At 47.4% G+C, this 461,373-nt stretch carries 397 protein-coding genes, 1 tRNA gene, 2 other RNA genes, 1 pseudogene, 4 riboswitches and 1 other annotated feature (2 of these 406 only partly in view); of the genes and pseudogenes, 115 read left to right on the plus strand and 286 right to left on the minus strand.

What is annotated here, in order from left to right; all coding sequences use genetic code 11:
- The 4 genes from LKE33_08685 to LKE33_08700 all read left to right on the plus strand — a co-directional run.
- Positions 1-25: the 3' portion of a MetQ/NlpA family ABC transporter substrate-binding protein gene (locus tag LKE33_08685; protein MCH3950988.1), read on the plus strand. The gene continues 800 nt to the left of window position 1, outside the view; only the last 25 of its 825 coding nucleotides appear in the window; the start codon falls outside the window, past its left edge; its stop codon occupies positions 23-25.
- Between the two features lie 59 nt (positions 26-84).
- Positions 85-1,485, plus strand: coding sequence for an FAD-binding oxidoreductase (locus LKE33_08690; protein MCH3950989.1), 1,401 nt, complete (start codon positions 85-87; stop codon positions 1,483-1,485).
- 38 nt (positions 1,486-1,523) lie between these two features.
- Positions 1,524-2,348 carry a MetQ/NlpA family ABC transporter substrate-binding protein gene (locus LKE33_08695; GenBank protein MCH3950990.1) on the plus strand — a complete coding sequence of 275 codons (825 nt, stop codon included), beginning with the start codon at positions 1,524-1,526 and terminating at the stop codon, positions 2,346-2,348.
- A gap of 327 nt (positions 2,349-2,675) precedes the next feature.
- A complete protein-coding gene (locus LKE33_08700; GenBank protein MCH3950991.1) occupies positions 2,676-3,692 on the plus strand; it encodes a macro domain-containing protein in 1,017 nt (338 codons plus the stop codon).
- 63 nt (positions 3,693-3,755) lie between these two features.
- Here the strand turns inward: LKE33_08700 and LKE33_08705 are convergent, their stop codons facing one another.
- The gene (locus tag LKE33_08705; GenBank protein MCH3950992.1) at positions 3,756-4,133 is read right to left on the minus strand and encodes a substrate-binding domain-containing protein; all 378 of its coding nucleotides are present in this window, start codon (positions 4,131-4,133) and stop codon (positions 3,756-3,758) included.
- 344 nt (positions 4,134-4,477) lie between these two features.
- Here LKE33_08705 and LKE33_08710 point away from each other — a divergent pair, with 344 nt between their 5' ends.
- Positions 4,478-5,122: a VWA domain-containing protein gene (locus tag LKE33_08710; GenBank protein MCH3950993.1), complete on the plus strand. Its 645-nt coding sequence runs from the start codon at positions 4,478-4,480 to the stop codon at positions 5,120-5,122.
- Positions 5,123-5,398: 276 nt separating this feature from the next.
- Here LKE33_08710 and LKE33_08715 read toward each other — a convergent pair whose 3' ends face one another.
- Positions 5,399-6,397 (minus strand): alpha/beta hydrolase, encoded by a 999-nt coding sequence (locus tag LKE33_08715; GenBank protein MCH3950994.1) that lies wholly within the window; start codon positions 6,395-6,397, stop codon positions 5,399-5,401.
- A 423-nt stretch (positions 6,398-6,820) separates the two neighbouring features.
- Between LKE33_08715 and LKE33_08720 the strand changes: the two genes are divergently transcribed.
- From LKE33_08720 to LKE33_08745, 6 genes are all read left to right on the plus strand, one after another.
- On the plus strand, positions 6,821-8,149 hold the full coding sequence (locus LKE33_08720; protein ID MCH3950995.1) for a hypothetical protein: 1,329 nt from the start codon (positions 6,821-6,823) through the stop codon (positions 8,147-8,149).
- Positions 8,150-8,490: 341 nt separating this feature from the next.
- Positions 8,491-9,840, plus strand: coding sequence for an ISL3 family transposase (locus LKE33_08725; GenBank protein ID MCH3950996.1), 1,350 nt, complete (start codon positions 8,491-8,493; stop codon positions 9,838-9,840).
- An 89-nt stretch (positions 9,841-9,929) separates the two neighbouring features.
- A complete protein-coding gene (locus tag LKE33_08730; protein MCH3950997.1) occupies positions 9,930-10,376 on the plus strand; it encodes a transcriptional repressor in 447 nt (148 codons plus the stop codon).
- A gap of 264 nt (positions 10,377-10,640) precedes the next feature.
- The gene (locus LKE33_08735) at positions 10,641-11,195 is read left to right on the plus strand and encodes an XRE family transcriptional regulator (GenBank protein MCH3950998.1); all 555 of its coding nucleotides are present in this window, start codon (positions 10,641-10,643) and stop codon (positions 11,193-11,195) included.
- 19 nt (positions 11,196-11,214) lie between these two features.
- Positions 11,215-12,264, plus strand: a complete 1,050-nt coding sequence (locus LKE33_08740) for an aminotransferase class I/II-fold pyridoxal phosphate-dependent enzyme (GenBank protein ID MCH3950999.1) — start codon at positions 11,215-11,217, stop codon at positions 12,262-12,264.
- 405 nt (positions 12,265-12,669) lie between these two features.
- On the plus strand, positions 12,670-12,897 hold the full coding sequence (locus tag LKE33_08745) for a YdbC family protein (protein ID MCH3951000.1): 228 nt from the start codon (positions 12,670-12,672) through the stop codon (positions 12,895-12,897).
- 101 nt (positions 12,898-12,998) lie between these two features.
- Here the strand turns inward: LKE33_08745 and LKE33_08750 are convergent, their stop codons facing one another.
- From LKE33_08750 to LKE33_08770, 5 genes are read right to left on the minus strand one after another with little or no spacing between them, the layout of a single operon-like run.
- The gene (locus LKE33_08750) at positions 12,999-14,114 is read right to left on the minus strand and encodes an ABC transporter permease (protein MCH3951001.1); all 1,116 of its coding nucleotides are present in this window, start codon (positions 14,112-14,114) and stop codon (positions 12,999-13,001) included.
- The gene (locus tag LKE33_08755; protein MCH3951002.1) at positions 14,111-15,220 is read right to left on the minus strand and encodes an ABC transporter permease; all 1,110 of its coding nucleotides are present in this window, start codon (positions 15,218-15,220) and stop codon (positions 14,111-14,113) included. The genes LKE33_08750 and LKE33_08755 overlap by 4 nt, the downstream gene beginning before the upstream one ends.
- On the minus strand, positions 15,217-16,968 hold the full coding sequence (locus LKE33_08760; GenBank protein MCH3951003.1) for an ATP-binding cassette domain-containing protein: 1,752 nt from the start codon (positions 16,966-16,968) through the stop codon (positions 15,217-15,219). The genes LKE33_08755 and LKE33_08760 overlap by 4 nt, the downstream gene beginning before the upstream one ends.
- A 12-nt stretch (positions 16,969-16,980) precedes the next feature.
- On the minus strand, positions 16,981-18,009 hold the full coding sequence (locus tag LKE33_08765) for an efflux RND transporter periplasmic adaptor subunit (GenBank protein ID MCH3951004.1): 1,029 nt from the start codon (positions 18,007-18,009) through the stop codon (positions 16,981-16,983).
- Positions 18,009-19,553, minus strand: coding sequence for an efflux transporter outer membrane subunit (locus LKE33_08770; GenBank protein MCH3951005.1), 1,545 nt, complete (start codon positions 19,551-19,553; stop codon positions 18,009-18,011). The genes LKE33_08765 and LKE33_08770 overlap by 1 nt, the downstream gene beginning before the upstream one ends.
- 269 nt (positions 19,554-19,822) lie before the next feature.
- On the opposite strand from LKE33_08770, the gene LKE33_08775 reads away from it, so the two are divergent.
- The 5 genes from LKE33_08775 (at position 19,823) to LKE33_08795 (ending at position 24,673) form a co-directional block, all read left to right on the plus strand.
- Positions 19,823-20,839: a DUF362 domain-containing protein gene (locus LKE33_08775; protein ID MCH3951006.1), complete on the plus strand. Its 1,017-nt coding sequence runs from the start codon at positions 19,823-19,825 to the stop codon at positions 20,837-20,839.
- Between the two features lie 55 nt (positions 20,840-20,894).
- Positions 20,895-21,797: a permease gene (locus LKE33_08780; GenBank protein MCH3951007.1), complete on the plus strand. Its 903-nt coding sequence runs from the start codon at positions 20,895-20,897 to the stop codon at positions 21,795-21,797.
- 27 nt (positions 21,798-21,824) lie between these two features.
- On the plus strand, positions 21,825-22,973 hold the full coding sequence (locus LKE33_08785; GenBank protein MCH3951008.1) for an aldo/keto reductase: 1,149 nt from the start codon (positions 21,825-21,827) through the stop codon (positions 22,971-22,973).
- 81 nt (positions 22,974-23,054) lie between these two features.
- A complete protein-coding gene (locus tag LKE33_08790; protein MCH3951009.1) occupies positions 23,055-23,756 on the plus strand; it encodes a transposase in 702 nt (233 codons plus the stop codon).
- Positions 23,753-24,673, plus strand: a complete 921-nt coding sequence (locus tag LKE33_08795) for an IS3 family transposase (GenBank protein MCH3951010.1) — start codon at positions 23,753-23,755, stop codon at positions 24,671-24,673. Before LKE33_08790 ends, LKE33_08795 begins: the two co-directional genes overlap by 4 nt.
- Positions 24,674-24,916: 243 nt before the next feature.
- Here the strand turns inward: LKE33_08795 and LKE33_08800 are convergent, their stop codons facing one another.
- Together LKE33_08800 and LKE33_08805 are read right to left on the minus strand one after the other, a co-directional pair.
- On the minus strand, positions 24,917-25,663 hold the full coding sequence (locus LKE33_08800) for a gamma-glutamyl-gamma-aminobutyrate hydrolase family protein (GenBank protein ID MCH3951011.1): 747 nt from the start codon (positions 25,661-25,663) through the stop codon (positions 24,917-24,919).
- Positions 25,664-25,687: 24 nt separating this feature from the next.
- Positions 25,688-27,103 (minus strand): amino acid carrier protein, encoded by a 1,416-nt coding sequence (locus LKE33_08805; GenBank protein MCH3951012.1) that lies wholly within the window; start codon positions 27,101-27,103, stop codon positions 25,688-25,690.
- 230 nt (positions 27,104-27,333) lie between these two features.
- Between LKE33_08805 and LKE33_08810 the strand changes: the two genes are divergently transcribed.
- From LKE33_08810 to LKE33_08825, 4 genes are all read left to right on the plus strand, one after another.
- The gene (locus tag LKE33_08810) at positions 27,334-28,584 is read left to right on the plus strand and encodes a MerR family DNA-binding protein (protein MCH3951013.1); all 1,251 of its coding nucleotides are present in this window, start codon (positions 27,334-27,336) and stop codon (positions 28,582-28,584) included.
- Between the two features lie 269 nt (positions 28,585-28,853).
- Positions 28,854-30,503 carry an acetolactate synthase large subunit gene (locus tag LKE33_08815; GenBank protein MCH3951014.1) on the plus strand — a complete coding sequence of 550 codons (1,650 nt, stop codon included), beginning with the start codon at positions 28,854-28,856 and terminating at the stop codon, positions 30,501-30,503.
- A gap of 217 nt (positions 30,504-30,720) precedes the next feature.
- The gene (locus LKE33_08820) at positions 30,721-31,596 is read left to right on the plus strand and encodes a LysR family transcriptional regulator (protein ID MCH3951015.1); all 876 of its coding nucleotides are present in this window, start codon (positions 30,721-30,723) and stop codon (positions 31,594-31,596) included.
- A gap of 143 nt (positions 31,597-31,739) precedes the next feature.
- On the plus strand, positions 31,740-32,690 hold the full coding sequence (locus LKE33_08825; GenBank protein ID MCH3951016.1) for an AraC family transcriptional regulator: 951 nt from the start codon (positions 31,740-31,742) through the stop codon (positions 32,688-32,690).
- 111 nt (positions 32,691-32,801) lie between these two features.
- Here LKE33_08825 and LKE33_08830 read toward each other — a convergent pair whose 3' ends face one another.
- The 8 genes from LKE33_08830 to LKE33_08865 all read right to left on the minus strand — a co-directional run bounded on the left by LKE33_08830 (position 32,802) and on the right by LKE33_08865 (position 39,517).
- Positions 32,802-33,926 (minus strand): alpha/beta hydrolase, encoded by a 1,125-nt coding sequence (locus LKE33_08830; GenBank protein ID MCH3951017.1) that lies wholly within the window; start codon positions 33,924-33,926, stop codon positions 32,802-32,804.
- A gap of 31 nt (positions 33,927-33,957) precedes the next feature.
- On the minus strand, positions 33,958-34,896 hold the full coding sequence (locus tag LKE33_08835; GenBank protein MCH3951018.1) for an alpha/beta fold hydrolase: 939 nt from the start codon (positions 34,894-34,896) through the stop codon (positions 33,958-33,960).
- A gap of 87 nt (positions 34,897-34,983) precedes the next feature.
- A complete protein-coding gene (locus tag LKE33_08840) occupies positions 34,984-35,508 on the minus strand; it encodes a flavodoxin family protein (GenBank protein ID MCH3951019.1) in 525 nt (174 codons plus the stop codon).
- Between the two features lie 14 nt (positions 35,509-35,522).
- Entirely contained in the window at positions 35,523-35,741 is a 219-nt protein-coding gene (locus tag LKE33_08845) for a hypothetical protein (GenBank protein MCH3951020.1), read from the minus strand.
- Positions 35,742-35,754: 13 nt separating this feature from the next.
- A complete protein-coding gene (locus tag LKE33_08850) occupies positions 35,755-36,924 on the minus strand; it encodes an iron-containing alcohol dehydrogenase (protein MCH3951021.1) in 1,170 nt (389 codons plus the stop codon).
- Positions 36,925-36,952: 28 nt separating this feature from the next.
- On the minus strand, positions 36,953-37,723 hold the full coding sequence (locus LKE33_08855; GenBank protein ID MCH3951022.1) for an SDR family oxidoreductase: 771 nt from the start codon (positions 37,721-37,723) through the stop codon (positions 36,953-36,955).
- Between the two features lie 44 nt (positions 37,724-37,767).
- Complete coding sequence (locus LKE33_08860; protein ID MCH3951023.1) at positions 37,768-38,904, minus strand: cyclophilin-like fold protein; 1,137 nt, start codon at positions 38,902-38,904, stop codon at positions 37,768-37,770.
- 19 nt (positions 38,905-38,923) lie between these two features.
- Complete coding sequence (locus LKE33_08865) at positions 38,924-39,517, minus strand: cyclophilin-like fold protein (protein ID MCH3951024.1); 594 nt, start codon at positions 39,515-39,517, stop codon at positions 38,924-38,926.
- Positions 39,518-39,732: 215 nt separating this feature from the next.
- Between LKE33_08865 and LKE33_08870 the strand changes: the two genes are divergently transcribed.
- Positions 39,733-40,650 (plus strand): LysR family transcriptional regulator, encoded by a 918-nt coding sequence (locus tag LKE33_08870; protein MCH3951025.1) that lies wholly within the window; start codon positions 39,733-39,735, stop codon positions 40,648-40,650.
- A 169-nt stretch (positions 40,651-40,819) separates the two neighbouring features.
- Here LKE33_08870 and LKE33_08875 read toward each other — a convergent pair whose 3' ends face one another.
- Entirely contained in the window at positions 40,820-41,698 is an 879-nt protein-coding gene (locus LKE33_08875; protein MCH3951026.1) for a LysR family transcriptional regulator, read from the minus strand.
- A gap of 114 nt (positions 41,699-41,812) precedes the next feature.
- Between LKE33_08875 and LKE33_08880 the strand changes: the two genes are divergently transcribed.
- From LKE33_08880 to LKE33_08895, 4 genes are read left to right on the plus strand one after another with little or no spacing between them, the layout of a single operon-like run.
- Positions 41,813-42,229: a hypothetical protein gene (locus tag LKE33_08880; protein ID MCH3951027.1), complete on the plus strand. Its 417-nt coding sequence runs from the start codon at positions 41,813-41,815 to the stop codon at positions 42,227-42,229.
- A gap of 56 nt (positions 42,230-42,285) precedes the next feature.
- Positions 42,286-42,987 carry a transposase gene (locus LKE33_08885; protein MCH3951028.1) on the plus strand — a complete coding sequence of 234 codons (702 nt, stop codon included), beginning with the start codon at positions 42,286-42,288 and terminating at the stop codon, positions 42,985-42,987.
- On the plus strand, positions 42,984-43,904 hold the full coding sequence (locus tag LKE33_08890; GenBank protein MCH3951029.1) for an IS3 family transposase: 921 nt from the start codon (positions 42,984-42,986) through the stop codon (positions 43,902-43,904). Before LKE33_08885 ends, LKE33_08890 begins: the two co-directional genes overlap by 4 nt.
- Positions 43,905-43,940: 36 nt before the next feature.
- Positions 43,941-44,933: a polysaccharide biosynthesis C-terminal domain-containing protein gene (locus LKE33_08895; protein ID MCH3951030.1), complete on the plus strand. Its 993-nt coding sequence runs from the start codon at positions 43,941-43,943 to the stop codon at positions 44,931-44,933.
- Between the two features lie 285 nt (positions 44,934-45,218).
- Here LKE33_08895 and LKE33_08900 read toward each other — a convergent pair whose 3' ends face one another.
- The 4 genes from LKE33_08900 to LKE33_08915 are packed head-to-tail and all read right to left on the minus strand — an operon-like array spanning position 45,219 to position 49,482.
- Positions 45,219-46,469: an ABC transporter permease gene (locus LKE33_08900; GenBank protein MCH3951031.1), complete on the minus strand. Its 1,251-nt coding sequence runs from the start codon at positions 46,467-46,469 to the stop codon at positions 45,219-45,221.
- Positions 46,447-47,130: an ABC transporter ATP-binding protein gene (locus LKE33_08905; GenBank protein ID MCH3951032.1), complete on the minus strand. Its 684-nt coding sequence runs from the start codon at positions 47,128-47,130 to the stop codon at positions 46,447-46,449. Before LKE33_08905 ends, LKE33_08900 begins: the two co-directional genes overlap by 23 nt.
- A gap of 10 nt (positions 47,131-47,140) precedes the next feature.
- A complete protein-coding gene (locus tag LKE33_08910) occupies positions 47,141-47,584 on the minus strand; it encodes a hypothetical protein (protein MCH3951033.1) in 444 nt (147 codons plus the stop codon).
- Positions 47,581-49,482, minus strand: a complete 1,902-nt coding sequence (locus tag LKE33_08915; GenBank protein MCH3951034.1) for an alkaline phosphatase — start codon at positions 49,480-49,482, stop codon at positions 47,581-47,583. The genes LKE33_08910 and LKE33_08915 overlap by 4 nt, the downstream gene beginning before the upstream one ends.
- 323 nt (positions 49,483-49,805) lie before the next feature.
- Here LKE33_08915 and nudC point away from each other — a divergent pair, with 323 nt between their 5' ends.
- The 26 genes from nudC to LKE33_09045 all read left to right on the plus strand — a co-directional run bounded on the left by nudC (position 49,806) and on the right by LKE33_09045 (position 75,330).
- Positions 49,806-50,642, plus strand: a complete 837-nt coding sequence (gene nudC, locus LKE33_08920) for an NAD(+) diphosphatase (GenBank protein ID MCH3951035.1) — start codon at positions 49,806-49,808, stop codon at positions 50,640-50,642.
- Positions 50,643-50,722: 80 nt separating this feature from the next.
- Positions 50,723-51,922 (plus strand): MFS transporter, encoded by a 1,200-nt coding sequence (locus LKE33_08925; protein ID MCH3951036.1) that lies wholly within the window; start codon positions 50,723-50,725, stop codon positions 51,920-51,922.
- 240 nt (positions 51,923-52,162) lie between these two features.
- Positions 52,163-52,921, plus strand: a complete 759-nt coding sequence (locus tag LKE33_08930; GenBank protein MCH3951037.1) for a 4Fe-4S binding protein — start codon at positions 52,163-52,165, stop codon at positions 52,919-52,921.
- A 130-nt stretch (positions 52,922-53,051) separates the two neighbouring features.
- A complete protein-coding gene (locus LKE33_08935; protein ID MCH3951038.1) occupies positions 53,052-53,495 on the plus strand; it encodes a (deoxy)nucleoside triphosphate pyrophosphohydrolase in 444 nt (147 codons plus the stop codon).
- Between the two features lie 34 nt (positions 53,496-53,529).
- A complete protein-coding gene (locus LKE33_08940; GenBank protein MCH3951039.1) occupies positions 53,530-54,786 on the plus strand; it encodes an MBL fold metallo-hydrolase in 1,257 nt (418 codons plus the stop codon).
- 18 nt (positions 54,787-54,804) lie between these two features.
- Entirely contained in the window at positions 54,805-55,257 is a 453-nt protein-coding gene (locus LKE33_08945; GenBank protein ID MCH3951040.1) for a peroxiredoxin, read from the plus strand.
- A 30-nt stretch (positions 55,258-55,287) separates the two neighbouring features.
- Positions 55,288-56,313 carry an NAD-dependent epimerase/dehydratase family protein gene (locus tag LKE33_08950; protein ID MCH3951041.1) on the plus strand — a complete coding sequence of 342 codons (1,026 nt, stop codon included), beginning with the start codon at positions 55,288-55,290 and terminating at the stop codon, positions 56,311-56,313.
- Between the two features lie 126 nt (positions 56,314-56,439).
- Entirely contained in the window at positions 56,440-57,363 is a 924-nt protein-coding gene (locus tag LKE33_08955) for a ketopantoate reductase family protein (GenBank protein MCH3951042.1), read from the plus strand.
- A gap of 351 nt (positions 57,364-57,714) precedes the next feature.
- Positions 57,715-61,146 carry a pyruvate carboxylase gene (locus LKE33_08960; GenBank protein MCH3951043.1) on the plus strand — a complete coding sequence of 1,144 codons (3,432 nt, stop codon included), beginning with the start codon at positions 57,715-57,717 and terminating at the stop codon, positions 61,144-61,146.
- Between the two features lie 348 nt (positions 61,147-61,494).
- Entirely contained in the window at positions 61,495-61,938 is a 444-nt protein-coding gene (gene mscL, locus LKE33_08965; GenBank protein MCH3951044.1) for a large conductance mechanosensitive channel protein MscL, read from the plus strand.
- 109 nt (positions 61,939-62,047) lie between these two features.
- Positions 62,048-63,274, plus strand: a complete 1,227-nt coding sequence (gene tyrS, locus LKE33_08970) for a tyrosine--tRNA ligase (GenBank protein ID MCH3951045.1) — start codon at positions 62,048-62,050, stop codon at positions 63,272-63,274.
- A gap of 224 nt (positions 63,275-63,498) precedes the next feature.
- The gene (locus LKE33_08975) at positions 63,499-64,140 is read left to right on the plus strand and encodes an Asp23/Gls24 family envelope stress response protein (protein MCH3951046.1); all 642 of its coding nucleotides are present in this window, start codon (positions 63,499-63,501) and stop codon (positions 64,138-64,140) included.
- Positions 64,137-64,661, plus strand: a complete 525-nt coding sequence (amaP, locus tag LKE33_08980; protein ID MCH3951047.1) for an alkaline shock response membrane anchor protein AmaP — start codon at positions 64,137-64,139, stop codon at positions 64,659-64,661. Before LKE33_08975 ends, amaP begins: the two co-directional genes overlap by 4 nt.
- 13 nt (positions 64,662-64,674) lie before the next feature.
- Positions 64,675-64,899 (plus strand): DUF2273 domain-containing protein, encoded by a 225-nt coding sequence (locus LKE33_08985; GenBank protein MCH3951048.1) that lies wholly within the window; start codon positions 64,675-64,677, stop codon positions 64,897-64,899.
- 14 nt (positions 64,900-64,913) lie between these two features.
- Positions 64,914-65,330: a transcription antitermination factor NusB gene (nusB, locus tag LKE33_08990; protein ID MCH3951049.1), complete on the plus strand. Its 417-nt coding sequence runs from the start codon at positions 64,914-64,916 to the stop codon at positions 65,328-65,330.
- The gene (locus LKE33_08995; protein ID MCH3951050.1) at positions 65,323-66,285 is read left to right on the plus strand and encodes an O-sialoglycoprotein endopeptidase; all 963 of its coding nucleotides are present in this window, start codon (positions 65,323-65,325) and stop codon (positions 66,283-66,285) included. The genes nusB and LKE33_08995 overlap by 8 nt, the downstream gene beginning before the upstream one ends.
- On the plus strand, positions 66,272-67,492 hold the full coding sequence (gene xseA / locus LKE33_09000; GenBank protein MCH3951051.1) for an exodeoxyribonuclease VII large subunit: 1,221 nt from the start codon (positions 66,272-66,274) through the stop codon (positions 67,490-67,492). Before LKE33_08995 ends, xseA begins: the two co-directional genes overlap by 14 nt.
- Entirely contained in the window at positions 67,482-67,727 is a 246-nt protein-coding gene (gene xseB / locus LKE33_09005) for an exodeoxyribonuclease VII small subunit (protein ID MCH3951052.1), read from the plus strand. Before xseA ends, xseB begins: the two co-directional genes overlap by 11 nt.
- Positions 67,727-68,602 (plus strand): polyprenyl synthetase family protein, encoded by an 876-nt coding sequence (locus LKE33_09010; protein MCH3951053.1) that lies wholly within the window; start codon positions 67,727-67,729, stop codon positions 68,600-68,602. The genes xseB and LKE33_09010 overlap by 1 nt, the downstream gene beginning before the upstream one ends.
- 25 nt (positions 68,603-68,627) lie before the next feature.
- The gene (gene dxs / locus LKE33_09015; GenBank protein ID MCH3951054.1) at positions 68,628-70,526 is read left to right on the plus strand and encodes a 1-deoxy-D-xylulose-5-phosphate synthase; all 1,899 of its coding nucleotides are present in this window, start codon (positions 68,628-68,630) and stop codon (positions 70,524-70,526) included.
- Positions 70,527-70,549: 23 nt separating this feature from the next.
- On the plus strand, positions 70,550-71,323 hold the full coding sequence (locus tag LKE33_09020) for a TlyA family RNA methyltransferase (protein ID MCH3951055.1): 774 nt from the start codon (positions 70,550-70,552) through the stop codon (positions 71,321-71,323).
- Between the two features lie 12 nt (positions 71,324-71,335).
- Positions 71,336-72,211, plus strand: a complete 876-nt coding sequence (locus tag LKE33_09025) for an NAD(+)/NADH kinase (protein ID MCH3951056.1) — start codon at positions 71,336-71,338, stop codon at positions 72,209-72,211.
- A gap of 9 nt (positions 72,212-72,220) precedes the next feature.
- Entirely contained in the window at positions 72,221-72,673 is a 453-nt protein-coding gene (gene argR / locus LKE33_09030; protein ID MCH3951057.1) for an arginine repressor, read from the plus strand.
- 12 nt (positions 72,674-72,685) lie between these two features.
- Positions 72,686-74,377: a DNA repair protein RecN gene (recN, locus tag LKE33_09035; protein MCH3951058.1), complete on the plus strand. Its 1,692-nt coding sequence runs from the start codon at positions 72,686-72,688 to the stop codon at positions 74,375-74,377.
- Between the two features lie 6 nt (positions 74,378-74,383).
- A complete protein-coding gene (locus LKE33_09040) occupies positions 74,384-74,953 on the plus strand; it encodes an NUDIX hydrolase (protein MCH3951059.1) in 570 nt (189 codons plus the stop codon).
- Positions 74,954-75,069: 116 nt separating this feature from the next.
- Positions 75,070-75,330 carry a stage V sporulation protein S gene (locus LKE33_09045; protein ID MCH3951060.1) on the plus strand — a complete coding sequence of 87 codons (261 nt, stop codon included), beginning with the start codon at positions 75,070-75,072 and terminating at the stop codon, positions 75,328-75,330.
- A gap of 498 nt (positions 75,331-75,828) precedes the next feature.
- Here the strand turns inward: LKE33_09045 and LKE33_09050 are convergent, their stop codons facing one another.
- The 4 genes from LKE33_09050 to LKE33_09065 are packed head-to-tail and all read right to left on the minus strand — an operon-like array spanning position 75,829 to position 78,554.
- Positions 75,829-76,803: an NrtA/SsuA/CpmA family ABC transporter substrate-binding protein gene (locus LKE33_09050; GenBank protein ID MCH3951061.1), complete on the minus strand. Its 975-nt coding sequence runs from the start codon at positions 76,801-76,803 to the stop codon at positions 75,829-75,831.
- Between the two features lie 20 nt (positions 76,804-76,823).
- Positions 76,824-77,549 (minus strand): ABC transporter ATP-binding protein, encoded by a 726-nt coding sequence (locus LKE33_09055; GenBank protein ID MCH3951062.1) that lies wholly within the window; start codon positions 77,547-77,549, stop codon positions 76,824-76,826.
- The gene (locus LKE33_09060) at positions 77,549-78,301 is read right to left on the minus strand and encodes an ABC transporter permease (protein ID MCH3951063.1); all 753 of its coding nucleotides are present in this window, start codon (positions 78,299-78,301) and stop codon (positions 77,549-77,551) included. Before LKE33_09060 ends, LKE33_09055 begins: the two co-directional genes overlap by 1 nt.
- Positions 78,294-78,554, minus strand: a complete 261-nt coding sequence (locus LKE33_09065) for an iron-only hydrogenase system regulator (GenBank protein MCH3951064.1) — start codon at positions 78,552-78,554, stop codon at positions 78,294-78,296. Before LKE33_09065 ends, LKE33_09060 begins: the two co-directional genes overlap by 8 nt.
- A gap of 409 nt (positions 78,555-78,963) precedes the next feature.
- Between LKE33_09065 and LKE33_09070 the strand changes: the two genes are divergently transcribed.
- Both LKE33_09070 and fba read left to right on the plus strand, forming a co-directional pair.
- Complete coding sequence (locus tag LKE33_09070) at positions 78,964-80,328, plus strand: MATE family efflux transporter (protein MCH3951065.1); 1,365 nt, start codon at positions 78,964-78,966, stop codon at positions 80,326-80,328.
- Between the two features lie 124 nt (positions 80,329-80,452).
- Positions 80,453-81,382: a class II fructose-1,6-bisphosphate aldolase gene (gene fba / locus LKE33_09075; GenBank protein ID MCH3951066.1), complete on the plus strand. Its 930-nt coding sequence runs from the start codon at positions 80,453-80,455 to the stop codon at positions 81,380-81,382.
- A 135-nt stretch (positions 81,383-81,517) separates the two neighbouring features.
- Here fba and LKE33_09080 read toward each other — a convergent pair whose 3' ends face one another.
- A complete protein-coding gene (locus tag LKE33_09080; GenBank protein ID MCH3951067.1) occupies positions 81,518-82,408 on the minus strand; it encodes an RluA family pseudouridine synthase in 891 nt (296 codons plus the stop codon).
- Between the two features lie 139 nt (positions 82,409-82,547).
- Here LKE33_09080 and LKE33_09085 point away from each other — a divergent pair, with 139 nt between their 5' ends.
- From LKE33_09085 to LKE33_09195, 23 genes are all read left to right on the plus strand, one after another.
- Entirely contained in the window at positions 82,548-83,156 is a 609-nt protein-coding gene (locus tag LKE33_09085) for a hypothetical protein (GenBank protein MCH3951068.1), read from the plus strand.
- Complete coding sequence (locus tag LKE33_09090; GenBank protein MCH3951069.1) at positions 83,134-83,589, plus strand: dUTP diphosphatase; 456 nt, start codon at positions 83,134-83,136, stop codon at positions 83,587-83,589. The genes LKE33_09085 and LKE33_09090 overlap by 23 nt, the downstream gene beginning before the upstream one ends.
- A 12-nt stretch (positions 83,590-83,601) precedes the next feature.
- Positions 83,602-84,036, plus strand: coding sequence for a hypothetical protein (locus tag LKE33_09095; protein MCH3951070.1), 435 nt, complete (start codon positions 83,602-83,604; stop codon positions 84,034-84,036).
- 71 nt (positions 84,037-84,107) lie between these two features.
- Positions 84,108-84,272, plus strand: a riboswitch (Lysine riboswitch).
- A 103-nt stretch (positions 84,273-84,375) separates the two neighbouring features.
- Positions 84,376-85,149, plus strand: coding sequence for a 4-hydroxy-tetrahydrodipicolinate reductase (gene dapB / locus LKE33_09100; protein MCH3951071.1), 774 nt, complete (start codon positions 84,376-84,378; stop codon positions 85,147-85,149).
- Between the two features lie 35 nt (positions 85,150-85,184).
- Positions 85,185-86,216, plus strand: coding sequence for an aspartate-semialdehyde dehydrogenase (locus tag LKE33_09105; GenBank protein ID MCH3951072.1), 1,032 nt, complete (start codon positions 85,185-85,187; stop codon positions 86,214-86,216).
- 18 nt (positions 86,217-86,234) lie between these two features.
- Entirely contained in the window at positions 86,235-87,455 is a 1,221-nt protein-coding gene (gene dapG, locus LKE33_09110; protein MCH3951073.1) for an aspartate kinase, read from the plus strand.
- A 15-nt stretch (positions 87,456-87,470) separates the two neighbouring features.
- Positions 87,471-88,367 carry a 4-hydroxy-tetrahydrodipicolinate synthase gene (gene dapA, locus LKE33_09115; protein ID MCH3951074.1) on the plus strand — a complete coding sequence of 299 codons (897 nt, stop codon included), beginning with the start codon at positions 87,471-87,473 and terminating at the stop codon, positions 88,365-88,367.
- 200 nt (positions 88,368-88,567) lie between these two features.
- Positions 88,568-89,407 (plus strand): PHP domain-containing protein, encoded by an 840-nt coding sequence (locus LKE33_09120; protein ID MCH3951075.1) that lies wholly within the window; start codon positions 88,568-88,570, stop codon positions 89,405-89,407.
- Positions 89,408-89,415: 8 nt separating this feature from the next.
- Positions 89,416-90,261, plus strand: a complete 846-nt coding sequence (locus LKE33_09125) for an Asp23/Gls24 family envelope stress response protein (GenBank protein ID MCH3951076.1) — start codon at positions 89,416-89,418, stop codon at positions 90,259-90,261.
- A gap of 10 nt (positions 90,262-90,271) precedes the next feature.
- Positions 90,272-91,231: a ribonuclease HIII gene (locus LKE33_09130; protein ID MCH3951077.1), complete on the plus strand. Its 960-nt coding sequence runs from the start codon at positions 90,272-90,274 to the stop codon at positions 91,229-91,231.
- A 197-nt stretch (positions 91,232-91,428) separates the two neighbouring features.
- Positions 91,429-92,433, plus strand: coding sequence for a flippase-like domain-containing protein (locus LKE33_09135; GenBank protein MCH3951078.1), 1,005 nt, complete (start codon positions 91,429-91,431; stop codon positions 92,431-92,433).
- Entirely contained in the window at positions 92,430-93,353 is a 924-nt protein-coding gene (locus LKE33_09140) for an NAD-dependent epimerase/dehydratase family protein (GenBank protein ID MCH3951079.1), read from the plus strand. The genes LKE33_09135 and LKE33_09140 overlap by 4 nt, the downstream gene beginning before the upstream one ends.
- 22 nt (positions 93,354-93,375) lie before the next feature.
- Positions 93,376-94,365, plus strand: coding sequence for a TAXI family TRAP transporter solute-binding subunit (locus tag LKE33_09145; protein MCH3951080.1), 990 nt, complete (start codon positions 93,376-93,378; stop codon positions 94,363-94,365).
- A gap of 220 nt (positions 94,366-94,585) precedes the next feature.
- Complete coding sequence (locus LKE33_09150; protein ID MCH3951081.1) at positions 94,586-96,259, plus strand: ribonuclease J; 1,674 nt, start codon at positions 94,586-94,588, stop codon at positions 96,257-96,259.
- Between the two features lie 22 nt (positions 96,260-96,281).
- Positions 96,282-98,663 (plus strand): DNA translocase FtsK, encoded by a 2,382-nt coding sequence (locus LKE33_09155; GenBank protein ID MCH3951082.1) that lies wholly within the window; start codon positions 96,282-96,284, stop codon positions 98,661-98,663.
- Positions 98,663-99,814 (plus strand): DUF4115 domain-containing protein, encoded by a 1,152-nt coding sequence (locus tag LKE33_09160; GenBank protein MCH3951083.1) that lies wholly within the window; start codon positions 98,663-98,665, stop codon positions 99,812-99,814. Before LKE33_09155 ends, LKE33_09160 begins: the two co-directional genes overlap by 1 nt.
- Before the next feature lie 97 nt (positions 99,815-99,911).
- Complete coding sequence (rimO, locus tag LKE33_09165; protein ID MCH3951084.1) at positions 99,912-101,240, plus strand: 30S ribosomal protein S12 methylthiotransferase RimO; 1,329 nt, start codon at positions 99,912-99,914, stop codon at positions 101,238-101,240.
- Between the two features lie 91 nt (positions 101,241-101,331).
- Positions 101,332-102,714, plus strand: coding sequence for a hypothetical protein (locus tag LKE33_09170; protein MCH3951085.1), 1,383 nt, complete (start codon positions 101,332-101,334; stop codon positions 102,712-102,714).
- 252 nt (positions 102,715-102,966) lie between these two features.
- On the plus strand, positions 102,967-103,371 hold the full coding sequence (locus LKE33_09175; protein ID MCH3951086.1) for a hypothetical protein: 405 nt from the start codon (positions 102,967-102,969) through the stop codon (positions 103,369-103,371).
- Between the two features lie 373 nt (positions 103,372-103,744).
- The gene (locus tag LKE33_09180; GenBank protein MCH3951087.1) at positions 103,745-104,989 is read left to right on the plus strand and encodes a competence/damage-inducible protein A; all 1,245 of its coding nucleotides are present in this window, start codon (positions 103,745-103,747) and stop codon (positions 104,987-104,989) included.
- Positions 104,990-105,060: 71 nt separating this feature from the next.
- A complete protein-coding gene (locus tag LKE33_09185) occupies positions 105,061-106,683 on the plus strand; it encodes a DEAD/DEAH box helicase (GenBank protein ID MCH3951088.1) in 1,623 nt (540 codons plus the stop codon).
- 7 nt (positions 106,684-106,690) lie between these two features.
- The gene (gene hflX / locus LKE33_09190) at positions 106,691-108,505 is read left to right on the plus strand and encodes a GTPase HflX (GenBank protein MCH3951089.1); all 1,815 of its coding nucleotides are present in this window, start codon (positions 106,691-106,693) and stop codon (positions 108,503-108,505) included.
- Positions 108,506-108,589: 84 nt separating this feature from the next.
- Positions 108,590-109,837 carry a methionine gamma-lyase family protein gene (locus tag LKE33_09195; protein ID MCH3951090.1) on the plus strand — a complete coding sequence of 416 codons (1,248 nt, stop codon included), beginning with the start codon at positions 108,590-108,592 and terminating at the stop codon, positions 109,835-109,837.
- A gap of 531 nt (positions 109,838-110,368) precedes the next feature.
- On the opposite strand, the gene lexA is transcribed toward LKE33_09195, so the two are convergent.
- From lexA to dprA, 34 genes are all read right to left on the minus strand, one after another.
- Positions 110,369-111,013 (minus strand): transcriptional repressor LexA, encoded by a 645-nt coding sequence (lexA, locus tag LKE33_09200; GenBank protein ID MCH3951091.1) that lies wholly within the window; start codon positions 111,011-111,013, stop codon positions 110,369-110,371.
- A 437-nt stretch (positions 111,014-111,450) separates the two neighbouring features.
- Positions 111,451-112,608, minus strand: a complete 1,158-nt coding sequence (locus LKE33_09205; protein MCH3951092.1) for a hypothetical protein — start codon at positions 112,606-112,608, stop codon at positions 111,451-111,453.
- 94 nt (positions 112,609-112,702) lie between these two features.
- Complete coding sequence (locus LKE33_09210) at positions 112,703-113,983, minus strand: amidohydrolase (protein ID MCH3951093.1); 1,281 nt, start codon at positions 113,981-113,983, stop codon at positions 112,703-112,705.
- A 21-nt stretch (positions 113,984-114,004) separates the two neighbouring features.
- A complete protein-coding gene (locus LKE33_09215) occupies positions 114,005-114,811 on the minus strand; it encodes an S-methyl-5'-thioinosine phosphorylase (protein MCH3951094.1) in 807 nt (268 codons plus the stop codon).
- A 5-nt stretch (positions 114,812-114,816) separates the two neighbouring features.
- A complete protein-coding gene (locus LKE33_09220; GenBank protein MCH3951095.1) occupies positions 114,817-115,482 on the minus strand; it encodes an HAD hydrolase-like protein in 666 nt (221 codons plus the stop codon).
- Between the two features lie 197 nt (positions 115,483-115,679).
- Entirely contained in the window at positions 115,680-116,837 is a 1,158-nt protein-coding gene (locus tag LKE33_09225; protein ID MCH3951096.1) for a M20/M25/M40 family metallo-hydrolase, read from the minus strand.
- A gap of 14 nt (positions 116,838-116,851) precedes the next feature.
- The gene (locus LKE33_09230) at positions 116,852-118,012 is read right to left on the minus strand and encodes a hypothetical protein (GenBank protein ID MCH3951097.1); all 1,161 of its coding nucleotides are present in this window, start codon (positions 118,010-118,012) and stop codon (positions 116,852-116,854) included.
- A 192-nt stretch (positions 118,013-118,204) separates the two neighbouring features.
- Positions 118,205-119,770 (minus strand): PTS sugar transporter, encoded by a 1,566-nt coding sequence (locus LKE33_09235; GenBank protein MCH3951098.1) that lies wholly within the window; start codon positions 119,768-119,770, stop codon positions 118,205-118,207.
- 500 nt (positions 119,771-120,270) lie between these two features.
- Positions 120,271-121,578 (minus strand): glycosyltransferase family 2 protein, encoded by a 1,308-nt coding sequence (locus LKE33_09240; GenBank protein MCH3951099.1) that lies wholly within the window; start codon positions 121,576-121,578, stop codon positions 120,271-120,273.
- Between the two features lie 15 nt (positions 121,579-121,593).
- Complete coding sequence (gene pssA / locus LKE33_09245) at positions 121,594-122,286, minus strand: CDP-diacylglycerol--serine O-phosphatidyltransferase (protein MCH3951100.1); 693 nt, start codon at positions 122,284-122,286, stop codon at positions 121,594-121,596.
- Positions 122,283-122,924, minus strand: coding sequence for a phosphatidylserine decarboxylase (locus tag LKE33_09250; protein MCH3951101.1), 642 nt, complete (start codon positions 122,922-122,924; stop codon positions 122,283-122,285). The genes pssA and LKE33_09250 overlap by 4 nt, the downstream gene beginning before the upstream one ends.
- 50 nt (positions 122,925-122,974) lie before the next feature.
- Entirely contained in the window at positions 122,975-123,718 is a 744-nt protein-coding gene (locus tag LKE33_09255) for a WecB/TagA/CpsF family glycosyltransferase (protein ID MCH3951102.1), read from the minus strand.
- Positions 123,719-123,743: 25 nt separating this feature from the next.
- Entirely contained in the window at positions 123,744-125,354 is a 1,611-nt protein-coding gene (locus LKE33_09260) for a peptide chain release factor 3 (protein MCH3951103.1), read from the minus strand.
- A gap of 119 nt (positions 125,355-125,473) precedes the next feature.
- Positions 125,474-125,550, minus strand: a tRNA-Pro gene (locus tag LKE33_09265).
- A gap of 337 nt (positions 125,551-125,887) precedes the next feature.
- A complete protein-coding gene (thrB, locus tag LKE33_09270) occupies positions 125,888-126,793 on the minus strand; it encodes a homoserine kinase (protein ID MCH3951104.1) in 906 nt (301 codons plus the stop codon).
- Between the two features lie 20 nt (positions 126,794-126,813).
- Positions 126,814-128,115 carry a homoserine dehydrogenase gene (locus tag LKE33_09275; GenBank protein ID MCH3951105.1) on the minus strand — a complete coding sequence of 434 codons (1,302 nt, stop codon included), beginning with the start codon at positions 128,113-128,115 and terminating at the stop codon, positions 126,814-126,816.
- 179 nt (positions 128,116-128,294) lie between these two features.
- The gene (locus tag LKE33_09280) at positions 128,295-128,747 is read right to left on the minus strand and encodes an ACT domain-containing protein (GenBank protein MCH3951106.1); all 453 of its coding nucleotides are present in this window, start codon (positions 128,745-128,747) and stop codon (positions 128,295-128,297) included.
- Between the two features lie 73 nt (positions 128,748-128,820).
- A complete protein-coding gene (locus LKE33_09285; GenBank protein MCH3951107.1) occupies positions 128,821-129,813 on the minus strand; it encodes an NAD(P)-dependent glycerol-3-phosphate dehydrogenase in 993 nt (330 codons plus the stop codon).
- 11 nt (positions 129,814-129,824) lie between these two features.
- The gene (gene plsY, locus LKE33_09290; protein MCH3951108.1) at positions 129,825-130,439 is read right to left on the minus strand and encodes a glycerol-3-phosphate 1-O-acyltransferase PlsY; all 615 of its coding nucleotides are present in this window, start codon (positions 130,437-130,439) and stop codon (positions 129,825-129,827) included.
- Between the two features lie 36 nt (positions 130,440-130,475).
- Positions 130,476-131,807 (minus strand): ribosome biogenesis GTPase Der, encoded by a 1,332-nt coding sequence (gene der / locus LKE33_09295; GenBank protein ID MCH3951109.1) that lies wholly within the window; start codon positions 131,805-131,807, stop codon positions 130,476-130,478.
- 39 nt (positions 131,808-131,846) lie between these two features.
- Positions 131,847-132,884, minus strand: coding sequence for a type 2 isopentenyl-diphosphate Delta-isomerase (gene fni, locus LKE33_09300; protein ID MCH3951110.1), 1,038 nt, complete (start codon positions 132,882-132,884; stop codon positions 131,847-131,849).
- Positions 132,885-132,902: 18 nt separating this feature from the next.
- Positions 132,903-134,945, minus strand: coding sequence for a bifunctional 4-hydroxy-3-methylbut-2-enyl diphosphate reductase/30S ribosomal protein S1 (locus LKE33_09305; protein ID MCH3951111.1), 2,043 nt, complete (start codon positions 134,943-134,945; stop codon positions 132,903-132,905).
- On the minus strand, positions 134,945-135,541 hold the full coding sequence (locus tag LKE33_09310) for a 1-acyl-sn-glycerol-3-phosphate acyltransferase (GenBank protein MCH3951112.1): 597 nt from the start codon (positions 135,539-135,541) through the stop codon (positions 134,945-134,947). The genes LKE33_09305 and LKE33_09310 overlap by 1 nt, the downstream gene beginning before the upstream one ends.
- A complete protein-coding gene (gene cmk / locus LKE33_09315; protein ID MCH3951113.1) occupies positions 135,523-136,206 on the minus strand; it encodes a (d)CMP kinase in 684 nt (227 codons plus the stop codon). The genes LKE33_09310 and cmk overlap by 19 nt, the downstream gene beginning before the upstream one ends.
- The gene (locus LKE33_09320) at positions 136,207-137,466 is read right to left on the minus strand and encodes an NAD(P)/FAD-dependent oxidoreductase (protein MCH3951114.1); all 1,260 of its coding nucleotides are present in this window, start codon (positions 137,464-137,466) and stop codon (positions 136,207-136,209) included.
- Positions 137,459-138,196: an rRNA pseudouridine synthase gene (locus tag LKE33_09325; GenBank protein ID MCH3951115.1), complete on the minus strand. Its 738-nt coding sequence runs from the start codon at positions 138,194-138,196 to the stop codon at positions 137,459-137,461. The genes LKE33_09320 and LKE33_09325 overlap by 8 nt, the downstream gene beginning before the upstream one ends.
- 1 nt (position 138,197) lies before the next feature.
- The gene (scpB, locus tag LKE33_09330; GenBank protein ID MCH3951116.1) at positions 138,198-138,794 is read right to left on the minus strand and encodes an SMC-Scp complex subunit ScpB; all 597 of its coding nucleotides are present in this window, start codon (positions 138,792-138,794) and stop codon (positions 138,198-138,200) included.
- 2 nt (positions 138,795-138,796) lie between these two features.
- Positions 138,797-139,501, minus strand: coding sequence for a segregation/condensation protein A (locus tag LKE33_09335; GenBank protein ID MCH3951117.1), 705 nt, complete (start codon positions 139,499-139,501; stop codon positions 138,797-138,799).
- A gap of 31 nt (positions 139,502-139,532) precedes the next feature.
- Positions 139,533-140,171 (minus strand): site-2 protease family protein, encoded by a 639-nt coding sequence (locus tag LKE33_09340; protein MCH3951118.1) that lies wholly within the window; start codon positions 140,169-140,171, stop codon positions 139,533-139,535.
- Positions 140,172-140,281: 110 nt separating this feature from the next.
- Complete coding sequence (gene codY, locus LKE33_09345) at positions 140,282-141,058, minus strand: GTP-sensing pleiotropic transcriptional regulator CodY (protein ID MCH3951119.1); 777 nt, start codon at positions 141,056-141,058, stop codon at positions 140,282-140,284.
- Positions 141,059-141,072: 14 nt separating this feature from the next.
- The gene (gene xerC / locus LKE33_09350; GenBank protein ID MCH3951120.1) at positions 141,073-141,990 is read right to left on the minus strand and encodes a tyrosine recombinase XerC; all 918 of its coding nucleotides are present in this window, start codon (positions 141,988-141,990) and stop codon (positions 141,073-141,075) included.
- Between the two features lie 63 nt (positions 141,991-142,053).
- The gene (gene trmFO / locus LKE33_09355; GenBank protein ID MCH3951121.1) at positions 142,054-143,370 is read right to left on the minus strand and encodes a methylenetetrahydrofolate--tRNA-(uracil(54)-C(5))-methyltransferase (FADH(2)-oxidizing) TrmFO; all 1,317 of its coding nucleotides are present in this window, start codon (positions 143,368-143,370) and stop codon (positions 142,054-142,056) included.
- Positions 143,370-145,478, minus strand: coding sequence for a type I DNA topoisomerase (topA, locus tag LKE33_09360; GenBank protein MCH3951122.1), 2,109 nt, complete (start codon positions 145,476-145,478; stop codon positions 143,370-143,372). The genes trmFO and topA overlap by 1 nt, the downstream gene beginning before the upstream one ends.
- A gap of 10 nt (positions 145,479-145,488) precedes the next feature.
- Positions 145,489-146,595, minus strand: a complete 1,107-nt coding sequence (dprA, locus tag LKE33_09365) for a DNA-processing protein DprA (GenBank protein ID MCH3951123.1) — start codon at positions 146,593-146,595, stop codon at positions 145,489-145,491.
- A 315-nt stretch (positions 146,596-146,910) separates the two neighbouring features.
- Here dprA and hydF point away from each other — a divergent pair, with 315 nt between their 5' ends.
- The gene (gene hydF, locus LKE33_09370) at positions 146,911-148,134 is read left to right on the plus strand and encodes a [FeFe] hydrogenase H-cluster maturation GTPase HydF (GenBank protein MCH3951124.1); all 1,224 of its coding nucleotides are present in this window, start codon (positions 146,911-146,913) and stop codon (positions 148,132-148,134) included.
- A gap of 292 nt (positions 148,135-148,426) precedes the next feature.
- Here the strand turns inward: hydF and sfsA are convergent, their stop codons facing one another.
- The 25 genes from sfsA to LKE33_09495 all read right to left on the minus strand — a co-directional run bounded on the left by sfsA (position 148,427) and on the right by LKE33_09495 (position 181,416).
- Positions 148,427-149,569, minus strand: coding sequence for a DNA/RNA nuclease SfsA (gene sfsA / locus LKE33_09375; protein MCH3951125.1), 1,143 nt, complete (start codon positions 149,567-149,569; stop codon positions 148,427-148,429).
- Positions 149,570-149,713: 144 nt separating this feature from the next.
- Positions 149,714-150,445 (minus strand): phosphatase, encoded by a 732-nt coding sequence (locus LKE33_09380; protein ID MCH3951126.1) that lies wholly within the window; start codon positions 150,443-150,445, stop codon positions 149,714-149,716.
- Between the two features lie 13 nt (positions 150,446-150,458).
- Positions 150,459-151,487: an ABC transporter ATP-binding protein gene (locus tag LKE33_09385; protein ID MCH3951127.1), complete on the minus strand. Its 1,029-nt coding sequence runs from the start codon at positions 151,485-151,487 to the stop codon at positions 150,459-150,461.
- Positions 151,432-153,159 (minus strand): iron ABC transporter permease, encoded by a 1,728-nt coding sequence (locus LKE33_09390; protein MCH3951128.1) that lies wholly within the window; start codon positions 153,157-153,159, stop codon positions 151,432-151,434. The genes LKE33_09385 and LKE33_09390 overlap by 56 nt, the downstream gene beginning before the upstream one ends.
- A 15-nt stretch (positions 153,160-153,174) precedes the next feature.
- Positions 153,175-154,212 (minus strand): ABC transporter substrate-binding protein, encoded by a 1,038-nt coding sequence (locus tag LKE33_09395; protein ID MCH3951129.1) that lies wholly within the window; start codon positions 154,210-154,212, stop codon positions 153,175-153,177.
- 15 nt (positions 154,213-154,227) lie between these two features.
- Positions 154,228-155,052, minus strand: a complete 825-nt coding sequence (locus tag LKE33_09400) for a sugar phosphate isomerase/epimerase (GenBank protein ID MCH3951130.1) — start codon at positions 155,050-155,052, stop codon at positions 154,228-154,230.
- A gap of 336 nt (positions 155,053-155,388) precedes the next feature.
- On the minus strand, positions 155,389-158,310 hold the full coding sequence (locus LKE33_09405) for an insulinase family protein (GenBank protein ID MCH3951131.1): 2,922 nt from the start codon (positions 158,308-158,310) through the stop codon (positions 155,389-155,391).
- 98 nt (positions 158,311-158,408) lie between these two features.
- Positions 158,409-162,182, minus strand: coding sequence for a phosphoribosylformylglycinamidine synthase (locus LKE33_09410; GenBank protein ID MCH3951132.1), 3,774 nt, complete (start codon positions 162,180-162,182; stop codon positions 158,409-158,411).
- Positions 162,183-162,195: 13 nt separating this feature from the next.
- A complete protein-coding gene (locus LKE33_09415) occupies positions 162,196-163,377 on the minus strand; it encodes a GNAT family N-acetyltransferase (protein MCH3951133.1) in 1,182 nt (393 codons plus the stop codon).
- A 13-nt stretch (positions 163,378-163,390) separates the two neighbouring features.
- On the minus strand, positions 163,391-164,179 hold the full coding sequence (locus LKE33_09420) for a phosphatidylglycerol lysyltransferase domain-containing protein (GenBank protein MCH3951134.1): 789 nt from the start codon (positions 164,177-164,179) through the stop codon (positions 163,391-163,393).
- A gap of 373 nt (positions 164,180-164,552) precedes the next feature.
- Entirely contained in the window at positions 164,553-165,164 is a 612-nt protein-coding gene (locus LKE33_09425; GenBank protein MCH3951135.1) for a histidine phosphatase family protein, read from the minus strand.
- A 60-nt stretch (positions 165,165-165,224) separates the two neighbouring features.
- Positions 165,225-165,782: an elongation factor P gene (gene efp / locus LKE33_09430; protein ID MCH3951136.1), complete on the minus strand. Its 558-nt coding sequence runs from the start codon at positions 165,780-165,782 to the stop codon at positions 165,225-165,227.
- A 28-nt stretch (positions 165,783-165,810) separates the two neighbouring features.
- Positions 165,811-166,863: an aminopeptidase P family protein gene (locus LKE33_09435; protein MCH3951137.1), complete on the minus strand. Its 1,053-nt coding sequence runs from the start codon at positions 166,861-166,863 to the stop codon at positions 165,811-165,813.
- 125 nt (positions 166,864-166,988) lie between these two features.
- The gene (locus LKE33_09440) at positions 166,989-168,212 is read right to left on the minus strand and encodes a U32 family peptidase (GenBank protein ID MCH3951138.1); all 1,224 of its coding nucleotides are present in this window, start codon (positions 168,210-168,212) and stop codon (positions 166,989-166,991) included.
- Positions 168,209-169,261: an endolytic transglycosylase MltG gene (mltG, locus tag LKE33_09445; protein MCH3951139.1), complete on the minus strand. Its 1,053-nt coding sequence runs from the start codon at positions 169,259-169,261 to the stop codon at positions 168,209-168,211. The genes LKE33_09440 and mltG overlap by 4 nt, the downstream gene beginning before the upstream one ends.
- Before the next feature lie 9 nt (positions 169,262-169,270).
- On the minus strand, positions 169,271-169,588 hold the full coding sequence (locus LKE33_09450; protein ID MCH3951140.1) for a DUF1292 domain-containing protein: 318 nt from the start codon (positions 169,586-169,588) through the stop codon (positions 169,271-169,273).
- Between the two features lie 5 nt (positions 169,589-169,593).
- Entirely contained in the window at positions 169,594-170,010 is a 417-nt protein-coding gene (gene ruvX / locus LKE33_09455) for a Holliday junction resolvase RuvX (GenBank protein ID MCH3951141.1), read from the minus strand.
- Positions 170,007-170,270 (minus strand): IreB family regulatory phosphoprotein, encoded by a 264-nt coding sequence (locus tag LKE33_09460; GenBank protein MCH3951142.1) that lies wholly within the window; start codon positions 170,268-170,270, stop codon positions 170,007-170,009. The genes ruvX and LKE33_09460 overlap by 4 nt, the downstream gene beginning before the upstream one ends.
- Positions 170,271-170,384: 114 nt before the next feature.
- Positions 170,385-170,921, minus strand: a complete 537-nt coding sequence (locus LKE33_09465; protein ID MCH3951143.1) for a TetR/AcrR family transcriptional regulator — start codon at positions 170,919-170,921, stop codon at positions 170,385-170,387.
- Between the two features lie 12 nt (positions 170,922-170,933).
- Positions 170,934-173,558, minus strand: coding sequence for an alanine--tRNA ligase (gene alaS / locus LKE33_09470; protein ID MCH3951144.1), 2,625 nt, complete (start codon positions 173,556-173,558; stop codon positions 170,934-170,936).
- Positions 173,559-173,750: 192 nt separating this feature from the next.
- Positions 173,751-174,935, minus strand: a complete 1,185-nt coding sequence (locus tag LKE33_09475) for a pyridoxal phosphate-dependent aminotransferase (GenBank protein ID MCH3951145.1) — start codon at positions 174,933-174,935, stop codon at positions 173,751-173,753.
- 667 nt (positions 174,936-175,602) lie between these two features.
- Positions 175,603-176,340, minus strand: coding sequence for a DUF134 domain-containing protein (locus LKE33_09480; GenBank protein MCH3951146.1), 738 nt, complete (start codon positions 176,338-176,340; stop codon positions 175,603-175,605).
- Between the two features lie 299 nt (positions 176,341-176,639).
- Positions 176,640-178,937 carry a hydratase gene (locus tag LKE33_09485; GenBank protein MCH3951147.1) on the minus strand — a complete coding sequence of 766 codons (2,298 nt, stop codon included), beginning with the start codon at positions 178,935-178,937 and terminating at the stop codon, positions 176,640-176,642.
- Between the two features lie 34 nt (positions 178,938-178,971).
- Complete coding sequence (locus LKE33_09490; protein ID MCH3951148.1) at positions 178,972-180,234, minus strand: C4-dicarboxylate ABC transporter; 1,263 nt, start codon at positions 180,232-180,234, stop codon at positions 178,972-178,974.
- Positions 180,235-180,249: 15 nt separating this feature from the next.
- Positions 180,250-181,416 carry a 3-methylitaconate isomerase gene (locus tag LKE33_09495; protein MCH3951149.1) on the minus strand — a complete coding sequence of 389 codons (1,167 nt, stop codon included), beginning with the start codon at positions 181,414-181,416 and terminating at the stop codon, positions 180,250-180,252.
- Between the two features lie 310 nt (positions 181,417-181,726).
- On the opposite strand from LKE33_09495, the gene LKE33_09500 reads away from it, so the two are divergent.
- Positions 181,727-182,635 carry a LysR family transcriptional regulator gene (locus tag LKE33_09500; protein MCH3951150.1) on the plus strand — a complete coding sequence of 303 codons (909 nt, stop codon included), beginning with the start codon at positions 181,727-181,729 and terminating at the stop codon, positions 182,633-182,635.
- Positions 182,636-183,150: 515 nt separating this feature from the next.
- Here LKE33_09500 and LKE33_09505 read toward each other — a convergent pair.
- The 17 genes from LKE33_09505 to LKE33_09585 form a co-directional block, all read right to left on the minus strand.
- A complete protein-coding gene (locus tag LKE33_09505; GenBank protein ID MCH3951151.1) occupies positions 183,151-184,143 on the minus strand; it encodes a 2-hydroxyacid dehydrogenase in 993 nt (330 codons plus the stop codon).
- Positions 184,144-184,371: 228 nt separating this feature from the next.
- Positions 184,372-184,746, minus strand: a complete 375-nt coding sequence (locus LKE33_09510) for a desulfoferrodoxin (protein MCH3951152.1) — start codon at positions 184,744-184,746, stop codon at positions 184,372-184,374.
- A 1,008-nt stretch (positions 184,747-185,754) separates the two neighbouring features.
- Entirely contained in the window at positions 185,755-186,222 is a 468-nt protein-coding gene (gene smpB, locus LKE33_09515; protein MCH3951153.1) for an SsrA-binding protein SmpB, read from the minus strand.
- Entirely contained in the window at positions 186,185-188,515 is a 2,331-nt protein-coding gene (gene rnr, locus LKE33_09520; GenBank protein ID MCH3951154.1) for a ribonuclease R, read from the minus strand. Before rnr ends, smpB begins: the two co-directional genes overlap by 38 nt.
- A complete protein-coding gene (locus LKE33_09525; GenBank protein MCH3951155.1) occupies positions 188,496-188,915 on the minus strand; it encodes a hotdog fold thioesterase in 420 nt (139 codons plus the stop codon). The genes rnr and LKE33_09525 overlap by 20 nt, the downstream gene beginning before the upstream one ends.
- Positions 188,912-189,649, minus strand: coding sequence for an alpha/beta fold hydrolase (locus tag LKE33_09530; GenBank protein MCH3951156.1), 738 nt, complete (start codon positions 189,647-189,649; stop codon positions 188,912-188,914). The genes LKE33_09525 and LKE33_09530 overlap by 4 nt, the downstream gene beginning before the upstream one ends.
- Before the next feature lie 89 nt (positions 189,650-189,738).
- Positions 189,739-189,963 (minus strand): preprotein translocase subunit SecG, encoded by a 225-nt coding sequence (gene secG, locus LKE33_09535; GenBank protein ID MCH3951157.1) that lies wholly within the window; start codon positions 189,961-189,963, stop codon positions 189,739-189,741.
- A 102-nt stretch (positions 189,964-190,065) separates the two neighbouring features.
- The gene (locus LKE33_09540) at positions 190,066-191,028 is read right to left on the minus strand and encodes an alpha/beta hydrolase (GenBank protein ID MCH3951158.1); all 963 of its coding nucleotides are present in this window, start codon (positions 191,026-191,028) and stop codon (positions 190,066-190,068) included.
- 640 nt (positions 191,029-191,668) lie between these two features.
- Entirely contained in the window at positions 191,669-192,721 is a 1,053-nt protein-coding gene (locus tag LKE33_09545) for a class II aldolase/adducin family protein (protein MCH3951159.1), read from the minus strand.
- A 66-nt stretch (positions 192,722-192,787) separates the two neighbouring features.
- Entirely contained in the window at positions 192,788-194,056 is a 1,269-nt protein-coding gene (locus tag LKE33_09550; GenBank protein MCH3951160.1) for a HAMP domain-containing histidine kinase, read from the minus strand.
- Between the two features lie 17 nt (positions 194,057-194,073).
- On the minus strand, positions 194,074-194,745 hold the full coding sequence (locus LKE33_09555; protein MCH3951161.1) for a response regulator transcription factor: 672 nt from the start codon (positions 194,743-194,745) through the stop codon (positions 194,074-194,076).
- Positions 194,746-194,748: 3 nt separating this feature from the next.
- Positions 194,749-195,390 (minus strand): GTP pyrophosphokinase family protein, encoded by a 642-nt coding sequence (locus LKE33_09560; protein MCH3951162.1) that lies wholly within the window; start codon positions 195,388-195,390, stop codon positions 194,749-194,751.
- Positions 195,391-196,571: 1,181 nt separating this feature from the next.
- Entirely contained in the window at positions 196,572-197,855 is a 1,284-nt protein-coding gene (gene eno / locus LKE33_09565) for a phosphopyruvate hydratase (GenBank protein MCH3951163.1), read from the minus strand.
- A 13-nt stretch (positions 197,856-197,868) separates the two neighbouring features.
- Positions 197,869-199,398, minus strand: a complete 1,530-nt coding sequence (gpmI, locus tag LKE33_09570) for a 2,3-bisphosphoglycerate-independent phosphoglycerate mutase (protein MCH3951164.1) — start codon at positions 199,396-199,398, stop codon at positions 197,869-197,871.
- A gap of 8 nt (positions 199,399-199,406) precedes the next feature.
- Positions 199,407-201,329, minus strand: a complete 1,923-nt coding sequence (gene tpiA, locus LKE33_09575; GenBank protein ID MCH3951165.1) for a triose-phosphate isomerase — start codon at positions 201,327-201,329, stop codon at positions 199,407-199,409.
- Positions 201,330-201,354: 25 nt separating this feature from the next.
- On the minus strand, positions 201,355-202,359 hold the full coding sequence (gene gap, locus LKE33_09580) for a type I glyceraldehyde-3-phosphate dehydrogenase (protein ID MCH3951166.1): 1,005 nt from the start codon (positions 202,357-202,359) through the stop codon (positions 201,355-201,357).
- Between the two features lie 28 nt (positions 202,360-202,387).
- The gene (locus tag LKE33_09585) at positions 202,388-203,380 is read right to left on the minus strand and encodes an HTH domain-containing protein (GenBank protein ID MCH3951167.1); all 993 of its coding nucleotides are present in this window, start codon (positions 203,378-203,380) and stop codon (positions 202,388-202,390) included.
- 424 nt (positions 203,381-203,804) lie between these two features.
- Here LKE33_09585 and LKE33_09590 point away from each other — a divergent pair, with 424 nt between their 5' ends.
- The 4 genes from LKE33_09590 (at position 203,805) to LKE33_09605 (ending at position 208,633) form a co-directional block, all read left to right on the plus strand.
- Positions 203,805-204,524, plus strand: coding sequence for a LytTR family transcriptional regulator DNA-binding domain-containing protein (locus LKE33_09590; protein MCH3951168.1), 720 nt, complete (start codon positions 203,805-203,807; stop codon positions 204,522-204,524).
- Positions 204,525-205,133: 609 nt separating this feature from the next.
- Positions 205,134-206,378, plus strand: coding sequence for an IS110 family transposase (locus LKE33_09595; protein MCH3951169.1), 1,245 nt, complete (start codon positions 205,134-205,136; stop codon positions 206,376-206,378).
- Positions 206,379-206,748: 370 nt separating this feature from the next.
- Entirely contained in the window at positions 206,749-207,225 is a 477-nt protein-coding gene (locus LKE33_09600; GenBank protein ID MCH3951170.1) for a MarR family transcriptional regulator, read from the plus strand.
- The gene (locus LKE33_09605; protein ID MCH3951171.1) at positions 207,212-208,633 is read left to right on the plus strand and encodes an MFS transporter; all 1,422 of its coding nucleotides are present in this window, start codon (positions 207,212-207,214) and stop codon (positions 208,631-208,633) included. The genes LKE33_09600 and LKE33_09605 overlap by 14 nt, the downstream gene beginning before the upstream one ends.
- A gap of 1,169 nt (positions 208,634-209,802) precedes the next feature.
- Here LKE33_09605 and LKE33_09610 read toward each other — a convergent pair.
- From LKE33_09610 to LKE33_09620, 3 genes are read right to left on the minus strand one after another with little or no spacing between them, the layout of a single operon-like run.
- On the minus strand, positions 209,803-211,746 hold the full coding sequence (locus LKE33_09610; protein MCH3951172.1) for a fructose-specific PTS transporter subunit EIIC: 1,944 nt from the start codon (positions 211,744-211,746) through the stop codon (positions 209,803-209,805).
- A 6-nt stretch (positions 211,747-211,752) separates the two neighbouring features.
- A complete protein-coding gene (pfkB, locus tag LKE33_09615; GenBank protein ID MCH3951173.1) occupies positions 211,753-212,658 on the minus strand; it encodes a 1-phosphofructokinase in 906 nt (301 codons plus the stop codon).
- 15 nt (positions 212,659-212,673) lie between these two features.
- On the minus strand, positions 212,674-213,540 hold the full coding sequence (locus LKE33_09620; GenBank protein MCH3951174.1) for a ChbG/HpnK family deacetylase: 867 nt from the start codon (positions 213,538-213,540) through the stop codon (positions 212,674-212,676).
- Positions 213,541-213,860: 320 nt separating this feature from the next.
- Here LKE33_09620 and LKE33_09625 point away from each other — a divergent pair, with 320 nt between their 5' ends.
- Positions 213,861-214,472: an ECF transporter S component gene (locus LKE33_09625; GenBank protein MCH3951175.1), complete on the plus strand. Its 612-nt coding sequence runs from the start codon at positions 213,861-213,863 to the stop codon at positions 214,470-214,472.
- A 413-nt stretch (positions 214,473-214,885) separates the two neighbouring features.
- Here LKE33_09625 and lnu(C) read toward each other — a convergent pair whose 3' ends face one another.
- The 9 genes from lnu(C) to LKE33_09670 form a co-directional block, all read right to left on the minus strand.
- On the minus strand, positions 214,886-215,380 hold the full coding sequence (gene lnu(C) / locus LKE33_09630) for a lincosamide nucleotidyltransferase Lnu(C) (protein MCH3951176.1): 495 nt from the start codon (positions 215,378-215,380) through the stop codon (positions 214,886-214,888).
- Between the two features lie 23 nt (positions 215,381-215,403).
- The gene (locus LKE33_09635) at positions 215,404-216,441 is read right to left on the minus strand and encodes an IS1595-like element ISSag10 family transposase (protein MCH3951177.1); all 1,038 of its coding nucleotides are present in this window, start codon (positions 216,439-216,441) and stop codon (positions 215,404-215,406) included.
- Between the two features lie 1,857 nt (positions 216,442-218,298).
- Entirely contained in the window at positions 218,299-218,574 is a 276-nt protein-coding gene (locus tag LKE33_09640; protein ID MCH3951178.1) for a helix-turn-helix domain-containing protein, read from the minus strand.
- Position 218,575: 1 nt separating this feature from the next.
- Complete coding sequence (locus LKE33_09645) at positions 218,576-218,926, minus strand: type II toxin-antitoxin system RelE/ParE family toxin (protein MCH3951179.1); 351 nt, start codon at positions 218,924-218,926, stop codon at positions 218,576-218,578.
- An 82-nt stretch (positions 218,927-219,008) separates the two neighbouring features.
- A complete protein-coding gene (locus tag LKE33_09650) occupies positions 219,009-219,410 on the minus strand; it encodes a hypothetical protein (protein MCH3951180.1) in 402 nt (133 codons plus the stop codon).
- Positions 219,407-220,846, minus strand: a complete 1,440-nt coding sequence (locus tag LKE33_09655; GenBank protein MCH3951181.1) for a DNA methylase — start codon at positions 220,844-220,846, stop codon at positions 219,407-219,409. Before LKE33_09655 ends, LKE33_09650 begins: the two co-directional genes overlap by 4 nt.
- 124 nt (positions 220,847-220,970) lie before the next feature.
- Positions 220,971-223,226, minus strand: a complete 2,256-nt coding sequence (locus LKE33_09660; GenBank protein MCH3951182.1) for a DEAD/DEAH box helicase — start codon at positions 223,224-223,226, stop codon at positions 220,971-220,973.
- Between the two features lie 984 nt (positions 223,227-224,210).
- Entirely contained in the window at positions 224,211-225,524 is a 1,314-nt protein-coding gene (locus tag LKE33_09665; protein ID MCH3951183.1) for an ATP-binding protein, read from the minus strand.
- Positions 225,521-227,164: a TerB N-terminal domain-containing protein gene (locus LKE33_09670; protein ID MCH3951184.1), complete on the minus strand. Its 1,644-nt coding sequence runs from the start codon at positions 227,162-227,164 to the stop codon at positions 225,521-225,523. The genes LKE33_09665 and LKE33_09670 overlap by 4 nt, the downstream gene beginning before the upstream one ends.
- 772 nt (positions 227,165-227,936) lie before the next feature.
- On the opposite strand from LKE33_09670, the gene LKE33_09675 reads away from it, so the two are divergent.
- Together LKE33_09675 and LKE33_09680 are read left to right on the plus strand one after the other, a co-directional pair.
- Positions 227,937-229,721 carry a phosphoethanolamine transferase gene (locus tag LKE33_09675; protein ID MCH3951185.1) on the plus strand — a complete coding sequence of 595 codons (1,785 nt, stop codon included), beginning with the start codon at positions 227,937-227,939 and terminating at the stop codon, positions 229,719-229,721.
- A gap of 196 nt (positions 229,722-229,917) precedes the next feature.
- Positions 229,918-230,316, plus strand: a complete 399-nt coding sequence (locus LKE33_09680) for a DUF559 domain-containing protein (protein MCH3951186.1) — start codon at positions 229,918-229,920, stop codon at positions 230,314-230,316.
- Between the two features lie 442 nt (positions 230,317-230,758).
- On the opposite strand, the gene LKE33_09685 is transcribed toward LKE33_09680, so the two are convergent.
- The 4 genes from LKE33_09685 to LKE33_09700 all read right to left on the minus strand — a co-directional run bounded on the left by LKE33_09685 (position 230,759) and on the right by LKE33_09700 (position 236,159).
- Positions 230,759-232,387, minus strand: coding sequence for an IS1182 family transposase (locus LKE33_09685; GenBank protein ID MCH3951187.1), 1,629 nt, complete (start codon positions 232,385-232,387; stop codon positions 230,759-230,761).
- A gap of 112 nt (positions 232,388-232,499) precedes the next feature.
- Positions 232,500-233,741 carry a M48 family metallopeptidase gene (locus LKE33_09690; protein MCH3951188.1) on the minus strand — a complete coding sequence of 414 codons (1,242 nt, stop codon included), beginning with the start codon at positions 233,739-233,741 and terminating at the stop codon, positions 232,500-232,502.
- A 682-nt stretch (positions 233,742-234,423) separates the two neighbouring features.
- Entirely contained in the window at positions 234,424-235,575 is a 1,152-nt protein-coding gene (locus LKE33_09695; GenBank protein MCH3951189.1) for a plasmid pRiA4b ORF-3 family protein, read from the minus strand.
- Positions 235,576-235,844: 269 nt separating this feature from the next.
- Positions 235,845-236,159, minus strand: coding sequence for a hypothetical protein (locus tag LKE33_09700; protein ID MCH3951190.1), 315 nt, complete (start codon positions 236,157-236,159; stop codon positions 235,845-235,847).
- Positions 236,160-236,303: 144 nt separating this feature from the next.
- Here LKE33_09700 and LKE33_09705 point away from each other — a divergent pair, with 144 nt between their 5' ends.
- Positions 236,304-237,059 carry a YdcF family protein gene (locus LKE33_09705; GenBank protein MCH3951191.1) on the plus strand — a complete coding sequence of 252 codons (756 nt, stop codon included), beginning with the start codon at positions 236,304-236,306 and terminating at the stop codon, positions 237,057-237,059.
- Positions 237,060-237,718: 659 nt separating this feature from the next.
- Here LKE33_09705 and LKE33_09710 read toward each other — a convergent pair.
- The 33 genes from LKE33_09710 to LKE33_09870 all read right to left on the minus strand — a co-directional run bounded on the left by LKE33_09710 (position 237,719) and on the right by LKE33_09870 (position 274,635).
- Positions 237,719-238,663 (minus strand): haloacid dehalogenase-like hydrolase, encoded by a 945-nt coding sequence (locus LKE33_09710; GenBank protein MCH3951192.1) that lies wholly within the window; start codon positions 238,661-238,663, stop codon positions 237,719-237,721.
- 319 nt (positions 238,664-238,982) lie between these two features.
- Positions 238,983-239,861, minus strand: coding sequence for a UTP--glucose-1-phosphate uridylyltransferase GalU (gene galU, locus LKE33_09715; protein ID MCH3951193.1), 879 nt, complete (start codon positions 239,859-239,861; stop codon positions 238,983-238,985).
- Positions 239,862-240,485: 624 nt separating this feature from the next.
- The gene (locus tag LKE33_09720; protein MCH3951194.1) at positions 240,486-241,658 is read right to left on the minus strand and encodes a nucleotidyltransferase; all 1,173 of its coding nucleotides are present in this window, start codon (positions 241,656-241,658) and stop codon (positions 240,486-240,488) included.
- 42 nt (positions 241,659-241,700) lie between these two features.
- Entirely contained in the window at positions 241,701-242,534 is an 834-nt protein-coding gene (locus tag LKE33_09725) for a hypothetical protein (protein MCH3951195.1), read from the minus strand.
- A 59-nt stretch (positions 242,535-242,593) separates the two neighbouring features.
- Positions 242,594-244,849: a S8 family peptidase gene (locus tag LKE33_09730; GenBank protein MCH3951196.1), complete on the minus strand. Its 2,256-nt coding sequence runs from the start codon at positions 244,847-244,849 to the stop codon at positions 242,594-242,596.
- A gap of 73 nt (positions 244,850-244,922) precedes the next feature.
- On the minus strand, positions 244,923-245,960 hold the full coding sequence (locus tag LKE33_09735; GenBank protein ID MCH3951197.1) for an ATP-binding protein: 1,038 nt from the start codon (positions 245,958-245,960) through the stop codon (positions 244,923-244,925).
- A gap of 484 nt (positions 245,961-246,444) precedes the next feature.
- Positions 246,445-246,819, minus strand: a complete 375-nt coding sequence (locus LKE33_09740; GenBank protein ID MCH3951198.1) for a hypothetical protein — start codon at positions 246,817-246,819, stop codon at positions 246,445-246,447.
- 579 nt (positions 246,820-247,398) lie between these two features.
- Positions 247,399-248,163, minus strand: a complete 765-nt coding sequence (locus LKE33_09745) for an ATP-binding protein (protein ID MCH3951199.1) — start codon at positions 248,161-248,163, stop codon at positions 247,399-247,401.
- Positions 248,160-248,462: a hypothetical protein gene (locus LKE33_09750; GenBank protein MCH3951200.1), complete on the minus strand. Its 303-nt coding sequence runs from the start codon at positions 248,460-248,462 to the stop codon at positions 248,160-248,162. Before LKE33_09750 ends, LKE33_09745 begins: the two co-directional genes overlap by 4 nt.
- Before the next feature lie 180 nt (positions 248,463-248,642).
- On the minus strand, positions 248,643-249,563 hold the full coding sequence (locus tag LKE33_09755; GenBank protein ID MCH3951201.1) for an IS3 family transposase: 921 nt from the start codon (positions 249,561-249,563) through the stop codon (positions 248,643-248,645).
- Positions 249,560-250,261: a transposase gene (locus tag LKE33_09760; GenBank protein ID MCH3951202.1), complete on the minus strand. Its 702-nt coding sequence runs from the start codon at positions 250,259-250,261 to the stop codon at positions 249,560-249,562. Before LKE33_09760 ends, LKE33_09755 begins: the two co-directional genes overlap by 4 nt.
- 56 nt (positions 250,262-250,317) lie before the next feature.
- Positions 250,318-251,472, minus strand: coding sequence for an IS21 family transposase (gene istA / locus LKE33_09765; GenBank protein ID MCH3951203.1), 1,155 nt, complete (start codon positions 251,470-251,472; stop codon positions 250,318-250,320).
- A gap of 1,053 nt (positions 251,473-252,525) precedes the next feature.
- Entirely contained in the window at positions 252,526-253,803 is a 1,278-nt protein-coding gene (locus tag LKE33_09770; protein ID MCH3951204.1) for a hypothetical protein, read from the minus strand.
- Positions 253,800-254,321, minus strand: coding sequence for a hypothetical protein (locus tag LKE33_09775; protein ID MCH3951205.1), 522 nt, complete (start codon positions 254,319-254,321; stop codon positions 253,800-253,802). Before LKE33_09775 ends, LKE33_09770 begins: the two co-directional genes overlap by 4 nt.
- 106 nt (positions 254,322-254,427) lie before the next feature.
- Positions 254,428-255,363 (minus strand): glycosyltransferase family 2 protein, encoded by a 936-nt coding sequence (locus LKE33_09780; GenBank protein ID MCH3951206.1) that lies wholly within the window; start codon positions 255,361-255,363, stop codon positions 254,428-254,430.
- A gap of 465 nt (positions 255,364-255,828) precedes the next feature.
- Complete coding sequence (locus LKE33_09785) at positions 255,829-257,037, minus strand: Coenzyme F420 hydrogenase/dehydrogenase, beta subunit C-terminal domain (protein ID MCH3951207.1); 1,209 nt, start codon at positions 257,035-257,037, stop codon at positions 255,829-255,831.
- A gap of 5 nt (positions 257,038-257,042) precedes the next feature.
- Complete coding sequence (locus LKE33_09790) at positions 257,043-258,554, minus strand: oligosaccharide flippase family protein (GenBank protein MCH3951208.1); 1,512 nt, start codon at positions 258,552-258,554, stop codon at positions 257,043-257,045.
- Positions 258,555-258,558: 4 nt separating this feature from the next.
- Positions 258,559-259,695 carry a polysaccharide pyruvyl transferase family protein gene (locus LKE33_09795; GenBank protein ID MCH3951209.1) on the minus strand — a complete coding sequence of 379 codons (1,137 nt, stop codon included), beginning with the start codon at positions 259,693-259,695 and terminating at the stop codon, positions 258,559-258,561.
- 3 nt (positions 259,696-259,698) lie between these two features.
- Positions 259,699-261,300, minus strand: coding sequence for an O-antigen ligase family protein (locus LKE33_09800; GenBank protein MCH3951210.1), 1,602 nt, complete (start codon positions 261,298-261,300; stop codon positions 259,699-259,701).
- A gap of 67 nt (positions 261,301-261,367) precedes the next feature.
- Positions 261,368-262,210: a glycosyltransferase family 2 protein gene (locus tag LKE33_09805; GenBank protein MCH3951211.1), complete on the minus strand. Its 843-nt coding sequence runs from the start codon at positions 262,208-262,210 to the stop codon at positions 261,368-261,370.
- 26 nt (positions 262,211-262,236) lie between these two features.
- Complete coding sequence (gene rfbC, locus LKE33_09810; GenBank protein MCH3951212.1) at positions 262,237-262,845, minus strand: dTDP-4-dehydrorhamnose 3,5-epimerase; 609 nt, start codon at positions 262,843-262,845, stop codon at positions 262,237-262,239.
- A gap of 19 nt (positions 262,846-262,864) precedes the next feature.
- The gene (gene rfbD / locus LKE33_09815) at positions 262,865-263,776 is read right to left on the minus strand and encodes a dTDP-4-dehydrorhamnose reductase (GenBank protein MCH3951213.1); all 912 of its coding nucleotides are present in this window, start codon (positions 263,774-263,776) and stop codon (positions 262,865-262,867) included.
- Positions 263,777-263,794: 18 nt separating this feature from the next.
- Complete coding sequence (gene rfbB, locus LKE33_09820; protein MCH3951214.1) at positions 263,795-264,757, minus strand: dTDP-glucose 4,6-dehydratase; 963 nt, start codon at positions 264,755-264,757, stop codon at positions 263,795-263,797.
- Between the two features lie 71 nt (positions 264,758-264,828).
- Positions 264,829-265,713: a glucose-1-phosphate thymidylyltransferase RfbA gene (gene rfbA / locus LKE33_09825; GenBank protein MCH3951215.1), complete on the minus strand. Its 885-nt coding sequence runs from the start codon at positions 265,711-265,713 to the stop codon at positions 264,829-264,831.
- 51 nt (positions 265,714-265,764) lie between these two features.
- The gene (locus LKE33_09830) at positions 265,765-266,658 is read right to left on the minus strand and encodes a glycosyltransferase family 2 protein (GenBank protein MCH3951216.1); all 894 of its coding nucleotides are present in this window, start codon (positions 266,656-266,658) and stop codon (positions 265,765-265,767) included.
- Between the two features lie 69 nt (positions 266,659-266,727).
- Complete coding sequence (locus LKE33_09835; protein ID MCH3951217.1) at positions 266,728-268,752, minus strand: glycosyltransferase family 4 protein; 2,025 nt, start codon at positions 268,750-268,752, stop codon at positions 266,728-266,730.
- Positions 268,753-268,786: 34 nt separating this feature from the next.
- Positions 268,787-269,479, minus strand: coding sequence for a nucleotidyltransferase family protein (locus tag LKE33_09840; GenBank protein MCH3951218.1), 693 nt, complete (start codon positions 269,477-269,479; stop codon positions 268,787-268,789).
- Between the two features lie 2 nt (positions 269,480-269,481).
- Positions 269,482-270,129, minus strand: coding sequence for an SIS domain-containing protein (locus tag LKE33_09845; protein MCH3951219.1), 648 nt, complete (start codon positions 270,127-270,129; stop codon positions 269,482-269,484).
- On the minus strand, positions 270,126-271,124 hold the full coding sequence (locus tag LKE33_09850) for a hypothetical protein (GenBank protein MCH3951220.1): 999 nt from the start codon (positions 271,122-271,124) through the stop codon (positions 270,126-270,128). Before LKE33_09850 ends, LKE33_09845 begins: the two co-directional genes overlap by 4 nt.
- A gap of 306 nt (positions 271,125-271,430) precedes the next feature.
- The gene (locus LKE33_09855) at positions 271,431-271,661 is read right to left on the minus strand and encodes an HAD-IIIA family hydrolase (GenBank protein ID MCH3951221.1); all 231 of its coding nucleotides are present in this window, start codon (positions 271,659-271,661) and stop codon (positions 271,431-271,433) included.
- An 88-nt stretch (positions 271,662-271,749) separates the two neighbouring features.
- A complete protein-coding gene (locus tag LKE33_09860) occupies positions 271,750-272,664 on the minus strand; it encodes a glycosyltransferase family 2 protein (protein MCH3951222.1) in 915 nt (304 codons plus the stop codon).
- A gap of 667 nt (positions 272,665-273,331) precedes the next feature.
- Positions 273,332-274,105: an outer membrane protein assembly factor BamE gene (locus LKE33_09865; GenBank protein MCH3951223.1), complete on the minus strand. Its 774-nt coding sequence runs from the start codon at positions 274,103-274,105 to the stop codon at positions 273,332-273,334.
- 38 nt (positions 274,106-274,143) lie between these two features.
- Positions 274,144-274,635 carry a hypothetical protein gene (locus LKE33_09870; GenBank protein MCH3951224.1) on the minus strand — a complete coding sequence of 164 codons (492 nt, stop codon included), beginning with the start codon at positions 274,633-274,635 and terminating at the stop codon, positions 274,144-274,146.
- Between the two features lie 1,459 nt (positions 274,636-276,094).
- On the opposite strand from LKE33_09870, the gene LKE33_09875 reads away from it, so the two are divergent.
- A complete protein-coding gene (locus tag LKE33_09875) occupies positions 276,095-277,300 on the plus strand; it encodes a Fic family protein (protein MCH3951225.1) in 1,206 nt (401 codons plus the stop codon).
- A gap of 399 nt (positions 277,301-277,699) precedes the next feature.
- Here LKE33_09875 and panC read toward each other — a convergent pair whose 3' ends face one another.
- The gene (panC, locus tag LKE33_09880) at positions 277,700-278,548 is read right to left on the minus strand and encodes a pantoate--beta-alanine ligase (protein MCH3951226.1); all 849 of its coding nucleotides are present in this window, start codon (positions 278,546-278,548) and stop codon (positions 277,700-277,702) included.
- A gap of 34 nt (positions 278,549-278,582) precedes the next feature.
- The gene (locus LKE33_09885) at positions 278,583-279,548 is read right to left on the minus strand and encodes a bile acid:sodium symporter family protein (GenBank protein MCH3951227.1); all 966 of its coding nucleotides are present in this window, start codon (positions 279,546-279,548) and stop codon (positions 278,583-278,585) included.
- 980 nt (positions 279,549-280,528) lie between these two features.
- On the opposite strand from LKE33_09885, the gene LKE33_09890 reads away from it, so the two are divergent.
- Positions 280,529-280,786 (plus strand): endonuclease domain-containing protein, encoded by a 258-nt coding sequence (locus tag LKE33_09890; GenBank protein ID MCH3951228.1) that lies wholly within the window; start codon positions 280,529-280,531, stop codon positions 280,784-280,786.
- A 568-nt stretch (positions 280,787-281,354) separates the two neighbouring features.
- Here LKE33_09890 and LKE33_09895 read toward each other — a convergent pair.
- A complete protein-coding gene (locus LKE33_09895) occupies positions 281,355-282,806 on the minus strand; it encodes a nicotinate phosphoribosyltransferase (GenBank protein ID MCH3951229.1) in 1,452 nt (483 codons plus the stop codon).
- An 88-nt stretch (positions 282,807-282,894) separates the two neighbouring features.
- On the opposite strand from LKE33_09895, the gene LKE33_09900 reads away from it, so the two are divergent.
- Positions 282,895-283,059 (plus strand): hypothetical protein, encoded by a 165-nt coding sequence (locus LKE33_09900; GenBank protein MCH3951230.1) that lies wholly within the window; start codon positions 282,895-282,897, stop codon positions 283,057-283,059.
- Positions 283,060-283,145: 86 nt separating this feature from the next.
- The gene (locus LKE33_09905) at positions 283,146-283,670 is read left to right on the plus strand and encodes a DUF559 domain-containing protein (protein ID MCH3951231.1); all 525 of its coding nucleotides are present in this window, start codon (positions 283,146-283,148) and stop codon (positions 283,668-283,670) included.
- A 429-nt stretch (positions 283,671-284,099) separates the two neighbouring features.
- On the opposite strand, the gene LKE33_09910 is transcribed toward LKE33_09905, so the two are convergent.
- From LKE33_09910 to hisIE, 4 genes are all read right to left on the minus strand, one after another.
- Positions 284,100-284,822, minus strand: coding sequence for a DUF1275 domain-containing protein (locus LKE33_09910; protein MCH3951232.1), 723 nt, complete (start codon positions 284,820-284,822; stop codon positions 284,100-284,102).
- 143 nt (positions 284,823-284,965) lie between these two features.
- Positions 284,966-286,147, minus strand: coding sequence for a M20 family metallopeptidase (locus LKE33_09915; protein ID MCH3951233.1), 1,182 nt, complete (start codon positions 286,145-286,147; stop codon positions 284,966-284,968).
- A gap of 89 nt (positions 286,148-286,236) precedes the next feature.
- Positions 286,237-287,577, minus strand: coding sequence for a phosphoglucosamine mutase (gene glmM, locus LKE33_09920; protein ID MCH3951234.1), 1,341 nt, complete (start codon positions 287,575-287,577; stop codon positions 286,237-286,239).
- Between the two features lie 20 nt (positions 287,578-287,597).
- Positions 287,598-288,260 carry a bifunctional phosphoribosyl-AMP cyclohydrolase/phosphoribosyl-ATP diphosphatase HisIE gene (gene hisIE / locus LKE33_09925; protein MCH3951235.1) on the minus strand — a complete coding sequence of 221 codons (663 nt, stop codon included), beginning with the start codon at positions 288,258-288,260 and terminating at the stop codon, positions 287,598-287,600.
- 479 nt (positions 288,261-288,739) lie between these two features.
- On the opposite strand from hisIE, the gene LKE33_09930 reads away from it, so the two are divergent.
- The gene (locus LKE33_09930; GenBank protein MCH3951236.1) at positions 288,740-289,129 is read left to right on the plus strand and encodes a DUF559 domain-containing protein; all 390 of its coding nucleotides are present in this window, start codon (positions 288,740-288,742) and stop codon (positions 289,127-289,129) included.
- 303 nt (positions 289,130-289,432) lie between these two features.
- Here LKE33_09930 and hisF read toward each other — a convergent pair whose 3' ends face one another.
- The 9 genes from hisF to LKE33_09975 all read right to left on the minus strand — a co-directional run bounded on the left by hisF (position 289,433) and on the right by LKE33_09975 (position 296,683).
- Entirely contained in the window at positions 289,433-290,191 is a 759-nt protein-coding gene (hisF, locus tag LKE33_09935; protein ID MCH3951237.1) for an imidazole glycerol phosphate synthase subunit HisF, read from the minus strand.
- Between the two features lie 3 nt (positions 290,192-290,194).
- The gene (hisA, locus tag LKE33_09940) at positions 290,195-290,923 is read right to left on the minus strand and encodes a 1-(5-phosphoribosyl)-5-[(5-phosphoribosylamino)methylideneamino]imidazole-4-carboxamide isomerase (GenBank protein ID MCH3951238.1); all 729 of its coding nucleotides are present in this window, start codon (positions 290,921-290,923) and stop codon (positions 290,195-290,197) included.
- The gene (gene hisH / locus LKE33_09945) at positions 290,920-291,531 is read right to left on the minus strand and encodes an imidazole glycerol phosphate synthase subunit HisH (GenBank protein ID MCH3951239.1); all 612 of its coding nucleotides are present in this window, start codon (positions 291,529-291,531) and stop codon (positions 290,920-290,922) included. The genes hisA and hisH overlap by 4 nt, the downstream gene beginning before the upstream one ends.
- Positions 291,532-291,685: 154 nt before the next feature.
- The gene (locus LKE33_09950) at positions 291,686-292,048 is read right to left on the minus strand and encodes a four helix bundle protein (protein MCH3951240.1); all 363 of its coding nucleotides are present in this window, start codon (positions 292,046-292,048) and stop codon (positions 291,686-291,688) included.
- A gap of 244 nt (positions 292,049-292,292) precedes the next feature.
- A complete protein-coding gene (gene hisB / locus LKE33_09955; protein ID MCH3951241.1) occupies positions 292,293-292,877 on the minus strand; it encodes an imidazoleglycerol-phosphate dehydratase HisB in 585 nt (194 codons plus the stop codon).
- Between the two features lie 2 nt (positions 292,878-292,879).
- Positions 292,880-294,043: a histidinol-phosphate transaminase gene (gene hisC / locus LKE33_09960; protein MCH3951242.1), complete on the minus strand. Its 1,164-nt coding sequence runs from the start codon at positions 294,041-294,043 to the stop codon at positions 292,880-292,882.
- A gap of 496 nt (positions 294,044-294,539) precedes the next feature.
- On the minus strand, positions 294,540-295,190 hold the full coding sequence (gene hisG, locus LKE33_09965) for an ATP phosphoribosyltransferase (GenBank protein ID MCH3951243.1): 651 nt from the start codon (positions 295,188-295,190) through the stop codon (positions 294,540-294,542).
- Between the two features lie 16 nt (positions 295,191-295,206).
- Positions 295,207-296,379 (minus strand): ATP phosphoribosyltransferase regulatory subunit, encoded by a 1,173-nt coding sequence (gene hisZ / locus LKE33_09970; protein ID MCH3951244.1) that lies wholly within the window; start codon positions 296,377-296,379, stop codon positions 295,207-295,209.
- Position 296,380: 1 nt separating this feature from the next.
- Positions 296,381-296,683: a YerC/YecD family TrpR-related protein gene (locus LKE33_09975; GenBank protein MCH3951245.1), complete on the minus strand. Its 303-nt coding sequence runs from the start codon at positions 296,681-296,683 to the stop codon at positions 296,381-296,383.
- 416 nt (positions 296,684-297,099) lie between these two features.
- On the opposite strand from LKE33_09975, the gene LKE33_09980 reads away from it, so the two are divergent.
- From LKE33_09980 to LKE33_09990, 3 genes are all read left to right on the plus strand, one after another.
- The gene (locus tag LKE33_09980) at positions 297,100-297,489 is read left to right on the plus strand and encodes a DUF559 domain-containing protein (GenBank protein ID MCH3951246.1); all 390 of its coding nucleotides are present in this window, start codon (positions 297,100-297,102) and stop codon (positions 297,487-297,489) included.
- Positions 297,490-298,849: 1,360 nt separating this feature from the next.
- A riboswitch (SAM riboswitch) is annotated at positions 298,850-298,957 on the plus strand.
- A 75-nt stretch (positions 298,958-299,032) separates the two neighbouring features.
- The gene (locus tag LKE33_09985; GenBank protein ID MCH3951247.1) at positions 299,033-300,070 is read left to right on the plus strand and encodes a methionine ABC transporter ATP-binding protein; all 1,038 of its coding nucleotides are present in this window, start codon (positions 299,033-299,035) and stop codon (positions 300,068-300,070) included.
- The gene (locus LKE33_09990) at positions 300,060-300,722 is read left to right on the plus strand and encodes an ABC transporter permease (GenBank protein MCH3951248.1); all 663 of its coding nucleotides are present in this window, start codon (positions 300,060-300,062) and stop codon (positions 300,720-300,722) included. Before LKE33_09985 ends, LKE33_09990 begins: the two co-directional genes overlap by 11 nt.
- A 386-nt stretch (positions 300,723-301,108) precedes the next feature.
- On the opposite strand, the gene LKE33_09995 is transcribed toward LKE33_09990, so the two are convergent.
- Entirely contained in the window at positions 301,109-302,161 is a 1,053-nt protein-coding gene (locus LKE33_09995; GenBank protein ID MCH3951249.1) for a hypothetical protein, read from the minus strand.
- A gap of 224 nt (positions 302,162-302,385) precedes the next feature.
- Between LKE33_09995 and LKE33_10000 the strand changes: the two genes are divergently transcribed.
- Positions 302,386-302,919 (plus strand): flavodoxin family protein, encoded by a 534-nt coding sequence (locus LKE33_10000; GenBank protein MCH3951250.1) that lies wholly within the window; start codon positions 302,386-302,388, stop codon positions 302,917-302,919.
- Positions 302,920-303,561: 642 nt separating this feature from the next.
- Here LKE33_10000 and LKE33_10005 read toward each other — a convergent pair.
- The 19 genes from LKE33_10005 to thrC all read right to left on the minus strand — a co-directional run bounded on the left by LKE33_10005 (position 303,562) and on the right by thrC (position 325,447).
- Complete coding sequence (locus tag LKE33_10005; protein MCH3951251.1) at positions 303,562-304,278, minus strand: sulfite exporter TauE/SafE family protein; 717 nt, start codon at positions 304,276-304,278, stop codon at positions 303,562-303,564.
- A 42-nt stretch (positions 304,279-304,320) separates the two neighbouring features.
- The gene (locus LKE33_10010; protein MCH3951252.1) at positions 304,321-305,010 is read right to left on the minus strand and encodes a TetR/AcrR family transcriptional regulator; all 690 of its coding nucleotides are present in this window, start codon (positions 305,008-305,010) and stop codon (positions 304,321-304,323) included.
- 45 nt (positions 305,011-305,055) lie between these two features.
- The gene (locus tag LKE33_10015; protein MCH3951253.1) at positions 305,056-305,997 is read right to left on the minus strand and encodes an AEC family transporter; all 942 of its coding nucleotides are present in this window, start codon (positions 305,995-305,997) and stop codon (positions 305,056-305,058) included.
- A 1,327-nt stretch (positions 305,998-307,324) separates the two neighbouring features.
- Entirely contained in the window at positions 307,325-307,873 is a 549-nt protein-coding gene (locus LKE33_10020; protein MCH3951254.1) for an NADH peroxidase, read from the minus strand.
- A gap of 147 nt (positions 307,874-308,020) precedes the next feature.
- A complete protein-coding gene (gene argC / locus LKE33_10025; GenBank protein MCH3951255.1) occupies positions 308,021-308,944 on the minus strand; it encodes an N-acetyl-gamma-glutamyl-phosphate reductase in 924 nt (307 codons plus the stop codon).
- Between the two features lie 1,541 nt (positions 308,945-310,485).
- On the minus strand, positions 310,486-311,373 hold the full coding sequence (secF, locus tag LKE33_10030; GenBank protein MCH3951256.1) for a protein translocase subunit SecF: 888 nt from the start codon (positions 311,371-311,373) through the stop codon (positions 310,486-310,488).
- Entirely contained in the window at positions 311,370-312,608 is a 1,239-nt protein-coding gene (gene secD, locus LKE33_10035; GenBank protein ID MCH3951257.1) for a protein translocase subunit SecD, read from the minus strand. The genes secF and secD overlap by 4 nt, the downstream gene beginning before the upstream one ends.
- Positions 312,609-312,654: 46 nt before the next feature.
- Complete coding sequence (locus LKE33_10040; GenBank protein MCH3951258.1) at positions 312,655-313,218, minus strand: 5-formyltetrahydrofolate cyclo-ligase; 564 nt, start codon at positions 313,216-313,218, stop codon at positions 312,655-312,657.
- Positions 313,219-313,665: a preprotein translocase subunit YajC gene (gene yajC / locus LKE33_10045; protein MCH3951259.1), complete on the minus strand. Its 447-nt coding sequence runs from the start codon at positions 313,663-313,665 to the stop codon at positions 313,219-313,221.
- 3 nt (positions 313,666-313,668) lie between these two features.
- The gene (tgt, locus tag LKE33_10050; GenBank protein ID MCH3951260.1) at positions 313,669-314,796 is read right to left on the minus strand and encodes a tRNA guanosine(34) transglycosylase Tgt; all 1,128 of its coding nucleotides are present in this window, start codon (positions 314,794-314,796) and stop codon (positions 313,669-313,671) included.
- 9 nt (positions 314,797-314,805) lie between these two features.
- Positions 314,806-315,828, minus strand: coding sequence for a tRNA preQ1(34) S-adenosylmethionine ribosyltransferase-isomerase QueA (gene queA, locus LKE33_10055; protein ID MCH3951261.1), 1,023 nt, complete (start codon positions 315,826-315,828; stop codon positions 314,806-314,808).
- Positions 315,829-315,911: 83 nt separating this feature from the next.
- The gene (locus LKE33_10060) at positions 315,912-317,228 is read right to left on the minus strand and encodes a SpoIID/LytB domain-containing protein (GenBank protein ID MCH3951262.1); all 1,317 of its coding nucleotides are present in this window, start codon (positions 317,226-317,228) and stop codon (positions 315,912-315,914) included.
- On the minus strand, positions 317,229-317,831 hold the full coding sequence (locus tag LKE33_10065) for an epoxyqueuosine reductase QueH (protein MCH3951263.1): 603 nt from the start codon (positions 317,829-317,831) through the stop codon (positions 317,229-317,231).
- 17 nt (positions 317,832-317,848) lie between these two features.
- Positions 317,849-318,853 carry a Holliday junction branch migration DNA helicase RuvB gene (gene ruvB / locus LKE33_10070; GenBank protein ID MCH3951264.1) on the minus strand — a complete coding sequence of 335 codons (1,005 nt, stop codon included), beginning with the start codon at positions 318,851-318,853 and terminating at the stop codon, positions 317,849-317,851.
- On the minus strand, positions 318,853-319,458 hold the full coding sequence (ruvA, locus tag LKE33_10075; GenBank protein ID MCH3951265.1) for a Holliday junction branch migration protein RuvA: 606 nt from the start codon (positions 319,456-319,458) through the stop codon (positions 318,853-318,855). The genes ruvB and ruvA overlap by 1 nt, the downstream gene beginning before the upstream one ends.
- Complete coding sequence (gene ruvC / locus LKE33_10080) at positions 319,455-319,955, minus strand: crossover junction endodeoxyribonuclease RuvC (GenBank protein ID MCH3951266.1); 501 nt, start codon at positions 319,953-319,955, stop codon at positions 319,455-319,457. Before ruvC ends, ruvA begins: the two co-directional genes overlap by 4 nt.
- A 66-nt stretch (positions 319,956-320,021) precedes the next feature.
- Entirely contained in the window at positions 320,022-320,753 is a 732-nt protein-coding gene (locus LKE33_10085; GenBank protein ID MCH3951267.1) for a YebC/PmpR family DNA-binding transcriptional regulator, read from the minus strand.
- Positions 320,754-320,804: 51 nt separating this feature from the next.
- The gene (locus LKE33_10090; GenBank protein MCH3951268.1) at positions 320,805-322,310 is read right to left on the minus strand and encodes a 4Fe-4S dicluster domain-containing protein; all 1,506 of its coding nucleotides are present in this window, start codon (positions 322,308-322,310) and stop codon (positions 320,805-320,807) included.
- A gap of 1,637 nt (positions 322,311-323,947) precedes the next feature.
- Positions 323,948-325,447, minus strand: a complete 1,500-nt coding sequence (gene thrC, locus LKE33_10095) for a threonine synthase (GenBank protein ID MCH3951269.1) — start codon at positions 325,445-325,447, stop codon at positions 323,948-323,950.
- A 420-nt stretch (positions 325,448-325,867) separates the two neighbouring features.
- Between thrC and nadE the strand changes: the two genes are divergently transcribed.
- From nadE to LKE33_10125, 6 genes are all read left to right on the plus strand, one after another.
- Positions 325,868-327,775, plus strand: coding sequence for an NAD(+) synthase (nadE, locus tag LKE33_10100; protein ID MCH3951270.1), 1,908 nt, complete (start codon positions 325,868-325,870; stop codon positions 327,773-327,775).
- Positions 327,772-328,263 (plus strand): QueT transporter family protein, encoded by a 492-nt coding sequence (locus LKE33_10105; protein MCH3951271.1) that lies wholly within the window; start codon positions 327,772-327,774, stop codon positions 328,261-328,263. The genes nadE and LKE33_10105 overlap by 4 nt, the downstream gene beginning before the upstream one ends.
- Positions 328,264-328,821: 558 nt before the next feature.
- A complete protein-coding gene (locus LKE33_10110; GenBank protein ID MCH3951272.1) occupies positions 328,822-329,235 on the plus strand; it encodes a transposase in 414 nt (137 codons plus the stop codon).
- An 11-nt stretch (positions 329,236-329,246) separates the two neighbouring features.
- Positions 329,247-330,284: an IS3 family transposase gene (locus LKE33_10115; protein ID MCH3951273.1), complete on the plus strand. Its 1,038-nt coding sequence runs from the start codon at positions 329,247-329,249 to the stop codon at positions 330,282-330,284.
- 309 nt (positions 330,285-330,593) lie between these two features.
- On the plus strand, positions 330,594-331,553 hold the full coding sequence (bioB, locus tag LKE33_10120; GenBank protein ID MCH3951274.1) for a biotin synthase BioB: 960 nt from the start codon (positions 330,594-330,596) through the stop codon (positions 331,551-331,553).
- Between the two features lie 178 nt (positions 331,554-331,731).
- On the plus strand, positions 331,732-333,360 hold the full coding sequence (locus LKE33_10125) for an IS1182 family transposase (protein ID MCH3951275.1): 1,629 nt from the start codon (positions 331,732-331,734) through the stop codon (positions 333,358-333,360).
- A 211-nt stretch (positions 333,361-333,571) separates the two neighbouring features.
- Here the strand turns inward: LKE33_10125 and LKE33_10130 are convergent, their stop codons facing one another.
- The 5 genes from LKE33_10130 to LKE33_10150 all read right to left on the minus strand — a co-directional run bounded on the left by LKE33_10130 (position 333,572) and on the right by LKE33_10150 (position 337,443).
- Complete coding sequence (locus tag LKE33_10130; GenBank protein ID MCH3951276.1) at positions 333,572-334,210, minus strand: cupin domain-containing protein; 639 nt, start codon at positions 334,208-334,210, stop codon at positions 333,572-333,574.
- Positions 334,211-334,865: 655 nt separating this feature from the next.
- Positions 334,866-335,183: a branched-chain amino acid transporter permease gene (locus LKE33_10135; GenBank protein MCH3951277.1), complete on the minus strand. Its 318-nt coding sequence runs from the start codon at positions 335,181-335,183 to the stop codon at positions 334,866-334,868.
- A complete protein-coding gene (locus LKE33_10140; protein ID MCH3951278.1) occupies positions 335,180-335,911 on the minus strand; it encodes an AzlC family ABC transporter permease in 732 nt (243 codons plus the stop codon). The genes LKE33_10135 and LKE33_10140 overlap by 4 nt, the downstream gene beginning before the upstream one ends.
- A 418-nt stretch (positions 335,912-336,329) precedes the next feature.
- The gene (locus LKE33_10145; protein ID MCH3951279.1) at positions 336,330-336,851 is read right to left on the minus strand and encodes a macro domain-containing protein; all 522 of its coding nucleotides are present in this window, start codon (positions 336,849-336,851) and stop codon (positions 336,330-336,332) included.
- A 19-nt stretch (positions 336,852-336,870) separates the two neighbouring features.
- Complete coding sequence (locus LKE33_10150) at positions 336,871-337,443, minus strand: acyloxyacyl hydrolase (protein MCH3951280.1); 573 nt, start codon at positions 337,441-337,443, stop codon at positions 336,871-336,873.
- A 209-nt stretch (positions 337,444-337,652) separates the two neighbouring features.
- On the opposite strand from LKE33_10150, the gene LKE33_10155 reads away from it, so the two are divergent.
- Positions 337,653-338,954 (plus strand): dicarboxylate/amino acid:cation symporter, encoded by a 1,302-nt coding sequence (locus tag LKE33_10155; GenBank protein MCH3951281.1) that lies wholly within the window; start codon positions 337,653-337,655, stop codon positions 338,952-338,954.
- Positions 338,955-339,711: 757 nt separating this feature from the next.
- On the opposite strand, the gene LKE33_10160 is transcribed toward LKE33_10155, so the two are convergent.
- From LKE33_10160 to LKE33_10175, 4 genes and pseudogenes are all read right to left on the minus strand, one after another.
- Positions 339,712-340,182, minus strand: a complete 471-nt coding sequence (locus LKE33_10160; protein MCH3951282.1) for a methionine--tRNA ligase subunit beta — start codon at positions 340,180-340,182, stop codon at positions 339,712-339,714.
- Positions 340,177-341,664: pseudogene (lysS, locus tag LKE33_10165) on the minus strand (lysine--tRNA ligase). The gene LKE33_10160 and the pseudogene lysS overlap by 6 nt, the downstream one beginning before the upstream one ends.
- Before the next feature lie 5 nt (positions 341,665-341,669).
- The gene (gene greA, locus LKE33_10170; protein MCH3951283.1) at positions 341,670-342,188 is read right to left on the minus strand and encodes a transcription elongation factor GreA; all 519 of its coding nucleotides are present in this window, start codon (positions 342,186-342,188) and stop codon (positions 341,670-341,672) included.
- A gap of 568 nt (positions 342,189-342,756) precedes the next feature.
- Positions 342,757-342,972 carry a hypothetical protein gene (locus tag LKE33_10175; protein MCH3951284.1) on the minus strand — a complete coding sequence of 72 codons (216 nt, stop codon included), beginning with the start codon at positions 342,970-342,972 and terminating at the stop codon, positions 342,757-342,759.
- A gap of 137 nt (positions 342,973-343,109) precedes the next feature.
- Between LKE33_10175 and LKE33_10180 the strand changes: the two genes are divergently transcribed.
- A complete protein-coding gene (locus LKE33_10180) occupies positions 343,110-345,191 on the plus strand; it encodes a penicillin-binding protein 1A (GenBank protein ID MCH3951285.1) in 2,082 nt (693 codons plus the stop codon).
- A gap of 368 nt (positions 345,192-345,559) precedes the next feature.
- Here LKE33_10180 and LKE33_10185 read toward each other — a convergent pair whose 3' ends face one another.
- Both LKE33_10185 and LKE33_10190 read right to left on the minus strand, forming a co-directional pair.
- Positions 345,560-346,807 carry an IS110 family transposase gene (locus LKE33_10185; GenBank protein ID MCH3951286.1) on the minus strand — a complete coding sequence of 416 codons (1,248 nt, stop codon included), beginning with the start codon at positions 346,805-346,807 and terminating at the stop codon, positions 345,560-345,562.
- A 423-nt stretch (positions 346,808-347,230) separates the two neighbouring features.
- Positions 347,231-348,460, minus strand: coding sequence for a MerR family transcriptional regulator (locus LKE33_10190; protein MCH3951287.1), 1,230 nt, complete (start codon positions 348,458-348,460; stop codon positions 347,231-347,233).
- A 219-nt stretch (positions 348,461-348,679) separates the two neighbouring features.
- Between LKE33_10190 and hisD the strand changes: the two genes are divergently transcribed.
- Positions 348,680-349,948, plus strand: coding sequence for a histidinol dehydrogenase (gene hisD, locus LKE33_10195; protein ID MCH3951288.1), 1,269 nt, complete (start codon positions 348,680-348,682; stop codon positions 349,946-349,948).
- A 945-nt stretch (positions 349,949-350,893) separates the two neighbouring features.
- Here the strand turns inward: hisD and LKE33_10200 are convergent.
- Positions 350,894-352,267 (minus strand): pyruvate carboxylase subunit B, encoded by a 1,374-nt coding sequence (locus tag LKE33_10200; GenBank protein MCH3951289.1) that lies wholly within the window; start codon positions 352,265-352,267, stop codon positions 350,894-350,896.
- 608 nt (positions 352,268-352,875) lie between these two features.
- On the opposite strand from LKE33_10200, the gene LKE33_10205 reads away from it, so the two are divergent.
- From LKE33_10205 to LKE33_10215, 3 genes are all read left to right on the plus strand, one after another.
- A complete protein-coding gene (locus LKE33_10205) occupies positions 352,876-354,141 on the plus strand; it encodes a dicarboxylate/amino acid:cation symporter (GenBank protein ID MCH3951290.1) in 1,266 nt (421 codons plus the stop codon).
- A 117-nt stretch (positions 354,142-354,258) separates the two neighbouring features.
- Complete coding sequence (locus LKE33_10210; protein ID MCH3951291.1) at positions 354,259-355,098, plus strand: prolyl oligopeptidase family serine peptidase; 840 nt, start codon at positions 354,259-354,261, stop codon at positions 355,096-355,098.
- Positions 355,099-355,292: 194 nt separating this feature from the next.
- On the plus strand, positions 355,293-356,204 hold the full coding sequence (locus LKE33_10215; GenBank protein MCH3951292.1) for a LysR family transcriptional regulator: 912 nt from the start codon (positions 355,293-355,295) through the stop codon (positions 356,202-356,204).
- Between the two features lie 742 nt (positions 356,205-356,946).
- Here the strand turns inward: LKE33_10215 and LKE33_10220 are convergent.
- Positions 356,947-359,244: a hydratase gene (locus LKE33_10220; protein MCH3951293.1), complete on the minus strand. Its 2,298-nt coding sequence runs from the start codon at positions 359,242-359,244 to the stop codon at positions 356,947-356,949.
- An 82-nt stretch (positions 359,245-359,326) separates the two neighbouring features.
- Positions 359,327-360,490 carry an isocitrate/isopropylmalate family dehydrogenase gene (locus tag LKE33_10225; GenBank protein MCH3951294.1) on the minus strand — a complete coding sequence of 388 codons (1,164 nt, stop codon included), beginning with the start codon at positions 360,488-360,490 and terminating at the stop codon, positions 359,327-359,329.
- 796 nt (positions 360,491-361,286) lie between these two features.
- On the opposite strand from LKE33_10225, the gene LKE33_10230 reads away from it, so the two are divergent.
- Positions 361,287-361,547, plus strand: a complete 261-nt coding sequence (locus LKE33_10230) for a TIGR03905 family TSCPD domain-containing protein (protein MCH3951295.1) — start codon at positions 361,287-361,289, stop codon at positions 361,545-361,547.
- Between the two features lie 127 nt (positions 361,548-361,674).
- Here LKE33_10230 and LKE33_10235 read toward each other — a convergent pair whose 3' ends face one another.
- From LKE33_10235 to LKE33_10245, 3 genes are all read right to left on the minus strand, one after another.
- Positions 361,675-363,006 carry a GntP family permease gene (locus LKE33_10235; GenBank protein MCH3951296.1) on the minus strand — a complete coding sequence of 444 codons (1,332 nt, stop codon included), beginning with the start codon at positions 363,004-363,006 and terminating at the stop codon, positions 361,675-361,677.
- A gap of 76 nt (positions 363,007-363,082) precedes the next feature.
- On the minus strand, positions 363,083-364,285 hold the full coding sequence (locus LKE33_10240) for a helix-turn-helix domain-containing protein (GenBank protein ID MCH3951297.1): 1,203 nt from the start codon (positions 364,283-364,285) through the stop codon (positions 363,083-363,085).
- A 14-nt stretch (positions 364,286-364,299) separates the two neighbouring features.
- On the minus strand, positions 364,300-365,121 hold the full coding sequence (locus LKE33_10245) for an MBL fold metallo-hydrolase (protein ID MCH3951298.1): 822 nt from the start codon (positions 365,119-365,121) through the stop codon (positions 364,300-364,302).
- A 260-nt stretch (positions 365,122-365,381) separates the two neighbouring features.
- Here LKE33_10245 and LKE33_10250 point away from each other — a divergent pair, with 260 nt between their 5' ends.
- Positions 365,382-366,779 carry an MATE family efflux transporter gene (locus tag LKE33_10250; protein ID MCH3951299.1) on the plus strand — a complete coding sequence of 466 codons (1,398 nt, stop codon included), beginning with the start codon at positions 365,382-365,384 and terminating at the stop codon, positions 366,777-366,779.
- Positions 366,780-367,086: 307 nt separating this feature from the next.
- On the opposite strand, the gene cadA is transcribed toward LKE33_10250, so the two are convergent.
- From cadA to LKE33_10370, 24 genes are all read right to left on the minus strand, one after another.
- On the minus strand, positions 367,087-368,982 hold the full coding sequence (cadA, locus tag LKE33_10255; GenBank protein ID MCH3951300.1) for a cadmium-translocating P-type ATPase: 1,896 nt from the start codon (positions 368,980-368,982) through the stop codon (positions 367,087-367,089).
- A 55-nt stretch (positions 368,983-369,037) separates the two neighbouring features.
- Positions 369,038-369,259, minus strand: a complete 222-nt coding sequence (locus tag LKE33_10260; protein ID MCH3951301.1) for a heavy-metal-associated domain-containing protein — start codon at positions 369,257-369,259, stop codon at positions 369,038-369,040.
- 850 nt (positions 369,260-370,109) lie between these two features.
- Positions 370,110-372,176 carry a ferrous iron transport protein B gene (gene feoB / locus LKE33_10265; protein ID MCH3951302.1) on the minus strand — a complete coding sequence of 689 codons (2,067 nt, stop codon included), beginning with the start codon at positions 372,174-372,176 and terminating at the stop codon, positions 370,110-370,112.
- On the minus strand, positions 372,169-372,402 hold the full coding sequence (locus tag LKE33_10270) for a ferrous iron transport protein A (protein ID MCH3951303.1): 234 nt from the start codon (positions 372,400-372,402) through the stop codon (positions 372,169-372,171). Before LKE33_10270 ends, feoB begins: the two co-directional genes overlap by 8 nt.
- 202 nt (positions 372,403-372,604) lie before the next feature.
- Positions 372,605-372,961, minus strand: a complete 357-nt coding sequence (locus tag LKE33_10275; protein MCH3951304.1) for a metalloregulator ArsR/SmtB family transcription factor — start codon at positions 372,959-372,961, stop codon at positions 372,605-372,607.
- Positions 372,962-373,155: 194 nt separating this feature from the next.
- On the minus strand, positions 373,156-373,521 hold the full coding sequence (locus tag LKE33_10280; GenBank protein ID MCH3951305.1) for a VOC family protein: 366 nt from the start codon (positions 373,519-373,521) through the stop codon (positions 373,156-373,158).
- Positions 373,522-373,545: 24 nt separating this feature from the next.
- Entirely contained in the window at positions 373,546-374,475 is a 930-nt protein-coding gene (locus tag LKE33_10285) for a DMT family transporter (protein ID MCH3951306.1), read from the minus strand.
- A gap of 25 nt (positions 374,476-374,500) precedes the next feature.
- Positions 374,501-375,412: a UDP-N-acetylmuramate dehydrogenase gene (gene murB / locus LKE33_10290; protein ID MCH3951307.1), complete on the minus strand. Its 912-nt coding sequence runs from the start codon at positions 375,410-375,412 to the stop codon at positions 374,501-374,503.
- On the minus strand, positions 375,412-375,747 hold the full coding sequence (locus LKE33_10295) for a YlbF family regulator (protein MCH3951308.1): 336 nt from the start codon (positions 375,745-375,747) through the stop codon (positions 375,412-375,414). Before LKE33_10295 ends, murB begins: the two co-directional genes overlap by 1 nt.
- A gap of 108 nt (positions 375,748-375,855) precedes the next feature.
- The gene (locus LKE33_10300) at positions 375,856-377,232 is read right to left on the minus strand and encodes a peptidase (GenBank protein ID MCH3951309.1); all 1,377 of its coding nucleotides are present in this window, start codon (positions 377,230-377,232) and stop codon (positions 375,856-375,858) included.
- A 3-nt stretch (positions 377,233-377,235) separates the two neighbouring features.
- Positions 377,236-378,831 carry a cell wall metabolism sensor histidine kinase WalK gene (locus LKE33_10305; GenBank protein ID MCH3951310.1) on the minus strand — a complete coding sequence of 532 codons (1,596 nt, stop codon included), beginning with the start codon at positions 378,829-378,831 and terminating at the stop codon, positions 377,236-377,238.
- Between the two features lie 23 nt (positions 378,832-378,854).
- Entirely contained in the window at positions 378,855-379,559 is a 705-nt protein-coding gene (locus LKE33_10310; GenBank protein MCH3951311.1) for a response regulator transcription factor, read from the minus strand.
- A gap of 245 nt (positions 379,560-379,804) precedes the next feature.
- Positions 379,805-380,221, minus strand: a complete 417-nt coding sequence (locus LKE33_10315; GenBank protein MCH3951312.1) for a GNAT family N-acetyltransferase — start codon at positions 380,219-380,221, stop codon at positions 379,805-379,807.
- Positions 380,222-380,273: 52 nt separating this feature from the next.
- Complete coding sequence (locus LKE33_10320) at positions 380,274-380,654, minus strand: metal-dependent transcriptional regulator (GenBank protein ID MCH3951313.1); 381 nt, start codon at positions 380,652-380,654, stop codon at positions 380,274-380,276.
- A 143-nt stretch (positions 380,655-380,797) separates the two neighbouring features.
- Positions 380,798-381,484, minus strand: a complete 687-nt coding sequence (locus tag LKE33_10325; GenBank protein ID MCH3951314.1) for an NlpC/P60 family protein — start codon at positions 381,482-381,484, stop codon at positions 380,798-380,800.
- A 19-nt stretch (positions 381,485-381,503) separates the two neighbouring features.
- Positions 381,504-381,626: riboswitch (cyclic di-AMP (ydaO/yuaA leader) on the minus strand.
- Between the two features lie 51 nt (positions 381,627-381,677).
- Positions 381,678-382,607, minus strand: coding sequence for a glycosyltransferase family 2 protein (locus LKE33_10330; GenBank protein MCH3951315.1), 930 nt, complete (start codon positions 382,605-382,607; stop codon positions 381,678-381,680).
- 15 nt (positions 382,608-382,622) lie between these two features.
- The gene (trxA, locus tag LKE33_10335) at positions 382,623-382,940 is read right to left on the minus strand and encodes a thioredoxin (protein ID MCH3951316.1); all 318 of its coding nucleotides are present in this window, start codon (positions 382,938-382,940) and stop codon (positions 382,623-382,625) included.
- A gap of 39 nt (positions 382,941-382,979) precedes the next feature.
- Positions 382,980-383,318: RNase P RNA component class A (gene rnpB, locus LKE33_10340), an RNA gene on the minus strand.
- Between the two features lie 530 nt (positions 383,319-383,848).
- Positions 383,849-384,787 (minus strand): HD domain-containing protein, encoded by a 939-nt coding sequence (locus LKE33_10345; protein ID MCH3951317.1) that lies wholly within the window; start codon positions 384,785-384,787, stop codon positions 383,849-383,851.
- A gap of 12 nt (positions 384,788-384,799) precedes the next feature.
- A complete protein-coding gene (locus tag LKE33_10350; GenBank protein ID MCH3951318.1) occupies positions 384,800-385,594 on the minus strand; it encodes a Nif3-like dinuclear metal center hexameric protein in 795 nt (264 codons plus the stop codon).
- A complete protein-coding gene (locus tag LKE33_10355; GenBank protein MCH3951319.1) occupies positions 385,575-386,279 on the minus strand; it encodes a class I SAM-dependent methyltransferase in 705 nt (234 codons plus the stop codon). Before LKE33_10355 ends, LKE33_10350 begins: the two co-directional genes overlap by 20 nt.
- Before the next feature lie 264 nt (positions 386,280-386,543).
- The gene (locus tag LKE33_10360) at positions 386,544-387,278 is read right to left on the minus strand and encodes a hypothetical protein (GenBank protein ID MCH3951320.1); all 735 of its coding nucleotides are present in this window, start codon (positions 387,276-387,278) and stop codon (positions 386,544-386,546) included.
- Between the two features lie 14 nt (positions 387,279-387,292).
- Positions 387,293-388,924: a phosphoenolpyruvate--protein phosphotransferase gene (ptsP, locus tag LKE33_10365; GenBank protein MCH3951321.1), complete on the minus strand. Its 1,632-nt coding sequence runs from the start codon at positions 388,922-388,924 to the stop codon at positions 387,293-387,295.
- 12 nt (positions 388,925-388,936) lie between these two features.
- Positions 388,937-389,194: an HPr family phosphocarrier protein gene (locus tag LKE33_10370; protein ID MCH3951322.1), complete on the minus strand. Its 258-nt coding sequence runs from the start codon at positions 389,192-389,194 to the stop codon at positions 388,937-388,939.
- Between the two features lie 516 nt (positions 389,195-389,710).
- On the opposite strand from LKE33_10370, the gene LKE33_10375 reads away from it, so the two are divergent.
- Positions 389,711-390,637 carry a DUF1848 domain-containing protein gene (locus LKE33_10375; protein MCH3951323.1) on the plus strand — a complete coding sequence of 309 codons (927 nt, stop codon included), beginning with the start codon at positions 389,711-389,713 and terminating at the stop codon, positions 390,635-390,637.
- A gap of 588 nt (positions 390,638-391,225) precedes the next feature.
- Positions 391,226-396,313 carry a YadA-like family protein gene (locus tag LKE33_10380; GenBank protein ID MCH3951324.1) on the plus strand — a complete coding sequence of 1,696 codons (5,088 nt, stop codon included), beginning with the start codon at positions 391,226-391,228 and terminating at the stop codon, positions 396,311-396,313.
- 401 nt (positions 396,314-396,714) lie between these two features.
- Here the strand turns inward: LKE33_10380 and LKE33_10385 are convergent, their stop codons facing one another.
- On the minus strand, positions 396,715-397,116 hold the full coding sequence (locus LKE33_10385; GenBank protein MCH3951325.1) for a pyridoxamine 5'-phosphate oxidase family protein: 402 nt from the start codon (positions 397,114-397,116) through the stop codon (positions 396,715-396,717).
- Positions 397,117-397,615: 499 nt separating this feature from the next.
- On the opposite strand from LKE33_10385, the gene LKE33_10390 reads away from it, so the two are divergent.
- Positions 397,616-397,963, plus strand: coding sequence for a helix-turn-helix transcriptional regulator (locus LKE33_10390; GenBank protein ID MCH3951326.1), 348 nt, complete (start codon positions 397,616-397,618; stop codon positions 397,961-397,963).
- A gap of 212 nt (positions 397,964-398,175) precedes the next feature.
- Here the strand turns inward: LKE33_10390 and LKE33_10395 are convergent, their stop codons facing one another.
- The 28 genes from LKE33_10395 to LKE33_10530 all read right to left on the minus strand — a co-directional run bounded on the left by LKE33_10395 (position 398,176) and on the right by LKE33_10530 (position 426,362).
- On the minus strand, positions 398,176-399,105 hold the full coding sequence (locus tag LKE33_10395) for an NAD(P)-binding domain-containing protein (protein MCH3951327.1): 930 nt from the start codon (positions 399,103-399,105) through the stop codon (positions 398,176-398,178).
- A gap of 189 nt (positions 399,106-399,294) precedes the next feature.
- Positions 399,295-399,576, minus strand: a complete 282-nt coding sequence (locus LKE33_10400; GenBank protein ID MCH3951328.1) for a hypothetical protein — start codon at positions 399,574-399,576, stop codon at positions 399,295-399,297.
- Positions 399,563-400,252, minus strand: coding sequence for a histidine phosphatase family protein (locus LKE33_10405; protein MCH3951329.1), 690 nt, complete (start codon positions 400,250-400,252; stop codon positions 399,563-399,565). The genes LKE33_10400 and LKE33_10405 overlap by 14 nt, the downstream gene beginning before the upstream one ends.
- 24 nt (positions 400,253-400,276) lie before the next feature.
- Positions 400,277-401,062, minus strand: coding sequence for a YlmH/Sll1252 family protein (locus LKE33_10410; protein MCH3951330.1), 786 nt, complete (start codon positions 401,060-401,062; stop codon positions 400,277-400,279).
- A 1-nt stretch (position 401,063) separates the two neighbouring features.
- Complete coding sequence (gene proC, locus LKE33_10415; GenBank protein ID MCH3951331.1) at positions 401,064-401,885, minus strand: pyrroline-5-carboxylate reductase; 822 nt, start codon at positions 401,883-401,885, stop codon at positions 401,064-401,066.
- Positions 401,873-402,382, minus strand: coding sequence for a cell division protein SepF (locus tag LKE33_10420; GenBank protein ID MCH3951332.1), 510 nt, complete (start codon positions 402,380-402,382; stop codon positions 401,873-401,875). Before LKE33_10420 ends, proC begins: the two co-directional genes overlap by 13 nt.
- 10 nt (positions 402,383-402,392) lie before the next feature.
- A complete protein-coding gene (locus LKE33_10425; GenBank protein MCH3951333.1) occupies positions 402,393-403,097 on the minus strand; it encodes a YggS family pyridoxal phosphate-dependent enzyme in 705 nt (234 codons plus the stop codon).
- 22 nt (positions 403,098-403,119) lie between these two features.
- Complete coding sequence (gene pgeF, locus LKE33_10430) at positions 403,120-403,923, minus strand: peptidoglycan editing factor PgeF (protein ID MCH3951334.1); 804 nt, start codon at positions 403,921-403,923, stop codon at positions 403,120-403,122.
- Between the two features lie 41 nt (positions 403,924-403,964).
- On the minus strand, positions 403,965-405,452 hold the full coding sequence (locus LKE33_10435) for a phosphate--AMP phosphotransferase (protein ID MCH3951335.1): 1,488 nt from the start codon (positions 405,450-405,452) through the stop codon (positions 403,965-403,967).
- Between the two features lie 433 nt (positions 405,453-405,885).
- Entirely contained in the window at positions 405,886-406,338 is a 453-nt protein-coding gene (locus LKE33_10440; protein ID MCH3951336.1) for a GatB/YqeY domain-containing protein, read from the minus strand.
- A 20-nt stretch (positions 406,339-406,358) separates the two neighbouring features.
- On the minus strand, positions 406,359-406,535 hold the full coding sequence (gene rpsU, locus LKE33_10445) for a 30S ribosomal protein S21 (GenBank protein MCH3951337.1): 177 nt from the start codon (positions 406,533-406,535) through the stop codon (positions 406,359-406,361).
- A 156-nt stretch (positions 406,536-406,691) separates the two neighbouring features.
- Positions 406,692-407,027, minus strand: a complete 336-nt coding sequence (locus tag LKE33_10450) for a histidine triad nucleotide-binding protein (GenBank protein MCH3951338.1) — start codon at positions 407,025-407,027, stop codon at positions 406,692-406,694.
- A gap of 24 nt (positions 407,028-407,051) precedes the next feature.
- Positions 407,052-408,359: a tRNA (N(6)-L-threonylcarbamoyladenosine(37)-C(2))-methylthiotransferase MtaB gene (mtaB, locus tag LKE33_10455; protein MCH3951339.1), complete on the minus strand. Its 1,308-nt coding sequence runs from the start codon at positions 408,357-408,359 to the stop codon at positions 407,052-407,054.
- Between the two features lie 10 nt (positions 408,360-408,369).
- Positions 408,370-409,104, minus strand: a complete 735-nt coding sequence (locus tag LKE33_10460; GenBank protein ID MCH3951340.1) for a 16S rRNA (uracil(1498)-N(3))-methyltransferase — start codon at positions 409,102-409,104, stop codon at positions 408,370-408,372.
- A 1-nt stretch (position 409,105) separates the two neighbouring features.
- Positions 409,106-410,047, minus strand: coding sequence for a 50S ribosomal protein L11 methyltransferase (gene prmA, locus LKE33_10465; GenBank protein MCH3951341.1), 942 nt, complete (start codon positions 410,045-410,047; stop codon positions 409,106-409,108).
- 138 nt (positions 410,048-410,185) lie between these two features.
- A complete protein-coding gene (dnaJ, locus tag LKE33_10470; protein MCH3951342.1) occupies positions 410,186-411,349 on the minus strand; it encodes a molecular chaperone DnaJ in 1,164 nt (387 codons plus the stop codon).
- 22 nt (positions 411,350-411,371) lie between these two features.
- Positions 411,372-413,228: a molecular chaperone DnaK gene (gene dnaK / locus LKE33_10475; protein MCH3951343.1), complete on the minus strand. Its 1,857-nt coding sequence runs from the start codon at positions 413,226-413,228 to the stop codon at positions 411,372-411,374.
- Positions 413,229-413,293: 65 nt separating this feature from the next.
- Positions 413,294-413,938 carry a nucleotide exchange factor GrpE gene (gene grpE, locus LKE33_10480; GenBank protein ID MCH3951344.1) on the minus strand — a complete coding sequence of 215 codons (645 nt, stop codon included), beginning with the start codon at positions 413,936-413,938 and terminating at the stop codon, positions 413,294-413,296.
- 9 nt (positions 413,939-413,947) lie between these two features.
- Entirely contained in the window at positions 413,948-414,988 is a 1,041-nt protein-coding gene (gene hrcA, locus LKE33_10485) for a heat-inducible transcriptional repressor HrcA (protein ID MCH3951345.1), read from the minus strand.
- A 481-nt stretch (positions 414,989-415,469) separates the two neighbouring features.
- Entirely contained in the window at positions 415,470-416,621 is a 1,152-nt protein-coding gene (gene hemW, locus LKE33_10490; GenBank protein ID MCH3951346.1) for a radical SAM family heme chaperone HemW, read from the minus strand.
- Positions 416,622-416,923: 302 nt separating this feature from the next.
- Positions 416,924-417,541 (minus strand): L(+)-tartrate dehydratase subunit beta, encoded by a 618-nt coding sequence (gene ttdB, locus LKE33_10495; GenBank protein ID MCH3951347.1) that lies wholly within the window; start codon positions 417,539-417,541, stop codon positions 416,924-416,926.
- Positions 417,541-418,440 (minus strand): L(+)-tartrate dehydratase subunit alpha, encoded by a 900-nt coding sequence (gene ttdA / locus LKE33_10500; protein MCH3951348.1) that lies wholly within the window; start codon positions 418,438-418,440, stop codon positions 417,541-417,543. Before ttdA ends, ttdB begins: the two co-directional genes overlap by 1 nt.
- A 59-nt stretch (positions 418,441-418,499) precedes the next feature.
- Complete coding sequence (locus LKE33_10505) at positions 418,500-419,768, minus strand: SLC13 family permease (protein MCH3951349.1); 1,269 nt, start codon at positions 419,766-419,768, stop codon at positions 418,500-418,502.
- Between the two features lie 402 nt (positions 419,769-420,170).
- Positions 420,171-421,094: a GntR family transcriptional regulator gene (locus tag LKE33_10510; protein ID MCH3951350.1), complete on the minus strand. Its 924-nt coding sequence runs from the start codon at positions 421,092-421,094 to the stop codon at positions 420,171-420,173.
- Positions 421,095-421,110: 16 nt separating this feature from the next.
- Positions 421,111-422,916 carry a translation elongation factor 4 gene (gene lepA, locus LKE33_10515; protein ID MCH3951351.1) on the minus strand — a complete coding sequence of 602 codons (1,806 nt, stop codon included), beginning with the start codon at positions 422,914-422,916 and terminating at the stop codon, positions 421,111-421,113.
- Positions 422,917-423,247: 331 nt separating this feature from the next.
- A complete protein-coding gene (rpsT, locus tag LKE33_10520) occupies positions 423,248-423,511 on the minus strand; it encodes a 30S ribosomal protein S20 (protein MCH3951352.1) in 264 nt (87 codons plus the stop codon).
- A gap of 132 nt (positions 423,512-423,643) precedes the next feature.
- On the minus strand, positions 423,644-424,993 hold the full coding sequence (locus LKE33_10525; protein MCH3951353.1) for an MATE family efflux transporter: 1,350 nt from the start codon (positions 424,991-424,993) through the stop codon (positions 423,644-423,646).
- A gap of 193 nt (positions 424,994-425,186) precedes the next feature.
- Positions 425,187-426,362 carry a phosphoribosylaminoimidazolecarboxamide formyltransferase gene (locus tag LKE33_10530; GenBank protein ID MCH3951354.1) on the minus strand — a complete coding sequence of 392 codons (1,176 nt, stop codon included), beginning with the start codon at positions 426,360-426,362 and terminating at the stop codon, positions 425,187-425,189.
- A 42-nt stretch (positions 426,363-426,404) separates the two neighbouring features.
- A riboswitch (ZMP/ZTP riboswitch) is annotated at positions 426,405-426,484 on the minus strand.
- Between the two features lie 380 nt (positions 426,485-426,864).
- Between LKE33_10530 and LKE33_10535 the strand changes: the two genes are divergently transcribed.
- A complete protein-coding gene (locus LKE33_10535; protein MCH3951355.1) occupies positions 426,865-427,776 on the plus strand; it encodes a 4Fe-4S cluster-binding domain-containing protein in 912 nt (303 codons plus the stop codon).
- Positions 427,777-427,847: 71 nt separating this feature from the next.
- Here the strand turns inward: LKE33_10535 and rplT are convergent, their stop codons facing one another.
- From rplT to LKE33_10565, 6 genes are all read right to left on the minus strand, one after another.
- Positions 427,848-428,201, minus strand: coding sequence for a 50S ribosomal protein L20 (gene rplT / locus LKE33_10540; protein ID MCH3951356.1), 354 nt, complete (start codon positions 428,199-428,201; stop codon positions 427,848-427,850).
- Positions 428,202-428,233: 32 nt separating this feature from the next.
- Positions 428,234-428,431 carry a 50S ribosomal protein L35 gene (rpmI, locus tag LKE33_10545; protein MCH3951357.1) on the minus strand — a complete coding sequence of 66 codons (198 nt, stop codon included), beginning with the start codon at positions 428,429-428,431 and terminating at the stop codon, positions 428,234-428,236.
- A gap of 18 nt (positions 428,432-428,449) precedes the next feature.
- The gene (infC, locus tag LKE33_10550) at positions 428,450-428,968 is read right to left on the minus strand and encodes a translation initiation factor IF-3 (GenBank protein ID MCH3951358.1); all 519 of its coding nucleotides are present in this window, start codon (positions 428,966-428,968) and stop codon (positions 428,450-428,452) included.
- A gap of 30 nt (positions 428,969-428,998) precedes the next feature.
- Positions 428,999-429,107 (minus strand) — a sequence feature (ribosomal protein L20 leader region).
- A 42-nt stretch (positions 429,108-429,149) separates the two neighbouring features.
- A complete protein-coding gene (gene thrS / locus LKE33_10555; GenBank protein ID MCH3951359.1) occupies positions 429,150-431,060 on the minus strand; it encodes a threonine--tRNA ligase in 1,911 nt (636 codons plus the stop codon).
- 471 nt (positions 431,061-431,531) lie between these two features.
- Positions 431,532-432,695 (minus strand): alginate lyase family protein, encoded by a 1,164-nt coding sequence (locus LKE33_10560; protein ID MCH3951360.1) that lies wholly within the window; start codon positions 432,693-432,695, stop codon positions 431,532-431,534.
- 7 nt (positions 432,696-432,702) lie between these two features.
- A complete protein-coding gene (locus tag LKE33_10565) occupies positions 432,703-433,650 on the minus strand; it encodes a P1 family peptidase (protein ID MCH3951361.1) in 948 nt (315 codons plus the stop codon).
- Between the two features lie 1,028 nt (positions 433,651-434,678).
- Between LKE33_10565 and LKE33_10570 the strand changes: the two genes are divergently transcribed.
- Positions 434,679-435,086: a helix-turn-helix domain-containing protein gene (locus LKE33_10570; protein MCH3951362.1), complete on the plus strand. Its 408-nt coding sequence runs from the start codon at positions 434,679-434,681 to the stop codon at positions 435,084-435,086.
- On the plus strand, positions 435,079-435,879 hold the full coding sequence (locus LKE33_10575; protein MCH3951363.1) for a hypothetical protein: 801 nt from the start codon (positions 435,079-435,081) through the stop codon (positions 435,877-435,879). The genes LKE33_10570 and LKE33_10575 overlap by 8 nt, the downstream gene beginning before the upstream one ends.
- A gap of 176 nt (positions 435,880-436,055) precedes the next feature.
- On the opposite strand, the gene ssrA is transcribed toward LKE33_10575, so the two are convergent.
- From ssrA to LKE33_10685, 22 genes are all read right to left on the minus strand, one after another.
- Positions 436,056-436,404, minus strand: a transfer-messenger RNA (tmRNA) gene (gene ssrA / locus LKE33_10580).
- Positions 436,405-436,551: 147 nt separating this feature from the next.
- Positions 436,552-437,772, minus strand: a complete 1,221-nt coding sequence (locus LKE33_10585; protein ID MCH3951364.1) for a sodium/glutamate symporter — start codon at positions 437,770-437,772, stop codon at positions 436,552-436,554.
- A gap of 631 nt (positions 437,773-438,403) precedes the next feature.
- Complete coding sequence (locus LKE33_10590; protein ID MCH3951365.1) at positions 438,404-439,264, minus strand: zinc metalloprotease HtpX; 861 nt, start codon at positions 439,262-439,264, stop codon at positions 438,404-438,406.
- Between the two features lie 12 nt (positions 439,265-439,276).
- Positions 439,277-440,371, minus strand: a complete 1,095-nt coding sequence (locus LKE33_10595) for a divergent polysaccharide deacetylase family protein (protein MCH3951366.1) — start codon at positions 440,369-440,371, stop codon at positions 439,277-439,279.
- 99 nt (positions 440,372-440,470) lie between these two features.
- Positions 440,471-441,367 (minus strand): site-specific tyrosine recombinase XerD, encoded by an 897-nt coding sequence (xerD, locus tag LKE33_10600; protein MCH3951367.1) that lies wholly within the window; start codon positions 441,365-441,367, stop codon positions 440,471-440,473.
- A complete protein-coding gene (gene hfq / locus LKE33_10605) occupies positions 441,351-441,620 on the minus strand; it encodes an RNA chaperone Hfq (protein MCH3951368.1) in 270 nt (89 codons plus the stop codon). The genes xerD and hfq overlap by 17 nt, the downstream gene beginning before the upstream one ends.
- A gap of 18 nt (positions 441,621-441,638) precedes the next feature.
- On the minus strand, positions 441,639-442,568 hold the full coding sequence (gene miaA, locus LKE33_10610) for a tRNA (adenosine(37)-N6)-dimethylallyltransferase MiaA (protein ID MCH3951369.1): 930 nt from the start codon (positions 442,566-442,568) through the stop codon (positions 441,639-441,641).
- 2 nt (positions 442,569-442,570) lie between these two features.
- On the minus strand, positions 442,571-443,362 hold the full coding sequence (locus LKE33_10615; protein ID MCH3951370.1) for a class I SAM-dependent methyltransferase: 792 nt from the start codon (positions 443,360-443,362) through the stop codon (positions 442,571-442,573).
- Positions 443,359-445,254, minus strand: coding sequence for a DNA mismatch repair endonuclease MutL (gene mutL / locus LKE33_10620; protein ID MCH3951371.1), 1,896 nt, complete (start codon positions 445,252-445,254; stop codon positions 443,359-443,361). Before mutL ends, LKE33_10615 begins: the two co-directional genes overlap by 4 nt.
- Positions 445,251-447,863 (minus strand): DNA mismatch repair protein MutS, encoded by a 2,613-nt coding sequence (mutS, locus tag LKE33_10625; protein MCH3951372.1) that lies wholly within the window; start codon positions 447,861-447,863, stop codon positions 445,251-445,253. The genes mutL and mutS overlap by 4 nt, the downstream gene beginning before the upstream one ends.
- Entirely contained in the window at positions 447,863-449,185 is a 1,323-nt protein-coding gene (miaB, locus tag LKE33_10630) for a tRNA (N6-isopentenyl adenosine(37)-C2)-methylthiotransferase MiaB (GenBank protein MCH3951373.1), read from the minus strand. Before miaB ends, mutS begins: the two co-directional genes overlap by 1 nt.
- Before the next feature lie 1,287 nt (positions 449,186-450,472).
- Complete coding sequence (phoU, locus tag LKE33_10635; protein ID MCH3951374.1) at positions 450,473-451,120, minus strand: phosphate signaling complex protein PhoU; 648 nt, start codon at positions 451,118-451,120, stop codon at positions 450,473-450,475.
- Positions 451,121-451,140: 20 nt separating this feature from the next.
- Positions 451,141-451,866 carry a phosphate ABC transporter ATP-binding protein PstB gene (gene pstB / locus LKE33_10640; GenBank protein ID MCH3951375.1) on the minus strand — a complete coding sequence of 242 codons (726 nt, stop codon included), beginning with the start codon at positions 451,864-451,866 and terminating at the stop codon, positions 451,141-451,143.
- A gap of 80 nt (positions 451,867-451,946) precedes the next feature.
- Complete coding sequence (gene pstA / locus LKE33_10645; protein MCH3951376.1) at positions 451,947-452,828, minus strand: phosphate ABC transporter permease PstA; 882 nt, start codon at positions 452,826-452,828, stop codon at positions 451,947-451,949.
- Positions 452,828-453,751 carry a phosphate ABC transporter permease subunit PstC gene (gene pstC, locus LKE33_10650; protein MCH3951377.1) on the minus strand — a complete coding sequence of 308 codons (924 nt, stop codon included), beginning with the start codon at positions 453,749-453,751 and terminating at the stop codon, positions 452,828-452,830. The genes pstA and pstC overlap by 1 nt, the downstream gene beginning before the upstream one ends.
- A gap of 31 nt (positions 453,752-453,782) precedes the next feature.
- The gene (locus LKE33_10655) at positions 453,783-454,670 is read right to left on the minus strand and encodes a phosphate ABC transporter substrate-binding protein (GenBank protein MCH3951378.1); all 888 of its coding nucleotides are present in this window, start codon (positions 454,668-454,670) and stop codon (positions 453,783-453,785) included.
- A gap of 372 nt (positions 454,671-455,042) precedes the next feature.
- Complete coding sequence (locus tag LKE33_10660; GenBank protein ID MCH3951379.1) at positions 455,043-456,671, minus strand: IS1182 family transposase; 1,629 nt, start codon at positions 456,669-456,671, stop codon at positions 455,043-455,045.
- Positions 456,672-457,127: 456 nt separating this feature from the next.
- The gene (locus tag LKE33_10665) at positions 457,128-458,885 is read right to left on the minus strand and encodes an ATP-binding protein (GenBank protein ID MCH3951380.1); all 1,758 of its coding nucleotides are present in this window, start codon (positions 458,883-458,885) and stop codon (positions 457,128-457,130) included.
- Complete coding sequence (locus tag LKE33_10670; GenBank protein MCH3951381.1) at positions 458,882-459,565, minus strand: response regulator transcription factor; 684 nt, start codon at positions 459,563-459,565, stop codon at positions 458,882-458,884. The genes LKE33_10665 and LKE33_10670 overlap by 4 nt, the downstream gene beginning before the upstream one ends.
- A 240-nt stretch (positions 459,566-459,805) precedes the next feature.
- Positions 459,806-460,006 carry a DUF2905 domain-containing protein gene (locus LKE33_10675; protein MCH3951382.1) on the minus strand — a complete coding sequence of 67 codons (201 nt, stop codon included), beginning with the start codon at positions 460,004-460,006 and terminating at the stop codon, positions 459,806-459,808.
- Positions 460,007-460,198: 192 nt separating this feature from the next.
- Complete coding sequence (locus LKE33_10680; protein MCH3951383.1) at positions 460,199-460,528, minus strand: hypothetical protein; 330 nt, start codon at positions 460,526-460,528, stop codon at positions 460,199-460,201.
- A gap of 144 nt (positions 460,529-460,672) precedes the next feature.
- Positions 460,673-461,373: the 3' portion of an ISL3 family transposase gene (locus LKE33_10685; GenBank protein ID MCH3951384.1), read on the minus strand. The gene runs 649 nt beyond the window's last position; only the last 701 of its 1,350 coding nucleotides appear in the window; the start codon falls outside the window, past its right edge; the stop codon is at positions 460,673-460,675.

Below are 461,373 nucleotides of genomic sequence, written 5' to 3' on the forward strand. Positions count from 1 at the left end.
GGGAACCATTGTTCCTGCATTCTAAGATTCTGCGAAACTAGTATCATACATTATTTTTAATTTTTAACGAAGGTGACTGTATCCATGAAAACGTATCAACCAGTAACGGATGAAGTGGTCGAAAAGCTTAAGGCCATTGTCGGTCCCAGCCATGTAAAAACTGACAAGGATATCCTCGTGCAGTATCAGACGGATTATGAAACCAATCCGGCGATGTTTCACATGCCTGAGGCGGCCGTCATTCCGGGAAATGCCGAAGAAATTGCGGCGATTGTCAAACTCGCTAATGAGTATGATTTCCCGATTACGGTTCGCAGCGGCGGTACGAGCCTGGCAGACGGTGCGATTCCGGTCTGCGGCGGTATCGTTCTCAGCATGGAACGGCTCAATAAGATTCTGGAGCTGAACGAGGAAGGCATGTACATGACGGTGGAAGCCGGTGTCCGTACGATTGACCTGCAGAAGGAAGCCCACAAACACGGCCTTCTGTATGCAGGCGACCCTTCCAGTGCGGAAAGCTGCATGATTGGAGCCAATCTGGCTACGAATGCAGGTGGCCTGGAAGCCGTTCGTTACGGGGTGACGCGTGACCAGGTTTATTGCCTGGAAATGGTTTCACCGACCGGTGAAATCGTACAGTGCGGCAGCATCCTGAAAAAGTGTTCTACCGGTTATGATCTGGAGCAGCTCATCATAGGCAGCGAAGGGACGCTCGGCATCATTACGAAAGTGACGGTCAAATTGGTGCCACTGCCTCCGTACCGCTTTGATGTGCTGGCAATCTACACGGATCCTCATAAGGCCCTCCACATGGTGCCGAAGCTGCTCAAGGCCGGAATCAATCCGACGAGCGTGGAATATATGGATAATTCCTATGTTCGTGGTTGCGCAGATTACTGTAAATATGATAATATGCCTCATTATGAGGATGGTATTTACGTCATCATTACAGTGGAAACTTTCCGGGAAGACGAGCTCGACAGCAAGATGGAAACGGTCAGTGACATCTGTGAAGAATCGGGTGCCGTTGATGTCCTCGAAGCAGATGAACGCGTCTGGAACATGCGCCGCAGCTGCCAGCCTTCGTGCGAACTCATCAGCAAGGTATTCCTGACAGATGATGTCGTGGTACCGGTTCATAAGATTGCTTCCACTATAGAAAAAATTATGGAAATCAGTGAAAATTATCCCTTCCAGGCTAAAATCAATGCCCATATCGGCGACGGCAACATGCATATTGTATTGTGCAAGACCAATATGACCGATGAGGAATGGGAAAAGAACGTCGAGGAATTCCATCAGCAGGTATATGCTTATGCGTATTCCGTCGGTGGCAGACTGGCCGGGGAACATGGCATTGGCGCCAAGAAACTGAGATATATGGAAGAATTTACGCCGAGCAGCGAACTCAATGTCATGAAGACCATTAAGCGCGCCATGGATCCGAAACTGATCCTGAACCCGGGCAAAGTCATTGATGCATAGTTCATTAAAAAATTAAAATAAAAAAGGAGAGTCTCATTATGAAAAAATTGATTGCATGCTTTTTGGCAGTGCTCGCCCTTGCTGGTCTCACGGCCGGCTGCGGCGGCGACAACAAGGATTCGAAGGCTGCCAGCGGGGACAAGAAAGCAGTCCTGAAAGTCGGTGCAACACCGGTACCGCACGCGGAAATCCTGAACCACATCAAAGATGCCCTGGCTAAAGACGGCGTGGATCTGCAGGTCGTGGAATTCACCGATTATGTGAAGCCGAACCTGAGCCTGAACGACAAGGAACTGGATGCCAACTTCTTCCAGCATGAACCGTATCTGAAGAAGTTCTGTGAAGATCGGAAACTGAACCTCGTCGCTCTGTGCAAGGTACATATCGAACCGATGGGTGTATATTCCAAGCGCATCAAAGATATTAAAGATGTCAAGGATGGCGCTGTAGTGGCTATTCCTAACGATCCGACCAACGGCGGACGTGCTCTCAACATTCTTGAAAAAGCCGGCCTGATTAAACTGAAGGAAGGTATTGGCATCGCTGCTACGGTAAATGATGTGACCGAAAATCCGAAGAACATCAAGATTCAGGAAGCTGAAGCTGCTATGCTGCCGCGTACCCTGGACGATGTTGACCTTGCCGTCATCAACTCCAACTTTGCACTGGAAGCAAAGCTGAACCCGACCAAGGATGCAATCTTCATCGAACCGAAAGATTCTCCTTATGCTAACGTCATCGCTGTCAGAAAAGGCGATGAAAACCGTCCTGAAATCCAAAAGCTGAAAAAAGCGCTGCTGACTGACGACGTAAAGAAGTTCATTGAAGAAAAATACAAAGGATCCATTGTTCCTGCATTTTGATGGAAGAATCAAGGGCCTGCCGCAAAAAGCGACAGGCCCTTTTTCGCATTCAGCCGTACCACGCTGCCGCAGGCCAGTTGCCGAAGGCGACCAAAGCTTTAATTCAGTCAAACCGAAGGTTTGGCTATCATCTGCAATCTCTTTCCACGCAGTCGGAAGGAAGGGCCACGAAGTGGCGGAGGATAGTTTTCTTCTTTTTGCGCGAAACGCCACAGCTTTTCGCTGTCTGCTGTCTGCCGCAATTTTCTTATCCTATTTTCCACCCACCATACCCATCCTTTCCATGTTACAATAAAAATATATCAGTAAGAAAAGTGGGGGATTATCGTGCCGTTTACCATCCTTAGACAAGATATTACACAGATGAAAGTCGACGCCATTGTGAATTCGGCCAATAAAGATCTTTCCATGGGCGGCGGTACCTGCGGCAGCATCTTTAAGGCTGCCGGTACCAAGGCACTCCAGGAAGCCTGCGCTAAGTTGGGACCTATTCGTATCGGAGATGCCGTCATCACACCGGGATTTCATTTGCCGGCAAAATATATTATTCATACGGCAGGGCCTGTGTACAACCGGCTTCATTCCGCTCAGTGTGAAAAAGCGCTCCGGTCCGCCTATGAAGCTGCGCTTCAGCTTGCACTGAGGCAGCATCTGAAGAGCATTGCGTTTCCGCTGATTTCAACTGGTCTTTTCGGATATCCTAAGGCGGAGGCGCTGCAGATTGCTGTATCTGAAATCAAGCAGTTCCTTGAGCTCTATGAGATGGATGTCTATTTAGTCATTTATGATAAGGATTCCTTTATTATCAGTGAGTCTCTCATGGGTGATGTTCAGAGCTTCATCGATGAGCATTATGTGAAGACGCACGAGCCTCCGCTCAATCGTCGCCGGGATATCGAAATCAACGCATTGATGATTGAAAATCGAGGGCTGGATGTCACTCACGAAACCGGAGCACTTCCTGAGGATAAGAGTCTCCTGGAACAGCTTGAACATCTAGATGAGCCCTTTAACCAGGCTCTCCTGCGCCTGATTGATCAGAAAAAAATGAAAGATTCCGATGTCTATAAGAAAGCAAATATTGACCGCAAACTTTTTTCCAAGATTCGCAAGGGAAAAGGGTATATGCCGAGCAAAAAGACCATTCTGGCACTTGCTGTCGCACTGGAACTTACGCTTCCCGAAACGGATGCACTGCTCGCAAAGGCAGGATATACGCTCTCTGACAGCATCAAATTTGACGTGATTTTGCAGTATTTTATCGTAAACCGGAACTATGATATTTTTACCATCAATGAGGTATTGTTTAAGTTTGACCAGCCATTGTTGGGAAATGTAGGGTAATGCAGACTGCATTACAAAGCCCGTTTCTGGCCTTAGTCAGGAACGGGCTTTGTTAATTTTTATTTATTCATTTTCTCCGAGTCTCTTTTTAAATTCCTGTAAAAAGAGGCGGGCAGGAGCCGAGAGATAACGGTACTTTTTCCAGATAAGATAACTCGGCTCGGTAAGCTGCGGTGAAAGGGGACGAAAAATAAGTTCATCTGGATTTATCGGAGATAAATCTTTAAAGGTAAGAACATTCCCCATACCGCCCAGAACCATTTTGATTCCGTTATTGATGAGGGAGTATGTTCCCGTAATTGTCAAATTGGAAAGATTTTTGTGAAACCATTTTTCAATCGTTCCATTGCGGATTGATTGTTCTGAGAGGATAAGAGGTTTATCGATGAGGTCTTCCGGTGTAAGCATATCTTTTTTGGTAAGTTCGCTATCTTTCTTCATAAGCAGGCTGCCGATAGCATTTAGCCATTAGCTGCAGATAGCTTGAAGGCTACAAAAACGCATTTAGTTTCACTTTCGACAGAGTGGCCAGGGGATAGTGGTGTAGTGGGTAGTACAATCGTGTGGGCATTTTATTGGCGGATTCTTGATGTAGATTACAACTGAAATATTAAATTAAAGACTATTTTATTCATTTAAAGCTAAATTGCAGCAGCAATTTTTCATCCTCTGGCGACTGGCGACCTGCGACGTGAGACCAGCGGCATTTATCACTTGTCGCCTTCAAAGCGACCATTCTGCCTCTGAAACCAGTTAAGATAGAGTCAAATAAGGAGGCAGATACTATGAGCAACAAGACTGAATTGGTTTTTATCCTCGACAAATCCGGGTCCATGGGTGGTTTGGAATCTGACACGATTGGCGGCTACAATACGATGCTTGAGAAGCAGAAAAAAGTTGATGGCACCTGCACGGTGACGACGGTACTCTTTAACCAGTCGAACCAAATTTTGCATGACCGCATCGATATCAGAGCTATCGAACCGCTGACAGAAAAGGATTATACCGTGGGCGGCGGTACGGCGCTCCTTGACGCCATCGGAACGACGATTCACAAAATCAGTGCCGTGCAAAAGCACACAGCAAAAGACTATCGTGCGGATAACGTGCTTTTTGTCATCATTACTGACGGAATGGAAAATTCCAGTTGTGAATATTCACCGCACCGCATTCGGAAGATGATCAAGGAACGACAGGAAAAGTACGGCTGGGAATTTATCTTCCTCGGTGCCAATATTGATGCCGAGGAGACGGCTGAAGGCTTTGGCATCAAGGCAGACCATGCCGCCGATTATCAGGGAGACAGCGTGGGAACAAAATTAAACTATGAGGTCATGAGTGATACAGTTGCGTCCTTCAGGGAAACCGGATCGCTCGATGTAAAAACGCTGGATAGAATCCGCAGCTACAAGGGAAAAGTGGAGAAATAAGTATAAAAACAGTGCTGTGAGGCATGTTCTCTCACAGCACTGTTTCGCTGGCCGCTGGCCGCAGGTCGCTGGTCGCCGCTGGAAAAAAATTGCCGTGGCAATTTTTTTGAACATACAAAAACAAGCTCTTACAGTCAGGCTAAATGTTAAAAAATGGGTTTAGTTTCCATTTTAATTGTCCTAGGGCGCAGCAATCTGCCGAATATCCTGTAAGGCCTCGGACGAACCTTTTCCAGGACGCCCGAGGCTTTGCTTATTTCTTATTTTATCAGTACTTCACTTACTTAATAAGGCCGTTGTGAAATGGGTGACCGTTTGCCAAAATGCATTGGTTTTTTCTGCATTCGGCGCTGCATTATCGAATCCGTGATAAAGTCCGGGAATGACATGGAGTTCCGTTGTAATGCCATTTTCAATCAGTCTGTTTGCATACGCGATGTCTTCATTGACAAAAAGGTCCAGATCACCGACATAAATCAGAGCCGGCGGCAGATGGTCGAGGCGCTGCGCACGAATGGGCGAGAAATAGCCAACCTGGTCTGATGGAATCGTTTTGCCGCCGCGGAGCTTTTGCCAGGCAAAGACATTCGTTTCCGGATTCCATAAAATTTCACCCGTGTTCGGTGACTTGTACGGATCATCTTTGCTGCCGGTCCGATCATCCAGCATCGGATAAACCAGAACCTGTCCTTTTAAAGGAATTGCATCATGGTCACGATTATAGAATGCCATAGCTGCCGTAAGTCCGCCTCCGGCACTGTTACCCATGATGATGATTCGATTCTTGTCAAGTCCGAGCTGCTCGCTTTTGTCATAAAAATACCGCAGTCCTTTATACGCATCTTCGACGGCCGCCGGGAATGGCGCTTCCATTGATGTACGATATTTGGGAGTCACTATGGCAGCCTGCAGCCGGTCAGCCATTTTTTGATAGGAAGCAGAATGATAGTAGGCGCGCCGCATCAGATACCCGCCGCCATGCGAATAATAGATAATAGGCAGCTTGTCTGTCTGTGCTTGCTGCGGACGATAGATCCGCAGTTCCAAATCGTCAACCGTAAGGATAGAAGGATGGACTGCGCGGTCTTCTGTTGTGAGATGGACCTTGTCTTCCGCCTGTACGTCTTCATCACTGGTCAAATTCAGAGTGAGGTAGGGAATCGCTGCCCGATATTCAGGATCGACCTGATGGATGGTTTGTGGTGCTGCTATTGCAGATGGTGACAGCAGCGAGATGGCTAAGGCTATTATAAGAATGAGTTTACGATGATTCATTATCAATCACTCCCTTTATAATATGACATCCCCTCACAGGGATTCTCTCTTTTTCAATGAGTTGCCTCTGTTTGATATTTTCATTTTAGGACTGGAAATGGGATGACGGAAGGCTCGATATGTTATGCTGTGTTAACCCCAGGGTTAGGATGACTTTGAAGGATGCAAAAGCCAATTGCCGGGAGCATTCTTTATTTTTACTTTATTCCAGCCGTCAGGCCGTACTATTCTGCTGAAGAAGATACCCAAAACTATATGCAGCCATCAGCCTGCTATCTGTCTTAAGATAAACTAACGAACTGCCCGCACTGCGGCACTAATCACTAATTTCTACTCACTAACTTTCTTTCCTCAAATTTCTCCTTATGAAATTTTCTCAAATCTGCTACAATACAGACGAAGTTATCATAAGGAGGTTTCGTTATGCGTGTGAATAAAGGTAAAAAATCTTATTTAAGTGCTGCCCTTAAAGCTGTACTGCCCGTCATGATCGGCCTGTCTGCTGTTTTCCCGGCAGGAGTTTCTGCGGCACCGAAGGCACTCGATGTCATTGGGATAGCACGGGTTTTCGGTGACGGTGAAAAGGTCTCTGAAGCAGCTGTACTGTATTCCGAACCGATTGATCCCGCTACGGTGGATGCAGCAGATTATGAAGTGGCAGGGAAAAAGATCGAGGCTGTTTCCGTAAATTCCATTCCTGCTATGTCCGCAAGGAAGGCTCCCGGAAAGTACGTTGTACTGAAGTTTAAACAAGAAAATACCGTTTCCATGAATCCCCTTGGCAAGAAACCGCCTCGCCGCGGCGGTGGTGATCCCGGTTCCGGTAAAACCATTTCTCATTCGGACCGCATGGCTCCTGACCTTTCCATCGCTGTGCAGCAGGTAGGCACAGTCGAAAATACCAAAGGGGAAGCAGCGCCTGTTATGACTGAACCTCTCAGCTCCTCGCGCACCCTGGAACCTGATCTTTCTCGTTTTACGCAGCAAGTTTACAACGATCCTAAAACGGGAATTCAGCTGCCGTACAATCTTTTCCTTCCAAAAAACTATGATTCTTCGAAAAAGTATCCGCTGGTATACTTTGGCGTTGATATGAGCGGCAATAATAATGATTTGACGACGCCCCTTTATCAGGGAAACGGTGCTATCGTCTGGACCGATCCTGAGTTCCAGAGGATGCATCCCTGCATTGTCGTGGCACCGCAGTACACGGATTCCCTGGTCAACAAGCTGGGAATGATGACGACGGACGATAATGTATGGACGCCGGGCCTTGAACTCGTGAAAGATTTCCTTTATGACATGCTCGATACTTATAGTGTGGATAAAGACCGCGTGTATGGTACCGGACAATCCCAGGGCGGCATGGCCAACATTGCCATCAGTGACCGTTATCCGGACCTCTTTGCAGCCCAGTACCTGGTGGCCTGCCAGTGGAACACGAATGAGATGATGGCGCTTAAAGATAAGAAGCTCTGGATTACGGTCTGCGAAGGGGATACGAAAGCATTCCCGGGAATGAACGCGGCCACGTCAATGTGGGAAAAGGCCGGCACGAAGGTAGCGCGTAATACGGAATTCTGGGACAGCACAGCTTCTCCTGCTGTTCTGGACAAGAAGGTAGACGCGCTGATTCGTGAAGGGGCGCCGATTAACTACACGGTATTCAAAGGCGGAAATCATATGTATACTTGGTCGTTTGCTTATCAAATTCCTGAAATCCGGGAATGGATTTTTGCGCAGCATAAGTAATTCGTCCACAATTTGAAGGAACACAGTGCTTCCTGCGGATTGATAAGAGTCAGTTCGTAAGAAGTACTGTGTATTTTTATTCACACTTTTTATCTTAAATTTGTCAAGAATGTATCGGCAGTCTTTCAAACAAGAACGAATAGCTCGATAAGATATAATAAAAAATCATCAATTTTACTTAATCAATGATTATTGGTATAAGTTTCAAAAAAATTCAGTTGACTTTTGAAAAATATTAGGTTCTTCACGGAAATTTGTGGACTAAAAGACATTTGACTATTGAAAAAGGACATTAACTCCTCCAAAATATAAGCGACGAAACCATACCTTGGGAGGAGAAAATGTCCTTTACTAATTACACTATTCAAAATAATGCAGAATGTCAAGATGTCTTTTACAATGTCTTCATGCCAGAAGACCCTTTTGATGACAGCCAGGAAATAGTTGTTTGCAGTGAAAAGAAATATACCGACTTCCGTTGTCCCAAATGCGGTCAGAAAATGTATTCCTACGAACCATTTTCCACCTACTTGAAAAGCTTCCCTGCGTATCCTGAGCATACCAGGATGATCCGCTTTGAAGGGCATCGTTTCCGTTGCTCCTGCTGCCATGCAACGATCACTGAACCTATTCCTTTTAAATATCCCGGAACTCGCATTACCATGAGGGCTTCCCTTTGGATTGAGACGCTGCTTCGTAATGGAATCCCTGCCAATGCAATTGCTAAGATGTCAGGAATTCACTGGAGCACGATTCGCTATGTCCACAAACAGCTCATGGATGAATCTCTCGATAAATATGAAATGGAATTGGAGCTGACCTCTTACAAGCCCCGTTTCCTGGCCATCGATGAGTTTGCTATCCATAAGGGACACACCTATGCCACTTGCGTCATGGATTTAGCGACAGGTTATATTCTCTGGGTCGGCAGAGGTCGGGCGATAGCTGACTTCGAGCATTTCTTCAAGGAATATGATCAGACAAAGCTGACAGAGGTCAAGGCAGTCGCCATGGACATGAACGCTTCCTACAACAAGCTGGTACAAGAACATCTGCCGCAAGCTAAGGTCGTGTATGATCGTTACCACATGCAGGCTCAATTTGGGAAGGAAGTATTAGGTGTAGTAAGACTTGATGAGGCCAGAATGCATAGGGATAAAGCCAACGACATGCAAGAAGCATTAAAAGACGCAAGTGCTGAAGACAAGCCGGCTTTGAAAGAGCGGATATCCGAGGAAAAGAAGAACTACCGCACATTGAAGAAAGTCCGCTGGCCGTTACTCACCAATGAAGATAGGCTGAATCCTAAGAGCAAAGAAGCGTTGCAGGCCATCTTTGCAGAGCACGAGGATCTGGCAATATGTTATTCCATGAAGGAAGAGATGGTAGCCCTCTATGAATTAAGGGACTATGACAAGGCTCTTGCAGGATGGAAGCGCTGGTTTAAAGCTGCACTAGGCAGCGGGATTCCGGCCCTGGTTAGGTTTGCTAAGATTAAGCTGCCAAGGATAGACGGTCTGGTGAACCATGCCCTGTACCCGATAAACACAGGGAAGCTTGAGGGTTTCAACAACAAGATTAAAGTGGCCAAAAGAAGAGCGTACGGATACAGAGATGATGAGTACTTTTTCACGTTAATTCGCTACCTCTCAATTCCGACCGTAAGAGGTATACTCCCGAAAAAAACGTGAAGAACCAAATATTATATATGATTATAAGTAGAAAACGATTATTTTTAATATTACCATTCCCGGTAAGATGTTAAGGGAGGGATAGGGTTATGTATACCGCTGAAGAGCTTTCTAGTATTCTGAGGAGCAATGGATGTAAGGTGACTCCGCAGCGTTTGGTCGTGTATGATATGCTGGCACATACGACCGAGCACCCGACAGCCGAAATGATTTATGAGACGATTCGCCAGCAGTATCCGACGATGAGCTTTGCTACTGTCTATAAGTCCGTTGAAATTTTCAGGAGATTGGGCGTTATTCAGGTGCTCAATACGGGCGAGGACAGTTACCGCTATGATGCCAATATTTCCGAGCATCCTCATATTCGCTGCACCAAGTGCGATAAAGTATGTGATGTTTCCCATCTGGAAGCAGATGCAGTGGAACGCATGGTCGCGGAAGAGACCGGCTTTGATGTGAGGGGGCACCAGTTCTATTTCTATGGTCTGTGCCCGGACTGCCAGAAGAAATTAAAAGAAAGTCAAAAAAGAAGATAAGATCAGTTTCAGGCTGCTTCAGTTTTGAGGCAGCCTTTTTGTTTTATTCTGCTGTTTGCAGTTAGCTGCTGACTGGCCAGGTCCGTGAAAAATATTTATTTTTTACAGGCCTGGTTTTTGGCATTTAAAGAACCCGTTTTTTAGAATCGTATTGACAATTGCAATAGATAACTATATAATGAAGGAAATTCCGATATAATGGAAATTCCAATATAATGAAATTTTAGATACCCCATTTAAAATTCGACAGTAAGGAGGCGGAATATGAATATCCAGGACAACATTGCCGATAACCTGAAAGAAATCCGTGCAAAAAAACAACTGACACTTGATGAAGCGTCGCGGCTCACGGGCGTTTCGCGAAGCATGCTTTCTTCTATTGAAAAGGGAGATGTGAATCCGACCATTTCCGTGCTCTGGAAAATTGCCAATGGGTACAAGGTTAAATTTTCTTCCTTGATGGAAGATAAGAAACAGCAGAACCGGATGATTCCGGTTGATACGATCCAGCCGTTGACTGAAGGCGACGGCCGTTATATCAACTATCCAATTTTTCCTTTTGATGAGAAGCGGCTTTTTGAAACGTACCGTATCCGCATTGACCGCGGCGGCCATCTGGAGGCACAGCCGCATATGCCCGGTACGGAGGAATATATTACCGTGTTTTCGGGAAAGGTCAGGATTACCGCAGGGGATGAAAGTTTCGATTTGAATGAAGGGGATTCCCTTCACTTTCTCGCTGATGTCCCTCATTCCTATCGCAATACGGGGACAAAGACGGTGTGGTTATCCATGATTTTATACTATCGACCATTGTAATAAAGGAGGTTCACTGATTATGTATTCTTTTGCTTGTGACTATTTGGAAGGCTGCCATAAAGACGTGCTCAAGGCTCTCTGTGAAACCAACATGGAACAGGCTCCCGGTTATGGTGCCGACCGCTTTTCCAAGTTGGCCGCTGATGAAATTTGTGAGGCCTGCGAAGACCCCAAAGCTTCTGTTTACTTTGTAAACGGCGGAACCCAAACAAACCAACTCATCATCGATACGATGCTGGAATCCTATGAAGGTGTCCTTGCGGCCCAGACCGGCCATGTCAATGTACATGAAGCCGGCGCTATCGAGTTCAGCGGTCATAAAGTGCTGACCCTTCCGGCCCATGATGGGAAGGCTTCTGCAAAAGATGTGGAAGAATATGTAACCCGTTTCTATAATGACGGGAACTATGAACATATGGTTTTCCCAGGTATGGTCTATATTTCTCATCCTTCTGAATACGGCACGCTTTATACGGCACAGGAATTAAAGGATCTCTCCGACGTCTGCCACAAGCATAATCTGAAACTCTTCCTCGACGGAGCTCGTCTCGGATACGGATTGGAAGCAGAAGGTACGGATGTGACGCTGCCTCTGATTGCCAAGCTTTGTGATGTGTTCTATATCGGCGGAACGAAAGTCGGCGCCCTGAACGGTGAAGCTATCGTATTTCCACACGGCAAGGAACCGTCTCATTTCCTGACGAGAATTAAGCAGCACGGCGCTTTGTTTGCCAAGGGCAGACTTGTGGGCGTCCAGTTTGCCGCTTTGTTCAAGGATAACCTTTATCGCCGCATCAGTAAAAATGCCATCGAGAAGGCAAAACAAATCCGTCAGATTTTTGAAGATGCCGGATGCCCGTTCTATATTGATTCCCCGACAAATCAGCAGTTTGTGATTCTGGAAAACAGTGTTATAAAAGAACTCAGCAAGTACGTGGAATTCGGGTTCTGGGAAACCTATGACGCTAATAACACGGTGGTTCGCTTTGCTTCCAGCTGGGCGACTACACAGGAAGGCATCGAAGAGCTGCGCCGGGCCGTTGACATTTGTATCAAAAATAAAAAGTAAGATCATCGATAAAAGGGCTGTAAAAAAAATAAAAAGCGCTTTTGGCTTATGGCACTTAGCTTCACCTGCAACAGTGTGTTAATGCATTTGATTTAAATAAAATGTTATATAAAACTTGAAATTTAGCAGTTAACCTAAATTTCAAGTTTTATTTTATAGGTTCATAGAAAAATGCCTTGGTCATTTTTCTTCCACGGGCGGGATGCGGACGGCGGGCTGCAGAAAGCGACAAGGGGCTGTGAAAAAATGAAATCATTTTTTCATAACCTGTTTTTAGTAATGCCGCCGCAGGCGGCCACAGCGTCACAGCTTTCTTTTGCGCGACAGCGCCAGAGCTTTATTTTTTCTTTCCCTCTTTCCCGTGAATCCGCTATAATAGAATCACTAACCAATAGGAGTGATATCATGGCAAAAGATGATTTTTCTTACGAAATCGTAGAACATATCGGTACCCTTTCGGAAAGTCCGAAGGGATGGGCGAAGGAATTAAATGTAGTTTCCTGGAATCATGGGAAACCGAAGTATGATCTGCGTGACTGGGCGCCTGACCACAGCAAAATGGGGAAGGGCGTGACCCTTTCTGCCGAAGAAATGGCGAAGCTGAAAGAACTCGTAATGAATGTAAAAGGATAAATCAGGAATCTAAAAGTGTCATACCAGAAATTAAACAGGAGTTATAAAGGATTGTATGATGTACTTTCCTTCATAACTCCTGTTTTTGTTTTATTAGGTTTTTAGAGATTTGCTCTAAATAAATAACCGGCCGTAGTTAATGCAATGATGGCAATTAGCGTCAGCGGTATCAAGTTCAGAGCCAGACTGCTGAGCGGCAGTCCTTCCAGGTAAATGCGGCGGATGAGTTCCAGACCGAAACGGAGCGGATCCGCGTAGGTCAGATACTGCAGGAATGCCGGCATATTGGAAATCGGCGTGATAATGCCGGAAAGCAGTGCCATCGGGACCATAATGACAATAACGTAAACCAATACCTGCTGCATATTTTTGGAAACGGAGGATACACAGAGGCCGAGTCCGGTGGAACTGAGGACATAAAAGGCAATTGCTACGTAAAAATCCACGAAGGAACCAGCAAAAGGTACCTTGAACCAGAAGAGACTGATGAGCAGCAAAATCGTGCACTGAATCAATCCGACAATAATAGGCGGAATTGCTTTACCAAGCAGGATCAGCGGTTCAGATATGGGCGCGACAAGAATCTGTTCAAATGTGCCTTCTTCGCGTTCGCGCGCGACGGAAAGACCAGCCAGCAGGAAAACCTGCGAAAAACTTAAGAGGCCGATGATGCCGGGCAGGAAGAACCAGCGGGTAATCTGGTTCGGGTTGAACCAGGTGCGGATCTGTAATTCAACAGGACTTTTGTGTCCTGTCCTTGCCTCGTTAAAGCGGCTGATAATCTGTCCCATGTCGCTTGCGGCCTGTCCCGCAATAACCGTATTGCGGCCGTCCGTAATCACCTGAACCGGAGCAGTCTGGCCGCTGGAAAGGCGTTTTGCAAAATCCTGAGGGATAGTGATGGCCATAATGACATCGCCGTTGTCAATGTGTTTTTCGACCTGGTTGGCATTCTGGAGGGTCATTTTGCGCTTGAAGAACTGCGTGCCATCGATGGCTGCCAGAAGGTCTGCCGATTCTTTGCTGTGACTAAGGTCGACGACGGCATAAGGGGCGTCTTCGAGGTTGTAGTTAGCTGCATAACCAAAGAGGAAACCCAGGATGATGCAGGGAATGACCACGATGAGCCGTGTAGCCTTGTCCTGCCAGATAGCAAGAATTTCCTTGCGGCACATAACGAGGAACTGCTGCAGATAAAGCTTTGCACCTTCCATCATTCCACCTTCTTTCGTGTCATGCCAAAAGCGGCACCGACAAAGAATACTGCATAAAGGCACAGCAGGCCGCCTTGTTTCAAGAGGATGCTCCAGTTCGTTCCAGAAAGGAAGAGAGAACGGATACACGTCAGGTAATGACTGAACGGCAGTACGGCCCCGACAATCTGGACGCCGATAGGCGTGGAACGCAGATCAAAGATGAATCCTGAGAGTACAAAGCAAGGCAGGAAACTAATCAGAATGGATGTCTGGCAGGCCAGAAACTGATTCTTCGTGATGGCTGAAATGACAAGGCCGACGCCCAGGGCAACCATCAGGTAGAGCATTGAAATGATGATAACCATGGCAAGCGACCCGACGAGAGGTACTTCAAAGAGGAAACGGGAAAGTACCAGACAGATAAAGACACCGATCATGGCAACACAGAAATACGGGACGATTTTGGCAAGAACCAGTTCCATCGGCCGTACCGGTGTGACAAAAAGCGATTCGAAAGTACCGCGTTCCCACTCACGCGCCATGACGATGGCAGTCAGCATGATGCCGACAATCGTCACAATCAGCATAATAAGGCCGGGAAGGAAAAACCACGTACTGGAATTGGCATCGTTATACCACATGCGGGATTCTATGGCGACGCGGGCTCCTCCCGCCATGCCGGGCTGGTGCATGAGCCACGAGGAAATACTGCTTTCAATGTAGCCTTTCGTAGTCATGGCCGTAGCCGTTTCAACGCCGTCGAGGGCAACAAATACTTTGGCATCTCCCTGGGCAAGCTTCGATGTAAAATCAGGCGGTATATCAATGATGACGCTGGCATCCCGGTTCAGAAATATCTTTTCGGCGTCTTTCAGGCTTGTCACGTAAGTCGGTGAGAAATAAGCCGACCCGTTCAGGAAACTCACCATATCCTGTGCTTTAGGAGAGGTATCTTCCAGTACGACTACGGTGGGAATGTTCTTGATATCGAGAGAAATCCCATATCCGATGATCAGGATTAGGGCAATAGGCAGTACGATACCGAGCAGCAGCGAACTTGAGTCCCGGGAAAGCTGGAGGAATTCTTTGGTAATGAGCGCTTTCATGCGTCTGATGAAATCATTCATTTGTTTTCCTCTCCTTTCTCACGTGCCTGCACGACGATATTCATGAAGATATCATCCATATCGGCACCTTCCATGTGGAGGTTATGCCGAATTTCGGCAGGGCTGCCGATAGCGAGCAGATGACCGTTATCCTGAATCATGAAACGGTCGCAGTATTCTGCTTCTTCCATGAAGTGAGTCGTAATGATAATCGTCGTGCCACGGGCTGCGAGCGTCGTGATGCGCCGCCAGAAATTGCGCCGCGTCAGCGGGTCGATACCGGATGTCGGTTCATCCAGGAAAAGAATCTTTGGCTGGTGCAGCAGTGCGCAGGCCATGGCAAGGCGCTGTTTATAGCCGCCCGGAAGGTCGCCTGCTTTCATGTCGAGGCGGTCCGACAGATAAAATTCATCGACAACGGCTTTGATTCTTTCCTTTCGCTGCTTAGGCGGCAGGCCATAAATACCACCGAAAAATTCCAGGTTGGCCATAACGCTCATATTCTTGTAGAGCGAAAATTTCTGTGCCACATAGCCTACGTTGGCGCGGGCTTGTGTACGGGCAACACGGAGGTTTACTCCGGCTACCGAAAGAAAGCCGCTTGTGGCAGGCAGAAGACCGCACAGCATCTTGAATGTCGTCGTCTTGCCGGCGCCGTTTGGGCCTAACAGTCCAAAAATTTCACCTTTGTGGACTTCAAAAGACGTATTGGCTACGGCCGTAAAATCCCCGAATTTGCGGACCAGATTTTTGACAATAATGTTGACTTCATTACCGGGACGGCCGCCTTTATCGAGGAGGTCTTCTTCTTCCTGCGGTATGGGAAGACTTTCTGTTTCTGCCTTGTGCAGCAGCACCATGAAACCATCTTCCAATGTAGAAGCCACCGGTTTTGCCTTGATGCCATGTTTTTCAAGATAGGGCACAGAGGTTACGTTTTCTTTCAGGATATAATGCACTTCCCCTCCGCGCGGGACTGCGTCTACGATGTGTTCGGTGTCGTCTATGAGATGGGCCTGCAAAATGCGTGTCGGCACGCCTTCCGGAGGGGGAAAGCTGAAGCAGCGTCCCGCGGCAATCTGACATAGATCGTCAGGCGTACCATCGGCGAGGATTTCACCTTTGTTCAATACGTAGACGTGACTGCAGAGGGCTGCTTCATTCATGTATGCTGTGCTGACCAGCACGGAGAGATTTTCCTCCTTGACGAACTGCTGCACGATTTCCCAGAGTTCCTTGCGGGAAAAAGGGTCTACGCCGACCGTTGGTTCATCGAGGAGCAGCAGCTCCGGGGAACGCACGAGGGTGCAGGCAAGTCCCAGTTTTTGCTTCATGCCGCCAGACAGATTGCCGGCGAGGCGCCCTGTGAAGCGTTCAAGCCCCATCATGGTGAGAAGCTTATTATAGCGCGCCGGACGCGTTTCTTCGGGGACGCCGTGCAGGTCGGCATAGAGGTTCATATTTTCCATGACCGTCAAGTCTTCATAGAGACCAAATTTCTGCGGCATATAGGAGATGCGCGTCTGGATTTCTTCGGCACCGCTGACACTGTCAAGTCCCAGCACTGTGAGTTTGCCTTTTGTAGGATTCATCAGTCCCGCAACAAGACGCATAAAGGTGGTCTTACCGGCACCATCCGGACCGATGATGGCCGTGAGTACTCCTTTTTTAACGGTCAGATCCAGGGATTTCAGCGCTTCTACCGTTTTTCCTTTTTTGATTGTAAAGGTTTTATTCAGTTGTTCGGCGCGGATTATGGTATCATCCATGAACCTCACCCTTTATAAAGATACTTTGACCGTTGCAGGCATACCCATGCGGAGCAGATTGTCCGGGTCATCTACATAGACGCGGACTTCATAGAGCAGGGCAGGACGCAGGTCACTCGTTTCTACATTTTTCGGTGTGAATTCGGCCGTTGAGGAAATATAGCCGACCTGACCGGAAATCGCTTTATTGGGATAGCTGTCGATATAGACGCTGGCTTCGCTGCCTTCATGCAGTTTGCCCAAATCTGTTTCCTTCACATAAACGCGTACCCACTTTTTCGTATTGAGGGAAATACGGAATACCGGCTTTTGCGGAGAAGCCATATCACCGGGTTCAAGGAGGCGGGAACGGATCACGCCGTCGCTCGGAGCAATCAGCTCGGATTGGCTGAGGGTATAATTTTCCTGATTGAGTTCGTTCTTGAGGCTTTCCAGTTTGGCTTCACCGGCTGCTACATCTTCGGCACGAGGACCAGCAATAGCAAGGTTATTCGCTTCCTCTGCTTCTTTAGCCCTGGCCACGGCAACATCCAGTTTAGACCGGGCGTCATCCAGGGCTTCACGGCTGACAGATTTGCCATTAGATGAGCTGTAGGCATTGGCCTTGCGGTCATATTCCCGCTGCAGGAAATCCCGTTCTGCCGTGGCTGCGTTGTACTTTGCGGCAGCCTGGGCCAGGTCTTCCTGACGTGTTCCGTTATGGAGTTTATCTACGGCAGCTTGCTGTGCCGCAATTTCCGATTCGGTAATTTTGATCTTATATTTCAAATCCTGCGTGTCGAGGCGAGCCAGCACCTGTCCTTTTTTAATCGTGTCGCCTTCTTCGACGAGAATTTCATCGATACGGTCACTGTTTTTGAAGGCAAGTGATACTTCGCGGAGATCTACGTTGCCGTTCAGTGTCAGCGTTTTGGCGGCAATGCGGGCCTGATGAGCCTTATAGAGAGCGGATATACAAAAGATAATGAGAAGGGCAATAACCCCTATGGCTATCCCGGTCAATACTTTACTTCCTTTAATCTTTGCTATCAGTGCTTTCATTATTTCTGACTTCCTTTCTTTGAGGCTGCTGCGGCTTCCTGAGCTTCCTGCGCTTCAAGCGGTTTCCATCCGCCGCCAAGGGCCTTAAAGAGAGAAACCATGGAAGTCAGTTCTTTTCCTTTTGAAACCGTATAGTTCTGGTCAAGTTCCAGATAAGAGCGTTCGGCATCGAGCACATCCATATAGTCGGAAATGCCGTTGGCAAAGCGGTTCTGGGCAAGTCCATAAGCATCACGAGCTGCATTGCGGCCCTGTTCCAGGGTCTCGCGGCGAATGTGATCCTGTGTGATTGCTGTCATAGAAGAACGGACTTCGCCGGCTGCCTGAAGGACGGTCTTTTCATAGTTTGCCTGCATTTCTTTTTCCTTTTCTTTCTGCACGCGGACATTCTTTCTCAGCGCACCACCATGGAAGAGTGGGAAAGAGACCTGCGGCAGGATGGCAAAGCCCTGGCTGCCGGAAGAGAAGAGACCGCCGGTCAAAGTAGCAAAGCCCAAAAGACCAAGAATCGAAAATTTAGGTTTTAATTCTGCTTTGGCCGCGCTGGTCCGGGCAATCTGTGCGGCCCAGGCTCTTTCAGCCGCGTGGACGTCAGGGCGCTGACGCAGCACTTCGGCGGGAATCGCGTTATAAAGGCGTGCATCGATATCGGGAAGGGGCTGCCTGGTGAGCAGTTTGTCATTGAGGGCCCCGGGCACGGTTCCCGTAAGGACAGAAATCCGGTTCAGTGTATCGGCAATGGCTTTTTTGAGCTCCGGTACGCGGGCTTCGCTGCTGCGGAGCATGTACGTGGCCTGGTCGGTCGGAAGTGCTGAAACGAGACCTGCGTCGTGATTTACCTGAAGCAGGTCCAGATTTTCTTTTTGATTTTTAATGTGAGCTTCCGTCACGGCGAGTTCTTCCTGCAGCGTACGCAGCGTGATGTAATTCATAGCCACTTCGGCAGAAAGACTGACCCAGGTACCATAGAGCTGAGCATTGCGTGCCTGCAGGGTATCGGAAGCAGCGCGAATCTTGGCACGCGTTTTGCCGAATACATCAATTTCCCAGGATGCGTCAATACCCGCATAAGAACCTTCATCGGTATTTTCGATGCCGAGCGGGTATGATTTAAGCCCATCAGGGGTCAATCCATCTACGACATTATCCGGCACCTCACCACGCATCCAGCCACCGTTTACGTTGATCCAGGGCAGGCGTGCTGCCTTGGCAATGCCGACTTGTTCCCGTGCCTGGTTCAGGCGGGAACGGGCTGCTGTAATGTCTTTGCTGTTTGTGAGTGCGAGGTTAATTAATTCGTCGAGCGTATCGTCGTGAAATACTTTCCACCACTCGGAAAGTACTTCCGGAGTCATGACGCCGTCCGTACTTTCTGTTGCGTAAGGATTAGCGTATTCCTGTGCCAGCTCCGTCCAGGAAGTGCTGCGCAGATCCCGGCTTTCTGCCGGCTTTGCTTCTTCCGCCTGTAAAATGGGCGAAAGTGCGCAAAAAGCAGCCGTAATAAGGGCAATCCTCATGGCTGCTTCGTTATTCCATCGTTTCATTATTTCCACCCCCGTATAAGGTGATTTAATCATAGAATTAATTATAGTATACCAAAAGTATAGACTACCAAGTCAGGTAAATCAAGGAGAGAGAGCAAAGCAGTGACCGGAAGTACGAAAATTTCCATACCGGCGAAGTGATACTTCTTCTTTTCTATGCCTGTAAAGCATAGTTATCAGTGCATAATAAGCATTAGCGAATATTAATTTTTTTTAGCTATGATAAGAGTAGGAATTTATATATGGTTACTAACGGAGGTGACTCTATTATGAAACGTTTTGTTTCTTTCCTGGCATGTGCGGCTGTACTTTTAACACTAACGGGGTGCGGCGGTGGATCTGCCGGTGTAAAAGAACCTGCCCAGAATAAGGCTACGGCATCTGCTGCGGCTGCTGACAGTAAACTGGCCCATCAGGTAGACAAGGGTACAAAAGCACCTGTAGTCTACATGACAAAGAGTATTACCCCGGAAGGCCTGAAGCAAGTTTATGATGCGCTCAAATGGACGCCGACGGGTAAGCTGGCGGTAAAACTTTCAACCGGCGAACCGCCTAACAGCAACTATCTGCGTCCTGCTTTGATCGGAGACCTCGTAAAGTCCGTAAATGGTACGATTGTGGAATGCAACACAGCTTACGGCGGGTCCCGCCGCGAAACGAAGATGCACTATCAGGTCGCCAAGGACCACGGATTTACAGATATTGCTCCGTTCCAAATCCTTGATGAAAAAGGCTCCATCGCGCTTCCTGTCGAAGGCGGCAAACACCTGAAAGAGGACTATGTCGGTGCTGCTTTTAAGGACTATGATTCCTATCTGGTATTATCTCACTTTAAAGGCCATGCAATGGCTGGTTTTGGCGGCGCCATCAAAAATATTTCCATCGGACTCGGCTCCAGTAAAGGTAAACTCTGGATCCATAGCGGCGGTAAGAGCTTGGAAAATTTCGGCGGTGAGCAGGATGCATTCCTCGAATCCATGGCCGAAGCCGGTAAGGCAGTTGCCAATTCTCTTGGTGACCGCATTGTTTATGTCAGCGTCATGAATCGTCTTTCTGTGGATTGTGACTGCGACGGCAATCCGGCAGAACCGGATATGCATGATATCGGAATTCTAGCTTCCACAGACCCCGTGGCGCTGGACCAGGCCTGCATCGATCTCGTCTACGCGGCTCCCGACAGCAAGTCCCTGAGGGAACGCATTGAATCCCGCAACGGACTGCATACGCTGGAATATGCGGCACAAATTGGTCTTGGCAGTCGGAATTATGTACTGGAAACCATCTGAGGTGGTCATCCGTCACTGCTTTGTTTATTCTTAAATGAAGGAGAGGGGATAACACATGTTTGCGATTCTACAACGTGAGTTTATCTACCTCTCCTATTATTTTGAGATTCAGTTTCATCAGCTTTTTGAGTACTGGATTCTCGGTATCCTCATTGGATCCGTCATATCCGTCTTTTTCAAGACAAAAATTCATAATCTTATGCTTCGGATGGGACAGACCCGTTTAGGCATTCTGGGTGTAATCCCGGCAAGCCTTATCGGGATTGCCTCTCCGCTGTGTATGTACGGAACTCTTCCTATTGCCGCTACCTTTTCGCGGGGCGGCATGAAAGATTCCTGGCTGGCAGCTTTTATGATGAGTTCGATTCTGCTCAATCCGCAGCTCATTATTTACAGTACGGCTCTGGGCGGCACTGTACTGGCTATCCGGCTTGTGACCTGTTTCCTCTGCGGTGTCGGGGCGGGACTTTTGACTGCATTCTTTTACAAGGGGGATGGCTTTTTTGATTTTTCCGCCTTTGGGGATCCGGAAAATCATGACACGGATCCTAACCCTTTGCTCAGGCTTCTGAAAAATATCGGCCGCAATATCAAGGCGACCGGCCCTTGGTTTTTGCTGGGTATTTTTCTTTCTGCCTGCTTTGAACGCTATGTGCCGATGGACCGATTCATCCGGCTCTTTGGTTCGCAGAAGGGATTCGGTATTTTGATGGCTGCTACCATCGGTGTACCGCTCTATGCCTGCGGCGGGGCAACGATTCCTCTTTTGCAGCAGTGGATTGCCGGCGGAATGGGACTCGGTAATGCAGCTGCTTTTATGATTACGGGACCCTCTACTAAGATTACTAATCTGGGAGCCCTGAAAGTCATTTTTGGCACCAAACATTTTTTGTTCTATTTACTCTATGTCATTTTGTTCTCTCTTGCATGCGGAATTTTAATCAACGCTCTATTTTAAATACTAAATAGGAAAGGAAGTTTATCAATGCACTACAGACCTCTTGGCAAAACGGGCCTTACCGTCAGCGAAATCGGTATGGGCTGCGAAGGCTTTTTCGAAGATAATAATGCTATGGCAAAGCAGCTTTTTGATGAGGCGGAAAAAGATGGGGTGAACTACTTCGACCTCTATTCTCCTGACCCTGACATGCGCCGTGCTGTCGGAAAAGCACTGAAGGGAAGAAGGGACAAATTTATCATCCAGGGGCACCTTTGCTCTGTGTGGAAGAACGGCCAGTACCTGCGTACGCGAAACCTCAAGGAAGTCAAGGCCGCGTTTGAGGATATGCTGAAGATTCTTGGCGTATCGTATGTGGATATCGGTATGATCCATTACTGTGATTCTATGAGAGATTGGGAAACCATCAATGATAATGGAATCCTTGACTATGCAATTGCACTTAAAAAGGCCGGGAAAATCAAACATATAGGGATGTCTTCCCATAATCCTGTCGTCGCGCTGAAAGCAGTGGAGACAGGAATCATTGAAGTTTTGATGTTCAGTGTCAATCCTTGTTATGACCTGCAGCCCGCAGGGGAAGATGTGGAGCAGCTGTGGGCGGACGAAGCGTATGCCAAGCCCTTGCTCAATATGGATCCGGATCGTCAGAAACTGTATGAAGTCTGTGCGGAACGCGGAGTAGGTATTACGGTCATGAAGGCCTTTGGCGGCGGAGATTTGCTGGATGCTTCTTTGTCTCCTGCCAAAGCTGCGCTTACGCCGGCACAATGCATCGGGTATGCTTTGAGTCGTCCGGCTGTTGCTACAATCTGCTGCGGCGCTCATTCTGTGGAGCAGCTGCGCCAGTGCGTCGCCTATGAAGCATTGCCGGAAAAAGAAAAGGACTTTGCCGAAGCTCTGGCTTCCTTCCCGAGTATCAGCTGGAAAGGTCACTGCATGTACTGCAATCATTGTCTGCCTTGTCCGAAGCAGATCAATATTGCCGATGTGACGAAATTTTATAATCTTACCGTGGCAGAAGGTACTATCCCCGAGACGGTGCGGGAACATTATAAAGTGCTGGAGCATCATGCCGGTGAATGTATCCGCTGTGGTGTCTGCGAAACGCGCTGTCCTTTTGATGTCAATATCCGGGAGAATATGGAAAAAGCGAAGGAGACCTTCGGGTATTAAGAGTAAAAGGCAGATAGCAGATTGATATGCTCCCCTTAAGACGGAGAAAAAAATTATGTCAATGTTTTAAGGAGGCATGTCATGGTAAAGAGCAATAATAAATTCATCTCTCCTGAGATTAAACTTAACGCTGTCAAAGATATCCTTGAACACAGATCCAACACCTACCAAGTGGCTAAAAAGCTTGGTATCCGGCGGCAGAACGTTTCTGTTTGGGTAATGAATTACAAGAACGAGGGTGCAGAAGCCTTTTCCCCGAAAAAGGGAAAGAAAACCTATCCCCTTTCCCTTATGGAAAATGCCGTTAAGGATTATCTGAATGGTAAAGGCAGCTACATTCAAATCTGTAAGAAATACAAGATCCGTTCCCCCAGGGTTCTTGCAGACTGGGTTAAGCATTATAATATTCATGGAGAATTAGATTCTTACGCTTATCAAGAGAGATGTGATAAATCCATGAAAGGTAAGGCAAGTACCCTTGAAGAACGCTGCAAAATCGTCAAGGAATGTCTGGAATCCAACCGTGATTACCGTTCTGTAGCCGAAAAATACGGTTATTCCTATCGTCAGGTCTACAACTGGGTTAAACGCTACGAAAAGGACGGGAATTCAGGACTGGCCAACCATCAGGGTAGACCCAAGAAGAAGCCGATGGATCCTTCCCACAAGGAAACAAAAGATGAGGAACTGGTGCGCCTGAGACAAAAAGTCAAGGATCTCGAATTGGAGATTTTGCTTCTAAAAAAACTGGACGAGTTGACGAAAAGGAATCGCTTTCGTTGACTCGTAATCGTAAGCAGTATGAAGCGATTCAAGAGGTTTGCGAGGAAAATGGGGCTTCCGTGCAAAAGTGTTGTGCTATCCTGCACGTTTCCCCCTCTGCCTACTATAGCTGGCGCAAGACGCCCCTTAGCCTGAATGAGCTCATAAACAAGGGGATCTGCTGCCATATTCTCAGGCTTCATATTAAATATCCTGAAGCGGGATACCGCATGATGGCTGATAAATTAAGGGAAGAATGCAACATCGATATCTCTGATAAACGGTGTTACCGTCTTTTTCGTAAGCTGCATATTCATTCCCAGATTAAATGGAGACCAAAAGGCTGCACCCATAGCCGTGTAGGCAAGAACAGTCCACGCAAAGCAGAGAACGTACTGAACAGGAAATTCCATGCAGACATGCCTGACCAGAAGTGGGTGACAGATGTATCCGAATTCCGGCTTAACATTCCAGGCCCTGTCAGTGGAACTTATATTGTTAAACATCTCTATTTAAGCGCGATTTTAGATCTATATGACCATAGAATTGTATCCTATGCGATGAGTGACCGTAATGATACACCTCTTGTTATGGAGACTTTCAGGAAAGCCTTCAAACAGAATCCCAATGCACATCCATTGGTCCATACAGACCAGGGTTTTCAATATACAAGCAATGAATATCTGGAAATGGCAGAACAGTACAACTTAACAAGAAGTATGTCCAGAACCGGCAGATGCCTTGATAATGCCCCAATGGAAGGGTTCTGGGGAATGTTAAAGCGGGAAAGAATCTATATGCATACATACTACAGTATCGAAGAACTGGAGTGGGATATCCGGGATTACATTCTATATTACAATACAAAGAGAACTCAACGTAAACTGATGAGAATGTCCCCGATGGCGTTCCACAATTTCTATGCCAGTGCTGTTTAAGAATATGTAAGAAATGATACATTTTTAAGCAGGATTTTGAAATGTTTTAGTCTCCGCTTGACGGGGAGCACACCAGATAGCAGTTAGCAGATAGCCGATAGGAAAAGAGCGCATTCAGCTTTTGGCATTTAGCCAGATGTGCACGGGCTTCAGAAAGCGTGCAAAAGGGACTGTGAAATAATTCACACGCATTATTTCACAGTCCCTTTTTATTGCAGCTTTTCCTTTTGAGGGGCCTTTTGGTTATCCTTTTTTGCAGGCCTTAACGAAGGTCTCGAATAGTTTCGGCTGTTCCGGCGCGTCAAACATCATTTCGGGATGCCACTGGACGCCGACAATGAAGGGCGCACCACCCTTGATTTCGATTCCTTCTACAGCGCCGTCTTCAGCTTGTGCTGTGATGGTCACATTTTTACCGGGTTCATGGATGCCCTGGTGGTGGAAACTGTTAGTCCGCACAGCATCGCCGAAAATTTTGTGGAGAAGGGAACCTTCAGCAAAACGGGTCTCATGGGCCCGGTAATTCTTGGAAGCTACATCCCCCATATAGCAGTGAATTAAGTGGGCTTCCTTACCCAGATCCTGGTAAACGGTTCCTCCCATGGCCACATTCATGACCTGGATGCCGCGGCAGATTCCCAGCATAGGCAGTTTGTGCTCATAACCGTAGTGAAAAATCGTGAGGTCGTAGTCGTCCCGTTCAGGCACTACTCTGCCGCAGTAGGGCATAGGACGCGCACCGAAACGATTGGGGTCGATATCGTGGCCTCCGCTGATCAGGATTCCATCGACTTTTTCCAAAATGGCCGTCAGGTTTTCTTTGTCTCTGCAGTAGGGAATAAGGAAGGGAATGCCGCCAGCCTTTTCAACAGCGTAAATATAATCGCAGGCAAGAAATTCCCAATCCTGGCCGGGAAGGCCCAGCCCGGGGACTCCGATAACGGTGTCGCGGGGATCGTAATTTACGGTAATTCCAATAATGGGTTTCATTTTATTTCCTCCATTCTTCAGAATTCACTTTGCGGAAACTTTTTCCTGTCGGAAGGCACGTTCCATGGCTTCCCATTTCGGCCACTTCTGGTGTTCCCATTTTAACGGGTCTGCAAAATATTCTTTAGTCACCTTTACAACCTGGTTGTGGCAGAGGAGCACGCAGACCATATTGATGATTGTCATAAGGGCGGTTCCGAAATCTACGTAATTGATCATGGTTTCGATACCTACCATGCCGCCTACAAATGTCATGAACAGCAGCACCCAGCGTCCGTAAGTCCTTCCCTTTTCTCCAATCATTTTGACCAGGGATACGCAGGAAAACTCAATCTGGGCGCAGGCTGTCGTGAAGGTGAAGAGCAGCAGGGCAATGGATACAATCCAGGACCCGACTTTTCCTATTGTCGAGGAAAAAGCGACTGCTGTCATTGTGGCGGAAGTAACGCCGGGAACTGTCCAGGTATCGGTGCAAAGGATAGCAAAACAAGTAAGGTTGCAGACCACCAGGGTATCAAAGAAGGCCTCAAATACGCCCCACATGCCCTGTTGAACGGGATGGTTTACTGAAGCAACGGTGTGAACCATCGTGGTATAACCGGTACCGGCATCATTGGAATAGACACCGCGGCATATGCCCCATCTGATGCAGGCTGCAAGCGTTGCACCGGCAAATCCTCCTACGGCTGCCCGTCCTGTAAAGGCGTAGCGGAAAATAGAGAAGAAGGCACGAGGAAGATTTTCAATATTGAGGAGAATGACGACGAGGGCACCGCCTACATAGAGCACACTCATGAATGGAACAACCTTTTCACTGACTGCCAGAAGATTCTTCATCCCGCCGACTACTACGGCGATGCAAAGAAGCGTAAGGATGGCAGCAGAGACGGTACGGTCGGCGCCTAAAGCTACGAGATTGTCCACGCCGGACCCAATCTGAGCGGATGCGGCGAGGAACAGAGCAAAGAGGCAGAGTACGGTATAAAGCTGGCCCGTCCACTTCCAGCCGGTGGCACTGCCCAGATAGTACTGAGGTCCGCCGACCCAATTTCCTCTTTTATCGAGTTCGCGATGAAGCATGGCCGTTGTGACTTCCGTATATTTAACGGCACAAGCGGCAAGACCGGCAATCCAAAGCCAGAATACGCCGCCCGGTCCGCCGAAAGCGATAGCCATGGCCGTTCCTACGATATTTCCGGCCCCCAGCGTGGAGGCAAGAGCACCGCTGGCGGCCTGCCAGGCACTGAATTTTCCATCCGCTTCCGGATCTTTACGAAAAGATTTCCCAATCGTATTCTTTAAGATAAAAGGCAATTTTTTGTAGGGAATCAAGTCCAGCCGCACGGCGAGGAAAAAGCCACCGCCTACGAGCAGAATCAGCATGGGAATGCCCCAACCCCAGTTTGTAAAGGCAAGTATTGCATCTAAAAACGCTTTCATGGATGACCCTCCTTTTTTGTGATTCGTTCATCAGGCTGTCGACACCCTTTTTTCTGCTTACATAGTAGGAGATGAGTCAGACTTGATGTCAATGGCAGAATCTTAAAAAATCAGCAAAAAGGTGGAGTAGGCTCCATCTTTTTCTCTTATCCTATTCACAAGCGGGAAAAAGACGGGTAGAATAAAGTTATATGAAGGGCGGATAAAAAAGAACCGGAGGAGTTTTTATCATGAAAATAGGCGCTTTTTCCCGGTCCGTCGGCGTGAGTATTGACACGATTCGCTATTATGTCTCCCAGGGACTTCTGGTGCCCGACGTCAGTGGTGCCCAGATGTCCTTTGGGGAACGTGAACAAAGGGATATGAAAATCATCCTCAGGATGAAACGTTTATATTTTTCTCTGCATGAAATCCACGAATATCTTGATATTCTGCGGATGAGCAATATGGTGGAGGCAGAGAGTATCGTCGACATCAAAAAGATTCTTTCCCGCAAGCTGGACGAACTGGATGGAAAAATTGACGGGCTGCAGTCTGCCAAGGCTGAAATTGCCGAACTGATGGGGCAAGTGGTCCTGCCGTCAGATAAGGGAACGAGAACAGGTGTACCGCTTTCTGCGCTGTCGCTTCTTGCTTGTCCGAAGTGCGGCGGTTCATTTGCGCTGACGGATGCTTCCCTGGATCAGCGTTATATCTACCAGGGACGGCTGCGCTGCACCTGCGGCTGTGAGATGCTGATTGAAGATGGTATCGTCAAGACAGGAAACACATATAAGGGAGCCTATGATCATCCCGATTTGCAGCGCCGGATCTACCATGACATCAACGAGAATCTTGCGACGAACCTGCAAAAATGTTCCGATTATATTGTCTCGGGCATGAAAGGAAGGGCTGTTAAAGGTCAGGTCGTGCTCGAAGGTCATATCAACGGGTACTTTTTCCTTTATACTAACTTCAAGTCCCTTGACACTGGCTGCCAGTATGTCTTGATAGATAAATATCCGGAGATGCTCGCCATGTACAAGTCAAATATCGAACAACTCCATCTGAACCTTGATATTCTCTATATTGCTGATGCCAGCAATAAGCCACCCCTCAGGAAACACTGCGTCGATCTCCTGATTAGTTTTACAGGTGACAATGAGCACAGCCTCTATTTCCGCTCGCCCTACATTGCAGATATGGAACCTTATTTGAGTCCTGATGCCCATGTGCTGGGTGCCACGCTGGAATATGAACCCAATGCCCTCAGTCTGAAAAGGCTTCGCCAAAGCTATCCCGAAGGAACCGGAGACGGCTACTGCCGTGGAATGACTCGCAAAGCTTACGAGCGTCTGGGATTTCGCTGGGAGGAACAGCCCATCGGGGATATGAAAGTGATCCGCAAGGAGTTCGCCTATCGGAATCATGTAGATGGGGAAAAAATGCAAATTAACTGTTTCCATGCATGCAGGGCGCCCGCTTTTTTGAAAAAGAAATGATTAGGCTTTATCGTTATGCTCTATACTGAGAATTTCCATTAAAAATTAATAAGGCTGTGAAGTGGTGATTGCTCACTGCTTCGCAGCCTTATTTTTTGTTTGCTGTCAGAAGGGCAGGCACGATCTCTGATGATCAAAGTATCTCTTTTTTGAAATATGCACCCCGTGATATTCCAATTTGGATATACGATATTCCGAAGATGAATTTTTAAATATGAGGAAGGGTCACTATACTAGTAAGTACACCAACAGGTTCAGGAGGGATTTTAATGCAGACATCTGGACAGTTACTCGTAAAATGTTTGGAAAACGAAGGCGTTAAATATGTGTTTGGCATCCCGGGGGAAGAAAACCTGGAATTTGTCGAAGCACTTGCAAAATCGGATAAAATTAAGCTTGTTGTGGTGAGACACGAACAAGGGGCTGCATTTATGGCAGAAATCTATGGACGACTCACCGGTCACGCCGGTGTGTGCATGGCAACACTCGGCCCCGGCGCGACGAATCTCGTTACCGGTGTTGCTGATGCACATTTGGATGGAGCTCCTGTTGTAGCGATTACGGGACAGGTAAACTCATCCTTGATGCATCTGACTAGTCATCAGTATATTGATCTTGAAAAAATCTTTGAATCCATCACGTGGAAAACCAAAATGGTTATTCAACCGGATACCATCAATGAAATCTGCAGACTTTCTTTCAAATATGCAGAAGGTGCCGTTGGCCGCAGGGGAGCTACGCATATTGACCTGCCGGTAGATGTGGCGAAGATGGAAGTCAGCGACAGTGAAAAACCGCTGAAAAGAGAGGAATTCCGCAAAGAAGATCCTCGCGAAGAAGATGTAGTAAAGGCAGCCAATTTAATCAATCAGGCTAAGAGGCCTTTGATTCTTATCGGTAATGATGCAAATTATTACCGTAATAAAAGCATTGTATCTGAATTCGTGAATACATTAAAAATTCCGGCGGTCAGCACGATGATGGCCAAAGGGGTTGTTCCATGCGACTCTCCTTACTCCATGATGACAATCGGTATTCCAGACAGAGACTACGTGAACCTGCTTTTTGATGAGGCCGATATCGTGATTGCCATCGGATATGATATTACGGAAGTGAATCCGAAAAAATGGAACCCAAAGAGAAATCACAAGATTGTGCATATCAATAAGTGGACCGCAGATGTCAACAAGTACTACCAGTGTGATGTGCAGGTAAGAGGCAACAGCTGGAATACTCTCCAGGAGATTTTAAAATATACTCAGCCGAAGGAAGAACCGGAGTGGGCGTTTAAAATTAAACAGGAGTATATGAATTCTATCGAGAGCGCCTGCAGGGATGACGCATTTCCGATGAAACCGCAGAGGATTCTTACTGATATCCGGAAAGCCCTCGACGGAAGAAATGATATTTTGATTTCTGATGTCGGTGCCCATAAAATTTGGATTGGCAGGCAATACGAATGCTATGAGCCGAATACCTGTCTCATTTCTAATGGGTTTGCCAGCATGGGAATCGGTGTTCCCGGTGCCGTAGCTGCGAAACTGGTTTATCCGGAAAGACGGGTTCTCACTGTGACCGGCGACGGCGGTTTCATGATGAACTCGCAGGAGCTGGAGACAGCAGTGCGGCTGAAGCAGAATTTTGTGGTAATTATTTTTGAAGACTGCCACTATGGACTGATCCGGTGGAAAGAGGATGCCCAGTACGGGGAGGAAGCCGGTGTCAGTTTCTCTAATCCGGATTTTGTCAAACTGGCAGAAGCCATGCATTGTAAAGGTGTCAGAATTAATAATGCCGGTGAATTGATTCCGGCGATTCAAAAAGGATTTACGGAGAATGTGCCGGTCATCATTGATGTGCCTGTAGATTATTCCGAGAATATGCGGCTTACTGAATCCCTGAAAAATCTGCCTAAATGAGAAAATGTGAGTAATTCCTGAGCAGTTAGACGTTGATGTCGTCCCGGGCAGTAAGGTATGGAGTTGCCGTCGGGGAAACAAAATTTATAAAAATAAAACAGGAGTTGGGAAGAAGTTTGTGTAAAATTTCTTTACAGCTCCTGTTTTGTTTTGCAGGGAAACATATTTGATGAAGATGATATAATAGTAGAAAAATGCTGATCATACGGAGCGAGATATGAGAGATTCAGACTGGAAAATTTTAGATGAACTGTATAAAACAAAAAATATTACCAGGGCAGCAAATCGTCTTTTTATGACTCAGCCGTCTCTGACAAAGCGTCTGAAGCAGATGGAAGAGGAATTTCAGGTAACAATTGTGGAGAGAACCTCGAAAGGAGTTGCTTTTACACCGGAAGGAGAACTGCTGGCGTCTAAAGCGAGGGAATACTTGAATTTTATGGCTGGCCTGCGCCGCGACTTGAGTACCATGACAGGCAGTGAAAAGACAATCATAATGCTCGGGGCCTCCTACACCTTCAGCAGAAATGAACTGCCTGAGATTATCATGAATTACACACAGAAGGAGCCGAATGTAAAATTTGATCTGCACATAGAACAAAGTAATCTGCTCTTTAGAAAAGTATGTGATGGGGAACTTGATGCAGCTTTCATTCGTGGTGATTATGAAGGAGATGCGGAAAAGAAATTGGTTGGACAATATCGTGCCTATCTGATTACGAAGAACTTCGTTACCTTGGATGAACTGCCGGCCATGCATCGGATTGATTATCAGACAAATGATAAGACTATTGAAATTTTAAAGAACTGGTGGAAAGAGCAATTCGGCACTGACGTCTCTGAAGAGACGAATATTGGCTACAGTGATGTCGCATTGAAGATTATTGGGCGCAGTACCGACTATTTCACTCTCGTTTTTCTGCCGGATAATTACCGCCTTCCTTACGAATTGACTGTCATGCCTCTTGTGCATAAGGACGGTACTCCGGTATTACGAAATAGTTGGTTTGTATATCGTAAACGAAAGAATAAGCTGCCTGCTCTTCGAAGGTTTATTAAATATATCGACACAACTATTGCTGTGAAGATGTGATGTATCTTTAGCAAAAAGCTGGAGCTGTGGAAAATGAAAATTCGTTTTTCACAGCTTTTTCTTTTAAGTGTTCATGGTATTCTATGTTATAATTTTATATAGTAAATCTTAAGAAAAATTCTGGTGCTGGAGGTGAATCATAGATGGATCAGAAATTATTGAAAGAGTCCATTCAAAAATTAGGGGATGACTTTCCCAATTTGCCATGGAATTTCAGACCGGATCCTTCCGGCGGCCGTAATGCAGCCATATCCCAGTGGCTTGGAGAGGAAAAAGAAGAAGTGATGGCCTGTCTGTTCAAAGGCAAAAAAATCCATGAAGAATTTCACCGCCAGGATTTTTTCTTTATCAATTTTGCTTATCAGGGAGACTATCAGGCCTTGAGTGCCCGGTTTGACAACGAAATCACACTCAAGGAGGGCGATTGTTATATCGGACAGCCTTATAACGGCTACGCGCTCCGTGGCTGCAGCGACGACGATATTATCATTGCCGGTATTTTGATTCGCAAGGATGTCTTTTTCAGTGAATATCTTGCACCGCTTACGTCGGAACCGGAGATGCTGCATTTTTTCCTGGAACCTCGTATAGACCGGTTTTCGGATGAATTTATTCGTCTGCGTATCGGCTGGGACGATGCCATCTGGGATCTGCTCGATATGATGATTGTGGAATATGCGCACAAACAGGAAGATACGCAAAAAGTGATGAAGGCACTCGCTTTCTCCATGCTGATGCTGCTGGCAAGGAAATACAGCAGTACAGAATGCAAACGTTCTGAAGGATCACTTCTCGACAGGATTCTGTATTATATGGAACGCCATCTCGATTCTGTGACCTTGTCCGATTTGTCTTCCGAATTCGGCTACCACCCAAATTACATTTCCAGTGTGCTTCACAAAAAATCGGGCAGTACTTTTTCTCAGATGCTCCTGAAACTCCGGATGCAGCGGGCGGTGCTGATGATGAAACACACAGAGCTTCCGATTGAGCAAATTGCCGATATCGTCGGCTATCACAATCCTTCGAATTTCTATAAAGCGTTCCGCACATTTTACGGCGTCTCGCCGAGGAACTATTTGGAAAGAGTGTGAAAGAGAGGAATGTGAACTATTTTCCTGAAAAGGAATAAGGGCTGCGAAGCAGTGGTAATCATTGTTTCGCAGCCCCTTTTTAGTATTCTGTTAGGCTACAGCCGCATTTTTTCAATTAGTTTTATGTAAATTTTTGCTGAAGAAATCATTTAGCTTATCAAACGGAATCAGTTCGGTCTTATCATAGAGATCTACGTGGCCGGCACCCTTTACGTAATAGAGTTCTTTCGGCTCCTTAGCGCGGCGATAAGCATCTTCACTGAATTCCTTGGAGTGAGCATGGTCGCCTGTGATAAAGAGCATGGGGCGCGGAGAAATGGTTTCTATATCTTCAAAAGGATAGAAATTCATAAATTTCACGTTGCTTGTATAGGTCGGATGGGTCGTCGTATTCATATCCTGTCCCTTACCATGAGCAGCACCGCGGGTAGTACGGTAAAAATCGTAGAATTCCTGCTGCACTTCATCGGCTCCTTGAAGGGTATGGGTCGTACCACCCATGAGCTTATGCGGTGCTCCCTGGAATTCTTCGTAACGTCTCTGGGCGGCGTCAGCAATATAGGCTTCCCGCTGAGCCAGCGTTTGAGAATGATTCAAACCATTGCGGTTGGCAGCACCCATGTTGTACATCGATACCGTGGCAACGGCCTTGATGCGCGGATCAATCTTAGCTGCGCTGATAAGGAAGGAACCACTGCCACAAATCCCGATACCTCCGATATTATCACGATCCACAAAGTCCCGCGTACCGAGATAGTCGACAGCCGCCATCCAGGCTTCGGAATAGAGGTCCGGCAGCACACTGTTGCGAGGTTCGCCGGCACTGGAGCCCCAGAACGGAGTATCAATGGCCAGTGTGATAAACCCGTGCTCTGCCATTTTCTGTGCATACAGCGTGCCGCTCTGCTCTTTTACAGCGCCCATCGGGTGTCCCACGATGATAGCGGGCAGCTTCTGTCCCTTCTTGTAGGACTTCGGAATGTAGAGGTTCCCTGCGACATCCATGTTGAACTGATTCTTGAACGTAACAGGCGTCTCTGTCACTTGTGTACTCTTATAGAAATTGTCGGCGCCGTGGTCAGCATGCTGAGGAGCCGGCGTAACAGTTGGCAGGGGAGCAAACCAATCCGCTTCGGACTGTGCGGCCTTCGCCGTCCCGCTCATACCGACTGCTGCCAGAATCATAGCGGCACCAAACCCTGCTGCCACCTTTTTAAATAGCTTTATTTTTTTCATAATAAACCCTCCTATTACTCGTTTCTCACTTTTATTTCGTTTCACCGGGAAGAACGTCCTGTTCTTTCAGAAAAGTTACGATTTCGTGCATAGCTTCATTCAGGCTGCTCCGTTCCGGGAACATATGGTCTGTACCATGGATGATATGAAGCTTTCCCTTCGGATAAACCGCTGCTGCCTTCTTGGAATATTCCAGCGGTACTGCTTGATCCTTATCGCCATGAATCAAGAGTACCGGCTTTTTGAACTTGCCCATATCTTTATAGACGTCGAAATTCCACATATCGGCCACATATCTTTTCCCAACCGTAATCCATCCGCGATAATTAATGACATCTTCTACATCATCCAGGGAAGCGTACGTCTTGTGCAGGTCATCGGTAATGACAAAAGCTGGATACAGCAGAATCATTGACTGCAGCTCGTCAGCATGGCGGCTGGCCACAATGGAAGCTACTGCGCCTCCCTGGCTGCCTCCCAAGAGAACGATATGGTCCTTATCCACAAAATCCCACTTTTCGGCGGTCTTCAATACGGATTCCAAATCGGAAACCTCCGTCATCACGGACATGTCCGTAGTCTTCCCATCACTACGGCTGTGATCGCCGCCTCCGCAATAGTCGAAAATATAAACGGCAGCTCCCCGCGAAGCAAGTTCTTTGGCATAATCAACACCTGTTTCATGGCTGGCGGCAAGCTCATGGGAAAAAATAATGAGAGGGATTTTCCCGCTGCGTGCCGGACGATAAAGCTCTCCATAAATATATTTTCCGGCATTAAAGGTCGGGTGTTCCGTAACCGTGTATGCATAACGCTGTGCAAGTACTTTGTCGGCAGTCTGAGAAGAGGATTCCGATACCACTGGTGCTGCTGCCTTTGCAGAAGCAGCAGGCATATTCGGAGCTCCTGCCATCAAAACTGCAGCTGACAAAACAGCCATCATCACTCGCAACGATTTCTTTTTTCCCATCTTTCTTTCCTCCTATAAAATGCTGTCACAAAATTTCAGAAAGCGTTAGTCATTCAGCAATTTCATAAATTGATTCGTGTGAAGATGTCAAAATGACGCTCCCAGCATTTTTGCTTCCTGAAGTTTTTCTTTTGATTTGTTCTTAAACCCGTACGCCGTAACGATGCCGGTATTTTGAAGACCGAGGTAGCCGACAAAATCTTCATTGAAGGAGTAAATCGCTCCTTCATAAACATCATCAGCTCCGGAACTCAGCAGCATCGCAATCTTACGAAGCTTCAGTTCCCCAGGTGCTCCTATGGCATAGAAACGGTCAATCGTACATTTTAGCTGACCACTGAATCCATGGTAGTAGATGGGCGAAGCAAGGACGAGAACATCTGCTTCCTGAAGCAGGGGATAGATCTTCTGCATATCGTCATTTTGCACGCATTTTCCATGGCCACGGGTATGGCAGTATTCACAGCCAAGGCAGCCATGAATATTCATTTTGGCAACGTCAGCTTCTTTTACTTCGTGCCCTTTGGAAATTGCACCTTCCTTAAAAGCATCAACCAAGGCTTTTGTATTTCCATTCGGATGCGGACTTCCGTTCAGTATCAGTATCTTCATCAGGTGTTTCTCCTTTACTTTTCTTCCAGCTCGTAGAGCAGGTAGTCCAGACATTCCAGATGCCTGTTTTCCTGATGCAGTTTCTCGAGAATTTTTGTACGTTTCATAGCCAGATTGTGACGCTGTGACTCAAGGTCACCGCTGTTCACATAGATCATAAACCGGTCTGCTGTGGCTTTGGTATAACCGGCATCCAGCAGGTTTTGATAGATTTCCTCGCGCGTTTTGCTCATATAGGGATTCCTTTCACAGACTCTTTCTGAAAATCTCCGCAATTTCTTTTTCGTCGAGAACCTTGTAACCGCCCTTCAGAATGATGGTGCTTTTTACAAGTTCAGGAATCATGCTTTCCTTAGCACCAAGCTCTGTGATGTTCATGACGACACCGATTTCCCTCATCCACTGTTCCATGGCGTCAAGTCCATCCTCAGCGATTTCCTCGTCCATCTTTCCCTTCGGATCTACATGCCATACATTTTCGGCAAAGCGGACAAATTTCTTCAGACCATATGGCATGATATATCTGTAATAAGGCATAGAAACCGCAGCCAGCGTCATCCCGTGCGTAGCGTTAGTCACGGCACCGACCGCCTGTCCCAGCATGTGAACCATCCAGTCTGCTGTCTTTCCTTTGCCAATGAGCGTGTTGAGTGCCCAGGTAGCCGTCCACATCAGGTTGGACCGGGCTTCGTAGTTCTGTGGGTCTTTATTGGCAACGCGTCCGGAGTGGATGACAGAGCGCATCAATCCTTCGGCGATGTAGTCACTCGCATTGTCATCGTAACCGGAGAAATACTGTTCGCAGATATGATTGAAAATATCATAGATACCGGAGACCATCTGGTAATGGGGAAGGGTCATCGTATAGCGCGGATTCAGGATGGCAAAGCACGGCATGATTTTCTCATCACCGAAGGTATGGCCGATTTTGAGCTTCTGTTCCGGATTGGTGATGACGGCACAGGAATTCATTTCCGAACCGGTGCCGACCATGGTCAGGACGGCGCCGACAGGGAGGGTCTCGCACTCCGGTTCTTCAAACTTCAGGTAATATTTTTCCCAGGGATCGCCATCATAGTTTACGGAAACGGAAAGCGCTTTGGAATAGTCAATGACGGAACCGCCGCCTACGGCAAGAATGAAATCCGCCTTGGCTTTCCGTGCAATCTGTACGCCTTCCTTAAGTTTTGCGACTGTCGGGTTCGGCATGACGCCGCTAATTTCAGTTACGGTCTTTCCTGCGTCTTTAAGCACCTTCCTGACTTCATCATAGATGCCGTTTTTCTTGATGGAACCGCCGCCGTATGTCAGGACGACATTGTTTCCGTATTTTTTCAGTTCTTCAGGCAGATTCTCCAGGGCATGTTCTCCGAAATAAAGCTTTGTAGGGTTACAGAAAGTAAAATCTCCAAGCATAGTTAAATCCTCCAGAGTGTATTTAGAATTAAAGGAATGCACCATTGCATACCTGAATGACCTGGCCTTTTACATGGCGGCCCATCTTACTTGCAAGATAGAGGCAGGCATAGGCCTGATCGATGGGGTCACATTCAGGACCCGGAAAATACACATAATGTCCGCTGTACTGCAGCATCTTGGCACCGCCGGGCTGCTTTCCTGCCTTGTTGGCAAGGTGAGCGGGCGTAATCGTGGAACCAGGAGCTACAGCGTTGCATCTGATGTTCGTATCAATCAGACGCATGGCCACGTTTTTGGTCAGCGTGTTGACTGCACCTTTCGTTGAAGTATACGTGGCGCCGCAGAAAGGTCTCGTTCCGTTGACGGAAGAAATATTGATGATGCACCCGTCGTTCTTGGGAAGGAAAATCTTCAGGGCCTCGCGGATATAACGCATAGGTCCGCCGAGGTTCGTGTTCATGACCATCATCATCCAGTCGTCATCGGTTTCATCAATCATTTTCTGTTCCCCGATGCCGGCGTTATTGATCAGGATATCGACATCGCCGAATTCTTTCAGTGCTGTGGCAAAGACCTTTTTAGTGTCTTCCGTCGAGCATACGTCTGCTACGACGCCAACGGCATGCTGCCCTTTGCTGTTGATCCCATCGACGACTTCCTTCAGTTTATCTCCGTGTCTTGCCGTCAGAACGACTGAAGCACCTTCTTCCGCAAAGAGTTCTGCCATGGTGCGTCCCATGCCATAGCTGGCTCCCGTAATGATAGCTACTTTATCTTTCAGCATTTCCTTATCCATAATTTTGCTGCTCCTTTCATTTTGCAAACGTCATTAAACTTTTATCAATCGGCCGAGAAAGTCATCTGTACGCCACCTTTTCCGACGGCTTCAGCCAGACCTTCGGGATTCGTAATTTTGCCAATCCTTGTATAACTGTACGGTGTTTCGAAGCTCTCATAGAAAACTACAAGACAGTCATCTCCATAAAGCATCAGGTCGCCTGCTTCAATGCGTCCGACAGCTTTTGCGTGAGAGGGAAGAGAAATACCGTACGTATATTTTTCGTTACCGTTCAGTTCCTTCATCTGCAGCGTCTGTGGAAGCTTTTTGAGGAAAGCCTCAGCCGTATCGTTATTTTCTAATTGAGCATTAAAAGTTTTTCCATTCATTTGAATTTTTATCGTTTGACTTTGAGCCATAGTTGTCTCCTTTTTTGGTTCATATTTCTTTTTAAGATCCGCAGCTGCAGCGCGAACTTCCGATTCTGATTCGGCTGTGCGGCCCTGGGAAACCGCGATGCCTTGTACTACCTTTGCACCGGGTTCTGCCGCTTGAACCTTCTCCATGGTATCTGCAAAACCGCTTCCGGCGTTTGTCGTGAAGCAGACGATGGTTTTGCCGGAAAGGTCATAATCTTTGAGAAAAGAGGCAACCGGTGCCGGCATGGTGTAGTGCCAGATCGGTTCTACGAGATAGATCAGGTCGTAGGAAGAAAGATCAATCGGATTGATGAGAGCCGGACGAACGCTGTCCTTATCCTGACCTTCGCCGACGTCAACGGTTTGATCGTAATCTACCGGGTAGGTGTACATGGTCTGAATGGGGTAAAGGTCGCCGCCTGTTTCATTAGCAATCCATTCCGCTATCTGCTGTGCATTTCCCCGTGCTGTCTTGTCTTTCTGTACTTGAAGACTAGCAGAAGATACGGCATCGACGCCGTTAAGGGAAGTGTTGGCGGAGCGGGAGAAATAAGCCACTAGAATATTTCCGGCACTCCCGTAAATTTTTCCTGCATCTTTTGCCTTTACAGGCGTGTGATTTGCATAGCGGGTGTAGTTTTTGATTTCGTCTCCATTAGCCGCCCAGGCACTTGCGGCCGCGGAAGAGGGGCTGTTCACGGAAGCACTTGACGAAGTGCCGCATCCGGCGAGCAGTATAGCTGCCAGGATTCCTGCGAAAAATACTTTTTTGCTCTTCATTTTCGCATCATTCCTTCTGTTACTTATCTAACTCGACAGTGACATCATAGCTTCCGCTAAGGGCATCAATGTCTGCAATCGGGGACGTGATCACGCCGATGTTTACCTGATATCCATACTGTTCAGATTGTTTTTCATCTTTGAAAAGAATCGTGAAATACGGAGCATCAATAGCGTAATCGATATCACCGTTCAGCCATCCGTAATGAACTTCTTCTTCATGGTAAGGGAGCTTATCCGTCACACCGCAGAAATCATGGGAATAACGGCTCATATGAACGGTATACGGGAGTTTTTTAATCAGCGCTTTGGCAGTATCACTGTCATTCAGCACGCCTTTGATTACGACATCATTGCCGAAACGAATATTGATTTTTGTACCGTTTTTTGGCGGAATTCTCGTGGCAATAGATTTATCTTTGGTCTGCATTTCTGCACCGTCAGATGCTACGCGTTTCGTTGTTTGTTTCATGTTCACACTCTCCTCACTTGAAATTACGTTTTGGGATGAAGTCGCTGCCTGATTAGATACAGCCGCTTTTGTGCTGCTGTTGCCGCAGGCAGAAACTACCAGTGAAAGCAGAATGGCTGCCGCCGCAATTTTTATTTTCATGATTTATCATTCTCCCTTCTCATTCTTTAACAGACGTGAGCTCGTTTGGAGCCTCTTCGCTAAACGATGGCGCTCTCTCAAATGTCTGATTACAGGATTTATCTTTGTCCTACTAAGAGTATAGAAGCTAAATCATAAAATTGAAAATACTTTGTCTAAATGTATTTCACTAGATAAAATCTATGGTATACTTTAGAAAGAAGCGAGGTGGGACGATGGAACTGCGTGTATTGGAATACTTTTTGGCAGTGGCAAGAGAACAGAATATTACGGCCGCAGCGGAATCCCTGCATCTGACCCAGCCGACACTTTCCATTCAGCTGAAAGCGCTTGAAAAAGAGCTGGGAAAACCGCTGCTCGTGCGTGGAACAAAAGGATCCCGGAAAGTCACCCTGACCGAGGACGGAAAACTTCTTCGTGCCCGGGCAGAGGAGATTTTGAGTCTTGTGGAAAAAACTGAAAATGAAATTCATCAGGCAGGCGACACGGTGGCAGGTGATGTCAGGATTGGAACCGGTGAGTCGGATACAATCCGTGTTTTCGCACGTGCTGCCAAAAAATTGCAGAAAACTTGCCCGGATATCCATTACCATTTCATGAGCGGCAATGCGTCCTATGTCATGGAACAGTTGGATAAGGGACTTATTGATTTTGGTCTTTTGTTCAGTGAGGCGGATTCAAAAAAATACGACATCATGCGCATTCCAATCAACGAACATTGGGGTGTTTTGATGCGGCGGGATGATCCATTGGCACTGAAGAAAAGCATCTCTCCCGAAGATTTGAAGGATTTGCCGCTTATTACCTCCGCCCAGGAGAATGCAAGGAAAAAGCTGGCCGGCTGGTTGCACAAACCGGCATCTCGTTTAAAGATTGTGGCAACCTATAATCTCATCTTGAATGCGGCTATTCTTACGGATGAAGGGCTTGGTTATACCATCGGTTTTGATAAACTCCTGGATACTGTCATGGACCGGGGAAATTCATCATTGTGTTTCAGGCCGCTATTGCCCGTTATGGAGGATGAAGCTTTTATTATTTGGAAGAAATACCAGATCTTTTCCCGTGCTGCGGACCGTTTCTTACAGCAGATCAGGAAAGAACTTTATCCTTCTAGAGACGCAGAGCAATAAAAATGGACTGTAAAACAATTGATTCGTTGTTTTACAGTCCATTTTTCGTTTACCATACCGTTGCCATAAACAGATAACCTATATTGCAATTATTCTAAGCGCCGTTAAAGCAGGTAATCATACAACTGTTCTAATCACTGTACACAGGCTTTTTCACTATCTCTTCTTTCTAATTTATTTCGTTCCGGTACTTGATATATTCCAGAAATTTCTGTACTGCCTTTGACGCGCTGTGTAAATCTTTCATAGCGATTCCAATCTGCCGGCGGGCGGGGACAGTAAGAGGACGAATAGCGATATGGTACGGCATTCTCTTTAAGATAAGAGAGTGAAGCAGCCCTATTCCGAGTCCTTTTTCGACCATAGCCATGATGGCATAATCGTCCCATGTGGTAAAGCGAACGTCCGGTGTGACATGATATTTTTCAAGATAATGAGATACTTCTGTTTTCCCGCCATGCTCCAAAAGAAGGAAAGGTTCACCATTCAAGTCTTCCGGAGCAATTTTTTCTTTCTTTGTCAGGGGATGCTCCGGAGGCAGGGCTGCCACCAGTTCATCGTCTTCAATCCATTTTGCATAGAAATCAGAACGCGTCGGGAGCAGCAAAAAGCCACAGTCTACTGTGCCGTTTTCAATCCAGGTCTCGATTTCATCATAATCTCCCAGCTGCAGTTCATAACGGACCTGCGGATAATCACGCTGGAACGTACGAATGATATTGGGCATCCACTCTTCAGCGGCACTGGCAAAAAGGCCTACACGGATGGTTCCTGCGGTAAGCCCCGACAATTCACTTACCTGCTCATTGAGGTTTTCATAGGAAGCAAGCAGCGACCGTATAGCCGGCAGCAGCGCTTTTCCGTCAGAAGTAAGAGAGACACCGTTTTTGCCGCGGTCAAAGAGAATGATGTCCCATTCTTTTTCGAGGTCGGCAATCATTTTGCTTACTGATGATTGGGAGTATGAGAGCTCCAGGGCTGCTTTTGTAATATTTCCCGTTTCCACGGTTTTAAGAAACGCATGATATTTTTGCAGGGCACGATCCATTTTATCCTCCAAACATTCAAAATCACGATGGATATCATCTGAAACATTCTCTTTTATGATTATAAAACTCGCTTTACAATGAAGCAAGATAGAACATCAAAGGGGATGCATGAAATGAATCCGATTCTTGAGGGACCGCTCTTTAAAAATATTTTTCTGTTTGCCATGCCTATTGCTGCTTCCAGTATTTTGCAGCAGCTTTTTAATTCGGCGGATACGGCAGTCGTTGGCCGCTTTGCCGACATGGAAGCACTCGCGGCGGTTGGTATCAACGCGGAAGTTGTTGCTTTGCTGGTGAGTTTATCAGCAGGTCTTGCAGTCGGCTGTAATGTCCTCCTTGCCTGGGCTATCGGACGCAGGGAGACAGGGAGAATCCGCGGCGTCATGCACAGCGGCCTTGTACTTGCGGTGCTCGCTGGTATTTTTCTGATGGGTCTCAGCCTCGTGGCAGGCGAACCACTGCTGAGACTCATGGAGACGCCGGAAGAAATTCTTGATGAAGCTCTTTTATATCTGCGCATCTATGCGTGATATGCTCCCCTTAAGACGGAGAAAAAAATTATGTCAATGTTTTAAGGAGGCATGTCATGGTAAAGAGCAATAATAAATTCATCTCTCCTGAGATTAAACTTAACGCTGTCAAAGATATCCTTGAACACAGATCCAACACCTACCAAGTGGCTAAAAAGCTTGGTATCCGGCGGCAGAACGTTTCTGTTTGGGTAATGAATTACAAGAACGAGGGTGCAGAAGCCTTTTCCCCGAAAAAGGGAAAGAAAACCTATCCCCTTTCCCTTATGGAAAATGCCGTTAAGGATTATCTGAATGGTAAAGGCAGCTACATTCAAATCTGTAAGAAATACAAGATCCGTTCCCCCAGGGTTCTTGCAGACTGGGTTAAGCATTATAATATTCATGGAGAATTAGATTCTTACGCTTATCAAGAGAGATGTGATAAATCCATGAAAGGTAAGGCAAGTACCCTTGAAGAACGCTGCAAAATCGTCAAGGAATGTCTGGAATCCAACCGTGATTACCGTTCTGTAGCCGAAAAATACGGTTATTCCTATCGTCAGGTCTACAACTGGGTTAAACGCTACGAAAAGGACGGGAATTCAGGACTGGCCAACCATCAGGGTAGACCCAAGAAGAAGCCGATGGATCCTTCCCACAAGGAAACAAAAGATGAGGAACTGGTGCGCCTGAGACAAAAAGTCAAGGATCTCGAATTGGAGATTTTGCTTCTAAAAAAACTGGACGAGTTGACGAAAAGGAATCGCTTTCGTTGACTCGTAATCGTAAGCAGTATGAAGCGATTCAAGAGGTTTGCGAGGAAAATGGGGCTTCCGTGCAAAAGTGTTGTGCTATCCTGCACGTTTCCCCCTCTGCCTACTATAGCTGGCGCAAGACGCCCCTTAGCCTGAATGAGCTCATAAACAAGGGGATCTGCTGCCATATTCTCAGGCTTCATATTAAATATCCTGAAGCGGGATACCGCATGATGGCTGATAAATTAAGGGAAGAATGCAACATCGATATCTCTGATAAACGGTGTTACCGTCTTTTTCGTAAGCTGCATATTCATTCCCAGATTAAATGGAGACCAAAAGGCTGCACCCATAGCCGTGTAGGCAAGAACAGTCCACGCAAAGCAGAGAACGTACTGAACAGGAAATTCCATGCAGACATGCCTGACCAGAAGTGGGTGACAGATGTATCCGAATTCCGGCTTAACATTCCAGGCCCTGTCAGTGGAACTTATATTGTTAAACATCTCTATTTAAGCGCGATTTTAGATCTATATGACCATAGAATTGTATCCTATGCGATGAGTGACCGTAATGATACACCTCTTGTTATGGAGACTTTCAGGAAAGCCTTCAAACAGAATCCCAATGCACATCCATTGGTCCATACAGACCAGGGTTTTCAATATACAAGCAATGAATATCTGGAAATGGCAGAACAGTACAACTTAACAAGAAGTATGTCCAGAACCGGCAGATGCCTTGATAATGCCCCAATGGAAGGGTTCTGGGGAATGTTAAAGCGGGAAAGAATCTATATGCATACATACTACAGTATCGAAGAACTGGAGTGGGATATCCGGGATTACATTCTATATTACAATACAAAGAGAACTCAACGTAAACTGATGAGAATGTCCCCGATGGCGTTCCACAATTTCTATGCCAGTGCTGTTTAAGAATATGTAAGAAATGATACATTTTTAAGCAGGATTTTGAAATGTTTTAGTCTCCGCTTGACGGGGAGCACACCAGCGGCAGGACTGCCTTTCCTCCTGCTTTATGATTTTGGCTCTGCCATTGAACGGGCACGTGGGAATAGCAAGAGACCGCTTTACGCGCTGATAGCTTCAGGTGTACTTAATGTACTGCTTAATTTACTGCTCGTAATCGTTTTTCATCTCGGGGTAGCCGGTGTGGCAATCGCAACGGATATCTCAACGGCAGCAAGCGCATGTGTGACGCTATACTGGCTTAGCCGGGAGAAGGGAGAATTCCGCTTTTCATTACGTTATCTTTGTTTTCAAAAAGATGCCGTACTGGGCATTCTGCGCATCGGGATTCCTGCGGGAGTACAAAGCGGTGTATTCTGTTTTGCCAATCTTTTTGTGCAGTGGGCTATCAACCGCTTTGGCGCTGCTGCGGTCGCGGGCGTTACCGTTTCACTGAATTTTGAATATCTGACTTACTATATGATTATGGCCTTTGCCCAGACGGCTACTACGTTTACGAGCCAGAATGCGGCAGCAGGCGAGCAGAAACGGTGCCGGAATATTCTCTGGATCTGCCTACTGCAGGGGTTTATCCTCAGTGCGCTCATTAGTACGCCTACATCTCTTAAGTACCGCTATTTTGCAGGGATTTATTCCGATGATCCTGCCGTCATAGAAATGGCTGGTGTAAGGATGCGGTTACTTCTTTTCCTGACTCCGATTTCTACTTTCTATGAGGTACCGGCCGGCTTCCTTCGCGGTCACGGACTTTCAGTACTTCCGGCAATCGAAACCATCACGGGCATCTGCATTCTTCGAATTTGCTGGATTTTATTTGTACTGCCTTCCTACCAGACTTTATTCATGCTTTTTATAGTGTTTCCCATTTCCTGGATTGTAACGACAATCATGATGTGGGGGAGCATGGGGTATCTGCATCACTCACTGAAATATCGGCCTGCAGGTCAGACAAGAGTCGAAGCAGCAAAGCTGTGATGCTGTGGAAGTACATAGTTTGATGAAAAACGGAAAGAAGCTGTTGAAAAAATAAAAGCGCTTTTGGCATTTGGCCTATAGCCTATAGCATATAGCCGGAAGTGGTTGGTGATGAAAGAACAGCGGTTAGTTTCTGTAGTGCGGGCATTTTTATTGGCGGATTCTTGACGGCAATTTTGGTTCCACGAGCGGCCGGCGACCTGTGTAAAAGAGGCTGTGAAATAATGCGTGCGCATTATTTCACAGCCTCTTACTTAGTTTATGGTGTTGTTTAAGAATTTGTCATCACAAACTGGTTCCTACGGTTACTTTCAGCTTTTTCTTAAGTACTGTCATAGGAAGCAGGCTTGCTAAGATGCCGACAACTACCGCGCCCGCAAGAAGTGCAATGGCAAGCGGCGGCAGGGAAATCGGCAGCGTCACAGCAGTACTGGCTGCAAGGAAATGAGCCAGAATGGCATACACAGCAAGGCCGAGGCAGGTGCCGAGCACGGTGCCGCCGGCAATGAGGAAGGTGTTCTGCCAGAGCCAGATGGCCGCAATCTGTTTTTCTCTTGCTCCGAGGGCCCGCAGTACCGCGTATTCACCGAGCCTTGTCAAGGTGGAAAGATAGGATGTGATGACGACAATCAAGATGGACAGCGCCATCAGGAAACTACCGACAGGCCGCCACATTTTTTCACCTCTGCCCATGAGATTAAAGAACTGGACAATAGTCTGAGCAGGGAAAACAAGCATGGCGTCTTTACGGGACTGGTATTGGCTGGCAAGCTGATAAGCCTGGCTGTAGCCGACCGGTTCCACCAGAATAGCACTGACTTCTTTTTCATGCTTTTCTTCCGGCAAAGGCTTACCCGTCTTTTGAGCGAGTTCCAGGGCCAGTTTATTTTGCTCCTTATGAGCATGGACTTCCCAGACGGATTCAATCGGAGTCAGGATGACCTGATTATAAGGCCCCTGTACATCTTTCAAGATGCCGACTACCGTAAAAGGATGCCCCTTGTGAGATTGCTTACTCTTGGGAAGCAGTCCGTGCGTGGATTCAAATGAGGAGCCGATGGTGAGATGAAGTCTGGAAGCGACATCCTGCCCGATGACGGCTTCAAAAGGTTTTTCAAAGGGTCGTCCTTCCCTGAGGGAAAGCCAGGGCGCTGCATTGGGTGATGCTTTCATCTGAAAGATTGCCTGCGTGGCACCTACGATCCGGTACCCCTTGTAAGAGTCACCAAAGCCAAGCGGAATCGCCGCTTTGACAAGTTTTTCTTTCTTTTGAAGTGCCGTGACTTCTTCGTAAGGAATATTAGGAAGAGGCCGGTCCTGCAGGAAAACAGCGTTCAGGACCAACTGATGCTGGCTTCCGGGCGCACTGACGAGCAGACTGAATGGTTCTGTAGCGAATGTCAGTCCTTTTTGCAGTCCCTCGTGCAGCGTCATCAGAAAGACGCTGACACCGACGGAAAGAGCGATGATAAGGAGCAGCAGGCCTGTCGTGACAGGACGGCGCCGGAGCTGTTTATAGGCTAGCTTCGTGATCATGGCGTCCTCCTTTCGTGAGCGGCAGTCTGTGCTCGAATGCATCAATGACCATGGCATCATGACTTGCGATAAGAAGCATGGCCTCATTCTTGGCAACGTAGTCTTTAAGGAGCTCAATCACAATCTGGCTGTTATCGGCGTCCAGGTTGGCCGTCGGTTCGTCGGCAAGAATGAGCGGTGGTTTCTTGATGAGGGCACGGGCAATGGCTACACGCTGCTGCTCACCCTGGCTTAGTGCATCCGGATACTGGGAAAGAAGTTCCGTAATGCCCATTTGCCGGGACAGTGTTTCCAGACGGGAATTTGCTTCGTCTTTTTCTACACCGGCAAACCAGGCCCCGGTCAGGATATTTTCACGAGCTGACAAGAAGGGCAGCAGATTGAATTTCTGAAAGACATACCCGATACAGACAGCCCGCCAGTGATCAAGCTCCTTTTCATTCTTGCCGCCTGTAATTGCTTTTCCGTTCCAGGCAATCGTTCCTTTTGTCGGATGGATCAGACCGGAAATGCAGTGAAGCAGTGTGGACTTCCCGCTGCCGCTGGGGCCCGTGATGCACCAGGAGCTGCCTTTTTCCGCCTTAAAATGAGGGAGTGATAAAGCGGTAATTGTGGCATGGCCATCTTGATAGACCTGTACCAGATCTGTGATTTCAAGCATGGCATCCTCCTTATTCGACAGATGCACTTAATAACCGAACCTGGCTGACAAAGCCCGTATTATCATCTACATAGCTGCCGATATCAAGCGTACCCGTAACGCTCACTTCCTGATCATAGGGCAGGGCTTCAACGGAACCGTCCACATAGACTACGACTATGTTATAAGGCCAGTCTGCGTCGGTAGAACAGAACGGGCATACAGACATTGGCGTTTCCGTCAGCACAAAAAAGTCAATGCTCGGTTTTAAAGGGGGTGCCATATATCCTGTCATGGTAACCGAAGAGCCGGCAAGTTCATTCAGCTTATCGGAGAAAACTAGTCCCTCCGCGGAAGCACCGGCATACATTTCGGAAAAGTCCATATAAGCTGCAAAGGCCCCCGCAGGGAGGGCCAGTACAGCAACCAAGAGGAGAGAGAGTATTCGTTTTTTAAAGCTCAGAAGAAAACTCATTTCTGAGCACCTTCCTGAGAGGTGAACGGTACTTCCGGAGTTCCTTTGGAGGCATCTACGCCGAGGGCGCGGAGGATACCGAAGAAGACTTCCGTATTATCCATTACACCGTGGAAGTATTCAGATCCAGGACCTTGTGCCATCAGGACTACATCGTCGGCAGAATGGCATTCCTGGGTTTCGCCGGTGGTCGTAGGAATATCGCCTTCGACAAGGCGGGCACCCTGCGGAGCACGCTTCGGGTTAGCGGTCACTTTACCTTTGGCGTCCACCGTAGCAGGTACGGTCGGTTCCTGCTGGAAGCGGTAGTTTTCGTAGTGGTCAGGTGCATTTGCGTACTGTACAGCCAGCGTTACATCAGGATCCGGATTATCCGGGAATCCATCGTGGTTGGCATCGACGAAGGTCGGCCACTTGGCATCGCCGTAGACACGGACAGCTTCACGGCCAACTTTGCCGTTTTCTTCTTTATAAGTACCGGAAATGCTGACACCGTGAGCATGGTCAGCAACGACGATAATCAGGGTGTCATCATTATGCTTCTTTGCATAATCCTGAGCCCATTCAATCGTCTTATCGAATTCGATGGTATCGTACGTAGCACGCTGCCAATCCATCGTATGCAGCTGCTTATCGATAGAACCGCCTTCACTCATGAGGAAGAAACCGTTCGGGTTCTTTTCCAGGACGGATACAGCCTTTTTGGTCATGTCGAGCAGGCCGGGCTGATCCATGAAGCCCTTCAGAACCTTCTTGTTCTTCGGAAGGAATTCACGATCCATGTATACGTTCATATGGCTCATCGTAAAGAGGCCGAGAATCGGCTTGTCACTGTCAAGTGCGTTCAGTTCGGCTTTGGTACCGGCAAATTGATACCCTTTTTCCTTGAATTCGTTGATGAGGTTGCGGTTATCCTTACGCTTGGAACCAGGCGTGGAGAGCGGCAGGAAGAACTGGGCACCGCCGCCCATGACAACTTTCGGCGGATTGTTGCGGTTCAGGTATTCACTGGCAATGTAGTTCTGCTCACCGCGGCGGCGCGTATGGCTCATGACGGCAGCCGGCGTAGCGTCGGTGATGGCAGCAGTGGAAACCATACCATAGGACATCTTCTTACTGCGGGACAGGATTTCTGCCACCGTTTCGACTTTCGGGTCGTCAAGAGGCGTCTTGGTCTTATTTTCATATACACCCATGGCGTTTACGACGGATTTGTTACCAGTCATATAAGCGGACATACTGTTGGCCGAGTCGGTTACGAGGGAATCATAGCCGGAAGTTGTGATGAGAGCCATGTTTGGCATCTTTTCCATGGCAAGCAGGTCATTAAATTTGCCGTCGGACAGGCCTTTCGAAAGGATACGGCCCAGTTCCTTGGCCTGCATACTCATGCCGTCACCGATGAAGAGAATGACGTTCTTTGCTTTTCTTTTGGCTGCTTCTTTCACGACAGTGTAGTTGGCTCTCTTGGAAAGATTGCCGATTACGCCGCTGGCCGTGGCAGAAACTGCTTCAGAACCGGGTTTGGAGAAGGTGACATTATTGATACGGTAGGAGATATGCGTACCGTAGTTTGTGATTGTCGCTTTCTTTCCAAAAACATCTTCGGCATCTTTACCATTGATGGTTACTTTTTGGTTCGTGCTGCCGGTCGGGAATTCCACTTCGAAATCGAAGCGCTGGCCAGCCCACAGTTTAGCGCGGTTTATTGGAAGAATTGTGATGGAATCTTCAGTGACCACACTGCCTCTGGCGTTGTTGTGAAATTCAGCCTGCTGGGAAATCGCTGTCGGTGCGGCAGCGGGAGCGGCGGCCTGGGCCAGGGAGCCAAAGCTCATGGAAAGAGCTCCGACCAGGGAAAGTTGTACAAACACTTTGAGACGACGGTTTACGTTCATAGATTTGCCTCCTACCTTTTGGTTAAGTTCGGAAAAACTTCGTAAAATTAAAGTTTTTCGGGTACATCTTAAGACACGGGTAGTGTACCATGGGTAGTTGGTAAATCCTGAAAAAACGGCGTAAAAACGAAGTAAAAGATTTTTACATAGTGTAAAAAGAAGGTAAAGGGTCTGTCCTTCGGCTGCTATGCTGCGTGTACCTGCCAGCTTTGGTACTGTGACAACAGTTCAATCTATCCATTTCTTTCCTATCTATGGTAAGATACGTATTATATGATTCTGAATATTAGTAAAAAAGTTTTTGAAGTCGAGGAGGAATTTACATGATCCAGGACATTGGTTCCGGTCTTTTTCATAATGAGTTTGGGCATCCTGAGCCGCAGGCTGACGATTGGGTCTTTTCCTTTGAAAATCGGACGGTACTTCTGCGTGAGGGTGCAAAGGGGATTGAAGTGCCCCTCGTACGTGAGCTGCCGGTGGATAAGCAAAACACTGCCAGTCTCCAATTTTTGTTCCGCGTAAACAGGAAAGCTTGTTATCTCTGGTATGAAAAAGAGCCGCTTATGGTAACTTCTTATTCTTACGAAAAGCTGCGTCTTTTACGCAGTGCCCATCCGCAGGATGTCTGTTTTGCCGGTGAAACGGCATTCCAGCTTTATGGCTGGTACCGGGATAATCAATTTTGCGGCCGCTGCGGTAAGCCTATGCACCCGGATAAGGTGGAACGGGCCATGAAATGTGATGCCTGCGGTCATATTGTCTATCCCAAGATTATGCCGGCCGTTATTGTCGGTGTACTCTGGAACGATAAAATCCTGACAACCCGGTATGCAGGGCGGGAATTCAAGGGACGGGCCCTGATTGCCGGATTCTGCGAAATTGGGGAAACCGGGGAAGATACGGTCAGACGTGAGGTCATGGAAGAAGTGGGACTTCGCGTCAAGAATATTCGTTATTTTGCCTCGCAGCCCTGGGGTTTTGAGTCGGATCTTCTCATTGGATACATTTGCGAGGTCGACGGTGACCCGACAATTCATGTCGACCATCAGGAACTTGCCATCGGCGAATGGATGACACGCGAAGCCCTGCAGCAGGAAGAACTTCATACCATCAGCCTGACGGCGACGATACTGGATGCTTTCCGTAAGGGAAAGTTGTAATTGTATGGAGAACAATATTTTTTCGTCGTTTATTTATCTCTGTGGTAAGATAAGACCATATATAATTAGAAGGTGATAGGATGACTGAAACCAGGAAAACAAGAGGAATCGGGGCTGTCATCGCTTTTGGCCTGATTGCTTGTCTTTTGTATGGTCTCGGTGCAGGCATCCGCGGCGATATCGGCATTTTACTGAAACCGCTTTCGGCACACAGCGGCCTCCCTTATGAAGATGTAAGCCTCTGTATAGCTATTATGGAGCTTGTTTTCGGGCTCACTCAGCCTTTTTTCGGGCTCCTGGCTTCCCGTAAGTCCAATCGTCTTGTGCTGGAACTGGGGTCTGTGCTTCTCATTGTCAGTATGGCCGGAATGCTGCTCGTTCATTCCTTTATCGGACTGGCCCTCTTCCTGGGTGTTATTTTCGGCGCCGGGGCCGGTGCCATTTCCTTTGGAATGGTGCTTACTTCTGCCATTCATTTTGTGGGGCCGCAGTACTCGATGCTGCTTGCGGGCATGCTGAACGCTGCCGCGGGTATGGTCAGTTTCTTCTTGTCTCCCGGCATCGTTGCACTGCTGCAGTGGGGCGGTATCCAGACGGCACTCACTGCTCTTGGATTTTTGTGTGCTCTTTTGATTCCGATTACGCTCATCGTAACGAGTCATGATCCAAGAAAGGCAAAAGGAGAGCAGGAAGAAGAATATGTGCCCGTTCGCAAATTCTTTAAAGAGGCCCTGCAAAATCGGACCTATCGTCTGCTGCTTGCCGGGTTTTCAACCTGCGGTTTCCATATGGTCATCATTGAATCACACTTGTTTTCTCAGTTTCTGGCGTTTGGTATTGCCGATTATCTGGCAGGCTGGGCTTTTTCCGTATACGGCATTTCGACCATTACGGGAGCACTCTTATCCGGATATTTGAGCACCCGTCTCCATAAAGGTCATCTCCTTGGATTTTATTATGGCTTTCGTGCCGTGTGGGTACTCGGTTATATTTTCTTTGTCCCGAAAACTTTTGTCACTGCCCTGATTTTTTCTGCCGGGCTTGGCTTCACTGGCGATGCTACCGTATCTCCTACGTCGGGACTTGTTCAGGATAATTTCTCCTTAAGCAAGACAGCAACGCTCATCGGGCTGCTTTTTGCAGGCCACCAGATTGGTGCGTTTTTCAGTGCCTATCTGGGTGGTGTGATTGTCAGTGCGACAGGCGGGTATAGTCTTTTGTGGATTTTTGACATTATTCTTTGTTCCCTGGCTTCTTTTGCTTCACTCCGGATCTGGTAACCTTAAAAAATCTCAAAAAAGTCATCGTATGCCGCCTGTGTGTTGGCTATTTGAACCTCATTTTGTGGTGATTGAATAACTATCGGTTTCTTGCAATCTTTTTCAAGAATCCGTGCAAGTTGATTTCATTACAATTATACTAACCACCCGCCGCTAATCACTATCCACTTTATACACCCTTACTCATTTTCACCTTTTCCCTTGTGTTGTATAATAATTTTAAGAAGCGGAGGTGGGAGTATGGCCGATGCAAAAGCATTGAAAGAAGAACTTTTCTCTTTACTGAAGTCCAAGGGGGCGGCCCTTGTCGGTGCAGGAAGCCTGGAGGGGATTACGCTCAACGAAGGTATGTTTCCGGATGATAATGCCCGTCTGCTTCGTCAGGCTTTTGAAGAAAAGAAACTGAAAATCGGGGTTTCGGTGGCAGTTCCTGTCCCGGCTTCCATCGTCAAAGACCTGAAAACAGCACCTACGAAAGAATATCGTGATGCTTATTTTGCGTTGAATCACGAGCTCGATGAGATTGTTAAAGCAGGTGAGAATTTTCTTTGTACCAAGGGGTTTCTGGCCTTTGCTAATTCCACGGACCGGGTCCACAAAAATGAAGACAACCGGACACCTCTTCCGCATAAGACTGTAGCCACTCGTGCAGGTATCGGGTGGATCGGCAAAAATTGCCTGCTTGTGACGCCGCAGTACGGCTGTGCTGTGCGTATCTCGAGTCTCCTCACTAACGCACCGCTTCCGCTTAACGAACCCATTGAGACCAGTCGCTGCGGTTCCTGCCGCCGCTGCGTAGAAGCTTGTCCGGCCGGTGCCTTGAAGGGTACCCTCTGGAAGGAAGGCGTAGAGAGGGCGGCCATTTTTGACTGGCCGAAATGCAGGCAGAAACAACTGGAGCGAATGATTGCGGCTACAGGGATTCATCAGGCTTTATGCGGTCTTTGTTTTGCCGTTTGCCCTTTTACGCAAAAATATCTGCAGCAGAATCGTAAATGATGTGTTGAAAATAATGTGATAGGGAATATCGTGAGAAGTATCGGTTTTCTCTTGTCATTGTCGGTAAAAAATAAATTTTACGAACGGCTGGCATTCAGCCGCCTAACTAGCAGAAAGGTTGTGAATCGCAATGAAAACGTTACATGTGGCAGCTGCTGTCATTGTCAAGGGAGATATGGTGTTAGCCGCACAGCGCGGCTACGGTCCCTATAAGGGCGGCTGGGAATTCCCCGGCGGCAAGATTGAAGAAGGTGAAACTCCTGAAGAGGCACTGAAACGTGAAATTCGGGAAGAACTTGATATGGAAATCAACGTCGGGAAAAAACTGGTGGAAGTCATATATGATTATCCGGAAATCCACCTCATCATGGAATGCTATCTCTGCACGGTGGCTTCCGGAAAACCGGTTCTCAAGGAACATGAACAGGCCCGCTGGCTGACTCCGTACGAATTGAATACCGTTGATTGGCTTGAGGCCGATAAAAAGACGGTGGAAGCACTGAAACGCTTCCAGAAAGATGCCGAACGGTTTGAATTTCGGACTGTGGAGCTCAGTTCCCCGGAATTTCACTAATCAATCATATTTCAATTCTTGAGGAGGAAGCTGCATGCAGGGTAGTTTGACCGCTTTTGGCGGCAGTGGGGAGCACGGAAGGAATTGTTATGCCTTGTCGGTACCGGAGGGCACATATCTTTTTGATTGTGGTGTCAAAAAGACGGTTCATGGCCTCGAGGTTGGTGCTTATCCACTTCTTTCGCGGGAAGCAGTCAGTAAAATCCGGGCCGTGTTCCTTTCCCATGTCCACGAGGATCACTGCGCTGCACTGCCTCTTCTGTATCACCTGGACTATCAAGGTGTCATTTATGCTTCGCCGGAATCCATTGCGATGGTTCGCGGCATGCTGGATAAGTGGCGCTCTTATGCAGCGAGAAGGGGCGGAACGCTTCCTTATACGGAAGCAGACTGCCGCGCCCTGCGGTTTGTTCCGCTGAGTCCCGGTACCCATGATATAGAGGGCATTACTGTAACAACAGGGTCATCCGGGCATATGCTCGGGAGCTTCTGGTATCATGTGAAGTGTGCCGGCGGAACCTTTTATTACAGCGGGGATACTGTTTTTAATCCTTTGCTGCTTAAAAGGGAGTCTCCGCCGCAGGCGGAAACGGCCGTCCTTGACTGCGGCTATGCCGGGCGGCATATTGACCAGGAGGCCCAATGCCGCCAGCTTATTTCCGAGACGAGGCAAGTCCTTAAGGATGGAGGGAAAGTGCTTTTTCCACTGCCTCCCAAGGGGCGGGCTGCCGATGTGTGGTCGCTCCTTTCCCGTACGTTTACCTGTGTTCCTTTTTATGTGGATGAGGCAATTGACAGTTACGTAAAGTCGCTGGTAAGCCATACAGAATATCTGCAGGAAGGAAAACTTTCTGCCGGGCTATCCGGCCGCATCGTACGTTCTGATGATGAAAGGCTTCAAATCTGCAGGAAAGACGAACCGGCTTTGATTTTAACCCAGGATGGGATGCTGACGGCGCCGGAAGGACTATTTTATCTTAAACAGCTTAAAAAGGAAGCTCGGCACAAAGTCATTTTTACGGGAAAACTTTCCAAGGGAACAGAAGGTAATCTTCTCTTTTCGGATACGTACTGCCATCAGAATGACATTTATTTGCAAAAGAGCCGGGTGATTTTTAAAGTCCATCTGGATGAGGAGGACACGATTGCTCTTGCAGATGAAGTAAGGGCGAAGCAGTGCCTTCTTTTTCATGCCCGGAAGGATGCCAATGATGGAATCCTGCAAAAGCTCCGGGATAGAGGAGTCAATGCCCGTATCCTGGCACCGGGAGAAACCTGGGAACTTGGATAAACAAAGGGAGTGAAGAGAATGCTCGAAACAGGAATTGTGGCACCGGATTTTATACTTCCGGACCAAAATGGGAATGAAGTCACCTTAAGCCAATTCCGCGGCAAAAAGGTGGTTCTCTATTTTTATCCCAAGGATATGACCGCTGGCTGCACGAAACAAGCCTGTGGCTTTGCTGAATTGTATCCGCAGTTTACGGAAAAGGACGCTGTAGTCATTGGCGTCAGTAAGGACGGCGTGGCTTCTCATAAAAAGTTTGAAACGAAGTACCAGCTGCCTTTTATTTTGGCGGCAGATCCGGAGCTTACGGCTGTCAAAGCCTATGATGTATGGAAAGAAAAGAATATGTATGGCCGCAAGACCATGGGTGTCGTCCGCACGACTTACCTGATTGATGAAAAAGGCATGATCATTAAGGCCATGGAAAAAGTGAAGCCGGCAGAAAATCCAAAGCAAATGCTGGCATTACTATAAAATGATGAATAGGGAGCGTTCAGTAAAAAGATGAGTGAGAAAGTATTGCTTACCGGTGCCGACGGCTATCTGGCCGGTTTTACGATTAAGGCACTGCTTGAAGCGGGGTATGAAGTGACGGGGACAGTCCGTTCCGACGACAAAGCAAGATTGACACGGGATGTGCTGTCAGAGATGCAGGTCCCCAATCTGGATAAACTTTCTTTTGTCCAGGCCGACATCCGGGAAGATGCGGGCTGGGCGGAAGCGATGCAGGGTGTAAATGCCGTCATCCATATGGCGCACCCGACACCGGGACGCTGGAATCTCGATGGTCATGAGAAAATAGATATTACCGCCGATGGCGTGCACCGTGTGATGCAGGCTGCCCATGACGCCGGTATTAAACGTGTAATCCTTACGAGCTGTGCCGGTGCCGTCAATGGCGGTCACGAGCATCATGATGCACTTTTCACCGAAGAGGATTGGAGTGACTTATCCGATAACGGCATTCCTGTCGACTACGATGCACGCGCTAAAATGAAGGGTGAACAAACCGCCTGGGATTTTGCAGAGGAAAATCAGATGGAACTTACTTCCATATTGCCGTCGCTCATTATCGGACCGGCTCTAGGCGATTCATTTTCCAGGCAGAGCATGATCATCCAGGCAATGCTTATGGGTCAATTGTCCCATCTTCTTCAGCAATCCTTTAACTACGTCGATGTGCGGGATGTGGCTGCTTTTCATGTCCTCGTGCTGCAGCATCCGGAAACAGTCGGACAGCGTTATATTGTGTCCGCCGAAGAATATGTTTCCTATAAGCAGATGGCCATGTGCCTGAAGGAAAGACTGGGCGACAAAGCCACTAAAGTTCCGACCAAAGAATTGTCGAATTTTGCTGCTAAAGTCCTTTCCCTTCTCGTAACGGATCTGCGCATGCCCGTGAAATATCTGGGCAGAAATACAGCGCTTTCTGCTGCCAAGGCAGAAAAAGAATTGGGCTGGAAAGCAAGAATCGCTTACGATGTGATTGGTGAGTGCGCGGAAGAGATCATCCGTGTAAAGGGTTTGTGAGATTTTTTATCATTTCAGCTGTAAGGAGAAGCGGGTGAAGCTAATAGTAACGTAGTCCGCCGCCTGCACTCAATAGTTAGGAATCATCGGTATTTAAATTGATCATGCCCAAAGGAGGGTTTCCTTATGAAAATTATGGTTACGGGTATCGGTGCCATCGGCGGCTATCTGGCTTCCGTCCTGACACTGAATTACCCTGATGACGTAACAATCATTGCCAGAAGAGGACGCAAGGATTCTATCCTGGAAAAGGGACTGGTGCTTCACAGCGCACTTCTCGGTGAGAAGGTGACGCATCCGAAAGTGACGGATGACCCTGCTTCCGCCGGCATCCAGGATGTCATTTTTGTCTGCGTCAAGAACTATTCACTTGAAGCAGCTTTGAAGGGAATCTCTCCCTGCGTGGGTCCGGAGACCATCGTGGTGCCTATGCTGAATGGTGTAGATCATACAGAAGTAGCAAAAGCAATCCTGCCGAAAGGGACGACTTTTGTCGATACTGTTATTTATATTAATTCAGCAGCTGATAAGGATTATTCCATTCATCAGCTGAGTAAGTTTGCCATCCTCTTTGTGGGCGGGGAGGACAAGGCAGCAGCAGAAACTGTATTTACTCTCCTTAATCACGAGGGCTTCAAAACTCACCTTGCCGATGATATCCAGGTCGAGATGTGGAATAAATATATAACGAACTGCGCCTACAACGTGATTACCGCCTATTATGAAAAGACCATCGGTGAAATTCTGAATCTGCCGCAGGGCAAGGAAGAGCTTCATACGCTTCTTATGGAAGCCCAGAAAGTAGGCGAGGCTCAAGGGATTGCTCTCAACCCGCAGGAAGCCGAAACGATTTACGGACGCATTCTCAAGCAAAAAAATAAGGATGTATACAGCTCGCTGGCCCTTGATTTTATGCATAAACAGCAGAGCGAACTGGAAACTTTCAGCGGTTATATTGCCCGCACAGGACGAAAACTCGGTGTCGATGTGACCCTTTCTGCCAAAATGTACGAAGCGCTCAAGAAACGCAGTGAGGCTTTTATAAAATAAGAAATGTGACTTCCGGAGTGAACCCTGCCATCGGTGCAGGTGCATCACTCCGGTTTTTTATGCAAAAAATCGAACTTAAAATAATGCCTTATAATAATTGTTCATTTTGTCAAATCCTTTACAATTTTTTAAAAAACAAAATTATGTAACATATTTTACCCCAAATATTTTTATTATTTTATAATTAATTTTTTTCTTATTTCCTCTTGTAAAGTAGCATTTACCTGCTATAATAAGGAAGTACAACGACTTGTGTACATAAAGTTTATATGCGAGAGACTAATGTGTACAAGTTGCACTATAATTATCACACTTCGTTATACTCATTTTTTTACTACAGGAGGGGTTCTCGTGAGAAAGATTCGTTCGGTTTTGGTGGCTAACCGAGGTGAAATAGCCATTCGTGTTTTTCGTGCCTGCAATGAATTAGGAATTCGTACGGTTGCAATCTATTCCAAGGAAGATTCTCTTTCTCTGCACCGTTTTCGAGCTGATGAGTCCTATCTCGTAGGAGAAGGCAAAAAGCCGGTTGACGCCTACCTTGATATCGATGATATCATCCGTATTGCCCATGAGCATCATGTCGATGCCATCCATCCAGGCTACGGTTTCCTTTCAGAAAATGCTGAATTGGCTAAACGCTGCGAAGAAGAAGGCATTATCTTTATCGGCCCGAAGGTCGAACACCTGATTATGTTCGGTGATAAAGTGAATGCCCGCAAGCAGGCCAAGAAAGCAGGTATCCAGTATATTCCGGGTAGTGACGGTCCTGTCATGAACTACGCCGAAGTAGAAAAATTTGCCCGGGATGTAGGTTTCCCGATTATGCTGAAAGCCGTTAATGGCGGCGGCGGCCGCGGTATGCGTATGGTTGACCGCATGGCCGATCTGCGCGACGCCTATGATCGTGCCAAGTCCGAAGCTAAACTCGCTTTCGGCAATGATGAAATCTATGTAGAAAAGTATATTCAGAATCCTAAGCACGTAGAAGTGCAGGTCATGGGTGATGAATACGGTCATGTGGTTCATCTTTTTGAACGTGACTGTTCCATTCAGCGCCGCCATCAGAAAGTCGTTGAAATTGCTCCGGCTTTCGCCCTGCCTGTGGAACTGCGTCAGAAAATCTGCGATGCCGCCATTAAACTCATGAGCAATGTGCACTACGTAAATGCCGGTACCGTTGAATTCCTGGTTACGCCGGACGGTCAGTTTTACTTCATTGAAGTTAACCCGCGTGTCCAGGTAGAACATACGGTCACCGAAATGATTACGGGCATCGATATTGTCCAGACCCAAATCAAGGTGGCAGAAGGGTATGCCCTCGACAGTGAAGAAATCGGTATTCCTTCCCAGGAATCCATTCAGTGCCGCGGCAACGCTATTCAGTGCCGTATTACGACCGAAGACCCGACGAATAACTTCATGCCTGATTCCGGTAAAATCATTGCTTACCGCAGCGGCGGCGGTTTTGGCGTACGTCTCGACAGCGGCAACGCTTTTACGGGCGCCATCATCACTCCGTACTATGATTCCCTCCTGGTTAAGGCGACCACGTATGGCCTGAGCCATGCCAAGGCTGTGCAGAAGATGCTGCGTGTACTCGGTGAATTCCGTATCCGCGGTGTCAAGACGAATATCGGTTTCTTAATTAATGTACTGAAGGAACCTTCCTTTGTAAAAGGTGACTATAACGTCAACTTCATCGATAACCATCCTGAGCTCTTCGATCTGCCGGTCGTTCATGACCGCGGGACGAAGCTCCTGAAATACATCGGTGATACGACCGTTAACGGCTACAGCAATGCCGGGCATCAGGATGTGCCTGATTTTGTGCCTCTGGAAATGCCGGTGCCGGCGGAAGGTGACTTCCCGAAGGGCACGAAGCAGCTCTTTGACGAAATGGGTCCTGATAAGTTCTCCAAATGGATTCTCGACCAAAAGAAGGTACTGCTGACAGATACGACCATGCGTGATGCCCATCAGTCCCTTATGGCAACGCGTGTCCGCACCATTGATATGCTGCGCGTCCTGGAAACGGCTGCCAAGAAGCTGCCGCATTTCTTCTCCTATGAGTGCTGGGGCGGCGCTACCTTTGACGTGGCTTATCGTTTCCTCTATGAAGATCCGTGGGAACGGCTTCGTAAAATTTGTGAAAAGTCCCCGAATATCCTGCACCAGATGCTGATCCGCGGCGCTAACGCCGTCGGCTATACCAGCTATCCGGATAACGTAGTCAAGAACTTCGTGGAACTTTCTGCCAAAAACGGCGTCGATGTCTTCCGTATCTTTGACTCCCTGAACAGCCTTGACAATATGTATGAGACAATTCAGGACGTCCGTGAAACGGGCAAGATTGCCGAAGTGGCCCTGTGCTACACCGGGGATATCCTGGATCCGTCGCGGCCAAAGTACAACCTTGATTATTATGTCAAGATGGCAAAGGAACTGCAGCGTGCCGGTGCCAATATCATCGCAATCAAGGATATGGCCGGTCTGCTCAAGCCGGAAGCCGCTTATCAGCTCGTTTCTGCTTTGAAGGATGCTGTAGATCTGCCGATTCATCTGCATACGCACGATGGGGCAGGCAACGCAGTGACGACGCTCTGCCGGGCTGCCGATGCCGGCGTTGATATCGTGGATGTAGCCTACGCTTCCTTCGCAGGCGGTACGAGCCAGCCCAGCATGAACAGCTTCTATTACGCTATGAGCGGCAAGGATCGTCAGCCGGAAATGGATACAGACTCCATGGAAGAAATCACGCGTTACTGGGCTACGGTTCGTCCATACTACAAAGGCGTAGATAAGGCGGAACCGTATCCAAACACGGAAACTTATTACTGCGAAATGCCTGGCGGTCAGTTCTCCAATCTGCGTCAGCAGGCCAAGGCTTTAGGCCTGGGTGACCGTTGGAACGACATTAAGAAGATGTATCATGATGTCAACCTTATGTTCGGCGATATCGTAAAAGTGACGCCGTCCTCCAAGGTTGTCGGCGATATGACGCTCTTCATGGTGCAGAACGGACTGACGGAAAAGGATATTTACGAAAAGGGTGATACGATTGACTTCCCGAAGTCTGTCGTAGAATTCTTCGAAGGCCGTCTGGGCTTCCCGTACCAGGGCTTCCCTGAGAAACTCCAGAAGATTATTCTGAAGGGGAAGAAGCCGCTTACGCAGCGCCCGGGCAAGCTTCTTGATCCGGTGGATTTCGAATCTGTCCGCAGCAAACTTGCCAGCGCAGGCTACGGCAGCACGGATGAAGATATCAACGCATACTGCCAGTATCCGAAAGTCTTTGCTGACTACAGCGAGAAGCTGAAGCGCTATGGCGATGTCAGCGTACTGGATACGCCGACGTTCTTCTTCGGCATGAAGGTCAATGAAGAAATCACGGTTGAACTGGAAGAAGGCGTGCAGCTCATTATCCGCCTGATCAATATCAGTGATCCTGACGATGACGGTATGCGTACGATTACCTTCATGTTCAACGGTGCTGAACGTGAAATCCAGGTACTTGATAAGAGCGTCAACCAGACGACTGTCAAGACGAAGAAGGCTGATCCGGATAAGCCCGGCGATATCGGTGCCACCCTTTCCGGGTCCGTCGTAAAGGTACTCGTGACGAAGGGTCAGAAAGTCAAGAAGGGCGATCCGCTGGTCGTTACGGAAGCTATGAAGATGGAAACTACCATCACTTCCCCGATTGACGGTGTCGTTGGCGAGATTTATGCTCAAAAAGGCAAGGCCATCATCAGCGGCGACTGCCTGCTTGAAATTGAATAAACTCCTTCTCTCAATAAAAGGGGCTGTGAGATAATGTACACGCATTATTTCACAGCCCCTTTTCGCAGGCCGCAGGTTGCTGGTCGCATTGTATGTAGAAAAATTACGAAAGCAATTTTTTCTCAATTTCATAAAGTCAGGTTCTTGCTGCTGCAGGCCCGCCGGCGAAGCCGGCCACAGCGTTATAGCAGCGCAGTTTTTACCCGTAGGTTAAAAGCGCTTTTTATAAAGCGCCACAGCGTCACATCCGCACTACCCGTAAAACGGGTGGTGCTATTTTACCCCCTACAATCTTAATTAGAGATATGGTATAATAACACCTAATTGATTTTGAAGGGAGTTGTTTTGATGTCCAACTTTTTGAAAGAATTTAAGGCGTTTGCTCTGCGCGGCAACGTGGTGGACATGGCCGTCGGCGTTATCATTGGCGGTGCTTTCGGTAAGATTGTGGCCTCCTTTGTCTCCGACATCATTATGCCTCCGATCGGGAAAATTATCGGTGGTGTTGATTTCTCCAATTTGTTCATCAACCTTTCCGATAAAAAGGTAAGTACGCTTGCCGAAGCTACGGCTGCCAAGGTTCCTGTCATTGCCTATGGTAAGTTTTTGACGAGTGTCATTGACTTTATCATCATGGCTTTCGTCATTTTCTGCATGATTTCAGTCCTGAATAAGTTTAAGAAGGAAGAAGTCAAGGAACCGGAAAGACTCTGCCCGTACTGCAAGATGCCGGTGGATAAAGAAGCGACCAGGTGCCCTCACTGCACTTCCGAGCTTCCGAAGAATGCATAATCCGGCTCTAATTTATGCTGCTTATTCGTACCTGCTGCGAATCTGATTCCGGCAGGTACTCTGTTATTTATACATTAAGTGATTTTTATCATTCGAGGAGGTTATTCCAATGAACGTATTAGATACGCTTCAGGAAAGAGGATACCTGAAACAATTATCCCATGAACAAGAAATGCGAGAACTGCTGGATAAAGAGAAGATCACTTTCTATATCGGTTTTGACCCTACGGCTGACAGCCTTCATGTCGGTCACTTTATAGCCCTTATGGTCATGGCCCATATGCAGCGGGCCGGCCACCGTCCTATTGTCCTCTTAGGCGGCGGTACCGGTATGATCGGCGACCCCAGCGGCAAGAATGAAATGCGTAAGATGCTGACTCCGGAATTTATTCAGCACAACGTGGAATGTTTCAAAAAACAGGTAGGCCGTTTCATTGATTTCTCTGACGGCAAAGCTATTATTGCCAACAATGCCGATTGGCTGCTGGATCTGAACTATGTAAAGTTTTTGCGGGAAATTGGAGTGCATTTCTCCGTGAACCGGATGCTGGCTGCCGAATGCTATAAAAATCGTCTTGCCAGTGAAAACGGACTTTCTTTCTTTGAAATGAACTATATGATTATGCAGGCATATGACTTCTATATGCTGCATAAGAAATATAATTGTGTCATGGAGCTCGGCGGCGATGACCAGTGGTCCAACATGATTGCCGGCGTGGAACTGATTCGCCGCAAGGATCATCAGCCTGCTTTCTGCATGACCAACACGCTCCTGACAAACAGCCAGGGCCAGAAGATGGGTAAGACCGTAGGCGGTGCCGTATGGCTGTCTGCGGAAAAGACGTCTCCTTATGATTTCTATCAATACTGGAGAAACATCGATGATGCGGATGTAGAGAAGTGCCTCGCGCTTTTGACTTTCCTTCCGATGGATGAAGTCAGACGTCTGGGCAGCCTCAAGGGTTCGGCAATCAATGATGCCAAGGTTACGCTTGCTTACGAAGTGACAAAGCTGGTTCACGGCGAAGAAGAAGCTAAAAAGGCCAAAGAAGCAGCGGAAGCTGTATTTGGCAGCGGTTCCAACAAGGAAAACATGCCGACTGTTGAAATTACGCAGGATAAGCTTGGTACAAAGCTGCTCGACCTGATGCAGGAAAATAAGATTATTGCTACGAAGAGTGAAGGCCGTCGTTTGATCAAGCAGAATGGCCTGAGCCTTGGTGATGATAAAGTCACCGATTTTGATCTTGCTGTTACGGCTGATCTCTTTAAAGGCAATGATGAGCTGATGCTTCGCAAGGGTAAGAAGAAGTATTACCGTCTCGTCTTAAAATAAGCATGCTGAGGATGCTGCTTTTGCAGTGTCCTCTTTTTTTGTCTCAATCGGTAGATTTATGGACAGATAATTTATAATCGTTCATTGCCGGAACAGAGGATGGAACCTGACTTTTCACGTTTCCGACTCACTTTTTGCCGGTATCGTGCTTCTTTTATCTATTTGTTCCATGTGGTATAATAATCTGATTAATGATGCATAAAGTTGCGTTCGAGGTGAACACGATGGATGATGAACTGAAGAAAAAACAAGATGAAGATGTCGCAGTAGAAGAACAAGACGAAGATATGGGATCGATTCAAGTTGATGATGAAGTCCTGAGCATTGTGGCCGGTCTTGCGGCCTCCGAAGTTCCTGGTGTCTACGGAATGAGCGGCGGAATCCGCGGCGGCATCAACGATATGCTTGGCAAGCAGAATTTTTCAAAAGGAATTAAGGTTTATACAGAAGGTAAAACGGTTCGTGTGGAAGTCCATATGATTATTACGTATGGCTACAATATCCCGGATGTAGCTATCAAGCTGCAGGAAAAAGTCAAGGAAGCCGTCGAAAGCATGGCCGGCTACGAGGTTACAGCCGTAGATGTCCATGTGGAGGGCGTGCGTAAGGATAAGCTGAACAACCTTGAAGAAACAAAAGATGATGTAGAGGATTTGGAAAAGAAATATAAAGAAGCCGAATCGGAGGAACTTTCCCAGAAATCTGAGGCAAAGCCTGAAGAGGCAAGCGCAGAAGAGGATAAATCCGAAAACGGGGAAACGCAGAAGGCTGATGCGGAAACTTCGGATAAAGCACCGGCTGCAACAGACGCCGCTGCGGAGAAAGAAAAAGTGGAAAGCCAGGAGGCTTCGGGGGATAAGGCATGAGCATTTTTGATCGCATCATTCTGACGCTGTATACGTTCCTGATGGCTGTGGCCGCTGTGTTGATTATCATCGTCAGCGTCAATTTTGTACCGCTTGACGATTTCGTGGCCTTTGCCGCACGCATCCCGGGCCGCTGGGAATATACGGTGGGCGGCGCCGTGCTGCTTCTTGTGAGTGTCCGTCTTTTTGTCGCAAACTGGTGGAGTCACAGCAGCAGTGCCGACCTGACGCTGGAAAGTGAACACGAAGGTCAGATTCACGTGAGCCAGAAGGCACTTGAAGATTATATTGCCAGCTTCAGTAATGAAGTGTTCGGCGTTCACAGTGCCAAGGCCCGCATCAAGATGGAAGACCAGAAACTCTCCGTGCGCATCAATGCGTCCATTGAGCCGGGCATCAATATTCCCGACACAACGGATGAAGTCCGCAGAACGGTAAAAAAGAATATCAAAAAAGTGATAGGCATCGAAGTTTCCGATGTAGAACTCTATTGCAAGCATATTAAGGCGAAAGAAGAGTAGGAGGCGAGACGATATGTGGCAGGAATTGCTGAAAAAATTGTTTGAAACGTCTCGTTGGCGCATTATCTGCGCCTTGATTGGCTTTTTTGTAGGAATTTTGTTTATTATCCTGGGCTTTTTCCGGGCCGTTTTTCTGCTTTTTTGTATCGGTCTGGGTTTTTATATTGGTTACAAAATGGACGAAGGAGAAGATCTTGCCGATTTGCTGGATAACTGGCTCCCGCCCTATCATAAATAAGAAATGAGGATACTATGAGTAGAAGAGAAGCAAGAACGGTGGCGCTGAAGAGTTTGTTTTCCCTGGATTTTTCCTCGGACGCCGTACCGGGTGAAGTCGTAAAAGAACTTCTGGAGGATGAAGACTGCCCTCTGAAAGGGTCCCATGACAAAGCTTACACACTGAAGCTGGTTGAAGGGACAAGGAAAAATCTCGAAGCAATCGACGCGGAACTGAATACCCTTTCCAAAGACTGGGCTGTAGACCGGATGAGCGGTGTCGACCGCAATTTGATGCGCATGGCCGCTTTCGAAATGTACTACAGTGATGAAAAGATTCCGCCGGCCGTAGCCATCAACGAAGCTGTGGAGATCGCCAAAGTTTACGGCGGTGATGAATCTCCCGCTTTTGTTAACGGTATGCTGGGGACTTTGGTGAAAAAACATGCCTGAAGAAGCTGTGCTGGGCATTGATACGAGCTGCTACACCACTTCTGTTGCTATACTTTCGATGGAAGGCACTTTGCTGGAAGACCGGCGGAGAGTACTGTCCGTAAAACCCGGCAGAAGAGGGCTTGCGCAGTCTGAAATGGTCTTTCAGCATACCCGGAATCTGCCCGAGCTTATTGAATCCTGCAGAATGGAGAAGCTCTCTATCCGGGCCATCGGCGTTTCCAATAAACCGAGGCCTCTCATAGATTCTTACATGCCGGCTTTTCTGACTGGCTTCGGGCTTGCCCGCAGTCTTGCTCATGTACTGCGCGTCCCGCTCCATGTACTGACCCATCAGCATAATCACATGTTTGCCGGCCTTTGGTCCGTGAGGAAAGAGGCACCGGCTCATTTTCTTGTTGTCCATGTTTCGGGCGGCACAACTGACCTGCTTCTTGCAGATAAAAATGACGATGGTGAGTATGCTTTAACGCCTCAGGGTACGAGTATCGATCTTCATGCCGGCCAGATGATTGATCGTGTCGGTGTGGCCATCGGACTGCCTTTTCCCTGCGGCCGCCATCTGGAGAAGCTGGCTTTTTCCGCAAAAGAAGCTTTTGATTTGCCCGTCTGGACCGATAAGGGAAATATGAGTTTATCCGGCCCGGCCACCAAGGCACTGCGCGCACTGGAACAGGGAGCCGATCCCGCTTCCGTAGCACTCGGTACGGAACGGGTAATCGCCAAGGGCCTTGTAAAGACAATCAGCAGCGTCTGTGAGGCCCATGACCTGCACGAAGTACTTTTTGTGGGCGGCGTCAGTGCTAACGAAGAAATCAGAACGCAGCTTAAACGCCATTTAACAGGAAAACAGATTGAGGTCTGGACTCCTGATCCGGCCTACAGCGTGGACGGGGCCGTTGGCTGCGCTTTTTATGCATTACGTAAAGAGAGGAATGGACATGATTTTTGGTAAGGTGTATACCGTTTCCGAAGTCAATGCCACGATTAAGGGATTGATTCACAGCAAGCCTGAGCTTGCCAACCTCCAGATTCAGGGGGAAATCTCGAATTTTCGGCGCTATCCATCCGGTCACTGCTATTTTAATTTGAAAGATGGCCGGGGACTCCTGAAATGCGTCATGTTTGCCGGCAGTGCAAGACGCCTGAAACAGCTGCCCCAGAACGGGGACAAAGTTGTCGGCATCGGCCGCATCGATTTATATGAACGGGACGGTGTCTATCAGTTTTATGTTGATATGATGATGCCGCTCGGAGCCGGCGATCTGATGGCCGCCTTTGAAGCACTGAAAAAGCGTCTGGCTGCAGAAGGACTATTCGATCCGGCACTCAAGAAACCGATTCCGACACATCCGCGCGTGGTCGGCGTCGTGACATCGTCTGCCGGCGCCGCTGTCCGCGATATCATTACCGTTTCGGGCCGGCGCGATTCGTCGGTCAGGATTCTTCTGTATCCGGTCAAAGTGCAGGGAACCGAAGCGCCTCCCGAGATTGTTCACGGTATCGAGTTCCTGAATCGTCATCATCTTTGTGATGTGATGATTGTAGGGCGCGGCGGTGGTTCCATGGAAGATTTATGGGCTTTTAATGATGAACGTGTCGTGCGTGCCATCGTGGCTTCTGATATCCCTGTGATTTCCGCGGTTGGTCACGAAATTGATTTTACTTTGAGTGACTTTGCCGCCGATCTGCGCGCGGCTACGCCGTCTGCGGCGGCTGAGCTGGCCGTGCCGGATACCGCAAAGGAAAGAGCTGCTTTTGAAGGGCTGGCTCAGCGGCTTACGCGAAGCGTGGAACTGGAACTCTCCCGGTGCCGGGATCAGCTTTCCAAGCTTGACCAGCGCCCTTGTTTCCTTTATCCTCAGCGTTTATTTGAAAATACAGGACTGCGCCTTGACCAGCTGACTCAGGCCATGGCCGTCAGCGGTCAGAAAGCGCTGCAGTCGCGTAAGGACAAGTACCAGGTACTTGCGGTTAAACTGCAGGCCCTTGACCCGCAAAAAGTCCTGGAACGGGGTTATTCCATTACGGAAACGGATGACGGTCACGTTATTCTGGATCCGGGAAAGCTTACTAAAGGAGACCGCATTCGTACCTATATGTCCGGAGGAACTATCGAATCCCTTGTAGAAACAGCGGAGGTTCATAAACATGGCAACTAAAAAAGCAAAGGCAAAATCATTTGAAGACAGCATGAAACGACTGGAAGAGATTGTGCAGACGCTGGAAAGCGGAACCCTTTCTCTTGAAGAGACGGTCGCTTTATATAAAGAAGGAACGGAACTCAGCAAGTACTGCGGTTCTGTACTCAAAAAAGCAGAGCAGGAAGTCAAGAAGATTTCCGAAACCCCTGATGGGGAGTTTACCCTGGAAGATTTCCCGGAGGTGAAGGCATAGTGGATTTAAAAGCATATTTGAAAGAGCGGGGAGCCCTGGTCAATCAGTTCCTCGATGAAACCATTGGCAAAGGGAGTATTTCTCCTGTTGACGAGGCAATGAAGTACAGCGTCATGGCAGGCGGCAAGCGTCTGCGTCCGATTCTGCTCATGGCTTCGGCGGATATCGTGGGAGCTGACGGCACGAAGTTTATCAACGTAGCTGCAGGTCTTGAGATGATTCATACCTATTCGCTGATTCATGACGACCTGCCGGAAATGGATAATGATGATTACCGCCGCGGCCGTCTGACCAACCATAAGGTCTTCGGTCATGCTATGGCTGTGCTTGCCGGTGATGGTCTGCAGTCCCAGGCTTTTGAAGTGATGCTCGAGCAAAAGGGCGTTGCTCCGGAAAAACTGGTGGAAGTGGTGCACCTTGTGGCGCACTGTGCCGGTCCGTTCGGAATGGACGGCGGTCAGGCCCTGGATATCACTTCCGAGGGCAAAAAGCTGACGCTCGCTCAGATGAAGCAGCTCCATGAAGCTAAGACCGGGGCTCTTTTCATTGCATCAATCCGCGGCGGAGCTATTCTCGGCGGCGGGACCCCGGAAGAAATCGAAACCCTGACGAAGTTTGCCCGTCTTTTTGGCCTGGCTTTCCAGATTACGGACGATATTCTTGACGTCGAAGGCGACGAGGCTGTCATGGGCAAGAAGGCCGGTATGGATCAGCTTATGAACAAGTCTACCTATGTCACATTGTTCTCTCTCGAAAAGGCCAAGGAAATGGCTAAGGAAACCCTGGAAGAAGCCCGCAAAACGCTTGCTCCTTTTGGTACCAGGGCGGAAGTCCTGACGGCAATTACGGAGCATCTTTATAACCGGAAGAAATGATCTGGAGCTGTAAGGAGGCGTGCGCATGAGTTTACTTGAAACGATTCATTCCCCACAGGATTTGAAAAAACTCTCGATTCCACAACTGAATGCCCTTTGCGCAGAAATTCGCTCCCTGCTGATTGATGTAACAAGCCGCAATGGTGGACACCTGGCACCGAATCTCGGAGTGGTGGAACTGACGGTCGCCCTGCATAAGGTATTTTCCGCTCCACGCGATAAAATTGTCTGGGACGTGGGCCATCAGTCCTATGTCCATAAAATATTGACGGGGCGGTGCAAGGCTTTTTCGACACTACGCCAATACGGCGGCATCTGCGGATTCCCGAGACGGGATGAGAGTCCTTATGACTGTTTCGGTACCGGACACTCCAGTACATCCATTTCAGCCGCTTTGGGGATAGCCTTTGCCCGTGACCTTGCCGGCGACGATTACAACGTGCTGGCGGTGATTGGTGACGGCGCGCTGACCGGCGGTGAGGCGATTGAAGGCCTGAACAACGCAGGGGCCCTGAAAAAGCGTCTCATTGTCATTTTGAACGATAACGAGATGTCTATCTCGAAAAACGTCGGGGCCCTGTCGAGCTATCTCACTGATTTGCGGACAGCACCGACCTATTCCCGTGTCAAAGCGGATATCGAAAGCTTTTTGAAGAGCATTCCGACAATCGGTGATTCCGTGGCTAAAACGGTAGCACGGATCAAGGATAGTCTGAAATATCTGGTCGTACCCGGCATGTTTTTCGAAGATTTGGGTTTTACCTATCTGGGACCCGTGGACGGCCATGATATCCTTGTATTGATTGAAACGCTGCAGAAGGCAAAGACCCTGAACGGACCTGTATTCATCCATGTGATTACCAAAAAAGGCAAGGGGTATCCACCTGCCGAAAAATATCCTAATAAGTTTCACGGGACTGGTCCTTTTGATATTGCAACGGGGCAGAAGATTACTGCTAAGGACGCACCCCCTTCCTATACAAGCGTGTTCAGCAAGGCTCTGGTAGAGCTTGGCGCCAAAAATCGTAAGATTGTTGCCATCACAGCTGCCATGCGGGAAGGTACGGGGCTTGATGCCTTTGGAAAATTTTATCCGGACCGGTTTTTTGACGCTGCCATTGCCGAACAGCATGCGGTCACCATGGGGGCCGGTATGGCTGCCAACGGTTATCATCCGGTAGTTGCGATTTATTCGACATTTGCGCAGCGTGCTTTCGATCAGCTGCTGCATGACGTGGCGACGCAGAATCTGCCCTTTACGCTGTGCCTTGACCGTGCGGGGCTTGTCGGTGACGACGGGGCTACGCATCACGGCAACTTTGACCTTTCCTATCTGCGGCTCATGCCGAATATGACGATTATGGCGCCTAAAGATGAAAATGAACTGCGCCATATGCTTTGTACGGCTGTCAATTATAATGGCCCGACTGTACTGCGGTATCCGCGCGGCAGCGGACTCGGGGTGCCTGTGGATGAACCGATGCATACAATCCCGATAGGTGTCAGCGAACGTCTGCGCGAAGGTACCGATATGGATATCTGGGCAGTAGGTACGATGGTCGATACGGCAATGAAAGCAGCGGATCTGCTTGCCAAAAAAGGCATTTCCGCCGGTGTCGTCAATGGCCGCTTCATTAAGCCGCTTGATACCGAAGCACTGGAAAGTTCCGTGAAGGAAAAGTCTTATCTTGTCACGATGGAAGAAAACGCCCTGATTGGAGGATTCGGTGAGGGTGTGCTTTCCTTCCTTGAGCAAAAGATGCTGCTTACGGATAAACGCGTACTGATGCTGGGCATGCCTGACCGCTTTATTCCTCACGGAAACAAAGCGCAGCTGCTGAAAGATGTGGGCCTTGACCCGGAAGGTGTTGCTGCCCGCATTGAAGAAGATTGGAATTTATGGAAACGGGCTAAAAAAGCATGAAAAAAGAACGACTGGATGTTTTTTTGACTGAACAAGGATATTTCGAATCGCGGAGCAAGGCTCAGGCTGTGATTATGGCCGGAGAAGTTCTTGTGGACGATCAGAAAATAGATAAGCCGGGCACGATGGTGAAACCGGATGTAAAAATTACGCTCCTGGGTAAGAAGATGCCTTTTGTCAGCCGCGGCGGGTATAAACTCGACAAAGCCCTGAAGGTATTTCCCATCAGCGTGGATGGGAAAGTGGTGGCTGACCTTGGTGCCTCTACCGGCGGCTTTACCGATGTGGCTCTGCAGAACGGGGTGAAAAAGGTCTTTGCCATTGATGTCGGTTACGGCCAGCTTGCCTGGAAACTGCGCAATGATGAGCGCGTTGTCAATATGGAAAGGACCAATGTCCGCTATCTGGAAGCGGATTCCCTGGGAGAGCTCGTTGACGCTGTGACCATTGATGTGGCTTTCATTTCACTGGATAAAGTGCTTCCTGCAGCTTTTAAGATCCTGAAGGCTGACGGCTTCGTCATTGCACTTATTAAACCGCAGTTTGAGGCCGGGCGGGAGAAAGTCGGGAAAAAAGGTGTAGTCCGCGATCCTGCCGTCCATCTGGAAGTCATCCATAAAGTATTGGCACAGGCCCGGGAAATGGGCTTTATACCGCTGGGCCTTTCCTATTCTCCTATCAGGGGACCGGAAGGCAATATCGAATATCTGTTATATCTTGGAAAACAGGGCGAGGATCAGGTCCCGGATGATCTGCCTGCGCAGGTTGTCAAAGAATCACACGCTGCCCTGGAATGAGGGGGAGATTGCATGGAAGAGGTCCGTATCGGCATTTTTCCAAACCTGCAGAAACGCCTCGTAAGGGAAATTCTTCCCGCTCTGGCGGAGTACTGCAGGCGTGAACATGTCCATATCGTTTTTCCAAAAGAGATTGCGGCAAGCTATGAGCTTCCTGCTTATGATCAGGAAGATATCGAGTCTCTTAAGCTTCTTGATGTCGCACTGACCCTTGGCGGTGACGGTACCATTCTGCGGGCGGCCCATTATGTAACACCGGCCGGGATTCCGCTTATTGGTGTGAACCTGGGAAAGCTGGGCTTTCTTACGGAAGCCTCCCTGCCGGATCTCAAGTCAACGCTTCGGGAACTGAGGGACCGTCAGTATACCATTGAACGCCGCAGCATGCTGCAGCTGACACTCTTTGATAAGGGACGTATCATCAAGAAAGCTCATGCTCTGAATGATATGGTACTGGAAAGCGCGGACCGTTCCCGTCTGACGCGGCTCAAGCTGCGTATCGGCGGAGAACCGACCGCCAATTTTCCTTCGGATGGGCTGATTATCGCGACAGCTACCGGCTCGACGGCTTATTCGCTTTCGGCCGGAGGTCCGGTCGTGCATCCCTGTCTGGATGCCACTATCATTACGCCGATTTGTCCGCACGCGCTTCACGCGCGGCCGATAGTCATTCCTATGTCGGACAATATTGAGGTGGAACCTTATCCTCCCTTTGAAAAAATCATTATTTCCGCTGACGGCATGACCGTTTCCGGATTAGATGAAAAGCAGAAAGTAGTCATTGAGAAATGTCCCTTTGATGCCCTTTTTGCCAGAATCCGGCCTCTGTCCTATTATGCAACGTGGCAATACCGGATGCTGCGTAACGAAGGTCAGACCATTATTTAGAGGTGCCCTATGAAATTATCAAGACAGGAAGCTATTAAACAAATTATCAAAACCCAGACGATTGAAACGCAGAGCGACCTGGCCGAAGCTCTGAAAAAAGCTGGATTTAATGTGACTCAGGCCACGGTTTCCCGTGATATCAAGGACATGTTCCTAATCAAGATCCCTGATGAGGACGGGCGCTACAAGTATTGTTTTCCGACCGAACAGAATCAGATGATTACGCCGGAGCGGCTGAGAGATATGCTGCGCAGCTATACGCTGACTCTCAATACCTCCGAAAATCTCATTGTGCTTCATACCCTTCCGGGGATGGCACCGGCTGTTGCTTATGCCCTGGATCATCTGAGCTGGAGTGAGGTCCTCGGTACGGTAGCAGGGGATGATACCATCCTGATTGTTGTTGATAACCGGGATCATATCGAACAGGTCAAAACCAGAATTTTGCAGAAGAAAGGCTAAGGTGGAAACGCCATGCTTACTTCACTGGAAATCCATCATTTTGCCTTGATCGATCGGCTGCGGGTGGAATTTTCCGATGGGTTTAACGTATTTACAGGTGAAACGGGCGCCGGCAAGTCCATTTTGATTGATGCCCTTGGCATCGTCCTGGGCGGCCGTGCGTCCGCTGTATATTTACGGGACGGAGCGGATTCCTATGATATCCAGGCCATCTTTGACCTCAGCGATGCTCCGCAGGCAGAGGCTGCGTTAAAAGACCTTGCCCTTGACGGGGAAGATGATCTTTTGTTCCTGCGCCGCCGCGTTGCTGCATCTGGTAAAAGCCAGGCTTTTGTCAACGACCGTCAGGTCCCGCTCAAAGTTCTCTCCAGACTGGGGAGCCTTTTGGTCGATATTCATGGGCAGCATGAAAATCAGTTCCTTCTGCGTCCGGAGGCCCCGCTCACGATTCTTGACCATTATATCAAGGAGCTTGCGCCGGCCCTTGCTTCCTATCGAGAAGCCTACAATGCATATCAGGAGACATCCAAAGAGCTTCAGTATTGGCAGGGAAAGCATCTCCATCAGGGAGATGACCTGGCCCGCCTGGAAGCCGATATCAATGAAATAGAAGAGGCACAGATCAAAATCGGTGAAGACAGTGAGCTGCGGGATACCGTGAAGAAGCTGTCTTACCACGACAAGATTATGCAGGCCCTCAGTACAGCCCATACCCTTCTGGAAGGGGAGGAGGGCGGCGTCCTTGACGGAGTTACAGAAGCCCGTAAGGCAATCGATCAGGTGTCATCCCTTGATGAAACACTGGCTCCGCTCAGTGAATCCCTCGATTCTGCCTGGCAGACGCTGGAAGATGTCAGGCAGAACGTGGCCGACCGGCTTGCCTCTGATGAGGATGTTTCGGAGGCCCTGAACGAGGCACAGAGCCGCCTTGATCTGCTGTATCATCTGAAGCAGAAATATGGCGGCACCTTGGAAGCTGTATTATCCTATGCTGAAAAGGCAAGAGAAGAGTACGAAAGCCTCGAAAAACTTTCCGAAACGATTGAAAAGTGGGCTAAAGAGACAGAAGCCGCGAAGAAGATTATGCTGGAAAAGGCTGCGGCACTCACAGCGCTGCGCAAAAAAGGAGCAGAGGCTTTTTGCAAAGCCATGCTTCCGCATATCCATGATCTTGCCATGCCGGAAGGCAAAGTGGAAATCGCTTTTTCCAAGCTGCCTCAGTGTGGAAGGAATGGACAGGACGAAGCGACGTTCCTCTTTTCTGCAAACCTTGGCATGAAACCGCAGCCGCTCGGGAAAATTGCTTCCGGCGGCGAATTATCCCGTTTTGCCCTGGCTGTTAAGACTGTGCTGCTCGAAAAATTTGGTGTGCCCACTATGATTTTTGATGAAATCGATACCGGTGTGGGCGGCGTTACTGCGCAGAAAATGGCTGAAAAAATTGCCCTGATTTCTGCCAGACGGCAAGTCTTGTGTGTGACCCATCTGCCCCAGATTGCCTGCTTTGCGGATCGTCATCTCTATATTTCCAAGGCCGCTAAGGACGGCAGTACGGTCAGCAGTGTAAAAGTCCTGGATACGGAAGGTCAAGTGGAAGAATTGATGCGCATGACAAGCGGGACGCAGGTGTCGGAATCGGCTCGTACCAACGCTCGTGAACTGCTTGCCATGGCGGCAAGTTACAAAAATAAAATGAAGGAGTGACCCTGCATGCTGAAAATCATGCATGATAAGCGTTTGGATGAAAAAAAGGTAAGTTCTGAAAATATCTTCAGCGGTCGGCTGCTGCATGTATTTAAAGACACGGTATCTCTGCCGAATGGGCATGAGACCACGCGTGAATATATCCTGCATCAGGGTGCTGTCGCTGTGCTTCCGATTCTTCCGAATGGGGATATGATCTTTGTGCGGCAGTTCCGTTATCCCATCAATTCCGTGATTTATGAAGTGCCGGCGGGCAAATTGGAAAAAGATGAAGATCATCTGGAATGCGCTAAACGTGAGCTTTCGGAAGAAACTGGATACACGGCCCGGAACTGGATGTATCTTACAAGTATTGTCACGACGCCTGGATTTACCAATGAGACCATTCATCTTTATGCAGCTTCCGGGCTTGAAAGAGGACCGCAGCATCCTGATGACGACGAGTTTATTGATGTCAAGGCATTTCCGGAAGAACAGGTAAAGAGAATGGTCATGAATCAGGAAATTTATGATTCTAAAACCTTAGCAATTCTCTATGCTTATATGCTGAGCAAGGACAATTACACTAGTTTATAATTTAAAACAAACAATTTACAAAAAAAAACTAGTAAATTTTTATTTTTGTGTTATAATATGCTTAATTTAATTCTATGCTATCTCATCTTTCGATTCATTTAATGGGGGGACAAAAAATGGATGTACTAAAAGTATCTACTAAATCCAATCCAAACTCTGTAGCAGGTGCCTTAGCTGGCGTATTGAGAGAAAAAGGTAAAGCTGAGATCCAGGCAATTGGTGCTGGTGCCTTAAACCAGGCAGTAAAGGCTGTTGCCATTGCGCGGGGGTTTGTTGCTCCTCATGGAATGGATCTCGTTTGTGTACCTGCGTTTATTGACATCACGATTGATGGAGAAGAAAGGACTGCCATCAAACTGCTCGTTGAGCCACGCTGAGCAGTAAGAAATAGAATCCCCGGGGAAGGAAGCGGAGCTGGCTTGAGGTTCCGTTTCCTCCTCCGGGGATTTTGGTTTTAGAAATGTGGTTAGTGGTCAGTGGCAAGTGGTTAGTACGCTAGCGCAGGCAGGTTGTAAGGTGAAACAATAGGCAGGTAGCAGTTAGCAGATAGCAGTAAGCTGATAGCTGTGGCTGCTAGAGGATAAAAAGGCGCTTTTGGCTTTTGGCCTATGTCATTTAGCCTCGTCTGCAGCAGTGTAGTAAGACTTTTTTGAGCAAAATAAAAACCTAAAATTTAGCAGCTAACCCAAATTTTAGGTTTTATTTTTCTAAGTTCGTAGAAAAATGCCCTGGCAATTTTTCTTCTACGGGCGACCCGCGTCCAGCGGCCAGCGACCGGTGTAACAGGGGCTGTGAAATAATGCACTCGCATATTTCACAGCCCCTGTTTTGTCATCATTTCATTGCTTTTATAATTTTAAGTCATCACCGGCAAATTACTTTACGAATAAGCTGTCTACGTCTACTTTATTTTCCATCATCTTGGAAGAGACGAGGAAGTCCTGGGTCTTTTTGAGGGATTCAATGGCTTCCGGTGTGATGTCCATGCTGAAATTATACAGACCGTACATGGAGCGAACGGCTTTTTCATCAAGTTCCGTTGCTTTCATGGTAGCTTCCAGGGCTTCTTTCTCATGATCTTTCATGTAAGCCAGGGTTTCTTTTTGAACAGCGAGGAACGTATCAACCAGGTCTTTGTGTTCTTTCAGGAATTTACCGCTCGTTGCCGTGACGGTGAGCCCGGATACCAGACTTTCACCCGTTGTAACTACATGGAGCCCTTTTTGTTCGCTCTGGTAGGCAAGCGGACCTGCGAGCAATGCGCAGTCGGCAGAACCATTTTCAAGAGCGGCGCGGGCATTGGGCAGTCCCATGGAAACGAATTTTACATCATTCATGCTCATACCGGCCTTCTGGAGGTAAGCTGCCAGTAACTCATGCAGGATGGTTCCTTTCGGACCGGCAATCGTTTTACCTTTCAAATCCTGCGCAGATTTAATAGAAGGATCTTTGGAGAAAAGTTTAAAGGCTTTTGGAGCCTGGGAATATAAGCTGATGATTTTGATATCGGCTCCGTTAGCTGCGGAAAGCAGCACAGAAGAACCGCCTACACAGTTCAGGAACTGAATGTCGCCGGAAGCCAGGGCAGCAGTCTGATCGGCGCCGGAAGTAATAGTGGAATATTCAGCAGTAACGCCTTTTTCCTTGAATTTTTTCTCAAAGCTTTGGTTCGCTTTTTCTACAATAGAAGGAACGTTCAGCGGTGCCTGTACATAGGTGATGCTTACCTTTTCAACCTTGGGGGCAGCTTCCTTTTTGGTTTCTTGTTTACCGCCGCACGCAGTCAGCATTAACGCTGCAGCGAATACTCCAATGACCCCTAATACTCGTTTTTTTAGCTTTTTGTTCATCTTTGTCATCCTTTCCCGTTTTACTTTTTATATGAATCATCTGTCTGCAGCGCGTCGAGCAGACGCCGTTTCAACAAAATGAATTCAGGAGAGAGTAAGTCCCGCTTGGTTTCACCCGCTGGTACTTCTTCTTCAAATGTAAAATTTCCGTTTTCCAAAACAAGAATTGTATCGGCGAGGTTCAGCGCTTCTTCTACGTTATGAGTTACAAGAATCAGTCCCAGATGCAGCTGGTTTTTCATGTCCATCAGTTCCTGCTGCAGGCGGAGGCGCGTAAAATAATCAAGAGCCGCAAAGGGTTCATCCATCAGGATGACCCGCCGATTCATGGCGAGCGTTCTTGCGAGAGCTGTCCGCTGCTGCATGCCGCCCGAAAGTTCATGCGGGTAACGGTCTGCCGCATCCGTCAGATGTACCAGTTTCAGCAGTTCATCAATGCTGCGTCCGCCGCTTGCTTCCCGTTTTCCCAGGGCTACATTCTGCCGGCAGGTCAGCCAGGGCATAAGCCGCGCCTCCTGAAACATCATGCCAAAGGAATGCTCGGGCGGCCAGTAGATGGTTCCCTCATCGGGTGTTTCCAGTCCTGCCATCAGGCGAAGCAGCGTCGTTTTTCCGCAGCCGCTTTTCCCCAAAATAACAGTACAGGCATCCAGCGAAAACTCGTGCGAAAGATGAGAGAGCACTGTATGTCTTTCAGCATTTTCGCCGTAGGATTTGGAAAGGTCTCGAATCACTAAATCTGCCATCAGGCGTGCCTCCTTTCATAAGGAAGGAGATACCAGGTCAGAAAGGAGAAAATTCCGTCAATCAGAAATCCCAGCGCACCGATAGCAAGGATTCCGATAATGACCTTATCGCTTCGGCTCATTGTCTGAGCATCGAGAATCAAAAAACCGAGGCCGCTGTCGGCGGCAATCATTTCAGCACCGATGATGGCGCGCAGGCTGTAGCCCATACCTACTTTGACACCTGTTAAAATGTAGGGAAGCGCAGAAGGAACACGAATCTTCCAGAGCTGTTCCAGCCGCGTCATGCCAAGCATCTTTCCCAGTTCCAGCAGCTTCGGATCGCAGCGCCGGATACTTTCTTCCATGTTGAGATAGATAGGGAAAAAAGTAGCCAGGACGATAATAATTGTCTTTGGCGTTTCGCCGATGCCAAACCAGAGAATCAAAAGCGGAATCAAAGAGAGGGGCGGGATATGCTGCAGTACCGAAAATAATCCTCTGTCCAGTTTTTTCAGTACCGGAACCAGCAGCGATGCAATGGAAAAAATCGATGCCAGTCCGAAGGCCCATACGAAGCCCCAGAACACGCGCCGCAGGCTGATGATAGTGTGCTTCAGGAGTTCTCCTGAGGCGAGCATACGCTGCGCCGTTGCAAGCACTTGTTCCGGCGGGGGAAGGATGTACGTACTCCACCTTCCCGAAGCGACAGCGGCCTGCCAGGCTAACAGCAGGATGACAAAGGGAATCAGCGGAAAAAGTTGTTTACGCATGAGCTTCCGGCATTTTAGCATAGGCAATCTTGGCCGTTACCCCTTCCAGACGGCCGATTTTGCCGGATGCCTGACTGATTGTATCCTGGGGCGCATCCATTACGACACTGATAATGTGGATTTTGCGTTCCCGGTAGGGAAGCCCCATCCGACCGATAATCCAGCGGCCGTATTCATGCAGGATAGCGTTTACTTTTTCGGCAGCCTCGGGATCTTCCACAATAATTCCAATAAGTGCGACACGGGTTTCCATAGTTCCTCCTAACATAAAAAAACGCATCTGACATGCAGATGCGGTCTGGTACAGGCGGCGAAAACAAAGTTGAAAGGTCTTATCCATGTCAGCTGTTTCCGGCAGAGCCTGTCTAATTATTTTCCTGCATCTTGCATCGCAACCCAGTTTTGATGTGAGATGATAGCTAATCTCATTTTAGATTTTATTTTTCTGTCCGTTGAAAGTATACGTCATCTGAGCTTAGTTTGTAAAGAGCAGCGGACGTGCCCACTGGCTTTTCCTCACGAAAAAGAGTATCTATATAGTAGTCTGAGGGTGGTGATAATGGAGGTTGTTCTTTTTTCAAAAGCGTAAAAAGTAAACGGCTCTATTTTCGATTCTTTGTGCTAGAATAGGGGAAAACTGGGTGTAAAGGAGGGGGAAGGACTTGAATCAAAAAGAAAAAGAAGCAAAAAAATTGCATGAAATGCTGGAAGCTCCCCTGGATCGCCTGATTGTCAAACTGGCCGTACCTTCTGTCATCAGTATGCTGACGACCAGCTTTTATAATACAGCGGATACCTTTTTTGTCAGTAAATTGGATACGAGTTCCACGGCGGCTGTAGGGATTACCTTTGCCACGATGTCGATTCTGCAGGCCGTAGGATTCTTCTTCGGCCAGGGCTCCGGCACCTATATGTCCAGGGAGCTGGGCGCTTCCCGCCGTGAACATGCGGAAATTATGGCTTCTACAAGTTTTTTGTATGCTTTTACCATCGGGTGTGTTCTCCTTGTGCTGGGCCGCATTTTTGCACCTGAAATTGCCCGGATTACCGGTTCTACACCGACGATTCTTCCTCATGCCATCGCTTATCTTTCCATTATTGTCCATGGCGCTCCCGTCGTGCTTTGTTCTTTTCTTATGAATAATCAGCTGCGTTTCCAGGGCAGTTCCGCCTTCGGCATGATCGGCATCATGTCGGGCGGCGTTTTAAACGTCTTTCTGGACCCGCTTTTTATTTTTTCCTTTGGCATGGGCGTTGCCGGAGCCGCTCTCGCTACAGTGCTCAGCCAGTGTGTCAGTCTTTGTATCCTTCTTGCCATGGCGCGTCAGGGCGGGAATATCCCGATTCGGATCCGGAATATGCATCCCTCTGTGAATTTGTTTAAGGAAATCGTGGCCGGTGGTATTCCTTCTCTTTTCCGGCAGGGACTCAATAGTTTTTCTACGATTTGCCTTAATGTCTCAGCCGGTGCTTTTGGTGATGCTGCCATTGCCGCAATGTCCATCGTGACGCGTCTGATGTTTATCGGGACTTCCGTCGTCATCGGTATCGGTCAGGGCTTTCAGCCGGTCTGCGGCTTCTGCTACGGCGCTGGAAAATACATCCGGCTGCGGAATGGCTTCCGTTTTGGCCTGAAAATCAATATTATTCTCAGTTTCCTTGCTTCACTATTCGGCTTTTTGAATGCTGATTTCATTTTGCGCCTTTTCCGGGATGATCCTCTGGTCATTCAGATTGGCGTGCTTGCCCTGCGCGCCCAGTGTCTTACCTTTATGACAGCGAGTCTCATCATTATCAGCAATATGACGCTTCAGGTAACGCGTAATACGCGGGGCGCTGTCATGATTGCGGCAGGACGCAGCGGATTGTTTTTAATTCCTCTTGTATTGACGCTTCCGCGTATTTTTGGACTCTATGGTCTTGTTGTCTGCCAGCCGCTTGCCGATATCTGTTCCTTTTTGCTGGCGTCGTACCTCATCCGGCTCTTCTTTCGGCGGCTGCCCCGGGAGGACAGATGCGGTGAGTGATTACAGGTTTGCAGCCTGTCAGGGACGCAGCTGGATGGATTGACTTGCGCCTGTACATTTTCTGTAATCCGGCGTGCAATTATGGTATAATGAAATTATCTAGAAAGAGCTAGGAGGATGTAAAATGCCATTAGTTACTTCAACTGAAATGTTCAAAAAAGCTTATGAAGGTCATTATGCTGTCGGTGCATTCAATGTTAACAACATGGAAATTGTGCAGGGCATTGTCGATGCCGCCAAAGAAGAAAATGCTCCGCTGATTCTCCAGGTTTCTGCCGGTGCCCGGAAATACGCTAAGCATAACTATCTGATTCATCTGGTACAGGCAGCTTTGGAAGACACCGATCTTCCGATTTGTCTCCATCTGGATCATGGTGCTGATTTTGACATCTGCAAAGCTTGTGTAGATGGTGGTTTTACGTCCGTTATGATCGACGGCTCCAAGCTGCCGTTTGAAGACAATATTGAAGTGACGAAACGGGTAGTTGATTATGCCCACAATAAGGGTGTAGTCGTAGAAGCTGAACTTGGTAAACTGGCCGGCGTCGAAGATGCAGTCAAGGTGAACACCAAGGATGCGACCTATACGGATCCGGACCAGGCTGTTGAGTTCGTAGAACGTACCGGCGTTGACTCCCTTGCCATTGCTGTGGGTACGAGCCATGGCGCCTATAAGTTCAAAGGCAAACCGGAACTGGATTTCCCTCGCATTGAAAAGATTTCCAACCTGCTGCCGGGATTCCCGCTGGTTCTGCATGGCGCTTCCACGGTTATTCCTGAATTTGTGGAAGAATGCAATAAGTATGGCGGCAAGCTGGACGGCGCACAGGGCTGCCCTGAAGACATGCTGAGAAAAGCAGGCACTATGGGTATTTGCAAGATCAATATCGATACGGACCTGAGACTTGCCATGACGGCTTCGATTCGTAAATATATGTATGAACATCCGGAAGACTTCGATCCGCGTTCCTACCTCGGCAAGGGCCGTGAAGCCATCAAAGCGATGGTAAAACATAAGATCCGTGACGTATTGAACTGCTCCGGCCGCGCTTAAGTCTTTCTGATGGGGCTGCGGCTTCTCACAAGTAGTTAACAGCAAAAGGCTGTGAAGAAATGAATGCTCGTTTCTTCACAGCCTTTTTACGTAACCAGCCGGATACGGCCGTCCTGTTTTATGCGCAAATGGAATTTATATATATTTGCGGATCTTATCAGCAGGCAGCGCTTTTCTCATGACTTCCTTCATATCGTCCGGCAGCGGTGCTTTGATGGTGATGGGCTTTCCGGTCAGCGGATGAACAAAGGAAAGGGCGTAGGCGTGCAGCAGATGACGCTGCTGGGGCTGCGGTCTGCCGTACAGGCTGTCTCCCATCAGCGGATGCCCTGCGGCCGCGCAGTGCACACGGATTTGGTGTGTTCTTCCGGTACTCAGCACAAAACGGACCAGCGAGATACCATTCCCTTCTGCCAGTACTTCGTATTTTGTTTCTGCCGGCCGGCCTTTTTCATAGTCAACCATGCGTTCGATGATGGAGCCTGGTTTTCTCGCGATGGGGCCGTCCATGATTCCTGCTTTCACATCCCATCTGCCTTCCGTTAAACCAAGATAGACTTTTGTGAGCGGGCGGTTTGTCATCATGTGGTGGATACAGGCATTTTTCGCGAAGAGAACAAGGCCTGATGTTTCCTTATCCAACCGGGAAACGGGGTGCACGGCTGCAGCAATCTCTTTTTGCCGGTAATACCAGGCTACACGGCGGGAGAGGGCACTGATTCTTTCTTTTCCTGGGTTATGGGTGAGGAGTCCGGCAGGCTTTGCCACGGCAAGCAGTACGTTGTCTTCATACAGGACAGACACAGCGGTTTCTTCCGGGAGCAGTGCTGACGTTTCCGGCAGGAAATCCCACTCTACCCGGTCTCCGGGGCCAAGCATACAGTCTCTATCCTGAGCGAGACCATTTACTCTTATGGTGCCTGACATTTTCAGTTTTTTCCAGTAGCGGTCAGAAATCCCATACTGCTTAAGCAGTGTCTTCAGCCTGATGGGTGCGGCATGACCGGGAAGCGTGAATTGAAACATCGGATTTCCTTTCTATGCAGGAGGGTCTTTTCCAATTAAGTCCCGATTCGGGGACGTAAAAATATTTGACTATCTATTCCCGATTGGGTAATATGAGGAGAGCATCATTGATTTTTCCGGAGAAAGAACGAGGAAGTTTATGAAGAAGCAAATTCTGGGCCTGACGCTGTCACTGCTTGCTCTTTGCGGCGCTTCCCGCTGCTTTGCCAAGGATGATACCGCCTGGGACCTTGTACAGGAAAATAAAGCGGGTATCTATTATGTCAGCAGGGAGTCTGTGGAAAAGACGCTCAAAAAGCCGGAGGCCCCGCAGGTCTATAAGGTGCGGACAAAAGCTGTCTTTAAAGATGAGCCTTTTATCCGGCTCTTGAATGAACATTTTGGCAAGAAGCTGAAAGAAGGGGATTCAGCTTCCAGCTGCGAGCTTATTTTATCACTTAATACGGAAGATGACACCTACCGCGTGGAAAAGGTGGAACTCTTTTCAAAAAAAGGAAAAAGGCTGGTGAAAAAGTCACTGGAGGAAGAGTTCCAGACCATTCCTCAGTCCACTTACGTATCTGTGCTCGAAAAAAAGCTGAAAGAGCAGAATACGGCACCTGTCACTCAAGAAAAGAAAGACAGCGATGGCACTGAAGACAAAAAGGATAAGGCTGATTCTAAAGACAAAATGAATCAGACCGGCGTCAAAGACAAAAAGAATCAGAAAGGAACGACTATAAATAATGACGAAAGTAAGAGGATTTGAAAAAATTTCAGCCTATAAAGATAAGGAATTTCCGATGCCGCGCCGCCAGACGAAGGCTTCTGCCGGGTATGATATCTATCTGCCTGATGACGCTGTGATTCCGGCCCATGGGCAGACCATGGTTCCTACGGGTGTCAAGGCGTACATGCAGGGTAATGAATATCTCGGCATCCATATTCGTTCCAGTATGGCCATCAAACGCCACTTGCGTCTTTTAAACAACGAAGGTATCGTGGATGCCGATTACTATAACAATCCTGACAATGAAGGACATATTATGCTGGCTCTTGCCAACGATACGGATGAGGATATCGTCCTCAAAAAAGGGGAAAGGGCCGCTCAAGGGATTTTCTATTCCTATTTGCTGGCCGATGACGACGATAAGGCTCCCAAGGCCGATAGGAGCGGCGGCTTCGGCAGTACTTCAAAATGAGGGTGATTAATTATGGATGAACAAAAGATGATTTCCCTGGTCAATACCATTGGAGATGCCGGGGGATATAAAATTATCGAATGGTTTAAACTGTTTCCTGATGACCGGGAGCAGGCACTGCGCGAATATCTCTATCTCAAGGTTTATCTGATCCGGATGGCACTGCACCAGACAGGGACCAATCTCACGGATGATGAGTACCGTCTTTTCTGTGCACACGTGGCGGATGCTTACCTCGCTCAGCCCAATGACTACTACGGGGCGACGCCGCAGGGACTTCTCGAAGCACTTCAGGCCTATGAGGGTCATTCCTGGAAAGAGCTGATTTCTATCTTTGCAGAAAGAAGCGGAATCAGTGCGTCCATCTATGCCAGACGTTTTGTATCGGATTTAACAGATTTGTTCACGAATCTGATGGCAAATCTTAGAGTTGCCCTTAAATCGTGAAAAATTATGCTAAATTTTCGGAATAGCATTGACATATTGAATCAAATTTTCTATACTGTACACATAACTTAACAAGAGATAGAGGCGCGGGACCTAAAAGTAATCTCCGGAGGGACACCGTAGAAGGGGATGAAAGGAGCGACCGCCGAAGTGCTGATCCGGGTACGGAGAGGCGCTGGGCCAACGGTTAACAGCTGTTGGACTGTCGCCAGAATTGGTGGAGAGCTATCATGTGAAGTAGAATGATGTGTGCCCGTTACATTGGGTCGGTTCTTACGGTCATTGGGATGGTTCTCAATGATCGATTTTTTTTGCTAGTCTGGAAAAGGGATGAATCTTATGATCAAAGTACTCGTCAACGGAGCTCTTGGAAAGATGGGTTCCACTGTAGCAAGAACCGTAGTTGAGCAGGATGATATGGAATTGGTCGCTGCCGTTAATGATCACGGCGCCGGAAAACCCGTGGCGGGGGTTGTTGTTGAAAGTAACCTGGCCGAAGCTATTGCTGCTCACCATCCGGATGTAGTTGTAGATTTCACAAGGCCGGATGTCGTCATGGACTGCCTGCGGACTGTACTGAACGCTAAAGTCAATGCTGTGGTGGGGACTACAGGATTTACGCAGGAAAATCTTGATGAACTGAAAGCTCTGGCTGAAAAAAATAATGTGGGCTGCCTGATTTGCCCGAACTTTGCCATGGGCGCTGTACTCATGATGAAAATTGCCGCGGAAGTAGCAAAATATTTTCCGAAAGCTGAAATCATCGAGCTTCATCACGACCAGAAACTGGATGCACCTTCCGGAACCGCAATTCTGACAGCACAGAAAATGGCTGAAGCCCGCGGCGGAGGATATATTGCTCAGGGCCGCCCCGATGAAGTGGAAAAACTGCCGCATGTAAGAGGGAACGATTTCCAGGGCATGAGGATCCACTCGGTACGTCTTCCCGGTTTCGTAGCTTCCGAAGAAATCATTTTCGGGAGTACAGGTGAAACACTGACAATCCGGAACGATTCCATTAACCGTGACTGCTATATGCCCGGCGTTATGCTCGGCTGCCGGACCATGGTGAAACGCAAAGGTCTGGTTTACGGACTTGACGCTATTTTATAAAGATTATTTAGAAGACTTGAAGGGAGAAAACAAAAATGAAGGAATACAATCTTGCGATTCTGGGTGCAACGGGTGCCGTTGGTCATGAATTTATCAACCTGTTGAACGAAAGAGACTTTCCGTTCAAAAATCTGAAACTCTTGGCTTCTTCCCGCACGGCAGGTACGGAACTTACCGTCCGCGGCAAAACCTATAAAGTTGAAGAAGCAACGGCCAACTCCTTTAACGGGGTTGATGTAGCTTTGTTTGCCGGTGGTTCCATCAGCAAGACCTTCGCTCCGATTGCCGTCAAGGCCGGTGCTGTTGTCATCGATAACTCCAGCACGTACCGCATGGATCCGGAAGTTCCCCTGATTGTTCCTGAAGTTAACCCGCAGGATATTACGAAACATAAAGGTATCATCGCCAATCCGAACTGCTCCACAATCATTATGGTAATGGCGCTGAAACCGATTTACGATCTGGCCCGTATCAAGAGAATCATCGTTTCCACCTATCAGGCAGCCTCCGGGGCCGGCAAGGATGGTTTGGATGAACTGGAAAACCAGATTAAACAAGCCGCTGCCGGTGAAGAAATGACTGCCAAGATTTTCCCGATGGCCAAAGCTGAAAAGCACTTCCCGCTGGCTCTGAACCTGGTACCGCAGATTGATATCTTCCTGGATAACCTTTATACCAAGGAAGAAATGAAGATGGTCAATGAAACGAAGAAGATTTTCTCCGATTATGATATGAGAATTACGGCTACGACGGTTCGTGTTCCTGTCTACAGAAGCCACAGTGAATCTGTGAACGTGGAACTGGAACATGATGTACAGCTGGAAGATATCCGCAAAGCATTGAGCAGCTTCCCGGGTGTTGTTCTGCAGGATGATCCTTCTCAGCAGATTTACCCGATGCCGCTTTATACTTCCGGTCTGAATGATGTATATGTAGGCCGTCTGAGACGCGATGAATCCGCACCGAACAGCTTCAACTTCTGGTGTGTAGGCGACCAGATCCGCAAGGGCGCCGCACTGAACACGCTGCAAATTGCGGAAACGATGGTTAAGAACGGTTGGCTCTGATAAGGAGGGGCATTTTCGATGAATATTATTGTACAAAAGTTTGGCGGTACTTCTGTTGCCACTCCGCAAACGCGCCAGCTTGTTTTAAAGAAAGTAAAGGAAGCTATCGATAATGGGTATGCCCCTATCGTAGTTGTATCTGCCATGGGGCGGAGGGGTGACCCGTATGCAACGGATACGCTCATCGATATGCTGAAATCTGTCAATGAATCACCTGATGTGCATGAACTGGATTTGATGATGGCCTGCGGGGAAATCATTTCTTCGACCGTTATGGCCGCTACCCTGCAGAAGGCCGGGCTCAATGCCCGGGCCCTGACAGGCGGTCAGGCTGGTATGATTACGGACAGCCGTTACGGCAATGCCCGCATCAAAACGGTCAAGGCAAAACATTTGAAAGACCTCGTATCTCAGGGCGTAATTCCTGTCATCTGCGGTTTCCAGGGCGTAACTGATGATAACCTCAATATCACCACACTGGGCCGCGGCGGCAGCGATACGTCGGCTGCAGCCTTCGGCGTGGCCGTCGGCGCTGATAGAGTCGAAATCTATACGGATGTAGACGGCATCATGACAGCTGATCCGCGCATTGTTTCCGATGCCCAGATCATCAAACATATTTCTTACGATGAAATTCGCGAGATGGCTCACCAGGGTGCTAAAGTCATTCATCCGAGAGCGGTTGAAATCGTCATGCGCTACGGCGTTCCCATGGTCGTAAAGAGTACCTTCTCTGATGCACCGGGGACACTGATTACCGCTGATGACCAGATTGAAACGATTGAAGAGCAGGATGACGTAGAGAGCAATCACGCCAGCGGTGTAGCCAATATGATGAATCTGGCTTTCTTCCAGGTTTCCCTGAAATCCGGGGAATCAGCAAACGGCAGCAGATTGTTCAGAGCCCTGGCTGACGGCGGTGTCAGCATCGGCAGCTTCAGTATGCAGCCAGGCTCCCTGATGTTTGCTGTTTACTCCGAGGCAGCTCCCAAGGCAGAAGAGATCCTGAAATCGTCCGGTTACACATACAAACTGATTCCAAACTGTGCCAAGGTTACTGTCGTCGGTTCCCGTATGGGCGGCGTACCCGGCTATATGGCCCGGTTTGTCAGCGCCTTAACGGATGCAGATATTGAGATCCTTCAGACTACGGACTCGGATAACATGATTGCCGCTATCATCAAGGATTCACAAGTAAAAGAAGCAGTGAATGCGCTTCATCACGCATTTAAGTCTTAAGGAGGAGTAGAGATTATGAACAAGCCTTATTTTGGTCGTCTGATTACAGCTATGGTAACACACTTCAACGAAGATGGTTCTCTGAACGCAGAAGGTACGGCGAACTTTGCTTCCTGGCTTGTCGATCATGGTTCTGACGCTATTTTGGTGGCAGGAACTTCGGGAGAAGCACCGACTATGACCGTGGAAGAAAAGGAAGAACTGTTCACGGCTGTCATCAAAAAACTGAACCATCGTGTTCCTGTGATTGTAGGTACCGGCTCCAATGATACAGCAGCTACCATCCGGATGAATAAGGTTGCCGAAAAAGTCGGCGCCGACGGCGTCCTTGTGGTGGGTCCTTTCTATAACAAGCCTTCCCAGGAAGGTTTCTACCGTCATTTCAAGACCGTTGCTGACAATACGTCCCTGCCTGTCGTCATTTATAACGTTCCGGGCAGAACGGGTTCCAATATTCTTCCGGCTACCGTAGCAAGACTGGCCCATGACTGCAAGAATATCGTGGCCATTAAGGAAGCTTCCGGTAAGGTTGATCAGGTGGCTGAACTGTACCGTCTGCTGCCTGAAGATTTCTCCATCTACAGCGGTGATGACGGCCTGACGCTTCCGTTCTTTGCCGTAGGCGCCTGCGGGCTGATTTCCGTTCTGAGCAACGTCGGCGGTGAACTGCTGCAGGATCTGATGCAGAGCTTTGAACGCGGCGATATTCAGCGCGCCCGTGAACTGAACAAGATCATGGTGCCTCAGGCAAAGTCCATGTTCATCGTCAGCAACCCGATTCCTATCAAGGAAGCCATTACGAGAATGACTCCGTTCAATGCAGGTCCGTATCGTCTGCCACTGTGCCCGATGACGGACGAGGAACGAGCCAAGGTTGAGGCTGCCTGGAGAGAGACCGGACTTTTGAAGTAATTTCATATCGATTATCAAAGAACCTGTGACAGATAAAATGCCGCAGGTTCTTTTTTACTGCCATTGCTGGGTATGGATTTATAAAGTAGATTGCCTCTCTCCCGACGAGATGTCATTTATTTCCCCCTTTTTCCTAAAGGGGGTGAAACACCGGCGCCCTCATGTTATAATAAATAAGATATTATGGGAGGAGTGTCAGTATGTTAGCTGATTTACACATCCATACGACATTTTCAGACGGTGTCAATACGCCTGAGGATGTTGTCAGGGAAGCGGTAAATGCGGGATTGGCAGCTATTGCCATCACCGATCATGATAATATCAGAGGTTACGAACGGGCGGAGCGGTATGTAAAAACAAATCAGCTTCCGCTGAAAGTACTTCGCGGCGTGGAGATTGATACGGACTATAAAGGAAAAGATGTTCATGTCCTTGGCTATTATTTCGCTCCGGATGATCCGGATCTGATGCAGGCCCTTGCCTGGAACCGCAGTCAGCGGGTGGACAGAGTGCAGCGTATTGTTTCGAAAATTCATAGTTTCGGATATCCCATTTCTTTTCCTGAAGTCGTAAAGGAGGCAGCCGGGTCCCGCAGCCTTGGCCGTCCTCACATTGCGCGGCTCCTCGTCAAAAAGGGCTGCTTTAAGACGGTCAGTGAAGTTTTTGATACGCTTATCGGCGCGGGAAAGCCATGTTATCTGCGGCAGGTCAAGATGTCTCCAAAGGAAGCGGTTGCTCTGCTTCATAATGCCGGCGGTATCGCAGTGCTTGCGCATCCTGCCGAATTGGAAAATTATGATCTTGTGCAGGAAATTCTTAATGGAACGGCTTTTGATGGGATGGAAGTCTGGCATCCTTCCACGTTAAATGAACATCCGCATCATGACTGGAAAGCTGTTGCCGAAGCGCACCATCTTATCCCCAGCGGCGGCAGTGACCTGCACGGCAATCCGGGACGCTTTCCCATGCATTTGGGTGAATTCCGGATTCTTTACGAAGATGTGAAAGGGATTATCGACTATAAAAAACATTCAAATTGAGGCGCACTATGAAAGTTATCGCATTTACAGGACCCAGCGGTACCGGCAAAAGTTTCCGGGCTATCGGTGTGGCGCATGATCACCTTTGTGACGGCATCATCGATGATGGCCTCTTGATTGAAGGAACCAAAATTTTAGCCGGCACTTCGGCAAAAACAGAACAAAATAAAGTCCAGGCCGTAAAGCGTGCTATTTTCATGGATAAGAAACACTGTGCAGAAGTCAGGAAGGCCCTTGCGGGCAGCAACATTGAAAATCTTCTTGTCATCGGCACCTCCGATAAAATGGCTGTCACGATCTGTAAACGGCTTGGTATTCCGCAGCCTTCGGAGTATGTCCATATCCAGGATATTGCGACTCCGCGGGAAATGAAAAGAGCCCGGGAGCTGCGAATCAAAGAGGGAAAGCATATTGTCCCGGTTCCTACCATTGAATTGAAACCGCATCTTTCGGGTGTGTTGGTGGATTTGCCGCACCGTTTGTTCAGCCGCAATAAAAAGCACAAGAACATCCAGAAAAAATCCATTGTCCGTCCTTCTTTCAGCTACTATGGCAAAATTTCTGTGACAGATTATGTGGTCAGCGATATTGTACGTATTGTCGTGGAGAAGAATAAGAACGTTGACCGGATTACTTCTATTAAGGTCCGCCGTCCGGCCGATACCAGCAAGGGAATGACGATTTATCTGGATCTTGTGCTGTTTTTCGGGGCTGAAATCTTTGACACGGTGAAGCAGCTCCAGACAAAAATTAAATTTAAGGTAGAAGGCATGACTTCCATGCCAGTAAGAGATATTAATGTGGCTGTTCGCAGCCTTACCGTGCGGCAGCCGAAAACGTCTGAAAACGAATGAGGAGTGCAGTGTGGCACAAAATATAAAGAAAAATGTTTCTTTTGAAAATTGGGTGCAGGAAGCAATTGAAAAATTGCAGCCCCTGGCGGCAGAGCCAATTGCGGAGAAAGCTATTAATTACGGTGTCCAGCTGACGATTAAAGATAAGGGGCAGGATGCCAAGTTAAACCTGTACCATGGAAAGAAAGGCTTTACCATGACCTGGGGCGGAAAAGATACGCCCTTCAGGGCCTCTCTGCAGGAAGCACTGGAGAAGCCTGCGGCCCAGGGGGAGGCTTCCGGCCCGCTGGTCTCTGCTGTTTCCCTTCTCGATGACATTCCGGGTTTTGACGGCGTCTGGGCCGGCAGTGATGAATCGGGGAAAGGTGACTTCTTCGGGCCACTCGTCGTAGCGGCTGTCTGTGTCAATCGGGAAATTGCTTCCGCTTTTCGCCAGGCTGGCGTGCGGGATAGTAAAGCACTGACAGATGCGCAAATCGGTCGGCTGGCAAAGCAAATCAAGGAGCAGGCTCTCGCCGTAAAGGTACTGGCTCTGCCTCCGGATCTCTACAATAAGCGCTATCAATGGTTCAAAGAGCGGGGCTGTAATTTAAATCAACTTTTGGCAAATGGTCATGTCCAGGCACTTTCCGGAGTGCTGACGGATGTGCCTTCTTGTCATTTTGCTCTCGTTGACCGTTTTGCTGTCCATAATAAGATCACTGAACGTCTGACATCACAGTTTGTCGGATTAACAGTACGTCAGCAGCCCAGGGCGGAAGCTGATATGGCAGTTGCTGCCGCTTCTATTCTGGCGCGGGATGAATTTGTCCGTATTATGAAGCAGCTTGGCATGGAAGCAGGGATGGAACTGCCCAAAGGGGGCGGAGCGCAGGCTACGCAGACGGCTCTCGTCTTAGAGAAAAAAGTGGGACGGAAAAAAATGCCGCATTTTGTGAAAATGCATTTTGCTAATGCCGGCGCGCTCTAACTCAATATTCTGCACGGTGCAGTGTGTATTTTGCAGTTGTCAGGCTTTATGATTTTTTGAATTTTGTTGGGAATTTAGTAATTTTTTAAAACAATTTAGGATTATGTTCTGTTAGATGCACTTTCCTATGGTATAATAAATAAGTTGCGGATTCAGTTATCGAGTTATCAATAAATCTATTGGCAGGTCTTTCTATAATGAGAAAAACAATCTTCAGGATGCTGGCGGTTCTCTTTTTCGTAGTCATCTGCGTATCTGCCGGTGTTATTTATTTTACATTTGATACAAGGGCGCTCAAGTACCTGACAACTTTCCAGCCGGAGTATTGTCTGCTGGCGCTGGGAATATTGAGTGTCGGGCTCTTTTTTGATGCTTCACGTCTTATCACATTGACCCACCTTTCTGGTGAGAAGATGGATTATAAGCACGTATTCAACGTGGTTTTCAGTAACTACTTCCTGGCCCTTCTGACACCGGGGCAGGGAGGCGGCGGTGTCGCCCAGCTCATGTTCATGAAACGGGCGGGTGTATCGGTGGCCAAGTCTACGCTCATCATTATTGTGCGTACGGTCATGTCAATTTTGTTCCTCTTTTTGACGGTCCCGATTGTCTTTTATTTTGATCCCGGCCTTGTCAGCTGGATGCCGCCCAGTCTGATTGCCCTCATCTGTCTCTTTGTGATTTTTGCCCCGGGGCTGCTCATTTTCTACATCATCACCGGGCGCTTTGAGAGATGGCTGATTCGCTTCTGCCGGAGATTTTCTCCCAAAGTTCAGGAGGCCGTGTTTCTGTGGTACCGGGATTTCCAGCAGGCCCTTTTCCTTTTGGGCAAGAATCCGAAACAGGTGCTGCGGGCTTTTGCTGAATCAGGTGCCAGCCTTTTGTGTATTTATGGCGTTGTCCCTGTCTTTATCCACGCATTTGGGATTACAGATGTGCCGCTTCATATCATTATGGGCCGCATGTGCCTGGTCAACCTGGTGCTTTATTTTACGCCGACTCCGGGTGGTACCGGTGTGGCTGAAGGCGGTTTCCTTGTGATGTTCAATCCGCTGCTGCCTGCCGGCGTAACCGGTGTCATTGCCGTCATGTGGCGCTTTTTCTGTGAGTATATACCGTTTACGATTGGTGCTATCGTCACCATCCGGTATTTTGGCCTTGATATTCTGACGCAAATTCGAAGGAGGAATTCGGACGAATGAGAAAAATCCTCGTAACCGGGGGAGCTGGCTTTATCGGTTCCCATGTCCTTGAGAAATTGCGTCTCCACGGATTTACGGACGTGACGGTACTTGACTCTTTTGTCTCCGGCTGCCGCGCCCATATCCCTGATGGTATGCGGGTTGTAGAAATGGATGTGCGTGATCCGCAGCTTTCTTCTTTCCTTGCAAGGGAGCATTTTAAATGCGTTATTCATCTGGCAGCTCAGACTCAGGTTCCGTATTCTATGGAACATCCGGAAGAAGATGCCGATATCAACATCATGGGGCTTCTGAATCTCCTGGAAGGATGCCGTAAGAGCGGTGTATCTCAGATTATTTTTTCATCCAGTGCTGCCGTCTACGGTGACAATCCGCATCTTCCTCTTAAAGAAGAAGAAACGGTTCGTCCGCTTTCCTTCTACGGGCTTTCCAAGGCGGTATCAGAGTCGTACATTCGTCTTTACTGCCATGAATATTCTATGGATGGCATGATCCTGCGCTTTGCAAACGTGTATGGCGAGCGCCAGGGTGAGAGTGGGGAAGGCGGTGTCATCAGCATCTTTGCCAAAAAGATTGCCAGGGGCGAGGACCTAACCGTTTTTGGCGATGGGAGCCAGACCCGTGATTTTGTCTATGCCGGTGATATTGCGGAAGTCATTGTGAGGGCTATTGGTGAACCGGGTGTGCATGTTCTGAACGTAGCTACCAATACGCGTGTGTCCCTGAATGAGCTGATTGAACTGTTCAGAAAACTCACGGACCACCCCTTTGCCGTTCATTATGGTCCTGTCCGGGACGGCGATATCTGCGACTCGGTCCTTTCTAATGAAGCTTTGAATAAAACGCTGGGATTCAGGCAGTTTACTAATCTTTCCGAGGGGCTGAAAAAAACGCTGGAAGATACGCTGAAACATTGCTGAACCCAGTTTCGGGTAAGATAAAATGAAAAAGAGTTTTACAATTTTAACACTCATCTGCTGTCTTCTTCTGGGTGCCGGCTGCCACAAGGAAGCCAAGGCGCCGAAGCCCGTAAATGAGAAGCCGGCTGTGATGTCGGTTCGCATCGGCGCGGGTAATGTGCCGGGAGTTTATGCCCGCATCGGATCCGAGCTCGATAAGCTCCTGAAAAAGGAACTTCCGGATGCGGCAGACGGTACGTTATCATCGAATGGTTCTATTGCCAACGTCGAGCTGCTGCACCAAAAGAAAGTGGAACTGGCGCTGACCCAGGAAGATGTCGCCGAACTTGCCTTTGCAGGAAAGGGTCCCTTTGCGGGGCGTCCGTTCCAGGATATCCGGCAGATTGCGTCCCTCCACCTGGAAGCACTCCATTTCATCGTGCCTTTTGATTCTCCGATACGCAGTGTGGCCGATTTAAAGAAAAAACGGATTGCCCTGAATGCACCGGGGTCGGGTTCTGAGGTCACTGTACGTAAGGTCCTGCAGGCCTGGCACTTGACTGATCAGGATGTGGATATCCAGTATCTTCCTGAAGATCAGATTTTAAAAGGGTTGGAAGCTGGAACGCTGGATGCCGCTTTTATCATTACCGGCTTTCCCAGCCTGGAACTGAAGCCTTATGTGGCAGATCATAAAGTCAGACTTGTCTCTTTGGAAGGCCCCCAGCTGGCCTCGATGTTCGAGCGCTATGGATATTATCATCCGGTGCTTATGGGGGCAGGTACTTACAAGGAACAGAACAACCCTGTCGTCACGCTGGGAGTACGCTGCCTGCTGGTCTGCACGGAATCTACACCCAAAGAGATTACGGCGGCAGCGGCTTCTGTGATCTGCGCTCATCTGGAAGACCTGAAGATTGCTGATGAAGCTTTCTGGCCTTTGGAAAAGTCGGATCTTTTTCCTGTACTCGGTGTTCCCATGGTGGAAACTTCCAAAGAGTTTAAAGCGAAAGTGTCAGAGAAAAAGCGGTGAATTTGCAGGTATACCACTGTATTGCAATTCCTATTTTTTCTCTGTATAATGTTGAACGTGTACATTTATTGCCCCAGCTATGCTATAATGGGCGCTTATGGGGCAATTTGCTGCGGTATAATTTTATTTTTGTTTTTTACTGGACAGTGGACTGACTGTTCAGTGCTTTTATATTCATTTTAAATAAAGATTAATAAAAGATTTGTGAGGAGGTGCCTTTTTGAATAAAGGTCAACGTAATACAAAAAAGTTAAATATTATTCCCTTGGGCGGATTAGGTGAAATCGGAAAGAATATGACCGCCTTTAAGTATGGGGAAGAAATCATTCTTGTGGATGCCGGTCTGGCATTCCCTGACGATGATATGCTCGGAATCGATCTGGTTATTCCTAATTTTGCTTATCTGCAGGAGAATAAGGAAAAAGTCAAGGGTATTTTTCTGACCCATGGCCACGAAGATCACATCGGTGCGCTGCCATATGTAATGAAGGAAATCGACTGTCCCGTTTACGGTACGCCGCTGACGCTTGGCATCCTGTCCGGACGTCTTAAGGAAAATGGCGTTTCTGACGCCAAATGCAGGGAAGTGAAACCCGGCAGTACGGTTCGTGCCGGCTGTTTCCGTGTTGAATTTATCCACGTCAACCACAGTATCCCTGACGCGGTAGCACTCGCCATCCATACCCCGGTTGGTGTGATTGTTCACACGGGTGACTATAAGTTCGATCAGACCCCGGTGGACGGCCAGCCGACGGATTTTGCCCGCCTGGCTGAAGTCGGCGATAAGGGCGTGCTGCTGCTCATGGCTGACAGTACGAATATTGAACGGCCGGGATTTACGCCCAGTGAAAAGAACGTCGGTAAGATCCTTGACGAACAGTTCCGTCTGGCTAAAAACAGGGTCATTGTGGCAACGTTCTCTTCCAACGTGCACCGGATTCAGCAGGTGATTGATGCTGCTGTCGTAACGCACCGTAAGGTAGCTGTCATTGGCCGCAGTATGGTCAATGTTGTCAATATCTCTATTGAAATGGGATATCTGAATGTGCCCAAAGGTGTCCTGATTGATATCGATGAAACGCGCAACTATGCACCGCGGCAGATTGCCATTATTACCACGGGCAGCCAGGGCGAGCCGATGAGTGCCCTGACGCGCATGGCGAACAGTGACCATAAGAAAGTTTCGATTATGCCGGGCGATACGGTTATTATTTCCGCAACGCCGATTCCGGGCAACGAAAAGGGCGTTGCCCGTACTATTGATAATCTGTATAAACAGGGCGCTGAAGTTGTCTACGGCAGAGAACGCGGCATTCACGTTTCCGGGCACGCCAGCCAGGAAGAAATCAAGATGATGCACCGTTTGATCCGTCCGAAGTTCTTCATGCCGGTTCACGGTGAATACCGTCATCTGGTTCTTCATAAGAAGCTGGCAATGCAGCTCGGTATGCCGAAAGAAAATGTGGTCATTGCCGAAAACGGTTCCATTGTGGAACTGACACCGAATTCTATCGGCATCAACGGAAAAGTAACTTCCGGCAAGGTCCTGATTGACGGGCTTGGTGTCGGCGATGTCGGGAATGTTGTTCTTCGTGACCGCCGTCAGCTTTCTCAGGATGGTATCCTGATTGTGGTTGTTACCATCGATCACAGCAATTACTCCATTGCTGCCGGCCCGGATATCGTTTCCCGCGGTTTTGTCTACGTCCGTGAATCGGAAGAATTGATGGAAGGGGCCCGCGATCGTGTCCTCAGCACGCTTGACAAGTGCCGCGAGGACCATATTACCGAATGGTCCGCACTGAAGTCTGCCGTACGTGATTCCCTCGGTAAGTATCTTTTTGAAAAAACGAGACGGCGTCCGATGATTCTGCCGCTCATCATGGAAATTTGATTATAATGCAGGAAGGGTAGCAGTGAAAAAGAAGGGTTCTAGAAAAAATACACAAAAGAATACTCAGCAAATTGAAATCATCCCGAACCGCGAAGTCATCGGGATCTTGCTCTTCGCCTTTGCATGCATCATGGGGGCCGGTCTTCTTGGCTTTGAAATGGGCTCACTGGGGTCTTTTATCAAGCGGGTACTGACGTATTCCCTGGGCAAGGGCGCGTTCCTTTTCCCGCTGTACATTGCTTGTCTGGGACTCGGTTACATCGTTAATCATGAGCATCTGCGTCTTTCCAAGCGTTTCTTTTCTCTGCTTCTTTTTGTGGTTTCTCTCTTATCCCTGTGGCATGTCTATGTTGTTCCCCAGGGATCTGAGATTATGCCTGAATACCTTCCGGTCGGCGGCGGCCTTCTCGGAGGCTCCATCGTGTTTGTTCTGACCAAGATTATCGGCCGGCTCGGCACAATCATTGCGCTGGCGGCTCTGACACTGGTATCCATGGTCCTGACCAATCGTTTTTCTCTTTCCAAGCCGCTGAAATTTGCCGGCGAAGAAATGAAGGAAGGCGCTGCTACGGCCGCACAAAAAATTGAGTCCATCCATCTCAACTGGAAGAAGGATGAACCCCAAAATGATATTTATGATCAGGAAGAGGAACCTGATACGAGAAAGCGTTCCCGGAATGGGGACAAACCAAAGAAGTCCCTGGCCCAGAAAATCAAGGATACTGTAAGCAGCAATAAGCCAATCCTGCATTTTGACCCTGAACAGATTGAAGGCACAAGTGCGGATTCCGGTGCAGGAGCTACTTCCCGTACGGATACGGCTCCGCGGGTCTACACGCCTGCAATCCCGCCGAATATCCCTGATGACGAACAGAAACCCGTCAGTGTGGAGGAGACTGCTCCTTTATTTGAGCCGGAGCAGGGAGCAGGGGAGGGGAGTACTGAGCCCCAGTATAAGTTCCCTCCGTTTTCGCTGCTGGATAGTCCGCGTCCGGTGAATCTGAAAAATTCCCAGAAAGAAATGCAGCGGCAGGGCGGTATTATCGAACAGACACTCAGTGATTTTGGTGTCAATGCCTCTCTCATCAATGTGACGAAAGGGCCTTCCGTCACTCGCTATGAAGTGGCACCGGCCCCTGGCGTCAAAGTCAATAAGATTCAAAATCTTGCTGAAGATATTGCACTTAAACTGGCTGTGACCAGTGTACGTATCGAGCCTATTCCCGGAAAGGCAGCGATTGGGATTGAAGTACCGTCAAACTTAAAAGAGCCGGTTACTTTCCGTTCCATTGTGGACTGTGATGAAGTGCGCCGCGCCAAGGGTAAACTCTGCGTAGGTCTCGGCAAGGATATTTCCGGCCGTGTTATTGTGGCCGATCTGAGTAAAATGCCGCACCTTCTGATAGCCGGTTCTACCGGTTCCGGTAAAAGTGTGTGCATCAATACGATTATTGCCAGTCTCCTGTATCGGGCCCGTCCGGATGAAGTGAAGCTGATTCTGGTCGATCCGAAAGTGGTGGAACTGACCAACTATAATGGCATCCCGCATCTTCTGACTCCTGTAGTCACGGGACCGAAGCAGGCTGCCTCTGCCCTTCACTGGGCTGTGGTAGAAATGGAACGCCGTTACAGCCTCTTTGCCAAGACGGGCGTCCGCAAAGTCGATGATTATAATAAGATTGCCGGTGAAGGGGAGAAACTTCCCTTTATCGTCGTCATCATCGACGAGCTGTCTGATTTGATGATGGTTGCTGCCGTGGATGTGGAAGACGCTATCCTTAGACTTGCCCAGAAAGCACGTGCTGCAGGAATCCACTTGATTCTTGCCACGCAGCGTCCTTCCGTCGACGTCCTTACCGGTACTATCAAAGCCAATATTCCTTCCCGTATTGCGTTTGCCGTGTCGTCCAATACGGACAGCCGGACAATCCTGGACATGAGCGGTGCTGAAAACCTGCTTGGCAAGGGCGATATGCTCTATTTTCCGACAGGTGCCAATAAGCCGATCCGTGTGCAGGGCGCATTCATTACGGATGAGGAAATTGCCCGTATCGTTAACTTTATCAAGGTTGAGTCCATTCCTACAAATTATACGGAAGAAGTCACCACACAGGAACTTTCCGAAGATAAGAAAAAACATACTACCGGACCTGAAACTGAAGCCGAGGATCCGCTCTTTCTGGATGCACTTCAGCTTGTACTGGATACGCACCAGGCGTCTTCCTCGATGCTTCAGCGTAAGTTCCGGATTGGTTATACAAGGGCAGCACGATTGGTAGATACGATGGAAGAGAAGGGTATTGTAAGCCCTGCCGACGGCAGTAAGCCGAGGACCCTGAGAATGAGTGAAGCTGCCATTGAAGAAAGATTTTTTAATAAGAACAAGAAAGAGGCTGACTTTTGATGAAGAAAGTGGGAGAGTATTTACAGAAACTGCGGGTCGAAAAGAATGTTTCCCTGGAAGAAGTTGCCGAGAAGACAGGCATACGCGTCCAGTACCTGCAGGCTCTTGAAAATGGTGACTATAATAAAATCCCGGGGGATGTCTTTATCAAGGGATTTATCCGTAACTATGGGAATTATCTTGGTGTTGACGGCAATGGCCTGGTAGATGCTTATATCAAGGAAAATGAACAGCCGGCAGCTTCAGCCCCTGCCGCTGATCAATCTTCTGATACCATCGTGATTCATCGTCCTCTTTCTTCTCATGATGAAGAAGAAGGGGATGGGGCTACCAAACCGCTCGATGTGGTGCCGCTGTCCGATGCTCCTCCGACCGTTCCTGAGTCCGAAGAGGAAGAAGAACCGCAGCCGGAAATCAAACCGTTCATCAAGGAATTGGATGATGATGATCTGGCTGACCTCGAAAATGCCGCTGAAGAGGAGAGCCAGGGCGGCTTTGTGCAGCGCATCAAACGCTTTATTGATGAGAATTTGTACGAAGATGTGCCCGACGAAGAGGATGATAAGGGAAGCGGCGCGTTTTCCGGCTATGCTTATCAAAAAGAGGAAGAGGATGGCAGTAAGAAAGGTCTTGCTGCTTATCTGAATATGAAGGTATTTACCGTTGTTTTCGGTGTCTGCCTCTTGATTTTCTGTCTTGTCATGGCGTATTTTATCTTTGGCGGCAAGACGACGCCTGAGATTCCTGCCACTACATCGCTTTCTGACAGCGTAAAGAGTGAAAACTCGAATACGAGGGCAGCTGAGAAGGAAGAACAGAAAGCCCAGGAAACCGAGAAAACGGATACAACGAAAGACACGAAGAAAGAAGAGAAAAAGAGTGAAACCAAGACCTACGGTCAGGCGACCAAGGGTGGCGTCACGGTGGAAGTTACGTATAACAAGCCGGTATGGACCCAGACCAGTATCGATGGGAAATCCGTGGAAGCGATGACGGTCCCGAAGGGATCTACACGCATATTTAACGGCAAAAAATCGGTCCGCATCACTTTCGGCAGTATTCGTGATGTGTCCATCAAGGTGAATGGTAAGGATGCTCCGCTCAAAGATACTGAATGGGGCACTATGACAAAGACATTTACAGCAAAGTAATGAATGAGGCTGCTGCACACTTGTGGTGCAGCAGCCTCAGCAGATAACAGAGACAAACGAAGCCGGTTCTGCCGGTCTGTAGAGAAGGGAGCCTATTTTGAAGATTGGTGTTGTCAGCCTTGGATGTCCGAAGAATCTGGTCGATTCCGAAGTGATGATGGGGCTTATCGAAGAAAGAAAATGGGAAATAACCAATGATCCGGCCGCTGCGGATATCATCATTGTGAATACGTGCGGATTCATCGAGAGTGCCAAGACGGAATCTATCAATACGATTCTGCAGATGGCAGAATATAAAAAAGGCGATGCACATAAAAAGCTTATTATGACGGGATGCCTGGGACAGCGGTACGCCGATGAACTTTTTGAATCCCTGCCGGAAGTGGATGCCATTGTCGGCACGGAATGTTATGACCGAATCGGCGAGGTCATTGACCGCGTTGAGAAGGGCGAGCGTTTTAAGATGATTCTGCCGGTAAAGGCATACTCCCAAAAAGCAAACCGTGTTCTTACTACGCCGAAATATACAGCTTATCTTAAAATCGCCGAAGGCTGCAGCAATTGCTGTACCTATTGCGCCATTCCTAAGATTCGGGGGCCTTATCGCAGCCGTCCCTATGAGGAAATTATAGCAGAAGCCCGTAAACTGGCGGATGCCGGCGTCAAGGAAATTATCCTGGTGGCGCAGGACACCACCCAGTATGGCATCGACCTATACGGGAAGTACCGTCTCGCGGAGCTTCTGCGTGATCTGAATAAGATTGAAAAATTGAAATGGATCCGCATTCTGTACTGCTATCCAGATTCTTTCACGGATGAACTCATTGAAACCATCGCCACCTGTGAAAAGGTATGCCATTATGTGGATTTACCGCTGCAGCATGCCAGCAATTCGCTTCTCAAAACGATGCGGCGCCGTGATACGCGTGAACAGGTGGAAACGCTGCTCGATAAACTGAGACGCCGAATTCCGGACATCTGTCTGCGGACAACCTTTATTGTCGGTTTCCCCGGCGAAACGGAAGAACAATTCGAGGAACTGCTCGATTTCACTGAAAAGGAACGCTTCCAGTGCGCCGGTGTCTTTACCTATTCCAAGGAGGAAGGTACGGAAGCTGCGGAAATGCCAAATCAAATCGATGAGGACGTCAAACAGGACCGTTATCACCGCCTGATGGCCCTCCAGGCCAAGATTTCAGAAGAAATCCAGCAAAGTCGTGAAGGCAGGACGCTGGAAGTCGTTGTGGAAGGCCACGATGAGGAAAATCCGGACCTTGCCGTAGGACGCTCCTATGCGGAAGCCCCCGACATCGACGGAAAGATCTTTATTGAAAACGGCAGGAACCTGAAGACCGGTTCCTTTGTGAAAGTAGAAATCCAACAGGGCTTTACGTACGAAGCGGTTGCTCAACTTGTGACGGAGTGATTCCTGATAAAAGCGGAAATCTCCAGGCGTGGCTTAATCAAGCTGCGGCCGTACTCCGCTTTCTTTGCGGCTTTGTAAGGAGATTTTTTATATGACTGATATACATTCCATAGTTCGTCTGCTCAAAAATCATCTGTATCCAACGTATCAGCTGCATGCAGTCATGGCAAACAAAAGAATAACGCCTGAGGATGGTCTCAAGCGTGGGGCCCTTACGGTTATCGACTGGGTCTGCCAGCGGCTGGGCGGGGACGTACCATCGTCTCTGCAAGTGCCGAAGCCGGAAGAGTATGCGAATTTTGACAGCAATCGCCTTGTATCAGTGCATTTGAACTATGGCTTTGTTATCGATATTGTTTCGCTGCCGGAAAAGGGAATCTGGAGTCTGCAGATTACGGAACCTGACCTTGGCAGCGATCCGGGGAATCCGCATCAGGGGCGTCAGCCTGTGGCGGGCCGTATTTTTGAGACAGATGTGGCTTTTCTGGTGCAGGATAATGAACTGGAAATCGGCGTCAAGACTATCATTTCAGATCCGGTAGGGTCGGCTCTGGCGGATGTGTATCGGCCGGCTTTTGTTAAAAAACTATACAATGATCCGGAGTTCGGCCTGAAGCATCTGATCCCGATTGAGCCAAAGCTGCACATGGTGCAGAATCAGGCGCAGCTGAAAAGGGTACTGCATCTTTACCATCATCCGGAAAACCAGCTGCCGCTGGTGCTATTCAGCAAAATCAGGAAAAATATCTCTGAGGAACGCCCGGCAATGCCAGGTCTTACGTTGAATCAATTGCAGACCGGAGGGGCTCTGCATAAGGATATTACACTTCCGGGCGGACATCTGTTAAAAAACAATGTGGGAAAGAAGCAAAATCCCATTTGGGCAAAAGAAAAAGCCGCCAAGGGACATCAGAAAGGAAAGCCCCGTGAATGGAACGGTGCAGCGATGGGAAGTTTACGGGAATTCAAAGTAAAAGGGCCTTCCGGTTCAGACCAGATCGATTCATTACGGATTCTGAACGGCAATTCTTTTGCCGAAGCACTCAAACCAGTGGAACCGTCAAAACCCAGTACATCTTTTCAAACCGTTTTCCCACCGTACGATGTGAAGCGGTTTGCTGCTTCTCTGGCAGGCTTTGCCCATGTATTCCTGTTGGAACCGGAACTGCTCGACACGTTGAATCAAGAGGAAAATCTGGAGCTTAGAACTGGGGACGTCCTCCTTCTGGAGCCTCAGTGTTTTCAAGGCGCAAAAAAGATATTCCCGCTGGCGCAGGCCAGGCAAAATACCAGGCTGTTATGGCAATATCTATATACCTATCCGCGGGAAAAGGCATTCGACTTCGGCAATGTGTATTTTCTAAGCGGTGCCCAGGAGGCACTGGTACATAGCGGGCAGGAGGCACAGAATTTTTCCCTCAGACAGGCGGAACGTTATGCTACGGAGCAGGAAGTCAAAGATGCACAGTGGTAGGAACGCCTGAAAGAAAAAGACCGGGCTTTAGCAATACTCGAAAGCAAGCTGCATAAACAGGAGCAGCAGCTGACCATAGCCGGAGAAAAAGCTATCGACGAGAGGCAGCAGTTACAGCAGAAAATCGAAAGGCAGGATAAGCTCCTCCGGGAGAATGAGGATTATATCCGATATCTGAAGGAACGAATTGCCCGTCCTCATACGAAAAAGGAAATATCCGGCTGGGCGGAGAGCCAGCTTTCTGATCATCTGGTGCTGCTGCCCAAGGCTTTATCGGCACTCGACGCTGCTTCTCTCAGCAGTGACAGACTGGAGGAAGTTTATGATTCGCTGGAGTTTCTGGCTCACGAATACTGGGAATCCCGCTATGCAGGGCTGACAGAAGAACAGCTGCTGCTGCGGTGCTCCTTGAAGTACAATAAGAAGTTTGAGATTACGCCAAACAGTGACAGCAGCATCAATACGTATCCGGGACAGTATAAAGTGTTCCATTACAAAGAGCCGGACGGAAACGAAGTCACGAAAGAACTGAAATATCATCTGAAATCCGGCAACAAAGCAGAACACCTGGTGCGGATTTACTTTTTCTTTGATGATGCCCGCCGGCTGATTGTGGTCGGCAGCCTGCCGGATCATCTGGATACGGTACTGTATTAATTTTGAGTGAAAAGATCAGGAGGCACTTCTTTTAAGATACGTGCCTTCTTTTTAACGATTTTATCCTTTGGCCGCTTACTGCTGATTTCCTGTGACAATTGCATCAGGGGGCAATCTGTGATAACATGATAAATTGCCACTGATATACGCAAATTGTTTTCTGCTCGGTATCGGCAAAAGTCGCTTTTACCAATGCCAGGCTGCAATTCCCCGAATTTTGTGGCTTCCCATTCGCATCAGAATGGGCCGGATATTGATGGTACCTTTTTATTGGATACGAAAATGACCTGAATCCAGGGTTCTTTGTGAAAGTAGAAATCCAACAGGGCTTTACGTACGAAGCGGTTGCCCAACTTGTGAAGGAGTGATCCTGATGGATGTAGAAATCATTAATACGGGTACAGAGCTGCTTTTGGGAGACATTGTCAACACAAGTTTCCAGATTCTTGCCCGTACGCTCAATGATGCCGGTTATAACGTACTGTATCAGACGACAATCGGGGATAACCCTGACCGTCTGCTGGAGTCCCTCAAAATAGCCCTTTCCCGTGCGGATATTGTTATTACAACAGGAGGTCTTGGGCCTACCCGCGGCGATATTACGACAGAAATTGTGGCTAAATTAGTGGGCAAACAGCTGGTGCTCGACACCTGGTGGTACGAAAAGTTAAAGAAAGACTTTGCACTGCGCGGCCGCGAGCTCACAGAGAACCACCGCAAGATGTGTCTCATCCCTGAAGGCGGGAAAGCACTCTATAATTCCGTGGGGACAGCCCCCGGTATTGCCGTAGAGACTCCGGAACATAAGCTCATTATCATGCTGCCCGGTCCTCCTGCTGAAACGAAAGCTGTCTTCATGGAACAGGTGATGCCCCTTCTGAGAAAAGCATATGCTTCTCAGGGCGTAATCCATTCCCGTGTGCTGCACCTCATTGGTGTAACCGAATCGTATGTGGCAGAACAGCTTGACGACGTGGTACAGGCACAGACTAACCCGACGGTCGCTATTTATGCCCGCAATGGGGAAATCATCGTCCGGCTTACGGCAAAGAGTGATACGCTGGAACATGCGGAAGCGATGCTTGCTGAAGAGGAAGCACTCATTCGCAGCCATGTCGGCGATTTTATTTACGGCGTTGACTATGAAAGCCTGGCTGAGACTCTGGGAAAAGCACTGAAGGCCAGGAACCTTACCATTGCTTTTGCCGAATCTTGCACAGGTGGACTTGCTTCGAGCCTTATGACCGATATTCCGGGCAGTTCCGAGTATTTACCCGGTTCCATTGTCTCTTACTGCGATCGTGTCAAGCATGAACAGCTTGGCGTCCCGTCAGATATTCTGGAAAAATATACGGCTGTCAGCAAAGAGACGTGTAAAGCCATGGCAGAAGGTGTACGTGCGCGCATTAAGGCGGATGTTGGCGTCAGCGTAACCGGTATTGCCGGTCCTGGCGGCGGCACACCGGAAAAACCGGTAGGCCTTGTCTATATTGGCTGCGCTACCAAACTTGGAACAGTAGTGCGGGAACTTCGTTTCAGGGCTTCCCGGACGACCATTAAAAAGAGAAGTGCCATGCGTGCCATGGGCCTCGCACTGGAACAAGTTAAAAAATTATAAATCATAATTTAGAGGGGAGTATAAGGGAGCACCATCCCGATGGAGGCTCCCTTTGCTTTTAAGGAGATTCTATGACCGAAACTATAGAAGAAAATGTAAATGAAAATGAAGTAACCTCATTTGAGGACTTGCATATTGAACCGAAAATTTTAAAAGCGCTGCAGGATATGGGATTCGAAGAGCCTTCTCCTATTCAGAAAGGCGCGATTCCTCTTGCCCTGAAGGGCGAGGATATTATCGGACAGGCCCAGACCGGTACAGGTAAAACGGCCGCTTTCGGTATTCCTATCATCCAGTCTTTGAATGAAAAGGACCGTCATGTGCAGGCGCTTGTCATGTCACCGACCCGTGAACTTTGCATCCAGGTCGCTGAAGAAATCGGTAAGATTGGACGTACGAAGAGAGTACGCGTCCTGCCTGTTTACGGCGGACAGCCCATTGAACGGCAGATTCGTTCCCTGCGCAACGGCGTTCAGGTGGTGATCGGCACTCCGGGCCGTCTTCTGGACCATCTGCACCGCGGTACGATTAAACTCGACCATGTCCGTTTCCTCGTGCTGGATGAAGCCGATGAAATGCTGGATATGGGCTTTATCGAAGACATTGAGAACATTATCAAACAGGTTCCGTCCGAACGTCAGACGATGCTCTTTTCGGCTACCATGCCGCGCCCGATCCTGAGCATCAGTAAGAAGTATATGCGGGCACCGAAACTTGTGGCCATCCATAAAGAAATTATTACGGCTCCGACCATCGCCCAGTACTATTATGAGACCCGGGACAAAGTAGATGGCCTCTGCCGGATTCTCGATACGACGGATAATTTCAAGATGATTATCTTCTGCCGTACAAAAAAAGGCGTGGATGAACTTGTTATTGCCCTTGCAACGCGCGGCTATGAGGCGGAAGGACTGCACGGCGACCTGAGTCAGAGTCAGCGTGACCGTGTTATGAAAAAGTTCCGCCATAATGAAGTCGATATCCTTGTGGCTACCGATGTGGCTGCTCGTGGCCTCGATATTGACAACATCACCCATGTTGTTAACTTCGATGTGCCTCAGGATCCGGAAAGTTATGTGCACCGCATTGGCAGAACAGGACGTGCCGGCAATACGGGCGTTTCTTTGACCTTTATTACGCCGCGTGAATTCCGTCAGCTGAAGCTCATTGAACGGACAATCAAAACGAAGATTATCCGCGGTACGCTTCCTACGGATGAAAATGTACTGGAACGCCAGCGCGAACAGATTATTTCCAAGATGCAGAGCGTGCTGGAACAGGATGCATATCATGATTATCTGCCCATTGTAGAAGCATTGGAAAAGGATTATGATATCCACGATATTGCGGCTGCAGCCCTGAAATTCATGCAGGAAGGCAACAAAGCGCTCGAGGCTCCGGAGGATGCTGACACTCTGCCGGCAGCCCTTGCCAACACGGGTGCCCGTCCCGGCATGGTACGGCTCTTCATCAACGTGGGGCGCAGTGCCAAAGTGACCATTCGGGATATTGTGCAGACCATTTCCATCGAAGCGGAAATTCCGCCCCGCAGCATCGGAAAAATCAGCATGTACGACAAATTCAGTTTCGTAGAAGTGCCGGCAGAATCGGCTGAAAAAGTTATCGGCGTTATGCACAGAAATACAATCCGCGGTTATCGCGTCAATATGGAGCCTGCCAGAGCTAGAGGATAAATTCCCCATGGAAAAGACCATTTTTGGAAATACAGAAGGCATCAAAAAGAACATTCTTGACCGTCTGGAAGGAATGTATGATATGACGGCAGACCAGGGTCAGCTGATTTCTCATGAGCTGGCTCTGGTACTGCGTGACCTTTCGGCTGCCATCGGCCGTGAGGTCTCTATTTATGTCGACCGCAAAGGCCGCGTCATCAGCGTAGCGGTTGGATCTGACCGCAACGTAACGTTACCCGACACGGGGTCTCGAAAGAGCCGCTGGAGGCTTTCCGGCGTGAGCTGTGTCCATACGCATCCTTCCGGTGCCGCTCGTCTCAGCAGCGTGGATATTTCGGCCCTGAAATCACTGCGGCTCGATGCCATGGCTGCACTTGCCTGGGCGTCTCCCGAAGCGGAACCGCTCCTTTCCTTCGGTATGATTACCGAGTTTTCCGAGACGCTGGAACCGCGTGTTCAGGAGTTTGGTCCCTATACGGCAAAGGAAGCCGCCCATCTGCCTTTTGGCCGGATTGTGGCGGCTGTAGAAAAAATCCTGGGTAAAACCGCACATAGTCATGAAACCCGTGAGGGTAAGGAACGGGCTATGCTCATTTCCATGAGCTGGGGTGACACGAAGTCCCGCTGGTCCGCGGAGGATTCCGTAGAGGAACTGGCGGAACTTGCGAAAACAGCCGGGGCTGAAGTCGTCGGCCGTTTTGTCCAGACGCGCCCCAAGCCGGATCCGGTATATTTCATCGGGCGCGGGAAAGTACATGAAATGTCTCTTTTTGCTCAGCAGGAAGAAGTTGATCTTTGTATTTTTGATGACGAGCTTTCACCGGCTCAGCAGAGAAACCTGGAACAGGCGCTGGGCGTCCGCATCGTTGACCGTACCGGCCTGATTCTTGATATATTCGCCCAGCGGGCCCGCACGAGTGAAGGAAAACTTCAGGTCGAACTGGCCCAGCTGCAGTATGAACTGCCCCGCATTATGGGGCAGGGCATGGTGCTTTCCCGTCTGGGCGGCGGTATCGGAACGAGAGGCCCCGGTGAAACAAAGCTGGAAGTAGACCGGCGCCGCATCAGGGACCGGATTGCTTTTCTGGAAGACCAGATCCAGAAAATGAAACTTTCCCGTAAGACGCAGCAGCGTTCCCGGATAAAGCACGAAATTCCTCAGATCTGTCTTGTTGGATATACGAATGCCGGTAAATCGTCACTTCTTAATACGCTGACAAATTCCGATATTTACACGCAGGATCAGCTTTTTGCCACGCTGGATCCGACGACTCGTCAGCTTACCCTTCCTGATAAGGAAAATTGTACCCTGACCGATACCGTAGGCTTCATCCAGCGCCTGCCGCATCAGCTCGTAGCAGCCTTTAAATCAACGCTCGAAGTCGTGAAAGACGCGGATCTTCTGCTTCACGTCGTTGACTGCAGCAATGAAATGTATCATGAACAGGAACTGGCCGTTTATGATGTCCTGCATGAGCTTGGCGTCGAGAACAAGCGGATTCTGACGGTTTACAATAAGATCGATAAACTGCCGGAACATGCGGCGCTGCCGTCTCACCTGGAACGGGAAAATACGGTGGCTGTTTCGGCTAAAACAGGAGAGGGGATACCACAGCTCCTGAAAGCAATTGAAACGATTCTTAATGAAGACAAAAAAGAAGTCACTCTGCTGATTCCTTATAGTGATACCAAAACTGCTGCGACCCTTCACACGGATGCTACAGTGCTTGAAGAAACGTATGAAGCAAATGGCGTTCGAATGAGAGTTCGTATGGAAAAAGCCCGCATTGACAAAGTACGTCCGTATCTTGTCAACGGGTAAGCGTTTATTAAATTCGATATACAATTTTACATAACATGTTTGCCGCTTATAAAGTGACATACCTTAGGAGGTTCAGATTTTAGCATGATTGATTGGGACAAAATTGAAAATGACGCACTTGCCTGTGTAGCTAAAGCATCTGCAAGCCATGAGAAAGCAGCTCTTATTAACACTAAAAAGGTTCTCGATGCCTTTGCCAAACACCAGGTTTCCGACTACTATCTGAAACCCAGTACCGGTTATGCTTATTCTGATACCGGCCGTGATGAACTTGACGGCGTCTTTGCCGATATTTTCCATACCGAATCCGCCCTTGTTCGTTCCCAGTTTGTTTCCGGTACTCACACGCTGGCCGTGGCACTCCTGGGCACTTTAAAGCCCGGCGATGAACTCATTGCCGCGACCGGTGAGCCTTATGATACGATGCAGACCATCATCGGTTACCCTGTCAAGACACCGGGCTCACTTGTGGATCTTGGCGTTTCTTATAAACAGATTCCCATGAAGGGAAATCATCCTGATATCAAAGCGATTGTGGATGCCATTACGCCCAAGACGCGCATGGTCCATGTACAGCGTTCCTGCGGCTACAGCAGCATCCGGAAAACTCTGACAGTCGACGAAATCGGCGAGATTTTTAAGGCTGTCAAAGCGGCTAAACCCGATGTAATCTGCTTTGTCGATAACTGCTACGGTGAATTTATCGAAGATAAGGAACCGACCGATGTCGGAGCCGACTTGATGGCAGGTTCCCTGATTAAGAATCCGGGCGGCGGTATTGCACCGACAGGCGGTTATATCGTCGGACGCGCCGACCTTGTGGAGCAGGCTTCCTATCGCCTCACGGCCCCTGGCCTCGGCGGCGAAATGGGAGCTACCCTGGGGGACACGGCCCGCGAATTTTACCAGGGCCTTTTCCTGGCACCTCATGTGGCGCTCCAGGCAGTAAAAACCTCCATTTTTGCGGCTTCTGTATTCCAAAGTCTCGGTTTTGAAGTGTCTCCGCTGCCGGAAGATAAGCGCAGCGACATCATTCAGACGATTACACTCAATACGAAAGAAAATCTTTGTCGCTTCTGCGAAGCTATCCAGGCGCATTCCCCGATTGATTCTCATGTCCGCCCCATTCCCTCTCACCTGCCTGGTTACCAGGATGAAATCATCATGGCAGCCGGGACCTTTGTACAAGGCGCTTCCATCGAGTTAAGCTGTGATGGTCCCTGCCGTGAACCTTATAAAGTCTACCTGCAGGGCGGCCTGACGTTTGAACACGGTCATATTGCCATCATGGCGGCTGCTAAACAGATTATGAAATCCATGAAGAAAGATTAACTCTTTCTTAAATTTAAATATCTTACAGGCTCCCGCTATTTTACGGCAGGAGCCTTTTTTATATGAAATATGATTAGTTAATCATGTACGAGATAAAAAAGGCTCAAAAACGAAATTTGAAGCTCATCTTAATGAAAGGGCGAGTGTAGTCTATTCATGTTTTCTATTGACTTCAAAAATCACTTTCAAGATGAAACCAATTTTCAAATTTTGAAATCAGGACAAAAAGTTAAAAATAATTTTTCCGGTTTCGTAATTTGATTCTAATCTGGAAAATAGAGAAGATTTTTCTCAAAAATTTATAAAACACTTAAATTATCGTGAAAAAGAAAAAATTACAAACCATCAGTAAAAAATGGCCTCTAAATTTAGCTTTAGAGGCCATTTTTGATAATTATTTGATTAACTACATACAAAAACATTAAAAACGCCTCAAAAACGAAATTTAGGCCTAATAGAGGCAAAACGTCATTTTGAGGCTATTTTTAAATTTAATATTGAAGAAAAATTGGCTTTTCAGTACATTTTTCCTTAAAGAACACGGAATACACCGACGACAACACCCATAATTTGAATATTATCCGTTCCGACGATAGGATCATAATCAGGATTCTCCGGCTGCAGACGAATCTGTTTCAATTCACGGTAAAATCTTTTGATGGTAGTTTCCTCTCCGTTAATGAGGGCAACTACTACATCACCGTTGGAAGCAAAATTCTGTCTGCGGACGAACACGTAATCGTGATCCAGGATACCGGCGTTTTTCATACTGTCGCCTTCTACCGTCATCATGAAAACGTCATCCTTGGTGCCGAGCAGATCCACAGGAATAGGGTAGGTGTCTTCAATATTTTCGTCGGCAAGAATAGGATTGCCGGCATGAACAGCACCGACGAGGGGCACAGGAACCATAGTTTTCTGGCGCCAGGAGATGTCCTGGGTAATGCCGTAGGTCCGCGGTTTATCGGGGTTCCAGCTTAAAAAGCCCAACTGTGCTAACTTTTTGAGGTTATTATGAACGCTGGCACTGGAAGCAAGGCCAACAGCTTTGCCGATTTCACGAACAGCAGGAGGAAAGCCATTTTTGAAGGTATATTCCTTAATATATTCTAAAATCTGACTCTGGCGGGGAGATAATGCAGTTTTCTTGGATGGATCTGAATTACGAGCTGCCATAGGAGAGCCTCCTTAAATTTATTCTATATACAGTAAAGTATAACAATAGATTTTCAAATAGTCAAACAAATGTTTGAAAGATAGAACAAGAATCAAACATAAACGAAAAAAGCTGCAGCAGAAAAAATATAATCATAAAAGCAGAATCGAATAACATAAATACAAAAATAAAAAATAAAGATCCATATAAAAAGGAACCAATAAAATGATGCTGGAGAAATTCGTACGAGAAATAAAATTATAAAGTGAAGCAGAAATAATAAATTAATAAGCAAAGCAGAGTGCAGCCAAAGTGACCTCTCTTTTTGCGTTTTATTTTACGTCCTATAATATATATTATGTAAAATTCTATCAAAAAATATGGACACATATAAAATAACCCCGAGGCGCATGGAATCTTGTGCTCGGGGTTAATCTGAGTCAAATTTGTAATTTAATTAGTCAGCAGCCGTTGTATTTTCTTCATCCTTCAGTAACGTAAAAGATTCTACGGCCTGGCGGAAGGCTCTGAGCTTCAAATCATAGTTGATGGTATCATCCGTCTGGAAATGAAGCATATAACCTTTGCCTTGCGGGTTCAGGAGATATGCGTTGAGGATAAAGGCCTTTTTCAAATCTTCGTTATCAGTAGATTCGAAGAGGCTCCCGCGCAGGTCTCCGACCGTAATCGGTTCGTGCTTCAGGATTGTAATATTTGGTGTATACTGGGTGATTTTATTAATAAAGTTGGTTTCTGCCTGTGCGATGGTATCTTTGCTGGCATTTCCCAGTTCTCTGAAGCTGTCATCACTGAATTCCCGGATCATGAGGTTATCTGTATGGACACTGCTCAGGGATCTTGCAAAGATGACATTGTCAGCTCTTACCGTGAAGACGCGCCATCCGCTGGGAATCTCAATGCTGTAATGCTCTTTCGGCACTGTCAGAAGGTTGATATCCGGGTATCTCACGCGGCTTAATTTCATTTTTTGCGTCATGGCCTTCAGGGCTTGTCCTGCAGCATCCGCATTTTCATCAGTCGTTCTAACTGTCACAACCAGCAGTGAGTTTTTCTGCGGCTGGTAAGCTTTACCAATGATATACGGCCGGTTTGTCTTTGCCGGATCATTCGGTTTTGCACGGAACTCGTAACTTTTATCGTTGATGACGCGTTTTGGTTTTCTGGACGTTTCCTTATCAGCCGGTACCGTTTGTGTGGATTTCCCTTCCGCACGCTGACGCAGCCGGTCTAACGCACTTCCGCCTGCCGCTTCGCCGGCACCAATCTGTTCTATGGTACCGTCCTGGTCATCCTGGATTTTGGCAAGGAATTTATCGAGTTCCTTTTTCTGTTCACTGGAATATTGTTTCATTGGAACAGAAATGAAACTCGGCAGCGCGTATAAATCGGCGCTTACCATGAAATCCTGTCCGACTTTAAAACGAATTCCGGTGGACGTATGATAAATTTCTTCGCTGCCCGGCGGTATCGTGATTGTATAGCCGCCGCTCTTAGGCTGATATGTATTTGCCTTCGCAGCCAGCACCGGGATTGACGGATGAAGCGTCATCCACAGCAGCGAAGCTGTAGCTGCCAAAAAGCCTAATTTCTTCATGGCATCCCCCTCTTTACTTTTGTTATGCGATATTTTTACAGGTATTCATAAGAAAGAGAAACTTATGTTTCCACGTCTCCCCTTCTCCCTGATTTTACGCTTTTGCTTTCATCCGTTTCAAACTTTCTTCTACTTTGGCACAGACTTTTTCGATATCAATGGTCTTGTATTCGCCCTTGGCGTAGAGCAGTTTGCCGTCGACCAGTACATGGTCTACGTCGTGGGAAGATGCGGCATAAGCAAGCAGTGAATACCGGTCGTTCCGCGGGTACCATTCAGGAGAGGTCATATCATACAGGGCGATATCGGCCTTCCAGCCTTTTTCGATACGGCCAAGCTGCGGCATACCGACGGCCTGGGCCCCATATACGGTACCCATGGCAACGGCTTCCCGCGCCGGAACGGCTTTCGGATCTCCCGAAGCTGTCTTTGCCAGGAAAGCGGCCAGACGTACTTCTTCCAGCATATCAAGGTTATTATTGCTGGAAGCACCATCCGTACCGAGACCGACAGTAATGTTTTTAGCGAGCATGGATGCAGTAGGTGCAACGCCGCTGGCAAGTTTCAGGTTGCTCTGCGGATTATGAGCTACGCGGACATGATGGCGGGCCATGATGTCCATATCATCATCCGTGACATGAACGCAGTGTGCCGCAAGAGTGCCCAGTTCAAACAAACCAAGTTCTTCCATCAGGGCAATCGGCGTTTTGCCGTACTTTTTGATGCATTCTTTGACTTCCCCTTCCGTCTCGGAAAGGTGCATATGAATCTCGGCTCCCATCCGGGAAGCTTCCGCAATGACGGATTTGATATAGTCCGGAGTGCAGGTATAAGGCGCATGGGGACCGTACATGACATGAATCCGGTCGCTGCACTTGCCGTGCCAGTTTTTATAAAGCGCCGTATTTTCCTCCAGACGGGATTTTCCGTCTTCAGGTGAACTTCCTGTCAGGCCGCGGGATAAAACGGCTCTGATACCGCTTTCTGCAGCTGCGCGAGCCGTGTCCTCCATAAAGAAATACATATCGGCAAAACATGTCGTTCCGGTCCGGAGCATTTCGGCAATGCCGAGCAGGCTGCCCCAGTAAACCGCGTCCGCGTCCAGATTGTTCTCCATGGGCCAGATATGGTTCTGCAGCCAGTCCATAAGCACCAAATCATCCGCATAGCTGCGGAACAAGGTCATGGCTACATGGGTGTGGGCATTGACAAAACCGGGGACGGCAAGGTGATTGGTACCATCAATGACTTCGGTTCCCTCTGCGGGTTCTGTGCCAATATAAGCAATCTTTCCGTCCTTGATGCCAATGGAATATGTCTTACCATCATTTTTATCCAGGATTTCAGTGTTCTTGATGACTACATCATACGTCATGCTGCGAAAAGACTCCTTTCATCAAAAATCTTCAACATGGAAACCGCCGACAGCGCTTGCTGCTTCATGGCAATGACAGGTCGACATAACAGGGTCGTCATCCGTAATAAAAGCGTGCATGGCGGCGGCAATCTTCTTGCTGTTTTCTGCCATCATGGCGGTTACTTCTTCATGGGATAGAGGCGCAAAGCTGAGGCCGGAACCCATATTGGTAACAACTGAGCAGTTCGCATAGCAGATTTCGGCTTCTCTCGCAAGTTCTGCCTCGGGCATCTGGGTCATACCGGCCACATCGCCGCCCAGGCAGGCAAACATCCGGACTTCTGCCGCTGTTTCGTAGCGCGGTCCTTCTGTAACCACATAGCAGCCGGCCTTGGCATGACGGATATTTTTCTTTGTCAAAGCCCTGATTAAACGTTCCCGTACGGCCGGGCAGTACGGGTAAGCAAAATCTATATGGCAGACGGGATGATTTCCGCCGTCAAAAAAGGTGTGATCCCGCCCCTTGGTAAAGTCAAGAATCTGATTGGTAACTACAAAAGTTCCGGGCTGCAGTGCCAGGTTCAGGGACCCTACAGCGGTAAAAGAAAGGATTTCGGTAACGCCCAGTTTTTTGAGAGCAAAAATATTGGCTTTATAGGGAATTTTATGCGGCGGTACAGAATGATGGACGCCGTGGCGAGCCATAAAATAAACAGTGTTGCCGCCCACGTTTCCCTTAAAGCAATGGGCTGTTCCGAATGGAGTTTCTACATCAAGCGGTGTCAGGGAACCGAATAAAGAAGTGTCTTCTACGCCGGTACCTCCGATGATTCCGATGATTCGCATGTATTTCACCTCTGGTCGTTGATTTGTTCGATGACGTCTGCCAGCTGCGGCAGCGTCTTAATAATAAAATCGGGTTTAATGTAATGATTAAAGTACGATTCCTTTAGGGAAGACCAGCCTACTTTAACGCTGGCTTTGCAGCCGGCAGCCATTCCGCTCATGAGGTCAAACGGGCTGTCTCCGACGCAGATGCACTCATTTCCCGGTAGGCCCAGTCTTTCCAGGGCAATCCTGGATGGCATCGGATCCGGTTTATGGAGTTTGCTGTCATGGACACCGACCACGCCTTCTACATATGGAGTCAGTCCCAGACAGTTAAGGCCGCGCTCGCACGTCTCATTGGTTTTACTGGTCACAATCATGGAACGGATTCCCCTTTCCTTGAGCAGGCGGCAGCCTTCTTTTACAGTCGGAAAGGGCCGGATGAGCTGGTCATGGATGGCCAGCTGGTGAGGACGATAATAGGCCAGCATATCCTCCACTTTTACTTCGTTTCCCGCAAAGCGTGCCATAGCTTCCGGCATGGGAAGGCCGAAAGTAGCAAGGATTTCCTCATCCGAAGGTTCAAATCCTCTGAAGTGTTTTACGGTCATTTTAAAACAGTGAAGAATAAGCGGTGTGGTATTGGCCAGGGTACCGTCAAAATCAAAAAGAATGCCGCGAATGGCCATAAAAGTCTCCTCTCATGTTAATGTCTATACCTGCTTATTTTACCATAATTGGAAGGCAAAATAAAATGAAGAAGAGGCTGTGGAGAAATGAAAATTCATCTCTTCACAGCCTCTGTTTCGCAGATAAAGGCCCGCGCTGACCACAGATCAGGTAAATGCCAAACGCTGGAAACCAAAAGCGCCTTACTATTTCTCCCTTACAGACGGCAAATGGAAGCTGCCGCAAGGATGCATTTTTCAGTCAGGGATGCGACATCGGCCGCTTCTTCATACGTATGAGCGCCTGTGCCGACTACACCCATACCACAAAGTGTCGGAATCCCTGCCTGGATGGGAATTCCGGCATCGGAAAGGCCTCCGACCTGGATGCCTTCGAGTTCTCCCATTCCGCCGTCCCGGGCCGTTTCCTGAACGCATGCAAAAAGCTTTTTTACGGCTTCCGTCGTATCCATGCACGGAATCGTATGGCTGATATCGAGTTCCGCTGTTGTATCCGGGACAGTGTGCTCTTTTGTCACACGGTCAAGCAGTGTAAAGATTTCCTTTCCGATGGCAGCTGTCCGGAAGCGGATACCGATACGGATGAGGCACTCAGCCGGAATCGTATTTTCTCCAATACCGCCTTCAACTGCGCCGCAGTTAATCAGTTTGCCGCGGGGAATATCATTGGCTGCTTCCAGGGCGAGAATCTTATGTGCTGCTTCCAGAATGGCAGAACGCCCTTTTTCAGGAGCCCCGCCGGAATGAGCAGCAATGCCGTGCACCCGGATTGATACAGGGCCTCCGCCATAGCGGCCGACTACGACTTTACCCTTAGCGGGTGCCGGTTCAAAATTAAATACGGCCGCAGCGTCCTTAACGGCTTCGGCAATACGTGCTTTACCGTCGGAACGCATATGAAGCGTTTCCTCATCAGGAACAAAGACCAGTCTGATGGGCCGCTTTTTATAGCCGGTCTGCTGCAGTGCTTTCAAAACGTAGAGCGCGATGACATCGCCGCCCTTCATATCGGCTACACCGGGGCCGTGAGCAAACCCTTTATCATCAATCCGGAAAGGATTTTTCTGTGCAGCCCCGGGCGTGAATACCGTGTCGATGTGTCCCATGAGGACCACAGGAGGCTGCTTCACATCTGTATTCCACTCCCCAATCACCATGTCACCGGCATTTAAAACCTTGACGCGGTGAACGGTGCAGCCTGCTTTTCCCATCTCATTTGACAGGATATTTCCTACTCTGTTTACCCCGTCAATCTGGTCAGGTCCGCTTTCTGTATTGACAATCTGTTTCCACAGCGCAAGCATGGATTCTTTTTGATTCGTTACAAAGGCTTTGATTTCATCGAACTGGTTCACTATGATCAGACTCCTTATAAGATATTTACGACAACTCCTGCAAGCAGAACTGATGTAATCGTAACCGTCACAAAGCCGGCCACGAGCATCTTAGGCAGCATATAATTAAGCAGTGCCGTGCGTTCCTGTTGATTCTGACCGATGGCTTCAGATACTTCCTGAGAAACAAGCATTGTTGTCGGGAAACCGAACGTACAAGTAATACCGAGGGAGACGCACAGCTCAAAGGGCAAGTGGAAAATCAGGCTGCACAGGAATCCGGAAAGGAAGACACCTGCTACCCCGAGTACAGCTGTGACAACCAGTGGCGGCAATACGGAAACCACGTGAGCCGGCGTGGTATTTCCCAAGGTCGTAAAAATGACTACGGTAACTAAAAAGATAATGAGACCGCTCGATTCCGTTTTCTTGAGAATACCTGCTTCCAGAAAGCCAAGTGCGTAGAACAACATGCCCATGAGAAGGCACATGACGAGGAAATGAACCCTTCCGCCTGTCAGCTTGGAAGCATAGAAAGCAATGGAAGCCACGATACCCAGTTTTGCCAGGTAAACCGAAGGCCGATCAAACAGGGACGGAAGCTTCATCGGTTTTTTTGCTTCATTTTCACTTTTTTCCTGGCTGTACAGCGCTACAAATTCGCTGTCTTTCCGCAGCTTTTTGGCAAGACGGCGCAGCATCATGGAGGCGACCGGAATGCCAAAGAACTTCTGGGTAACCAGAAGTACAAGGCAGAAGGTGGCTACATATTCTATGCCTTTTTTCTTAGCTCCGTCAAGCATAATCAGCGTCGCTGCGTTGCCGCCCGCAAAAATCGGCGAACCGGCAATAGCAAGTTTAGCGTCAATAAAGTGCTGACCAATCAGGATAATAGCAGCAACGGAAATGACAACGGCGGCCATGGAAGTCACAACAACTTTCCACTCCCGTTTCATTTCTGCAAAATCGATGGTTGTGCCAAGGGACACAATAAGCATACCTACCGTAAGCATACCCATTCCGGGAATCTGGGCAATCTTGATGATGTCCTTAGGGAACAGACCGGACCAGAAACCGGCCGTCAAAATAACAGAAATTCCCAGGACGGTCGATAAGACGGCACGTGTACGCAGAGCAATGATTTCGCTTACAGCGTATACGATAAACAAAACAGTGAGCGCTACAATACTAGGCATAGACAATATCTCCTTATATTACACAGATTGTTTTCATTATATATATTTAAGATTCATGTTGTCAATTTTTTGTCACAATTTCTAAAGCTTGCAAATAGAAAGCCTTCCTTATGAGGCGGAAGGCTTTCTAGCATATAGAATCATTTAATTTGCAGATGGGAGCGTCAGTTCTTTGCTCCCCCACTCCCCTCTTTACGCTTTTTCTTCTGCTTTTGAGTTATGCAGCTTATTCGCTGCTACAGTGATGCAGAAAGCACAGAAGGCAGAAGCAAACATACTGATGATAAAACCGAGCCAGTTATTGGACAGTGCGGGGGCTGCAAGACAAGGTACGTAAGCAGTTCCGTGGACATTGAAATAACCGACGAAGAGTCCGCCGATGCCGGCTGAAAGAATGGCTCCGATCATGACCATCTTATCGGAAAACATGAAAGGATAAGCGGCTTCGACAAAGGTACCGAAAGCAAGGTTAATAAAGAGGCCCGGTACGGCAAGTGCACGGTCATCTTTGCGTCTCGGGCTTACCACGTTAGCGAGGGTAATACCGGCGGAGACCATGACGAGGCCTACCATATCAATAGCCCCCAGGAAGGAGCTGCCCGTTTTTTCCATTTCGAGCATGATAATCGGCAGAATAGCAGCATGGTACATGCCGCACATAATAGCGGGCCAAATCAGAAGTCCGGCGATGACGCCGCACAGAATCGAACTCATGGCAAGAGCTGTATCAATCAGGCCGCGGATGCCGTCGCCGACGAAGGTAGCAAAAGGCGCAATGAAGAGGTATACAATGAGACCAGCAATCAGACCCGCAATACCGCCGGCTACAATGTTAGCCGTAGTCGCCGGGAAGTTCAGTTTCAGGCAGCGGATAAGCAGATATTCAACGAGAGCGCCGGCAATGATACCTCCAATCATGCCGCCGATAAGGCCGCCTTTGACGGACAGGATACCGGTCACAACACCTGCGACGATGGCTACATCGCCCAGACCGGAAATCTGATGGCAGGCAATGGTAGCAACGATGACAGGCAGCGCGTCAATCATTGTGTTAAATATCTTTTCGAAATATTCAAGTCCCGGAATCTTACTGATAATCAGAGTCAGTGCCATAGCGATAAAGCCGGGCAGCGAAGCCATCAGGACACCGTGCAGACTGATGCGGGACATGAGGCTTCCGTGCTTCATGTTCTGTGTATCACCTTTACCGATAGCCGGGTGGTAAGAAAGATTCCATTCTTTGGCGAGGGCAAAGACATTGGCAATGGCTCTTGTCCGATTCGTTGTACCGGTAGTTCCCGACACAGCGACAACGTGAAGCCCCATTGCTTCCGCCTGGGCCATGGAAGTACCGCCTGTACCGACTGCCGTCAGTTTGACTTTAGAAGCTGCTTCGAAGGCCTTGGCATTGGCGCCTTTCGGATCGGCGCTGACCAGTATGGCACCGTCTATTTTCTGGCTGGCGATTTTATCGGCAATCACAGCGTCTTCTTCGGCAGCCCGTGCGTTGACTTCGGCAAGAGTCCCCTGGAAAACAAGCGCCGGTTCCGAGCCGTTCCAGGTCCACAGTCCGGCCTTGTCTTCAGGTTTGATGCGGTCCATAGAAGTACTTGCCGCAATAAACTGGATGGCGGCCACTTCCATTCCTGCCGCTTTGATCTGACGGACGAGTTCGCCCAGAAGATTCTCAGGATCCTTACCGCCCAGATTATAAAGATTTCCGCCGCTGCTGCCTAATACAGCAATTTGTTTTGCCATTCTAACTTCCCCCTCACATCATAATTCTTATGATTTCTTCCTTTGATGTATACAAGAGTACAATATTTAGGATACACACTTTAGTACGGTATGTCAATAATACAATAAAGGAATAAAGAAATTAGCACCGCCAAAAATAAAAAAAGTTGATTGGTATATACGGGTTCTATTGTCAGATACTTCTCATGACAATAAAGAATTTTATCCTGTGGACGGTGCGTAAATGACGCTGTGACCGCCAAGGCGGCTGGCCTGCGGCACTAGCTTTGGTTGCCTTCGGCAACGGAATGAGGTGTTATTAAAATGGTACACTCCCATTTTACTTTCTAAGTGATAGCTTTCTTCACTGCTTTATTACATTCAAAATACTGTCTGCCTGCTCACAGATGGCGCGTAATCCGAATAAAAAAATCATCCTTTCCGGATACAGAAAGGATGATTTTCATATCTTAATTTAAAGGCCCGAGGCCTAACCAGCGCCGAATAGCTGCGAATCTTTGTTATCGAGACTGTGCTTTCTTCTTTTCTTCCCGCTTGGGAAGCACAATCTGCTTCGGCCCCTTATCAGAGCTTTCCGGTACCATGACATCGTTGAAGCTGATGCCGCGCGTATGCAGCGTGTGGCTCCAGACGTGCTCATGACGATGCAGGAACCCGAGGAACGTAATGGGAATCCAGCTATACACGAAGACCGGATAGAAAATGGTATAGAACCAGGACTTCGGAGCTGCGTGAATTTTGAGCAGTATAACCGCCGGTACCACGTACTGTCCGACGCCGATGACCTGCCAGATTTCATAAGGCAGGATTGCATACAGGACGTTCGTATAGAAAGGTACAAACGTGTAAATGGTACTGCAGATAACAAAGAAAGCAGAAACCAGCAGGAAGTAAGGCTGAATCAGGTCAATGACACCGTCCAGAATGACGATATCATGCTTTTTCAGTCCTTCCTTCAGGAGCTTCGGAATGTACCGCTCTCCCACATCGAAATGGCCTTGTGCCCACCGTTTACGCTGATTCCATGACTGTTTAAACGTCAGGGCCTTTTCATCGTAGACAATGGCAGAATCGCACCACGTCGTAGGAATCCCTTCCAGGAGAGATTTCATGGTAAATTCCATATCCTCAGTCAGGCACGTGGCCTCCCAGCCGTATTTCTTTAAAATATCGACGGAAATGCACATGCCCGTACCGCCCAGGACACTGGACAAACCGATATTATATTTGGCAAGGGACCAGCAGACGTTGGTAATCCAGAAAGAAATGGCAAATACACCGCTGACCCAGGTGTCATTCGGATTTTTCGAGTCAAGATAGCCTTGAATCAGACGTTCTCCCTTGCAGTAACGGGAGTTCATTTCCTTCAGGAAATCAGGATGAACGAGATTATCGGCATCGAAGATGACGACGGCGTCATACTGCTTTTCCATCTTGAAAATGCGCTGGAACATCCATTCAAGTGCAAAGCCCTTCCCCTTTTCCGTATCGTTGAAACGTTCATGAACGATAGCGCCTGCTTTTCGGGCTACCTCTGCCGTATGGTCCGTACAGTTATCGGCGACGACGAAGATGTCGTACATTTCATCCGGGTAGCGGAGCATGCGCAGATTTTCAACGAGCTGTCCGATGACGCGTTCTTCATTATGAGCAGCTGCAATGACCGCAAACGTCGTTTTCGGGGTTAAGATCTTCTTTTCCTTTTTACGGGGTAAAATCCCAAAAATGGAAAGCGTAAAAAAGTAAAGCGTAAAGAAAACGATGAGCACTTGCAGAGGAATCATAATGATGTCAAAATAACTTCCCATAGCAATGCGCTCCGATCATGCTTCTGTTTGTTTATTCTTACCAGTAGCTTTCACATAAATGGCGTTTAACACACCGCAGAGGGTATACGTGAACATAATGACAAAAGGCCAGGCCGAGAAATTCTTCAGCAGCATAAAAGCCCCGATGATGAAAGAAATGATGACGGGAAGTTTATACAGCGGGTTTCCATGCCCCTTGAAGTCAGGATAACGGACATCACTGTACATCAGCTTGGCAACCGCCAGCGTCAGAATGGCCGTCCCGACAGCCCCGAACTGGAATCCGGAAAGGACATAGGTCACGATAACGCAGGCACCTGCCGGTGCCGGCATACCTTGAAAGTAACCGTGAACCACACCTGTATTGACGTTGAAACGAGCCAGTCTCAGTCCTGCTCCGAAGGTGAAAAGAGAAGCAATGATCTGCCCGGCAAGGCCCAGCTCTGTCATGGCATACGTATAAATCAGAATAGCAGGAGCCATCCCGAAGGAGCAAACATCACAAATAGAATCCATTTCCTTGCCGAAGTCACCGCTGACGCCCAGGAGACGTGCTGCGCGGCCATCACAGGAGTCCGCACAGACTGCAAGGATAATGAAGATAGCGGCCCGGGAGAACTGGTGGTCCATCGTCAGGAATATGGATAATACACCCAGAACCATACTTAAACCACTGATGCTGTTTGGAACCATACGTTTATAATTCATTCTGCGTTCTGCCTCCCGATAATAGTTATACCGCCTTTTACCTTGTCACCTTTGCGTACTATGACTTCTACATTCTTAGGCATAATAAGTTCTGTACTGGATCCCAGCTTGATCATCCCGTATGTTTCCCCCTGAGCAAGCTCTTTGCCGAGAGAAGTCCAGGATACAATGCGACGCGCCAGGATGCCGGCAATCTGAACCACCAGGACACGATTCTTACCGTTATCGAGACCAATCGCCATGCGTTCATTGACGACCGGTGCCGAACCGCGGTACGCTGGCTCAAATCCGCCGCACGTATAACGTTGGTATTTCACAACGCCGCGCATCGGAGAACGGTTCGTATGCACATTGAAGATGGAAAGGAAAATCGTTACTTTCTTAGCTTCTTCATGAAGAAATTCATCATCATAGAAATCCTCTACAGACATTACCGTCCCATCTGCGGGAGAATACAAGATATGATTATCTTCCTTCACGGGACGATAGGGTTCCCGGAAAAAGAAAGTAATAAATATCGTAACCAGGGCCGGCAGCACAGCAAAAATCGGTCCAATCAAATAACCGATCAGCAATGTGACCGCCAAAGCTCCGAAAATCATAGAGTATCCTTCTTTAAGGATCTTAAAACTGCTCACGCCCTCACCTCCATCATCCGACTATTATAATACAAAGAACCAAGCTTTGTCTATTTATGGGCAGCGTTCTTTGCATTTAATACCTTCAGAACAAATTTGGGCAGAGCCATCATCCTTCCCAGCCGGCTGGGCTGCTTATAAAGACGGAACAGCCATTCAAGAGAAGCCTTCTGCATCCACTGGGGAGCGCGTTCCATCTTCCCGGCGAGCACGTCAAAGCTGCCGCCGAGGCCGATACGCAGAGACGGCGTCAGTGCCGGTCCGTACTGCTTCAGCCAGTATTCCTGTTTCGGGGCTCCCAGTGCCGTAAACAGGATATCAGCGCCGGTTGCATTGATAGCATCTACAATGGCGGGTGATTCTTCTTCCTTGAAATAACCGTTGCGCATGCCGACAATCTGGACGCCGGGTGCAATTTCCAGGGCCTTTTGGGCGGCGGCTTCCGCAATGCCCGGTGCAGCGCCAAAGAAGTAAATCTTCTGGCCATGCTGCGCCGCGTATTTCAGGATTTCCAAAAAGAGATCATATCCCGCAACGCGTTCGGGCACTTTATAACCGAGTTTACGGCCGGCCCAGACGGTACCCGCACCATCCGGAAGGACCAGGTCTGAATTCCTTAAAAGCTCCAGGTAAGAAGGATCTTCCTGGCACATCATGATGATTTCGGCGTTGGCCGTAATGACGTGAGTAGGAATATGGTGATTGACACGATCCATCAGCCAGTCAACCGCCTCTTGCATGGAAAAAGGCGTAACCGGTACCCCTAAGATATCTATCGTCGTTTTTTCCTTCAAGACTATCCCCTCCCCTTCTGTTTCATTAAATTGCTTTGGCTTCGGACGGAACTTCCGTGAAGTTGATGCCCGGGTTCCGTTCCAGGATCCAGTTCAGGTTCCATTCGTTGGAAACAAGAATAACAGGGCGTTCCTTCTTATCAAACACGAGCATGCCATTATCCAGCCCTTTGATATTTAAAATATCTTCCGCTTTGTCAGCATAGACCCAGCGGGCTACTGTGTACGGGAGCTGATCCATAATGAGCTGTGCGTTGTATTCATTCTTCAGGCGGTACTCCAGCACTTCCAGCTGCAGCACACCAACGACGCCGACAATGAAGCTTTCCATACCGACATTGCGCTGATGGAAGACCTGGATGGCACCTTCCTGGGCGAGCTGTACAATCCCCTTTTCAAACTGCTTTCGTTTCAGGGAATCTTTCGGCTGCACCTTAGCGAAGATTTCCGGCGGGAAAATCGGGAAGTCTTCAAACTGAATCTTATTTTTTGCCGTGCAGAGGGTGTCACCGATGGTAAAGATGCCGGGATCAAAAATACCGATGATATCCCCCGGATAAGCCTCTTCCACGGCTGTCCTCTCCTGCGCCATGAACTGCTGCGGCTGGGCCAGCTTGACCATATTGCCGCCCTGGACGTGATAGACGCTCATGCCTTTTTCAAATTTGCCGGAGCAGATTCTCATGAAGGAAATGCGGTCTCTGTGCGCCGGGTTCATGTTTGCCTGAATCTTGAAGATAAAAGCACTGAAATCTTCATCATCGGGATGGACCAAGCCGCCGTCCTTGAGTTTTCTGGGCTGCGGTGCAGGAGAAAGTTCAAGAAATTTTTCCAGGAACGGACGTACGCCAAAGTTCGTCATGGCGGAGCCAAAGAACATTGGCGTCAATTCACCTGCATCGACACGGGCAAGGTCAAATTCATCTCCCGCAAGGTCGAGAAGTTCAATATCATCAAGCAGATTCTTGTAGTTTTCTTCTCCGATGGCTTCCTTGATGGCAGGATCATTTAAATCGCCTGTCGTTGATTTAAGAATTTTGGAGCCATGACTATTGTCGTTATCAAAAAGCTCGACCTGTTTTTTCAGGCGGTCGTACACACCGATATAATGACCATCTGTTCCGATTGGCCAGTTGATAGGATAAGCGTTGATATGCAGGACCTTTTCGATTTCATCCATCAGATCCATAGGAGCCCGGCCGTAGCGATCCAATTTGTTGACGAACGTAAAAATCGGCAGCTTTCTCCGGTGGCAGACCCAGAACAACTTCTTGGTCTGCGGTTCCACGCCCTTTGCTGCATCAATCAGCATGACAGCGCTGTCAGCGGCAATCAGCGTACGGTACGTATCTTCACTGAAGTCCTGGTGGCCCGGCGTGTCCAGAATATTGACGCGGTACCCGTTGTAGTCGAATTGCAGCACACTGGAGGTGACAGAAATACCTCTCTGCTTTTCGATTTCCATCCAGTCGGATACGGCATGACGATTTGCTTTTCTGGATTTTACGGAACCAGCCAGATGAATTGCGCCTCCATAGAGAAGCAGCTTTTCAGTCAAAGTAGTTTTACCAGCATCAGGGTGAGAAATAATTGCAAAAGTCCGGCGTTTTGCAATCTTATCTTGTAATTCGGACATCGGTGTGGAGCCTCCTGTTAACATGCATGCAAATTAGTCAAATACAGCTCTATTATACCAGTAGTTATGGCATAAAAAAACGCCACAAAGCTTAAACTTTGTGGCGCTTGTTCTCTAAATGGTCGGAGCGGCGAGATTCGAACTCACGACCTCTTCCACCCCAAGGAAGCGCGCTACCAAACTGCGCTACGCCCCGAACACGTCTTCTAGTATACAACAGCGGCATAAAGAAGTCAAGTAAAATTTAGGTGTATCCGGGGCACTGAACGGCAATCAATCCTTACGTGCGCTGCCTTAACTATTCGATTTTTAAAGGTACCTTTGAATGCTTTCCCTCAATCAGCCGTCCGCAGCCCGCCTGTGGAGGAAAAATGACCAAGGCATTTTTCTACGAACTTATAATAATAAAACCTGAAATTCAGATTAGCTGCTAAATTTCAGGTTTTTATTATTTTATTTGAATCAAAAGCTTTGCCAAATTGCTGCAGACGAGGCCAAAAGCCAAAGGAGCTTTTTTATTTTTTCAAAGCCCCTTAAAGAACCTTAGCCCCTTCTCTATCGATGTCCAGATAGTGAACGTGTGCTTCGATACTGCGCTTTTCGAAAGGAGCCAGTAAAGCTTTCCCAATTTTATCACGGTCGGCTTCCATGGGTGCATACGCAAGGAGCGTGGAACCGGATCCGGAAATGATTGCCTGATAGGCTCCGGCTTTTACGGCTCCCGTCAATGCTTCCTTACAGCCCGGAATAAGCGGCATCCGGTACGGCGTGTGGAGCTTATCAAGCAGTGCTTCCTGCAGGCATTCATAATGCCCCGTAAGCAGAGCAGCAACGAGAAGAGCCGCACGGGAAGAAGAAAAGACGGCATCCTTATGAGCAATCGTATGAGGAATCGCAGCCCGTGCCTTCGCCGTCGAAACACGCACTTCCGGAACAAGGGCGATGAGCTGCAGCGGCTTTGCCACGTCGACTTTCAGACTGTGCACTTTGCCGTCGGCAAGAATACTGACAGTGAGTCCGCCCAGAATGGCAGGTGCTACATTATCCGGGTGCCCTTCAATTTCCGTAGCACGCGTAACGAGTTCCTGCGGGGAAAGAGGCGAGCCGGCCATCTGGTTAGCCGCAGCAAGACCTGCTACGACGGCGGTAGAACTGCTGCCCAGCCCTCTGGATACGGGTACTTCAATATGGCTGAAAATGCGCAGCCCCGTTTCCGGCATATGGAGCTCTTCCCACAGGCGGTAGAATGACTGTGCAGCCAGATTCCGGCGCCCTTTTGGCAGGGTATCGGCTCCCCTGCCCTCTCCGCTTGTTTCTACCCCTTCCGGAATACGTTCAAACGTAAAAGTGTTGTAGAGTGTGCAGGCAAGGCCCAGACAATCAAAACCGGGACCGCAGTTAGCGGAAGTAGCCGGTACTCGAATCGTTACTTTCTGCATTTAAATCAATGTCTCCTTTGTCAGTCCGTAAGAGTAGAATCTTCTACGCGGATAATATTACTGATGCGGCTTACGCAAGATTCCTTGTCGAGTTCATCTGCAGCCAGTTTCATATCATATTCGGATACACTTCTTGTGATAACAACGATTTCTGCCATCGTCCCGATAGAACGTTTCTGCACAACCGTTTTCAAGCTTACGCCGTGATTGCCGAAAGCTCCAGCGATTTTGGCAAGTACACCGGGAACATCTTCAGCGAGAAGACGCACATAGTAAGGAGAAGTAACTTCTTTTTCATCCGCCAGATGTGCTACTTCATAGCAGGTGCAGCCAACACGGCCGGTGCAGCCCTGACGGATGTTTCTCGAAATCTCAATGATATCACCGCAGGCAGCACTTGCTGTCGGGAAACGGCCGGCACCGCGGCCGAAGAACATAGCCTCACCAATGGGCTTCCCTTCAATGTAGACAGCGTTAAACACGTCGTTGATCGAAGCCAGCGGGTGATCTTTAGGCAGCATTGTCGGATGGACGCCGACGCTGATTTTCTTATCGCTGTACTGCTTGGCAATGCCCAGCAGCTTGAGCACATAGCCCAGTTCCTCCGCGTATTCAATATCACGCAGAGAAATTTTTTCGATTCCTTCGATGGAAACATCTTTCAGCCCGATTCGGGAGTTGAAAGCGATGGAAGAAAGAATGGCAATCTTACGGGCGGCGTCAAAACCACCGATATCTGCAGTAGGATCGGATTCTGCGTAGCCCTTCTCCTGGGCTTCTTTCAGCACTTCGGCAAAATCCATATGTTCGGCCGACATTTTCGTCAGCATATAGTTTGTGGTGCCGTTGACAATACCCATGATCAGGGAAATCCGGTTACTTGCAAGGGATTCCTTGAGCGGACGAATAATCGGAATACCGCCGGCTACCGCGGCTTCAAACAGGAAATCGACATGTTTATCAGCAGCCAGTTCAAAAAGCTCTTTTCCATGTTCCGCTACCACATCCTTATTGGCGGTAACCACGTTTTTGCCGGCTTTAAGAGCTGCTTCCATGTACTCGAGAGCCGGGTGCTCGCGTCCCATGAGTTCTACGACAATGTCAATATCAGGGTCATTGATGATAGCATCAATGTTATCCACTGTCGAAAGTGAAGGATCAAGAGCGCTTACTTTTTCCGGATGACGAGCCAGAACGTTTTTGATGCGGATAGGGCAGCCCACACGTTCCGTGATGATATCTTGATTCTCTTTCAGGACCAGGATGACACCACCGCCTACAGTACCGCAGCCTAACAAGCCAATGTTAATTTGATTTTTCACAGGACCACACCTCTCCTTATCTTGTAATAAAAATAAAACAGTTCACCTTTATACAGCAGCATTGCTCACTAAGCTCACTTCATCATTGTTATGATGTTGCGAATATTTCTGGGATACAGGAGTATAATGGCAGCCATATAAAGATGAACTGTTATATAAATGAATTTGAAAAGATGAAATTAATCAACCTGGCCAAGTACGTCCAGACGCTTTACACCTTCGATCAGACGAACTTTGTCAAGCAGGGCTTCCATATCAATGGTCAAAAACTTTGTTTCGACAGAAATGGTTGTGTTCGCGACGCCCTGAAGAGGCACTCCCTGGTTGATTGTAATAACACTGCCGCCATCGGCAGCAATCGTGTTCAGTACGCTGGAAAGAACACCGGGTTTATGCTCCAGCAGCAAAGAGATGGTAATGACCTTCTCACGGCTGGCATCATAAAACGGAAAGACATAGTCCTTATACTTATAATAAGCACTTCTGCTCAATCCGACTTTTGCCACAGCTTCATTCACAGTTTTTAACTTACCGCGTTTGAGAATTTCCTTCACCATAATCGTCTTTTTGATTGCTTCCGGAAGGATCTCTTCTCTGACTAAATAAAATTCTGATTTTTTCTCATTTGCCATGTAGCATCTATCCTCTTTCAACGAATATTTATCCTCTCTGAGAGGACATTATAACATACTTACCGTTATAAATCTACTCTTTCTTTCCTTTTCTATTCATAGAGTCGTGAATTGCCTCACGAATACTCTTTCCTTCGTACAACACCTGCCATAGTTGGTAAAGGAGCGGCATTTCAACATGATATTTTTTGGATAATTCCATAACTACCTTGGAAGCATCGATGCCTTCGATAACCATCTTTGTCCCACTGAGCACTTCTTCCAGCTTTTTACCAGAGGCAAGAGCCACGCCGGCAGAATGATTCCGACTCAGGGGACTGCTGCAGGTGGCAATCAGGTCGCCGACACCGGCCAGACCAAAGAAAGTTTCCCGCTGCGCTCCCATAGCAACACCTAATCGGGTAATTTCCGCAAGGCCGCGCGTAATGAGTCCGGCCTGACAATTCTCCCCCATTCCAATGCCTGCCATCATTCCGCTCATGAGCGCATAGCAGTTCTTGACGGATCCGCCAAGCTGTACACCGATAAGGTCGGAAGAAGTATAGGGCCGGAAATAGGAATTAATCAAGGCATCCTGCAAAGTTACGGCAGCGGAAGCGTCCTTGCAGGCAATGACCGTAGCTGCCGGCTGTCTGTCAGCAATTTCCCGTGCCAGATTCGGACCGCTGAGAGCTGCGATTGCCTTCGCTTTGGGAAATACACTGCTTAAGACATCCGTCATGAGCCTGTGGCTTTTCATATCAAAGCCCTTGGTACAGCTCAAAATGATCTTATCCCGGGCATCCGTATACGCACTGAGCGCTTCTGCCACATTTTTCATTCCTTTGGAAGGCACAACAAAAACGAGCACTGAGGCTCGTTTCGCTGCCAGTTCCAAATCACTTGTGACTGTTACGGAAGGAGGTAATATCATATCCGGAAGATAATCCGCATTACGCCGGGATTTCTGGATTTCCGCTGCTTTCTCAGGATTTCTTGCCCACAGCACAACGGTATGACCGTTATCGGCAAGAGTACGGGACAGTACGGTCCCCCAACTGCCGGCACCAATTACTGAAATCTCCATATGATGCTCCTTTATTTTTTCTTTTTGAAACTTAAATGCCCTTCCTTAATTTTACTTTCGGTTCCGTTTTTGAGTCGGACCATATTATCATAGTGACGAATAATAACGATAGCCGCCATTATCGCCGTAAAGCCAACCAGCCAGCTGTCATAATCGCGGTACCATGCTGCAATCGGCGCAAGGAACGCTGCAATTACGGAGCTTAGGGAGACATAACGGGTCACAAAGACCGTTGCCATCCAGACTGTCAGGCAAAAAATCGAAACATCCGGCATGAAGTAAAGCAGCACACCCAAACCGGTGGCTACACCCCTGCCGCCTTTAAAATGCAGGAAAAGGGAATAACTGTGACCAAGAATAGCGGCTGCAGCACAGAAAAGCTGAACCCGTACATCCTGGGAAACAAAGTGATCCGTGAGATACAGGGCAATCATTCCTTTGCCAATATCCCCCAGAAGGACAAAAGACGCCATCCGGGCACCGACGGTGCGGAAAACATTCGTCGTCCCGATATTATGGCTGCCGTAATCCCGGATATCAATTCCGCATACGGCCTTTACAAAGACGAGGCCGCAAGGAATTGAGCCGAGTACGTAACCGATCAGGATTGCGAGTACTATGTCCATCTTTGCTCAGCCTCCTTTGTATGACTCATCAAGAAGTTATGCTTCATCCTCATTCTTGCCGCGCACAATCAGATTGATAGGCGTGCCCTGGAAACCAAAGGCATCACGCAGCTTATTTTCCAGATAACGCTGATAAGAGAAATGCATGATTTCAGGTTCATTGCAGAAAATCACGAATGTCGGCGGTTTCACCTTCACCTGGGTCGCATACAGGATTTTCAGGTGCTTGCCCTTTTCCATAGGAGGCTGGTTCATCGCCACGGCATCCGTAATCACTTGATTCAATACGGACGTGGAAATTCTCATGGCATTGGACTCTGCCGCGTCCTTTATAAGTTCGGGCAGGCGGGAAATACGCTGCTGTGTCAATGCGGAAACGAAGACGACATTGGCATAAGGCATGAAAATCAGTTCCCTATGGATCATCTCCGTAAATTTCACGGTAGAGTTATTATCTTTATCGTAAAGATCCCACTTATTGACGACAATGACAATACCCTTGCCTGCTTCATGTGCATAACCGGCAATTTTTTTATCCTGTTCGGTAATGCCTTCCACGGCATTCAGAACCATCAGGACTACGTCAGAGCGATCGACAGCACGCAGCGTACGGATAATGCTGTACTTTTCAATCGGTTCATCAATCTTGCCCTTGCGGCGCATACCGGCCGTATCTATAAACAGGTAAGTCTGCCCGTCTTTGACAACGGGTACGTCAATAGCATCACGGGTCGTACCTGCCACATCGCTGACGATGGAACGGGCCTGACCGCAGATGTCATTGAAGATGGAAGATTTCCCTACATTCGGGCGCCCGATAATGGCGACCTTGATTACATCATCATCGTCGTCGTCATCATCGTCGTCTTCTTTCGGGAAGTTATCAACGATTGCGTCGAGGAGGTCACCAAGATTCAGACGGTTGGCTGCAGAAATCATAAAGGGTTCCCCGATGCCCAGGTTATAGAATTCATACGCCTGTAATTCCTGGGTCTGGGTATCAGCCTTGTTGACGGCAAGTACCACGGGTTTACGGGAACGGCGCAGTAAATTGGCCACTTCCTGGTCTTCGGTGGTGACTCCCGTGCGGGCATCGCAGACAAAAAGAATGACATCGGCTTCTTCTATAGCAATCTTTGCCTGTTCCCGGATGGAAACGGCAATAGAGTCAGTATTTTGGATTTCAATTCCGCCGGTATCGACCATCGTAAACTTGCGGTCGAGCCATTCGGCATCCGCATAGAGACGGTCACGCGTTACGCCCGGAGTATCTTCTACGATAGAAATCCGGCTGTCGGCAAATATATTAAATAGTGTAGACTTGCCGACGTTAGGTCTGCCGACAATTGCAACTATGGGTTTGCTCATTTAAAATTCCTCTTTCAGTGCCTGTGCTGCACTTTTACTTCATAAATTTTCCAGGGAGCGAATCGCATCCGCCGTATCACCCGTGAAATAATAACGGACTTTACGGAGTTCGGAAGCATTCCGGCATCCCAGAAGTACATAAAAATCCTTGATAGCTTCTAAATCACGCAGGATCATGTCAGCCGCAGCTTCGACGCCCTGCTGTAAAACCATACGGAGTACATTCCCTGCCATGGCTGCTGCATTGGCTCCCAGGACCTGAGATTTTACGACATCAAGTCCCGACCGGATACCACCGGAAGCGATGACACCGCCCTGCCATCCTGTCTGGGAAACTACTTCCCTCAGGGAAAGCACAGTGGGAATTCCCCATGTATTCAGTTCTGCATTACCATCCTGGTAACGACAATGTTCGATTGCAGGAAAATTGGTTCCCCCTGCCCCACCTACGTCGAGAAGGGAAACACCGCAGTCCAGCAGCTGCTTTGCTTGTTCTTTTGCCATTCCGCAGCCTGTTTCCTTGACGATGACAGGTATTCCGGCATGGCGGCATATTGCTTCAATATGCCGGAGGCAGGAAGTAAAATCCCGGTCTCCCTCTTCCATAGCAAGTTCCTGCGCGGCATTCAAATGAATCTGCAGCGCACAGGCCCCTATCATCTCAACAGCCCGCTTCGCGTCTTCCACAGACGCAAAAGCACTCAGGTTCGCAAAAACCATACCATTGGGATTGACTTTACGGACAACGGTAAAAGTATCCGCATTCTTCCCCTCACGCACGGAACCATACTGGGAGCCGACAGCCATCGCGCTATGCGTGACAGCTGCCGTTTCTGCCAGCTTTTGATTGATTTCCTTGACGCTCGAGGCCCCTCCCGTAATGGCATTGATGATAATCGGGTGCTGCAGTACCCCGATTCCCGGGAGTGTGACGGACACATCAACCTGGCTGCGATCAATGCCCGGAAGACAGTTATGCATCAAATGAACATCAGAAAAGCCGGAAGCGCAAGGTCCATCGTCAATGTGCATAGCGTACTTGATGTGGTCTAACTTACGGCTTTCCCGTCTTTTCATGGTGTTACTCCTCTGCGTTTATTTTGTTTCGACTTCAGCCAGCTTGTCACCGATACCCTGGGACAGCGTGCCTTTCTTGCCAAGATATTGTTTCATTTCAGCCTTTTCAGCATCTTCCTTAGCCTTGGTGATGCTGAGGGCAATCTTCTTGTTTTCGGTATCGATACGCAGTACCTTAACCTTGACTTCCTGACCAGCTTCCAGAACATCTTCCGGCTTTTCAATGCGCTGCGGAGCAATTTCGGAGATATGGATCATACCTTCGTTCTTGTCGTTCAGTTTTACAATAGCGCCGAACGGAAGGAAGCGAACAACTGTACCGGTTACGATATCGCCCACATGCAGGGTCTTAGCAGCAGTCTGCCAAGGATCTTCCTGCAGTTGTTTGATGGAGAGGCTGATACGGCCCTTTTCCTGATCCAGGCCTTTGATATATACCTTAACGGTATCGCCAACCTTATAGAGGTCAGCCGGCTTTACGCTGCGGTCCCAGGAGATTTCGGAGATGTGAACCAGACCTTGTACGTAAGGTGCGATTTCTACAAACATACCGAAGTCTACAATGCTTCTGATCGTGCCGTCGACAACGTCGCCTTCATGGAAGGTTTCAAAAGCCTTGGCCAGAGCTTCCTTGCGGGCTTCTTCACGACGAGCTCTTTCTTCTCTGTAAGCCTGGTTCTTGGCAGCTCTTTCTTCTCTCAGAACGTTTCTGCGGGAGAAGACCAGACGCTTCTTTTCAGGGTTGATTTCAAGCAGGGAAACCTGCAGTTCCTTGCCTTCATATTCCTTGACATCATCCACGTGTCTCAGATCCAGATGAGAAGCAGGGATGAAACCGGTTACATCGTTATAGGAAACAGTCAGGCCGCCCTTAACAGCGCGCAGGCCCTTGACCGTAACGACTTTCTTTTCGTCTTCGAATTCTTTCGGCAGTTCCTGCCAAACTTTGTCAGCTTCCGCTCTGGTCTTGGACAGTACAACAAGACCATCCTGGTTTTCGCTGGCGATGACCTTTAAGGTAACTTTATCATCTTTCTGTACTGTGGGAGCGACGGTATCCTTGGTACCACCCTGAACCCATTGGTCAAAAGCCACAGATCCTTCGCTCTGATAACCGAAGTCTACAACAACTTCGTCATTGGTTACGTCGACGACTGTGCCTTCCACAATCATACCAATGTGCAATTTCATGCTTTCATGTTCATTCAACAAGCTTTCCATCGTTTCCATAGCAACAATAGCCTCCTCAATAATTTCCTGCGGTGTCGATGCACCAGCAGTGATGCCAATTTTTGTAGCTCCGGCAAGCATTGACGCGGTAATCTCACTGGCATCCTGTAAAAGATAAGAACGGGAATTGACAGTACTTGCAATGTCCCATAAGTGACGGGTATTCGCGCTGTTCTTTCCACCGAAAACGAAGAACGCGTCTGTCCGTCCGGCCAGCTGCCGGGCAGCCGCCTGTCTCTCAGCAGTAGCCGTACAAATGGTCCTGCTCACTTTGTAATCGCCGGGACGTCTTTCCTGAGACATCCGAAGCAGAAGGTTAAACTTCTCTGCCTCAAAAGTCGTCTGGCTGACTACCCCATACTTATCTCTTTCAGGAAGAGATTCCAGGTCATCTTCGTTTTCAATGACCACAGAGTCCTTACCTGCCCAAGCCTTGATACTTTGCACCTCAGGATGACGCTTTTCCCCAACAATAATCACAAAACGGCCCTCTTGAGCCAGTTCCGCAGCCGTTTTCTGTGCTTTCCGCACGTGTGGGCATGTGGCGTCAATGACATTCAATCCACGGCGTTTGGCCTCTTCGTATACTTCCGGCCCGACACCATGGGAACGAAAAATTACCGTATCACCGGATGAGAATTCATCCAGCGTTGTCTTACATTGTACACCTTGTTGTTTTAATGAATTTACAACACGGGGATTATGAACTAATTCACCCAGAGTGGCAATACTAGTATTATATCCTTTTGCTTGCAAATGTGCAATGTCCACTGCCCTTTTTACACCATAACAAAATCCGCAGGGATCTGCCACATAAATCTTCATTTTCATCACGCATCCTTATGCGCTTCGATTAAAAGGCCGATTTCCCGCATCAGCTCTTCTGAAAGCGCCTCAGTTTCTTTTTTATTGCCCGATTCATCGTGTACGGAAATCGGTTTGCCGAAAATTACTTTGATGTGCGGCCAGAAAGATTTACGGGCTTTTAAATTGCTGCCCATGATGGCCGTCGGCACGACAAGTGCTTTTCCTTTGATGGCAATGGCCATGGCGCCGGGTTCGGCCTTGTCAAGCTTTCCCGTCGTGACGCGGTGTCCTTCCGGGAAAATGCCGAGCACCTGTTTATTCTTCAGAATCGTCAGCGCCTTGCGGATGGCCTGTGTATCTGCCTTGCCGCGATGCACTGGAAAGGCATACAGGGAAGCATAGACCTTTCCCATGAAGGAATCAAACAGTTCGGATTTGGCCATGAAATGAATCGTGCGGGTTGCCGCGGTCCCGACCATAGGGGGATCGAGATTGCTCACATGGTTGCAGGCAATGACAACAGGTCCTTCCTTAGGAATATTTTCTTTGCCGTACACGTCCAAACGAAAGAGAATCCGGAAAAGTACGGAAAAAACTACTTTTACAAATTGGTACCACATACGCCGTTCCTTTCTGCCAAAGCCACAATTTTGGCGGTTACTTCATCAATGGAAAGCGTGGTCGAATCGACCAAAACAGCGTCGTCCGCCTTGCGCAGCGGCGCAATTTCGCGTGTTTCGTCAAGATGATCGCGCTCGGCAATACGCTTTTTGAGATCTTCCAGATCGACATCTTCGCCTTTCTCTTTCAGTTCAAGATAACGGCGGTGAGCTCGTTCTTCTACGGAAGCGGTCAGAAAAACTTTTAATTCCGCATGCGGGAAGACAACCGTCCCGATATCGCGCCCGTCCATGACGACGCCGCCCATGGAGCCGATTTTGCGCTGCAGGGCTACCATGGCTTTGCGGACCCCGCCGACAGCGGAGACTTTTGAAACATTGCGGGATACTTCCAGGGTGCGGATAGCTTCCGTGACCTCTTTCCCATTCACATATACGCGGTTGACCCCATCCTTATAGGCAAAGGAAAGATCCATGGTTTCTGCTTCCCGCGTTACCACATCTTCTGAAAACGGTGCGCCGCTTTGCAGGAAGCACAGTGTGACTGCCCGATACATAGCGCCCGTATCGATATAGGCATAACCCAGCTTGGCAGCAACCTTTTTGGCAATTGTACTTTTCCCCGCACCGGCAGGGCCGTCAATCGCGATAATGATTTGTTTCAATTATAATTCCTCTTTTCTGAAAGCGGCTGCATTTTTTCCAGACACAAAACCGGATGAGAAAGCAGCCTGTAAATTATATCCTCCCGTAAACCCATCCACATCCATTACTTCACCGGCAAAGAACAAATTCGGTACGAGTTTGGATGCAAATGTCGACGGGGAAATTTCTTTAAGGTTGACTCCTCCTGCAGTTACAATGGCTTCCGCGAGAGGACGCGTTCCCGTAAGAGGCAGGGTGAATTTTTTGAGGGTTGCGGCAAGACGCAGCCGTTCCTTTTTGGTCAGCTGATTAACCGGCTGGTCCGGCTTCAGACAAGCCGCGTCGATGATCACCGGTATCAGCGACTGAGGCAGCAGATCATGCATCCCTGCCTTGAGCTGTTTCCGGCTGTATTTCTGAAAATCACGCTGCAGCCGGACATCGAGCTGTTCCGGAGTCAGCGCCGGCTTAAGGTCAATGGCAAGATCCAGCAGGCCGTCAGGATGCTTCTTCCAGTAGAGCGCCGCTGTACGGCTCAGTTTCAGGATCACCGGACCCGAAACGCCGAAATGGGTAAAAAGCATCTCACCGAACTCCTCGGCCAGTACCTTGTCACCGGCAAGGAGGGAAACAGATACATTGCGCAGGGAAAGACCCTGCAGAACCTTCGGATCATCCATCTCACATTCGAGCGGTGCCAGCGCCGGTGAAGGCGTCACAATCGTATGCCCTACGGATTTGGCAAGCGTATATCCATCGCCGGTAGAACCGGTACGCGGATATGAAGCACCGCCGGTCGTGATGATGAAGGCATCTCCGGGATAGCGGTTTCCTTCCGTATCGACGACGGCCGTAATGAGTCCGTCTTTGGTATCAAAATGAGAAGCGCGGCAGTTCGTCAAGAGCCGTCCGTGGGCCTCTGTTAAAATCTTTTCGAGCGTCTTTACAACGTCTGGTGCTTTATCGCTGACGGGGAAAACTCTTCCGCCCCGTTCCACTTTTGTGGGAAGACCATTGTCTTCGAGGAGGCGAATGATATCCTGATTGGAGAACTGGGAAAAAGCGCCATAAAGAAATTTACCATTGCCCGGAATATGGGCAATCATTTCATCCATGGAGCAGCTGTTTGTAATATTGCAGCGCCCCTTGCCGGTAATCATGAGCTTCCGTCCCGGCTGGTTCATCCGTTCCAGGACAGTGACCTCCGCACCCATTCGAGCCGCCGTAATCGCCGCCAAAAAACCTGCGGCGCCGCAGCCGATGACAACAACTTTACTCATGATGCTTCACCAGTTTCCATAACCCATCGACTTCTTCCTGCGTCAGATCCCTAAACTCTCCGCGCTTCATGCCTCTAAGCGTCAGCATGCCTACCTGTACGCGTTTTAAATGACGCACAGGATAGCCGATGAACTCACACATGCGGCGCACCTGGCGGTTTCTTCCTTCATGTATCGTTACATGAAACGTTGTCAGATCTTTAGCTTCGTCGTAATGTTTGATTTCCACAATGGCAGGAGCCGTAAGCCCGTCTTCCAGGGGAATGCCGAGCCGCAGGAGGTCGAGCTTTTCTTCCGGTACTTTGCCCTTGACGATGACTTCATACGTCTTATTGACGTGATAGCTCGGATGCGTCATCCGCTGCGCAAGGGCACCATCGTTGGTCATGAGGAGAAGGCCCTCCGTCATAAAGTCGAGCCGTCCCACCGGATACACGCGTTCCTTTAAGGCAGCGGTCAGATCCGCTACCGTTTTTCTGCCGCGCGGATCTTTCATGGTCGTGACCACGCCGACAGGTTTATACAGCAATATATATCTTTTGTGAGAATGATGCAGGCCCTTGCCGTCAATTGTGATGACAGCATCGGGTCCTACCTTGGTTCCCAGCTCCGTTACAATCTTTCCGTTGACTTTGACGCGTCCGGCCAGAATAATTTTTTCGCACTCCCGCCGGGACGCTACCCCGTTGGCTGCCATGACTTTCTGCAGCCGTTCCATTTTTTCTTCCATATCAATCCCCATTAGTCTGTGCAGTTTCCGGCTGTTCGGCTTCCTTATCTGATGCTTTATCTTCTGTTTCCGCCGGTTCCGGCCGATCCAGAAGTTCTTCAGGAAGTTCCGGGAGGTCATTCAAACTTTCAAGACCGAAGGTAACAAGAAATTTTTCAGTGGTACCGTAAAGAACAGGTCTCCCGATTACTTCCTTGCGTCCCACTTCCAGAATCAGTTCCAGGTCTGTCAAAGTATTTACGACTCCGTCCACCTTGACGCCGCGGATAGCTTCGATTTCACTTTTAGTCACCGGCTGTTTATAGGCCACAATGGCCAGGGTTTCCATCGCGGCATTGGAAAGTTTGATTTCCTGTTTTTCGTGGAGTTCACGGATGACAGGCACAGCTTCCTGGCGGGTGACAAGCTGCCAGCCGCCTGCTACCTGGCGCAGCATCAGCCCTGAATCAGGTGTATTGTATTTTTCGGAGAGTTCCTGCAGGAGCTGCTCCGTATCCGGTAAGGACAGATGCAGGATGGACGCCATTTTTTCGAGCGTCAGAGGATCTCCTGAAGCAAATAACAAGGCTTCAAGCTGACCCACTTTGCTTAATTCCATCGTTACATTTCCTCCCGTCTTAGAATATAAATCGGTGCAAACGCACTTTGCTGCTCAATGTTGATTTTACGCAGCCGCAAGAGTTCGAGTACGGCCAGAAAAGAAGCAATCGTTTCACTGCGGTTTTTGCCCGAATGGACGATGTCATTAAAAGGCAGCTTCTTTGTCCCGCTGTTTAAGCTCGTAAGGATTTCTTCCATCTTATCCTGCACATGAAATTCCTGCCGCACGATGACGGCAGGTCTTTCTTCCGGTGTCGGAATCAGATTGGCCAGCGGACGCAAGAGGTCCGCCAGGGCATATTGTTTGATCCTGCGGACAGGACCAATTGTAGTCATCGGTTTGCGCGCTGCATGCAGGGAAGCCTGGGACAGACATTCCCGGAGCAGACCGGCCCGCTTCTTGAACTGCCGGTACACGACCAGCATTTCCACAAGCATCTGGCGGGGATCCCCTTCTTCATCGTCGTCATCCTCGTCTTTGGGCAGGAGCATCCTTGACTTAATCTGGAGCAGCATGGCTGCCATCAGAAGAAATTCACTGGCTCCGTCCAGGTCATATTCCTGCATGGAATTGAGATACGCGATATATTGTTCCGTAATGGACTCAATGGGAATATCGTAGATGTCTACTTTATCCTTTTCAATTAAATGTATCAGAAGATCAAGCGGGCCCTCAAATTCCGGCAGCTTTAATGTATATGGCATTCCATTCAATCCGTTCCTTTATTCCCCATCCTCAGAGAATGAGGTCGATAATTGCATAACAAAGTTCTACATACAGCGAAGCTAAAGGCTGCAAAATCATTCCAATTATACCTGTAAAGCACAGGACAATCAAGATAAGTGTGGAATAGCGGCCGATAAAAGATTCATAAGCATAGGCCTTCTCATAAGGAAGAAAGCGGCGAAGGACATTGTAGCCATCGAGCGGCGGAATCGGAATCAGGTTAAAAAAGGCAAACCATACATTGTAGAGAGCCAGCCAGCGCAGAAATGTGGCTACGCCGATAAAACTTCTGATACCAACCCGGGGAGCTACAAATTTGGCCAGGAGAGAAGCAATCAAAAAGGACAGGAAACATAAGAGCAGATTGGCAGCAGGTCCTGCCAGGGCCACTTTCATGAAATCTTCCCTGGGATGCTTATAGTAGCGCGGATCGACTTCAACCGGTTTGGCCCAGCCGAAACCGACGAGCACCAGCATAATCGTCCCGAAAATATCCAGGTGCGCCAGTGGGTTCATCGTCAGCCGCCCCTGTGCTTCCGGTGTCGGGTCGCCGAGGGAAGCAGACATGGCACCGTGAGCATATTCATGTACCGTGAGCGCCATAAGCAGCGCCGGTACACGATAAATAAGCGTACTTAAAACTAGCATGATCATTCCTTTCTAAGAATCGTAAAGAGGTTCCTGGAAGAACTCTTTACTTTTCTACAAAAAAAGAGTCAAAATGCACAGGCAGATTGACTCTTTTCAGGATTCCTGTTTTATTTCTTGTGGTCTTTCAAACCATCACGCAGGTACTCGTTAAGGATCCGGACATAAGTACCTTTCATACCGAGGGACTCGGTTTCGAGAACACCGGCACTTTCAAACTTTCTCAGGGCGTTAACGATAACGCTGCGGGTAATACCGGCCTGGTCGGCAATCTTACTGGCAACGAGCAGTCCTTCATCGCCCGGCAGAGCCTTCAGAATTTCGGAAATCGCTTCCAGTTCGCTGTAGGACAGGTTGGAGAATGCAATCTGAACCATAGCCTTCTTGCGGGAAGCTTCTTCGATATTCATAGCCTTGTCATGCAGGAGCTGCATGCCAATGACCGTCGCAGCATACTCGGAAAGGAGCAGGTCGGAATCAACAAATTCCTTCTTGAATTTTCCGAGAATCAAGGTACCGAGACGGATACCGTTCCCGAAAATAGGAACTACCGTCGTGAATTTATTTTCAAAATAGCACTTCGTATTATCGGCAAAAGCGCACATCCCCTTGACCAGACGATAGTTGGAAGAGGTCTCACGGATACCTTCCAGCCATTTTACGTAATGATCAGGGAACTTACCTACATCGAGGACTTTCTTAATCATCAATTCGCATTCAAAGCCGTCCAGGATGGAATAGCCGAGTACGTCGCCGGTGTTCGAAACGATGTAGATGTTTGACTTGATGACATCCTTCAGCACGTCAGCTATTTTTCTGTAGCTGATAGCCTCAGTGTTCTGCAACAGCTTGTTGATTGCTCTCGTTTTTTCCAGTAATGCTAACATAATCTTTCCTCCTATCATGCTCTTGGATGATGCTTCCTATACACAGCAGCGATTCGATCCGCAGTTACATGTGTGTAAATCTGCGTTGTAGACAAACTTGCGTGACCTAATAATTCCTGCACGGACCGAAGATCCGCGCCATGGTCCAATAGATGGGTGGCAAATGTATGCCGGATTGTATGGGGACTGATGTGTTTGGAAATCGACGTCTGTTCCACATACTTATCAAGTATTCGCCGCACACTGCGTGCCGTGAGCGGTGTTCCCCGACTGTTCACAAATACAAAGGAATGAGGCGACGCGTGATAATGCTCCATAAGGACATTTCGCGTATTTTCGAGATAATTCCTCATCGCTTTGACACAGGGCCTTCCCAGCGGAACAATTCGTTCCTTGTGCCCCTTGCCCATCAGCAGGACGTAGCGATTGGACAGATCCATTCGGTCCAGCGTCAGACCCACCAGTTCGGAAACACGGCATCCTGTCGAATAAAGCATCTCAAGGATGGCCCGGTCCCTTCTTCCCAGTTCCGTAGATAAGTCGGGCGCTTCAAGCAGCTGATCGATTTCAAATTCTTCTAAAAATACCGGAAGTCTTTTATCGAGCTTCGGCGTTCGGACTTTTGTGAAAGGATTCATCTTCACAGTTCCTTCCCTCAGTAAATACCGATAGAAGGATCGCAAGGAAGAAATTCTGCGGGAAATCGTCCGTCGTGACAAATTCTCGCGGTGGAGCTCAGCCAGGTAAGAACGGATATCCAGTACGGTCACGTCGGGCCATACCACATCCCCTTTCCGCTTTTGCAAGAATTCGGCAAAGACCTCAATATCTCCCTCATAATTCAGAAGCGTATAAGGGGAATCATTCTTTTCCACCTTTAAGTACGACATGAATTGTCTGACCCAAGGATCCAAATTCTCTCTTTTTTCCATAGGCAACTCCGGATTTTACAAAATTGTATATAAATCCTGACAATTCATACTAACACATAAAAATCATTCCTGCAACAAATTTTTATAATTTTCGAGAATTTTCAAACTCTTAGCCGCTATTGCCGCATTTTTGTCTTTTTTATTACGAATTCGCGGACCATCCCAAGGAGAAATAAGGCCGAAATTAATATTCATGGGCTGGAAATGTTTCACTTCAGGGTTGCTGATGTAATGTGACAAAGCCCCGATTGCTGTTTCAGGAGGAAAAACTACCTTTTTCTTACCCGCAAGGGCACGGCTGCAGTAAATTCCGGCGGCAAGACCGGACGCTGCCGATTCCACATAGCCTTCGACCCCCGTCATCTGTCCGGCAAAATAAAAATGCTCACGGCCGCGAAGTGAATAATCATCATTTAAGAGCAACGGTGAATTCAGATAGGAGTTTTTGTGCATGACGCCGTAGCGGACAAATTCCGCATTTTCAAGTCCCGGGATCATACGAAAGACTCTCTTCTGCTCAGGCCAGCGGAGGTGTGTCTGAAATCCGACGATGTTATACAAGCTGCCGGCCCCGTTATCCTGGCGCAGCTGAACTACTGCGTAGGGATCCTCCCCTGTTCTCGGGTCGGGCAGACCAACCGGTTTCAGCGGGCCAAAGCGCATCGTATCTTCCCCGCGCTGCGCCATTTCTTCGATGGGCATGCAGCCTTCAAACACCATGCCGTGTTCAAAATCCTTCACGGGCGCTACTTCCGCATGACAAAGTTCCTTCCAGAACTTCAAATATTGTTCCTTCGTAAAGGGGCAGTTGTAATAAGCCGCTTCCCCTTTCCCATAGCGGGAGGCCTTGTAGACAATATCCAGATTGACAGAATCCAGTGTCACAATGGGTGCTGCGGCGTCGAAAAAGTGAAAATAATCTTTATTGACCGTCTTTTGAATCGCTTCGGAAAGGGCCGGAGAAGTCAGGGGACCGGTTGCCACGATGACATAATCCTCTTCCGGAAAGTCCAGGGAAGTAATTTCTTCTTCCACAACCGTTACGAGAGGATGCGACTTAATGGACTCCGTAATCGCCTGGGCAAACCCCACGCGGTCCACGGCAAGGGCTCCGCCGGCCGGAACCTGATGGGCATCGGCTTCTCTCATGATGAGGGAATTAAGGTGCCGCATTTCTTCCTTTAGCAGACCGACGGCATTTTCAATATTGTTGGCTCTCAGGGAATTGCTGCAGACAAGTTCACTATAGTATCCCGTATGATGGGCCGGGTCCGATTTGCCGGGACGCATCTCATGCAAAATGACGGGAATGTCCCGGCTGACCAGCTGCCAGACAGCCTCACTGCCGGCAAGTCCGGCACCGATTACATGCACCTGCATTATTTTTTACCTCGTTTCGTAACACGTCCCGTTTTCTTTTTGGGACGACCGTTCACGCACTCCTCATTGCTGCAGTAGTGCGTAACTTTTCCGCTGCGGTCCTTTGCTTCCAGCATAATGCTGCCGCAGACCGGGCATTTTTCATTGATCGGTTTATCCCAGGAAGTAAACCGGCATTTCGGATAATTGGAACAGCCGTAAAAGAGCCGGCCTGTTTTACTGTGACGTTCGATGAGGTCGCCCCCGCATTCCGGACATTGGACGCCAATCTTGACGTAGATGGGTTTCGTGTTCCGGCACTTCGGAAATCCCGGGCAGGCAAGGAACTTACCGTGACGGCCTTCCTTGATGACCATGAAGCGGCCGCATTTTTCGCATTTGATATCCGTGACGATTTCCTTTTTCTCGACTACGGGAATCTCTTTTTCTGCCACTTCGAGCTCTTTTTCAAAGGGCTGATAAAATTCGTTCAACACGTCTTCCTTGCTCATCTTATGCTCACTGATAGCATCCAGTTCGCTTTCCATATGGGCACTGAAAGGCACATCGATGAGACCCTTGAAATACTGGGTCAGCATTTCAATCATTGTTTTGCCAAGCTCGGTCGGTACGATTTTCTTACTTTCCTTCGTCACGTAATCGCGGGACAGAATCGTCTGGATAATCGCCGCATACGTACTCGGACGGCCGATTCCCTTATCTTCCAGCTCTTTGACAAGCGTCGCTTCTGTAAAGTAAGGAGGCGGTTCCGTAAAATGCTGAATCGCTTCATCGACACTGATAAGCTTGAGCGGCGTGCCTTTAGGCAGGTCAGGGACCTTTTTATTCTTCTCGAGATCCTTTTTGTCCATAATCTTGAGAAAACCATCAAAGGTAACAACTGAACCGGTAGCCTTAAGTTCATAATCCCCGCCCGTAATGGCGAGCGTCGTCACGGCACTGACAGAGCTGCTCATCTGGCAGGCCACGGTTCGTTTCCAAATGAGGGTGTAGAGACGCAGCTGGTCGCGGTCCAGGTAAGGAGCTACCGATTCCGGCGTTCTCAGGACGCTGGTCGGGCGGATGGCTTCGTGCGCTTCCTGGGCGTTCTTTTTGCTGCTGTAGAAATTCGGTTTTTGCGGTACATATTTCGAACCGTACTCATTCTCGATATATCCGCGGATTTCTGTTAAAGCTTCGGCCGCCAGATGAACGGAGTCCGTTCTCATATACGTAATCAGGCCGACAGGCGTCTTACGGCCCAGCGCGACACCTTCATAGAGCTGCTGTGCTACCATCATGGTTTTACGCGTCGTAAAATTCAGGTGTTTGACAGCTTCCTGCTGCAGGCTGCTCGTTGTGAATGGAGCGGCCGGACGGCGGATGCGGTCCTTGACGCTGCTGTCTTTTACTGCGTAGGAGGCAGCTTTCAGATCCGCCGTGACAGCGTCTGCTTCTTCACGGTTATGGATTTCAAGCTTTTTGCCGTTCTTTTTGATGACGTCTGCCGTAAATTTCTGCGATTTGCTGTCCTTGGCGAGCGTTACGGAAGAAGTCCAGTACTCCTCCGGTTCAAAGGCATCGATTTCCTTCTGACGGTCGCAGATGATTTTGACTGCCACGGACTGTACGCGTCCGGCAGATAAGCCCTTGCGAATCTTGCGCCACAGCAGAGGACTCAGTTTATAACCGACGATACGGTCCAGGATACGCCGCGTCTGCTGCGCATCTACCTTATCCATATCAATCGGTCCCGGATTCTTTAAAGCCTCTTTAACTGCTTTCGGAGTAATTTCATGGAAAGCAATACGGCAAGAATCTTCGGGATTTACGCCTAAAAGAAAACTTAAATGCCAGGCAATAGCCTCCCCTTCACGGTCCGGGTCCGTTGCGAGATAAATCTTATCGGCTTTCTTAGCCAGGGATTTTAACTCTTTAATCAGCTCGCCCTTGCCGCGGATATTGATATATTTAGGGGTAAAATGATTTTCAATGTCAACGCCAAACTGGCTCTTCGGCAGATCCCGGAGATGCCCCATCGACGCCTTAACGGTATAATTCTTGCCCAGGAATCTGCCAATCGTTTTTGATTTAGTCGGAGATTCGACAATTACCAAATTCTTTGTCATAGAAATCCTCCTACAATGCGAGATATCGATTTCCCGGTCCTTGTCGAACAAGGCCTGCAATCTCCATGCGGAGAAGCAGCATACTGATTACGGCAAAGGGCCATTGAAAATGTTCACTGATAGCTTCCATGGACTGTCCGCCGCTTTGGGCAATCCATTGGTATAATGATTTGATTTGCTCTTGATCAGTCTTGGAAAACTGTTCAAAAAGCGATGGTTCCTCAATCCTCCCGGGAGTGTTCCCGTGACTGGGGAAAAAGTCCTTCAAAATATCTTCCGGACAATCTACCAGCCGTGCTCCCTCTTTGATAAGGCGATGAGTGCCCTTCTGGGAGACCCCGTAATAGGGACCCGGTACGGCATAGACCTCACGGTTTTCGTCGGCTGCGGCATGGGCGGTAATCATGGCGCCGCTTTTTTCGGCGGCTTCTACCACAAGGACGCCACGGCTGAGTCCTACGATGATGCGGTTACGCTGCGGAAAATAATAGGATCTGGGCGTTTCCCAAGGTGCATATTCCGTCACCAGGGCTCCGCCATGTTCACAGATCTGCCGGAACAATCCGCGATGGGCTGCAGGATAAAGATGCTCAAACCCGCCGCCCAGGACGGCGATGGTTTTACCGCCAGCGGAAAGTGCCGCCTTGTGTGCTGCCGCATCAATACCATAAGCACCGCCGCTGATAATGACAAGCCCCTCGCGGGCAAGACTGCCTGTAAGGTGCCCCGCTGCGGCAATCCCATAGGCGGAAGCTTTGCGGGAACCCACTACTGCAAGGCTCACCCGGAGAGAAGGTGTTTCTCCCTTGACATACAGCACCGGCGGCGGAGCTGTGATTTCCTTGAGAAGCGCCGGATACGCGCTGCCGCTGTAAGCACAGATTCTTACTTCATGCGTATGGCAGTAGTCATCGATACGGCTCGGAAGGTCACAATCATAACGCTCCCGGCAAGCTTCTGCCTGTTTTTCAGTCAAAAGTCCCTTAGCCAGAAAAGCATCGGGGCCGGCCGAAAAGGCTTCCCGTGCTGATTCGAAATGCGCCTGCAAATCTTCCAAAAAGATGGCATCCCGACCCGGGAAAAGCGCTGCCAACGCGGCTTCATAAATAGCATCCATGTAATTCCACATCCCTTGCTGCGATTTGAGTGCGTCTAGTATTCCTTACATGGCTATGACAATACCACGAAAAAAAGGAATTGTCCAATTTTTTTCAACATTAATTTGAAAGAAAAATGTGAACTCACAGGAAAATTCGTTCAGAAAATCATGAAAATCTTACGCTGTTTCGCGGGTATTTCCACTTTTCTAACCTACTGTAATGTATTATAATAAGCGTAATAAAAATTGATAAATTTTATCGTACAATTTCTCCCTGCTATTCCCAGTAAGAAGTATCAGGGAGAATTCTTTTTAAAATTAAGGAGGCTAATTATGCCTGCATCGTTAAATGATACCCCTTCCGGTGAACGCGTTCACATTGGCTTATTCGGCTGCCGCAATGCCGGTAAATCTTCTTTGATCAATGCCCTGACCGGCCAGAATCTTGCTATTGTGTCCGATTTGAAAGGGACGACTACGGATCCTGTGTCCAAGGCCATGGAAATCCTTCCTCTGGGGCCGGTGCTGATTACGGATACCCCGGGCCTTGACGATGACAGCCTTCTCGGGCAGAAACGCATTGAGAAGGCCCTTGTTGTACTGCGCAGTACTGATATAGCCCTCCTCGTCGTGGACGCTTCTATCGGCATGAATGACGCTGATAAGACCATCTTAAAGGAAATCAGGGCACGGAAATTACCTTACCTCATTATTTTTAACAAAGCCGATCTGGTAAAGAATCTGACCATCCCCGAAGAAGACAAGGGACATATCATGGTAGTCAGTGCGGCCCGCTATGAAGGCATCACGGAACTCAAAGACAGACTGGCCGCGATGGCTGGTAAGGATATCGTGGAGAAACCTCTCCTTGGTGATTTGCTGAAGCCGGGTGACCTTGTGGTGCTTGTAGTGCCTATCGATGAATCGGCACCTAAAGGCCGTCTGATTCTGCCGCAGCAGCGCACCATCCGCGAGTGCCTGGATTATCACGCCACTTCTCTCGTGACTCAGGTAGAGGAACTGCCGGAAGTTATCCGACTATACAAAGATAGGATTCGTATGGTCATTACGGACAGTCAGGCATTTGCCAAGGTCAGCAAAATCGTGCCGCAGGAGGTACTCCTGACTTCCTTCTCTATTATCTTTGCCCGTTTCAAAGGCCAGCTGGATTCCTTTATCGAAGGCGCTCTGGCTCTGAAGGAACTGAAGGATTCAGATACGGTACTCATTTCTGAAGGCTGCACGCACCATCGTCAGTGCAATGACATCGGGACGGTTAAAATGCCCAACTGGATCCGTACTTTTTCCGGTGTCAACCCACAATTTGATTTCACGAGCGGCAAGGGATTCCCGGATGACCTGACGCCTTACAAGCTGGTCGTACACTGCGGTGCCTGCATGCTGAATCCGCAGGAAGTCAAATATCGCCAGCATAAGGCGACCCTTGACTCAGTACCTATGACCAATTACGGCATTGCCATTGCCTATATGAACGGCATTCTGCCGAGAGTCTTGTCGCCGTTCCCGGAGTTAGTGAAACGAGTGGCTGGTGAGTAATGATAAGTATGATATGCCAGTTGATTGAGAGGCAGCATGGTATGGCCTCGCGGCTAAAATGAATAAAAAATAAAAACAGGGGCTGTGAAGAAGTTTTTTGATAAAATTTCTTCACAGCTCCTTATTTATGGTGGCTGGGATCTTTAATTTACCAATTCCTGTTATCTTACTGAACACCCACCGTGGCCAGAAAGCGTTTACCACGCTTTATTACGGTCCTTCCCTCTTATTTCCAGGGAAAACAAGAGGGCTTGGTGCGTAAAAAAGGCTGCGGCTTTAAATTGCCACAGATTCAGATTTTAAGATTATCCAATCGATTCATACGGAAATCTTCTATGACTTGCATGAAGTCTTTACGGTGGATTGGATTATCGGGAAAACCGAATAAATGAGAAGCAGAGGGTTTATCCGTGGCACCAAATCCTTCAATTTGGAAGGCCGCAATGCGGCGCACTGCTGCTGCCATGTCTTCCTCCAGGTCATCAGCTGTACGAACGGGCACGAGGGCCTCGATATTTGCTTTCTGACGCAAGTAATCGATATGCCAATGGAAGTGCTTGCGTTTACGCTGATGACGTGCCAGACGGGCCGCCAGATTCTTTCTCGCGGAACCGACATAGACATAATATCCTTTCGGGTAATGGACGCTGCCCAGTGAACCCGTTTCGATATCTTTATCTTCCGGAAGCGAAAGCACCACAAAGTAATCGCCCCCGTCGTGGTTTTCACGGTCCAGGATTTCCGGATGATAACCTAAGAGACCGCATACTTTCGGTAATGTGAACGTACTGTCCCACTGCAGGGACAATGCTTTCCAGTCCAATACCCCGACAGCATCCCTGAAAGTTTTGGCAAACTCCGGATCTGTATGGTAATCCGGCAGGAACCAGCGCGCCTTGTTCCAATGGACAAGGAAAAGAACACCGGTGTGGATGCCCTTCTGATGCATCCCGGCAAGTTCCGCAATATGTTTTCGGCCCCTTTCGGTCACCGCATCGGGAAACATAGCGCCATAACGGCTGAACAGCGTGCAAGACTTGACTTCTACATAAAAGAGCTCCCGGCCCCTGCCAAGCAGCAGATCAAAGCGGCTGTCCCCTGCCGTGACTTCCCGGCGGACCAGATTCCAGGACTCCCAGCCGGGGATTTTTTTATTTTCGACGAGGTAAGCTGCCACATCGTTATTATATTGCGTATCCATCAAAATCGGTACGCCGTCACGTTCGATGCCCACGACGTCATACGGCGTCTTGCGGCCCGACTGCGCGGCCCTGCGAAGGTAAATAACAACGCCCGGAAATAAAAGCTCCCACATCCGTCCCGGATTCGGCATATGACAGCGAACCGTTTCGCCCTGAAGCTCACATAAGGCAATAAAACGGTTCGGCCGGGAAAGAAAATGAGCTTTCACTAAATCTTGTTTGTAATGGATCATAACTATAAAGAGTTCCTTTTTTCAGAATGAGGCAGCTTTTACTGCCGCAAAGTATTATAGCACGAGACGAGGCAAACTTATGTATTTTACCTTGTCCCGCACTTAAAGAAACTCTACAAGACACCGGCAGAAACCGTTTGCTATTTATAGCTCTCTTAAGCGTTCTGATTGATTCAGAACGTAATCAAGACCTGACAATCTTGTATTAAGAATTAATTCTTCCGGGAAATTGACAGCGTTAAGCATCGCTTCCGCTGTGGTAAAGTTTCCCACCTGACTCCAGATATGAGCATCACTGCTTACGATGACAGGAATCCTGTATTCCTTACACAGCTCCAGATAAGCCGGAATGTTTTTATCGGCATTCTTTCTGCCCGTACGCGGCGATGTGGAGCTGCTGTTTACTTCGAGTGCCACCTTGTAACGAGCAGCCGCTTCGACAAGCTTCGGGTAGTCCAGCGGGTACCGGTCATCATCGGGATGACCAATGATTTTTACATAAGGATTCTGCATCGCCCCGATAAGCGCATCGGTATTTTCCGCACGGGTTCCTGCTTTGATGCAGGGAATATGAAGGCTTGCAATGACATAATCCATGCGTGCAAGCATTTCGTCTTCAAGATCGAGGCGGCCCTGGAAGTCTAAAATATTGGCTTCTACGCCCGTATAGATGGCAAGGCCCATGATTTCCTTCGGAATAGCCTTATAATTCTTAAAGAAAATCGGGCCGGGAGCACCCGGCATGGCCGGTGCATGGTCGCTGGTACCGAAAGCCAGCAGTCCCTTTGCTTTGGCCTCCTCGATATTTTCTTTCAGCGTGCTGAACGCATGACCGCTTGCCGTGGTGTGTGTATGGATATCAAAAAGCAGTTTCAATGCGAAAGCCTCCTTAGGCAATATACACAAGTTTAACCTGGTCTCCCAGTTTAAACTGTTCGTGGCTGGATGCGTAAACCGTCACATTACGATGATTGCAAAGCAGTGAGTACTGAATTTCCCTGCCGCTATATTGCTTATTGGTGATGACGGCATCAAGACCGCTGCCTTCAAAGCAAATTTTGAATTGTTCCGGACGCACGGGGAAAATGCCTTTCTGACGGAACACACCAGAAATTTCCTTCCCGTCATAGGTAACCGGACATCCGTCGGCAGAAAAGGCATCACCGTTCCAATGACCTTGCACAAGGTTGCACTTGCTGACAAAGGTCGCTACAAATTCTGTTTTCGGGTGGCAGTAGATTTCTTCCGGTGTTCCGAGCTGCTCAATGTGGCCGCTGCGCATAACAAGAATACGATCCGCCATGGCAAGTGCTTCACTCTGGTCATGAGTGACGTAGATAACCGTAGCACCCGTACGCTGGTGAAGATCCTGGATTTCTTTACGCATACTGATTTTCAGTTCTGCATCCAGGGCGCTCAGCGGTTCATCCATCAAGAGAATGGAAGGTTTTCTGACAATAGCCCGCGCCATAGAAACGCGCTGACGCTGTCCGCCGGAAAGTTCACTGGGAAAACGATGTTCATAAGCGGTGAGTCCCATGGCATTGATTGTCCTGTCTACCATTTTCTTTTTTTCATCCGCAGACAGAAACTGACAGCGTTTACTCTTGAGCGGAAATTCCACATGCTCCCGCACGGTCATGTGGGCCCAGAGAGCAAAAGACTGGAAAACCATTCCGAGATTGCGGTCTTCCACCGGTACCATACGTCCTTTACCGGAATAAATTTCCTTGTCCATCCGAATGATACCGGAAGTCGGCTCCTGAAATCCGGCAATGGCTCGCAAAAGCGTCGTCTTGCCGCACCCGGAAGGTCCTAGAATGGCCATAAACTCACCATCGTTGATTGTTAAATTAATATCGTTAAGCGCCAGCGTTGTCCCGAATTGCTGCGTTACGTGTTCCAGAAACAAACTCACTTTCAATCTTCTCCTTCTTTAGCACAGCGCTAAAATTTACAATCCCATAGCCCACCAGGATCATGGCAACTATCAATGTGGACATAGCAGCCGAAAGGCTGTATTCCCCACCCTGCTGGAAATTAAAGATCGTCAGACCGATGGTCTTCGTGTCTGCACTGGCAAGCATGGAAGAAAGGGTCAGCTCCGTCAGAGATGATACAAAAATCAGGAAAGAGCTGGAAAGGACATTCTTTTTCAAAAGCGGAATCAGTACAAAGCGCCAGGTCATCAGAAAATTTCCTCCGGAGGAGCGAACGGCTTCTTCAAGTTCCGGATTGACGGATAACAGTGCTGTCGTACTCCCCTTGATCTGCAGAATCAAATAGCGCGTCAGGTACGCAATCACCAGAATGTTGATTGTTCCGTAGATACCCGGATGAATTCCGGGCAGCGGTTCTGTCCAGTGAAAGATCATCGATAGAGACAGTACAATACCTGGAATGGCATAGGTCATGGCCGCGCATTTTTCTCCGATGACTACGGCATGATTGCCGCGCCGCACCTTGAGATAGGCCATCGCCGTTCCAATGAGGATACACAACGTACACGTGACCATTGCCAGGATCAGGCTGTTGCTGATTGACGAAAGAACGGACGTATTGGTGCAGACAAATTCAAAATTATCAACGGACAAATTCTGCCGAGTAATGGCAAGCCCGTAATTTTTAAGGAATGCATTGGAAACCATCACAAGGAGAGGAATCATATCAAAAAGCCCCCACCCCAGGAGCAGTATCACTTCCGCAGCTTTGCGGCGGCTTTCACGGATATAAACGCGTGGAGAAAAATCCTCCTTGATACTTTCCATGGCGCCGCCCTTACGAACCAGGACTTCCAGCAGCGTACCGCCGATGGCAATTGCGCAGAGCAGTACCGAAAGCGCTGCCGCGAGCGGGAACGACTGTGGGCCGAAGCTGATTGCCTTTTCGTAGATATAGGTACTCAGCACGGGAATCCCGGCCGGAATCCCTAGAAATGCCGGTACCGAGAAATTGTCAATAGCCGCCAGAAAAGAAAGGACGGCTCCACTCATGATGGCCGGCATGGCTTCCGGTACATCAATCTTCCAGAAGGTTTTCAAAATACTGAACCCGCAGGAACGCGAGGCCCATTCCAGATCTTTTGGAATCTTCCGCAGCGTGTGGGTCACGGAAAGGTAAACAATCGGGATATTGCAGACACCGACAATAAACAAAATGCCGCCGATGGAATAAATATTGATGGTTCCGAGGCCCAGCGCTGCAGCAGTCCTGTTAATCAAGCCTCTTTTCGTAATTATTCCGGCCCAGGAAAGGGTCGTAATATACGAAGGGATAATAAAAGGCATCAGCACAAGCATCTCAAGGAGATGTTTGTGCCGAAAATTCGTATAAGCAATGACGAAAGCCATACACGTGCCAACTACTGTCGCAATGCCGGATGACCCTACCGCAATGATAAGCGTGTTAATAATGGCTTTGAGCGTCCGCGGCTCATGGAGCAGGACCACAAAGTTCTGCAGTCCATAGCCATCCGGTCCTTTGCAGCTCATGATAATTAGCCGAAGAATCGGAGCCACAAAGAAGAGAAAGATTACTGCATAAAAAAGCAGTGTACCGATGCGGTTTTTCAATTGATTATGGTGAATCATAAACGTTTTCCTTACTTATTGATTAAACAGTGCACTGAATTGTTTCTTATCATTTTCACGTTCTTTAAAGAGTTCCAGAGGGTTAGCAGCAATCGGTTTGATATCTTTGACACCCTTAAGACCTTCCGGAGCCTTGACGTCTTCGCGAATCGGAGTATAGCCAATGCCGGCAGCTACCTCCTGGCCTTCCTTGGACAGAATAAAGTCGATGAAGGCCTTGGCAGCCGCTTTATTCTTGGACGCTTTCAAGAGGCCAATCGGTTCGGTTACATAGGGAGAGCCTTCAGCCGGATAGATAAATTCGACAGGAGCGCCGTTCTTCTTGGAGCGCATCACCATGTAGTCTACGATGATACCGGCAGCCTTATCGCCGGCAACTACTGCCTTTTGAATGGAGCCATTCCCCTTATCAACCTTGACGCCATTGGCTTTCAGGTTCTTGTAGAAATCCCATCCGATACCCTTGGTACGGGTCAGCACACCCAGGTTGTAAGCGGCAGCACCGGAATACAGCGGGCTCGGCATGGTCACTTCATCTTTAAGAGCTGGTTTCACGAGATCGGCAAAAGACGTAATCTTTTCCTTCGTACGGGTCGTATTGACGATGATACCGGTCGTAATAATTTTTGTCCCGGCATACATATGATCTTTATCTACGTACTGGGATGGAATGTTTTTGGCTTCCGGAGAGTCATAAGCTTCGAGTAAATCCTTGGATTTCAAGGACTCAAATGTCACGTTATCGGCAACGAGCAGTACATCGGCCTGTACCTGGCCTGCTTCCTTTTCTGCCATGACTTTGCTGATGACTTCCTCTGTACCGGAACGGAAGACGCTGACTTTCACATCCGGATATTTCTTATTAAAAGCAGCAATCAATTTTTGAGCGTCCGCATTCGGCTGAGACGTGTACAACACAATTTTGCCGGAAGGTTTGCCCTTATCATTAGAGGCAGCCTTATTATCAGTTCCCTTGCCGCCGCAGCCGGCCATTCCCACAGCCATCAAACTGGCCAGAATGAGTGCCATCGTTTTTTTACCCAAGAATTTCATATCCTTTCCACTCCTTTAAGCATTAAAATGGTTCATAATAATTTCTGCTGATGTTGTCATTGCATCGGGAATAATCGATGCTAAATAGGCTGCATTATGCCACAATTTTGTACGATTGGGACTATCGTCGTATCCTTCAAGTACCAGTTTCTTACCAGCAAGCAGAAGGCGGGGCAACAGCCAGCGAAAATCAAAATCTCCGTCATCAAGGGACGTGTGATAAGTTTTGCCTTTGCGGTTACTGATATGGAACTTCGAATAAGAAGGCAGTGAAGAAGCCAGTTCATCAATTTCTACCGTACTGTCGCAGTGTGCTACATCAATTGTATACGTGAAGAAATCGGACAGAGAACCGGTTACCTGTTTCATGGCTTCTGCATTCGTGACGAATTCTTTTTTAACCTTCTCCATGACTTCAAGGGAAACAAGCACATTTCTTTGCTTTGAAATCTCCGCAATCTGCAAAAGAGAATCCCGCATCAGCTCGATACTCATTTTCTTGAAACACGTCATCGTCATATGACCCGGATGAACGGTTACATCTTCCCCATTGATTCGTCTGCACAGTTCAATAGATTCCTTAACCTGTCCAATAGATGCTTCCCGGACTGCATCGTTGATAGAAGATAAGTTTAAATCCCAGCTCACGCTGTGAACCGTTGTGCCAAGATGATAAAACTCGGCAAGCCGTCTGTATTCTTCTTCATCATAGCCGCAGTCAAAAAACTGCTGCGCCCACATTTCAATGCCGGAAAAACCGCACTCATGAACAACACGAAATAATTCTTCAAGAGGAACTCCCCACAGGAAAGAAGAAGACGCATAAACTTTACTCTTCATAGATACCCCCTTATCTCATAACGGGTTTATTATTTCAAGAAAATGTAAAAGATGAATCAGAGATTTGTAAAATTTGCATAAAAAGAGGGTATCTACTATCTCAACATCATAAGTTCTATCGGACCAATTCCTGTTATCCAATTGAATACCCACCGCAAGCGGTCCCTCCCTTATTCGCGAAAACCACGCGAACAAGAGGGCTGGTGCATCAATTTTTCTTGCCATTAGCAGAGGAATGGTTATAAAAAAAGCTGTGAAACAATGATTGCTCATTGCTTCACAGCTTTTGATTCCTGCAGGGCGAACCGCGACAAGCGGGCAGCGACCTGCATTCTTTTATGCTTTTTTAATGGACTTAAAGAGGTCTTTATGGGCTTCGATCGCCGTCTGACTGCCGACAACACAGTAGTAATTGTCTTTCAGCACATCCCGGACAAGCGGGGCCAGTGCGCGGATGTCTTCGGCCTTGCAGTCGATGACTTCATCACGGGTCTGCTGCGCATACGCTTCGGGCAGACCGCGCATATACGTCGTAATGGCCTTTTCCAGATGCATAGCCGTCGTAAGCGGCGTATCAATGAGGCTGATCGTGCCGATGACGTACTTCGTCATTTCCCGCTCAGACGCTTCAAAGTGTTCCAGGAATTCCGGAAGGTCGCGGTAAACCTGCAGCGTCTCTACAAGTTTCGGATCACGGTACGAAGAGAAGTAAACATTCCCGTTGCTGTCAAAGCGGGTACCGCAGCCATAAGCACCGCCCTGGACACGGATCTTGGTCCAGAAATAACCATAGCGGAGAATCGTTTCAAGCACCTTCATGGCGCCTGTATATTCGTAACCGTGGTCACGGTAGTTGCCGCCGGCAAGCACATATTGTACCTTACCGGACGTTGTAATGCCTTCATCAGGTTCCAGTGCGGTCAGTTCCGGCATAGGCTTTCCGGCAAATTCAGATTCAGGCAATGTGTCTACAAAGGCCTGCATACGCTGCAGTGCTTCTTCCTTATGCCCAGCTTCACAGGAAAGGGACATCACAAGCTCATCCTTATGGAAGAAAGCTCGCGTCAGCGTCGTAAGGTTAGCAGCCACTTCGTCTACTTTTTCGTCAAAGTGTTCGACGATGTCCTGCAGGAACTTATAGTACGTGAACTGGTCGTGCTCTGCACTCCGCGAAGAACGGGAGAAGTAGGACTGCAGACGAATCGTGGCTACCGTCATGCCGCGGGAGAAGAACAGTGCATCCCATCCGGACTTGACTTCTTCCACGATTTCACGAAGCCGCTTCTTATCATCTACATGGCTTCGCAGCGCCAGGGAACTCAAGAGCGTAAAGAGTTTATCCTCGTTCTTTTCGAGAACCTTGGCAGAGACCTTAAAGTAGTTGCGGTAGGTATTCGTATCCTTATAGAACGTGTAAGGCTGCACGGCAAAACTCAGGCCGCCGATATAACGGTCCGTGTACGTATTGAGTTCTTCATACGTGAAGTCATCCGTATTGACCTTGCCCAGTACATCAGACAGGAGATAGGCGTAGCAGAGCAGCTCTTCCGGTACCCCTGTCATATCAAAGCAGAAATCAAAATAGGAAATCTTGTTTGTCGAAGCAGGACGGAAAAGGAAGGTTTCCGTATCCTTTTTCGTGATTTCAGGCTTTTCGTATTCACACTTACGTGTGATATCCGAGCGCTGCAAAAGAGGAATCGACTGCAGCGCTTCGGGGGAATCCGGAGCAGCCTGGCGGGCATGAAGTTCGTCAGCAATGTCCTTATATTCCTTCAATGTCTTTTCGGAAAGACCCTTCTTCACCGTTTCCATTTTGGCCTGGTAAGCCGCCATGTCTTTTTCTTCCTTACCCGGCTCAGGAGTCAGCGTAAGGAGTACCTTATGGGTATTATCCATGAGAATCGTCTCTATCAGGTTCTCATAGTAATGCGTGCCGATCTTGCTCCTGAGGAAATCCAGGGCTTCCGTAAATTTGAGGCACGTCGTCGGATCACCGCCGTAAAGCCACGTTTCCATGACGGCGAGACCATAAATCAGCCCTTTCGGATAAATATTATAATCCGCTTCACGCATCTTGAATTCTTCGGAATTAAGCTGTGCCGTCAAGAGTTCCTCCGGCACACCTTTGCGGGAAATATCCTGGAGGGTATGGTATACGACGGACACAAATTGATCCATTTTATCCGGATCGGATCCGCTGACACGGATGGACCACACCGGCTGCAGTTGTGACGTATTATAGCTGCCTGCCACATCGCTGCCGATACCGGCCTTTAAGATAGCAAGACGCAGCGGTGCATTATCACCGTTAAGGAGGACATGGGACAGCACGCGCAGGGCCATGACTTGTTTCTGGTCATAGACGTTGCCCGTGACGATATTGAGAGAAAGGTACGTCTTATGCTCCTTGCTCTCCCCTGCCGGTTCCGGATACGTGGCGTGTACTTCTTTCGTTTTATCAAAAGGAGCCTGTTCCGGAATTTCAACCTTGAAGCCAGGCGTCTTGTGGAAATGACTCAGGTAATCATGGTCGAGGTAAGCCAGATAAGCATCAATATCCATATTGCCGTAGAGATAAATATAGGCATTTTCCGGCTTATAGTACTTTTTGTGGAAGGCCTCAAATTTTTCCTGGGTCAGGGTCGGAATGGCTTCCGGCAGTCCGCCCGATTCAAAGCGATAAGGCGTATCGGGGAACAGCGCTCCGAGTACAGCATGTTCCTCTACGGCATCCGCCGAAGAGTATACGCCCTTCATTTCGTTGTAAACGACGCCGTTGTGGATGAGATGACCTTCTTCATCCACTTCGTAATGCCAACCTTCCTGGCGCAGCGTAAACGGATTCTCGTAAATCAGAGGATAGAATACGGCATCGAGATACACATCCATCAGATTGCGGAAATCCTTGTCATTACGGCTTGCCAGCGGATACACCGTTTTGTCTGTATAAGTCATAGCGTTGAGAAACGTATTAAGGGAACCCTTAACCAGTTCCACAAACGGTTCTTTCAAATGATACTTGCGGGAACCGCACAGCGTGGAATGCTCCATGATGTGTGCTACACCCGTATCGTCCTGGGACGGAGTGCGGAAACCAATAGTAAAGACCTTGTTGTCATCAGCGCACTTCAGATAAAAGACGCGTGCGCCGCTTTGCTCATGAGTCAGTTCATACCCCACCGCATCCACATCGGGCAGAGGCGTGACCCGCGTTACGGTAAAGCCATGAACCTGCATATTTTCTTTCAGTTCCATGAATCAAACTACCTCCATTAGTGATTTTTTTATAATATCCCGTCCGAAAACGGGCAAAAACGAGGCTGTCGCCTAAGCAACAGCCTCGTTACTACTACTTATTTGAAGTATTGAACACCGGCCAGGAAAATAGGCTGCAGTTTGTTGCCGGGGATATTCTTCATCAGACCGTCGGTAAAGCGTTCAGAGTGCCCCATCTTACCGAGGATACGGCCATCCGGGCTCGTGATACTTTCGATGGCGTACAGGGAACCGTTCGGGTTGTACGGGCTTTCCATCGTCGGATTACCGGAAAGATCCACATACTGGGTAGCGACCTGACCATTCTTGAAGAGGTACTGGATTTCCTCTTCGGTGGCTACGAAGCGGCCTTCACCATGGGATACGGCCACCGTATGGACATCACCCGGTTCGCAGAGTGCGAGCCACGGGGACTTGTTGGAAACGACCTTGGTGTCAACCATACGGGAAATATGGCGGCCAATAGTATTGAAGGTCAGAGTCGGAGACGTTTCGGTCATCGGCAGGATCTTGCCATACGGTACAAGGCCCAGTTTGATAAGAGCCTGGAAGCCGTTGCAGATACCAAGCATCAGACCGTCCCGTTCGTTCAGGAGCTCTTCGATAGCTTCCTTCAGTTTCGGGTTGCGGAACATGGTGGCAATGAACTTACCGGAACCTTCCGGTTCATCACCGGCACTGAAACCGCCGGGCAGGGCAATAATCTGAGCTTCCTTGATGCGTTTAGCCATCTCATCGACAGATTCCTTGATCGCTTCCGGCGTCAGGTTCTTGACGACGAAGATATCGGCTTTACCACCGGCATCTTCAAAGGCAGCTGCCGTGTCATATTCGCAGTTGATGCCCGGGAATACAGGGATGAAAACTCTCGGTTTAGCCACATTGTACGGAGCCGTCAGCGGCAGATCGTTGCTAAACGGTACTTCGCGAATGTTCTTTTTCGGGCAGTTCTTGACTTTCTGCGGGAAAGTGCTGTCGAGCGTTCTCGTATAAGCATCTTCGATATCTTTCAGCGTGATTTCCGTATCGTTGACGGTAATCTTGCCATCATTGGTCAAACGACCAAGCGGCAGGTAATCAATGCCTGCAAAGACATCTTCTGCTTTTGCTTCCGGAGCCAGTTCAATGAGGAAGCCGCCCGGCTGCAGCGTAAAGAGGCATTCTTCATGCAGGAACGGTTTGACAAAGGCAAAGCCCAGTTCATTGCCAAGGCACATGGAAGAAAGTGCTGCGGCTACGCCGCCTTCTTTGACAACGCCGGCCGTAATGATGCGCTTGCCCAGGATGCCTTTATGGACGGAAGCAAGAAGCTTCTTCAGGGCATCAAAGTCGACGACTTCATGTTCATCGCAGGGAACCGGTACGAAGATAACTTCGTTGCCGGCCTTCTTGAAGTCATTGGAGATCGTGTCGCGGCCATCCATCACTCCAACGGCAAAGCACAGGAGGGACGGCGGAACTTCCAGATCCATAAACGTACCGGACATGGAGTCCTTACCGCCGATAGCCGGCAGTTCGAGTTCGCTGCAGGCTTTATAGGCACCCAGCAGAGCGCTCATCGGGAGACCCCACTTGGCAGGATTATGCAGTTTCGGGAAGTATTCCTGCATGGAAAGACGCAGCTTCGTCGTATCTGCGCCGACAGCAGCCGCACGGCAAACCGCTTCCACAACGGCATACATACCGCCGTGATACGGGCTCCAGCAGGCTACATTCGGGTTATAGCCGCAGGCCATAACGCTCGTGGCATTCGTCTTGCCATGGAGCACAGGCAGGCGAGCTGCCATCGCTTCGGTCGGAGTCAGCTGACGACGTCCGCCGTAAGGCATCAGGACCGTGCCGCGGCCGATGGTACCATCAAAACGTTCGCCCAGGCCTTCTTCACTGCAGACGTTCAGGCGGTCCAGGTTAGCGAGCCATGCATCATGGATATTCTTGCCTTCTACAGCCTTCGGAGCTTCGTTAAACGGAGATACGGCTTCAATGCCTTCAACCTTGACGGAGGTCTTTTGAGGAATACCGTTCGTATCGAGGAAAGCCCGGGAAATATCTACAATCTTTTCACCGCGCCAGTACATCACAAGGCGAGGATCTTCGGAAACTTCGGCCACCACGGTAGCTTCCAGGTTTTCTTCCTTGGCAGCCGCCATGAACTTATCCAAATCCTTCGGAGCAATGACAACGGCCATTCTTTCCTGGGATTCACTGATAGCCAGTTCCGTACCATCAAGACCTTCGTACTTCTTCGGTACTTTGTCGAGGTTAATGACAAGGCCCGGAGCGAGTTCGCCGATAGCGACGGACACACCGCCGGCACCAAAGTCGTTGCAGCGTTTGATCAGACGTGTCACGTTCTTATCGCGGAACAGACGCTGAATCTTTCTTTCGTTAGGCGGATTCCCTTTCTGGACTTCCGCACCGCACGTGCTCAGGGATTTTGTCGTATGTTCCTTGGAAGCACCGGTAGCGCCGCCCATACCATCACGGCCGGTACGGCCGCCGAGCAGAATGACAAGATCACCGGCTGACGGTCTTTCACGGACAACAGCATCTCTTGGAGCTGCACCGATAACGGCACCGACTTCCATGCGTTTTGCTACAAAACGTTCATGGTAATATTCTTCAACAAGGCCCGTCGCCAGACCGATCTGGTTCCCGTAGGAGCTGTAGCCGGCAGCAGCGCCGATTGTAATCTTTCTCTGAGGCAGTTTGCCGACAAGCGTCTTTTCATACGGCGTGCGGGGATCACCGGCACCGGTGACACGCATAGCCTGATATACGTAGCTGCGGCCGCTCAATGGGTCACGAATAGCACCGCCAAGGCAGGTAGCAGCACCGCCGAACGGTTCGATTTCGGTAGGATGGTTATGGGTCTCGTTCTTGAACATTACGAGCCAGTCTTCCTTCTTCCCGTCAATCGTAATCGGCACGACGATGGAGCAGGCGTTGATTTCTTCGGAAGCATCCAGATCAGGAATCTTTCCTTCCTTCTTCAGCTTCTTCGTAGCAAGGCAGGCCATATCCATCAGCGTAATCGGACGCTTGGTGTCTTTGCCGTACACAAAGTCGCGGTCTTTCTTATACAGGTCAAAAGCTTCCTGCACAGGTTCCGTATAGACGGAATCGTCAATCTGCACATCTTCGAGTTTTGTCTCGAAAGTGGTGTGACGGCAGTGGTCGGACCAATACGTATCCAGAACCTTGATTTCCGTAATGGAAGGATCGCGGTTTTCCTTCTGGAAATATTCCTGGCAGTAAGCAAGATCTTCAAAGCTCATGGCGAGTTCCTGCTTCTTAAGGAAATCAGCCAGTTCATCCTTCGTAAATTTCGTGAAGCCCTTGATGATAGCAACCGGTTTCGGAGCTTCCCACTTAAAATCGAGGGATTCCGGTTTTTCGATAGCCGCTTCCTGAGCTTCTACCGGGTTAATGACATATTTCTTGATCTTTTCGACATCGGCATCGCTGAGATTCCCTTCAAGGAGGTAAACCTTAGCTGCCGCCACGATAGGAGGCGCACTCTGAGTGACCAGCTGAATGCACTGAGCGGCGAAATCTTCACGCTGATCGTACTGACCGGTAATCAGTTCCACAGCAAAACTCTTGACACCGGCCGGAATTTCCATCGTTTCATCATAGACGTTGTCCACAGGCGGTTCGGAAAGAATAACCCTCTTGGCAGCATTGTACGCATCGTCCGTAATCCCGCTCAGATCATAGCGGTTAATGACACGGACACCCGTCAGCTGCTTCATGCCGAGGGTCTGCTGCAGATTAGCCAGCATATTGCTCGCTTCTACGGCATACTCTTTCTTCTTTTCTACGAAAATTCTTCTGATTTCTTCGCTCATGACAGCCTCCCCATTAGAAATATTCATTGATATAGTTGTGTTGTACCGGGAATAACAAAGTAAGCTTTCTTGCTGCTTCCTCATCTTTGGTCAGGATAAATCCTGCATGCCGCAGCGTTTCCACGCTCACAGCGCCAAATGCCAGCTGCGTAAAGGCACCGATATCAAGCAGTACATCCGGATCTTCCAGCGTGTTGAGCAGCTTGATACCTTCCTCTGTAAACGAAACCTTTACAAGCATCGTATTGAGAGGAATATCTTCATCCCGAATAGCCAGGACGAGAGAATCCCGAAGCAGTGCCTGAGGTACGGCAAGGCCTTCCAAAAACAGGGCCGCGTCGATAATCCGCCCCATCATGAAAGGAGCAATCTTCGGCGCCATACCCTGGTCAGGAAGCCGCAGGTACATCAGGTCGTCGCAGGGCGCAAGATATCGGAGTGTCTTATACGTACCTGCCAGACCTCTCAGATAACTCATGAGACGATACATAACAGGTGCCGAAACACTCATCAATTCCTGAACATTTACGACCTCATCTTCTTTATTATACAGCATATAGCCGAGAATGTCAGACCCATCTTTGACAATGACTGTCTCCATATGGTCCTGCTCCGCCGTAATCAAAAGATTATCCCAAACGCGGTCATCTCTCACTACATACCCATTATACCGCGCTGCCGCACTTTCGTACACGGGGGCAATCAGAGATTTTGCAGATAAGGTGGGAATCCTTTCGAGCTGATAATCACTGTCGTCATACCCTCCGAACGATAAGGCAGAAAGGGGCAGCTCATACTGTTTGCGAAAATGAGTGTAGCGGAATCCGTAAGGCTGATAGATGCCTGCATAAATCGGCATCAGAATGACAAAAGGAATCCGCATGGCCCTGAGCATGGTAAAGGCGGTCTTCATCAAATCGCCCATCACGTGCTGCCCGCGGTCAACAGGGTCGGTTGCCACACCAACAATATACGGTACACGGTAAGTTTGTCCCCGCAGCATCAAGGTATACGGATTGAGGTGAAGCATAGTGGCAAGCCGCATTCCCTTGAAACCGCCGAGAATTTTATTCTGCTTCAGGCAATATTCGGAAAAATACCACTGAAAGAAAGGGGTATCCTTCTTTTCAAAGCAGTAATCCCAGAGATCCATTGCCTGAGGAAGTGTATCCTTGTTGAGAAGCCGAAAATCCATGCTGCAGTGCTCCTTAGGAAATAATGGTATTATACTTTTTCACCATGAATTCAGGATGATAGGATTCCTTAGCTTTTCTCATGCCGGGAATCCCCATATCTTCTTCGCGGTTGATGTATTTAACGTCGGACCACGTCCGTTCCACATATTCTTTATTGATAGCCGTAAAGAGTCCCCGGATATCCGGGTCAGCCTTTTCAATATGGACGACGGCAGTTTCTTCACTGACCCGTTCACCGAACGTAAAAGCTTTAACCTCTCCATCAAGACGAATCAGACCGCCGCGTATCTGGAGTGCTTCAATATTGCGCAGGCCTTCGACAATGGCCGACTTTTCACTGAGAATGGTCGGATCAGTCTGTGCTCTGTTTTCATCCCATTTCATGCCAAAAGCGATACATTCCTCGGCATTAGCCGGCGTAATAGGTTCATAGACAAAATCAGGATGGTCTTTAATGAACGCATTATAATGATTTTTCTTGCCATGGTACTTGCGGCCGGAAAGCGTAGCCAGTTTCTCTCGTGAATATACGTAGTCCCAGTTATCCCGGTCTTCCGTATATTCCGTGACTTCGGGGAGGTACTTCTTGAATCTTTCAATCGTCGTATCATACACCCCGTGGAATTCAAAGGGTTCATGATGGAAATAGTCTTTCAAGGACTCCACGACAAGAGGCAGCTCTTCATCGACGCCTCCAAAGGGAGGCAGAACAAAAGTACGTCCCTCATTCGTCACTTTGAGAATCAGCGCACCATGAGATACAGCCCAATAGGTGTCAAAATATTTTCGCCAGATAAACAATGTGCCAAAGCAGCATTCCGCTGCATGATAGTCCTTTTCATTGAAGTAATTATCAAAGATAGGCTTATCATCGATAGAAATATGTTTAAATTCTAAAATAAAAATCTCTCCTTACTTGTACTGAGTTTAATCCAATACGCTTTCATTATATCAAACGTGTAAAGAAGGGACTCCGTCGGTTGGAGATTCGCAGCAGACATATAGATGGGAAAAGATTTCCTTATATCCCGTTGCCTCAGCAAAACTTTTCAGACTTTCGTCTGAAAGTTTCACGAAATTTGAAACGCTGACAACGTGTGCAGCCAAATCCATTTGCCCTTCCATTCTTCTTATAAGGAGAATTGTACACCAAAATCGGGAATTTTTCAGCCGTTCACTCAAGTGTTCCCAAATAATTTACATATCGAATGCGATATCCGATACGATGGTCATATTCGATACGGCAAACTGACGTATTATCGATGCAGAAATGCCAGATTTGATTCAGATTTGCATCAAGAATCTTGCTGAGCAGCAGACGGATCATACCGCCGTGGCTTGCAACCATGACCTTTGTATTTTCCGCCATTTCCTGACGGATAGCATCAAAGGCATCCCAGCCTCTTTTCTGTGCCTTAAAGAGGTCTTCCCCGCCGGGAATATGGGCATCGGCCGCATGGAGCCAGAGCGTATCAAGGAGTTTACCCTGGGTTCTCTGGATATCGGTAATCTTCTCCCCTTCCCAGTCGCCGAAAGAAATCTCCCGGAGACCTTTCTTAGTAGTAATCGGCATTTCCTTTATTTTAGCCAACGGTGCCAGTGTTTCATGCGTCCGGATGAGATCACTTGCATAAAGTTTTGAAAGTTTAAGGCCTTTTGCGCGCTCAGCAAGGCTTTCCGCCTGACTGCATCCCGTTTCATTCAGCGGATGATCTTCCCAGCCCTGAAAACGGCCATCGGCATTTGCCTGTGTCATTCCATGTCGAACCAAATAAATAGTCTTCATAATTTCCTCAATAGTACAAAAAAACGAGCCCGCTTATAAGGCTCGTTTTTTAATTTAAAGTTATGCTCTTTCGATGTATTCACCAGTACGGGTATCAATGCGGAGCACATCGCCTTCGTTGATGAACAGAGGTACCTTGACCACATAACCGGTATCCATCGTAGCGTTCTTGCTGCCGCCGGTAGCGGTATCGCCTTTGATGCCCGGTTCGGTTTCAACAACCTTCAGTTCTACCGTGTTCGGCAGTTCTACACCGAGAATACGATCGTTGAAGGAGCTGATCTTGACATCCATGTTTTCTTTCAGGAAGTTGATCGCGTTGCCCAGCTGTTCCTTATTCAGTTCGAGCTGTTCATACGTTTCATTGTCCATGAATACATACATATCGCCGTCAGCATACAGATACTGCATTTCTCTTCTTTCGACGTTAGCATTCGGAAGACGTTCAGCAGCGTTGAAAGTACGTTCAACAACAGCGCCGGTGCAGAGGTTACGCATCTTTGCACGTACGAAAGCGGCACCCTTGCCAGGCTTTACATGCTGGAATTCAACTACCTGCCAAGCATCGCCGTCAATCTCAACCGTTACCCCAGTTTTAAAATCGTTCGTAGAAATCATTCAAAAACCCTCCAAATTATATAATCTGTTATTCAAGTTCTTTCAACGCTTTATCAACGGACGTCATCTTTTCACAGCCCGTTTCGGTCACAAGGACCGTATCTTCAATACGCACTCCGCCGCGGTCAGGCAGGTAGATTCCCGGTTCGACCGTCACAACGGCTCCCACCGGAAGCGGCGCATTGTTTACTTTGTTCAGCACAGGTTTTTCGTGAATATCGAGTCCCACGCCATGACCGAGGCCATGACCAAAATACTCACCATAACCGCGTGATGCAATGTAATCACGTACCTTGCCGTCAACTTCGACACCGGTCAGTCCGGGACGAAGTACCTTTTCTCCAAGAAGATTGGCATTCAGGACAATGTCATAGATTTCTTTCTGCCAGGGGGCAGCCTTCCCTATCACAACAGTACGCGTAATATCGGAACAGTACCCTTCAAACACAGCGCCAAAGTCGAACGTCAGGAAATCACCCTTCTCGACGACTTTATTGGAAGCCCTGCCATGGGGCAGAGCACTGCGTTTACCGGAAGCTGCAATCGTATCAAAAGAAGGTTTTTCAGAACCCAGCTTTTTCATATTGTATTCCAGTTCGGCAGCAAGATCCATTTCTGTACGGCCCGCCTTGATATGCGGCAGAAGCTGGTTGAATGCTTCATCCGAAATAGCAATGGCCCGGCGAATCCGCTTCATCTCTTCCGGCAATTTCACCTGACGGAGCCCAACAAGATTCAGGTTCTTCCAGGACGCATCCGGCAAGGCAGCGGCGAGTGCCTGCTGCTCCGTATAGGAGAAGTAATCTCCGTCCAGAGCCAGATTACGGGAAGTCGGGAGTTTAGCAGCTTCAGGCCAGAACCCGTGGTGATGTTCCACCAGTTCGCACTCCGGTGCTTCCTCTTTTACCTGAAGGGTATAACGGGAGTCCGTAATGATGACCTGCCGCTTACCATCCACGTAAAGGAGGCTCTCTCCTCCGGTAAAGCCGGTAAAATAGCGGATTGAGGAATCTCCCTTGATGAAAATTCCATCGACTTTTTCCTGTTCCATGAAGGCGCGCAGTCTACTGAGTGTATTCATAACGATGCCTCCAAAATAAAAAGTACCCTAGTATTTTAGCATATTCGCGGCTTTTTGCATATAGCAAAAAGCGAAAAAGTGGCTGTTTCAGTGAGTTTGACAGATTTCTGCAGGCATTTGCTGTCTCATTTTCGAATCAGTCTTCTGACCAGGGAATAAGATTGCATGCGGTCATCGCCGTCTGCCGTGTAAATCATCTGGGGATGCGGAGCCGCCGTGATAGGCGCGCCCGTATCATCCTTCATATTAGCGAGTGTCCAGGAGAAAATCTCCCCATCAGGCGTCAATACTTCGAGCTCCTCCCCTGCCTTCACATGGTTGCGCTGTTCAATGGTCACGCGCTTTGACGTTTTATCATAGGCAACAATCTGACCTACAAAATCAGCGGACTGAATGTAGGAACTGCTTCCATAGACTTCTCCGTCATCGGCGTGCGGTGAAACGGCGAACGCCGTTGTATAAGGGCGATGGGAAATCTTTTCGAGTTCATCGCGCCAGGCCTGAGGCACCTGATAATGATCCGGGTCGACAAAGCAGGCGTCAATCGCCTTGCGGTAAACGCTGACCACCGTAGATACATAATGGATACTCTTCATGCGGCCTTCTATTTTAAGGCTTGCCACTCCTGCTTTCATAAGGTCGGGCAGGTAATCTATGAGGCACAGGTCCTTGGAATTTAAGATATACGTGCCGCGCTCATCCTCGGCAATATCAAAAGCTTCACCGCGGTGATTCTTTTCATGCAGAGAAAACTCCCAGCGGCAAATCTGGGCGCAGGCGCCGCGATTACTGTCGCGGTTCGTGAAATAGTTGCTCAGAAGGCAGCGGCCGGAATGGGAAATACACATGGCCCCATGGACAAAGACTTCAAGATCTATATGGCTGCGGCGCGCAATTTCGGCAATCTCACTGATCGACAGTTCCCGGGCCAGCACTACGCGGCTCGCTCCGAGCGCTTCCCACGCTTCTACGGCCGCATAATTTGTCGTATTTGCCTGCGTGCTCACATGGAGCGGCATAGCAGGAATCACTTTGCGTGCGATATTCCAGATACCCAGATCGGAAACAAGGAGCGCATCCACACCGGCATCCTGCAGTTCTTTCAGATAAGCAGGAAGTTTTTCCAGGTCTGCGTTATGGGGTACGATATTCACGGTCACATAAATCTTTTTTCCGCGTTCATGGGCGAAGGCGACAGCCTCCCGAATCTCATCCAGAGAAAGATTGGCCGCAAAAGCGCGCAGTCCGAACATCTTGCCGCCCAGATAGACTGCATCGGCTCCATAGCGCAGGGCCATTTTGCATTTTTCGAGGCTGCCGGCAGGGGCTAGTAATTCTGGTTTTTTCATTGCTCTGTATCTCCGTTGCCAGAAGCAGCTTCATCAGAATCTCCGTTGATTCTCTGAATCATCTCCTGGTGTTCTTCATAAGTTTTTGTAAATCGATGGTAGCCATTCTTATCGGCGACAAAATACAGATATTCTGTCTGGATTGGATGCGTGACCGCTTCAATCGCTTCAATGCTCGGATTGGCAATCGGTCCGGGCGGAAGCCCCTGATGAAGGTACGTATTGTAAGGCGATTCCACCTTGAGATCGTCGTAGGTCACGACTTCATGATGGGCACCCAGGATATACTGCACCGTCGTATCCGACTGGATGGGCATGCCCATCTGCATTCTCCGCAGGAAAATACTTGCCATAATCGGCATTTCTTCCTTCTGGGTCGCTTCCCTTTCCACCATGGCTGCCACATTGACGACATCGCGTATGGACATATTCGTCTTGGCGATATCAGCACGCAGTTCCGGGGTCAGGCGTTTATCAAACTCCTTAACCATGATTTCCAGAATCTGCTGCTCCGTGGCGCCCTCCGGGAGGTGATACGTAGAAGGATAGACAAACCCTTCTGCCGTATAAATCACATCCGGATTAGACGTCTGCATATAAGGAAATGGTGCGTAGCGTCTTGCAGCTTCCTGAAAAGCTATCGCATTTCCCAAATGCTTCTTTTCGAGGTAGACACCAATTTCCGGAATCGAAGCTCCTTCCGGTACGGTAAACGTATTGTAGCGCACCCTGCCTTCCGCCAGCATCGTAATTAATTCTTGATTAGAAATGCCAGGTTTGACCTCATAATTTCCTGCCTGCAGGGAGTTGTCCAACCCGCGCAGTTTGACCGCAATCCGAAAAGTTTCAGGGATGGCTACAACATCCTTCTCATGCAGAAGGGCCGCAATTTCTTTCGTTCCCATTCCTTTTTTTACTGTAAAGCGGACTTTTTGATCAGACGCAAGAGCCTGGTTGTTATTATATTGAGTTTCATACCAGTATCCGCCGCCTAGGAGGGCTGCACCGAGCCCCAGTAGGAAAACTGCCGTCCATAGCTTCTTTCCCATGTTTTCTCTTTATTCCTCGTCCTGTTTTTCCATTTCGTCCATGATGGCGTCATAAGCCTTCTTGACGACTTCAAATTCTTCGTCCGTAGGATCCAGATAAAGCGGCTCTCCGTTTTCATCAAATTCCATACGGGCAATAATGACCGTGTCATCGTCATCCTCTGCAGCTTCATCATCAGCCTGAGCCTTTACGAGAAGGGCAAAGTTTTTGTTATCCACGGGAATGACCATTTCTTCCGTATAATACGTTTCATTTCCTGCTTCGTCCGTGATGATCACAAGTTCTTCCTGATCCTGTGTATCCATCATGTCCTTTTCCTTTGTCATGGTAGTTACCTCCTCCGGCTGTCCAGATAATTCTGCAGGATGACCACAGCCGCCATCATATCGATGATTTTCTTCCGTCTTTTGCGCTGCAGGTCGGCCTCAATCAGCACCTTTTCGGCAGCTACCGTAGAAAGCCTTTCATCCCACAGGGTGACAGGCTTTCCGGGGAACTGCTGCTCCAGAAGGACTTTAAATTCCTCACTGGCCTTGGCTCGTTCGCCGACAGAGCCATTCATATTTTTCGGATATCCCAGGACGAAGGCCTCGACATTTTCCTGCCCGGCAATTTCCTTCAGCCTGGCAAAATCTTTTTCAAGGCTCCTGCGATGGATTGTTTCCACCCCGCGGGCAATCAGTCCCGTCTCATCACTGACGGCGACGCCGATTGTCCGGGTTCCCAGGTCCAGTCCCATAATTCTCATTTGGTTTTCTGTTCTCCGAGATAAGACTGCAGCAGAGCTTCAATCAGTTCATACCGTTCATAACGGCGAATCTTCAGACGGGCATCCTTATAGCTCGTTACATAGGCAGGGTCGCCGCTCAAAAGATACCCTGCAAGCTGGTCAATCGGGTTATATCCTTTTTCCTGCAGTGCATCCACGACCTCGCGGATTGTTTCCGCAATGGATTTCTTTTCGCTGACCGGTTTAAACATGGTTGTTTCCTGAGTTGCATGAGACATAGTAATCCCTCCTTTGAAACGTTGAAAGACGATGATGCATAATTCATCATCGGTCGATTAACAAAATATGGGGAACTTTGTAAGAAGTATCCCCATATAGAGTCACTAGATCAATTAATAGAAATACTGGCTGATGCAGACAGGAATCGACTCCTGGAACAACACCAGCATCACTTCGATAGGAACTTTCATACCGTCGACAATCCAGCGGATTGTCATTTCCTCGCCGCCAACGACCACCATTTCCGTGGCAAAGATGATATGTGGATTGTTCAGGTCGGCTCCGGCATGATGCAGCATCATCCTGTAGGCGTCCCGCACGAAGCGGCGGTTCACCTGACGGAGATCCTCAATATCCTTGCCCTGGTACACATGCTGAAAGAACTTCAGGTTGGACTGATAGACAAGAAACTTTTTATAAAGTGCTTCGGACCAGGAACTGCTTCCGAGGATATCCCGGGCGTGAACCGAAAGGATATGCAGATATTCCCACCTTACCAGTTCTTCCTTGGAATGGAAGTACTTATAGAACTGATAACGGCTGACCTTTGCCTTAGTGAGGATTTCCTTAACGCTAATCTCCTCGATGGTACGGTCTTCCAGCAGTACCCGAACAGCTTCACCCAGCAGTTTTCTCGGATCCTTTTCCATGCTAACACCTTCTTATTGAATCTGACCTTCTACTACAGTCAGAGCTTCCTTCAGGGCAGCCTGCACCTTGGAAGCGTCTTTGCCGCCGGCCTGGGCCATATCCGGACGACCGCCGCCGTTGCCGCCCATTACCTGGGCTACGGCCTTGACAATCTTACCGGCATGAATACCCTTCTTAACGGCATCTTTCGTGGCCATGCAGAGAATATTGACTTTATCCGGTGCCATCGGAGCAGCCAGAACAACGACGCCCTGCACTTTGTCGCGCAGCTGGTCGCCCATCGTTCTGAGCGCCGGCACATCCCGAACCTTGACTTCCTTGACAAGAACCGGTACACCCTTGATTTCTTTGACGTCATCGGCAGCACCTGCTGCAGCAGCGGAAACCAGTTTCTTTTCAAGTTCCGCAGCCTTATGCTTTTCAGCTTTCAATTCATCCTGCAGCGCGTCAATACGGCTGACGAGCGTGCTCGGACGGCCCTTGACCTTTTCTGCGGCTTCATTGATCAAAGCTTCGAGTTCACGAGTATAGGCCAAGGCACCGCGGCCCGTAACAGCTTCGATGCGGCGAACACCGGCACCGACACTGGATTCGGACAGAATCTTAAAGAGCCCGATATGAGCGGTATTGCTTACATGAACGCCGCCGCACAGTTCCATGCTGTAGCCCGGTACATTGACGACACGGACAATATGGCCGTACTTCTCACCAAAGAGTGCCGTTGCACCCATTTCTTTGGCTTTTTCAAGTTCTTGTTCAGAAATTTCTACATCCACGGCGTCGAGGATCTTGTCATTGACAATATCTTCCACTTCCTGCAGTTCGTCCGCCGTCAGCGGGGAGAAATGCGAGAAGTCGAAACGCAGACGATCCGGTCCTACATAGCTGCCGGCCTGGTTGACATGGCTGCCCAGTACCTTGCGCAGTGCTGCATGAAGCAGGTGCGTAGCCGTATGGTTGCGGGCAATGTCAGCCTTGCGGGACAGGTTGACTTCAAAAGTCACTTCTTGTCCAACCTTGAATTCGCCGGAAGCCACGGTACCCAGATGAATGGTCGTGCCGTCCGGAAGCTTCTTCGTGTTAGTTACATCAAAAATACCTTCCGGGGAAACGAGACGGCCTGTATCGCCGAGCTGTCCGCCGCCTTCTGCGTGGAAAGCCGTATTTTGCAGAATAATGGCCAGTTCGTCGCCTTCCTCGCCTTTTTCAATCGGCTGGGAATCATGGGCTTCGAAGAGAGCGGCCACTTTGCCTTCCTTGCTGTCTTCATCAACTGTCAGGTCTTTCAGCTGGAGGCTGCGGGTATCGTACATCACGGCAGCACCGTTCTTCCCGCTGCGGGCTTTACGGGCACGTTCCTTCTGTTCGGCCATAGCCTTGTCGAAGCCTTCCTTATCCATGGAAAGGCCTTGTTCTTCCAGGATTTCTTCCGTCAGTTCCCAGGGGAAACCGAAAGTGTCGTACAGTTTAAAGGCATCGTCTCCATTCAGGACCTTCGTGCCGGAAGCTTTCATTTCGGCAATCTTGGCATTCAGCAAATCCGTACCCTGTTCCAGGGTCTGGAGGAAGCTGCTTTCTTCCATGTCGATGACTTTCTCGATAAATTCTTTCTTTTCGACAAGTTCCTTGTAATGGTCACCGTACATTTCGATAACCTTGTCGGCAAGCTTAACGAGGAACTTATCATGGATACCAATGAGGCGGCCATGACGAACGGCACGGCGCAGTACGCGGCGCAGCACATAACCGCGGCCTTCGTTGGACGGCAGGATGCCGTCGCCGATCATAAAGGTGACACTGCGGGCATGGTCGGCAATAACCTTCAGGGAAACATCCGTTGCCGCATCGGCATTGTACTTCTTACCGGAAATCGCACAGGCCATTTCAATGAGCGGGAAAATCAAATCCGTTTCAAAGTTGGACGGCTTGCCCTGGATAACGGAAGCCAGACGTTCCAGACCGGCACCGGTATCGATGTTCTTATGAACCAGCGGCGTATACGTACCATCAGCGTTCTGGTTGTACTGAGTGAATACGAGGTTCCATAGTTCGAGGAAACGACCGCAGTCGCAGCCGGGGCCGCAAGTCGGTTTGCCGCAGCCTTTATCGGCGCCGAGGTCGATATGGATTTCGGAGTCAGGACCGCACGGGCCGCTGCCGATTTCCCAGAAGTTATCTTCCAGACGTACGATTCTCTCATCAGGCACACCTACTACATCGTGCCAGATATGATAAGCTTCATCGTCTTTCGGATAAATGGTGATCCACAGTTTGTCAGCCGGGAGTTCCAGTTCCTTGGTCAGAAATTCCCAGGCCCAGGGAATGACTTCTTTTTTGAAATAATCCCCAAAAGAGAAGTTGCCCAGCATTTCAAAATACGTATGATGGCGGGCCGTATGACCCACGTTTTCAATATCATCGGTGCGGACGCACTTTTGGCAGGTCGTAATTCTCTTGGAAGGCGGCTTCTGCTTGCCCGTGAAGAAAGGCTTGAAAGGCGCCATACCGGCACCAATCAGGAGCAGCGTCGGATCATCGTGAGGAATGAGGGACGCACTCGGAAGGACCAGATGACCGCGGGCCTTGAAGAAGTCCAGATACTTTTGACGAATTTCATTACCGGTTAAATATTTCATTCATCTATCTCCCAACGTCATTTAATCGCAGCAGGAACGAGCAAGTCCCGCCCTGCCAAAAAGCTTTCAAGCATCCGTAAATTATATAAAAATAACGGAAAAGTGTCAATTAAGAGGAAAATCCGACAGGCCAGAGATGGCTAAAAGAAACAAATCTACGGCCTGTCGTGACAAATTCATATAAAATTGGCTTTATTTATATTCCGCGGCCAGTTTCTTAAAGAGCGGCAGGCTGCGGCGAATCGTATCCTGATTAATGCAGTAGGAAGCACGGAAATAACCGGGGCATCCGAAATCAGTACCGGGAACGAGGAGCAGATCGTACTTCTTTGCACGTTCGCAGAAAGCATAATCATCATCTTCGAGGCACTTCGGGAAGAGATAGAAAGCACCCTGCGGTTTCACACAGGAAATACCGGCTTCCATCAGGCCCTGGTACAGAAGACGTCCATTTTCTTCATACGGCTTGATATTGGAAGGTTTGCCTGCACAGCGAGCCACTACGAGCTGCCACAGGGACGGTGCATTGACGTGAGTCAGAATGCGGGCAGCACCGGCAATAGCGCCATAGACTTTGGCAAATTCATCCACTTCGGAAGGAACGACAATATAACCGATACGTTCCCCCGGAAGCGAGAAGGATTTACTGTAAGAATAGCAGACCAGCGTATTGCGATAGTACAGCGGCACATAAGGCACCGTCAGACCATCGTAAACGATTTCACGATACGGTTCATCACTGATGATGAAAATCGGATGACCATATTCTTTTTGCTTCTTTTCGAGGATGGCAGCAAGACTCTTGATGGTTTCCTCGGAATAGACCGTACCACTCGGGTTATTCGGAGAATTGATGATTACACCCTTCGTATGAGGCGTCAGTGCTTTTTCAAGTTCATCCAGGTTAATCTGAAAAGCCTTTAAATCTGCAGGAACGACGACAAGGCGTGCACCCGTAGATTCAACAAAGCAGCGATATTCAGGGAAGAACGGAGCCACTACGACGAATTCGTCTCCTTCCTCGGCCAAGGCCTTGAAAGAAATCGTGCAGGAAGCAGCCGCACCGCAAGTCATGAAGAGATTATCTCTCGTGAAGTGCGTGCCAAAACGCCGGTTGATATCGGCAGAAATCGTATCACGTACCTGCGGGTTGCCGGGAGCAACCGTATAGCTGTGAATCTCCTGCGGCGTCATGGTCGTCATAATATCGATGACGGCTTCCTTGATAAATTCCGGAGCCGGGACGTTCGGATTACCCAGACTGTAGTCGAAGATATTTTCTTCGCCGACTTCGGCGGCACGTTTCCGTCCGTATTCAAAAATCGTACGGATCGTAGACTTCTTGGACCCCAATTCATACATTTTTTCATTAACCATGGATTTGTCCCCTACTTTCTATCTATCATTTATACGTTGTCAACAGAAACATACATAATTATTTTAACACGGTTAATGGGCACATGCTAGGGTGAATATAAGCTGTGGTGCTATCGCGCTTTTGGCATATGGCTTTTAGCCCCATTTGAATCAGAAGATAAAGTGGCTAGTGGATAGTGGTGAGCGGTTAGTACTGTAGTGCGGGCAATTCATTGCGGATTTTTATCAGACCGATAGCTACGGTTAGCAGTAAAGCACTTTGGGCATTTGGCAAATGGCTTTTAGCCCATTTGTATCAGGGGATAAATGCAGCATGAAGTAAAAGAAGCTATCCCTCCATCGCAAGCGATTCTCCTTCTTCCAGTGCGACACGCGGCCAGAGAATAAAAAAGAGCCTTTGAAAAAATAAAATGCGCATTTGGCTTATAGCCTATGGCATATAGTCTCGTTTGCAGCAGTATGGTAAAACTTTTGATTCAAATTAAATATAAAAACCCTAAAATTTATCAGATAACCTGAATTTTAGGATTTTTATAAGTTCGTAGAAAAATGCCCTGGCAATTTTTCTTCCACGGGCGGGATGCGGACGGCGGGCTGCGGAAAGCGTGAAAAAGGGGCTGCGAAATAATGCACACGCATTATCTCACAGTCCCTTTTTTATGCTATATCAGGCGTGGCAGCCGCCTTGTTCGTGATGACCGCAGCCATTATGATGGTGGCCGCAGGCATGGTCATGGTGCCCACAGGAAGGGGCTTCATTTGAATATTCGAGTGTACCTGCCGCATAAGCTGCAGCAGCGTCATCACAGGAACCGGTTACGCCCGGAAAGAATTGAATATTTTCTGCTGCCAGGGCCTGCCGGGCGCCACCGCCGATACCGCCGCAAAGGACAACATCGACATTGGCACCTTTAAGGAAACCGCTGAGCGCTCCGTGACCTTGACCGTTAGTCGGTAAGAGCGTCGAAGATACAACTGCACCATTTTCGATATCATAGACTTTAAACTGTTCCGTTTTTCCGAAATGCTGAAAAACTTCTCCTTCTTCACAAGGAATTGCGACTCTCATTACATCAGATCCTTTCTTTAACAGCAGGGCCTCCGGGTAAAGCGGAGAACGTTTCAGTTCATAGCGGCCGCCGGCCACGACAAGATTCTTTCCGTTTACCAGGCAATCAGCCAGGACAAAACGAGCATGGTCATAAATATCGGTTACAGTCGTTCGCGCAACGTGCATCCTTTCGGCGCATTCCTGCTGCGTCAAATGCTCCCAATCAATGAGACGGATTGTCTCAAATTCTTCAACGGTAAGAACGGCCGTCTCGGCTTGGCTCGATTCTTCCGGACCAAAACTATTCCACTGCGGATAGGATTCCACAAAGCGGCACCGTTTCATTCTGCCCATAGCGTAGCACCTTTCTTATTTTTGACATATGTCAAGTATAACATTATTTTCGACATATGTCAAAAAAAAGCTATGGGCCGATTGCATCGGCCGGCTGGACTGCCGAAGGCAGCCAGCTTTGCGAAGCGCCAATAAATGGCACTTCGCGGGCTTTGGGCACCTGCGGTGCCCGGCGGAAAAGAGGAATTTCAAACTTGACGGTTTAGCTTCATAAAAATACCCTCCTTGCTGATTGATCCAGCAAGGAAGGTATTTTGTGAAGAGCGACGAACCCTTCATCTTAGGGAATGAATGTTTAATTAACGGCGGGCGCGATTGAAGTTAATCAGGCAGCCGGCTTTGATGATTTCTTTTTCTTCTCCATTCAGTGGCAAAATATAGAGCGTCATAGCTTTTGCCTCGCCCTTTTTCAGAACATAGGCTTTGATATTATCCAACTTGCCGTCCAAGGCTTCACGAATATGAGGCACAAAGACGAAATCTCCGACTTCAAAAGGAATTTCCTCTTCCTTCAGATGGAACGGAATCATACCCCAGTTGATTACGTTGCTGCGATACCGTTTAGTCGCATACTCGCGGGTGATATTGGCAAGTCCGCCAATGACTCGCTGACAGCTTGCAGCCTGTTCACGGGCTGAACCATCACCTGGTTTATTGGCATAAATAGTGGAACCGATTTCTGTATTGCTAAGATCCGCTTTTTCCATACCAGCAATATGATGGATTACGTCAAATGCCGCTTTCACATCGGCATCTTTTGCAAGAACATCTTCTCCCTTTTCACGGGCAAGTTCCAGTTCCTTGACAGCCTTCGTGCGGCCCACATACTGAGGATCACGGCGGCTCAAGGTAAATTCTGCAAGTCCCATCGGATTGGAACGGAAAGACGCCGTTTCTCCCGAAGGAATCAGTTCATCCGTTGTTGTAACGGGGTCTTCGATTCTGGAGCAAACCCGGAGGAGAATATTGTCGCTCAGAGGCGGCAGCTCCGGCCATGCCTTGATATTGGGTCCTTCATAAAGCTTCTCTTTCGGATGAGCTTTGCCAAAGCCTTCATAGACGCGGGCTTTGTAGGCACTGTCATCAAAATGATAGGTTGGAACATGGCCAAAGGCATCGGCGAATGCCTCTGCACTCGTAAGAACGCCATGGTTGGCTGCCGTAGCAGCAATGCTGCGGGCATCCATGAGTGCCACTGCTGCCATCTGCCCCTTGCCTGGCTTACTGCCTTCGCGGTTCGGGAAGTTACGCGTCGTATGACGGATAGAGAACCCATTATTATTCGGCGTGTCGCCGGCTCCGAAGCAAGGTCCGCAGAAACAGGTCTTAATTACGGCACCGCAGGCCATAAGATCCGTCAGATAACCCTTTCTTGCAAGATCCATATAAACCGGCATGGAAGAAGGATATACACTGAGCGTAAATTCGCCCGCTCCGATAGAACGATTCTTGAGAAGGCTCGCTGCTTCTACGACATTCGTATAGTTACCGCCGGCACAACCACCGATAATGCCCTGCTGAACCATGAAATGACCATTTTGAACCTTGTCGGTCAGCGTATAGGAAGCACGGCCCTGGCTGACTGCTTCGGCCTTCTTTTCCGTCTCACGGAGGATATCCATAAGGTTGGCATTAAATTCATCAATTTCATAGGCATTGGAAGGATGAAAGGGAAGCGCAATCATTGGTTTGATTGTCGATAAATCAATATAAACGCAGCCGTCATAGTAAGCGACATCGGCCGGATTGAGTTCCTTATAATCACCGGCACGGCCGTGTTCCGTCAGGAAGGCCTTCGTATCCTCATCCGTCCTCCAGATGGAAGAAAGGCATGTCGTTTCTGTCGTCATGACATCAATACCATTGCGGTAATCTGTCGTCATGGACGAAACGCCGGGTCCTACAAATTCCATAATCTTATTCTTCACATAGCCTTTTTCGAAAACGGCACGGCAAATCGCAAGGGCAATATCGTGAGGTCCGACCCAGGGCGCCGGTTTCCCCGTAAGATAAATAGCGACAACATCCGGATAAGGAGTATCCCAGGTATCCCCCAGAATCTGTTTATCGAGTTCGCCGCCTCCTTCACCGACAGCAATGGTGCCAAGCGCGCCATAGCGGGTGTGGCTGTCACTGCCAAGAATCATCTTGCCGCAGCCGGCAAACATTTCACGCATATACTGGTGAATCACGGCCACATGGGGCGGAACAAAGATGCCGCCATATTTCTTGCAGGCCGAAAGTCCAAACATGTGGTCATCTTCGTTGATAGTTCCTCCGACAGCACACAGGGAATTATGGCAGCAAGTCAGGACATAAGGCATAGGGAACTTATCCATGCCGGAAGCGCGGGCCGTCTGAATAATGCCGACATAAGTAATGTCATGGCTCGTAAGGGCGTCAAATTTAATTTTGAGATTCGCCATGTCCTTGTTCTTGTTGTGAGCCTTCAGAATACCATAGGCAATGGTTCCTTTCTTCGCCTCGGCTGCACTGACCTTATGACCGACATGCTGTTCCACTTCATATACTTGTTCTTCGGGAATCATTTCTGTGCCGTGGAGCAAATATACACCTTTATCAAATAACTTAATCATAGTTATTTCTCCTCTCTTACCTTACATACGATTCCTAAATAAGACCGCCCAGGTTAAACACATGGAGGGCTGCCATGAGGACATTCACACCTACATTGGCGACAGATAGCAGGAAGAGTGTCTTAAACATGTTGTTCATTTCTTCCGTCGTGGTCTGTTTAGCAGCCGAATAACTCGACATGATAATGGCACCACCGGTAGAAAGCGGACTGATCGCCGCGGCAAAACTGGTAGCCGTAATGGCGGAAATGAGCTCAACATACCCTACCTGACCGGCAAAAGTCTTGGCAATCTGGTCGGCAATCGGATACAACGTCGGCATAACAACACCGGTTGTGGAGCTGACCCAGGACAAAATACCACTCGTAGCAGCAATGATAGGAACAGCAGTGTTCTCATTCATATGACTTGCAAGAAAGTCTGAAATTAACTTGATGCCGCCCAATTTCGTCAGAACATTAACCAGAACCCCTACGCCGCAAATCATCATCAGCGTGCCCCAGAGAATTTGTTTAATGGCTTGTTTTTCATCGGCGCATCTCAGAAGAATCAAAACGGATGCTGCGGCGAAAGCGAAGAGCCCTGTATCAAACTTGAAGCCGATGCAGAAGATCACCATAGCTACGATAGCGCCAATCGTAATTTTCTGTTCATGATTGAATGCAGGAATTTCCGAAAGTTTCAAAGGGTTATCAGCCTTTACCTTCCAGCCCTTGTACCCTATATAAACAATCAGAGTAAAAACAAATCCGGATAACAAAGTTGAAATAAAGAGGTGAGCACCAAATCCGCTGTAGCCCATCGGTTCGGACAGATTCTTTGCCAGGATACCCGTCAGGGAAAGCACGGAAGCACAGCCCGCATTGGCGCCCAGCTTTGCATACAGTGCCGTAGCCATTGGGTTGATGCCCATTTCAAAAGCCAGATAAACAGCGAAAGTCGTCATCAGGATCCCCGAAGCAATATGGCCGGGTCCGATAGCGGAAATGAAAGCCGAGAGAACGAACATCAGGATAGGGATGAGATACGTTCTTTTTCCTACCAGAGCCACAATTTTCTTAGAGAAAAGATCAAGGGTGCCATTAGCAGACGCCATACCAAAAAGGAAGGTAACGCCGACGAGTGTGACGAACATGGAACTGGAAAAACCGGCTGCAATCTGTTTGGCACTCATATTTCCCACTGTACCCAGCAGAAAGGCAGCACCGATTGAGAAGAAACCGATATTTACTTTTTTGATGAATCCTACAGCAACAACTATAGCAAGTACAATCAGAGATATAGCAGCTAAACTCATAACAGATGCCTCCTTTTATTTCATAACAGCAGCTTTGCCCGACAGATGAACTCTGGCAATTCCTTCCATAAGAAGATTTGCCGTACGATATCCGTAGGTTTCTTTAATAGTCGGGATATCGCCATTTTCGTCTGCAATCACACCACAAGTAAGAATTCCGGAACCATGACCAATCCTGACTTCAGGAAGTTTGGCCTCTTGGGATAACACTTCGTTAACAAGGCTTCCGGGGACTGCAGCGGCGGCTGCCGTACACATGGCACCCGTCATGGCATAACTGGGATGAGCCTTCTGCATGCTCATCATGCGTCCCAAAAGATCTATGTCATGACCGTCTACGTTACTTCCCGAAGATGTTACGTAAGAAGCAGGCGGTGCTACAATCGTCATCTTAGGAATGCCCGGAGTCTCCCAGGCTGCCTTTTCCCAAGATTCCGTGAGTCCCAATTTAACGGCTGCCGTACCGCGGATCCGTTCCAGACGATTCAGCAGTTCCGCATCGGCGTTTATTTCATCCGGTGTTTCCGTACCTTTCATATTGACGTCTTCAGCCTTCACAAACACGAGCGGATTCGCCGCATCCACAATGGAGACCCTGACATTTCCGACACCTGGCACATCCAACATATCTGCAGCATGACCCGTTGGCAGCAGCCCCTTACCGAGGGTACCGCTTGGATCAACGAAACTCAGCTTGACAGGAGAGGCTGTGCCGGGTACACCGGCAATTTCGAAATCACCATCGTAAACGACTTCTCCGTCTTTTGTCTTTACAGTCTCATTGATGAGCTTTTTCGTATTCGTGTTGTAGACGCGAACCAGCGTTTCATTACCTGTTGCCGGGACAATGCCTTTTTCGATAGCAAAAGGTCCGACACCGGAAGATATATTTCCGCAGTTTCCTCCGTAGCTCACAACAGCTTTATCTACAGAAACTTGAGCGAAGGTATAATCCACATCCGCGTCAGGGCGATTGGATTTATTGATGATAGCAACCTTGCTCGTTACGGACTGGGCACCGCCAAGACCATCGATTTGCTTCTTGTCGGGGCTTCCCATGAGTCTCAGCAAAATGGCATCCCATTCAGAAGGATTTTCCGGCAAATCTTTCTTCAGAATATAGACGCCTTTACTCGTACCGCCTCTCATAATCGTGACCGGAACCTGAATTTTATTTTCCATAATGCTGCCTCCTCATATGCAGGAAATATTTTTATTTTCTGAAAATATAATACCAACGAATTCGTTATAGGTGAAATTCATGTTACCCATATTTTTTATTCCTTTATTGCATGACATTTTCATTTATTAATTTTAAATAATGAGAAGATATCAGCATTTTAGAAAAAAGATGATAAAAAATGACTCTTTTATTTATCATAGTTACAATGCATTTTTTATATATAAACCATGGTGATTTTTCATAGTTACTGATATAATAAAAAGGGCCCCTTAAAGGACCCTTGAATTGTCATAAATAAGGAGGAACACTATGGACTTTCGTGAGCTCTCCTATATTCTTGCCATTGCGAGAGAACAGAATATCACGCGTGCCGCTGAGTCCCTGTATCTCAGTCAGCCCACGCTTTCCAAATTTCTGAAATCCCTGGAGCAGCAGCTGGGCACTCCCCTCTTCAGACGACTCGGCAACAAGTATATTCCCACCTATGCGGGAGAACAATATATCAAGAAGGCGCGGGAAATCCTCAATCTGAAAAAAGAATTGGACAATCAGATGAGCGATATCATCAAAAATAATGAGGGCTGCCTCAAAATTGGTTTTCCTGCCATGCGTGGCACCTATATGCTGCCCAGGACACTGCCGGTCTTCCATGACCGCTATCCCAATGTACGGATTGACCTCTGTGAAGCTAATTCCGAAAAGCTTACGCAAATGGTCATAGATGGGGATATCGACCTTGCTTTCTTTAACTTTGTAGAAGATAATCCTGCCCTCAGCTATAATGTCATCAGCCATGAAGAAGTGGTTCTCGTGATGAGTGCCAAAAATAGTTTCGTGCGCTTTGGGAAGAAACGTGCAGGATGCAAGTATCCGCATATGGATCTCAGGCTTTTAAAAGATCAGGGATTTATCCTGCAAAACAGAACCCAGCATACCCGACTCATTGTCGACCGCATCTTTCATAACCTGCACCTGGAACCTCATGTAATTTTGGAAACGACAAATATTCAGGCGGAAGCAGAACTTGCTGCAGAAGATTATGGATTTACCTTTATTACAGAGACGCACTTAAAGTACATTCCGCACAGGGAACGCCTTGCCCTGTTTTCAGTTGGATCTCCCAAGACAACCGTGGACTTTGTAGCAACGTATCGAAGGAATTGTTATTTACCCTTCCATGCGCAGGAATATATTAAGATTGTAAAGGAGTTTACGTGAATGGAAGTGAGGCTTGTGTTGCCTTCGGCAACAGGCTTTGCGAAGCGTCATGGACGCTTCGCGGCTTTGGGCACCTGCGGTGCCCGGCGGTGAGGCTTCGGCCGATTACATCGGCCGACTGGAAGGCTATGAGGTAGGAAGATTTGGCGCTTCGCGCTATAAAGCTGTGTTCGCCTTCGGCGACAATAAAAGAGGTAAATATAATTTAAAAAGGAGCTGAAAAGATGGTTGTATCTTTACAGCTCCTTTTGGTGTGAGATAAAACATTCTATCCCTCCATCGCAAGCGATTCTCCTAAACTTACTTTCCTCCCCCACTTCGTGGTCCTTCCTTCCTACGGACGGAGGTGGCAGAGGAATTCCAAACCTTACGGTTTGGCTTAATTAGAGCGGCGTAATACAAGGTTCTCCGTAGCCAATGCTTCGCATTGCCTGAATTAATCAATAAAAAAAATTAAGCTATGAAATAAACAAAAAAATCCCTGCCGCTTTCGCAGCAGGGATTTTTTAATGACATTAGATCTTGTTCTTGCAATCGCCGGTTTCGATGAAGTCTTTCAGGTTCTGATAGGAGATATCAACCATTTCGCGAGCAGCTTCATCCGTGTAGGAGCCCAGATGCGGAGTGATCAGGACTTTCGGATAGAGGGACTGCAGTTTAGCCAGGGTCGGGTTCGGGATTTCCTTATCGCCGAAGTCTTTACCGAAGATATCAGCTTCATCAACCAGGGTATCAACGCCGAAGCCATTCAGCTTGCCGCTTTCAATACCTTCGATGACAGCTTCCGTATCAACAAGCTGACCACGAGCAGCGTTAACGAGGATAGCGCCGTCTTTCATCTTGGAGATAAATTCTTTATTGACGATAGCAGGATCGCCGGTGTTGTAACGAGCATGGATGGAAACGATATCGCACTGAGGAATAAGTTCTTCCAGAGGAACCTGAGTGCAATAATCATCAATACCCTTGATCTGGAACATATCATAGCCGATAACATGAGCGCCCAGGCCATGATACAGGGAAGCAGCCACGCGGCCGATACGGCCCAGGCCGATGCAGCCGACGGTGCAGTTGCGAATTTCCTTGGAGAATTCGAAGCTGTCGATCTTGAAGTTCTTCTTGCCAGAACGAGAAGTAGCATATGCAAGGTGTCTCAGCAGCATCATAGCATGAGTTACAGCCAGTTCAGCAATAGCGTTCGGGGAATAACCAGGAACATATGCGCACTTGAAGCCCAGTTCATGAGCATAAGGCAGATCGATATGTTCATAGCCGGCAGTTCTGGTCATAATATATTTTACGCCCAGTTTCTTATAGATATCGAGGTTTTTCTTATTGGCAAAGCAGTTGCCGCGGAGAATAACAGCTTCAAAACCTTTAGCCAGGTTAGCCGTTTCATCCGTGTTCAGATAATCAGGTACGCATTTGATTTCATACCCGTACTTCTTGTTGCAGCTTTCAAAAATCGGCAGCTCTACGTCTCTAACACCGTAACACAAAACCTTCATGTCAATAACCTCCTAGAATGATGTTCGCTTCTTTTACGATTGCGGTTCTTCAATCGCTCTTCTCATTTTATCACGATTTTTAAATTAATCCATAATATTCTGTATTTTGTATACACTTTTTTAAGCGGACACAATCAATTAAGGACAAAAGCCAGGAAAACCGGTCAGAACTTACAAGTTTTTTAACTGCTCTGGCCGGTTTCCCATACTTCACCTAATTCAATTGTGTCAGGCTTTCCACAGCCCATGAAGGTTGCAGTAAGCATAAACGGCAACCACTTCATCTCCGGGGACGATTGCAAAAGAAGTCTTCGGAACTTCACCCGGCTTCAGCACCTTGCGCTGCATGCCCTGCTTCGTTTCCAGAGAGATCCATTCAATATAATGCTCCGGCAGCATCGGATGTTCAGTAGAACCCACGGTCACGGAAATGATATTGTCTTTCACTTCATATACCGGTACATGCTTTTCTTTGGCAGCATCTACGGTATTCGGAACAATTTCTTCCATCTTCTGGCCGCAGCACATTACGGGAACGCCTGTTTCTTTCACAACGGCAATAATTTTACCACAGTGAGCACATTTGTAGAACTTTGGAGCCATCTTACTTTCCTCCTTCTGGAAACTAAAATATGTTGGTGGATTGTCGGTAGGAATAAACCCTACGGTGTCAGTATAACATGAGGAAATAGATTCTGGCTACTTAATAAAGAATTATTTACAAAAAATATACATATTGAGAGTTATTATCCATCTTAAAACTCAGCGACCGTTCCCAGCCTTCTTTGATCGTTAGAGAGGAAGAAGGAGAACCGCAGTGGGCGTCGATTGCTAATGCAATCGCGAACACGTCTGCGGTGGATATTCAGTCAGATAACAAGTAAGGGTAATAAGAAGAGAGTAAAAACAGCAGCACTCCTGAATGTAGCCAAATCAAAGATTTGGCCCAATTGAATTAGGACACCCCCTTAATCGTACCCATTCCTGCGTTCTCACTGAATACCCACCACGGACGGAAAGCGACTACGTCGCATTCCTGTGGTCCCTCCCTCTTATTTTTTTATCAAAAAACAAGAGGGCGAAAGAGCTGCTGAAATTTCCATTAGTGCTTTTATAACAAGAGAAAAGCAAAAATTTAGTAAAAAAATAAAAAAATAATAAGGGTCATCATCCACCGCAGGCGGTCCCCCTTCCTCAATGTCGCGTAGCGACGTCGAGGAAGGTCCCTAAAGAATAAACCGCTGCGATTTTTATATTTTCTTTGGCAAACCGACGTCAGGAGGTTTGGCTACGGGAAAAGCCTGGTGCTGCTAATGAGGGGGTAAAAGGATTAGTTCTGTCTTTCTTTCCCCCACCATCGCCCTGTCTCACACCTCTTTTTACATTTTCTTTTTATGGACGGCACAGAAGATGGGTGCAGATACAAGGAAAGCGGGCTTAGGAACCCGAGATAATACAAAAATAGTATATCGAGTGGTTCCTAAGCCCGCTTGACACAGTAGATGCGACCATATTTCTGCGCCGGACGGAAAAAGTTTCCCTAAATAAAACTCTGGCCAAATAGACGTCCGAAACAAGTCGAGGACTCTATTTGGCCAGGTGCCTTTAAACTTACCGGTTTCTATCCTTCATAGCCCTATCAATCTCTCTCTTAGCCGACCTCTCCGCCATATCACGTCTCTTATCGTAGAGTTTTTTACCGGTTGCCAGGGCAAGTTTGCACTTCACAAGTCCGTGCGAGAAATAAAGCTGCAGCGGCACCAGGGTGAAGCCTTTTTCCTTCGTCTTGCCAATGAGCTTCTGAATTTCTTTCTTATGCATCAGCAGCTTGCGGTCCCGCCGCGGCTCATGGTTAAAAATATTGCCATGCGTATATTCGCTGATGTGACAGTTATAGAGATAAACTTCTCCCGACTTCGTCACGGCTGCATAGGCATCCTTGAGATTTGCCTTACCGGCACGCAGGGACTTGACTTCCGTCCCTGTCAGGACGATACCGGTTTCATATGTCTCGTGGATATTATAGTCATGACGCGCTTTTCTATTTTCTGCGACGACCTTCACCGCGTTTTTTTCCATTTTTGCTTAGACTCCTTTTGCTCGATTTATTTCTATCAGAGCCGCGTTTTTCTTCTTTCTGGCGACGTTTCTTCTTGGAATTTTTCTTTTTCCCGGAACCGCCGTGCCTGCCGCTGGTTCCCGACTGCAGCTGACGCGCTATCTGGTCTTCCATTGTTTTGCTGAATCCGGCGGGAGCAAAGTCAATCTTTCGTTCCGCAATATCGACATGAATCACCTCGATTTTCATCGGATCACCCAGACGGTACCGCTTCCCGCTGTACTGCCCGACAATGGCAAATTCTGTTTCATCGTAACGGTAATAATCGTCATTGAGACTGGAAATATGTACCAGTCCCTCTACCCCGTTCTGCAGTTGTACAAAAAGCCCGAAACCGGTCACGCCGGAAATTGTCCCTTCAAATTCCTGTCCGACAAACTGCGTCATGTATTCGGCCATCTTAAGATCCGTTGTCTGCCGTTCCACTTCAATGGCGGCGCGTTCACGATTCGACGCATGAGAAGCTGCAAGAGATAACTTGGCATCAAGGTTCTTCGCCTCTTCGCCTGACATTTTCTTATGAGAAGCTTCGAGTTTCAAAAGACGGTGCACCATCAGATCGGGATAACGGCGGATAGGTGAAGTAAAGTGAGTATAATCCTTCGCCGCCAAACCAAAGTGCCCGATATTTTCCGTCTGATAAACGGCCTGCTTCATGCTGCGAAGGGTCAGGGTCGAAATCATGCTTTCTTCCGGTCTGCCCTTAAATTTATTGAGGGCGGCCTGCAGATCCTTCGATTGAACTTTATCGCCGACTTTCAGTATCACGCCAAAATTGGCCATGAGATGAGCCAGCTCCGTAATCCGGTCGCTGTCAGGCACATCATGGACACGATAAACAAAGGGAAAATGCCTCTTGCTCATATGCTCGGCCACGGTTTCATTCGCCGCCAGCATGAATTCCTCAATCAGCATTTCGGCAATGCTGCGTTCCCGCAGCTGAATATCAATGGGTTTATTTTGTTCGTCCAGAATGACTTTAACTTCCGGAATCTCAAAATCAATGGAACCGCGGCGAATCCGCTTCTTTTTGAGGACGCGGCAAAGATCGGCCATCGTATGCAGCATGGGTACGATATCGCTGTACTTCTGACACAGCTCTTTGTCACTATCTTCGATGATTTTCCGAACGTCAGGATAATTCATCCGGTGCGCCGAACGAATCACGGCCGGTGCAATCTCATACGAAAGCACCTTGCCGGTCTTGCTGCTGATCAGCATTTCGCAGGACATAGCGAGGCGGTCTTCTCCTTCGTTCAGGCTGCAGATGCCGTTGGATAAGGTAAAAGGCAGCATAGGCAGCACACGGTCCACAAGATAGACACTCGTACCGCGGGCATACGCTTCCCGGTCAATCACGCTATAAGGGTGAACATAGTAGCTGACATCAGCAATATAGACGCCCAGGAAATAGTTCTCGCCCTGCTTTTCGGCATAAACTGCGTCATCCAGGTCTTTGGAATCGACACCATCGATTGTAATAATAGACCAGTCGCGGCGGTCTTTGCGGCCGGCAAGTTCCTTCGCCTTGATTTTCTGGGGTACCTCTTCGGCAGCCTTCTGAACTTCCGGCGGGAAATCAAGAGGCAGGTCATTATCTTTGATAATGGAAACTATTTCAAGACCGACGTCGCCGGGATTCCCTAATACCTCGGTAATCTTTCCTTCGGCATGATGATACTCATCCGGCCAGGAAGTTATCTTGACAACGACCTTTTGGTTATTTTCAGCGTGATTAAAATCTCGGCGGCGTACATAGATGTCCTGGTGAATTCGCTTGTTATCCGGCTCCACGAAGGCAAAATCGCCAGATACGACAAACGTTCCTACAAGAGATTCGTGAGCGCGTTTGATAATACGGATGACCCGGCCTTCCTCCTGACCGCGTTCATTCTTTCCGGAAACGCGGGCAATGACCGTATCATCCTGCATGGCTCCCAGAAGTGCTGAAGAAGGAATAAACAAATCCTCACGTTCTGTGCTTTTCTCAAGGGGTACGACAAAGCCGAATCCCTTGGTCGTAACCTGCATTCTTCCCGTAATGAGCCCCATGGCTTCCGGAATTCCGTATTTCTGATAGCGTGTACGGATAAGGGCACCCGAATTCTCAAGCGCTTCGAGAGCGGACCAGAACCCCTTAATATCCCTGTTTTTAACGCCCAATTCAGAAATCAGCGTCTCCGCATCTACCGGCCCCTGACAGTGGGAACGGACATACTCCATGATTTTCTCACTAATTTCTTGATTTGTCATGATCCTCCTCATACATCATCCTGGCATCTGCTTCCGCAGCCACCGTACCATCCGGACGGATAATCTGTCCCGTCATTTCAAGCATCTGACCTTTGCGGCGCTTTACTTTTGTAATGATGGACAGCTCCTGGCCGATGACGACAGGCGCGCGAAAACGTACTTCCAACCGGGCCGTGTAAGCGACCTTTTTTTCATACATATAGGGATAATTCCCCATCGTTTCATCAAATAACGTAGAAATAAGTCCCCCGTGCATCCGGCCATCATAACTTTGATGAACCGCCTGAGGGATAAACTTGGAATAGCAGCCATTGGCATCCACTTTAAAATGCATGTGCAGGCCGATGGGATTGTCTTTTCCGCAGCCAAAGCACAAGGCATCACGATTAGAACGACTCATTGTGTTTCCTCCAAAAACTCATCTACCAGGCGGTAGACGGTAAATCTTTCTTTATATAATGTCAATACATGTTTTCCTTCCTGCAGATATACCAGCTGGCAGACAGGAGAACCAATATGGTCCTGCAGATACGCCGCACTTTCAGGGCGTACCGTATGATCCGTGTACGACTGGATAATCAGCGTCGGTGCCGAAATTCTGGAAAGCCAGTGTAACCGCACAGCTTTAAGAATTCGCCTCAACTGATCAACGGCCTTAAGCGGCATGCAGCGGTACGCCACATCATATTTCTGCGGTGCATCAATATGCCTTCTCCGCTTCGGAAGCGCATCCGTGACGGGCATTGCCATCCAGAGAAAATGGATGCGCCAATCGTAGAGATAAATAGGTGTGGAAATCAGAATCAGACGATCGACGGAGCAGAAAGCACCGGCGTAAATTGCCAGAAGGCCTCCCATGGAAAGACCGATGACGGTGACTTTTTCACATGTTTTTTTGAGTAAAGCAACAGCTTCCCGAACCTGATTGAGCCAGTCTTCGGCCTTCACGTGTTCCAGGTCCTCCGGAGCCGTGCCATGTCCCTTGAGCAGAATGCCTTCTACGGTATATCCCTTTTTATGCAGCCGCTCTCCCAATTCGCGAAGCTCTGAAGGGGAACCGGTGAAACCATGAATCAGAAGTACGCCTTCCCCGTTTGTTCCGGAGAAATGATAAGGTTCCGCTCCTGTCAGCATAATCCATCCTCCCCTCAGATATACAAAAAGGGCATTACCTGCAATAAGGCAATGCCGCTTCTTTTCCTCTATTCAAGCCTGTACTCATATTATTGGAGCCGTGCAATGACGACGTTCAGCACTGCGAAAATCAGGCCAAACACAACAGTAATACGAGACAACGCTTCATCCATATCGGTTGGTTTCCCGGAAAACAGGGATTCGCCACCGCCCAGTCCGGCAAAACCGGAGCTCTTGCCAGATTGTAAAAGTACGGACGCAATCAAAATGACACTGATAATTACGTCAACAACCATTAACACAGTCAATAACACTGTAATTCCCTCCACACTTTAGATTTAATAATCATAACATAAAAGGATTGGAGAATCAAGAAGGCAGCACCGCAGATTCATTCTCTCAGGCCGCAAAGATTGTCAGCTTTCGCTGAATTGTCTCTCCACAAAATCAAAGATAACAGCATAATATTGCTGCCCAAGAGATACACTTTCGGCATGGCCCATACCGCGTACCGGAACAACTTCCTTGCGCTCCGCGGCACTCGATGCACCGAGTTCCTGCATCATCGTGACAGGAATGAGCCCGTCATTGGTTCCATGAATAAAAAGAACGGGCACCGAAGATTGAGCCACGGCGCGGATAGGACTCACGTCGCTTAAAAAGACACCGGTACGCACCTTCATCAGGAGATTGGCCGCCAGAAGAATAAAATCTCGATATGGTACGTGAAGATCATCCATGCGATATGTAAGCAGCTCTTTAAGGTCGCTGTAACCGCTGTCTTCCACCACTGCTTTAACCTGTTTTGGAAGTCCTTCACCGAGAGCCATCATCACATCGGCACCGCCCATGGAGACGCCGTAAAGAACAATTTTGGCCGAAGGATCTTCCTCTGCGATAGCTCTGGCCCAGCGAGCCACATCCTTGCCTTCAAGCGCACCCATCGTCAGATACTGACCTTCGCTGCGTCCCGAGGCCCTCATGTCAGGAGTCAGTACGTGATAACCGCGCTGCAGGTAACGACGGGCCATGGACCACATAAAACGCTGGTTACAGCCGTAACCATGAACCAGGATAGCCCAGCGGTGACTCCCGGCATTCTCCGGAACAAAGTGTGTCGCCGAAAGTTTCAGCCCGTCAAAAGAAGTCATCGTCCATTCCGCCCGTTCCACGTCCGGCGGATCAGGTTGGGCATAAGGATACTTATTGGCATACTGATATACATCTTCAAACGCGGCAGGCGGCGCCATCGGATCTTCGCTGTTCCCCCGCTTCAAAGCGTAATCCACGTAAGGGGAGCCAAAATAATAAATTGCCCCTGCAGCCCCGGCTCCAAGGAGAAGTGCCAGAACCAGCAAAAAGGCAAAAAACTTTTTCATATACGTCCACTCCTTGTGAGAATAGGACTTTATTGTACAACAAAAAGGGAGGATCAGAGAGAAATTCCTTAAAAATTCACAAATGGTAGGAATCGCCGTCAGCAAGCAGTTCCGCGGCCTTCGGCCGTATTGAAAAGGATAGTGGGTAGTGGCTAGTGGATAGTACACCCGTGCGGGTATTTTTCTTGGCGGATTCTTGAGAAAGGGTGCAGAGGGCATTAAGAAATTAGCCTTCGGCAGAAAAGGTCATCATCCACCGCAAGCGGTCCCCCTTCCTCAATGTCGCAAAGCGACGTCGAGGAAGGTCCCTAAAGAATATACCGCAGCGATTTTTTAATTTAATTTTTGGCAAACTGACGAGAGGAGGTTTGCTTCTAAAGGACCTTCTTTCAAGCCGCTTCGCGGCTTCGGAAGAAGGAGAATCGCAGTCAGCGCTGACGTAAGGAAGCGTTGACGAGTGCGGTGGATGATAGCTTCTTTTATTCTTTTCTTTATGCTACGTTATCTCCCAATATAAATCCGCTGCAAAAAATACCCGCATTAGAGTACTATCCACTATACACTAGCCACTAACCACTTTTTCGTCAATAAAGCTAAATGCCATATGCCAAATGCCAAAAGCGCCTTTGATTTTTTCTGGCTATTTCCCGTTCTTATACTTCCCTGCACTGCCGTACAATATTTCATCCTGCTCTTCCCTCGTCAATGCTTCCACCGTTCCTTCTTCACTCAAAAGGGCGATTTCCGCGCTCTGGCGGAGATTAGCTTCAATATCTTTAATCCTATGCATCGTTTCTCCAACAATATAGGCACAGCCCTGATATAAAATCACAGCCGGCGTACCATACTTTGCCTCAAAAGCCGTAATTTTATCCCTGGAAAGGGTATCTCCCATCACAAGAATCGTCCTTCCGCAATAGGTCAGCCCATCGGGGCTGATGGCAACGGGCCAGCCTGTATCAGCAAAACGCCGTGCTGCCTTACAAATGACGGCATCCGTACTGACAGAGATGAGCTTACCTACTGGCCCGTCGTTCCACTTACGAAAAGCATTATAGAAAGCAGAAGCATTCTGATAGGGGACGTAATCCGCCTTGAGATAATCAGCCGCTCGCTTTTCTGTTTCTTCCGTCCTGCGAATGACCTCATCCGTAGTTTTACCGCTCACAATAAGGCCGTGATTTTTAAGAAAGACAAGTGGAAATTTCCCCTGCACATCCGCATCTCTCAGTACTTCATAAAACATCGCCGCCAGCGGATACCCCGGCGTCCCGTACCCAACAAAGACAGCTCCTGGAAATAGTGCCTGCATAGTTTCCATCCCGCCTTTACGCGAGAGCAGCACATTGACAAAGGTCGGATGCGTATGGAGCGTCACCGCGTCCGTCACGGCGTGCAAAAACGTTTCTATGGAAGGGCGCTTACCCTCAATAAGAGCCTTAGCGATAATTTTAGAGGCCTCTTCAGCCGGCACTGCCTGGCCTACATGACCTTTCATAAAGTATGCCAGCATCGCATAATCCACGCTGGACCAGCCGTAGTCTGCCCGCATCTCACCCATCTGGCAGCCCGACGCCTTGATAAGCATTTCATGATCATTGATTTTGACGGAACTATTTCCGCCGCCTGCCTGGGCCAGATCTTCCCGCATGCCTGCATAATGGGAAATCACAAGTAAATCATTGATATCCATCTTCTGCCTTCCTTCCAAAAACCGGCTGCCTCACGGAAAAACTCCGGAAGCAGCCGGTGCAACCATTTAAAATTGTACAGTATAGGTAATAATCCCGTCTTTAAATGAAACTTTGATGCTGCCCTTCAACAGCTCCGTCAAATCCCTTGCCATGGAAAGTCCGATGCCGTAACCGGCTACTTTTCCTGTGCCTGTCGAATGGGAAGTATCCCCACGGTAAAAGCGTTCAAAGAAGTGCGTGTAGTCTTTGTTCGCTCCTGCCGCATAGCTGTTTGATACAGATACCTTGAAACCATGTCTGCCGCTCTTTGAAAGGGCTGCCGTAATCGTTCCATTGGGATCGCAGTACTTGACGGCATTGTCCATGAGGATGTTAAAAATCTCGTAAAGCGATTTCTCCTCAGTTTTGGCCACGACATTCGGTTCAATCTGCGCTTCAATTTTCTTTCCGTTGTCATCCAGTACCAGCGGACGGAACGATTCTACAGAATTGTCAAGCAGACCGGATACATTGACTTCCGTCAGTTTCAAATCTTTTCTCGTCCGTTCGCCCATCTTAGCCAGCGTAATAAGGTCATTGATCAGGTGAGTCAGCCGCTTGACCTGCGTCAGGATGTTGGTCGTCCATTCCGACTTGCCCTGCAGCAGCTCCATCGCTTCCGCATTAGCCGAAATAATGGCAATCGGGGTCTTCAGTTCATGACTGGCATTCGTGATAAACCGTTTTTGGTTCTGCATATTGTTGATAAACGGACGGATAATGATGTTACATATACCAATCAGAATCAGAGCGTAAATCACGACACAGATCAATCCGAAACGGAAAGAGTACCTCATGAACTGCTCTACGGCCCCATAGTCACGAGTCGTATCGAGCACGACGAGCAAATAATGGGTGCTGTCCGGCTCTGTAATCTGGTAACTGTAGTGAGCGCGGTTTCTCTTAAAAGTGCCCTTTGGCGTTTTGCTTGCCAGCACTTCCTTGATGCATTCCTGCACGTCCAGCTTGCCAAAGGATGCAATATTGTTCAGGTTCGCTCTGACAAGTTCACCCGACTGTGTCATTAGAACGCTGAAATACCGCATCTGGTAGTGCGATTCCGGAGAATCGTTGTACCAGTCCGGTTCGTCAATTAAGGTATCTCTCTTCGGGGCGGGAACGTTGGGCAAGTGCCCGTCGTTTTCTGAAATCATGGTCAGATGGTCGTCGACTTCTTCCTGCATTCGCACGTAGGCCATGGCATTAATCAGCCCCAGGGCCACAGTCACAATAATGACTACTGCAAGCGTGGCTGTCAGTATAAATTTCCGGCGCAGCCGGCGAATCTCATCCATCCATTAAGTCCTTCCCCTCAGGCCCCCTGAGTACAAAGTTTAAAGTTTCCTCCGCGTTTACCGTCAATGCGGACATCACCGCCGATGGCGGCCAGTTTTTCCCGCAGATAAGAGACATAGATCCAGACGATACCGCTGTCCGACTGTTCCTCTTTATCCCAGACGCGGTCAAAAAGCATTTCTGTCGAACATTCCTTGTCAGGATTCATCATGAGCACCTTCATCAGCTGGGTTTCCTTAGCGGAAAGCCGGACGGCGCTCTTACAGGAAAGCTCACCTTCCCCGACTTTCAGCGTCACAGAGCCCTGATGCAGGGCTTCCGAGTCCTTCTGGTTGCGACGCACCATAGAGCGGATGCGGGCCAGAAGTTCTCCCATAGCAAAAGGTTTCGTCAAATAATCATCGGCCCCGGCATCGAGCCCGTTGATTTTATCATCGACTTCTGATTTCGCCGTAAGCAGAATGACCGGCGTCGTGTTGCCGCTTTGCCTCAATTCCTGAAGGGCAGTGATTCCGTCCTTGCGCGGCATCATAACATCGAAAATCATACAGTCGTAAGGGTGACTCTGGGCCTTATCCACAGCTTCCTGACCATCATAAGCCGGATCCACATGGTATCCGGAATGATTCAGGACAGCAGATACAGCCATTGACATCGCCTTTTCGTCTTCTGCCAGCAAAATATCCATTCGTCATGACTCCTTTCCATCATCTTCGCTATCCTGTATGAGGTTACGGATAGTTTGCATGGATAAATCGCACGCTGCCAGTTCATCGGCGCAGCGTTTTAATTCTGCTACTATCAGTTCAGGATTTTTGATGTTGTGTTTGTATTTCATTTCGTGTTCCAGGCTGGCCCATGTATCCATGGCAATGGTGCGCAGCTGAATTTCGGCATAAAAATGACCCGGATTGTTCCCGTCGATATCCTCGTAGGGAGCCTCCAGTTCAATAATCATATGATAACTCCGGTAACCATTTGGTTTAACATTTTTGATATAATCCTTTTCCTTCACCACACGGCAGCCGGGTATATTTCTAATTGCTTCAATATTGGCATACACATCGTGGATAAAACGGCACACCACACGGAGGCCGATGGCATCATAGAGATGCCTCAGCGCCGAATAGGCCGACACTTCATAACCCTTGCGGGTACACTTCTCATTCATGCTGTCGGGTGCCTTGATGCGGTAAATCAAATGCTCGTACGCACCATGACCTGTTTCCGACTTCATCTTTTCGTTATAGGCTTGAATCTGATCAATAAGATAGGTCTGAACTTTTTTCAGGACTGGAACCCATGCTTCATAATGAGTTTTGTCTGTTTCCATCTCTTCACCTACTTTTGCATCATTGACTTACCCTGCTATTATTGTAACATATTTTACGACAGAAATTTGAGGATATTTTCAGACATTTGTAACAAAGATGTAACATGGCCGCCAAAGGCGGCAGAATGGAGTTGCCTTCGGCAACTCGCTGCGGGCCGACTGCGTCGGCCGGGAAGCAAAGCGCCATTTCATGGACGCTTTGCATGTGGGGCACCAAAGGTGCCCGGGATTATCGTACATCTACTTTTCGTATGCTAGTATGATATACAAAAAATATGAAAAATATATTAAGAAAGGGAAAAATATTTAGTAAAGAAGGGCTTAATTTTGGTTATCGCGATACCGTTAGAAAAATAAAAAAAATAAAAAAATTAGGGTCATCATCCACCGCAAGCGGTCCCCCTTCCTCAATGTCGCGCAGCGACGTCGAGGAAGGTCCCTAAAGAATATGCCGCAGTGATTTTTAATTTTCTTTTTGGCAAACCGACGTAAGGAGGTTTGGCTACGGTGAACCTTCTTCCAAGCCGCCCCACTCGTGGCGGCTTCGGAAGGAGGAGAATCGCAGGAAGCACTGGCGCTAGCCAGGGCTGACGATTGCGATGGAGGGATAGCTTCTTTTATTATTTTATTATTTTTTGCTAAAGCGGAGCTTTAGCGACTATATCCGTGCCTTCTTCGAGCGTCAGCGAGGAAGAAGGGGAACCGCAGTGGGCGTCGATTGACTTGGCAATCGCGCACACGGCCGCGGTGGATATTCAGTTGGATAACAAGTAAGGGTAAATAAGAGAGAGGTAAAACAGCAGCACTCCTGGATGTAACCAAATGTCCCATTTGGCTCAATTGAATTAGTTCGTAGCTTAATCGTACCCATTCCTGCGTTCAGAATGAATACCCACCACGGACGGAAAGCGACTGCGTCGCATTCCTGTGGTCCCTCCCTCTTATTTTTTTATCAAAAAACAAGAGGGCGAAAGAGCTGCTGAAATTTCTATTAGTGCTTTTAATAACTAGAGAAAGACTAAAATATAGTAAAAAATAATAAGAGGGTCCCTAAAGAATGTACCGCAGCGATTTTTTAATTTTCATTTTGCAAACCGTTTACATTTTGCCACCTACAGTGTGACCAGCGATCTACAAAAAAAGAGCTGTGAAGAATTTCTCCACAGCTCTTTTCACGTGCTTTATTTAATGTTATAGAACACTTTCATGCCGTTGTATTCGCTGGCGTTGCCCAGGTCTTCTTCAATGCGGAGGAGCTGGTTATACTTAGCCACGCGGTCCGTACGGCACGGAGCACCGGATTTGATTTGACCGGCGTTCGTTCCGACAACGACGTCAGCAATGGTCGTGTCTTCGGTTTCGCCGCTTCTGTGAGAAACAATAGCGGTATAGCCGGCACGTTTAGCCATTTCGATAGCGGACAGAGTTTCAGTCAGCGTACCGATTTGATTCAGTTTAATCAGAATAGCATTGGCAACACCGAGGGAAATACCCTTGGCCAGACGCTGTACGTTCGTTACGAACAGGTCATCGCCGACGATCTGGATCTTCTTGCCGAGTTTTTCGGTGAGCAGCTTCCAGCCATCCCAGTCGTCTTCTGCCAGACCATCTTCAATGGAAATGATAGGATACTTTTCGCAGAGAGAAGCATACCAGTCAACCATTTCAGCAGCTGTCTTGGATACGCCTTCGCCTTTGAGGACATACTTACCGTCTTCATACAGGCCGCTGGCAGCCGTATCGATAGCCAGTCTCACTTGATTGCCCGGTTTGTAGCCGGCTTTTTCAATAGCTTCTACAATGACCTGCAGGGCTTCTTCGTTGGATTCAAGGTTCGGTGCGAAACCGCCTTCATCGCCTACAGCCGTAGCAAGGCCTTTGCCCTTCAGTACGTTCTTCAGAGCATGATAAATTTCAGCGTTCATGCGCAGTGCTTCAGCAAAGCTGTCAGCGCCAACCGGCATAACCATGAATTCCTGGATGTCCACGTTGTTATCTGCGTGAGCACCGCCGTTCAGGATGTTCATCATCGGTACCGGCAGTTCCTTGGCATTGGTGCCGCCCAGATATTGATACAGGGGCAGACCGCAGTCTTGAGCAGCTGCTTTTGCTACAGCAAGGGAAACACCCAGGATAGCGTTAGCACCCAGTTTACCCTTGTTTTCCGTACCATCGAGACGGATCAGTTCCTTATCGATTTCTACCTGGCGGGTCGGGTCAAGGCCAATGAGAGCGTCGGCAATGACATCATTGACATTGTCAACAGCCTTCTGTACGCCTTTGCCGTTGTAGCGGCTCTTGTCACCGTCTCTTAATTCAACGGCTTCATGGACACCGGTGGAAGCACCGGAAGGAACAGCTGCACGGCCGATAATACCGTTATCCAGCACAACTTCCACTTCCACGGTAGGATTGCCGCGGGAATCCAGAATCTCTCTTGCATAGACTTCATCAATCAATGACATGTCGAGTCACCTCTCACTTTCTATTAATCAGACTGCTGCCAGTCATGGCTTCAGGTTTGGGAAGACCCATCAAATCAAGCAGGGTCGGAGCAATATCGGACAAACCGCCGCTGCGGACCGTAGCGCCTTCTTCGGCACCGGCCACCAGGAACGGTACCGGATTCGTCGTATGCGCCGTCATAGGTTCGCCCGTTTTAACGTCAATCATTTCCTCCAGGTTGCCGTGATCTGCCGTAATGCAGACCGCGCCGCCCATGGCGAGTACCTGGTCGACAATCTTACCGGCACAGGTATCGACAGCCTCCATCGCTTTGATAGCTGCCTCGAGGACACCCGTATGGCCTACCATATCCGGGTTTGCAAAGTTCAGGATGACCAGGTCATAAATACCTTTACTCAGTGCTTCCTGAAGCTTTTCCGTCACGATGTACGCGCTCATCTCGGGCTGCAGGTCATACGTCGCCACCTTCGGAGACGGTACCAGAATCCGGTCTTCGCCTTCATGGGGCTGTTCCCGGCCGCCGTTAAAGAAGAACGTCACATGTGCATATTTTTCGGTTTCCGCAATATGGAGCTGATGGAGACCTTTACGGGAAACGACTTCTGCCAGCGTATCCTTCACATCTTCCGGACCAAAGGCAACCGGAGCCGGAAGCGTGGCTTCATACTGGGTCATGCAGACCACATGTACGGGCTGAGCTTCCGCATACCGTTCAAAGTTCGCAAACTTAGGATCGGCAAAGGCCGACGTAATTTCACGAGCCCGGTCTGGACGGAAGTTGAAGCAGATCAAACTATCCCCGGCCTTTACGGCACCAGGGACACCGTCTACGGCAAAAGGCACCACAAACTCATCGGTTTGTCCCGACTTATAGGCATTCTCCAGGCCTTCCAAAGCAGAAGGCGCGGTCACACTGCCATGGCCCGTCATCGTATCATAGGCCTTCTTGATGCGGTCCCAGCGCTTATCGCGGTCCATCGCATAATAGCGGCCGGACACATCGGCAATCTTTCCGACGCCGATACGGCGGCATTCTTTTTCAATCTGCTCAATGTACGGACCGGCACTCTTCGGAGGCGTATCACGGCCGTCAAGGAACATATGCAGATAGACGTTCTTGACGCCTTCCTTTTTCGCCATTTCCAGAAGGCCAATCAGGTGATCGATGTGGCTGTGCACGCCGCCGTCACTCAATAGTCCCATGAAATGCAGGGCATGACCCTCTTGGCAGGCCAGCTGCATCGCTTCCTTGAGCACAGGATTCTCAAAAAGGGAACCGTCTTTGATAGCCCGGGAAATACGAGTCAGACTTTGGTAAATAATGCGGCCGGAGCCAATCGTCATATGACCAACTTCGGAGTTGCCCATCTGCCCGTCCGGAAGACCAACGGCTTCACCGCTTGCCCGCAGCTCATTGTGCGGGAATTTGGCAAAGTAGCTGTCCAGATGGGGCGTCTTGGCAAGGACTGCCGCATTCCCCGGACCGGGAGGGGCAATGCCCCACCCGTCGAGGATCATCAACATTACAGGTTTTTTAGACATCTTGCGCCTCAAAACGTATTGGCAATTTCAGCGAAGCTTTCCGCATTCAGGCTGGCACCGCCGACGAGCACGCCGTCTACTCCTTCTACGTGGAAGGAATGAGCATTTTCCGGCTTGACGCTGCCGCCGTAGAGTACACGGACTCTGCGGGAAGTATCATGATCAAAATGGTCTTCCACTGCTTTACGAATGACGTCAGCTGCCTTCACGGCATCTTCGACAGAAGCCGTATGACCGGAGCCGATAGCCCAGATCGGTTCATAGGCAACTACGAGATGGCAAGCCTGTTCTTTCGTAATAGAATCCAGTACAGGGTTCAGTTCGGAAAGAATCACGTCTTCCTGCTTACCGGCATCATGTTCATCGGCATTTTCACCAACGCACAGTACCGGATCAAGATTGTTCCGATATGCCGCAGCAATCTTCTTGACAACGATTTCATTCGTGTCGCCGAAGTACTGCCGTCTTTCGGAATGACCAACAATGACGTACTGAGAGCCGATTTCGGCAATCATCGGGCCGGAAACAGCACCCGTGTACGCACCTTTATCTTCGTAGAACAAATCCTGGGCACCATATTCGAGAACGCCGTCAACCAGAGCAGCAACCGATTCCAGCGCCGTGAAAGGCGGGAAAAGGACCACTTCACAACGAGCCGTTTCGGTTCTGTGCATTAATTCATGCGCCAGTTCCATCGCCTCGTCAACGGTCTTGTTGCATTTCCAGTTGCCGGCCACCATAGGGTCCCGAAGGTCGTCCAATGCGGCCACGCCGGGCAGGACTTTCCCTTCCAGATATTCCAGGGAGGCACCGCCGCCCGTGGAAACATGACTCATCTTGTCGCCAAGACCCATTTGCTTAACAGCAGCCGCGCTGTCGCCGCCGCCGACGATAGTCACACCGCCGCAGTTCGCCATAGCTTCAGCTACGCCGCGCGTACCGGCAGCAAACGGAGCCATTTCAAATACGCCCATCGGGCCGTTCCAGACTACAGTCTTCATGCCGGCAAGCGTGTCAGCATACAGTTTCGTCGTCTTCGGGCCGATATCGAGGGCCATGTATTCAGGATTCAGATGATCCAGGTCTTCCGGTTCATGCTTGGCATCTGCAGCAAAAGCGGAAGCCATTTCCAGGTCAACCGGCAGGAGCATCTTCGTGCCATGGTTCTTCGCCATGTCAATGAGATCCTTAGCGACTTCAATGCTTTCCTTTTCTACCAGGGACTTACCCATGTCGTAGCCCTGAGCAGCGAGGAACGTGTTAGCCATACCGCCGCCGATCAGAATGACGTCAGCCTTTTCGATAAGGCTCTTGATAACAGCAATCTTATCAGCTACCTTGGCACCGCCGACAATGGCAGCAAACGGACGAGCCGGATTATCTACGGCATTGCCCAGGTAAGCAATTTCCTTTTCCAGCAGGAAACCAGCCACAGCCGGCAGGAAATGGGTTACGCCTTCTACGGAAGCGTGGGCGCGGTGGGATACACCGAAACCGTCGTTGACGTAGACTTCAGCGAGTTCAGCCAGTTCCTGTGCGAACTTCGGGTCGTTCTTTTCTTCTTCCGGATGGAAGCGAAGGTTTTCGAGCATCAGTACTTCGCCCGGCTTCAGGTCGGCAGCAGCCTTCTTGGCTTCTTCACCGATGCAGTCATTAGCAAATTTAACGTCCTTACCCAGGAAACCGGACAGGCATTTAGCCACCGGCTTCAGGGAGTACTTAGCCACAACCTTCCCTTTCGGACGGCCCAGATGAGCCATCAGAATCAGGGCAGCGCCGTGATCAAGCAGATAACGAAGCGTCGGGAGAGACGCCTCGACACGAGTCGTGTCAGTAATCTCTCCCGCTTCGTTCATGGGGACGTTATAGTCAACGCGAACCAATACTTTTTTACCGGATACGTCAATATCCTTTAACGTTTTCTTCTCCATGAATAACGCTCCTTACAGGCCAGAATTATAAGCCTTTGCTGGCTACATAAACAGCCAGTTCAACGAGGCGGTTGGAATAGCCCCATTCGTTATCATACCAGGAAATAACCTTAGCAGTACGAGGACCAATCATCATGGTGGACAGACCATCAACAATGGAGCTCAGCGGGCAGCCCTTGTAGTCAATGGAAACCAGCGGCAGTTCATTGTAGCCCAGGATACCCTTCATGGTGGTTTCGGAAGCAACCTTCATGGCTTCGTTGATTTCTTCCTTCGTGGTGTCTTTCTTCAGGTTGACAACGAGGTCGGTCAGGGAAACATCAGGGGTCGGGACACGGATGGAGATACCATTCAGTTTGCCCTTCAGTTCCGGCAGTACCAGAGCGGTAGCCTTAGCAGCACCGGTCGTGGTCGGAATGATGGAGCAAGCGCCGGCACGAGCACGCCTCAGATCCTTGTGAGAAGCATCCAGAATCTTCTGGTCGTTGGTATAGGAGTGAACCGTGGTCATCAGGCCGCTTTCAATACCGAAGTTGTCCATCAGGACCTTCGTGAACGGAGCCAGGCAGTTGGTCGTGCAGGAAGCGTTGGAAATAATGTTGTGTTTCTTCGGATCATATTTATCCTGGTTAACGCCCAGAACGATGGTGATATCTTCACCCTTAGCAGGAGCAGCAATCAGGACTTTCTTGGCACCGTTATCCAGATGCGGCTGAACTTGTTCACGATTCTTGAACTTACCAGTCGTTTCCAGAACAACGTCAACACCCAGTTCGCCCCAGGGAATATCTTTCGGTTCGTTGAAACGGGTAAATTTGACGGAACGGTTGCCAATCTTCATGATATCGCCGTCTACGGAAATATCTTCATCAAAAGTACCATGGATGGAGTCGTATTTCAGCAGATGAGCATAAGTGTCAATTCCGGAACGAGCGTTGACAGCGACGACTTCGACTTCCGGATTCTTGACAGCGATACGCAGAGCGCAGCGACCAATCCGACCAAAACCGTTAATACCAATCTTTACCATTTGTAAAAACCTCCTAATAAAATATTTATTATTTGCTGTTCAGCCAATAAATAATTTCACGGGCAGCCGCCTCATCCGTGACCAGGATATCATCCTGACCGCTTCTCAGGACGGACAGCATAGCTTTGCCCTTCGAATGACCACCGGCAATGCCGATGACCGTTTGAATCCTCTCCAGGTCTGTAATCATAAGACCCAGGGAATCTGTGCTGTAGACGACTTTGCCGTCCAGCCGGAAGTACTGTCCCAGGGCTTCCCCTACGGCACCTTCCGTTTCCAGCTTCTTGCTGACGGCTTCGGGAACACCGCGTTTACGCGCCATGACGAGCGCTTGTCCCATCCCATGGACCAGGATGTCGGCCCCTTTGATGGTGTCAATGACATCACTTACCGTCGGATCCTCATCGAGGATCTGGGAAAGAACATCTTCACTCACACTGTCCGGCACATAAAGCTGTAAATACTTGGCCTTGAGCCGCCTTGCCAATACGGTGGCAATCGTGTTGGCCTGCAGTTCGATTTTGTCACCCAGACCACCCCGTGCGGGAACAATCACGCAGTTGGGCTGGCTTCCATAAATCGTTTCAGCCATCGCTGCCACTGTGGAGCCGCCGGTTACGGCGACAATGTGCTTTTCCTTGTTGCTGATGAGTCCCAGCAGAATCCGCGCGGCCGTACGGCCGATTTCCTGCCGTACAACCTTGTTTTCATCCGCGTCGCCGGGAATGACTACCACCTTCTTCAGTTTGAGTTGATCCTTCAGGATACTTTCGAGGGAAGACAATTTTTGCAGACGGTTCACATAGGCACGCAGCTCCTGGAGCAGGCTGTCGCCTTCGTCCGTAAGGGTCATGCCCGTGAGGCCAAAACTAAGAAGTCCCGCCTCTTTGAGGAAATCCACATGGGAACGGACGACGCGCTCGGAAAGTCCCAGCTTCTTTGCCAGGGTCCGGCGGCCAATAGGCTGGTCGTTGCGGATCTGCAGCAAGACGCTGTACCGCTCAATCAGCAGCTGAACCATTTCTGGAACCAGTTTATTCTGCAGATTAATGACTTCATCGATGCTGACGTGTTCAATTTTGTCCCGCGTGTTACTTTTTATGTCCCACCATCTCCAAAAAAAATATGTATTTCCAAACTCATTATAGCACAATGAACTATTTAGAAAAGGGCTATTTATCTTTTTATACGGAAATAATTTTTTTAGGAAAAAATTCTGTACCCTTAAAAAATGCCGTATGTCTCAGATTTTTGTCATTATCGTTACATATTTTGAAATAGCATATGCCAATTTTTTCACAATATTATCGAAAAATTGTCAAATTTCGAATCCAAAGAAATTTTTATACATTTTCTATTAAAGTACACTATTTTCGTAAAACAGCATTTTATGCTATACTTTTTTCTTGTATACAAAAAACAAAATATGAAAGTGAGGTCTTTTCATGTTCCATGTAGCCGTCTTAGACAAGAAACGGACCACAAATACCGCCCTTATCGATCAACTTCATTCTCTGCATCATCTACCACAGCGAGTCATCCCCCACTCCTTTTGCCACGAGGAAGACTTACTAGACAGCTACTATTACGGGAACCGATATCATGCTTTAATCGTACAGGAAACTCAGACTGTATTGGAAGACCTGAGGTTAGAAGAGAGTATCCGCCGCTATGACCAGGATGTCCCCATCGTCCTGATCAACCCTTTCGAAGAATTATCCGTGGAAGGGTACCGCATCCCGCTTTTCCGGTATTATCGGGAAACGCCGGACAGTCAGGAACTCTATGACTTACTCGTCGACTTGATTAATGAAGAAGAAAATCATGTTCCCAATACGTTTATCTTCAATAATGGACAGGGCTATCACCGCCTGGATATCTGTGAGATTCGTTATTTCCATGCGGAGGAAAACCGCGTCCTCATCTATACGAGCAAAACAGTCTATAAATTCCGCGAGTCCATCCGGCGCCTGGAAGAAGCACTGGAGAGATGTGATTTCTGCAGGATACATCGAGGATATCTGGTAAATGTTGATTACATACGGACGATTACGGGATCTACCGTCATCCTGAAAGATGGCGATGAACTGCCGCTGAGCAAGAAGCATGGCACGCAGATCAGGGAGAAACTGAAAAGTATGATGGGACTGCAGAGGGGCCGCTGAGGCGGAAGTAAAACAGGCAGATATAATTTTGTATGGAGCTGTAAAGAGGATTGTTTCTTTACAGCTCCTTTTGGTGTGTGGAAAACATTCTATCCATCCACCAGCCTTCGGCCGAATCGGAGTGGTTAGTGGCTAGTGGCAAGTGGTTAGTACACCCGTGCGAGTATTTTTCTTGGCGGATTCACGATGAAGAAAGATGCGGACAGTAAGTAATAAGAATAAGCCTTCGGCAGAAAGGAGCATCATCCACCGCAAGCGGTCCCCCTTCCTCAATGTCGCGCAGCGACGTCGAGGAAGGTCCCTAAAGAATATACCGCAGCGGTTTTTAATTTTTATTTTTGGCAAACCGACGGAGGAGGTTTACTTCTAAAAGACCTTGTATCATATGTATTGGGACTTTACCCCTCTTCTGGGGGAAAGTGCTACACTGTAAAAGATGCTGTGGATTGGTTTTGGGACCTACCGATTAACGGTTTGAAGAAGACTCCAACCACAGCTCTTTGCAGCGATGTTAATAAGTTAGATACCGCCAGACGGTTTATATAGAACAAGGATACATGGCAGAGAGTCTGTGGTTTCAGCATCATATTTTTTAGGAGGTTTTATATTATGATCTACGTTGGAATTGATGTGTCCAAAGACAAACATGACTGCTGCATCCTTGACCCAGAGCATAAGTCCAGGTACAAGCAATTTACTATTACCAATGATTGGGAGGGCTTTGACTTTCTGCTGAAGCAGATATGCTCTTACAAACAACCGGCAGAAAACATAAAAGTAGGGCTTGAAGCCACCGGACCTTACAGCGAGAATATCACCAGATTCCTGCTGAATAACGGGCTACCAACTTATGTCTTCAATCCCATGTTGACAGATCAATACAAAAAGAGTCATAGCCTTCGCAAAACTAAAACCGATCGCATTGATGCTCATTTCATAGCCTGTATGTTCATGTCCGATTTGGATCTCAAACCCTACGTTCCTAAAGAATACCACAATGAACGTCTCATGTCACTTACCAGATCTCGGTTCAGAATGGTTCAGGCAAGAACAAAGATTAAACAAGACGTGGATCGGCTTGTGGTTCTCAACTTCCCTGAACTAGGAAAATATATGAACCTGAATTCTGCTACTGCTCACGCTATATTCATGGAATATCCTACTCCCGAGGAGCTGGCAAACGCCAACTTGAAACACTTGAAAAACATTATTCACAAGGCATCCAGAGGCAGCTTAAATGAGGATTTGGCTGAACAAATTCGTGACGAAGCAAAAAAATCTATCGGTAAACACAACAATCTGGGCAATGAACATGAATTGCGGGCGAACATCCGGATTCTTGAGGACTATGATGAAGAAATTCGCAAAATCGAGGCTGAGGAAAAGGAGCTGCTGAGCGAGCATCCGGAACCTTTGCTTACAATTCCTGGGATTGGTGCCGTCACAGGAGCTGCAATTTTAGCGGAAGTCGGGGATTTTTCCAGGTTCTCTTCTCCCGACAAAGTTCTAGCCTATGCCGGGCTTGCACCGTCCAGGAACCAGTCAGGACGTCGAAGTGGGATAGGTCGAAGCGCCCACATGGAGAAAAGAGGGTCACGTTATCTACGATTTGCGCTCTTTAACGCAGCGATATTCGTCTGCCGGTACGAACCAGCCTACAAGGAATATTTAGCTAAGAAACTAAACGAAGGCAAGCATTACTACATAGCAATCTCTCATGCAGTTAAAAAATTGGTACGGTTAATTTATGCACTTCAGACAACAGGAAATACATACAAAACATCTGCTCAATTAATGCTTCAAAAGCAGATAAACACTAGCTCCGATTCACAGAAATTTGCACTTGACATATGATAGTTAGTCTTCTTTCAAGCCGCTCCGCGGCTTCGAAAGAAGGGGAACCGCAGTCAGCGCTGACGTAAGGAAGCGGTGACGAGTGCGGTGGATGATAGCTTCTTTTATCTTTTTCTTAATGCTCTTGGCCATCCTTCTCAAGAATCCGCCACGGTAGATGCCCGCACTAGCGCGCTAACCACTATGCACTATCCTCTAGCCACTTTTATTCTCCCTCGCCGCCGAAGGCGGCCACAGCGTCACAGCTTTCTTTTTGCGCGAAGCGCCACAGCTTCTAATTTCCTCTTGACTCTCACCTATAATGGTATTATTATACAATAGTTACTTAAAGTAATTATCTTACATACTAATTTAGAAAGGGAGTTAAACTATGGATGCAGTTCTTGTCGGGCAATTTCTGCTGGCCTGCGATACGGCGCGGCATATGCGTTCGCGCATGCCCAAACTGCCGAAGGGAATTCTTCCGAGACAGGTTCATATTATTGAAGCCATCCATGTTCTGAAGGAACATCAGGACACTGTCCGAGTCGGCGACGTAGCTCACTTTATGCACGGCACCGCCCCGAGCATTACCAAATTACTGGCTGATCTTTGTGCCAGAGGCTATGTTGAAAAGCAGCAGCAGCCCGACGATCACCGGATTTTTACGGTACGGCTCACGGAGTCAGGAGAGAAGTTCTATGACTTCTACTGCCACCAGATGTATCACTGGCTGGCCGACCGCATGCAGGATCTCGACAGCGCCAAAGTTGAAATCGCTATCGATGTGATTCGTCGTTTTGCCCGTGAAATCGGAGCTACCGCTAAAGAATTTCCAAAGGAGGCTTCTCAAAATGGAACCATTTGAGCGCCGGGCCGATGCGAAACTTTATCTTTCCATTCTGGCAACCGGTATTCTTGCCTTTATCGGCATTGTCATTGAAACGTCTATGAACGTAATCTTCCCTACCCTGATGAAGCAGTTCTCCATCAGTACGTCCCTCGTACAGTGGATTACCACAGGGTATCTGCTGGTGCTTTCTGTTATCATTCCGACGTCCAGCTATCTCAAACGCCGCTTCCCGCTGAAACGTCTTTTCGTCTGCGGCAACCTCATTTTCCTGACCGGCACGCTGCTCGGTGCCTTTGCTCCGAACTTTCCGATTCTGCTTCTGGGCCGTTTGCTGCAGGGAGCGGGTACCGGTGTATCCCTGCCGCTGATGTTCAACATCGTACTGGAACAGGCTCCGCTTGAACACATCGGTTTCATCATGGGTGCCGCTATGCTGGTTTGTGCCCTGGCTCCTGCCATCGGGCCTTCCTTTGGCGGATTCGTCGTCATGCACTGGGGCTGGCATATGATTTTCTTCATTCTGCTTCCCTTTATTGTATTATCTTTTCTGGCAGGCACGTATGCCATTCGTCAATCCTGCGAATACGGGCCTCGTCCCTTTGATTTCAAAGGCCTTGTGCTTCTGGCCATCGGCTTTACGACGTTCATTCTCGGCTGCAGTGAAACAGCGTCCATCGTCGATAACCCACTGCCCTGCATCGTACTCTTTATCGCTGCCATTATCTTTCTGGGACTCTTCAACCGTCACGTGGAGTCTTATTTGAAGAACGGTAAAGAACCGCTGATTAACCTGCGTCCTCTCCATTCTCCTTCCTTCGTGCTGAGCATGGCATCCCTTGCCATCGTCATGATTATCTGTCTCGGCACCGGCTTTGCGCTGCCGAACTTTGGACAGATCTATTTAAAAGAATCCGCTTTTGTTTCTGGCTGCATCCTTCTTCCCGGCTGCTTTATCGGCGCTGTCATTACGCCGGTCTGCGGACGCCTGTATGATTCCATGGGCCCGAAAAAGCCGCTGCTCGCCGGCAGCTTCTGTATCTTACTTGCCTGCGTAATTTATCAAATTGTCTTCCGCGCACCTGCCGTATGGCCCCTTGCCCTCACGTATATTTTCTTTACGACCGGGCAGTCCCTGTCTGTCGGCAATACCCTGACCTTTGGCATCAGCCATCTGAGCCCGGAACTCCAGGCAGACGGCAACGCCATTGCCACGACAACTCAGCAGCTCTCCGGAGCAGTAGGAACGGCCATCAGTGCCGCTGTCGTTGCTATCTTCCAGCATGGTGCCACTGATTTTGCACAAGCGACCTTTGACGGTACGGAAGCAGATTTTATTATCTTCCTGGTGCTGGCGGTTGTGCATAATGTGACGATTAGAATGGCACTGAAGAAGGCGGGAGCTGCGCCTGCGGCGCAGAAATAATAAAAGGTAAATATAATTAAGTTAGGAGCTGTAAAGACGATTGAATCTTTACAGCTCCTTTTGGTGTGGAAGAAAACATTCTATCCATCCACCAGCCTTCGGCCGATTAGAAGTGGTTAGTGGCTAGTGGCAAGTGGATAGCACACCCGTGCGAGTATTTTTCTTGGCGGATTCACGATGAAGAAAGATGCGGGCAGTAAGTAATAAGCCTTCGGCAGAGATGGTCATCATCCACCGCAAGCGGTCCCCCTTCCTCAATGTCGCGCAGCGACGTCGAGGAAGGTCCCTAAAGAATAGACCGCCGCAATCTTTTTATATTTTTTAAGGCAAACCGACGACAGGAGATTTGCTTCTAAAAGACCTTCTTTCAAGCCGCTCCGCGGCTTCGAAAGAAGGGGAACCGCAGTCAACGCTGACGTGAGGAAGCGCTGACGAGTGCGGTGGATGATAGCTTCTTTTAGCTACAAAATAAGGCATACGTTTCATTCATCTAGAAACGTACGCCCCATTATCACACATGCTTTTTTATTTTGTTTCTGATGGACTTTGCTGCAAGACAGTCGCAGATACGAGGAAGACCGGATTGGGGCCACGAAGACGGAACTGAGCGCCAACGATCCACAAGCGCAGCGCCGTGGGAGTGAGGGGAGCCACTGACCCATTCAACATCCCATCTTCGCACATCTATGCCGTTCTCTCTTTGTCGACAAGGACTGGGCTTACGCCCGGTAAACGGCGCCTTGTCTCCTAGAGAGAACCGGTATATCTGCGTAAATCTGGAGATATTTCATTGAGTCAGCGGCTCCCCACGCCGCGAAGTGTCTCAGAAGCAGCGACGAGGAGGAGCTGCGTGAGCTTCCTATTCGGCCGAAGGCCGCGGTTTTTAGCACTGGCGCTAGCCAGGGCTGACGATTGCGATGGAGGGATAGCTTCTTTTATTTCAATTTTCACAGAAGATTTGCTGCAAGACGGCTGCAGGGACGCGAAGGGCCGGGCTGAGGCCATGAAGTCGTACAAAAGAGGTACGTCGAATGGTCGCAGCCCGGCCCGACAAAGTCCATGCGGCTGGATTCTGCAAATCGCTCTGTGAAATTCCTTAGAAAAAACTCTGGCCAAATAGACGCCCGAGACAAGTCGAGGACTCTATTTGGCCAGGTGCATTAATTAAATTATTTCTCTACCGGTCTCTTAAGAATCCCAAGCAGCACAGCCCCCACAAGAGATCCCACAACCAGCGCCACAAAATACATCGGCCAGTTATGTACAACCCCAAACACGAAGATGCCGCCGTGCGGTGCCGGGATGGTGCAGCCAAAGTACATGCTGATGGCACCGGCTACAGCCGCGCCGATAGCGCAGGACGGAATGACTCTCACCGGGTCTTCTGCGGCATACGGGATAGCGCCTTCGGTGATAAAAGCGAGTCCCATGACAAAGGTCGTCAGCGAATTATGACGGTCCTTATCGGTAAATTTGCTGCGGAAGAACTGGGAAGCGACTGCAATGGCAATCGGAGGTACCATGCCGCCAATCATGACAGAAGCCATGAACGGAGACGATACGGCAGAACCATCTGCGCCGGCAAGAGAAGCCGTGCCGAATACGTAAGCTGCCTTATTGAGCGGACCGCCAAAGTCGATACTCATCATGCCTCCCAGGACAAAGCCCATAAGGAGCTTACTGCTGCTGCCCATGCTGGCAAGTCCGTTTGTCACGCCCTGGTTAAAGGAAGCCATCACTGGGTTCACGGCAAACTGCATCATGGCACCGGTAATGAGAAGTCCCAGTACCGGATATATCAGAATCGGTTTCAGGCTTTCCAGAGATGCAGGCAGGGAGCTGAAGAGCTTCTTGAGGCCCAGGATAATATAGCCTGCGGCAAAACCGCCGATCAGGGCACCGAAGAATCCGCTGCCGCCGGCATTTGCCATCGCACCGGCAATGAAACCAACGAGGAGGCCCGGACGATCCGCGATACTGGCCGCGATATAACCTGCGAGCATCGGCATCATGAAACCGAAAGCCACACCGCCCGTATTCTTCAGGAAGGCTGCAAGCGGCGTACTCGTACCGAATTTAGCCGTACCGGCTGCATCCATATCAAAGAGGAATGCCAGAGCAATCAGGATACCGCCGCCGATGACAAACGGCAGCATATGGGAAACACCGTTCATCAGGTGCTTATAAATCTTGCGGGCACCGCTTTCTTCCGCTTCCTCTTCTGCACCGGCAGCCGCCGCGCCGGCACCGCCTTTTTCGCCTTCGAAAATCGGAGCATTGCCGCTCAGCGCCTCATCAAGAAGCTGATCCGCTTTATTGATGCCGTCAGCAACCTTGACGATAACGACGCGTTTGCCCTTGAAGCGGTTCATAGGTACGTATTTATCAGCTGCTACGATAATGCCCGTCGCTTTTTCGATATCTTCCGGTGTCAGGGCGTTCTTCACGCCGCTCTGGCCGTTCGTTTCGACTTTAATGCGGATATTCCGCTTTGCTGCATGCTGTTCCAGGCTTTCTGCCGCCATATACGTGTGGGCAATGCCCGTCGGGCAGGCCGTCACAGCCAGTACCTGATAGCTTTCCTCGGTCGGTTCGGCAGCAGCCGCTGCTTCCGGTGCTGCTTCTGCAGCCGCTTCAGGAGCCTTTTCCTGCACTTCATCAGTCTCTGCTTTTTCAATGAGGGCAAAGAGCTCATCTACTGTACTTACGCCCATGAGGCCATCAATGAATTCCGGATCCATCAGCAGCGTGGAGAGGCGGGCCAATACGTCCAGATGCACGTTGTCTTCCGTGTTCGGAGCTGCAATCAGGAAAAAAAGCTTGGCAGGCTGGCCATCGAGAGAATCAAATTCGACGCCTTCTTTGACCCGCATAAAAGCAAGGCCCGGTGCGGATACAGCCGGCGTCTTGGCATGCGGAATGGCAACGCCTTCACCGACGCCCGTACTGCCTTCTTCTTCACGATGGTAGACGCACTGACGGTACGTTTCCACATCGTTGATATTCCCCTGTTTGCTCATCAAGTCGATGAGTTTATCCAGTGCTTCTTTCTTCGTGACGGCATGGCCTTCCAGGTTGACACTCTCTTTTTTCAACAAATCTGTGATACGCATAGCTGACTACTCTCCTTTTTGGATAATGGCTTCAATGGCTTCTTTATCGGCAAGATGCATCGTAAAGGCCGTGGCACTGCCGGCACTGATGCCCCAAAGCAGAGCCTTTTCGTAATCATTATATTTCAGATAGCCGGCCAGGAACCCGGCGACCATACTGTCGCCCGCTCCGACCGTATTGACCGGTGTCCCATGCGGGGCTTCCCGGAAATGAACCTCGTTATTTTCATCAAGGAGCAGCGCCCCTTCACCACCCAGGGAAACGAGGATGTTCCTGGCACCCATTTTCTGCATTTCCCGGGCACCATCGGCGATATCTTCCTTTGTCGGCAGCTTCTCGCCCAAAATTTCTTCCATCTCTTCCCGGTTAGGTTTCACAAGGAAAGGATGACACGGCAATGCGCATTTGAGCAAATCTCCCGTTGCGTCGACAACGCAGCGCACACCACGAGAGTTCATCATCTTCACAATGTCGGCATACAGTGCGTCCGTTCCATTAGCCGGACGGCTGCCGGAAAGCACGAGAATATCACCGTCATCCAGCGTGGCAATTTCCTTTACGAGCGCGGCAATATCGTCCATACCGACTTCCGGACCTTTACCGTTCAGTGCCGTTTCCACGTCGCCGCGAATCTTCACATTGATGCGGGAAAAGCCCTTTTTGACCGGCAGCAGCTTGACGTCAAGATTGCGCTTTTTCAAAAGGCGCTCGATTTCATCGCCCGTAAAGCCCGCCTTAAAGCCCAGGACACGGGACTTGATGTCCAGATTCTGGAGCATAATGGAAACGTTGATGCCCTTGCCGCCGGGAAAAATTTCTTCTTTCACACTGCGGTTAATATTCCCAATAGTAAAATGACTCGCCGTAACGACGTAATCCAGGGAAGGATTGAAAGTGACCGTATAAATCATGACAGCAACCCCTTTTTATAGTTGATGGAGACCGCGGAAATTTTCCGCCGTAATGCCTAGTTGTTTCGTAAGTTTCACATTGCCCGGATCGGTCACAGCACGAAGTTCCGTCGTATAGCTGTGATCCCAGTGGGAATCGGCCTGCAGAATGGCGTCGTCCGTTCCGGGATGAACCATGATTTCTGTTGCACCGGGGCGCATCTGAAGCAGAATCGTGCGGATGCAGGCCGTATCCACGGCATTACCCGCTACAATTCCCCCAAAATAATCCGGCGTCAAAAGGCCATGCCTTCTGGCCTTGCGCCGTGCCTGTTCGGAGAGGACATGAAGCCCCGTCCGCCCAATCTGTTCGCCCAGATTGCTCAGCCGCGTATCCGTAAGACTGACCGGAATGGCAGGAATCCGCATCGCCGGAATGCCAGCCTTGACGCATAAATCCACAATGACATCAATAATGCCCGGCAGCACATGCATATGCTGATGACTGTCTGCATGGGTCGGAACCAGCCCCGTGGCAAGGAACTTATCGAGCTGTGCCTGACACTCTGCCCGCACTTCCGAAAGCTTGACGCGCCCCTTCAAAAAATGCTTCACAAACGCGCCGTGGTCCGGATAAAATCGCCCTGTAGCAGGATCTACAAGCGAAGGAATCTGTTCCGGCGGCAGTACCGGCAGACCATCTACGAGGGTAAAATGGATACCCATACCGAGCTGCGGATATTTTTTCGCAAGTGCCACGGCACCATCGAATGCCTTACCCGTTACCATGACCGTAGCCGAACGAATGAGACCGTGGAGCATGCCCTCCTCCACAGCCTTGTTAATCAGCTCATGACGGCCAAAATCATCGGCATTCACGATCAAAATCTTTTTATTATTCACAGAATGGAAATGCCTCACTTTCCGTTACGATAAAGCATACTTTTCAATATATATAATTATAGTATAAGGGAAGGATTGTTGCTAGGGGGAAAAGAGGAGCTGTGGCGCTTCGCGCTTTTATAAAAAGGCGCTTTTGGCATTTGGCTTTTAGCATTTGACCGGTCTGCGGAATGAAGTGGTTAGTGGGAACAGTGGTTAGTGCGCTAGTGCGGGCAGATTGTTGGGTAAAGCAAGATGCAGATTGCAGATAGCTGCAGATGGCGGGTAGCTGCTTTTATGCTATAATAAGGGGCGTAGCAATTTCCAAGGAGGTTGTTCTTGTGAATCGTACGTTAACACCGAGAGCGATGGTGTTTATTTCACTGATGGGAGCGCTCTCTTTCCTTTTAATGTCCTTTGAATTCCCGCTGCCTTTTGCACCGGCGTATATGAAGTTTGAGATTTCCGATTTACCGGCGCTCTTCGGAGGTTTTTTCCTGGGGCCCCTTGCAGGTACGATGGCTTGTCTTATCAAGATTCTGCTGAAGCTCATTATTATCGGAACCCATTCGGCCCTCGTCGGGGAAATGATGAACCTGTTCTGCAGTATGGCCTTTGTCGTAACGGCTACGTGGTATTATCATTTTCATCGCACGAAGCACGGTGCTTTAGGTGCCCTCATTATTTCGTCTATTTTTGCCAGTGTCTTTGCCGTCGTGACCAACTATTACTTTGCCATTCCCATGTACGTCCGGCTCTACGGCATTCCCCTGGATACCATCTTAAAGATGGCTTCGGCCGCCAATCCCTTCGTGCATTCCATGTTTGGATTTTTACTTTTTACCGTGCTGCCGTTTAATTTGATCAAGTATGCGGCTGTGTCGGGCGTGACGTATATGGTGTATAAGAGGATCAGTAATTCGCTGCAGGCGTTGATTGATAGAGGGAAGTAATGTAAAGGCACCTGTCTCACGCTGGTGCTCGACATGTCTCGCACGCATCTTGAGACAGAGCTTTTTATAAAGAGGTTTCAGTTGTCCTCTGAAGAATCCAGCCGCATCTGCTTTGTCAGACCGGGGTGTGACCACTCGACGTACGTTTTTTGTACGACTTCGTGGCCCCATCCCGGTCTTTCTCGCATCTGCGCCTGTCTTGCATCAGAGTCCACCAGAAACAAATAAAGCCGCCTTTGGCGGCTGGCTGTGTGATGAAGTATAAATGATTTTAATAAAAGACTGTGCAAGAGTGAAAATTCGTTTTTGCACAGTTTTTATTATATTTATTAGGCTATGTCACAACAAACAGTTGATAAATAGCCATTTTTATAGGGGAGTATCAGAACTCCCCTACAAACTGTTATTTGCAGTTATCTATACTCATTTGGAATTTCGATATGAAGTGTCTCACACAATAACTTCACATCATGTGCATCATTTTCATCAAACTCGTATCCCAGATGGAACATTACTTGACTATATGGTTCAATACAGGAAACCTCTATTTCCTCAATTCTTCCTTTACCCGAAAAAGTTTCTACCGGAAAACAATCCCCATCATAAAGAATTTCACCTTCGTCCGTATATTCAAAACAATGCAAATCAATAATTCTGTTTTTCAAATCTTCCCATACAGTATGGTTCAATGTTGTATATTCCATCTTAATCTCATAAAAGCCATTAGCTTTCATTATTTCTATAAAGTTCTGATAATCGTTCTTTTCTACAAAAATGTCAATATCATTATGGGCTCTTGACTGATATCCAAGAAGAGCATCTACACCCCAGCCACCATCAAGAAAGACTTTAATCTCCGCATCTATTGCAAATTGAAGAATCTGTTTTACATCTGTTATATTGACCATCTTATCATCTCCACAAATTCTAATTAGGCGACCAGAGGAACTGCTGGTCTGTTTGATAAATCTCTGCATTTAGCAGTTTTCAATGTTGCCAAAACAAAAGTTAAGAAGATGTTCCTTTTCTCCATGTCGCTTTCTTTGGCGTAATTTACAAGGTTATTCCACACAAGATAGTTGTTCAGATACTTGGTAGAAACACCGTTAAAGCCACGCATAAACCTCTTTAGCTGGCTATGGTAGCTATTGATATGTTGGATATTATAAATGCCTTTCTTGGCTTTGCCAGTCTTTAACTGCACAAGGTCAATGCCATTGGCATTTGTAAATCTCACATAGGAGTTCATCTTGTCCGTAACAAGAGTGGAATTGGTCTTAATCCTACCATCATAAATATGATGTAAATCTCTTGTAGAAACTCTACCAGTATTCGTAATCTTGGAGATAGACAAGCCATTCCTATTAACCGCACAAGGAACACATACCTTTTCTTGGGACAAGCCTCTGATATGTGTAGAATGACCACGCTTATGAGCCTTGCGTGGCATAGCAAATGTCTTACTCTTGCTATGATTGCCCTTGTACGAGATGGCGAAAAAAGTTTCGTCAGCCTCAATAATGCCGTCAAGGGTAACATCGTCTGCCATATTCTGAAGTGCATCCAAAATCTTGTGTCTCCAAAGGAATGCGGTGTTTCTGTGAATCCCACAAGCAACAGCAGTCTTACGAATGGATAAGCCATTCATCATACAATCAATGTACTGCTCCCACACGGACAAGTCTTTTCTTGTACCAGACACAATGGAGTTCGTAGCAATCACGAAGGACTTGCCACAATCCTTACATACATATCGCTGTGTGCCATCTTTACGATGACCATTGCGAACCACATGGATACAGCCACAAAGAGGGCATACACGACCATTTGCAAAGCGTTCCTTTGCTACGAAATCTTCAATATTCAAAGACTTTACAAAGGCAGGACTTAAAAGCATTGTTTTAAGGCTTTCCTGCTCTGCGACAGTCAACATACCGATAATATCTAATGCGTCTTTGATAGTAGGCATATCCAATTACCTCCTTCGGTGGTACTGTTTCTTACTATTATTATACGCTATTTCTCGTCAAAAATCAACCATTTGTTGTGACAGAGCCATTTATTATATTTTGCTAAAGCGGAGCTTTAGCGACTGCATCCGTGCCTTCTTCGAGCGTCAGCGAGGAAGAAGGGGAACCGCAGTGGGCGTCGATTGACTTGGTAATCGCGCACACGACCGCGGGGGATATTCAGTTGGATAACAAGTAAGGGTAAATACGAGAGACTGGAAAACAGGAGCTCTCCTGGAGGAAGCCAAATCAAAGATTTGGCACAATCAAACTAGGTCGACCCCTGATCGTACCCATTCCTGCGTTCTGAATGAATACCCACCACGGACGGAAAGCGACTGCGTCGCATTCCTGTGGTCCCTCCCTCTTAGTCGCGAAAACCACGCGACCAAGAGGGCAATGCAGTTACTGAAATTTCCATTGGTACTTTTATAACCAGAGAAAGAATAAAAATTTAGTGAAAAATAATAAGATGGTCGTCGAGTAGACGGGTCGAGTTGCCTCGCCCGCCCCTCACAGAACCGTACGTGCGGTTTTCCCGCATACGGCTCTTAGAATAATCTTTCAGCACCATATCTGCACTCTTGCACTCGGTGCCTTAATTTCTGTGTCGCAATTTCCATTATGGTAACCTCTTTGTGTTACCTTCTGTTTTGAGACAGAAATCGATTATTCTTTGCCCCCTTCGCTCCGCCTACTTTCATAGGTTTCATCACTACTATGAGGCAATCCGACTACTGACTCAGCTTTTGCCAACCTCCGTACAGTTAAGTATTTAAGTCAGCATACCACTGTCCCTTGGACTGAGTCAGTTCTCCCAGGTACATGAATAGTGTTTGTGTACTCGCCGTGCACTTGGACCCCGATGGAACTCTGTGCAGTTCTCGCCGCAGTTTCCTGCTAACGAACTGTACGCTTCTGCCTGCGACCGGTGATAAGGTATCGGCTTCCATATTACGGTTAACGAGGCTGATTCTGCTTTACGCCTTGCTCATCGCATTTGGCATTACGGCTCTCACACTCCCTGTCTACGCTTCATGCTCACCTCACGGCTCTGCATGCAAGACTCGGTACCAGCTGCTTGCTAGACTTTACTGGATTCGGACTTTCACCGAACTATACTATTCACGCCGAACTGGCGCACATCATCCCCCGCAAGCGGGCCCCCTTCCTCAATGTCGCTCCGCGACGTCGAGGAAGGTCCCTAAAGAATATACCGCAGGTGTTCTACATTTTCTTTAGGCAAAGCGAAACACTGGCTACGTAAAGACTTTCAAAGCGCTTGTAGTGTTTCACCGCTACAAAATATAGCAGGCCTGCAGTTCATAGTAGAGACCTTCTTCGACGTCGCCATAGCGACATTGAAGAAGGGGAACCGCAGGAAGGCCTGGTGATATCAGGCCTTCCGATAAGCGGTGGATGATGTCCCTTTATTTTTTCTTTTTATATTTTTAAGGCAAACCGACGTCAGGAGGTTTGGCTTCGAAGAACCTTCTTCTTCCAAGCCGCTCCGCGGCTTCGGAAGGAGGAGAAGCGGAACTGAGCGCCAACGATCCGCAAGCGCAGCGCCGCGGGAGTTGTCGACGCGAAGTTTCTCAGAAGCAGCGACGAAAAGGAGCTGCGTGAGCTTCCTATTCGGCCGAAGGCCGCATCATTTATCGCTGACGTAAGGAAGCGGTGACGATTGCAATGGAGGGGATAGCTTCTTTTATTCTTTTATTCTTTTATTCTTTTATTTTTTTATTTTTGCCAAATGGCATACAAAAAAGCACTACAGATCTTTCTTTGCAATCTGTAGTGCTTTTCATTTATTTCTCTCAAACAAAATTGATTTGCAGTACTTTTCCCATGCCTGCAGCGAGACGCTGCAATGTCTTTATGGAAGGATTAGCGTTACCGTTCTCAATTTTACTGATATCGCTTTGCGTCATTCCACTTTTAGCAGCCAACTCTTTTTGAGTCAGGCCAGACCCTTTACGGGCATCAATAATGGCTTGAATAATTGCTCTTTCAGGTTCAAGTGCTTCATACTTCTTCTTGAAGCTTTTATTTTTCATTTCTTCATTGAGATAGTCATTAAATTTAACTGTCATTTCATTTCCCTCCTCTTGAAAGGAAATCATTTCGATATTTAATCGCTTTTTCTATTTCACTTTTTGGTGTCTTATTCTGCTTTTTTATAAAACCATTTGTCATAATAATCCGATGCTCAACATAGAAAAAATACAAAACTCTAAATGAATTCGAGCCTTTTCTAACTCTTAACTCAAAAATTCCATTTTTAAGAGGTTTGGAATACGGTTCCCGCAAAGAATTACCATTATGTTGCAAAAGTGTGATAAAACTTGATATTTTAACTCGCGTATCTTCATCTAAAGTACGAAAAAAATCAAGAACTGGACAAAATCCATCACAAGTTTCGTAAAATTCTACAGTAAAGTTCATCGTGCTGCATCCTTTGCTAAATTTATTTTATTGGATATATCCAATATTGTCAAATGAGTATTTTATTTAAACGCTTTACTCTTCACACCTTCTCCAGCTTCACGATCCTTTTCACCGGCACGACTTCTCCTGTCTCCAGCGTCAGTGTCTTTCTGGTCAGGTCTATTTTCCTCAGCATGCCTTTGATTTCCACATATTTCCCGCCTTCTTTACGTGCATCGGGCAGGAAGCAGGTGATGGCGACGACCGGGCCTTCGTCGATGCAGTGCATGAGTGCCTGCAGATGCCGGTCGAGTTCGGCTTTGGCTTCTTCGTCTAAAATATGTTCTGTATCGGTAAAACGTGCTGTCTCCCGCACGATATCGCCGTATCCTTCCAACGCATCAAAGGAGGCAAACTGTGCCGCCCGCGCCGCCTGCGGCATGGTATGGCAGTGCGGTTTGTCCGGATAGGGCCGGTGCAGGATATCTTCGTAGCGTTTCATGCCCGATGCCCCCCAACCTGTTGATTTCTTTCCAGCGTCCTTGCCCCTTCGCAGAGGCTGCTGGCCTTAAAGAGACAGCTCCGGCCGTACCGGTGATGCAGTGCGACGGCCGCCTGCTGGAGCCGGTCTTCCCGGAGATTGGGCATAGCCGCCAGTGTCTCTTCCGTTCCAAACAGCGACGGCAGCATCTTTTCTTCCATGACAGACGCTGTCCGGTCCCGCACATGAAGTACCGTCACCGTCACGCGCCGAATCTGCCGGTACGGATTCACGATACGGTCATAGAGCGCCAGTGCCGTCCGCGTAAGAAGCGATACAGAATCGGTAAACCCCTTGAGCCGCTGCGACCCATGGACACGAAAATCAAAGAACCCGGCCGACAGATCACTGACCTTATGCTCATAACCGAGCGTCAGCACCACTTCGTCCGTAACGACGCCCTTTTCCGTCAGGCTGAGTGCCAGGGCATCCATCATCTCCCGTATAATTAAACGGGCGCTTTCCGCACTATAAGGCCGCGGCAGTACCTGCCCGGACCCGAGACTGTTGTCCCGCGGCCGGTACGCCTTGATATCTTTCATCGTGCAGGGCTCCCAGCCCCAGGCATGGTCAATCAAGAGCTCGGCATTGATGCCAAAAAGCTTATACAGCTGCGCCTCACTCGTGAGAGAAAAGCGGGCAATATCGCCCATCGTATAGAGCCCGTGCGCTTCCAGCTTCGACGCGTATCCCGGCCCGATTCGCCAAAAGTCCGTCAGCGGCTGATGATCCCACAGCTGCCGCCGGTAGCCCATCTCATCGAGCGAGGCAATCCGCATCCCGTAGGCGTCGGGCTGCATGGACTTAGCCACGATATCCATGGCCACCTTACTGAGATAGAGATTCGTCCCGATGCCCGCTGTCGCCGTAATGCCCGTTTCCTTATAGACATCATCCAGCATGACCCGTGTCAGTTCGTACGGCGTGAGCCTGTACATCTCCCGATAAGGCGTCACGTCCATCATCACTTCATCGACGGAATAGACGTGAATATCCTCAGGTGCCAGATAGCGCAGATAAATCCCGTAAATCCGCCGGCTGTAATCCATATAGAGCTTCATGCGCGGCGTTGCCGTAATATAATCCAGTTTGAGAGAAGGATCGGCCTTGAGTTCCGCATCTATGTAGGAAGAATCACGAAACTTTTTACTCGGTGCCCGCGTAAGGCGCAGCTTATTCAGATCTTCCACGCGGCGGATTACTTCAAAAAGCCGCGGCCGTCCCGGTACCCCACGTGCCTTGAGCGGCGGCGATACAGCGAGACAAATCGTCTTGTCCGTACGGCTCTTATCCGCTACAACTAAACAAGTGTTTAACGGGTCAAGGCCCCGCTCCACACATTCTACGGAGGCATAAAATGACTTTAAATCGATGGATACGTAACTGCGCTGCTCCATGGTATGCCTCCTTATATTGCAAACATTTGTTCGTGTATTTGTATTATAGCACAGTTTGCAAAAAAAGACAGAGGGGAAAGTAAATTTTTCCTCTCTGTCCATTTTTATGTACCCTATTGAAAAATTACGGTAAAAGCTCTTGACGGCCGTGGGTTTCCGCCCATTCCTTCACGCGGGCCTTTACCTCATCCATGCGCAGGACACCGAAAGCAAAACCCTTCTGCACGAGTTCCGGCGGCACGTATTCATCGTACTTATCAAAAATCGGTACTTCCTTCGGATAAATCAGCTCCATCGGATCCGTAAGCTTCTCGCCCTCTTCGGCCAGCACTTCAAAGAACGTATCTTCATCGGCTTCCATCGTAAACTGCATGAAGTAAGGCCGGAATGTATCCAGATGTTTGAGACCCAGCCGGTGAGCGCACTTCAGATTAAGGAAGCGCTCCATGGCAAGGAACCCGTACGAACCGAGCCACGGCAGGAGACACCACATCTTACCGCCCAGGAAAATGAGTACCCGGTTGGCCGCCCCACTGGCAAGCGCCGTACCCCGTGCCTGTTCAAGGCGGGCCGCCGCGTTTTTCATGAGATACGGATAAGTCTGCTTTTCCTGCAGGACGCGCCGCATCCGTTCCAGGATCTTCGTATGAATATCACCGGGGCATTCACCGAAGTACGCCGGCACCTTGCCCTTTACCAGTTCACAGTAAATCAAATGGCGTTTGCGGTCGACCTCGAGGACGCGCCACACGTGCCCTGCAAGAGCAATCTTTTCACCCGGCGGAGGCGGTGCCACGACCGTCCCGAGTTCCTGGGAATCATTGCGTACCGTGTATTCTTCGCTTTCCTGAAAAACACCATAGAATTTAAAAGAATTAATGATACGTTCGCCTGCAAGGCCAACAATGAGCCCGCCGCGTTCCGTTTTTTCGATATGATTTTCTGCCACGAGATACTGCAGCAAGACCTTGTAATCTTCCTGCGTAATCCGGTGGAAATACGGCAGTGTCAGCACCTTTTCCGCCAGCGACGCCGGGGACATCTCCCCGCCGGAAGCCAGCGTACTCATGGTCTGATGGTACAGCAGGCTGAATGGCAGCCGGTCAAGACGAGGCGGCTCTACCCAGTGTTCTTCCCGGTAAAGCTGAATCAAGGCAATGGCCTGCAGCAGCTTCCAGGGAATCGTTGCCGGGAGCATGGCCCGGATTTCCGGTTCATCCTCGCGGATAACAAACCACATTTCAGGCGGCAGATTGCGCCGTCCCGTGCGGCCCATACGCTGCAGAAAAGAAGAAACTGTCCACGGTGCATCGATCTGAAACGCCCGTTCCAGCTTCCCGATATCAATACCGAGTTCCAGCGTCGACGTCGTCACTGTCGTATAGACGTGTGACTCATCCTTCATCAGCTCTTCGGCACTTTCCCGGTATGACGCAGAAAGGTTGCCGTGGTGAATGAGGAAACGGTCGCGCTCATGACGCAGGTCGCAGTACTGGCGCAGCGTCGTCGTGACGCCTTCGCACTCTTCACGGGAATTGACAAAGACGAGGCACTTCTTGCCCCGCGTATGTTCAAAGATATAACCAAGACCGGGGTCGGCCTGCACCGGTGCCTCATCCGTCTTTTCATCAAGGACGGGACTTGCCTGGATGTCCGTTCGTTCATCGCCGGCCTGGGCATCCTTCACATAGAAATGTTCTACCGAGAGGCGCCATTTGCTGCCCGGAGCCTTGACCCGCGGAATCCGGGTGATGCGCCCTGTTCCCTGGGACAAGAAAGCACCGGTTGCCTCCGGATCACCCATTGTCGCCGAAAGCCCGATTCGCCGCGGGTTCACACCGGCAAGGCGGCTCAATCGTTCAATGAGGCAGAGCGTCTGCCCGCCGCGGTCACCGCGCAGGAGCGAATGCACTTCATCGATGACGACAAAGCGCAGATCCGAGAAAAGACGCGGCACTGCCATATGCTTGTGCAGCAAAATCGCTTCGAGAGACTCCGGCGTCAGCTGCAGAACACCGGCAGGATGGCGCATGAGCCGTGCCTTATGCGACTGGGACACATCGCCGTGCCAGCGCGTCAGCGGAATATCCCCGGCCTCACAGAGCGGCGTCAACCGTTCATACTGGTCGTTAATCAGCGCCTTGAGCGGTGCAATATAGAGGCATCCTACCGACTGGGGCGGATTCTTTTCAAAGAGGCTCAGAATCGGGAAAAAAGCCGCTTCCGTCTTGCCCGAAGCCGTCGACGCCGTCAGCAGCAGATTATCGTCCGTATGAAAAATTACATCTCCCGCTGCGACCTGGATCGGCCGCAGCTCGCCCCAGCCGGACTGATAAATGTAGTCCTGCACAAAAGGCGCATATTCGTCAAAAATGGTCATAATTTAACTCCATGCCAAATCGTTAGATTTGGCTATCCTCTACAACCTTCTTCCACGATGCGAAGCATCGTCGGAAGGAGGTCTCTAAGTTGCAATGCTCCGCATTGCTCGAATAGAATAAAAAATTAAAAGATTAAAAGATATAAGGGACATCATCCCCCGCAAGCGGTCCCCCTTCCTCAATGTCGCGCAGCGACGTCGAGGAAGGTCCCTAAAGAATATATCGCAGCGATCTTTTTATATTTTTTAAGGCAAACCGACGTCAGGAGGTTTGGCTACGGGGTACCTTCTTCCAAGCCGCCCCGCTCGTGGCGGCTTCGGAAGGAGGAGAATCGCAGTCGCCGCTGACAAAGGAAGCGGTGACGAGTGCGATGGAGGATAGCATTTTTAATTTATTTGCCAAGGCGGAGCCTTGGCGACTATATCCGTGCCTTCTTCGAGCGTCAGCGAGGAAGAAGGAGGGACCGCTTGCGGGGGATATTCAGTTAGATAACAGGTAAGGGTAAATAAGAGAATAAAAACAGCAGCACTCCTGAAGGTAGCCAAATCAAAGATTTGGCTCAATGGAATTAGGACGAACCTTTATCGTACCCATTCCTGTTCCTGCGTTCTGAATGAATACCCACCACGGACGGAAAGCGACTACGTCGCATTCCTGTGGTCCCTCCCTCTTATTTTTTTATCAAAAAACAAGAGGGCGAAAGAGCTGCTGAAATTTCCAATAGTACTTTTAGAATAATGAAACGTTTAAAAAGGAGTTACAAAATAATAAGAGGGTCATCATCCACCGCAAGCGGTCCCCCTTCCTCAATGTCGCGCAGCGACGTCGAGGAAGGTCCCTAAAGAATATACCGCAGCGATCTTTTTATATTTTTAAGGCAAACCGACGTCAGGAGGTTTGGCTACGTTGAACCTCCTTTCACGACGCTTCGCGTCGTCGAAAGGAGGAGAATCGCTTGCGATGGAGGATAGCTTCTTTTGCTTTTAAATCGTAAATTCCGCAAACTCTTTCTTTGTTTTCTCGCCTTCTACTTCATTCTGCGCATACGTAAACTCATCCGACTTCATAAAGTCTCCAATACTCTTCTCAGGATGCTGGTACACGAGGTCGAGCAATTCGATAAAGTCACGGATAATCTCACGCGGCGTAATATGCGAATCAGCGCCGACACGAGCGTATTCGAGTTTGATAAACGTCGCCAGATCTGTTTCCTTCACAGTCGTCTCATAATCATACAGCGTGCTGTGAATATCCCGCAGCTTCTCCGTCAGAATCAGCATTTCTTCCGGTGTGAGCGGCTGCAGGTAAATGACAGGCGCCATAAGGTCTTTGACTTCCGTGCTGAAATGCCCGGACGCCAGGCGCGAACGCAGCGCTTCATAGCTGTAGATACCACGGCGCTGGTCTTCGACACACTGCGGCGTGCCGCTCATCAAAATACCCAGATAATGAGCCTTGCCCTGCATCGTATCATTGAACATAGTCAGGATCTTTTCGTAGTTATTCTGTCTCGACAGGGCATTTGGGATCTTATAGATATTCACGAGTTCATCAATGAGGATAAAGAGGCCCTTGTATCCGGCCTGCTTCAGGAACATGGCAAAAACCTTCAGATAATCATACCAGCTGTCATCGCTGATAATGACGCCGACACCCAGTTCCTGCCGCGCTTCGGTCTTCGTATTGTATTCCCCGCGGAACCATTTGACGACCTTAGCCTTCGTCACTTCGTCGTCGTCGCGGTACGCGTTATAATACAGCGTCAACAGACGCGCAAAATCAAAGCCGTGCACCAATTCATTCAGGGAAAACACGACTTCCTGGATTTTCTTTTCCACGGCAAGCGACAAATTCGGATCCGTCATGGCAAAATTGCCATCCGTCATGACCTGCTGCTGCACGCGGCTGATCCACCGGTCCAGAATGAGCGTCAACGCGCCGCCCTCCGGTTTCGTCTTGGTCGACATATTGCGAACCAGTTCCCGGTATGTCGCAAGCCCCTGCCCTTTCGTACCGGATAAACGCCGTTCCGGAGAAAGATCCCCATCGACCACGACAAAATTCTTTTCCAGCACGTAATTGCGGATGGTCTGCAGCAAAAAGCTCTTGCCGCTGCCGTACCGTCCGACAATAAAACGAAACGAAGCCCCACCGTCCTCAATGACCGAAACATCATGGAGCAGCGCGTCGATTTCGTTTTTGCGGCCCACCGTAATATAAGGCAGCCCGATACGCGGTACGACGCCGCCCTTCAGCGATCCAATGACCGTCCGGGCAATGCGTTTGGGAATTTTCATGGCTTAATCGTTCCTTTCAATTCTTCGATATAATCTTCAATCAGCTCGGGTCCGTCACCTTCCGTGAGGACCGTGTCGCTAAACTCATCATACAATTTTTCATTGATGCTGTCGATAAGGAGGGACGCCATCAGGCCCTTCCCCGTAATCCAGTGCCAATCTCTGCCATAGAGCAGGCACTGCAGGAAATGATACTCGTCCTCCGACAGCCCGTAAGGCAGTTCTCCCGCAGTAGCAGCCTCCGCTGTTTCACCAGGTGTTTTCCCCGCAGGCTCAGCATCAGATGCTTCGGTCTGCTCTTCCGCAGCCTGTTCTGTTTCCTGCACTGCAGGCATTTCCACCTCGTGTACAGCCACTTCACGCTGCGTTTCTTCCGCAGCAGCCGGTGTTACCTCCTGCGGTGCTTCCGCATCTTCTACGTCACTAAGCATCTCTGCAGCCGGATGGCCCGACCGTTCTTCTTCCGTCATCAGCTTATCCCGCGTCGTCTCGGAGTCCCGGCGGATAGATGACAGCCTCGAAAGATCGATATGGACGTGGCGCCGCTGTTCCAGCTTCTGCGCCTCCAGCATCTCTTCATACGTCTCATCAAAGATCCGCGTCAGATATTTTTTCTCAATAGGCACGACGAGAGGATACTTAAACTGTACCTTGTCCCGCAGATACGCGTCCATAGCCCGCAGGATTTTCCGGAGCCGCACCAGTTTCCGCTCATTCAGCACGCGGTGCTTAATCATAAAAAAACTGCCCTTGCAGGAAACCTGGCAGCGCGGCGTCAGTTCATACGTAAATTCCGGAAGATGGGGTTCCGCCACAAAAATTGCCGTCGCAAAAAGAGACAGCCATTCATACGTTTCGTCGTACACATAGGACTCCCAAAACGTATTCTGCCGATGGCGCCTGCAGTATTCAATAAACTTCATCGTAGCATGGGCCGCAAAATAAGATAACCACTGTGGATTCTGCTTATAAAGGCGCGACTTCGTCAGGCAGTTCTTGCCCAGCGTGTCCACAAGCGCAAAAAGATCTTTCGGTGCCAGAGAATCTGCATCTGCCACAACTTCCAGTATATCATTACCCGGAAGGAATAGATTCTTTTCCTCTTCCGTCCATAAGGACAGCGGCAGGCGGTAATAAATCATATAATCGGGAATCCAGTGCACCAACTTACCGTGGATTACACCGTCCCGTTTCCCGTAAACCTGGTCGATACGGCGCAGCTTCCGGAGACCATCTTCCACGTTCTCCGTGCCGACCTGGTTCAAGAGTTCATAAATATGGAGAAAAACAAACGTCGTCGGAGCCTCTTCCGTGCCTCCCTTGCGAAAACGCGTCCGCCAGCCAAAATAGCCGCGAAGCTCCGCATCGGTGAGCGAAGCATACGTGGGGAAATAATGACGGCACGGCCAGGGATACGCCGTATCGTCTTCATAGTCTACCGCCGCCCGCGCTTCCTTGAGAAACGCTGCAGGCGGATAGTCGTATACCTGATACTGTCCCAGACACTTCCGTTCCATCTCGCGCAAATGGCGCAGCGTCTCCGGCAGCTCCACTTCCGTCTTCCGCTTCGGAATCGCCTCCGACTCGTATGTAAAAGGATGGTCGCCGTCCGTCCTGAAAATTTTTCTCTTTCCGTACATGGACAGCGCCTCCCTTCTCCATAAATCATAGTAAACAAACATATATTCGCTTTCTCCATTATAAAATACTTACGAAAAACGTCAAGAGGGGAGGAAGAAAGAATAAAGAAGCTGTGGCGCTTCGCGCGAAAAGAAGCTGGAAGCTGTGGTCGCCTTCGGCGACGGGCCTGCGGCAGCGAGGAAAAAGGCGAAAGAGCGGCTGAAATTTCAATTAGTACTTTTAGAATGATGAAACGTCTAAAAAGGAGTTACAAAATAATAAGATGGTCATCATCCACCGCAAAGCGGTCCCCCTTCCTCAATGTCGCGCAGCGACGTCGAGGAAGGTCCCTAAAGAATATACCGCAGCATTTTTTTATTTTATTTTCTCTGGCAAACCGACGAAGGAGGTTTGGCTACGAAGAGCCTTCTTCCAAGCCGCCCCGCTCGTGGCGGCTTCGGAAGGAGGAGAATCGCTTGCGATGGAGGGATAGCTTTTTTTATCTTTTTTATTTTCTGTTTCCGATGGACTCTGATGCAAGACAGTCGCAGATGCGCGGAAGACCGGATTGGGGCCACGAAGTCGTACAAAAAGAGGTACGTCGAGTGGTCACAAGACGGTCTGACAAAGCAGATGCGGCTGGATTCTTCAGAGGACATCGGAAACTACCCTAGATAAAGCTCTGCACACGATGCGTGCGAGACCTGTCGAGCAACAGAGTGGGCAGGTGCTTTTAAATTATAAATGCTTTATACTATATACATACACTATGCTTAACTGGAGTAATCGATAATGTCACACCTAATCCGCAGCATCCTCATTTCCATACTGACTTTCCTCATCTCCGCCGGTATTTGTTTCGGCGTGCCTTACTGCTTCGCCGAACCCAACTACTGGCAGGATAAGTATGCCCTCATTCCGGCAGCGCTCTTTGCGCTTATGGTTTATTTCAAAGAGAAAAAATCCACCTGCCTGATCCACGCTTACTGGAATGGTCTGATTTACATACTTCCTCTGGCACTTCTTTTCTGGCAGCCCAATGCCAAAGTGACATACCTGGAAGGTCATTCCGCCCTCGTCACATCCCTCATGGCAAGCATGGCGCTGACGCTCTTACTCACATTCTGTAAGAGTACTGCAAAGAAATGGCTGCACCGCACACTGACAGTGCTTACCGTCATCATTGCCCTAATCCTGGAACTCTTTCCGCTCGGAGCTATATTCTACGCTGTCCTGAGCCACGGCCGGCCGCTCCTTGCCGAAATTGTCCTGACCCTGTTCCAGACGAATCTCAACGAATCCTGGTCCTACATCAAGACGCAGCCTGCTGAGAACTGGATCATGGCCACGGCTGCCCTGCTCCTTTTTGGCGGCATCGAAGCCTATCTGCTCAATAAACTCCACAAAGAAGCGCAGCCTATATCCTCGCGTCCACTTGCCATAGCTTTCATCGCCCTTTTTGCTGCCTCTGCAGGATTCACCATTTATTATGGTAAGGATTATCCCGTCGGCATCACCCTCAAGGAAACCGTGGAATCCTTAGGAGAATACTACGAGTATGCCCAGGCTAAGACAGAGCGCATGGAACGCCTCGAGAATCTGAAATCACTTACCATCGCCCAGGAAGCAAAAGGCCTACACGTCCTCGTCATTGGGGAATCGGCGACCAAAGACCATATGCATACCTACGGCTACAAACGCCCGACAACGCCCTGGCTTGATGAGTTCAGCAAAGAACCCGGCACCCTGCTCTTTAACCACGCTTATTCGAATCACGTCCATACCGTGCAGTCACTCACCTATGCCCTGAGTGAAAAAAACCAGTACAACGATATCGAGCAGGAAGATGCCAACTCCATTATCGAAATCGCCAAAGCTGCCGGCTACGATACGTGGTGGATCAGCAATCAGCGCCTGTTCGGCGTCTGGGATACACCCACATCGGAAATTGCCTCTACCGCCGACCACCAAATCTGGCTGAACGGACACGCCGGCACCGGCGTCAGTACGGACCACTACGATGGCATCATTCTGCAGCATCTCCCCAAGCTTACGACCGCACAGCCCACGCTCATCGTCATTCACCTCATGGGAAGCCACAACGATTACGAAGATCGTTACCCCAAAGCGAATGCGCCCTTCGAAGTCGAAAATTACCATACCGATACCTATGACAACAGCATCGCTTACACCGATTACGTCCTCAAAGGCATCTACAAATGGTGTGTGAAGCAGCCCCATTTCGCCAGCTTCATCTATATGCCCGACCACGCCGAAGACATCGATCACTTTGAAGGACACGAAATCACGCGATTTACCTTCGACATGACTCATATACCCCTCGTCATTCACTTGTCCAAAGAAACAAGAGATAACAGACCGGGCTTGTACCTCACCCTGGCAGAGCACATCGACAGCTACTGGACGAATGATTTGCTCTATAACCTCATGCTGGATACTCTCGGGATAGAGAATGCGCCGGTGGTGGAAGAGAAGTTGGATATAGCTTCTCCAGAATACAGTTTGCGAAAAGACGAACTTTGGCTGCTGCATAATAGGAGAAGGTTAGAGGAATAAAAAATCTATCATTCCCCGCACTCGTCAGCGCTTCCTACTGTCAGCGCTGACTGCGGTGGATGATAGAATGTTTTTAATTCTTTTTCCCTTTTACTTCCACTTTTAGTCCATTCACACCAGAATCGCACACTTTTACTTTGATTTCATGTATAGTATCAGTATCTTCAATATCTAATTCTTACAACAGGAGGTACTCATGATCAAAGTAAAAGATGAAATTTCAGACGAAGAATATGATGAGCTGCAAAAACATGCCAGAAGAATGCGTAAAAGTATGACCGTCCACGAGAGGATTCTATGGTTCCAGTTTTTAAGGAAATTCCCGGTTCGATTTGTGCGGCAAAAAGTCTTATATCACTATATTGTCGATTTTTACTGCGCAAAAGCTAAGTTAATCATAGAAGTCGATGGAGTTCAACACAGCGAAGAGCAAAATACGGCGTATGATGCGCAGAGGACTGCTTTCCTACGTACGAAAGGGTATGAAGTAATGAGATTTTCGAATTTAGAGATTCAAACACAGTTACAAACGGTCAAAGCAGAAATAAAGAAAAGATTAGAAGAGAAGTTGGGGATAGAAATAGAAGAGGAATAAAAGGAATTCTATCATCCCCCGCAATCGTCAGCGCTTCCTACCGTCAGCGCTGACTGCGGTTCCCCTTCTTTCGAAGCCGCGGAGCGGCTTGAAAGAAGGTCCTCTCTCGCATTTAGATAGCAAAACATTCTACATTTTCTTGGTCGGTGGGCCAACAACAAAAGTGTAAAATCACCGATGCTAAATTTTTAAAGACCTTCTTTCATTTCACTTCGTGAAATCGATACAAGGGGAACCGCTTGCGGTGGATGATAGAATGTTTCCTCTCTTCTCCATACTAAAAAGGGGCTGTCGCAAGTGACCGATTTTTAATCCCTGAAATAACTTGCTAAAGACCCCAAATTGCCTTACTTTTTAGTTGAATATGTTTTGAGATGAAAAAAGGGCGCACGAAATTAAGCAACTCTAAGTTGCTTTTTTTCGTGCGCTCTTTTTGTATCTTTTAGGCCTCTTTTTTCAGCGGATATAAGTGCAAATCCTCTTTGCCGTCTTGAACTTTGTGATGGACCTTCAGGACATTCCGTGCCATGGCACATATTCCCACTGTTACCAGGGCATTTCCTTTGCCTCGGGTTTCTAGTCTTCTGACGTTTAATGAATCCTTGAGATCCGCAAAGGCTCCTTCTGCCTGTATACTGCGGTTCATCCTCAGTTCCTTACCATATTCGGAAGTAATGTTCTTCAGGGATTCTGCCCTCAATGCAGCAAAATTCTTCGAGACCACTAATTTCTTGTTTCTTTTCTCCATGGGTGTCCTGCAATTGTTCCCATGGATGCACTGTTCCTTGTAGGGACAACCGCTGCAGTCCTTACATTCGTAATATGTTTTCTCTGACACATATCCTGACCGGTTCTTTACCTGGGTTACTTTACTGACTTTCAGCAGTCTCCTACCTTTACAGATATACATGTCTTGATCAGGCAAATATGTCATGTTTTCTGCTTTGCCGATGTCGTTCTTATACTTTTTCCTCTTGCTTCTTTCATAATTGTTAGGCTTGATATATGAAGTATACTGATTCTTCTTCAGCCAGACCAAGTTCTCTTCGCTTTCATAGCCTGCATCGGCTACAATGTTTGCAAATTTCTGACCGAAGTGGGCTTCAAATCCTTCAAGAAAAGGAATGAGTGTCCGCATATCTGTTGGATGTGCACTCACATCTGCAAACAAGGTAAAACCGGAATTGTTGGCATATTGGACATTGTATCCCGGCTTTAAGGCGCCATTAAGCATGGCGTCTTCTTTCATCCTCATAAAGGTAGCATCCGGGTCTGTTTTGGCAAAGCTGTTCCGTTCCCCACAGATGTGAAGCTGCTTCGTATACACCTTAAGCCGTTTGAGATAGTTAGCTAAAATCTCATAGTACTTCTGTAGAATGGTCTTTCTTTTCCCACATCCGTGAACAAACTCGATCCCTTCAGCCCGCTTTATGACAAGCAGTTTTTTTAGGAGCTTCTTTAAATGACGGATGTGGAAAGTGTTTCCGTAACAGACCTTGATTCCGAAACGTTCCTCGATTTCGGGAACCAGTTGCTCCAGTTTCTCTATGAGTTTGTTCTGGCTGCCTAAGACTCTGTTTTTCCAAACAAATTTGTATTTGTTTGCCACAGATTCAATTTTTGTCCCATCGATGAACAGGCTATCCAGCGTGATGAAACCGCGAGCCAGCAGCCATTTATCCATCTGAATCATGAGCTCCTTGATACATGGTTTTAGATGGAGGGAACAAAATCTTGCAATGGTTGCATTATCCGGAGCTTTTTTCCCATCTAAGAGGAACATGAAATGAGTGTCTCTTTTACAGGATTGCTCTATCTTACGCGAACCACGAATTCCTTCCATACATGCATAAATGACGATCTCCAGCAGCTGAATTGGTGACGTTAATTTATTCTCGACATGAGAATACGTGTCATACAATGCCTTTACATCCATCCCTTCTACCATGGCACGCACCAAGCGAACAGGATCGTCATTAGGGATTTGTACTTCAAAATTTAGAGGAAGAAAAAGTTGATAAGAACTGCCAATTTTTGTATAATCCTTTTGTGTAGGTTTGTTTTTTGGCATATTTAAATTCTACACCAAGGCGCGGTCTCATTCAATGAGGCCGCGCCTTGCTTTTACCTTGTTTTTGATACAAAAGGGGCCGTCGCAAAATGCGACAGCCCCTTTTATTTCATCACTGATTCCCTTTTTCACTCGTGACTTTCACAGTCTTCTGGTTTACTTCCTTACTATCCTTTTTATTGTCTTTTTCTTTCTCTTTATCCTTCTTCTCTTCTTTTTCCTTTACTTCTTTCTTTGCCTTTTTCTTCTTCCCGTAGTTGAGATCATTCAGCCGGGCGGCCAGGGTATCGGCGGATTCGTCGCCGGCAACGCATGTGATAATGGGCTGAACGCCCAGCATGACCGTATTGCCATCGGCATAGGCGTTAGGAATGACTTTATTATTGTGATACGCTGCGGCCAAATTGCCCAGCACGAAATAACTGCGTTCCTTACTCGACATACCGCCCGCTGCGACCGGCATGACAAACTGCTTTTTATTGACGTAGACGACGCCGTCTTTATCCGTCACATGCTTATTGCTGTATTTATAGAGCTTCTTCACATAGTTCTCACGGCGCTGCGTGCAGGTCGGATGGTCGCTCCAATGAATATTCATATCGCCGTACTTTTCAAGGAACCTCTGCCAGCAGGCTGCCGTCGCTCCGGGATTATAGTTCGTATGCGTAATATAATCAAAAGCCAGGTTGTCAGCTTCCCATTCCTGCGGCTTCGTCAGATGCACATTCTGTGTATAGACATAAAGCTGATTGATAGCGCCGGACGCCAGACCGCCAGTAGCGGCATCGGCCATACCGGCGACAATGGCAGCATTGATGGCGCTCTTTACGCCATGAATCGGATGTTCCTTCTGACCATGGCCCAGTTCATGACCCAGGACGACTGCGATTTCATCATCATTAGCCATGAGATTTAAGATACCTCGCTGTATCGTCAGGTTGTGCCCGATCGTACAGGACGCGTTTGGTTTATCATTGGCACTCACATAATAGTTATAAGGTTTCTTATCGACCGTCGGATCCACCGCACGGATGCCGGCAATGACGTTTGCCATAATCGTATCTACTCGATTATTGATAGCCCAGTCATAATCAGGTGCCTCTTCTTTCTTCATTTCGGCAAACCATTTATTGCGGCCCTCGTCCGTATTGTTGTACTTCTTATAGACCGCCATGATCTTGTCCCGGTACATCGTACCAATGACTGCCGTACCCAGCACATCACCAAGGATGCTGGCTTCTGCCGGTTGTGCCGGAACCATACCGATACTTAACGTAATCCCCAAAAGGCCCGTCGCACACAGCTTGCCTAACCGGCGAAGTGTGCGGTGAGAGCGTAAAGTGTGAAGTAACATTTTTCCAAAATCCCCTCCCCAAGGAAATTTCGAACTATAATTTTAATTATTATTTTAGCGCGAAAAGATGGCGGGGTAAAGGAAAAATGAAGTGGTTAGCGGTTAGTGTTTAGTGGTTAGTGCGCTAGTGCGGGCAGCTACCAACGCGGATTCTTGAGAATGTTAGCAGCAGGCAGTTTATTCAGGAAATAAAGGCGCTTTTGGCTTTTAGCATTTGGCATTTAGCCTCGCCTGCGGCAGCGTGGTAGAAAATAACAGAAAAAGAAAATAGATGGCCATCATCCACCGCTAATCGGAAGGCCTAAAGGCGGCCTTCCTGCGGTCCCCCTTCCTCATCTCACAAGTGAGGACGAGGAAGGTCCCTAAAAAAAATACTGCAGGTATTCTACATTTTCTTTAGGCAAAGGAATCTCCGGCTACATGAAGACCTGTAAATCTTCTGTAGTGCTTCGTCGATACAAAATATAGCAGGCCTGAAGTTCATAGCAGAGACCTTCTTCGACGTCGCGGAGCGACATTGAAGAAGGGGGACCGCTTGCGGTGGATGATGTCCCTTTATTTTTTATTTATTTTTTAAGGCAATGCGAAGCATTGGCTACGAAGAACCTTCTTTCACGACGCGAAGCGGCGTCGATAGGAGGAGAATCGCTTGCGATGGAGGATAGAATGTTTTCCCTTCCCCCTACTTCAAACAATGTGCCGGATATAAGGCAAGAATCATCTTGCCGTAAAAATCGAGTTCAGGAGACCACCTAGCTTCTTCAGCCCATCTCACAAGTTCCTTATGCTGCGGATGTTCAGGATCGTTATATGCTTTCATAAACTCCCTGTAGCCGTCTACTCCACCCACGTCCTGGGGAGGCGCCTGCCCTTCCGCTTCAATACGTTCCGGTGAATATTTATCATACGATGGCATGGTCTTTACATGCTCAATCCGGAAAAACCAATCGTCCCCAAAGTCATAATTGTAATAAGCATGCGTATGGGGCTTAAAAAGGTCAGACACCGTATGTTCCGCTTCGGGTGCCCACTTATCGTAGCGGCCACCCTTAAAAATCTGGGGATCTCCGTAATAAAACGCCGACCGTCTTTCTTCCCGGCCCCCTTTAGCCACCTTGAAGAGCGCAAACTGATGCAAATGGCCGCCCATGATTGTCGGCGCATAAATCGCCCTCATCACGTGACTTAGCGCATCAAGCGGCAAATCTGCCGGTACAATCACGCGCCGAACAGCTTTATAAGATTCCAGGTCGAGGGTAATCAGAAGCTCGTATGCCTTATAATTCCGGACAGGCATGCCAAAATGCTCCTGCAGTTTCTTTTCCATCAATTCCTGCGGTGTAAACACGCTTCCCCTATTTATCATTTTTCCTTCATGGTAGAGTACTTGATTGACTCGCAGATCAAAATCCACCGGATAATCGAATCCGTTATCCGTATATGTGTAGTAAAGATATCTAGCATCCGTAGCCTGTTTGTTCAAACGCGACGTCATAAGTTTACTGTGATTCGGATGGTAAGAAAAAGTGCCTCCCTCCTTTAAGTAGCCATCATAGACCTCAGGACGCAGCCTAAACTTTTTAAAAAGTTCCAGAATACGATCCTGAAGCGTCAGTAATGTCTTCCGGATACTTGTTTTTCGCACCTTAGGAATTACAATCACAAGGCGCATTGCCTCGTTCACAAAGACCATCGTATCCCCTTTAGCCCTTGTCTGGTAGAAAGGAACCCAATCCGCATACCAGCTGAACAACGGATCCACAGGACCTTCAGGTTCCGTGATTGTAAGCTTCGGGCACGCGTCCCGCATCTTCTTCGTTAAGAAAATATCCATAGCTTCACATCCTTTTTGAGAGAGCAGGAAAGAAAAGTCTAAACAATTTACTAAAAATCCCAACATCATTTTAAAGCATTTTCATTATATTACAAAATAAATACACATATAAACTAAAAAAGTCCCACAGTGGTCCGCAGTGCGTTTCCGCCTGATGCGTTGTGGGCTCTCTCGAATTAAATTATACAGGAAATGGTAATATAGTCAAATTGAGATGGAAACATAAAAAGCATCACAGATGCGCTGCAAGGTCTGTGATGCTCGTGGTTCTATTTATTGATTTTCTTTTTAATCGCAATAAAGATTCTGCCAGAGATATAGCTGGATAGCAGCAAGCCAAAAAGCAGTAAAAAGTAGTTCGGAACACTATCGACTTCAAATTGGAATATGGCATCGATGAGGAAAAAGAGCCATCCCCAGCATACAAAATAGAAAACGCTGGAGATAAAGTAAGAAAATACTTTATCGCAGGCAGCATCATTGGCCGGCGGAAAAGCTCTTCTCATCATATAACTGACAATGCAGCCTGGCAGCAGAATCATACAAACGAGACTTAAATCAAAAAACTCCCCTAAGATACCCATGTGACCTCCTGCTGTTTATCCTTTACCGGTTATTTCACATCGTTACGAACAGTCTACACTAGTTATGGCCCTTTTTCAATTTACCGACAGAAGGATGCTTGCTCTGTGCTATAATCATACTATCTCACACATCGGAGGTCTTCCATGTACATTATAAAATTCATCTACCAGTGGCTCCTGCCGCCTGGTATTTTCATTTTACTTGCCCTGTTCGGCACGATCTACGCGTACCGTCACCACAGTAAATTTCGCCATGTCCTGCTTGCTGCGACACTGCTGGCGTATTTTCTCTCCATCCGCATAGGATCCACGCTCCTGGTACGCCCGCTTGAAACATGGTACCAGCCGCCTAAAGATATTAGCGGCGATGTATTGCTCATGCTGGGCAATGGTTCCGTTGACAATGTACCGGACATCGATGGCACGGGCCAGCCGTCCGGTACGATGGCAAAGAGCATGCTGACCACCTTCCGCCTGCAGAAAGAAACAGGTCTTCCCGTCCTGGTGTCCGGAGGTACCGTCTTTCAGGATACCGGCACAGAAGCAGATATCGCGCTGCGCATCTTTCGCCAGATGGGCATCCCGGATGATAAACTCACAGGGGAAAACAAAAGCCGCAACACCGTCGAAAACGCCCGCTTCTCGCACGTAATCTGTGATGAAAAACACTGGAAAAAGCCTATTCTCCTCGTCGTCGCTATCCAGGCACCCAGCTCTGCCATGATCTTTCAGCGTGAGGGCCTTAACGTCACCGTCTACCCCACCCATTATCGCAAGCCTGGCAGCATCACCTTCGATCCCGTGTATGACCTCGTTCCTCACGCAGATAACCTGGAAGACAGTTCGATGGCGATTAAAGAGTATTTGGGGATATTAGCATTAAAGGTTCATGCACAGTAAAGAGTAAAAAAGCTATCTATCATCATAGACAGTTCTGTCCGAGGTGAAAGATAGCTTCTTTTTTATTTTTTTGCCAAAGCGGAGCTTTGGCGACAACATTCGCGCCTTCTTCGAGCGCAGCGAGGAAGAAGGGGTACCACAGTGGGCGTCGATTGACTTGGCAATCGCGCACACGGCCGTGGTGGATATTCAGTTGGATAACAAGTGGGAATAAATAAGAGACTTAGAAAACAGCAGCACTCCTGGAGGTAGCCAAATCAAGATTTGGCTCAATTGAACCAGGACGACCCGTGATCGTACCCATTCCTGCGTTCCGACTGAATACCCACCACGGACGGAAAGCGACTACGTCGCATTCCTGTGGTCCCTCCCTCTTAGTCGCCAAAACCAGGCGACCAAGAGGGCCTGCTACGGCTATTTTTGTGTTATTATTGAAAACCGAAAGTTTATGCCCACAGAGACCTTCTTCGACGTCGCGGAGCGACATTGAAGAAGGGGGCCCGCTTGCGGGGGATGATGTCCCTCTTATTTTTTTATTTTTTCTTTTGGCAAACCGACGAAGGAGGTTTGGCTACGAAGGACCTCCTTTCACGCCACTTCGTGGCGTCGAAAGGAGGAGAATCGCTTGCGATGGAGGATAGCTTCTTTTTCTCCCCCACTCACGTCAAATGCTTCGGCGCATTCGACACCGCACTCTCCAGCTTCGCCCTCTCCTCCTCACAAATCCTATTCGCAATCTCCAGCACTTTCCCGGTGATCCACATATACGCCGTGGTGCCTTCTCTGTAATCGGCTTCGGCGAACATGTTGATGCGGCCGTCTTCTCTGAGTTTTTCGACTTGATGGAAGGCTTCCTGGCTGCCATGGGGATAGATGGCAAAGGTGGCGCCGCCGTATTTATTAATGAGTGAAAAGGCGGGCACGTCGCTGGGGCCGTCAGCAATGTAGATCATGTTTTGGAATTTCACTCTGCGCATTTCTTCCGGGACTTTGGCGTTCACGTCGAGTTCTGGCTGCTGCGGGATGCCTTTGTTGATTTCAAAGAGGGCCCGCGTTTTGGTGGTGTTATCAATGGTGTAGCCGACGTCGGCAATCATGCTGTGCTCAGCGTTCTCATCAATCATATCACTGTCGATGAGTTCGCAGCCCCAGTAGTGTTCCAGCAAAGGCGCAAGCTCCGATCCTTCAATGATCTTCTTGATGCCCGTACTGACGACATAGTTTTCGACTTTGATGCCGTATTCTCCATATTGCTTCGGATGTTCTTTATCCAGGTTGGCATGCTCTTTTAAAATATCTTCATTAAGATAACGGATGAGTTCAATGGCACCCGGGTAGAATTTCAACTTCTTCCCGTAGCCTTTCAGCTTCTCGTTATTCAAGTCGTACAGTTTATGCTTCCTGGCATAGTGGATCAGATAGTTCAGGTAGACCGTATCTTTATTGACTTCCACGCCTTTTGCCTTATACTTAGCGGGCAACGCACCTACCTCTTTCCAGAATTCTTTACTGTTGATTCCATATTCTTCAAAAAACGGATCCTGCATATATCCGTCAATGAGTGTCTTGTCAAAATCCCAAATGACTGCAATGACGTTATTCATAACTCGCCTCTCACCTCGTTTAATATCGTATGCGTTACAATTCTTCCAAGCCATAAAATATTTCTGTATCCATTCTAGCACACTTGCCCCTATATTGCAGGATAAACCAACTTTCAGTACAAAATTTTACTCCTGATAACGCAAAAAGAGCTGTAAAGAAGATTCCCTCACGAACCCTCTTCACAGCTCTTGTACTTTTCTTATGATCCAGACAAAGCCAAACTCGAAGCCAGCAGAATTCTTTCTCAAGAATCCGCCAATGTAGCGGCCATCGCGGTTGTACTAACCACTCTCCACTAGCCACTAACCACTTTCCGTCTTACAGCTTCGCCACTAAATCCTTCAGGTAGGCTTTGAATTCCTCCCCAATATCCTCTCTCCGCAGTGCAAATTCCACCACGGTCTTCAGATATCCCATCTTATTGCCGGCATCATAGCGCTTGCCTTCGAAGTTATAGGCATAGACGCCGCCATGATGGGCCTGAACGCGCAGGGCATCGGTCAGCTGGATTTCTCCGCCTTTACCGGGCTGCGTTTCTTCAAGGATTGCAAAAATATCCGGCGTAATGACGTAGCGGCCCAAGGCAGCAAAGCGACTCGGTGCTTCTTTGATGGACGGCTTTTCAATCATATCCTTGACCTTCAAGAGGTTCTTATCCTTCGTCTCCACGCCATCGATAATCCCGTAGGAAGATACCTGTTCCGGAGCAACCACCTGGCAGCCGATAATGGTGGTACCAGTCTTATAATACTGATCCATCAGCTGACGCAGAGCCGGTTCCCTGGTCCCGGTATAGACGATATCATCGCCCAGGATAACACCAAAAGGCTCGCCGTCAATAAAATCCTTGGCACAGAGGATAGCGTCGCCCAGTCCTCTCATATGCTTCTGACGAACGTAAAAAATCTGGATATCGGAAATCTTGCGAATTTCCTTCAAAAGATCCATCTTACCCTGCTCGTAAAGGTGCTGTTCCAGCTCCGGAGCAGAATCAAAATGGTTTTCGATAGAACGTTTAGCATGACCGGAAATAATCAAAATCTGCTGAATTCCGCTTGCCATGATTTCTTCGACAATATACTGAATCGTCGGTTTGTCTACGATGGGCAGCATTTCCTTCGGCATGGCCTTCGTGGCCGGAAGGAAGCGGGTACCAAATCCTGCTGCCGGAATCACTGCTTTGCGAATTTTGTCCATACTCTTCTTACCTTTCTTCATTTGATGATTGGTCCCCCAGAAATTAAGAAATTATTTTTCCCCCATTACCTGCACCCATGGGAATCACAAGTGCAGAACCTGTCATACACCTCGTTTATAATAACACATTAAATTTTTTCGTTCAATTATAAACAAGGCTTCTGTTTAACTGCATTAGTATGACTACGATTGTCTTATATACTCAGAATACTCCCATTTTCCCGTGAGGACCCAGTATTCGTAGGTATTAAGCCACGTACAAATCCATGGAATAAAGGTTCTTGAGAGGAACATATCCCGTTGCCACTCACCTAATCCAGGAGCGTATACACATAGCTGGAAGCCGTCCTCTTCACTCTTTGGATAAAGATGATGGGGATACCGTCCATCATATTTTTGCAACTCAGGACTTAATAACCATACTTTTGGAAATTCAGAGAGTGAGTATGTAATTTTGAGTAAGTACTTATCAGAATACTGAGATGGCTGCAGTGTCATGTAACAATACAACTTGGATCGATTAATATAAATCTTTCTTATTAACTTGCCGAACTTTTTTTCTAAATCTGCCTTCTGCATTGCTACACTTACTGGTTTCAAACGTACTTTGGACATCATTATGACTTAATAACCGTAATGGTGAGAAGCAGGTATAGAAACCGTCCCCAGCGCCGATAAATTGCCTGTTTTTGAGTCTATTTTAAGCTTCTGACTTTCGATGTTTTTCCGATCTTCCCTTGCCTTTTCTTCATATACCTGCCGCATAGTTGGTTCACCAAAAACATTCCCTATATGTCGGCCCATCTCAATAGAAGTTAAATCAAACAAGCTTGCATCAGTCAAATCCTCTTTTGCCTTCTCAATCCATTCAAAAAAGGCATGCGCACGATTTGGATGAACATTCCACTTATCTGCAAAATTTTCCCCACTATAGCTGGGATTTTCAATGAAAAACTTTCCATTATGAAAATGTGCCATAACCCATGGTCTTGCTTTATTTAAAATACTACTCAAGGCTTCATATACAGTGTCTTCTTGGTTATACAAAGATGTAGCAATTGTTGTAATGATGATAGAAATCGGCTTATCATCTTTTCGATCTTTTAGAGAATCAAACATAACATCCCTATGCCTTTTTAGCAGTTGGATTGCTTTCTGCAATGGCGTTTTAATTTTTTGCCGCTTGATTTTTTCCAGAGTAGCTTCATCCATCACATGGTTTCTGCCCAAACCAAAGTCTCTATATTCTGCAAACGCACTATCGGTAGTAAATACCCGTTCTCTATAGGCTGCTGACCTATTATAAAACCACTCTCTGTATCCCTTAGGATTGCTTCCAAGATACCTGTAAGTGTCTAGGGACTCATTGTGGTCGGTAATCATTATAAATGCCCCAGAAGAAGCTGCGGGAATCACGTCCATATGGAAATTGGGAACATGCTGATATTCAACATGCCAACAACGCCTTTTTTCTTCAATATCGCTTCGAGTTGGTTTATATCTAGTCAAATATCCTTTCATCGAATATTTCAACTCTTTCGCACTACAGATACATGGATTCTGCAACTCACAAACCATATCTAAATCATAGTCATCAGCATTTGATATGGGTCTAACTACAGTTCCTAAGGCAAAGGAACCTTGAGGATAAACCGAATAACTTTCACCCGCGGCATTTTCGTTCAACCAACTGCCAAAATTTTCATATTCTTTTTTTGCCCGATTAAACATATCATCTCCGATGTCAATATGTTTAAGTACTCTGCCGTAAATTTGATTCATACGATTATTTGTCATCACTATTCCTCCATATAGCTCAAAATAGTTCAAATAAAATTGTTAGAAAATTTCATGTCCTTCCGATTCAAAATTTCTAGATTGATTGCTTGATTGTTGATAAACAAAGAGCTTCGCTAAATTGCTCCTTCCACGCATAGCAGATGCGGATTGAGCAATACACAAGTTCGTCTTTGGATTAGTAGTTGCAAACACATTTAACCGAGAACCAACAGGCAATTGCTGAACTGCTTCAAGAACATCATCTACCAATTTACTGTGGTAGCGTCGACCAATAACCCGTCCTGAAAACACACTAAGCCAAATTGTAGGAACATCCCTTTTATTCTCGGGTAATTGATTGACTCGTATCCCGTAAGTCTCTTCAAGCACAAGATTAAATTCTCTACAATTACTGCTCAGGGCAAGCTCCTTTGGCTTAGTAAATTTAGGTAAAGTTTCATCCAATGGGAATAATTCATCATTAATGTAATAATGCTCGAAAACATGGTTGAGCACCAGTTTATACTGTAAATAAATGGGAACATTTCTCAAATCACAAGATTTAATTCCAAAAAGCCATCGACAAACTCTATACCACCATAATGGATAGTCATGATAAAAATTTTTTGTATTTAAAACATAATTTGAGTTCCATCTGTATAAAAGAAATAAATATAAAAATAACCTCACAATGAACTTAACTGACCAGCAGAAAAAGTTTTCTGAAGGCATTAACGCAAAAATTACAACTTTTGCCTCATCTGAAAAACCTGAACTTTCAACAATACCAAGCAGGCCAGTGAATTCCACTAAAAGTGGCCCAAACCCAACAAGTACAACACCTAAAATAACTTGTGAGATTTGCCTGAAATTATCTTTAAATTTATCTGCCACCTATACTACATCCCCTCATATAATTTTTATAATAGTATATCCGTATATGTAAGCTTTTATTACTCGAACTGAATCTCCGCTTGTGATTTCACATGTAAACGAGTACGTACCTCAATATCCACATCTTGAACAATCCAGCCGCGTGCTGTGCAGCTTTGAATGAATTCCTGAATCCGGTTTTTCCCATCCAATGCTTTTAAGGTGACCACAAGACCAAAATTCAGCCACTCTCCATGCTGCCGGGGCTGTCGAGCTTTAGTCTTTACACTGATTCCCCAAAGGCCACGTTCTCCTTTTAACCGAGGGCGGCGCGAGCGACCTTTTTGCGTTTCTAAAGTTTCAGAAATAATTTTTAAATTATCCCATTTCCTATAAAACTTTCGCACGGTTTCCTCTGGTAAATTAAGAAATCCCGGTGCTGCCTGGCAGTTATTTTGGATATCGTGAATTCCAGGTACGCTGCCTTGACGAGCAACAGGCTTCATAGGGCCAATATGAAGATCCAGTTCTGTATCTGTATAATCTACACCCTGGTTGCGATTACATTGTGTAAAGTAGCACAGCGATACCCGTGCAATATAGGGATGCTTGTCATTTTCAACAGGGACAGGCAAGCCATAATTGTAAGTGTCATATTGGAAAGCAGTTTCAAGAATAAAAAACTTAATCTCATCATCCTTTGACTGCAATACATCCGTTATGCGAACCGGAACAACGCCATATCCGGTAAGAACTGAAGGCTGCGTGCTTCGATTCCAAGAAACGGCAGAATCAACAAGTAATGCCTTGGCAACTTCCCGAGGAAGATTCATAACATCCATCAAATACGCCATCTTACGTGCAATCCAGGGAGCTGCATAAGAAGTACCAATACCAGGTCCTGCGCCTTCAGAAGAAAAGACACGTAAGGGTTGCCTTTGAGTACCTCCGTAATAACTCACGTCTGGTTTATTGAAAAAGGATAATACCGGACCGCAACGTGTGTATTCAGCAGGGGTACCGTCCAATTCTACAGAATTCACGACTATAGAATTGATGGAATCAGCTGGAGCTCCGATTTTAACCGGCTTAGGAGTGTCATTTGTCTTATTAGTGCCCGCAACGACAAATACTACATTATATTTGGATTGCAGGTCATCCAAAACAGCTGCTTCTGGGGATATAAAATTTGGATTAATTTCCATCCCCGATCCCAATGACAGATTCCAAACGTGAATATCTTGATTTTGTTCTACAATTTCCTTAATTTTCTTCATCACAAGGAAAGAACTGAACCTCTTAGTTGCCACCCCGAAGTGGCGAACTCTAAAGCGACCGCAGCCATCATCAAGGCCAGGATTCAGAGATGGTCCATCGACAATTAAAGAGCAGATGGATGTACCATGCTTCTTATCTTCAGAATTCGGGCGTATATTCTGCTCTAACATTAAATGAGAGTCAACCCACTCATGAAAATAGACTCTATCATCGAAAGCCGTATCAATGACTCCAATTGTAGGTTCATTTCCAGGATGTGGAATTCTCCACTCTTCTGGCACAGAGTTAAACAAGGGTTCTACTGGCAATGTTCTTAGGTCCGTAACACCCATAGCAACCAAAAAAGGTGCTCTTCTCAAAATCATTGCATATTCAGCCTCAGTCAAAAAATAGGTATGATTCCCTAATTTTTTGCTTATGTCCACATCTATGCCCAAATAGGTAAAGAGATCATGCTCATCAGCCTCATTATTGTACAAGCTGACAAGAACACTACCGTGCAATGACGGGGCCGATTCTTCTACTCCGAATCGTTCGATGTAGAAACTGTCGATAACAATGTTCTTAAAGCGGGTGTAGGACAAGACACTACCATCCTTATGTTTTGCAATGACCTTTGAAAAGTTTTCTTTTATCAAACTTAGCTGTTCCTCAGATATGGAAGTCAGTTTATTTTGCTCCAAGCAATAAATACTCACATCCAAAGCCTTCAAAGCATCCTTTACTTGATCCGTGGAAAGGCAATGGGTAATAATATGCTTTTTCAAATCCGGAGTATATTTAGCCCCAACGACACTTTTATTGTTTTGTTCAGGCGCTTTAAAGAATATTCCCTGGATACGATTGCTCTTAGCAATAATCCGGTCATAATAAACGCTAATTAGTGGATGACCAGGCATGTTGTATTGCTGCCACGCTGTCAAAGTCGACTGCAAAGAATTATACAAATTACGTAAATGCTGCGCAGAAGCCGTTTTTCCTTTAGGAAGGGAGCGACCACCGCCAGGCTTCCGGCTGCGATGCTGAAATTGCCCTTTGAGCTGCAACAAATGGTTCACTCAAATTTCCTCCTTCTGACATATACTAGTAAATCTAATACGTTGCCTCACTGACGGAATATAACTCTAATCCTTACTCAACCTTAGCAACTTTACTTTTGGAGATACCTGTCAGATCCTCAATTTCACGTACAGAAAATCCTTGATTCTTAAGGGTTCCTACATCCATCTTGCGTGAGACAAAGTTTCGATATAACTGGCGCAAATAGTCCACTTCCTCGGAAGGGTTGCTGAACGCTACAGAACTGCGAATAATATTTTTTAACTCACCAGGATAAGGAAGCTGTGTAGGTATACTAAGAATCTTGCGTACTGTCCTGATATGATGCTTTTTTATTCCAACCTTTAGCAAGGAATCCTGAATCATCTTTTCGGCAATATCCTGCAAATCTTTTTGAGTATAGCGGTCAAAATTACAAGCAAAGTCAAAGCGCCGGAGAAAAGCCTTATCAAGTTTTTCATAAAGATTCGTCGTCGCAATCAACACAACTTGGTCGTTCAACTCATCAAGCCCTTTAAGAATGGCTGAGGTTGCCCGCCCCATCTCCCGTACATCCTGGCTATCAATCCGATTTAAGGCAATTGCGTCAATTTCATCAAGCAGTACCATTACCTTCTGTGGATTAATTAATTGATTGAGCGCTTCAAAGAGCTGTGCAATATGCTTTGCAGTCTCCCCTAATTTGCTATCAATTAGCATGTTAAAATCCACGACGTATAAATCCTTTTGTAAAATGCGGCCAATTTGTTTCGCCGTTTCAGTTTTACCCGTACCAGGGGCACCGTAAAATAAAAATCGATGCATTCCTAATTTGCTTCCAATGGCATTCAAAATACCATGAACATCATCCATAACAGCATCAGGCAGAGCCACCATATCATTGGCATACAAAACCCGACGGGAAAAAGGAATTGTTATTTCCTGACCATACGAAACATTTTGAGCCTCAAATACAGTAGTATCTGAAAGTAAGCCCGATATATATAAAGCTAATTCAGTATCTCCCAAGCGATCAAATTCGCGCGCTATCGAGGCTGCTGTTGTACGAAAACCAGCCTCATCGTGTTCTACATGATATCGAATCAAATCAACAATATCTGCCTTTTTCATTTCGCTGCCTCCTTTTTATTTACATCCTAGCACCATGAGGACATTTTGTCAAATAAATGGACAAACTTTATTTTTAATTTTTAGTTGGCCTTAGTATATATATATATATAAAGGCCATTGCTTTTCTCTCCAACTGTGAAGCCGGATACACTAATCATATCTCCATCTATAGGCACGAACCAGGGCACTATTGTTTAACAGAAGTGTGAACATAAGGATAATCAAAGGGACCGCGGGTCGCTCATAGAAGAAAAATTGCCAGGGCATTTTTCTACGAACATATAAAAATAAACCCTAAAATTTAGGTTATCTTCTAAATTTTAGGGTTTTATTATTTTATATGAATCAAAAGCCTTACCACAATACTGCAGACGAGGCTAAATGCCATATGCCAAAAGCCAAAAGCGCTTTTTAATTTTTTACAGCCCCTTTGATCTCAATTATCTCTTCAAGTGTCATTTACCATTAATAGATTGTGCTAGCATTACGCTTCTCCATCACGCACTTTAAGGGCATACATAAAAAACGGGTCATCAGCTTCTTCCACCACCCAAGCTTTATTCCAAGTACGGTCTTTGTCCAGGCAATACCAGTTGCCATTGTCATAAAAATAATGATAATGCCAAACACGTTTATCTCCGAATTTTGTATTCACGCTTTTAGCCGTCAAATCCACATGATAAGAATCTGACCAATATATGTCGCCTACATAATAGGCCCATGAACCGGAACCACCGACCCACACATCGGCAGCTTCTGCAATGCTCGTAACAGGCAGTCCGCTTACCATGGCGCTCCCTTGTACTACGGTAAGTCCCAGTACGACTGCAGCTGCAAATTTCCGGAATTCGTTTTTCACATAAAAGACCCCCTTTCGATGGTTTTTGCAATACTCTTACTACATGCGGTGCACTTTTAGTATGGCATAAATCTCTGCATCATAAGTCGCCTAATTATGCCTGTTAAAAGAATTATTCTGCCTCATCTGGCCTTAGATCAAGTCCGCACTCTTCTTCCATTTCTTTTAAGGCTTGTGATACAATGGTATCCAAGCCATTACACAATGTTTTTTACAGTTCCTCCTTTACTTCAGGTTGTTGGTCACAACTTACGTTGTAAAGGAAGCTGAAAAAAAATGTAATGGCTATTTTAGTTGAGCTAAATTTGGCGATTTCAGATGGCCTCTAATTGGTCATTTCAGTTGGGCTGTTTTTGGCGATTTCACCTGGTCCCTAACACCCTTAATAACTTCTCCCATTGTACCATGCATAAATCGGTGTAAGTTTACCGTCTGCACGGACTTTTTTTACCACCTTCTCGGAATTCTTTTACCACCCCACCGCACTAGTAGGCCATTAAGAGATTCAGCCAAAAGCTCTGCCGGATGGTTGAGCCGGCAGAGCTGGTTATTTAGTTTTCTTTAAAGTATAGATAAGCTTTAGCTTTGAGTTGCTTTCAGGCCATACCGTTCTCTCATTGAGATACGGCCTTCAACCATAATTACGTATGAGTTATGGATAATGCGGTCCATAATAGCATCAGACACAGGGCTTGCAGATTCGGGGTTCGAATCAATCCTGGTATACCAGCCATCTGTGCTGTACTGGGTGCAGAAAATCATAGAACGTTGGCAACGAGTTTCTACAATTTCTAATAGATCATAACTTTCCTGCGGTGTTAGGGGGCGTATAAGCCATTCATCCAAAATGAGCAAATCAACCTTTTTGTAATTGGACAGGCATTTCTTTAATTCACCGCCGCTTCGGGCAATATTCAACTCATCCAGCAATTCTGGCATACGAATATATCGTACTTTCTTGAATCGTCGGCAGGCAGCGTTACCAAGAGCACAGGCAATGTAGGTTTTACCATTGCCAGAAGCTCCTTCCAGAATAATATGGTGTCCCTCGTCTACAAATTTGCAGCTGGATAGGCGTAAAATCTGTGCTTTATCCAACTTTCTATCTTCGTAGTACTCAATTTCTTCTACTGCGGCAGCTGGGGCAGAAAAATTTGCATTCTTAATGAGTCGCTGTACTGTATTCGTTTGGCGTCGGTTCCATTCGGCAGTCACCATCAGTCCTATTCGTTCCTCAAAGCCAAGCTCATTAAAGGTTGAGTCTTGTAATTGGTGGGATAATTCATCCGCCATAGCGGTCATTCTCATCTTCCTAAGCATCTCTACGGTTTCCTGGTCTATCATTGGCGGCCACCTCTATCCTTACTGAAATACGAGGCACCGCGTGTAATTCCGTAGTTGTTTGCTGCGGCTGGCTTTTTCTGCGGAGCGTTTTTAACAGGTTTATCTTGGTCATTTTTTAAAATGCTGCTGACGTTACGGACGGACGGAGTGGCCTTGTAGGCGAAAATACGTCCACAAGCGTTTTCAAGCCGTACTTTCCCGTAACGTTCTTCCAATTTCCTAAGGCTGGAGCAGGCTTTGTAGCCCTGTTCTGGGGCCTTTCCGCTGGTAAGGAAATACTGCACAGTCTTTTCTGTCATGGGACCAACAGTCGTTGCCCAACGAGTGAAATCATCCGTATTGTAGGTCAGGTACCTTTGGTGTGCAAGGGGCATGTGCTCTAGGTTTACCAGCGGATCTCTCTGTGGTGTGCTCCCCGTCAAGCGGAGACTAAAACATTTCAAAATCCTGCTTAAAAATGTATCATTTCTTACATATTCTTAAACAGCACTGGCATAGAAATTGTGGAACGCCATCGGGGACATTCTCATCAGTTTACGTTGAGTTCTCTTTGTATTGTAATATAGAATGTAATCCCGGATATCCCACTCCAGTTCTTCGATACTGTAGTATGTATGCATATAGATTCTTTCCCGCTTTAACATTCCCCAGAACCCTTCTATTGGGGCATTATCAAGGCATCTGCCGGTTCTGGACATACTTCTTGTTAAGTTGTACTGTTCTGCCATTTCCAGATATTCATTGCTTGTATATTGAAAACCCTGGTCTGTATGGACCAATGGATGTGCATTGGGATTCTGTTTGAAGGCTTTCCTGAAAGTCTCCATAACAAGAGGTGTATCATTACGGTCACTCATCGCATAGGATACAATTCTATGGTCATATAGATCTAAAATCGCGCTTAAATAGAGATGTTTAACAATATAAGTTCCACTGACAGGGCCTGGAATGTTAAGCCGGAATTCGGATACATCTGTCACCCACTTCTGGTCAGGCATGTCTGCATGGAATTTCCTGTTCAGTACGTTCTCTGCTTTGCGTGGACTGTTCTTGCCTACACGGCTATGGGTGCAGCCTTTTGGTCTCCATTTAATCTGGGAATGAATATGCAGCTTACGAAAAAGACGGTAACACCGTTTATCAGAGATATCGATGTTGCATTCTTCCCTTAATTTATCAGCCATCATGCGGTATCCCGCTTCAGGATATTTAATATGAAGCCTGAGAATATGGCAGCAGATTCCCTTGTTTATGAGCTCATTCAGGCTAAGGGGCGTCTTGCGCCAGCTATAGTAGGCAGAGGGGGAAACGTGCAGGATAGTACAACACTTTTGCACGGAAGCCCCATTTTCCTCGCAAACCTCTTGAATCGCTTCATACTGCTTACGATTACGAGTCAACGAAAGCGATTCCTTTTCGTCAACTCGTCCAGTTTTTTTAGAAGCAAAATCTCCAATTCGAGATCCTTGACTTTTTGTCTCAGGCGCACCAGTTCCTCATCTTTTGTTTCCTTGTGGGAAGGATCCATCGGCTTCTTCTTGGGTCTGCCCTGATGGTTGGCCAGTCCTGAATTCCCGTCCTTTTCGTAGCGTTTAACCCAGTTGTAGACCTGACGATAGGAATAACCGTATTTTTCGGCTACAGAACGGTAATCACGGTTGGATTCCAGACATTCCTTGACGATTTTGCAGCGTTCTTCAAGGGTACTTGCCTTACCTTTCATGGATTTATCACATCTCTCTTGATAAGCGTAAGAATCTAATTCTCCATGAATATTATAATGCTTAACCCAGTCTGCAAGAACCCTGGGGGAACGGATCTTGTATTTCTTGCAGATTTGAATGTAGCTGCCTTTACCATTCAGATAATCCTTAACGGCATTTTCCATAAGGGAAAGAGGATAGGTTTTCTTTCCCTTTTTCGGGGAAAAGGCTTCTGCACCCTCGTTCTTGTAATTCATTACCCAAACAGAAACGTTCTGCCGCCGGATACCAAGCTTTTTAGCCACTTGGTAGGTGTTGGATCTGTGTTCAAGGATATCTTTGACAGCGTTGAGTTTAATCTCAGGAGAGATGAATTTATTATTGCTCTTTACCATGACATGCCTCCTTAAAACATTGACATAATTTTTTTCTCCGTCTTAAGGGGAGCATATCACTGGACGGTCCGCAAACGACGGTGGCTGGCAACACGGCTGCCGTGGAAGAATACTTCTACAGTAGTCTTTGTCACCCGAATGTCTACCTTTTCGCCAATCAAGTTGTAAGGGACTGAATATTTGTTCTTGCCATCTGAAATAAGATAATCATTGGGAACTTTGGCTACCGACCAAACAGCAGCCTCAAAATCTGTAGGTGGCAGAGGAAGCATATATTGCTTTTCTTCTTCCATATAGGCACTGTAGCGGGAGCCTGCCATCTGCTTAAAGGGGCGGTCGTTCATTTCTTTAAGTTTTTCCGCAATAGCCTCATTCATTTCATGAAGGGAAAAGAATTTCCTTGAACGTAAGGCAGCAAGAATCCAGGTTTCAGCAAAACGCACAGAAGCTTCTGCGGAGCTTTTATCCTTAGGCCTGCGCACACGGGCTGGTACAATTGCCGTACCATAATGTTCAGCCAATTCCTGGTAACTGTGGTTTAGGATTGTTTCATACTTAGTATTAGACGTGGTTGCAGTTTTGCAATTGTCAGGAATTAGAAGCCGAGGAACACCACCATAAAACTTGAAGGCGTGGATATGGCAGTTCAGCCAGTTCTCAGTTTTCATATCGTCGCAGGCTTCTGCATAGGTATAATAACTGCACGGCAAGGTGGCAATAAAGAGATACGCTGGGCTTGTACTGCCGGTTACCGGGTCATATACGGGAAGAGTATCCCCAGCCCAGTCTACCTGCATGGCATCGCCAGGTTTATGCTGAATACGCATGGTAGCTTTGGTTACCCGAGCCCATTTTCGGTATTTCTCTGCAAATTGTGTACTCATATAAGGCGTTTTGCCAGTCTCGTAGCACTGTCTGCAATATTCTTCCCATAGAAGCGTCATCGTTACACCAGATTTTGCTAGTTCCCGATGGATGTAGGGATAGTCTGGTTCAACATAAAAAACTTTGGTCATGCTCTTTCTTGGGAATAATATTGTTTCCAATTCAGCATTAGTGATGCTGGAATCCAGCGGCCAGCTAATGCCTTGTTGGTCTGCAGCCTTGTAGACTGCACTGATGGTTGGGCGAGAAGCAACTTTGGTTAAAGCTATCCCGCGTTGAGTGCACCCCTTGCTTCGCAGCATAAGAATCTTTCGGTAATCCGTCATATGAGGACCCCCTTATACTAAAGTCACACGAGAACCGTGTGCTATCTTCAGTATGAGAGTTATTGAGCAGGGTGGCAAATACTTCCGGAAGGATGGTCAAATAACTGCGGCAGAGTGGTAAAAAAAGTCCGTGCACATGGCAAAATCGTATCGGTATATTCAGCCAATTTCAGATCAAGTGGAATGACCAACAACCTAGAATGCGATTTTTCCGCTTTAAATTCTAGAAACCTTTGCTGAGTTTATTTCTTTTATTCGACTTGTTTGTAGTGTATAAGTCTCTAACAGTTATCCACGTTAGCTGTTACCCTTTATTGTGTAGACCACAGCATCATCTAATATGCGGTCTGAATCTTCATCAAACCGCCCACGTCATTCAGTTGCTCATGAAGACCATATTGTATTAGCCACATTTTATCTACAATCTACTAGGTTAAAATCCGGGTGTATTCCCTTATCAAATATACTGTGGCCTACTTCATCAAAAATCAAACATGAGGGCTTCAACACCATAGCAAAACGATCTTTTAATTCCGTCGGCTTGTGCTACAATGATACCCAAGTCATTACACAATATTTTTCACAGTTTCTCCCTTACTCTAGATTGTTGGTCACAATTTATCTTGCAATGGAATCTGAAAAAAGTGTAATGGCTATTTTAGTTGAGCTAAATTTGGCGATTTCAGATGGTCTCTAATTGTTCATTTCAGTTGGGCTGTTTTTGGCGATTTCACCTGGCCCCTAACAGTGTGGGTAAAGCTATTAGCCATCATTGCCAAAAAAATCATCCTTTCTATAGGACAATACTGTTTGAGCAACTGTATCATACTTTGAAGGGGTGATTTTTTTGTATAACAATCGACGCGCACCCGCATAGCGGGTGATTGTTTGTCTCGTTTGGCTCCTTATTCAGTTGCGGAACTCGACCGGCTAAAGCCAATAACAACACGAAAATCCCCTCCGATTTGAAAAAATCAGAGGGGATTTTTCGTGTTTCTTAAAGGGGCATTATTTCACAGCCCCTTTATTATTGAGTGTGTATCAATGATAAAACTATTCAGTAAAACAGTGGATATCCTTCAATTTATTAACATATACGTACTTACATAACTCTATAGCTATCCCTATAAGAGAAATGTCTAGAAGCAAAAATGTTCTCAAACTAGAGGCGTACAATGTTGGGGAAAAAATCAATACCATTCTAGCACTCAGTCCAGCAAAATACCACATATTTAAATAAAGTGATTTTTTGCTGACTCCAAATTGTGACAATATCAATACTGCAATAGATATAAGTATCAGTGCACTACAGGCAAAACAAACATAATTCATTATATTAGTCGAGTTCATTATAGTAATTCTTTCTCCGGCATGAAAAAGACTCCAGATATTATTTTGATTTCTTACATTCATGCCCAAAAATTTCAAGAGCAAAATAAAGGAAAAATATAATTTAAGAAGATATTGCTTACGCATTGAGAGCACAATAAAAGAAGATATGACAACAATAAATCCAAATATAAGGTTTGATCTATTCAACATATAAGAGGCTGTAGTCACAGACCCCAAATAAATTTTATCAAAAATAGATAAGGTATAAAAATCAGGAAACCAACTACCCACCTCGCTTAAGAACCGTAGATGATTACCTGGGCACATAATTATCTTTATAAAAGAAATTAACAAGATAGAAAATTTTGCAACATAGTACCACCTTAGTCGCTCTTTTTTATAGTTTAACATATAGGCAACGACTGTCATAAACACAGAAAATACCCACGCAACCTCAGCATCTGTACCAATTAATAGCGTAACTACCGAAAAAACTTGCAATTTTTTATTTGGATAATTTTCATTTAAAATCCTTTTATCTATTACAAAAGATAAAATACAAAGAGTTATGGGCCAAAAATAATTAACAAATGTCGCCGCCCACCCTGCACTGCTCATTTCTTGAATTGGATACAACATACAGAGTAATACAATTACAAGATTATTTATCAGTGTATTTCCGTCTTTCCAAAATAAATACTTCAAACCCATTGCACAACAACAAATCATTACAATGTTTAAAATTTTCCAAAGCAGAAAAGGATAAGGTGGGTAATGCAACAATCCAATTAGGAAACTGTCTATAATTATACGGGACGACCATTTAAAGTAGCGTTGCTTCATATTCTCTATAGATAAAAGCTTCTTAGAAAAATTTATATCATCCCCAAACATACTCATACCCAAGTGCATGAAAAGTAGATAAATCAAGAAAAATAAGAATGGGAGATTTTCCTTGCAAAATATCTTTTTATATAACAATTTTACTTTGCAGTTCATGAGCCAATACACTTCTCCATATCTATTAATGTACACTCACCATTATTCCTATAAAGGAGATATACTCTAAACTTTTTGTTATAACCTAATTTATTCTTAGATATTCGTGTTTCATATCCGGAAGCGTCATACATTGCGAAATTGCCTTTTCTCTTAGTTTTCCCCTCCTTATTTGAAATATCTCTTCTAACTACTAAATGTGTGGGAATAATAATAAATTCTTTCTGATCAACTTCTCTCAAAACAACAGAAACATCAAAGTATTTTATTGGTTCATTCAATTTATAGCAAAATCCAGAAATTATAAAATATTTTTTATTATTTTTAATATTGATCTCAGATTTATATAAACTACTGTGAATATCAGTATGTACTGAAAATAAGCCGTCGTCATTGATAATTTTCCAATTCCCTGCGTGATAAAATATACCCCCACATACGAGAATCACAAATAATATAACGAAAAAAACACAAAAATACTCTAAACAATACCTTGACAATGGTGCCCGTAAACTCATTTATTTTATCTCCTGACAACCTTGAATCTCGCTAACCTATATTGACATTCCATTAAAGATGCTCTCTTCAAAAAAGCTAACCAGTATATCGACCTAAATAGCCTGATTAATTTTTCTTACTTTCCCTACTATGAAACTTCAGTATATATCTTGGTCTTCGTTTTGTTTCTAAATAGATTCTTCCAATATACTCCCCCATCAGTCCCATCCCTATAAGTTGAATCCCACCAATGAACAAGATAGAGACAATGAGAGATGGATAGCCAGGAACAGGATTACCAAAAAGCAATTTAGAAATGAGCATATATGCACCATAAAGGATGGATGTAGAAGCAATCACCATCCCAATATAAAACCAAACATGAAGCAAAACAGTCGAAAAATTAGTAATACCCTCAAGTGCTAAATTCCACAATTTCCAGCCGTTAAACTTGGTTTTTCCTGCAGCTCGTTCGGCACGTTTATAAGGGACAATTGCGACAGTCCCGCCTACCCAGGACAATATCCCCTTCATAAAAAGATTCCGTTCTGGCAATTTTTTGATTTCATCAACAATAGAACGATCGAGCAGTCTGAAATCACCCACATTCTCCTCGATTTTTAAATCACTAATGCGATTATTAAAACGATAAAACCATTCTGCCGTTTTGCGTTTCAGAAATGAATCAGTACTGCGATCTACCCGTTTTGCTAGCACTACGTCAGCACCATTCTGCCATTCTGCCACGAGTTTTGGGATAACTTCAATAGGATCCTGCAAATCGACATCAATAGGGATCACAGCCTCCCCTGTAGCATAAGTCAAACCTGCCATTAAGGCCGCTTCCTTGCCAAAATTTCTCATAAAAGATAACGGAATAATGCGATGGTCTTTTTCTGCCAATTCATAAATAAGCGATTCTGTATGATCACTGCTCCCATCATTCACGAACACAATTTCTAAGTCATACACCTTAAACGATTCAAAAGTAGAAACAGCTTTATAAAATAGAGGAATCGCATCCTCTTCATTATATACGGGAACCACTAAAGATATTTTCATAATAACACACTAAACCTCAAAAAAATTTTTCTCTGTAATATAAAAGACAAACTAAATATATCATACGTCTTTTTATCACATACAAACTCATTTTGTCCTTCAACAGAGATATATTATATTATACCTAATGTTCATAAAATTTTCCTTAAAGACAAAATATGAATTAATTGATTTGTGTTTTGTACATATATCTCAAACCCACTACAATCAATCTATAAACCGTTATCGAAAAACAAAAACAGCTTTGTGATAGATTTTTTACGTGTGCAAAAATTGGCAATTCATCTGTCCGTTTACACTCACCAATCAAAGAGACGTTTTGTATCGCCGATATGCTTTCTTGACCCCAGCGCATAAAGTAAAAGTAAAACAAAAATCTAACTACACCCTTACTTTTTATACCTCTAAGAAAAAATAAGCTGCAACGCTTAAAACTATACCCTACCAAAAACCATTTACTCAAAATTACTTTCTTTTCAACAAATGATACAGTGACTTTAGCCCCAGAATCTTCCCAACCTTATCTTTTATGCGAATCTTTAATGGTGGTCTTAGGTAAATTTCTAAAAGATTAACTACATTTTTATCATTTTTTAACTCATTAAAAAATGCTGTCCGTTTCGGGTTACAAGGGCTAGGTCGATAAAATGATGGATTATGTTTAACTGCTGCATTAAAATCCGTTTTTAGTTTTTTGCCATTTAGATTACTAAAAAACGTTGATCCTTTTTTAGTGTTCAAAAAAACTAAAGAAGTTCCCTTTCCGTCATACATTGTAGGTTCTAGTACTCCAACGCCCCAATAATCTGCCATTGTAATGTCAGATGCTCGATCGTATCTACAAAACTTACATTGATAGCAGGATGGCCGGAGATAAAGGTTAGCCAAAAAACCTCTCAAGTATAAATTTTGACTGACATCTTCATATTCCTTAAACAGAGATGAAGGATTATCACCCTTCTCTATGGTCAAACAATATCGTTCCCACGAAAAATGTTTATCTCGAAACGAAATATTTTTTATTTTATTTATGTCATTCTGTGATACCTCAGAAAGATACTTTCGCCATACTAAAGGTGAAGGAACACCATGACAAATAAAATCAACCAAAAGCAAATTATGAGAGTTTTCAGGTAGAACCCTTTTTAGCCCTTCGCACTGACATGGTGTCCCAACGAACATCACCAAACGACCCTTTTTTAAATCTCTCAGTACATTTTGATATGTATTTCCTATTTTACTTTGCACATATTTCGACATACGTAAATTGTCTAGTTCAAAAACAGATTCAGCCGATTGATGAACAACTTCCCAACGATCGTTAAAACAAGCTCCATAGATGATGCCATTTTGTTTCAATACCTCTTGTGCTAAATCTGTAAAACAGCCTCCGGAAGAACTTTGTATTCTGAATCTTTCGTTCAGACTTATATAAGCATATGTACTAGGAAGTTTTTTATCTTGATATTTTCTTAAATTTATAGCGGGGCACTTTTTAATGCAAACACCGCATTGTGTACATAGTCCTAGCTCAACAGATGGGTATAAAAAACCCTCATCATCTTCTTTCATTGTAATCGCATTAAATGGACAAGTATTAGCACAAGCAGCACAGCCCGTGCAAAAACTAGAATTATCTAGTAAATAATTTCCTACACTTAATTTTTTATCCATTTTCTTCACCTTAAGAATTTATGATAAACCGAATGTACAAGCCCTTTTTCATATTCATTCAAACTTGTAAAGTAAAGAATAACACCATAGATACACGAATACATTATGGCCTTAGTAGCAAAAATCCCCCATGTATTGCTCGATCTTACAAAGGAATTAATAACCATGCTGCAAAGAAGTACGGCTATGGGGCCCTTAGCCATCATTAGAATATTTTTCCAAAATTCAGGGATATTTAAACCAATTCTCTTTTCATAGTACCGATTCATAATTATTCCTGTACTCAAAAATAAAGCTGTTGAAGTTCCTATCGCACAGCCAAAGCCGCCCCATAATTTAGCCAAAGGAAAACTACATGCTAAATTGATAAACGCAATAATACTATATACAGTCATACGATATCGGTTTAAATTCATTGCCTGAAGTATAGCAATGCCTGCATTCTGTAACAGCGGAATAAACATAGACGCCATTAAAAGTACAATCATTGGATATGCTGTTAGATAACCAGAACCAGCCCACAATTTAATAAATTCTCGTCCTAGCAAAATAAAAGACGTCAAAATAAATCCAACAATTATAAACTGAAGTCTTCCTATTTTAATGAATAATTCAGTTAAAGAGCCTTCATTAGCCCCTTCAGCAACTAGCATTGTTACTTTGGGCAGTAGCACTCCACTGATTGCCGTAGAAAACTGCATGTACATCGTCAAAAATTGCACTGCAATTGCATATACTGCAACATCAAGTGTACCACGTGTCATTCCTAAAACAAATTGACCGGTTCCCCAATAAATTTTATCCATTACAACATTAAGAAAAATAAAAAAAGAATACCCAGCGACTTCTTTCAGAAAAGATTTTTCGAAATGACCTCTACAAATTTTAATCGATAAATACTTAAAGCAATACCATACATTAGCTAATAAACAAGATATATTCAAAACGGTCGTAATAACAACCATCATGACTGATCCATATCCCATAATTAAAAAGGGTAAAGTAATACAGGGATTTAAAAGTGTCCGAAAAATATTCATTACTCTCAAAAAAACAAACCGCTCATAGGCTTGGATGATTGAACCAAAAACACTAAGAGGGAAAGTAAATGCTAAATTTACAATAAGCAGGATCGTCATTATTTGGGCTTTTTTCATCTCCAATGGAGATAATGTGTTGCCAAACATATTATCAAGATTAAGATAAAGAACGATTCCAATTATTACAGCAATACAACTAATAATGGAATACAGAAAAAGAAAAAGCCCATTTAATTCAGCTTCTTTACGCGCATTGCCAACAGCTCTGTTACGGGCAGTGTATCGTACTATCGTATTTCCAAGTCCCAAATCCAGTACACTTAGGTATCCTACTAATGCGCCAATTAACGAGTATAGTCCGTACTCAGCTTGCCCAAGTAATCGTAGCATAACTGGAGTGTAGAATAATCCTACTATGACATTTGCGATAATATTTACATATGAAAGCAAAGCTCCTGCCCTTAATTGATTAATCATTAGATTAACACCCCAAAGCATTTGATAAAAATTGATTGCTGCGCTGGTGTTGCTGCTGCAAAATAGAATCTATGTCTGGATATTCTAAAGATAATGGGTGCACAATACTATAATTATTAGTCTGAGTGCCACGACGATTTTCTAAGCCAAACAAATGAAGAAGTGTATCTATACGCGAGTTCATTTTTCCACCAACATTATCCCTCGAATTTAGAGGAATACGATCGCAAACTACGAAAGGTCGCCTATATAAAATAGAGAACACTGTACCATGGAAGGAATCTGTATACACAAGTGAAGCGTTTTTAATTGCACTTATAAACTCATCAACACCAGTAACATAATAATCATAACAACTCGTATCGAGTAAATTGACTACCTCTAATCCCAAATCTTTATGTAACTTTTCAAGAACATTTGTTGGTCGTGCACCAAGAAAATATGTCAGAATATACTTCTGGCCACGATACCACGATGGTAATCGACTAACATTATCCCATTTTTCTGATGACAATAACAGCGTAGGATCCACTAAAGTCGGAACACTTTTACCAGTTAATCTTTGTACTAAATCAGCTCCAGCCTGTTCTCTCATCGAAATACAATCCATACCCTTTAGACCGTTCAAAAAAGTATTGTATTTAGAAGCTGGAATCTCTGGAACGGAAATGCTCGCTGCATAAGCGATTCTTTTTCCTTTGGGAGCAAAATTTAAAAAGTATGATTGAAGTTCTTCATCGCTTTGGAAAAAATATGGATTCCAAACCTGATCACTTCCTACAACAAAATAATCATATTCATTCCCTATTGAAGGCAATGCCTCAAAAGATATATGTCTAGAGTAAATATTCCTATCGCACCAATCTTTAATTTTCCCTTGGCGTACCATCTCCATTCCCCAATATCCACTAAGAATTCTACTCCTACTATTATGCCAATTAATTATAAATTTGATATAATTTTTCCACTTACCATAACCAAACTTCTCTTTCCACCAGTATAGAGGACAAAGATTTTCTGCGGTATGCCAAATAGTATCAACAGACTCTGCATAACGGAGCAGAATTTGTTGAAGCGCATAATTTTGCAATACATTCCCATAATTTGAATACCCATTCAAAGTAAATTTTGCAATTTTCATAATTTACCTTTCTGAATTTTCAATGCTTACATTTTTATTATTTGATTTCACGGCATATGCAAAGGCTAATATAATCCAAGCTGTATACATAATATTAATACTACCATTACAAGCAGCAACTATAGAACCAATTAACGACAAAAGTACTCCTAAAATCTGAATTCTTCTTTGTCCACCAGAAGATCTTAAATTGATGATTAAAATCCAAATACCGTAAAGAAAAGGCACAAAAAAAATACTCAATCCAATAAGCCCATTCTCTGCGAATCTACTAACATATTCATTTTGTGCACCAAATCCACCACTTAAAGGACCCTTTCGCAAATATAGTCTGTAATGCACAATGATTTCCGGAATTTTGAAATCGGAATTTTGTAAATTATGCAATGCATACACATTATTAAATATATTCCCGACACCAAAAAATGGATGATCGCAACCGGTTTTAAAATTAGCCTTGATATATGCAAACCTCGGTCCATTACTCCTTTTATTAGGTGTCCCCAAAGATGCAAAATTTTCCTCAAAATAGCTTGAAGCAGTTATTTCTTCATTATTAACTACATTATTAATTACATTTTTTCCTTTTACTATTAGTGCATTAGAATAAAATAACATTAAGCCAAAAGATATAAATAGGAGTAAACCAATCAAAAGACCTTTCTTTATTAGCTCCTTTTCTCGTACATAAATTAAAAATAGCCAAAGAAGTAAAAATAAACCCATTGTTAAAGCGACTGCCGTCCTTGATTGCGACATAAAAATTATAAATTGAAAAAGGCTTATCAAAGTAATTTTCCAAAAGCTGCACTGAGTTTTATCTAAAATTTGACTCCATGCTAAAGGGAGTGCAAAAGCTGCATAATTACCAATTCTAGAAGGCTCAGGAAAAAGTGACTTCATCCGTATTCCCTTCCAAAAAATAGGAGGCCATGCATTATTAAAAGTTTGTACTTCTTCAATCAATGGAATAATTTTAGCAAGAACTGCTTTGGCAGTTAAATTACCACACAAATAGAACACTTCTAGAGTCGAAAATACAATTATTAAAAGAATGGACGACCAAACCGCTCTGTATAATAATTTTAAATGAAAATCATAATTTTTATAAATACATTTATAAACTATATAAGAAAAGAAAAACGTATATATGGGATAGAAAACAGCAACTTTAACCGATTTCAGAAAAAGATACCCTTTTAAAAGTTTTATAGTAGGTATAGAAATGCCCTTAGAATTCAATATGTCAATTATCCTAGGTACTTTTCCAAGTTGCGATATTGGTGCTTCTACAACTTCCGTCCAAAAAGGAAAGTTAAAAAATCCCAATACGTTACTAAAAATTAGAGTGAAAGAAAAGATACAATAGTAAAAAAGAAAATTTTTATCTTCTCTAAATGTATCAAATAATGTATTTCTTTTTGCAGAGAAAACCAAGTATAAAACTGTTAAAAAAAATAAAAAGTACCATGATAGATTCATTGATAGACCATTACTTAAAAACGTAACTCTGAACTTTTCAGGAATATAAGAAAAAATTAGCGATAAATATGAAAGAAATAATAGAATAGAAAAAAATTTAGAAGAACAATCTATTTGATTCATAAAAAGGCTCCTAATTTAAAAAGTAACAACAGCAGACGCTCAACCAGCATAATGTCTATCATTAAGTTTATTTCAACTTAAAAAAAGATTTTATTAGCTTTTTTAGCCATGGTACTTTAGATATTTTATTTTTGATTCCAAATATCCCCAATATCGAATTAATTTTATTTTCTTGTTTGATTAATTCAGATCTAATCTCAAAGTAAAAGTCGTCCAAATTATCAAGGTAAAGTTGCTTATGACGAGCATAAATTTTATTACAAGTCCATAGCTTAATCTTTGGGTCTTGATCAAATTTTTTATTTCTAGATTCCTTTTTTATACGATAATAAAAAAGAAACTCAGGCAACTGAACTACTCGTCTACCAAGTCCTAGGATAGATAGCCAAAAATCATAGTCTTCAATACCATATTTTAAGTCTAAACAATATCCTCCGACAGTGCTCCAATCACTTTTTCGAAATAGTCCTGAGACGAAAATTACATTATTAACAAGCATTTTACCCATTGAATATTTAGGCAGATCCCATTTTCCTTTATTTTCTCCAAACAAAAATGCTTGACAATATACAATACCAACATGCGGATCCTCATCCAATATCTTAACTGCTTTTGCAACATAAGACGAATCTATTTTATCATCTGCATCCAATGGTAAAATGTACTCACCCTTTGATGCTTTAATAGCAACATTTCTTGCAGCAGAAGGGCCTTCATTTTTTTTATAAATGACGGTAATGCCCTTCTTTTCATATTCTTCAAGTTTTTGTAACGTTAACTTATCAAATGAGCCATCATCACAAATTACAACTTCTATATTAGGATAAGTCTGCTTTAAAGCTGAATTTACTGCATCATCTATGTAAAGTCCATCATTAAAACATGGAATAATCACGCTAACTTTTTTCATTTACACACCTATCGGAATTTATAAAATTAAAATTTAAAGGTCTCTTTCATACCATTCCAGCACTGATCTTTAACGCTTAAATTAAGCGGAGTCCCATCTTTTAATCTATATCCATCTTTAGAAGCAGAACCCATATAATGTCCTTCGAGTTCCGGCCATTCTATCCCAATTTCCGGATCATTCCATGCAAGGCCCCCTTCATCATTAGGGTGCCAGAAATCGTTTACTTTATAACAAAATTCCGCTACATCGGAAAGAACTAAAAATCCGTGAGCAAAGCCTTCGGGAATCAAAAATTGTTTCTTATTTTCTTCCGTTAATTCAACGCCATACCATTTGCCATATGTCTTGGAATGAGCTCGTAAATCGACTGCAACATCAAAGACTCTACCGTGAATGGCACGCACGAGTTTACACTGAGGATAATGTTTCTGAAAGTGAAGGCCACGCAGTACTCCCTTGGTAGACATGGATTGGTTGTCTTGGACGAAGTTTACACGGATACCGGCTTCTTCCATATCCTTCTGATTATAGGTTTCCATAAAGTATCCTCGATTATCCCCATGAACAGTTGGAGTGATAATGCAAAGGCCTTCGATACCACCCACATTTTTTTCAACTTGAATCTGACCCATTTTATATACTTCCTCTCTTTTAACTCAAATCTTGCATATACCGCCGCAACGCATCTTTCCAATCCGGTAATAACCAAAATCCTTGCGCTACAAGTTTTGATTTATCAAGCCGGCTATTATATGGTCGTTTGGCCTTAGAAAGGCCATACTCTTCTGTAGTCACAGGAGTTACTTTCGTAGTATACCCGGCAATTTTAAAGATTTCACAAGCAAAGTCGTACCAACTGATATACCCGCCTTCATTGGTGACATGATAATAGCCATACTTATCAGTTTTAATCATATCAACTAGAAGCATCGAAAGATCAGCGGTATATGTCGGGGTTCCAATCTGATCATTTACGACACGGAGTGTGTCGTGGGTCTTTCCAACATTGAGCATAGTCTTTACAAAATTATTCCCATTGAGGCCAAAGACCCAGGCAATGCGAACGATAAAGTACTTATCAAGAATAGAGGAAACGGCAAGTTCACCGTCAAGTTTACTTTGACCATATACATTGAGCGGTGCATAGTCTTTGCAATCCGGTTCCCATGGAATCGTACCTTCGCCATTGAAGACATAATCAGTACTGATATAGAGCATCTTAGCTCCGATAGTCTTGCAGGCTTCAGCCAAATATCGCGTACCGTCTACATTAACAGCTCGGACTTTGGGGATGTTTTCCGGTTCTTCTGCTGCATCTACTGCCGTCCAAGCCGCACAATGAATGACTGCATCAGGGCGATAATCTTTTACCACGTCAAAGACTTGTTTCCTATCCGTTATATCCAATTGACAATAAGGCATGAATTCAACAGGAGACCCGTTACGGATTCCCTTATATGCGGGAGATGTCCCACATCCCAAGGCCTCTATATTCCGTTTTGCCAGCTCGTCCATGACATCATGCCCGAGCTGACCATTTACACCGGTAACAAGTACTTTCATGCTAAATTCGCTCCCATTTTACCGATTCTTATACATTTTGTCGTAATAGTGTTGGTATTCACCGGAAATAATCGGCTGCCACCAGTCCTCATGCTCCAAATACCATTTAATAGTATTTTGAATACCGTCTGCAAATTTTGTTTCCGGCAACCACCCTAGTTCACGGTAAATCTTAGTTGGATCAATCGCATAACGGCGGTCATGACCTTTACGGTCTTTCACGAAATGAATCAGACTTTCCGGTTTACCTAAGGCCTTGCAAATGAGCTTTACGATATCGATGTTCTTCATTTCATTATGACCACCGACATTATATACTTCACCGACTCTACCCTTTTGCAGGATCAGGTCAATAGCTCGGCAGTGATCCTCGACATAGAGCCAATCACGCACGTTCAACCCATCTCCGTAGACCGGCAACGGTTTATCGTGCAAGGCATTAATAATCATGAGAGGAATGAGCTTTTCTGGGAAGTGATACGGTCCATAGTTATTACTGCAGCGACTGATAGTCACAGGGAGACCGTAGGTTCTGTAATAGGCCAGTACCAAAAGGTCAGCTCCTGCTTTGGAACTGCTATAAGGGCTCGACGTGTGAATCGGTGTTGTTTCCGTAAAGAACAAATCCGGCCTGTCAAGAGGTAAGTCCCCATAAACTTCATCCGTTGAAACCTGATGATACCGTTTGATGCCATATTTCCGGCAGGCATCCATGAGCACGGATGTACCGATAATGTTCGTTTCTAGGAAAATCTGAGGATTTTCAATGGAGCGGTCTACATGAGATTCTGCTGCAAAGTTCACGACAATATCGGGATGTTCTTCTTCAAAGAGATTATAGACAGCCTTCCTGTCACAGATATCTTCTTTTACAAAGCGAAAATTTGGTTTATCCATGATAGGAGCCAGTGTCGACAAGTTACCTGCATAGGTTAGTTTATCAAGGCAAATAATTCGATCTTCAGGATGAGCCTTCAGCATATGAAAAATAAAATTACTTCCGATAAATCCGGCGCCGCCGGTCACAATGATGTTCAAATCGTATCTTCCTTTCAGTTATCATGGAAAAAACGACCCTCAGCAACTTTCAAGAGGTATTGGCCATAAGGGCTCTTTCCATATTTATGAGCACTCTCAAGCAGTACTTCCTTTGTAATCCAGCCGTTGCCATAAGCAATATCTTCGAGAGCAGCAATCTGGATGCCGGCACGCGTTTCAACCGCTTTAACAAAGTTTGACGCGTCACTGAGACTGGCCACTGTTCCTGTATCAAGCCAGGCATAACCCCGCCCTAAAGTCACTACATTGAGCTGTCCTTTTTCCAGATAAATCTTATTCAGGTCTGTAATTTCAAGTTCTCCACGAGCGGAAGGCTTGACCTGCTTAGCATATTCACATACCCTGCTCCCGTAGAAATACAGCCCTGTTACTGCATAGTTAGATTTCGGATGCTGCGGCTTTTCTTCAATAGAGATTGCCTTACCATTTTCATCGAATTCAATGACACCAAAACGCTCCGGATCATCCACATAATAACCAAAAACGGTCGCACCAGTATTGTGGGATGCTGCCTCTTGAAGGTGTTTAGTCAGGCCGGCTCCATAAAAGATATTATCTCCCAAAATCATGGCGCAAGAATCACCGTTGATAAACTCTTCACCCAAGATAAAGGCCTGAGCCAGCCCATCGGGAGAAGGCTGAACCTTATAGGAAAGATGGATACCATAACGAGAACCATCACCGAGAAGCCGTTCAAAATTAGGAAGGTCATGAGGCGTCGAGATAATGAGAATGTCCCTAATGCCTGCCAACATGAGGGTAGACAACGGATAATAAATCATTGGTTTGTCATAAACCGGTAATAATTGCTTTGATGTAACCATTGTAAGTGGATAAAGACGTGTACCACTTCCACCCGCTAAGATGATACCTTTCATTCTAATTCTTTTCCCTCCTAAAAGAACGTACAACATGTTATTATCAAGCCTTTAATGAGCAGAAACATATTCAGAATTAGGATTAAACATAATTTTTAAAATCATAAAAGCTCTGGAACTTTGTCCACGAAAAATTCGGTGTAGCATACTATAGATAATGCCAAGGTAAACAGTGAGTAAACACAAGGGATGATACTTTCGAGTAAAAATTATTCGATTCCTAATCATGTAGAAATCAGACAGTTCTGATCTATAGCTTTTATTTCCTCCTGTGGTTGCACCTTCTTTATGGTAAACAATACTATCAACTGCGCAGGCAAAAGTAAATTTACCTTTAGATCGTTCGACTAAATCTAACTCCTCATAATACAAAAAATAATCTTCTGAAAATAGTCCTACCTGCTCAAGAAATTCTCTGCTTAGGCATAAAGAAGCACCAATTATATAATTGATTTTCGAAAGTTCCTCTTGCTTTGTGATGTTTTTTACTGTACTTAAGTACTTATTATATTTTGCTCCATAACCTTGAACTGAAACCCGATCCCAATATGATACAATTTTCGATCCACACATCCCAATCGATTTATCTTCCTTAAACTTGCTAATTATAGCATCGAGAGCTTGTTCATCTACGATTGTATCATTATTTAAGATCCAAATATAATCCATATCTCCCTTTTCTTGAGCATATTTAATACCAACATTATTGCCACCAGCATACCCATTATTTCTACCAGCTTGAACAAATGTAAAACGTGAATCCAAAGATTTCATTATCCAACTATTAATAATACTTTCTGAGTTGTCATTTGAGGCATTATCGACGACTACCACATGATAGTTGGGATAATTTAATTTTTGTAAACTGGTCAAACATTCATTAGTATCCTCAGCATTTTTATAGTTTAAAACAATTATGTATACTCTAGGAAAAGGACTTTTCATCTTACTTGTTTACTCTCCCTGATGAATCATAAAGTAATTAATCCGCATGTAAAAAACTTTAGGATTTCATTAAAAATCAATGTCATTTTTTAATATATTACTAGCAGCTTCTATGGTAAAGTTTTCCTTTGTATATTGAAGTTCTTTTTCAGATTGCTGCTGCCAATATTGAGGATCTTGTAATAGCTGGACAACTCTTCCTGCATAATCAGTAGCATCACCAACCTCGGTAACTTCAATACACTGTTCTACTTTCTTTAAGCCTTCAGCACCAATAGTTGTTGTGACCGTTGGAACGCCCCACCTTATAGCTTCAACAACTTTACCTTTTATACCCGCTCCGTATCTCAATGGAACTACAACTACCCTGCACCTCATGTACAATTTTTTAAGTTCCATATCATCAATAAATCCAGTAACTATTACTTTATTACTTGCAAATGACTTTATATCTGCAGTAGGATGAGATCCTACAATATACAACTTAATGTTAGGTATTTCTTTTAATATCAAAGGAAATACGGAATTCATAAACCACAGTATCGCATCCTCATTCGGCTTATGACCAAATCCACCAACAAACAACAATCCATCTCTTTCATCAAACTTTGGTATTATAGTACTATTCAGGATTTTATTGTCATAAAGATAAATAGGAATAGCAGAAATTCGTTTTTGAGGATACATCGATTTCAAAATGTCCTCCTCATAACTGCCAGGAGTATAAATAACGTCCGCATTTTCGAATAGGTAGCCTTCTATTTTTTTCCATCTCTCTATAGACTTTAGCAAATCTGGATTTTTTTCTATTTCATATTGTCTACTTTCACGAATAAAATGTAAGTCATGCCCATAATAAATGATTTTGGCGCGAGTCAACTTTTTAAACAAATCCATATACTTTATGGAAACATTCGGCCTATTCAAGCATGCATAATCTACAAATTGACCATGCTCCTTAAGCCATTCGAAAAATTTTTCTCTATTCCAACTATCCCCACCAAGAACTTCTATACCCATTTGCTCCAAGTTAGTGGTATAAGGTTCATGCAAAAAGTAATCATCACCTACAAATATGACATGAAGTCCCATCTTCACAAACAATTTAAGATAATGATAGGTTGTCCTACTTCCAGCATCTTGATCAAAACGAGGTACATACCGATCTATTACTAAAATTATCTTCTTTCCAAAGCTACAATCTCGAGCGAAAAATTTACTATCTTTTTCCTGTCTTTCGCAATTATCTCTACAGATGGATTTATATCCATAATCTTTCAATCCGCTCACAATCATCGAAAAAGGCTGATAAATAATTTTTAATTTATAGCTTTGAGCTAATTCACAGACATCATGCATTTCGTCTGCATCTTTAGGAAAAGGATGAGACATTTTTTCAAAGAATTCGTACGTTGCAATAAAAAACGGATAACTTAAAGCAGATACGGTTTTAACATAACTATTCTCAACTGATGTTAACGGGAATCCAAACCCCATTCTTTCATATTGACCATTCTCCCATCGAATCGAACCTGCATCCAAAATCTTACCATCATAGGACAAGATTTTAGCCCCAGCTAATCCTATATCATTGTTCGCATCAAAGACTTTCACTAAGTTTGAAAGCCAATTCTTCTGAACACTATCGGGAGCTTTCAGTACGCAGGCATATTCTGACTTAGAATGCAAATCCTGTTTTTCTTTAGTATTTATGACTGAAATTCCATGCGCCAATTTCGTAAGTTTTTCTATTTGCTCTTTGTCCTTTGTAAAAACCTTAACTTCATATTCTACATCATTTGTATTTGCTAAAATCTTTTCCAAGGAAAAATACGTCTCAGCAAAATTATTACCTGCAATTACATAAATAGTAACAGTTGGTTTACTAAATTTATTAAATACAAGCTGTTTGTAATTTTGCAATGTAGATGGCCTACTTAAATCTAGATTCACATCATCTGGTGAGGCATCATATGTCTTAACATAATTTTTTATTTTCTCGAGAATTTTTGAAGGAGGTTCATTTTTACAAAATTTAATAAAACTTTCCACTTTGTATTTATCTATACCCTTCAAAATGGATGAAACTTTCATTTTAACTCTCCTGATTACACAAAATTTCTTTACGCTATATTAAGGCTTTAAAATCTAAAATTGCTTTTCTATAATCCTCAGGCACTCCAATATCAATAAAATATCCCTTGCTAAGGAATGCAGTAATCTTTTTTTCTATCACTTTTCTCTCTAAAAAGTCTTTCTCAAGCATAAATACACTTAGTGGAAAATCCCGAAAAATGTTGCGTTGAATTAAATATACTCCACCATTTATATATCCACATTTACATGGTTTTTTCTCTTCAAATCCTGTAATACGAAATTGCTCATCAAATTTAATTGTTCCATATCTGTTAAACTCTTTCATTTCTTTTATCGAAATGACTATATCAGCTTTATTTTGTTTTTGAAAATCTTGTAAAGCTTTCAAGTCAACATCAAAAAAAGTATCACCATTTAGCACCAAAACGCTATCTTCTCGACATAAAGTTAAAGCTTTCTTTAAAGCTCCACCAGTTTTAAGAGGAGTAGATTCCACTGAGTACACTAAATCTATATCGTAATATCTATTTCCAAAATAATCTTTAATCACTTTACTCTTATATCCGACTGCAAGCACTACTCTAGTTACAGAAAATTTACGTAAATAATCAAGTTGAAACTTCAAAAATGGCTGTCCATTTATCGGTGCCATAGGCTTAGGTAAATCCTTAACAACTGATCTTAATCTTGTTCCAAATCCACCCGCTAAAATAACAGCTTCCATCGTCACTTAGCATCTCCAAAAAACTCATTTTCAACAGCCAGACAAATTGCATGGTAAACAGGAAGATGTAGTTCCTGAACCTTATAGGTTTCAACTTCATCAACGTTAATGCATAAATCGGCTAATTCCTTTAAAGCTCCACCCGTTTTACCAGTAAGTCCTATCACTTGTAATCCCAATGCTTTTGCAACCTCGCTAGCAAAAATAACATTCTGTGAGTTACCCGAAGTGCTTATTGCCAGCAAAACATCCCCAGCATTTCCATAACCCAAAATTTGTTGTGAATAAACCAAAGCCGGATCAACATCGTTGATAAAAGCTGTACTAAGACTCGTTTCTTCAACCAAAGCAATAGCTGGTAATGGCATTTCTAATTTTTCAATAAACAACGATCCGTGCTTAGAGTCAACTAACTTCTCACGTATACATTTCGATAAAAATCTTTTATGGGTAAAGGACTTCATTAGTTCCCCTACGATATGTAGGGCATCTGCAGCGCTACCACCATTTCCACAAACTAAAAGTTTATGGTTCGAAGAAAAACATCCAGTCAAAAGTTCAACTGTTTTAGAGATTTGGCTTTCATTAGAGACCAATTTAGGATATCTCTTGATTAAGTCATGGATATATCTCTTACTTGTAGCTTTCATATTTTATCCTCATTGCTTTCTTCAGAATAGTAAATGATTCTCGATCCACCAGATTCAAATTCAAAAGGAATATAGAGCAAATCACTTAAAGCTTTTTTTAAATAATTTCTTCTATCAGGATTAACATAAAACAACAAAAAGCCTCCTCCTCCAGAACCTAAAAGTTTTCCACCTAAAGCTCCATTGGATAACGCCCTTTCATACATTTCATCGATTGCATCTGTAGACACGTTTTGGGAAAGACTCCTTTTAATTTTCCAAGATTCATGAAGAAGACGCCCAAATTCATCCAAATCTGATTTGCTTGTAAGAATATCTTCTGCTTCCTTTACCATGTCTTTCATCTTTAACAAACGTCGAATTTTATTCTGAAAGTTCTCTTTTATTTTTTCATGCACCTGGAATGACATATGCGAGAATCCGGTAAAAAACAGCATGAGAGAATCATTTAAAAGTTTCTTGCGACTGCGGGATAAAATAATAGGCTTCACATTATATCCATCAGCTTTAATTTCAATGTGATTTAATCCACCGAATGAAGCTGCGATTTGATCTTGAATCCCACCTGCCTCTGCGCATAAGACTCTTTCTGCGAAAATAGCTTCATCAGCAAGTTTGCGCTTATCTATCGCCTCACCACGTAAGGTATGAAACGCATTTAACATACCTGCTGCAAAAGACGAACTAGTCCCCAAACCCGTACGAGCAGGTAAATCAGCATCATATGTCAAACGAATATTGTGGATGCCTAAGAATTTCATACAATTTCTTATTAAGGGATGTTCAATATCTTCAATTGAGTTAACTCGTTCTATTTTAGAATAAACCAGTTCGTTTTTATAAGTAAAAAACTCAGGCAGCTTTCTAACTGTTACATAACAATATTTATTGAAAGTAGTGGATAATACAGCCCCGCCATATTCCGAATAAAATTCTTCTAAATCAGTTCCACCGCCAAAAAAAGACATCCTAAAAGGAGTTTTGGTAATAACCATTTTTATTCATTTCTCCATCTAATAAAATAATATGCCTTGCCGCTTGGTATAAATTACGACATACAAAATTCGCATCTGTATCAATATTTCCAATGGCAATTGTTTTTATTCCGTATCTTTTTCCTGCCAAAATATCAGATTCACTATCTCCTATCATCCAACTGGCAGATCGATCAATATTAAAATCCTTTTCTGCTTTAAAAAAAGTCCTATTTTTGGCTTTCTGCAGTTACAAGTACCCTTTTGATGAGGACATACATATACAGCATCTATATCTGCTCCATACTCACGTACTGCAAAAATCATTTATCGGTGAATATTATCAACGTCATCCATTGACATTTTATGGAGAGCTACCCCACGCTGGTTAGTCACTACGATGACTTTGTAACCTGCATTCTTTAAAATTTTTATTGCGTTAAAAACATGGGGCAAAAATTCAAACGAGCTCCATTTAGTTATATATTCGCCTTCAAGTGCCTTTTTATTAATGACACCATCACGGTCGAGGAAAACTGTCTTTGCTGCACCTGCCATAATTTCTCCTAAAATCTTATATTTTTATGTACCAAAATGATCTTACGGTCTTAAAGGTTAAATTTTAGCACAATAGAAATGACTATAATCATTTCCAATAATTTTTAGACATACTAAACTTTCTATTAATAAAATTTGGCAGAAAAGCATGGATTTTTCCAACCCTGTAGCCAATAAACTTACATGCATCACGTAAAAGCATAGATGGTATTATTAATGGATTGTTTAAGAGGAAGAATTTTAATTCAGAAATGACAAATTTTACTCCTTCTCCCTCCGCCTTGCCAAAAGTCTTTTGAATCCATGGTTCGTCAGCATGAAATACTCCGGTATCAAAATAGCGTCTAAACTCTTGTTCCACTGAATAATTATGAGAATGATATACTACTGCGTCTGCACAATAAGAATTACTCCAGCCAGCCAATATCATCTTAGATGCCACATAAGTGTCTTCTCCAAGTATTACATCTGAAGGAAACCCTCCGACCGCATCCAAGGCTTCTCGCCTATACGCAGCAAACGTATCTGAGATAAAAGATACCTTAATACCAAGTTCATCTATATCTTTACGGGTTTTAATCCTACTCTTAGCAGGGTAATTGAAAATCCTCGCTCGCGAGGCTAAAACCGAGGCATCCTTATGAGGAATTTGTCTACCATAGGCACATCCAACACTAGGGTCTTTAAAGGCGTTTAGCAAATTACAAATTGATTTATTATTATAGGGAATTGCGTCTTGCGTCATAAACACCAAGAAATGATAATTTCCACATAGTTCTGCCGCTTTCTGCCTGCTTCCCCCGTGATTAAACTCTTGGTGGGTAATTTTAAAGATCTTGTAATCAAGACCATCTAAGTCATTTTTATAAGTATCAAATTCAGATCCTGAATCCACTATAAGAAGATCAAAGTTTACTTCTTCCTGAACTTTTAAAGCTTGAAGAAGTATATTAAATTTCCTATCAGGATTATAAATAGGTATAATGATTACTACATTTTTCATATCAATAGACTAAATTATTCCTTTCATCAAAATGGCAAACAACATTTAGGGGAAGAGATAATTTATTTCACTCTTCGCGTAATCGCCATATCAAATTAAAATTGCACAAAAGACTATAGTTAAGCGAACCATATTTTAGTAGTCTTTTTTAGAAATTATTATTCGTTTAAACTCTTTCCAAAGGCTTGCAGTCTGGGTTTTCGAGCTTTAAACATAATCTTCCTCATTATATCATAGTTAGATGAACGTGTCTTATAAATTTAAGGGAAAAGAGGTAAATTTATTTAATAACGGGATAATTTGACTGGGGAGTGATGAATGGAACGCTGAATTTACTATAGGTATAAGATGATGAATAGTACGGAAAATTAGGCGGAAAGTGTTAGTAAAGAAGGCTTTGGGCGACTTCGTCGCCCGGCTAGTGTTGCCTTCGGCAACAGGCTTATGCCGATTTCATCGGCAGGCGGTGAGGCTTCGGCCGATAAATCGGCCGGGCGAAAAGATGGCTGGGAGGCTCTGGTGACTATTTTCACTGCACTGTATGCCTAATACTGCGTAAATTTATACTAAAATTTTCGAAAATGCGTTTAATACATAAAGAAAGGGCCGACGCGCGGTGCGCTGGCCCTATTTTTATTTATGCTTTGTTTTAAGGAAAGGAGTTGCGTTAGTTGTTGTACGTTGTTAACATGACGTAGCTCATGTGGTTGCCGAAGCTGAGGTATTCGCCGTGGCCGATACTGTAGCAGCCGCCGGTAGAATAATCATTGGGATAATCCACGATGGGTACACGCCCCAGATGGTACGCTCTGGCAAATTCTGTCGGTGTGTTATCGCAGTTTAAACCGGTTGTAGCAAGGGCGTTTGTACTGCCCTTGAGCAATAATATGCGATCGACACTGTCCGCGTCAAAGGTAATGATCATTTTTTGGTCGGCGTAATACCAGCCGGGAAGGTGCGATATGGGTCTCAGGTTCCCTGTCCGCGTCGGCCGGCCCAATGTGGCCTGCACTTCACTCGGTGTCATGCCAAGGTGCACGCCCGCGATGGATTCGTAATAAGATACGATGGCGACCCGGTGAAGCATCTGGCTGTCGTTAAGCTTGATGGTATCTCTTTCCGGTGCGTTTGGGCTGATGTCCCAGGCCAGGTATAAATTTCTGGTGCCGGTGCTTTCGAGGATCCGGAACTGTCCCTGGGCGTGAGATGTGCCGCCGGCAAAATCGTAGCCTGCCAGTACCTGGCAGCCGTTGATGTAGCCATTATGAATCTGAAGGACCAGATTACCTGCATGGTCGTACCAGTTGCCTTCCATGAGCTGCAGGACTTTGGTGACGTATTGTGCTTCCATTTGATGAGCCGCCTGAGCGGGAGTCACAGCCGATGCCCCGAAGAGCAGGGAAAGCGATAAAGCAGCCGTGAGAATAAGATGTGATTTCATGATATAATCCCCTTTTTATTTGATTCTGAATGAACTGGTTAAACTCTGGAATAGAAGCTATCCGGGAACAGGCCGGGATAGTCCGATCCGTAGAATCTCATGTTGTAAGCAATGTAAAAGGACATTTCCCCGGCAGGAAGGACGATGCCGTTCATGGCATAGACGTAGCGCGGTTCAATGTAATTCCAGGAGTCGGAAGAAGGCTGGGACCAATACATCTGCCAGTCGTTACGATCAGAAATATCATACCCGAATTGAATCGTACGGACGGCGGATACGGTTGTGCTCCCCTGCGCTGCGTTTGGCACGACGTATACATTGGCACTCAAACGGTAGGTCGGCGGATTGTACTCGTCAACGGCCACAGAGCTTCTATCCAGATAATAGGCCGTGTCGTAATGCGAGTCAATGCGCACATAATTAGCGTCGCCGTTCAGATAAATCGGTGCGGCTGCCTGCGCCGGCGTGAAAGCAGGTGAAAGCGTGCCGACAAGGAGTAATAAAAAAGATACGAAAAGTTTATTCAACATATGCAACATCTCCCCTTTTTGAATTTGGTTATATTATAGGATGGATAAAAGGGAGAGAGGTCAGTTGGGAAGTGACAATAGGGGGAGATGGCAGATATTGGGTAATTAATTGTACAGTAGTGCGGGAAGGTTGTTAGGCGAAGCATAAGGCAGATAGCAGTTAGCAGTTGGCAGTTAGCTGCCGTTAGCTGAAAGGCGCTTTTGGCTCTTCAAAAAGTGGTTAGTGGAAAAGTGGTTAGTACCGTAGTGCGGGCAGTGAGCTTGGCTGATTCTTAAGGCAGTTTAGTCAAAAAAGGCGCTTTTAGCGTTTGGCCAGGCCTTCGGCAGAATGGTACGGCCTGTGGCCGGAAAGAATAAAAAGCGCATTTGGCTTTTGGCATTTAGCCAGGTGTGCAAGAGGAAGATAAGGTGTGGGAATGGGGATTTAAAGATTATATCATCCATTACAGAGACCTTCCTCGACGTCGCTGCGCGACATTGAGGAAGGGGGCCCGCTTTGCGGGGGATGATGACCCTTATTACCTTCTTTCACTTCACGCAGTGAAGTAGAAAGAAGGAGGGCCATTTATGGCGGAAGATTTCTTTTTATTCCCCTTCCCTTCCACTTTTGGTTCATTCACACTTTCAATTGCACACTTTTACTTTGTTTTCCTGTATAGTAGCCGTATCTGCAATATCGTTGATTTTTAATGTGCTAAAGCTAAATTGATTGTAGAGGTTGATGGGATCCAGCACAATGAGGAAGAAATTAAGGAATACGATACTAAAAGAACTGTGTTTCTCAAGAACAGAGGGTATGAAGTAATCAGGTTTTCTAATTCTTAGATTGCGCATGATCTATATGGGGTTGAAGAAAGAATAAAGAAAGTATTGGAGGAAAGATTAGGGAAAGAAGTTTAAAAGAGGTGTGAGAATTAACCGGTGGATTACTAGATTTTTGTTACTACTAACCGATAGAGAAGAAAAAATTTTTAAGGGACATCACCCACCGCAAGCGGTCCCCCCTCTTCAATGTCGCGCTGCGACGTCGAAGAGGGTCCCTAAAGAAGATTGATTTCTCTGCTGCCTTCTTTCGTAGCCAAGGCTGCGCCTTGCCTGAATGAAATTGAAAAATAGTACTAAATTTGATATACTGTGATCACAATTGGGGTATACGTTTGCGGATGTGTACTTAAGAAGGTCATTGTTGGAGATTGAGTTCTCCAGCGATGGCCTTCTTGTGATTTTAGGGGAATGAAATTAAAAAAGGCGTCAAAATTTGACTTTGGGTAAAGTTGAAATTAAAAAAATGGCGAATTTTTGACTCTGGCAAAAGTTGAAATTAAAAAATTTGCGTTTTTTTGAATTTCAAATTATAAATTCAAAAGTTAAAATACTAAAATCCTTGATTTTTTGTATTTCATGATATATGATTTATAAAAAATCACGTTTTTTATAATCTTAGAAAAAGGAGGCAGCTATGGATTATATTACATTGTACGATACATTCTATAAAATTCCCGATTCCTATGAAAAGGCGTATGAAAGCAGGTTTAACAGTCCTTTTACCAAACATTTCAATTTCAACATTCATCAATATAATCATTCCAGATCTTACCCTGCCTTCTATTGCTATACCGAGGAAATTGCACTGCTGCAAGATCAAATTAACCGGGAATATCTTACGGGCAGACAAACATATTCTTCTATCCCCTATTCCGCCATTCTACAATTTATCAAATTTAATCTGATTAATGAAGTTAAATCCAGTAACGACATTGAGGGAGTTCGGAGCACCCGTAAAGAAATCAAGTCTGCATTGGAAAACACTGCAGAAAAAAATAGACAGAGCGGCATTGTAAATAAATATATAATGCTAGTTTTAAATAAATCAGTACCCTTAAAAACATGCGAAGAAATTAAAAAACTCTACGATGAAATGTTGCTCTTTGAAATTAATGAGGATGATCCGGGCAATTTGCCTGATGGGAAATATTTCAGGAAAAATAGTGTAGATGTGATTACCGGAACAGGAAAAGTAATTCACCGGGGCTTGTATCCGGAAGAAAAAATCATTGATGGAATGAATAAAGCATTGGATATATTAAATAACCCCCAGCTTCCCTATTTAATCCGGATAGCTTTGTTTCACTACCTTTTTGGTTATATTCATCCATTTTATGATGGTAATGGCCGCCTGGATAGATTTATTACAGCTTATTTAATTGCCAAAGAATATGGTCCCCTGGTCGGATTACAAGTTTCTATTCTCATCAAACAAGATAGAAAAAAATACTATTCTCTTTTTGAAAATACTGAGTCCGAAATCAATAAAGGAGACTTAACGCCTTTTATTATTCAAACGCTTTATTTCATTCGGGACGCGATTCACAATATCAATGACGTGCTTACAAAAAAGAATACAGCGTATCAAACGTTGTTAAAACAAATGCATGTAAAATTAAAAGACTGCGATCAAGTTACAATTAGATTATATGAACTGCTCCTGCAGGCCTCTTTATTTTCTGACGGCGGTATAACAATCAATGAAATTTCAAAGGCTCTGAAAAAAACAAAGCAAACTATATACTCCAGGTTACACCAGATTCCCGAAGATAGACTCTTTATTTCAAAAAATTCCAGGCCATTTCATTACAGGTTAAGAAAAGCTTGGGTGAAGGAGTAAGAAAGATAAAAGCAGCATAAATAATTAATGGTTTTTTATTATTAAACAAGGCATAAGTTTTAATGAATAAAAAGATTCTATCCATCCACCACAGGGACCTTCCTCGACGTAGCGCAGTGACGTCGAAGAGGGTCCCTAAAAATTTACCGCAGCTGTTTTTAATATTTTCTTCTGGCAATCCGACGTCAGGAGGGTTGCCCTCCTCAAAACCTCCTTCCAAACCACTATGTGGTTTCGGAAGGAGGGGGCCCGCAGGAAGCACTGACGATTAGTCAAGGCTGACGAGAGCGGGGAAAGATAGCTTCTTTTTTTATTTTCCCTCCTTCCCCACACCAAAAAAAGCCACCCGGCGCCGGGTGGCTTTTTTATCTTCACACTTTTCCTTTGACTTTAATTCCTTTAATCCAGGATTACGTTATCGATCAGTCTTGTCTTACCTACGTAGCAAGCGATGGCCATGAGGCATTCGCCTTTGACGGTTTTGATTTCGTCAAGGTACGGGAAGGTCAGGATTTCGACGTAATCGATTTGTTTTACGAAGGGTTCGGCTTCGAGGTGATCACGGACGATTTTCTTCAGGGTTTCGACGTCGCGTTCGCCTTTGTCATACGCTGCCTTGCCGAGCTTCAGGCTTTCGTACAGGACGACGGCCTTGGCGCGTTCTTCGGGGCTCATGTATTCGTTGCGGGAACTGCGGGCGAGTCCGCTGGGTTCACGTACGATAGGAACCATGTTGATGTGGCAGTTGATGTTCAGGTCTTCGACAAAACGACGAACGACGCAAACCTGCTGGGCATCTTTCTGGCCGAAGAAGGCTTCATCGGCGCGAGCCAGGTTGATGAGCTTTGTGACGACGGTAGCGACGCCGCGGAAGTGAATGGGTCTCGTAGCTCCGCACAGTTTGTGGGTGAATTCGCCTTCGACGTTCACGTACGTGCAGAAGTGTTCGGGATACATTTCCTTGGGTTCCGGATGGAACACGGCATCTACACCGACGCTTTCGAGTTTCTTTTCATCTTCACCAAAGCGGCGCGGATATTTTTCATAGTCTTCGTTCGGGCCGAACTGGGTCGGGTTGACGAATACGGAAGCGATGACAACATCACATTTAGCACGAGCCGTGCGCATCAGGGTCAGATGGCCTTCATGCAGGGCTCCCATGGTCGGAACAAGGCCGATGGTCTTGCCGGCTTTTTTAGCGTTCAGTGCAAATTCCTGGATTTCTTTAACAGTACGTAATACCTTCATGGTTATATGCCTCTTTTCAAGCTAGTTGGAAAAATCAATTGTGAGCTGATCCGGTGTTTTCAGCAGCAGCGACCGCTTTGGCTTCATCATGACGGGTGAAGTAATTGGCCAGCAGGGAACCGGAAATGTTATGCCATACACTGAAGATGGCACCTGCAATGGCACCGGCCGGCGTGAAATACATCACTGCGAGAGATGCAGCCAGACCGGAGTTCTGCATGCCGACTTCGATAGCCACAGCGCGGGTCTTGGCCGGAGAAAGCCGGAAAAGACGAGCCATGCCATAACCGAGCAGCAGACCGAACAGGTTGTGCAGTACAACGACTCCGGCAATGAGAGCGCCGCTTTCAAACAGGCGGGAAGCACTCAGGGAAACAACACCACCGACGAGAAGGACGATGCAGACGACGGAGACGAACGGCATGTATTCGCGAATAGGAGCGACTTTGGATTCAAAGTGCGTATTCACGAAGAGGCCGCCCAGTACCGGGAGCAGCACCATCTTGGCGATAGAAACCATCATGGCCGTCAGGGAAATTTCAATCCAGGATCCGGCCAGATAATACGTAAGTACCGGCGTCACAATCGGCGCCAATAAGGTTGTGCAGCAGGTCATGGCCACAGACAGGGCCACATCACCTTTTGCCAGGTAGGTAATGACGTTCGACGCGGTACCACCGGGGCAGGTGCCTACAAGAATAACACCGATAGCCAGTTCCGGCGGCAGGTTGAAGAGCTTTACCAGCGCCCAAGCCACAAATGGCATGATGGTAAACTGAGCAAAGGCACCAATTGCAACTTCCCATGGCCGATGCAGAATAAAACGAAAGTCGTCGACTTTCAAAGTCATCCCCATACCAAACATGACGATACCCAGCATCCAGGGAATTACTGGACCAACCCAGGACAGGGTCCATGGCCAATTTGCTCCAATAACGCCGATAAGGACGACAAACAGCGCCATGTTTTTCACAGCAAATCGCAAGATTTTCTTGATCAAAACGATCCCCCCAATAATTTTTGGGCGCAAAAAATCCACATCCTGCGAATGGATGTTGCGCCATAATCTATGAGAGCAATAATCAAACAGGCAGTCCTAAATCCTTGTTTGAAAATTTTTCATCGTGCTTCAGCCGTTTCCTGACACTTCTACGATTTTGTCGATTAGGCTGAATTACGTTCAGATGAACCATCGTGACCGGCAACGCCAACGTAGTAACGCAGACCGTCGCCTCCCCTGCTCTTTTCTGCGGGCCTCATCACGCAGAAAATGCTGCTAAGTAAAGAAGTATCCAAACCGCAGCCTGAGACAAACACGAAAGCACTGGAACGTACAAACCACACTATGAAATTTTCTCAATACAAAAGATCAGGATCACCTTGTTTAATTAGTGTCTCCTAATTCGGCAGCTGCACCTGCAGCCTATTCATTTGTACCGATCCTCTTTATCACACGAGGGACATTATAAACCGCTAACTGGGGAAAGTCAAGGTCTGCGTGACATTTTGGGGGTGAGGTTAACAATAAGTGTAAAGACAGGAAGTGGTTAGTGGGTAGGAATTAGGGGTTAGTACGCTAGTGCGGGCAGTTTTTTTAGGCGAAGCCTTAGGCAGATAGCAGTTGGCAGTTAGCAGTTGGCTGCTGTTAGCGGAGCCTTCGGCAGAGTGGAATGCCTACGGCTTTTAATTAAACTTTTCTCCCCCACTTCGTGGTCCGTCCTCCTTCCTAAAGGACGGAGGTGGCAGCGGAACTCCAAACCTTACGGTTTGGCTTAATGGAGGGCGCTTTTGGCGTTTGGCCAGGTGTGCAAAAGGAAGATAAGGTGTGAGAATGAGATGAAAAATTCTATCATCCATCACAGGGACCTTCCTCGACGTCGCTGCGCGACATTGAGGAAGGGGGCCCGCTTTGCGGGGGATGATGACCCTTATTACCTTCTTTCACTTCACGTAGTGAAGTAGAAAGAAGGAGGGCCATTTATGGCGGAAGATTTCTTTTTATTCCCCTGCGCTTCCAATTTTGGTTCATTCACACCTTCAACTGCACACTTTTATTTTGTTTTCCTGTATAGTAGCCGAATCTGCAATATCGTTGATTTTTGCTGTGCTAAAGCTAAATTGATTGTAGAGGTCGATGGAATCCAACACATTGAGGAAGAAATTGAAGAATATGATGCTAAAAGAACTGTGTTTCTCAAGAACAGAGGGTATGAAGTAATCAGGTTTTCTAATTCTTAGATTGCGCATGATCTATATGGGGTTGAAGAAAGAATAAAGAAAGTATTGGAGGAGAGATTGAGGAAAAAAATATAAAAGAGATGTGAAAATTAACCGATGAATTACTAGATTTTTGTTACTGCTGACCGATAGTGAAGAAAAAAATTTTAAGGGACGTCACCCACCGCAAGCGGTTCCCCCTCTTCAATGTCGCGCTGCGACGTCGAAGAGGGTCCCTAAAAATTTATCACAGCCGTTTTTAATATTTTCTTCCGGCAATCCGACGTCAGGAGCCTTGCCTTCCTCACAACCTCCTTCCAAACCACTACGTGGTTTCGGAAGGAGGGGGCCCACAGGAAGCACTGACGGCAGTCAGGGCTGACGAATGTGGGGGAAGATAGCGGTTTTATTCTTAATTATTTTTTCTTTTTTCTCCTCTTCTCTCTTTTTTCCCATAAAAAAGTGCTGTGAAGAAACGAACTAACATTTCTTCACAGCACGCGTAACATCATTATCTTTTCGCGCCTCTGGCGCCACATGCCGCCGGAGGCGGCCAAGGCTTTTTCTGCGCGGAGCGCCACAGCGTCTCTTACTTATTTCTGCTCTTAGACAGGAGGTTCATTTTTTCTTCGTAGTAGGCCGGGGTCATATCCACGAAGTGGACGTGCGGGTTCTCGAAGCGCTGTTCTTCCTGCCAGATTTCGTTCTTCAGCTGATACTGCACGAAGGCGCGGATATCTTTCAAGGCCGGCTGCTTGTAGACGAGTTTGCCGCCGCGGAAAATCGGAACAAGCAGTTTCTTGGCCGTGCAGCCTTCGAAATGGCGCAGTCTCCACGGTTCGTTCGGATCGACGTAACGGAATTTATGTTCTACATCGACAGGTTCGCCTTCTTTGGCAATGAGGTCAGAGACGGCTTTGCCCTGCGGGTTATAAATACGATAGAGCTCTTTGCGGCCCGGGTTCGTAATCTTTTCCAAGGTTTCGGATACTTTGATACGCGGTTCCCAGCCTTTATCGCCTTCGACGGCCACGAGTTTGTACACGCCGCCAAAGACAGGGTCGCTCTTTGCGGTGATCAGGCGCTCGCCGACACCGAAGGAGTCGATGCAGCCGCCCTGGTCCAGGATAGAACGGATGGTATATTCGTCGAGGCTGTTAGAAGCGACTATCTTGCAGTCCTGCAGGCCCTCGCTGTCGAGGATGGCACGGACACGCTTAGACAGGTATGCCAAGTCACCGGAGTCAATACGCACGCCTTTGAGTCTCTTGCCCATTGGTTCGAGGACTTCACGAGCAATGCGGATGGCATTGGGCAGGCCGGAATGAATAACGTCATACGTATCAATCAGGAGCACGACGTTATCGGGATAAACTTCGGCATATCTCTTAAAGGCCGTATATTCATCGGGATAGTACATGACAAAGCTGTGGGCCATGGTACCGCCGACAGGAATACCGAATTCCTGGCCGGCAAGGACAGTAGCCGTACCATCTGCTCCGCCGATATAGGCGGCACGTGCACCGTAGACGGCAGCATCCATGTTATGGGCACGGCGGGCACCAAAATCGGAAACGCCGCGGCCTTCCGCTGCACGGACGATGCGGGCGGTCTTCGTAGCGATCAGAGATTGATGGTTAACTTCTGCCAGGAGCGCCGTTTCCAGGAGCTGAGCCTCCAGAATCGGGGCGGTGACAGAAAGGACGGATTCTCTCGGGTACATAATGGTACCTTCCGGGAGGGCATCAACGTCACCGGAAAAGTGGAAATTGCGCAGGTATTCCAGAAAGTCCTCATCAAACATATGCATGTCTCTGAAATACTGTACGTCTTCATCTGAAAAATGGAAGTCTTCGATGTACTGGATGCATTGTTCCAAACCGGCAAAAATGGCAAAACCGCCGTTATCCGGGTTATGACGATAGAAAATATCGAAAGTGGCACGTTTCATATTGTCCAGGCCATCTTTAAAATAGCCATAGGCCATTGTCATTTCGTAAAAGTCCATCATCATGGACAGGTTGCGTTCACTGCTCTGCATTGTGGTAAAACCTCCTCCAGGTTTTAATGGGGATATATTGAGAACATTGTAACACTTTTTGGGGGTTCTGTCATATGGGGTTTGTAAGGTGACAAGACAGGTGAAGGGCACCTGCGCCGAAGGCGCAAGTGCGGGTGGCGCTTACGCGCGGAAGGAAAGCCGGGAAGCTGTGGTCGCCTGCGGCGACGGGAAAGATAAAACATTCTATCCGTCAACCGTAAGGACCTTCTTCGACGCCGCTCTGCGGCATTGAAGAAGGGGGCCCGCTTTGCGGGGGATGATGACCCTTATTACCTTCTTTCACTTCACGTAGTGAAGTAGAAAGAAGGAGGGCCATTTATGGCGGAAGATTTCTTTTTATTCCCCTTCGCTTCCACTTTTGGTTCATTCGCACCTTCAACTGCACACTTTTACTTTGTTTTCCTGTATAGTAGCCGTATCTACTATATAAAAATTCTACAATTGGAGGTACTCATGGACAGAGGAAGAAAAGCAGTTACACTCGCAGAATATGATGAACTACGAAAAAATGCAAGAATGATGCGTAAAAACATGACCGTAGTCGAAAAAATTTTATGGTATCAAGTTCTTAAGAAACTTTCTGTGCGGTTCTTAAGGCAAAAAATTATTTATTATTATATCGTTGATTTTTACTGTGCAAAAGCAAAATTAATTGTAGAGGTCGATGGAATCCAACACACTGAAAAAGATGTTGAGGAATATGATGCTAAAAGAACTGCATTTCTCAGGAGCAGAGGGTATGAATTAATCAGATTTTCTAATTCTGAAATTGCACATGATCTGTATGGGGTTGAAGATAGAATAAAGAAAGTCTTGGAGGAGAGATTAGGGAGGGAAGTATAAAGAGGTATGAGCATTAACCGGTAGATTGCTAGATTTTGTTACTGCTAACCGATAGTGAAGAAAAAATTTTTAAGGGACATCACCCACCGCAAGCGGTTCCCCCTCTTCAATGTCGCGCGGCGACGTCGAAGAGGGTCACTAAAAATTTACCGCAGATGTTTTTAATTTTTCCTTTAGGCAATCCGACGTCAGGAGGGTTGCCTTCCTCACAACCTCCTTCCAAACCACTACGTGGTTTCGGAAGGAGGGGGCCCGCAGGAAGCACTGACGACTGTCAGGGCTGACGAGTGCGGGGGAAGATAGCGTATTTTTCTTTATTCTCCCCTTCTCTCTCCTTCTCCACAACAAAAAGCGCTGTGAAGAAACAAATTTCATTTCTTCACAGCACTTGTAATATCGTTGTTTTTTGCGCGTAAGCGCCACAGCTTCTCACTTCGGCATTCTTTCTTCTGCCTCCACTTCAGCGATGCGGTCCATTTTCTGGACGGCTTGTTTGCCGCCGTAGCGGTCGGACATACAGACAAGGATGAAGGCGATGGCGAGAATGGTATATCCGATATAAGCGCCGCCGGCACCGTAAGCGAAGACGGCGTGTCCTGCGACGTAGCAGCCGGTCAGGAAGAAGATGATGGTAAAAGTATAGAGTATGGCTTTATGACAAAATTTCCAGTCCTTTGTGAGGACAAACTGCGTCCAGGCGAGAGCCGACTGTTTGGTATTGTTAGACAGGAAGATGGTCGAACTGGCGTACCCCTGGGCTTCCGAGAATGTCCCCCACTGAAAGGAGGCGGCAAAGATCATGGGATAGATGGTCATGATAGGATCCCAGTCGAGCGGCATCAGGGCGACGGCGGTCAGGGTCACAGCATTGACGACGATGACAATTTTACGCATGTCTTTGCTGGTCTTTTTGGAGAGCAGAAAGGATGTAATGACGCCGGTCACAAACATAAGGAGTGCCCCCACTCTCGTCATGACGGCAAACATATTCCCGCCCAGCAGGTCTTCTATCAGTGACATCAGGTTTCCGGTCTGCGCGTTGGCAAAGTTGCGTCCGTGCAGAATGACAGAATATAACCCCTCAAATCCTGCATAGCCGGCCATGAGCCAGTGCAAGATTTCATCGTAATGTGTACGAAAATAATCGTTCATTTCTTCCCCTCAAAATATATCTTAATCCGTTCAAAAGGCGGCTTCGGATAACGACGCAGGTCGCTGGCCGCGGGCCGCCGGTCGCTCTGTAGGAAGCAAACTGTAAACGGTTTGCAAAAAATATCATATGGATCTCTTCAGCGTTATTTTCTCTTTCCGCTGATGCGATCCTGGAATTCTTGTTTTACTTCGGCCAGGAGTTCCGGATTGATAATCAGGTCGGCTGCTGTGCCGGCAAGGATCTTGGCACCGTACAGAATGGCAGCGTGACCGCTTTCGCTCTTGCCGTTATCGAGGTATACCTGAGAATGGGCAGAGGATCCGGCCGGTACGAATTTGATGCGGGCGCAGGCACCGGGCATACGGTGCAGGACGTTGCCAAAATCGGTCGATCCGGTCTTTTCTCTCGGGCCTTCGATACCGGGAGCGCCGCAGGCTTTGGCGTTTGCCATGATGCAGTCATTCAGGGCCAGGGCAGGAATTTTATCGTCAAAGGATGGTTTGTTCTTGATTTCAACGGTCACACCGGCAATGAGCGCGGCACCCATCATGATATCGCGGACGCGTTCCACGACGCCGTCCAGTTCTTCACGGGAATAGGAACGCAGGCAGAAGGAACCCACGGCCTTATCCGGTACGACGTTATTCGGGCCGGGCAGTTCTTCCACGGTATAATGCATGCGCACGTCGTCTTTCACGTGTTCACGCAGGAATTCAATGCCGTTAAAGGCAATGAGCAGGGCATCAAAGGCACTGCGCCCCTGATCCGGGGCAATGGCTGCATGAGCGGCTTTGCCATGGAAGGTCACGAGGAGTTCGCTGAGGGCCAGGCTCTTGATATCCGTCTGGGTTGCCGGACCGCCGTGCATCATGAGGGCCACGTCGATATCCTTGAAACAGCCGGCTTTGATCATGTTGATTTTGCCGCCGAAGGTTTCTTCTGCAGGCGTACCGTAAATCACGATTTTGAAGTTCTTATCTTTCAGGACTTCCCGAAGGGCAAGCGCCGCCCCGATGCAGGCCGGGCCCTGCAAATGATGGCCGCAGCCGTGACCGAAATTTTTCAGGGCATCATATTCACAAAGCATGCCGATACTGGACCCGCCTTCCCCGTTCTGCCAAGTCGCGCGGAAGCTCGTCGGCAGGTCTGCCAGACCGCGTTCCACCGTAAAACCTGCTTTTTCAAGCATGTTCGTCAGCAGGTCAGAAGCAAATACTTCATGCCCTTCCCACTCGGGATGGTCATAAATAGCGTCTGCGGCGGTGACGAGGCAATCGCGGTAAGAATCAATAAGAGTGAATAAGTTTTCCTTCAGCTTGTCCATGGGGATTCTTCCTTTCTTACGAGTGCCCGGTAGCGAGCACTACGATTCACAAAAAAAGCATCCAACCACCACTGGTCGGATGCTTTTACTTACGCCAGTTCTTTTCTTACAACTTCGGCGATGGCATCGGTAATGAAGTCGGTCTCGCTCTGGGTCGGGCCCTGAGCCATGACGCGGATCAGCGGTTCCGTACCGGAAGCACGGACGAGAACTTGCCCGTCATCACCGAGTTTATCCGTAAATTTCTGGGTCACTTCTTTAATTGCTTCGTTCTTTTCCCAGCCGTTCTTGTCCTTGACGCGGACGTTGACGAGGGTCTGCGGATATTTCACCATCAGGCAGCCGAGCTGGGACAGGGTGCGATTATGACGCACGACGGAGCTCAGGAGCTTCACGCAGGTCATCATACCGTCACCGGTGCGCACCAGGTCACCAAAGATGATATGACCGGACTGTTCACCGCCGAGCTTGTAGTCATGCTTCAGCATTTCTTCAAGGACGTAGCGGTCACCGACAGCGGTCTTCACCGTGCGGCCGCCGTGTTCCTTCATGGCCTTGGCCAGGCCGACGTTGCTCATGACAGTGGTCACGAGGACGTTGTCTTTAAGTTTACCGGCAGCCATCAGGTCGAGGGCGCAGATCAGCATGATCTGGTCGCCGTCAAGGGGCGTGCCCTTTTCATCGACAGCGAGGCAGCGGTCTGCATCACCGTCGTTGGCTATACCAAGATCGGCACCGACTTCGACAACTTTCTTCTGCAGGGCTTCCAGATGGGTGGAGCCGCAGCCGTTATTGATGTTAATGCCATTGGGTTCATGGAAAATAGGAATGACATGAGCCCCGAGCATGCGCAGGATGGCCGGCGCAATGTCGCTGTTGGCACCGTTGGCGCAGTCCATAACGACTTTGAGGCCGTTTAATTTGATATCGGAGCTGTCCACGATGTGCTGGATGTACTTTGCACCCATATCAGGTTCGGGAATGACGCGGCCCACGGAAGAGCCGGTCAGGGTATGGTCATAGTCAATCGGAGCCTTGACGATGGCTTCGATTTCGTCTTCAACAGCATCGGGCAGCTTGAAACCGCTCTTTGCGAAAAACTTGATGCCGTTATCTTCAAAAGGATTATGAGAAGCGGAAATGACGACACCGGCATTGGCACCGAGATTTTCCGTCAGATAAGATACGGCGGGCGTCGGGATGACACCCAGGATATGGGCATTGCCGCCGGCACTGCAGATGCCTGCAGCAAGGGCCGATTCGAGCATCGTCCCGGAAAGGCGCGTATCGCGTCCGATCAGAATATTCGGGGTTTTTACTTCACGTCCGAAATACATTGCCGCAGCGCGGCCCAATTTATAGGCAAGTTCCGCATTGAGATAGCCGTTGGCAATCCCGCGGACGCCGTCCGTTCCAAACAATCTAGCCAAGAAATTCAGCCTCCAGCTTATTATTTACTGTTCTTTTTATCTTCGTTGATGCTTCCAAGGACAGCCAGCATCTGACCCGGCGTAATTCCATGGAAAGCTAACAGCACTAAGCAATGATACCATAAATCGCTCATCTCGTAAACCACGTCATTCTGGTCGCTGTTCTTGGAGGCGAGCATGGTAGAAGCGCATTTCTCGGCGAGTTTCTTCAGGATTTTGTCCTGCCCGGATTCGAAGAGAAGGTGCGTGTAGGACTGGGATTTGGTGAGTCCGCGCATGGTCATGATGGATTTATAGAGGTTAGAAATGACCATAGGCAGAGTGTTTTCTGCCGTCGGCAGACTTTCGCCGGAGCCGCTGTTCCACAGCGGATAGCTGAAGCAGGAATAGGTGCCCTTGTGGCAGGCTACGCCCTTTTGTTCGACACGGACAAGGAGGGCATCTCCATCGCAGTCATAGATGATACTCTTGACCTTCTGCGTGTTGCCGCTCGTAGCGCCCTTGTTCCAGAGCTCCTGGCGGCTGCGGGACCAGAACCAGGTGTAGCCCGTTTCCACAGTGCGGGCGAGAGATTCACCGTTCATGTAGGCCAGCATCAGCACACGTTCCGTGCGGCAGTCCTGGACAATAGCAGGAATCAAGCCGCGGTCATCAAATTTTAAGTTCGTTAAATCAATTTTCATGTTAGAACACCTCAGGATTTGGATTGAGTTAGAAAAGTAAGGTTTCTCTGTGCGTCGCTTGGTAAGTTTTGGATAGATGTGGTACGAAGAATAGTGCATTGAGAGAAAGATTCATCTTTATATTATACACCAGATAGAGGGAAAAGATACAAACAGTGGGAAAGAAGGAGGAAGAATGTAAAGGATGAGGGAGATAATAGGAAAAGATTCTATCCGTCAATCTCAGGGACTTTCTTCGACGCCGCTTTGCGGCATTGAAGAAGGGGGCCCGCTTTGCGGGGGATGATGACCCTTATTACCTTCTTTCACTTCACGCAGTGAAGTAGAAAGAAGGAGGGCCATTTATGGCGGAAGATTTCTTTTTATTCCCCTTCGCTTCCACTTTTAGTCCATTCGCACCTTCAACTGCACACTTTTACTTTGTTTTCTTGTATAGTAGCCGTATCTGCTATATAAAATTTCTACAATTGGAGGTACTCATGGACAGAGGAAGAAATGCAGTTTCGTTCGCAGAATATGATGAACTACGAAAAAATGCAAGAATGATGCGTAAAAACATGACTGTAGTCGAAAAAATTTTATGGTATCAAGTTCTTAAGAAACTTCCTGTACGATTCTTAAGGCAAAAAATTATTTATTACTATATCGTTGATTTTTACTGTGCAAAAGCAAAATTAATTGTAGAGGTCGATGGAATCCAACACACGGAAAAAGAAATTGAGGAATATGATGCTAAAAGGACAGCGTTTCTTAAGAACAGAGGGTATGAAGTAATCAGGTTTTCTAATTCTGAGATTGCGCATGATTTGTATGGGGTTGAAGAAAGAATAAAGAAAGTCTTGGAGGAGAGATTAGGGAGGGAAGTATAAAGAGGTATGAGCATTAACCGGTAGATTGCTAGATTTTTGTTACTACTAACCGATAGAGAAGAAAAAATTTTTAAGGGACATCACCCACCGCAAGCGGTCCCCCCTCTTCAATGTCGCGTTGCGACGTCGAAGAGGGTCCCTAAAGATGTTTGATTTCCTGCGGATGCGGGGAATGATAGCTTCTTTTTTCTTTTCTTTTATTTTTATAGCTTTCCCTCTCCCCCTTTCGCCTTCCTCTCCTCTCACTTCCCCCACTCACACTAAGGACCTCGCCGATGGCGAGGTCCTATCCTTATTCTTTCGTTACAATCTTACTTCTACGCCTTTGTCTCTCAAGTATTCTTTGACTTGGCGGATGCTAAATTTGCCGTAGTGAAAGACGGAGGCAGCGAGGGCTGCGTCGGCTTTGCCTTTGGTAAGGACTTCATAGAAGTCTTCGAGGCTGCCTGCACCGCCGGAAGCGATGACGGGCACGTTTACGGCTTCGGCGACGGTTCTTGTAAGCGGAATGTCATAGCCGTCTTTGGTACCGTCGGCGTCCATACTGGTCAGCAGGATTTCGCCTGCACCCAGGGACACGGCTTTTTTGATCCATTCGACGGCGTCAAGGCCTGTCGGTGTTCTGCCGCCGTTAATATAGACTTCCCAATGGTTAGGTGCTACTTTCTTGGCATCGACAGCGAGTACCATGCACTGGGCGCCATAGGCCAGGGATCCCTGATGAATGAGGTCAGGATTCTTTACGGCTGCCGTGTTGAGGGATGTTTTATCCGCGCCGGCCAGAAGGACGTTATGGATATCATCCATAGTGGAGATACCGCCGCCCACAGTCAGCGGCATAAAGACTTCACAGGCCGTGCGCTGAATGACGTCGAGCATGGATTTACGGCCTTCCCAGGAGGCAGTGATATCGAGGAATACGAGTTCATCAGCTTGTTCTTTTTCATACAGGGAAGCCAGTTCTACCGGATCTCCGGCGTCTTTTAATTGTACAAAGTTAGTTCCCTTTACTACCCGGCCATTTTTGACATCCAGGCAGGGAATGATTCTCTTAATCTGCATGTGTCAATCCTCCTTTGCAATCCGGACGGCGTCCGGCAGGGAAATGGCACCGGTATAGAGTGCTTTTCCGATAATGCAGCCTTCGATTCCGTCGGCACTTTCTTTTTTGAGACGACGGACATCGTCCAGTGTCGAAACACCGCCCGAAGCGGTGACTGGAATGCCGCAGGCTTTGGCAACTTCCACGGTTTCTTTGATATTATTGCCGATCATCATGCCATCCCGGGCAATGTCGGTATAAATAATGCGCGTTACGCCGCAGTCTGCCATTTTCTTTTCCAGTTCCACAGCTTTGATGTTGCCGCTCTGGGACCAGCCTTCAACGGCTACCATGCCTTCTTTGGCATCAATACCGACGACGATATGTCCGGGAAAGGCTTTGCAGGCTTCTGCGACAAGTTCCGGATGATACACGGCCGCCGATCCGAGAATGGCCTGATGGACACCCAGATTCAGCAGCTTTTCAATCTGCTCCATGGTACGGATACCGCCGCCCACTTCAATAGGAATGCCGCCTTCTTTGATAATACTCTTGATGGAAGGCAGGTTGCGGCTTTCACCGGCGAGGGCGCCGTCAAGGTCCACGACGTGAATGGAAGCAGCTCCTTCAGAGGCCCATTTCTTTGCCATGGCGCCGGGATCTTTACCGTATACGGTTTCCTTGGAAAAGTCGCCTTTCAGGAGACGGACACACTGCCCACCGCGCAGGTCGATTGCGGGATATATGTTCATGGTTCCCACTCCTTAAAGGCCTTCAGCATGGCAAGACCTGCAGCGGAAGATTTTTCCGGGTGGAACTGGAAGCCCTGTACATTGTCTTTACCGACGGATGCAACGATGGTCGTACCGTAGTCACAAACGGAGGTAATAACAGAAGGATCTTCCGGTTTGGCAGCAAAGCTATGTACGAAATAAACCATCTTACCGTCAGCGTCTTTCATAAGCGGAGACGGATTGACGACTTTCAGTTTATTCCAGCCCATGTGCGGCACTTTAAACGGGGTCTTGATAAGCTCTACCTGCCCTTTTAAGAGGCCGAGACCCTTTACCCCAGGTGATTCTTCACTGCCTTCAAAAAGCAGCTGCTCGCCTAAGCAAATGCCCAGGAAGGGCACACCTTTATTTACGACTTCATAAATGACGTCAATTAAGTTAGCGGCTTTCAAATGTTCCATGCAGTCGCCGAATACACCTACTCCGGGAAGAATGACTTTTGGGGCAGCGGCGATGACTTTCGGGTCAGAAGAAATCTCGGGATCGGCACCGATCTTCTTTAAGCCATTAAATACACTGTGGAGGTTTCCACGACCAGAGTCGATGATGACGATTTTATTACTCATAAGAACACTCACCTCTCAAATTTACTGAGTGGCTAGTGGTTAGTGAGTAGTGGTTAGTACACCCGCAATTAAGAATTATGTCGCTGATTCCTGAGAAAGTGAATCAGCTTCCTTAACTTATAAGCGAGTGCATTACTAGTGTCCTCTTCTTCACTCAACACCTTCTTAGAAGTTTCCGAATGAGGGCACTGGTCATTTTGATAATTTCTGTGGCTTCACCATTAATACTATTAAAAGTTGCTGCATCTACGAACTTTCTCATCCTGCAAATCAGTATTTGAGTTTTTACTTCAGAAAGTGATCCTCTTGCTATATACAGGAAATGCACAAATTCTTTTGTTGAGTGTCTTCCATAACCCTCAGCAATATTGAGGGATATCGAAGTTACAGCCCGACGCATTTGCTTATCAAGAGCATATCTCTCATCAGAAGGTAATTGCTCAAGCACATCATAAATGACGTCCGCTAACGCAACAGATCTCTGCCAAATTTCTAAATCTTCATAACTACGAATCATATTCTTCCTCCAATGTTACGAATTTTGCAGGCACTCAATATGCCTACTAGCTGCAAAAAGTCCCAAAATTTTTACTGGTATAGATGCAAAGATATATCTATTGTACAAAATTTTGTACTTAAAAGCAACGAAACACAGAGAAAAAATCACAATTCTAAGAAAAACTAGCTATTAAAAATTGCGATACAAACTGCTGCGCCGATTGTACTAACCACTTTCCACTAGCCACTAACCACTCTATTTTTTACAAACTCCCCTTACTACTCATAATTCCGTGCACCCGGGGATCGATGGCTACGGCTTCCGACAGCGCCCGTCCGAAGCCTTTGAAGATGGCTTCGAGCATATGGTGGGTGTTCTTGCCGTACGGAAGGTTGACGTGGAGGGTCATGCCGCTGTGGACGGCGATGGCACGGAAGAAGTCTTCGCCCATTTCGGTATCAAAGGTACCGAGCATATTTCTTGGGATATCAGCGTTCCATACGAGGTAAGGACGGCCGGACAGATCCAGTACGATTTCAGCCAGGGCTTCGTCCATAGGCAGAAGGAAGCTGCCGTAACGGTGGATGCCGACTTTGTCTCCCAGGGCCTGGGTCAGGGCATCGCCGAAGGTAATGCCGACGTCTTCCACGGTATGGTGGCAATCGACATCAAGGTCGCCTTTGGCCTTAACGGTGAGGTCGAACTGTCCGTGGACAGCGACCAGGGTCAGCATATGGTTCAGGAATCCGACGCCCGTATCGATATCGTTCTTACCGGTACCGTCGAGATTCAATTTTACATAGATTGAAGTTTCCTTTGTTTCTCTTTTGACTTCCGCTTCCCGCATAATCAATCCTTCCCTTCTTTAAGAATATCCCCTATGGTTTCCAAAATCTTTGCATTTTCTTCCGGCAGACCGACGGAAATACGCAGGCAACCCGGAAGTTTCGGATTATGAGAGTAATTTCTCACAAGAATCTTACGGCTCAGCAGGGTATTGAAAAGATAGGAACCTGCCGCCATAGCTTTGGCATCTTCCGTATCGGCTTTCTCGCCAGACTGCTTATAGAGGTTTGTGAGGACATCCCCTACCGGCTTGAGGCAAAGGAAGTTAGATCCGGAAGGATACACGTAAAAACCAAGGTCTTCAAGGCCTTTTTTCAGCACGGTACGCTGCGCCACGAGGTGAGCGACGCGCTGATTCAAATAGTCTTTTTCTTTATAAAGCAGCTCGCCGATAGCCAGGGTAAAACCGTTGACGTGATACGGGAGCATGGCTTTCTGCATAATCTTCATGACGGGCATGCTGCCGGCGCCGTAACCAATACGCAGACCGGCAAGGCCATACGCTTTGGAGAAGGTACGCAGGACAAGGAGGTTGTCATATTTGGAAACGAGGTCCAGCGTGGAATTCTTGGAGGCGTCTTTACCGTCGTTACTGAATTCGATATACGCTTCATCCATGACGACGAGGCAGTCCACGTTTTTGATGACTTTTTCCATTGCTTCGTGCGTGTTGAAGCTGCCTGTCGGGTTATTCGGATTGCAGATGATAACGACGTTGGGCTGCTCTTTCTTGCAGAATTCGATAAGGGCATCAGGGTCGACCTGACATTCCTTGGTCAGCGGGAACGGGGCCGGAGTGCTGTCTGCCAATACTGCATACGTCTCATACATGGAGAAGGACGGAGACGGATAGGAAATCTTTCTGCCTTTGCCGCCGAAGGCGTAGCAGAGTTTTTCAAGCAGTTCGCTCGAGCCGTTGCCGAGGGTAATCTGGAAGGGATCCAGGTTCAGGTTCTTGGCGATGAGACGGCAAAGATTTTCGCCGTGCATGGCGGGGTAACGGTTGATTGGGTATTTGGAGATGGTTTGGAGGATTTTCTGCTCCATTTCATCTCCGCAGTATTCGTTGGTTTCGTTGGCGTTTACAATAATATCCGCATCGGGTACGGTCTCCACAACGTAGTCTTCTACCTGGGAAAGGCTGTCCCGGCCTTTGTAAGTTGACATGAGTGTTTACCTCCTAGGAAATGTTTAAGATATACGAAAATTTACTAACACATTGCTATACTTTTGTAACTACTAACCTATACAGAAGGTTAGAAGAAGTTTAAGGGTCATCACCCACCGCTTACCGGAAGTCCCGATACCATCGGGCCTTCCTGCGGTCCCCCCTCTTCAATGTCGCACAGCGACGTCGAAGAGGGTCTCTAGTGCCTCGATTGGGGTTTAGTTTGGATTTTACAGGTGCTTAATCGTACCAATCCCTGTTATCCTACTGAATACCCACCGCAAGTGGTCCCCCCTCTTATTTTTTTTACAAAAAAACAAGAGGGCTGCTGCTCTAATTGGAGATTTGGTTTGAATTTTACAGGTGTTCTATCGTACCAATTCCTGTTAGCCTACTGAATCCCCACCGCTGGCGGCTGAAATTGAAATTTTGATTTCTAAATGACAAAGCCCGCTTTTCCTTGTAATGTCGAGGACTGCGGGCTTCATTTCAGGCTTAGGTTACAGGTTCTTCTTTCAATACTTTTTTCAAATCACGAACGAGCTTCTTGATGCGCTGGTGCTGCAGGCGGAAGCTGACTTTGTTGGCGATGAGCCGTGCCGAGCTCGGGTACACCATGGCGACTTCTTTCAGGTTGTTTTCCCGAAGGGTCGTGCCGGTTTCCACAATATCGACGATGAGTTCACTCAGGCCTACAATCGGTGCCAGCTCGATGGAACCGTTCAGTTTGATGATTTCCATCTGCATGCCCATCTTATCGAAGAAGGCGGTGGCACTGTTGGGATACTTGGTCGCTACCCGCATATGGGTGTAATCCATGATATTCGGTAGCACCTTGGACGCGGGCAGTGCCATCATGAGGTGGCATTTTCCGTAGCCCATATCAAGGAGTTCGTAGACGTCCTTATTTTCTTCAATGAGAACGTCCTTGCCGATAATCCCGATATCTGCGGCGCCATATTCCACGTAGGTGGGCAAATCCATCGTTTTGACGATGATGAACCGCACTTTGGTATCTTCGTTCGTGATGACGAGTTTGCGGGAATCTTCGACGACGTTATCCGCCGAGACCCCGACTTTCGCCAGTATCTGTACCGATTTATCGAATAATTTGCCTTTTGGCAAAGCAATTGTCAGATAGTCCATAATATCGTCCCCTCACTTACCGTACATAGACGAGTGCTTCGCAGTGGTTGGCTTCGCACGCCTTGGCTGCCTGTTCCGGCGTCATCGGTGCGGTCGCCGTCTTCACTGTCTTACCGCCTTTACGCAGTTCCATCGCCTTGCGGATTGCTTCTTTTTCATTGCCTTTCTTCCAGGCAACGAACATATCCCATGTCGATTTGCTCTTAAATACACCTTCACGGCGCATGGAGAGGATGATACGGTCTATACCCATGGCAAAGCCGGTGGCAGGCATCGGTTTGCCAAATTTTGCCATCATGTTATCGTAACGGCCTCCGCCGCAGATATTAAATCCAATCTGCGGGCCATAGGCCTCAAAGACCATGCCGGTATAATAATCGAAGTTGCGGACGAGACTCAGGTCAAAGTTGATGTAGTCTGTCATGTCGTACGCTTCGCACAGGTCAAAGATGGCAAGCAGATTGTCCAGGGCCTCAATGCATTTGGGGTTGGTCATCCGCTTTTTCAGGTTGCGGAGCATATCGGGACCGCCCTGCATATAGAGCAGCTGCTGCAGGACTTTGCGCACCGGTTCGTAAGAGACAACTTCAGCCGCTTTCTCAAGGGCTACGGAATTGTGCGTCAGAATCATTTGTTTGACGCGTTCTTTCTGACTGGGAGAAAGTTCGGCATCGTCAATGAGCCCTGCCAGGAAACCGCTGTGACCGACACTCAGGATGAAGTGTTCAAGACCTGCCGCTTTGAGGCTGCTCACGGCCAGGGCGAGCACTTCGGCATCAGCTTCAGGACCGGCATCTCCGAAAAGTTCCACGCCGGCCTGTGAGAATTCGTTTTGACGTCCGGCCTGGTTTTCTTCATAACGAAAGACGTTAGCAATATAAAAAAGACGCTTACTACCTTCGTCCCCCCGCATCCGGGTCACGACCATACGTGCCAGCGGCGTTGTCATTTCGCTCCGCAGCATGAAGGTACGGTTATCGCGGCCAAGAAATTTCATGCTTTCATTGGACGCACCGGCACCGCTCAGTTCGAAGGTATCAGCGTATTCGAAGGTCGGAGTAATCGCCTCGTCATAGCCCCAGGCTACGAAGTTATTGGCGATGCGATCCTCCATTTCCCTCTTCATCCGGGCTTCGCCCGGCAGTATATCTTTTGTACCATTAGGAATTTGCAGCAAATTTGCAGTCATATTATTTAGAATCTCCCTCGCTGAGGAGCAGTGGGATAATCTTTCGATATCCTCCGGCTCCGTAATTTAAACATCGATTGACACGCGAAACGGTCGTGCTGCTGGCCCCCGTATCATTAACGATCTTGGCATAATTTTCGCCACGATGAAGACGCACCGCCACTTCCAGACGCTGACTCAACGCCTTGAGTTCGTTAGGCGTGCAGATATCTTCCATAAAGTCGAGACATAATTTTTCATCCTTGGCAAGAAGAAAAGCTTTAGCCAATTGTTGGATTTCTTTTTTATTCAGTCCGGCCTGCATCGCTATACCCTTCCTTTCAATTGAGGATTGCTTTGATAGTTTACTTCGCTAATACGATAACACATTAATATAAGATATGCAACCCTTTTGGAGTAAAAAGAGTGTAAAAGCTGTGGGCGATGGAGGCGACGGGAAGAAAAAAAGAAGCTATCATCCACTGCAAGGACCTTCTTCGACGCCGCTTTGCGGCATTGAAGAAGGGGGCCCGCTTTGCGGGGGATGATGACCCTTATTACCTTCTTTCACTTCACGCAGTGAAGTAGAAAGAGGAGGGCCATTTATGGCGGAAGATTTCTTTTATATTCCCCTTTACTTCCATTTTTGGTCCATTCGCACCTTCAACTGCACACTTTTACTTTGTTTTCCTGTATAGTAGCCGTATATGCTAAATAAAATTTCTACAATTGGAGGTACTCATGGACAGAGGAAGAAATGCAGTTTCGTTCGCAGAATATGATGAACTACGAAAAAATGCAAGAATGATGCGTAAAAACATGACCGTGGTTGAAAAAATTTTATGGTATCAAGTTCTTAAGAAACTTCCTGTACGATTCTTAAGGCAAAAAATTATTTATTATTATATCGTTGATTTTTACTGTGCAAAAGCAAAATTAATTGTAGAGGTCGATGGGATTCAACATACTGAAAAAGATGTTGAGGAATATGATGCTAAAAGAACTGCATTTCTCAGGAGCAGAGGGTATGAATTAATCAGATTTTCTAATTCTGAGATTGCACATGATCTGTATGGGGTTGAAGATAGAATAAAGAAAGTCTTGGAGGAGAGATTAGGGAGGGAAGTATAAAGAGGTATGAGCATTAACCGGTAGATTGCTAGATTTTGTTACTGCTAACCGATAGTGAAGGAAAAATTTTTAAGGGACATCACCCACCGCAAGCGGTTCCCCCTCTTCAATGTCGCGCAGCGACGTCGAAGAGGGTCACTAAAGATGTTTGAGTTCTTCTTAGATTTTTTCTATGCGGCTCCGCTCGTTGCGGCTTCGGAAGGTTCCTACAAAAAATTTACTTAGCTGTGTTAGATTTTTATTGCTGCTGACAGATACTGAAGAAAAAAATTTTAAGGGACGTCGAGTAGACGGGTCGAGTTGCCTCGCCCGCCCCTCACAGAACCGTACGTGCGGTTTTCCCGCATACGGCTCTTAGAATAATCTTTCAGCACCATATCTGCACTCTTGCACTCGGTGCCTTAATTTCTGTGTCGCAATTTCCATTATGGTAACCTCTTTGTCTTACCTTCTGTTTTGAGACAGAAATCGATTATTCTTTGCCCCCTTCGCTCCGCCTACTTTCATAGGTTTCATCACTACTATGAGGCAATCCGACTACTGACTCAGCTTTTGCCAACCTCCGTACAGTTAAGTATTTAAGTCAGCATACCATTGTCCCTTGGACTGAGTCAGTTCTCCCAGGTACATGAATAGTGTTTGTGTACTCGCCGTGCACTTGGACCCCGATGGAACTCTGTGCAGTTCTCGCCGCAGTTTCCTGCTAACGAACTGTACGCTTCTGCCTGCGACCGGTGATAAGGTATCGGCTTCCATATTACGGTTAACGAGGCTGATTCTGCTTTACGCCTTGCTCATCGCATTTGGCATTACGGCTCTCACACTCCCTGTCTACGCTTCATGCTCACCTCACGGCTCTGCATGCAAGACTCGGTACCAGCTGCTTGCTAGGCTTTACTGGATTCGGACTTTCACCGAACTATACTATTCACGCCGAACTGGCGCACGTCACCCACCGCAAGCGGTCCTCCTATCTTACTTTCCTCCCCCACTTCGTGGTTCACCCTCCTTCCTAAAGGACGGAGGTGGCAGAGGAATTCCAAACCTTACGGTTTGGCTTAATTAAGGCGACGTCGAAGAGGGTCCCTAAAGATGTTTGATTTCTTTATTAGGGCGTCGAAGAGGGGCACTAGTGTGATAAATTGCGTTTTAGTCTGAATTTAACGGCTGCCTTAAAGAACCCATTCCTGTTATCCAACTGAATACCCACCGCGGACGCTGCTAAATTCATATAGTTGATTCTTGATTATTTACATTCCTCATCAGCCCATCATTTATGGACTTTTTTCTTTCTGGATTCACATTTTTCCATTTATTTCTTGACAAATTGAGTTTATTCGTATAAACTCTATAAACAAGTCATTCATCAAGAGTAGCGGAGGGATTGGCCCTATGAGGCTACGGCAACCATCACACGAAAAAGTGTGAACGGTGCTAAGTCCAACAGGCTCAGCCTGAGAGATGAAGAAGAATACTGAATGAATTCCTCTTCATTGTGTTTGATGAAGAGGTTTTTTTATGACAGAGGGAGGAAGTAAACAATATGATAGAATTACAGCACATTAACAAGATCTATCACAGTAAAGCCGGCGATCTGCAGGCTTTGACGGATATCAACCTGACCATTAATGACGGGGAAATTTATGGGATTATCGGTCTTTCCGGTGCCGGCAAGAGTACGCTGGTTCGCTGCATCAATATGCTTGAAACCCCGACGAGCGGTACCGTCATCGTAAACGGCAAGGACATGACAAAACTGTCCGCCACGGAACTTCGTAAGGCTCGTCAGGATATCGGAATGATTTTCCAGCATTTCAATCTGCTGAGCACGCGCATGGTCTATGGCAATGTGGCTTTTCCGCTTGAAATTCAAGGTTTGAGCAAGGATGAAATCAAAAAGAAGGTAGAACCGCTGCTTGACCTGGTTGGTCTTTCCGACCGCGCCGACCACTATCCTTCCCAGCTTTCCGGCGGGCAGAAACAGCGTGTCGGTATTGCCCGCGCCCTGGCTTCCAATCCGAGAGTGCTCCTTTGCGACGAAGCGACTTCCGCCCTTGACCCGCAGACGACAGAAGCCATTCTGACGCTGCTCCGCGATATCAATAAGCGCCTCAACCTCACGATTGTCATGATCACTCACCAGATGAACGTGGTAAGGGAAATTTGCGATCATGTAGCCGTTATCGAAGCCGGCAAGATCATTGAAAAGGGTTCGATTTTTGATGTCTTTACGAACCCGAAGACTCCGACGACCAAAGAATTCGTAGCTTCCGTCCAGAACGAAGATCTGCCTGAAGTGATTCAGAAGCTCGACATCAAGAAGAATTACGAATCGGGCGACAAAGCGTTGGTACGTCTGCACTTCATCGGTGAAAGCGCCAACGAACCGGTCATCGCAACGCTCATCAAGAAATACAATATTGACGTCAATATCGTTGCTGGCAATATTGAGACGCTGCAGGAGACTCCTTACGGCATGCTGCTCATCGGAATGGATGCCGATGAAGAACACATGAAGCTGGCTATGGATTATCTCCATGAGAAGAATTTACAGATTGAGGTGATTGGTTATGTCCGCTAATATTATCAATATGCTCGTTAAATCTTTGGGTGAAACGCTTTACATGGTCATTATCTCGGCACTCCTTGCCACGCTGTTTGGTACGCCGCTCGGAGTGATTCTGACGGTAACAAGACCTGGTCACATTCTGGAAAATAAAGGTATCAACCGGATTCTCGGCGCCGTCGTCAACGCTGTCCGCTCTACTCCGTTCATTATCCTGATGGTTGCCATCATTCCGCTGACCCGTCTGATTGTCGGTACCTCCATCGGTACGACAGCTGCTATTGTTCCGCTGACGATTTCCGCTACGCCGTACATTGCGCGTATCATTGAATCCTCCCTGCTGGAAGTTGACCCCGGCGTTATCGAAGCAGCTCAATCCGTAGGGGCTTCCCCGATGCAAATCATCTGGAAGGTGCTCCTGCCGGAATCCATGCACTCTATCGTGCTCGGCGTCACGCTTGCTATGATTTCCTTGATTGGTGCTTCCGCTATGGCCGGTGCTCTTGGCGGCGGCGGCCTCGGCGACCTGGCTATTCGTTACGGTTATCAGCGTTTCCAGGCTGACACCATGGTAGCTACGGTTATCGTGCTGATTGCGCTGGTACAGTTGGTGCAGAGCCTTGGGAATAAGATCTCGGCGAAATTGAATAAAACGAAGCTGAATTAAAAAAATCCTCCGCGACGAGCGGAGGATTTTTTTTGCTGTGGCGCTTCGCGCGGTAAGAGCTGTGGTCGCCGGAGGCGACGGGCCTGCGGCAACTAAGTAGAAAGAAATTAAAAACGCTTTTGGCATTTGGTATTTAGCTGCTGCAGCAGTACGAAAAAGTGGCTAGTGGTTAGTGGGAAGTGGTTAGTACACCTGTGCGGGTATTTTTCTTGGTAGATTCTTAAGAAAGATAAAAGCGGGCAGTTAGAAATAAAATAAGCCTTCGGCAAAAAGGGTCATCACCCACCGCAAGCGGTCCCCCCTCTTCAATGTCGCGCAGCGACGTCGAAGAGGGTCCCTAAAGAATTTACTGTAGCCGCTCTCTTATTGTTACGTTGTTACGATATTTACTTCGGATCCGGGAAGATCATTTTGAAGACGTGGAGGTCGATGAGGCCGGTTTTTGCGTTGCGGACGTAGCCCAGGATAGCAAGGTCATTACCATCGATGACAGCGAGTTTAGCACAGTTCATATCGCCGCCCAGAAGTTTGGAGCTATTGAAGTTGCCCAGGTAGACGCCGTCTTTTTTCCAAAGTTTCAGGGTAAATCCGTCGATAACGACGATGTACCGGTCCAGAATAGCCATATCGACCAGATTGTAGATGGAATCCTTATCGGTCTGACGATAGCTGCCGTAGTACTGCATTAGTTTGCCTTTCGGGCTGAAGCAGGCGACAATGTTAAAGTCATTCGGACGAATCCGGCCGCCGGCATAGACGTTGCCGTTACTCATCACCTGAATCAGCGATACGCCGCCGGCAAAAGGTTTGGCGCGGTTATGCAGGAAGGACGGATGATTATTGACGAAAGCGCCATCTTTGATATCTGCAAGGGTGAAATTGTCGTTGCCGTAGAGATAGGCCTGGTTTTCACCGGGAAGCAAGGCGATGCGCGTTGCCGTGGTCTGCCCTTTCAGGCTTTCGATATCGTTGCCGTCACGAAGGGTATGCACGCTCTTTCTGACGTAATAGATATCACCGTTTTCGCCCAGCGTAAGCCCGAAGAGTTTTTGATTCTTGAGCGTCACTACGCCTTTGACACCGAATTCGCGGTGAGGGTACAGGGTACCGTCTTTGAGGTCAAAAGCGGCTAGCGTCGTCGTTGTACCGTCAGCGCTGCGGCGGGCCAGGTAAAAGACATCATTTTTCACAAAGAAGTTAACAATCCGGTCCACGCCTTCACTCGTCAGGTCGCGTGTATTCAGTTCCTGCAAGGTGAGATTCGTTTTGGAGATTGTCACGGTTCTGGGTGCCTGCGGTTTCGGCGGCATTACTTTTTCCTGGATTTCCCAGCGATAGAAGTAGGCTGCAATACCGAGAATCACGACTGCAAGGGCAGCCAGCAATATGATTTTATGTGTTTTAATCCATGGAAGGACTTTCGTTTTTAAAAAGTTCAACTGTGGAACCCCTCTCATTACAATGTAACGTTTATAGTATATCACAGGGGACTTGAAAAACGAATATTTTTCGAGTTCCCAAAGCAGATAACAGATGGCAGTTAGCCAAAAGATAGGAAGGTGTGAAGTTTATTTGCGGTGTGCTTCATGATGCTTATTTTCGTGCTTTTCGATGAGTGGTGCTTATGATAGAATGAAAGGAATTCAGCAAGGAGGATGCAGCGATGGAGATACTGATTTTGGAAGAATCCTTTCAGGATAATGATGCCCTGGAAGTACTCGTAGAAGCTTTTGAAAAGGGTGCGAAAAGTGCGGGGCATTCCGTTCGTATTCTTGATCTGGCGGATTTTTTGATTACTCCTTGCTATGGCTGCCTTATGTGCGGTTTTGACAGTCCCTGCGTCCATACGGACGATATGGATGAACTGCGGGATGTTATTCTTGAATCTGATGCGCTCGTCTTTGCTTCTTCCCCGACTGATAAAGGGGTAACGCCCCAGATGCATGCGGCGCTGACGCGGTTTATTTATTTTACGCTGTCGCTGCGGAAAAAGGGTCTCTGCTCTGTCCTGCTTTCGGTTTCGCCAAAAAATACACCTGACGCATTCGCAACGCTTGTGGAACGATATGAGTCGCTTGTCGGGCATTTGGCGTTTCGTGATAAGGGAAAAGTACTGGCAGCGGGATGTGGGAATGTAGAAGAGGCAGAAAAGTCTTCTTATCGTAAAGAGGCGGAAGAATTAGGGAAAGGGATGTGAGGAAAAGCTGTGGCCGCTGGGGGCACACAAGAGTGGTTAGTGGCTAGTGGCAAGTGGTTAGTACACCCGTGCGGGTATTTTTCTGGGCGGATTCTTGAGAATGAAAGTGCGAGCAGCAAGAAATAAAATAAGCCTTCGGCAGAAAGGGTCATCACCCAACAAAACCGCGGCCTTCGGCCGAATAGGAAGCTCACGCAGCTCCTCCTCGTCGCTGCTTCTGAGAAACTTCGCGACGACAACTCCCGCGGCGCTACGCTAGCGGATCGTTGGCGCTCAGTTCCGTTTCCCCCTCTTCAATGTCGCACAGCGACGTCGAAGAGGGTCACTAGTGTGCTACATTGCGATTTGGTTTAGATTTTACAGGTGCTTTATTGGACCAATTCCTGTTGTCCGACTGAATACCCACCGCAAGCGGTCCTCTCTTCAATGTCGCACAGCGACGTCGAAGAGGGTCACTAGTGTGCCAATTGCGTTTAGGTTTGGATTTTACAGGTGCTTTATCGGACCAATTCCTGTTGTCCGACTGAATACCCACCGCAAGCGGTCCTCCTCTCTTATTTTTTTGCAAAAAAACAAGAGGGCGAAAGAAAAAGCTGTGAGAGAATGGTATTTCTCTTCACAGCTTTTGTATTTTCTACTGTTTTACAGGTTCATTACAGTTAACGATACGCCTGATATGATGAGGAAGATGATCATGATGTAGCGGGCCGCTTTGGGTGAGATGATTTTTGAAAGGCGCATCCCGCCCCAGAGCCCCAGTCCCATACAGGGCAGGAGCATGGCTGACTGCGTCAGGGTGTGTGCATTCAAAATGCCCATGCGCATGTAAATGATAAACCGGAAGGCATTCGTGGCAATAAACAGTGTGGTCAGATTGCCTTTAAAATCCTCCATGTTATCCGTTGCCTGCGCGATATAGACACTGATCATGGCGCCAATACCCAGCAGGCCGCTGAAAAAGCCGGACATGATGCCCAGCACGGCCGCAGCGGCTTTCGGCATAACACTTTTTTTCTTCTGATATGCCTCTCTCAGCATATTGAGCCCCATGGCAATGATGAGAAGGCCCAGGACGATTTTGATGTGAGCCGGGTCGCCTATTTTTAAAAAGAAGACGCCGGGTATGATACCAATCGCCATATAGAGGGCCGCCTGTCCACAAACTTTGAATGAAACATGGCGGCGTTCATGATAGGCAATAATGATATTGGAAAGAAGACTCAGCGGTAAATCGACTGGTGTAATGTGAATATTATCTTCCCAAAAACTTAAAATGGCGTCAAACACGAGGGTATTGGCAAAACCGGTCAGACCCTTTGCCAGATACCCGCAGAAGGAGGCAAACATCATTGGCAGCATGTCATGACTCCTCCTTTTTTACCAGAGAATATTTCCTTGCTCTTACTTATTTTTTCTCAGGATATGGCCATAGAGGAAACGATCCAGGAAAGAACTAAGCACTTCATCCCGCTTGTCTTTCGTCAGACATCCCTGCATAATCATGCACATGAGGGAAAAATACATGTTCTGCGCCATGATGCCCACATCGGGATTCGGTCTCAAGAATCCTTCTTTTTCTCCCCCATTGAGGATATCAATCAGGATCTTAATTTCGCCGCGAATAATATCGGCATAGCGCGTCTTCATTTCGACATCTTTCTGGGACGGTGCAGGGCCCCAGTTGACCTCTACATCGTAGTTTTGTTTCTCGGAATTCCAGTGCAGCTGCCAGCCGCCCGAAACACCCAGAATTTCAAAAAACAGTACGGACCATAAGACCTTATTTTCATCCATGAATTCAACCATTGTCCGGAAAAATCCCATGAAACGATCGGTAAATGCGGTGCTGCTGTTATAAACCTGGTTCAGATCTTTCATAAACTGATCATTTTTCTGGCTCATCAGCGTATAAAAGAGCATTTCCTTGTTCTTATAGTACTTATATACCGTTCCCTTTCCCGTATCCGCAATTTTCACGATCTCATCCAGGGTACTATTATGGTAGCCCTTGTGTGAGAATACCTCTTCAGCCGCTTTAAGGATTCGAAGGTCTTTGGGTACTAATTTTTCAATTGCCATTTTACGATTCACACCGTCCCCTACAACTTCTATACTACGTTAACTACACACGACCGATCATAACAAACCTGCACTCTTTAAGAAAAAGACCCATAAAAACATCGTTACCGATGAAAAAAGTGTCGTAAATACCAGGGCGTTGCCGGCTAATTCTCCATCACTATCCATCTGCTGAGCCATAGCAAAAGAGGCCACAGCGCAGGGAGAAGCCGACATACCGAGCAGCGAAGCCAGCTCTACGGTACGGAAACCCAACAGGACACCTACTCCGATGACAAGAGCCGGTGCCGCAACAAGCCGCGTTACTACACAAAAGACAAGCTCTTTGAATTCCCTTACGGCGCCGCTGAAACTAAAAGAAGCGCCGAGCACAATCAGGGCAATCGGAGTCGTACTGGAAGAGAGCTGAACCATTGTCTTTTCAAGAATGCCGGGCAGCGGCGGGAATAATTTGAGAGCAAAGCCAATGAGGGCGCCGACAATCATCGGATTCCGTATAATTCCCTTTAAAAGCTCTAAGAGATTAAAGCCTTTGTGATTGTCCCGAAATGTCTCCAGAATAAATACTGCCAATATGTTATACAAAGGAATGATAAAGGCCGACAACAGAAATGGGATAGCCAAAGAATCCGGACCATAGATATTCTCCACAATAGGTGCTCCAAGAAGCAGATAATTGCTCCGGTACGAGGCCTGGATCATGGCTCCGCGTTTCCGATTATCCTTGACAAAGGAACACACGACGATAGCTGCCAAACCACATACGGCAAGTACGGAAATCATGGCATACCCAAAAAATTTGGGATTGAAGATTTCACTGATGTTTGACCGGTATACGGCCGTCATAATGGTGGACGGCAGCATCACTTTGAAAATGATTTTATTGAAATCAGCGATGACGGAATCCTCAAATTTTTCGATTTTTTGAAGAAAGTAGCCAATCAGCATGTAAATAACAAGGGGGGTCACCGCTATCAAAGCTACCATAAAGTTATCCATAAAATTCCATCCCCCATGTACACTTTCAATAATAGTAATTTAATCTTAACACAACAGGGGGAAAAAATGAAGGAGGAAAAGGGGGATTAGAGCTGTAGCCGCCGGTGGCGGCTAGGGTTGCCTCCGGCAACCGGCTGTGGCGCTTCGCGCGAAAAGAAAGCTAAGAAGCTGTGGTCGCATGGAAAAAGAAAAAGCGCTTTTAGCATATGGCATATAGCATTTAGCTGCTACTGCAAAAGAAAGATATGGCGTGAGGCGGAGATTTAGAGATTCTATCTTATGTCACAGTGTCCTTCTTTAAAGCCGCCATGCGGATTTAAGGAAGATCCCTACAATGATTTTCTCTGGGTGTACTGAACTTTTGATATTGCTAACCGATACAAAAGAAAAAATTTTAAGGGTCGTCGAGTAGACGGGTCGAGTTGCCTCGCCCGCCCCTCACAGAACCGTACGTGCGGTTTTCCCGCATACGGCTCTTAGAATAATCTTTCAGCACCATATCTGCACTCTTGCACTTGGTGCCTTAATTTCTGTGTCGCAATTTCCATTATGGTAACCTCTTTGTCTTACCTTCTGTTTTGAGACAGAAATCGATTATTCTTTGCCCCCTTCGCTCCGCCTACTTTCATAGGTTTCATCACTACTATGAGGCAATCCGACTACTGACTCAGCTTTTGCCAACCTCCGTACAGTTAAGTATTTAAGTCAGCATACCACTGTCCCTTGGACTGAGTCAGTTCTCCCAGGTACATGAATAGTGTTTGTGTACTCGCCGTGCACTTGGACCCCGATGGAACTCTGTGCAGTTCTCGCCGCAGTTTCCTGCTAACGAACTGTACGCTTCTGCCTGCGACCGGTGATAAGGTATCGGCTTCCATATTACGGTTAACGAGGCTGATTCTGCTTTACGCCTTGCTCATCGCATTTTGGCATTACGGCTCTCACACTCCCTGTCTACGCTTCATGCTCACCTCACGGCTCTGCATGCAAGACTCGGTACCAGCTGCTTGCTAGGCTTTACTGGATTCGGACTTTCACCGAACTATACTATTCACGCCGAACTGGCGCACATCACCCACCGCTTTTCGGAAGGCCCGATACCATCGGACCTTCCTGCGGTCCTCCCTCTTCAATGTTGCGCAGCGACGTCGAAGAGGGTCCCTAAAGAAGTTTGATTTCTGCTAGGATCTCATTAGAGTCGCAGGAAGCACTGACGATAGTCAGGGTTGACGGGTGCGATGGAGGATAGCTTCTTTTCCCCCATCCTATTGCGTACGGCGACAAAAAAAGACTGCCACGAGCGGCAGTCTCTTTTTTACTTATTCAATTATTTGCCGAAGTAACGAGCCAGCAGGCCATCAAATGCACGGCCATGACGAGCTTCGTCTTTAGCCATTTCATGAACGGTATCATGAATAGCATCGTAACCGAGTTTCTTAGCCAGGGTTGTGAGTTCTTTCTTACCAGCGCAAGCGCCCTGTTCAGCAGCAGCTCTCAGTTCCAGGTTTTTCTTGGTGCTCGGGGTTACAACTTCGCCCAGCAGTTCAGCAAACTTGGAAGCGTGTTCTGCTTCTTCATGAGCAGCCTTTTCATAGTACAGGCCAACTTCAGGATAGCCTTCACGGAAAGCTACGCGAGACATAGCCAGGTACATACCAACTTCGGAGCATTCACCGGTGAAGTTTTGACGCAGGCCTTCCAGAACCTTTTCATCTACGCCCTTAGCAACGCCGACAACGTGTTCATCAGCATATACTTTCTTGCCTTCGGTCATTTCGGTGAACTTATCTTTCGGAGCGCCGCATTGCGGGCACTTTTCCGGAGCTTCAGTACCTTCATACACATAACCGCAGACAGAACAAATGAACTTTTTCATTATAAAAGACCTCCCTTGAACTTGCAGGCTTCTTCTTTAAGAACGTTATTAAGAAGAAGTCTTTTTTTATAACTATTTTTGCTTACATCCTTATTATAACAGACATTTTCTAAAATGCAAGAGGAAATTAAGAATTTTTCTTATTTTTTATAAAGATAATCCGGTAGTCGGGTCTACGCCAATGGAGAAGTTGAAACATTCAATGGCTGCGCCGCTGGCACCCTTCCCCAGGTTATCAAATTGGGAGGACACGGTAATGCGTTCTTCATTGCCGCAAATGATGATATTCATGGAGTCTTTGCCGGAAAGCGTATTGGATCCCAGCATTTTCGGCTGTTCATCGTCCATGTTGACGCGGATGAACGGTGTGAGATTATAGGTATCGCGGTAGAGTTCCCGCAGTTCCTTTAAGGAAATGCCCTTCTTATTTTCAAAACCTACGGTCACAAGCATGCCGGAATAATACGGTGCTACAATCGGCAGGAATACGGGCAGCTTATTCAGGCCGGTATATTTTTTGATTTCCGGCAGATGTTTATGTTTCTGTCCCACGGCATAAATACGCGGAGCATCGACTTCCGGATCATGCGGATTTTCATATTCGACAATCATTTTCTTTCCGCCGCCGGAATAACCGGTCAGAGAAGTAATAGTGTACACTTCGTCAGGAGAAATAAGTCCGTTTTTAACAAGCGGCATGAGTACTGCAATGGATCCGCTGGCATGGCAGCCCGGCACGCTGATCCGATGATTCGTCTTTACATTCTTTAAGAAATCCGGTCCCAGTTCCGGGAATCCATAGGCGAAGGAATCATCACAGCGGAATGCAGTGGAGGTATCCAAAATCGTCGTGTCGCAGTCTTTAGCTGCGGCAATCAATTCGCGGGAAGCGGCATCAGGGAGGCACAAAAAAGCTACGTCTGCTTTTTCTACCATTTCCAGACGCGCATCCACACTTTTTCGTTTGTCTTCATCAATATGTAATAGCTCGATATCCTTACGTTCTTTCAGTCTGTCATGCAGGCGGAGCCCGGTCGTTCCTTGTGATCCATCAATAAATACCTTTACCATGTAACACCCCTCATTTCTGTCGTACCTATTAATTGTTATTCGTACGATTACGGTAATTATAACATGTTATTTGGATAAAGTGACGCAGAAATTTGGAAAAATAATTGAAATAAATATAAGCTGTGGCCGCCTGCGGCGGCATAGGTTGCCTCCGGCAACCGGCTGTGGCGCTGAGCGCAGATGGCGTTTTTAGTTTTTGGCATATGGCATTTAGCTACTACTGCGGAAGTGATTAGTGGCTGGTGGTTAGTTAGTACACCCGTGCGGGCAGCTACCTTGGCGGATTCTTGAGGAAGATTGCAATTAATAGCCTTCGGCAGAGTGGGTCGTCGAGTAGACGGGTCGAGTTGCCTCGCCCGCCCCTCACAGAACCGTACGTGCGGTTTTCCCGCATACGGCTCTTAGAATAATCTTTCAGCACCATATCTGCACTCTTGCACTCGGTGCCTTAATTTCTGTGTCGCAATTTCCATTATGGTAACCTCTTTGTCTTACCTTCTGTTTTGAGACAGAAATCGATTATTCTTTGCCCCCTTCGCTCCGCCTACTTTCATAGGTTTCATCACTACTATGAGGCAATCCGACTACTGACTCAGCTTTTGCCAACCTCCGTACAGTTAAGTATTTAAGTCAGCATACCACTGTCCCTTGGACTGAGTCAGTTCTCCCAGGTACATGAATAGTGTTTGTGTACTCGCCGTGCACTTGGACCCCGATGGAACTCTGTGCAGTTCTCGCCGCAGTTTCCTGCTAACGAACTGTACGCTTCTGCCTGCGACCGGTGATAAGGTATCGGCTTCCATATTACGGTTAACGAGGCTGATTCTGCTTTACGCCTTGCTCATCGCATTTTGGCATTACGGCTCTCACACTCCCTGTCTACGCTTCATGCTCACCTCACGGCTCTGCATGCAAGACTCGGTACCAGCTGCTTGCTAGGCTTTACTGGATTCGGACTTTCACCGAACTATACTATTCACGCCGAACTGGCGCACTTCACCCACCGCTTTCCGGAAGTCCCGATAACATCGGGCCTTCCTGCGGTTCTCCCTCTTCAATGTCGCATAGCGACGTCGAAGAGGGTCACTACTGCCCCGATTGGGGTGTTAGTGTGGATTTAACAGCGTTTCTATCGTACCAATTCCTGTTGTCCTACTGACCACCCACCGCAAGCGGTCCCCCTAACATACTTTCCTCCACCGCAAAGCGGTCCGCTCTCCTTCCTACAGACGGAGGTGGCAGAGGAATTCCAAACCTTACGGTTTGGCTTAACTAAGGCGACGTCGAAGAGGGTCACTAATGTGCTAAATTGCGTTTGGGTTTGTATTTTACAACGTCTTCGTCAGACCAATTCCTGATATCGTACTGAACACCCACAGCAAGAGGGCTGTTGCTTTGATTTTACATTGGATTCTTTCAAGGCAAAATTGCTTCAGCTATTTTGCTTCCACGGGCGACCTGCGGCCAGCGACCCGCGACCTGCGAAAAAAGGGACCGAGAAAAATGAAATCTCATTTTTCTCAGTCCCTTTTTTAGATTTCTTATGCTCTCTTCTTTCTGCCTTTCAGTGCAAGCCACATGGGGCCGGCGAGGAAGGTGGAGGTATAAAAACCACTGGAGAAACCGACAAACATTGCAAAGGCAAATGTCTTGATGGTTTCGCCGCCAAAGAGCAGGATGGCAACCACGGCAAACAGGGTCGTTACTGTCGTGTAGATGGAACGGGTCATGGTCTGCCAGATACTGTTATCGACCATATCGCCCATGCTTTCGCTGCGGCGATGGGTATGCAGGTTTTCACGGATACGGTCAAAAATAACAATCGTGCCGTTGATGGAATAACCTACTACGGTAAGCAGTGCTGCTACGAAGGAGGAATCCATTTCCAGATGCAGCAGTGAGAACCAGCTCAGTGTTACCATGACGTCGATGATCAGGGCGATGATAGCGGCAAAAGCAAAGTTGTGCTCAAACCGGATCGTGATGTAAATGATCATGAGTACCCAGCTCAAGGCAACGGCTCCGATAGCCTGCTTTACAAGGTCTTTACCAACGGTAGCGCCGACGTTTTCCACGCGGAGCACCTGATTGGCTCCCAGACGCTGAGTCATATCATTCATGGTTTCAACGCGCTGATCGTCGGTGATAAGTCCCGTACGAATCAGGACGGACTGGCTTTCCTGCACCTGATTACCGTCCGTACCGCCCAGTTGAATGATGCTGTTGCCCAGCTTATGGTCACTTAAGACATCACGTACCTGGGAAACGGTCACGGGGTTATCAAATTTCAAGTCGATGATACTGCCGCCCGTGAAATCGATACCGAGGTTAAAGCCGCGGAAAATCATGGAGCAGATACCGATCAGCAGGAAAATTGCTGAAATGGAAAGGAAGATTTTGGCGTGCTTTACAATAGAAAAGTGCTTCATTTTGCCGCCTCCTCTTTCTTTTCAGAGTGGTTCGCTCCGTAGAGGAACGGATTCTTCGTAAACTGACTGCCGATGAGGGCATTCAGAATAAATCTCGTAACCGTAATGGCAGTGAACATACTGATCAGCGTACCAAGTGCCAGCGTCACGGCAAAACCGCGGACAGGGCCTGTTCCCAGATAGAACAGGACAGCGGCTGCCATCAAGGTCGTTACGTTGGAGTCAAGGATGGTTACAAAAGCGCGGGAGAAGCCGGCATTGACAGAAGCCCGCAGGGTCTTTCCCGTCTTGATTTCTTCCTTGAAGCGTTCAAAAATAAGTACGTTTGCATCGACGGCCATACCAATGGACAGGATAATACCGGCGATACCCGGCAGAGTCAGGGTCGCATTGAGCCCCCTCATCACTCCCATCAGAAGCAGCGTGTAAAGGAGCAGCACAATATCTGCCACAAGACCGGACAAACGGTAGAACACAAGCATAAAGATAAAGACACCGGCAAGGCCGATGGCAAAGGCCTTGACACTCTTATCCTTGGAGTCCTGACCGAGGGTCGGTCCCACCGTACGGTTTTCGACAACTTCGAGTTTAACCGGCAGGGAACCGCTGCGCAGCAGGATAGCCAGATGTTCGGCTTCCTTGGCATCGCGGGAACCGGTAATCTGTGCGTTGCCGCCCGTAATCGGTTCGCTGACACGCGGTGCGGTAAGCACTTCACCATCAAGCAGGATGGCAATCTGATTACCTACGTTAGCGGCAGTAAGGTCAGCAAATTTCTTAGCGCCTTCATCGTTAAACTGAAGGGTTACAACCGGACGGCCGCCCTGATCGACACTGGCCTTGGAGTCTTTCAAATCCTTACCGGTCAGTACCGTCTTGCCGTTCATATCTTTAAATTCAAGCAGTGCCGTACGTCCCAACATAGCAATGGCTTGTTCCGGATCTTTGACACCAGGCAGTTCCACAATGATACGGTCCCTGCCCTGACGCTGAATAACCGGTTCGGTCAGGCCGAGTTCGTTGACACGGCGTTCAATGATGCTGATGGAACGATTCATGGCATCGTCGTCCACTTTGGCATCCGGCGTATCCTGGGCCTGCAGTACGACGTGGGTACCGCCCTGCAGGTCAAGGCCTTGCTTTACAGAGTAAGCAAGCGGTTTGATGAATGCCACAAAGCAGATGATAATCGCCAGCACGGAAACCAGCAGCTTGATGCGACAATTTCTCTGCAAAATAAATTTCCTCCTCGGGAGAAACCAGCGTATCCGGTTCTCCTAGTTATTTACATACTCTCAGTGCTTTTTCCGTCACGAGATAACGGATCTTCACATCATGCGGATTCATGGGCAGTTCATCCACAAGCATGACTTCGTTAGCTACCCCCATGGGAACCCCTTTGGTGCACTTGGGCAGGAAACGGTCATAGAATCCTTTGCCCTTGCCCAGCCGGTCACCGTGTTCGGTGAAGCAGGCACCCGGCACCAGAATCAAATCAATGTCTTCCGGGGGAATCACTTCATAAGGTTTGTTCGGCGTACGAATGCCATAACAGTCACGCCCAAGTTTTTTGAGTGAAGTCAGACGAACAGCCTGCATGATTCCGTTTTTGTCAAGAATCATGGGCACACAGACTGTCTTTCCCATGGAAAGGGCCGTCTGCAAGGAGGCGTCAATATTGACTTCGCCCGGCTCGGCGAGGTAACCCATAATGACCTTGCCTTCCAGAAAAAGCCGGCTGACAGAAATATGACTGTTGATTTCGCGGTTAAATTTATTGATTTCCCGCTGATTCAGCTTACTGCGTTTTTCCTTGATTTCCTTGCGGAGAGTCCGCTTATCCATTTATTTTTGCGCCTCTGTTTCTTCAGCAGGTTTTTCGGCAGGAGCTTCTTCCTTGGTTTCTTCCTTAGCTTCAGCCTTGGTCTCTGCTGCTTCTTCCTTAGTTTCTTCCTTTGCGGAGTTGTCCTTCTTGTCTTCTTTCTTGTCTTCTTTCTTGTCTTCTGCCTTGGCATTTGCCTTTTCAAAAGCTGTGGTCAGGACAGAACCAACGGCGCTCTTACGAATGCGGATTTCTACGCCTTCCGCGATTTTGATACGGACGCGGTCATCCATTACTTTCGTGATTTCGCCGTAGATACCTCCGATGGTTACGATACGGTTCCCTACTTTCAGGGATTCCAAGAGTTCCATACGCTTCTTCTGATCTCTCTTCTGCGGACGATAAATCAGCAGGTAGAAGATTGCAGCCATCAGAATGAAGGGCCAAGCCAGTTGTACAAGATTTTGCATGTTTTACGACCTCCTTGAAGAGTAAACATAATTATCTAAGAACGTTTTCCGGAATTCCGGGAACGTATCATTAGCAATAGCAGTACGCATGTCCTCTGCAAATTTTAACAGAAAATGAAGATTATGTATAGACAAGAGCCTCATTCCCAGAAGTTCTTCCGACTTAAAGAGGTGGCGGATGTACGCTCTGGAAAAGTGACGGCAGGTGTAGCAGTTACAGTTTTCGTCGATAGGACGGAAGTCTTCCGTGTATTCCTGGTTCTTGATGACGAGGCGTCCCGTGCGCAGCATAGCCGTGCCGTTTCTGGCGACGCGCGTCGGATACACACAGTCAAACATATCGACTCCGAGATTCACGGCTTCGACGAGGCAGTCCGGCGTGCCGACTCCCATGAGGTAACGGACTTTGTCTTTTGGCAGCCACTGTGTGGTCTTACCAAGGATATCATACATCAGCTCATGAGGTTCACCGACGCTGAGGCCGCCGATGGCCATACCGGCAAAGTCGAGCTGCGTCAGGGCATCGGCGCTGTATTTACGCAGTTCCGGATACATACCGCCCTGCACGATACCGAAAAGACCCTGATCATCCCGCGTCTTAGCGGCAAGGCAGCGTTTTGCCCAGCGCGTCGTACGCTCTGTGGACTTTTTAGCATAATCAAACTCGGCAGGATACGGAATGCATTCATCAAAGGCCATGATGATGTCCGCGCCGATATCTTCCTGTGCTTTCATGGACACTTCCGGACTGAGGAACTGTCTGGAGCCATCGATATAGGAGCGGAACATGACGCCTTCTTCGGTAATCTTCCGGATGGCGCCAAGGCTGAAGACCTGGAACCCGCCGCTGTCGGTCAGCATACCGCGTTTGTAGTTCATGAATTTATGGACACCGCCGGCTTTGCGGATCAGTTCCGTACCGGGACGCAGGAACAAATGGTATGTATTAGCCAGAATGACTTGTGCTTTCATGGCGTAGAGTTCTTCCGGAGTCAAGGTCTTGACGGTAGCCTGCGTGCCTACCGGCATGAACATGGGCGTATCAAACGTCCCATGCGGCGTGTGAAGTTTACCCAGACGGGCGCCGGAACGGGGATCTTCCTTAATGAGTTCAAAATATACGGAATGCATTAGGTCTCCTTATTTGTCTTTGATAAACATGGCATCACCGAAACTGAAGAAGCGGTACTTCTGCTCGACTGCCACTTTGTAGGCATGCAGAATATTTTCCCGTGTCGAAAGGGCGGAAACCAGCATGATGAGCGTACTCTGAGGCAGATGGAAATTCGTAATCAGGGCATCTACAAAGTGGAACTTGAAGCCCGGATAAATGAAGATCTGGGTCCAGTTGCCGCCTGCTTTCATCTCGCCGCTGGCACCGGCTGATTCAAGGGTACGCACGGATGTGGTACCTACCGCAATGATGCGGCGGCCTTCGCGTTTGGCTTTATTGAGGGCATCCGCTGCTTTCTGGGATACCGTATAGAATTCGCTGTGCATCTTGTGGTCTTCAATCCGCGATTCACTGACCGGGCGGAAAGTGCCCAGGCCGACGTGGAGCGTAATAAAGACTTCTTCGACGCCCATGTCTTTGATTTTCTGCATCAATTCTTTGGTAAAATGCAGGCCGGCCGTCGGTGCCGCAGCACTGCCGCGCTCCCGGTTATACACGGTCTGATAACGTTCACTGTCTTTAAGTTTCTCGTGAATATACGGAGGAAGCGGCGTTTCACCGAGGCGGTCCAGAATTTCTTCAAAGACACCGTCAAAATGGAACCGGGCAATGCGGCCTCCGAAATCAGTCTTGCTCAAAATGGTGCAGCTCAGTTCATCACTGAACTTGATTTCGGCGCCTTCCTGCAGCTTCTTGCCCGGACGAACGAGGACTTCCCAATCCGTATTGTTCTTGCGGGTCAGAAGGAACACTTCACAATGAGCACCGGTCGTCTTAAAACCATGCAGACGGGCCGGGATAACACGCGTATCATTAAAGACAAGTACGTCGCCGGGTTTCAGATATTCCGGAAGGTCATAAAAATGACGGTGTTCCAGCTCTCCCGTGACCTTGTTCATTACCAGAAGGCGGGAAGCATCCCGCGGCTCAATCGGGGTCTGCGCGATCAGTTCTTTCGGCAGATCATAATCAAAATCAGTTACATCCATGTTATCTATATACTCCTCTTAACGAGTTAATTGTACCGTCCTGTCAACTTCAAAAAAAGGTACGGATTGCGTTCGACATTTCATCAATAGACTTTATCTATGTCTATTCCCTTGTAGTAGTGCTTCAGGATGGTCTTGTAATAATCCTTTTTCCGGCGGGCGTTCTTGGACACGGCCATACCGCGGGCACCCCACTGACTCAGGCCAACACCATGGCCCCAGCCGCCGCCCAGGAAGAAGACTTTCTCCCCTTTGACGTCGGAAAACAGATGAAGATCACCGACAGCGTTCTTACGTTTCTTTTTATTCTTGCTGATTTCAATCTTTTTGTCACCGACCTGGTACCCGTAGGAATTCGTAATCGGCACGTCAATTTCATCGGGTTCTTCCACGCCGATATACACATCAAAGAGGGTACTGTTGAGGCCCAGCAAATTACGAAGTTTGTTGCCTGTTAAGGTCACGCTTCCCTTGGACCCGCGGAAAACGATTTTCTTCACGCGTCCCGAAGTGCCGCGGTCAGGAGACCACTTCATAGGAGGCTTTTTCAGTGCGGAAACGCGGATACCCTTCAAGCTGCCCACCTGGTAGCCGGCCTGGCTCAGGAGGCGTTCAAGCTGAACCTTGGTCATGGTCTTGGTCCAGCTGTAGTTCGGTGCATCCTGATCATAATCCTGTACAGCTCTGAGGTAGGGAATATCTTTGCCCCATACTTCACTGGCGGATTCCGTATAACCGCCGCTGCTGCTGTGGAAGAAGGCCTGGATAGGCTCTCCGTCATAGGTCGCAATGATGCCGCGCGTAGCGTCTACAAACTTTGACGTATTGGCGTGTTCGGCCTCTATGCCTCCGTACACCTGTCCCATATCATTGGCTTTGATGTCATAGTATTTATCCTGAGGATGCGTCATATGGTACATCGCAAAGGAACGAGCAGCCACAGCCTGTGCCTTAATGGCTTCATCCGGCCAGAGCGGCATGACTTCCTTAGCTACGACACCATACAGATAGTGATCCAGTGACAGCGAATTGATGACGGTGAGGTTCTTGCCGTTATCATTCAGGACAGCTGTCAGAGCGCCCCGGTATTTCCGGCGGTTCACGGTAACCGGTTTCTTGCTGTCAGAAGCCACAATAGACACGCGGTTTCCTTTTATTTTTTTGGAATCCGCATAGAGATTTCCTTTTTTGACGCTGATAAAATGCCGCCTCGAAGGCAGCACATAATTTTTCCCGGCGCTGTCAATCAGTTTGATTTTGCCTTTGGATTCCACTTCGGCAGAAAACTGATTGACAACAAGGCCGACACGAATCTTGGGACCCGAGCCGGAAGCAAAGACAATCTGTCCGATGCAGACCAGCAGCAGACAGAGGAATAAGATAGCCTTTTTTCTCATCATTTAACCCTCGCGAACTTGCGCAGACCCCTCGTCACGACTCTGTTCCCCTTCCGGAATCGTGTGATGCTTTTTCTTACGTTTTTCAAAACGGTCCCGTTCACTGAAGATACAGCCGCAGTAAGGCTGGCGGTACATCCCCAGTTCCAGGCTGATGTCAACGCCTTCCTGATATCCTTTGCGGAAATCTTCATAAAAGAACGGAATCTGATATTTTTCTGCCATGGCTTCGGCGGTTTCCCGAATCATCCCGTGCTTTTGGTAAGGACTTACAAGGAGCGTCGAAGAAAAGGCATCGAAGCCGTGCTCTTTGGCGTATTTCGCAGTCTGTTCCAGACGGACGCGGTAGCAATATGCACAGCGGACAACCGGTTCGCTCAGCATTCCCTGCAGTGTTTCTTCAAGAGGATAGCTCTTATCGATGACAAGTTTATACCGCCTCAGCTGACAGTAATCCATCAGCGTATTGAGTCTCCGCTTAAATTCCCGGTAAGGATGGATATTGGGATTGAAGAAATAAAGCGTGAAATCCTTTCCCTGCTCCGTCAGCCATTTGGTTGGAAAAATCGAACAAGGACCGCAGCAAACGTGCAATAAGATATTCATAATCGGTTTACGTCCTTTTACTGCCCATTATAAGGCACACCGAGATAGGTATATGCTTTCGGCGTTGCCTGGCGGCCTTTCGGGGTCCGCTGCAGCAGACCGAGCTGCATCAAATAGGGCTCGTACACGTCTTCCAGCGTCTCGGCTTCTTCATTCAGGGAAGCTGCCAGCGTTTCGACGCCGACAGGACGGCCACCAAAGTCGCGGACCAGTTTTGTCAGGAGACGGCGGTCATTGCGGTCCAGCCCCAGGTCATCGATTTCAAGACGTTCCATTGTCTGCCGGCAAATGTCCAGGCTGATATGGTCGAGCCCGGCCACTTCGGCAAAGTCGCGGACACGTTTTAGCAGACGATTCGCTACACGAGGCGTACCCCGGCTTCTGCGGCCGATTTCAAGGGCACCCTGCGGGTCAATTTTGACCTTCAGGATTTCCGCGGCCCGTTCCACAATGATCTGCAGTTCTTCCGGTGTATAAAACTCCAGGTGACAGATTACACCAAAACGGTCCCGCAGCGGAGCCGCGATGGAGCCCATACGGGTCGTAGCCCCAATCAAGGTAAATTTGGGAAGGTCAAGGCGCACGCTGCGCGCTGCCGGCCCTTTCCCGATAATGATATCGAGTGCATAATCTTCCATGGCCGAATACAGGATTTCTTCGACAGTTTTCGGAAGACGATGAATTTCATCAATAAACAGTACTTCGCTTTCACTGAGGTTCGTCAGGATGGCCGCCAGATCTCCCTGGCGCTCCAGAGCCGGGCCACTCGTGATGCGAATGTTGACATTCAGTTCGTTAGCGATAATATTGGCCAGCGTCGTCTTGCCCAGTCCGGGAGGCCCGTACAAAAGTACGTGATCCAAGGCTTCCCGCCGCTTCAGGGCGGCCTGGATAAAGACACTCATGTTCTTTTTGACTTTTTCCTGACCGATATACTCACTCAGCCGGCGCGGGCGGAGACTGTACTGCCAGCCGTCCTGTGCCTGCTCACCGCCGGCAATGACGCGTTGATCTTCGTCCATTAGTTCCTCCTAGCCATCATCTGCAGTGCTTTCTTGATGAGTTCTTCCGCCGTCATGTTCTCCGTAATTTTCATGCGATTCATGACTGTGGAAATTTCATTTTGCGTATATCCCAGGGAAGCCAGGGCTTCCATAGCTTCTCCCATCGGGGAATTGTCAGACGGCACAAAATCAAGGCCATCGTCCCCTCCTGCCGCGCTGGTTTCAGGACCGACAAGATTCTTGAGCTCAAGGAGCATCCGTTCGGCCGTTTTCTTGCCAATGCCGGGAAGTTTCGTCAGATACTTGATATCCCGGTTCCTGATGGCCATAAAGAAGGCATCGGGCTTTGCAGCGGAAAGCACATTGAGCGCCACTTTGGGGCCGATTCCGCTTACCGTGATGAGTTTGGTAAACAGGGAATATACATCGTACGACAGAAATCCGTACAGCTGCAGTGCATCTTCACGTACGGACAAATAAGTATAGATTTTGATTTTCTGGTCGAGGACCATGCGGCCCAGGTCTGACGCATTCATAAAGATGCGGTAGCCGACGCCCTGCGCTTCCACAAGGCAGAAATTAGAGCCGATATGGTCGACGCGCCCGTTGATAAATCCAATCATTTGTACAACCTCTCCCGCAATTCACTTTCCCGGATAAAATTCAGACCAGTTATGGCAATGGCCAGCGCATCGGCCACATCATCAGGTTTCGGTTCTTCCTTCAGATGAAGCAGTTTAGTGACCATATAAGTGACTTGTTTTTTATCGGCCCGTCCCGTACCCGTAATTGCCTGTTTGATCTGAATCGGTGTGTATTCATAAACGGGAAGGTTTGCCATGGCTGCCGAGAGCAAGATGACCCCGCGGGCCTGCCCTACGGCGATAGCGGTCGTTACATTCCGGTTAAAAAACAGTTTTTCAACGGTCATGAAATCCGGTTTGTAGTTTTTGATGAGATCAGAGAGTTCGAGATAAATCTTTTGCAGCCGTCTTTCCGGCAATTCATCCTTATCCGTAAAAACAGCGCCGTAATGAATGGGAATCAGCCGGCTCCGTTCCATTTGGACAAGGCCGTACCCACAGATGGCTGTTCCCGGGTCAATGCCCAATGCCAGCATAAGTTCCTCCAAAAGAAAAGCGGCCATCAGAGGAAATACCCCCATCAGGCCGGCCGTAATACAATTTTACTCTTCGTCCGGCAGGTCAGCGTTCGTATAAACGTCCTGCACGTCGTCCAGTTCATCGAAGTTATCGATCATCTTCTGTACTTTTTCAGCATCTTCACCCGTCACGGCAATGGTGTTGTCAGGAATCAGGGATAATTCACTCATGGCGACCTCAATATGATGGTCAGCCAGCGCTTTTTCCACTGCATCATAATCTTCCGGAGAAGTGGTGATGACGTACGTATCATCCGTTGTTTCCATATCTTCGGCACCGGCATCCAGTGCGATTTCCATGACTTCGTCCTCGGCAGGAGCGCCTTCCTTTTCAATCGTGAAAATACCTTTATTCTTGAACATCCAGCTTACGCAGCCGGATTCGCCCATGTTGCCGCCCTTGGAAAAGACGTGACGAATATCTGCAGCCGTACGATTGCGGTTGTCAGTCAGTGCTGTAATCATCATAGCAACGCCGGCAGGACCATAACCTTCGTACGTAATGGATTCATAGTTAGAGCCTTCAGTAGCACCTTCACCCTTGGCAATAGCCCGTTTGATATTGTCTTTGGGGATATTGTTGGCTTTAGCCTTGGAAAGGGCCAGTTTCAATCTCATATTCCCAGTAGGATCAGGGCCACCCATACGAACAGCGATCGTAATTTCACGACCGATTTTCGTGTTGATTTTTCCGCGCAAAGCATCTGCCTTGCCCTTTTTGAACTTAATATTTGCCCACTTGGAGTGTCCTGACATTTACGATTCCTCCCAAAATTAAGACTACCGAGTTATTTTACCACAATGTAATTATTTGCGCAAATACACGCGCTCCATGTCGACGTGCTTGACTTCGTTCTGTGCGAAATCGTTGTCGCCGGCACACTGCATTCTCGTGGTCCCGGCAAAACGTTTCAACAGCACGCGGGTGAGGCCCGGTTCCGTCAATGCACCCGGTCCGTTCAGGCAGCCCTTCACGCAGGCCATGCCTTCAAGATACTGGATATCGAGTTTGCCGTCCTGGAAGTCCTTGAGGGCACCAAGGCATTCTTCAAGGCCATTGCAGTATTTTGCTTTCGGCGTAATATTATAGAACTTTTCGGTGTAATCCTTGACAGCCGTGCTGACGCCCTGAGCCTGCGGGAAGCTGCAGCCGTCGGCAGAAGAATCCGGTTTGAAATCATCCGATTCGCAGTCCGCAGGATTGATTCCCTGGCTGTCCATCATGCATTTTAATTCTTCGAAGGTCAGGGAATAATCGATTTCATCCGGATGTTCACGGGCTTCTACCTTCTTGGCAATGCACGGCCCGATAAATACGGTAACGGCAGTCGGATCATTATGTTTCACGGCTTTACTGCGGGCCACCATCGGGGAAACGGTATCGGAAATGCAGTCAGCCAGTGCCGGAGCATGACGTTTTACCGTAGCCACGAAAGCTGGGCAGCAGGAACTCGTGAGGAGCTTCTGGTCTCCGTTTACTACTTTTTCAACAAATTCATTGCCTTCGGAAATAACCGTCATATCAGCGCCGACAGCAACTTCCTTGACCTGGGTAAAGCCCAGTTTCTTGCAGGCCGTCTTGATCTGGCCCGGTGTTACTTTGAGGCCGAACTGGCCGACAAAGGAAGGTGCCAGGAGTGCATAGACGTTTCTCTTCTTTGCTTTGAGTTCCTGAATCAGCTGCACTACATGGCTGCGTTCTTCGATAGCGCCGAATGGGCAGGCACCACGGCAGGCGCCGCATTCCACGCAGATGCTCTTATCGATTTCAGCTTTTCTGTGTTTACCCATGTGCAGTGCGTGCACTTTGCAGGCTTTTTCACAGGGACGGGCGATTTCCACGACAGCGCCGTACGGACAGCCGCGGTAGCAGTTACCGCATTCAATGCAGAGATCATAATCGATATGAGCGCGGCCCTGATACACAGAAATTGCTTTCTTCTGGCAGCCGTTCATGCAGCGGTGCGTCAGGCAGCGGCGGCACACATCGGTAATCATATATTTATTGACAGGGCAGGCGGAGCAAGCTTCCGGCAGTACAGCAATGACATGCTGGGTACGGTCAACCGGTTCAGAAACAGCCTTTTTAGCAGCCTCTACGATATTCATATTGGTATCTGTTCCGAGAGCCACATCGATTCTCTGTTTCAGGACAGCCCGTTCCTTATGGACGCAGCAGCGCAAACGAGGCGTGTCTTCACTTACAATCTGCAAAATGTCATAGACGTGTTCAGGTAAGTTTCCATCGTAAGCCATCTTGCAAAGCATCGTGACAACTTTCCGTCTGATTTTCGTAATTTCGGTGACTTCCATTTTACTTCCCTTTCTGAATTTGATTTATCGGTCATAATGATATCATAAATCCATGGAAAAAATAAGAGAAAAAGTCCCAATTTAGGACTTTTTTGATAAAAATTTTACATTTTCATTAGAATATCCTTATGCCCGTTTCATAAAACTCCACTACACACGCACAATAACGTTTCCTCCACTTTTGTTTAAAAGGAGGACTTTTAAGCCGCTATGATTATATCATGGATAGGAATAGAAGAAAAGCTTTGGCGCTTCGCGCAAAAAGAAAGCTGAGAAGCTGTGGCGCTACGCGCGGAAATGATAAAGATTCTATCCATCTCTACGGCCTTCGGCCGTATAGGAGTGGTTAGTGGATAGTGGCGAGTGGTTAGTACACCCGTGCGAGTATTTTCTTGGCGGATTCTTAGGAAAGAAAGATGCGGGCAGTAAGAAATAAGTCTTCGGCAGAAAGGTACGGCCTGACGGCCTAAAATAAAAACAAAAGCGCTTTTGGCATATGGCATTTAGCCAGGCTTGCGAAAAGTTGGGCCGATGTGAGAATGAGGTTTAAAGATTCTATCCTCCATCGCAAGCGATTCTCCTCCTTTCGACGCCGCGCAGCGGCGTGAAAGGAGGTCCTAGAGGTATTCAAAGCCTTACGATTTGGCTTAATTAAGGCGGCGTCGAAAGGTTCTTTGTAGCCAAACCTCCTAACGTCGGTTTGCCTTAATAATATAAAAAGATTGCTGCAGTATATTCTTTAGGGACCTTCCTCGACGTCGCTGCGCGACATTGAGGAAGGGGGCCCGCTTGCGGGGGATGATGACCATCTTATTATTTTTTTACTAAATTTTTAGTCTTTCTCTGGTTATAAAAGTACTAATGAACTTTTCAGCAGCTACATTGCCTTCTTGTTCGCGTGGTTTTCGCGAATAAGAGGGAGGCCCACAGTAATGCGACGAAATCGTTTTCCGTCCGTGGTGGGTATTCATTCAGAACGCAGGAATGGGTACGATTACGGGTCATCCTAATTTAATTTTAGTCAAAGCTTTGACTTGGCTTCATTCATGAGAGCTGCTGTTTTAAAATCTCTCTTATTTACTCTTACTTGTTATCTAACTGAATATCCACCGCGGACGTGTGCGCGATTGCAGAAGCAATCGACGCCCACTGCGGTTCCCCTTGTTCCTCACTTCGCTCGAAGAAGGCACGAATTTAGTCGCCAAAGCTCCGCTTTGGCAAAATATAATAAATAAAAGAATAAAAGAAGCTATTCCTCCACCGCAAGCGATTCTCCTCCTTCCGAAGCCGCCATGAGAAGGGCGGCTTGGAAGAAGACTCACCGTAGCCAAACCTCCTGTCGTCGGTTTGCCAAAAGAAAATATAAAAATCGCTGTGGTAAATTCTTTAGGGACCTTCCTCGACGTCGCTGTGCGACATTGAGGAAGGGGGCCCGCTTGCGGGGGATGATGACCATCTTATTATTTTTTACTAAATTTTTAGTCTTTCTCTGGTTATAAAAGTACTAATGGACATTTCAGCAGCTACATTGCCTTCTTCGCCTAAGTTAAGCCAAACCTTACGGTTTGGCTTAACTTAGCGCAAAAAAAGCTGTGAAACGGTGATTGCTCACTGCTTCACAGCTTTTTATCATTGTTTTAAATTCCCAAGAGTTTCTTTACTTCTGCTTCCATGGAGGCAGGTTCAACGATGTCGCTCTTGTGAACTTCCAGTTCAGGCAGTTCTTCCATACTCTTTGGAATCTCAAGGCCCGTCACTTCTGCCAATCTCTTCATGGCTTCAAACGGTTCCAGTTTAGCGCCTTCATATTTGTCCGGGTTAATGGCACTCAGGACAACATCGTTAAACTTGAACGGGCTTGCCGTTGAGAGAACGATGGTATAAGTGGTATCACTCGTCATCAGACGATATTTTTCCAGTGCCTTGTAAGCGACGGCGGTGTGCGGATCCATGGTATAACCATAGTTGGCAAAGACATCGCTGATGGTTTCCTTCGTCTCGATTTCGTCAACCCAGGTTCCGAAGAAATCATTCAGGATAGCGCTCTGCATTTCATTGCCGACACTATAAGTGCCCTTTTCTTTCAGGCTGTTCATCCATTCCGTCACCTTTGCAGCATTGTGGTCGGACTTTTCGTAAAGAAGCCGTTCCAGGTTGCTCGACACAAGGATATCCATGGACGGGGAAATCGTCTTGTAGAACGGACGATTCCGATTGTAGGTGCCCGTGTTGATGAAATCTGTCAGCACGTTATTCGTGTTGGATGCACAGATGAATTTGTTGACGGGAAGACCCATCAGCTTCGCATAATAACCGGCAAGGATATCACCAAAGTTGCCAGTCGGTACGGAGAAGTTAATCTTCGTGCCGTTCTTGATGCGTCCTGCCTTGACAGCATCCGCATAGGAGCTGAAATAATAGACAATCTGCGGCACCAGACGGCCCCAGTTAATGGAGTTGGCGGAAGAAAAGGCACAGCCATTCTCGCTGAGAAGGTTATTCAAATCCTCTTTGCCAAACAGCATCTTGACGCCGGTCTGGGCATCATCAAAGTTGCCTTCCACGGCTACAGCGTGGACATTGGCGCCCCGCTGTGTCGTCATTTGCAGTTCCTGCACCGCGCTGACGCCGCCATGCGGGTAGAACACAATGACTTCGGTATCGGGAACATCGGCAAAGCCAGCCATGGCTGCCTTACCGGTATCACCGGAAGTTGCCACGAGAATCACGACTTTTTTCTGTTCCCCGGTTTTAACGATTGCTTTTGTAAGAAAATGTGGAAGAATCTGCAGGGCCATATCCTTGAAAGCACACGTCGGGCCGTGCCAGAGCTCCAATACATCCACATCCTTTTTAAGGAGATGCAGCGGTGCGGGAAAACTGCCGAATTTCTCTTTGCTATAAGCAGCTCCAACGCATTCGCGCAGTTCATCCTCACTATAATCAGTCAGGAAACGAGACAAAACACTTACTGCTCTGTCTTCATAGGAGACGTCGCACATTGCATCGATTTCAGCACGCGTCACCGGTGGAAAATCCCGTGGAACGAACAAACCGCCATCGGATGCCAGCCCACTCGAAATCGCATGGGCCGAACTTACCATCTCAGTTTTTCCTCTTGTACTGACGTATAACATAGTACCCCTCTACTTTCTGCTTTCGCAAAGGTATCATAGCACACAAGAAATCGTTTAGCAAGCAAAAGCAGAGACTGCTAAAACAGTGAAACCCTTGAAAACAAGCCATTATAAGCGATTCTTAGCTATAAAAAAGCCTTATGACGAAATTTAGTTAGAATTATTTAAAAAAACATCGAATAATAGCTCATAATGCGAATCTTTGTGGAAATAGGCCCGTTATTTGCTGTCTTGTCACATTTTTATTGCAAAAAATTTTTTATTGAATAGCCTATTCCACTTTCCGTAACCATTGCACTTTGACAAACGCCCATTTCTATCAACTTTTATTCGCTCTTTCCTTCTGATATAATAGTAAACTATAAAGCTACGAATTTCACTTCATGATTGAATTCTTTTACAGACGGGAGTGACGCTGCGTTGAAAATAAAATTTGCACTTGGACAGGCACAGATTCGCCCCGGTAATCCGGAGGCAAATGCCAAAACTGCACTGGCTTTTATCCAAAAGGCCAAAGAGCAGCATGTTGATATTCTCCTTCTTCCCGAAATGATGGTCCCGGGCTACTTGCTGGGAGACCTGTGGGAACAAAAAGCTTACCTTAAAGATTGTGAGGCCTATGGCAAAGAAATCATTGAAGCCACTGACGGCATAACGGTCATCTTCGGGAATGTCGGTCTCGATCGGGACAAAGTCAATGAAGACGGCCGCATGCGCCGCTATAACGCGGCTTTTATCGCGCAGGACAGGAAACTTTTGAAAGGCGGCCTGCCCTACCCGTTTATCTGCAAAACATCCCTGCCGGACTATCGCGAGTTTGATGATGACCGTTACTTCCACAGCCTGGCGAAGCTGGTGCCGGAACTGGAAGACGAAAACGGCATTTCCGACCTGATTCGCCCTGTTACGGTAAACGTGCGCGGAAAAGCAATTCGTCTCGGCGTTTTTATCTGCGAAGATGGCTGGACGGAAAACTACTTCTTTAATGTACCGCAAATTTTAAGACAAAACGGAGCGCAGGTACTCTGCAATATTTCCTGCTCTCCTTTTACCCTGCAGAAAAACAGAAAACGCAATGAAGTCTTTTCTGCACAGGCCAAAGAATGCGGACTGCCCCTGCTCTACTGCAACTGCATCGGTATCCAGAATAACGGCAAAAATATCTTTACCTTTGACGGGTGCAGCTGTATCCACGATAAGGACGGCACGCTCCTTGCCGATGCGCCAACCTTTGAAGAAGCGTTCCTGACTGCCTATTATGATACAGAAACGGGGACTGTCACGACGGATGCAACAACCCACGGGCTGGCATCAGAAGTCGAAGAAATCTACAAATCCCTGAATTACGGGGCCCGGGAGTTCCTGAAACAGCTCGGCATCAAGAAGATGACCATCGGTCTTTCCGGCGGTATTGACTCCGCCGTCACGGCAGCTTTCTACGTCCACATCCTTGGCCCGGAAAATGTGCTTCTGCTCAATATTCCGAGCCGTTATAATTCGGATCTAACGAAGAGCCTTGCCTGCTCCATGGCAAAAGCCCTCGGCACGAATTACGCCGTGCTCCCGATTCAGGATTTTGTTGACCACACGGTAGAACAGTTCAATACGACGCCAATCCATAACTATACGACGGGAAAAGATGAGTACGTAAAGGTTAAGCCGGCTGCACTGGAAAATATCCAGGCCCGTGACCGCGGCGCCCGGATTATCGCCGGTCTGTCGTCAGTCTGGGGCGGTGCTTTTTCCTGCAATTCCAACAAATCGGAAACTACGGTCGGCTATGCGACGTTCTACGGCGATATTGCCGGTGTCTTTGCCCTGATTGGGGATCTTTGGAAGCATCAGGTCTATGCGCTCGGACGTTATCTCAACGAACATGTTTATAAGCGGGAAGTCATTCCCGACGCGATTTTTAAGATCAAACCAAGTGCTGAACTTTCGGCAGCACAGACGGTAGGCACCGGCGGCGACCCGATTATCTATCCTTATCATGACTACCTGTTCCGTGCGTTTATTGAAAGCTGGTTTAAAAACGCGCCGGAAGAATATCTCACGTGGTATCTGGATCACACACTGGAAGAGCACATCGGCTGCGAAAAGGGCATCGTCGATAAACTTTTCCCGACGGCCGAGGCCTTTATCAAAGACCTGGAACGCTGGTGGAATCTCTTCAGCGGCCTTTCCGTTGCTAAGCGCATCCAGGCACCGCCTATCATTGCCATTTCAAAGCGGGCTTATGGTTATGACCACCGCGAATCGCAGCTGGGGCCATACTATTCCCGCCGCTATAAAGAACTGAAAGCAAAAGTTTTGGGAGAATCCCGGTGAAACAGAACCAGATTTTACTCAAAAACGCAATGATTGCCGCGGTGTATGCTGTCATGACTATCGGGCTGGCCCCTATCAGCTACGGTCCGGTTCAGGTAAGGATTTCAGAATGCATGACGCTCCTTGCCTTTTATGATAAGCGCGTCATTCCGGGTCTCGTGGCCGGATGTTTTCTGGCGAACATCGGAAGTCCATTCGGACTGCCGGATATGATTATTGGCACGGCCGCGACAGCAGTCGGACTTTATTTGATGCGTTTCTGCCCGAATCTTCTTACAGCATCGCTGATGCCAGTGCTGGCAAACGGGGTTATCATTGGTGCGGAGCTGACGCTTCTTTCCGCCCTGCCGCCGGAAATCAGTCCGCTGCTTGCCATGATTTATGTAGGGCTCGGCGAGTTTGCGGCTGTAACGGTGATTGGGTGCATCGTGATGAAGCTCGTTATGAAGAATGAGAATGTAAAGGCGTGGATTGAGGGTAAGTCATAAAGCGATGGCGCCTTGGCTGCCACAGGCGGCGGGGTGTAATAGTTTAGTTACTACTGCTAGATTAAAACGAGGCTGGGAAATCATTTTCCCAGCCTCGTTTTTGGATAGTGAGAGATAAAAGGAGTGGATAGGGGCTAGTGTCTAGTGGTTAGTACACCCGTGCGGGTATTTTTCTTGACGGATTCTTGAGAAAAGGTTAGAGCGGACAGTAAGAAATTAGCCTTCGGCAGAGTGGCAGAAAGGGCCACTAGTGTGCTAAATTGCGTTTTGGTTTGAATTTTACAGGTGTGGTTTAAAGATTTCTATCCTCCATCGCAAGCGGCTCTGCGTCCTTCGGTCGCATAGGAGTGGTAAGTGGATAGTGGCTAGTGATTAGTACACCCGTGCTAACCGCTCCCTTTAAAATGTACCCCGAAGTGTGGACAGGGCAAAACTAGAAAACCCCGGATTTTAGACAACTGTTTTACTGGAAACCCTCCTTTTTGGACAGTTCAATAACTTTTTATGGAATTTTCATTGACTAATTTGATAGTATTGTCATGAAAGGAGACCTGTCCAATGAAACGTAAGTACTTCACCGAAGAGGAAATCGAACTGCTAAGGAAAAATCCTTATACTTTCCAAGTTAACAGCAGACAAATCTTCTTCACTGCTGCATTCAAGAAGGCTTTCATGCAGCTGTACAATTCCGGGAGATCCGCTGTCGAGGCCGTCCGCGAGCTCGGATATGATCCTGCCATCCTTGGGAATGGCCGCATTAACAGCATTAGGAAAAATACAATCTCTCAGCTGACAACTACCGGAAATCTTCATGAAGGGCCTCATAATCTCAATAAAGAGACATCCTCTTTGAAATTGCCCGCTGGATCTTCCTCAGACGAAATTGCTCGTCTGAAACAGGAAGTCGCTTTTCTTCGAGCAGAGATTGAGTTCATAAAAAAAAGTCTGTCACTTGCCAGAAAAAGAAAGTGAGAGCTTTTCTTATGGGATTTCCTTCATACCAATATGAACTCATTGAAGCTACTCTACAGCAGCATAAGATAGATATGTCTGTCTCAGAATTATGCAGAGTAGCCGGTGTTTCCCGTTCAGGATACTATGCGTGGCTCAAAGCCGCTCCTGTGAGGGCTGAACGGGAAACACGTGACAAGGCCGATTTTGCACAGATTGTTAAAGCTTATTTCCAGGGCGCTCATGAGACCCGAAGAAAAGGTGTGGGCGCCAAGGAAATTCACATGGTGATGATTCACTGGGATCCTCCATTGATTATGAACCTCAAAAAGATTCACAGGCTGATGAACAAGTTCGGTCTTAGATGTTCCATCCGCAAAGCCAATCCTCACCGCAGAGCGATGAAAGCACTCAAAACAGGCAATTACGCGGACAATGAATTGGAACGACGATTCAAGGAATTCGGCCCTCGAATGGTTCTTTTAACCGATATTACTTACCTTTTCTATGGAAGATATGAACAGAACAAGGCCTATCTTTCCACAGTGAAAGATGCTTACACAAATGAAATTCTGGCCCACAGCGTCGGCAGAGGGATGGAAGTAGATACGGTTCTGGAGATGATTGATTACCTGATCCGGGATTATGGAGGTACTCTCCACAAGGAAACCATTCTTCACAGCGACCAGGGATCTCAGTACATTGCCATTAAATACATTGATTTATTGGAAGACATAGGGCTGCACAGGTCGATGTCCAGAAGAGCTAACTGCTGGGACAATGCACCGCAGGAGAGTTTTTTCGGGCATATGAAAGATGAAGTAGATCTCACTGTCTGCCACACTTTTGAGGAACTCAAAGCTGCCATAGACGATTACATGGATTATTACAACAACAGGAGATACCAATGGAATTTAGCAAAATTGGCTCCATCTGAATACTACCAGTTCGTCACGACCGGTAAATATCCGCTCGCGATTCCAAATCCACCGGCTGTGCCAAAGATACTTAGATCACCAGAAGAATTGGTAGCCACCAAAAAGGAGAAACAAAAAACAGCCACCTTTTAAAAAAGCATGTTTGTGCACAATCTAGTGGAATTAGTACTGTGCTGTCCTTGACACGGGGGACAATTCACTTTGGCGGATTCTTGAAGAAGAAAGAAGCGGCAGTAAGTGACAGCCCTTCGGCAGAGAGGATCATAATCCACCATTAATTGGAAGGCCGCGCTAGTCAGGGCTGACGGTTGCGATGGAGGATAGCTTCTTTTTATTTTTCTTATTGTTAACCATCTGATTTTATTCGTTGACGATGTGGGGATTTCTCCTTATAATTTCTTTTGTATACTTAATTAAGAAGGAGAGATAACAATCGTGAGTATGATTTCTGAAATGACGAAACGCATTTGCGATGGATATCGTTTGAAAAAAGAGGATCCTTTTGTGCAGGAGATGCTGACGCTTCCGCTGCCTGAACTGCAGGAGGGTGCCGGTGAGCTGCAGCGCCATTTTTGCGGCAACCATGTTGACTTCTGCACCATCATCAATGCCCGGAGCGGCCGCTGCGGCGAGGACTGCAAATATTGCGCCCAGGCTGCCTGCCATCACACCAATTGTGAAGAATATGGTCTGCTTGATGAAAAGACCGTTATAGAAACAGCCCGTGCCGACCAGGAAGCCGGTGCCAATCGCTTTGCCATGGTTACGAGCGGCCGCGCCCTCACAGGAGAAGATTTTGAAAAAGCCCTTCACATTTACAGAACCATGAAGAAGGAACTGAAGATTGGTCTATGTGCTTCTCACGGTATCCTGACACAGGAACAGCTTCATCGGCTTTATGCCGCCGGCGTCACGAGCTACCATCATAATATCGAGACGTCTCGCCGCTTCTTCCCGCACATTTGCACGACTCATACCTTTGATGACCGCATCCGCACGATCAAAGCCGCACAAAAAGAAGGCTTCTGCGTATGCTCCGGCGGTATCATCGGTATGGGAGAAACCTGGCAGGATCGTATTGACATGGCTTTCACCCTGCAGGAACTCGGTATCGAATCGATTCCTATCAATGCCCTCATGGCCATTCCGGGTACAAAATTGGAAAATCGTCCGCCTCTGCCGGCTGAAGATATTCTGCGTACGATTTGTATCTTCCGGTTCATCAACCCGGAAGCCAATATCCGCCTTGCCGCCGGCCGCAAGCTTCTTCCTCAAAATGGAGAAACCGCTTTCCTCCATGGTGCATCTGCCTCCATTACAGGCAACATGCTCACGACGAGCGGAACTACGATTAAGGAAGATATGGAAATGATTGATCGATTGGGATTGGTCAATCATTAATTACTGAACCATTAATATTAATCATTTTAGCAGTATAACCCTCTCCAAACTGCTTGCTTGATGTAATTATAAAAAAGGGGCTGTCGCATTTTGCGACGGCCCCTTTTTTATCAAAAACAAGGTAAAAGCAAGGCGCGGCCTCATTGAATGAGACCGCGCCTTGGTGTAGAATTTAAATATGCCAAAAAACAAACCTACACAAAAGGATTATACAAAAATTGGCAGTTCTTATCAACTTTTTCTTCCTCTAAATTTTGAAGTACAAATCCCTAATGACGATCCTGTTCGCTTGGTGCGTGCCATGGTAGAAGGGATGGATGTAAAGGCATTGTATGACACGTATTCTCATGTCGAGAATAAATTAACGTCACCAATTCAGCTGCTGGAGATCGTCATTTATGCATGTATGGAAGGAATTCGTGGTTCGCGTAAGATAGAGCAATCCTGTAAAAGAGACACTCATTTCATGTTCCTCTTAGATGGGAAAAAAGCTCCGGATAATGCAACCATTGCAAGATTTTGTTCCCTCCATCTAAAACCATGTATCAAGGAGCTCATGATTCAGATGGATAAATGGCTGCTGGCTCGCGGTTTCATCACGCTGGATAGCCTGTTCATCGATGGGACAAAAATTGAATCTGTGGCAAACAAATACAAATTTGTTTGGAAAAACAGAGTCTTAGGCAGCCAGAACAAACTCATAGAGAAACTGGAGCAACTGGTTCCCGAAATCGAGGAACGTTTCGGAATCAAGGTCTGTTACGGAAACACTTTCCACATCCGTCATTTAAAGAAGCTCCTAAAAAAACTGCTTGTCATAAAGCGGGCTGAAGGGATCGAGTTTGTTCACGGATGTGGGAAAAGAAAGACCATTCTACAGAAGTACTATGAGATTTTAGCTAACTATCTCAAACGGCTTAAGGTGTATACGAAGCAGCTTCACATCTGTGGGGAACGGAACAGCTTTGCCAAAACAGACCCGGATGCTACCTTTATGAGGATGAAAGAAGACGCCATGCTTAATGGCGCCTTAAAGCCGGGATACAATGTCCAATATGCCAACAATTCCGGTTTTACCTTGTTTGCAGATGTGAGTGCACATCCAACAGATATGCGGACACTCATTCCTTTTCTTGAAGGATTTGAAGCCCACTTCGGTCAGAAATTTGCAAACATTGTAGCCGATGCAGGCTATGAAAGCGAAGAGAACTTGGTCTGGCTGAAGAAGAATCAGTATACTTCATATATCAAGCCTAACAATTATGAAAGAAGCAAGAGGAAAAAGTATAAGAACGACATCGGCAAAGCAGAAAACATGACATATTTGCCTGATCAAGACATGTATATCTGTAAAGGTAGGAGACTGCTGAAAGTCAGTAAAGTAACCCAGGTAAAGAACCGGTCAGGATATGTGTCAGAGAAAACATATTACGAATGTAAGGACTGCAGCGGTTGTCCCTACAAGGAACAGTGCATCCATGGGAACAATTGCAGGACACCCATGGAGAAAAGAAACAAGAAATTAGTGGTCTCGAAGAATTTTGCTGCATTGAGGGCAGAATCCCTGAAGAACATTACTTCCGAATATGGTAAGGAACTGAGGATGAACCGCAGTATACAGGCAGAAGGAGCCTTTGCGGATCTCAAGGATTCATTAAACGTCAGAAGACTAGAAACCCGAGGCAAAGGAAATGCCCTGGTAACAGTGGGAATATGTGCCATGGCACGGAATGTCCTGAAGGTCCATCACAAAGTTCAAGACGGCAAAGAGGATTTGCACTTATATCCGCTGAAAAAAGAGGCCTAAAAGATACAAAAAGAGCGCACGAAAAAAAGCAACTTAGAGTTGCTTAATTTCGTGCGCCCTTTTTTCATCTCAAAACATATTCAACTAAAAAGTAAGGCAATTTGGGGTCTTTAGCAAGTTATTTCAGGGATTAAAAATCGGTCACTTGCGACAGCCCCTTTTTTCGCAGGTTGCAGGCCGCTGGCCGCGTGTCGCCTGATGAGGCAGAACCCTAAAGGGTCAGGAGAAGTGCCATTTTAAAGCGTTTGTCAGCGCGCACGTAATGCTTGCCGAGCTTATCAAATTTAAAGTTCTCACCGGCGTGGATGGTGTGTTCTTTTCCTTCGTATCCGATGACGCCTTCTCCATCCAGTGCAAAAATCAGGGCTTCACCCGGTGCGGCGTGTTCTGCTAATCCGGTACCAGCGTCAAAACTCATCAGGGCCAGTTTTATGTTCGGATCATCAATGACATCGCGGCTGACGATTTTGCCTTCTCCATAAGGTACCAAATCTCCAAGTTTCATGACTTTACCTGCATCCAGTTTCATATGTTCCAGCTCCTTTCCGGTTACTTCCAGATAAATGACATCCGATTCGGCAATCATGCCGACGAGGCAGGATGGTTCGACAATAAGGCAGCTTCCTGCATCAAGATGCCACCGCTCTTCTTCGGGAATCCACACAGTCAGTTTCCCTGATAATACGTAAATAAATCGCGCTTGTTCCAACTTTTCTGCACTAATGTTAGTGCCGCTTCCCAGGGAAAAAAGAGTGGCCTTTCCGTCAAACAGCGTTTCCGATACGGTACATCCTGCAATCGGCTGATTTTGTTGTATCAGGGAAAATACTTTTCCGGATTTTTCTCTCATGTGTTTCGCCTCCTGTCCATCTCTTGGCTTTATTATATGGGTAATGAGCAGTAAATTCCGTTGGAAGGACAACGAAAGAAGGAAAAGAAAAAAGTGGGTAGTGGATAGTGGATAGTACAATCGTGCGGGCAGTTTGTTTGGCGGATTCGAAGGAAGAAAGATGCGGGCAGTAAGTGATAAGCCTTCGGCAGAAAGGGTCATCCCCCCACCGCTTTCCGGAAGGCCCGATAACATCGGGCCTTCCTGCGGTTCTCCTAACTTACTTTTCTCCCCCCACTTCGTGGTCCATCCTCCTTCCGAGCGGACGAAAAAGAAGCTATCCTCCACCGCAGTCAGCGCTTACTATCGCCAGCGCTGACTGCGGTTCTCCTTTCGAAGCCGCAGAGCGGCTTGAAAGGAGGTTCTAGAGGAATTCCAAACCTTACGGTTTGGCTTAACTAAGGCGACGTCGAAGAGGGTCTCTACTACTCCGATTGAGGTGTTGGTGTGGATTTTACAGCGTTTCAATCGGGCCAATTCTTGTTATCTGACTGAATACCCACCGCAAGAGGGCTGGTGCTTTTATTTTCGTCTCCTATAGAGTGGACAGCGAACTGCGAAAGGCGAAAAAAGGACTGAGAAACAATAGTAGCTCATTGTTTCTCAATCCTTAATCTTATCTTACGATTAACATGTACACAACCGTGCCGGCAAATATGGAAATGAGCATGTTCCTCTTCCATAAGTGAATCGCTACGGTCACGATGATTCCGATAAGTTCCGGAATACCGTGACTCCCGGAAAGGAACTGCACATTTCTCAAACAGTATACGACAAGCATTGCAAAAATAGCGGAAGGCAGTGCTTTGCCAAGATACTGGACATAAGCCGGTGTTGGTCTTTTGGAAGAAAATACAAGAAACGGCAGAAAGCGCGTGAGCATCGTAGCCGCCACGCAGACGCCTATTGTTATGATTTGCTCAGCTAATGTCATTTTGTCATGCCCCCTGCCCGTTCAATTTGTTTTCTAAAGAGAGTGACCATGGCGAGTATGCCAAGCATGGTCGGAATGATGAAAGAATTGGGGCCAAACAGCATCAGGCATACGATAGCAGCAGCAAATCCAATATAGGCCGTAAGGTGCTGCGTATCGTTAAGAAACTGCTCCAGGAAAATCACGACAAACATGGATGTCATGGCAAAATCGATGCCCTTAGTTTCAAAGGAAAGCAAGGACCCGAAAATGCCTCCGAGGGCCGCACTGAGCACCCAGGAAGCGTAGTCCAAAAAAGAAATCCACAGCATGTACCAGTTTTTATCGATGCCTTCCGGGACAGGTGTCGTATAAATCAGGGAAAATGTCTCATCGCACATATAGAATATGAGGAAGAATTTCTTCCACCCTGTATTTTTATAACGGTCCAGCATGGCAATGCCGTAAAACAGGTGGCGTGCCTGAATCATCAGTGCCATCAAAAAGGATTGAATCGGTGCAAAAGGCGAAAGCAGCATCTGAACGGTGACGAACTCCAGGGAACCTCCGAATATCGTCATGGCCATCAGCGTAGGATACCAGAAGGAAAATCCCATGCGCTGCATATAAAAACCATAGGCAATCGCAATAAACATAAATCCGGTCGTTATGGGGAGTGTTTTCACAAAGGCTGGTTTCAAGGCCGCGAGAGCCTTTGAACTATGATTAGATTCTTGATTTTGATCCATGGGGCACAACTCCTTGCAGGAAAGGTTAATTTTAATTGGGGAATAAAAAAGTGTATATTTTTAATATTATACTCCATTTCCCATGTAAAGAATAGGATAAGCTGTGGCCGCCTTCGGCAGAGAGGAGTGGCTAGTGGAGTGGTTATCGGTTAGTGCACCCGTGCGAGCATTTTTCTTAGCGGATTCTTAATAGGTGTGCTATCGGACCAATTTCTGTTGTCATACTGAACACCCACCGCAAGCGGTTCCCCCTCCCTAGATTTCCAAATTTCATCTCTTGTTTTCTCTCTTATTCGCGCGTCAGCGCGAACAAGAGGGCTGGTGCTTCTATTTTGTTTATTCGTTGCAAATCTGTGCCATCAGCGATAAAAAAGACTGTGAAAATGATGACTCATTTTCACAGCCTTTTTGATTGCTATTATTCACATATTGCCTTCAATATTTTGTTTCCTGTAGCTTCAATCTGAGGATCAAGGACGGCAAAGGTAATCTTCAAATCCGCCTCCGGATGATCTTCCAAGTAATCATGGCAGCTTTTTAAGGCTGTCTCCCAGGCAATTGTTTCCGGCATGCCAAACACACCTGCCGAAATCAGTGGGAACGCAATGGTATGCACCTGATGCTCCACGGCAAGATCCAACGACGACTGATAGCAAAGGTACAGTAATTCTTTTTCATGAGTGCGGCCACCCTGCCATACCGGTCCCGGCGTATGAATCACATAACGGGCTTTCAAGTGGAAACCCGGCGTAATCACAGCAGCACCGGTCGAGCAATGTCCGATAGCATCGCAGGCGGTCTGCATTTCAGCGTATCCTGCCGCCGCAAAAATAACACCGCAGACGCCGCTTCCTGCCTTCAAATGCTCATTGGCCGCATTGACGATGCAGTCTACATCGAAATCTACGATACTTTTTCTTACAATCGAAAGGGAATTCACGACTCACCCTCCCCACTTATTAGAAATGATGATCAAGGCCAAGAGAGAACCCAACCGAGTTATGTCCAGGGTTATCGGTACTCATACCATTGGAGCTGTGGCTGAAGATATAACCCAGGCTGACTGAATTATCTTTTGTATAGTGATAGTTGAGACGCGGCCCGATACGCCACATAAAACCGTAAGGACGTCCCTGGGCCGGGAACGATTTACTGTAAATCAGGAAAGATCCGCTGCCTTCCAGATCCCAGGTCAGTTTGCCATGCACCGGACGTTCATAGCGCACCATGAAGGCCGGTCCGATGCCCCAGGCGTTACTTTTGCGGTAGATGCCGTCTTCTGTCGTAAAACCGTGGCCCCGTGTAATGGTAAAGCCGCGATGAAAAGAGAAGCTTCCTTTTTCATGCGCTTTCTGGAACACATGGATATTGACATCATCAATGTGACGGTCATCAAAGGCACGATGCTGCAGATATTCCATTTGGATTTCGACGTTATCGGCCATGGCGAATACAGGTGATGCACTCAGTGTGCAGGCTGTCAGTATGCATCCCGCAAGCAATGCTATTTTCTTTTGAAAAGCAACTTTCATTTCTTTTCCCTGCCTTATTTGTCTATATGTATCGATTATAACACACTAAAATGAGAAAGGCACAAAGGAAAGCCGTAATTTTATTCAATAAAGTGGGCAATTTGACGTACGTAAGAAATATCTGTTATTTCTACAATTTTGTCCTTGCCTTTGCCATAATACTATGGTAGCATGGGCAATATACTCTAACAACACAAGGGGAGAAAAAAATGAGTAACCAAAACAATGATGTAAAAGCGACCGCAAAAAGTATTATGCGGGAAAACAATCCGCTGCGGCAGGGACGACAATTCCTGCTCTGGATCGGTGCACTCATTCTCGGTGCCGTCCTGGGATGGATGAACATTCCCGCGCTCCAACAAGTTTTTAATTTTATCGCAACGGTATTTACCCGTCTTTTCCAGTTTGTAGCCGTGCCGACGATTGCACTCGCTGTCATTACGACGCTTTCCGTACTCGGTGCCAAACAGGAAACCAAAAAGATTTTTGCCCATGCACTTGTTTATACACTTTTAACAACGATCTGCGCCGCTGCCATCGGTCTTGCGCTGTATCTTTATATCGCGCCGGGCAATCTGCCTGCTGACATCATCGGTGCCGGTGCTTCCAAAGTGCCGCAGAATCTCGGAAAGATGAGTTACTATGACCATTTTCTTTCCGTCATCCCCAATAATATCCTGCAGCCATTCCTCACGGGCAACGTACTTTCCGTGCTTTTTATCGCAGCAGCTGTAGGTCTTGCCTTTGCTTTCATGCCGCCCTCGGAAAACCGCGACACGCTGCTCAAAGGGATTTATGGCGCCCAGGAAGTTTTATTCACGCTGATTCGTGCTCTTCTCTGGGTGCTTCCGGTCGGCATCCTTGCCTTTGCCGCCCAGCTTTCCGCCCAAATTGAAGCAGGTGTCATTGTAGGTGCTCTTGGTAAGTATACACTCGTCATCATTGGCGGCAACTTGATTCAGTTCTTCATTGTGCTGCCGCTTTTCCTGCTGGCCCGCGGCATCAACCCGCTCAGGGTATTCCGCCGCATGTCTCCGGCTCTCGCCGTGGCACTCTTTACCAAGAGTTCGGCAGCTACACTTCCTGTCACGCTTGCATCGGCTGAACAGAACATGCGCATCAACCCTGCGGTTTCCCGCTTTGTACTCCCCATCTGTACGACTATCAACATGAATGGATGTGCCGCTTTTATTCTTGTTACGTCGCTTTTCCTCATGCAAAACAGCGGGATTGAGTTGACCTTCGGTTCCATGATTGCCTGGCTGTTTGTAGCCGTCTTTGCTGCCATTGGCAATGCCGGTGTTCCAATGGGCTGCTATTTCCTTACGCTGTCTCTCATGTCTTCCGTCGGGGGTTCCATCAGTATCATGGGTGTTATTCTGCCGATCTACACCATTATTGATATGATTGAAACGTGTGAAAACGTCTGGTCCGATTCCTGCGTCTGCACGATGACGGCTACCGATTTGAAGAAAGAATTACCGTTTACGCCGGAAGCGGCGGAAGAGTAAAAGCTGTGGCGCTTCGTGCAAAAAGAAAGCTGTAACGCTGTGGCCGCCAGAGGCGGCAAAGTGTGATAGTTTTGTTACTCCTGCAAGATTAAAACGAGGCTGGGAAATCATTTTCCCAGCCTCGTTTTTGGATGGTGAGAGATAAAAGGAGTGGATAGGGGCTAATGTCTAGTTGTTAGTACACCCGTGCGAGTATTTTTCTTGACGGATTCTTGAGAAAAGTTAGAGCGGGCAGTAAGAAATTAGCCTTCAGCTGAGAGGGTCAGCATCCAACGCAAGCGGTCCGCCCTTTTTTTTTTCGACGCCGCTGCGCGTCGCGAAAGAAGACTACATGTAGCCAATGCTTCGCATTGCCTGAATGGAATAAAAAAGAGCAGCTTACCTAAACTGTAGATGTACTATATTTTGGTTTCTACTAACTTATACAAATGTTTAAAAGAAATTTAAGGGTCATCACCCACCGCTTTCCAGAATGCCCGGTAACACCGGGCATTCCTGCGGTTCCCCCTCTTCAATGTCGCACTGCGACGTCGAAGAGGGTCTCTATTACCTCGAATGGGGTATTAGTGTGGATTTAACAGCGTTTCTATTGGACCAATTCCTGTTATCTGACTAAATACCCACCGCAAGCGGTCAGCCCTCTTATTTTCCGAAGGAAAACAAGAGGGCTGAGGGCTGGTGCAGCTATTTTTGTTTCTGCGTCAACCCGAAAAAGAAGCTGTGAAAACGATTACTCATTTTCACAGCTTCTTTTTAATTAATGTAACTTTGCGCCGGCAGGAATGTGGTTATCCACAATGAGGAGACGGAGCTTTCTTTCGCCGTTTTGTTCATATACAGCGCTCAGCAGCATACCGTTGGATTCCACACCCATCATTGCCTTCGGAGGCAGATTCGTAATGGCGATGAGGGTCTTGCCGATAAGGTCTTCCGGATTATAGTACGCTTTGATACCACTCAGGATGGTACGATCCGTACCGGTACCGTCATCCAGCGTGAACTGGAGAAGTTTCTTGGATTTAGGTACAGCAAAGCAATCCTTGACTTTGACAGCGCGGAAATCAGACTTGCTGAATGTATCGAAGTCCACGTCTTCTTTAAAGAGCGGTTCTACAGTAACGCCCGTAAAGTCGATTTTCTCTTCTACAGCAGGAGCGGTCTGTGCGGCGGGAGCTGCGGCTGCCGGAGCGGCATTCTTATTGCCGGCCGGTTCATCAAGCGGCTTCATCGTCGGGAACAGCAATACGTCTCTGATGGAAGAAGTATTGGTCAGGAACATAACGAGACGGTCGATGCCGATACCCAGACCGCCTGTAGGAGGCAGACCATGCATCAGAGCATTAATAAAGTCTTCGTCCATCATGCCTGCTTCTTCATCGCCGGCATTCCGTTCTTCTACCTGCTTTTCAAAACGCTGACGCTGGTCAATCGGGTCGTTCAGTTCGGTAAAACCATTGCAGATTTCGCGGCCGAAGATGAAGCCTTCAAAACGATCCGTAATATCCGGGTCAGCAAGGCTGCTCTTTGCGAGCGGGGAAATTTCTTTCGGATGGCCCGTGATGAAAATCGGCTGTACGAGGTTTGCTTCGACAAATTTATCAAAGAAAGCTTCCAGAATCTTGCCATACCCAAAAGTAGGCTTGTATTCTACACCGGCTTCATCAGCCATCTTACGAGCTGTTTCTACATCTTTGACGCCCGTAAAGTCCTTACCGGAATATTTCTTTACGGCTTCAATCATGCTCATACGAGGCCAGGGCGGCGTCAAGTCGATTTCCTGTCCTTCGTAAGTAATCTTCATCGTGCCCAGTACCTTTTGTGCCGTCTGAGATACGATTTTTTCCGTGATATCCATCACAGAATTCATATCACCATAGGCTTCGTACAGTTCAAGGGATGTGAATTCTGGGTTATGTTTGATATCCATGCCTTCATTGCGGAAGACACGGCCCAGTTCATAGACTCTTTCTAAACCACCGACAATCAGGCGCTTCAGGTTCAGTTCCGTAGCAATACGGAGGTACAAATCAATGTCCAGCGCATTGTGATGCGTTACGAAAGGACGAGCCGTAGCACCGCCGGAAATCGTATTCAGTACCGGCGTTTCCACTTCCAGGAAACCTTCATCGTCCAGAATCTGGCGAATGCTCTTGATAATCTGGGTACGTTTTACGAATACGTCACGTACTTCCGGATTGACAATCAGGTCAACATAACGCTGACGATAACGGATTTCTTTGTCTTTCAGGCCATGCCACTTTTCAGGCAGGGGCTTCAGGGCCTTGGAGAGGAATTCAAGTTTCTGAACACGAATGGACGGTTCGCCCATATGGGTCTTAAAAACGGTTCCTTCCACGCCAATGATGTCGCCGATGTCCATCAGTTTGATTACTTTGTAGTTTTCTTCGCCCAGTTCATCCTTGCGGACATAGAGCTGAATCTTACCGGTTTTGTCCAGTAAATCCATGAATGCGGTCTTCCCGTGACCACGGATTGCCATGACACGTCCGGCTACACGTACTACCGTACCGTCAGCTTCCATGGTATCGACGTTGTCGTGGACTTCCTTATTATGATGGGTCCATTTAAAAGCATGGCCGAAAGGCAGGATACCCATTTCTTCCAGCTTATGCATCTTGTCCATACGGACAGCCATTTGTTCGTTAATTTTTTCTGCGCCTGCTGCGTTCTTCTTATTCTCTTCCGTCATCCCCGTCACTCCTTGGCTGCTTTCTTTTTGGTGGCACTAGATGCCTTACTGATACTTACAATCTTGTAATTCAGTTCGCCAGACGGAGTTCTGACTACGCAGACAGAGCCAACTTTCTTCCCCAGAATTGCCTTTCCCACAGGAGATTCATTGGAAATACGAGGAATATCAGCCATCGGATCAGCTTCCGTCGTACCTACGACTTCATATTCATCTTCGTCGCCGGTTTCCATATCCTGAATTTTTACTTTGTTGCCCAAAGAAACAATGTCCTTATTGGCATCCGTATCCTTAATGACTTTGGCATTACGGATCATATTTTCGAGCGTCAGAATACGACCTTCTACGAAAGCCTGCTCATTCTTTGCATCGTCATACTCAGAGTTTTCGCTGATATCACCGTAAGAAATAGCGACTTTCAAACGTTCAGCAACCTGCTGTCTTTTCTCGGAACGAAGATAGTCGAGTTCATCCTCTAACTTCTTCAGACCTTCCTCGGTTAAGATAGTTTCCTTTTCAGCCATGTTTCACGACTCCTTTTATTGGCTTGAGACGAGCTCAAAATTGATAGTAAAGTCCGTATCTTTTAGATTATAGGATTAAAGGGCGTCCCTTGTCAACTGCAAGGGGAGGATAAAGGCGATTAAAGCTGCAGTGCTTTTATAAAAAGCGCTTTTAGCATATTGCATCTGGCCGCTGCTGCGGAAAGGGTTAGTGGTTGATGGTTAGTACACCCGTGTGAGTATTTTTCCTGGCGGATTTTTAAGAAAGAAATAAGCCTTCGGCAGAAAGGGGCATCACCCACAAAGCGGCGTAGAAGAAAAAACTATCCTCCCCCGCACTCGTCAGCGCTTCCTACCGTCAGTGCTGACTGCGGTTCCTCCTTTCGAAGCCGCAGAGCGGCTTGAAAGGAGGTCCTACCTAATTGGAGGTTTGGTTTGAATTTTACAGCGTTTCTATCGGACTAATTCCTGTTGTCGCACTGAGGGCGGGTGCTGCGATTTTTGCTTCCGAGAGAGGGCTGAGGACAGCGGTCGGCGGAAGGCGGAATTTATTATATATATTATGGAAAGAAATTAATATAAGGTAGTGTTAAAGAACAATAATGAAGGAAGCTATGACATATTTTTCTCCGCAAATAGTTGCTTTTTTCCCGCAACCTGATAAAATATGACTGTTTTCAGCCTTAGCTGCACGCTTTGGCCTGAGAAAACGATATGTGCTAAAGTGACGAGCACCCCTGCGTTGACATACGCCGCCGGAAACGCACCAGGTGGATGAAGGAACTTTTATATGAGCTGCAATCATGAGGCGGACAGCCCCTTCTATCCTGCATTTCCGCGGATTTTGTTTGTTCACACTTCAATTTGTGATATAATACGTCATAGTATATGTTATTTTGCCTCACAGCGTCACTTTATATTTCAGTAATAGGAGCTGACACGATGACTTTAAAAGGAAATAAGAGCTGGAAGAAGCCTTTTGGCCCCAACGGGTCGGGAAAACGGAAAAAGCTTGGCGGGATGATTCTTTCTGCCGTGCTTGCCCTGATTCTGGTTGGCTTTTTGTCCATAGCAGCTTTCTTTGCCCTGGCAAAATTCACAACTGCCAAGATTCTCTCCAAAGATATGGTTCCCATGGCTTCGTCTCAATTCTTTGATGCGAACGGTGACCTGATGACGACGGTGGATTCAGAGGAAGACAGAATTCCTGTTTCCATCGACAAGGTTCCGAAAAACCTGCAGAACGCATTCCTTGCAGCCGAAGATATCCGCTTCTATAATCACGGCGGTATCGACTTTAAGGGAATCGGGCGTGCCATTTACACGTATATCCGTTACGGCGAAGTGCAGGGCGGCAGTACGATTACCCAGCAGCTGGCCAAAAACTACTTCCTGACTCAGGAACGGACACTGACCCGTAAGATTCATGAAGCGTTCATTGCCCTTCAGATTGAACAGAAGTACACGAAGAAAGAAATCTTCGAAATGTACATGAACCAGATTTATTTTGGTCAGGGCGCTTATGGTGTAGAAACTGCAGCGAATACATATTTTGGCAAGCACGTCGAAGATCTGGATCTGGCTGAATGCGCTATGCTTGCCGGTATTCCGAAGAGCCCGAACTACTATAACCCGCTGTCCAATCCTAAGGCAGCGAAGGAAAGACAAAGTACGGTTCTCGACCAGATGGAAAAATATGGCTTTATTAGTGCAGAACAGCACAAAAAAGCCTATGAAGAGAAACTTACTTACAAGAGCCTGACGACAAATCCCGGCTCCAAGAGTTATTTCATCAATTATTGCATCCAGATTTTGATTGATAAATTTGGTCCTGACGCCGTTTACAAACAAGGCCTCAAGGTCTACACTTCCCTGGATCCGGATATGCAGAAAGCCGCTGAAAAGGCAGCTGCACTGACACCGACGTATTACACGGACAGCAATAAGCTGAAGCAGCCGCAGTCCGCAATTGTAGCGGTCGATCCGAAAACGGGTTATATCAAGGCCATGATTGGCGGCCGCGGCACTGACCAATTCAACCGTGCCGTTATGGCAGAACGTCAGCCTGGTTCTTCCTTTAAGCCGTTTGTTTATCTGAATGCGATGGAACATGGCGCAACGCCGAATTCCATCGTGGATGACTCCCCGATTCCGGGCAGTTGGAATCCTCAGAACTTTGACCGTCGTTTCCGCGGCAAGGTGACTTACCGTACGGCTCTCACCTATTCCTACAACGTTTCAGCCATCAAGGTCGCTGAGAAATATGGCTTTGAAAATGTCATTAAACTTGCCAAGAAGATGGGCATTACGACGCTGGTGGAAGATGGACCTCAGACGGATGCCAACGGGTCCATGGCCCTCGGCGGTCTGACCTACGGCGTAACGCCGCTCGAAATGGCCGGTGCCTATGGTGCCATTGCTAATATGGGCAAGTACAACAAGCCTACTCCAATCATTAAAATCGTTGACCGCAACGGCAAGACGATTTACGAGCATAAGGTAAATCCGGTTCAGGTCGCAAAAGAAAGCAGCGTCTACATGCTGATTTCCATGATGAAAGATGTTATGACGCGCGGCACCGGCCGCGGCGCCCGCATCAGTCGTCCATGCGCCGGCAAGACCGGTACGACGAGCGATTACGTAGATGCCTGGTTCGTAGGATTTACGCCGAACCTTTCCTGCGCTGTCTGGATTGGTGATGACAACAACGAATCCCTTGGCGGCATGACAGGCGGCGGCGAACCTGCTACCTTATGGCGCACGTTCATGGCGGATGCAGTAGCCGACCTGCCTGCTGAGGACTTCAAGAAGCCGGCCGGGTTCAAAGAACCTGAACGGGTTGAAGATCCAGCACCTGCTAAGAAGACCACCGATAAGAAGAAAGACGATAAAAAGAAAGATCAGAAGACCACAACCGACTCCAAGACTAATACAGGCAATTCAAAAACATCAAAGAGCAACAGCAGCAGTAAGAGCGGCGGAGCTAAAGTGGCTCCCCCACCCGTAAAGCCACCGAAACAATAATAAAAAGAGACCGTGAAGAAATTTTTCACGGTCTCTTTTTTACGCTGGTCGCTTTCCGCAGCCCGACGTCCGCCTTAGGACGCAAAATTGCAAAGGCAATTTTGCAGCTTATGTAAATTAGCTGTAGCTGCCCTCTTGTTTTTTGATAAAAAAATAAGAGGGAGGACCGCTTGCGGTGGGTGTTCAGTAATATAACAGGAATTGGTTCGATAGAAACGCTGTTAAATCCAAGCAAAACCTTCAGTCAGGGCACTAGCCCCCATCGCGACCCTCTTCGACGTCGCCTTAGTTAAGCCAAACCGTAAGGTTTGGAATTCCTCTAGGACCTCCTTTCAAGCCGCTCTGCGGCTTCGAAAGGAGACTAACTATCATATGTCAAGTGCAAAATCCTGTGAATCGGAGCCAGTATTTATCTGCCTTTGAAGCATTAATTGAGCAGGTGTTTTGTATGGGATTCCTCTCGTTTGAAGTGCATAGATTAGACGTACTAACTTTTTAACTACGTGAGAGATTGCTATATAGAAATGTTTTCCTTCGCTTAATTTCTTTGCCAAATATTCTTTGTAAGCTGGTTCATTTTGGCAGACGAATCTTGCCGCATTGAAGAGAGCATGACGTAGATATCGTGATCCTCTTTTCTCCATATGGGCACTTGGTCCTATTCCACTCCGCCGGCCTGACTGGTTCTTAGAGGGCGCAAATCCGGCATAGGCCAGTATCTTGTCGGGGGAGGAAAATCTGGAGAAATCCCCAATTTCTCCTAAAATTGCGGACCCTGTAGCAATACTAATCCCAGGGATTGTAAGTAACGGTTCTTTACGTTCCTCTAACAGTTTTTTAATTCTGGACTCAACTTTTTGAATTTGTTCGTTTTTTACCTCAATATCGTGTATTGTTTCCACTACATTAATTTCAGTAGATATATCGCTTTTGCCCAGACCTACGGAATGCCTTGCAGCGTTACGAATCTGCTCAGCCAGATCCATACTTAACCTGCCTTTGGATGTTTTGTAGATAATTTCTTTCATGTGTTTCAAATTTGCGTTCGCCATTTTCTCGGGAGTGGGATACTCCTTAAGGAGAGCGTGAGCGGTAGCAGAATCCAGGTTTATGTACTGTGGAAGTTCAGAAAAGCTAGTATCAATTATACGGGTAAGGGTTTGCTTTTTTAGAGACCGTTCATGAACCCATCCAAAGCGAGTCCTGGTTAGTGACTTCAAGACTTTATTGTGGTATTCTTGGGGTACGTAGGGCTTGAGGTCTAAATCGGACATAAGTATGCAAGCAATGAAGTGTGCGTCAATGCGATCGGTTTTAGTTTTGCGAAGGCTATGACTCTTTCTGTATTGATCCGTCAGCAGAGGATTGAGAACGCAGGTTGCTAGGCCATTGTTCAACAGGAATCTGGTGATGTTCACACTATACTCTCCGGTGGCCTCCAGCCCTGCTTTTATATTTTTTACCGATTGATTGTAGGAAAAAATTCGCTTTAGCAGGTGGTCATAACCATTCCGGGTATTGGGGATCGTGAATTCCTCGTAGTCGTCCTTATGCTCAGAATCAAGGATGCAGCAGTCGTGTTTGCTCTTAGATACATCAATTCCAACGTAGATCATAAAAAGACCTCCTCAAAGATAAAGATATGATGCTGAGTCCACAAACTCTTTGCCATGTATCCTTGTTCTATATAAACCGTCTGGCGGTATCTAACTTATTAACATCGCTGCAAAGAGCTGTGGTCGGAATCTCCATAAAACCGTTTATCGGTAGGAGGACATTAACCAATCCACAGCATCTTTTACAGTGTAGCACTTTATCCCCAAAAGGAGGTAAAGTCCTTATTCATATGATACAAGGAGAACCGCAGGAAGGCCCGATATTATCGGGCCTTCCGAAAAGCGGTGGGTGATGTCCCTTTCTGCCGAAGGCTTATTTCTTAATGCCCACTGTAATTTTTATCAAGAATCAGCTAAGAAAAATACTCGCACGATTGTACTATCCACTTGCCACTAACCACTTTTGCGCCGCCAGGCGCATTACTACTTTAATTTCGCCTCATACGCCTCCAAGTGAAGTTCTTCACCAGGAACATGAAATCCTAATCCCAAATTATCTCCGGAGTCCAGGGAATATCCACAGTCAGCCATTTCCACGACCTTGTAATGTCGTTCAAGTGCCTCTTCAAACCAGTGTATATTAAAATTATGCTCGGAAGCACCCGGATACATGGAAAGGTACTTGTGCATTGATTTTGGTGCCTTATGGAAGAAGAAATATACGCCATAAAGCCGGCAGTCCGAACGCAAATACGAGTGCATCTGGTCCAGATAGAAATTATCGTGATAGAAGCTATGCTCGTTTGATGCAAAAAAGTCCATGCTGCGGTCAATGCAGTGCTTTTTCACAGGAGGCTGCATGCTGGCGTCAGCAATGTACAAAATTGGGCACGGTACGCCCTGTTCTTCGATCACTTTTTTGTAGGCCTGAAGTGTCTCCGGAAATTTATCTACGACAATCAGGCTGTCGTTTTTATGAAGCAGGTGTAAATGGTTGTGAAGGAAAAACCAGGCTGTGACGTAGGATTCAAGCCACACATGCTCCGAGCCGCCGTCACTTGTAATTCTCTCTTCCATCCAGTGGTATGACTGTTCAAAGAGGCTCAATGTCTTCGACGGCAAATCCCGATAGAGCTCCTGAGTCGTATCCGGTTTATCATAGAGCGATGTGTTCTTATTTTTCGTTTCCAGGATGCCATTACGAATAGCGGCTTCATAGCCGCAGGCACAGGATAAATCGGCATGAAAGACGTATTTCTGGCTCATGGAAACATGATCCAGCATCAGCTCGCCCCCACAGTGCGGACAGCATAAGAGGGGCAGCATCACAAGGGGCACACCGGAATCCGCCCGTGAAAATTCCCGCTGTTCCAGTGCGGCCAGTTTATCCTGAAGAATTCGACGGGCCCGGGAGAGTTTAGCTTCTTTTGCTTTCAGGGTTTCCGCCTGCTCCCGGTAGATACTTTTCAGTTCATTGATATCTGCTTCGGTGCAAAGATTAGAGATACGTCTCAATGAAAGCAGACGGTGAATGGTTTTGAGCGGAAAATCAAGTTCCTTTAATTCCAGTATCCACTGAATATCCGCGATGGTACGCTCATCAAATATGTACTGATTATTTTTCTTTGGCGGAACGAGAAGTCCGTTATTGATATAAAAGTATAAGCTATTTACGGGAATCCCGAATTCCCGTACAACCTGACCGATTTTCATGACAGCGCTCCTTTATTGGCATTCACTATATCCCTCGCAGCTTTAATTCCCACAAAAAATAGGTGCGGTTTTTGTTCAATCCCGCTGTGAGTTCTATTATAGCTTAAAAATCTATACCATGGTATAGATTTTTAAAAATTTAACAGGTTTTCTCTCTTGACGCTGCCTGCAGTACAGTCTTTATAATATAGGCATGAAAACAAATGGAGGTCTTATCCAATGGAATATTTAAAGAAAGCAAAAGTTCGTCCTGCCGAAGAGATTGATGCCCGCCGCCAGTCTGTCGCAGATATCATTAAAAATGTCCGTGAAAAAGGTGATGAGGCCCTTCTGGCCTACAATACGAAATTCGATGGCAATACCCGTACGAATTTCCGCGTTTCCCGCGAAGAAATTGAAGCAGCCTATGCCAAGATGAAACCGGAAGAAATTGCCGATCTGAAGCAGGCTGCCGCTAACATTAAAGCTTTTGCAGAAGCGCAGCGCGGCTGCCTCAAAGGGCTTGACGATTTTTCCAACATCCCGGGTGCCGTATTAGGTCACCGCGTCATTCCTGTATCTTCCTGCCTCTGCTATGTACCGGGCGGTTCCTATCCGCTCTTTTCAACGGCCCTGATGCTCGTGATTCCGGCTAAGGTGGCCGGTGTCAAACGGGTTGCTGCCTGCTCCCCTGCCGTCAAGGGTACGACTTCTATCAACTATAAGACACTCGTTGCCATGGATATTGCCGGTGCCGACGAAATCTACGTTGTCGGCGGTGCCCAGGGCATTGCTGCCTTTACCTATGGTACCCAGCAGATCAAACCGGTCGATGTCATTGTCGGTCCGGGGAACCAGTATGTCGCCGAAGCTAAGCGGCAGTGCTACGGTCAGGTCGGCATTGATTTCTTTGCCGGTCCGACGGAAGTGGTAGCCGTCTGCGATGACAGTGCCAACCCTGAAGTGCTGGCAGCCGATATGCTGGCCCAGTCTGAACACGACGTTCTGGCAAAAGGTATCGTTGTGACTACGGACAGAAAGACCGGCCTTGACGTCATTGCAGCCGTAGATAAACAGCTGAAGACCCTGGATACAGCTAAGATTGCCGCACAGTCCTGGAATACTTACGGTGAAGTCATTCTCGCCGATAACATTGAAGAAGCCGTTGCTATTGCCAATGATATCGCTCCGGAGCACCTGGAAGTCATCCTCAAGGATGAAAGTGTCCTGCCGGAATTTGTGAACTTTGGTTCCCTCTTTATCGGTCAGGAAACGGGCGAAGTTTTTGGAGACTATGCGTCCGGTCCGAACCACACGCTGCCGACTGTCAAGGCTGCCCGTTATACCGGCGGTGTCTGGGTAGGTACATTCCTGAAGGTTTGCTCTTTCCAGCGCTACAACCGGAGTGCCATGAAGCAGATTGCTCCGCTTGTGTCCCGGATGGCTCACGGGGAGGGGCTTACTGGGCACGCCAGGGCTGCTGAGATAAGAATGGAGATTTTGAAATAAGTTGGATGTAGTATTTTGTTAAAGGCACCTGCCTCTCTCTGGTGCTTGGCTGGCCTCGCACGCATCGAGAGGCAGAGCTTTTTATAAGGAATTTCACAGAGCGATTTGCAGAATCCAGTCACATCTACTTTGTCATGCGGGCGTGTGACCCATCGAGGTACTATTTGTGTACATCTTCTGGGCCCCACGCCCGCATTTCGCGTATCTGCGACTGTCTTGCAGCAAATCTTCTGTGAAAAATAAAAAAAGAGGTGTGAGATTGGGGTATACGTTTCTGGATGGGGTGTATATCTTGTTTTTAGTTGGTTAAGAGAAGCTATCCCTCCACCGCAAAGCGGTTCTGCGGCCTTCGGCCGGATAGGAGTGGTTAGCAGCTAGTGGCGAGTGGTTAGTACACTCGTGCGGGTATTTTTTTGCTAAAATGTACCCCGAAGTGTGGACAATTCATGCGGATTTTTGAGGAAGATTGCAGCGGCAGTAAGAAATAAGCCTTCAGCAGAGAGGGTCATCCCCACAAAGCGGGGTAGAAGAAAAAACTATCCTCCCCCTCACTCGTCAGCGCTTCCTACCGTCAGTGCTGACTGCGGTTCTCCTCCTTTCAAGCCGCAGAGCGGCTTGAAAGGAGGTCCCACCTAATTGGAGGTTTAGTTTAAATTTTACAGCGCTTCTATCGGACCAATTCCTGTTATCCGACTGAACACCCACCGCAAGCGGTTCCCCCTTAACTTACTTTCCTCCACCGCAAAGCGGTCCACCCTCCTTCCTACGGACGGAGGTGGCAGAGGTATTCCAAACCTTACGGTTTGGCTTAATTAGGAAAACAAGAGGGCTAGTACATCTATTTCTTATTTTTTTCCGCGTGCGGCCTACGGTCAGCGATAATATTAAAAAAGATAGTAAAAAGAGCTTTGAAGCAAGTTGCTTCAAAGCTCTTTTTACTATTGTTTATCTGTTTTTCTTGAAGAATGCTAATGCAACTTCAGGGAAGGATGCGTAAGACAGGACGTCTTCTTCGCTGGCGTTAGGATAACCTTTGGCAGCCAGTTCAGCTCTCATCTTATCCATTTGCGGCGGAATATCATCAGCCGGTCTGTGGGTAATCGGAGCAATGACGGTCTTACCGGTCTTCAGTACGATCTGTCTACGAACAAGTTTCTTCAGGTCTTCGCTGATCGGGCCCGGAGTCTTGCCGTACTTGCCCATTACGATATCCTGTACTTCTTTAGGAATCATCTTGTAACGCTGACCCAGCATAACGTTCATGGAAGCCATGGTACCTACAATCTGGGAAGAAGGCGTTACCAGCGGAGGATAACCGAGGTCTGCACGAACTCTCGGTACTTCCTTCAGTACTTCGTCGTACTTATCAGCCATACCCATATCGGTCAGCTGCTTCAGCATGTTGGAGAGCATGCCGCCAGGAATCTGGAAGCTCAGGACTTTCGGGTTGATGCCGATGTTGTCCGGAAGGTTGAACGTCTTGACAAGGTCGGCGCGAACTTTCTTGAAGTGGTCGGCAATCGGCCCCAGTTTTTTCAGGTCGATCTGCGGATCTCTGTCAGTACCCTTCAGGGTATAAACGATGGATTCAGTGCAGGGATGGCTCGTGCTTTCTGCAAAAGGAGAAATAGCCGTATCTACAATATCAACACCGGCTTCGATAGATTTCAGAATGGTCATGGCACCCATACCGCTCGTGCAGTGAGAGTGTACGTTGATAGGAATATGAATTTCTTTCTTCAGTGCGCTGACGAGGTTATAGGCAGCGTACGGAGCCAGCAGTCCGGACATATCTTTGATACAGATGGAATCAGCACCCATATCTTCCAGCTGGTGTGCCAGATGCACGAAATCGGAATCTTTGTGGTACGGGCTGATTGTATACACCAGTGTGCCCTGCGCATGTGCACCGGCTGCTTTCGTGGCTTTCATAGCGCATTCAATGTTGCGGACATCGTTGAAAGCATCGAAGATACGAATGATATCAATACCGTTAGCAACACTGCGTTTTACAAATTCAGTAACTACATCGTCGGCATAGTGGTTATAACCTAGAATGTTCTGGCCGCGCAGCAGCATCTGCAGCTTGGTCTTCTTTACATGTTTACGAATCGTGCGGAGACGTTCCCACGGGTCTTCGTTCAGAAAACGAAGGCACGTATCAAACGTAGCACCGCCCCAGGCTTCCAATGCATAGAAGCCGCATTCATCTAACTGTTCCAATACAGGAAGCATATCGGTGATACGCATTCTCGTCGCGCAGAGGGACTGATGTCCATCGCGGAGAACCGTTTCTACAATCTTAACTGGATTACTCATCTTTTACCTCCTCCAAGATTTCAACCCTAACTACTTTCCATTATTTCAACTTACTCTACTTCATTCTTAACGATATGGATATTATATCATACCCTTTATGGATAAGGGAATATAAGATTCCTAATAGTTCACTTAAGACTTTATTTATCTTATATCCATAGAAATAGCTAAAGAAATAAGGGCCTGTCACAGTCTTAAGAAGCCGAAAAGCTTCTGTTTTATGTGCTTTGCGACAAATGAAGACCAAAAAGCTGGACTGTCAGCCGTCAAAAGACCCGATTAAATAGTACACACTAATTCACCTATTATTCTGCATATTTGGCCGAATATTAATTTTATTAACCGGTTTTATAAATAATTTTAATTTCTTGAATATTGAGTATCTTTTTTGCTTAAATCACCTTTTCGCGTGTTACAATAGGAACGTATTTTTCTAAAGGAAGCGATTATTATGAAATCATCAGGTTAATTAATTTTTACATTAATACATTACGAATCATCATTACCGTTTCTGAATTCTTTTTATGGTTCAGCCAATCCGGCATGAACTGTTCCTGCAATCATATATAAAATGAAACGGTACAAACATTCACAAAGGGGTCACTATTATGACTGCAACTGCTCAAAAAAATTCCACCCTGCAAAACTACAAGGGGCCGATTATTCTGATTATATTCTGCATTTTGGGTGCTATTTTGGGCCTTGTCCTCGGTGATAAGGCTGCTGTTCTCAAACCAATCGGTCAGATTTTCCTGAATTTGTTGTTCTGCCTGATTGTGCCGCTTATTTTCTTCTCCATTGCCGGGTCTATCGCCAACATGAAAGATACGGGCAAAGTAGGTAAGATGATTGGTTATACGTTGATTATCTTTATTATCACGGCGACGCTTTCTGCCCTTCTTATTCTCCTTGTCACGCGTTTTACCGGAGTACCGACGAGCTTTACGGCATCCAAGCCCGCGCAAATGGGCAAAGTTCTCCCCATCGGTGACCAGATTGTCAATACACTTACCGTGGGCGATTTTCCTCAGCTCATTTCCCGGATGCACGTACTGCCGTTGATTATCCTCACGATTTTCTTCGGACTCTGCGTCTCCATGATCGGTGACAAGGCTAAACCGGTGATAGATTGGCTCAATTCCATGACACTGGTCTGCTATAAGATGGTCAATATCCTTATGAAGGCGGCTCCGATTGGCCTGGGCGCCTACTTTGCCGATCTGACCGGTACGTATGGCATTGCTCTTTTGAAAACGTACGGCAGCGCCATGATTGTTTTCTATGCCGTCGTTTTCTTCTATTTCTTTGTGTTCCTCGGTTTCTACGCCTATCTTGCCGCCGGCACGTGGGGCGTGAAGAATTTCTTTAAAGTCATCCTGGCACCTGCCCTGACGGCTCTGGGTACGCGTTCTTCTGCCGCTACCATTCCGCTGCAGCTTGAAGCCTGCGATAAATTAGGTGTCCCGAAAGAAATCTCCTCCGTCGTCATTGCTATGGGCGCTACCTGCCACATGGATGGTGCCTGCATTGCAATGGTCTACGCAGAAGTCCTTGCAACGACTATTTTTGGACGTCCTCTCGTCGGCATGGAATACCTGCTGGCTATTTTCGTCGGTGTTACTTCTTCTGTAGCTACCTCGTCCATCCCGGGCGGCGGTGCGGCCGGCGAAACGATGATCATGTCTGTCTTCCACCTGCCGGAACCGGCGTTCCCGATTTTGCTGATGGTTATTGAACTGTTTGACCCAGGCTGCACGCTGCTGAATTCCTGCGGCGACACAGTTGTTTCTATGATGATTTCACGCATTTTCTATGGGAAGGATTGGTATAAAAAGAATCAGGCAGTGAATAGCGCCCCTGACGCGGCGCTGTGACGCTGTGGCTGACTTCGTCAGCTGATGGCCTGCGGCGGCGTAATATAAGCTTTATCTGCGGGAGCAAATGGGCTACAATTAATTCAGTCGATACAATAAATACTCTGGAGGCTGCTCATGAAAGTTAATGCGGATTATGTACTTAAAGAACCGGATTACGGCGCTGCACCGCTGCCGGACGATCTTGATTTAATTCTTGATGTGAATGGCGATAAAGTGGTTGGGGAAATTTATCTGCCTTCCGGCATCTACGAGGCACCCCACCCCTGTGTAATCGTCTGCCACGGCATTCCGGGCACAAACTGCAATGACGATATTTGTCAGAGTCTGCGGCGCATGGGATGCGTTGTAATCCGGCTCTATCACCGAGGAGCCTGGGGCAGCAGCGGTACGTATTCCTTTTCGCACTGCATGGAAGATGCTAAAGCAGCCGCCCATTGGGCACACGATACGGTAGCCGCACAGTATGGCATTGATACGGAGCGCATCTTCCTTCTGGGCCATTCCAACGGCGGCAATACGGTACTTAATATAACACCTTCCCTCCCCTTCATTCGGGGCACGATGGTCTATTCTCCTTTTGATCACAAAACCGGTCTGGAACTTCTGAAACCGGATGGACTCATGGAAATGTTCAAAGAATGCAGCGGTGTCTTGCACCTTGAGAGCCTCGAAGCACTCTATGAGGACAGCGTCACGCATTGTGAGAATTGGTCCTTCCCAGGCCTTGCCAAACAGCTTCAGCAGCGGAATTTGCTCCTTATCGGCGGGCTCAAAGATACGGTAGCCCCTCCCGATAAGATGGTCGATCCCCTTTGGGAAGCGCTGCAAAAGCGCTCTTCTTCCGCTTGTCATGAACGGGTCATGATTGATTCCAATCATTCTATGAATACGGCCCGTCTAAAGCTGATACAGGTTATCGGGGAGTTTGTAGAGAAGATTTGTAAAATGCAGTAGACAAAACTGGTTTGAGCAGCAATTGTCCTGTGCCGATTTGCACAAGCAGATGCGGTCATTGTCTCAAAATTGCACTGAGGTGATGACCGCTTTTATCTCTTGCATTACTTGAATGGAAATGCCAGGTTATCCTGATTACTTTTACTTATCCGTGATAAAATAGTAAAAAATATATCGGTTGAAAGGAGATTGCCATGGACTTCCGCGAATTGCAATATGTCGTAACCGTAGCTGACTGCCAAAGCATTACAGCTGCATCTAAAAAGCTTTACATTTCCCAGCCTTCCCTGAGCTACGCACTGAACCAAATAGAAAAGGAAGTCGGCGTCAGGTTGTTTGACCGTTCCCATCAGCCTATCTCCCTGACCGAAGCGGGTCGGCTCTACGTCCGGACGGCACGGACCATTCTCAGGGAAAAAACAGAGCTCAAAAACCGAATCAGCGACCTGAAAGAAGGATCTTACGGACAAATCAACTTAGGTATCCCTTCAGGGCGTTCCGGCTATATGATTCCGCCTATTATCAATCAATTCCGCAATGCATTTCCCAATGCTGAATTTCTCCTTCAGGAAGGCAGCGCCGAGGAACTGATGGAGCTTTTGAATACGGGGAAAATTTCTTTTATGATTGCTCCCTGGCCCCAGAAAGACATTCCCTTCCAAATCAAACAAGAGATTATTTTCAATGAGCCCGTTTACCTGGTTGCGGCTAAAGATGCGTTTAAGGACGATCAATTTACTGATAAGGAACGCCGTATTATAGATTTGAAAAAAATCTCTACAATGCCTTATATCGGGCTGAAAAAAGGGCATTCCATCCATCGCCTTGCCGAAGCAATCTTTAACTCGGCAAAAATCAGGCCTACATTGCTCCTGGAGGTCGAAAACAGTTATGACGCTGTGCTGCTCGCTTCCTGCGGACTCGGATATACTTTTGTTGCAGAGCGAACGAAAATCATTCTGGGAGACCACTACAAAGATTACTTTTACAACTATTCGGAAACGCCGGTAACCTTCCCGATCTGTGCCATGTATAAGGAAGGAAGTTATCTGAATAAGGCGGAGAGAGCGTTTATTGATATGATGAAGGTGCATTTTGGGAAGTAAAGGCAAATTATAAAGGCACCTGCCTCTCTCTGGTGCTCGGCTGGCCTCGCACGCATCGAGAGGCAGAGCTTTTTATAAGGAATTTCACAGAGCGATTTGCAGAATCCAGTCACATCTACTTTGTCATGCGGGCGTGTGACCCATCGAGGTACTATTTGTGTACATCTTCTGGGCCCCACGCCCGCATTCCGCGTATCTTCGACTGTCTTGCAGCAAATCTTCTGTGAAAAATGAAAAAAGAGGTGCAAGATTGAGATATACGTTTCTAATAGGGCCGTTTATCTTATTTTTTGGGGTTAAAACATTCTATACTCCATCGCAAGCGATTCTCCTCCTTTCGACGCCGCACAGCGGCGTGAAAGAAGGTGCAACGTAGCCAATGCTTCGCATTGCCTGAATGAAATTAAAACAACAGATGATATTTAGTGAAGTTTTGCTACAGTTTTGTTTCTACTGACCGATACAGAAATTAAAAGAATATTAAGGGTCATCACCCATCGCTTTCCGGCAGGGCCGATGGCCATCGGTCCTGACTGCGGTTCTCCTTCTCTTACCTTCCTCCCCCACTTCGTAGTCCGCCCTCCTTCCTAAAGGACGAAAAAGAAGCTATCCTCCACCCAGAGGAATTCCAAACCTTACGGTTTGGCTTAATAAAAAATACCCTCCTTGCTGATTGATCCAGCAAGGAGGGTATTTTTGTGAAGAGCGACGAACCCTTCAGCCTTAGGGAATGGATGTTCAATTAACGGCGGGCGCGATTGAAGTTAATCAAGCAGCCGGCCTTGATGATTTCTTTTTCTTCACCGTTCAGGGGTTTGATGTAGAGTTCCATCGGAACGGCTTCATTCTTACGGATGACGTAAGCACGAATGGCCTGCATATCACCGTTTAAGGCTTCACGGATAGCGGGTACGTAGATGAGGTCACCGACTTCGAAGGGGATTTTTTCATCTTTCAGATGGAAAGGAAGCATGCCCCAGTTGATGACGTTGGAACGATACCGCTTCGTAGCGTAATCACGAACAATGTTGGCCAGGGCGCCAATCACGCGCTGGCAGCTGGCAGCCTGTTCACGAGCACTGCCGTCACCCGGTTTATTGGCATAAATGGTAGAACCAATTTCGGTATTTGTAAGGTCAGCCTTTTCCTGACCGGGCAGTGTATGAATGGTCTTGAAGGCATCAGCCAGTTCCTGGTTGGAAGCGAGCAGATTTTCACCCTTTTCACGGGCGATTTCCACTTCCTTCACAGCCTTGGTGCGGCCAACGTATTCCGGATCGCGGCGGCTCAGGGTAAATTCAGCAAGGCCCAGCGGATTGGAACGGAAAGAAGAGGTTTCACCGGAAGGAATCAGTTCATCCGTCGTAGTTACAGGGTCTTCAATCTTGGAGCAAACCTTGAGCAGGATATTTTCGCCCAGCTTCGGCAGTTCCGGCCAGTCTTTGATGTTCGGGCCAAAGAAGAGTTTTTCATCAGGTTCAGCCTTGCCAAAACCGTTGTAAACACGGGATTCATACGGTTTCTCATCGAAATGATATGCCGGTACATTGCCGAATACATCTGCAAATTCTTCAGCGGAAGTCAGAATACCGTTATTAGCGGCGGTTGCCGCAATACTTCTGGCATCCATCAGGGCTACAGCGGCCATCTGGCCCTTACCCGGCTTGCTGCCTTCGCGGTTCGGGAAATTGCGGGTCGTATGACGAATGGAGAAGCCGTTGTGGTTCGGCGTATCACCGGCGCCGAAGCAAGGTCCGCAGAATGCTGTCTTAATGACAGCGCCGGCTGCCATCAGATCGGTCAGGAAGCCTTTCTTGGCAAGATCCATATAGACAGGCATGGAAGAAGGATAAACGTTCAGTGTAAATTCACCGGCACCGATGGTCTTGCCGCGCAGCAGGTTAGCAGCTTCCACTACGTTCACATAGTTACCGCCGGCACAGCCGCCGATGACGCCTTGCTGAACCTGGAACTTACCATCCTTGACTTTATCGAGCAGCGTGTAAGGAGCACGGCCCTGGCTGACTTTGGCAGCGGCCTTTTCCGTTTCACGCAGGATATCCATCATATTGGCTTTGAATTCATCAATTTCATAGGCGTTAGAAGGATGGAACGGCATAGCAATCATCGGTTTGATGGTAGAAAGGTCAATATAGACACAACCATCATAGTAAGCAACGGCTTCCGGATCCAGCTTCTTGTAAGCATCCTCACGGCCATGTTCCTTCAGGAATGCGTGCGTATCTTCATCCGTTCTCCAGATGGAGGACAGGCAGGTTGTTTCAGTCGTCATGACATCCACGGCATTGCGGTAGTCCGTCGTCATGGAAGCAACGCCCGGGCCGACAAATTCCATGACTTTGTTCTTCACATAGCCGTTCTTGTAAACGGCACGACAGATAGCCAGGGCAATGTCATGCGGTCCTACCCAAGGCTGCGGTTTACCGGTCAGATATACGGCTACGACGCCGGGATACGGGTTGTCCCAGGTATCGCCAAGAATCTGCTTATCCAGTTCACCGCCGCCTTCGCCTACAGCCATCGTACCCAGGGCACCGTAACGGGTATGGGAATCAGAACCCAGGATCATGCGGCCGCAGCCGGCGTACATTTCACGCATATACTGGTGGATGACGGCCATATGAGGCGGAACAAAGATACCGCCGTATTTCTTGGCAGCCGTCAGACCAAACATGTGGTCATCTTCGTTGATGGTACCGCCGACAGCGCAGAGAGAGTTGTGGCAGCAGGTCAGTACATACGGCAGCGGAAATTTTTTCATGCCGGATGCACGGGCGGTTTGAATGATACCGACGTAGGTAATATCATGACTTGTCAGAGCATCAAATTTAATTTTCAGCTGGTCCATGGAATCATTTTGATTGTGATTCTTCAGGATGCGGTAAGCAATGGTCCCTTTTTTTGCTTCTTCCTTAGAAATTTTTCTGCCGGCCTTTGCTTCTGCCTTAGCCACGTCTTCTTCGGGGATGATTTCCTGACCATTCAGCAGATAAGCACCGTGTTCAAATAACTGAATCATTTTAGTCTCCCTTTCCTCTCTGTTTAACGACCACCAACCTAAATCCGGATTGGTAAGCCCATACTCTATTTCCGTTTAAAAATCAGCACTTTTCCAGAGTTTCAAGCAGATAATCCGTGAACTGCTCGTTCGTCGTCTTCGTTTCCTGGGAAATAACAACCTTCTTTTCCGTACGCGTGCAGATATCCAGCGCCTTGCTTAGTTTTTCACGTTTATCTCCATAACCGATATGAGCCATCATTTCACCCATGGCACGAATCAGGCTGCACGGATCAGCGTATCCTTCAAGGTGATGCTGTACGAGGTAATTGCCGACGCCATGAATAGCTTCGAACAGAGCATATTGGTCACCAATATTGGAAGAACTTGCCGTACCCAGACCTCCCTGGTATTCAGCGGCAATATCGGTCAGGATATCACCGTAAAGATTCGGCAGCACAAAGACTTCCATGCCTTCGTTGAACTTCGGGTCCATCATCTTGGCAGCCATGGAATCGATCAATTCCTCGCGAACCGTGATGCCGGGATACTGTTTTTCCATTTCGTGCGCAGCTTTCAGGAAGTTGCCGTCAACAAGCTTTACGATGTTCGCCTTAGTAGCCACGGTGATATTATGCTTGCCATTTGCCTTGGCAAATTCAAAAGCTGCACGGAAGAGTCTTTCCGCACCGGGACGGCTCAGTACCTTGAAGTCAACAGCAAGATCATCGTTTACCTGAATACCTTTATTGCCCCAGATGTACTCGCCTTCGATGTTTTCACGGAAGAACGTCCAGTCAATGTTCTTTTCGGGAATGCGAATCGGACGTACGGCGGCATAAAGCTGCAGATTCCGACGCAGCAGGCTGTTAGCACTCAGCATGTTTGGCCATTTGTCACCGGCACGCGGAGTAACAAACGGGCCCTTAACCAATACATCGCATTTCTTGCAGGCTTCCAGGACGGAATCAGGAAGGCTCTGTCCGCACGCAGCGCGTTCTTCAATGGTCATGCCTGGAATCAGGACAAATTCAACCTTACCGGATTTGATTTCATCAGCAAGCAAGCTCTTTGCTACCCGCAGAGCTTGTTTCATCAAGGTCGGGCCGGTACCGTCACCGGGCATGATGCCGATTTTGATGTGGCTCAGCTTCGTAAAATCTTTACGCGGCGGCAATTTTTTGATGGCGTCAATACGCTTTAAATCTTCACGAATCAACTGTCCGAATTTCTTTTCTGCTTCCTGAATCATTTTTTCCTGATCCATGTGATCCTCTCCTTACTCAAAATTGATTATCCAGTACTCGTTATTTTCAAACTATTCCGTATAAATCTTACGGTTTTATTGTATGAGAACGGGGCGGCTTTTACCAATACTTATGCTCCCATACGGATTATTAGAGAATTTCTATAATTTATTGTGTAAGTCATAGAGTAAGAGAACTAATATTAAAATTGATTAGTGGCTAGTGGCTAGTACACCCGTGCGGGTATTTTTCTTGGCGGATTCTTGATAGGTGTGCTATCGGACCAATTCCTGTTGTCATACTGAACACCCACCGCAAGCGGTTCCCCCTCTTATTTTTTTAGCAAAAAACAAGAGGGCGGCTGCCGTTATTGGGGGTTAGTTTGAATTTTACAAGTGTGCTATCGGACCTATTCCTGTTGTCATACTGAACACCCACCGTAAGCGGTCCACCCTTCCTTCCTAAAGGACGAAAAAGAAGCGATTCTCCACCGCTATCGTCAGTGCTTCCTACCGTCAGTGCTGACTGCGGTTTCCCTCTTCTTACCTTCCTCCACCACTTCGTGGTCCGCCCTCCTTCCTTAAGGACGGAGGTGGCAGAGGAATTCCAAACCTGATGGTTTGGCCAAATTACACGCGGCTTGAAAGGATGTCCCAGAGGAATTCCAAACCTTACGGTTTGGCTTAATTAGGAAAACAAGAGGACGGCTGCTTCTATTTTTGATTTCTATGGACGGAATACTTTTGCTTTCTTCTTATAAAATGCGCTATAATAGGTGCTGTTAAATTTTGATTTCTGAAGTAAAGGAGATTTACGATGTACTCATATAAAACTGAAGGCACTTGCTCCACGGCAATCCATTTTGACGTCAAGGACGGAAAGGTAAAGAATGTAAGTTTTGATAATGGCTGCAATGGCAATCTGCAGGGAATCGGCATTCTCGTCGAAGGCATGCCCGTAGACCTGGTCATCCAGAAATTAAGAGGCATCTCCTGCAGCGGAGGCCCTACTTCCTGTCCGGATCAGCTGGCAAGAGCCCTGGAGGCTTATAAAAAGAAAGCTGCGGAAAAGCACTGAAAATTGCCTTTGGCAAGAAGCCGAGACTATCTAATTACAAGTTTCAATTATCCGAAACAAAAATGGTCATCATCTCTCCTGAGCGAGAAATGATGACCATTTTTATTTTAAGTGAAACCTTACGCCATTACAGAGCAACCTGAGTAATGATGTAGACGACGATGATTGTCACGATACCCATGACACCAGTCATACCGGTCTGGCACTTATAAGCCTGAGACGTATTCATATCAGAGAACTGAGATACTACCCAGAAGTAAGAGTCGTTAGCATGGGATACCGTCATAGAACCGGCACCGATAGCCATAATAGTCAGTACACGGCCCAGAGGAGAAGTCAGGCCCAGTGATCCCAACATAGGTGCAATCATGGCGGAAGTCGTAATCATGGCAACCGTGGAAGCACCCATTGCGCACTTTAAGAGGGCTGCAATCAGGAACGGCAGGAAAACACCAACGCCAAGACCGAGCAGGGAATTACTCAATGCTTCGGCAATCGGGAGTTTTTGAATGATGGCACCGAAGGAACCGCCGGCACCAGTAATTGCAAGGATGGCTGCGGAGTTAGACACGCCTTCGGTAATCCATTTCAGCGTGGACTTCTTTTCGCTCTTCGGAATGAGCGTCATGGCAATAAACACACCGATAATCAGGGCAACGACCGGGTTACCGATGAAGGAGAAGAACGCCTTGAAAGCGCCTTTACCGAAAGGTGCGGACGGGAAGTCACCGATAGATTTCAACGTAATGAGAATGATAGGAAGCAGGATTGGTGCAAAGCTGTGAAGCGCGCCGGGCAAATGACCATATTTTTCTACCAGTTCTTCCACCGTATATTCAGGGTTTGCCGGGATATCAATCTTGGAAGAAACTTTCATGGCATAAATGTACGCTGCAAGCGTTGCCGGAATGGAGATGATAAGACCGACGAGAATGGTAAGGCCCAGGTCAGCGTTCAGGGTACCGGCCATGGCAATCGGGCCGGGGGTCGGCGGTACGAGGCAGTGCGTTGCGTACAGGCCGCCGGACAGTGCCGTTGCCATCACAGCGAGGGACGTCTTGGACCGGAATGCCAGAGCACGGGAAATCGGGCTCAGGATAACAAAGCCGGAATCACAGAACACCGGAATACCCGTTACGTAACCCGTAATGGCCATGGTCAGGACACTGCGCTTTTCACCGACCAGGTTCAGAATCGTATTAGCCATTGTCAGGGCAGCCCCTGTTTTTTCAAGAATGGTACCGATAATCGTACCGCAGAGGATGACGATACCGATATTGCCCATGATGCCGCCAAAACCGGTTTTGACAGTAGCGATTACTTTTTCCGGCGGAATTCCGCAGGCAAGACCGACCAGTATAGAAATGACGGTCATGACAATGAACGGATGCATGTCATATTTTTGAATAGCTACGATCATCAAAATGACCGCAATAAGAATAACTATGAAATAAAACATAATTGCCTCCCTTTCTAATTTCCTTCCTAAAAGAACGACGCATAACAAGGAAAAAGCATAGCTTCAGATTTTCCGGTCAGACATCGTCTCCATAGAACGCCAGCAGCATCCTGATAAAAAACTCCCGTTCAAAAGACGGATACTTTTCCATGTGAAGACTTTCGTAGAGACGTTTCATCCGATACTGGAGTGTATTCTTATGGATATTGAGAATGGCTGCTGCCTTCTGTACGGAGCCATCCTGCTCATAATAACAACGGGCCGTATCAAAAAGAATCTTAAGCTGCCCTTTGTCCATTTTCTGCCTGAGCTGCTTCATTTTGCGGTCTGCAAAAGGCTTCCCGCCATGAGATTCCAAGCGGTACAAAAAATAATTGAAGTGATTCTGTGGGGTTTCTGCCCAGGCAACCCGGTTTTTACCCCTTTGTAACACCAGTACCTCACGATAGGCTTCATTCAGCTCATCCAGGGAATCGCAGAGATGACTGATGCAAAGGCGTACGCCTTCATGCTCTTTGACGAAGGACTGCAACTCTGTAAAAAGTGTATCCGGAAGTCCATCATCTTCATCTGCAGGGAATGTATCTTCCGCCTCTTTTTTCTGCCACCCTTTTCCTGCACTGTGGAGAATCATAACGCTGTTGTCACGAATCCCGTAAAGATCTCCACTGGTAACGGAAGACGCCTTTGACACGATGCGTCCGATTTCTTCCGCTGTCTTATGCAGCTGTCTTGCCGCCTCATCACGTTTGGAAAATGTCACGGCAAAGAGCACCAGCGGAAACTCAAGATGCAGGGAAATCATACTGGAGAGCTGACTGATTTCATCCTTATGTTCTCCTTTTCCCAATAAATACAAATTGAGCAGCTGATTTCTCAGTTCGTTTTCAAAAGCTTCTTCCCTGTATTTTGTATGCTGCTGCAAAAATTGTGTTACATACACCCGCAGCAGATTGGCTGCATCTGCGGTCTCTCTCTCAGCTCCATACATTCCGATAACACCAATAATTTTGCCGTTTTCGCAGATGGGAAGATTATAACCTTCCTTGGCGCCGGGGTACTGGGCTTTATTTTCTTTGGTAATAAGCACCGGCACGCCCGTAAGCGCTGCCATTCTTGCCCCATGGTGATACGTTCCGATACGTTCTTTTTCTGTAGATGCAATGATAATACCGTCAAGGTTCATGATGTTGATGGTCCGCCCGCTTACAAGCGGAGAAGTCGCCTCTACGAACTCCTGGGCGAGTTTGGCAAATTCAGGTAAATCTATGTACCCCATCGGCATCGCCCTCCTTACAGAAACAGTCCGTCACCGGTTCCCAGGTGAACTGCCTTGATAGTTCCATCCTGCTCGATGATTTTCTTGAACAACCCGCCGGAGCAGTGATTGAAACCGATGAACCGCAGGCCAAACCCTTTCACAACTTCGATGGTTTTGCGAATTCTTTCTTCCGAAGCTTCCATCAGGTGCGTACCTCCCACAACGCCGATGATGGGCAGCTTGAAATGTGCCTCTACGGTGGAAAGGATGTTCAGGATTCCCGGATGGCTGCAGCCTACAAGCACGAAGAGTCCATCTTTCATCTTGTGTACGAAGCAGATCTCATCGCTGAAATCATCCCTGACAAGTTTGCCGTTATCCCGGATGACGAAGCGTTCGGGGATTGTTTCAAAATCATACTTCCGCTTAAAACCGCCGACGACATATTCTGTCTCACTGAGCTGCAGCACATCTTTGCAGACGCGGTGCTCAATACCATACTTTTTGAGGAATGATTCATCAAATCCATCCCCCAGATAGGTAGCTCTGATTCCGTCGAGGGCATACTTTTCCTTGAAATATCCGTCACCCGTAATCAGCGGCTGCCTGCAGCCGGCTTTGACAAAGTCGGGATAACCGCCGGCGTGGTCATAATGGCCGTGGCTGCCAATCATCACATCGACTTTCCGGATAGGAAGATTAAGAAGTCTGGAATTTTTCACCGTATCCCCATTAGGACCAAAGTCAAAGAGATAGGTGTGGACGCCGCAGTCCACAAAGAAAGAAAGTCCATGTTCATGATAAAGCGCCAGATACTCGGAGCCGCAGTCCTCCATAACTGTCATGAGTCTCATATTCTCACCCCCTTTTCCTACAAAATTTATCTGGATTATTTTCAGATAATTTACAATTTTATTATAGCAAAAATAAGTAAGATTGCATTGTTACAGGTACCAAATATATTATGTTGTTATTGTGATTTCAGCTATATTTCGGGACAATCATTTGTGGTTCAAATGAATTGCAGACGCGTGTAATGTTCCCTGCTCCCCTAGCATTCTTTCAGACTCCATGTTAGAATGCTCGTAAGAACACAGCAAGGGGGGATATGACCTTGACTTCAGGAATGGACATGACAAAAGGTCCTCTTTTGGGGAAGATTCTTCTATTTTCGCTTCCTCTGATGGCGACAAATATCCTGCAGATGATGTTCAACGCTGCTGATATCATCGTGGTCGGCCAGTTTGCCGGCTATACGAGTCTGGCTGCGGTTGGCAGTACGGCTCCGACGATTTACTTATTTATCAATCTGCTCATCGGATTTTCGATTGCAGTCAATGTCCTCGTAGCTAACTATGTAGGTGCCGGAAATAAGGACCGGGAAATTTTTCTTACCCTTCACACAGCTATGACTATAGGCATCTTCGGCGGTATCCTATTCGGTCTTATAGGTATTCTCGTCACACCGTGGGTACTGGAGCTGATGCAGACACCGGGTGATGTCATCGGCAAAGCCATACTTTATCTCCGCATCTATTTTGTAAGTACGCCTTTTCTGATGATCTATAACTACGGTACGGCCGCACTCCGTGCCATCGGCGATACGAGACGGCCGCTCATATTCCTTGTAATCAGCGGTATTACCAATGTGATTCTGAATTTATTCTTTGTCATTCAGCTTAATATGGACGTAGCCGGTGTCGGCTGGGCTACCGTCATCAGCCAGGTTGTCAGTGCTTTTCTCACCGTACGCTGCCTCTCCCATGAGAAGGGTCCCTGGAAGCTGCATCCGCGCTATTTTTGTCTGGACCGGAGGACACTCTATGAACTGTGCCGGATTGGGATTCCTGCCGGACTGCAGGCCTGCATGTTCAGTTTGTCCAACGTTGTTATCCAGGGCGCCATCAATACTTTCGGCAGTGTCATCGTTGCCGCCAACAGCGCCGCTATGAACGTGGAAAACTTTCTCTACATCGGGCTCAATGCATTCCATCAGGCCGGCATGACTTTTATCAGCCAAAACCTGGGTGCCGGGAAATGGGAACGGATCAAAAAAATTTTCCTTACCTGCGAGGCCCTCGTTATCAGTCTGGGCCTGTTAGAGAGTGCTGCCGTAATTTTCTGGGCACCGGATATGATTGAAATCTTTAACAATGATATCCACGTCATCGGTATCGGTGCCGACCGCCTGTACCGCATCGCAACACTTCAGGTAATTTTCGGCATTGCTGACGTACTGGTTGGCTGCATCCGCGGCTTCGGGATCAGTACGGTGCCTATGATTATCAATTTACTCGGTACCTGCGTGTTCCGTCTCGTATGGATTGGCCGTTTGTCCCTGCCGGACGATGGTATCCATCTTGTCTACCTTTCCTATCCGATTTCGTGGACTATCATTGTGATTGCGCTCGCTGTTTATTGGGTTTACCTCTATAGGAGAACAGAAAAAACGGTGATGAAGAAGAGAGCGTTGATGGAGGCAAAAACAGCATCTGCTAATAAGCAGGGCTAACAGTGGTAAGTGAAGGCAGCTAGCAGATTGCAGTTCGCAGTTAGCTGCAGATAGCTTGTGGGCAATAAATGCGCTTTTAGCTTTTGACATTTAGATTCGCCTGCGGCAGCAAGTGACGCCCTGGCGATTAATATGGAACAAAACAAAAACCACTCTTAATATATTATCCAGATGTAAAAAGTTTTTATAAGTTAATGACAAATTGCCGGATCAATTTTGTTACCACAAGCGACCGGCGACCAGCGTAAAAAAAAGACTGTGAAGAAATGAAGATTCATTCTCCACAGTCTTTTTTATATTCTTTATCTCACACGTTCGCCACAAACAGGGCGCGCATGGCATTCAGTACGGCCAGGATCAACACACCTGTATCCGCAAAAATAGCCAGCCAGATATTGGCAAGTCCCAGGGCACCAAGCACCAGACAGATTACTTTAATGCCGATTGCAAAGACGATATTTTCTTTTACGATGGTCATGCATTTTTTAGAAATGCGAATTGCTTTATCAATCTTCAAAGGATCATCGTCCATCAAAACAACATCCGCTGCTTCGATTGCCGCATCGGAACCCATGGCCCCCATAGCAACACCGACATCCGCTACAGAAAGGACAGGAGCATCATTGATACCGTCACCGACAAAGAGGACTTTTTCTTTGCCTCGTCTGAACTTAATAACTTCTTCTACTTTTGCGACCTTATCTTCCGGCAGCAGTTCACTGAATACTTTGGTGATGCCAAGGCGTTTTGCTGTATCTTCTGCCGTTTTACGTCCGTCGCCTGTCAACATCACACAGTCAATGCCATTATCCTGCATTTCCTTGACAGCTTCCCTGGAAGTATCCTTGACCACGTCAGAAATCAGGATATGCCCGGCGTATTCTCCATCGATAGCCATGTGAACCAGCGTACCCACCTGGTGGCACGGAATGCAGGCGATTCCCAGCTCACTCATGAGCTTATCATTGCCGGCAGCCACGGTATGACCATCAACCTTGGCAATCACGCCGCGCCCGCTCTTTTCCTGAACATCTGTCACGCGGCTGCGGTCCAGTTCCCTGCCGTGCGCCTTCTGCAAGCTCTTACTGATGGGATGGGAAGAAGCACTTTCTGCCAGGGCCGCATATTCCAGCAGTTTTTCATTGCTGATTTTGCTGTGGTGCACACCGGTGACTTCAAAGACACCCTTTGTCAGGGTTCCCGTCTTATCCATAATCACATAACGGGCATTCGCCAGCGTTTCCATAAAGTTTGAACCTTTAATCAAAATACCCTGCCGCCCGGCACCGCCGATTCCGGCAAAGAAAGTCAGCGGCACACAGAGCACCAGCGCACATGGACAGCTGATGACAAGGAAAATCAAAGCCCGGTAGAACCAATTGGACCATTCCGGTGCCAGGCCCATAATGCCCATCCGTACAAGCGGTGGAATTACGGCAAGGGCCAGTGCACTGAAGCAGACGATAGGTGTGTAATAACGGGCAAACTTGGAAATGAAATGCTCCGATTCGGATTTGCGGGAGCTGGCATCTTCTACCAGTTCCAGAATCTTTGTGACCGTCGACTCTCCGAATTCCTTCGTCGTCTTGATTTTGAGGACGCCCGTCATATTAATGCATCCGCTGATAACTTCACTGCCGGCAGCAACGTCCCGGGGAAGGCTTTCACCTGTAAGGGCTACTGTATTGAGGGAAGAGTTCCCATCAAGAACAACGCCGTCGATAGGAATCTTTTCACCGGGCTGGACGATAATCGTAGTGCCGACAGCTACATCATCAGGATTGACTTTAACGATTTTACCGCCGCGCTCGATATTCGCGTAATCTGGACGAATATCCATCAGTTCGCTGATATTGCGGCGGCTTTTATCTACTGCATAATCTTCAAACAGCTCACCGACCTGGTAGAATAGTACGACGGCGATAGCTTCGGTATATTCTGCATCTTTCATCACGCCAAGTCCAAAAGCCCCGAGACTGGCAAATGCCATCAGAAACTTTTCGTCAAATACCTGCCCGCGCATGATGTTATGGAGTGCCTCATAGAATACGTCATGAGCGATGATAATATAAGCAATGAGATACGGAATCAGATGAAGCAAACGGCTGCCGCCATACACTGAATCCGGTACTACGCTGGCAGCAATGGTAATGACTGCCGTGACCGCTATGCGAACTGCCATTTTCTTTTGTTCTTCATTCATAGCCAATCGCCTCTCGTTTATCAATTCAATATTATTTTAATTGAATTGACTTCAATTAAAAGTAAATTTTGCAATCTTCATCGACTTTATGGCAATTTTCCAGCACTTTGTTCATTACTTCTTGTGTATCTGCACCGTCGGAAAACTTCACTTTCATGTTGAGCAGCATGAAGTTAACGACCGCTTCATCAACGCCGGGCGTATGCTTAGCGGCTTGTTCCATCTTATCAGCACAAACAGCACAATCTACATCTATCTTATAACGCTTTGTTTTCATTACGTTTCCTCCTATAAGCTTTTCAATTAAAAGATTGTTTAATCGTTTGATTATGTTATACCCTTTTTTACAGGTGATGTCAAGAAAGAAAATAAAAGATGGACACATCGAGAAAAAGTGTACAGGAAGTGACAAAAAAATGCTGTGGTGCTTCGCACAGAAAGAAAGCTGTGGCGCTGTGGCCGCCCTTGGCGGCGGGCCTGCGTTGCTAAAAAAGAGACCGTGAAAAATAAAAGGTGCTTTTGGCATATGGCATTTAGCCCCGTCTGCTATTTAGTGAGTGGTTAGTGCGTAGTGGTTAGTACGCTAGTGCGAAAAGCAACTTGGCGGATTTCTCAGATAGATTGCAGGAATCAGTTAGTTTTTAACCCCTGCAAAGTGCCCAACAGTTTGCTTTCTTCAGTGGCGAACCGCGGCCAGCGACCTGCGTAAAAAGGCGCTGTGAAAAAATAAAAAGCGCTTTTAGCTTTTTGGCATATGGCATATAGCCCAGTAAAGTGGATAGTGGCTAGTGGAGAGTGGTTAGCACTGTAGTGCTGGCAGCTACTTTGGCGGATTCTTGAGATAGAATGCAGCGAGCAGCTAGTAGAAAATAAAGGCGCTTTTGGCTTATGGTATTTAGCCTCGCTACAGCAGTGTGGTGAAGGTTTTAATTCAAATAAATATGATGTAAAACCTGAAATTTAGCAGATAACCTAAATTTCAGGTTTTATTTTTTATAAGTTCAAAGAAAAATGCCTTGTCATTTTTCGTCCACAGGCGGAATGCGGGCTGCGGGCGGCGGAAAGCGTGAAAAAGGGCTGTGAAATAATGTGCACGCATTATTTCACAGCCCCTTTTGTTACGTATTTTATCCCCAGAGGGACAATAAGATGTGGTAGCAGATAAAGGTGACAATCCAGGCAACAATCAGCTGAAAGGCAGCTTCTTCAAAAGTCCACTTCCAGCTTCCGGATTCTTTCTTAATGGTAGCGAGGGCTGCCGTACAGGGAATGTACAGCAGGCAGAATACCATCAGACAGAAAGCATTGATGGAAGTAAAGCCAATGCCTTCGAGCGCTTGTTCAAAGTTGACCATGCCGCCTGCCGTCGTAGGATTCGAAATACCAAACAGGACAGCACAGCTGGAAACAACAACTTCCTTTGCCGAAATACCGGCGAGAAGTGCCAGGGTAATTTGCCAGAAGCCCAGTCCAATCGGCCGGAACATCGGAACCATCCAATGTCCAAGATAGGCACCAAAGCTCTGCGTCGGGTCTTCCGTATAGCCGGTGGGCCCAAAGTTGAGGATGAACCAGATAATGATGGTACCCAGGAAAATAATTGTACCGGCCTTTGCGAGATAACCTTTGATCTTATCAGATACATAAATGGCCACCGTACGCAGATCAGGCATTTTGTATTCCGGAAGTTCGATGAGCAGAAAATCTTCTTTATCCTTCTTCCGAATAATGTCCATCCAGTGAAGCAGCAGGGAAACCCCGATAGCTACAAGCACGCCGATGATGTACATTGAATAGGCTGCAACCATAGCATATTTCTTGAAGAAAATTTCCGAGAAGAGGATATAAATCGTCAGTCGGGCGTTGCAGCTCATGAAAGGAGTAACCAGCATGACTTTGTAGCGGTCCCTTTTGTTTTCCAGTCCGCGGGAAGCCATAATCGCCGGCACGGTGCAGCCAAAACCTACGAGCATAGGAATAAACGCGCGTCCGGAAAGGCCGACTGCACCCATGACGTTTTCCATGACGTAAGCAACACGTGCCATGTACCCGCTGTCTTCCAAAAAGCCCAGACTGAGGAACAAAATCAGGATGTTGGGCAGGAACGTCACGATTGTTCCGACCCCGCCGAGAGCCCCATCCAATACCAGAGACTGGAGTGGCTTGCTGACGTCGGCTGCTGTCATAATTTCTTCCAGATAATTCGAAAGCATTTCGATACCGGCTTCGAGGAATCCGCTCAGCCAGTCACCGACGGTAAAGGTCAGGAAGAAGATAAAGGCCATGACAGCCAGAAATACAGGAATGCCCCAGATATTGTTTGTGAAAATCTTATCCATGCGGTCCGTAAATTCATCGCGCTTTTCCTTATGCAGGACGACTTCACGAATAATTTCTTCGATAAAGTCATATTTTTCCCGAATAATTTCCACTTCATAGCTCTTATCCAGAACTTCCGGCAGTTCGACCGGATATTTTTCCATGACTTCTTTATCCTGTTCCAGCAATTTAATGGACGTCCAGCGGACATTGCTGATATCCAGATAATGTTCATGCAAATAAGCAGAAATCTGATCGATGCGGTCTTCAATATCATCGGAATAGACCATGGCGTATTCCTTATGATTCAACTGATGGCTGGAAGATTCGGGATGGTCATGAATCAGAGGGTCTGTAGAAGTAGAATCCTTATGGTGGGCAGCTGCGTGCAGCAGCACTTCGAGGCCCCTCCCCTTCCGCGCTGATACGGGAATGACAGGAATTCCCAGCATTTCCGGCAGGCGGTGCAGGTCGATTTCAAGGCCGCGTTTTTCTACGATATCCATCATGTTAAGGGCCATGACGACAGGCTTCCCAAGTTCCAGGAGCTGCAGCGTCAGATAAAGACTGCGTTCCAGGGCTGAAGCATCCACTACGTTGATTACGACGTCTACTTCATCGCTCAGGATAAACTGACGGGATACGATTTCTTCCATCGTGTAGGATGTGAGGCTGTATGTGCCCGGCAGGTCCACCAGACGAATATTCATATTATGGTGACGAATTGCACCTTCCACCTTTTCAACGGTTACGCCGGGCCAGTTAGCAACCTTGAGGTTAGCTCCCGTATAGGCGTTAAAAAGTGTTGTTTTCCCGCAGTTAGGGTTACCGATAAATCCAATTGTCAAATTTTGATTTGCTTCTTTTTCAGGCATTAGCGGCTCCCTTCTCTACTTCGATGTTGCGGGTCATATTGTAACCGAGGGCAAACCGGGTTCCCCTCAGAATAATAATCATCACACCTTTTCCCTTACGATTGACCACACTGATTTCCGTCCCCGGCGTCATACCAAGCGCCAACAGGCGTCGTTCCGTCTCAAACGGAAGATTCAGTTTGACAACTACACCGGACTCACCCTTCTTTAAGTCCTTTAACAGCATATGCCAAGTACCCCCATACTTATGATAGTCCCGGGAAGACAAAACTTCCTTCCCTGCTTTCCCGGAGAAAAGTAACAATTAAACAATTATTTAATCCTATTTTATTATACGCTAGTTTTTCAAAAAGTACACCCATAGAAAAACAGCTAAATACGCCTGTCCTGCATGTCACAGAAAAAGACGGCTGCAGCCTGCAGTCGTCTTACTTTTCTTTCGGACAGGCAATATCAATCAGCATTTCAATCATATGATGCAGCAGCCGTACGGCTTCCGTATCAGCCGCCCTGTAGTACATTTCCTTACCGACACGCCTGCTGACAATCAGGCCCTGTTTCTTAAGAACCTTTAAATGGTGGGAAATCGCAGGACTGCTCATATTCATGATAGCTGATAAATTAATGACACATTCCTCGTAATGACATAACAGCCAAAAAAGCTTCAGCCGTGAAGTATCGGAAACACTGCTGAAGAGTTCTGCCACTGCGGAAAAATCATTCGTCTCCGGCATATCACGCAGGATTGCGTTCAGTTTTTCACCGTGTTGATGCGGCAATTCCATGGATTTCACCTCACTTGTTTGTAAGTTTAATTATAACATATGTGACCAGGGGATAGAAAGCTGTGGTGCTTCGCGTGAAAGAAAGGACACTATCCTTCGCCACTTCGTGGCACCTCCTTCTGACTGCGTGGAGCGACCTGCGGATTTAAAGAAAGGGACTGACGCAGTTGTGCGGCAGCCCCTTTCTCTACTCATTATTTTTTTGGTGGAAGAATTTCCAGCCAGTACCCGTCAGGGTCGTTGATAAAGTAAATTCCCATGGCAGGATTTTCAAAGCAGATGCAGCCCATTTCCTGGTGTTTCTTATGAGCCGCCTCAAAGTCATCCGTTTCAAAAGCCAGGTGGAATTCGTTATCCCCCAGATCATACGGATCCTTCCGATCCTTGAGCCATGTCAGTTCCAGTTCATGGGCTGATGCATGGTCACCCAGATAGACGATGGTAAAATCAGGGGCTTCAATGCGTCTGATTTCATCAAGACCCAGAGCCTCTTTATAAAACTTCAGGCTTTTCTTAAGATCCAGCACATTGAGATTGTTATGAATCATCTTAAATTTCATCTAAAACACCTCTTTCATACTAAGTTACTTAGCATTCTTGAATTTGGGGTATAGAGAGATACAGGAACCTGTAAGCACCAGAATGATACCGAGTACCATGTTCCAGGTAAGCGGTTCATCCAGGAACAGGCTGGCAAAGAACGTCGTCAGCACAGGTTTGATGAAAAAGGCCAGCGACGCCGTAATCGGGTTCGTATATTCGATGGACAATGAATAGCAGGCAAAGCCGACGCCGGTCACCATAAAGGCAATATACAGGAAATTCGGCAGCGTATGCATGTTGAGGCCCTGTAAAATAGGAATATTCGTAAATACAGAAAGACCCTGATTCAGGAGAAAAGCTTCAACTGCAGGAATCTTTGTAAAGAGAATCAGAATAAAGAACTCGATACTCCCGAAAAGGAAACTGCCGCAGGTTACGGTAATCCCGCCCAGACGCTTTCCTTTTTCCTTGCCCATCACTGAATAAAGGCCAAAAGTCATGGCAGAAAGCAGGATAAATATAATACTGACCGTATCGTGAACCATGTTTAGGGGATTTACGATTGAAAGGATACCGGCCACACTAAAGACCAGAGAAACTTTGGTGAAGCCGTCAATCGGTTGCTTCCAGAGCAAATGATCAAACACCGCGACAAAAATCGGGTTGCAGCTGAAAAGCACGCCGCTGACAGAAGCCGTCCCATAGACGATAGCCAGCTGATAAAAAATCATACTGACAACGACGAAAACGAGACCCGATTTCACAAATAACTTACAATCATCCCTCGTTATCTCAGCATGCTTCTGCGCAAGGGAACGCCTCGCAAAGGGAATCAGAAACAATCCGCCTACAAAAAAGCGAAGTACCGTAATCTGCACGGGATGAAACATACCCGCAGAAAGCTTAAGTGCCGTTTCCATCGTCCCAAACAGGAACGCCGTCAGTAAAATAAAAAGATATCCCTTATTCATTTGCCCATCTGTCTTCCTTTATTTTTCACGCTTCGCCGATAATGCGGACTTCCGGTTCAAGCCGGACCCCTTTAAAGGCATAGACCTTGTCCTGCACGTCCTTGATCAATTGAAGGACATCTTTTGCGGTCGCGTGACCGCGGTTCACGACAAAGCCCGTATGTTTTTCTGATACTTGTGCATCGCCGACCCTATAGCCGCGCAGCCCTGCTTCATCAATAAGAGCGGCTGCATAATAGCCGGGCGGCCGTTTGAACATGCTTCCCGCACTGGGAAGCTCAAGAGGCTGCTTGGTACGGCGACGGTTCATGAAATCATCCATTTTGGACTGGATGCCTGCTTTGTCGCCCCGTTTCAAACAAAAGACGACACGAAGAATGACGCCCGGATGATCCTGAATGCTGCTGTGCCGATAACTAAAATCAAATTCGTCTTTCTTAACTTCCGCAATCCTGCCGTCAGGAAGTAATACAGAAGCACTTTCGACAACCTTCGACATATCTCCGTCATAAGCACCGGCATTCATCAATACAGCCCCGCCGACACTCCCGGGAATTCCGACTGCAAATTCCACTCCCGTAAGGCCTTCACGAGCAGCGAAGTTAGAAAGCGCAGCCAGGGAAACACCGCAGTCCGCCGTGATATGTTCACCGTCAGCCTGCATTTGCGTCAGGGCATTGCCCAGTTTAATAACAACCCCGCGGATACCGCCGTCACGGACGAGCAGATTCGACCCGTTGCCGATGATGGTTACGGGCACCTTCATCTCCCTGCCGAGCGTCAGCAAATCCTGGATTTCCTTGAAGTTTTCGGGCATGATGAGAAGGTCAGCCGGCCCGCCGATATGAAAGGACGTGTAATTCGCCATGGGAGTATGTTCCTCATAGCGGCCGTCACAATGTACATATGCATAAGTTAAGAGAGGCGCAAGATTCATTATTCGATAGCTTCCTTAATCGTATCCTGATAAGTCTTGGTCAGTTCGGCAATCATCATCTGAAAATGCATGAAGTTCTGGAGATAATCCATAGCGACCGGATTGAGTTTCAGCACATCCATCAGCTTATTGACCTTCTCTACTTTTTCAGGTTCCGGTTTCTTGCCCTGGTACTGAGCCATCTGGATGTCTGTCTGCAGATTGATATATTCCTTTACCATAGATTCTGCATCCTTATCCTTCTGCAGTTTTTCCTTGGCTTCATGTACCATTTTAAATTCATGGGTATCACGGATACCTTCACATAATTTAGTCATTTCATCATATACGTTCATCAAAAATTCCTCCTTAGCGTTTATACCCAATTATTTTAACATATTTTATAGAGAAAATGCAGTATCTGTCAGGGCTGCGCGCCGCTGAAAAAGCCTCCGATTTCAGTTTCAGGGCATGACATCATTAAGTACTTTATAGCTGTGAGCCTTATCATAATCAAAATGCCACCACTCATCGCTCGATGCAGTGAAACCTTCTGCCGTCATAAGACTCCTCAAAAGATCACGGCGCCAGCGATTCAGCTGAGTTCCACCGGGGAAAGCGGCATATTGGGCCGGAGAGATTTCATCAAAATCAGAAATCATAGAGATATTTTCTCCCGATTCCCGGTCATAGAGGCTTACATCCACGCTGCGGCCGCTGTTATGGGAATACCCTTCTGCCGGTGCCGGCAGCATGCCCGCATGTGCCGGGCCCAGTGCTTTGGAAGCTGCATCAAAGTCAGTCCAGGAGCGATAGCCTTCCCAAATGACAAGACCGTACCCATAGGCCTGTAACTTTTGCTGAACCCGTCCCAGCGCTGCCGCGGCCGTACGGTCAAGATAAGCTTTCTTACTCATTACAAGCGGTTCTCCGAACAAGTTATTGGCTGTCGTGTACCGCAGGTCCAGATGCACTCCGGGCACCACCGTCGTAATATCCACAAGGTCTGCCGTTTTTTCATAGGGAAGATTGGGCGGCTCTTCCTTGGCAGCAGTTTCCCGCAGTTGTTTGAGCGGTGAGGCCGGTTTAATCCGTCTGGGTTTACCGGTTTCACCTCTCGTAAAGATTCGGCTGAGACTGTAATTTCCGATGTTCAGGCTGATACCCCAGCCGCTGCGGTCCCGATTAAAACGAACTTCCGACGTAGAGTCGGTATTCGGACCCTTTTCCTTGAGCTCATAGGCATCGTAGTGTACTTTGGGCATGACATAAATATTGCTCTGTGTCATATCCCGATCCTGCATGAGAAAGGGGCATACCAGCTGCAGCTCGCCCTTTTCTTCGCGCACCGCGCAAAGGACTCCGCCACTGCGGTAAAAACCAACCAGTGCCTCTTCATCCTGCGGCATCTCATCCGGCTCATTTCCCAGAGCAGTATCCGTCAGAGAAGGCATTGACTCCGGAACATAGCCAAAATAAGTGCGGCGATTCAGTTCCAGACTCTGAGGAACATTCCCCTGCCCTTTTTTGAGCGTCACCGAGCTGACAGCCTTTGTTGTAGGGCCAATTTCTGCAATTTCATAGGATGAACCGCGCTGCGGATTGAGGAAATATACATTCCACAAATCCGGATCTTTTTCTTCAGTGCTCGCAGGATACAAAAAATAGAGACGATTATGTGCTGCCTTTACAGCCGCCGTTTCACTGCCGTTTTGATAATACCCGACAGCCCCTCTTTCTTCGAGGGTCAGCGGCTGCTGTGCTTTCGCCGCAAAAACGCTGGTTACAGACAGAGAAAGCAGGGACGTCAGTATCAGCGCATGAAATAAACTACGCTTCATCAATCATTCCTCCTTCGTATCTATACCATCTTCCGGAGTCGGATGTACATTTTCCACCACTTCCGCCACCCGTCTGTTGCTGCCTTTTTGAGATGCTTCCGGAACAGGCGGGAAAGTAATGATAAACGTCGTGCCTTCTCCGATCTTACTCTTTACCTGTACTTTGGCTTTATGGATGCGAATAATTTCCTTGGCAATCGCAAGACCCAGACCGGTTCCCGGGATATTTCTGGAATGAGATTTATCCACCTTATAGAAACGTTCCCAGATATAAGGTATATCCTCTTCCGGAATTCCATAACCGTGGTCCGAGACCATCAGAACCGGTTCCTTTTTGTCATTCTTCCGTACCTGGAAAATAATCGTGGAATCATCGGGCGAATATTTCATGGCATTGTCGCCCAGAATCATGACCAGCTGGAATAACCGGTCGCCGACGCCAAGTACCTGCACCTGAGAATCAATATATGTCTCCAGACGAATCTGACGCTTCTGGGCCTGCACTTCGATCATATTCACTACATTCTCAGCAATTTCACCGAGCGGCACAGGCTCGAGTTCCTGGTTTTCCTTACGCTGGAGACGGCTGATTTCCAGGAGTTCGTTAATCAGACGTTCCAAACGCTGTGTTTCGTTATTAATCAGTGTCTGATACTTATGAATATCTTTCGGATCCGTAACAGTTCCGTCAAGCATTGCCTGGTTATAGCCCTGTATAATCGTAATCGGCATGCGCAGCTCATGGGACACGTTGGACACAAAGTCGCGGCGCATCTTTTCCATCTTGCGCGTCTTCAGTACGAACTGTTCCAGATCACGGCTCAGGGAATTGAGGGAACGCCCCAGATCGGCGACTTCATCATCGCCTTTGACGACGACTTTCAGCGAATAATCGCCGGAAGCAATTGCCTTTGCCGCGTTTTTCATGGAAACCAGCGGTTTCACAAGACGGCGGGTCAGTCCTCTTACGATAATAAGGCTGGCCAGAAAAGCCACGATTCCGACAATAATCGTATAGATATAGATGTCTTTCATGACCTTATTCAGGCCGTCAATCGGTGCCGCCAGAAGGAGGGCCCCGCTGATGGAACCATGATTATCCATCATGGGCAGCCCGACAAGAAGCACCTGTTCCTTATAGTAAGGATGGAAAATGCGGGCGTTCACTTTCTTGCCGCCATAAACGCTCGAAAGGACTTCCTGCACCCGGTCATTCAGCGGGCCGCCTTCACGAAGCTGCTTATCAATGGCAGCCACTGATTTGGAAGGTCTCGTCCTTTCTTCCTGCGGATGCTCATGGGCCGAACGGAGATCCGCTTCCATATCGCCCCGGCTTTCGGAAGCCGCCAAAAGCCTGTTATTGGCATCAAAGACCCAGATACGGGCGCCGATAAGCTGGTCCACACTGGTCAGATACTGTCGCAGGATCAGTGTATCCGTATTCATCGTGTTGAAATAACGGACAATCAGGGCGACTTCGGACCCTTTCTGGTTGAGCTCGGCTTCCTTGGTACGGAAAAAGTAATCCGTAATCAGATAGGAAAGTCCGATGGAAATACCTACGATAATAATCATAATCAGGCCCATGTAACTATACATGAGCCTGGTACTTAGTGATTTTTTCACTTTTCTTTTTTAACCTCAAACTTGTAACCGACACCCCAAACCGTAACGATATCCCACGTTGAATCCTTCGGGATATCCAGCTTATGTCTGACGCGCTTAATGTGGGTATCAACCGTCCGCGTATCTCCGTAGTAGGTATAACCCCAAATCTTCTCAAGCAGTTGGTTCCGTGAGAACACGATGCCCGGGTTTGAAGCAAGGCACCAAAGCAGTTCCATTTCCTTGGCTGTGAAGGTAATTTCACGGCCAAAGGCCACAACACGGTATTCACTGAGATTGATCATCAAGTTTGGATATTCCAGCACCTGTTTGTTCTGGGACTGCAGGAACTGACTGCTGCGGCGCAGGACAGCCTTGACGCGGGCCACAACCTCACGGGTATTGAACGGTTTCGAAATGTAATCATCGGCACCCATTTCAAGCCCCAGGATACGGTCATCATCAAAATCTTTGGCCGTCAGCATGATAATCGGAATATCAGAAATCTTACGGACCTGCTTGCAGACTTCAAAGCCATCCAATACCGGCATCATAATATCAAGCAGGATAATATCCGGCTTGCCTGCCTGCAGTTGGAACAGTGCTTCAGCGCCGTCCGCTGCTTCAATAACTTTGAATCCTTCCTTCTTAAAATATAAGCTTAAAATATCACGAATCTGAGCTTCATCATCGGCAATCAGTATTGTTTGCTGTCTGTCCATGTTTATACCCTCTCCCAAGTATAACTCCCATGCAGCATAAAAATCATGGGTACAAATACATCTTCAAAATTTCCTTATCTTATTATTATACAACGCAAAAGTCGAAAAGACAAATAAAGAAATTATAAAGGGCAATCGTAGTTTTCTGCGAAAGACTTTGTATAAAATGGCAAAACAATGAGGTAAAACGAATCCATCCTCATCCGACCTGCCACTTTGCTGATTTTCTCAGCACTCGCAACTTTTCAGATTTCCTTTTTCATCCACTGATGCGGTACGCCTTCTTCATCTTCGATGGGGCCATAGGCCGTAAATCCCAAGGTCTTATAGAAATGCTGGGCGCGAACCTGAGCGTGGAGTTTAATTTCTTTTGCGCCCTCTTTTTTTGCGGCGGCAATGGCTTCCTGCATCAATCGGGAACCAGCTTTTTTGCCGCGGCAGGATTTCATGACCGCAAGGCGCCCAAAAATAAAGACGCCTGGCTCCTCGCCCGAAAAAATACGAAATGTACCGACAGGATTTCCGTTTTCGGTAAGAAGTCCGTGAAGTGCCTTCTCATCAATCTCATCAAATTCATTTTTAAAGCCTTGTTCCTTCATAAATACAGCTGTACGAACAACACGAGCCCCTTCCGGCAGTTCACGATATAATTTGAATTCCATTGCTTGATATCCTTTCCATAAAAAATGACCGGAATACTCCGGCCGTTTTTTCTTAAGATCTTTTCTGCAGCAATCTGGCATATTCCTTTTTTAAGACTGCAAATGTCTCATCACTGATATCGTGTTCAATTTTACAGGCATCTGCTTCCGCATTTTTCTGCGAAACCCCTAAGTTGACCAGAATATGAGTCAGAACCTGATGCCGTTCGTAAATTCGCTCAGCAATATCACGTCCCTGCTCCGTCAAAGAAATGAAACCGGATTCATCCACTTCAATGAGCCCTTCCTGACGAAATTTCTTCATGGCTACACTGATTGTCGGTTTGGAAAACCCCATCTCATTGGCAATATCGATTGACCGTACCAGACCCAGTCTATTTTTTAACACCAGAATTGTTTCTAAATACATCTGCGCTGATTCATGCAGCTCCATTTATATCACCCTTAATCTTAATCTCCCTTACTTATTCTAACTATTATACAATGCTGACCCCATTTTTACAACTTTCAGGACGCAAGTGCTCTTTAAAGCAGAAAAAGAGCGTTCCTTTTTTCCCAAAAGGAACGCTCAATTCATCAAAGAACTCTTGCTGCGCCGATGTAACGGGCACCCCAATAACCGTCAAACACGTTGGAAACGGTTACACCCGTGCTGGAACCAGCCTGCAGCATCTTGCCATCCCCAATGTAGATACCTACATGGGAGGGACCCGGTTCATACGTTTCAAAGAAAACCAAATCTCCGGGCTGAAGGTTTCGGGCAGAAACCTTCGGATAACTGTAATACTGCGTATCCGCTGTTCTCGGAATGGAAACACCAATCTGGCGGAACACATACTGTGTATAACCGGAGCAGTCAAACCCCCATGGCGTTGTGCCGCCAAATACATAAGGCACACCGACATACTCAAAAGCACGGCTGATCAATTTTCTTGCCGCACCGCTGGAGTACCGACCACCGCGGCCATAACCACCTGCATAGGACGGCATCTTCTTGCCCATCAGCTTGGCATATGTAGCTTCAGTAACTACACCGTCAGATTTAAGTCCCATGCTTGCCTGATACTTTTTAACAGCATCTTTTGTACGGGCACCATACACACCATCAGGAATGCCGATATCGTAGCCTTCCATCAAAAGCTTTTCCTGGATGGCCGCTACCTCAGGACCGGATTCACCCTGATGAAGACTAGCTGCACTCGCACTTTGTCCGGGTAATACCGCAATAGCTAATGCCGCTGCGAAGATTACCCCACGCACCATCTTCCTGATAATAATAAACACATCCTCTCGAACGCCTACGAAGTTAGCTGCCGGGTTCGGGTCGAGATCCCCTATTCCTAACGGAAATTCACCCCACTTTGGGTCCTCCGCTCGTATCACTACGATTAGGCTTTTAGAAAAATTTAACACGAGTATATTATAACAACCGCCTTTTTATTTGTCCAATTTTGGGCTATTTTTTCACAATATGTTCACGGACTATATAAAGCGGTCTCTGCTTCACCTCATCAAAAATGCGTCCCACGTACTCCCCAACAATGCCAATTCCCATAAGCTCCACGCCGCCGAGGAAGAATTGGGCAGCTGCCAGTGTGGACCAGCCGGGAACCGCATCATCGGCAATATATTTGACGTAAAAAACATGCAGCAAAAAGAGTAAGCTGCCAATGCCACAGATGAGTCCTGCGTAAAAAGCAAGGCGCAGCGGTACGCGTGAAAAGCCCGTAATCCCATCCAGGGCGAAACGGATCATTTTCTTCAGGCTGAATTTTGAATGACCGGCAAAACGCGGCGGTGCCACAAAAGGAATTGCCGTGTAACGAAATCCAAGATTATTCACCATGCCACGAATAAACCGAGCCCGTTCCCGGTAGGAACAGAGTGCGTCGACGGCTTTTCTGTCCATCAGACGAAAATCTGATCCGCCCGGGGTAATCCGTACTTCGGACATAGCGTTGATTAACTTGTAATACAGCTTAGAAGTTATATTCTTGAACGCTGTAGCATCTTCCGTAGCTTCCCGGACAGTCTGCACAATCTCGTACCCTTCTTCCCATTTTTTAATCAGTTCAGGTACAAGTTCAGGCGGGTGCTGCAAATCTCCATCCATAGAAATTACGGCATCTCCCGAAGCATGATCAAGACCGCAGGTCAGTGCCAGCTGATGCCCGAAGTTTCGGGAAAAGAGATAGCCCTGTACGCGATGGTCCTTCTCCGATAACTCGCGAATAAACTCAGCCGTTCTGTCTTTGGAGCCATCATCAATGAAGAGAAGTTCATAGTCATAAGACAAAGGCGCCATTACTTCCGTAATGCGCCTGTAGAATTCATGGATATTCTCTTCTTCGTTGAACATTGGTACAACAAAGGAAATTTTTTTCATGCCATTCATCTCTTCTTATACTGAAGCAATGGCGTTTTCATACACAGCCTTCGGCTGCACGCCTGTGTAGCGTTCTACTTCTTTTCCGCCTTTAAAATAAATAACCGTCGGAATAGCCGCAATGCCAAATTGCTGAGCCACGTCCGGAAGCTGATCCACATCTACCTTAGCTACCTGTACGTCCGGATGTTCCAGGGAAAGTTGTTCGATGACAGGAGCTACCATCTGGCAGGGTCCGCACCAGGTTGCCCAGAAATCCACAATCACAAGATGATCCGTCGTAGAGATAATTTTATCAAATTCCGATTTACTTCCTACATAAAGTAATTCCATAATGTACCTCCTCTGTCAAAAAGACAGTAACGAGAAAAAATGTGTGAGTGCTCACTAAGCCGAGTTCTGTTACGATAATCATTTATCTAGTTCCATAGTTACCTATGGACTCAAGCGACGCAACCCGGAAGGATCAGCGGGCCGCTTCATCCCTTCCCTATTAGGTCTTGCTCCGGATGGGGTTTACCTAGCCGGCCAATCACTTGACCGCTGGTGCGCTCTTACCGCACCGTTTCATCCTTACCGGCAAGCCGGCGGTTTATTTTCTGTGGCACTTTCCTTGGGGTCACCCCCACTGGACGTTATCCAGCATCCTGCCCTGTGGAGCTCGGACTTTCCTCATCAGCTTTCGCTGCCGCGATTATCTTTCGCACTCACGTTACTGAATATATCATATGAAGGAACCGGTGGCAAGTATCTGAAAATTATGGCAGATGGCAGGCAGCAGTTAGCTGCCAGTTTGCCTGACGGCCATAAAGGCGCTTTTAGCATTCAGCATTTGGCATTTAGCTCATTCTGCTGCAGTACAAAAAAGTGGCTAGTGAATAGTGGGAACAGTGGTTAGTACACTCCTGCGAGTATTTTTTCTAGCGGATTCTTGAGGAAGAAAGAAGCGGACAGTAAGTAATAAAATAAGCCTTCGGCAGAAAGGGTCATCACCCACCGCTTTCCGGAAAGCCCGATACCATCGGGCCTTCCTGCGGTTCCCCCTCTTCAATGTCGCGCAGCGACGTCGAAGAGGGTCACTAGTGTGCTACATTGCGATTTGGTTTAGATTTTACAGGTGCTTTAGCGGACCAATCCCTGTTATCCAACTGAACACCCACCGCAAGCGGTCCCCCTCTTATTTTCCGGAGGAAAACAAGAGGGCTGAGGGCTGGGGGCTGCTGCATCTATTCTTGTCTATTTCAAAGTTTACCTGCTTCGCCTTTATACAAATACCGCTGAAGCATTTTATCGTACTCCCAGGGGTCATTACCCTCTTTTTCATGGAACTGGTTCATAATGGAATCCAGTTCGTCTGCATAATGCACGATAAAAGCTTCTTTCGTCGCGCAGAAAACCGGAGACCCCTTTTCCTTATCCCCATGATGGGACAAGATGATATGCAGCAGATGTTCCCGTTTTTCTACGGAAAGAGAAGGAATCTTCGCACTGACCTGACTCACCATCATGGCCCCCATAGCGATATGTCCCATCAGTCTGCCTTCAGTCGTATAAGGAAATCCCAGGTCTGCCGAAATTTCCCTGATTTTACCGAGGTCATGCAGCAAGGCCCCCGCAATGACAAGGTCCATATCGACGCCGCCAATGGCACGTGCCATGGCACATGCCAGTCTTGTCATTGACACGGTATGGTGCAGCAGGCCGCCGACATACGCGTGATGCAGGCGCATCCCTGCAGGATTCCGGATGAACCGCTCGTAGAGAGCGCCGGAATAAATTGTCTGAAGCAGCGTATGCAGGCCTTCATCCTGGACGCGGGCGATAAATGTCTTGAATTCCGTTTCTAATTGCTCACGGTCAATGTTGCCCTGCGGCAGCAGATTGGAAATATCATCATGTTCCCCTGCCGGCACTGCTTTTTGTACAATGACCTGCAGCATCATCGTATTGGAGTATTTATTGGCTTCGACTTTGCCTCCGATGATATACGGAGAAGGGCCGGTCATAGCCCGAAGCCGGGTAATAGGTCCCATTTCAAAACAGATAAAAGGAATACAGCCGCTGTTATCTTCCAGCAGCCCTTTTGCATACGGTTTGCCGTTTGAAGAAGTGCCTACCTTTTGGAGCCTGACCAGGCAAGGCTGCTCCATTTCGTTACCCAGTTGGAATTCTTTAATCATGGGCACCTCTTATTACACAGACTGCATAACTAATTCTTCATGAGCACGAAGAATTTCAATATCCCGATCGGTTTCGGTGACCCAGCCTCTCAGTACTTTCTCCAATTGATCGATGACCGGAGATTCAGTCAGCTGATGCGTGCCGTCTACGATATTAATGCCAAGGTTCAGGGCTCTCTGTGCCACATGGTACTTCAAATCGCCCGTTACCAGCGTATCGGCACCGGCCGCCATAGCGTCTTCCATCAAATCAGCTCCACCGCCGCCAATGACAGCAACTTTGAAAACCGGTTCATCGCCGCCGGCAAAGTTCAGATGCTTGGCACCGAGCGCCTTTTTAACATACTTGGCAAATTCCTTGAGCGGCATCGGTTCATCGAGCATACCAATCCGGCCAAGGCCTTGTTCCGGGCATTCCTTGCGGGGAATTTCCGTTACATCTTTTAAGTTCAGAAGACCGGCCAGCACATCATTGACGCCGCCCTTAGCTGCGTCAAGATTAGTATGAGCCGCATAAACAGCGATGTCATGTTTAATCAGTTCATAGGTCATCTCCATCTTTGTGTCCGTGACAACGAGGGAAGATGGAAGCTTGAAATAAAACGGATGATGAGTGATGACCATATCCACACCGGCTTCGATGGCCTGTTCGGCTACATCCGGCATGAGGTCGAGGGCGACCATAATCTTATGAACCGGGGCTTCGATATGACCCAGGAGCAGGCCGGGGTTATCCCATTTTTCCGCATAAGCAAGCGGGGCCAGTTCATTCATGAAGACGCAGATATCACTGACTTTTGTTTCCATTGAGTATCTCCTCCAATTGTTTTTTAATTGTTTCACATTCCAGGTAGTGCTGACTCTTTTTTGCAGCCTGGCTATGCTGCATTGAAGTGAGCACATGATTATATTTATCCAGGAGGTGTTTAGTAAAAGGAACGAGCAGCGGATGATGCTTTCTTACCACATCATCCCCTACGAAATAGGAAATTCCGGGATAACGGTACGCTGAATCTTTCTGCAGCACCAGAATTTCATAGATTTTGTGGTTTTCCTCTACAAGATTTTCCCCTACAATCCCCCAGCCATGTTCTTCACTCCAATGGCGCAGGAGCTCACTATCGCTCATGGGCTGCAGCACCATGGAAGTGCAGGCTGCGTCTTTCCAGACAGCAGGCGAAGCTTCCAGAATCTGGAGCATTGTACCGGCACCCATGCCGGCAATAACGATGACATTGACTTCGCCCGGCCGGGCAACTGTGAGACCGCTTCCCCGGCGCACCTCAATCACATCACTTTTGTGATAAAGCGCCACGGTCTTTCGGGCCGCTTCACACGGTCCTTCGACAATGTCTCCCGCAATTGCCTTTCGTACCTTTCCCTCACTCGTTACGAGTACGGGAAGATAGGCATGATCCGTGCCCACGTCGATTAACGTACCGCAAGGCGGCACGAGAGCGGCAATAGCGGCCAGACGAGCTCCAAAATTCATGATATCCTCCTTGAAAGTATCGGTTGATACGATACATTGCGAATAATCTTTTATATTATAACATAGGAATACAACACACGGTGTACAAATCCTTGACCTACGGGATAAAAGCTGTAGCGCTGTAACCTGGCTGAAGCGCTAACGCTTGGCTGAGAATAGGAAGGAAAAGACTCGCATTTCCATACTCAAAACTCACAACTCCTAACTCATGGCCTTATTTTCCAAATAAAAAACTGCCGCAGCACGCTGCGACAGTTTTTTACTTTATTCTGTTTCCAATCCGAGCAAATACTCTCTTGCCTCATCGAGGCTCGTCACGTCGGTCCAGCCAAAAACTCTCAGTTTATGAACAAGGCCAAAAGACGTCCCCAATCTGTGAATCAGCGCCTTTGCCTGACGATGAATTTCGCGGCCTACAGGACTTGCCACATAGCCTTTCATGGCTTCATCAATGAGCTCCCGGTGTTTCTTAGAAAACTTCTCCCGGAAACAACTGTGTACAAAGAGAAATAAATCAAGAACCCGCGGATCCGCTTTGACAAACTGCTTTTCATTTTCCCAATCAAGGAATGTCACTTTATCTGTTTCCTTATCATAGGCAATATCACGCAGTGCCGGACGTCCGTGATGAAGACCGCATTCGTGCAGCCGTGCCAGGCTCTCACCCACCTTTCGAAAAGCGTGCATTCGGCAGGATTCCCAAGGTGCTTCCTTGGCCACGCCCTGCATAGTCTTACCGACAGACCTCATGACGAAGTAAGCGTCATCAAGCAGCACAATTTCCGGTGCCAGGGGATAATACTGATTGACGGTCATAATTTTGTAAACTTCACACCAGAAGGCCGCAGCCACATTCTGCTTGGCGAACTTATTCCGCCCATTGGACATCTTCCGCTTTACAAAATACGGTTCATCCTCAAAGAGCAGCGGAAAGACCCGTTTTTCCGGCGATGCTTCAATCGCCTTGTCGACGGCTCTTTTTAAATCAAGATTGATCATAAATCTGCCCTCTTTCAAGGCAGAGAGAGGATGAGTTTCCGGGTTTTCAGAATTTTGGCCGGAGACATGCTGAGTTCATCCACTCCCATGTCAATAAAGGTTGGAATCAATTTCGGATCGGCCGCGGCTTCCCCGCAGATTCCTACCCAGATACCGGCGTCATGACCGGCGCGAATTGTCTTATGAATCAGCCTCAGTACAGCCGGATGGCCCGCACTTGCCATTTCTTCAAGAGCCGCATTCTGACGGTCCACGGCAAGCGTATACTGTACCAGGTCATTCGTTCCGATACTAAAGAAATCTACTTCTTCCGCCAGTTCATCACTGATGACGGCTGCTGCCGGGGTTTCAATCATAATTCCCGTTTCCAGCTTTTCATCGAAAGGAACGCCTTCCTTTACCAGCTGCTCCATAGCTACCTTGAGAATCTTTTTGGCAGCCTGAATTTCTTCTATTGATGTGATCATCGGGAACATCACAGCAACCTTCCCGTAAGCGGAAGCCCGCAAAATAGCTCTGAGCTGGGTATAGAAAATTTCCGGACGGCGCAGACAAATACGAATGGCCCGCATGCCGAGAGCCGGATTTTCTTCTTCCGGAAGGTCGAAATAAGATGCTTTTTTGTCTGCACCGATATCCAGTGTACGGATGACGAGTTTTTTACCCTTGAGTGCCTGGGCAGCCGTACGATAAGCTTCAAAAAGATCATCTTCCGTTGGATAATCATCGCGTCCCAAATACAGGAATTCACTGCGGAAAAGGCCTACGCCTTCCGCGTCATTCTGTATCACAAGGGGCATATCAGAAACCTGACCTACATTGGCAAACAGGTCAATCTTACGTCCGCTCTTTGTGACTGTCGGGGCTCCGATAAGGGCAGCCATCTCGCTTTGCTGAGCCTTAGCTGCCGCAATCTTGTTCTGGATAGCCATAAGAATCTGTGGTTCAGGATCCAGATAGGCTCGGCCGGCCACACCGTCTATAGCGGCAATATGGCCATTAAATTCCTCCGGAATCGTTTCTCCCGTATTGACCACAGCAGGAATCCCCATGGTCCGGGCCAGGATTGCCGTGTGGGAATTGGCGCTGCCGCCGCTTGTGATGAAGCCAAGCAGCATCCGTTTATCGAGCTGCACTGTCTCACTCGGAGTCAGATCGTCGGCACACAAAATGACGGGCTGCGTAATCTTGCTGATCCAATCGCCGTCTCTCGCAGAGAGCGCTTCGACGAGCTGACCGGCGATATCCCGCACATCCGTTCCGCGTGCTTTCATATAGTCATCATCCATGGATTCCAGCATCCCGGCAAATTGCTCACCTGCGGTCTGTACGGCCGCTTCCGCAGTCAGCTGGTGCTCCTTGATGAAGCCTTCAATCATTTCATTTAAATCGGGGTCCTGCACCATAATGGCGTGCATTTCAAAAATTGCCGCTTCGTCTTCCCCAATTTCTCTTTTTGTTTTCTCCTGCAGGGCTTCAAGCTGCGCCAACACCTTCTGCTGGGCTTTATGGTAACGCACGAGTTCAGCTTCCGGATTCAGACTCCTGACGAGCGTAACACCCATTTGCTGCCGGGCTGCAGGTTTGACCAGAACAGGGCCTGCAGCAACTCCTGCAGAAACTCCTTTGCCGCTAAGTACAAACATACAATCCCCCGCTTATAAGTTTTCCTTCAGGAATTTTTCTACAGCTTCTGCTGCAGCTTTTTCATCTTCGCCTTCTACCGTAACATTAATGGTCATGCCGGACTTAATGCCCATGCCCATAACCGTAAAAATTCTCTTCAGATCACCTTTTTTACCATTGCCTTCAGCTTTGATGCTGGATTTGAAGCCATTAGCCAATTTTACAAGCATGCCTGCGGGTCTTGCATGAATACCTGCCGGGTCTTTGATGGTATACGCGAACTGAACCATAATGAAATCCTCCTTGTTTTATTACAGAAATATAATGCAATTCTGTGCTTTCTTTATATTTTATCTATTATTTACAGAGAGTGCAACCGATAATCGGGGCGAAAGGGAAAGAAGTGGTTAGTCGGAAGTGGCTAGTACTGTAGTGCGGGCAGATTGTCAGGCAAAGCTCGGCAGATAGCAGATGGCAGTTAGCCGTTAGCCGTTAGCTGCAGATTGCAGAAGGCTGATAAAGGCGCTTTTAGATTTGGCTTTTGGCATTTAGCCTCACCTGAAGCTAAGTGATTAGTGGATGGTGGTTAGATGGTTAGTACAATCGCGAGGGCAGCTGCTTTAGCGTACCAATTCCTGTTATCCCACTGAATACCCACCGCAAGCGGTCCCTCCCTCCCTTATTTTTTTGTCAAAAAAAACAAGAGGGCCGCTGCATCCTTTTTAGTTTTGTGGAATATCTACAGTCCTGTCTTTATCGTGTATAATTAAGAAAGAACAATATTTCTGTCATAAAAAGGAGACGCTATGATTTTAAATACAGGCAGCCGGACGGACATTCCGGCCTTTTTTACGCCATGGCTGCTTAACCGGATCCGGGAGGGATATGTTCTCGTTCGTAATCCTTACCGGCCCGACTGGGTCACTCGTTACCGCATAGACCCTGCTGTCGTCGATGCCATTGTCTTCTGCTCCAAAAATCCACGGCCGCTTTTGCCTTATCTGGGCGAGTTTGCATCGTTCCGAACGTACTGGCATATGACGATAACCCCTTACGGTAAGGACATTGAGCCCCACGTCCCCGATGTTCCGGAAGCACTGGAAACGTTTAAGGCTCTCTCTCATTTTGTCGGTGCAGATGCCACAGCCTGGCGTTATGATCCTGTCCTGCTTGCCGGCCCTTATACCTTGGAATTCCATATCTGTGCCTTTACAAAAATGGCACATACGCTGCAGGGATATACCAAAGACTGCGTTGTGAGCTTCATTGATCTCTACGAAAAAACAAAACGCAATTTTCCCGGTATCCGTACTGTATCGCAGGAAGAACAGCACATTCTCGTCCATGCCTTTGCCAAAGCGGCCCGGGATGCCGGCATGATAATCCACCTCTGCCACGAGTCAGCATCACTGGAAGAGCCAAACGTCGATACAAAAGGCTGCTTTACCAGGGAAATTCTCGAAAAAGCTCTCTCCATCAGGCTCCGGCCACCTGTCCAGAAAACGGCCCGTCCAGGCTGCCCATGCCTCCTCGGTGCTGACATTGGTGCGTATAATACGTGCCTTCATGGATGCCGTTACTGTTACGCCAATTATGACCAGACTATCGTACACCGCAACTGGAAACTTCATGACCCAGCCTCTCCTCTCCTCATCGGCCATGTGCAAAAAAGCGACACTATTCACAATGCCGAGCAAAAAACATGGATTAATCCGGAAATAACACTATTTTAATATTGATTAAAAAAGACTGTCACGCTGATGCGCGGCAGTCTTTTTTTACGTAATTTTTACATAAGTATGTTTCTATCCATAGCTAAGGGAGTTTTTCAAAAAGCTGCTGACCCAACGATTTTACTATCCATTTTTCTACTCAGGGTTACAAAAGAGCACAGGCATATTGTATACTATTGTCTATTTTTATTATTTTCTGTTAATTTTATTATATTTTTATAAAATTTTTATTTATTATGGAATTAATTTGTAAAAATCTATAAATTTACTTTATTTATTATCAAGAATGAGCTAATATAAAAAAGATAATGATTATAAAATAATATTTCATTGTTAAAATTATTTCTTTTGTTCCAGTGGAGAGGAACTGAAAATGGAGACAATGACGTAATTTATTTGATTTGCTTAAAGGAGGATTTAATGATGATTTGATGACTTTCTTCTTTCCTATGGAGGGGAAGTTATAGAAGAAAGCATCTTACTTTTCTATTTTGTTTATATACAGGGATTATTTGATGAATCACAGTAACAAAGCAGTATTCATGTACTGCTTTTATATAGGGCATCAAATAAAGGGGGAAAAATAATATGAACAGAGTGTACAAGGTTATCTACAACAAAAAAAGACAACTTACGCAAGTTGTCTCCGAAATCAGCGGTGGTTTTACCCGATCAGAGCGTATAGGACGGCGCAGGGAGCTGCGGTGTCTGGTTTTGTCATGCCTTGTGATGACATCCGTATGGATTTCACCACTGGGAGTACAGGCAGCGACGCTGGAGGAGCGAGTTGCGGCAAACGCTACAAAGATTTCACAAAATGCATCCAATATTGCCGCCAATAAGACAGCCATTAACCAGAATAAGGCCAACATTTCCGCCAATAAGACGGCTATCAACCAGAACAAGACCGACATTGCTGCCAACAAGACGGCCATCAACCAGAACAAGACTGACATTGCTGCCAACAAGACGGCCATCAACCAGAATAAGGCCAATATTGCCGCTAATAAGACAGCCATCGATCAGAATAAAACAAACATTGCTACTAATAAAACTTCCATCAATACAAATAAAACCAACATCGCTGCTAATAAATCCGCCATAGACCAAAATAAAACCGACATTGCTGCCAATAAATCTGCCATTGAGCAAAATAAAAATAATATCGAAGCCAACAAAACGGCCATCGATACAAATAAATCCAATATCACTACGAATAAAAATAATATAGAGGATTTGGCCAACTCTTTAGGGCTTACCGTGGACAATGACGGAAACATCACGGGAAAATCCAGCCTGACCAAGTATTTCAAGGCTAAATCCTCTACTTCGTCGTATACAGAAACGGTTACCAACCCAGACGGGACAACGACGACTAAAACGACGACACTCAAGGACAAAGAAGCAAGCGCCAATGGTGATAACTCTGTTGCCGTAGGACCGAACGCTTCCAGTAACGGCAAACAGAGCGTAGCCCTGGGCGACGGGGCCGTTACCAAAGGAACAGCCAATCGCGGTATTGCTATCGGTAAGGGCGCCATTACGGGCGTTACCGCTGACATGCCGGCAGATCAGGGATCGGATGTTTCTACCAGTTCGGGCGGCATCGACTCTATCTCTATCGGTACGGATGCAAATTCCCGCGGCAATGATGCCATTTCTATCGGCCATAATGCAGTCGTTCAAAATATTCCTGTCGATGGATCCGGTACAATGGTTTCTAAAGGAAGCATAGCAATCGGCAGCGATGCGAAGGTCTATGGATCCAACAATTCTCTCGCCTTTGGCAGCGGTGCTTCCGTTGCAGCTGACAACGTAAACGGGAATACGGCAGATGAGGCTATTGCCATCGGATATAATGCAGCCGTTAAACAAAATGCGACCCGGGCGATTGCCATTGGATCCGAATCCGTAGCGAATAAAGCAAATGCAATTGCCATTGGTTACAAATCAACATCAGAAAAGAATAGTCTTGCTCTCGGAAATGAGGCAAATGCGGCCGAAAAAGGTCTTGCTATTGGCAATGGAGCACAAAGTAAGAGTGCCAACGCCCAGGCCTTTGGTAATGGAGCTGTTGCGACCAGTGAAGGTGATATCTCCATTGGTAATCAGGCAGGTGTTGGATCAGATTCCAAGCGGGCCAATGTGGATGGCGCTATTATCTCCATCGGCGTCAAAGCCGGTCAGAATGTAATCGGCACGGCTAACGTCGCCGTTGGTAATAACGCCGGATCCAATGTCCACAGCAACTACAACGTAGCTGTTGGTTCGGAAGCCGGCCAGGGATTCCAGACGGAAGCATCCACGGATAATCCGCAAAATGGTTACAACGTCTCCATTGGCTACAAGGCTAACGATTTTTCCGATAACAGTGCTTCTTCCAGCATTCAATATGCAACAGCCATCGGTGCCCAGGCCAAAGCTTACAGCAACGGTACAGCTATTGGACGGGCCGCCCTTGCCAATGGTGACTATACCTTAGCGCTCGGTGAAAATGCTCATGCCTACGATGGATCCAGTATCGCTTTTGGTGCTAATTCCACGGCCAGACACGGCAATATTGCTATCGGTTCCGGATCCGATGCAACAAGCGAGGTTTCAGGAACCGGCTATCTGACGAATCAAGCAGTGCCTACGAGTTATATTTCCGTAGGAAAAAGTGACAATTTGCGCCGCATTTCCAATGTAGCGGACGGTTCTGCCGACAGTGATGCCGCTACCGTGGGACAGTTGAAGTTGGTTGAGTCCAAAATCCAGTCGGGGAGCGGTACGACAGGCGGCGTTACCCAATCTTATGTAGATACTAAGATTTCTGCATTGACAAGCAGCATTGAATCCCTTAAACAGAAGTATTTCTCCGTTAGCTCCAATGCGGAAACCAACCAGAACAATAAAGATAATAACGGAGCATCAGCAGACAATAAAAATGCCATGGCTATCGGGCCGGGCGTTGCAGCGGAAGCTGATGACGCTGTTGCCGTAGGTAACAACACCAAAGCAGTGGGAGCCGGCAGTATTGCTATTGGTTCGGAAGGACCTGTAGATTCCGGTGACAGCGGCGACAGCAATCACAACACGGCAGCAAACGGAGAACGTTCCGTAGCCATCGGTTCCGGTTCCGTAGCACAGACCGATCATTCCATCGCCATCGGAACGAGAGCAACCAACTATAACCAAGTCAACCAAGACAATGAGGCCTCCAATCAAGGCAACAAGTCAATTGCTATCGGCTATTACGCTGAAACATCCGGAGACAGCGCCGTTGCAGCAGGCGATCAGGCCGTGGCTGCCGGTAATGGCTCTGTCGCCATTGGCAAGAGTGCCGGAACCCTTGCCGGCGCAAAAGATTCCATTGCCGCAGGTACAGAAACGCAAGTTAAAGGTGCAACTTCTACCGTCGTGGGTTCTCATAATAATATAGTAGGAGACCGCAGCCATGCTTTTGGTACCGGTAATACAATGAAAAACACAGGTTCCGGTAAGGTAGATCCAATTTATGAATCGGGCATGGTTGGCAACGATAACACCATTTCCGCCATCAATAACAATCAGGATGATCATGTTGGTTCCGTCACTGACGCTCATATGGTGGGCAACAAAAATATCGTCAGTCAGGAAAATGAAGGCTTTACCATCAAGGACGTCCAGATTAGTGGTTCCAGCAACAAGGTTCAGGGAGCAGATAGTACCGCTGCTGAAGCAGGAAGCCTGACAGGCGTTACCATCGATGGTTTTGGCAACACTGTTAAAGGCCGCAACCTCGACTCCAAGCTCAATAAAACCGAAAACATCAACATTGTGGGTAATAACAATACTGTCGATGTTAACAATGCAGGCAATAAGTCGAACTTGAGCAATGTACAAATCCTGGGCAGCAATGTCAACGCCACAGTTGGTAATTCCGCCTATATTGGGTCGGGAAGTTCTGCTAAAAAGACATCTGACAATACAACAGCCGGTGTAGGAGCATATTCCGAGGATACCTATAAGAAACGCGACGGTACGACACCACAATTTGCCGGTTCAAACGCAAGCGGTGTCGTCACCGTGGGCAGTTCAGGCAAGGAACGCCGCATCCAGAACGTAGGTGCCGGACTTGTCGGAGCCGGCAGTACTGATGCGATCAACGGGTCCCAGCTCTACTATGCAACCCGCGATCATCACTATTTAGGCGATAACTCGGATCTTGCACAAAATCGGAATGTCGTCGATGTAGGATCTGACGGCCATATGAATGTCGTCGGTCAGACCACGGATCTTAATGGAAACCGCATTACGACGACCGATGGTCTCGATAAGCAGCTGACAAATGGCAATATCGGTGTTGTTGCCGATAGTGAGAGCCACTCTATGGTCGTTAAGCTCAACAAGGACGTCGTCCTTGGCAGCGATACGCAGGACGGCTCCTTAACGCTGAAGAATAACAATGGACAGCAGACTGCAAAACTTACCGCAACTACGGCTTCTTCGAACCTGGATGGCAGCGCTACCATTAACCGTGCGGCCCTTTCCGGAACAGCAAATACTTCCAGCCGGATGCGCCGGGGAGCAGCAAACTCGAATGAATCTACATACGCAGTAGCCACCATGTCTGACGGTTTATCCTTCGTCGGAGATGATGGAACAGCCGTAAATCGGGTACTGAATACACAGCTTTCCCTGCAGGGCGGTGCCACCGGTACGCTCACGAATAACAATATCGGGGTCAACAGCTTCTCAACAGACGACGGAACGACTGGTTTCAAGGTTCAGCTGGCTTCCGATCTGACGGGGCTTAATTCTGTTACGACCAACAACCTGACTGTCAACGGCGGGGATTTGAAGGTAGAAAACGGAACCAACGTAAATATGGGCGGTAACCAAATTCATAACGTGGCTCCAGGCACCGCATCTACAGATGCCGTCAACGTCAGCCAGCTGCACGGACTTACCATGGACGTCCAAAACGAATTTGAGCGTGTCGATGGACGCATTGATAACCTCGACAACCGCATCAGTCACGCCGGTGCCAATGCAGCGGCTCTTGCTGCCCTCCACCCCAATGATTTCGATCCCGATGACAAGTGGGACTTTGCAGGCGGCTACGGTAATTATCGCGGTGCCAATGCTATGGCCCTGGGTGCCTTCTATCGTCCGACTGAAGACGTGATGTTCAGTGTCGGAGCTTCCATAGGCGGCGGTGAAAACATGGTCAATGCCGGCGTCACCTTCAAGCTCGGCCAGAAGAACCATGTTTCCAATTCCCGCGTGGCCATGGCCAAGGAAATCCGCGATATGCGTAAAGCTCTGGCGGAACAAAGCGCTGAGATTGCCGAACTTAGAGCGGCCCACGGCATGAAGATCGATCCTATGAAGAGCGACCTCTTCCCTGATGTGGCAGAAAACCACTGGGCTTATGAATACGTCTCCAAGCTTGCCGGTAACGGTGTGCTGAAGGGCTATCCTGACGGACTCTTCCATGGTGACCGCATGATGAGCCGTTATGAATTTGCCGCAATCGTTTACCGTATCGTTCAAAGCGGTGCCGGGTCAACCGATCCTGAACTCAGCCGCCTCGTGAAGGACTTCTCACCTGAACTGAGATACATTCGTATCGATACAATTCAAAAAGATAAAGACGGAAATCCAACCATTGAACGTGTACGTGTCAATAAGCTCAATAAGACCAACGCTTAAAGCAGCTTGTTTGGGAGAATTCAATATTTGGAAGAGTGTTATCCCTCTCCCTCTTTCCGTGTGATATTCTCCATTTCCCACTTTAAGGAGCCGTGCAAAAATGATTTCATTTTGCACGGCTCCTTTTACGCAGGTCGCCGGTTGCTGGCCGCTCGTGGAAGAAAAATGACAAAGCATTTTTCTGCGAACTTATAAAAATAAAACCTGAAATTTAGATTGACTGCTAAATTTCAGGTTTTTATTATTTTATTTGAATCAAAAGCCTTATCACACTGCTGCAGACGAAGCTAAATGCCATAAGCTAAAAGCCAAAGGCGCCTTTTTATTTCTTCACAGCCTCTATTTCAAGGCAAGACACTGCATAAACAGATCTTGAGCGTTATATTTTACGGTTACTCTTATTACAAGTTATATTCCTTTTGCGGATTGCCGGAAAAGTCAGCAATGACGGCATGAGCGTCCTTCAGATAAAACACTACGAAGATGGGATTAGACGGCTTGCCGTACTGCCCTTTGACGGTAGGATTCCGGAAGCACATTTCTTTGGCTGCCCTATTGTCCTCAAAAACAGCTTTGCCATTCAGACGAATCCATGCATAAGAAGGGCTGGAAACAGTAACTTCGATGTAGGGATTAGCCTGCATATCCTTATAGACTTCCTTGGTATTATTCGTGCAGAACCACAGTTTACCATCCATTTCCCCGGCAAACATGAAAGGACGGCACTTTGCCTTGCCGTCACGGCCTACAGTAGCCAGATACTGCACAGGATTTTCCAGCAAAAACTTTACGACATCGTTCATGATATATATACCTCCGATAAGTGATTATTTTACGTGAATTCCCATTGATACTCAATGGACGGGATTTTCCTAATCTTTAGAACCGGCGGAATTACGAGGACTCCAGAAGCGCCGGAACATCTTTCTAAGATACCCGGATAGTTTAAAAGTGAGTCTTCCCCCACTTTGTTTTTCATTAAGCTTTGGTGCGGCCGCTTTCCTCAGCTCATATCTATGTTATAGGCACTACGGGCTCATATGTAAAGTAAGCACAATATTGTGCTGTAGTTACCATAGGGAAACTAATGTGTAATTATGCGGAGATAACATTTTCCTGTTTCTGCAATTTTTACAAATTTATCGGCCGAAAAAAATGATTTTAAAATCTACGGTCATTCTGAAGGACTTGAATTGCACTCCCTATTATGCAGCGCTATAATGTTTGTAAACTTTATTCTAGAATCTAAGCCGCAAATTTAATGCTAAGTATCAAATAGAAACTAAAGAAAGAAGGCGTACCATGCTGCCAGTGAAACAATTACCCCCCTGCCCGGTGGAAACAACACTTATGCTCATCGAAAATAAATGGAAAGTGCTCATTCTGCGCGATTTGATGCCAGGAAAGAAGCGCTTCGGGGAGCTAAAGAAATCTATTGGTCACGTGTCTCAAAAAGTACTGACCGCCCAACTCCGGGATATGGAAGCCAAAGGTCTTGTCGACCGACGCATATACGCAGAAATTCCGCCGCGTGTAGAGTACAGCTTAACCAGTCTGGGCAAGAGTCTGAAGCCGATTCTGGACGCCATGCGGGTGTGGGGCGAGCAGTACCAGGCGCAGTATCAGGGAGATAAAGTGCTAAGTAAATAGTTTTTAGCGGCTGGTACACTCGTACGAATATTTGCTTTGGCGGATTCCTAAAAAGGCAGCTATAAAACAGGCCGTCTTTATAATTCACTGCAAACCACTTATCTATTTGTGCCGGTAGTTTGCAGACTGTGAAAAAAAGGCTGTGAAGCAATAATCAAGCATTGCTTCACAGACCTTTTGACTGCAGTCAAAGATTTAATGCCACAAGATTTTTAATTTAATAAATTGTCCAGCGCTTCTCCACGTATTAATTTTTCTACCTGGCCGGCAAAAAATTTAACCCTTTTTTCATGATATTTTACGCCGTCAGGTAATCCTGCTGTATGCGGCGTTAGGAGCACATTGTCCATATCACGTAAAGGACTATCCGGCGGCAGTTGTTCCTTTTCAAATACGTCCAGGCATGCACCGGCAATCTGCTTTGTCTGTAATGCCTCAACAAGATCCGCTTCGTTTACCACTTTTCCTCTCGACGTATTAATCAGTAATGCGTCTGATTTCATTTGAAGGAAAGCGTTTTTATCTATCATCTTTTCAGTTTCAGGAGTCAATGGCACGTGAATTGTCACAATGTCACTCTTAGCATATAAAGTTTCAAGATTTACCTGCATTATTCCAGATATATTTTTTCTGTGTCTGCTGTAACCCAGTATATTCAAATGAAATGCATGGCAATACTCAGCAACTTTCCTGCCAATGTTCCCCAGTCCAATAATCCCTATCGTTTTCCCGGATAATTCTGCGCCTTCATATTGCAAAAAGTGCTCATCCTTATGAAGCTTCATAAAATGGTCAAGATACACAATATTTTTGTACCAGCATAAAATAAAGGCTAACACATGTTCCGCTACCGCTTCCGTATTAATTCCGGAAGCATTGCAGACCTTAACACCAAACCTGGAACAATCTTCAAGATTCACATTGTCATAACCAACGCCCGTCTGAACCAACTTTAATTTCTTCGCATGAGAAAGAAATTCTGCATTGATTTTGATATGTTCCGGTATGATTACATCCGCATCTTCAATCTCCTGAACAGCCTTATCTTCTGTAATCATTACGACTTCCCACGCGGAAGAAAAATTGCTCTTAATTTTTCTTACTGTCTGATCAGGAAAATCCCCGATAAATACGACCTTCATTTCTTATCTCCTTTATTTCTTAAGAGAAAATAACTAAGAAAAACCAATTAAGTTAATCTTATTATCTCTCCAGACTTTAACCATATCAAGCAGACGCAAAAAGAGCAGCGAGACAATGCTCGGTCATTGTCTTACTGCTCTAAATTTTTATATCCAGCTATTCAGCACAGCAAATCTGCAGCTTCATTCTTACAATGCCACCGGGAAGCCTTTCTCCTTCAGCACGTTTCTGGCCTTTTCGATGTCTTCTTTGGCCACCATGATGTAGTACCAGTTGCGGTCGATTTTACCTTTGGGACCAAAGTCGCGGATGTCGAGTTTGGCGCCGCAGCCACAAACGGGAGCTTCCGACGGTACTTCCGAAGAGGAAATGGAAATACCGGCCTCTTTCAGTGCAGTACGGGCCTTTTTCCATTCAACCCGCTTTCCCTTTTCCTTATAGACATCGAATTTCTTATCAAAGAATCCCATTTTCTTCTCCTTCAGCCATCGGATAGTGGAAAAGTCCGAACTCAGCCGGTTCCTTGTCCCCTGTCAAATAACTCGTTTCGTTAAGCAGAAATACGGAATGCTCTCCCCATTTATTGATTCCGATCATTGTAAGTGATGCAGGCCGGATATCAAAAGAAATCCGTTTCTCCACTACTTCGTCAATAGAAAGATTGAGCCAGTAAAATAATATATTCTGGATAGTTCCTTTGTGGGAAACAAGAATAAGCGGTCCTTTTTCCTTAAGCAGCGGAGCAAAACCCGCCACTGTCCGTTCATAGAAGGTACGCCGCGTTTCGCCCCCATCATAATTTACATGGTCGACTTCCCGGCCTGTCAGGGGCGGATGGTAAAAGGCCTTAGCCTCTTCCACTGAAAGCCCGGCGGCTTTGCCATTATTTTTTTCCCTCAAAAACGAACACGGAATGATTTCTTCAGCACCGACAGCATGAGCAATCAAACTGCCGCCCAGCGCTGCTCTCTGCAGATCACTGACATACACTTTCGGTTTGGGCTGATTTTGAAAATCCCGGGACAGAACGTTCGCCAGGCGCTGCATCTGCCACTTACCGCGCGGCGTCAGTTCTGAGTCGGTCCAGCCCCCAGTCAGCGACTGTACATGATGTGCGGCTTCCCCATGCCGGACCAGTAAAATCATCACGATTCCCCCTGTCACTTTCCGTTAAATGTACCGCTTCAGCGTGATTCCTATACGGCCTTTCTTCGTCGTTCCCCGCACTTCAGCCAGTTCTACGCGTCCGCGGGAACGGAAGGATATAATATCCCCTTCCTTAACCGGCATCGAAGGACTCTTAGCATCCTGCCAGTTGACCCGGACATTAAGTCCCTTGATTTCGTCAGCCATACGGCTGCGGGACACCCCATAGCCGGCAGCGGCTACGGCGTCCAGCCGCAGTGCAGATACGGTAGCAGAGATAATTTTTACACGCTGTTCTTTTTCTTTGAGTTCGTCAAGACCAATTTCTTTAACTTCCACGACAGCTGCTCCGATTTTGGTCAGGTTGCTGAGCACATACTGAACCATAGGCTTATCGACGACCATCTGACAGCCGTCGCTATTAAAAACAATATCGCCCAATACATCCCGCGTGCAGCCCATACCCATAAAGGCACCGAGCACATCGCGGTGACCCAGGTCATAATAGCGCTTATCCCAGAGCACCTGCAGAGCTGCAATGGCAAAATCCGGCTGTCCGTAAAAGTCATCACAGATAAAAGCGACTCGCATCCGTTCCGCATTGAGGAATCCGCCATTTCTCTCAAGACGGATCTGCGGGAAGTTGGCAGCTACGATTTCAGCCACATTCTGTTCGTGGGGATCCATGAATCCGCTTATCTTAAAGCGGCGGCTGCGCCGTGCCGCATCCGCTAAATCCAGCATTTTGCCGGCAAATTCTTCGTCACCGCCGGACTTAAAAAAACGTAAGATTTTTTCTCTGTCAGCCATATTATTTCTTCAGCGCCGCGCTTCTGTCCAAAACAGCCTGCACCGCGTCATAGAACGCTCCTCTCACTGCATGATTCTCCAGGGCTTTGATTCCGGCAATTGTCGTGCCGCCGGGGCTCGTTACCTGGTCTCTGAGCTGAGCCGGATGGAGACCCGTCTTCAGTGCCATCACTCCGCTGCCTGCCATGGTCTGGGCGGCGAGCTGGATAGCGAGTTTCCGCGGCAGTCCTGCCATGACGCCGGCATCTGCCAGAGCATCAATGATGACAAACATATACCCGGGACCGCAGCCGCTGATAGCCGTAATGGCTTCCATAGCACTTTCATCTACCCAGACAGCTTCACCGCAGGAAGTAAAGATGGCTTCCACAGCCTTTTTATCAGTCTCAGAAACATCTTCCGTTGCGGTGAGGGCACTCATACCCATACCGACGGAAAGCGGCGTATTTGGCATAACACGCACGATAGGATGACCCGGAATGAGCGCCTTCAGCATATCAATGGAATAACTGCCCATAATAGAGACGATGCAGGCATCTTTTTCCAAAGCTGCACACAGATCCGGCGTTACTGCCTTCTTAGCCATCTGCGGTTTCACAGCGAGCACAACAAAATGGGCTCCCTTTACGGCTTCCGCATTGTCATGCGTCACAGCAATGGCATAATTCTCGGTCAGGTATGATTTACGGCCTTCTGAAGGTACACCTGCTGTAATTTGATTTTTCGTTACAAGGCCACCTTTTAAAATGCCCTTTAAAATAGCTTCCCCCATAGCTCCGCAGCCAATGAAGGTAATCTTGGTATCTTTGCTCAGTTCTCCCATGGAGCTGCGCCTCCTTCTTTCGTATAGTTCGTATTTTCCACGTCAATATCCACATTTTGCGGAGCACACACCATAATATTGCGGCCGATTTTTTTCATCGTACCATCAATGGCATAAATCGTGCCGCTCATAAAATCGACAATGCGCTTCCGGACATCTGTGTCGGTATCTTCGAAGTTGATGACGACCGGCTGGTTCTTTCTGAGGTAATCAGCCATTTTCTGGACTTCGTCAAAATTAATCGGTTCGACAACAACGACGCTGACCTGATTATGAGAAAGCGGCATGGAAATCAATTTATCCTCTTCACGTTCCTTTTTTCTGCCAAAAAGGAAGGAATCGCGCCGTGACCCGCGGGCGTCCCGTTCATCCCAGGTTTTGGCGCCGAACATGGAAACAACGTTATCGCCCTGCTCAGTTTCCATTTCTTCGTCTTCATAGTCTTCCATATCATCGCCGATACCGAGTTTTGCTAAGAGTCTTTTGATAAAATTCATGATTTGCTCCTTAAAATTTTAACGAATAATCGCGGGCACCGTAAAGCGCTGAACCTACGCGGACTTCATTAGCGCCTTCTTCAACAGCAATCCAGTAATCATGGGTCATCCCCATGGAAAGAATATTGCAGTCTTCGCTGCCAAGAGATTTTTTGAGCAGTACAAAATCTTGATACCCGGCAGCAAAAACAGGACGCGTTTCTTCTACATTATCCGTAGCCTGAGCAATGACCATGACACCGCGGACACGGATATGGGTGTAATTTTTGAGAGTGGGAATCACCGCACGGAATTCTTCCGGAGAAAAGCCGCTTTTCTGCGGTTCCCGGGCTTCATTGATTTGAAGCAGGACATCCATCACCTTATTTTGAGCCGCAGCCGCCTTATCGATATGTTCCAGAATCTTTGTGCTGTCAACAGACTCAATGATGGCAAAGTGCTCTACGGCATGCTTGACCTTATTTGTCTGCAAGTGCCCAATCAAGTGCCATATGCCGCCCGGAGGAAGTACTTCCTGCTTATGCATGGCTTCCTGCACGCGGTTTTCCCCAATATGAGTCAGCCCGGCTTTCAAGGTATCCGTCACGATGGAAGCAGGATGATTTTTAGTGACAGCGAGAATAGTCACCTCCCGGCCTGTAATTTTTTCTTCTTTACGATTGGCCAGGGCCTTTTGAATCCTGTCCTGAACTTCTTTAATCTTATCTTCCAACATGGGAATATCCATCTCCCTTTTACTACTTTTTATAAATAATGGCAGCCATACGTCCTGTATGGCCATGTTCAGCCCGATAGGAAAAATAGAGATCATGATGGCAAGCTGTGCAAAACCGGGCAATGAGAATTTGTTTCTCAGGTACGCCGGCCGCAAGCAATTCCCACCGGTTCATCTCCCAGAGGTCCAGCTGATAATGATCTTTCCAGGTAGGACGAAAGCACGCTTCCATTCCGACTGCCTGCTCCAGCACGCGGCGGTCCACTTCGTAGCAGCAGGCCCCGATGGAAGGCCCTATAGCTGCCGTCAAATGCTCCGGACGGCTGCCAAACTGTGCCTTCATGAGGGCAATTCCTTTATCGACAATACGAGCTACACTGCCGCGCCAACCGGCATGAACCAGGCCGACAGCTCCCGAGACTGTATCCGCCAGCATCACGGGGACACAGTCCGCATAAAAAAGCATCAGCGGAAGCCTTTTGCAGTCAGTAACGAGACCATCTGTATCGGGAATCGTCGATGCAAAATTGCGTGAGCCCCGCCCTGCTTCTTTTTCTGTGACAGCGACTACGAGACTCCCGTGGACCTGGGCGCAAGTTACTGCCTGATCCAATGAGAAACTCATCGCCGCAGCCACTTTCTCCCGGTTACGGACAACCTTCTCCGGGTCATCACCGACATGAAGAGCCATGTTAAGTGCTCCCGGACAAATATCACTTTCGCCGCCCATGCGGCAGGTAAAACCATGAATAAAACCCATCTTTTCCAGTGCGGGAAAGTACCCGATCCGGATTCCGTTTCTTTCCTTGAACGCAAAGTCTGCCATAGGTACTCCCCCCTCATCATCTATCAGATGTTTTCTGCCAATTATTTTTTATCCTTTAAGGCATCCTCCATCCGCTTAATCATTGTATCCAGTACTTTAAGACGGGCATATTTTTTATTATTGGCCTCGACGACTGTCCACGGAGCAATCGTCGTATCCGTCTTATAAAGCATTTCGTTAACAGCATCGACATAGGCATCCCATTTGTCGCGGTTGCGCCAGTCTTCGGCCGTAATCTTCCATGTCTTATTCGGATCGTTTTCACGGGCCTGGAACCGTTTATACTGTTCGTCCTTATCAATCTGCATCCAGAATTTCTGAACAATGATGCCCTGCTTGACCCATTGTGCTTCCATATCATTGATTTCTTTGTAGGCCATCTTCCAGTCCACAACAGGCGTAAAACGCTCCACGCGTTCCACCAGAACGCGGCCGTACCAGGTGCGGTCAAAAACTGCGAGTTCACCCGGCTTCGGAAGCTTCGTCCAGAACCGCCACAGGTAATGATACTGCTTTTCCAGGTCCGAAGGAGCGCTGACAGGGTTTACGCGGTAGCCCAGAGGATCAAGCGGTGCTACCAGACGTTTAATGGCACCGCCTTTACCACCGGCATCCCAGCCCTCAAAACCGACGATAGTAGAAATACCACGCTTATAGAGCTCAAACTGCAGCTCAGCAATGCGTTTATGGTATTTTTTTAACTTTTCATCGTAGTCTTTTTCGTCAACTTCCTGGTAACAGCAGTAACGACCGAGGATATCCGGAATCGTCGGATCCGGCGCATAAGACAGGATATCTTTCTTTTTCTCTTCAAGATTAAACTTCAGGGCCTTTTCCAATTCGGCAATGAGTACATCCATCACGTCACAAATCCCGGCCCGACGGTCCTCCATGGACACAATGTGCCAGGGTGCGATCATCGTATTCGTCTCTACCAGCATTTTTTCATAGACGTCACGATAGGATTCATAGTCGAGACCTTCGACTCCCCCCGGTGTCAGTTCTTCCCAGCGACTCGCTGTATCATCTTCTGCTTTGGCAATATTCTTTTCCTGCTGCTTCTTGGTAATCTGAGTAAAAATCTTGATGATTTTATAACCGCCGCTCACCAGTTCCTGTTCAAATGCGTTAATTTCAGTAAACGGGACATGGTACCATTCGGAAGCTTCATCAGGATCACCTACATCATGCTCATTCCGCAGGAAATACCAGGCACGATGGTGAATGGCAATCTGCCCTTTGGCAGGCAGTTCTTTCCAAAACTGCGTAAAGAAGGGCATTTTCTTTTGCTCTTCCGTCGTCTTCGAGGCAGAAAATACACGGTAACTGCGGGGGTCCAAAGCCGAAATGACCTTACTCACAAGAAGACTGCGGTAAGCGCCGCGGAATCCTTCAAACAAGATGATGACCGGGATTTTAGCTTCCCGAATGGACCGCTGTAAAAATCCCAGGCGGGCACTTTGTTCATCAAACTTTTTGGCATACTCTTCTTTGTTTAATTTTTTTGAGGTGTCAATCATATCCAGCATCGCTATCCGACCCTTCTGCTTAAAATAAAAAGTCGCTTTTCAAATGCATTACTGTGTATCGTATAATTATACCATGCTGAGGCAGAGTGTGTACAATAATTGAGACGAAAAGATAAAAAGGCAGCCTTGGGCATTTAGTTGTGGCAGGGGATAGTGGATAGTGAATAGTGGATAGTGGATAGTGGATAGTTAGGGGTTAGTACTGTAGCGCGGGCAGATTGTTGGGTAAATAACAGAGCAGATAGCAGTCCGCAGTTAGCTGCAGTTAGCAAAACCTACGGCAGTGGGATACGTCCTTCGGTCACTTCGTTTTCCCTCCTTCCGACTGCGTGGAAGGAGGAGATAGAGGAACATCAAATTTCCGTAGGAAATTTACTTATAAAAATAACCGGATAAGACAGCCTTCCGACTATCTTATCCGGTTTTGTTCCTCTTACTGCTGCAGGAATCCTTTTACGAGCGCGTTGATCTTCTGACCGGATGCACGGCCATGGGTCTGAGCCATAACTCTTCCCATTACCTTGCCCATATCTTTCATGGACTTTGCACCAACGGCAGCAATCACGTCCTTAACAATGGCTTCCAATTCATCGTCGCTCAGTGGCTTCGGCAGGTAATTTTTGAGGATTTCAATTTCCTGCTGATTTTTTTCCACGAGGTCAGGACGGTTAGCGTCCTTGATTTCAGCGATGGTGTCTTCTCTCTGCTTGACTTCCTTCATGAGGACAGCAATGACGGCATCATCATTCAGTGTAGTCTTTTCATCAATCTCTTTGTTACGGATTGCAGCCCAGGCCATGCGAAGTACAGCCAGCTTAAGTTTACCGGCCTCTCTCTCTTTCATGGCGGTCTTCATATCCGTCTGCAGGAGTTCTCTTAAAGCCACTCGTAACACCCCAAACTTAATTATCTGGATTTACGTTTTCTGGCAGCTTCGGACTTTTTCTTACGTCTTACGCTGGGTTTTTCGTAGTGCTCGCGTTTTCTTACTTCGCTCAGCACGCCAGCCTTCTGCGTAGCACGCTTGAAACGACGAAGAGCGCTATCGATAGATTCAGTTTTGCCAACTCTGATCTCAGTCATCTATATCCCTCCCTCCACGTCTCTTTAGGGAAGTGTTGTTGAAAATTAACACCTAGCCATTATACCGTAGAAAGCGGGTTTCTGTCAATATTTTAGGCAAAGACAGCATGCGCCTTTTTGCTGATTTCACATACTGTTCTGAATGAAACTAAAAGCTCAGCACGGAGGCCAGCCTAATACTTTGCCGCCTAAAATATGGACATGCAGGTGCGGTACTGTTTGCCCGCCGTCTTTTCCGAAATTAATTACGACACGGAAGCCGCTTTCCTTGATACCAAGCTTCGTCGTAATTTCATCCAGTTTGGATTGGATATAGACAAGAATGTCAGGTGAAGCTGTCAGGATGCTTTCCGTATGTTCTTTCGGAATGACCAGTACATGGACCGGAGCGCCAGGGTTCAGGTCATTGATGACGATGATCTTATCATCTTCATAGACTTTCTTGGACGGAATTTCTCCGGACACGATTTTGCAGAATACACAATCACTCATGGGTTTCACCTCCGGTTTCATCTTTTATATTATATCACCCTTGAGACCGTCCTCAAATAGGTTTTCTAAATGAACCTGGGTGATTTTACCCTCAATATCTTCCCGCGGCGTATCGCAGTAAACACGGACATAGCCTGGCGTAAAGCCTTCCCAGTAACCGGCCTCGTTACGGCGTTCCCAAAGGACCGTGGAATCAAGACCGACAATGCTTTCCCGGTAGGCTTTGTTGCCCTTGGCATCGATAACTTCCAGGCGGTGTACGCGGTTCTGCTTTTCCTTATTGGACAACTGTTCCTTCATGGCCGCAGCCGGAGTCCCCTGCCTGCGGGAATAGGGGAAGATGTGGATTTTGCTGAAGCCGCATTCCTCACAAAAATGCAGGGACGCTTCAAAATCTTCTTCGGTTTCCCCGGGGAAACCGACAATCACATCGGTCGTAATAGCGACATGCGGCACACGCGCGCGGATATTTTTCAGCAAAGAAGCAAATTTGGCCGTGTCATAAGGCCGGTGCATGTTCTTGAGAGTCTTATCACATCCGGCCTGCAGCGGCAGATGCAGATGCGCACAAAGACGATGGTCTTTCATCATGAGGTCAAGAAGCGCGTCCTCTACTTCCACCGATTCAAGGGAACCGAGGCGGATTCTTGCTACATCGGGAACGGAGAGAGCGGCCTTTACTGCGTCGGAAAGACGCGGTCCGCCAGGATTTTCTTTGCCGTAACAGCCAAGATGAATACCTATCAGCACGATTTCCTTATACCCTTCGTCAGTGAGTCTCTGCACTTCGCGGCGAATGCTCTCAAGGGAACGGGAACGCAGGTGCCCTCTGGCATAGGGAATGATGCAGTAAGCACAGTACTGATCGCAGCCTTCCTGGATTTTGAGAAATGCGCGGTCGCGGCTTTCATCGACGGCAGCTTCCATATCTTCAAAGGCGCGCCCTTTCGGCAGTTCCTGCACATCATTGTACGGTGCTGCGCTGTCATCTTTCAAACGTGATTCCACAAGCTCTACAATCCGCTTCCGGTCCTGTGTCCCTACCATGAGATCTACACCTTCAAGTGACGCTACTTCATCCGGTGCCGTCTGAGGATAACATCCGGTCACGACGATAAGGGGCTTGGGGTTCCGTTTAGCTGTCCGGCGAATCATGCGGCGGGATTTCCCCTGCCCCACATTTGTAACCACACAGGTATTGATTAAGCAGATATCGGAGGGTTCATCAAAGGGCACAATCGTATAGCCGGCTTCCTGGAAAAGTTTTTCCATGGAAGCGGTATCTGATTGATTGACTTTGCACCCGAGCGTATAAAAGCTGATTCTTTTCATATTTTTGATGTTAACCTCCAAGATTTCCTGTTTCGTACATGATTGCTGTGAGCGCAGCAAGTGCCGCGGTCTCGGTCCGCATGATGCGGGGTCCGAGACTTACTGAAATAAAGCCCAGTTCCAGGGCCAGTGTATATTCATCTTTCGCGATGCCGCCTTCCGGACCAATGACAAAAGCGACGGACTTTGCCCCTTTATGAGCGACAAGTTCCTCGCGGATGCCTCTCGTATCTTCCACTTCGTACGGCATGAGTTTTAAATCAGCCGAAGAACTGCGCATAATCGTCTCAAGTTTTTCCGGAGGATACACCACCGGGATAATATCCCTTTTACTTTGCTTAGCGGCGGCTTCAGCAATTTTCTGCCAGCGTTCCGTTTTTTTAGCGGCGCGCTGCGGATCAAGACGCACGACAGAGTGCGCCATCACAGCAGGGCGAATCTCCGTCACACCCAGTTCAATGGCCTTCTGAATAACCCACTCCAGCTTATCCTGCTTGGGCAGTCCCTGAATCAGTGTGACTTTGACATCCGGCTCATGATTGAGTTTCAGTTTATGATCCAGAGCGATTGATACCGTTTTATCCTGAAAACCGGTAATCTTCATGACTGCGGCCACCTGGTCAAGACTCACAATCTGCAGTGCCTCGCCCACTTTCATGCGCAGCACATGAGTAATATGATGGGCATCAGGTCCTGTAATCTGCATCGTGTCAGCAAAAGGTTCGGTTAAGAAGAAACGGTACACGTTACTGTTCCTTTCTCATGGTAATAGCGGTCCAGCCGGCACGACGGCGCACGTCGGTCACGACAAGTCCCTTTTCCGCAGCAGCCTTCCTGACATCCTCAAAGCGTTCTTCAATGACACCGGAAGCAAGGAATGTCCCGTCCGGACGGAGCTTCTGAATGACTTCCGGCAAGACGGCAATGATGATATCCGCAATGATATTAGCGACAATCAAATCGGCCTGCCCTTCCGTACCGTCGAGCAAATTGCCCTGACGTACATCAATAGCATCTGACAAGTGATTCTGGGTAATATTTTCTTTGGCAACTTCCACGGCCTTTTCATCAATATCGACAGCATGGACAGAACGTGCTCCCATGAGAGCTGCTGTCATAGCGAGGATTCCGCTCCCTGTTCCCACGTCAAAGACGTCGGAATCAGGAGTGACAAGTTCCTGCAGCCGTTCGATGCACATGCTGGTCGTAGCGTGCGTACCGGTTCCAAAAGCCATACCCGGATCCAGGGCAATAATCTTTTCTCCTTCTTTAGGTTCGTACTTTTCCCAGCTCGGTTTGATGACGATGGATTTACCAATCTTTGTCGTGTGGAAATACTGCTTCCACTGATTCGCCCAATCCTCTTCGCTTACTTCCCGAAACAGTGTCGGACCGAAGCGGAATTTGCCGATGCGCTGCTCAATGGTCTTAAGTCCTGCCTCAATCGTATCAAGGCGTTTTGTAAGAACGTCGTTTTTGGGGTAATAGGCCGTCACAGTGACTACCTCGGTATTGGTTTGCGCCGGAATATCGCATAGTTCCCAGGTAGCACTTTCACGCAGCTGGTTAAGCAGCAGCGGGTCTTCAATCTCCACCCCGTTGCGGGCACCCGTATCGCGCAGCAGTTCTGCCACAGCTTCTACGGCTTCGTGAGTCACTTTCACGCTGACTTGCAGCCATTTATCCATAAAAAGTCATCCTTTCAGTCTTTATATAAGCTTACCTATTATAACACAGGAGGTATTAGATGAGAAACCTGCCGCCAGCGACCCGCGAAAAAGGGACTATGAAACAATGATTTTGCATTGTTTCACAGTCCCTTTTTATTATTTAAAAAAGTCTTTCACTTTATTAATAAAACTCTTTTCTTCCGGGTTGATATTACTCCCGCTGGCTTCTGCGAATTTACGCAGTGCATCCTTCTGGGATGCACTCAGCCGCGTCGGTACCACCACTTTGATTTTGACCATCTGGTCGCCCTTTACGCCGGTTCTAAGGTTCGGGATACCCTTGCCCTTGATCCGCATAACGGTATTAGGCTGCGTGCCTTCACGAATCTTGATGGTCGTCTGACCATACAGCGTAGGCACCTTGATTTCATCGCCCAGTGTAGCCTGCACAATACTGATTGGTACTTCGCACAGTACGGTTGTGCCTTCCCGTTCGAAGAACTTATGCGGTTTAACGTACAAGTACACATACAAATCGCCCGGACGGCCTCCGCGGATACCCGCTTCGCCTTCCCCGCCGACACGCAGACGTGAACCATTATCCACGCCGGCAGGAATCTTCACGGTCAGTTCACGTTTCTTCTTTACGCGGCCTGTACCGTGGCACTTATGGCAAGGATTGGTGACAATCTTACCAGTCCCATGGCAGCGGGAACACGTTCTCACATTGACAACCTGACCAAAGAGAGAGTTCTGGGTGACACGAATCTGGCCCGTACCATGGCAGTCAGGGCAGGTTTCCGGATGACTGCCCGGAGCAGCACCAGTGCCGTGGCATTCGTCGCATTCCTCTTCACGGTTCAGCTTAACCTTCTTCTCCGTACCGAATGCGGCTTCCTCAAAGGTAATTTCCATATCCATACGCAGATCGGAACCCTGTTTAGGGCCATTATCCGGTCTGGACGTACGGCCGCCGGCTCCGCCGAAGAACATGTTGAAAATATCATCCATGCCTTCGCCGCCAAACGGGTTGCCGCTGAAACCGCCCTGGAACCCACCGAAGGGATTCCCGCCGGCACCGGGTCCCCCGTTTTGGAAAGCAGCCTGACCATACTGGTCATAAGCCGCTCTCTTCTGCGGGTCGCTCAGTACCTGATAAGCTTCATTGGCTTCCTTAAATTTCTCGGCTGCCTCAGGATTATCCTTGTTCAAGTCGGGATGATACTTCCGTGCCAGCTTGTGATAGGCTTTTTTCAATTCATCGGGTGTAGCGTTTTTATCTACGCCAAGCACCTCATAGTAATCTCTTTTCTCTGCCATCAGTATCTCCCTCTAGGAAAGGTTATTTCTTATCGTCATCAACGACTTCAGCGTCTACGACGTTGTCATCGTCTTTCTTGCTCTGCGTATCTGCGCTGCTGCCGGCACCGGCATTCTGCTGAGCACCTGCATTAGCATTCTGAGCCTGGGTACGCTTGTAGAGTTCGGTAGAAAGTTCATACAGCGGTTTCTGCAGAGCTTCGGTATCAGCCTTGATCTTGGCCGTATCTTCGCTCTTCATGGTTTCCTTCAGAGCCTTCACTGCATCCTGAACCTTGGCAATCTTGTCGTCCAGGCCCTTGCCCTGAGTATCCTTGATGGTCTTTTCAGCCTGATAAATCAGCGTATCAGCCTGGTTCTTGGCATCAGCAGCATCCTTACGTTTCTTATCGGCAGCTTCGTTAGCCTGTGCTTCCTTCACCATCTTATCGACTTCTTCCTTGCTCAGGCTGCCGGAAGAAGTAATGGTAATCTTCTGTTCCTTACCGGTACCCAAATCCTTAGCGGATACATTAACGATACCGTTGGCATCAATATCGAAAGCAACTTCGATTTGAGGCACTCCACGCGGAGCAGCCGGAATACCGCTCAGTTCGAAACGGCCCAACGTCTTGTTGTCAGCGGCCATTTCACGTTCGCCCTGCAGTACATGAATGTCTACAGAAGGCTGGTTATCGGTAGCCGTGGAGAAAATCTGTTTCTTGGAAGTAGGAATCGTGGTGTTACGGTCAATAATCTTCGTGAAGACACCGCCCATGGTTTCAATACCGAGGGACAGCGGCGTAACATCAAGGAGCAGTACGTCTTTGACATCACCGGCAAGTACACCAGCCTGAATAGCAGCACCCATAGCTACGCATTCATCCGGGTTTACACCGTGAGCCGGTTCCTTACCAAGCACTCTCTTGATAGCTTCCTGAACAGCAGGAATACGGGAAGAACCACCAACGAGCAGGATCTTATCGATGTCGTTAACAGTCATCTTAGCATCGGACAGAGCCTTGTTTACGCAGGTAATCGTGCGGTCAACGAGGTCACTGGTCATTTCATCGAACTTAGCACGGGTCAGGTCCATATCGAGGTGCTGAGGGCCATCGGCGCCGGCAGAAATGTACGGCAGGTTAATGTTGGTGCTCATCATGCTGGAAAGTTCGATCTTAGCTTTTTCAGCTGCTTCACGAACTCTCTGCATTGCCATCTTATCCTGAGTCAGGTCAATGCCATGGCTCTTCTTGAATTCATCGGTCATCCAGTTCATAATGCGCTGATCGAAGTCATCGCCGCCCAGATGCGTATCACCGTTGGTGGATTTAACTTCAAACACGCCGTCACCGAGTTCAAGGATAGAAACATCGAACGTGCCGCCGCCAAGGTCGAATACCAGGACGGTCTTATCATCGGATTTATCAATACCATAAGCCAGAGCTGCAGCCGTCGGTTCGTTGATGATACGTTTTACATCAAGACCTGCAATACGGCCGGCATCCTTGGTAGCCTGACGCTGGGAATCGTTGAAGTAAGCAGGAACCGTGATAACAGCTTCCGTTACTTTTTCGCCCAGATAGCGTTCTGCATCGCCTTTCATCTTTTCCAGGATCATTGCGGAAATCTGTTCCGGCGTATAATCCTTGCCATCAATCGTTACGGTGTATTTCGTACCCATATGACGTTTAATGGAGCTGATCGTTCTTTCCGGGTTGGATACAGCCTGGCGTTTTGCCAGCTGGCCGACCAGTCTTTCACCATTCTTCGTGAAAGCAACAACAGACGGGGTCAGACGACCGCCTTCCTGCGTGGTGATAACGGTAGGTTCGCCGCCTTCCATTACTGCCACTACGGAGTTCGTCGTACCTAAGTCAATACCTATAATCTTGGACATAATCAATTCCTCCTAAATACATCATTTAAATTCTTACACTACAGTCAAACTATAGAAAATTTTCATTAGTTACGGACAACGCGCACCTTGGAATGACGAATAATGTCATCCCCGATCTTGTAGCCTTTTTCAAGGACAAGGTCAATGCTTTCATCCGGCAGATCCGGATTGTTGCCCTGCATCACCGCTTCATGGAACTGAGGATCGAATTGCTGTCCCTGTGCGGGGATTTCTTCGATATTCAGTGTCTTCAGCGCTTTTTCAAACTGCTTGTGAATCTTGCCCATGCCTTCGGCAACGGTTTTTCCGTCCGGATTCTTTTCCATGCTGGCTTCTGCTCTTTCAAAGTTGTCCAGCACTTTCAGGAATTCACGGGCTACATTCGCCGTGACAAAACGGCCGAGCCTTTCACGTTCTTCATTATTGCGTCTCCGAAAGTTGTCGAAATCGGCCTGAAGTCTCATAAGACGATTCGTCAGTTCTTCGATTTGCTGCTTCTGGGAAGCAATTTCGGCATCGCGCGGATCCGCTTCTTCCTTGGTTTCTTCCTTGGTTTCTGCTTCCTGCTGCTTCGTCTCTGTATCCTGCGTGGCTGCTTTTTCCTGAGCTGCGCCGGATTCCGGTTCCGCGGCAGGTTCCTTTTTCAGGTCTTCCGCATCTGCCTGGGGAGTAGCCGTTTCAGCTGCATTTTTTACTTCTTCTTCCACCATACGTCCTCCCTACTTTTCGTCTATTTTTTTCATTACAACTTTTAAATAATGATGTAAATACTCCATCACAGATATAACCTTACGGTATTCCATCCGTGTCGGGCCGAGTACCGCCAGCGTTCCGACAACTTGTCCATTCAGACGATATGTCGCCTGGATCATACTGCAGTCCTTGATGCCGGAAAACTTGTTCTCGCTGCCAATCGTTACCTTGAGGCCCGAATTCTTGCCTGCCATCAGCATATCCTTCAGGATTTGTTCTTCTTCGAGAACGCCCAGCAGCTCCTTCATCCTTTCCGGTTCCTTGAACTCAGGCTGATTGAGAATCTGTTTTGTTCCGCCAAGGAACATCTTGTTCTCACTCTGTGAATCCTGAACTTTCTTGATTCCTTTGATGATGGAGGAGTAAAGCCGGTCATCCCTGGCCACGCTGTTTCTGAGGTCGGTAAGCAGCGAGGAATCAATTTCACTCAGCTTTTTACCGTTCAGTTTGTTCGTGACCCGTTCAGCCAGTTGTTCCAGTTCCAGCGAGGTCATCCCCGCAGGAATCTGAATCACACCATGATCCACATTACCCTCTTCCGTCACAATACACAGGATTGCCTGATGTTCGTTCAGCGGAAGAAACCGCATGTAAGAGAACACGCAGTCGCTGTCCTTATTGGCAAGCACGACGGATACGTTCTTACTCATGCGGGACAGGATTTTGGCCGTCGATTGAAAAATATCATCAATCGTGTGGACTCGTTCCCGATACAAGCTGTTAATCAGTGCCACATCATTCGGTGACAGCATAAGCGGACCCGCAAGGGAATCCACATACAGCCGGTAAGCCGCGGCCGAAGGAACACGTCCGGCTGAAGTGTGAGGCTGTTCCAGGTAGCCTAACAGCTCCAGGTCAGACATCTCGTTACGAATGGTCGCGGGGCTGATTCCCAGATTATACTTTCTGGCAATGGTTCGAGACCCTACAGGCTCGGCCGTTTCAATATAATCGTCAATGATTAACTGAAGAATTTTCTTTTGTCGGTCAGTCAGCACTGTAATCATCTCTTTCCTCGATTATTAGCACTCGTAACTTGGGAGTGCTAACATCTAATGGTAAAGATACACCTCTTTAGTCAAATTGTCAATACTTTATCATAAAAATTATTAAAGATATATTTTTTTTTGGAAAAACGCTTTCCGCAGCCCTCTGTCCACATTCCGCCCGAGAAAGAAAAATGACTTTTCATTAAACTAAACCGTCAGGTTGGGTATTCCTTTGGGACCTCCTTCTACGCAGTCGGAAGGAGGAGGCCACGAAGTGGCGGAAGATAGTACCGATCTAATGTTAAACGCCATAAACAAAAGGCTAAAAGCTCCTTTTTAAAATAAAACCTGAAATTCAGGTTATCAGCTAAATTTCAGGTTTTATATCATAATCTTATTTGAATCAAAAGCTTTAACACTCTTTTGCAGACGAAGCCAAATGCCAAAAGCGCTTTTTATTTTTCACAGTTTTTTTCGCTGGCCGGCGCTTAAGAGATTCTCACCTTACGGAATCTTCCGTCGTAATAAAGGCCTCAAAGGCAAGGTTTCCGTACTGCATGCCTAGGGACGTCAGATGGAAATAGTGGTTCTCCAGGGTTCCCCAGCCTTTCCGGATCAAATCCTTCAGAACTGTCTCGTAATCCTTTTCAAAGCGTCTCCCAAAACGAGCTTCGTAAGTATCAAGAGAAAGACCTCTCGCCATCCGGAGATTCATAAAAATCATCTCTTCGCGGATGGTCTCCGGTGAAAGTTGTTCCACGAGCGGCGGCTCTCTCTTTTCGTAAGCCACAAGAGAAACAGGATTGGTCTCGCGTCTTGATCCGTTGAAGCGTGTGGCGCCTGCCCCGAAAGCCATATAAGGTTCGTAGCGCCAGTAAATTTGATTATGCCTTGACTCCTCGCCCGGCATGGCAAAATTAGAGATTTCATACCGCTCATAGCCTGCTTCAGGGAGATACTTCATAATATAGTCGTACATGGCACCGCTCACGTCCTCTGATGGAAGAATCCACTCCCCTTTTTGAAGACGATGGGAAAGAAGTGTCCCCTCCTCGACAGACAGTCCATAAATAGAGATATGCGTCGGATGCAGCGCCACGAGTTCAGACAGAGATGCGGCCACACTTTGCAACGTCTGCGTCGGAAAGCCATAGATAAGGTCGCACGTAAGGCGTTTAAATCCGGCATTCTGACTTTCGAGAATGACCTTTTTAGCTTCTTCTGCTGTATGGGTACGCCCCATGAGCTGAAGTTCGCCGTCTACAAGGGATTCAACGCCGAGACTTAAGCGGTCAATGCCAAGGCTGCGAAGTCCTTTCAAATATGACTCATCGACAGAACCGGGATTGGCCTCGAAAGTTACTTCCCGTGGATGATTCCAAAAGCCGCGCTGCTTCAAGGCATCAATAACAGCGGCCACTTCCTCAAGAGAAAGGAGACTTGGCGTGCCACCGCCAAAATAAATCGTAGCACCTTTTTGCACAGGCAGATCGGGCTCGAAGGACTCGATTTCCCGAATAAGGGTCTTCACATATTGCTTCCGTGCCTTCTCCCCCTGCCCCTGATATGCCGTAAAATCACAATAACTGCACTTGTGCCGGCAGAATGGGATGTGGATGTATGTTCCCTGGTAGACTTGCCATGGATGCATGATGTGACCCCTTCCTTAATAATCTTGTCCTATTTTAGCACGACTTAAGGCATCTGGGAAAAAATGGATTCATTTTCGCAAACTATGGCAGTTAGAGATAGCAGGTAGCCGTTAGCCGATGGCTTTTTGCATTTAGCCTTGCCTTCAACGTGTGATTTGAATGCTCATGCTGTCTAGCCGGCAAAAAAAATATGCGGCATGCATCTAAATAAAAAAAGAAACCGTCCCCTTCAATAATCTCAAAGAGGACGGTCCTTTTGTTAGAGGTTTTTGCCTGATTACAGGCGCATTGCAAACATCAGTTATTTAATGAACTTTACGTGCTTGCTGATTTCTTCGTAAGCTTCTTCAGCTCTCTTGCGGTAAATCTTCTTATTTTCTTCAAAGAGGTTGTTGCCTTTCGTGTCGATAGCTACAATCAGCGGACCAAGGTTTTCAACTTCACTGGTCCACAGGGTTTCCGGCATGCCCAGGTCTTCCCACTTGCGGTCAATGATTTTCTTGAAGTTTACGGCACTGACTACAGCGCATCCTGCAGGGAATACGCAGAAAATGCATTTATTCTTCATGCAGCCTTCACGCGTGCCTTCACCCATACCGCCTTTACCGACAATCAGTTTAACACCAGTCTGTTCGATGAATTCTTTTTCGAATTTTTCCATTCTCATGGACGTGGTCGGCCCAATGGAAACCATTTCGAACTTATCTTTTTCACCGGGAATCGGGCGCACAATCGGGCCTGCGTGGAAAATGGCGCCGCCTTTGAGGTCAACCGGCAGTTCGCGTTTTTCTTCGATCAGGCGGCGGTGTGCCACGTCGCGGCAGGTCGTGATATGACCGGTCAGGTACACAATGTCACCAATCTTCAGGTTTTCAATATCTTCACTTTTAATCGGCGTATGCAGTACAACGTTTGCCATTAGAATTCAGCTCCTTTATGCGTAGTCACAGTGTAGTTGAGGTCCTTATCGAAAATGATGTGGCCGCGGCGATGGTTCCAGCAGCCGATATTCACAGCTACGCCGATAGCGGACGGATGGCGTGCCGTATTTACGATATTGACTCCGAGAACGGAAGCAGAACCGGTCATACCTTGAGGCCCAAGACCCATCTTGTTGATGCCCTCTTCCAGCAGTCTTTCCATTTCAGCAGCACGGGCATTCTCGTTATGAGAGCCGATAGGACGCATCAGAGCCAGTTTGGAGTTCAGGGCAGCCGTTTCTACGGAAGTAGCCACGCCGACGCCCACGAGGAACGGAGGGCAGGCATTCGGTCCATAGTTGACCATTCTTTCCAGAACGAACTTAGTAACGCCTTCATAGCCTTCACCGGGCATCAGGACCATAGCATGACCCGGAAGGGTGCAGCCGCCGCCAGCCTGGTAGGTATAGATTTCGCAGGCATCAGAGTGCGGAACGATATCCCAGAAAATGCTCGGGGTGCCTTTGCCGACGTTCTTGCCGGTATTGTATTCATCGAAGGTTTCAACACTGTTGTGACGCAGCGGAGTCTTAATGGTCGTATCGATGACAGCTTCACGCAGCAGCCCGGCCAGATCATCAATCAGCGGGAACTTGGTGCCGCATTTGATGAAGAACTGCAGCACGCCCGTATCCTGGCAGGACGGTCTGTTCAGTTCTTTTGCCAGTTTCATATTCTTGGCATACGTTTCATAAAGCAGTTTGGCAATGGGAACAGTTTCCTTGGAAGCCAGTTCCTTCAGTTTAGCTTCCACATCATCCGGCAGTACTTTTGCCGTGTACCCGATAAAGCGGGACATAATATCGGTCATTTTCTTTACTTGTTCTTCATGGGACATAATGAAATCCTCCTTGCAGAAAATCTAGTTGTTGTAAGTACAGACCTGATTGCTAAACATCAGGGATAGAACGGGAAAATCAGCGGCAGTAAAATCATACTAACGACATAGCATACAATAATCAGTGGTAATCCTGCTTTGACATAATCATTGAAGTTGTATCCGCCGGGAGCAAAGACCATCATGTTGGCCGGCATACCAATCGGGGTTGCAAAGGCCAGGGAAGCACCAATGATGGTAGCTACAATCACAGCCTTCGGATCGGCACCCATACCTTCGGAAATGTTGAGACTGATTGGGATGAGCAGTGCTGCCGTAGCAAAGTTACTCATAAAGTTCGTCATGATGCAGGACAATCCAAGCACCACAGCCAGGAGAAGCATCGGGGAAGCACTGCTGCCCATAGCTCCGATTACGGTAGAAGCAATCATCTTGCCTGCACCCGTCTTGGCCAGTGCCTTTGCTACAGCAAGGGTACCGCCGTATACGAAGAGCGTCTGCAAGTCGATGGAAGCATATGCATCTTTTTCACTGATAACACCAGCTGCTACCAAAATAATAGCACCAATGCAGCCGGAAATGTAGAACTTAACGCCAATCTGTTTTTCAAAAATCATGGCCAGAATGGTCAGTACCATGACAATGAGGGAAGCCTTCTGTTTCCAGGCAGGCACGTCCGAAAAATCCTTTTCCTTGTCGTAAATCGATTCGCCGCCGTTGCGGGCACCGCTCGGCAGGAAACGATAACCGACGGTAACAAAGAAGATGATGCCGGCAATCAGAAGCGGAAGACCGACCATACCGTATTCAAAGAAGCTGACGTCGGAGCCGATACCCTGCAGAGCCGCTTTACCGAGCAGATTACCAGGAGCACCGATAATGGAAAGGTTACCGCCCAGAGCCGCTGCGAAAATTAGCGGCAGCAGCAAACGGGAACGGGAAAATCCGGATTTTGCGGCGGTACCGATGACAACCGGAATCAGAACGGCTGCCGTACCGGTGTTGGACAGGAATCCGCTCATCAGACCCGTAACCAGCATGACTGCGGCAATCAGTTCGCGTTCCGTATGTGCAAACTTGGTAACGATGCCGCCGACCTTATTGGCCATGCCTGTTTCAAAGAAGCAGCCGCCGATGATAAACATGGCAACAAACAAAATCAAGTTGTTGTCTACGAAACCGGCGAAAGCTTCTTTCGGAGTAAGTACCCCGGTCATGATCAAAAGGATCAAGGCAATCATGGAGGTCACTGCCAGAGGAATCTTTTCCCAGACGAACATGACAATGACGAAAAGTAAGATAGCAAGTGTAATGGATATCGGTGTCATTTGTAACCCTCCTGTCAGTTCAAACATCCAATAATGTTGATATTTGATATGTTATCCATTTCTTGTCTATACTATATCCTTTGATCAAATATCTGTCAATATCTAAGTTAGAGTTTTCTCGTTTTTGGCTACATCTCGTAAATACAGGTTTTTTTATTCTTTATTTTTTCTGTATTTTGTAAACTTTTTTGTTAAATTTTTACCTTTTCTGCTTGGAAAATTTTATCCATTTTATGTCCTATTTATCCATTATTTTAAAATAAATGGATAAATTTCGCATTTTTGGATAAAAATAGGTTAGAAGTCATGAGTATCGGGTTATGAGTCACCGTGCCGGCTGCAAAGAGAAAAGGCTGCGAAACAGTAAACAGTCACTGTTTCACAGCCTTATTCTTCTCTATTTTATTTTTTTAATCCCTTATAGTTGGTAAGCAAGTCATTCATGCTCCGCACCATATGCGCTTTCATGAGTTTTCTTGCCTTTTCAGAATTATGCTCACGAATGGCTTCCATGATTCCCTCATGTTCCCGGCTGGACACCATGGCGTATTCTTGTTCCGACACCAGATACCCCAGGGACAGGCCATTCCACATGCCGGCAAGGAGCTGCTCCAGTTTGGGATTATCGGCAGCCTCCCAGATTGCCATGTGAAAACTTTCATTGTACCGCTTGTATTCGGGGAATCTTTTTTCAGCGAGAATCTGTTTCATCTCCGCATAGACCTGTTCGATTCCGGATATATCCGTTCCCGGACGGGCAGCAAGTGCTGCTGCTTCCGATTCAAGAAGCGCACGCACCGCATAGTGGTCGCGAATATTTTTTTCCGTCATACCAAGTACGACAGCGCCCTTATTGGGGCGCAGGAGAACAAGTCCCTGGCTTGCCAGCATCTGCAGGGCCTCTCTGACCGGCATGGAAGAAACGCCCATTTGCCGGGCTGTTCCTTCAAGGGTCAGGACGGTACCCTCCTTGATTTCCTGGCGCAGGATTGCACGCCGCAAATAGGCGGCCACGCGCTCCCGGGCAGGGAGAAGATGAACCCTTGGCAAAGCAGCATTTTCCTTATTTTTTTCCCTGCCTGCCTGATTTTTATTCAATGACCCGGCCACCACAATATGGCGGTTATTCATTTTTTCCACGACGCCTTCCGTTAAGAGCTTATTCAAAGCCTCGCGGACCGGCATCCGGGAGACACCGTAAAACTCTGCCAGCTCTACCTGTTTCAGTTCGGTTCCCGGTGCTAATTCCCCACTCTTGATTCTTGCCTTGATGGCTTCTGCGATCTGCTCCTGGGCAGGCGGCCTTTTTGCACTTTGTCTATCCATGAATGACCTTCCCTATTTACTTATCATCCATTTTCAGTACAGCCATGAAAGCTTCCTGCGGTAATTCTACCGTACCGACCTGCTTCATGCGCTTTTTGCCGGCTTTCTGCTTTTCCAGCAGCTTTCTCTTACGGGTAATATCGCCGCCGTAGCACTTGGCAAGCACATCTTTGCGCAGGGCGCTGATGTTTTCACGGGCAATGATTTTGCTCCCGATAGCAGCCTGGACAGGAATTTCAAAGAGCTGACGTGGAATGATCTTGCGCAGTTTCTGCACCAGGGCGCGGCCGCGCGTCTGAGCCCGGTCACGATGGACAATTGTTGAAAGCGCATCTACAGGTTCGCCGTTTAAGAGGATATCCACCTTGACCATGTCGGAAGGACGATAGCCGCTCAGTTCATAGTCAAGCGAAGCATACCCGCGTGATACGGACTTCAAGCGGTCAAAATAGTCGAAAATAATCTCGGAGAGCGGCAGGGAATAATGCAGCATGACGCGGTTTTCGTCAAGGTAGGTCATGTTTTCATATTCGCCGCGGCGGTCCTGGGAAAGCTCCATGACGGCCCCGACATATTCCTTCGGCACGATAATCGTCGCGTTCACAAAGGGTTCTTCCACGTGGTCAATGACCGTCTGCGGCGGGAAGAGAGACGGATTATCCACCATTTCGATATCCCCGTTCGTGCGGACGACTTCGTAAATAACGTTCGGTGCCGTTGTGATGAGATCCAGATGGTATTCCCGTTCCAGGCGCTCCTTGATGACATCCATGTGCAAAAGGCCAAGGAATCCGCAGCGGAAGCCAAAGCCCAGTGCCGTTGATGTTTCCGGTTCAAAGAACAGGGATGCATCATTCAGCTGCAGCTTTTCCAAGGCATCCCGCAGGTTATCATAATCATTGGTTTCCAAAGGATATAACCCGCAGTAAACCATAGGCGTGGCTTTGCGGTAACCGGGAAGGGGTTTGTCAGCAGGCCGTTCATCATCCGTCACCGTATCGCCCACACGGGCATCGCGGACATTTTTAATGGAGGCCGCAAAAAAGCCTACCTGCCCTTCTCCCAGTTCATCTACGTTTACGAGAGCCGGTTTGAAAACACCTACTTCCGTAACTTCATAGACTTTGCCCGTCGCCATCAGGCGAATCTTCATGCCTTTTTTGAGGACGCCATTGACAATACGGATATAGAGCATAACGCCCTTATAAGAGTCAAACTTAGAGTCAAAAATCAGGGCCTGCAGCGGCGCAGCATCATCTCCGCTCGGTGCCGGAATCCTGTTCACAACAGCTTCGAGGATATCGTCTACCCCCTCACCCGTCTTGGCGCTGCAAAGAATGCATTCTGAGCCATCGATGCCCAGGACGTCCTCCACTTCCTTCTTGACGCGGTCCGGATCGGCGCTGGGAAGATCGATTTTGTTGATGACAGGAACGATTTCCAAATCATGTTCCATAGCAAGATATACGTTTGCCAGTGTCTGCGCTTCAATGCCCTGCGTGGCGTCAATCACGAGAAGCGCTCCTTCGCAGGCAGCCAGGGCACGGGAAACTTCGTAGTTGAAGTCGACGTGGCCCGGGGTGTCAATCAAATTCAGGATATAATCCTTACCGTCCCTGGCTTTGTAATCCAGTTGCACGGCCTGGTCCTTGATAGTAATGCCGCGTTCCCGTTCCAGCGACATGTTATCCAGAACCTGATCTTCCATTTCACGTTTGGACAGAGTACCCGTCTTTTCAATGAGACGATCGGCCAGCGTGGATTTGCCGTGATCAATATGAGCAATGATAGAAAAGTTTCTGATATTCTGACTTTGTGCCATTGCATAAACCTACCTTTTATCAATACTTATCTATATAAATCAGTTTAGCCTAACTGAAATATTATACCATGAGATGAGGAGCGTGTAAAAAGAGACACTTCCCGCCCTAATTAAACCAAACCGTCAGGTTTGGCTTTCCTCTATAACCTTCTTCCACGTAGTCGGAAGAAGGAGAACCGCTTTGCGGTGGATGATAGCCGTATTTTTCATCTCATCCGCCGCATCTGCCAATTGACTGCAAGCTGCCATAAAAACCGAATGCGTTTTTACTATTTTTAAGAAAGAAAAAAGACTGGCAACCGGAATGAGTTGTCAGCCTTTCTACTCTTACTTATTTTACTGCGTTTACTTTCTTGGCTAAACGGGATTTCTTACGAGCTGCAGCAAATTTATTTACGGTACCCTTACGAGCAGCTTTATCTAATAAGCTTGCAGCAGTCTTCAGAGCGGCCTGAGCCTCTTCTTTGGAACCTGCAGCAGCAAGAGCTTCAACCTTGCGGGCAGTACTGCGGATTTCCGCCTTTACAGGGCCATTAGCAGCGCGACGTTCAGCATCAGTCTTGACGCTACGAACGGAAGATTTAATATTCGGCATGTTTTCACCTCCACCCTTAAAAGCTTTACCAAAGTATTCTACCATCAATAGAAGTAGAACGCAAGTAGAGATTTAGGAAATACCGCTGCTTACGGGGCATTCCGGAGTGTCAGGCGCCAAAACTTTCCCCGCTTATACCCCACAGTGCTGCATTTTTTTCTCCTGAAGCAGCAGATGGCGGAAAAGGAAAATGCAGATAACCACAGAAACGAGGGAGCCTACGGAAGTCGCAAGTCCCATAGGGAGCAAGTTATCAGGGAAATTGACAGAGGCCCAGTAAACAAGGGGCACTCGGGCACAGGCAATGGCCGTAATATTATGAATGAAGGAATAAATCGATTTGCCGCAGGCACAGAAATAACCGCTGAAGCTGAAATGGATGCCGGCAAACAAACAGTCAAGAATATAGCCTTTAAGATAAGGACCGCCTGCCGCAACAACAGACTCATCACCTGTAAAGAGTCCCACAAAACCATAGGCGGCAAACTGCATCAAGACAATCATGACAGCACCAAAACCAATGGCAATCTTGATGGCATCGTAGAGAAATTCCCGGGCACGCTCCGGTTTGCCGGCTCCGATATTCTGGGCTCCCAGGGCAGAAACGGTCGAAAGCAGTGAAGACGGAACAAGAAAGATGAAGCTGATGATTTTTTCTACAATCCCGACAGCAGCCGCGTCCGTTACACCACGCTGATTGGCAATCATGGTAATAATCAGAAAAGAAATTTGGATGAGCCCATCCTGCACGGAAATCGGCACACCAATCTTTAAAATATCCCGCATGATGCTTCCATCGAAGTGAAAATCATGCCGAGACACAGAGATGCCGATATTATGGGAAGTCATCACAAATAGTGAAATGGCTACACTGAAAATCTGAGCCAGCGTCGTACCGAGTGCAGCTCCGCTGGGTCCCATGTGGAAAGCTCCCATAAAGAGGAAATCCAGAAGGATATTAACAATACAGGCAATGGCAATAAAGTATGTCGGCGTTCTTGAGTTGCCCAATCCGCGAAAAATAGAACTTACCAGGTTATATGCTGTAATAAAAGGAATTCCAAGAAAACAAATGAAAAGATAATCCGTAGTTCCCTTTACTGCTTCCGGCGGCGTCGCCATCACTCCGACAATCCGGTCAATTTGATGTATCAACAAAATTGCCAGCACTATGGAAAGTCCCATAAAAAGCAGCACTGTATTGCCGGTGACACGCGCAGCCCGTTCCTTATTTCCGGCGCCGACAGACTGAGCAATGGATACAGTCGTCCCCATAGCGAGACCTACGAGCATAACCGTGAGCATATGCATAATCTGGCTTCCGACGGCTACGGCCGTAATACTTGCCGGCCCTTCGAACTGCCCGATGATAAAAAGATCGGCCATCCCATAAAGGGTCTGTAAAAAATAAGAAATTAAATAGGGAACGGAAAAAGCAATAATGCTTTTCCAGACGTTCCCTGTAGTAATTGCATTCGGCATTCTATCAACCCATCCTGCTATCATAAAATTTTCAATAAAAGCGATTCCATTATATCAAAATCAGCGATGATGGTAAATCAGAAGGCGTTAAGTGATGAGTTGCAAAAAAGAGGCTGCAGAGAAAGTGACTATTCACCACTCCACAACCTCTCAAAGATTTTTACCTAATTTAGTGACACAGCTTTACTACATATTAATGGTGGAACAGTCTGCGGCCCGTCATGCACATGACAATGCCATATTTATCAGCTGTTTCGATAACCTGCGCATCACGAATGGATCCACCGGCCTGAGCAACGTACTTCACACCGCTACGGTGAGCGCGTTCAATATTGTCGCCGAACGGGAAGAAAGCATCAGAACCCAGAGCCACGTTCGTATTCTTGGCAATCCATGCTTTCCGTTCTTCGCGGGTCATCGGTTCCGGTTTTTCCGTAAAGATCGTCTGCCAGATACCATCGGCCAGTACGTCTTCATAATCATCGGACAGATATACATCAATCGTATTGTCACGAACCGGTTTCGGCGTATCCGGCTTAAAAGGCAGGTTCAGAGCCTTCGGAGACTGACGCAGCCACCACTTGTCTGCCTTATCCCCGGCAAGGCGCGTGCAGTGTACACGGGACTGCTGACCGGCGCCGACACCAATGGTCTGACCATCCTTGACATAGCAGACAGAGTTGGACTGAGTATATTTCAGCGCAATGAGGGCAATCAGCAGATCGCGTTTAGCAGCGTCCGTCAGTTCCTTATTTTGGGTAGGAATATTTTTGAGGCAGTCTGCCGTAATCGGATCCTGGTTGCGGCGCTGAGAGAAAGTCACACCAAATACTTCCTTGGTCTCAATTTCAGCCGGTACATAATTCGGATCGATTTGAATGACGTTGTAATTGCCCTTTTTCTTTGTCTTCAGGATAGCCAGTGCTTTATCTGTATATCCCGGAGCAATAACACCGTCGGAAACTTCATGTTTCAGGACTTTTGCGGTAGATTCATCACAAATATCTGACAGGGCAACGAAATCACCGAAGGAAGACATCCTGTCGGCACCGCGGGCACGGGCATACGCAGAAGCCAGCGGAGAAAGTTCATACCCTTCCAGGTGATAAACCTTCTTCATCGTATCATCAAGCGGAGAAGCGACAGCGGCTCCGGCCGGAGAAACGTGTTTAAAAGAAGCTGCTGCCGGCAGGCCCGTAGCTTCTTTCAGTTCCTTCACAAGCTGCCAGCTGTTCAGGGCATCCAGGAAGTTAATATAACCGGGTCTCCCATTCAACACCGTCACAGGCAGTTCACTGCCGTCACGCATATAAATGGATGCAGGCAGTTGGTTCGGATTGCAGCCGTACTTCAGCTTAATTTCTTTCATAACGTTTTCCTCCCTTAATAAAGAAAAGGACCGGCCTCGGGCCCCTTTCGCCCAGACGGTCGGCTAACTTCAGCCATGCTCCCTGTGGGTGCATCCCACTTCCGTCAGTTACATGACCTGATATGAAAATTATAATATGCACGGCGAAAAGTGTCAAACAATCAGGAATAACAGTGGTTAGTGGACAGTGATTAGTACACTCGTGCGGGCAGATTGTGAAGATGAACCCAACGCAGATAGCAGATGGCAGTCAGCAGTTAGCTGCATTTGGCTAAAAGGCGCATTTAGCTTCTGGCATATGGCTTTTAACCTTGCCTTCGGCAGAGTAGTACGGCGCCTATGGCCGGAAGGGAAAAGAAAGCGCATTTGGTTTTCAGCGCGTGGCTATTAGCCTAATCTGCAGCTTTTCCTCTTGCCTCTCTCTCCTATCGGCGTTATGCTATTGGAAGTAATTTAAATTTAAAGTTTACTTCTTAATTATTGAAAGGAAGTTTTATATCCTATGGAAATTTGTAAGTTGTGCCCCCATGAATGCGGAGTTCAGCGTCCGCTGCACAAAGGGGAAGATGGGCAATATGGCATCTGCCGCAGTCCGATGATGCCCCAGGCCGCCCGTGCTGCCCTGCATATGTGGGAGGAACCCTGCCTCAGCGGCAACAAAGGCAGCGGTGCCGTATTCTTTTCCGGCTGCACGCTGCATTGCGTTTTCTGCCAAAATAGTGAAATCAGTACAGAAAATACCGGCTGGGAAGTCACGCCGGACCGTTTAAAAGAAATTTACGCTGATTTAATCCGCCAGGGAGCCCTCAATATTGACCTCATCACAGCCACGCAGTATCTTCCGCTCATTCTGGAATCCCTTGATAAACGCCTCCCCGTTCCTGTCGTTTATAATACCGGTGGTTACGAAAAGGTCGAAACGCTTCGCCTCCTGCAAGGCAAAGTCCAGATTTATCTGCCCGATTTGAAGTATACTGACGACGCGCTTGCCAAGCGCTACAGCGGCGCCCCGGACTATTTTGTAGTCGCTTCCAAAGCGATCCGTGAAATGTTTCGCCAGGTAGGTCCCTATAAGCTTGATAAAAACGGCATCATGAAAAAAGGCGTAATTATACGCCATTTGATTCTCCCCGGTCACACAGATGACAGTAAACGGGTCATTGACTGGGTGGCCCATACGTTCAAGCAGGGAGATGTCATGTTCAGCCTCATGCGCCAGTACATTCCCTGCGGCCGCGCTGCGGAGTATCCTGAAATTAATCGAACACTCACGGACGAGGAGTATAATGAAGTCGAATCCTACCTCTTCGAAAGCTCCATTGAAGACGGCTTTGTCCAGGAAGAGCCCTCCGCAGACAGCAAATTTATCCCGGCCTTTGACGGAACCGGAATTTTAAAGGAAAAAAAGCAATAACTGTCTTTACAAAGTTTTGATACCCATAAAAAAACGACCATCCTCATGGGTGGTCGTTTCTTTGTGTTCAATTAGAGAGCAGCTTTAGCAGTTTCAACGAGCTTTGCAAAAGCAGGAGCATCGTTGACAGCCATGTCAGCCAGGACCTTACGATCCAGTTCAACACCAGCCTTGTTCAGGCCGCAGATGAAACGGCTGTAGCTCAGGCCGTTAGCGCGGGTTGCAGCATTGATACGAGCAATCCAGAGCTGACGGAATTCGCGCTTCTTAGCTCTTCTGTCACGACGAGCATACATCAGGCCCTTCATGACGGTTTCGTTAGCTTTTCTGAACAGCTTGCTCTTGGAACCTCTGTAGCCGGCAGCCAGCTTCAGAATGTGTTTATGACGTCTATGAGCAGTTACACCAACTTTAATTCTAGCCATTGTTTATATCCTCCTTAACTTTCTTCGTGCGCTTATGCGTAAGGCAGCATCTTTGCTACGCGTTCATGGTCCGTCTTGTGAACCAGAGCAGCTTTGCGCAGGTTTCTCTTACGAGTAGGAGACTTGTGCTCCAGGATATGGCTTCTAAAAGCTTTAGCGCGTTTAAATTCACCAGAAGCAGTTGCTTTAAAACGTTTAGCAGCAGATCTGCGGGTTTTCATCTTAGGCATAATTGGACATCCTCCTTATTATTTGGAACTCTTGGGAGCAACAATCATGACCATGTTGCGGCCTTCGAGTTTCGGCTTTCTTTCGACAACTGCAATATCCTGCAGCTGCTCGGCCATTTTATTCAGCAATTCTTCTCCCAGTTCAGGATGGGAAAGTTCCCGGCCGCGGAACATAATCGTTGCTTTGACCTTGTCACCGCTTTCGAGGAAACGAATAGCGTTCTTGGTCTTCACATCAAAGTCGTGCTGTTCAATACGAATGCGCAGCTTGACTTCCTTGACGTCGATAACTCTCTGACGTTTACGGGCTTCCTTTTCTCTTTTCTGCTGTTCATACTGGTATTTGCCATAGTCCATGATACGGCAGACTGGCGGCTTTGCCTTCGGGGCAATTTCAACCAGATCCAGATGACGGTCAGCAGCGAGGTCCAGAGCCTCGGCAATCGGCATGATACCGAATTGTTCACCGTCTGCAGAATTGACGCGGACTTCCCTTGCACGGATTTCCTGGTTAATCCGTAATTCACCTTTCGCTATGACTGTTCACCTCCGAACAAAACATCACGCCCGACATAAGAAAAACGGGCGAACCGAAGTCCACCCGTTCACTGACGATATCAATGACCCTGTCGAGCATGGCCGCAAGGTGAGAAGCAGGTGGCTTCTACTTTGGTTACTCGAATATATTACTACAAGGCAGCTGATATGTCAACTTATTTTATTTCTTTTCCTTGATTTCTTTCTGCAGTTTTGCAATGAATTCGTCGGCCGGCATAGCACCGATTTCACCTTCACTGCGGCTGCGAACGGAAACCGTACCATCGTTGACTTCCTTTTCACCGATGATGAGCATATACGGAACCTTCTTGACCTGTGCTTCACGAATCTTGTAACCGATCTTTTCATTGCGGTCGTCCAGATGAACACGGATGTTCTGAGCATCCATCTTGTCCACAATGGATTTTGCATAGTCGTTGAATTTATCGGTAATCGGCATCACACGAACTTGTTCAGGAGCCAGCCATACAGGGAATGCACCGGCATAGTGTTCGGTCAGGATACCGATGAAACGTTCAATGGATCCGTAAACAACACGGTGAATCATGACAGGACGATGCTTCTGGCCATCTTCGCCCGTATAGGTCAGGTTGAATTTTTCAGGCAGCAGCATATCGAGCTGAATGGTACCGCACTGCCAGGTACGGCCGATGGAGTCCTTCAGATGGAAGTCAATCTTCGGGCCGTAGAAAGCGCCGTCGCCTTCGTTAATTACATAATCCAGGCCGAAGTCTTCCATAGCTTTTCTCAGGCCGTTCGTAGCCAGTTCCCAGGTAGCGTCATCGCCCATGGAGTTTTCCGGACGAGTCGACAATTCCGCATGATAACTCAGGCCGAAGGTTGCATAGACTTCGTCGAAGAGGCGAATGGTCTCCTGAATGACGTCTTCAATCTGATCCGGAGTCATGAAGATATGGGCATCATCCTGAGTGAAGCAGCGAACACGGAACAGGCCGTGCAGAGCGCCGGAGAGTTCATGTCTGTGAACCAGACCGAGTTCGCCGACACGCAGCGGCAGGTCACGATAAGAATGCGGTTCGTTAGCATAGACCAGCATTCCGCCTGGGCAGTTCATCGGTTTGATGGCATAGTCTTCATTGTCAATCTTGGTAAAGTACATATTTTCTTTGTAGTGATCCCAGTGACCGGACATTTCCCACAGCTGGCGGTTCATAATCATCGGGGTCATGACTTCGTAATAACCGTATTTCTTATGGACTTGACGCCAGTAATCAATCAGGGTATTGCGGAGAATCATGCCGTTCGGCAGGAAGAACGGGAAGCCGGGGCCGTAATCGCTGAGCATGAACAAGCCGAGCTGTTTGCCGAGTTTACGGTGATCGCGCTTTTCAGCTTCTTCCATCATGTGCAGGTAAGCATCCAGGTCTTCCTGGGAAGCAAAAGCAGTGCCGTAGATACGCTGCAGCATCTTGTTGTGTTCATCACCACGCCAGTAAGCACCGGCAATGCTCATCAGTTTGAAAGCCTTGACACGGCCCGTGGACGGGCAGTGAGGACCCGCGCACAGATCGGTAAAGTCGCCCTGAGTATAGGTGCTGATGACCGCATCTTCCGGCAGGTCTTCAATCAGTTCCACCTTGTACGGTTCGTCGGCTTTCTTGAACATATCCAAAGCTTCCTGTCTCGGCAGTTCCTTGCGAACCAGCGGATAGTTGGCTTTGATGATTTTGTGCATTTCTTTTTCGATAGCTTTCAGGTCATCCGGAGTGAAGACATGGTCACTGTCAAGGTCATAATAGAACCCCTTTTCGATAGCAGGGCCAATGGCAAATTTGGTGCCCGGGAAAAGGTGTTTAATAGCCTGTGCCATCACGTGGGAAGCCGTATGGCGGATAGCATGCAGCCCCTCTTCGGAATCCGGGGTAATAAATTCTACAGAGGCATCCTTATCAAGAGTATCGGAAAGATCCTTATTGACACCATCTACTTTAGCCAGAAGAGCAGTCTTCCCAAGTTTCTGGTTCAGACTCTTGGCCAGGTCTTTTAAAGAAATCCCTTGTTCCACTTCTCTTTGGCTGCCGTCCGGCAACGACACTTTAATCATTGACATAGAAAACATCCTCCTTTAGATGATTGCCAGGGAAAATAAAAAAGGCCCGTCCCACATAGGGACGGGCTCATGCTCGCGGTTCCACCCTGATTGATTCAAGTTATTGAATCCACTCGGTACCTTTAACGCAGGCGTACGATCTGTCTTACTCAGTTCGGCAGATGGTTTGAAGGTGGTTAGCTGTCATTTGTCTGGATCGTTCTCAGCTTCCGATCTCTCTGTACAGTAGCCCTGACAGTTTGTCCTTCGCATGACCGATGGCAATTTTTGATTTGTGTACATTGTACCACGTAATGAACATATGTCAAGCGTAAAGAAATAAATTCTGTAAAAAATGTATGGATGAGATGAGGCAGCTCGCTTTCCGCCGTCCGCCGCCCGCCTGTGCAAGCACAATTGTCAAAGCAATTGTGTCTTGAATTAAATAATAAAACTGATTACACCCATCGATACCAGAATTCTTTCACATTTTCATTTTTCATAAGCGGGATTTTTGTAATGACGGTTCGCGAGATGCAGGGATAACCAGAAAGCATCTGCGGCACTATCATCCAGTTCCTTGTCCTGCATCGTTTTTTCACCTTTGAGATAAGGCAGAATGTAATCGATAGCAAGCTTCAGAGACCGGCCATTTGAACTTTTAGCGTCATACAAGTTGACGCCCAGTTCCTCCCCGACCCTTGCAAGTGTCAGATAAGCCCTGAGGGTCTGAAGGGAATCATCGAGCGGCCGGGTGCCTTTAAGTTCCATTGGCAGGGCGCCGTCTTCTGCAATCTGGACGGCCATTCGCTTTTCAGGTACATCTGAAAGAATATTCTGTGCTGGTTCTTCATTTCCGGCAAAATGGGCAAAGACGCAAACCTCCGCGTCATACCAGAGGCCATAATGGTTATCCGTGGCATCTGCTTCCTTGCCGAGCTCACTGGTAAGCAGCCAGTCCGAGTACGCTCCAAACCAGTGCTGATAGGACTCCCATTCTTCCTTACTGCAGCAGTCCCGTAAGAGATACAAGGCATCCACGACATCAATCAATTTTACCGTTTCCATAATCCCCGTACTCTGACCTTCAAACCGGCCCGGTATCAGGTGGGCATAAGAAAGCCGCGGATTCATCCTTGTGGTACCATCAATGAACCAAGCCCTCGTCAAAGCAAGCGCCCGCTCCGCATAGGCTTTCCGGCCTGTCATCGCATACCCTCGTGCAAGGTCCTTTGCGGTATCCGCCATCGTGACGAGCCGTCTGGCATCATAGCGCGTTTCATCCCATTTTTCCGGATTCATTTCTTCCTTCCGTTTGACATAGGAAGTGCTGCCGGAAAAAGCGGGATTTGGCCGGTAATCCTCAGCAAGACTCGTATAATCGCGGCTGTCTCCGCTTGGAGGCAGCACCTCCTTATCCGTAATGAGAGGAATGAGTTCCTGCATTCGTTTCTCCGCTGCGGCAATCATTTCATTTTTTGTACCATAACAAGAAATCACTCTGCTGCCCGCTATGGCCGTCAGTTCGGATTTATCCTGCCAAATACCCTGTCCGTTTGAAGAGGGCGGTATCACCCTGGAAACAAATCGATAAAGCAGCACACACAAAACCGCTCCCAGCACGCAGATCATTACTCCATAGACGAATCGTTTCATGGCAGAATTATCTCAAATCACGGTAGGCAGGACGTCCGCCCATGGCTTCTGCGGATTTTACGGCATCCAGGATAGCAAGACGAATTGCCTCTTCGGCCATGTACCCTACCGTATCGACGGAAACTTTCACATTACCGGCCGCCATGGTAAAGACCGTGTCCCCATCCATCGTTGTATGGACGGGACGAATGGCCCTGGCATAACCATCGTGCGCCATGCCGCTGACAGCCTTGCATTCCGCCTTGTTCAGGACAGCATTTGTAATCACACAGGCAATCGACGTATTGCCGCCGGAAAGATTCTTGTATTCTCCAAGAAGCAGATCCGGAGAGGAAAGCAGCGTCTTATCATCATCAGCCAGAGCTCCCGCAAGAACCGTTTCACCGTCATACACCTCACCGCAGGCATTAACAGCTATGTAGGCACCAACATGGAGACCGTTCTTTCCCTCCAGTTCAGCATAGCCGGCCCCGCTCTTCATACAGTGTTCAAAGCCGCCGAGTTTTCCAACCGTGGCTCCGGTACCGGCGCCATAGCAGCCCACAGGAAATTCCGAAGAAGCCTTCGACGCTGCTGCAAAGCCCATAGCTATATCCGGATAGGACTTATAATCACCGATAGCAAGGTCAAACAACACCGCACCACACACAATGGGAACTACAGCTTCGCCCAATTTAAAACCGATTTTTTGCTGTGCCAGGTACCTCATAACCCCGCAGTCTGCTTCCAAGCCAAAAGAAGAACCTCCGGTAAGGACTACCGCATTGATTTGCTGGACCGTCTTTTCGGGACTCAAAAGATCCGTTTCCCGCGTTCCGGGTGCACAGCCCCTCACATCCACACCGGCAAAGGCACCTTCCCCGGGCGCCAGGATTGCCGTTACACCGGATAAGCCTTGCCTATCTTCCGCCGTCCCGATACGAAAACCGGGGACATGAATTGTTCTTTTCTCCATGGTTGATCCTCCGACAAAAAACTTTGACAGCGATTCCATATCCTGCGGCGTTATGGCAGCTGCCGTTACATCCGAATTTTTTATTTTTCAATACTCGTTAATTATAACACGAATCAATTTTACTTCAGTTGTCATCCGCATATGGTCATATCGTTTTTCTGTCAAAACTACACTAAATCAGCATAACCAGTAAATTAGAAAAATCAAAAAGTATCCTTCACCATAAAACGGTTATTCCTTCCAACTTAATGGAGAAAGTTAGAGCGAAATACCAAACCTAAAGTGAAAACACCGCATTAGCTATTGCTTAAAGACGAATGCGATAGTAAATGTGCCCGTGCTTAAAATTTCCGCATAAGCTATTTTCATTTAATAGAGATGGAAAATATCCTGTGGAATTCCCACTAAACGGCATCTCAAAAATTAAACTAACAAATATGCTCCGCAAAAGCACAAGTTCGGATAACACTACTCTTGTCATTTTTTCCTACTTCAGCCTTACAGCTTATAATTTTTCTAGATTTAGCAAGTTTTGCAACTTCATCGAAAGACCCCTTTCATCGTCAAGGCCTCTGGTCTGGTGTTGTTTTCTGGAACTTTTCGGATTATCAGAGCTCTTGGGGCTTTCAGTGCACGGGTGCACCTTCTTCTCTTTATGGGTGAGTCTCAATTTGGTCTTTTTGGTTTGTAGCACTCGTAAAGCCATTATGAAAGATACTATAAGCAATATTAAATTACGTAAAATTTAATTATTAGAAAAGGCACTCATGAAACTTATCAATACAGCAATGTCATAAATAAGCTCATTCAGACTTTTCCTCCTATTTGTAAAATCGTCTTAATTTTTGTACCGTATTTCACAGTCAAATAAGTTTTCCTGCATTTTAAGACCATCTTTCTTAACTTTAATTTCAAGAGATATAAATTTTACTAGGATTTAAAGATAAATTCATAATTTATGAAAAAATTTGTTGTAACTGCCAGAAATTTCATGTATTATGAAGGTAAAATCAAAAGGAGGTTTCCAAATGAATGCTGCTAATATTAAGCTTTACATCGCTTCGCAAATTAAAAAGTATCGAAAATTAGCTGGGCTTACGCAAAAAGAGTTGGGTGAGAAGATTGGGGTGAAACACAATACGATTTCATCATACGAATCCGGTACGAATGAGCCGGAACAGGACATGTTGTTTAAGATTGCAAATGCCCTCGGTGTGAGCATTAATGACTTGTTTCCTCCTACAGAAAATCCGCGGTTCGGGCAAGGTATACCAAGTTCCAAAATAGGAGATGATACGTCCGATCTGATGCGTTCCCTCTCGAATTCTCCAAAGCTTTTAAAATTAGCCAGAAATGCAGCAGACCTCAAAGAAGATAAACTAGATCAACTTAATGCATTGATTGATTTTTTTAAGAATGGAGGAAAAAATGCTTAATAGTAAACGACGTCATGCAATCATAAAAGAAGCGTACCGAACGTTAGAAATATTGGGCATAGAATCTTTCCCGATTTCATTATTCGATTTAAAAAAGTTACTTCCCAATAAGTTAAACATCATTGTTGGCTCCTATTCGGAGTATGCACGAAGCGCTAACCTTTATCCTGGAGATGTTGCCAACGCTGTCGGATCACATGATGCTGTAACTTTTTGCAAAGGTAAAGATGTCCTTATGATGTATAACGATTCATGTATGCGTCCTCGGGAAAGACAACTTTGGAGCCTCAGTCATGAATTAGGGCATTGCCGTTTAAAGCACTTTAGCCTTTTGGCCGATTATCAGAGCAAGGGGCTTCAATGCAGTGACGAAATGAAAAAAGATATCGAATTAGAAGCGGACTTCTTCGCTCGAAATTTTTTAGCACCTCTAGAAATCGGATTAGCACTGATTGGGATATTTCCAAATTTCCGTCCAGATAGGTATCTCATCTTTAGTTTCCATCGTTTCTTTTTTGGCTTAAGTGGTGAAGCATCATACAACTGCGCCTTGGATTATGCTAAAGGAAAAATAGAAAATTACTTATGCCCCGGCGTGATAGATAGGTTTCAGCCATATATAGATAAAGTGCGTGCTTGCTACGATGGAGCCCAAATTAACGCCCTTTTATCCCGAGAAAGCGTAGCCTACGACTGTGCTCGGAAGGCTTATTATAATAAGCTAAATGGTAAATTCTCATTGGCAGCGCGCCCATCTCGTGTGGGAGATGTTCTTATGAACATGTGCCATTAGTGAAGAAAGAGTGAAAAAGTGGACAACTAGTGCGCAAGCTTTGCCCGATGGGACGTATTAATACGTACTCATACGGAATCGCAGAAAACCAGAAACACCGCATCAGTACTGTATTAAATACTAATGCGGTGTTATACGTACTTATACGGAAATTTTCCGTATAAGCTATTTTCATTTGGTGGAGATGAGGGGAGTCGAACCCCTGTCCGAAAGCATTGCAATGCAACTTTCTCCGAGCGCATCCAACATACTTTATTTCGCAGTATCATCGCCTATTGGCGGGCTAATCAACCACTATCTCGATGGATTTCCCACACCGGCCTCCGAGAATTGACTGATGGGTATCCTGCAAGTGTCGTTCACGATTCTTCAGCAGGAGTGAAGAAAGGGAACGTTAGCAATTTAAGCTGCTAAAGCGTAAGAATCGTCTGCGTTTATAACGCGTTTCCACCGTTTAATGGGGTTGATGGAATCCCAGCTCGCTTATCACACCACATCTACCCCCGTCGAAACCAGTACATCCCCAGGGTTGATGCTTGTTGCTATCATTCTAGCACAAGGATACCAGGAAGTAAACAGATTAAAAGGGTTCTGCACATTAGAAGTGTAATTAATGGTACACTAAAAAACCATGGACTGTCTGGAGCAGTCCATGGTTTTTAAGTTTCAATATTACCGCATGCCTGCAGCAATATTGATGAAGTTTGTAATAATGATAGCGTTCGTGATGTTGCTCAGGAAGCCGCCGATTACCGGCACTACAAAGAAGGCCAGCTTGGAGTATCTGTACTTGTCGCAGACCGTCTTCATGGTGGTCATGGATACAGGCACAGCGCCCAGACCGAATCCGGTATGACCTACAGCGATGATTGCTGCATCGTAGTTCTTACCGCAAATATAGAAGTCAATGAAGTAGCAGTAGAACAGGATAAATACAACCTGAGCCATCAGCATGACGACCATAGGACCAGCCAGTCCGGCCAGCTGCCACAGTTTCATGGAGATGATGGACAGGGATACGAAGAGGCCCAGAGAGAAGTCACCGACAGTGTTGATGGCTTCGTACATGGAATCTGGCGTATTCCCCTTTTTATCCAGATACAGACGAACAAGGATACCACCGAGCATGCAGCATACGTGAATCGGGAAGGAAATGTGGAAACTCTTCAGGATTGCCATGAAAACTGCACCAAGGCCGAGGCAGAAGCACATCAGGTACATTGCCTTGACAACGTCGCCGTTGAACATAGCCGTACCGACTTCTTTACCTGTTTCTTCTGCTTGTTCAGCCTTACCATCCAGTTCAGGATCTTCAAGATGATGTTTTCTGATAATCCAGCGGCCGAAAGGCCCACCAATAATGCAGCCGGAAATCAGGCCAAATGTTGCAGAAGCAATGGCCACTTCCAAAGCAGCCGTGGCGCCCTTTTCAACAGCCATAGGCGCAAACGCGGCAGCGTTGCCGTGACCACCGGTCATAGGCGTGGAACCGGTCATCAGCGCAATCAGAGGATCAACTCCCATGGCGATACCAATGCCCATGGACAGAATGTTCTGCAAAATAGCCAGGACAGCGGCAGAAATACAGAAAATAATAACAAGTTTTCCGCCTTTTTTCAGCAGAGACAAGCTGGCTGCCGCACCGCTGGCTGCGAAGAAGATGCAGTAGAAAAGGTTATTCGCTACTTTGTAATCAAAGGAAAGTTCGGCAATACCTGTTTCGTACAGGATCAAAGAAATGATTGACACGATAGTACCGCCGACAACAGCGCCCGGCAAACAGTACTTTTTCAAAATCGGCATCTTGTTACGACACCACTGGCCAAGCCAGATTGAAACGACCGCTAGTGCCAGGGATTGGAACATGTCCAGTTTAATTGCTAATCCACCCATCTTAAATCCCCCCTAAGATTTAGATTCTGGTGCAGCTCTCCAGAAGCACACAGCAAAATCATAATGTTATTATATCATCATTTTATTTGTTTTACTATAATTTTTTCCTTAATTTTTTGAATTTTTTTATTTACAGTTAAACCAGAAATAATTGGTTATTGTATTATGTATTCAGCATTCCATGTATGTAAATATTTTTTTATTAATTTTTTAACACTTAATTGAGTCATTCATTTTACCCTAGTTATAGTTGGTTTTATCAATAAGTAATATTTATTGCTATTTAAATGAATATAAATTCTCATATTGTGTATTTTTATGTGTTTTGTATCCACAATTTTGCAAATAATTGTTAATAAATTGACAAAATATACGTTTCTGAGTCGAAAGAAAAGGTGCACTTGGCGTTTAGCAATTCGCATTTGGTCCGTTCTTAGGCAGAAAAGGATCCTCATTCATGTTGAGGTGAATAGTCCAATTATGGGGTTACGCTGAATACAAGAACTATTTTTCGAGCCAATCCTTATTATTCCGCTACGCACCTACCGCAAGCGCGCGACAGATAGCAAACTGCGGCTTTAAACAAAAAAAGACTACTGCATTTCTGCAATAGTCTTTTCTCGTTTAAAATTTATGCTACGGGGTCAATTTTTCCGGCGGCACGCATAGCAGCAGCCTGCTTCCTCAGCCGCTCAATTCGGTCTTCCGTAGCCGGGTGAGTCGAAAACAGAGCCTTGGCGTCCCTGGCACTAAACGGGGATATGATGAAGAGATGAGCCGTATTCTCTGTTGCATTCGGCATCGTATGGACGCTTTGGATGCTTTCTATCTTTGCCAATGCGTCAGCCAGAGCATCCGGATCTCCGCACAGCTCCCCGCCGCTTTCATCGGCCATGTACTCTCTCGTTCTTGACACGGCAAGCTGAATGATAGCTGCCATGAGAGGTGTTAAGACCACGAGGAATAAACCGCCTAATCCACCGCCATCATCCCTGTCGCGGCGTCCGCCGAAAAAGAGCAGGAAACGGGACAGGTAGGAAATGAGGCCAGCCATACCGGCGGCGATGGTTCCAATCAGAATATCGTTATGTCTGATGTGGCTCAATTCATGGCCCAGTACTCCGGAAAGTTCCCGCGGAGTCAAAATATCCATGAGGCCCGTCGTGACGCAGACGGCTGCGTGTTCCGGATTACGGCCTGTTGCAAAGGCATTCGGCACGCGGCTGTCAATAATGCAGACGCGAGGCATCGGAAGTCCGGCTCTCCGCGTCAGTGCTTCCACAATATTCCAAAGGCCCGGTGCCATTTCCTTATTGACCTCCTGCGCCCCATACTGGCTGATGACAATTTTGTCACTGTTCCAGTAAATGAACATATTGGAGAGGATGGAAATGAGAAGCATCACAGCCATTCCGTTTGTACCGCCGACATAATCACCGATGACGAGAAGCAGGGCCGTCATCAAACCCATCAATAACGTGGTTTTGAGCATTCTGCTCACCTCCTAATGCAATAACTCAGGAACACTCACCATGGTAATTCCCGAATTAAGAACTGCCTGATAGCACTGCTGCCAGGCTTTTGCCGTATTCGGTCTTGCATGACAGATGACAATGGCAGAGCCGTAACGATCAGCGGCTTTTACAGCCTTGATAATCTGTGCCTCGATGTCCCCGACATCACTGCTGTTATCAAGGAAAAATGCATTGTGCGCCGTTGGTACGCCCATTTCACTGGCGGTCTCTTCTGCCACAGAAGAAGCACTTGTACGGCTGTCAACAAAGAACAGCCCGCGTTCCTTCAGTACTCCCAATACTGCCCGAATGGTCGGGCCATTGGACGTCGCTGCCGAGCCTTGATGGTTGTTGACACCTGTCACCCCGGGCAGGCTGTCCAGCGCTTCCCGGGTAAAATCCTGGATTTGCTGTTTCGTCATACCTACCCGGACGGAACGGCTCTCCGAACTGCCGCCTGAAAATGGCTGCATCGGCAGATGCAGCATTGCTGTGTGGCCGCTGCCTTTGATGATGGAAAGCGCCGCTTCACTGTTCGTTTTAAAAGGAATAACCGCAAAAGTCATATTAAGCGGCAGACTTGTCAGTGTCCGTACCGGATCCAGCTGATATCCACAATCATCAATAAGGATTGCGAGCTTTCCGCTGTACTGACCGGCTGCAAGCCCCGGGAGTTCATCCCCGCCGCCGGATTCTGCCGGTGCCGGCTGCTCCTGCGTTTCAGGCTTTGTCTCCGTTTTAGGTTCAGCTTTCGGTTTGGCTTTCTTTTCCTGCTTGGCAGATTGTTCTTTCTGTTCAGCAGTTTTTTTCGCCTTTTCCTGCTGAATTTCCTTCTTTTCCTTTTGCTTGATTTCCTGAACTTTCTTCTTGACCGGTTCAGGCAGCGTTTCCTTTACTTTTTCCTTAACAGGTTCCGGCATGATGTCCTCTATGACATCGGGCCACGTTTCCTCGGGATTCTGCCGTTTATGGGCAGTCAAAAACATGCCCAGGCCTATGACGACTACAAGGATCAAAATAACCCAGAAGTGTCCGCCTTTTTTCTTTTTTCTGCGCGGTTGGCGCGTATATCGTCTACTTGGCATAAAACAAAACTTCCTGTCACGTTTTAATTCCTTTTCAGGACTGTGCCGATAAAGGATTTAGGGATAGTATAGCCCCTCAGCAAATTCTGTCAAGCCTCGTTAAGCACGAGGATGACTCTTATCGTAGACAGCCTTCAGACGATTGTTTGTCAGGTGCGTATAGATCTGTGTAGTTGAAATATCGGAATGCCCAAGCAATTCCTGCACAGTGCGCAAGTCAGCCCCGTTATCCAGCATATGCGTGGCGAAGGAGTGACGCAGGATATGCGGAGTCAGGTGCTTTTGAATGTGAACAGCTTCACCATATCCCTTGATGACCTGCCAGAACCGCTGTCTCGTCATCCCCGTTCCCCGCACGGAGAGGAAAAGGACGTCCGTCGGTTTATCTTCCTTCAGGAACAGAGGGCGCACCCTGTCGATATACTCTTTCAGGAATTTAACGGCATACTGCCCCAGAGGAATCAGCCGTTCTTTAGAACCTTTCCCATAAGCAATAACGTACTGTGCCTTCAGATCAACCCGCTGAAGTGTCAGGGAGAGCAGCTCTGACACCCGCATGCCCGTCGCGTACATGACTTCCAGCATCGTCCGGTCCCGGAAACCTTCCGGTTTCTTGAGGTCAGGTGCTGAAAAAAGACGCTTTACTTCCTCGACAGACAGCACCTTCGGCAGCACTACGCCCCGGGTGTCCGATTCGATAACTTCGCAGGGATCCTCGTCAATGTAGCCTTCACTCGTCATAAAGCGAAAGAAGGATTTCAAAGCGGCAAGTTTCCTTGCAGAGGAAGTAGGTGCGTAATTTTCTTTTTTCAGATCACTCATATACTTCGTAATGTCGTCACGGGTAATGTCTTTCAGTTCTTTCTTAACCCGTACGGAAAACATGCGAAGATCTCTTCCATAGGAATCTCTCGTGTTAGGCGAGAGTCCCATTTCTACAGTCAAATAATCCAGAAACACAACGATTTCTGCTTCCAGTTTATTCTTTAGCGACATCCTGGTCATTCCCTTTTTTCAAAGTTAAGATTGCACCCGTTTCCATCGGTGCGATAGTAGAAATTGCATGCTTATAAATCAGCTGCTGCTTGCCTTCACTTTCCACGATGACTGTGAAGTTATCAAACCCCCACACTCTTCCACGGACCTGGAAGCCGTTCAGCAGATAAATTACGATGGTTCTTTTTTCACTGCGTACTTTGTTCAAGAAACTGTCTTGCAGGTTAAGCTGTTTACTTGTTCCACTGTTCATAATGACCCCTCGCCTTTCCTAAATAAAATGACTTTCCTTTAGCAGCGTAAGCATGCGCTGAGTACATGCCTCATAATCCGGCTCCGCCGAAAGCGTCAGCCAATGGATATAGGGCATCTTTTTATACCAGGTAATCTGCCTTTTGGCAAAATTACGAGTAGCCTGTTTAATCTTATCCACACATTCCTCGAGTGTATATTTTCCCTGAAAATACATCACTGCCTGACGGTAACCGATACTCTTCATCGACTGGGCATCGAGACTGATGCCTGCCTTGTAAAAATGCTCTGCCTCCTTGAGAAGACCGGCTTCCATCATAAGATCCACCCGGCGGTTGATTCTGTCATAAAGGATTTCCCGCGGCATCGTGAGCCCGAAAACGAAGGCGTCATAGGGGAACTGACTGTCCCTATCCCGGGAGACCGTCCCTCCGCCCTCTATGGATTCAAGTGCCCTGATAACTCGCCGCCTGTCGTTGACGGAGAGCCGTGCTGCCGTTTCGGGATCTTTTTCGGCAAGCTTTGCATGAAGTGCCGCGTTACCGTACGTATCGGCATACCGGGAAAGTTTTTCCCGCAGTGTCTGCGACTCCTGCACATCGGAAAAATGGTAATTTTCCAAAAGCGCCTTGAGATAAAGGCCCGTACCGCCGACGACAATCGGCAGATGGCCGCGCGCATGGATTTCACGGATGAGTGCTCCCGCCTGCTGCTGAAAATCGACGACAGTGTACTTGTCACCGGGTTCACAGATATCAATCAGATGATGAGGCACTGCCGCCCTTTCTTCGGGAGTCGGTTTCGCGGTGGCAATGTCCATACCCTTAAAAACGAGCATGGAATCGCCCGAAATGATTTCACCTTGAAGACGCTGGGCAAGCAGGATGCCGCAGGCCGTCTTTCCTGTCGCTGTAGGTCCGGCAATGACAATGAGTTTTTGTTTTTCCATTCTCACTGCCTCCTTATAATGCCATATTTGACACGGCTGTAGCGGCCGCCCCGGATTTCTGAGGCACCCAGTTTCTCCATATAGCCGCGATAGCGTTCCTTGACGACGACCCGCGGTGCCACACGCAGTGCAGCTTCTACAAAGGCCCTGTCCGGTTCTTCATGGAAAGCGGCAGGACGCAGAGGCTGCATGTTGGATGAGCCCTCGACCGGTGTCTGGAACATCGGGTCAAGGTACACGACCGAAAAAGAATCGTCAGGAAGTGTCCGGATATATTCCCGGGCATTCGCCCGTATTACCGTGATGCGGCGCAGGGCCTCAACAAGCTCCGGCGGCGCATCGGTATAAGTTTTAAGGCCTTCGGAAACTACTTTCCATATGAGCGGTGATGCTTCGAGCCCTACGACCTTGCCGGAAGGGCCTGTGACATAGGAGGCAATGGCCGCATCAGCAGCAAGGCCAAGTGTGCAGTCGAGCACTCTGTCACCCGGTTTCAGTTCACAGGCATCGACAAAATGATCGAGATGACCTCGTTCCAGTTCCTGAACGCGGAGCACGGCCATACCCGGATGATACCGCAGTATGCCCTCTTCCGTATCGACCTGAGGCCCTCGCGCGGTCGCAACGAGTAACCCCGCCAACCCGTAACGCTCCCGCATTTTGGACAGGGACTCACCGCGGCGCCTTTTAAGGAAAGGCAGCTGCAGTTCTTCTGCCCAGGTGCGGGCCGTCCGGGAAAGAAGGGGTCCTCCTTTCAGGCCTACCGTCACGGCAAAACTCTCTGCCGCCGTCATGTTCTCTTAAAGAGCTTAAACAGCTCTGCCGAATTGACTTCAATCATGCAGGGACGGCCATGGGGACACGTGAAAGGATGCTCCGTATTAAGAAGTTCCAGAATCAGTTCCCGCATTTGACGAATATTCAGTACTTCTCCGGCACGGATAGCGCTGTGGCACGCTGCGTAATGCAAGACTTCTTCCCGCAGGTCGCTCGTCTTGATTTCTTTATTCTCAGAAAGCATCTTCAGAATGTCACTGATAAAGCCTTCTGCCTGCCCTGCTTCTACGTCAGCAGGAAGAGCCGACACGCGCAGCATCGTTTCTCCGGCTGGTTCCGCATCGACACCCAGTTTCAGGAATTCCTCCCGATAGTGGTCCACCGCGTCCACGTCCTGCGGCGTAACCGTAAGAAAAAGAGGCATAAGCATCTGCTGGGACGGCACGGGCTGCTGCTGACGTACAAATTTATCATACATAATGCGTTCGTGAGCCGCATGCTGGTCAATCAGATAGAGCGAATTCTCTGACTGGGCAATGATAAACGTCCGGTCAACCTGGCCGAGCGGCCAGATGACGTCAATGCCATTTTGTGCGGCTGCTGCCGCCATATTTTCAGCCTCTGACGGTGCGGCATCACCCTGGGCACTGCCATTGCTCTCTGCACCTGGCTGCGAAAGATTCTCCGTAGTCCGCTGGGCACTAAAAATAGCATCTGTCCGCGTTTCCTGGGTTTCCGGATTTCTCCAGATTTGTTCCGTATAAGTAGAGCGCGGCGTCAGCGGACTCTGCCTGCCCAGGCGGTTCCACCCGGAGGGGGCCTTAAAGAGCGGCTCATTTTCCACTGAGGCAGCTTTATAAGGCGCCGTCCCGTCCGGCTTTGTGGCCACGATACTGCCGCTTTCTTCCCTGCCGGCCATGGGGCGCGTCAAGGTATTGCAAAGAGCATGATACACGGCCCGATAGACAGCCTGCTCATCCCCAAATTTAATTTCACTCTTCTGGGGGTGCACGTTAATATCGATAGTATGCGTATCCACAGTCAGATTCAGCACCGCAAAGGGAAATCCTGCCTTCGGAATCTGGGATTGATACGCATGGTCGATAGCTTTGGAAATCATGCGATTGTTGATAGAACGGCCGTTGACGAAAAGCGTCTGCCACGTCCGCGTTCCCTTAAGCAGGGTCGGTTTGCTGATATAGCCATCTACCTGAATGCCGTCCTGGTCATGATGCACTTCGAGCAGCTGGGAGACAACTTGTTTCCCGTATAAAGACCCAATCGTATCTACAAGGCTGCCGCTGCCGGGAGTATTGATGACTTCCTTATCGTTGCTCATCAGCGTGATATGGACATCCGGCCGGGAAAGTGCAATTCTGGAAAGAACTTCATTGATGTAACGGCCTTCTGTATTAACAGTACGGAGGAATTTCCGCCGTGCCGGCACATTATAAAACAAATCTTTGACCGTCACCGTCGTCCCCACATCTCCGCCCATGGAATCAACGGTTATGTCTTCACCGCCGTCAATAGTGATGGACGTGGCAAAATCGGAACCGTCTTCCCGCGTCAACAGATTGAAGTGAGATACGGACGCGATACTCGGCAAGGCTTCACCGCGGAATCCCAGCGTATGAAGCGTCAGGAGATCCTCCGCTTTGACAATTTTACTTGTCGCGTGGCGCAAAATCGCCATTCTGGCATTGGCTTCGTCCATGCCGGATCCATTATCTTTCACACGGATGAATTCCGTGCCGCCTGCGTAGATTGTCACTTCAATGTGGTCGGCGCCGGCATCGAGAGAATTTTCCACAAGTTCCTTCACAACGGAAGCAGGTTTCTCAACCACTTCACCGGCAGCGATCTGGTTTGACGTATTCTGGTCAAGGAGTTTGACTTCTGCTTTCAAACTGTCTTACCCCCTTCCCGTTTTGCTTCTTCCGATAATTTATAAAGGGTATTCATGGCCTCAAGAGGCGTCATGGTCGTGACATCCAGTCCAATCAGCTCTTCTCTCAGGACATCACCGAAAAGACTCGTCTGCAGTTCCGGCTCTGCCTCAGCAGCCTGCGGCTTCTGGGCATTTTTAGGCGCTTCGGCATGACGCGTGCCTTCGGCTGCATACTGTTTCAAAAGTTCATCAGCACGCTCCAGCACCTTGTTCGGGAGCCCGGCCAGCCTTGCTACGTGAATGCCGTAGCTGCGGTCCGTTCCGCCCGGTACAATGCGGCGCAGAAACACAATGTCCTTACCCTTTTCCTTCACCGCGATGGAGTAATTTTTAATACCTTCCATTTCATCTTCCATCTCGATGAGTTCATGATAATGCGTGGCAAAGAGCGTCTTTGCCTTGATTTTCGTATTGATATACTCCACGACGGCACGGGCAATACTCATCCCATCGTAGGTACTGGTCCCGCGGCCCACTTCATCGAGAATAATAAGCGAATGGCTCGTTGCGTTCTTAAGAATATTGGCTACTTCGTTCATCTCAACCATAAAGGTACTTTGTCCGGTCGCCAGGTCATCGCTGGCACCGACTCTCGTGAAGATGCGGTCCACTGGACAAATGGAAGCTTCCCTGGCAGGGATAAAGCTGCCCATCTGGGTCATCAGCGTCAGCAGTGCAATTTGACGCATATATGTTGATTTACCGGCCATGTTCGGGCCTGTAAGGATAATCAGCCGTTCATCCGTACAATTCAGATGTACGTCATTCGGGACAAAAAGCTCCCGTTCCAGCAGTTTCTCGACAACGGGATGACGGCCATCCTTAATGCTGATTTCTTCTTTATCATTCAGCCGCGGACAGATATAGTTGCCCTTAAAAGCGGCCATTGCCAAAGAATAGAGCACATCGAGTTCACCAATAGCCCGTGCCGTTTCCTGGATGTGGACGATCTGCTTCCGCACACACTGACGGATTTCATTAAAGAGATAATACTCGAGCTGCTGAATTTTTTCGTGGGCACTCAGAATTTTATTTTCGAACTCTTTCAGTTCCGGCACAATATACCGTTCCGCGTTGACAAGAGTCTGCTTACGGATAAAATTGTCCGGCACCAAATTAATCTGCCCCTTGGAGACTTCGATATAATAGCCAAATACTTTGTTGAATCCGACTTTCAAATTTTTGATGCCCGTCGAATCTTTGATGCGCTGCTCGAAATTCTGCATCCATTCGTTATTATTCTCCGCGATTTCATGCAGCTCATCCAGTTCCGCATTGAAGCCTTTGCGAATCATGCCGCCTTCCCGCACGGTAAAAGGCGGGTCATCGACAATCCCCCGTTCCAGAACATCAAGCACATCCTGATGTGGGGAAATCCGCAAATCAAGCTGATGCAGCAGGCCGCCCGCAACAGGCGCGAGAAGCTGCTTGAGCGTCGGTATCACACGCAGTGCGCTGCGCAGTGCTACCATATCCCGGGCGTTGGCCGAGCCTACTTCGATGCGGGATAAGATGCGCTCCAGGTCCGTAATATCCTTCAGGGCATCTCCCAGACTTGTCCGGAAAGATGCATTTTCCAAAATCGTCTTTACAGCCTGCTGACGCAGAGAAATCCGCGTCACACTAAGGAGAGGTGCTTCAATCCACTGCCGCAGCAGCCGGGCTCCCATGGCGGTGCAGGTGTAATCCAGGATATCAAGAAGGGTACCGTGTTTGGTGCCGTCCTTCATGTTGCGAATCAGTTCCAGATTGCGAATCGCTGTCGCGTCAAGGGTCATGACCTGATCTGTCGTGATTTCACTGAGACGGTTGATCTGAGCCAAATCCCCTTTTAAATTTTCGTGAATATACTGGAGCATGCGCTCCACCGTATTTCTCACAAAAGGATTGGAAGCAGCCTTGTCACTGTCCCCGAAATGACGGCTGAAGTCATTGACGGAACCATCTGCATGGAATCGGTTAATCATGCAGTGCGGCAGGCGCTCTGCAAGCATCGTGCTGACTGCTTCTGGCAGTTCTGCTTCCGGTTCCAGAATCAGTTCTGCCGGCTGCATGCGGTAGATTTGATCCAAAATTAAATCTTCTACATTGCTGCCCGCTGCCTCATACCAGGAACATTCTCCTGTCGATACGTCGGAAAAACTGATACAAGCATGTTTCTTTTCCCAGGAGAGACAAGCCAGATATTGGTTATGCTGTTCATCCAGGACGGCATCGCTTAGTACCGTTCCCGGAGTGAGGATTTTCGTTACTTCGCGCTTTACGATACCGACGGCTTTTTTCGGGTCTTCCATCTGGTCACAGATGGCAATCCGGTATCCTTTTTTAATCAGCTTTGCCAGATAACTGTCTACTGAATGAAAAGGCACGCCGCACATCGGAATCGGATGTTTCGTGTTGCCCGCACGGTGTGTAAGCGTCAGATTGAGCTCACGTGACGCGGTCACAGCATCATCAAAGAATAGTTCATAAAAATCGCCCAGGCGGAAGAAAAGAAGTTTATCCTGATGTTCTTTCTTGACCGCCATGTACTGCTGTACCATGGGCGTATAGCCTTCTTTTTCCATTACTCCACCTTTCCTTTAAGGAGCCAGGTCTGAGCTTTCTCGATATGGACCGGTACAATATCCCCGGGTTTGGGATTCGTACTCCCCTTCGGCCACAGGACGAGATTATTCCCATCGGTCCGGCCGCTCAGAACATCCGGATTACTGCGGCTCGGGCCTTCCACCATGACGGGCAGCGTTTTCCCGATCAGGCGTTTATTACGCTCCAGGCTGCATTGATTCTGGACTTCCATCAACCGGTCCAGACGTTCTTTTTTAACGGCATAGGGCACCTGATTATCCATCCTGGCGGCCGGTGTGCCGGAACGTTTGGAATAAATAAACGTAAAGGCATCATCAAACTGAACTTCCTTTACGAGGCTCAGTGTTTCCTCAAAATCTTCTTCTGTTTCACCGGGAAAACCGACAATAAGGTCGGTAGAAATAACGGCATCCGGTACATACTTACGGATGGTATGGACAAGTCCCAGATACATTTCCCGGTCATATCCCCGATTCATGGCCTTCATGATACGGCTGCTCCCGGACTGCACGGGAATGTGGAAATTCTTGCAGATATGGCGGCTGTCAGCGATGGTCTTCACGACTTCCTCGCTCATGTCGCGGGGATGACTCGTCATATAACGGATGCGCTCCACACCAGGAATTTCGTCAACCATCTGGAGAAGATGGCTGAAAGCTTCCTTCTCTCCCCTGTCCTTCCCATAGGAATTGACATTCTGTCCCAGGAGGGTAAATTCCTTATAACCCTGGGCCACTGCTTTTTCGATTTCCCTGCAGATGGCAGAAGCCTCGCGGCTTCTCTCACGGCCCCTTACATAAGGAACAATGCAGTATGTGCAGAAATTATTGCAGCCGTACATAATCGGCACCCAAGCTGCAAAACTGCTCTTTCTGACGAAACTGCCCTCAAATTCCTGAGGCATAACAGTCAGGTCATCAAAAAGGCCCTGACCGTCACGGTTTGCCAGATAATTCTGCAGGATAGAACTGAATGAATTGACATGAGCCGTGCCCAGCAGGAGGTCGACCTGTGGGTATTTTTTGAGGAGATCCTTCCCCCACTTCTGGGCCATACATCCAGTAACACAAAGAACGGAACCAGGATGGTTCCGTTTAACCTGCTTCATCTCACCTATTTTGCCAAGAATTTTCTTTTCCGCGCTTTCACGGACGCAGCATGTATTAATAATAATGACATCGGCTGTATGGTAATCCGGGGTATAAGAATACCCAAGGTCCATCAGCTGGCCGGCATAATGCTCGGCATCACTTTCGTTCATCTGACAGCCATAATTTAGGACATGGTAGTATCTTGTCATGAATCAAATTTACTCCTTACATCAGTTGTCACACTATATTATACTGTACTTTCGTTTAAATTTACAGTTGTAAAATCGAAATTAACAAACTATTCATGATTAGCAAGTTTATTTAATGGTCAAATTTAAAATGATGATAGTTGTGAGTTATGAGTTGTGAGTCAGCAGCAAAGTGGTAAGTGGATAGTGGTTAGTACACCCGTGCGGGCAGATTGTCAGGCGAAGGCCCAAGGCAGATAGCTGATAGCAGTTAGCAGATAGCCCCGCCTGCGGCAGCATGGTACGGCCTTCGGCCGGAAGAAAAGTTAAAAACAAAAGAAACTGTCGAGTAGACGGGTCGAGTTGCCTCGCCCGCCCCTCACAGAACCGTACGTGCGGTTTTCCCGCATACGGCTCTTAGAATAATCTTTCAGCACCATATCTGCACTCTTGCACTTGGTGCCTTAATTTCTGTGTCGCAATTTCCATTATGATAACCTCCTTGTGTTACCTTCTGTTTTGAGACAGAAATCGATTATTCTTTGCCCCCTTCGCTCCGCCTACTTTCATAGGTTTCATCACTACAATGAGGCAATCCGACTACTGACCCAGCTTTTGCCAACCTCCGTACAGTTAAGTATTTAAGTCAGCATACCACTGTCCCTTGGAGTGAGTCAGTTCTCCCAGGTACATGAATAGTGTTTGTGTACTCGCCGTGCACTTAGACCCCGATGGAACTCTGTACAGTTCTCGCCGCAGTTTTCTGCTAACGAACTGCACGCTTCTGCCTGCGACCGAGGATAGGGTATCGGCTTCCATGTTACGGTTAACGAGGCTGATTCTGCTTTACGCCTTGCTCATCGCATTTGGCATTACGGCTCTCACACTCCCTGTCTACGCTTCATGCTCACCTCACGGCTCTGCATGCAAGACTCGGTACCAGCTGCTTGCTGGGCTTTACTGGATTCGGACTTTCACCGAACTACACTATTCACGCCGAACTGGCGCACATCCTCCACCGCTGTCGTCAGCGCTTCCTGTGGTTAGCGCTGACTGCGGTTCTCCTCTAATTTACTTTCCTCCCCCACTTCGTGGTCCCTCCTTCCGAGCGGACGGAGGTGGCAGAGGATTTCCAAACCTTACGGTTTGGCTTAACATATAAAAAAAGCGCCCCGATTCTGACGAATCGGGGCCAATCACAATGAAAAACAAGGAAGAAAATGAACAGCAAAAATGGAGAAACTTATTTTCCGGGCCATATCCGCTCACAGAGAGATACATCCCCGGCAAACAGGCCTCCCCAAGCTGTTACAGCGTAATTTTGCTGGTATCACGATAACCAATCCACTCGGCAATGTTGTCGGAATGGTCAGCCATCCGCTCGATGTACTTTACAATCATCGTGTAGAAGATATAGTCCATCGCTTTGTCAGGAGCTTTACCGATAGAACCGGCAAACTCCTTCAGAAGATTATTAAAGAGAGCGTCGACCATATCGTCCTTATCTTTTACCAGCTTTTGATCAAAGGGTTCATGACGGAAATACCCTTTCAGGACTTCCCGAACCATGGTCGCCATAATGTCATACATCTCAAGCAAATGTTCAGGAAGTTCCACTTTGGTTCCTTCCTTTGCCATCACCAGGATGTAATAACTGATATCAGCGCAGTGATCGGCAATGCGTTCCAAATCGGAAAGGATTTTCAGCGTTGCCATCAAATTTCTCCAGTCGCGGGCAACCGGTTCCTGAAGCATGCTGAGTGCCATATCCTCTTCCATGCACTTTTTGATCAGGTCATTGATTGCCTTGTCACCATGATAGATTTTTTCGGCCAGATGCACGTCATTGTTCTCAAGAGCAGATCTGGTACTGTCAATTGTCGTGGTGAGCGTTTGAGCCAGGTTCTCCAGGTCTTTTTCCAGAGCCTTAAGGCCAGTATCGTATTTTTCCAACATAATGTGACTCTCCTTATTCTTCAGCCGAAACGACCCGTAATATACTCTTCCGTCTTCGGATTGGACGGATTGGTAAAAATATGAAGCGTATCATCGAATTCAATAAGGTTGCCAAGCAGGAAAAAGGCCGTTTTGTCAGAAATACGTTTTGCCTGCTGCATATTGTGCGTTACGATGATAATCGTGTACTTTTCCTTCAGCTTCAGGGCCAGATCCTCAATCTTCTGTGTAGAAATCGGGTCCAGTGCAGAAGTCGGCTCATCCATGAGAATGACGGAAGGACGAGCGGCCAACGTACGGGCAATACACAGGCGCTGCTGCTGACCACCGGAAAGACCGAGCGCACTGCTGGAGAGACGATCCTTCATTTCATCCCAGCAAGCAGCTTGTTTCAGGCTCTGTTCCACAATGTCATCAAGGGTACTCTTATTGTGAATTCCCTGGATACGAGGACCATAAGCAACATTTTCATATACGCTCTTCGGAAACGGCGTCGGCTGCTGAAAGACCATGCCCACACGGTAACGCAGAGCCAGGAGGTCACATTCCGTAAAGATATCTTTCCCCTCAAAGCGGATATCTCCCGTGACGCGGCAGCCTTCGACGAGGTCGTTCATGCGATTCAGGGTCTTTAAAAAGGTAGATTTACCACAGCCGGAAGGTCCGATCAGAGCAGTAATCTCATTTCTTTTTATATCCATGGAGACCTCATGCAGTGCCTGATGCTCTCCATAGAACAAATTCATGTTACGAATCTGGAACACGTAATCGTTCGCGTTTTGAGATTCGGCGGTACCCTGTTTCAGGGCTTCATCTGTAGTTGCCATTAGCGATTGCCTCCCATTTTCTTATCTAAGTGATAACTGAGGGCACGTGCAGCCAGACTGAAAGAAACAACAAGCACGATCAGAATAGCGGAGCAAACAGCCGCCTGTTCGTTTGCATTGGCTTCCAAGGCTTCCGTACGCAGTGCCCAGATATGTAATGTCAGTGTCTCGCCCGGCCGGAACGGGTTCAGTGGGCACAGGCGACTTGAAACGTCCCAATTGTCCCAATGAATATCCGTAGACATACCAGCAGTGAACATCAAAGCAGCTGCTTCGCCGAAGCCACGGCCTGCAGCCATAATGAGCCCCGTCATGATGCGTGGAAAGGCAGCAGGGAGCAGGATACGCCAAATGGTCTGCCATTTGGAGGCTCCCAGGCCATAACTGCCCTGGCGATAACTGTCAGGCAGACTCTGCAGGGCATCCACTGTGACAGAGGTCACGAGCGGAAGCATCAGGATAGAAACACTGAGTGCACCGGCAAACAAGTTCCATTGAGAACCCGTCATTACGATAAAGACGAGGTACCCAAACAAACCGACAACAATTGAGGGCAAAGAAGAAAGTGTCTCCACAGCCATACGTACTGCCTTAACGACTTTCCCCTTTCTTGCATATTCGGAAAGAAAGATACCGGCCGGAACACCGAGTAAGGAACTGAAAACCAAGGCCAGAAAAACCAGGTAAAGAGTGTTAAACAGCTGATTGCCCAGGCCGCCGTTTTCAAACGACATGATCTTGGCCGTCATATGGCCAAACCCCTCTATCATGACATAACCGACGAAAGCAATCAGCAAAATAACCGCCAGCCCAGCTCCGGCAAAAAAGACCATGGTCATAAAATGGTCCATTCTCTTTTTAGCATTGACAGCTGAGTTCATTAGCGTTTATCTCCTTTTAGTGTAAACATATCGTTCATCGTATGAATGATAAAAATAAAGATGAAGGACAGGATGAAAAGCAGCAACGCCATCGTCCACAAAGCCGCACTATACTCGCCGCCTTCCATGGCACCGCCCATATCTGCGGAAATAGCCGTGGTGAGCGTGCTCGCCGGAAGGAACAGCGATTTTGGGAATACCTTCATCTGACCGATCACCATAGCAACGGCAAGTGCTTCCCCAAAAGCACGGGCCAGTCCAAGAATGATGCCGGTTACAATACCACCCTTGGCAGCGGGCAGAACTACGTGTGCAATCGTTTCCCACCGGGTAGCTCCCAGTCCATATGAAGCCTCACGCCAAGCCTGCGGCACGGACGTCATAGCATCAGCTGCCATCGTCGTGATTGTCGGATAAATCATGACGGCGAGTACAATACCCGCCGCCAGAAGCGAAAAGCCAAAGGGCATGGGAAAGATTTTTCTAAGGAAAGGAATGAGCACCGTCATTCCGACAAAGCCGTAAACTACGGAAGGAATCCCCGTGAACAGCTCGACAGCCGGCTGAACCATTCTGCGCATCTGCGGCGTCGCAATTTCGGTCATAAAGATAGCCGAAGCAAGGCAGAGCGGCAGTGCGAAGATCAGGGACAAGCCGCACACAGCCAGGGAACCGGTAATGAACATAGCGGATCCGATTTTCCCGCCGCCTTCCGCAGTATCACTCGGATCCCATTCTCCTGAAAAGAGAAATTCGGATAAGGGGTGATGGAAGGTAGTAAAGGTATCAGTCCCTTTCACGAAAAGGAAAATACCTATCAGGAACGGAATCAAAGTCATAATCAGGCCACACGCCGTGATGAAAATGCGGGCTGTCCGCTCATCGCGATGGGCCTTTTTTACAGCGGACGTAATGGATGTCATAGAAAAGTCTCCCTCACCTTGGAAGAGGCTCTTAGTGAACCTCTTTGGTCTGCATCTTGGAGCTTACGCCGTAGCCCAGTTCTTCGATGCGCTTACCATATTCGGAACCAGTGATGAAGTCAATGAATGCCTTCACAGCCGGTTTTTCTTCCTTAGCCGTATAGATGTGTTCGAAGCCCCATACCGTATATTTGCCGCTGTAAGTATTTTCCAGCGTCGGTTCTACACCATCGATGGAAAGCTTATCAACAGTCTTATCATTCACCAGATAAGGCAGAGCTACATAACCGATAGCGCCGGAGTTGGAAGCTACGCTCTTTACCAGGATACCGGAGTTATCCGTTTCCAGAGACTTATTGTCGGCTTCTTCCGCGCCGTTAATAGCATATTTCTTGAAGAGTGCACGAGTACCGCTGGTCTTAGGACGGGTTACCAGAATAATCGGTTTATCCGGGCCGCCAACTTCTTTCCAGTTGGTAACTTTAGCCGTAAAGATATCGGCCAGTTGTTGTTTGGTCAGGTTCTTGACTTTGACATCCTTATTGACAATAGGCACAACAGTCATAACGCAGATTTTGTGATCCTTCAGCTTAGCAGCCTTATCTTTCGGCAGCTTGGCTTCAGCAGGCACATCGGAGTTCCCCATATCTACGGAACCATCGGAAACCTGCTTCAGGCCCGTACCGGAACCGCCGGCATTCAAAGTGATGGAAACGTCTTTGTTCTTGGCCTTGAATTTTTCGGCAGCATCCTTTACCAGAGGCAGCAGAGCAGAAGAACCAGAACCGGTGATAGTACCGCTAACAGCACCGCCGGCAGATGATTTCGGGGTTTCTGCTTTCTTCTGGCCACCACAGCCAATCATACTCGTTGCCATAACAGCAGCCAGAACCGCAACAGCTAATTTTTTTGCTTTCATTGAAAAATCCTCCCTTTGTGTTCACATCAAATGATTTAAGTCTTCTTCGTTTACAGCCATATCGTAACAGCCACATGTAAGAGAACCGTATAATCAATGTAAAATTTTGTAAAATTTGATACGACATGCAAAAGACGTATCCTGACCGAGAAGCTAATACCTTGATGAGCCGTTTTGTCTGGCTTTTATCAGTAATGACGGGTGAATCAAAAAAGGGGCTGTCGCAAGTGACCGATTTTTAATCCCTGAAATAACTTGCTAAAGGCCCCAATTTGCCTTACTTTTTAGTTGAATATGTTTTGAGATGAAAAAAGGGCGCACGAAATTAAGCAACTCTAAGTTGCTTTTTTTCGTGCGCTCTTTTTGTATCTTTTAGGCCTCTTTTTTCAGCGGATATAAGTGCAAATCCTCTTTGCCGTCTTGAACTTTGTGATGGACCTTCAGGACATTCCGTGCCATGGCACATATTCCCACTGTTACCAGGGCATTTCCTTTGCCTCGGGTTTCTAGTCTTCTGACGTTTAATGAATCCTTGAGATCCGCAAAGGCTCCTTCTGCCTGTATACTGCGGTTCATCCTCAGTTCCTTACCATATTCGGAAGTAATGTTCTTCAGGGATTCTGCCCTCAATGCAGCAAAATTCTTCGAGACCACTAATTTCTTGTTTCTTTTCTCCATGGGTGTCCTGCAATTGTTCCCATGGATGCACTGTTCCTTGTAGGGACAACCGCTGCAGTCCTTACATTCGTAATATGTTTTCTCTGACACATATCCTGACCGGTTCTTTACCTGGGTTACTTTACTGACTTTCAGCAGTCTCCTACCTTTACAGATATACATGTCTTGATCAGGCAAATATGTCATGTTTTCTGCTTTGCCGATGTCGTTCTTATACTTTTTCCTCTTGCTTCTTTCATAATTGTTAGGCTTGATATATGAAGTATACTGATTCTTCTTCAGCCAGACCAAGTTCTCTTCGCTTTCATAGCCTGCATCGGCTACAATGTTTGCAAATTTCTGACCGAAGTGGGCTTCAAATCCTTCAAGAAAAGGAATGAGTGTCCGCATATCTGTTGGATGTGCACTCACATCTGCAAACAAGGTAAAACCGGAATTGTTGGCATATTGGACATTGTATCCCGGCTTTAAGGCGCCATTAAGCATGGCGTCTTCTTTCATCCTCATAAAGGTAGCATCCGGGTCTGTTTTGGCAAAGCTGTTCCGTTCCCCACAGATGTGAAGCTGCTTCGTATACACCTTAAGCCGTTTGAGATAGTTAGCTAAAATCTCATAGTACTTCTGTAGAATGGTCTTTCTTTTCCCACATCCGTGAACAAACTCGATCCCTTCAGCCCGCTTTATGACAAGCAGTTTTTTTAGGAGCTTCTTTAAATGACGGATGTGGAAAGTGTTTCCGTAACAGACCTTGATTCCGAAACGTTCCTCGATTTCGGGAACCAGTTGCTCCAGTTTCTCTATGAGTTTGTTCTGGCTGCCTAAGACTCTGTTTTTCCAAACAAATTTGTATTTGTTTGCCACAGATTCAATTTTTGTCCCATCGATGAACAGGCTATCCAGCGTGATGAAACCGCGAGCCAGCAGCCATTTATCCATCTGAATCATGAGCTCCTTGATACATGGTTTTAGATGGAGGGAACAAAATCTTGCAATGGTTGCATTATCCGGAGCTTTTTTCCCATCTAAGAGGAACATGAAATGAGTGTCTCTTTTACAGGATTGCTCTATCTTACGCGAACCACGAATTCCTTCCATACATGCATAAATGACGATCTCCAGCAGCTGAATTGGTGACGTTAATTTATTCTCGACATGAGAATACGTGTCATACAATGCCTTTACATCCATCCCTTCTACCATGGCACGCACCAAGCGAACAGGATCGTCATTAGGGATTTGTACTTCAAAATTTAGAGGAAGAAAAAGTTGATAAGAACTGCCAATTTTTGTATAATCCTTTTGTGTAGGTTTGTTTTTTGGCATATTTAAATTCTACACCAAGGCGCGGTCTCATTCAATGAGGCCGCGCCTTGCTTTTACCTTGTTTTTGATACAAAAGGGGCCGTCGCAAAAAGCGACAGCCCCTTTTTCACGCTTTCCGCAGCCCGCCGTCCACATCCCGGCCTTAGAAGAAAAATGACCTTTCATTAAACCCAACCGTCAGGTTGGGTATTCCTTTGGGACCTCCTTCCACGCAGTCGGAAGGAGGAGGCCACGAAGTGGCGGAAGATAGTACCAATCCAATGCTAAATGCCATAAACAAAAGGATAAAAGTACCTTTTTAAAATAAAACCTGAAATTTAGGTTATCTGCTAAATTTCAGGTTTTATATCCTATTTTACTTGAACCAAAAACTTAAACACACTGCTGTCGCCGAGGCTAAATGGCATATGCCAAAAGCCAAATGCGTTTTTTATTTTTTCACAGGCACATTTTTACTTATGCCTGGGCGGCCGCTTCCTGCTTTGTTTCCCCTTTAGGAAATCGAATAATGAATGTCGTACCGTCTCCCACTTCGCTTTCCACGGTAACTGTACCATGATGAATATCTATAATATGTTTGACGACAGCAAGACCAATCCCCGTTCCCTTGATTGTCTTCGAGCGGCTGGAATCCACACGGTAGAACCGCTCAAAGATGCGTTTCTGCTCACCCTTGGGAATACCGATGCCTGTATCACGAACCGTATAGACAGCCTGATTTCCCTCATCCTTGACAGTCACATAGATATGACCGCCCTGGTGATTATACTTAATAGCATTATCGATAAGGTTCATGAAGCATTCACGCAGCAGCCCCGGATCTCCTATCATCGTAGTTTCTGCAAGGTCGAGATGCACTTTGACTTCTTTATCCTCGAGTACAGGATCCATAAAAGCCACGATATCCCGTGTGACCTCGTCGAGACGGACAGGAACCATGTTCACCTTGATCCGCTTTTCCTCGATACGCCCCAGATGCAGGATTTCTTCAATGAGTTCCAACAGGCGATGGGATTCTTTATAAATCAAATTTCCGAAATGAGCCACATCATCATCATTCTGGAAAAGTTTTTCCTTCAGAACTTCCGAAAATCCGCTGATAGAAGTAAGCGGCGTTTTCAGTTCGTGGGATACGTTGGAAGTAAATTCGCGGCGCAGCTGCTCCCGTTCTTCCATTTCTGTAATATCGCTTGCAATAAAAAGAAAACCATAAAACTCGCGTTCCAGATAAATCGGCTGCCGCGTCACGGCAAAGAAAATACCGTCACGTTTGATTTTCTCGGTATCAATGGTCCCTGCGGGCGGAACAGGGCCTACGGTAGGCCAGGAAACTTCCGGCAGAAGAAACGACAGATTTTTTTCTTTCACCCGGGGTTCACTTTTTTCATGAAGAAGTTCCACGGCACTTTTATTGGCTGTCAGAATCTTATAGGAACCATCCGTTAAGATTACAGCTTCCTGCATATTTTCAAGAATCAACTTCACCATATTTCTCTGACGTTTAACCTGCTCGAAAGAAGCGGAAAGGGCTACAGCAAGGTCTGCAATCTTGCGCACGAGAGGTCTGACTTCCGAATCAATATTTTCAATTTCCTGTTCGTCAATATCACTGATTTCAGCCGGCCCGCTCTGACGCACATGGGAAATGAGGTGCACAGCATGACGGAGCGGATAAAGCAAATCCACCGATAATTTTCGGGAAGCCCATAGACAGATGAAAAAAGCCGCCATCAGAAATGCCAAAAAATAGGGAGCCATCGAAGCCCAGTGACCATAGATATTGCGTTCTCTTATGCCGGCCCGCAGGACGGAACCATCCGGCATCCGAACTGCTTTATAAAGAAGATTTTCCGAAACAGTCGTGGAATCGCGCACGGCCTTGCCCTTACCATATTCCAGTGCGTCTTTCACTTCAGGACGGTCGATATGATTTTCCATCTTGTCTTTGTCATAGTTGGAATCGTAAAGCACACTGCCGTCCTGACTGATCCACGTCAGCCGAATATAAGGTGTGTCAAAACCAAGTTCTTGTAAAAACTCAATAGGACGGTGGCTCTCATTCATTCCTGCCGACACAGTCCGCAATGAAAGGTCCAGTTCATCTTCGGCATGACTTTCCGTATAACTGTGAAAAAGCCAAGTAAAAATCCCTGTCAGGATGAGCATGCAGGACACACCCATCATGAGCAGGGATAAAAAAATCTTACGTTTCATGCGTGACCCCCGATTTGATAGCCAACGCCGCGGACAGTGCGAATAATTTTTCCGCCTTCTCCCAGCTTCTGGCGCAGCGTTTTAATATGCATATCAATAGTGCGGCTTTCGCCGGCATACGTAAATCCCCAGACGGCCTCCATAATCTGTTCGCGTGTCAGCACTATGCCTGAATTGACGAGAAGATACCGCAGCAGTTCAAATTCTTTTGCCGTCAGCACACATTCCTTGCTGTCCACAGTTACAGTGTATGTATCCGTATCCAGCGTAACCGGGCCATAGGACAAAGTATGTTTTTCTTCGGTCGTATTCTGACTGCGGCGCAGCACCGTACGGATGCGGGAAATCAATTCCAGGATACTGAAAGGTTTGCAGACATAATCGTCAGCACCGCCGTCCAGTGCCTTGACTACATCATATTCACTTGTTTTTGCCGTCGCCATAATGACAGGCAGATCCTTGTATACGGGATGGTTGCGGATTTCTTTTAAAATATCCGTTCCGCTCTCGCCCGGCAGCATAATATCCAGCAATACAAGCGAAGGTACCTTCTTTTCCATGGCGGACCAAAAGGCCTTGCCGTCAGCGAAGGTTTCCACATCAAAATGCTGCCCCTTCAGGGCGTATGCCACCAATTCCCGAATATTTTCGTCGTCCTCGACACAATAAATGAGCGACAATTTGCTCGACTCCCTTCAGAAGTTATGATTCCATGTTTCGGATACAGAAAAAATAAGGTAATTATCCCCGGTACATTTATTATAACAAATAAGTTCAGTGGATAAACCCTGGAACCGTAGAAAGAAGGTAAAGGACGTGTAAAATTTGGGTAAAATTTCTTCCTCTATATTTACATTCTTCCCTTAATCCCTGTGAGATCTGATTTCGAACTATCTATCTGTCAATCAATTTGGTGTCAATTAATGAAACAATCGCAGTATAAGATTCAAAATGACGCTGATTACGATACAAGTCACGATAGGAAAGTAAAAGCTGCCGTGTTCTCCGGAAATATGGATATCCCCGGGCAGATGTCCCAGCGGCAGAAAATTGGAGCCAAATTCCATGACGACTCCGATAATGACCAGAAGAATTCCCAGGGTAATGAGCATTCTCCCCATCGTCTCACCTCCTCTGTCGATGATAAGGAAGTCCAAGCCGTCGGCTTGGACTTTCTTATCATTATCTTACTCCACTTTGTGGTCCGCACTCCTTTCGACTACGTAAAAGGAAACGGCAGTGAATAGCAGATTTTCTCTGTCTGCCGCATTTCATTCATAAAGGTGCTCCAACAGGCAGATATAAATTGCAAATTACGCTACACCGGGAAAAGCATTCACGTAGCGAATTCTGATATCAGGAAAATGCGTAACAAACTGAATCGTAAAGTCTTCGCCATATTCCACGAACTGCCATTCCCCTATTTCTTCGGGAAAATGTTCTACAACCTTTACGTTCAAATCCGGAAAAGCTGTCACAACCTGAACCTTCACATCAGGATTGTACTCGACGACACGGACCTTACCGCACATTTTAATATTATTAAAATAACCATCATCGCTGATTACGGAAGAAGCAAAGCACGTTGCCGCAAGGCAGAAAAACAGTCCGACTATGATTGAAAATACAGTCAACTTTTTCATGACAATCCCTCCTTCGCTTATTATAACAAATTTGGAAAAAAAGAAAAAACAGGGACAGAGAAACAATGAATACTCATTGTTTTTCTGTTTCGCATGCGGTGAACAATAGCAAGCATAAACAAGAGACTGCAAAAATTAGGTTCTTCACGTTTTTTTCGGGAGTATACCTCTTACGGTCGGAATTGAGAGGTAGCGAATTAACGTGAAAAAGTACTCATCATCTCTGTATCCGTACGCTCTTCTTTTGGCCACTTTAATCTTGTTGTTGAAACCCTCAAGCTTCCCTGTGTTTATCGGGTACAGGGCATGGTTCACCAGACCGTCTATCCTTGGCAGCTTAATCTTAGCAAACCTAACCAGGGCCGGAATCCCGCTGCCTAGTGCAGCTTTAAACCAGCGCTTCCATCCTGCAAGAGCCTTGTCATAGTCCCTTAATTCATAGAGGGCTACCATCTCTTCCTTCATGGAATAACATATTGCCAGATCCTCGTGCTCTGCAAAGATGGCCTGCAACGCTTCTTTGTTCTTAGGATTCAGCCTATCTTCATTGGTGAGTAACGGCCAGCGGACTTTCTTCAATTTGTGGTAGCTCTTCTTTTCATTGAATATCTGCTCTTTCAAAGCCGGCTTGTCTTCATTGCTTGCGTCTTTTAATGCTTCTTGCATGTTTCTGGCTTTATCCCTATGCATTCTGGCCTCATCAAGTCTTACTACACCTAATACTTCCTTCCCGAATTGAGCCTGCATGTGGTAACGATCATACACGACCTTAGCTTGCGGCAGATGTTCTTGTACCAGCTTGTTGTAGGAAGCGTTCATATCCATGGCGACTGCCTTGACCTCTG

Origin of the sequence: Acidaminococcus sp., from assembly GCA_022482815.1 — a bacterium.
In the GTDB taxonomy this organism is placed as follows: domain Bacteria; phylum Bacillota; class Negativicutes; order Acidaminococcales; family Acidaminococcaceae; genus Acidaminococcus.

What these genes read in the sequence shown, in the direction of transcription:
- dnaK (MCH3951343.1), bottom strand. Translation starts at nt 413,228, where the DNA reads ATGTCCAAGATTATAGGTATTGACTTAGGTACGACGAACTCCGTAGTG.
- LKE33_08915 (MCH3951034.1), bottom strand. Translation starts at nt 49,482, where the DNA reads ATGAACGTAAACCGTCGTCTCAAAGTGTTTGTACAACTTTCCCTGGTC.
- rnr (MCH3951154.1), bottom strand. Translation starts at nt 188,515, where the DNA reads ATGACAAATCAAGAAATTAGTGAGAAAATCATGGAGTATGTCCGTTCC.
- LKE33_09855 (MCH3951221.1), bottom strand. Translation starts at nt 271,661, where the DNA reads ATGGCAGGTGCAGCAAAGACAGTTTTCCTCGACCGTGATGGTGTCATT.
- murB (MCH3951307.1), bottom strand. Translation starts at nt 375,412, where the DNA reads ATGAATCTTGCGCCTCTCTTAACTTATGCATATGTACATTGTGACGGC.
- rpsU (MCH3951337.1), bottom strand. Translation starts at nt 406,535, where the DNA reads ATGACTGAGATCAGAGTTGGCAAAACTGAATCTATCGATAGCGCTCTT.
- LKE33_09185 (MCH3951088.1), top strand. Translation starts at nt 105,061, where the DNA reads ATGACCGAAACTATAGAAGAAAATGTAAATGAAAATGAAGTAACCTCA.
- dprA (MCH3951123.1), bottom strand. Translation starts at nt 146,595, where the DNA reads ATGGATGCTATTTATGAAGCCGCGTTGGCAGCGCTTTTCCCGGGTCGG.
- LKE33_10355 (MCH3951319.1), bottom strand. Translation starts at nt 386,279, where the DNA reads ATGAATTTTGGAGCTCGTCTGGCCGCTATTGCCGCTCTCGTGCCGCCT.
- LKE33_08715 (MCH3950994.1), bottom strand. Translation starts at nt 6,397, where the DNA reads ATGAATCATCGTAAACTCATTCTTATAATAGCCTTAGCCATCTCGCTG.
- fni (MCH3951110.1), bottom strand. Translation starts at nt 132,884, where the DNA reads ATGAAAAGACGGGAAAGCCGTAAGTTAGACCACATCAAGTACGCTATG.
- LKE33_08725 (MCH3950996.1), top strand. Translation starts at nt 8,491, where the DNA reads ATGTCCTTTACTAATTACACTATTCAAAATAATGCAGAATGTCAAGAT.
- LKE33_10385 (MCH3951325.1), bottom strand. Translation starts at nt 397,116, where the DNA reads ATGAACGATGTCGTAAAGTTTTTGCTGGAAAATCCTGTGCAGTATCTG.
- hflX (MCH3951089.1), top strand. Translation starts at nt 106,691, where the DNA reads ATGGAAAAGACCATTTTTGGAAATACAGAAGGCATCAAAAAGAACATT.
- thrC (MCH3951269.1), bottom strand. Translation starts at nt 325,447, where the DNA reads ATGTTATACGTCAGTACAAGAGGAAAAACTGAGATGGTAAGTTCGGCC.
- hisIE (MCH3951235.1), bottom strand. Translation starts at nt 288,260, where the DNA reads ATGAAAATTGATTTAACGAACTTAAAATTTGATGACCGCGGCTTGATT.
- efp (MCH3951136.1), bottom strand. Translation starts at nt 165,782, where the DNA reads ATGATTTCTACGAACGATTTTAAAACTGGGGTAACGGTTGAGATTGAC.
- LKE33_10310 (MCH3951311.1), bottom strand. Translation starts at nt 379,559, where the DNA reads ATGGACAGACAGCAAACAATACTGATTGCCGATGATGAAGCTCAGATT.
- LKE33_10510 (MCH3951350.1), bottom strand. Translation starts at nt 421,094, where the DNA reads ATGGATAGACAAAGTGCAAAAAGGCCGCCTGCCCAGGAGCAGATCGCA.
- LKE33_08815 (MCH3951014.1), top strand. Translation starts at nt 28,854, where the DNA reads ATGCAGACATCTGGACAGTTACTCGTAAAATGTTTGGAAAACGAAGGC.
- LKE33_09635 (MCH3951177.1), bottom strand. Translation starts at nt 216,441, where the DNA reads ATGCCTACTATCAAAGACGCATTAGATATTATCGGTATGTTGACTGTC.
- dapG (MCH3951073.1), top strand. Translation starts at nt 86,235, where the DNA reads ATGAATATTATTGTACAAAAGTTTGGCGGTACTTCTGTTGCCACTCCG.
- bioB (MCH3951274.1), top strand. Translation starts at nt 330,594, where the DNA reads ATGATTTCTGAAATGACGAAACGCATTTGCGATGGATATCGTTTGAAA.
- LKE33_08755 (MCH3951002.1), bottom strand. Translation starts at nt 15,220, where the DNA reads ATGAATGATTTCATCAGACGCATGAAAGCGCTCATTACCAAAGAATTC.
- LKE33_09235 (MCH3951098.1), bottom strand. Translation starts at nt 119,770, where the DNA reads ATGGCAAAACAAATTGCTGTATTAGGCAGCAGCGGCGGAAATCTTTAT.
- LKE33_09215 (MCH3951094.1), bottom strand. Translation starts at nt 114,811, where the DNA reads ATGCGAATCATCGGAATCATCGGAGGTACCGGCGTAGAAGACACTTCT.
- sfsA (MCH3951125.1), bottom strand. Translation starts at nt 149,569, where the DNA reads ATGATCCATTACAAACAAGATTTAGTGAAAGCTCATTTTCTTTCCCGG.
- LKE33_10675 (MCH3951382.1), bottom strand. Translation starts at nt 460,006, where the DNA reads ATGGGGAGAATGCTCATTACCCTGGGAATTCTTCTGGTCATTATCGGA.
- LKE33_09395 (MCH3951129.1), bottom strand. Translation starts at nt 154,212, where the DNA reads ATGAAATTCTTGGGTAAAAAAACGATGGCACTCATTCTGGCCAGTTTG.
- LKE33_09510 (MCH3951152.1), bottom strand. Translation starts at nt 184,746, where the DNA reads ATGGCTCCAAAGTTCTACAAATGTGCTCACTGTGGTAAAATTATTGCC.
- LKE33_09530 (MCH3951156.1), bottom strand. Translation starts at nt 189,649, where the DNA reads ATGCTGACAGGAGCGGAACCTTATCATTTCTCCGGAACAAACGGGGAA.
- ttdB (MCH3951347.1), bottom strand. Translation starts at nt 417,541, where the DNA reads ATGGCAAACGTTGTACTGCATACGCCGATTAAAAGTGAAGATATTGAA.
- LKE33_09890 (MCH3951228.1), top strand. Translation starts at nt 280,529, where the DNA reads ATGGCGGAAGATTTCTTTTTATTCCCCTGCGCTTCCAATTTTGGTTCA.
- LKE33_10065 (MCH3951263.1), bottom strand. Translation starts at nt 317,831, where the DNA reads ATGAATATCTTATTGCACGTTTGCTGCGGTCCTTGTTCGATTTTTCCA.
- LKE33_10230 (MCH3951295.1), top strand. Translation starts at nt 361,287, where the DNA reads ATGTACTCATATAAAACTGAAGGCACTTGCTCCACGGCAATCCATTTT.
- pstA (MCH3951376.1), bottom strand. Translation starts at nt 452,828, where the DNA reads ATGAACTCAGCTGTCAATGCTAAAAAGAGAATGGACCATTTTATGACC.
- LKE33_08905 (MCH3951032.1), bottom strand. Translation starts at nt 47,130, where the DNA reads ATGCTTGAAATCACAGATCTGGTACAGGTCTATCAAGATGGCCATGCC.
- LKE33_09450 (MCH3951140.1), bottom strand. Translation starts at nt 169,588, where the DNA reads ATGACAAAGGAAAAGGACATGATGGATACACAGGATCAGGAAGAACTT.
- LKE33_09135 (MCH3951078.1), top strand. Translation starts at nt 91,429, where the DNA reads ATGAGAAAAACAATCTTCAGGATGCTGGCGGTTCTCTTTTTCGTAGTC.
- LKE33_08925 (MCH3951036.1), top strand. Translation starts at nt 50,723, where the DNA reads ATGACTGAAACCAGGAAAACAAGAGGAATCGGGGCTGTCATCGCTTTT.
- phoU (MCH3951374.1), bottom strand. Translation starts at nt 451,120, where the DNA reads ATGTTGGAAAAATACGATACTGGCCTTAAGGCTCTGGAAAAAGACCTG.
- pfkB (MCH3951173.1), bottom strand. Translation starts at nt 212,658, where the DNA reads ATGATTTATACGGTCACTTTCAATCCTTCCCTGGATTACGTCGTTACG.
- LKE33_08705 (MCH3950992.1), bottom strand. Translation starts at nt 4,133, where the DNA reads ATGAAGAAAGATAGCGAACTTACCAAAAAAGATATGCTTACACCGGAA.
- LKE33_09195 (MCH3951090.1), top strand. Translation starts at nt 108,590, where the DNA reads ATGATTGATTGGGACAAAATTGAAAATGACGCACTTGCCTGTGTAGCT.
- LKE33_10135 (MCH3951277.1), bottom strand. Translation starts at nt 335,183, where the DNA reads ATGACATTAGCTGAGCAAATCATAACAATAGGCGTCTGCGTGGCGGCT.
- lepA (MCH3951351.1), bottom strand. Translation starts at nt 422,916, where the DNA reads ATGGCACAAAGTCAGAATATCAGAAACTTTTCTATCATTGCTCATATT.
- queA (MCH3951261.1), bottom strand. Translation starts at nt 315,828, where the DNA reads ATGGATGTAACTGATTTTGATTATGATCTGCCGAAAGAACTGATCGCG.
- LKE33_09660 (MCH3951182.1), bottom strand. Translation starts at nt 223,226, where the DNA reads ATGACCATTTTTGACGAATATGCGCCTTTTGTGCAGGACTACATTTAT.
- dxs (MCH3951054.1), top strand. Translation starts at nt 68,628, where the DNA reads ATGAGTTTACTTGAAACGATTCATTCCCCACAGGATTTGAAAAAACTC.
- LKE33_10530 (MCH3951354.1), bottom strand. Translation starts at nt 426,362, where the DNA reads ATGAAAGAAATTAAGCTGAAGTACGGCTGCAATCCGAACCAACTGCCT.
- LKE33_09305 (MCH3951111.1), bottom strand. Translation starts at nt 134,945, where the DNA reads ATGAAAATGAAGATTTATGTGGCAGATCCCTGCGGATTTTGTTATGGT.
- LKE33_09895 (MCH3951229.1), bottom strand. Translation starts at nt 282,806, where the DNA reads ATGCAGAGCAGTGAACGCAACCTGTCCATGATGATGGACTTTTACGAA.
- LKE33_09495 (MCH3951149.1), bottom strand. Translation starts at nt 181,416, where the DNA reads ATGGAAAATAAAATTCAGGTTCCGGTCACGATTATGAGAGGCGGTACG.
- LKE33_10155 (MCH3951281.1), top strand. Translation starts at nt 337,653, where the DNA reads ATGAGTAACCAAAACAATGATGTAAAAGCGACCGCAAAAAGTATTATG.
- LKE33_09465 (MCH3951143.1), bottom strand. Translation starts at nt 170,921, where the DNA reads ATGGAAAAGGATCCGAGAAAACTGCTGGGTGAAGCTGTTCGGGTACTG.
- dapA (MCH3951074.1), top strand. Translation starts at nt 87,471, where the DNA reads ATGAACAAGCCTTATTTTGGTCGTCTGATTACAGCTATGGTAACACAC.
- LKE33_08800 (MCH3951011.1), bottom strand. Translation starts at nt 25,663, where the DNA reads ATGAAACCCATTATTGGAATTACCGTAAATTACGATCCCCGCGACACC.
- yajC (MCH3951259.1), bottom strand. Translation starts at nt 313,665, where the DNA reads ATGCAAAATCTTGTACAACTGGCTTGGCCCTTCATTCTGATGGCTGCA.
- LKE33_10240 (MCH3951297.1), bottom strand. Translation starts at nt 364,285, where the DNA reads ATGGGGTACATAGATTTACCTGAATTTGCCAAACTCGCCCAGGAGTTC.
- LKE33_09205 (MCH3951092.1), bottom strand. Translation starts at nt 112,608, where the DNA reads ATGAAGAAATTAGGCTTTTTGGCAGCTACAGCTTCGCTGCTGTGGATG.
- xseB (MCH3951052.1), top strand. Translation starts at nt 67,482, where the DNA reads ATGGCAACTAAAAAAGCAAAGGCAAAATCATTTGAAGACAGCATGAAA.
- LKE33_10370 (MCH3951322.1), bottom strand. Translation starts at nt 389,194, where the DNA reads ATGGTTCAGTTCGCGTATACCATCAAAGACCCGGCAGGTATTCATGCA.
- LKE33_10060 (MCH3951262.1), bottom strand. Translation starts at nt 317,228, where the DNA reads ATGATGAGAAAAAAGGCTATCTTATTCCTCTGTCTGCTGCTGGTCTGC.
- miaA (MCH3951369.1), bottom strand. Translation starts at nt 442,568, where the DNA reads ATGGAAAAACAAAAACTCATTGTCATTGCCGGACCTACAGCGACAGGA.
- eno (MCH3951163.1), bottom strand. Translation starts at nt 197,855, where the DNA reads ATGTCATTGATTGATGAAGTCTATGCAAGAGAGATTCTGGATTCCCGC.
- scpB (MCH3951116.1), bottom strand. Translation starts at nt 138,794, where the DNA reads ATGGAATTAAGCAAAGTGGGTCAGCTTGAAGCCTTGTTATTTGCTTCA.
- plsY (MCH3951108.1), bottom strand. Translation starts at nt 130,439, where the DNA reads ATGGACATAGTACTCGCAATCCTGATCGGTTACGTACTCGGCTCAATT.
- LKE33_09800 (MCH3951210.1), bottom strand. Translation starts at nt 261,300, where the DNA reads ATGAATCAAATAGATTGTTCTTCTAAATTTTTTTCTATTCTATTATTT.
- dnaJ (MCH3951342.1), bottom strand. Translation starts at nt 411,349, where the DNA reads ATGGCAGAGAAAAGAGATTACTATGAGGTGCTTGGCGTAGATAAAAAC.
- mutS (MCH3951372.1), bottom strand. Translation starts at nt 447,863, where the DNA reads ATGGAAAAAGAAGGCTATACGCCCATGGTACAGCAGTACATGGCGGTC.
- LKE33_09655 (MCH3951181.1), bottom strand. Translation starts at nt 220,846, where the DNA reads ATGGAGCAGCGCAGTTACGTATCCATCGATTTAAAGTCATTTTATGCC.
- LKE33_10220 (MCH3951293.1), bottom strand. Translation starts at nt 359,244, where the DNA reads ATGATTCAGTTATTTGAACACGGTGCTTATCTGCTGAATGGTCAGGAA.
- LKE33_10505 (MCH3951349.1), bottom strand. Translation starts at nt 419,768, where the DNA reads ATGACACCGATATCCATTACACTTGCTATCTTACTTTTCGTCATTGTC.
- LKE33_09750 (MCH3951200.1), bottom strand. Translation starts at nt 248,462, where the DNA reads ATGACAGAAAAGACTGTGCAGTATTTCCTTACCAGCGGAAAGGCCCCA.
- LKE33_10410 (MCH3951330.1), bottom strand. Translation starts at nt 401,062, where the DNA reads ATGGCTGACAGAGAAAAAATCTTACGTTTTTTTAAGTCCGGCGGTGAC.
- LKE33_08745 (MCH3951000.1), top strand. Translation starts at nt 12,670, where the DNA reads ATGGCAAAAGATGATTTTTCTTACGAAATCGTAGAACATATCGGTACC.
- LKE33_08875 (MCH3951026.1), bottom strand. Translation starts at nt 41,698, where the DNA reads ATGGATCGTGCCCTGCAAAAATATCATGCGTTTCTTAAAACCGTGGAA.
- LKE33_09340 (MCH3951118.1), bottom strand. Translation starts at nt 140,171, where the DNA reads ATGCTAGTTTTAAGTACGCTTATTTATCGTGTACCGGCGCTGCTTATG.
- LKE33_09975 (MCH3951245.1), bottom strand. Translation starts at nt 296,683, where the DNA reads ATGCAGGCCGGACTGAATAAAAAAGAAATCCAACAATTGGCTAAAGCT.
- hrcA (MCH3951345.1), bottom strand. Translation starts at nt 414,988, where the DNA reads ATGATTACAGTGCTGACTGACCGACAAAAGAAAATTCTTCAGTTAATC.
- LKE33_09795 (MCH3951209.1), bottom strand. Translation starts at nt 259,695, where the DNA reads ATGAAAATTGCAAAATTTACTTTGAATGGGTATTCAAATTATGGGAAT.
- LKE33_08730 (MCH3950997.1), top strand. Translation starts at nt 9,930, where the DNA reads ATGTATACCGCTGAAGAGCTTTCTAGTATTCTGAGGAGCAATGGATGT.
- LKE33_09710 (MCH3951192.1), bottom strand. Translation starts at nt 238,663, where the DNA reads ATGAATAACGTCATTGCAGTCATTTGGGATTTTGACAAGACACTCATT.
- LKE33_10420 (MCH3951332.1), bottom strand. Translation starts at nt 402,382, where the DNA reads ATGAATTTTATCAAAAGACTCTTAGCAAAACTCGGTATCGGCGATGAT.
- LKE33_09040 (MCH3951059.1), top strand. Translation starts at nt 74,384, where the DNA reads ATGCTGAAAATCATGCATGATAAGCGTTTGGATGAAAAAAAGGTAAGT.
- topA (MCH3951122.1), bottom strand. Translation starts at nt 145,478, where the DNA reads ATGACAAAGAATTTGGTAATTGTCGAATCTCCGACTAAATCAAAAACG.
- LKE33_10000 (MCH3951250.1), top strand. Translation starts at nt 302,386, where the DNA reads ATGGAGATACTGATTTTGGAAGAATCCTTTCAGGATAATGATGCCCTG.
- LKE33_10185 (MCH3951286.1), bottom strand. Translation starts at nt 346,807, where the DNA reads ATGATCTACGTTGGAATTGATGTATCTAAGAGCAAACACGACTGCTGC.
- LKE33_09670 (MCH3951184.1), bottom strand. Translation starts at nt 227,164, where the DNA reads ATGTACGGAAAGAGAAAAATTTTCAGGACGGACGGCGACCATCCTTTT.
- LKE33_09540 (MCH3951158.1), bottom strand. Translation starts at nt 191,028, where the DNA reads ATGAAAAAGTTTTTTGCCTTTTTGCTGGTTCTGGCACTTCTCCTTGGA.
- LKE33_10110 (MCH3951272.1), top strand. Translation starts at nt 328,822, where the DNA reads ATGAAACGTAAGTACTTCACCGAAGAGGAAATCGAACTGCTAAGGAAA.
- gpmI (MCH3951164.1), bottom strand. Translation starts at nt 199,398, where the DNA reads ATGTCTAAAAAACCTGTAATGTTGATGATCCTCGACGGGTGGGGCATT.
- lexA (MCH3951091.1), bottom strand. Translation starts at nt 111,013, where the DNA reads ATGGCAGCTCGTAATTCAGATCCATCCAAGAAAACTGCATTATCTCCC.
- LKE33_09500 (MCH3951150.1), top strand. Translation starts at nt 181,727, where the DNA reads ATGGACTTTCGTGAGCTCTCCTATATTCTTGCCATTGCGAGAGAACAG.
- LKE33_09440 (MCH3951138.1), bottom strand. Translation starts at nt 168,212, where the DNA reads ATGAAAAAACCAGAATTACTAGCCCCTGCCGGCAGCCTCGAAAAATGC.
- LKE33_08860 (MCH3951023.1), bottom strand. Translation starts at nt 38,904, where the DNA reads ATGAAGAGCAAAAAAGTATTTTTCGCAGGAATCCTGGCAGCTATACTG.
- LKE33_08995 (MCH3951050.1), top strand. Translation starts at nt 65,323, where the DNA reads ATGCCTGAAGAAGCTGTGCTGGGCATTGATACGAGCTGCTACACCACT.
- LKE33_09980 (MCH3951246.1), top strand. Translation starts at nt 297,100, where the DNA reads ATGGACAGAGGAAGAAATGCAGTTTCGTTCGCAGAATATGATGAACTA.
- LKE33_09870 (MCH3951224.1), bottom strand. Translation starts at nt 274,635, where the DNA reads ATGTTGAATAAACTTTTCGTATCTTTTTTATTACTCCTTGTCGGCACG.
- LKE33_08710 (MCH3950993.1), top strand. Translation starts at nt 4,478, where the DNA reads ATGAGCAACAAGACTGAATTGGTTTTTATCCTCGACAAATCCGGGTCC.
- ttdA (MCH3951348.1), bottom strand. Translation starts at nt 418,440, where the DNA reads ATGTCCCATGAAGAACAAGTAAAGAAAATGACCGATATTATGTCCCGC.
- LKE33_09650 (MCH3951180.1), bottom strand. Translation starts at nt 219,410, where the DNA reads ATGAAACGCTACGAAGATATCCTGCACCGGCCCTATCCGGACAAACCG.
- galU (MCH3951193.1), bottom strand. Translation starts at nt 239,861, where the DNA reads ATGGACAAAATTCGCAAAGCAGTGATTCCGGCAGCAGGATTTGGTACC.
- LKE33_09985 (MCH3951247.1), top strand. Translation starts at nt 299,033, where the DNA reads ATGATAGAATTACAGCACATTAACAAGATCTATCACAGTAAAGCCGGC.
- LKE33_09230 (MCH3951097.1), bottom strand. Translation starts at nt 118,012, where the DNA reads ATGCCTAGTATTGTAGCGCTCACTGTTTTGTTTATCGTATACGCTGTA.
- LKE33_09745 (MCH3951199.1), bottom strand. Translation starts at nt 248,163, where the DNA reads ATGATAGACCAGGAAACCGTAGAGATGCTTAGGAAGATGAGAATGACC.
- LKE33_10585 (MCH3951364.1), bottom strand. Translation starts at nt 437,772, where the DNA reads ATGGGTGGATTAGCAATTAAACTGGACATGTTCCAATCCCTGGCACTA.
- ptsP (MCH3951321.1), bottom strand. Translation starts at nt 388,924, where the DNA reads ATGTTTGTACTTAGCGGCAAAGGAGTTTCTGCAGGAGTTGCTGCAGGC.
- LKE33_09950 (MCH3951240.1), bottom strand. Translation starts at nt 292,048, where the DNA reads ATGATTCGTAGTTATGAAGATTTAGAAATTTGGCAGAGATCTGTTGCG.
- LKE33_09525 (MCH3951155.1), bottom strand. Translation starts at nt 188,915, where the DNA reads ATGAGTCGTTCTAATCGTGATGCCTTGTGCTTTGGCTGCGGAAAAGAC.
- pssA (MCH3951100.1), bottom strand. Translation starts at nt 122,286, where the DNA reads ATGAATTATAAACGTATGGTTCCAAACAGCATCAGTGGTTTAAGTATG.
- LKE33_09435 (MCH3951137.1), bottom strand. Translation starts at nt 166,863, where the DNA reads ATGAATACACTCAGTAGACTGCGCGCCTTCATGGAACAGGAAAAAGTC.
- LKE33_09850 (MCH3951220.1), bottom strand. Translation starts at nt 271,124, where the DNA reads ATGGTTATTACCAAAACTCCTTTTAGGATGTCTTTTTTTGGCGGTGGA.
- LKE33_10595 (MCH3951366.1), bottom strand. Translation starts at nt 440,371, where the DNA reads ATGCCAAGTAGACGATATACGCGCCAACCGCGCAGAAAAAAGAAAAAA.
- LKE33_09220 (MCH3951095.1), bottom strand. Translation starts at nt 115,482, where the DNA reads ATGGCCATTCGCGGCATTCTTTTTGATTTTGACGGTACCCTGGCCAAT.
- ruvX (MCH3951141.1), bottom strand. Translation starts at nt 170,010, where the DNA reads ATGAGAATTATGGGACTGGACCTGGGAACCCGGACAATCGGCGTCGCC.
- LKE33_09125 (MCH3951076.1), top strand. Translation starts at nt 89,416, where the DNA reads ATGAAAGTTATCGCATTTACAGGACCCAGCGGTACCGGCAAAAGTTTC.
- LKE33_08855 (MCH3951022.1), bottom strand. Translation starts at nt 37,723, where the DNA reads ATGGATAAGGAAATGCTGAAAGATAAAGTAGCTATCATTACGGGAGCC.
- LKE33_09065 (MCH3951064.1), bottom strand. Translation starts at nt 78,554, where the DNA reads ATGGAAACCCGTGTCGCACTTATTGGAATTATTGTGGAAGATCCCGAG.
- feoB (MCH3951302.1), bottom strand. Translation starts at nt 372,176, where the DNA reads ATGCCTGAAAAAGAAGCAAATCAAAATTTGACAATTGGATTTATCGGT.
- LKE33_10005 (MCH3951251.1), bottom strand. Translation starts at nt 304,278, where the DNA reads ATGCTGCCAATGATGTTTGCCTCCTTCTGCGGGTATCTGGCAAAGGGT.
- LKE33_09045 (MCH3951060.1), top strand. Translation starts at nt 75,070, where the DNA reads ATGGATGTACTAAAAGTATCTACTAAATCCAATCCAAACTCTGTAGCA.
- LKE33_08740 (MCH3950999.1), top strand. Translation starts at nt 11,215, where the DNA reads ATGTATTCTTTTGCTTGTGACTATTTGGAAGGCTGCCATAAAGACGTG.
- hydF (MCH3951124.1), top strand. Translation starts at nt 146,911, where the DNA reads ATGCCTGCATCGTTAAATGATACCCCTTCCGGTGAACGCGTTCACATT.
- LKE33_09705 (MCH3951191.1), top strand. Translation starts at nt 236,304, where the DNA reads ATGTACATTATAAAATTCATCTACCAGTGGCTCCTGCCGCCTGGTATT.
- panC (MCH3951226.1), bottom strand. Translation starts at nt 278,548, where the DNA reads ATGAAGGTATTACGTACTGTTAAAGAAATCCAGGAATTTGCACTGAAC.
- hisZ (MCH3951244.1), bottom strand. Translation starts at nt 296,379, where the DNA reads ATGACTGCAAATTTGCTGCAAATTCCTAATGGTACAAAAGATATACTG.
- LKE33_10525 (MCH3951353.1), bottom strand. Translation starts at nt 424,993, where the DNA reads ATGCCGAATGCAATTACTACAGGGAACGTCTGGAAAAGCATTATTGCT.
- LKE33_10200 (MCH3951289.1), bottom strand. Translation starts at nt 352,267, where the DNA reads ATGAGTAATCCAGTTAAGATTGTAGAAACGGTTCTCCGCGATGGACAT.
- LKE33_09280 (MCH3951106.1), bottom strand. Translation starts at nt 128,747, where the DNA reads ATGGCAAATGAGAAAAAATCAGAATTTTATTTAGTCAGAGAAGAGATC.
- prmA (MCH3951341.1), bottom strand. Translation starts at nt 410,047, where the DNA reads ATGGATAAATGGCTGCAAGTCAGCGTGAAAGTGACTCACGAAGCCGTA.
- LKE33_09460 (MCH3951142.1), bottom strand. Translation starts at nt 170,270, where the DNA reads ATGTCTCATGCAACTCAGGAAACAACCATGTTTAAACCGGTCAGCGAA.
- LKE33_09905 (MCH3951231.1), top strand. Translation starts at nt 283,146, where the DNA reads ATGGCGGAAGATTTCTTTTTATTCCCCTTCGCTTCCACTTTTGGTTCA.
- LKE33_08770 (MCH3951005.1), bottom strand. Translation starts at nt 19,553, where the DNA reads ATGAAACGATGGAATAACGAAGCAGCCATGAGGATTGCCCTTATTACG.
- hisD (MCH3951288.1), top strand. Translation starts at nt 348,680, where the DNA reads ATGGAATATTTAAAGAAAGCAAAAGTTCGTCCTGCCGAAGAGATTGAT.
- LKE33_08885 (MCH3951028.1), top strand. Translation starts at nt 42,286, where the DNA reads ATGGTAAAGAGCAATAATAAATTCATCTCTCCTGAGATTAAACTTAAC.
- LKE33_10660 (MCH3951379.1), bottom strand. Translation starts at nt 456,671, where the DNA reads ATGCCAAAAAACAAACCTACACAAAAGGATTATACAAAAATTGGCAGT.
- LKE33_09875 (MCH3951225.1), top strand. Translation starts at nt 276,095, where the DNA reads ATGGATTATATTACATTGTACGATACATTCTATAAAATTCCCGATTCC.
- LKE33_08805 (MCH3951012.1), bottom strand. Translation starts at nt 27,103, where the DNA reads ATGAAAGCGTTTTTAGATGCAATACTTGCCTTTACAAACTGGGGTTGG.
- ruvB (MCH3951264.1), bottom strand. Translation starts at nt 318,853, where the DNA reads ATGGACGAAGATCAACGCGTCATTGCCGGCGGTGAGCAGGCACAGGAC.
- proC (MCH3951331.1), bottom strand. Translation starts at nt 401,885, where the DNA reads ATGGGAGAACTGAGCAAAGATACCAAGATTACCTTCATTGGCTGCGGA.
- LKE33_09485 (MCH3951147.1), bottom strand. Translation starts at nt 178,937, where the DNA reads ATGATTAAGTTATTTGATAAAGGTGTATATTTGCTCCACGGCACAGAA.
- LKE33_10360 (MCH3951320.1), bottom strand. Translation starts at nt 387,278, where the DNA reads ATGATCAATCTTGATTTAAAAAGAGCCGTCGACAAGGCGATTGAAGCA.
- LKE33_10275 (MCH3951304.1), bottom strand. Translation starts at nt 372,961, where the DNA reads ATGGAATTGCCGCATCAACACGGTGAAAAACTGAACGCAATCCTGCGT.
- LKE33_09095 (MCH3951070.1), top strand. Translation starts at nt 83,602, where the DNA reads ATGGATGAACAAAAGATGATTTCCCTGGTCAATACCATTGGAGATGCC.
- LKE33_10330 (MCH3951315.1), bottom strand. Translation starts at nt 382,607, where the DNA reads ATGAAAAAAATTTCCTTTGTTGTACCAATGTTCAACGAAGAAGAGAAT.
- LKE33_08780 (MCH3951007.1), top strand. Translation starts at nt 20,895, where the DNA reads ATGTTTGCGATTCTACAACGTGAGTTTATCTACCTCTCCTATTATTTT.
- LKE33_08840 (MCH3951019.1), bottom strand. Translation starts at nt 35,508, where the DNA reads ATGAAGATACTGATACTGAACGGAAGTCCGCATCCGAATGGAAATACA.
- rfbD (MCH3951213.1), bottom strand. Translation starts at nt 263,776, where the DNA reads ATGAAAGTACTTGTTACCGGTGTAAATGGTCAGCTCGGGCATGATGTC.
- mtaB (MCH3951339.1), bottom strand. Translation starts at nt 408,359, where the DNA reads ATGAAAAGAATCAGCTTTTATACGCTCGGGTGCAAAGTCAATCAATCA.
- recN (MCH3951058.1), top strand. Translation starts at nt 72,686, where the DNA reads ATGCTTACTTCACTGGAAATCCATCATTTTGCCTTGATCGATCGGCTG.
- LKE33_09405 (MCH3951131.1), bottom strand. Translation starts at nt 158,310, where the DNA reads ATGGAACTGAAAGAAAATATGCAGGTTCATGGCTTTACCGTAACGCGG.
- LKE33_08825 (MCH3951016.1), top strand. Translation starts at nt 31,740, where the DNA reads ATGGATCAGAAATTATTGAAAGAGTCCATTCAAAAATTAGGGGATGAC.
- hemW (MCH3951346.1), bottom strand. Translation starts at nt 416,621, where the DNA reads ATGCATCCATGGCAAGTCTACCAGGGAACATACATCCACATCCCATTC.
- LKE33_08690 (MCH3950989.1), top strand. Translation starts at nt 85, where the DNA reads ATGAAAACGTATCAACCAGTAACGGATGAAGTGGTCGAAAAGCTTAAG.
- ruvC (MCH3951266.1), bottom strand. Translation starts at nt 319,955, where the DNA reads ATGCTGGCATTGGGCATTGACCCGGGAACAGCCATCTGTGGGTACGGC.
- LKE33_10590 (MCH3951365.1), bottom strand. Translation starts at nt 439,264, where the DNA reads ATGCTCAAAACCACGTTATTGATGGGTTTGATGACGGCCCTGCTTCTC.
- LKE33_08865 (MCH3951024.1), bottom strand. Translation starts at nt 39,517, where the DNA reads ATGAAAATAAAAATTGCGGCGGCAGCCATTCTGCTTTCACTGGTAGTT.
- LKE33_09645 (MCH3951179.1), bottom strand. Translation starts at nt 218,926, where the DNA reads ATGAACTTTACTGTAGAATTTTACGAAACTTGTGATGGATTTTGTCCA.
- smpB (MCH3951153.1), bottom strand. Translation starts at nt 186,222, where the DNA reads ATGGAAAAAAACGCGGTGAAGGTCGTCGCAGAAAATAGAAAAGCGCGT.
- LKE33_10425 (MCH3951333.1), bottom strand. Translation starts at nt 403,097, where the DNA reads ATGTTGGAAGATAAGATTAAAGAAGTTCAGGACAGGATTCAAAAGGCC.
- LKE33_09840 (MCH3951218.1), bottom strand. Translation starts at nt 269,479, where the DNA reads ATGGAAGCTGTTATTTTAGCGGGTGGATTTGGAACAAGATTAAGATCA.
- LKE33_09790 (MCH3951208.1), bottom strand. Translation starts at nt 258,554, where the DNA reads ATGATTAATCAATTAAGGGCAGGAGCTTTGCTTTCATATGTAAATATT.
- LKE33_09140 (MCH3951079.1), top strand. Translation starts at nt 92,430, where the DNA reads ATGAGAAAAATCCTCGTAACCGGGGGAGCTGGCTTTATCGGTTCCCAT.
- LKE33_08950 (MCH3951041.1), top strand. Translation starts at nt 55,288, where the DNA reads ATGAGTGAGAAAGTATTGCTTACCGGTGCCGACGGCTATCTGGCCGGT.
- LKE33_08930 (MCH3951037.1), top strand. Translation starts at nt 52,163, where the DNA reads ATGGCCGATGCAAAAGCATTGAAAGAAGAACTTTTCTCTTTACTGAAG.
- LKE33_10665 (MCH3951380.1), bottom strand. Translation starts at nt 458,885, where the DNA reads ATGAAACGTAAGATTTTTTTATCCCTGCTCATGATGGGTGTGTCCTGC.
- LKE33_08830 (MCH3951017.1), bottom strand. Translation starts at nt 33,926, where the DNA reads ATGAAAAAAATAAAGCTATTTAAAAAGGTGGCAGCAGGGTTTGGTGCC.
- codY (MCH3951119.1), bottom strand. Translation starts at nt 141,058, where the DNA reads ATGTTAGCATTACTGGAAAAAACGAGAGCAATCAACAAGCTGTTGCAG.
- LKE33_08820 (MCH3951015.1), top strand. Translation starts at nt 30,721, where the DNA reads ATGAGAGATTCAGACTGGAAAATTTTAGATGAACTGTATAAAACAAAA.
- LKE33_08975 (MCH3951046.1), top strand. Translation starts at nt 63,499, where the DNA reads ATGGATGATGAACTGAAGAAAAAACAAGATGAAGATGTCGCAGTAGAA.
- LKE33_09585 (MCH3951167.1), bottom strand. Translation starts at nt 203,380, where the DNA reads ATGGTTCAGCTGCTGATTGAGCGGTACAGCGTCTTGCTGCAGATCCGC.
- rpmI (MCH3951357.1), bottom strand. Translation starts at nt 428,431, where the DNA reads ATGCCTAAGATGAAAACCCGCAGATCTGCTGCTAAACGTTTTAAAGCA.
- LKE33_10350 (MCH3951318.1), bottom strand. Translation starts at nt 385,594, where the DNA reads ATGGAAACAAAAGTCAGTGATATCTGCGTCTTCATGAATGAACTGGCC.
- LKE33_09090 (MCH3951069.1), top strand. Translation starts at nt 83,134, where the DNA reads ATGACGAAAGTAAGAGGATTTGAAAAAATTTCAGCCTATAAAGATAAG.
- LKE33_10435 (MCH3951335.1), bottom strand. Translation starts at nt 405,452, where the DNA reads ATGCTGGATATGATTGACACCTCAAAAAAATTAAACAAAGAAGAGTAT.
- LKE33_09780 (MCH3951206.1), bottom strand. Translation starts at nt 255,363, where the DNA reads ATGAAAATATCTTTAGTGGTTCCCGTATATAATGAAGAGGATGCGATT.
- LKE33_10245 (MCH3951298.1), bottom strand. Translation starts at nt 365,121, where the DNA reads ATGAGACTCATGACAGTTATGGAGGACTGCGGCTCCGAGTATCTGGCG.
- LKE33_09605 (MCH3951171.1), top strand. Translation starts at nt 207,212, where the DNA reads ATGGAACCATTTGAGCGCCGGGCCGATGCGAAACTTTATCTTTCCATT.
- secF (MCH3951256.1), bottom strand. Translation starts at nt 311,373, where the DNA reads ATGAAGCACTTTTCTATTGTAAAGCACGCCAAAATCTTCCTTTCCATT.
- LKE33_09025 (MCH3951056.1), top strand. Translation starts at nt 71,336, where the DNA reads ATGGAAGAGGTCCGTATCGGCATTTTTCCAAACCTGCAGAAACGCCTC.
- istA (MCH3951203.1), bottom strand. Translation starts at nt 251,472, where the DNA reads ATGACGGATTACCGAAAGATTCTTATGCTGCGAAGCAAGGGGTGCACT.
- LKE33_10205 (MCH3951290.1), top strand. Translation starts at nt 352,876, where the DNA reads ATGACTGCAACTGCTCAAAAAAATTCCACCCTGCAAAACTACAAGGGG.
- LKE33_10085 (MCH3951267.1), bottom strand. Translation starts at nt 320,753, where the DNA reads ATGTCAGGACACTCCAAGTGGGCAAATATTAAGTTCAAAAAGGGCAAG.
- LKE33_08940 (MCH3951039.1), top strand. Translation starts at nt 53,530, where the DNA reads ATGCAGGGTAGTTTGACCGCTTTTGGCGGCAGTGGGGAGCACGGAAGG.
- LKE33_10320 (MCH3951313.1), bottom strand. Translation starts at nt 380,654, where the DNA reads ATGGAGCTGCATGAATCAGCGCAGATGTATTTAGAAACAATTCTGGTG.
- argC (MCH3951255.1), bottom strand. Translation starts at nt 308,944, where the DNA reads ATGGTAAAGGTATTTATTGATGGATCACAAGGAACGACCGGGCTCCGC.
- tyrS (MCH3951045.1), top strand. Translation starts at nt 62,048, where the DNA reads ATGAACGTATTAGATACGCTTCAGGAAAGAGGATACCTGAAACAATTA.
- LKE33_09260 (MCH3951103.1), bottom strand. Translation starts at nt 125,354, where the DNA reads ATGTCCGAATTACAAGATAAGATTGCAAAACGCCGGACTTTTGCAATT.
- hisG (MCH3951243.1), bottom strand. Translation starts at nt 295,190, where the DNA reads ATGGACTATCTGACAATTGCTTTGCCAAAAGGCAAATTATTCGATAAA.
- pstB (MCH3951375.1), bottom strand. Translation starts at nt 451,866, where the DNA reads ATGAATTTGTTCTATGGAGAGCATCAGGCACTGCATGAGGTCTCCATG.
- LKE33_10160 (MCH3951282.1), bottom strand. Translation starts at nt 340,182, where the DNA reads ATGAAGCCGCTTGATGAACCGGCCGGCAATAAGAATGCCGCTCCGGCA.
- LKE33_10565 (MCH3951361.1), bottom strand. Translation starts at nt 433,650, where the DNA reads ATGGAGAAAAGAACAATTCATGTCCCCGGTTTTCGTATCGGGACGGCG.
- LKE33_09055 (MCH3951062.1), bottom strand. Translation starts at nt 77,549, where the DNA reads ATGGCAGATTTAGTGATTCGAGACCTTTCCAAATCCTACGGCGAAAAT.
- LKE33_09915 (MCH3951233.1), bottom strand. Translation starts at nt 286,147, where the DNA reads ATGGACAAGCTGAAGGAAAACTTATTCACTCTTATTGATTCTTACCGC.
- LKE33_09560 (MCH3951162.1), bottom strand. Translation starts at nt 195,390, where the DNA reads ATGGAAACAGACAAAACTCATTATGAAGCATGGGTTCCAGTCCTGAAA.
- LKE33_09590 (MCH3951168.1), top strand. Translation starts at nt 203,805, where the DNA reads ATGTTCCATGTAGCCGTCTTAGACAAGAAACGGACCACAAATACCGCC.
- LKE33_09060 (MCH3951063.1), bottom strand. Translation starts at nt 78,301, where the DNA reads ATGCGTAAACAACTTTTTCCGCTGATTCCCTTTGTCATCCTGCTGTTA.
- LKE33_09145 (MCH3951080.1), top strand. Translation starts at nt 93,376, where the DNA reads ATGAAAAAGAGTTTTACAATTTTAACACTCATCTGCTGTCTTCTTCTG.
- LKE33_09860 (MCH3951222.1), bottom strand. Translation starts at nt 272,664, where the DNA reads ATGAAAAATGTAGTAATCATTATACCTATTTATAATCCTGATAGGAAA.
- LKE33_09425 (MCH3951135.1), bottom strand. Translation starts at nt 165,164, where the DNA reads ATGAAGACTATTTATTTGGTTCGACATGGAATGACACAGGCAAATGCC.
- LKE33_09085 (MCH3951068.1), top strand. Translation starts at nt 82,548, where the DNA reads ATGAAGAAGCAAATTCTGGGCCTGACGCTGTCACTGCTTGCTCTTTGC.
- mltG (MCH3951139.1), bottom strand. Translation starts at nt 169,261, where the DNA reads ATGGGAAAGAAGCTATGGACGGCAGTTTTCCTACTGGGGCTCGGTGCA.
- LKE33_10260 (MCH3951301.1), bottom strand. Translation starts at nt 369,259, where the DNA reads ATGAAAACAAAGCGTTATAAGATAGATGTAGATTGTGCTGTTTGTGCT.
- LKE33_10400 (MCH3951328.1), bottom strand. Translation starts at nt 399,576, where the DNA reads ATGGGATTCTTTGATAAGAAATTCGATGTCTATAAGGAAAAGGGAAAG.
- LKE33_08720 (MCH3950995.1), top strand. Translation starts at nt 6,821, where the DNA reads ATGCGTGTGAATAAAGGTAAAAAATCTTATTTAAGTGCTGCCCTTAAA.
- LKE33_09600 (MCH3951170.1), top strand. Translation starts at nt 206,749, where the DNA reads ATGGATGCAGTTCTTGTCGGGCAATTTCTGCTGGCCTGCGATACGGCG.
- hisH (MCH3951239.1), bottom strand. Translation starts at nt 291,531, where the DNA reads ATGAGTAATAAAATCGTCATCATCGACTCTGGTCGTGGAAACCTCCAC.
- hisB (MCH3951241.1), bottom strand. Translation starts at nt 292,877, where the DNA reads ATGCGGGAAGCGGAAGTCAAAAGAGAAACAAAGGAAACTTCAATCTAT.
- LKE33_10615 (MCH3951370.1), bottom strand. Translation starts at nt 443,362, where the DNA reads ATGACGGCGGCAGAGAGTTTTGCCGTGACGGTAGGCCTGAAAGGAGGA.
- LKE33_10140 (MCH3951278.1), bottom strand. Translation starts at nt 335,911, where the DNA reads ATGGATCAAAATCAAGAATCTAATCATAGTTCAAAGGCTCTCGCGGCC.
- LKE33_10190 (MCH3951287.1), bottom strand. Translation starts at nt 348,460, where the DNA reads ATGAAAATCGGTCAGGTTGTACGGGAATTCGGGATTCCCGTAAATAGC.
- LKE33_10180 (MCH3951285.1), top strand. Translation starts at nt 343,110, where the DNA reads ATGACTTTAAAAGGAAATAAGAGCTGGAAGAAGCCTTTTGGCCCCAAC.
- LKE33_09845 (MCH3951219.1), bottom strand. Translation starts at nt 270,129, where the DNA reads ATGAAAGCTACAAGTAAGAGATATATCCATGACTTAATCAAGAGATAT.
- LKE33_09735 (MCH3951197.1), bottom strand. Translation starts at nt 245,960, where the DNA reads ATGAAAAAGGCAGATATTGTTGATTTGATTCGATATCATGTAGAACAC.
- pstC (MCH3951377.1), bottom strand. Translation starts at nt 453,751, where the DNA reads ATGACATCCATTACGTCCGCTGTAAAAAAGGCCCATCGCGATGAGCGG.
- alaS (MCH3951144.1), bottom strand. Translation starts at nt 173,558, where the DNA reads ATGAAATATTTAACCGGTAATGAAATTCGTCAAAAGTATCTGGACTTC.
- LKE33_09555 (MCH3951161.1), bottom strand. Translation starts at nt 194,745, where the DNA reads ATGGATATTTTGCTGGCAGAAGACGAAAAGGCGATGTCAATGGCTGTA.
- LKE33_09160 (MCH3951083.1), top strand. Translation starts at nt 98,663, where the DNA reads ATGAAGAAAGTGGGAGAGTATTTACAGAAACTGCGGGTCGAAAAGAAT.
- xseA (MCH3951051.1), top strand. Translation starts at nt 66,272, where the DNA reads ATGATTTTTGGTAAGGTGTATACCGTTTCCGAAGTCAATGCCACGATT.
- LKE33_08765 (MCH3951004.1), bottom strand. Translation starts at nt 18,009, where the DNA reads ATGAAAGCACTGATAGCAAAGATTAAAGGAAGTAAAGTATTGACCGGG.
- pgeF (MCH3951334.1), bottom strand. Translation starts at nt 403,923, where the DNA reads ATGGCAGACTTTGCGTTCAAGGAAAGAAACGGAATCCGGATCGGGTAC.
- dapB (MCH3951071.1), top strand. Translation starts at nt 84,376, where the DNA reads ATGATCAAAGTACTCGTCAACGGAGCTCTTGGAAAGATGGGTTCCACT.
- LKE33_09685 (MCH3951187.1), bottom strand. Translation starts at nt 232,387, where the DNA reads ATGCCAAAAAACAAACCTACACAAAAGGATTATACAAAAATTGGCAGT.
- mscL (MCH3951044.1), top strand. Translation starts at nt 61,495, where the DNA reads ATGTCCAACTTTTTGAAAGAATTTAAGGCGTTTGCTCTGCGCGGCAAC.
- cadA (MCH3951300.1), bottom strand. Translation starts at nt 368,982, where the DNA reads ATGAATGAAGAACAAAAGAAAATGGCAGTTCGCATAGCGGTCACGGCA.
- LKE33_08850 (MCH3951021.1), bottom strand. Translation starts at nt 36,924, where the DNA reads ATGCTTGGAGATTTTACTTTCTGTAACCCTACAAAGCTTTATTTCGGA.
- LKE33_08835 (MCH3951018.1), bottom strand. Translation starts at nt 34,896, where the DNA reads ATGGGAAAAAAGAAATCGTTGCGAGTGATGATGGCTGTTTTGTCAGCT.
- LKE33_09865 (MCH3951223.1), bottom strand. Translation starts at nt 274,105, where the DNA reads ATGAAATCACATCTTATTCTCACGGCTGCTTTATCGCTTTCCCTGCTC.
- rfbA (MCH3951215.1), bottom strand. Translation starts at nt 265,713, where the DNA reads ATGAAAGGTATCATCTTAGCGGGTGGAAGTGGTACACGTCTTTATCCA.
- LKE33_09785 (MCH3951207.1), bottom strand. Translation starts at nt 257,037, where the DNA reads ATGGATAAAAAATTAAGTGTAGGAAATTATTTACTAGATAATTCTAGT.
- LKE33_08760 (MCH3951003.1), bottom strand. Translation starts at nt 16,968, where the DNA reads ATGGATGATACCATAATCCGCGCCGAACAACTGAATAAAACCTTTACA.
- LKE33_09640 (MCH3951178.1), bottom strand. Translation starts at nt 218,574, where the DNA reads ATGACAGTTAAATTTAATGACTATCTCAATGAAGAAATGAAAAATAAA.
- hisC (MCH3951242.1), bottom strand. Translation starts at nt 294,043, where the DNA reads ATGTCAACTTACAAAGGCCGGGACAGCCTTTCCCAGGTAGAAGACTAC.
- LKE33_10345 (MCH3951317.1), bottom strand. Translation starts at nt 384,787, where the DNA reads ATGATTAAAGAATTCCAACTGGGTAACGAAATGGAGCAGCCTTGCCTG.
- LKE33_09475 (MCH3951145.1), bottom strand. Translation starts at nt 174,935, where the DNA reads ATGGTTAATGAAAAAATGTATGAATTGGGGTCCAAGAAGTCTACGATC.
- LKE33_10150 (MCH3951280.1), bottom strand. Translation starts at nt 337,443, where the DNA reads ATGAAAGTTGCTTTTCAAAAGAAAATAGCATTGCTTGCGGGATGCATA.
- LKE33_10380 (MCH3951324.1), top strand. Translation starts at nt 391,226, where the DNA reads ATGAACAGAGTGTACAAGGTTATCTACAACAAAAAAAGACAACTTACG.
- LKE33_08945 (MCH3951040.1), top strand. Translation starts at nt 54,805, where the DNA reads ATGCTCGAAACAGGAATTGTGGCACCGGATTTTATACTTCCGGACCAA.
- LKE33_09120 (MCH3951075.1), top strand. Translation starts at nt 88,568, where the DNA reads ATGTTAGCTGATTTACACATCCATACGACATTTTCAGACGGTGTCAAT.
- LKE33_08935 (MCH3951038.1), top strand. Translation starts at nt 53,052, where the DNA reads ATGAAAACGTTACATGTGGCAGCTGCTGTCATTGTCAAGGGAGATATG.
- LKE33_10215 (MCH3951292.1), top strand. Translation starts at nt 355,293, where the DNA reads ATGGACTTCCGCGAATTGCAATATGTCGTAACCGTAGCTGACTGCCAA.
- LKE33_09595 (MCH3951169.1), top strand. Translation starts at nt 205,134, where the DNA reads ATGATCTACGTTGGAATTGATGTGTCCAAAGACAAACATGACTGCTGC.
- LKE33_10225 (MCH3951294.1), bottom strand. Translation starts at nt 360,490, where the DNA reads ATGGATCAGGAAAAAATGATTCAGGAAGCAGAAAAGAAATTCGGACAG.
- LKE33_09505 (MCH3951151.1), bottom strand. Translation starts at nt 184,143, where the DNA reads ATGAAGGTTTTGTGTTACGGTGTTAGAGACGTAGAGCTGCCGATTTTT.
- LKE33_10295 (MCH3951308.1), bottom strand. Translation starts at nt 375,747, where the DNA reads ATGAACGTATATGATGAAATGACTAAATTATGTGAAGGTATCCGTGAT.
- LKE33_10090 (MCH3951268.1), bottom strand. Translation starts at nt 322,310, where the DNA reads ATGGAAGTCACCGAAATTACGAAAATCAGACGGAAAGTTGTCACGATG.
- LKE33_10115 (MCH3951273.1), top strand. Translation starts at nt 329,247, where the DNA reads ATGGGATTTCCTTCATACCAATATGAACTCATTGAAGCTACTCTACAG.
- der (MCH3951109.1), bottom strand. Translation starts at nt 131,807, where the DNA reads ATGAGCAAACCCATAGTTGCAATTGTCGGCAGACCTAACGTCGGCAAG.
- LKE33_08900 (MCH3951031.1), bottom strand. Translation starts at nt 46,469, where the DNA reads ATGATCACGAAGCTAGCCTATAAACAGCTCCGGCGCCGTCCTGTCACG.
- LKE33_10680 (MCH3951383.1), bottom strand. Translation starts at nt 460,528, where the DNA reads ATGAAAAAGTTGACTGTATTTTCAATCATAGTCGGACTGTTTTTCTGC.
- LKE33_08790 (MCH3951009.1), top strand. Translation starts at nt 23,055, where the DNA reads ATGGTAAAGAGCAATAATAAATTCATCTCTCCTGAGATTAAACTTAAC.
- hfq (MCH3951368.1), bottom strand. Translation starts at nt 441,620, where the DNA reads ATGAACAGTGGAACAAGTAAACAGCTTAACCTGCAAGACAGTTTCTTG.
- LKE33_09080 (MCH3951067.1), bottom strand. Translation starts at nt 82,408, where the DNA reads ATGTTTCAATTCACGCTTCCCGGTCATGCCGCACCCATCAGGCTGAAG.
- LKE33_09480 (MCH3951146.1), bottom strand. Translation starts at nt 176,340, where the DNA reads ATGGGCAGAATGAAACGGTGCCGCTTTGTGGAATCCTATCCGCAGTGG.
- LKE33_10325 (MCH3951314.1), bottom strand. Translation starts at nt 381,484, where the DNA reads ATGGTGCGTGGGGTAATCTTCGCAGCGGCATTAGCTATTGCGGTATTA.
- LKE33_09610 (MCH3951172.1), bottom strand. Translation starts at nt 211,746, where the DNA reads ATGCGTATCACAGATTTGTTGAAAAAAGAGAGTGTCAACCTGGAAGGC.
- thrB (MCH3951104.1), bottom strand. Translation starts at nt 126,793, where the DNA reads ATGCAGAAAGTAACGATTCGAGTACCGGCTACTTCCGCTAACTGCGGT.
- LKE33_09775 (MCH3951205.1), bottom strand. Translation starts at nt 254,321, where the DNA reads ATGAGTTTACGGGCACCATTGTCAAGGTATTGTTTAGAGTATTTTTGT.
- nudC (MCH3951035.1), top strand. Translation starts at nt 49,806, where the DNA reads ATGATCCAGGACATTGGTTCCGGTCTTTTTCATAATGAGTTTGGGCAT.
- LKE33_08845 (MCH3951020.1), bottom strand. Translation starts at nt 35,741, where the DNA reads ATGAGCAAAACGCGCGAGGAAATCTATCAAAACCTGCTGGATGCCGGT.
- hisF (MCH3951237.1), bottom strand. Translation starts at nt 290,191, where the DNA reads ATGCAGATTAAGAGAATCATTCCCTGCCTGGATGTCAAAAATGGCCGG.
- rfbC (MCH3951212.1), bottom strand. Translation starts at nt 262,845, where the DNA reads ATGGGTCAGATTCAAGTTGAAAAAAATGTGGGTGGTATCGAAGGCCTT.
- LKE33_09770 (MCH3951204.1), bottom strand. Translation starts at nt 253,803, where the DNA reads ATGAACTGCAAAGTAAAATTGTTATATAAAAAGATATTTTGCAAGGAA.
- rpsT (MCH3951352.1), bottom strand. Translation starts at nt 423,511, where the DNA reads ATGCCGAATATTAAATCTTCCGTTCGTAGCGTCAAGACTGATGCTGAA.
- LKE33_09285 (MCH3951107.1), bottom strand. Translation starts at nt 129,813, where the DNA reads ATGGAGATTTCAGTAATTGGTGCCGGCAGTTGGGGGACCGTACTGTCC.
- LKE33_08785 (MCH3951008.1), top strand. Translation starts at nt 21,825, where the DNA reads ATGCACTACAGACCTCTTGGCAAAACGGGCCTTACCGTCAGCGAAATC.
- LKE33_09930 (MCH3951236.1), top strand. Translation starts at nt 288,740, where the DNA reads ATGGACAGAGGAAGAAATGCAGTTTCGTTCGCAGAATATGATGAACTA.
- LKE33_08985 (MCH3951048.1), top strand. Translation starts at nt 64,675, where the DNA reads ATGTGGCAGGAATTGCTGAAAAAATTGTTTGAAACGTCTCGTTGGCGC.
- LKE33_09550 (MCH3951160.1), bottom strand. Translation starts at nt 194,056, where the DNA reads ATGGATGAGATTCGCCGGCTGCGCCGGAAATTTATACTGACAGCCACG.
- LKE33_09050 (MCH3951061.1), bottom strand. Translation starts at nt 76,803, where the DNA reads ATGAACAAAAAGCTAAAAAAACGAGTATTAGGGGTCATTGGAGTATTC.
- xerC (MCH3951120.1), bottom strand. Translation starts at nt 141,990, where the DNA reads ATGGAAAAAAGAGAGAATTTGGATCCTTGGGTCAGACAATTCATGTCG.
- nusB (MCH3951049.1), top strand. Translation starts at nt 64,914, where the DNA reads ATGAGTAGAAGAGAAGCAAGAACGGTGGCGCTGAAGAGTTTGTTTTCC.
- LKE33_08735 (MCH3950998.1), top strand. Translation starts at nt 10,641, where the DNA reads ATGAATATCCAGGACAACATTGCCGATAACCTGAAAGAAATCCGTGCA.
- LKE33_10315 (MCH3951312.1), bottom strand. Translation starts at nt 380,221, where the DNA reads ATGGAATTCAAATTATATCGTGAACTGCCGGAAGGGGCTCGTGTTGTT.
- LKE33_10575 (MCH3951363.1), top strand. Translation starts at nt 435,079, where the DNA reads ATGCTTAATAGTAAACGACGTCATGCAATCATAAAAGAAGCGTACCGA.
- LKE33_09695 (MCH3951189.1), bottom strand. Translation starts at nt 235,575, where the DNA reads ATGGATATTTTCTTAACGAAGAAGATGCGGGACGCGTGCCCGAAGCTT.
- LKE33_08775 (MCH3951006.1), top strand. Translation starts at nt 19,823, where the DNA reads ATGAAACGTTTTGTTTCTTTCCTGGCATGTGCGGCTGTACTTTTAACA.
- LKE33_10210 (MCH3951291.1), top strand. Translation starts at nt 354,259, where the DNA reads ATGAAAGTTAATGCGGATTATGTACTTAAAGAACCGGATTACGGCGCT.
- LKE33_08910 (MCH3951033.1), bottom strand. Translation starts at nt 47,584, where the DNA reads ATGAGTTTTCTTCTGAGCTTTAAAAAACGAATACTCTCTCTCCTCTTG.
- LKE33_09680 (MCH3951186.1), top strand. Translation starts at nt 229,918, where the DNA reads ATGATCAAAGTAAAAGATGAAATTTCAGACGAAGAATATGATGAGCTG.
- LKE33_09325 (MCH3951115.1), bottom strand. Translation starts at nt 138,196, where the DNA reads ATGGAAGAAAAAATGGAACGGCTGCAGAAAGTCATGGCAGCCAACGGG.
- LKE33_08750 (MCH3951001.1), bottom strand. Translation starts at nt 14,114, where the DNA reads ATGATGGAAGGTGCAAAGCTTTATCTGCAGCAGTTCCTCGTTATGTGC.
- LKE33_10130 (MCH3951276.1), bottom strand. Translation starts at nt 334,210, where the DNA reads ATGAGAGAAAAATCCGGAAAAGTATTTTCCCTGATACAACAAAATCAG.
- LKE33_09665 (MCH3951183.1), bottom strand. Translation starts at nt 225,524, where the DNA reads ATGAAAATTCCCAAACGCATTGCCCGGACGGTCATTGGATCGCTGAAG.
- LKE33_10655 (MCH3951378.1), bottom strand. Translation starts at nt 454,670, where the DNA reads ATGAAAGCAAAAAAATTAGCTGTTGCGGTTCTGGCTGCTGTTATGGCA.
- LKE33_09830 (MCH3951216.1), bottom strand. Translation starts at nt 266,658, where the DNA reads ATGAAAAGTCCTTTTCCTAGAGTATACATAATTGTTTTAAACTATAAA.
- LKE33_09690 (MCH3951188.1), bottom strand. Translation starts at nt 233,741, where the DNA reads ATGTTACTTCACACTTTACGCTCTCACCGCACACTTCGCCGGTTAGGC.
- trxA (MCH3951316.1), bottom strand. Translation starts at nt 382,940, where the DNA reads ATGGAATTACTTTATGTAGGAAGTAAATCGGAATTTGATAAAATTATC.
- LKE33_09320 (MCH3951114.1), bottom strand. Translation starts at nt 137,466, where the DNA reads ATGAGTAAAGTTGTTGTCATCGGCTGCGGCGCCGCAGGTTTTTTGGCG.
- LKE33_10040 (MCH3951258.1), bottom strand. Translation starts at nt 313,218, where the DNA reads ATGGATAAGCGGACTCTCCGCAAGGAAATCAAGGAAAAACGCAGTAAG.
- LKE33_10405 (MCH3951329.1), bottom strand. Translation starts at nt 400,252, where the DNA reads ATGATTTTACTGGTCCGGCATGGGGAAGCCGCACATCATGTACAGTCG.
- LKE33_10390 (MCH3951326.1), top strand. Translation starts at nt 397,616, where the DNA reads ATGCTGCCAGTGAAACAATTACCCCCCTGCCCGGTGGAAACAACACTT.
- LKE33_08810 (MCH3951013.1), top strand. Translation starts at nt 27,334, where the DNA reads ATGAAAATAGGCGCTTTTTCCCGGTCCGTCGGCGTGAGTATTGACACG.
- gap (MCH3951166.1), bottom strand. Translation starts at nt 202,359, where the DNA reads ATGGTAAAGATTGGTATTAACGGTTTTGGTCGGATTGGTCGCTGCGCT.
- LKE33_09700 (MCH3951190.1), bottom strand. Translation starts at nt 236,159, where the DNA reads ATGGGTATCTTAGGGGAGTTTTTTGATTTAAGTCTCGTTTGTATGATT.
- grpE (MCH3951344.1), bottom strand. Translation starts at nt 413,938, where the DNA reads ATGGTGGAAGAAGAAGTAAAAAATGCAGCTGAAACGGCTACTCCCCAG.
- LKE33_09675 (MCH3951185.1), top strand. Translation starts at nt 227,937, where the DNA reads ATGTCACACCTAATCCGCAGCATCCTCATTTCCATACTGACTTTCCTC.
- LKE33_10015 (MCH3951253.1), bottom strand. Translation starts at nt 305,997, where the DNA reads ATGGATAACTTTATGGTAGCTTTGATAGCGGTGACCCCCCTTGTTATT.
- LKE33_09805 (MCH3951211.1), bottom strand. Translation starts at nt 262,210, where the DNA reads ATGAAAAAAGTTAGCGTGATTATTCCATGTTTTAATGATGGACTTTAC.
- LKE33_09990 (MCH3951248.1), top strand. Translation starts at nt 300,060, where the DNA reads ATGTCCGCTAATATTATCAATATGCTCGTTAAATCTTTGGGTGAAACG.
- rplT (MCH3951356.1), bottom strand. Translation starts at nt 428,201, where the DNA reads ATGGCTAGAATTAAAGTTGGTGTAACTGCTCATAGACGTCATAAACAC.
- LKE33_09390 (MCH3951128.1), bottom strand. Translation starts at nt 153,159, where the DNA reads ATGATTCACCATAATCAATTGAAAAACCGCATCGGTACACTGCTTTTT.
- LKE33_10560 (MCH3951360.1), bottom strand. Translation starts at nt 432,695, where the DNA reads ATGAAACGATTCGTCTATGGAGTAATGATCTGCGTGCTGGGAGCGGTT.
- LKE33_09410 (MCH3951132.1), bottom strand. Translation starts at nt 162,182, where the DNA reads ATGAGCGAAGAAATCAGAAGAATTTTCGTAGAAAAGAAGAAAGAGTAT.
- LKE33_08880 (MCH3951027.1), top strand. Translation starts at nt 41,813, where the DNA reads ATGAATCCGATTCTTGAGGGACCGCTCTTTAAAAATATTTTTCTGTTT.
- LKE33_09310 (MCH3951112.1), bottom strand. Translation starts at nt 135,541, where the DNA reads ATGTGGTACCAATTTGTAAAAGTAGTTTTTTCCGTACTTTTCCGGATT.
- LKE33_09415 (MCH3951133.1), bottom strand. Translation starts at nt 163,377, where the DNA reads ATGGATTTTCGGCTTCTCAACAAGGATACACTTCCTCAGGCAATGGAT.
- tgt (MCH3951260.1), bottom strand. Translation starts at nt 314,796, where the DNA reads ATGCATTCCGTATATTTTGAACTCATTAAGGAAGATCCCCGTTCCGGC.
- LKE33_09490 (MCH3951148.1), bottom strand. Translation starts at nt 180,234, where the DNA reads ATGAGTTTAGCTGCTATATCTCTGATTGTACTTGCTATAGTTGTTGCT.
- LKE33_08955 (MCH3951042.1), top strand. Translation starts at nt 56,440, where the DNA reads ATGAAAATTATGGTTACGGGTATCGGTGCCATCGGCGGCTATCTGGCT.
- LKE33_10285 (MCH3951306.1), bottom strand. Translation starts at nt 374,475, where the DNA reads ATGAATAAGGGATATCTTTTTATTTTACTGACGGCGTTCCTGTTTGGG.
- LKE33_10300 (MCH3951309.1), bottom strand. Translation starts at nt 377,232, where the DNA reads ATGAAGCGTAGTTTATTTCATGCGCTGATACTGACGTCCCTGCTTTCT.
- LKE33_09180 (MCH3951087.1), top strand. Translation starts at nt 103,745, where the DNA reads ATGGATGTAGAAATCATTAATACGGGTACAGAGCTGCTTTTGGGAGAC.
- LKE33_09335 (MCH3951117.1), bottom strand. Translation starts at nt 139,501, where the DNA reads ATGCCATATACATTAAAGCTGCCGGAATTTGAGGGCCCGCTTGATCTT.
- LKE33_09210 (MCH3951093.1), bottom strand. Translation starts at nt 113,983, where the DNA reads ATGACGTATGATGTAGTCATCAAGAACACTGAAATCCTGGATAAAAAT.
- LKE33_10175 (MCH3951284.1), bottom strand. Translation starts at nt 342,972, where the DNA reads ATGATTGCAGCTCATATAAAAGTTCCTTCATCCACCTGGTGCGTTTCC.
- greA (MCH3951283.1), bottom strand. Translation starts at nt 342,188, where the DNA reads ATGGCTGAAAAGGAAACTATCTTAACCGAGGAAGGTCTGAAGAAGTTA.
- LKE33_10235 (MCH3951296.1), bottom strand. Translation starts at nt 363,006, where the DNA reads ATGTTTTATTTCATAGTTATTCTTATTGCGGTCATTTTGATGATCGTA.
- LKE33_10570 (MCH3951362.1), top strand. Translation starts at nt 434,679, where the DNA reads ATGAATGCTGCTAATATTAAGCTTTACATCGCTTCGCAAATTAAAAAG.
- LKE33_09720 (MCH3951194.1), bottom strand. Translation starts at nt 241,658, where the DNA reads ATGACAAATAATCGTATGAATCAAATTTACGGCAGAGTACTTAAACAT.
- amaP (MCH3951047.1), top strand. Translation starts at nt 64,137, where the DNA reads ATGAGCATTTTTGATCGCATCATTCTGACGCTGTATACGTTCCTGATG.
- hisA (MCH3951238.1), bottom strand. Translation starts at nt 290,923, where the DNA reads ATGAACATATATCCCGCAATCGACCTGCGCGGTGGGCAGTGTGTCCGT.
- LKE33_09400 (MCH3951130.1), bottom strand. Translation starts at nt 155,052, where the DNA reads ATGAAGAGTAAAGTTTATGCGTCTTCTTCTTTCCTGTGGGGAGTTCCT.
- LKE33_09835 (MCH3951217.1), bottom strand. Translation starts at nt 268,752, where the DNA reads ATGAAAGTTTCATCCATTTTGAAGGGTATAGATAAATACAAAGTGGAA.
- LKE33_10280 (MCH3951305.1), bottom strand. Translation starts at nt 373,521, where the DNA reads ATGAAATTTAAGATGATTCATAACAATCTCAATGTGCTGGATCTTAAG.
- ruvA (MCH3951265.1), bottom strand. Translation starts at nt 319,458, where the DNA reads ATGATTGGATTTATCAACGGGCGCGTCGACCATATCGGCTCTAATTTC.
- fba (MCH3951066.1), top strand. Translation starts at nt 80,453, where the DNA reads ATGCCATTAGTTACTTCAACTGAAATGTTCAAAAAAGCTTATGAAGGT.
- miaB (MCH3951373.1), bottom strand. Translation starts at nt 449,185, where the DNA reads ATGACAAGATACTACCATGTCCTAAATTATGGCTGTCAGATGAACGAA.
- LKE33_10125 (MCH3951275.1), top strand. Translation starts at nt 331,732, where the DNA reads ATGCCAAAAAACAAACCTACACAAAAGGATTATACAAAAATTGGCAGT.
- LKE33_08870 (MCH3951025.1), top strand. Translation starts at nt 39,733, where the DNA reads ATGGAACTGCGTGTATTGGAATACTTTTTGGCAGTGGCAAGAGAACAG.
- LKE33_09760 (MCH3951202.1), bottom strand. Translation starts at nt 250,261, where the DNA reads ATGGTAAAGAGCAATAATAAATTCATCTCTCCTGAGATTAAACTCAAC.
- LKE33_10395 (MCH3951327.1), bottom strand. Translation starts at nt 399,105, where the DNA reads ATGAAGGTCGTATTTATCGGGGATTTTCCTGATCAGACAGTAAGAAAA.
- trmFO (MCH3951121.1), bottom strand. Translation starts at nt 143,370, where the DNA reads ATGCAGGTGCATGTAATCGGTGCCGGACTTGCCGGCAGTGAGGCTGTC.
- xerD (MCH3951367.1), bottom strand. Translation starts at nt 441,367, where the DNA reads ATGTCGCTAAAGAATAAACTGGAAGCAGAAATCGTTGTGTTTCTGGAT.
- tpiA (MCH3951165.1), bottom strand. Translation starts at nt 201,329, where the DNA reads ATGGAGAAGAAAACGTTAAAGGATATTGACGTATCCGGTAAAAAAGTA.
- LKE33_10375 (MCH3951323.1), top strand. Translation starts at nt 389,711, where the DNA reads ATGATTTTAAATACAGGCAGCCGGACGGACATTCCGGCCTTTTTTACG.
- LKE33_09545 (MCH3951159.1), bottom strand. Translation starts at nt 192,721, where the DNA reads ATGGATATCAATGATTTACTTGTGATTTCCCATTATGCAGGCATGCGG.
- LKE33_10305 (MCH3951310.1), bottom strand. Translation starts at nt 378,831, where the DNA reads ATGTATAGTTACATGGGCCTGATTATGATTATTATCGTAGGTATTTCC.
- LKE33_09240 (MCH3951099.1), bottom strand. Translation starts at nt 121,578, where the DNA reads ATGGGAAGTTATTTTGACATCATTATGATTCCTCTGCAAGTGCTCATC.
- thrS (MCH3951359.1), bottom strand. Translation starts at nt 431,060, where the DNA reads ATGTCAATGATTAAAGTGTCGTTGCCGGACGGCAGCCAAAGAGAAGTG.
- LKE33_09105 (MCH3951072.1), top strand. Translation starts at nt 85,185, where the DNA reads ATGAAGGAATACAATCTTGCGATTCTGGGTGCAACGGGTGCCGTTGGT.
- LKE33_10270 (MCH3951303.1), bottom strand. Translation starts at nt 372,402, where the DNA reads ATGCTGTTAAAGGACTTAAAGAAGGGTGAGTCCGGTGTAGTTGTCAAA.
- LKE33_09910 (MCH3951232.1), bottom strand. Translation starts at nt 284,822, where the DNA reads ATGAACGATTATTTTCGTACACATTACGATGAAATCTTGCACTGGCTC.
- LKE33_08695 (MCH3950990.1), top strand. Translation starts at nt 1,524, where the DNA reads ATGAAAAAATTGATTGCATGCTTTTTGGCAGTGCTCGCCCTTGCTGGT.
- argR (MCH3951057.1), top strand. Translation starts at nt 72,221, where the DNA reads ATGAAATTATCAAGACAGGAAGCTATTAAACAAATTATCAAAACCCAG.
- LKE33_09170 (MCH3951085.1), top strand. Translation starts at nt 101,332, where the DNA reads ATGACTGATATACATTCCATAGTTCGTCTGCTCAAAAATCATCTGTAT.
- LKE33_10450 (MCH3951338.1), bottom strand. Translation starts at nt 407,027, where the DNA reads ATGAGTGATTGTGTATTCTGCAAAATCGTGTCCGGAGAAATTCCGTCC.
- rfbB (MCH3951214.1), bottom strand. Translation starts at nt 264,757, where the DNA reads ATGCTGAAGGCTCATCCTGAAGATCGAATTATTTGCCTTGATAAACTA.
- LKE33_10535 (MCH3951355.1), top strand. Translation starts at nt 426,865, where the DNA reads ATGGAAATTTGTAAGTTGTGCCCCCATGAATGCGGAGTTCAGCGTCCG.
- LKE33_10020 (MCH3951254.1), bottom strand. Translation starts at nt 307,873, where the DNA reads ATGAAAAAGTTCATTTGTTCTGTCTGCGGTTATGTGTATGAAGGTACT.